This window comes from Candidatus Ponderosibacter sp. Uisw_141_02, assembly GCF_048087665.1.
Lineage (GTDB): Bacteria > Pseudomonadota > Alphaproteobacteria > Puniceispirillales > Puniceispirillaceae > UBA3439.
This window is the reverse complement of record NZ_CP159807.1, coordinates 1262328-1723700: the sequence shown is the minus strand read 5'-3', so window position 1 is coordinate 1723700 and position 461373 is coordinate 1262328. Positions and strand designations below refer to the sequence as shown.

The following is a 461373-nucleotide window of genomic DNA, read 5'->3' as shown; positions in this document are numbered from 1 at the left end:
GCACGATCTGCGAGCCAGTTGATTTGCCAGTGACCAAACGTCATCTCGAAATGGTCTATGCGCATCAGCGTTTTTCCGACAAGCCCTATATGGGGTCAGTGACCGCGCCAAGCCGAGCGCAAGACACAATTGATATGTCGAAGATCCTGTTTGGCGATGAATTTGTTGCCAATAACACGGTGGTAACAAGCCTGATCAATGCCAATTCGCCAATGACATGGGATGACACCATGCTTGGGGCATTGAAAGTCTATGCCCGCAACAATCAGGCAACGGTTATTTCGCCCTTTATCCTTGCCGGTGCGATGTCGCCAGTATCGGTTGCCGGTACCTTGGCACAAACGCTTGCCGAAGCGATGAGCGGCATTGCCTTTGCGCAGGCGGTCAAGCCGGGAGCGCCGGTCATTTTTGGTAGTTTTGCAAGTTCGATGTCGATGCAGACAGGCGCGCCGACCTTTGGCACGCCCGAACCGGCAAAGGTGCTTTATGGCTGTGCCAAGCTGGCGCGTCGTTTAGGCGTACCGTTCCGGTCGGGTGGATCATTGACTGGTTCCAAAACGGCTGATGCGCAGGCAGCTTATGAATCGACGCATACGATTCTGCCAACAATCATGGGCGGCACGAATTTTGTGCTTCATGCGGCTGGCTGGATGGAAGGCGGTTTGGTTGCCGATTACGCCAAATTGCTGCTTGATGCCGATCAATTGACGATGATGCCAAAACTGGTCAATGGCATTGATCTGTCGGAAAATGGTCAGGCTATGGACGCACTTCGTGAAACGGGCCCCGGTCAGCATTTTCTGGGGTCAGCGCATACGCAGGCCAATTTTGAAGATGCGTTTTGGCGGTCACAAATGGCCGATAACACAACATATGAGCAATGGTCATCTGAAGGCAGTGTTGAGAGCAGCGCCCGCGCGCGTAAACGCGCTGGTGAGATGCTGGCAGCCTATGACGCGCCAGCAATCGATCCGGCGATTGACGAAGCCTTGCGTGCCTTTATCGACAAGCGCATGGAAGAATTGCCCGATACTGATTATTAAAATCTTCTTGTTGAATTTTTTGGAGCGTTCATGCGGCCGGTAAACGCATGAAGCTTGGGTTTGCGGTCACTGATGTGACCGCAGCCTAGGCAATATATTGATAGCCATATTCCAAAGCAGCATCAGCAAGCCAGCGTTGAACATAAGGGGCAAAGCTGGTGCGGCAAATCAGAATAAAGGCATCATCTGCTACAGCCATCAATGTTACCGCAGAGAGTGCCAGCAAGCTTTGCGCCGATTGGCCAGCGGCGAATTGCTTTGGATGCAAATCAAGCCCGCAACCTTTGGCTAGAACAGAACGAATCGCAGGCCCGCGAAGCGATAGCGCACAGAGGCTGTCACTTACATCGGTGATGGCGAAATGCGATGATGTGGTCATGCTATTCAGGCTGTCTTGCAGCTCTTGTTCTTTGCCAGCCTCGCATAATAACAGATATTCATCGGGGCCAAGCCATACCACATGGCGGTCGCCTGCCGATTGAAACCGGTTGGCCTTTGGCGGAAATATGCAGCCGGTGACCGCCTTTACCGCTTTGGCAAGGCCGTTTTGGCCACGCAGATTCAGTTTGCCAAGATGCGCCATCTCACCAAAAAAAAGCCCAATCGCACCACCATCGGGGTTGGCGCTTGTGCTGCTAGCAATGCCAGCAAGGGCGGTCTGGCCAGAAAAATCCGGTCTGCTGCTTGATAAATTAGCCATTGATGCGCACTCCCTTTGGATCAAAAAATGCCGTATCGACAATTTCAGCCTTCAAAACTGAACCATCAAGCATGGGGAAGAAAACCGTTTGCCCCTTCAGCGCATGGCCGCCTTTTAACATGGCCATCGCAATCGAGCGTCCACAATTTGGTGAAAAATAGGATGAAGTGACCTGTCCAAGCATCTTCATTGGTAAAGGCTGGTTCGGATCAAGAACCGCATGCGCACCCTCAGGGATTACTGTTGACGGGTCGCTGCACAGCAATCCAACAAGCTGTTTGCGATCATCATATTCCATCGTGTGACGCGCCAGCGCCCGTTTGCCAATGAAATCGGTTTTGGTTTTCGAGACAATCCAATCCATGCCAAGATCATGCGGCGTTACCGATCCATCGGTTTCCTGTCCGACAATGATAAAACCCTTTTCGGCGCGAAGAACATGCATTGCCTCAGTACCATAAGGGGTGATGCCATGCGCTTTGCCGGCGGCCATCAAGCGGGTCCATAATGCCAACCCATGACGCGCCGCCACGTTGATTTCGTATGACAACTCGCCAGTAAATGAAATGCGGAAAATGCGCGCTGCCAGCCCGCCAATATGCCCGTCCTTCATCGACATGAACGGAAATTCGGCTGGGGACAGGTCAAAATCAATACCGGCATCTTGCAAAATCTTGCCAGCATTCGGCCCTGATAATGTGGCAACCGCCCATTGTTCGGTTACCGATGTCAGATAAACCTCAAGATCAGGCCATTCGGTTTGCAGCCATTCTTCCATCCAATCCAGAACCCCAGCGGCACCGCCAGTGGTTGTGGTCATGTGAAAATGATTTTCGCCAATGCGGGTGGTCACGCCATCATCCATGACCATGCCATCATCTTTCAGCATCAAGCCATAGCGGCATTTGCCAATGCCAAGCTTGCGCCAAGCATTGGTATAAAGGCGGTTCAGAAATTCGGCCGCATCCCGCCCACGAATGTCAATTTTGCCAAGCGTTGAGGCGTCAAGCAGTCCGGCTGTTGTCCGCGCTGCCTTGACTTCACGATTGACCGCTTGTTGCATGGTTTCGCCATCTTGCGGATAATACCAAGCGCGCATCCATTGCCCGACATGTTCAAAAGTCGCACCATGCGCACGATGCCAATCATCCATGCGGGTCAGGCGAACCGGATCAAAAAGATCGCCAATATCGCGGCCAGCGATGGCACCAATATTTGACGGGGTATAGGGCATCCGGAAAGTGGTTGTGCCAACGGCAGGAATTTCATTGCCAAGCGCATCGGCAAGAATGGCCAAGGCATTAATATTGGATGTTTTGCCCTGATCGGTTCCCATGCCAGTGGTGGTGTAGCGTTTGAGATGCTCAACCGACTGATAGCCCTCGCGCGCCGCAAGCGACACATCACTTGCGGTGACATCATTCTGGAAATCGACAAAGGCTTTTGGCCCACGTCCGGCAACATGACCATTTGGAATTTTCCATGCGGCAAGCGGACGCCAGCTTTGTTTATGGCTTTGCACATCAGGCGTATCAAGCGCGGTTGTCTTATGGCCGGTTGCTGTTGCGGCTTTGGTGCCAGCGCGAACCGCCTCTCTCAAACCAGCAGCAAGGTCAAAGCTGCCATTACATGCGCCGATGTTAAAGCTTGGCTCATGTGTTGCCGATGGGCGGAAACATAATTTCGCATCATCCCATTGTAATTTGCCGCGGGCTTGTGAATGAAGATGAACCGCAGGCGACAAGCCGCCCGACATGGCAATCAGGTCACAATCACGATGATCAATATCGCCCGTGATTTCGGTAACAGCATCATTGACCGGCGCAATCTCAACCCGTGCAACGCGGTGATTGCCATAGGCGGCAATGACGGCATGGCCTTGCAGAATTTCGATGCCAGCATCACGAACCGCACGTATCAACGGGCCGGTTGCGTTTTCCCGAAGATCGGTGACCACAACAAGTGCGCCAGCATGATGAAGATCAAGCGCGGTGCGATAGGCGTCATCGTTATTGCAAACAACGATGGTGCGTTTTCCCGGACAAACACCATAGCGGTTGATATAGGTGCGAACCGCACCGGCAAGCATCACACCTGGCAGGTCATTGCCCGCAAAAACCAATGGCCGTTCATGGGCACCTTGCGCGATGATCACTTGTTTTGCGCGGATTTTCCACAAACGTTGGCGTGGCAGATGCGCTGGGCGTGATGGCAGATGGTCGGTTACGCGCTCATTTAAGGTCAGGTAGTTGTAATCCAGATAGCCAAAAACCGTGGTTCGGGGAAGCAAGGTGACATTCGGCATGTCGGCTAATTCGGCAACAATATCACTGATCCAATTGAACGCCGGCACATCGCCAATCATGATATCGGCTTCACCAAGCAACCAGCCGCCAAATTCGTTCTGCTCATCAGCCAGGATCACGCGGGCTCCACTTTTTACCGCTTGTAGCGCCGCCATCAGGCCGGTTGCGCCACCGCCAGCAACAAGAATATCGCAATGTGCATGGGTTTTTTCATAGCGGTCAGGGTCATTATGATCATCGGCAACCTTGCCAAGACCGGCAGCGTGCCGAATGACATGCTCGTAGCGCATCCACATTGATGCTGGCCACATAAAGGTCTTGTAATAAAACCCTGCTGGGAAAAACCGGTCGAGAACCGAATTGATGGCGCCAATGTCAAATTTCAGGGACGGGGTGCGATTCTGGCTTTCAGCATAAAGACCCTCAAAAATCTCAATCTGAGTGGCGCGTAAATTGGGTTCGGCATAAGCGCCTTTGCCAAGCCGGATCAGCGCGTTCGGTTCTTCGGAACCCGCTGCCATGATGCCGCGCGGCCGGTGATATTTGAATGAACGACCAACAAGGTGAACATTATTGGCAAGCAATGCTGATGCCAGCGTGTCACCAGCAAAGCCACGATAGCTGCGGCCGTCAAAGGTGAAATTGACAGGCGCGTTTTGGTCGATTCTTGTGACCGCGCGCTGGGCTTTGTTTTGCGGGCCGCCGGATGCGGCGGAACGTGATACCATTATTTTGATCCTCCGGCTTTGCTATCTGATGGCGTGGCGGCTTTTTCGGCCGCTGTGTCGCGCCGCCAGCTTGTTTTATAGGTGGTTTTTGCGGTGGTTTTTACCGGCAGGCTTCCCATCGGGTAAATTTCAACAATCTCATTGCTTACCGTATCGCGTGCCACATTAAACCAGCGCCGGCATCCGGCGCTATGTCGCCATCGTTCAAGAAACAGACCTTTTGGATTGTCGCGCATGAACAGATAATCGGCAAAATCGGCATCCGAAATTTTATTTTCGGCGAGGGGGCGCGCAATATGGGCTTCGCCGCCACAGGCAAATTCAACTTCGTCACGCGGGCCACAAAATGGGCAAGTGATGATCAACATAATACTCTCCTTGAACCCGTCTTAATGCGCCACGCCAGCGGCGCCATGTTCATCAATCAGCAGGCCGGTACGGAACCGATCCAAACTGTAGGGCGCGGCAATTTTATTGGGCCGGTCATTGGCGATAAGATCGGCAAAAACATGCCCTGATCCCGGTGTTGCTTTAAAGCCGCCAGTCCCCCAACCACAATCAAAATACAGGCCTTCAATATCGGTTTTGGAAATGATTGGCGACGCATCGGGACAGGTATCAACAATGCCGCCCCAATGGCGAAGCATCCGCAAGCGCGATAATACCGGAAACAGTTCAACTGCGGCGGCAAGCATATGTTCGGGCACTGGAAATGAACCCCGTTGCGCGTAGGAATTATATTTATCGACACCGGCACCAAGAACCATCTCACCCTTGTCAGACTGGCTGATATACATATGAACCGCATTCGACATGATCACCGTATCAAGGATCGGTTTGATCGGTTCCGACACCAGTGCCTGTAATGGGCGGCTGGCAATTGGCAAACGGATACCGGCCATCGCCGCAACGACGCTTGAATGACCGGCCACAACGCAACCGATTTTTTTGGTTTTGATGAAACCGCGGCTGGTTTCAACGCCAATGATCTTGCGGCCTTGGCGGCGCAATCCGGTGACTTCACATTTCTGGATGATATCGACCCCTAAATCATCGGCCGCGCGCGCATAGCCCCAGGCCACCGCATCATGGCGTGCTGTGCCTCCGCGCTGCTGCAAAAAGCCGCCCATAACCGGATAGCGGATTGACTGATCGATATTGATTGTTGGGACGAATTTTTTGATTTCTGCGGGGCCAAGAATTTCTGAGTCAATGCCGTTTAGCCGGATCGCATGAACGCGCCGTGACATTTCGCGTAATTCATGTTCGCTATGTGCAATGGTCAAAACGCCGCGCTGGCTGAACATGACGTTGAAATTCAAATCCTGCGACATGCCTTCCCACAGCTTCATCGAATGTTCGTAAATGGCGGCAAATTCGTCCCAAAGATAATTTGACCGGATGATGGTGGTGTTACGGCCGGTATTGCCGCCGCCAATCCAGCCTTTTTCAATCACCGCAATATTGGTCAGGCCATGAACCGCTGCGAGATAATAAGCCGTGGCAAGCCCATGCCCGCCGCCGCCGATAATCACCGCGTCATATTCGGCCTTTGGTTCGGGGTCGCGCCATGCGCGTTGCCAGTCCTGATGATAATTCATCGCCTTTTTGGCAAGCGCAAATGCCGAATAGCGCGGGGCGCCGCCCGGCAATCCGCGTTGACCGCGATCTGGATGATTTTGTGCCATCTAACCCACCCTTCAAACTCTGTAAAAGCCATCGTAGCGATAGCGCAAATACCGCAACCGGTTTTGCCGTGACATGCTGCGCATTCGCCGAAAAATCCCTAGCCTATCAACGACATTGGGTATGTTCTAATCGACATGACAAGATCGGTTTTAGGCTGTTAATGCGCCGAATGTCAATTGGGGCATTATGCCGCCAGATGCCGCCGTGATTTGCGCGGTATCAGCCATGCGCATTACTTGACCTTGGGGGCTGAATTGCGGCACTGTTAGCAACATGATTTCCGGTTCGAAATAAATTTTTAGATCGGGTTATTTTGTATAGATATGACAGGTTAGGACAATCATCATGGCGGTGATAAATTCGATTGCAGATCGTGAACAGGATATGAAGGCGTGGCGGCATTTGCTGCATCAGCATCCTGAAACAAGCTATGAAGAAGTTTGGACGTCCGATTTTATCGCCGCAAAACTGCAATCATTTGGCATCGAGACTCATCGCGGCATGGGGAAAACCGGCGTTGTCGGGGTTTTGCGCGGCATTGGCAACGGCACGTCGGCAATCGGATTGCGGGCTGATATGGACGCGCTGCCAATGCAGGAAATGAACGAATTTGCCCATGCGTCCAAAACACCCGGGCGGATGCATGCTTGTGGGCATGACGGGCATAGCACGATGCTTCTCGGCGCGGCGCAATATCTTGCGGAAACGCGTAATTTTGATGGCACTGTCTATTTCATCTTTCAGCCAGCCGAAGAAGGCGGCAATGGCGGCGAAGCGATGATCAAGGATGGGCTGTTTGATCAGTTTGACATGAAAACCGTTTGGGGGATGCATAATTGGCCTGGCATGGATGTTGGCAAAATTGGCGTTCATAGCGGTGCCTGTATGGCAGCGGCAGATTTTTTTGAAATGCGCATCGCTGGATCTGGGGGGCATGCGGCAATTCCTGATCTTGCCATTGATCCGATTCCGTGTGGAGCGGCGATTGTGCAATCATTGCAATCCATCGTTTCACGTCGTGTTCCTGCACTTGAGCCGGCGGTTGTCTCGGTGACGATTTTTGAGTCGGGAAGTGCCTTTAATGTTATTCCGGGTTCAGCGCGGCTTGGCGGTACAGCGCGGTCATTTTCGCCTGATGTTCGCAAGTTTCTTGAAGAATCAATCTATGAAATCGCGATTGCAACAGCCAAAGCTTATGATTGCGAGATTGAAATTGATTGGCAGTCAGGCTATCCGCCAACGGTCAATCATGCCGAAGAATCGGCGCGTGCTGCTGCGGTTGCTGCTAATGTCCTTGGTGCAGATAATATCATCACCGATCTGCAGCCATCAATGGGGGCTGAAGATTTTGCCTATATGCTTGCCGAAAAGCCCGGATCCTATATCTGGCTTGGGGCAGGGCCTGCCAAGAATGGAGCGATGCTGCATAATGATCGTTATGATTTTAACGATGATATTCTTGCCACCGGTGCCAGCTATTGGGCGCGGCTGGTTGAAAGCGAATTGCCGAAATAATCCTTTAATTTATCTTTTGCCAGCGGGTGTTGCGGGGTTATCCGCCCAATATCCTATCGATTTTGCCCGATATTCTAGCGATTTTAAAAGGTGAAAAATCTTGACTTTGGCATAGGTCTAAATTAGAACAAAACATGAACAAAAGGCAGATATATATGATAGGAATCAGGCAAAATGCAAAGGATGAACCAGCCTATATCAATCGCAAAATCATCTGATTTTAGGGCATCTAATGATCAGATTGTAAACGAAAAAAAGATATATGACCTTGCCCGCCTTCGACAAGAAATTGCCGCGGCTGATGGTTATGGTAAGCGCCTTTATATGCCGCTTGGTGTCGATTCGCTGGATCAGGCATTGGCTGGTGGTCTAACGTTTGGGCGGGTACATCTTTTAACAGGTGCGATGCAGGCTCATGGGGCGGTAAGCGGCTTTGCTATGGCGCTTCTTGATTTGCTGCAACATCACGCGCAGCAGATAAAGCCCAAGCAAGCCAGCAACCGGCCAACAGCGGTTATAAATGATGCTGGTCTGATTGTCTGGTGTCCGGCAAGCCAGCGAAATAGTGCTGGTATGTTATATGGGCATGGGCTTGCCGCAGCTGGACTGAATCCGGCGCGATTGCTGATTGTTGATACACCAAACCCGTCACGGCGTTTGGCCGCGCTTGATGATATTTTGCGAACCGAAGGCTTGGCCGCGGTTGTGATGGAATATGATGGGGTGCAGAAATCGTCTGATTACTGGATGCGGCTGGCACGACGTGCGCAGCTTGCTGCTGAAGATAGTGGCACAACAGCTTTTCTGCTTGGTGCGCCAATCAGCGTTGTTGGATTTGAAACAGCTTGGCAAATCAAACCGGCGGCCGATCTTGACAGATGGTCACATTCTGCCTTGGTTCAACGCAGTGTCTGGGATTTGACATTGCAGCGTGCGCGTGGTGGCAGGCCACATAAATGCAGGGTTGGTTGGCAAGCGGGTCTTGGTCGATTGCAGGCCTGTGATCATAACATCATGGCTAATGGCAAACCGGTTCAGGCCGAATTGCCCATCGCTGACCTGTCAGCCAATCACTGGCCAGCGCAAGCCCTTGCCCGATAGGCATGTGATCATGCCCGTTTCCTATCGTCATATTATCTATATCCATTTTCCCTATCTGGCCGCATCGCGGATCCAAAGAGCATCTGGACAAAGAGCATCTGGGCAAAGGGAATCTGGGGTTGATCTGCCGCTTGTTATAATCCGGAAAATCAACGGCGCTGATATTATCGTGGCGGGTTGTACCAAAGCGGCAGCGCATGGTCTTGCCACTGGTATGCGGCTTGCCGACGCCCGCGCCTTATGCCCGCAACTTAGAACCGAAGCATATGACCCTCTAGCCGATCATGCCGATCTTCAACATCTGGCCTTATGGGCGCGTCGTTATAGCCCGCTTACCGCGGTTGATGATCAGCATTGCGGAATCTGGATTGATATTGCCGGTGCCGAACATCTGTTTGGTGGGGTGCGTTCGCTATTAGCCGATTGTGCCAAACGCCTTCATCGAAGTCACTTTCGGGCGGTGCTAGCGGCGGCACCAAATTGTGGGGCGGCGTGGGCCTTGGCGCATTATGGAAAGCCGTCAGAGCGGTTAATGACCGCACCAAAACCGGCAGATGGACAGCCGGACACGGTAAGATATATTTTCAGCCGCGCCTGCTTACGCCGCCATCTGGCAGCATTACCGCTTGCCGCATTGCGAATTGATACGACAATTGCCGATCATATGCGGCGGGCAGGCTTGCGGGTGATTGGTGATATTATTGGACGGGCGCGTGCGCCATTGGCCGCCCGTTTTGGTCAGGATGTGCTTCTTCGGCTTGATCAGGCGCTTGGCGATCAGGATGAGAGCTTTACAGCTGTTAGCCCGCCAAAACCGCTTTATATATGCCGTCAATTTGCCGAACCCATTGGCGCAGCTGATGATATCAAGGCGATGATTCACCAATTAGCAAGTGAAACAGCCACTTTGCTTCAACAGGCCGGATTGGCAACGCGCCGTTTGCGACTTGGCTGGCAATTGGTTGACGGGCTGGTTTTTGCACATGATGTGCATCTTTCTCGGCCAAGCCGTGATGTGACTTTATTTCACCGCTTGCTGGCCAATGCCAGCGACAAGATCAACCCTGAATTTGGTCTTGAAATGGGCTGGATGGAATCGCTTGATTGCAGCCCGCTTGCGCCACTTGATACGGCTTTGCCGCATATGATGTTGCAGCGCCATGATGGGGTTGCAGGCGAATCCTATGCAAGCCTTGTTGACCGGCTGGTGGCACGTCTTGGCTATGGTGCCGTGGTCAGATTGACACCGCAAGCCTGCTGGCAACCCGAAGCGGCGCAATCGTTTGAACTGCCTGATCCAAGCCAGATTTTTACCAAAACGGACGAAAAATCAGGTTGGCTTGGTGATTCGACATCAAGCACTGCGCCACCACGCCCCATTCGCCTTTTGGCCTATCCGCACCCTGTTGATGTTGTTGCGCTTCTTCCTGACCACCCACCAGCGCAATTTATCTGGCGGCGGCGAATCCATAAAATCATTCATGCCACAGGGCCAGAACGGATTGCCCCTGCATGGTGGCAGGCACCCGCTGGCAGCCGCACCCGCGATTATTTTCGGTTACGCGATGATCAGGGGGCAGGGTTCTGGCTATATCGTGAAGGTTTGCCAGAACGTCATGAAACCCCATCTTGGTTTTTGCATGGATTTTTCGCCTGATGGCCCTATTGCGTAAACAAGGCCAAGCCGCATCACATGCGTTGCTTGGCTGCTATAGTAATTTCACTTTTTTAAAGGGCGCATCGCATCCTGATGAAATGGTGGCGCAGGCGGCCGCGCTTGGGTGGGCGGCGGTTGGTATTGCCGATGTGAATTCGCTGGCCGGTATTGTGCGGGCGCATGTGGCGGCGCGTGATCACCAGATCAGGCTTGTTGTTGGTGCCAGATTACGCCCTGCCGATGGCCCTGATATTATCGTTCATCCGTGTGACCGCGCTGGTTATGAAGCGTTATCAATGCTGCTAAGCGAGGCCAATATGCGGGGCAGTAAAGCCGCGCCAATTCTCCATCTTGCCGATCTTGCCCGCCTGCCAGCAAGCACCGCATTGCTGGTCATGCCGCCGCGTCATCCAGATGCGCATTATCAAACGCATTTGCAGACCATTCGCCAAATTGCCAAAGGGCAATTATTTGCAGGGATTTGCCTATATCGTGATGGGGCTGATGAGGCACGATGCCAGATGTTAGCGGCAGCGGCAGCGGCGCTGGGGCTGCGGGTGGCAGCAGCGGCAGATGCGCTTTATCACATTCCCGATCGCCGCCCGCTTGCCGATGTTCTGGCGTGTATCCGTGAAAAGCAACAGCTTGATGATGCTGGCTATCTTGTTTCGCGCAATGCCGAACGCCATTTGATTGATTGTGTTGAGGCTGAACAGCGTTGGCGGCATGTGCCAGATGCGCTTGATGGGGCAAAAGCGATTGCAGATTTATGTCATTTTTCAATGGATGATTTGTCTTATGAATATCCTGACGAGCTAAAGCCGGGTGGACGAACCGCCATGCAGGAACTGGCCTTCCAGACATGGCGCGGCGCTGAAAAACGCTATCCTGATGCGATTCCTGATAAGGTAAGCGCCTATCTGAAACATGAATTGATCTTGATCGAGCGTTTGAATATTGCGCCTTATTTTCTGACCGTATTTGATATTGTTCGCTTTGCCCGCGGACGCGGTATTTTATGTCAGGGTCGCGGTTCGGCGGCAAATTCGGCGGTTTGTTATTGTTTGGGCATTACTGCGGTTGATCCTGAACGATCGCAACCCTTATTTGAACGTTTTGTCAGCGAGGCGCGTGGTGAGCCGCCAGATATTGATGTCGATTTCGAACATGAACGCCGCGAAGAAGTGATCCAGCATATCTATGCAAAATATGGCCGGAACCGTGCTGGTCTTACCGCCAGTGTGATTACCTATCGTCGCCGCAGCGCCTTTCGCGAAGTGGCAAAGGTGTTTGGCCTTAGCCGTGATGTTCAGGCGGCCTTGGCTGGCGAGGTATGGGGACGTGAAAAAACTGGCCTTGATGCTGCGGCACTAGCTGCAGCGGGACTCGATGCCAATGACCGGCGACTGCGGCTGGTTTTGCAATTAGTGGCCGATATCAGCCGTTTTCCACGGCATTTGTCACAACATGTTGGCGGGTTTGTGATCACCCGTGGGCGGCTTGATCATCTATGCCCGATCAGCCCGGCAGCGATGGCTGGCCGTACCGTGATCGAATGGGATAAGGATGATCTTGATGCGCTTGGCTTGCTAAAAGTCGATGTGCTTGCGCTTGGCATGCTAAGCTGTATCAGGCGCAGTTTTGATTTGCTTCGTACGCATTATAACCGGCATTTAACGCTGGCATCATTGCCGCCTGAAGATATGAAAACCTATGACATGCTATGTCGGGGGCAATCTGTTGGGGTTTTTCAGGTTGAGTCGCGGGCGCAGATGGCAATGTTGCCGCGCCTGCAACCGCGCTGTTTTCACGACCTTGTTGTGCAGGTAGCGATTGTTCGCCCGGGCCCTATTCAGGGCGACATGGTTCACCCTTATTTGCGGCGGCGTGCCGGTTTGGAAAAGGTGAATTATCCGTCAGATGCGTTGCGTGATGTTCTTGAACGCACGCTTGGTGTGCCGCTATTTCAAGAACAGGCAATGCAGATTGCCATTGTTGGGGCAGGGTTTTCGGGCGCTGAGGCCGACCAGCTACGCCGAACGATGGCGACGTTCAAAAAACAGGGAAACATAAGCCATTTCCGCAATAAGATGATCAATGGCATGATCGAGCGCGGCTATGATGAAGCGTTTGCCATTCGCTGTTTTCGCCAGATCGAAGGCTTTGGCATGTATGGCTTTCCCGAATCACATGCGGCAAGCTTTGCCCTTTTGGTTTATGTGTCGGCATGGCTGAAATGCCATTATCCAGATGTGTTTATCTGTGCCTTGCTGAATGCCCAGCCGATGGGGTTTTATGCACCAGCGCAATTAATTGCCGAAGCCAAACAAAACAACATTACCATCCGCCCCGTTGATGTGAATTTTTCAGGCTGGGATCACCGTCTTGAAAGCGACCCTAACAATCGAAAGGGTCATCATGCGTTACGGTTGGGCTTGCGACTTGTCAAAGGGCTGGCGCGCGGTGAAGGTGAACGGATTGCCGCCAGCCAAATAGCTGCCAGCCAAATAACCAATGGCGGAAAACAGACTGGGTTAAGCTTTTCCAGCCTTAATGATGTCATGCGAAAAGCCGATGTATCGGCAAAATCATTACAGGCCATTGCCGATGCGGATGGTTTTGCCAGCCTTGCAATTGACCGGCGACAGGCATTATGGGCAGCACGCGGGCTGGCGCGTCACCGGCTGCATGATATGCCATTATTTGCCCATGCTGGCCGCCGGCATGAACGGCTTGCGGGGAATGAACCGGTGATCGAATTGCCGCAAGCTGAACTTGGTGAAAACGTGGCCGAAGATTACCGTAATCTTGGCCTGTCATTAAAAGCACACCCCCTTGATTTGCTGGCCAAGCCGCTTGGTCTAGCTGGGTGGCAGCTTTGCAGCCATGTCCAAAATGCACCTCACGGGAAACGGCTTCGCATTGCTGGTCTGGTGACGATGCGTCAACGACCCGGCACCGCCAGCGGTACGGTTTTCATAACGCTTGAAGATGGGCAGGGCACGGCGAATGTGATTATCTGGCCAAAATTAACCGAAACCTATCGCGAAGCGTTGTTGCGGGCGCAGGTTTTAGGGCTGGTTGGCCGCGTCCAACGCCAGCAGGCGGTGATTCATATCATTGCCGAATCTCTGTTTAACCTGAACGGGTTTTTGCGTCATATTGATGCCAGCAGCGGCAGCAAAAATGCCGTTCGGATGAAAAGCAGAAATTTTCATTAAAGATTAATTTTGAACATGATGACGCAAATGATGATTGTGGGAGGAAGCTATGGCTCATGTCAAAGATATCGCCATCACCGAAGGTAAAATTTACCGAGGTGGTTGCCATTGCCGTGATTGTTTTCAGATTGCCGGTCTTAGCTGGGGTTCGACCTCGGTTCCGGATGACAGCTTTGAGCTGACCGCCCAGCAAACGCTTGGCTGGTATGACAGTTCGGCCTGGGCCAAACGCGGATTTTGCCGAAATTGTGGTGCGTCGCTGTTTTATCGCTTAAATGGCATCGCTCGAATATCAGTTGCCATTGGCATGCTTGATGATGCCAATGATCTGGTGATTGCTGGCCAGATTTTTGCCAATAGCCACCCGCATTGGGATCGGCTGCGCCCCTATGATTTACCGCATCTTGATAATCAGTTTCGGGGTAAAAAATCCAAAGCTATCTTAGCCGCGTGATATTGGCGACACGTCAATGGCAATGCAGGGCCGTCCAGCGGCAAATAGCGCCGCGCAGGCTGCCCGCGCCTGATCTTCTTCAAGATCATTAAATCGAACCCGCCATAATGGAATTGCGCCACGCGTGACAAGATGCAAATTTGCCGGTGTCATGCCAAGCACACCATCGGCCGTGCGCCGTGCCACAATCGCCGCGCGATGAGCATTGACACGCTGGGCAAAATTACCAATTTGCACGCTCCAGCTTGGGTTCTCATCAGTGGCAGGGTTGGCGGCGCTTGCGATATCAAGCTGGATAAACTCGGTCTTTTTTGGTGCTGTGGCTGGCCGGGTCTTGGTTTTGCTGACTGGCAGGCTTTTGGGCAATTTGTCGCCGCGTTCGGGTGGTGCCACTGGCAAGGTTGTTGGCATGGCAAGCGCGGCACGCCGAACCGTGATGGTTTTGACGCGTTTGAACTGATTATCCAGAATTTGCATCATATGCCGGTCGCGGCTACGTGATGTTTTCCCGCCAAACACAACGCCAATCAGCCGAACACCATTGCGTTCGACCGTGGCAACAAGATTGAAACCCGATGCATTAATATAGCCTGTTTTGATGCCATCTGTGCCGCTATATTTTGCCAAAAGCTTGTTATGATTGCCGTATTTACGGCCTCTCCAGTTAAAGCTTTGGGTGCTGAAATATTTATAAAATTGTGGAAAATCGCGTCGCATGGCAACGGCCAGAACGGCCATATCACGCGCTGTCGATTTCTGCTGACGGTTTGGCAGGCCAGAGGCGTTCTTGAAAACCGTACGTCGCATGCCCAGCGCCTTGGCCTTGCGGGTCATGCGTTTGGCAAATTTTCGTTCCGTGCCAGACAGTTTTTCGGCAAGCGCTGTTGCCACGTCATTGGCCGATTTTGTCACCAGCGCGTAAACGGCTTGTTCGGCGCTTATTGATTGACCCGGTTTCAAATATAATTTGGATGGCGAACGACCAGCGGCCGTTTTGGAAACTGGAATTCGGCTTTTTAGCGTCATGCGCCCCGCTTCGATATCTTCAAACAAAAGATAAAGCGTCATGATTTTGGTCAAGGATGCCGGATAGCGCAGATTATCGGCATTGCGCGAAAACAGTACTTTGCCAGTGGCTTCTTCAATGACGATTGACGCATATTTGCTGGCTTTAGCTTGTGTTGCAGACAGCCCAAACCCAACCATAAAGATAATCATCATTGTCAAAAAGGATTTACCGGGGCGAAAACCCCCAAGCCGTGACAAAGCCAAAAGGCCGGATTTTATTGAAAATAAAAATTTGTCACCACGGCGATTGAGTGACCGGAAGGATGCATGCTGCTTGCTAAGTAGCGTCTTGGCTACATTTGATCGTGCCATTAAGGCCTGCCCCATTCCGAAATTATGACTATCTTATAACACTGCGCTGCAAAGCATAACGCAATTAGGATTCTATTCAAGAATCTTGCCAAAATTTGGACAATAAACTGCAATATTTTCGCATCATGTATTTGCGAAAGTTTTTTTGCTGCACCCCTTTTCCTTGATGGATGCGATACCAATATCAAAAGGATGGGGCGTACGTTTTGTTTCTGTGCTATATTCAACACCCTTTAAGAATGATTGAATTACGAAGGTTTAAAAGAGAATTTATGGCAAATGAAGACGATAAAAACGGCAATGGTCAGTTAATCCTCGACAGCCGTACTAAAACGAAAAAGCCATCAATGTATAAAGTCATTATGCTCAATGACGACTATACACCGATGGAATTCGTTGTGCATGTCTTGCAGAAATTTTTTGGTCGTTCGGCAGATGAAGCCACCCAGATCATGCTGAATGTGCATCAGCGTGGTGTTGGCGTTTGCGGTGTCTATAGTTTCGAAATCGCCGAAAGCAAAGCGCAAAAAACCATTGATTATGCGCGGAAGAATGATCATCCGCTGCAATTACAACTGGAAAAGGAATAGGCAAAATGCTGTCACGCGAACTCGAAGAAACATTGCGCCGCGCCATGTCGAATGCGGCATCGTGTTCGCATGAATTTGCCACTTTAGAACATTTGCTGTTGGCGCTAACCGAAGATAGTGACGCGCTTGAAGTCCTGCATGCCTGCAATGTTGATATTGATGACCTTGTCAAAAAGCTGGCTGAATTCATCGAAACTGAACTGGCATCAATTGTTGACCCCGACGGCAATGTCGATGTGCAGCCAACGGCAAGTTTCCAACGTGTGATCCAGCGCGCCATCATTCATACGCAATCATCAGGGCGGGAAGTGGCCACCGGTGCCAATGTTCTGGTGTCGATTTTCTCCGAGCGCGAAAGCCATGCTGTCTGGTTTCTGAAATCATTGAATATGACACGGCTTGATGCTGTGTCCTTTATCAGCCACGGCGCCGACAACAGTGTGGCCAAAAGCCAGAGCGAAGATCAGGCTGGCGAAACCATTGGCGAAGACGGCAAGGACCCGCTTAGCCAGTTTGCTGTCAATTTGATCGCCAAGGCCGCGGCTGGCAGGATTGATCCATTGATTGGCCGCAGCCGTGAATTAGACCGTACGATCCAGGTTTTATGCCGCCGCACGAAAAACAATCCGCTTTATGTCGGTGATCCGGGTGTTGGCAAAACCGCCATCGCCGAAGGGCTTGCCTTGCGAATTTATGACGGCAATGTTCCTGATGTTCTGGCAACGGCGGTGATCTATTCGCTGGATATGGGGCAATTGCTTGCTGGCACCCGTTATCGCGGCGATTTTGAAGAACGGTTGAAAGCCGTGATGAAAGCGGTTGCAGGTGACGAAAATGCCATCCTGTTCATTGATGAAATCCATACGGTGATTGGCGCAGGGGCAACCTCTGGCGGTGCGATGGATGCGTCAAACCTGCTAAAGCCTGCATTGCAGGAAGGCACGCTTCGCTGTATCGGGTCGACAACCTATAAAGAATATCGCGGCCATTTTGAAAAGGATCGTGCACTGGTGCGCCGGTTCCAAAAAATTGACGTTGCCGAGCCGACCATCCCCGATACAATCAAAATTCTGAACGGCCTGAAAAGCCGCTATGAAGATCATCATAAAGTTCGATTTACTGGTGCGGCCTTGAAAACCGCGGTTGATCTATCTGCCCGCTATATCAATGATCGCAAATTGCCCGATAAAGCGATTGATGTGATTGACGAAGCTGCGGCGGCACAAAATCTGCTGCCACCATCACGCCGCCGCCAAACAATTGGCCAGAAAGAAATCGAAGCCACGGTGGCGACAATGGCGCGGATTCCGTCAAAGCATGTTAGCCGTGATGACAAGGCCGTGCTGGCATCGCTTGAAACCGATCTGAAACGTATGGTGTTTGGCCAAGATCCAGCCATTACCGCCTTGGCATCAGCGATTAAGCTATCGCGTGCTGGCCTTCGTGATGCCGAAAAGCCGGTTGGCAATTATCTGTTTTCCGGCCCAACAGGCGTTGGTAAAACCGAGGTTGCGCGCCAGCTTGCCGAAACGCTTGGCATCAAGCTGATGCGGTTTGATATGTCCGAATATATGGAACGTCATACGGTATCGCGCCTGATTGGTGCGCCTCCGGGCTATGTCGGGTTTGACCAAGGTGGGCTGTTGACCGATGCCGTTGATCAGACGCCGCATGCGGTTCTGCTTCTTGACGAGATCGAAAAAGCGCATCCTGATTTGTTCAATATTTTGCTGCAGGTCATGGATCACGGCAAATTGACCGACAATAATGGCAAAATTGTTGATTTCAGAAATGTCATTTTGATTATGACAACAAATGCCGGAGCGCAGGAATTGTCAAAATCGGCGATTGGATTTAACCGTACGCATAATGAAGGCGCCGATATCGAAGCCATCGAGAAAATGTTTACGCCTGAATTCCGTAACCGGCTTGATGCGATTATTCCGTTTGCGCCGCTTGGCAAAGATGTCATCCGGTTGGTTGTTGATAAATTTATCATGCAGCTTGATGCCCAGCTTGCTGATCGTAATGTCGAAATTGAATTGAGCGAAGCGGCGATGGATTGGCTTGCCGAACGTGGCTATGACGCCAAATATGGCGCGCGGCCACTGGCGCGGGTTGTGCAGGAACATATCAAAAAGCCGCTTGCCGATGAAATGCTGTTTGGTGGGCTTGTTGGTGGCGGACTTGTTTTTGTCAATGTTGCCGATGATGCTTTGACGGTTACGGTCAAAGCTCCACCGCAAAAAGCGATTTCGGGTGGAAATAAACGCGCCGCGTTGCCCGCACCGCACGGTAGTTAATCAAGCCAGATAAGATATCACCCAAGATGGGGCTAGCTGGCTTTAAAGGGGCTGGTCATGGCGATGTGGTTTTTCTCGGCCTCGACGCCGAGCTTTTCCGCGTCTAGGAAGCGCGCAACAGCGTCACGAAACCCCTCATGTGCAATCAGATGCACCGAATGAGTGGTAACGGGCAGATAGCCGCGCTGGACTTTGTGAAAGCCCTGCGCCCCCGCTTCGACCCGCGATAGGCCATGTTCGATGGCAAAATCAATCGCCTGATAATAACAAGCCTCGAAATGGAGATTGGGAATATCAATATCGGCACCCCAATTGCGACCATAAAGCGCATCATCACCAATGAAATTAAGTGCGCCGCCGATAATGTTGCCCTCATATTCGGCCATCACCAAAAGCATGCGGTCAGCCATGGTTTTGCCAAGCTGGGTAAACACCTCATGCGTCAGATAGGCACCGCCCCATTTCCGGTCGATGGTGGACATGTAAAATCGGAAAAAAGCGTCAATATGACCTTGGGTGATTGCCGCACCGGTAAGCCGAAGCATGGTAACGCCAGCCTTGGTAATCGAGGCACGCTCTTTACGGATATTTTTGCGCTTGCGTGATGACAGATGATCCAGAAAATCATCGAAATCAGCATAGTTCTGATTATGCCAATGAAACTGGACGCTGGCTCGGTCAAGCCAGCCTGCGGCGGCAAGCTGATGCGCATCGTCAGATGGCAGAAAATTAATATGCGCTGACGATAGCTGATATTTCTCCATCAGCGTTTCCATGCCCTTGGCTAGGGCAGTTTTTAAATCGGTGCGGTTATCACGAACCAGAAAGCGGGGGCCGGTTGCTGGCGTGAAAGGAACCGCAGCAAGCAATTTTGGGTAATAAGCACCGCCAGCGCGTTCAAAGGCATTGGCCCAGCCATGATCGAAAATATATTCGCCATAGGAATGATGCTTTAGATAATTTGGTATGGTGCCAAGAAGCTGGCCGTCATCGCTTCGCAATAGCAGATGCATCGGATCCCAGCCGCTGTCGCCGCCAACCGCACCGCCTTTTTCCAGCGCCTGCAAAAAGGCATGGCTGATAAAGGGATTTGCCTGTCCGGCAAGCGCGTCCCATTCGGCGGCGTCGATTGCCGCCATTTCGGTGCTGATATGAAGATTTAGCGCACTACCATTCATGAGGCTTGCAAATCGATCCTTGGCGGACAAGCCCGTTGCGGGCTGACCGGTTCATTTTTTGACAGAATTGAAACAAAGATGGCGTGTTATTCGATTTCAAACACACCATCAATTTCAACAAGACAATTTAACGGCAATGCGTTGCTGCCAACGGCAAACCGTGCATGCCGACCAGCGTCACCAAAAGCTGCAACCATCAAATCTGATGCGGCATTGACGACAACCGGCTGGCTGTGGAAATCATCGGCTGACGCGACAAAGGCGCCAAGCTTGACCACCTGAACAACACGATCAAGATCGCCATCACAGGCCACTTTAAGCTGCGCCAAAAGATTGATCGCGCAAACCTTTGCCTGACCTTGCGCATCTTCGATGCTGGCATCTTTGCCAACGGTTCCGGTAACGGTTAGCTTGCCATCAACAAAAGGAACCTGTCCTGACACGAAAACAAGATTGCCAGTGCGGGTAAATGGCAAATAATTCGCCGCTGGGTTTGGGGCATCGGGGATGTTAACGCCAATCTCTTGCAAACGCTGTTCTACTTTGCTTGTCATGGTCATACTCCTTTAAACTGGTGAAGAGGTTCGATGGTTGATGGCCTTCAACCAACCCCATCATAGTCCATATCCTGATTGCGAAGCTTGCATAATCATTGCTGGATAGCAAGCCAGTTCAGATGATCAGATACCTGTTTTAGACAAGAAAAAGGCCCCACGATAGAGCGTGGGGCCAGGTCTGCAGGTTGCACTGCAGGGAGAGCTTAACTGCAGCCTGTGGTTCCGCCACAGGTGTTGCATTTCAAACAAGTGCCATTGCGGACAAGTGTAAAGTTCTGGCACTCAGGGCAGGCTTCGCCTTCATAGCCCTGCATGCGGGCCTGTTGCACAAGGTCGGCTGCTTTTTGGCCGCTCTTTGTACGATTGGCACCGCTGGCAACTTCACTTGCCGTATCGCTGGCAAGTCCGATTTCGCTTGTTGTCGATGGGCTTGGCTCTTGCACCCTCATTGTTTCAGCAGCCACATCTTGCGTGGCGGCAACGGCTGCACTGCGATCATTGGAATAGACAACAAGCCCTTGGCGACGGATAAAGCCATGGCTGGTGACACGATTCATCAGCTCAGACTGACTATCGCCAGTTCCGGTTGTTGTCACATCAAGATCATCGACATTCACATGGCCAAGGTCGCTTCGGTCAAGGTAGGAAATCGCCAATTCGCGGAATGTGTAATCAAGAATTGAGGTCGACATCTTGATGGCATCATTACCCGTGACAATGCCCTGCGGCTCAAAGCGGGTGAATGTATAAGCCTCGACAAACTCTTCCAATGGCACGCCATATTGAAGGCCAATCGAAACAGCGATGGCAAAATTATTCATCAATGAGCGGAAGGCAGCGCCTTCTTTATGCATATCAATGAACACTTCGCCAATCCGGCCATTTTCATATTCGCCGGTTCGCAGATAAACCTTATGCCCACCAACAGTTGCCTTTTGTGTATAGCCTTTCCGGCGATGCGGCAGGCGTGCACGCTCGGCGCGGATAACCCGCTCGATCACTTTTTCTATCACTTGCGGTGACGCTGCGGCCATTGGTGTTTCAACGACTTCTTCTTCCCCGTCGATATCGTCAACCAGACCCGATGACAAAGGCTGGCTAAGCTTTGATCCATCGCGGTAAAGCGCGTTGGCTTTCAGGCCAAGACGCCATGACTGCATATAAGCCTCACCACATTCCTGAACCGTTGCCGAATTTGGCATATTGATGGTTTTTGAAATGGCACCTGAGATGAATGGCTGGGCGGCGGCCATCATGGTGATGTGACTTTCGACTGACAAGAAACGCTTGCCAATACGGCCACAGACATTGGCGCAATCAAAGATTGGCAAATGCGCGTCTTGCAGATGCGGCGCCCCTTCAAGGGTCATCGCACCACAAACATGGATATTCGCCGCTTCGATCTCGTCCTTGCTAAAGCCAAGATGCTCAAGCAGGTTAAAATCAAAATCATTCAGCTGCGCGTCGGTCAAACCAAGCTTGGTTTTACAGAAATCAACACCAAGGGTGAATTGGTTAAAGACGAATTTCACATCAAAGGCACTGCCAAGGCTGCTTTCGATTTTGGCAAGTTCCTGATCGCCAAATCCTTTGTCCTTCAGTGCGTTGATCGAGACTGACTGACAGTTTTTCAGGCTGCCTGATCCAACAGCATAGGTGATGATATCGTCAATCTTGCTTTGCGCATAGCCAAGACGCTGCAAGGCTTCTGGAACAACGCGGTTGATGATCTTGAAATAACCGCCACCGGCCAGCTTTTTGAATTTGACGATTGCAAAATCAGGCTCAATGCCGGTGGTATCGCAATCCATGACCAAGCCGATGGTGCCGGTTGGCGCAATCACTGTTGCTTGTGCATTGCGATAGCCATGCTTTTTACCGAGATCAACTGCCAGATCCCACGCTGCTTTCGCCGCTTCGGGAAGTGTTTGATCGGGGCAGGATTTGATGTCTAGCGGCACAGGCAGGATTTCCAGCCCTTCATAGCCAGCGCTTTTGCCATGCGCTGCTAGACGGTGATTATTCATCACCCGCAACATAGGTTTGGCGTTTTTCTTGTAATTAGGGAACGCGCCAACTTCGCTGGCAATTTCAGCTGAAGTGGCATAGGCAACGCCGGTCATGATTGCCGAGATTGATCCGCAGATCGCGCGGCCTTCATCACTGTCATATGAGTGACCTTCGGCCATCAGCAAGCCACCAATATTGGCAAAGCCAAGACCGAGGGTGCGGTACTCATAAGATAGCTGGGCAATTTCCTTTGACGGGAACTGCGCCATCAACACCGAAATTTCAAGCGTCAATGTCCAGAACCGAACTCCATGTTCAAACGCCGGAATGTCAAAACTGCCATCCTCCTTGCGGAACTGCATCAGATTCAATGACGCCAAATTACAGGCCGTATCATCAAGGAACATATATTCTGAACATGGGTTCGACGCATTGATGCGGCCGCCTTCAGGGCAGGTATGCCATTCATTGATGGTGGTGTCGTATTGTAGACCCGGATCAGCACAAGCCCATGCTGCATGGGCAATTTTTTCCCACAGGTCGGCTGCTTTGATACGTTTCGCCACGCCGCCATCGCGCCGCTTTATCAATTCCCAATCGCCCTTATCCAGAACGGCCTGCAAATATTCATTGCTAACGCGAACCGAATTGTTTGAGTTTTGACCCGCGACCGTCAGATAGGCTTCTGAGTCCCAATCTGTATCATAGGTTTTAAACTCGATGTCGCTGTAGCCTTGCTGGGCAAACTGGATAACCCGCTGCACATAATTTTCAGGGATCATTGATTTACGGGCAGACAGGATCGCCTTTTTCAGCGCTTTATTCGCTTTTGGATCAAAACGCTCGTCATCAACAAGCCCTTCGGTGATATGGCAAGCTGCCATCACTTCGGCCATGTGTTTTTGCGCCAGCTTCGAGCCAGCAACAAGCGCGGCTACTTTTTGTTCTTCGACAACTTTCCAATCAATATAGGCTTCAATATCCGGGTGATCGACATCAACAGTTACCATTTTGGCCGCGCGGCGGGTTGTGCCGCCTGATTTAATGGCACCCGCTGCACGGTCACCAATGCGCAAAAAGCTCATCAGGCCAGATGATTTGCCGCCACCTGACAGGCTTTCCCCTTCGCCGCGAAGACGGCTAAAGTTCGACCCAGTGCCCGAACCATATTTAAACAGGCGCGCTTCACGAACCCACAAATCCATGATGCCGCCTTCATTCACCAAATCATCGCTGACCGATTGAATGAAACAGGCATGTGGCTGCGGATGCTCATATGCGCTTGCCGAACGGGTTAGCTTGCCAGATTTGTAATCGACATAGAAATGGCCTTGGCTTGGACCATCAATGCCATAGGCCCAATGCATGCCGGTGTTGAACCATTGTGGCGAATTTGGTGCGGCCATCTGCGTTGCCAGCATATAGCGCATTTCGTCAAAATAGGTTTGAGCATCGTCTTCGCTAGTGAAATAGCCCCCTTTCCAGCCCCAATAGGTCCACGTGCCGGCAAGCCGGTCGAACACCTGCTTGGCTGACATTTCGCCAGAATAGCGCTGGTCTTCAGGAAGCTTGGCAAGCGCGGCCGAATCAGCCTCGCTGCGCCATAGCCATGATGGGATTGATGTTTCCTCAATCCGCTTTAGCGCTGCAGGAACACCGGCTTTGCGAAAATATTTCTGCGCCAGAATGTCGGTTGCTACCTGTGAAAACTGGGCTGGTACTTCAATATTTTCAGCCTGAAACACGATCGTACCATCTGGGTTGCGAATCTCACTTGTTGCTGACCTAAATTCAACATTTGCGTAGGCGTCTTGACCAGATGTCGTGAACCGTCTTTCAAAATGCATCTATCTTTTCCTTTATTACGTTTTTAATCACAACTCATATAGCTGAGAATTTTGTTTAATTTCTTGATCTTACCGATGTTTGATATGGATTTAGTCACAACATGTAGCGTGCGGATCGGTAGTAAACTACATTATATAGAGGGATATGGACAATAGCCAAAACGCGTCAAAGGACAAAAAAATGCCATAAAAATGCCCTGATGTAGGGTCTTACTCTTACCAATCAAGTGTCACTTCTGAGAGTAAGTCTCTGATGAAAAGTTATTTTCAGACACACAGTAATGTGAGAATTAGGCAAAAAAATGCGGCAAAAAAACGTTTATCGCAATCGGCTGTAAACGCAGCGGGCTGATATGGGGGTACCATGGTAATCGCATTAGCAGATAAAAATATTTTAGGTCATGGGCTGGTTGATGGCTGGACGCGCTGGGTTGCTTGCGCCTATAGTGGGGCAGCGAAAAGACAAACTCAAAACAGCAAAGCATAGAGGGCAGGCGGTCGATGGATTTCGTAACTTTGATGACGCTCAAGCTAACGGCGAACGAGATTGGCACTGACCAGTTTGGCAACCGATATTATGAAGAACGTCGCGCCCGCGCCGGTAAGCCGCCGCGCCGTTATGTCCGTTACAACGGTATTGCCGAAGCGTCAAAAGTACCGGCCGATTGGCATGGCTGGCTGCATCATACCGAATCAACACCACCGCCGGTTGGTGGTTATGACAAGCATGTGTGGCAGCAGGAACATCAACCGAATGTAACTGGCACCACCCACGCCTATCGCCCAGATGGACATATGCTCAAAGGCGGAAAACGCAAGCCAGCAACCGGTGATTATGAGCCTTGGAACCCAGCCTGAATCATGTGATCATTGTTGGGTGATATTGTTGTATCGCCGCGTCACGCGTTTCGGATTAAGTAGCTAGGAGATAACAGCCATGCATCGCAATACTTTGGAAACCGTTATGGGCGCCATCGTTTTGTTGGCGGCGGCTGGATTTGTCGCGCTTGCCTATGAAGCCGCAGATGTGAAAGGTAGTGGCGGCTATGAGATTACCGCCGAATTTGGCAGCACAGGCGGCCTGTCGGTCGGTGATGATGTACGCATTTCGGGCATTAAAGTGGGGCAGATCACGGCGCAGCAACTTGATCCCATTACCTATGTTGCCAAAGTGTCGATGGCGATTGAACCAACGATTAAAATTCCAAGCGATAGCAGTGCGCGCATTACCGCCGCCTCGCTTCTTGGCGGCAATTATCTTGAATTAATGCCGGGTGCCGCCACTGACACGCTTGCGGCTGGTGCGGTGATTTATGACACCCGCGACCCAATCAGCCTCAGTGATCTTCTTGGCAAGGCTGTATTCTCATCCAATAATACGGCGAATTAATATGCCTCAGGTGATGCGCCAATCAGCAATCATCTGGTTTGCCATTCACGCAAAATCTGGGCATGTCAGCGTCTGGCGGCGGTGTGCCGCTGCGATTGCCTGTCTTATGCCGTTCTTGGCAGGCTTTTTCTTGGCAGGTGCTTTCTTGGCAGGTTCTGCTGGCGCGACGACATGGATTGATGGGAACAAGGCGCGATTGCAGGCGCTTGATAAAATTACGGCTCGCATTTCAACCGTTGAAGCGCCTGTTGGTGCGGCGCGGTTTTATGGCACGCTGGAAATCACCATAAATCGCTGCGCCTTTCATCCGCCTGAAGAACCGCCGGAAAATGCCGCTTTTATCACCGTTCGTGATCGCGGCTATGACGGGCTTGCCCCAAAGCAGGTTTTCTCCGGCTGGATTTTTTCCTCCAGCCCAGCGGTATCGGCGCTTGAACATCCGGTTTATGATCTGACACTTCTTGCCTGTTTTGCCGATTAGACTTGGTGTTTTGCCAATTGATCGAGATAGGGCGTAACCAAGGCGGCGCTTGGCGTGTCAAAATGCAGATCACCATCGCTGGCAAGCGCCTCGTCAAGGCGGCCTTGAAACTCTGACCGGTCAATTTCGGTTACGCCGAATTGTTGTAAATGATCATTGGTGAATTGCGCATCAAGCAATAGGAAATTGCCGTGGCGAAGCCGCGCCATTAAATGAACAAGCGCGATTTTCGAGGCATCGCTTTTGCGCGAAAACATCGACTCGCCAAAAAAGGCCGCCCGCAGCGCCACACCATATAGCCCGCCAATAAGTGCGCCATCTGACCAAACCTCAATCGAATGGGCAAAGCCCATCTTGTGAAGCGCGATATAAAGCTGGCGGATATCTTTATTGATCCATGTGTCGGTGCGTTGCTCACTTGGTGCCGCGCAGGCGTCAATGACCGCAGTGAAATCCTGATCCAGCGTAACCTCATAGGGCGCTTGGCGAACACGGCGTTGCAACCGGCGCGGAATATGAACGCCGCGGCCAAGCGAATGATCAATCGGGATCAGCGCCCGCCGATCAGGGTCATAGAATTTTATGTCCAGACTGTCATGGCTATCAGCCATCGGAAACAGCCCAAGCGAATAGGCTTTGACAATTGTCTCGGGCGAATAGATATAGTGATCAGACATGCAATGCCTCTAACCAAAGGGGCGCGAAGCCTAGTTCTCTTTCAAAAACACTTCTTCAAGCCAGCGGATATTATAGCTGCCATCTTTGATTGCATCGGCATCGACAAGGCGTTTATGAAGCGCCAGCGTTGTCGGAATAGGCTCAACAATAAATTCCTGCAGCGCCCGCCGCAACCGTGCCAGACAATGATCCCGATCATCACCATGAATGATCAGCTTGGCGATCAAGCTGTCATAATAGGGCGGCACCGAATAGCCCGAATAAAGACAGGATTCAACGCGAACACCTGGCCCGCCAGCGGCGTGAAAGGCGGTCACTTTGCCGGGTGTTGGCATAAAGGTTTCGGGATGTTCGGCATTGATACGGCATTCAATCGCATGGCCGATAAAGGTCACATCGTCTTGGGTAAATGACAGCGGCATGCCAGCTGCAATACGAATTTGTTCGCGCACCAGATCAACGCCAGTGATTTCTTCGGTGATTGGATGTTCGACCTGAAGGCGGGTATTCATTTCGATAAAGAAAAATTCGCCATCTTCATAAAGAAATTCCATCGTGCCAACGCCAAGATATCCCATCTTGCGGGTGGCTTCGGCGGCAATGCCCCCGATGCGCGCGCGCTGTTCGGCGGAAAGGGCTGGCGATGGGGCTTCTTCAAATAGTTTCTGGTGACGGCGCTGAACCGAACATTCGCGTTCGCCAAGATGAACAACATGGCCATGCGAGTCGGCAATCACCTGCACTTCGATATGGCGCGGCTGGCCAAGATAACGCTCGAGATAAACCGTATCATCACCAAAGGCGGCTTTGGCTTCGGCGCGTGCAGCCGAAAAGGCCTCGCCAAGGTGATCAGCGGTTTCGGCCACTTTCATGCCGCGTCCCCCGCCACCCGAAGCGGCCTTGACCAAAAGCGGATAGCCGACATCCTTGCCAATACGTTGCGCCTCGACAAGAGTGTGAACGGCACCGGGTGAGCCCGGAACAAGTGGCAGGCCGGCGTTGGCGGCGGTGATCTTGGCCTCGACCTTGTCACCCATTGCGCGAATATGGCGCGGCTCAGGGCCGATAAAGGTCAATCCATGAGCGGCAACAATTTCGGCAAAATCGGCATTTTCAGACAGGAAACCAACACCCGGATGCACCGCATCGGCACCCGTGATGGCAACTGCTGACAAAATAGCTGGGATATTCAGATAGGATTCAGCGCTGCTTGGCGGGCCAATACAAACCGACTCATCGGCGAGGCGAACCGGCATTGAATCGGCATCAGCGGTCGAATGAACCACCACCGATGGAATGTCCAGCTCTTTACAGGCACGAAGCACCCGCAAGGCAACATCACCACGGTTGGTTATCAGGATTTTTTTGAACATGGCGACTATTCTACAATCACAAGCGCTTCGCCAAATTCGATTGGCTGGGCGTTTTGCACGAAAATTTTCACAACCGTACCAGCCTTTGGCGCGGTAATAGGGTTCATCACCTTCATCGCTTCGACAATGAACAGGGTTTGACCGGCGGTAACGGTTGCGCCTTCGGTGATAAAGGCAGGCGCATCAGGTTCAGGGGCTGTATAGACCGTGCCAACCATTGGCGATTTGACGGCGCCCGGGTGATCGGCTGGATTTGCCGGCAGTTCTGCCACAGGCTCGGCAATGGCAGCAGGCGCGGCGGCGGCAACAGGCGCAGCAGCAACCGGCGCGGCAGCGGCAACGGGCGCGGCAGTGGTAACACGTGATAACCGTATCGCAACAGCTTCGGTTTCATATTCAAGCTCGGCAAGCCCTGCCTGATCAAGGATATCGGCAAGTTCTTTTACAAAACTGGCCTCATTGCTTGCGGCGGCGGTTTTTGCCGCTGATTTTTTTGGTGTCGTTGCCATTTTGATTTATGTCTCCGAATGCAGATTGGGAATGGCGTTAATGGCCATGTAATAGGATGATGCGCCAAAACCGGCAATGACGCCTTTGGCAATCGCTGAAATTAGCGATATGTGCCGGAAAGATTCACGGCTATGAACATTTGAAATATGCACTTCGATGACCCCGCCCGGAAATAGGGACAGTGCGTCTCGAAGCACGACGGAGGTGTGGGTCAGTCCAGCAGCATTGATGATGATCCAATCCGCCTTGCCTACAGCTAGCTGAATTTTTTCGATCAATTCACCTTCCAAATTTGATTGGAACCAATCCAGTTCCATATCATGTCCGGCGGCTAATTGACGGCATTTCGCCTCAATATCGCCAAGCGTTTCATGGCCATAGATATCGGTCTCACGCATGCCAAGCATGTTGAGATTTGGGCCGTTCATAATAAGAATATTCATTGATTTTGCCATCGTTCGGTTACAGTACACTCACTTCGCGAGCCATGCAAACAGCCTAGCCCTGTTTGGTGCGCTCCTTATCAATTACAGTTTGCAATTCCTCCATGCCAATCGCACCGGGGATCACCGTATCGCCAATCACAAGACCCGGCGTGCCATTGATATTCAAGGCCGCTGCCGCGCTTCGTGTCCGCGTGATAATAGCTGCTGTTTCGGGGCTGTCCATATCTTGCTTTAATTGGTCAAGATCAAGACCTGCCGCACCCGCCGCTTGCATGATCGAGGCGTCATTAACCGGCCCACGATAGGTCATCATTTCAGTGTGGAATGATTTGAATTTTCCCTGTTTCTGGGCGGCAATTCCGGCCTTGGCAGCGGTAACAGATGATTGGCTAAGGATTGGAAATTCCTTGATCACCATACGAACATCGCCATTTGCCGCAAGCATTTGCATGATCGGGGCAAACATGCGTTTGCAATAGCCGCAATTATAGTCGGAAAATTCATAGACAGTCAGGCCACCATTTGGGTTGCCCATAACCGGATCGCCATCATCATTGCGAACCAGCATGATGCCCGCTTGCACACGCTCGGCTTCTTCGCGTGCGGCCAAAGATACCAACGCATCGCGAAGCACTTCGGGATTGGTCTTGATATATTGTTCGATCACCTGCTGCATTTCGGCGCGGTCTTTTTGATCCATATCAGCCGGTACCGGTGTTGTGGCGAGGCCAATCAACATCAAAGGCAATGCAATCATAGAGGCAAAAAAACGTGACATTCACATTATCCTTTTGATTTTCGGATTCTTTTGATTTTGGGGGCCCTCTGGTTTTGAGACCCTTTTCATTCCGGGCAAACCGCCGCTAGAGACGAATAATCCGGCAAAAACACCCTTCACTAGCCTCATCTTATAACGGATTAATGACGCTATTGCAAAGCCATCACGGCGCGAGCTTGCCAAAGCGGAACAGAATGTCATTGGCGCGGTTGCGAAGATCATCTTTCAGCTTGTTATTAGCCAAAACCCGTTTGGCCATTCGTACCGCCTGTTGGTCATCGCCAAGCAAAATCGCTTCTTCGGCAAGCGCTAGATCAGCCGCCGCAATATCGCCATTTCGTCCATAGGCAATTGCCAATTGCCGGCGGATAAAAGCCCATTTTGGTTCGGTTTTTTGTGCCGCTGAAATCGCTTCGATCGCGCGTGAAAGACGCTTTTTGTCATTTGTCGCAATCAGTGCCCGTCCAAGATTGACCAGAATTTGTGGGCTGTCTGGTCGGAATATCAGTGCTGTTTCATAGGCTGCCGCTGCCGCCTCAGCCTTGGCCATCGACAGCAAGATATCGCCGCGAAATTCATGATAGAATGGATCGGTAGGATGCGCCGCGGATAGTTGATCCATCAAGGTGATTGCTGCCGCCAAATCGCCGCGCCGATATTGCGCAATCGCTTGGCTGTAGATCGCATCGGCGCTATCTGTTTTGGCAGTTTGCCGTAAAACGCTTTGCGCTGGTTCACTATAGGCGCGAAGCTTGGCCACAAGCCGGTTCATCAAGTTTGTGTCATCGACTGAAAGTAGGGTTGATTTATGACCGTCCTGACGCGCATGATCTTGATAGACGGCAAGGCGCTGGGCTGAATTGGGATGCGTTTGATAATATTGGCTTTGCCGGCTTTCGTGAAGGGCGCGTTGCGCTGCCATGCGCCGCATCATCTGTTCGAGACCAGCCGAGCTTATGCCAGCCTTGTCTAGATAATCAAGCCCCAATTCGTCAGCAACAGCTTCATCATAGCGGAATGAGCGAAGCATCTTGCGCTTGGCCTGATCGGTACCGCCAACCATAACCCCGACAGCCGCATCACTTGGTGCCCCGCCAGCAGCAAGCGCAATCGCGGCAATCGCGGCAAGGGTGCCTGCTGTACCGGCATCGCGCAAGGCCTCATCACGGCGCGGCACATGACCGGCTTTTAAATGGCCAAGCTCATGTGCGATCACACCCAAAATTTCTTCGGCTGATTGGGCGTTGAGCAAAAGGCCCGAATGGATATAGATAACGCGCTCGCCAGCCACAAAAGCATTATAGCTGCTGTCGATAATGATCCTGATGCTGATTGCGTCCGGCGCATAGCCGGCAGCGCGCATCAATGGCGCTGCCAAGGTTTGCAGGCCGGTTTCCAACTCGGTATCTCTGATCAATCCGGCCAATGCCGATTGGGCAATGGTAATCGAAAACAGCAATATCAAAGCCAGCTTTTGTAAAAATGAATATCTCATGGAATAATTTTTCCGACAAATTTATGGCGTGTTTAAGACGGCTCTGCTATAGCCAAGTCCCCGTAGCGTCTGGTTGCAGGCTATGCAAACACAATCCCCCTGCCATATTGATCTGATCATGGCATGAATTCACTGGAATGAACAATGGCCTTAAAAGTTAGTCGAGCAAGCGAAATCCCTGCCTTTCTTGCCATGCAGGTAATGAAACGTGCAAAAGAGATGCAGGCCGCCGGCGGTGACCTTGTTCATCTTGAGGTCGGACAGCCATCAACGCCACCACCTGCCGCCGTCTCTAACGCATTGCAAGCGTCCTTGAAACATGTTGCGTCGCATGGCTATTCGGTTGGTTTGGGATTGCCTGAATTGCGGCAACGGATTGGACAGCATTATCAAGATTGGTATCAACTGCCATTGGATTGGCAACGGATCGCTGTCACGCCGGGATCATCAATTGGCTTTGCGATTGCCTTTTTATCGGCCTTTGACAAGGGCGATCGTATTGCCATCGCCACGCCTGGATATCCAGCCTATTTCAATCTGATGCTGGCGCTTGGGATCAAGCCGCAATTGCTGCCCGCCCGTGCCGCGCAAAACTGGATGCCCGATCTCGAATCATTGGTTGCAACCGACAATATTCCCGATGGGTTGTTGCTGGCAAGTCCGGCAAATCCAACCGGCGTTGTGATGCGCGATGACGAGCTTGAAGACGTCTGCCGCTGGTGTGACAAGCATGGTGTGCGCCTGATCATGGATGAAATCTATCATGGCCTGACCTTTGGCAAACGATCCAAGAGCGCGCTTGCCTGTACTGACAATGCCATTATCATCAATTCTTTTTCGAAATATTTCTGCATGACTGGCTGGCGTCTTGGTTGGATGGTGCTTCCCGAAGATTTGGTGCCAACCGCAGAAATGTTGGCGCAGAATATGTATATTTCAGCGGCAACGATTAACCAGCTTGGTGCTGTTGCCGCCTTTGATTGTTATGATGAACTTGATGCGCATATCCCGCGCTATGAAGAAAATCGTGACCTTCTTTATCGTGGCTTGCCAGCTGAATTTCTGGGCAATTACGCGCCGTCAGATGGGGCTTTTTATCTCTATGCAGATGTTAGCGCTTTGACCAATGACTCGATTGCTTTTGCCGATCGCATTTTGACCGATACCGGCGTTGCGATGACGCCGGGTGTTGATTTCGATGCTGTCGATGGGCCGTCACATATGCGGCTATCCTATGCAGGCAGCACCCAAGATATGAAAAAGGCGGTTCAACGCCTAAATGATTGGCTTGCCGGTCAGGGTCGCTAGCGGCCAGTTAAAACCGGCCGCCAGCTGTCATTTCATTCACAAAGGCCATGATTGCCTAACTTCGTGACCACCATCCGCTGCGCCGTGATTTTGGCGCGCTGCTGCCAATTTCGACAACATCTTGCGGGGTTGAACTGATCGCTTCGCGTGCTGCTGGCGCGTTGTTAGGTGCCTCATTATTGGCGCTGGCTTCGGCGTTATTTGCATCAGCGGCTTTTGCCGGTGCTTTTTTTGCCACTTTTCGTGCCGGTTTTTTCGCTGCTGGTTTGGCTGTGGCCGCATCTTGTTCTGGCTTGTCACCAGCATCGGCTTTGGCTTTTGGCTTGCGTGCGCGGGCAGGTTTTTTAGCAGGCTTTTCAGCACCGCTATCAGCTTCAGCTTTGCTGTCTTCGAGTTTGGCAGGGGCTTCAGCTTTGCTATCTTCGGCTTTAGCCTCATCTGCTTTTGCGGCGTTTGCTGGTTTTTTGCGTCTTCGTGCCGGCTTTTTTGGAGCCGCCACCGCATCGCCATTACCGTCTGCTGCGGCGGTATTTACCGAACCATCGCTGGCCGGTTCGGCCGCTGCTTCTGGTGCTTTATTATCGTCAGTTGCACTATCTTTTGGGGCACTATCTTTTGCGACATTATCCGCTGCGGCTGGATCGGCCTTGGCAACACGGCGTCCTCGACCTCGACCGCGGCCGGTTTTGGCCTTTAGTGCCGCGTCGTCATTCGCCGCAAAGGCATCGGTTGCGGTGTCGGTGCTGCTGGCAGCAGCTTGATCTTCACCATTTGGCGCTGATGCTGCCTGATTGTCACCAGTCTGATTGTCACCAGTTTGGCCGTCTTCACCATTGCGCCGACGCCGACGCCGACCGCCGCGACGTCCGCGCCGCCGCCGTTTTGTACCACCATCTTCACTGCCGGTTTCGTCATTTTCCGGCAGTGGTGCTGCATTGGCTTCCGTTTCAGCTGCCTCATCTTGATCCGAATGGCCTGTATCCGGTTTGGCATTATTATTGGCATGGCGTGGCTGCTGCGCCTGGCGCGATTGTTGTTTGGCTTGGGCTTTGCCCTGCCAGCCAACACGATCAACCTTATATTCCGGGGCGATCAGACTGTCATCAGACAGCAAAATAACCATAAGGCCAAATCGCGCTTCAATCTCGGCAATTGCGTTTCGTTTATGGTTCAAGATAAACAGCACCACATCGCGATGGGCGGTGATATGCAATTCATCCATTTTGCCTTTTTGCGCTTCTTCTTCGATTGACCGCAGCAATTGCAGGGCGGCGGTGTCAATCGACCGAACGCGACCCGTGCCTTCACAATGCGGGCAAAGATTGCTAATTGATTCATTGATGCTTAGCCGCAGCCGCTGGCGCGACATTTCAAGAAGACCAAAATGGCTAATCGAACCGATTTGAATCCGTGCGCGGTCATTGCGCATTGCATCTTTCATCCTGCGTTCAACCGCATGTTGATTGCGGCTTTCTTCCATATCAATGAAATCGACAACAATAAGACCCGACAGATCACGAAGCCGAAGCTGGCGTCCTAATTCTTCGGCGGCTTCAAGGTTGGTTTTCAGCGCGGTTTCTTCGATGTCGCGTTCGCGCGTTGATTTGCCTGAATTCACGTCAATGGCGACAAGCGCTTCGGTTTGATTGATTACCAGATAACCGCCAGATTTTAACGTCACCTGCGGGCTGTGGATGGTTTCCATCTGATTCTCAACATTGAAGTGCTGGAAAATCGGATGTGTGCCTTCATATTTCTGAACCTTTTTCAGATGGCTTGGGATCAGCATCTTCATCTGGTTGCGGGCAATCTTATAGGCCTCTTCGCCTTCTACAAGCACTTCGTCAACTTCGCTTGTGTAGAGATCACGAATTGACCGTTTGATCAAATCGCCTTCTTCATGGATCAGGCAGGGGGCTTGTGATTCAAGCGTGCGCGCGCGGATATCATCCCATAATTTTGACAGATAGGTAAAATCACGCGAAATTTCGGTTTTGGTGCGTTTGGCACCGGCGGTGCGAACGATCACGGCCATTCCGGCTTGGATATCCAAACCACCAACGACTGTTTTCAGCCGCTTACGATCAGCAATATTAGTGATTTTCCGGCTAACGCCGCCGCCACGATTATTATTTGGCATCAATACGCAATAGCGTCCGGCAAGTGAAAGATAAGTTGTCAAAGCCGCGCCTTTATTACCTCGCTCTTCTTTGACGACCTGCACAAGCATGATTTGTTTGCGCGAAATCACTTCTTGGATTTTATAGCGTTTTACCTGACGTTTTGGGCGGATATCTTCTTCATCCGCCTCTTCGCCACCAATGGTTTCAGGCGCGCCATCAGAACCAGTTGCATCACTGTCACCATCGCCCTCGACACTATCTGCCTCAACCAGGGCTTCACGGTCTTCAATTGGGATGCGGTAGTAATCGGGGTGGATTTCACTAAAAGCCAGAAAGCCCTGACGGTTTCCGCCATATTCAACAAAAGCTGCCTGCAAAGACGGTTCAACGCGTGTGACCCGTGCCAGATAGACATTTCCTTTTAGTTGTTTCCGGTTTTCTGTTTCATAGTCAAAATCTTCAATGCGTGTTCCGCTTAGCAGTAGCACCCGGGTTTCTTCGGCCTGGCGTGCATCGATTAATAGGCGTTTTGTCATGTACTTGTCTTTCCCCGGCCAACCTTGTTCGGCTGTCAAATTCAGACAGTGTGTTAATCAGGCATGGCAGGTGTTGTGAATTCAGACCAAATCCACGCTCAGTACCGACCATAAAGCGGTGGCCATAATGGCTGCTTTTGTAATGTGATCGGTTTGGCTGATTCATTTAGATTAGTCCGGTGGTTTCAAATCGTGTTGTGTGTCCTGATGATAAAGCTCGCTGGCGGTCAGTGACATGGCACGATAATGAGGATCATTCATAATTACGGCATAACAAAGATCGTCGAGATAAACACCATCAGGTGAGTAATTCAATTGCAGTTCGGCGGTAAAATTTCGGTTTGTTTGCTTTCTGCTGTTGGCGCATTGGCGCCACTCATGTCAGAAAAACCAAACTTTTACCTCGAACTTAATTCCCTTATATACCTGCTAAAGCTTTTTTGCCAACAAAGTAATGCCGTTTTGATAATTAGCATGATTTATCTTTGTCGCGAGCGAGGCATGGGCTAGGTTTCGGTGATCGTGATCGGCGATAGCAAAGAAGGCCAGATTTGGTTAAAATATCGATGATGATAACTGTTAAGGCAATGCTCGCCGCAATTGGCCGCTCTATCCTGTTTCTGGCAATGGTCTTGGTGCTGGCAGCAACAGGTCAGGCTTTTGCCGAAAATGCCGTCACCGGAATGCGGGTTGGTGCGGTGCAAATTGATAACCGCACCGGTTTGCGGCTTGTGATCGAAACCAAAGCCCCGCTAAAAGCCAAGCTTTTGTTGTTACAGACACCTTATCGTTTGGTGATTGATATGCCCAACACCAGCTGGAATGTCGACAAGCTGGCACGGCGCGGCAATTTGCAAGTTGCCCCCGGTTCGGCCTATCGTTTTGGAAACCCAAAGCCGGACATCGGCCGGTTGGTGATCGAGCTTGAAAAACCGGCAGCGCCCGTGCGGGTCTTTGCTCTTCCGCCGGCAGGGGGCGGCAACCGTTTTGTGATTGATCTTCTTGATCGCGGTAAAACGGCGTTTCTGGTGGCATCCTCAGCGCTAGAAAAAACCCCAAACATTGATCTAGGCGATGCTGTTCCTGATCGCGCGATGGTGAAAGATGCTGATCGCGTGAAAACGGTCAAACCGTTGACCATGCCATTGCCAAAATCGAAACCGGCGCGTCATGCAAATAAGCCAGCTACGGCGGCACTTGCCGTGCCAAAGCCGCGGCCGCGAAAATGGGTTGTCTTTATTGATGCTGGGCATGGTGGCAAAGATCCGGGCGCGCTTGGCAAAGCGGGAACGGCGGAAAAAAACATCACCTTGGCGGCGGCGCGTGAACTGGCAAGCCAATTGCGCGCCACGGGCAAGATAACCCCGATTCTGGCGCGTGATGACGACCGGTTTTTGCGGCTTCGCCAGCGCATTCGGCTGGCGCGGCAAAATCAGGCCGATTTGTTCATATCGCTTCATGCTGATTCGGCGCCAAGATCATCGGCGCGGGGCATTTCGGTTTTTAGCCTGTCAGACAAAGCCTCGGACAAAGAAGCGGCCGCTTTGGCGCGTCAGGAAAATAGCGCCGATCTAATTGGTGGGCCGGATTTATCCGCCGAAGATCCCGAGGCAGCGGGGGCACTGGTGCGGATGTTCCAACGTGAGTCAATGAACCAATCGGCGCGGTTTGCTGCGGCAATCTTGCAACAGATTCGCGATTTGCCAGGGGGGAATAAGCGCGGGCATCGGTTTGCCGGTTTTGCTGTTTTGAAGGCGCCTGATATGCCATCGGTGCTTGTCGAAATGGGCTTTTTGTCAAACCGGCAAGACGAGGCGAATTTGAATAAGCAATCTTACCGGCAGGATTTGTCAAAACGGCTGGCAAAGGCCATTCTTGTTTACCTGAATGAATATGGCCCCAAAATATAAAGGCTGGCGGCCTTATGATCGATATGGCAGCAAAACCGTGAAAAAACGGCTGTTGCCCTTTCAAAAGACGAGTGTCAAAATGAAGAAAAGGTCTAAATTGCCATATCTGCGCCCAATTTCGGCTATATTATCAAAATCATGTTAAGATTTATCTCGATTACATTATCCTTTGTTTTCCTGATGTGCATGCTTGCTGGCGCTGGCATTCTTTGGGTTTTCTGGACCTATGGAAAAGATCTTCCTGATTATCAACAGCTTGCCAATTATGAACCACCTGTTGTAACCCGCATTCACGCTGGCAACGGGGCGTTGCTGGCCGAATATGCCAGTGAAAAGCGGCTTTTTGTGCCGGTTGAGGCCATCCCACCACGACTGATCCACGCTTTTATTTCGGCTGAAGACAAAGAATTTTACAATCATTTTGGCATTGATTTGCGCGCCTTGGCGCGGGCAATTGTGACTAATATCGTCAATTATGGAAAAGGCCGACGACCGGTTGGTGCCTCGACCATCACCCAGCAGGTTACCAAGAATTTCCTGCTTACGAATGAAGTTTCGATTGAACGCAAAATCAAAGAAGCAATCCTGTCGCTTCGGATGGAACGCGCTTTTAGCAAAGACCAGATTTTGGCGCTTTATCTGAACGAAATTTATCTTGGGCGTGGCAGTTACGGCGTTGCGGCGGCAGCGTTGAATTATTTTGATAAATCGCTTGGGCAATTGGAATTGCCGGAAATTGCCTATCTTGCTGCGCTGCCAAAAGCGCCAAATAACTATCATCCGGTTCGCAATCTTCGCGTGGCAACCATCCGGCGCAACTGGGTTTTGGATGAAATGCAGCAAAACGGCTATATCTCGCAAAATGAAGCTGATGCGGCAAAGGCGGTGCCGCTGCGGATGATCGGACAAAGCGGATTTGACGCTGCCGAAGCGCCTTACTTTACCGAAGAAGTGCGTCGCCAGCTTATTAGCCGCTTTGGTGAAACATCACTCTATGATGGTGGTTTATCGGTTCGCACAACGCTTGATCCCCATTTGCAGCAAATTGCCGATAATGCGCTTGAACATGGGTTAGAAGCATTGGATCGACGGCAAGGCTGGCGTGGCCCGCTTGGTGTCATGCCGCAAGGGGCCGATATTGACAAGGTGCTTGCCGCGCAAACGGCAAAGTTACGCGCGAACCATTTTGCCGCGCTGGTCACAAAGGTTGGGACGCGAAGTGCTGAAATCTATGTGAATGGCCGCAATGCGATTATCCCGTTTGAGCTTGCTTTTTGGGCCTATCCGCCACGCCGTGATGATGGCATTAGACCACCACCCTTGCGTGATTTGCGCAAAGCCTTGTCCAAAGATCATATTGTCATTGTCCAACCGCCCGGCTTTACGCCAGATTTGATCCGTAATGGTTTTGAACCCGCGCCAAATCATTTTGCATTGGGACAACGCCCCGATGTTGAAGGGGCGATTGTTGCGCTTGATCCGCATACTGGCCGTTTATTGGCGATGAGTGGCGGCTACAATTACGCTGAATCAGAATTTAACCGTGCCGTTCAAGCGGTGCGCCAGCCCGGATCAGCCTTTAAACCTTTTGTTTATCTTGCGGCGCTTGATGCTGGCTATAGCCCGACAACGCGCATTCTTGATGCGCCCTTGGTGGTGGATCAGGGGCCGGGCAAACCGAAATGGAAACCGGCAAACTATACCAAACGTTTCTATGGCCCATCAATCATGCGGGTTGGTATCGAAAAATCACGAAATTTGATGACCGCGCGCTTGGCGATGACAATTGGCATGGAACGGGTTCAGAACTATGCAAAACGCTTTGGCTTGAACGATAATTTGCCGCCATTTTTATCAATGTCGCTTGGCGCTGGCGAAACGACCCTGCTTCGGCTGACATCTGCCTATGGCATGCTTGTGAATGGCGGGCGGAAAATCACCCCAAGCCTGATTGACCGGATTCAAGACCGCCATGGCAAAACCATTTATCGCCATGATGCGCGTGACTGTGGTTCCTGCGTGGTGCCAGATGGCTGGTCAAATCAACCAATTCCAACATTGCCCGATACGCGTGAACAGCTAACTGATCCGGCATCGGCTTTTCAGATGGTGTCAATGTTAGAAGGTGTCATTAAACGTGGTACCGGCCGGTCGATCAATGATCTGGATCTGGTTGTCGGTGGCAAGACTGGAACCACCAATGATAATACAAATGGTTGGTTTATCGGCTTTACACCTGATCTGGCGATTGGCGTTTTTATCGGTTATGACCGGCCGCGTCCGCTTGGCAAACGTGAAACCGGTTCAACAGTGGCGGTACCGATTTTTGGCGATTTTCTGATGCGGTCGCAAATTGACAAACCGGTGATTCCGTTCCGGCGACCAAATGATATTCAGGTCATTCCGGTTCATGCCGAAACGGGCGAACGTGTTTTGCCAAAAGACCCGCAGGCTATTCTGGAGATTTTCAAACCCGGACAGCGGCCGGGTGGGGTGTTGATTGATGTTGCCCCGGGCATGGATGGTCAGGCGACAACACCAGGCGGAACATTGGCGACACAGGGGCTTTACTAGGCGCTATCTTGCCGCCAGATAAGAATTGAGGCTTGCCACAATACCCCCGGGCGCGTTAAGTACAAGCGTCACTTACTTCCCTTATTGCAGGCTGGATTCCGATACCATGCAGGCCGAAACCATAGCAAAAATTGACATTATCAAAACGGCAATCGATCTGCTTTGCAAACATGTCAGTTATGATGATGCCAAGGCGCAGCTTGCCAGCCTTGAAATCGTGATTTCTGATGGTGACTTCTGGAATGATCAAGCCAGCGCGCAAGAAACCATGCGTGAAAAAAACCGTCTTGAACGTCAATTGGCGGTTATTGATGCGCTTCAATTGGAAATGGGTGATGCGATCGAGTTGCTTGAGCTTGGTACGGCCGAAGGGGATGACGAAATTATTGATGATGCTGAAGCGTCATTGACCAAACTTGTGGCAATTGCCGAAAAACGCCAGCTTGAAAGCCTGCTATCGGGGGAGGCTGATGCGAATGACTGTTTTATTGAAGTTCATGCTGGTGCTGGTGGAACCGAGGCGCAGGATTGGGCCTTGATGCTGATGCGCATGTATAGCCGGTGGAGCGAGGCGCGCGGTTTCAAATTGCAAATCATCGAAGAAAGCGCGGGCGAAGAAGCTGGTATAAAATCGGTCACGATGCGGATTGAAGGTGAAAATGCCTATGGTTGGATGAAAACTGAATCAGGCGTTCACCGTTTGGTTCGGATCTCACCTTTTGATAGCTCGGCGCGTCGCCATACAAGCTTTGCCAGTGTTTGGGTCTATCCGGTTGTTGATGATAATATTGAAATTGAAATCGAAGATAAGGATTTGCGGATTGACACTTACCGCGCATCGGGTGCCGGTGGCCAGCATGTCAATAAAACCGACTCTGCCATCCGCATTACCCATTTGCCGACAAATATTGTTGTTCAATGTCAGAATGACCGGTCGCAGCATCGCAATCGGGCAACCGCCTTCAACATGCTAAAAGCCCGTCTTTACGAATTGGAACTGCAACGCCGTGAGGATGCGGCGAATGATGCTGCGTCAAGCAAAACCGATATTGGCTGGGGAAACCAGATCCGGTCTTATGTTCTGCACCCTTATCAGATGGTAAAGGATTTGCGAACCAATGTTGAAAAGGGCAATGCGCAGGGCGTTCTTGACGGCGATCTTGATGATTTCATCGAGGCCAGCCTTGCCGCGCGTGTTGGTAATCAACGTTAGGCGTTAGGCCTTTTTTTGGGTGACGCCACCAAATCTTCTCTTGTGGCAAGCGGGCCATAAAACGCTGCTGAAAAACGCGCAGCGTTGCGGGCAGCAATATTAAATGGCGGTTTTAAATCGCCGTGAAAATAACGTTTAACAAGGCTGTGCCATGTGCTGACCGGATCAAGGCGATCCATGCCGCACATATAGTCGAACCAGCGTTTTCCAACTGATACATGCGTAATTTCATCGGTCATGATGATGCCAAGCGCATTTGCCGTTTCTTCATCACCAACCGATTTTAACCGGTCGATCATGGTTGGCGTCACATCAAGCCCGCGCGCCTCAAGCACAAGCGGTGCAATTGCCAGCCGCGCCAAAAGATCATGCTTGGTGGCATCAGCGGCCTGCCAGAGGCCGTCATGCGCTGGCAAATCGCCATAAGCCGCGTCTAAATCGGCAAGCCGGTCACTTAACATCAGAAAATGCCGTGCCTCGTCATCGGCAACGCCAAGCCAGTCATGATAAAAATCCACCGGAAGCTGAGTTTTGGTGAAGCGGCTGGCCATATCCAGTGCCAGATCAACCGCATTTAATTCGATATGGGCAATGGCGTGAAGAAGCGCGATCCGGCCCGGGGCCGATTGGGTGATCCGCCGCCGCGGCACTTCACGCGGGGGGCGCAATAATGGGCGGTCAGGCCGACCCGGCCGATCTGGCGGCGGCTGGTTGCCAAGCATAAGCGTGGCATCTTTCCACGCGGAAACAAGATGGCGCGTTGCCGTGGCTTTTTGGCGCGCATCCGAAATGCAAAGCACGTCACATATCGCGCCGCTAAGCGTTTTGTTTGATATGTCTGGCATGATTAAAGCGCTTTCAATCTCTCCAGAACATCGGCCGCATGACCAGCAACCTTTACCTTTGGCCATATGGCGGCGATCTTGCCATCACTGTCGATGATAAAACTGGCGCGCTGAATGCCCATATATGTTTTGCCATACATTGATTTTTCAACCCAAACGCCAAATTCTTCGCAAAAGCTGGTTTCGTGATCGGCGCCCAAAAGACAGGTCAGGCCATATTTGGCGCGAAATTTTGCCTGTTTGGCTGTTTTGTCTTTGGAAACACCAATCACCACGGTATTTTGCGCGGTAAATTCATCGTGAAGGGCAGAAAATTGTTCGGCCTCTTTGGTGCAGCTGGGGGTGTCGGCACGCGGAAAGAAGAACACGACCACTTTTTTGCCACCTTGTTCGGCTAATGAAAACATGCCGGTATCGGTTGGAATCGACAAGATGGGGGCATAATCACCAATCGCAAGCATAAAATGTCCTAATCATTTGCACTGGCGCTGAAATGACAGCGCGCTTTGTTTGTTGTTTGAGGTCTTATCGATGATAGATAATATTTTTCTGCCAGATCGCAAGACAGCTAGTGTTGAGCATGGTAAACAAAAGCAAGATTTAAAGCGATAGAGGATGCGGCGTGTTTGCTGATCGATATTTCACCGCCATAGGCATTTTCAAGACTTTTGTGATCACTGTCTTGTTGCTGGCAACGATGATTTTCGGGGCTGGTTATGTTTATGTGAACCAAGCTGGTGGCCTTCGCCGTCTTCTTGAGACCGAATTGTCGCGTATGGTTGGCACTGGCTCGGCCTCGGTTGGCGATGCCCGGCTTAATTTTGCGTTATCGCGCCACCCGCTTCAGCTTGCCGCGAAAAATATCGTTATTAATCTTGAGCGTGATCAAATCGACCTGCCAGATGTCGAAATCGGCTTTGGTCTGACAAGTCTGTTTGACGGCCGACCAGAAACGATTTTGCTGCGTGGGATCAAGCTTGATCTGGTGAAGAACGCGTCAGGCTGGTCCGGTTCGCCAGCCATTATTTTTCTCGATCAGCTGGCCAAACAATCAAGCCAGCTTGAAGCCGGCAAACCAAGATTGGGTGCCAGTCAAAACCGCCTTGGCGGGGTGAAATCGATTGCGATTGAAACTGATCGTCTGTCGCTTTCGCATGAAACTGGCGCTTTGCCAAAGCTGGTTTTCGCCGATATCAATATTGATGTGACCTCGGGTGATGATGGCGCTGTTGCTGCCAGCCTGCGGGCGCGACGGCTGGCAAGCGATGATGTGGCTGCGGGCAGTTTCACCCTGTCATTTGATGGCTGGCCCAGAAGCGAATCTTTTGCGTTTGATATGAGCGCGTCTGATCTGAAGACAGCCGATATAAGCGGTTATATTGACCAGCTTCCTGCCGCTTTGCGCCAGATCGGCGTTTTATCGGGGCATATTGGCCTTGAGATGAAAGACGATTTATTGACCAAGCTGAATGCCGATGTTGCACTGGTTGATGGCATGCTTGGCATTCCGGGTATTGGCCGCGATGCGGCTTTTGAAACGGCTGATCTGGTGTTTTCCTACAGCCGACCAAGCGACAGTTTAATGGTTAGCAAAGCGGCATTGAATTTTGCCGATCAGCGGCGATTATCTTTCGATGGCGTGGTGACCCAGTTCCATGCCCCATCTGCCAATGTAAAGGGCATGATCGAGGCCAATAACCTGCCGATTCAGTCATTGCTGGATGGCTGGCCTGATCCGGTGGCGGCTGATTTGAAACAGACTTTGCGGCAACGCTTTAGCGGTGGCCTGTTCAAATCTGTCAAAGCTGAATTTCAAGGTGACTTTCAATCTGAAACCAGCGCTTTGACATTGTCGAGACTTGCTCTTGAAAGCCGGTTTGCCGGTGTTCGGGCAAATTTTGCCAGCGGTCAATATAAACGTCTTGTTGCAACAATTGGCGGCGCTTTGGGCATGAATGTTGGCAAAGGTGGGCAAATTCAGGATGTTCTTGTCGATCTTGAAATGACCGATGGGTCAATGCTGCTGGACGGTTATGAACGGTCGGTTGACTTGGCATCTGGACAATTAAAATCAATGCTTCGCGGCGATGTGGCGACCTTGGAAAATCTGGCATTCGATATGGGAAGAGCTGGAAAGTTTAATCTTGGTGGCCGCGCTGAAATTGGCAATGGTTGGACGCTTAGAGATTTACAGCTAGATTTGAATGTGCCGGATATGGATGCGGTATTATTTTCAGCGTTATGGCCGCAATGGGCCGCGCCTGAAACAGCCGCATGGGTTGCAGAAAATATTCCGGCCGGGCGGGTTCATGAGTCAAAATTATCATTTGCGGCTGATCTTGGCGCGGCCAAAGGCGTACGAAAACTCTATGATGTTGAAGGCGATCTTAAATTGCGCAACGCCAAGCTAATCTGGGCCAAAGGCGCAACAGCTATCACCGATATTGATGCTGATCTTTATTGGGATAATGATGCGTTTACCGCCAGCTTTCTAACAGGACGTATTGACGATATTGCCGTGCAGCGTGGCCGGATTGTCATTGAGCCAGTGCTTGAAGATATCCAGAAAAACGCGGTGATTTCACTGAATGCCAAAGGTGCAGTTGGTACGGCGATGGATTTAGCGCGCGAAGCTGGCTTGTCACAATATGGCAGCTTTGATTTAAGCAAAATCAAAGCTGATGGTGAAGTCGAATTTAGCCTTGAAGCTGCTTTGCCGCTTGGTAAATCGGCTTCATTAGCCAATCGTATCCAGAAACTTGATGCCACAATCAGCAATGGTTCGTTCCGCAATCTGCCAAACCAGATGAATGTTGATGATGCCGAACTTGTGATGAATATATCCGCCGACAATAGCCAGATTACCGGCACGGCGACTGTCTATGGCGCGCCAAGCGAATTCAGCCTCGAAATTGATCACCAAAAACACCATGTCGAACTGGTTGGTCAAACACCGCCTTCGGCCTTGCTTGCCTCGGCGGTTGCCAAGATATTTAACCTTGATATCGCTGGATCAATTGGCGGTATAATTGTCTATTCCGGCGACCCGTCAATGGGCGAAGCCAAGATCGGTATGACGGTCGATCTTGGCAGCGCGTCAATCAATGTGCCGAAATTGAACTGGGCAAAATTACCAGCCGAGGACGGCCGCGCAACAATGACCATCCTGCTTCGCAAAGGTGAAGTGGCGTCATTGCAAAATATCCATGTGGCTGCTGGCAGCTTGTCAGCCCAAGGCCAAATCGCCTTTGACACAACGGCCAAAATTCAGGCCGCCTTTTTCGAGCGTGTTGCGTGGCCGGGAAATGATATTCGAGATTTGATCATCGAGCGCAATGCTGAATCATCATGGAAGGTTGGCGCAACAGCAAGGCTGGTAAATCTTGTGCCGCTCCGTCGTAATGAAGGGGTCAGTGGTGGTGAAACACTGATATTTGATTTTACCGCTGATCAAATTGTTGTTGATAACGAAATTTCCCTGTCGGGTCAGTTATCGGGCAATCGCGCAAGTGACGGCATGGGCAAAGCCAAATTTCTGGGAACCATGCTTGTTGATGGAACGCCATTGATTACCGAAGCCAATCTTGAGATGGGGTTTGGGTTAAATGGCGACAGGATTACCGGCACTGGCCTGATTGGTGGCGGTGAAGTCAATCTGAGCTTTGATGCAAAAACAAAGACTGATCCCAAATTGGTGATCGAGTCCAAAAATGCCGGCCGAGTATTATCTGGATTGAAAGTGACAGATACGGTTCGTGGTGGCCAATTGCGTCTGACGAATATTTTCAAAGATAATAAATTCAAATCTTTTGACACCAAAATCGAATTGGCAAAATTCAGGATTGTCGAAGCGCCAAAAGCCTTGCGGGCGTTTTCGGTGCTTAGCCTTGCGGGTCTCTATTCGCTTGTCGAGGGTGATGGCACCGCTTTTCGGCGCGGTGAGGCGGTTTTAGAAACGCGCGGCCCAAAGGTAAAGATCGTCAGCATGAAAGCCAGCGGTGAGGCTGTTGGCGTCACCATGCTTGGGGTGTATGATCGTGCCACTAAAAAGGTGGATGTGAGTGGTAATTTGGTGCCGGTGAATCAGATCAGCAAGCTTCTTGGCAAAGTGCCTCTGCTGGGTGATTTTATCGCAGGCATGGATAAGAGCGGCGTCTTTGTTAGCCAATTCACCGTGACTGGCACATCGGATGAAATGAAAACAGCGGTCAATCCAGTGTCATCAATTGCCCCTGGCCTGTTGCGTGATCTATTTTCGCCGAACTGGTTAGGTCGAGAAGAAAAACGCCTGTTTGGCGATGGCGAAACCGCGCCAGCACCAACGCAATAGGCCGCCGGAAAAGCGGCGCGATTTACCGCTAATCTCGGACCGTTGATCTATGATAAAATAATGAGCGCGTGCCGTTTTTTGCCAGCCGACATTTTCAGCTTACCATCTTGGAAATCAGCAAGGCTGATCATGGCGTCTTCATCGGTGATGGGGTTGTCATTTACCTTTGCCCCGCCGCCGCGGATTAAGCGTCTTGCCTCGCCATTCGATTTGGCAAAGCCGACCATGTTCAAAGCCGCGATAACGCTTAGGCTGGCAGCGTCAGCTGAATTGATCGTCACTTGATGAAGGCCATCACTCATGCCTTTATCGCCAAAGGTGGTTTGCGCGGTCGCTTTGGCCTTTTTGGCAGCGTCAATGCCGTGGCAAAGCCGCGTTGCCTCATCAGCAAGGATGATTTTGGCTTGGTTGATCTCGGCGCCTTCAAGCGCGCCTAATTTGCGAACCTTGTCCATTGGCAATTCGGTAAATAGGCCAAGAAAACGCGCAACGTCTGAATCTTCGGTGTTACGCCAAAACTGCCAGAAATCAAAACTGGATAATTTCGCATCATTCAGCCAGATCGCACCATTGGCCGATTTGCCCATTTTTGCACCCGATGATGTGGTGATCAGCGGCGATGTCAGACCATAGATTTCCTGACCATCAACGCGGCGGGTTAAATCAATGCCGGTGACAATATTGCCCCATTGGTCTGATCCACCCATCTGCAATTGGCAGCCATAGCGGCGGCGCAATTCCAGAAAATCATAGGCTTGTAAAATGGCATAGTTGAATTCAAGAAAGGATAAGAGCTGTTCACGCTCAAGCCGCAATTTCACCGATTCCATGCCCATCATGCGATTGATCGAGAAATGTGGTCCGTAATCGCGCAGGAACCGGATATAGTGAAGGCTGTCGAGCCAATCGGCATTATCAACCATCAAAGCATCAGATGGGCCATCACCAAAAGTCAGATATTTTTCAAAAACGCTTTTGATGCCGTTTTTGTTAAATTCGATATCCTGATCCGACAATAGCGGGCGGGCGGTATCCTTGCCCGATGGGTCGCCAACCTTGGTTGTGCCGCCACCCATCAAAACGATTGGTTTATGGCCGCATCGCTGCAAAATGCGAAGCATCATGATTTGCACAAGCGAGCCAACATGAAGGCTGTCAGCAGTACAATCAAAACCGATATAGGTCGGGATCGTATGATCGGCCGCTAGCGCGTCAAGCGCGTCAATATCGGTGGCCTGATGAATATAGCCACGCTCGCTAAATTGTTGGATTAGGTTCGATTTATAATTCATCTTCAATCCAGATTGTCAAAATGTCAAAGCCAGCGCACCGATGCAGCGGCGCGTTAGCGGTTGATGTTTCAGCCTAGGCCAGCGGATCAAAATCCGGCTCGGTCAATGCGGTATCAAGATAGGTGCCAACGCGTTCGATCATCGGGTCAAGATGATCGGTAAAGAAATGATTGGCACCGGGAACGATATCAATATCGATTGTAACGCCCTTTTGAATTGAAAGACGATCAACCAGCTTGTGAATCGCATCGGGTGGCACTTGCTCATCCTGTTCACCATGCACAATCAATCCAGACGCCGGACATGGTGCCAGAAATGAAAAATCATGGGTCAATGCTGGCGGAGTTACCGAAATAAAACCGCGAATTTCTGGGCGACGCATCATCAGTTGCATGCCAATCCATGCGCCAAAAGAAAATCCGGCAATCCAGCATTGGCGTGATGCAGGGTTTTGCGCCTGCAGCCAGTCCATTGCGGTTGCCGCATCTGACAATTCACCTTCGCCATTGTCATATTCGCCCTGACTGCGGCCAACACCTCGAAAATTGAACCGAAGCACGGCAAAGCCGCGCGCTTGGAAATGCTTATAAAGCGCATAGGTGACACGGTTATTCATCGTGCCGCCCTTATCAGGCTCTGGGTGCAGAATTAGCGCTGTCGGTGCGTCAGGCACCTCGCTTGGCATGTAGCGGCATTCCAATCGTCCGTCGGGGCCGTTTATGATAACCTCGGGCATCAGTTTTTTCCATTCATCTTGCACTATCGTAATCAGGGCTTATATCGTAATATGTAGGACACGCCAAGCGAGCTTTCACACCTGATGCGCGCGAATGTGTGATTTGCTGGTAACAAACCGGTCTAAATCTGTTTGCTGTCGATGATCTTGACCGAAAAATCACGCGTCAGCCATTTTTATTCCACCAAAGCCAAAACTGGGTTGAAACATATGTTTGCAAATTTACGCCGTGACTTAAATGCGATTATGGAACGCGATCCGGCAGCCAGCAACCGGCTGGCGGCGGTCTTTCTATATCCAAGCTTTCAAGTCATGCTGGCCTATCGTTTGTCGCATATTTTATGGCAGATGCGGCTTCGGTTCATTGCGCGGCTGATCATGCAGATTGCGCGCGTTCTAACAGGAATCGAAATTCATCCCGCAGCGAAAATCGGCCCCGGTTTCTTTGTTGATCATGGTATGGGAACGGTCATTGGGGAAACAGCCGAAATTGGCCGTGATGTCACGCTCTATCACGATGTAACGCTTGGCGGGGTCATGCCAGCAGTTGACTCAGACAAACAGCGTGCGGCGAAACGCCATCCAACGCTTGGCGATTATGTAATTGTTGGTGCCGGCGCACAAATTCTTGGCCCGATTACGGTTCATCGCTGTGCACGGGTTGGTGGCAATTCGGTGGTGACAAAAGATGTTCCCGAAGCGGCAACCGTTGTTGGCGTGCCTGCGCGTCAGATGAGCGAAACCACAATCAAAGCCGAAGCCGATACAAGCTTTATGGCCTATGGTGTTCAATCGGGTATTGATCTTGATCCGCGTGAGCGTACGATCAGAGCGCTTGTTGACGAGGTGCAAAGCCAGCGCGCACGCCTTAGCGATCTTGAAGACAGGCTGACCAGTGCGGCAGCATCAGCCGCACCGAAAAAGGCACCCCGTAGAACCAAGCCAAAGCCGGTCAGCTAGGTTGTTTGGTGAAGCTGGTCATCAATGATGCGTAAGACGCCAATCTATCTTGATAATAATGCAACAACGCCATTGCGTGCTGCTGCCATTACGGCCATGCAGGATGTGATGGGGCCGCCAGCAAACCCATCATCGGTTCATGGCTTTGGGCGCAATGCCCGTCTGATTGTTGAAACGGCGCGTAGCGCGGTGGCAACGCTTGCCGGATGCCGCGCCGCCGATGTGGTGTTTACCAGTGGCGGTACCGAGGCTAATAACCTTGTGATGGCACAATATGATCGTGTGATCACGAGCGCGATCGAACATGACTCGGTGCGACATGCGCATCAAAATTGTCATCAAAGTGTCGTTGATGAAAATGGGGTTGTTGATCTGGGTATGCTGGCAACAGTAATATCTGGCGTTGATGATGCGGCCAAGCCGCGAACACTCATCTCGATCATGGCCGCCAATAATGAAACGGGTGTTATCCAGCCAATAGACGACATTGCCGCAATGGCGGAAAGCGCAAATATCGCCTTGCATAGCGATATGGTGCAAATTTTTGGCAAACGCCATATCAATTTTTCCACATCAAAAATCAGCTATGCCAGCCTGTCAGCGCATAAGATTGGTGGTCCCTCTGGTGTTGGTGCGTTGCTGGTGCGCTCCGGATGCAGGCTTTCCAGCCTGCTTCGTGGTGGCGGTCAGGAACAGGGGCGGCGGGCTGGCACTGAAAATCTGGTTGGCATTGCCGGTTTTGGCGGTGCGGCAGATGATGCGATTGGTGATATTGGTCATTATCAGACAATGGCGAAATGGCGCGATGATTTTGAACGCCGCATGCTGGATCAGCGAAGCGGGATCGCGGTTTTTGGCCGCGAGGCGCCACGGCTTGGCAATACCAGCTGTATTGCCGCATCGGGAAAAGCGGCTGAAACAATGGTGATGGCATTTGACATTGCCGGTGTTGCTATTAGCGCCGGTTCGGCTTGTTCGTCGGGCAAGGTGACACCAAGCCATGTTTTGGAATCAATGGGTGCGGGGTCACGCGCTGGCGAGGCCATTCGCATCTCAGGTGGATGGGCAACTACCCAAAGTGACTTTGAAACGCTTGCAGATGTGTTTTTGCAACTGTACAAGCAACCCGCATAATTTGATCTGCCAAGTTTGAATTTGCAAATTCAGCGGGATTTGCAAATAAAGGGTAATCGCGATAAAGACAGATGAAACAAGGAGTCGCCCTAAATGCCGAATATTATTTTTACCAAGCCGGATGGCTCGGAACATAATGTCACTGTTGAAAATGGTGTCACCGTCATGGAAGCGGGGCGTGATGCCGGACTTGGCATTGAGGGAACATGCGGCGGTTGTCTGTCTTGTGCGACCTGTCATGTCATTGTTGATGACGACTGGTTTGCCAAAACCGGCGCACCGGGTGAAGATGAGGTGGATATGCTTGATCTGGCATTTGGCCTTGCACAGACATCGCGCCTTGGGTGCCAGATTGAAATGTCGGATGCGCTTGACGGTTTGCGTGTAACGATTCCAGAAGATATGTAGGGCTGATCATGGCGGTGCAAGCAGTAAAAACCAAAGCAAAGGGCAGCGTCGCTGCTGGTCTGAATGCGCTTGGCTTTGCCAAACCGCCTGCCAAAACACGCGTTGTTGTCGCCATGTCTGGTGGGGTTGATTCATCGGTAACGGCCGCCTTGCTTCATGAGCAGGGGTTCGATGTGATTGGCATTACCTTGCAGCTCTATGATCATGGGGTTGCGGTACAGGCCAAGGGCGCATGCTGTGCTGGCGTTGATATCCACGATGCCCGCACGGTTGCCGGACGCCTTGGCATTCCGCATTATGTGCTTGATTACGAAAACCGGTTTCACGATCAGGTCATGCAGGATTTTGCCGATAGCTATCTTCGCGGTGAAACGCCAATCCCCTGTGTGCGTTGCAACCAGACGGTGAAATTTACCGATCTGTTAAAAACTGCGCGTGACCTCGAGGCCGATTGCCTTGCCACTGGCCATTATGTCCAGCGCATTGATGGTGATAATGGCCCGCGTTTGCTTCGCGGTGCTGATCTGGCGAAAGATCAGTCCTATTTCCTGTTTGCCACAACGGCTGAACAGCTGGATTATCTGCGGTTTCCGCTTGGTGGTCTTGATAAGGATGAAACGCGCAATCTGGCGCGTAAATTCGAGCTTACCGTCTCGGAAAAGCCAGATAGTCAGGATATCTGTTTTGTACCAAACGGGCGTTATGGCGATGTTGTTCGCCGGTTGCGGCCCGGTGCAGTTGATGCAGGGGATATTGTGCATATTGATGGCACGGTTCTCGGCCGCCATAACGGAGTGATTGATTACACGATTGGCCAACGGCGCGGCCTTGGTATTGGCGGGCGGGCTGGTGCGGATGAGGCGGATGGCCCGCTTTATGTTGTCGCCATTGATGCGGCGTCAAATCAGGTGATTGTCGGCCCGCAAAAGGCGCTTGCCTGCGTTGAGGTTCATTTAGGCGATGTCAATTGGATCAATGGCGCACCTCGCGATAACACCCCGATTTTAGCACGGTTGCGCAATACAGCACCGGCGATGCCGGCGCGCGTATTTTGTCATGATGATGGTGGCATAGCGACTGTTGTGGTTTGGCTGGATGAGGCGCAATTTGGAATTGCCGCTGGTCAGGCTGCGGCAATTTATGATGGTGCCAACCCCGATCAACTGCTCGGTGGGGGCTGGATTGCCCGGGCACCGCTGGTTGCTAATATCGATCAGGATCAATAGGACATTTAAACCAGCAATTGGTTTAAATCTCTGATCACGCCAAGCTAACATTTGGATTTTTCATGCCGTTCTAAGCGACGTGATGATGAATGATCTTTTACAAATTCAAAAAGATTTAGGCGCGCCGTCGCGTGACCCGCGGCGTCGTCTGGCGTCCGACGAAGAATTGGACGGAGTGGGAGATGGTTATGATCCGCAGGATTGGCTGGCAATGCCGGTCAATCACAGCCGTTATCACAAAGGCTATACAACCAATCATTGGCTTAGCGTCTTTCGGGCGGTCATTGCCAGCGGGTAAAAAAGCCTGAATTTTGTTGGCGTCAACTGGATTGCGCCGACAACACTGGTTCTTGCGTTACTTTTCAGGCACACTAACATCCGCTGGCTTGGCAAGGTTTTTGCAACCCATTGGTGCTATTTTGGTATTATGCCAGTGCAGAGTGGGGATTGATGGGCCAACAAGTCTCGATTACAGAGTTAAAAGAACAAATTGAAGCGGCGAAACGCAGCCTTGCCGAAATGTCGCCGGTGGACATTGCTGCCGACCCTTTGTTTCAACCTGCTGCCATGCCAGCCGAAAAATTTGCTGGTTTGGCTGGTGGGCAGGAAGATGACGCGTCAGACGCTCTCAACCAAAATTTGCTGGCCAATGATGATATGGCGACCGGTGAAATGGCGACCGGTGAAGACTTTCAATTTTTCCACCGTCCCAAACAGCCGAATCGGCCATTTGCCCCATCATCGCCTATGAGCATGCCGAGTGCTGATAGCCTAGTGCGTGACGGTGATCAGTTGCTTTTTCAGGCATTCGATCAGCGGCTTGATCGGCTTGAAGATGACATTGGGCAAAACCGGAAACATATCCTTGAATTGATCACCCTTTTGTCGGATCTTGATATGGAGGCAAAGCCTACCAACCGAAATTCGGCATCGGTCAAATATTTGCTGCGCCGCAATCTATATTGGTTTGTGATTGGGTTGTTGGTCATCAGTTGGGGCGCCCTAACCCCATCAGGCCATTATTGGATCAATTATTTTCTGGGTTTGATATAGGGTTTATCCACAGCGGTAGATTTTGGCTAACTACCTATTCATATTGACGAAAACATTCATTTGGCCTACGTTATCCACAGCTTGTTATTGTGTTAAGGTAACCGTTGCCTAATGGCTTTCTATCCAGCTTCATCATCATCGCCGCGCCAGCTTTCGCTGGATCTTGATCTGGACGATGCGCCGTCTGCCCATTCGGTAGATAGTGGGGTAAAACGGTCGGTTATCTTTCCCAAAAATATTCAAATTTTTAACGTTCCGGAATTTCAGCGTCAGGTCTCGCAGCTTTTTGACCCGTTGAATATTAATATTGAATTTCGGGTGACACGGCATAACCGGCTTGAAATGCGCTGGTCATTTCCGCAAGAAGCCATTCAATATAACCACGCCGATGCGCGCTCTGACTCGCATCAGCAGGCGCGTCTTTCGCCCGAAGAAAATGCGGCTTTTGAAACGTTGGTTTTATCTTTTGCTGGTTCGAGCCATTAGGCATATATACCCGGCCATTGACGGCTATTGCGCGCCGCTAATCACAAATTTTATAAAATGAAAATCAGTGACTGCTGATGGCCCATCCATATCCGGCCCATCGACCAAAATCCTGACCTCTTGCAATAGCGCCTTGGCCAGCTTGTTGCGTTTGTCGATTGTATCAACATCGCTGAGTTTTTGATCTGATAGTTTAAGATTGATTGCCGATCGGATTTTTGGATTAAAAGTCTCTAACTGCTTCATGACCTTTTCACCGGCAAGCGTATTGCCATAAGTCGCAATCGCGACTTCGGCGGTTAACATGCCCTTACCGCTGGCAAGATTGCTAACAAAGGGCAGGGGAAAGCTGTAATAGCTGTATTTGGAGAAATCAAACGTTCCATCGGGAAGCAATGTTGCATTGTCGGCCACCGCCGTTTCGGTATCTTCACTATTACCAGCTTTATCGGCTTCGGCTTTGGCCTTGGCTTTCTGCATGATAGTGTAGATATCGTCTGGAACTGGCTCAGGTGTTGTCAGGGTCAGATAGCCAATTGCAAATAGAGATAAAACCACGCTGACGCCGCCGCCAATCATGAGTGACAAAAACAGCGGGTGCAGTTGGCGCGATGATGACGGTGAATCACTATGGTCGGCCATGCTACCTTATCCGATCAAACGGTTAAAACGGTCAATGATTGTTGGAACCCAGCTTGGCACTGTCAGCGCTGATAGATCGCCTTGAGCTGTCACGAGAAAATAGGCAATGCCGACGACAAGGCCAATCAGGATGGCCATCGCAACCATGACCAAAGGTGATCGCTGGCTTTGGCGCGGTTCGGCATTGGTCTCGTCATTAGTCATGGTTTCGGCTTGATCTTTGGCCCGATTTTTACGGCTTTTGCCGGAATTAGTTTGCAGGCGTGAAATTTCACGGATCTTTTGCAAAAGCGTGTGCAGATCACGCTGATTATCCAATAATTTGGCTTCAAGTCGGGTGATGCGCTCATCCAAGGCAGCAGCATTTGTGGCATGCGCTGATTTGCCATGGGCCGGAATGCCACCAGTGTCATTTGTACCATTGTCAGCGGCAATATTATTGCCTGCAGAGTTTGGCGTCATTGGCGTTAGTGGCGGTTTGGGCGGTGGCGTCACCAATGATGGCGCCGCAAGATCGCTGGCAAGGGCAGATTTTGCAGCCTCAATTTGCGCCTTCAAGCTGGGGTTTGCCATCAATTCATTGCCTTTGTTAATCACGGTTTATACGTCTTTGCCCTATCAGGCGGGCATTATCCAAGATCGTGTTAAGCATTTTTAATGCCAAGCTGGCCCGTCTTGGCTCTAGTAGCTTTTTATGGCCTTTTCGCCAAAGCGGTATCCGATAATGGCGCATTGCCAAACTTCACGGAAATTGGTCATTTCTGAATTGATAATTTTTGTCCATGTATCTTGCCCAAGCCGGTCAAGAAGTCGCCCGCCAATTTTCTGCACAACACGGCGGCATGACCCTGATTGCGTCGGTTTGATGCCGTCATAATCCTGTCCGCATCGGGCGTCACTATTGCCGATGATTTTTGCGCTGCGATCAAGCCAATGAACCGAAATGCCGGTGATTGTCCGGCCCTGACGGTTGCTGATCTGCATTTCCAGATCATAGGACACAAGCGACATGCCGCGATCATCAACACCAAATACCAGTTTGATATCGCACGGCACAATGTCGGCTTTACTATGGCTGCCAGCAACAAGCGGGTCATTGGCTGCTGTAAACATGATGAAAACGCCAGCCATCGCCAACAAAGCAATCATTCTGGTCGCGCTTTGGCATAAGCGCGCCGGATTAAGTGAAAACATGCTGATACCTCACTTTTGTTGTTGGCATGGTATCTGCAAGGGTTGTCTCACAGATTGCAGTTGCTTAAATTTAGCAAAAGATAATGTAATTATCCAGCGCCGGTATTTTACAGGTCGGCCGGTCGCATTGTCAGATTTGAAAAAGGATGGGTAAAATGGCCGAAGATGAGATGAACGAAGCCGATTTAAGCGGTCGTCTTGCCACGGTTCTCGAAGAAATCCGTGATGTCATGGAAAAGCGCAAACAGCGGATTGAAGAATTGCGTCAGGAAATTACCGAGATCGAAAATGATAATGACGATCTGGAAAAGACCATTTCTGAACTGCTGGATAGTTTTGGTTAATCGGCGTCGATAACCGCATGGCCCTGAATAGCAACCGCGCCCAACACTTCAGTCAATTCCGGGTTTGCCGCGATAAAGCTGCGAAGCTTTTCATCAGCAATCGCTTCGGCCGCTTCGTTTGATTCGGCGTCAATTTCGATAAGACCATCAATAATCCATTGAACTTTAACTCGCATTTTTTCCTCCTTTGCCGATGGCTGGCAATGGTTTGAATTTGTATTTGTCAAAAAGGGTCTGGGTTTTCATCTGCAAGTCGACAAGATCTTTGCTGTCGATTTGCGATTCAGCATCGTCGCGCGCGTCGCTTGTCTCGGGTAGATTGATCGCGGCGGCGATTGAATACCAGATATAGGCATTGGCATAATCGGGTTCGGCAAGAATGGTTAAGTGATAATTGGCAAATTGCGGAATCGCGTTTAGGTCATTGGCGTCAATGCGCGCTTGTAACGCCTCACCAACGCGGCTCCGCACCTCGTCCGCTACTTTTGGCGGCAGCAAATCTACAATATCATTTGCCAGATCTTCGGCATCTTCAATACCGCCAAGCTGGGCCTGCCATGACCAGAACAGCGCTTCAACATAATTGCGCGGGCGGCCCTTGCCGGCATTCAGCAAAACCGCAAGATTATGCTGCGCGTCATGGCGTGGCATTTTGGCCTGAGCCTCAAACAAGGTTATGGCATGGGCATAATTTTTGTCTTTGACCGCCCTTACGGCTTCTTTGAAAGCCTTGTTTTCCATCTGGGTTTGTGGGTCGCTGGCGTTGGCAGGCATGCCCAAAAGACAAGCAGAAACTAAAAAAAGACTGGAAAGGATGGGTTTGATTGGGGTGGAGCGAACCATCACCGCCCTGCCATCATCACCAACTGTAGATACAGAACGCGTGCTTTGAATTTTGAATTTGGTCGTTGTTCATAAACAACAATCCGCGGGCGATCAGCGTTCTGGCGCTGGAACTCAATCAACATATTTTCAGGCAGGAACACACCGTGGCTTTCAAGCGTGCCGCATGGATCGTTATCGAACGCGGTCCGGAAATCAGCATCAATCCAAGTGCGGGCAAGCGCCTTGCCAAGAATGTCGGGTAAAAATTCACGAACATCTTCACGATCGGTGAAATGTCGTTCGCCATCATAGAGCGAAAATGATTGCTTGCTCGTTTTGACGGGGCGGGTCGCGGGCAATTGCTTTGCCACGGGAACCAGCGATCTGTTTTGCTGCTTTGCCATTTTCTGCCTTCGCTTCACAATCCTATAATATGCTGCATTAGCAACGGCTAAACAAGTTGAATTTTAAGCTTGGCGATTTGCTCAGAGGTGGCTGGCCTGCTGGCTTGCAAAAATGAAGCAAACTTGGCGATGATGCGGGCTTTGGCACAAAATTTGCTAATTAAATCGCGAAGCACACTACGTTAGGTTCAATGATTATGATTTCAGTAATTCGCAGCGGTATGTCGGCAGCCTTGAGTGACCTTGACGTTACGTCAAACAATATCGCCAATGCTGCAACCACTGGCTATAAAAAGCGCGAAGCCAGCTTTACCGATGTTTATGCTGATACGGTTGCCATCAGCGTTGGCAAACGGGTAGGGTCTGGTGTTCGGACACCAGAAATACGATTTAATGGCTCGCAGGGAAATTTGAAGCAAACAGGATCTGTTCTTGATCTAGCGATTGAAGGGCAGGGCATGTTTGCGCTTCGTGATGAAAACAATCCAGGTGAGTTAATCTATACTCGCGACGGCGCTTTCGCGATTGACCTAGATGGAGAAATCAGCACCACTGAAGGGTATAAAGTTCTTTCGTCAAATGGAAACCCAATTACCGTGCCAATGCGCGCAGCGGCGGCGATTGATGCCAATGGTGTCGAGGCGCTTGCTGATCTTCCGCTAACAGGCGTTTCTGTTCGGTCGGATGGGGCAGTTGAAGCAACCTACGGGGGCAATCGAATTTTTGTAGTTGCAAAGGTTGGTCTTGCTGGCTTTGCCGACGCGAACCGGCTCACCGCAATTGGCAACAACTTATTCCGTCAAAATGCGCGGTCAGGTGCTGGCGTTGTCGGCGAAGCGATTACAGATGGGCGGGGCAAAATTCACTCTGGCGCTCTGGAAATGTCAAATATTGATATGACAAGCGAATTGACCAAATTGATTCGCGCACAACAGACCTTTTCCGGAACATCACGCCTGCTTCAATCCGAAACCGAAATGGTGCGGAAATTCCTATAATTGACTATCAGTCATTTATTTAAGTGGAAATGTCCAAGCTAGATTTGTGATGGCGGCATCAATCGGCGGATCGATGAATAAAATCCCGTCATAATCAACCGTTAGCGGTTTGTCTAAAGTCGCCAATAGATTGATTGGGCGTGGTCCCGACTGGCGCAGCTTTTGCGCCAACTCATCAAATGAGCTTGGCGACAGCGCTATGGTTGCCTGCATAACTGCACGATCAGCCGGAATGTGCAGCGTGCCAGCAAATGCTGGCGCAGCTTTCCGGTCGGGGTGGATGACCATTTTACATGACCCACGGGCAATCGATAGCAACGATAATGATAGATGCAGCTGTTCTTGAAAGGGATTATGCTGCAGTTGATGTTCGGCAAGCTGCAGTGACATCTGAATTTCGGTGATTTTGTTAAATTCAGATTTGGCCATGATCAATCAATATGCTGTGATTTAGAAATGTAGGAACGCAGATTGGCAATCGCTGATTTTTTGATCTGCGAGACGCGGCCAGTTGAAACCTCCAGCACAGCAGCGATCTCAAATACGTTCAATTCTTCGACATAATAGAGTTGGACGACCAAGGCTTCTTTTTCGGTAAGTTCATGGAGCGCTAATTTCAGCAATCCTTGGAGTTGACGCTGGTTCAGCTTTTCTTCAGGCGAATCTTCATCTGAGGCATACCAGATCGAATATTGGTCATAAACGCTATCAAGCGAGTCATGTGCATTTGCCTGAAACGCATGTTCCCATTCTTGAAGCTCGGTTTCAGACATGTTCATGGCAACGCTAAGTTCGGAAACCGTTGGCTGGCGCATCAAGTTGCTTTGAAGCTGGGTTTGCGCCTTATTATAGCGCTTTTTCATCTGAATCGTTGTGCGGCAAAGATTTGAGCTTTTGCGCAGATAATCGATGATTGCGCCCTTAATGCGGATGCTGGCATAGGTGCCAAAGGTGGCGCCTTCTTTGCGCGTATATTGCTGGGCGGCGTTGACTAGACCGGTAAAACCAACCTGCATGATATCTTCGATTTCAGTTGTGTGGCGTGTGCGGCCGTGAATTTGCCAAGCGATTTTCCGGACCAAATCACTATGTGTCTTGATCAACTCATCAACATCTATCTTCTGATTGGCATAATGATCACGCGCTGCCTTGCTCATTCACTCATCCCGTCAAAAAATTTCACCGCATCATGTGCGCTTTTTGGGGTCTTCATCAAATGCCTCGCAAGTGACTCATAGTTTTCCGCCAGCGAAGATTTTGGCTGGCTGACACTGATCGGCTTGCGCTTGATAATTGACTGCCGGACAGCTGTTGATTGTGGTATCATACCGGCGTAATGCAATTTTACGTCCAAAAACCGCATTGCAATGTCCCGAAATTTTTTAAAATTGGCTTCGGCTGTTTTTGAGTTCTCGGCCATGTTTACCATTATTGAAAATTCGCTGATGTTTTTTTCAAGATGTGCGGCCTTTAATAGCGCATAGGCATCTAAAAAGCTTGTCGGTTCGGCGACCAAAACAACCAACGCGATATCGGCAGCATTGACAAAAAACAATGTGCTGTCAGATGCGCCAGCCGGACAATCAACGATAAGATAGTCAATGTCTGATTGCAGGCCAGATATGCCGGACAACATGCGATAGCGCGCCTGATTATCAAGATTAAGCAATTCAATCAGTCCGGAACCACCAGAAATGAAATTCAGCCCAAGCGGAGCTGGCGTCATGGTTTCAGCCATGCTGGCTTTGCCCGCCAAAAAATCAGCGGTTGTGGTTTTGGGATTGACACCAAGCAGAACATGGGCATTGGCAAGGCCGAAATCGGCATCAAAAAGAACGACACGTTTGCCAAGACGACACAGGGTAGTTGCCAGATTGACCGCCGTGTTGGTCTTTCCAACACCGCCTTTACCGCTGGTGACTGCAATGGATGTTGCCATAATATTTACTCTAAACCCGTACCCGTTGGCATGATTGCTTCGTGATTACTGAAATTCTCTTTAAGATACTGCAATAAGATGTTTTCCGAAGCAAATATTGCCGCGCCGATCACCGATTTGGTTCCTGAAAGGATACTGATAAGCGCACCTTGTTCAACATAGGCCGAAAATTCATTCGCTGTTGTTTCACATTCATCAAGCTTGGTCAGCGCAATCATTGGTGCCAGATCGGTAAAACGCTGCATCGTCAATTCAATCATCGCACGGCTTGTACTGCCCGGAATGGTGGCAATAATGCCAGTATCCTTAGTACCAACATGCGCTTTGATTGCGGCAATTTTTTGGCTGGCCTCATCCGGCATCGCGGTAACATCAACGACCATGATATCATAATCGGTCATTTTGTTGAAATCGGCGACTGGAGTTTCCAAGGAAAGCGTGCAAACTGGTATATTCAGCAATCGGCTAAAACCCTGCAACGACTGGTTGTTTGATGCGTTCTGCCCATGCAGGGTGGCCGCAATAATTTCCTTTTTCGGATGCGCCTCGCGAAGCATTGCAGTTAATTTTGCCACCATGGTTGTGCGGCCAGTACCGGTGGCACCAACAACGAAAATCAACCTTTTCGTTAATAATGTTTCGGCATGGGGATGGGCGAGTCTTTGTGCCATACCGCCAAGAAAGGCATCACATCCATCAGCATAGGTCATGCCAGCATAACGCGCTTTTAGAAGGTCTAGCGATGCGGCGGAAAATCCGGCGCGTTGCAATTCCAATCTTGTGCTTGCCGAAAGGCGTGGATTAACCCCATCAAGGTCGGTGAGTATCAGGCCTGACAGCATGTTTCGCATCTGCGTGATATCGTGACGAAGCCCAGCGATATCGGCAGCGCCTAAGGCAGTGGCTGGCATTTGCCCAGACGTGCCGGCTTTTGCCGTTACCGAGGGCTTTGCCAGTATTTGACCTTTGAAAATATCGCTAAATCCGGCTTCAACAGACGGTGCCATGGCTGGTTTCGTGGTTTCGGTTGTTGCTTCCATAACAATGCGACCATTGCGCTTACTGGTCGAGATGATCATCGCATCAGGGCCAAGCTTTTCCCAGATTTCATCCATTGCGGTTGCCGAATCTGCGGCTTTTACGGTTATCGTTGGCATTGTTCACCCTCCTTTTTGGATGACGGCAAAAGCGCCGGATCTTATTTATCTTCGATTTTATTCTCGGCATCACCGCTGATGGTGGCGATGACATTGATTTTTCGGCTGTCAGGCAACTCGGTGAAGCCAAGGACCGCCAGATCGTCAATATGCTGACGCATGATTGTTGATAATTGGCGACGGATTTGCGGCGAGACCACAAGTACGGCTTGGCGGCCATCGGCTGATGTTTTTTCACTGGCCTGTGCAATCGATTTGATCAATCGCTCGGCGAGACCGCTATCAAGAAGCAACCCGCCATCATTGCTTTGGCGCGACATTGAAATCAGCATATGTTCCAGTTCAGAACTCAGCGTAATCACGGGCAGGGGCTGGTTCAGCGGAGCAATTTGCTGGATTAAAAGACCGGCAAGGCCCGGGCGCAAAGCTTCGGCAGATTCGATAATGCCAAGATTACGGCCAGCCAGATTGGCGAGCGTTTCCAGAATTTTGCGAAGATCGCTAATGGGCACACGCTCGGCCAGAAGCTCGCTTAAGATTCCTGTCAACGCATGAAGCGGTACCAGTTTGGGAACGACTGACTCAACAAGGCTTGGCGATGTGTGCGCCAGATTATCAAGAAGCACTTTGACATCATCTTGGCCAATTAATTCATGTGCAAATTTATACATGATTTGTGAAATATGTGTTGCCAGCACGGACTCAGGCTCGACAACGACATAGCCGTTGCTCTCAGCTTCGGCTTCTTTGTGACGGTCAATCCAGATGGCATCCATGCCAAATGTTGGGTCTTTCACCTCGATACCGGCAATCTTAACACTTGTTGAGTCGCCCGGAATAGCCAGTTTCAGATCAGGGTAAACCTGATCTTCGCCAACAATCGTTTGGCCAATTCGAATGCGGTATTCATTCGCTTTTAAGGCCATATCATCACGAACGCGCACCGGTGGAATGACAAAGCCAAGCGCTTTGGAGACCTGTTTGCGGATACCAGTAATCCGGTTCACAAGTGGCCCGCCAGTGGCCTCATCAACCATGCCAATCAAGCCATAGCCAAGCTGCACTGATACGGCCGAATTATCGGTAACATCAGTCAAATTGATCTGGTCAGGCGTCTCCTTGCCATCCTCGTCAAGCAGCGCTTCGGTGGTGGAATTTTGTTGTCCATCTAGCTCGCTTTCACCGTGTTCTCTTTTTCGCATCAAAAATCCGGCGAGGCCAGCAATCGCAGCCGCAGCTAAAAACATAAAATTTGGCATACCCGGCACAAAACCGATCAGTAGTAATACAGCTGAAACTGGTATCCAGGCGCGTGACAGGCTGACTTGTTTGCCGATATGTGCTGCCATATCTTCGGTTGTTGAAACGCGGGTTACGATAATGGCTGTCGCAATCGCCAGCATTAGCGATGGAATTTGCGCGACAAGCCCATCACCGATTGACAATAGAATATAGGACTCGGTTGCGCTGGAAAATGACATGCCATGTTGAGCAATGCCGATGATCAGGCCGCCAATGATATTGATTGCAAGAATCAAAATACCGGCAATGGCATCACCTTTTACAAATTTTGATGCACCATCCATTGCGCCATAAAATTCAGACTCTTTAGCAATATCTTCACGGCGGAGCTTGGCCTCTTCATTGGATAGAACGCCAGCGTTCAAATCAGCGTCAATCGCCATTTGCTTTCCGGGCATCGCATCGAGGGTAAAACGCGCTGTCACTTCGGATACACGGCCAGCACCTTTGGTGATTACGACCAGATTGATAATCACAAGAATAATAAATACGAAAATACCAACAGCGTAATTGCCAGCAATTACAAAGGCACCAAATGCCTCGATAACCTGACCTGCAGCCGATGTCCCCTCATGGCCATTACCAAGAATGATCCGCGTTGAAGCCACGTTCAGGCCAAGACGAAGAACTGTGGCAATCAATAACAAGGTCGGAAAGCTGGAGAAATCGAGCGGGCGATAGGTGTGCATAGCCACCATCAGCACCAGAAGTGAAACCAGAATATTGGTTATAAAGAAGGTATCAAGAAGGAAAGCGGGAAGGGGCAGAACCATCATGGCCACCAGAACCAAAATACCAACCGGCATTACCAGCGTTGACAAAAAGCCAGCCGCATTACCAAACCCAAATCTTGTTAGCGTCATATTCATGACATCTGCCCTGTCTTATGGGTAAATCGGCTCAACAAATTGACAGCATGTTTTGTGAACATTGTATATTTCAACTGCTAACCCTCTGATTAAAAACGCGTTCTCTGTCCTTTACCTAGATGCCGCTGTGGCGGCCAGGTGCGACCTATGGATGATAAAGGCAAAATCCATGCCAATAAGGTGATTTGCCAAAAGGTTGAGCAGCGAGTGGATTTGCTTACTTGGTCTTTATAATGGGCCTTTGTCTTTTGGTTTTGGTGGCATTTTAGTATGAGGCGGAAGCAAACTGGTTGGCATAAAAAATGCATACTTGGACTAGGTACCAAAATTTATGACGAAACGGAGCTCAAAATGCGCAAGATTTTCAAGACAGTCATGGTCTGCAGCCTTGGCATCGGTTTATTGACAGCGTGCCAACACAGTGGCACATCCAACCTTGGTATGGGTGGCACGACAAAAATGGCAGCAGTCGAAGCCTCACAGACCCAGACAATTGTAAATTTTAAAGACGTTCTTGATGCTAGTTCGGAAAACATTCCAACTTTGACGGCTGTTGGTTATGCAGTGACATCATCGCAGCCTGGTCGTGGTGAGGCTCAAAAACGTTTGATGGCGATCCGCTCTGCCCGCATGGCAGCAATGCGCGATTTGGCCGAACAGATCCACGGTTTGCAGGTAGACTCAAGCACAACCGTAATCGACCTTGTCGTGCAGAATGATACGTTTCGCGGTGTTGTGAACGGCACCATTCGTGGGGCGCGCACGGTTCGCATCAACCCAACCGGCACGGACACATACGAGGTTGTTCTGGAAATCGATCGTGAAACCATTGGTTATCTTTTGACAACGGCGCGCAAGACTGTTTAACGATGCCTAGTCGTTTCATCACATGGCTTTTTGCCACCATCTTTGCTCTGTTAACTGGCACGCATGCGCTTGCAGGTGATGGTTTGCGCATGGTGACAGCAACCGGACGCGCGGTGATCAACGATCAGGCAGCCCAGCATGAGGCAAAAAATATTGCGCTTGAAGATGCGCTATATCTTGCAGCCTTGCGAGGTGGTGCCAAGATCAACGGGTTTTCTTCCGTACAAGCCGATACCAGTCTTGATGATCATTTCGTTGTGCGCCCGTCAAGTGAAATTCTTGATTATCGCATTATAAATGAGGTTAAGGATGACCTTCATTATGAAGTGACCGTCGAAGCCGCTGTTGGCAAGATTGCCGAACCAGCATGCCATGATCGTCCGGTTGCCCATTTAACAATGTTTGCGCCGACAATGTCGATGGCTCGGTCGGTTCCGGGCTGGTTGTCAACAATGCCATCAATGATGATGGTTGATCTTTATCGGCAGCTAGAAAATACCGCCAATCTGACATTATATAATGAGGCGGCGACGGTTCTTGATCCGGTAAAGATAAAACGCGATGCACGGTATGACTATAACGCGCTAGTTAATGGTAAAGCCTCGATCCGTGATGGTGATTTTGCTTTTGCGACGAACATCACCTTAGAAAGTTTCACTACTGATTTTAAAGTTGGCCAGAGCCAGCATTTGCGCGCCATCGTCACAACCAGCCTCTATGCTGGCAGCCAGCTAAAACCGCTTGGCGAGGTTCATGACGAAATCAAGCTGAAACTTGGTGAGCGTTCACCAAGCCTGATAATCAGCAAATTAAGCACAACCAAACGTGATGAAGTAAAAGCCGCTTTGCTGAATGGGCTTCAAAGCCATGCCAAGGCGATTGCGACAGCCACTTTATGTCTGCCACTTAAGGCTGAAATCAAACTAGAGAATAACAAGCTGCGTGTTGCCCTTGGGATGCGGCAGGGCATTCAGGTCAACCGTCTGGCGATGGTTTCGGGCGTTGGCAGTAAATGGTCGGTTTTGCGGGTAATCGACGCTGGTGATGGATATTCGTTTCTTGAGCCGCTTAGCCGCCAACGCAAGCCTGCTGATTTGAACGGCAAGCTTGCGACGTTTTTGGAGATGAATTAATGCGCTATTTGATGTTTGTAATTCCTTGCCTTTTCACCATTGCTATGAACACAGCCATTGCCGAGCCAATTGTCGTGCTGACCTATGGGGCGCGTGACAATGGCGGTGTTGAAAACGCCGCAAGCTCACATCCGTTTCGCGTGGATCCGGATTATTCGGAAACGCATGAAGTAGCGCCAAACGAAACCCTCGGCCATATCATGAATGATTATTACGGCGGCAGTGGCATGAATATGAAATTTGTGGAAATGGCAATTGTTCAGGTGAATCGACATGCCTTTGTGCGGGGCAACCCAAATTTCCTCTATGCAAAAAAAACCATCCGCCTGCCATCTTTGAACCAGATCAAGGCCTTGGTAACTGGCGAAAAGCCTGAAAACAGCCCCTCACAAAGTGGTAGCGGACGGACAAATGAAATCTATTTTTTTGGTGGGTAAAGCAGTCAGTATTTTTGGACTTTATGCAGGCTTGTGCCTTGCCAGCAATTTGGCGATGTCAAGCCAAACCTTATCAGGCGCAATGATCAAAGCCGAAATTCAATCATCCTTGGCTTTGCTTGGTATCGTCGCCGACCCAGCGATTAACCAGGATCGACAATTCCTGCCTTGTGCCGCTGATTTGACAGTTGAGCCAATGTTTGGGGGTTATAAGACGGTTCGCGTCTCTTGCAGTGATAAAAATGGGTTTTCGATTGCAGTTCGAACGCAAATTCAATCCCAAAGCTCGATTTCTATTCCGGACGGTGATGTCAAAACCGCATCGCAGCTATCAAATAATAGTGCAAAAATTGTTAAGCTTTCTCGCAGCTTGCAGCGTGGCGAAGTTATCACCCTTGATGATCTGGTGCTGGTATCAAGGCCTGATCATCGGCTTGTTGGGTATTTTGAGGAGCTGGATCATGTTATTGGCCGGAAGACAAATCGGCCATTGAGCGTTAATCAGGCCTTACGAAACCGACATCTTGAGATGGATTGGGCGGTTGAAAAAGACCAGACGGTTACAATCGAAACGCAGATTGGCGGCGTTACAGTTGCTAGTTCTGGCCTTGCATTGGATAATGCCCAAATGGGTGATTTATTGAAGGTTTTGAACCAATCGAGTAAGGTGATTGTTGAAGGCCGCGTGGTGTCAGAAAAAAAAGTGAAAATAATTACTAAATAAATTCGTTTTTGTGTCGTAACCGGTATATCGGAGGTCAACTAAAATGGTTGGTATTGTAAAAAACATTGTTAGCTCTGTCGAACCACGGAAGTCCGATGTTGCGGACCAGGTGTCAAGAAAGGCGACCAAAGCTTCCTCTGCCGCAGCTGCAAATGCTGGCGACAGTGTTAAGCTGGGGTCTGCCGATGTCTCATCAGCGGTCAAACAGATGGCATCATCAGCGCCAATCGATGAGGTCAATGTAAATCGGATCAAAGAAGCCATCAAACGTGGAGAGTATCCAATTGAAATTGATCGTATTACAGAAGCATTGATGGACGCGTATAGGGAGTTAAAGACCTAGGATCTGTCGAGGTTGCTGTGATGGGGTCTTTACTAACGACAGAAGACATTATATTGCGTGTCGAGCAAATGCTTGACGCGCTCTTTGTGCCGAAATTATCTGCAAAGGAATTTGCGAATGGTTGTGCGTTGCTTGAAGAATTTTTGACAACGCATGGCGACAGCTTATCCCAAACTGGAACATTGGATGATGCAGTGCATAGCCGTGTTATGGCAGTGATTGCGCGCCTTGATCAATTGCAAAAACGTGCTGCCGTCAAAGCGGCGATGCCTGGTGAGTTGCAAAAATATATTGCTGATAACGACGATTAACCGGCATAGTAGAGATACAATGTTAATTACCGGTTTCTTCTAAAGGTTTTATTAGATGGCAGATATGGCCAGTTTTTTCCAAAATCCATTTATCATTGTGGTTCTGACAGCTTTGGCTGTGGTACTTTTGCTCGTTGGATTTGTGGCTACTAAAATTTTGGCTAACCAACGGCTTGCTGATCGTCGTGTAGCGACAGTTACTGATAATCTGGCGCAAATTGGGGATACAGTTATCCGGCTTCATCTTAGCCTTGAGACAATTGGCGAACGGCTTTGTGATATTGAGAAAAAGACTATCGGCTTAGCTGAAGGCTTCGATCAAAGCCGACAAGAGCTTGCCGATCTCGCGCAAAACTTTAGTGGTGATAGGCAAATGAGCCGCGCAATAGAATTGGCGCGAAACGGGGCGGCGGCAAATGAACTGACGTTAGCGACAGGTATTGACCAAGATGAAGCAGAAGCCATTGTCAAATTTCATGGACCTGGTAAATCCTAGTTGCTTCACTCAACTTCCAGTTCCAACAATTTTTTACATTGTGAAAATACTGCGCTTGCACGCAAGGTGAGCATATCGGTTCCCGCGAACGATCCTTACGCTGCCATCATCGCGATCCAACTTTAGCGTCATGCGGCTAGCTTCAATTTCAATATGATCGTCATTGATCGCTTTGATGATGGCTGTTCTATCTTTGTCATAGCCAATAATTTTAACTTCACCACCAATATCCGTGTCATTCACAATGATTGAATCAAGATCAAAACTGACACTTTTACAAACATATTTTTCGTGCCGAAACCGTTCCGCCGGACAGGCGGCAAGGCCAAAGGCAATGGCAAACCAGATTACGGTTTTGCCAACACGATAAATCATGTTTTGTCATCCGTACTATCTGATAATTCATTATCAGGTGAAACTGACTGCTCGGCGTTGGCAATTGTGTCATCTTCACTTGCAACCCCATCCGCGGCGGCCACCGCTGGTTGTTCGTCATTTTCTGCTTCAACGGTTTGTTCGTCTGTCATGACAGCTGACGTATTTTCATTGGTTTCTGCACTATCGCTATCATTCGCTTCACTGTTGCTGTTTGCATCTTCGGCATGATCTACCACCGCTGCGTTTGAGTCATCGTTGTCTTGATTGTCAAAATCACCTTCATCAAAGTCGATGCTATCCCCATTTTCATCAACTCGAACGGCTTTTCCTGACCCGATCAGCTTTTCAGCATCTTCAGGTTTGGCATCAATAATAGCACCTGAAAGGAACCGAACCCCTTGAATTTCGCCTGGCGAAGTCATTTTCAACCGTGCCCAGCCATCTTCAGTTTTGGCAACATTATTCTCATTGCTATCTACGGCATGCATATTTGCGCCGCCAAGATCAAGCTCGCCAACATTGATTTCTGAAATATTGGTCAGTGACGGGTCACGGTTAAAATCTTGAAGATTGGCGATGCGCGTGCGAAGCAAAAAGATGCGCGCGGCCAAAATGCCAAGACGCCGCAGTTCATTTTTCTCAGCGACAAGAGCTGTATTCATAAAATGGTTCATCTCATCTAGCGGCTCGCCCGTGAATTTTTCAATTAGCGCGTTGCGCACTCTAATTGTTTCAGGTGCCAGTGAAATTGATGAACCTGGGCCGCCACCATTTTGGAGGGAAACTTTGCTCATTTTTTTCTCCATGTCTGTTTTGGCATCCTATTTGCAAAATTTACACCAAATCGCAGTGCCATGACCACTTATTTAGTAAACAGCCTAGGACTGATTTCGTAGAGAAATGAACAAGATCGGATCATATTTGAATTTTCATGCTCAGGCGCTTGAACTGCGTTCGCGCCGCAATGAAATTCTGGCATCGAACATAGCCAACGCCGCCACACCTAGCTTTAAAGCTCGTGATCTTGATTTTGATTCGGAAATAAAACGGCATGTTGGTATTGGCCCCCTACAGACAACAAATGAAGAGCACTTTCCGACGATGGTTCCGGCGATAGGTAATAAGATGCTGTTTCGTGAGCCAATTAATCCGTCACTTGATGGCAATACAGTTGAGTTAAGTGTTGAGCAGATGGAATTTTCGGAAAACGTCACCCGTTACCAGACGACTCTAACCTTTCTCAATAATAGAATTTCCGGATTGATGTCGGCGATTAAGGGCGAATGATGAGCGAAATTAAAAATATTTTTGATATTTCAGGTCGGGCGATGGCGTCGCAGCTTGTTCGATTGAATACGGTTGCCAGTAACCTCGCCAATGCAGGCACGATTGCTAGCACTAAAGAAGAGGCGTTTCGCGCGTTGAAGCCAGTGTTTCAAACAACCTATGCCGATCAATTGAAATATTCGGGTGTTTCAACGGTTGATGTTGTGACGGTTGCTGAAGTTAAGAGGGCTCCAGAAAAGGCATTTATGCCGCATCACCCAAGTGCTGATGCCGAAGGTTTTGTCTATCGCGCAGCGGTCGATGAGAATGAGGAAATGGTAGAGATGGTCGAGGCAAGTCGCCAATACCAAAACAATGTTGAAGTCATTTCAACAATACGCGCACTGATGATGCGCACAATCAATATGGGTAAGTAAGGTTCAGCCAGGAGACCTGAGAATGAGTACAATCGATAACAATAATTCATTGAATTCCATTTTGGACAAGCTGGGTATCCAGCAGAAAACTGCTGATTCTGGCCCAAAGGATGCGCTTGGACAGGCTGAATTTTTGAAGCTGATGACAACACAACTTCAAAATCAGGATCCATTTAAACCGACTGATAATACCGAGATGATTGCACAGATGGCACAATTCTCGACCGTAACGGGCATAACCGAGATGAATGAGTCATTGAAGGGCCTGACCGACCTTTACTCTGGCCAGCTATCAGAATTCCGCATTTCAACTGCGGCAAACATGCTCGGCCATTCGGTTCTTGTTCCAGGTGGTGATGCCTATGCATCGCCTGAAGGCAGTATTTCGGGTGCGATTGATATTCCAACATACTCAAATAGTACAAATATCGTTTACCGGTCTGAAGCTGGGGAAATTCTGCACACAGAAGATCTTGGCCCACAGCCAGCCGGACTTGTTGGTTTCGCATGGGATGAGATTCCTGAGAATATTTTGAATGAAAATACCTTCTTCCGGGTTGAAGCCTATGCCGATACAGGCGAGGGCCTGCAGGCTGTTGGTGCATCAGTGTACAGCGAGGTTCTGGCTGCCTCAACTGGTGATGCGTCGTCGGGTGTCGTCTACGATGTGCGTGGTTACGGTAATGTAAATGCCAGTGATGTTGTTAGATTTAAAAGTAATGACTTCAATCGCTCCGACACTAGAAGCAATCTTTCTGACTTCTTTGCAAGCAAAGACTAACCCATCCAATTAGGCTCACATTGAATAAATAGAGCGCCCAGCAGGAGTTTAATCGAATGTCATTTTATACCGCATTGACAGGTTTGAATGGTTCACAGGCTGATATTTCAGCAACCTCAAACAACATCGCGAACGTCGGAACAACCGGCTTTAAACGAAGCCGCGCAGAATTTGGTGATATTTTTGCAACATCACCCCTGCAGAATGCGTCATCGTCAATTGGTTCGGGTACAATCCTGAAAGGCATTAAGCAGCAGTTTACGCAGGGTAACATTTCGTCATCTCTGAACGCGCTCGATTTGGCGATTTCGGGACAGGGTTTCTTCACCCTTAAACCGTCATTGACCTCAGCGCAGAAGGTTTATACGAGAAACGGTTCCCTAAACGTGAATAACGACCGTTATGTTGTGGACTCTGCCGGTCAGTATTTGCTTGTTTATCCCGTGAACGATGATGGATCGGTAACAGCCAAAGATCTTGATAGCGCTCTGCCATTGCAGTTGCCTGTTACATCCGGTGATCCACAAGCCACAAGTAACATTGAATTGGGCGTGAACGTCCCGGCTGCGGCCGATGTGGTGCCGGCCAGGCCAGAATTTGCCGATGGCTATACGTTTGACCCATCCAACCCAAATACATTCACAAACTCAACATCAATCACGATCTTTGATGATTTGGGTAACCCAACCATTGCGACGATGTATTTCATTAAAACACAGTCGGCGTCCGCGAATGACCCAACCAACAAATATGATACGCGTCTGGTGATTAATGACACAGTTATTGACCCTGATCTTGTGCCGTCGGTTGATGACGCAGGAAACCAAATTTTTATTGATCGGTTTGGAATGCAGACTACCGAGGTGCCTGATGATAACTACTTTCTGGAAGGCAAAGGATCAGCCCTTTATAAAAAGGATGATTTGCAAACATTGGTTGACTCAGAGCCTGCAAAACTGACTGGCGAACAAACTGAATTTGACTTTGGTGAAGAGGGTGACCGTCTAGTTGAAATTGTTACAGACCCAATTCAGTTCAACGCAACCAGAGAGAGTGGTAATGCTGATAGTCGTGTGTATTGGGGGAAAAACTTTCTAACGGTTAATGTCGATAACGGTGACCAGCCAGTCAATATTGATTTACGCCCTGGTAAATATAATGCGACACAGTTGGCGGCAGAAGTTGAGCGTTCGATTAATGAAGCCTATGGCGATGACAGTAAAATTCAAATTGTCCAGAATGTTGATGACACTCTTAGTATCAACTTGTTCAAATTAAATGCTGACGGCTCATCTACAGGTTTGACTACTGCTGTGGCAGTGGACTTGCTGTCTGACAGCTATGTGTCAACAGTCGAAGGGATCACATTGACTGGTGCCTCGCCTGATTTCACCAGGGAACAGTTTCTTGCCCATTCTCAAGCAAAGATCAATGCCGCGTTAAATGATTACGCGGTTGATGCAAGTACTGATGTCGTTGATGGTGCAAGCGCCCTCGGCGTGTCAAATCAACTTTTTGCTCGTTCCGTGGGAACGCAAATGGATGCAATTCTGAACAAAACACAAATTATAAACTTGAAACATTCGACATCAACCGAAGCGACCCCAACCACAGCATCAACCAGCGTAACAGACCGGTATATGGTCTACTCATACCAAGGTGCACGTCCTAATCTAAGCGTTTATGATAATAAAACTCAGGTCAACACAACGGGTAACACCGTGTCCTTTGACGCGACGCAAAATACCATGACAATTAATTTTGCATCTGCACCCGGTAACATCTCAATTAACGAAAAAATTCGAATTGGCGGAGAGTTTGCTGCAGCGGATGACATCCCAGCCTCCCACATCAATGGGCGAGAGTTCACCGTGAGTAACGTTAGTGGCTCAAGTATTACTATTAATACAACAGGTCTATCCTTTCCCGATGATAGCTTTGCCCTAACCGAAACGGATATTTATGTTTTGAGTGATGAATCTGAGTCAGTTGAGGCCTTCTTTGAAGGTGCGGAAAATGTTTATGAGGGTGCAGCCGTTAACTTTAGCAGTGAGAAAATTGTAATTCGTGAAATCGGTGATGCTAATAAGCATGCCTATACAAATTCGCAAATGGCAATGACTGGTACCCATACATATACTGGTTCACTAGTATCAACTACACAGACTGCGGTTGCGTCAACTTCAACAACGTCAGTGGCTGGAAGCGGTGCAACGTTTGATATATCTACTGATGCGTCCGGTGCAATGACAGTCTCGCTGAACTCTCCAGGAACAGGGTATGTGGTGGGCGATACAATTACAGTTGATGGCGCTTCTCTAACTGGTGGAACAACATCTACGGATGATGTCGTGTTTACGGTAGCATCAATCGATGGAATTATCAGTGTTAGCAGTGGTCAATTTACAATTACCGAGGCATCAACAGGTTTAGACTCTCTTGATGTTCTTGGTTTACGAACTGCATCTGCAACTGCAACTAGCGCTATGACCACCACTACTGATTGGGTGGATGAAAAAGCTCCCGCAATCAAACTGAATTATAATGAAAACACCCAGAAGCTAGAATTTACGGTAGACAGAACGGTTCTAGGCACCGGAACAGAGAGTAACTTTAATTCATTTTCAATCTTTGGGTCCTCGACCGCAGAGTCGACCAACAATCTTGGCATTCCAACGCAAGACGATGCGACAACAAGTCTTATTCGTGGCGGTGAAATTTTGACCACTGAGTCATTTGTTGCTGACGGTGAAGAAATCCAGCTTAATGATAAGCGTTATGGTGTGAGTGTTAACTATAACAGTGATACGCAAACATTTACTTTTGCAAGTGGTACAACCGGTGAATTGATTGAAGCTAATGGAGCTCTCGATGTTCCCGGCCAGCAAAAGGCTTCAGGGATTGTGGTGGGTCGTTATTCACTGTCGGAGGCTGATGGATCAGTTATCGATACAACAGATCACTTTAGCGGTGACAACCATTTGATGTCAGTGGGGACTTCTAAAAATGATGTCATTGCAAGCGCTGGAACTGGTTTGGCTTCGACCCCTGCAGTGTCAGTCGGTGACGCAGCTAATGAAGACTTGACTAGCGTTTTCCGCATGACGAACACCAATGGAGAGAATGTTTTTAACGTCTCAGTTAATGGTATCAGCGGTGTTATTGAGATCCCGACTGGTTTTTATGTTGGGTCAACTCTTGCGGAAGCACTTGAAAGCCGGATCAATCAGATTCAAGACCCAGTGACTGGTGATACTGTTGGCGGTGTTACGGTAAAGTATGACTCAACTGCAAACAACTTTACCTTTACGACTGGAACCACGGGAAACACATCAACTGTCAAAGTCAAGGGGGCGGCGCGATTTGGCCTTGATGAAGTTGCGTTGGGTGTTGGTACCGTTCCTCAAATTTACAATCTTGTTCAAGCAACTAATGCTGATGGGGTAGCACTCTATGTTGATGCAACAGGTAATGTTGTGACAACACCCCCTGATAATCTGGTGGAGGGTTATTACCCGCTCTACATCGATGAGGGTGAGTTAACCTTTGACAATGGTGGTCGAATTATCAGTCCAAAAAACCTTGTCCATTATGAGCGGCAGGAAGAAGGCTTTTCAATCGCGCTGGATATTGACTTTGGGCAGTCAACGCAGTTTGCTCAGCCGTTCTCGGTGCTAAATGTTGAACAGGATGGCTTTACCTCTGGTCGACTTGATGGTTTGGAAATTGACGCTTCGGGAACGATCCGTGCCAACTATACCAATGGACAGAATAACCCGCTTGGTAAAATTGTTCTGGCGAACTTTAACAACCAGAACGGTCTAAAGCAGATTGGTAACGCAACTTACGTTGAAACAGCAGTGTCTGGAGCGGCGCAGGTTGGTGAAGCTGGAGCCGAGGGTTACGGCAATATTCTGTCGGGTTCACTTGAGCGCTCAAATGTTGATATTACCGAAGAACTGGTAAATTTGATTACTGCTCAGCGAAACTTTCAGGCATCAGCAAAAGCGATTGAAACAACAACAACGCTAACCACAACCATCATTAACATCCGTTAATGGTCCGATTTGGGCTAGGGGAACAAACCTATGGATAAGATGATCCACACTGCCTTGCATACGATGCACGCGACTAAAATCCAGCAAAATGTTGGTGCGCAAAATATGGCAAACTCTAACGTGCCTGGATTTCGTAGCGACCAGATCGGTGGCAGTTTTGGATCACTTTACCTAAGCGCTGAAAACCAGCTTCAAAGCCGCGTTTTTGTCCGCGAAAGTGAGGCTGGGCTATTTTCTGATGAGCAAGGCCAAATTAAATTCACCGGGGAACAAACCGATCTTGCAATCAAGGGTAAAGGCTATTTTATGGTCGAAAATGGCGCTGGTAAAATGTCCTTTAGCCGACGTGGTGATTTTGTGCGGGGCATGGATGGCGACTTGTTGAATGGCGTTGGACAAAAAATCCTTGATACCAGCCTTATCCCGATCAAAGTGCCACCATTCCAGAAAATTTTTGTGTCTGAGGCAGGCCAAGTTTATATCCAGCCGGTGGGTGCCGAGCCAAACACACGCGTTCTGATTAATCAGATTGCGTTAAATTCAGGCGATGAAGAGGATATCATTAAAGATATTGATGGGGAATTACGCCCAAAGGCTGGATTTGATCGCGAAACTTTTAACCCTGACCAGAATGCGCTTCTGCAGCAGGGTTACATCGAACACAGCAATGTAAATGTCTTTGAGGAATTGGTTGCAAACACTGATCTGATGAAACGCTTTCAGCTAAATACAAAACTTATTTCGATCGCCAAAGATCTTGACGAAAGCAGCGCCTCGTTGCTTCGCATGCCAAATGGCTAATTAATGGGGTTGGCACAAAACTTGCTCTTCAAAGAGACTAGTGTTTCTCATGGAGCTTTAAGACAATGTCAACTTTTGCGATGCATGTGGCCAAAACTGGTCTGAATTCCCAACAAGTGAAAATGCAGGTGATTGCAAACAACCTTGCCAACGTAAATACCACGGGCTTCAAGAGCGATCGCGCAAATTTTGAATCGCTTCTGTATCAAATTTATCGCGGTGCAGGTGAAAATACATCTGAAAATACCAGCCTGACCTCTGGTCTCGCAGTTGGTACCGGCACAAGATTGCTGAACACCAATAAGCTTTTTACGCAAGGTAGCCTGATTGATACGGGCAATTCGCTCGATATGTCAATTGAAGGTAGTGGTTTTTTCCAAGTTCTGTTGCCTGATGGTCAGATTGGCTATACGCGGTCTGGCGCCTTTTCACGAAATGCCGAAGGCGTTGTTACAACAGCAAGTGGTTACCCACTCCAGCCCGAAATCCAAATTCCAAATGAAGCAACCTCGATCAACGTGTCATCAGATGGCATCGTGTCAGTGCAAGTGCCTGGCGCTGTTGAAGCCGAAGAGGTGGGTCAGATCACATTGGCTGATTTCACAAATAGACAAGGTCTTCAGCCAAATGGCGAAAGTATGCTGATCGAGACACCGGCAAGTGGTGCGCCAATCGTTGCCAACCCGTTCCAAGAAGGGATGGGGCGCCTGGTTCAGGGCTCGTTGGAAAGTTCAAATGTAAATGTTGTTCAACAGCTTGTCGATATGATCGAAACACAGCGTGCCTATGAGGTAAGCTCCAAGACAATCACTTCGGTTGACGAAATGATGCGCTATATCGCACAGAACCTCTAATCAGTTATTTGCCGGTCCGGAGGTTTTAAGTTCATGAAAATTATCGTTTTCAAATTCATATCGGTTGCCGCTCTTGTTGGGTTGGTTACCGGTTGCTCGACCTATACTGAACAGGTCGTTAGCCAGTCATTCCAACCAGCCGAAGCGCCAGTTATCTTGGCCAAATCCACTAATATGAACGGGGCAATCTTTCAGCCGGGGCGAAGCGGCCTGTTTGCCACTGATCAGCGAGCACGCCGTATCGGTGATATTCTAACAGTCAGTTTTAACGAAATTTATGCTGCAACCAAGGCACAGACAGCGGCGTCAAGCAAAACTGATGCTTTTGGTGTGACCCTGCCAACAGGCTTGCCAAATATGCTAACTGGCGGGTTTGACAAAGACGCAGCCGGATTGAATGCAGGCACAACCCGCAGCTTTGCTGGTTCTGGCAATGCGGTGCAGTCAAACAGCTTTAGCGGTTTATTGTCAGTTACTGTCATTCGGGTATTTGACAATGGCAACATGGAAGTTCAAGGGCAGAAAGAACTGACCTTAAACAATGGCAATGAATATGTGCGGGTTCGCGGAGTTGTTCGCCCCGAGGATATTTCAGCCGGCAATATTGTTTCATCTGACAGGCTTGCCGATGCGCAAATCCGCTACACCGGTTCAGGTCATCTTGCCAACTCATCCCAGCCCGGTTGGCTTAGCCAACTGATGCGGACAATTTCTCCATTTTAATGATGCTAAAGGCTTCGTGATTATCAATGTTTAAGATCATCAAAATTGGCATTATTGCCCTTGCTCTAAGCCTTAATGGATTGTCGCTAGTACAGGCTGACCGCCTCAAAGATTTAACATCGATTGCCGGAGTTCGCTCGAACCAGCTCGTTGGCTATGGCCTTGTAGTTGGTCTTGCTGGCACAGGTGATGGGAATGCGGCTTTAACGCAGCAATCACTACAATCAATGATTAGCCAATTTGGTGTTGTAACAAGCGCAGCAAATATGAATGGTAAAAATGCAGCCGCGGTTATCATTACCGCTGAACTGCCGCCTTTTACTAAGCCCGGGCAAAAGCTTGATATCGTTGTTTCAACGGTTGGTCAGGCAAAATCGCTTCGTGGCGGGACCTTGTTGATGACACCTTTGTTAGGCGCTGATGGCGAAACCTATGCGGTGGCTCAGGGCAATTTGATGGTCGGTGGTTTGGGCGTTGCTGGTGGTGATGGGTCATCTTTGACCGTTAATGTTCCCACTGTTGGCCGGATTCCAGGTGGTGCAAGCGTTGAAAAAATGATTGAAACGCCGTTTCTGGATAATTCCAATATTCTGCTCAACCTGCACCAGGGTGATTTTAGTACAACAAACCGTGTTGCCGAGGCGATCAATGACGTTTTTGGCGATGGCGTTGCCATACCGCTTGATTCAACCACGGTTAAGGTGCGCGCGCCAATTGATCCGGCGCAAAAAGTTTCATTTGTCAGTCTGCTTGAGAATGTCCAAGTCGAGCCTGATCGCCCACGCGCCAAGGTTGTAATCAACGCGCGAACTGGCACCATAGTTATCGGTGGTGACGTTCGGGTGTCGGCGGCGGCAGTCACGCACGGATCGCTGACGGTGCGCGTTAAAGAAGATGTTAATGTAACGCAAACCCAAGCGATGGCCTTGGCTGATGGGGTCGCCGCAACCGCGCCTGGCGCTGCTGTACAAACGCCAGACACGACCATAACAGCCGAAGAAGAAATAGCGCGTGCCTTTGTTTTTGACCCGGGTGTTGAATTATCGTCGATTGTCGATGCGTTAAACGCCGTTGGCGGCACACCATCTGATCTTGTTGCCATTCTTGAAGCATTGCGTGAGGCCGGTTCGCTTCGTGCCGAGCTGATTGTGATCTAGGGAGCATCTGATGGACAATATGATTCCTGCAATTGCCAAGCCGTTAAGCCCTGAATTGGCGCAGCTTCAACGTGCGCCTGAAGATCTGCATGCTGCGGCCGAGCAATTTGAAGCCATTTTTATCCAGACGCTTTTAAAGCAAGCCCGTCAGTCAAAGCTTGCTGATGATATTTTGGGCAGTAGCGCAGGCGATAACTACACTGAGATGCTGGAACAAGAACGTGCCAAATCTATGGCGCAAAACATGAACCTAGGTATTGCTGAGGCGCTGGTCAAACAATTCGGCCATGGCGCGCGCAAACCATCAGGTAACTAGGTGATGGTGATCCGATGACTAGTTTATTTGATGTTGGCAAAAGCGCAATTCAGGCCTACCGCCAGTCTCTGGGTGTAACCGGCCAGAATATCGCAAATATAAACACTGAAGGTTATAAGCGCCGTGAGGCTAACCTCGAGGAGGTTGGCGCAAGTCAGGGCGGCATCACCAGCATTGCTAATCAGGCTGGCCTAGGCGTACGTGTAGCCAACATAACGCGATCTTTTGACGCGTTCCTTACAGATAGCACACTTGCTGCTAATGCGAACTTTCAGCGAATGGATAGCTATGTAAAACAGCTTGAAAAAGTTGAAACTGCTTTACTGCCATCAGATGCCGATCTTGGTACGCAAATTGGTAATTTTTTTCGGGGGTTGGCGGACGTTTCGGCAGCGCCGAGTGATCTTGCGCCGCGTGTCGTTGCACTGGAGCAGGGGCGGAGCTTGGCAGCTGCTTTTAATTCAACTTTTTTACAGTTGGACAATCTCAAGACTGCAACCACCGCGCAAATGCAAGACGCCATAGAAGGTATTAACTTGCTTACCAAGGAATTGACTTCTGTAAATGATCGAATCCTGTCGTCGGGACAAAGTGGGAAATCACCAAATTCATTTCTCGATTTGAGGGACCGGCTAGTTCAGGATATTTCTGCATTGGCCGATGTGTCAGTCAGTTATACAGATCGCGGCGTTGCAAATTTGACAATCGGTTTGTCTGGTGCCGGACCTAGCCTTGTTGAAGGTACCAACAGAACCCCGCTTGGCTTTACAGAACGATATGACCGGATTGGCGGCCTGCAAGTTGTTCTAAACCCTCTTTCGTCACACACGCCGACAAGCCAGCTATCTGGTGGCATTATTGCGGGATTGAGCGAAGCATATGGCGCGATTGACGATGTGGTCAATCAAATGAACCAATTGGCTGTTCAGATCACTACCGATTTAAACTCGCAGCATCATCGTGGCGTTACCATGGATGGTTTGCGCGGTCTTGATATGTTTTCTGCGGTCAATGTTGTTGCCGAGAAGAACCCTTCTAACCCGGTAGAGGTTGAAGCTGAAATTACCATCACAGACCCAACCAAACTGCCAAAAACAAGCATGACTGTAACCTACATTCAAGCAAAAGAGGTTTGGCAGCTAACCGGACCAGACCTCGCTGAGACGGTTGAAGGCAAGTCACTTATCTCGACATCAGGCTTTGACGTTAGGCTGACTGGTCCAGCTCAAAATGGGAACAGCTTTACAATCGTTCCTGGTAAAAATGCGGCTGCGAATATGCAATTCCTTTTGACACGTCCGCAAGATATAGCTGCGGCAAGTCCTGATCTTGTAACAGCTGATAATAAGAACTCTAGTGATGCGACCCTGGAGGTGGCTCGGGTGAGCCCGAAGGGTTATCCAGAAACAAAATCCATTGCAGAGACATTGTCTAACTCTCTAACCGCTGTAGAGGCAAAAGAGTTTATTAACAATGGTCTTGTAGCCACCATCCCAGCAGGGACTAAAAATGTTGATATTGGCTCATTTACCAAGCAAGCATCGGCGAAATTTCAATTAACAGATCTTGCGCTGCAAAATGTAACACAAATGAGCTTTTCGCGGACTGGATCAAGTGATGATGGGCCGCATAGCTTTGGCATATCATATGCTGCGGCATATCCGAGTGATAACTCCGGCAAGGTTTGGGAGGATAGTGCGGATATTGCCAAGCTGTTAAACAATGGCTTGTTGCGTAGCGCGGCCAATCAGTCACTCTCCGATTTGGGAATGATAGCTAGCGGCCGTGGTGGCAATCTGACAATTACCTCGGCAGAGGGCGATTTTGAGATTACAGGCTCAGGGGTTCCTTCGATTTCGACTGGTGTTGGCGTAAACACGGCTGCAGTATCGGCATCAGTGAGTGCGTCAGATTTGCAGATATTTACCCGAGAAGGCCGGCACCTCGCTGGAGCTGCATTTTCGGATGCACAAATAACCGAATTTATGAAATCCGGAAATGGTTTTGACGACGAAGCAGTCTATAGCGCGAAATACTTAAATGATGTTGATAATGCCTATCGTGATATGTCAATGGATGTCAGCTTCTCCGGTGGCATGTACGCATTAGAAATTGGCAGTAATGGTATCGCACCGGTATTATCACAAGGCAGCTCAATTTTGCCTGGAAATACAACAGCTGCCTATAATTTGACAGTTGATCGTGCGCAAGGTGCCTCGCACGTTGTTTCGATTGATGAAGGTGCGTCAGCTGCTTCGGCAGCGGCGGCCATAAATGCAGTTTTACAAAATGCTGGTATCCGAGCTGATGCAACAACACGGGTAGAACTGTTTGAATTTCAGAATAATGGTGTGGTGACCTTTGATCTTGAAGCGGCAAACCGTTTGCCAATCGAGATATCAGCGGATGTGACCCCGACAAACCTGACTAACCTTGCCATAGCACTTAACAAAGTTGCTGCCGATACCGGCGTCTCAGCTGTTACATCGCCAGATAATCAGCGCATCATTCTTACTAGTGCTGACGGGGAAGATATTTCTATCAGCAACCTTTCAAGCACTAGCCCGTTGTTTTCAGGCCGGATGGTTGACGATGATGGTGTCGCCTTGTCAACACCAGTTGGAACCGTTTCTGCCTCTGGGGCTTTTAAAGATCCCTTGACCACAACTAATGCTGTGACTGACGCCCTTGTCTCTGGCGCCAATGTATCAACAACTTCAGCCTCTGGTGCGGGGGCTGATCTCAGCCTTACTAGTGATACTTCAGGTGTTTATAGCGTTACGATTACCAGTGGGGGAGTTGGGTCGGTAAGTCCGTATGTAGTCGGCGACACATTTTCTATTGATGGTACGCTTGTGGGTGGCAGCAGCACAACACACGATGTTGTCATTACAGTGACATCAATTGACGCCAATGGTGTCATCACCGGTGCGTCGGCAAGTGGTTCTGCACCTGGGCTAACGCAAGCCCAAACAACTATTACCTCTACTACAACGTCTGGCCTTGGCAGCGGGGCGTCTTTTGATGTCACTATGGCGGACGGCGTTGCGACTGTGGCGGTCAATGCTGTTGGTGACGGTTATGATGTTAATGATACTATAACCATCCTCGGTTCAGCTCTTGGTGGCACTGATGGTGTCAATGATTTAACTTTGACCGTGGCGACGCTCTCGGCGGGTAGCTTGGTGAGCTTTGGCAGTCTTATTAGTGGGAACACTATCGATACGGCGCGGTTTTCTGGAGGCATCGCAATGTTGTCGTCAGAGGACTTTAGCATCACCACATCGTCTGGCACAACAAACGCAGTGCAGGACGCAGCGCTTGGTGGCTTTGTCAATGTGAAATCAAACACAACAGGTGACACCAAACTGATTACGTTTGATGCTAGCCCATCCCTAGAGGCTGGCGGGTCGGCGTTGGATGGACTTCGGGCCATTGCGCCAAATGCTGCCTACGGAATTACTGTTCCGACCGGGAGTGGCAATGTTACATTTTCGGCAAGTGTAAACGCCAATGAGCTGTCTGTGATTTCAAATGGTTCAGTGAACCAGGCTCTCGTGAAAGAGCTGCGCGATCAGGCACCATTGGTGTCGATGTCGGCTGGTATGACTGCATCAGCCAAACAAGTTGTCAGTTACAGTTTCCAGCGAAGTGAAGCTGTTGTCGCTGCTGATGATAGTGTGAATGTAAAGATTAATGGTACGGTGATCGCCGTGGATCTCAGCGATGTCGACGGTTTGGGTACTCCTGCCACCACGGCGGCACATGTAACAACTGCCATTGTGACGGCAATAAATAATTCAAATATCGGTGTAACTGCCGCAACGACGGCATCTGCGCCAGACTACGGTGTTGAGTTAACTGCAAATCAGGCTGGAGAAATTTTTACGGTAGAGGCGTTCCAATTTAACGACTTGAATGAGACTGTTGCCCAGACACAATTTGGCCTTCAAAGTGAGACTGCGGCGCGCAGTTTGCCGCTAGATGGCACCATTGTTTCGATAAATTTTGGTAGCCAAGTCTACCAATTAAAGATGCAAGATGGCGAAGTTGTTGTTTCTGGACCAGAGGCTGAACGAGTTACGGCTTACTTTGACAGTGATAGCCGGTTGCAGATTTACGGTGGGGGAGCGCTCGCTGGAACGCCACTTACATTAGTAAGTGATACTCAAATTTCTGGCAACAGCACCGGTGCGGCTAGCTTTGGCCTCTCGAGCGCAACAACACGGCTTGCGGGGCAGCAGATCACGCTTGCGTCTGGTATGAATGATTTAAGCCTCAAGTTCAACGACGTTGATATTGCAGTCTCCTTAGATTTGGCAGGGGTTATTACAACCACCCCGTCTAGTGTGTCTGGATTGACTTTGCGCTGGGAGGCCGCTACTGCAACAACCGGCCGCCTCATTACTGAGTATGACAGCTTACAAAATACTCTCAGCGTAAATGGGCCAATAAATGCGCTTGGTTATAAAACAGCTGATCGCGAAATTAGCCTCCAGGCTGATGCCATAAAGGTGCAGTCAACAGACAATACGCCATTTGCGATTACTGCCACCGCAACAAGCATCGCAGGCACTAGGGTTACTCTGGACGACCTCCCTTATGAGGACTTACTCGTATTCACAACCGGTGGTGGAGCGCGTGAAATTGCTGCCGAATATGCCCAGCCAGTCGAGGTGCAAGACATTACGACCTATGAAATACGCAGCATCGGCGACACTGGTAACATGCTCGAGGTTTTTGATGCTGATACCGGTCATTCCATTGCAACTCGCGTGGTGAGCGGTGACCGCCAGACAACTTATGGCGAATTTTTATTTACTTTGCGTGGCCGCGCTGGAGATGGTGACAAATTTATCCTTCAACAAGATGCGTCAGGTACTGCTGATAGCCGCAACCTTGACCGCATGATCGCCATGCAAGCTGGAGATGACAATGTTGCGGGAAAAATGGGGTTCCAGGATATGTTTGGCGTGATGATTGCAGGTGTAGGGTCATCTCTGCGTTCTGGCAAGATTGCAACTGAGGTGCACGAAGAAAATTTGATGGCGGCCAAAGAGGCTGAATTCTGAGTTTGCTGGTGTCAATTTGGATACCGAAGCTGCCGCACTTCTTGAGTATCAACAGGCTTACCAAGCGTCTGCCCGGATCTTGTCAACAGCGCGTGAGTTGTTTCAATCTCTGATGGAAGTGGTTTAGGGGATAGATTATGCAAGTAAGCACTAAGCTAATGAATCAGCAGCAAGTTGCCCAATTTGGAAAACTAAATGCGAATATAGCTGACATTCAAGAGCGCATTTCAACTGGAAAGAAAATCTTGCGCGCATCGGATGACCCTGTTGCAGCTGTAAGTCTTTCTGTTTCAAAAGAACAAAGTTTGCTGCTCTCTCAATTTCAACGCAATGTTGACGCTGCTGAGACCAACTTAAACATGACTGATCAGACGTTGCAGGAGTCAGTAAATGTATTGGTGCGATTTGCTGAGCTAACCACGATGGCACGCAATGGAGCGTTGAATGCCGAGGGTCATATGGCGATTGCAATCGAGATGAAACAGTTGAAGGAGGTGTTGGTAGGCCTTGCCAATACAACTGACGCCAATGGTGCCGGTATTTTTAGTGGCTATAATGGCATGAGGCAGCCGTTTAAAGTGGCGGTTGATGGTAGTGTAGAATATCTTGGCAATCGCGGCCAAAACCATTTGCAAATTTCCGAAAATATGACAGTTGCCACTAATATTGATGGCGGCTCAGCTTTTATGCGAGTGGATACTGATGGCGGACGCCGCACCATTTTTGATATTGTTGATAGCACAATTAATGCAGTTCAGTCTGCTTCAGCCATTGTCGAACAGGCCGATGCAAGTTGGAGCGCCGATATGGCATTTGAACTGCCGAGCCGTATGGAAAAATGGTCCTTCGGGTTATCAGGCAGTAAGGGATCTGTTGATATCACTGCGTCAATTAATGAGGGCGGGTTACAGAACTTGGTTGATGAAATCAATCTTGCATCCGCTCAAACCGGTGTTGAAGCGACGCTTAATGCTGACGGGCGAACCATAACATTGCTTGATGATATGAATGGCCGCATCACAGTCAAAAATGTAGAAATTGAAGGTATGAATTCTGCCGTTGACGAAATTGGATCCTACGCGGAGTTTACTGGCCGTGACGGCGATGGCAAAGCTACAACCAAAACTATGAAATTGACAGACTCTGATCAGCTAGTATCTGCAAGTGTCGGAAACCTGCAGAGCGCGATTGATAATTTTTCATTGCAGCGTGCATACGTTGGGGGACAATTGAGCATGAGTGCCACTCAATCTGATGTTATATCATCGCGAAAGCTGGCAGTGGATAAAGATGTCTCAAGACTTGGTGATGCAGATTTGGCCGAGCTTGTCACAAGCCTGCAAGCGCAGCTTACAAATTTAAACGCGTCTCAAGCGGCATTCGCGAAAATTGGCCAGCAAAGCCTTTTTGACTACATCAGATAGGTGGCAACAGAATAACTAGAAATCAAGTGGGGCTCTGTAGCCCCGTTTTTTTTGGCTTTTGCAGAGGTGACCAGAATTGGCACAGTAATTGCTTAATTGTAGGGAATGTCAAATTTTTTGAGGAAACTGAAATGACTGGAACGAGAACACAGTGGAGGAGCGGCGACTATGCTGCTGGTATGGCTGTCTTACCGTTTGTGTCACCTTCAAGTACACCCACGATGTTTAATTTAAGGTTTAACACCATCAGTAACAGAACTTGGCATGCAATTTGCAGGACATTCGATGTGTCAAAAATTTTGGATTGGCTAGTGAAATGAGTAAGATCAATACAAATATGGCGGGGGTTACAACCCTCTATCATCTTCGTAACAAAGAAGACGCGATGAACCAGGCGCTTGAGCGTATTTCATCGGGGCTGCGTATCAACAATGCCGTTGATGATGCTGCTGGTGCTTCACTTGTAAACCGAATGACTTCGCAAGTTAAAGGTCTTGAAGCTGCCATCAGAAACGCTGCGGACGCGGTTTCCTTGACGCAAACCGCTGAAGGTGCTCTTGATGAGGTCTCTTCGATTCTGCACAGGATGCGTGAGCTCTCCGTTCAGTCAGCTAACGGCGTTTACACCGGCCAAGACCGACAGGCAATTCAAAATGAAGTGGGCCAGTTACAGCTTGAGCTAGCACGGATTGCCGAAAATAGTACGTTTAATGCTGTCAAAATGCTGAATGGCGACTTTACAAACACTTCTTTCCAGATTGGGTTCCAACCCGGTGATTCGGCCATATTGTCTATCGAGAATGTGGACCCAACAGGCCTGGGCGAGTATTTAGTAGGAACAGATCAGCTCGTTAATTCAAATTCGACCTTTTTCCCTGCAGGATTTCCATCAATAGCATCCAGTAAAGCGACCCTGAGCTCTAAGATTGCCGAAACTGAAGATCTTACAATTTATGGCAATGTCGGCAACGCAACCATCGACATTAATGGTGGTGCAACTGCAAAAGATATCGCCGCCGCTATTACTGCACGCAAGGGTGAAACAGGTGTCTACGCCGATGCTCAAACAAGAATGAATGTAGCTTTCTCTGAACTCGCTGCAGGGAGTGCAAAATCCCCAGATACTGTCTCGTTTAACCTCTACGGCAAGAATGGTACTGCGGTGCTGATTGCTGCTAACGTTGACTTTGGCATTGCTAGTGGCGCGGGTGCTAACCTTTCCGAGCTTGCTGGTGCCGTCAATGGAACATCAGGAAAAACTGGTATCACAGCGTCGCTGAGCATTGACAAGTCGACGATGACTCTAATTTCTGACGATGGCTATGACATTGTAGTGGAGAATTACAGCCTTGTTGCTGGAACAGGCCCTTCGATGAATATCTCAGGTGCAGATGAGAACTATGCTAATTTGACTGACTCAACCACTAAGTTCTCAGATGCGTCGACTGACTATTATAGCCCGATTGAATTAACCGCTGGTACAGACCCAGATACGGTTGGTGTTACTGGAGCAATTAAATTTCACTCACCATTTGTTTTTTCTGTGGCCACCGCGTCTCAGGGAACAGATGAGGCTCCAACTGTTACCGTAACGGACAATACAACTCTTGGTGACCTGACAGCAAGTACAACAAAGCTTATCGTTGTTCCCGAGACAGTTGGCGCGGCAGTAACGGGTAATTCTGGAGCATCTCCGTCTCCGTCTGGTATGACTATCGAATTTAGAACCGCTGCCGATGGGAGTATTCTTACACCAGTTAGAATATTGAACATGGGAAGTGGTTTTGAGTATGGTGATACCATTCAAATCAATGAGAGCCTCCTTGGGGGTACCGGAACTGACACGATTGATGTATTGCTTGGTATTCCGTCAGGAAAATCAGACGGAAATAAGATTGCTACCCCAGGTGGTTTGTTCTCAGGAAACCCATCGGGAGCTAAGCTGAGTTCTGTCTCTGAACTTGATGTTTTGAATGTGGCCAATTCGTTGAAAATGCTGACTGCAGTCGATGGTGCATTGGTGAGGATCGATCTTGAGCGTTCTGACCTTGGCGCAACGATGTCGCGGATGGAGCACACAATCAGCAACCTTTCGAACATTGTCATGAACACAAAAGCCGCCCGTTCGCGGATTGCGGATGCCGACATTGCCCTCGAGTCAACAGAGCTAAGTAAAGCACAAGTTCTTAATCAGGCGGCACAGGCGATGTTAGCGCAAGCCAACAAGGCGCAGCAATCAATCCTACAGCTGTTGAATTAAAATAATAAAAAAGCGCTCTCCCTTAGAGTGTGCATGGCTATCCACTCACTTTCAATGCGGCCCTTTTGGGCCGCATTTTTTATAGGTGTTCACATGAATTTTTTGGCATGTGGTTTGCAGCATTTATCTTTTGCAACGCTGCTTAGATATCACGCGTATCATCACAAGGGCTTCTTATTCTAATGGATGAAATGAAACAGGTACATACCAGCGCTGCGGGGCATATTAACGTTTCATTGGTAAAAGATTGCCTCCAAAAGGGTGATGTTAAATTAGCTTTACAATATTGTTATGAATTGCTGACCGAAGACCCACAGCATATTCAAGCATTGTCATTTGCGGCCCTTGCGTCTCGTAGTCTTGGATGGCTCGACGTCGCGCTGGATTTTATTAATCGCGCGATGATAGTGGCGCCAAACCAGCCAGCTATTCATAGTCTCATGGGGGATATATTGCTCATGCAAAAGAGGCCGCGGCATGCTTTGACAGAGTTTTTAAAGGCGCAACATCTTGGTGATGGCTCGGCTCAACTTAATTTTAATATCGGATCTTCTTATCTCGCCCTTGCCGTTTATGACGACGCAAAAATATATTTTGATCAGGCACTGTCCATCGACCCTAAAATGTTGGTGGCTCATGTTAATAAAGGGTTGGCTGAGCATTCATTAATGAATTTGGATGCGGCTTTAAATTGTTTTGATGCCGCACTTTGCATTGATCCCAGCAATCTGGATGCGCAATGGAACAAATCACATGTTTTGCTCACCCTTGGCAGATATGAAGAGGGGTTTCAGCTTTATGAAACCAGATGGAGGCATCCACAAGTAACGCTGAAAAAGCGGCGTATTGATAGTCAATTATGGCTGGGTCATGCAAATCTGTCGGGCAAAACAATTTTGTTATATGCCGAGGGCGGTTTTGGCGACACGATACAATTTATTCGCTATGCAAAATTATTTGACCCAGATGTGAAGCTGATTATCCAATGCCAGGTGCCATTGATAGAGCTTGTTAGAGGCATGGGGCTAGAGGCAGACGTTATCACGCCAGGTGACATGCCGTCGCCGCATGATTTCCATTGCCCATTAATGAGCCTGCCACTGGCTTTTGGCACAACTATCGAGACGGTGCCTCACTTTGACCAGTACATATATGCTTCAGATGAGCACGTCAAAAAATGGGGTGCGTTTGTGAGCCAAATGACGGGGCCAAAGATTGGCATTGTGGCACGCGGCAGCAATAGTTTTGTAAATGATAAAAATCGCAGTCTTGACTTGAAGACGCTGTTAGCTCCACTGCCTAAAAACGCAAGTTATATTGTGTTGCAAAATGACCTGTCTGATGAAGAGCGTGTGTTTGTGGATAGTTTTGAAAACATTTTTGCACCCGGTAAGAAGCTTGAGTCTTTTTCCGATACGGCCGCGATATGCAAGGATCTTGACCAGGTAATTAGTGTGGACACAGGTGTTGCACATTTATCAGCGGCTCTTGGTACGCCAACATCTGTATTACTTGCCTATCGACCAGATTGGCGCTGGGGCGCTGAAGATGAAACAACTGAGTGGTACCCAAGTGCTAGACTAATACGTCAGACCCGTGATGGGGAATGGGAGAGCGCCCTAAGCACTTGGCATATGGATTGCTTACAAGATTGTACATAAAAAAGGAGTTTCTTATGTCTTTAGAACAAGGCTTTACTATTATTGACCATGCGTTAAATCTTGCTGTTGAAGAATTGAAGTCAAAGGGCATGCCTGAACAGGAAGCCTATATTGCTTTGCTTGTTCGCTTATGGGGTACTGTGCCTGAAGAGGTTGCGGAAATTGCTAACATGCTAAGGGATGACCCTGACCTGATGTCAGCTATGAATATTGGCGCCACATCTGAACCATCTGCTGTCCCGGCCGAATAGCCGCACGATACTTGTCTGATTTTCGCTTTAGCCTCAGGAAAGAAGAAGTAACACAAAATTTGCACTGACCAGATCTGTATGGCTGATCGGCTTGGCTTGTTCTTAGGGGTTAATATAACTATGAAAATTTATCTTTTTGGACAGCGCAACAATCTGGGGGGTGGGACGCACTTTGGCGGCTTTGTAGACGCCATGAAATCGCTAGCAAACATTGGCGAATTGGTTGAGGAAGTTGAGGTTTCAGGAAAAAAAATCAGCCCTGTTGTCAATCGAATTCAAGCAACCGATGTGTCAGTTTTTTTCTTTCCCACCATGTCTGAACAGTTTGTCAAAGGAACCATAATAAAATGGGGTATTTTTGAGACTGATAGCTTGCCAGACGATTACATCAGCTACTTGAAACGATCTCACCTCGTATGGGTGCCGTCACAATGGGCGAAGACGGTTTTGGTGTCGCATGGAATAGATGGTGATCAAATCCATGTTGTTCATGAAGGGGTTGATCCTAACATTTATCATCCCTATTGCCGGCCAAAATCATCCACAAGTGGTATTTTCCGCTTTTTCATGTGTGGAAAAAAAGAAACGCGTAAGGGTTTCGATGAACTGCTGGAGGGGTTTAAGATCGCCTTCGGCACTGATATGACAACAGAACTGCATTTAAAGGCAGATTATTTCTGGGGTGGTCAGGGACAAGCTAACGCAAAACAGAACGAGCTGGCCCGTCAAATTGAGAGTCTAGGATTAACCAATGTCATCCCCATCTCTAGCTCACTATCAACGTCCGATATGGCATTACTTTATAACAATTATGATGCAATGATATTCCCATCGAGGGCAGAGGGATGGGGGCTACCGCTCATAGAGGCCATTGCATGTGGCTTGCCCGTCATCTCAACATATTATAGTGGTCACACTGAATATTTAGCTGCCATTGATGGTCAATTTGTTAGGCTGGATCATCAAATGCATCCCATAGCATGCCCTGAATTTCTTCAGCATTGGAAATCAGGTGGCCAGTGGGCAGTGTCTTCCCCAGAGGAAATCGCAGAAAAGCTGGCGTTTTTGAAAGAAAATTACAACAGCTTTCAACAACATGCGATGTTGGCCAGCCAGACCATAAGAGATCGTTTTTCTTGGCGTCATGCGGCGGAACAGGCGGTTGGGTCACTGCAGTCGGTTGGTTTTTTTCAATGGCAGAGTATTTTTGATGGCCAGTTTGCAAATATGGCTGGTCCAAAAATGGCATCGTGAAATGAGAATTTGATAATGAGTGATCTACTGTCTGAAAAAATCACCTATTTGCTGATAGATACGCACAACCATACTTTGGCCCAAACAGCATTGCGGAATTCGCAGATCGCATTTCCCCTCAAAAACAGGCTTGTATTTAGTGATGTGGAAGATGGGTGGGATGCAAGCGATTTGATTAAGATTGCCCCAATTAATTCTGTGCAGGGTTATTGTGAATTTCTGCTTAAGCATGCGTGGAAATTTGTTAAAACAGAATTTTTTATTGTTTTGCAATATGATGGTTTTGTTTTGAATGGCGATCAATTTTCCAAAACCTTTTTGGATTTTGATTATATTGGTGCCCCATGGCCTCATTTTGATTTTCATAAAGTTGGGAATGGTGGGTTTTCTTTGCGCTCTACGCGTTTGATGCAGGCGTTGGAACCGCTGCTGGTACAGCAGGATTTCTTGACCCCAGAAGATGTTGTGATTTGCCGTAAATACAGACGCCAATTAGAGCGTGACGCCGCCATAAAATTTGCACCGGTATCTGTCGCAGAAAAATTCTCACAAGAGCTCTCAGTGCGTAAACACCCGACCTTCGGATTTCATGGCTATACTTTGTTACCGTTGGTTTACCGTCATAACTTAGAGTTTCTGTTTCAGCATCTTCCGCCGTCAAAAAATAAGAATAAATTTGAAGAGTTAAAATTGGGATGTAAAGCGCTTGGTATTGATAAAACGGGTCATAATGGCTTTTTAAAATGGTGTGCTGAAAGCTGTGTGTAGCAAAGCACCCAAAATCATTTGAAGTTTAGATGATACATCACCAGTTCGGAATTTGGTTTGGGATCAGAAATTTATGAAAGTGAATAATCAATGACCATTTTAGTTACAGGCGGTTGTGGGTTTATCGGGACTAACTTTATTGCGAACTGGTTCCAGCAAACTGACGAACACATTGTAAATATTGATTGTATGACATACGCGGCGAATACAGCGTGCCTTGATAAGCCTCCACACAAAAACTTAGTTAATTTCAATGTTGATATTATAGATGGTCAGGTGGTGGGTGAGATTTTAAATGAGCACCATCCACGCGCTATTGTTCATTTTGCTGCCGAAAGCCACGTTGATCGCTCGATCGCGTCTGCTGATAAATTCATAGAGACAAATATAAACGGTACTTACGTATTGTTGGTCAATGCGCTGAATTACCTCGAGGGTGCAGGCAAAGATATCGGAAACAAGTTCAGATTTCTTCATGTGTCGACCGATGAAGTCTTTGGCAGTTTGCAGCCTCATGAAAGTGGGTTTAGTGAAACAACAGCCTATAAGCCAAATAGTCCTTATAGCGCGAGCAAGGCAGCGTCTGATCACCTCGTACGTTGCTATTATGAAACCTTTGGCTTGCCAACGATCGTAACAAATTGTTCAAACAATTATGGACCTTTTCAACATACAGAAAAATTTATTCCAACCGTTCTCCACAGTTTTTTAAAAGGTAAGAAAATTCCTGTATACGGGGATGGCCAGCAAGTACGCGATTGGCTATTTGTTGAAGATCACTGTGACGCATTGATGTGTGTTTTAGAGAGTGGCACTCCAGGAGAGAGCTATAATATCGGTGGTAATTGCGAAAAGACTAATTTGGAATTGATCGAATGTGTTTATGGTGAATTGAAGCGCACGTACCCTAAATTATTAGAACAACCGCTGCATAGTTATATTTCCTTTGTTGAGGATAGGCTTGGTCATGATCAACGCTATGCCATCGATGCCTCAAAAATGCGAAGAGAGCTTGGGTGGGCGCCAGCGCATGATTTTTCTGATGGCATTTCCAAAACGATTAATTGGTATCGTGAGGGTTTAGCTCTTGCCAGATAGACAAACAGTTCTTGTCACAGGCGCAAATGGTCAGGTTGGCAGGAACATATGCAGCGTTTTTGATGGTTCCTTCAATGTCATTGGACTCTCCAGTCTTGAATTGGATGTCGGGGAGGCTGCGGCAACACACAAAATTTTTGACAAGGTCAGACCCGACATCGTGATCAACGCAGCTGCTTACACGAAAGTCGATGATGCGGAAGCTAATAGTAGCCTTGCTGACCGGACAAATTTTCATGCAGTAAGACATCTTTGTGACACATGTTTAAAACATGATTGTTTGCTTGTGCATTTCTCCACCGATTATGTTTTTGATGGAGAGGCAACTCGTCCTTACAGTGAAGGAGACCAAACAAATCCATTGAACGCATATGGCCGGTCTAAATTGGCTGGCGATAACTATATTATTGAAAATTCGAAACAATATCTTATTTTTCGGTTAGCGTGGGTGTATGACCATGCAGATGTAAATTTCCCAAGCAAAATACTACACGCAGCTAAAGTTAAAGACCGGCTGAAAGTTGTTGATGATCAAATTGGCACACCAACTTCGGCTGAATTTGTTGCAAAAAATGTGCATCAATTGATCACCACAGGAGGTGCCGATAAAAATCAGAGATATAATAACGTCTATAATTTGGTGCCAAACGGTGAGGCTTCATGGTTTGACTTTGCCATTCGTTTGTTATCTCGTGCAGACGCGTTGGGTTTTAATTTGAAGTGCAAGGCTGAGGACGTTATGCCGATAAAATCTTCGCATCTGGCTCAACCGGCAAAGCGGCCACAACGCGTGGTTTTAGACAATCGAAAAATTCAGCAAGAACTTGGCATCAGATTTGCTCTATGGGATGCGTATATTGATGATTTCTTGGAGCAGTTGAGGCGACAAAATGAAAACATTTAAGGGCATTTTGCTTGCTGGCGGCAATGGTACAAGGCTGTATCCGTTAACATCCGTGATGTCAAAACAGCTTCTCCCAGTTTACGACAAGCCGATGATCTATTACCCGTTGTCAGTTTTGATGCTTGCCGGCATCCGCGATATTTTGGTCATTACGCGACCAGAAGATGAATCTATGTATTCAGCTTTGTTGCAGGATGGTGCGCAGTGGGGGGTAAACATCAGTTACGCTACCCAGCCAAATCCTGGTGGGGTTGCCGAAGGCTTATTGCTTGGTGAGACGTTTTTGGATGGGTCTGATTGCGTCTATATCCTTGGTGATAATGTTTTCTATGGGGCTGGTTTATCGGGCTTTTTGACAGCGGCACTGGCTAACAATGTGGGCGCAACCTGTTTTACATATTCGGTAAGTGATCCTGAACGATATGGTGTTGTTGAACTTGATGAAGCATGCAACATAAAAAAGATTGTAGAGAAGCCCGTCACTCCGCCATCAAATTATGCGGTAACTGGTCTTTATGTGTTCGATAAAACAGCTCCTGAAAAAGCAAAAAAACTTATTAAATCGCATCGTGGTGAATTAGAAATCGTTGATGTTCTGAATTTATATTTGCGCGATGAAAAACTCACGCACCAAAAATTCAACCGGGGCGTCGCATGGCTCGATACGGGGACGCCAGAAAGTTTGCTAGAGGCAGCGCTTTTTGTTGAAACAATCGAAAAAAGACAAGGTTATAAGATTGCCTGCCTCGAAGAAATCGCTCTGAAAAATTCATGGGTGGAGCGCGATTTTTTGAAACAGCGTGCTGAGCAGAATGCTTCAAGTTCACTTGGCCAGTATCTCCTTAAGATTCTTGAAAAATGAGAGTTTTTGATACTGAAATACCTGATGTGAAAATCATCGAGCCAACGGTTTATGAGGATGAAAGGGGCTATTTTTTTGAGGCTTATAATGCCCAGAAATTTGAAGATTTGATGGGATTTTGTCCAAATTTTTATCAGTCGAATGAGTCCGGATCAGTCGAAGGCACGATTAGAGGTTTGCACCTCCAAAAAGAACCGTATGGGCAGTCCAAACTCGTAAGGGTGATTTCTGGCGAGGTGTTGGATGTAGTTGTTGATTGCCGTAAAGGTTCAAAAACCTTTGGCAGATATATCAAGGTTCATTTGGATTCTAAAAATAAATTACAGTTATGGATACCGCGTGGGTGTGCGCATGGGTTTCAGGTCATAAGCGACTATTGCATATTATCCTATCACGTGGACGCTCCATACAACCCGGGGTTGCAAGTTTCGATAGACGCATTCGACAAAGCGCTGGGCATCGATTGGCATAAAACCCCAGAGTTTTGCATGAGCGCACAAGATGAATTGGCAATGAGTTTTTCCGATGCAATTGACGTTATCGAGTAATGATAAAGGTGGAGGGTTAGATTGATGATTAACATCGACGTACTGAAAAATGCTGCTGGGGGGTGGCTCGAAGCAACGCCATTTCCTCACTTTCATGTTGATAACTTTTTTGAGCCAAATATTGCCAAACAGCTCGAAGCCGAGATGCCAGACTTTGATAGTAATATTTGGCATGAATATGGAAATGCAATTGAAGTTAAAAAAGTTTGCAACAATTGGAATAATTTTCCAAGCTTGACTTATCGTGCCTTTTCTTATTTGAATTCCAGTGATTTTGTGACACTCCTCGGCAAAACCTTGTTTGAAGGTGACATTTTAAGTTCCGATTTTGGCCTTAATGGGGGTGGCTGGCACATTCACAGTCGAGGTGGAAAATTGAATACCCATCTTGATTACTCTTTACACCCAAAGACGAGGCAACAACGAAAATTGAATATCATCGTTTATTTGAACTCAAACTGGGAAGAGCACTGGGGTGGATCTCTTGGCCTTTGGGGAAATGATAGTGACAAGGTGCCAGGCCCGTTGATTAAACAAATCACCCCGAAATTCAATAGGGCTGTAATTTTTGATACCACTTGTAATAGCTGGCATGGTTTGCCGGATCCGATTAACTGTCCGAGCGATCAATTTAGAAAGAGCCTTGCGGTGTATTATTTAACCACACCTCATGAAAATGTTTCTGAGAGAGGAAAGGCATTGTTTGCTCCAACAGATGATCAGAAAAACGATCCAAATGTTTTGCATTTAATCTCGCAGCGATCAAACTCCGCCACTGCCTCTAAAGTGTGGCGAAGGTAATAAGCCTCTTCAACTGCACTGAATTTTTTCACGTAAAAAAATTGTTTCTTTGGTAAAAAAACAGACAGTGGTGGGTTTAGTTTTATTGATGTATTTCCCTAGGGGGTGATTAGCCCTGAGAAAGCCAAGCCCGAGAACAGCTGTTTTCTGATTGCGTTCAGTGTTTGCTCAGTCGTTATGTGACCGCAAACCCACAGAATTGGCTGGGGTGAGTAAACAATTACCAAGAAAAGTTTTGAGGCAAATGTCAAAAATGAATGCTAAAGGCATATTTTCAAAAATAGTTAGGCAAAGCTTTTTATTCGTTTAACTAATCACCCTTGGTCAGCATGAGGCTTAAAACGGGATGTTTTTGTGTGCTTATGATTATGCCAAGCAGATGAAATTAAAATATGAGTCATGAGTTTTTCACCTCATTGGAAAAAACAAAAACTATTGACCAAAATGCCGTGTAGCCGATTTCAATTGTATTCAGAATTGGAGTATTAAATTGTCAACTAACCCGCTCGTTTCGATCTTAATCCCAGCTTACCGCTCAAAGTGGCTTGATTTGTGTATTTGCTCATGTCTCTCACAAACATATTCAAATTTTGAAATAATAATCGGCGACGACAGTAATGATGGCAGTGTTTTGTCAGTTGTTAAAAAATGGAATGATCCACGAATTAAACTCTACGATAATGAACTAAAAAATCAGATGGGAACGAATGTTTCTCAAATCTTCAATCAAAGCAAAGGAGAGTACATTAAGTTTGTGTTTGACGATGATTTTTTGTTTCCTGAATCTATCCAGAAACTAGTTTTGGCTTGTGAACAAAATTCAGCATCAATGGCTTTTCATTTGCGGACTCCAATCGATGAAAATGGTGTTGAAAGACCAAAATTATCGTCGCTGACAGCAAGTCCTGAAGTTCAAAAAATGGGGTGCGGGCGACTTGATGAAAACATTTTTTGGAAAAAAATCATCAATCACAGCATCAACGCAATTGGAGAGCCGAGTAATTGTTTGTTTAGTAGGGAATTGATGGAAATAGACCGTGATACTGAGAGCCGAGAGACTATTTTCTGGACACGAAAAATGCTTTTCTTGTGGGATGTAAAGTTTTATGCAAACGCAATGTTAACGGGCAAACCTGTTATGTTTGTGCCGGAAGAGTTATCTGCATTTAGACAGCATATTGATCAGGCATCACTTGGAAAAACAAAGCCCGCAGGATATTATGAATGGGATATAGTAAGGCGTCATGCTTTTGGGCTGGGATTGCTTGATGAACGGGAATTCTTGAGCGGACTTCAGCACCAGGAAAAAATGTACAACGGTTTGAATGATAACTATCAGTATAAATCTAGGTTCCAGCAGATTGCCGGTTCGGCAAATAGATCAAATGATTTTTTGACTCCAGAATTCAACCAACTTATCGAAGATGCTGACACTCATCTTTTATCATTAATTGACCCAAAGCAGAGTGAACCGGCGAACGCGTGATAAATTAGCTTTGAAAATTTATAAAAACCTATTTCAAAATCACCCGTATATCTTGACCCATATTTTCAATCAAATTCTCCATTTCATCTGAAGAGTCAAATTTCAAAATCATGGCGCCTAGCGTGTCGTTAGATCCTCCATAAAAATTGACTTCACCATTTGTCGCATCCCATATATCTTTTTGGATGATTTTTGGTTTAATCCTATCGGATAGATACAGGCTATTGTAGGTTCCATTTTCTATCGAGTGAACCATGTAACTTGACCAAAAACCATTGGTCGGCTGCATGGATAAATCACTGCATGGAAGCCCCAGAGCAGCATCCACAGTGTATTTTATTAAATCTACACCTGTTGCACAATGTATGACCTCAGGTATCAAACAACCACCATTGCGCGGGCCAAGCTCTAAAAAATACAGCTTGCCTGTTTCATCAAAAATTAAATCGAAATTTAGAGCGCCAGTTTTCATCCCGAGGGCAGTAATGAGCCGCTGCGTCTGCTCGTGTGCAAATGCAAGCCTTGTTTCGCTGTGTGAAGTTGGAAACGTTTGTCCAATTGGTACTAATCCATTGCAAAGTTTGTCGAAATGCTCATCTGCCCAGCATCGAAAAACCAACTCACCGTCGACTAAAAAACCATCGCCAGCTATTTGATATGAAGAACGGATTATTTCTTCCTCTATTAGCACCTTTTTCTCACGCGAGAATGAAAAAGCATGCTCAAAAGCTCTATTAAATTCTGATACGTTTGCTCCCATTTTGGTAAATTTTGTAACTCCCTTACTTCCTGAGGAGTCAACAGGCTTAATAAAAACAGGCTTGTCAAAGCCCTTAACCCAATTCCATGCTTTATCGCATTGTCGAAACGATTTGGACTTCGGCACGTTGAAACCATTTTTTTCAAGAAATTTTCTAAAAAGATCTTTTCGGGTCAATGTATTTACGGAAGCGTAGGGGTTTCCTGGCAAATTCATGCGCTCTGAGACAAAAGCAGCGGTTGGCGCCGCCGGAGATCTGACGCATAAGCAACAATGGCGTCTATCTGCAAGTGTTGCGCAAGCTGTAAAACAGACTCTTTATCTGTGGTGCTTATGTTGTGAAATTCATCTGCTAGCTTGTGACCAGGATTCTCGGGCAAATAATCACAGGTGATTACATAATGTCATTGTAATTTTGCATATTGCAACGGAGGAATTTGAGTATGCGCTGCCCCAAGAAATAATATTTTTTTTTGCACTTTACTTTCCTCCGTAGACCAAAAGTGAGCCCAGAATTGATACGTGACTCTGCCTTTTAACGTCCAAGATTAACCTTCAAATTAGTGCGCCTCTATTTTTCACATATCAGGCAAATGCTGGAACATAGGTCTGGGTACACTTCCCCAAGTTCATAGCAGGCGTCTAGGTAAGCATTGTCGACAATGTCTGTCTTGAGAATTTTATCCCACTGAAAGTTCGCGAGAGCTTTGAAAAAAATTCCCTTTTTTCCAATAACCTGAAAACCAGCATTTTTGGCATCTCTCTCGAGCGTATCAAATGAGTAGGTTACTCTATGTCCATGTTCCCTCTCAGCATCTGTTATTGTTGAATTGTGGGAAAGAATTCCCATTCTGACAGCAATCTGTCTGGATGGAGCGTTGGCATTGGGGCAAATCACAAAAAAACGACCACCATCATCCAGCCATTCATCCCGGACCTTTTTCATAACGCCAACGGGATCATCTAAATGCTCAAGCGTATGCGTTATGATTATATTTTTGAACTTGTGAGGAAGTTTAGCTGTCTCAAAAGTATTGTTATACACGGTGATATTAGCAAGCTCGGGATCTGCCTTGAACTGGGCTACAGCATCTGACGAAGCTTCAATACATTCCAAGTCACCTACTGTCTTTTTCAGTAGTCTGGAGAAATAACCCTTGTAGCTACCCATTTCTAGCGTTTTGCCATCTTTTAAAAATATTTTGATAGCCCTGAGCATATATGGATGCATCACATTAACATCGAAATCAAATCGATACTGATGAGCAGATGTATTAAGTAGTTCTTGATTATAATCGCGCATAATGTTCGTCCTATGGATCCAAAAATTTGATGTTTGACAGAAACAAAACTATTTGCCTTGTCCCCAGTATTCTTTATTTTTTACCAAGTCGCGGTAGTTTTCATTGCTGACACCCACCAAAATTTTATCCCAACGTTTGCCGTTACGGTAATACCATCTAGGCTTGGTACCCTGAACTTGCCACCCACAGTGCTCAACATAAGCCCTCATAGAAGGCTTGTTGTATTCAATGATGTCGCTATCCAAATGCTCTAATCCTAATTCATCAAATGCAAAACGCATGATGGCCATTATAGTGTCGACCCCATACCCTTTGCCTCGCACTTCGGGATTGCCCAACAGCATACCGTGAAAGGCTGTACGATTTTTCCAATCAATCGATACCAAATTTGCGGTCCCAATAAGACCGAGATCATCAGTATCAACCGCAAACCTTTGATTATTGCTGTTGCAACTTAGTGAGTCATACCAATTATGTTGATCACTTACACTTGTGGGAAAGTGCCAACCGCCCACCAGCATTTGAATTTCAGGGTCGTTTGCCCATGTTTTCAACTGTGGTAGATCCTCTATTTCAATCGCGCGTAATTTGACGTGTTTTCCGATAAAATTCATAAATGTGTCCTTTGTTCTTAGCCTTGGTCTAAGTAATAAAAACGACCTTCGAATGGCTGATACCAATCCATATGATTTTGCGGTATGCGCGATCTAAAACCAATTACTTGCATGACATTTGGATCAGAGCTGAAATTATTACCTACCAATTTGCAATAATCCATTTGTGGTTTGATAAAAGGGCGCGAGTAGGTCAACGTCAGCGCTCGCCTTGTTTCGCCACTCTTGTTTGGTGAGGCGGCATGCCATAAATTTGAGTCAAACAAGACTACGGTTCCTGCTTTTCCAGTCAGGTATTTCGATCTAGCAAGAAGTTCTTCATCATCCGGCCTCTCTTCTACCTTATGTGAGCATGGGATGACACGGGTGGCCCCATTAGGAACCGTAAAATCTTCAAGCATAATAAGTACATTTATCAATAAAGTGAGGTTGGACGAATATGTTCGGACGTCACGGTGAAAGTTCGAGACGTGTGTGTAATCACCGCTGAGGCCTTTGACATGTTTCAATCCACCAAACGAGTTTAATATATAGGGGCCATCGAAATACTCCCTGAAGACCTCGTCAAAAGGAAGCATCCTAACTAGATCAGCCATGGAGTCATCTTTTCCCATCACATGATGAGCCACACCCTCCATTACGTCTCCAAGGCCTGTTTTGCGCCTTACATCACTTGCGTAATCAATCCAAACATCTAAATCTTTGCTCAAGCGATTAATGAAATGCTTGTCCAAAAATCCTGGGAAAATCGTGTAACCTATTTCTTTTAACTCTTCATTATGTGTCATATCTTGCATCCCCAACCCTGACAGTTCTAACTTTGCCCAGCCATCAAAATATCCTCCACCGTGTCGATTAGATACTTAAAGTGTGAATGGGACTTAATGTTTGACAAGGGCAGAAAACATGTTTGATTTTTCAAACCTGTTTCAAATTCATTTAATTGGTCGTCAACGATGTTTGGCCAGTAAGTGGGGGCAAAAACCCTTCTTTCAATTAGTTGCTGAACGTCCAGTTTAAAAGAAGTTTGCAATGGATAGCATAAAGGATAGTTGGGGCTTGTTCCACCACCCATGGGCGAGAGTAGATTCTGAGCTCCGAAGCGGTCTTCGAGCTTAGCAAAAAATACTGCACGAGAAGACAGAAGATGTTTCTCTGATAAAAATGTCGTCAAGATACGATAGGAGTATTCGCCAAGCATCAACGGTCCCGCTAAACCCAGCAACTTTTCGTTTTCTTTAAATTTCTCAAACGCAAGGTTTTTATCGCCTTTGAGACAGCCCTCAAAATGATCCAGGTTAGAGACGCTAGATTCAGGACATGTTTCAACTTTAACATCACTGAATAGTAGCCCCCCTTCTGATATTGGGAAAAATTTTCTTGGGCTATAAATGGTCGCGATTGCGTCCTCTGCCTCAAATTTATATGAGTGCGAGTTGTCAATCACAACTTTGTGGTTCTTAAACTCATCTGTTACGTACTTAACTTGTGAGGAACAAACGCCGAAATAGTTTACGTAAACAATCAGACAGTTTCTATTTTTGAGTGAGCTGCGCGGTATTTCTGGCAAAAAGTTTTTGTCAATTGAGTAAAACTCGAACTGAGAGTCAAGATTTTGAGCGTAATCTAAGAAACTCGCGCACAAATATCTCGGAAGAAGAACAGTGTCCGGCTTTAACGTTTTTAAAAGATAATATAAACAACTGCGCGCGGAGTTGTAATAATAGATCCCTCGTGATTTATTGGCGCTTGGAAACAATCGTGGAAAGCCACCAATGCTTATATTAGACATCTGTTTTTCCGTTGTTTTTTCGAGGCTAAGCTTCATATCGACATCTTGGGCGCTGATCGTATGATTGTATCTGATAACGTGTCTTTCACAAGCAGTGTAACATCCAATCTAAAGTTAATCCTTTCGCTGAGCATTTGGAATTTCCGAGAGAATGACCTCACATTTGCTAAGATGCTTATCACATAAGTGAGTAAATCCATCGAATTGGAGATGGTCTGGAAGTTTGATGTTCACTGTGCTCTCCTGGCTCTTGCAAAAACAAAATAGAACTTGCAATCTTTATGCCAGATAGAGCCAGAAGCTTTGGGGTGATGTTGGTTCGTTCAGTTCGGAATAACTTCGCTTTAATCATGACCAATGTTCTGCTTTGCCCTCAAATTAAGAAGAGAATTAAACCGTGAGCAAAAATGAAAATGTTTATGTTACCAAACCTTTTCTTCCACCTTTTGAAGAGTATGCGGAGCTTTTGAAAAGTGTGTGGGAAACCAATATCTTAACTAATTCTGGCCCACTGGAAAAAAGGTTAAACCAAGATCTAAAATCTTATCTGGGTGTGAGACATCTAACCTTGACTTCCAGTGCAACGACAGGCTTGATAATCGCGTTCCTCGCACTACGCCTCAAGAACAAGGTTTTGACAACGCCATTTACTTTTCCAGCTACACTGCATGCGTTATCCATAGTTGGTGTTGAACCCGTGTTCGCCGATGTTGATATAAATACTGGCCTTATAACTAGTGAGACAATCAAGGCCGGATATGAGGAAGGTGTTGAGGCAGTTTTAGGCACACACGCGTTCGGTCAACCTATCGATGTCTCTGCCCTAAAAGGTTTTAAACATCAATCAAAATGCAAGCTTATTTTTGATGCTGCGCCTGCCTTTGGAACAGTATTCAAAAATGGTAATGCCTATGATGAGGCTGACGCTACTATCATTAGCTTTCATGCGACCAAGGTTTTCCATAGTTTTGAGGGTGGGGCTGTTATTGCGGCTAATGAGGACGTACAAAACCGCATTAATTTGATAAAAAACTTTGGCTTAGATGGGCCCGAGAATGTCCGAGAAATAGGCCTGAATGGCAAGATGTCCGAGGCGCATGCGGCTATGGGAATAGTAAACCTACGCTATATAAACGAATGCACAGCGAAACGGAAACTGGTCTTTGAGGCTTATAGTGACCTATTGTCAGGCTGTCCAAATGTTGAATTAATGAATATCTTCAATCAACAGCAACCAAATTTTGCATATTTGCCTATGAGGTGCTTGCTGGGCGAGCGTCACAGAGATCTGATAATGAATGCACTAGCGGGTCAAAATATCTTTGCTAGAAAGTATTATTACCCACTTTTATCAAATACGGTTCACTACAAAAATCTCAATTCCGCCTGTCCGTCAAATCTCCCCAACGCCAACTTGCTCTCAAAAACCGTTTTGTGTTTGCCTATTTATCCCGATCTTGATGTTGAAAAAATTAAACAAATTTGTGAAATCATCAGGGCTGTTTAGACGAATTCTTTGACCTAACAAATGTGGCCATTAGCGAACAGCTACGCCACTCAAGTGCAATGATTTTTCTAGTCAACTGTCGTTGTTAATGGCTGCGTGATAGGCTAAGCATAACAGCACAATCAAATGTCAAGTTAACTGCCTCTCTTGTTCAGTTCTCGAATGATCTTCCGCAAGAAATGACCGGAACATCAGGTTTTAGCTCAGGGCTATTTGTGTTGGGTTTTGGGATTTAAACTCTTCAAATTTTACAAAATAGTGGTCTAAAAAATATTTATAGCACCGCAGCCAAACAGGGTTTGATGTGGTCGAGTAGAGTCTTTTGTACTCGTCAATCTGGGCCAAATCATTGCCTAAATTGCAATCGAGGGGAATTTGTTTATCAAGATTGCTTTTGTCACAATGTGTTTTGAACTTTCCGCATAGAAGTATCATGGTTGGCACGCGTTCGATCACGAAAGGGTGTATCGACATACTGGTGTTTCGGTAATTTACGTGCTTCGATCCAAGATTTGGATTCTTGCAAATCATATCAAAATAAATTGTAACAACCCGTTTCCACTCATCCCAGAATCTCGCATTCGCAACAAAGAAATGACTGAATACCGCATGATCTAGCGTCGTTATGGACGATTGCAAGTTTACATTGTATCCTGCAGCGTTCGCCAACTCCTGGCAGATATCTAACATGCCATCATGACATTTATTTCCCTGCACCCAAACGTTTGTATACATTGCAGCAATGTTCCAATGACCAGTGAAAAGATAGGCGTCTGATTGACGATCATCCTCATTAATCATTCGGGTTATGTCGGATGCACTCAGACTAGTTTTTGAATGAAATTTGGGTGAGAAAAAACCCAAATAATCGTCATTTTGAAAGACACTTTCGTTAAGGGTTTTCAATATAGGAAACCCCTCTCGAAACATCGGTGGGCCATTGCAGTTGTCCAGTGGTTTGAAGCCATCAGGCATGCTCTCTTTTGTTTTTTGATCGTAGTAAATGTGAAAAAGAGTTAGTTTGTCGCAAGGGGCGGACGGTTCGGTTTTCTGAGGTTGATCAATCAACCGAGAAGAGAACATTAGCTCATATGGACTAGCTGTTTTCCCAAAGTATGCATTCAAGTAAGATGGGTCACCGTGGTGCGAGGTGGTGTTCGGGTCAAGCTCTAAATTACGATAATCTAATTTATTGTAGCCATCGAGAATGCATGAGATGTTCCAACCCTTATGAAGAATTTGTGCTGAGGCTTTGATATCATGATTAAGGATTTCGAAACCTGGACCCATGGTGTCATTTGGTTTTAAAATTTTGTTCTCAATAAACAGTTGCAAACCCTGCCGTGTCACTGCAAAAGCATCTAATGGCACATACGGTAGTGGCTTATTCTCATTTTTACTGGAGTCAAACATGAGGGTCAGCGGATGTGAGTGAGGTAGCAACCTGACAATTGGTCCTGATAAGTGCGTATCCCCAGCCAGTGGCGTGCAAAAATCTTCAGTCCATTTCTTGCCACATTCGCGATCAACGAAAGGCCCACGCATTTCTGAAGAAACGAAAATAAAATAATCATAAGCGTCCAAGCAGACTAAGTTGCCAAGTAAATAATTGAACGCCTCAATCCGCGAAGATGAATTGTTATCAGGTAAGACTGTTAAGTTTTTACAATGTCTGCATTTTTCAATTTCGTCAGTGCATGCTCCAATGTAGATATCGCCGCCCCATCTAAACCATTTTTGATGAAATATTCATAGTTTTTCTGGGCGCTTTTGGACTTGGAAAAATGGGCGTAAAAAACCGCAATTTTTTCTGATTTCGTTCGCATTTGTTATATCCTATCAATGCTAAAATGTTCAGTTGAATGCCAATTCCTTGAGAACTAGCGGTGTTAATAAGATACACCTTTGTGCGTTTTAATATTTTCGCTGCGTCCGATAATGATGTTGGGCGTTTCGATTCAAGCGCACGCTTCAGAAGCATGCCCGCAGGTTTTCAATTAGTTTTTCCGACCGGCAAATGTCACTCAAAATCTTTTCATCTGGCTGAAACACCTCGATCTCTTCAATCATTGCGTCAAATTCAAAGTTGTTACACAAATGAAGGTAGCCATCAGCATCTTCTGAATGGTCTGAGAGCACAGGCATGCCATTTGCTGCCATGTGATAAAGTCTGAATGGATTTACAAAATTGTCGATGTCACCATACGATAGTGACAGTCCTACCTTTGATTTAGAGATGTAGTAGTCTCTGATAGTAAACGGGTGGGTTTGGTCGATAACCGCAAATTGCTTTCCAAATTTATTTTTTAAGGCGTCAATTTTTGCGACCCGGGTTGCTTTTATTAACCCGTAAAAAAATGTCTCATAGAAATAATTGCCGTTGCGATCTACTCTGTTACAAATCATTGAGTCGTGAAAGCCCCATTTGGTGTAAGCAACCTTTTCACTGCCCATAATGCTGCTAAGCTGCGACATATTATAGAGGTATGGAGTAAAACAGAATTTTGATTTTTCAAGTAATGCAGTGTAACCGCTTAAATCAAATTTTTTTCTATAATTAATTGTACGTCCATTAAAATTTTCAACCTCAAATATTGCAAAATCCGCACCACTATCAAGCAGTGAATTTAGTGCATTAGGTTCTCCACAAATTATGTCTGAACCGATGATTATGTTAAGTGTAGAGCCCTCAACATGATTGTGGCTGATTGAGGTGCTATGCCCCATGTCTGTTAGGGCACTGAACAAAACATAAATGATGTCACTCTTGCGATCGAAAAATTCATCAAGTCCAAGATTTACTAGGTTTATTCTCACGACTGATTTTCCACTTAGTGTTTAAACTTAAGGCTTTAATATGCTGATATTACGCACTAGCAATTTTTGTTCCCTTCTGACGTAAAAGCCATATGAAAGTAGAGATTTATTTTTTTTGAATTATGTCTTTGACAGCTATCTCAACCAGCCTACCCCAATGGATACTGTCTGGTTTTCTATGTAGCGTCATTGAGCTATACCACGGTGTGTCTGGCCGGTTTTGAAACCAGCGCCAGTCTGCACAATCTCTTATAAATAGATGGGTGTTTATTCCAACTGAAGCCGCTAGATGAGCTGCGCTTGTATCAACAGCGATTACACCATCGAGAGCAGAGCAGAGGGCAGCCGTTTCGGCAAAATCCCCCATTTTTGTTGCAAATTGTTTTACGTGTTTTGTTTTTTCTATTAGCCTTACCTCTTGTGGTGTTGGAAATTTTTCTAGGCTAACCCATTCACAATCTGTAGACAGAAACCCTACCAATTCATCAAGTTTAGCGCTCCGTCTGTGGTCATTTACATGATTAGGGTTTCCACGCCAGGCAAGGCCGATAGACGGCTTTCTTGCCCCTTTTAGCCGCTGCTGCCATCGCTCAACTTGTTTGCCTTGGGGGGAAAGGTAAGGGCTACTGAACGGAACATCATTCAGCCTAGTCCTGAACGCATGTGGCAAACTCATCAGTGGGCAATGGAAGTCAAATTTTGGCAGACCGCTTCCCTTTTCGAAAATGTATTCTCTGGGCAATAGCGATTGCATCAATGACATGAGAGGCTTTTCAATTTCCAGCAGCACCCGACATTTCATTTTTTCAAAAAATTTGATGTATCGGCAGAATTGGATGCTGTCGCCGAGACCCTGTTCGCTGTGAATTAGGATTGTTTTGCCTCTAAGGTCCTCATCGCCTAGCCATAATGGCTGAAAAAAATGCCTAATCTGCGACTGAAAATGCGCGGTCTTCCAACGGTATTCAAAAAGCTTGAAACCCTCGTCAAGGGCGCCAACAGACAGTAAGGTCAGCGATTTGTTGTAAAAGCCCTCGGCAAAATCTGGATTAATTTCTACGCTTTTGTCAAAGTCCTTAATCGCGGCATCAAAACATTTTGTTTCGCGCCAAGCTACACCTCTGTTGTTAAAGGCTTTGTAGTCATGGGGGTTGAGCTTTATTGCGATTGAATAGTCTTCAATTGCAGCACCAAATTCATAGAGTTTTTCATAAGCCACACCGCGGTTGTAAAACGCCTCAGCGCGGTTAGAATTAACCCTGATTGCTGAATTAAAGTCATCAATGGCCTTGTCGAAGTGGCTCGTTTGGCCGAATGCAATACCCCGAGCGACCAATGCCTCAAAATTATCTGGATGCTTTGCAAGGACTTCTGCGAAATCTAAAATGGCATTATTAGTCTTGCCTTGTAGGCGAAGAATGCGACCGCGCGTCAAGAGGGCTTGAATTTTGAATGGATTAGATTCGATTGCTCTGGTTAAAAATTGAACTGCAAGATCAAATTTTTGCTGCTTTTCCAGGATTACCCCTATGCCGCATAAAGCATCAGCATGCCTGGTGTCTAGGCCTAGTAAATCTTTGTATATTTCATAAGCTTTTTCTAGCTTATCTTGACTGTTCAGTGCATCGGCTTGTTCTATTTTTGTTTTACTAGCCGTACAGAAAGAGCTGCTGGAGACCATAGTATTCAGCGCGTTTTTGCGATCATTACAACCTGTTGTTTCTGGTTTACTTTGTCCAAAAGGTGTCATGTCATGCGCCGTGCTCGATGGCAATCGATTTTAAGACCGTAGCATGCCGCAGGATGTTTTTAAAAAATTCTGATAAGTTTGAATGGTCTCTCATATGGTTTGCCGTGCCGATAACAGATGAAATTTCTTCCTGCATTGCGATCTGTAACAGAGGTGTCGTGCTATTCAAGCATCGAAATTTCTGTAACATTTCATCGATTTCTGTATCTTGGTTTTCTTTTTTTTCTGTCGCTGTATCCAACTTGATGATTGTGTTTGCAATGGTGGTAATTCGGTCCATTGTTTCACTGACTTGAGACAGGTAATTAGTGACATGCGTCGGTCTGATAGGTGTGTTTTTTTTCCAAATAATTTGTTTGACATAATCAGTGTTGATTAGGTTTCGGGTAGATACGAATTCGGACAGGCTTACATGCTCAAACCCTTTTATATATGCGCCGCCCTCGGTTGCATTAAAAAGCCTCAAATGAGGTGCATTTAAACTTAGCTCGGAGGCGATGTGCTCGCATCGCAAAAGCTGCCCATGGTAGGCGCTTCTGGTCATTACTTTGTCACCGTAGAAGCCGTCAACTTCGATATTGAAAGTCGAAATATCGTTGTGCGCAGGCAACAGTGCTGTTGCGCCTTCTGCATATTGCGAGGTATGAGAAGAGGCTAAATCTTGCCCAACAAAACACAACGACTCAAAACCAAGAAGATAGCAAAGTGTCAGGCCGTATATAGCAACACTTGGCGCGTCAAAAGGCGTGGGTGGGACGCCAAAACATCCACTAATATCGTCGAAGATTGATGGATACGACCAAATAATTTTCTTTGCGTTTGATTTTAAAAACCATGGGTTGGTGGTGAGTTCAACCAAGAAATTTTCAATCTCAATGTTTAGTTTAGTTGAGAACTCTCTGGCAACATGGTCATCTTCTGCATCCAGCTGGATAACTAAATCTGGTTTGATGTTCGCGTCATGTAGTGTTTGAAGAGAGCGCAGAGCTGCAACTATAAAGACTTGATCTTGGATCATTGCAAGCGTTCGAATGTTTTTATCTAACGAAGGCCCTGACGCTACGATAACAGCGTCCTTTACACCTTTGACCGATAGTTGGTGTAGGTTCGGTGCGTTGGCTATAATAGGTAAATTTTGTAAGAGATTTTTTGACCAAGAGGCACCGAATCTATTGGCCGTATTTGTATTGGCGATACGGTTTTTTTTGCCTTTTTGAATTGCCTCAGCTAATTGGCTTTTTGTTTCTTTAATAAATTTTTGGTCAAGTGAGCAGGGTACAGTGATGATTTGTTTGGCAGGTGTTTGAAGCTTTGCAAAGGCAATTTCCAAATTTGTGATAGTGTTGCAAACAACGATGTTGGCTGCTAGGTGGTGACCAAAGGCGTCCTCATCAATGCACTTATGTTGGTCAAAGATAACTATATGGCGTTGGCTACGTTCTATAGCCTTTGAAATCATTGTTCCTGACGGTGGTGCGTAAATCACCATTACATCAGAATGGAAGCTCCATATTTCCGGTAGCACACTGTCCAAGATTTGGTCGCAGAAGTCAGGGTTGTCAAATGATTGCTGATCAGGTTTTGACCGCATCACTCGCGAGCGCCATGTTTTTACTTGCTCAGTTATGAGTGTCGTGGGTGTATATTTAAATCGGCTAGGGTAATTCGTGGAGGCTTCACTATTTAGCGGAAATGTCCCGAGATCCGCCAAGAGTTGCCGGCGACAATCCATCAGGTGTCGAACATTGCCCTCTCTATTGTCGATATTGATGTCTTTAAGATCGAGATCAATTTGATAGAGATCATCAATAATTTGTTGACGCTTATTATCTGAAATGGCTTGCATTATGATGCCCCTCGACTACGCACCTAATAATTGCAAATTTTATGCCATCCGATAGCGGTGGTGAACTCTAAATATGTTTGGTTCTAGATCAAAAAATGAGGGGGAAAGTCCCCTTTCCCCCTCGCGGCTACCCACCCAGCTCTAACTCCTATTGGAGTAGGGCAAGGATAGATTGCTTCGACTGATTTGCTTGAGCCAGCATTGAGGTTGCTGCCTGGTTTAAGATTTGCTGCTTTGACAATTGTGTTGTCTCTGCAGCAAAGTCAGCATCCATAACACGGCCGATGGCCTGTTCAGTCATGACGGAAGCTTTACTCAGGTTTGAGACTGAGAAGTTAAGTCTGTTGATCAATGAACCCATAGTCGCTTGCTCGCTGGCAATCGTCTGTAGGGCAGCGTCCATGGTTCCAATCACTGTTGTTGCACTTCCTTGAGTTGCGATTGACGCACCATTAATTGAAAGGCCAGATTGACCGACGTCAGAGAAACTGATGGAAATCGTCTCAGCTGTTGTGTTACCCGCCTGAATGGTGACAGCAGAAAAAGTACCGTCGAGTAGAGCAACGTCATTAAATTTGGTATTCGACGAAATCAGATCAACCTGCTCAAGTAGAGCAGCAACCTCCAGTTGAGCGTTGTTTCGGTCTGGAGTGTTCTCGTAAATACCGTTCGCCATCTGCACAGCCAATTCACGGATACGGAGAACCATATTACGGATTTCATTCAGGCCTGCTTCTCCAGTTTGGATAAGTCCAACACCGTCCTGTGAATTCCGAATGGCCATGTTAATACCGCGAAGCTGCGATTCCATTTTACCGGCCACAGCTAGACCAGCCGCATCATCGGCTGCACTGTTAATACGTAGCCCCGACGAAAGCCGCTCCATCGAGGTTTCCATTTTGCCTGTTGCCCTTACAGCGCTGGCGCGAGCATTCAGGGCGCCTACATTTGTGTTAATTGAAGTCATAAGCTTACCTTTCCCAAATCATTCCAACTAGAAGAACGACCGAGAAAAACTTTTTTTAATAAAAAATTGAAAAAATAATAATTTTGGCATCATTTTTGCTTTGGGGGCAGCCGGGGCAAGTAGTCCTGCCCCGGCTTTTCGGCTATTACTGGATAAGCTGCAGTAACATTTGCTTTGACTGGTTTGCTTGAGCAAGCATTGATGTCGCTGCCTGGTTCAAAATCTGAGATTTCGATAAGGCGGTTGACTCTGCAGCAAAGTCAGCATCCATGATGCGGCCCAAAGCCTGCTCTGTCATTACGCTGGCTCTGCTCAAATTAGAGATTGAGTAATTCAGGCGGTTTTGCAATGAACCCATTGTAGCTTGCTCCTGAGAAATGGTTTGCAATGCAGCATCCATGGTCCCAATCACAGTTGTTGCGCTTCCTTGCGTTGCAATTGAAGCACCATTGATCGAAAGGCCAGATTGTCCCAAATCTGCAAAAGTTAAGGAAATCGTCTCAGCAGTTGTATTACCAGCTTGGATTGAAACAGCTGAAAAAGTACCGTCAAGTAGTGCTACGTCGTTAAACTTGGTGTTATCTGCAATCAGGTCGACCTGCTCGAGGAGAGCTGCTACCTCCAACTGTGCGTTCGCGCGATCTGGTGTGTTCTCATAGATACCGTTGGCCATCTGCACAGCCAGTTCACGAATACGCAAGGTCATGTTACGGATTTCGTTCAGACCTGACTCTGCAGTTTGAATGAGGCCGACGCCATCCTGGTTGTTACGGATTGCCATATTGATGCCGCGAAGTTGCGACTCCATCTTACCAGCAACGGCCAAGCCAGCGGCATCATCCGCTGCACTGTTAACTCGGCTGCCTGATGACAAGCGTTCCATAGCTGTCTCTTGAGAGCGGTTGGCGTTAAGTGTGTAAAGGCGGGCATTCAAAGCCCCAACATTTGTATTAATGGCAGTCATTTTTAAGTCTCCTTACTTAGTGAATAGCCGGTCCTCTCGGACTTTATTTTTAACGACACAGGTCAAAAATATTTAGTAAAAAAATAAAAAAAAAATGATAAAAAACAATATCTTAGAATTTTCTCTAGGCGCAATTTTCCCATCTCTAACCTGCGTCTGAATGCGCTTTTTAGTTTGGAAAATTTAGATTTTTAGTTAGTTAAATAACGATAGTAATGTGCTCATGGACTGATTGGCCTGAGCCAGCATTGCAGTGTTGGCTTGTGACAACACTTGTGCTTTGGATAACTTCGTTGACTCTTCTGCTATATCGGCATCCATAATGCGGCCGCGGGCAATCTTCGTCGCTTTCGTGGTTTGTTCCAGCACTGAAATTGTATGATTGAACCGGTTTTCGTATGCGCCAGCCCGGGATAATTCGTCTGATATGGAAGTTAGCGCTGTTTCAAGCGTCACCATCGCAGTTTTTGCATTGGCCTGGGTGCTGACGTCAACAGTTTCAATGCCAAGGCCGGATGCAGTGTTGTCTTTAAAAAAGATGCTAGGGCGCTCATTCGCGGTTGGCCCAGTTTGGATACCTACGTTTTGCATGGTCCCATCAAGAAGTGCAACACCGTTGAAATTGGCATTCTTAGCAATCAGATCGATCTGCTGCAGAAGCTGATCGATTTCAATTTGTGCAAAACCCCGGTCTGGGTTGTCGACATAGATACCGTTTGCCATCTGCACCGCAATTTCGCGCATCCGCAGTGCCATGTTACGAATTTCGTTAAGGTTGGCTTCAGTGGTGTTAACCAAGCTAACGCCATCAGATGAATTATGAATAGCTCGTTCTAAGCCTGTAATCTGAGCTTTCATGCGCCCAGCAATAAATAGACCAGCTGCATCATCTGATGCGTTGGTGATGCGCCTACCGCTGGATAGGCGCGTGAAAGCCTCAGTCTCAACTTTATTGTTTTTCTTGCCGTGGTAATCTACACGGACTGCTGCTACGTTTGTCGCGATAGAGTTCATCTACCTGCTCCTGCATGTCTGGTTGGATAGCCGTAACCACTTCTGGTCAGTCTTCAGAACGACATCAGGAAAAATTATTTAGTTTTTTTTACAACTATTAAAAATTGGAAATAGCTTGAATATTTTCAGTCACATGCTTTAATCATTAGGTCAATAAACTCAAAAGTGAGTCAGCAGAAATAATGTCTTTTTGTCCAAAATGGATATTTGAAACGGCGTGCGCTGCTGCCGCCGAAGACTATCTGAGCCGGCAGTTAGATCTGAACACGGTTGCGCGCGGTTATGCGGCAACTTTGTCTGAATTTTATCAGCCCATCACTGCCGAAGAGATTGCGGACGTGATTAGCTCGATGTTGCGATTTTTGGACGAGCTTAACGCCGGAGAAGCCGCAGCGCCGATGGTAATGGGCTTTTGTTATAACAGAGTTAGCTTTGAACAACCAAACAAGCCGCGCAAGCTAAAAGGGTTGTTTGGGTCTGCCGACGAGCCTGTAAAAGGCCGCGAACATAGCGCTGATGCTGCGGTTAAGGCATTTAAAGCCTATGTTTATGCGCTCCGCAACCAGGTTGTTGAGTTTGCGCCTGTCGGCTGGAAATTGGCAGATGCGGGAGATAGTGAGGTTTTGCAAAAGCTCACAAACCAAAACCTTAGTCCGCTTGATTTTCTCTGAGTGCTCACCTGCAAGGTTTAGCGAGGGACTTGGGTTAAGATTTAATTATTTGAATTCCACGATTTAATCAAATTATCGAGAAACTCACCAGTCTTATTGAAACTTGACACCGCTGTTTGCATAGCAGTGAATTTTTGTACATAAATAGCACGTTGATTAGCAATTTGCTGATCTAGGGCTTCTTGTTCTTCGACAAGGCTGTCGACATCATCTTCTATATTATTAATTTTTTCGTCGATATCGCCATTCAGCATGAGCACATCATCAATATATTTTGAGAGGGTTTGCATGATGCTGCGGCCCATGTAAACGTTGGTGTTAACTGATGTTTTGTTGGTATCTAGCAGTAACCCAGTGGCGCCAATGGTGTCGCCTGCATATCCATAACGGTCAGTGCCAGCAGACATGTTTGCTGTAACCCCGTTAGAAGTCAGCCTTGGGCCAATTCCGTCAAGTTCAAATTCATAAATGCCTGGAGTGAATAAATCCGTTGTGGCACTACCGGTGACCCCAGCATCGCCAGTGCGTATCATAGATGTTGTTACCGCGGCAAAATGTTCTGGATTTGAGCTAAAATATTCTCGGAACCTGGTTTCATCGATCGATAAGGTGCCATCAAGTTCAGTGACAACACCAAAACTGGACAAATATATCTCAGCGTCATCATAGCCTGCAATGGCGGTAGATGTTAGATTCTTGATCTTGTTTTCGGTGTGGCGAATGAAGTGATCACCATGTAACGGTCCACCATCTTCACCATTTGTACCTGGCTTGCTCTGCTCTTTTAAAAATGACAGCAGGTAGTTAACCTCGCTAATGACTGTCTCAAGTGTGGCTAGAGCATCGGTTTCTGAGTAATTTGAGCTGATTGATTGATCTGTGCCAAGATCACTAGAGGTCACATCACTGAGCTTTAACGTCACTCCAGAAAATAAATCAGTTATCGTGTTGCTGGTTCTCTCTATTTCGATGCCGTCGATTGTAAATTTGGCATCGGTAGCCGCCACAACTTGTGTTGCGCTATCAGCAAATGTCAAAGTGTTTCCAGGATTGTATTTTAGTACATCATTTTCAGAACCGCTCAGATGTGATTTCAAGCGGAGCCCATGGTTCGCGCCTTCTACCGATTTCACCATTAATGAATAGTTGCTGTCTGACACCTCTATGATGCTCGCGGTGACGCCTATCCCTGCATTATTTATTTTATCTCTCACATCTGTGAGGGTTGTCGAGCCTGCAGTGAAATTAAGGGTTGTGGCGCTTGAGTAGTCTGTATTGGCTGTGAAAGTTGAGCCGTTCCAGTTTCCAAAGCGTAGGCTGAGTTCATCTATGCCAATATCAGCAGTTGTTGATGCAAATCCACTGCCACCGTTGTTAAAATTCAACACTTGTGCGGTGGCGATCGAAGTTACATTGATCGTATGTGCAAATTCGCTGGCAAGGCTACTGTCTGTCCGGCTCAACGTCACATTGCTGGTGCTAGATGATAGGCTGAGCCCAATTTGGCCATCCAGCGCGGCTGTATTAGTTTGAAACACACTTAATTCGTTTTTCAAAGTCCCAAGCGCAGAAATTTTTACCGTTGCTGTTTCTTTGGCGTCATCAATCTGTTTTTGTTTTGGCACACGTTCAGCATCGACGAGAGCGTCGACAATCTGTGGGACATTAAGTCCGCTGCCCGCACCAAGGGCGCCGAGGTAATCTGTAGTAGACATGGCCTGTGTGTTTATCCTTATTGGTTCTGCCTAAGTGACAAACTGCAATTTTTATGCCTATATGGTTTATTAAACGACTTATCTGCTGCTCGCTTTAGGCCATGCCGCCAAAATGGTTGTGGTTGATCGCAATTATAATAGCAAAGGTTGTGGCTGCAAATAATATGAAGCATGGAATAAAGCATTATAGTTTTGGTCAGGCATCGCGGTTTGTACTTGTCACGCTAGTCACCGGCACCGGCATCGGTTTGTCGGTGTCCCTTGTGGCAAGCCTGTTTGTGGCTGGTCTGCGTTTTCTGACCGATCATCGCCAGTCAATGAGCGAAAGGTTTTCCATATCACAGTTTGATGGTGGGTCATTGGTGCCAATGTTGTGGCTGATCGGGGCAGCTTTTTTGTTGTGGGGCGTCCGGCATTGGTTTGGCATTGTGCGTTGGCACGGGCCAGCTGACAGTATTTTTGGGGCACACCGTCTCGACAATGCAATTGACGTTAAGGCAGGTATTGGGTCAAACATTGGCGCATTTATTGCCATGGGCGGAGGCGCGTCTGTTGGTCAATACGGCCCGCTGGTGCATTTTGGGGCGACGATTGGCACTTATATCCGGCAAGCCTTTGGTAACAAAACAATTGGTACTGACGTCTTCATTGGATGCGGCGTTGCCGCGGCAATTGCCGCAGGGTTTCACGCACCGATCGCTGGTATTGTGTTCGCGCATGAGGCGGTGTTGCGACATTTTTCTTTCAGAGCTCTGACCCCCATTGCCATATCAAGCATCACATCAGTCTGGTTTGGAACGGCTATTTTTGGTGGGGAACCAATTTTTGTTCTGGATGCCGCGGCGACTGATTTGTTGCCGATGGTCCCGGTTTTATTGGCAAGTGGGCTATTATTCGGGATCATTGCGATGCTGTTCATGCTTGCGCTTTTCAAATCAGCCGCAATCGCCGCTAAAACTGGTTTCCCTCCCTTGGCGTTAGCGCTGATTGCAGCGGTCATATGCGGTTTTGTGGCGATCTTTGTGCCTGAAATTCTGGGAAGTGGCGTTACCGAAATTAATATCATTTTTAACGGTGGGTATGTCCTTGGATTTTTATTTTTGTTGTTTGTTCTCAAACTACTGGCAACATCATTATGTATCGGCTTTGGGTTGTTTGGCGGGGTTTTCTCCCCGGCAGCCATGATTGGCGCAGCGGCTGGTGGGTTCATTGGTAAACTTATGGGAACTCTTGGGTTTGTAACGGTGCCACATTTATTGCCAATTGCTGGCTTTGCGGCGGTAACGGCGGCGGTTGTTGGGGCGCCAATTTCAGTCGTTTTGGTGGTGTTTGAACTCACTCAATCTTATGAATTTGCGGTTGCCGCCATGTTGGCGGCGGTAATCGCTACATTTTTTACCAGCCTTGTTTTTGGGCACTCATTTTTTGATGAACAATTACTCAGGCGTGGGATCGATATGTCGCGGGGGCGGGGTGATTTTGAACTTCAATCTCAATCTATCAGCCACGTTGTCAGTGATGATTTCGTTGCCCTCCCACCAGATACAAAAACCAAGGATGCTATAGACAGGCTTGTTAAAGCCAAAATGAGTGAGGGGTATTGTATTGATGCTAACTACCAATTCATTGGCAAATATGCGCTGCATGAATTGTTGTCTGCGCCGCGCCAGTCTGGATTGGTGCCGTATCTGATTGTTGATCCTGTGGTTTTAGATCATGGCGCCTCGATTTTGCAGGCGATGGAAGTGGCAAGTAATTTTGTCGGCGAGACCATTCCAGTCATTCAGCAGGAAAACGGGCGCATGGTTGGCGTTGTATCAGAGGCGGACATCTTTAGTGCCTATCTTGCAACCCAATCACGCGTGCATGCCCTAGAACATGGTTAAAGAAAATACCATATCAAATCAATTTCAAAAGCCCGCTATTGATCAGATATGCCGCCTTTTGAACGTCACTCAATAGTACATTCATGACATCAACCTTCTTAAGCTGGCGGACAGTATTCTTCACAGACTGATCTGTAATCAACAGTTCTGAACTTGCTGTTTGTGCCGAAATGGCATTAAGAGAGCTCTGCAGGGCGGTTTCCTTACTAGCCAAATATGCATCTCGAAATTTAATTTGTTTGATCGCATCAGCTATGACAGCTGCAGCTTCTGTTGCGGTATCTTCGGTCGATATATTGATGCCTTCAATGATGGTTGGCGGGTCATCAGCACGGGTCACCGAAATGTTATCGATATGTAAGATAGCACCCGACGTTGTTTCAATATTGTCTATCGTAATAATCAGATCATGCGCTGGGCTGGTTCCGCCTAAACTTGCGCCTGAAACGGTTATGGTGTCATCTGGCTCATATCCAGATCCCCCATTAGTAATCGAGCTCACACCGTAATTTCCATTGCCATCAATGGAAATCGTGAAAATAGCTCCAGTGCCATTACCCGATGTGCTGGCTTGGGTGACGTTATTGAATGCGGCAGCGCCCACTTTTGTAAGGGTTAATGTAGCATCATTCTGTGTATCTGTGCCACCAACATTCGACCCGGCAATAGTTACGATGTCATTCAGCGCATAGTTTTCACCAAAAGTTGTAATGTCTGTCACCGCGTAATTGCCAGAACTATTTGAAGAAATATTGAATATTGCACCGCTTCCTGATCCCGTAGTTGATGACTGACTGACTATGTAGCTTTTTGGGTCGAGTGCTGTGATATTTAGCGTTAGGTCGTTTACTACATCTGAGCCACCGAGGTTTGCTCCTGAAATGGTGATTGTATCACCAGTCTGATAGCCGCTACCTGTATTATTGATGCCGCCCAGACTATATGTACCTGAACCGTTGGTCGATATGGTGAAGGTCGCGCCTGTGCCATCACCGCTCGTGCTGGTTTGCGAAATATTTGTAAATGTTGAGGCGCCACTTGCTGTGCCGCTGATAGTTGCTGTGCTTACCCCGGATGCAGCTATGCCTGTGGCCGATGCGGCAATTGCACCAGACACCGGCGAGTTGCCCGATGGCGATGAGGCTGTAACACTGCCGGTAAAATCATAATCGAAACTGCCAGACACAAAGACAAAATAATAGGATGCATCCGTTGCCACTGTGTGGGTGACTGTTGACCAGCTTGTTGTGCTGTTCCCATAGCTGTCGAGCAATTCAGTTGCGCTGCCGCTATTGGCATCCAGTAAATAGGCATAGGCATCATAAGCATTATCGGTAACTTCGCCTTTCCAACTGAACGATATTGTATCACCGCTATTTAGCGCCACCGGGTTTTGCGATATTAAATAGGGGCCATGAATGACATCACCGCCATTCACCTGCAGATTATCTGAGATAAGTTGTAAGCCGTCTCCGGCGATACTGTAAGAAAAGTTGCCTCCATTCGGCACATAATCGTCACCGCGTGACACTTGCGCTGGGCTATCAACATTTTGTGGTGTTGGTGTTGGGTCAACTGGCGTTTGGAAACCATTAATCGTTGTGGGGATTAATCCGTTTGCAGCGTCGGATCCAGCCGGTGAGGGGCCCAGCGCGATTTGTTCCAACCTGATATTCCAACCATAAAGAGAGGCGAGCGTGCCAACGGCCTCAGGCGCTGTCTCCTCAACATAACTGCCCTCAACATCCGATGATGCATTAAAATTGCCATTGACAAAATAAGCGTTCAGGTAGCTGCCAATCGTGCTTGTGCTGAGCTCTTGAATATCAATCAGTGTCTGTTCAGCGGCCGTGTGCCCGACCTGCGCATAGCCAATTGCCCGCAATCCGCCAAAAATTTCCTCATCCCAAAATTCTGACTCATTGATGATAGATGATATTTCATTGACCACTGTGTTTGCCCGCAGCTGAAGGATCGCCCGGTCAATATCATCGCTGGCAAATTCAAGATCGGTTGAAGTTTCATTCAATGTGCTTATATCGGTTACTTTGATAGTGGCATCATTAAGGCTGGAAGTGCCGCCAAGCGCCGCCCCGGCAATAGTGATTGTGTCATCAACCGCATAGCCCGAGCCATCGGCATCGATGTTTACGATTTCATAATCACTGGTGCCCTTGGTGCGAATTGTAAATGTAGACCCAGCCCCGTTGCCGCTCGTGGCTAGCGGTGAAACAGCACTGAATTTGCCAGAGCCGCTGGCCAGACCAGTGATATTGGCACCAGCTATGGCACCCACCGGGACCGTATTGTAATCATCGCTATCAATCAATCCGGCAGCTTCACTGACTGTGGTATCCAATTCCGTCAGTTTTGCTGCAACCCCCTGTATCGTCTCACGTGCGCCCTCAATCAGCGATAAATAGTTGCTGATATTACGAAAAGAGGCGTCAAGGCTTTGAGCCTTAGCCATTTCTTTGGCAACAACAGAAAAATTTTCCCGTTGGGGGCTAACATCCGCTGACAAACTGTCGTTCCTATTGCTGTCCAGCGCGGCGGCATGCGCTGTTGCGCGCGAAAACGCACGATAATCACCACGCACATCACGATCAGTGTTGTTTAGCAAGTTGTGTGAAAACAAGCTCTTCATATTAGTCCTCGCGTTAATGTCTTTAACGACAGACTTTTAGTTTTATTTAGTTATTTTATTAATTTTTTAGGCAGAGGTATGTGGGCGGAAGAGGTATCTCGCGTAAATATAAATTAATCATATACTTAGGAGAGGCTTCGTCGACGCGGTTTGTAGCTTTTTAAGCCTGCTGATGGTCGGGCCATGCAAAACTGATTGCGTTTTATGTAGAGGAGCAAAGCTGTGCGTTTGGGTTTTGTAAGATCCCGAAAAACCAAAAAAATATGGCAAAGCAAAGTACGTGCCAAAATGTAAATAAGGCAATTTCTGTGCCGTTATAGTTTTTGAGCTAAAGTAACGGATAAGAATTTTGTCAATTTCAAGCGTAACACAATTTGCGGGCGCCTTGCGCACGCAAATAAATCTTCAGACTGGTGTGGAAAATACGCAATCCGTGTCACCAAATGCTACATCCGAAATTTTGTCTCAAGCCGTTTCTTCGCTCGACTTATCGGGTGCTGAATACGGCACCTTGCTGTTGAAAGACAAGTTGCATGATCAGGCCCTTGCTTATTCGGTAGTTACCGTGAAACAACAGCATCTTAGTTCACTAAACACTCATATACAAAATGTTCAAGACGTTGTTGATCAGCTGGCGGCCACTGACCGGTCAGAGACTGAGGCACATGCCGCATTAGTTGAAGAATTAGCAGACCGTGAAGATCAGCTCTCCCGGTTTGTTGGGACATTGTTTCATAGTAACGATCTCAGTCTTGCCGCTATCGTTAATCCAAATTTAGGAGAAAATGCACAAAATGAAATAATAAACGTCTATGCAAATGATGAAGTCGGATCTGACGCAATCGGTCAGATTGCTGCCATCGAGGTCAATTTTTCCAAGGTTTTTGAAACGCTCCACAACGAAAATACATGTCCGCATTGCATCGCTTTAGCTCAACAGGAAAACAGCGCAGCCCAGTCTGGAAATGAACAGCCGGCCTATGCGTTGGATGCAAATGACAATAGCTCTGGATCGGTGAATGATATTGATGGAAAAACGACAACGGACACTTCTAATTCACGGCTTGAACCCTTGCGGATGAGTACTCAGTGGAATGTAACAGGCGATGCCACATTGACCTATTCATTTTATGATGGCGACGTGGCCTATGCTAGTCCTTATAATGGTAGTAATCCAACGCCAGGAAACCCATCATCGGTCGTATCGCATGGGGCAACTAATGAGACAACACTAAGTGCCGCTTTTGACGCTTGGGATGCGACCGTCGATTTCGAATTTGTCGAAGTTGAAGAGGACGCCGGTGAAGTTGGTGAGTTTCGTGTTGCCTTTACCGATCAGTCTAGTGGTGCGGCGGCTTTTGCCTATGCGCCAGGGGATTATGCGGTTAATGGCGATATTTGGTTTGAGACAGAAGACATCGACATCACCGGCAATGATTTCAGCACTGACGGTGTCGGTTCTGGTGGTTTCAATTATTTTGCGGCCCTGCATGAAATTGGCCATGCAGTTGGCCTCAGCCACCCGTTTGATGCGGGTGACGATCAATCCAATGGTGATGATAGCTTGCCTTTGGCCCAGGACTCGATGCGTAACTCGGTCATGGGTTATGTACAGCTTGATCAGAACATGGTGCTTAAATTTAATGGTAGCGGCCAGACCACCCCGAGCTATCGCATTTATGCTTCAACACCAATGATGTATGATGTTGAAATAATGGAACAATTTTATGGCGCTGATGATGATAACACAGGTAATAATACCTATAATTTTACGGTATCACCGGAGACGATCCAAACCATTGTTGATGCTGGCGGCACCGACACTATCGATGCAAGCAACCAAACAAGAGAGAATGTCATCGACCTGACTGCCGGTGGATTTTCATCGATCGGTATATATAGTGAAGCTGACCAGAAAACAGATTGGGCTACAAGCTTAGGGACAACCACCGCAGCCATTCAAACGGTCATTGATTTTTTTGATGCCCAGGCATCGGCGGCAAACTCATACTATTCAGCCCATTCCCGCACGGCCCTCTATACCGGTGAATATAATGTGGGTATTGCCCATAACGCGGTGATCGAAAATGCTATTGGTGGAAGTGCTAATGACACCATTACCGGCAACAGCAGCGCTAACAATATCGCCGGCGGCGCTGGTGATGATTTGATAGAAGGAAATGGGGATGATGATATAATTGATGGTGGGGCCGGCACCGAAGATGTCGCTGTCTACAATGACGTTTATGCGAATTACACCATTACTGAGAGCGGGGGCACCTTCACTGTGGCGCATAATGGTGGTGCTGGGGCGGATGGCACCGATACAATTACCAATGTCGAATATTTAGAATTTACTGACCAAACGATCGATTTATCAACCTGGCCAATTGTCACCGCCACCACAACACCGACAAATACTGGTGCCCAAGGCGCTTCAGGTAGCGGATCTCCTTACAGCGGTTCAAGCTCAAGCTCAAGTTCTGAAACGCTCGCAAGTGCTGATGTCTCTACGCAGGCTGGAGCAGCCGCAGCAATCTCACTAACAGATAGTGTTTTGGAAACAATTTCAAACCAGCTCGCTTTGATGGGCGCATTGCAAAACAGATTGAGTGCATCGATTAGTAACTTGAGTAGCCAGTCAGTGATGACTGAAGCCGCGATTGGCCGCATTATGGATACTGATTTTTCAATAGAAATGGCAAAATTGACTAAATCAATGATTTTATCCGAAGCTAGCAAGTATGTGTTGTCAGGGGCGCAACTTAGCAAATCAAATTTGTTGATGTTGCTGAAATAAGAGGAATCAACAAAATTTAAAATGAGATTCAATAGTTCGTATTTAAACATATGATTGAATGTTTTTTAAGAATGAATGCGTATCAAATGCCTTGGTTTTTGAAAACAAATAGAGACAAAACTTGGCTGAAAAAATGAAATATTTGCCTGGCAAGACAGCAGTCAAATAAGGCAAAAAGTATCTCAATATCAACTATATAAATGGTAGTTAAGTCGTTATTCCGTATATGGAGTAATGCGTCTTGATTTCTGTGAATAGAAATTTTGGAAGTTTGGTTGGTCGGCATAATTTGCTAACCGCTAACAATGCTGTCGAAACAGCCGTCCAGCGGCTGTCTTCGGGCGCGCGCATTAACTCGGCCGCTGATGATAGTGCTGGTATGGCCGTTGTTTCAAAAATGGACAGCCAAATTGCTGGGCTTTCTGTGGCTATCAAAAATACAATGGATGCCATCTCTCTGTTTGACACTGCGTCCGCTGGCTTGCAGACAACATCGGCCATCGCCCAACGGGTACGTGAATTAGCGGTGCAAAACAGTAATGGGCATTTGAGTGTAACTGACCGTGCCGCGGCACAGTTAGAGGTGAATGCTCTCAATGCTGAATTGCTGAGGATTGCCGAGAGCACAAACTTTAACAAAATTGGTCTTCTGGACGGTACGCTGGATACAACCATGCAGATTGGTAACACGGTGTCAGAAACGCTCTCAATTGCAATTGATGGAGTTGAGACTGCTACGCCGATTGCGGCAACTGCGGCGGCAGCCGGTTCCTCTCTTGAGGTGCTTCGACCAGTACAAACGGGATCTGCAACATCAGCGTTCGATGTGCCGGCTTCAAGCCGCGCGTCTGGTTCATCTGTTCTTGATTATTTGTCTTCATCAACCGCCGCAGCGACATCTGAATTTGATACGCCTGATGACAGCAGGGCTAGCGGTTCATCAAGCCTTGATGTGCCAGCAACAAATTCAACAGTCACAACGCTCGCCGCAACAAGCGGTGGCAGTACGGTTGGATATGGTGCGTCATCACGGACCATATTGCCAACGAACACCGCCACGAAAACATCTGCGGCGCTGGATTACCTGTCTTCATCAGCCGTGACTGATCCATCAGACAGATGGGCTGACCCAACATCAAGCACGACTGGTATCCCGGCAAGTTCGACTGCGTCTGTAACAACCGCCTCGGTGCTCGACACGCTTAATTTTGCTGGGGGCGTTTTTAATTCTGGTTGGGATATTGTGCAGTCTCAGATTGAGTTAGGCAGCAGTGGATCGGTGACTGCACAGATTGGGGGATTTGCAACGCCAACCGATAGTGACCCAGTTGGGAGCGTTGGAGATGGCAACACAGGGCAAATTGCCACCAGCCTTGGCAACAGTTCGATTGACTGGGACTACAGTGCAGCGGCAGGCAGCATGACTTTGTCCACCAACGAGATCAAAACCGTGAGCAAGGGTATTGTGCATGGCCCGGCAATGATCAGTTCAGATGCTATTTCGTTGAACACTGGTGATGTTGTGTCATTTGACTGGGAGTTTACCGGCGTTGGGTCAGCCGGCGATTATGCTGATGTCTATGCCTATTTGCTGAACACATCTGATGGGACAACCATCGAGTTGACCGATTATACGCATAATGCCAGCGGTAGCACGGGTACCATCTCAGTGTCTGAAACCTTGGGCGCTGGCATTGATGGTTTGTACAAATTTGTGTTTGTCAGTGGTGCCTTTGATAATGATGGTGGGACAATTGTTGGCTCTGAGGTGATTGTCAGCAATCTCAGCGTCACTGATACCGGCGGTGATTCAAAAACATCCACCGCATCAACAACGCTGGAAGCACAAGAATCATCTGCTGTTTCAATCGCACGGGCATTATTGGCTAGTCTTGATTCAGCGGCCACTGGTGACAGCAACGCTGGCAGCTATACGCTAAGTGGCACTGACGCCAGTTATTTCTCAATTGACCAGACAACAGGTGATATTACCTCATCTGCATTACTGCGTTCTGTCAAAACCTCATATAGCTTTGATGTGACCTACACGCGGTCAGATGGGGGATATCACAAAGAGTCGGTGACGGTTGATCTGACCCCGGCATTGTTTGCAACGACAACTGCATATGCGCAAGAATCCAACTCTGTAAGCATTGCGCTGTCTGATATGTCGGAATTGGCCAGCTATGTCAGCGCCAATGGCGGCGGGACATTCAGCATCGCCAACACCGGTTCTGACTATGCCAACTTCTCAATCAATGTCAGCACCGGTGCAATCACCTCTGCCGCCTTGGATTTTGATACACAGTCGGTCTATAATTTTGACGTTTTGTATAGCGTGGGCGCCAACACCTATACCAATTCGATTGTATTAAATTTGCTGGACACGCTGACATCATCGACATCGGTGACGGCCGAGGAAACGGATCAGCTGACGATCAACTTTGCTGATCTTGCCGGCACACTTGATTTTGTGGCGCGCAACCCTGGCGGCAGTTTTGCGCTAAGCGGAGCCAATGCTGGTGACTTCACACTCGATGGCAGCAATAATTTAGTGTCTATAACCGGCATGTATCTGGCGGAGGGGGCAACTCGCACAGTTAGCCTTGATTACACGGTTGGCGGGGTTACGCACAGCGATACCATCACCATTAGTCTGACGCAGGCATTACAGGCCGAGTCCGGCATTTCGGTTGTTGATGGCAGCCCGGTTACCATCACACCAAGCAATAATGCCTTATCGAAAATTTACACATTTGCACAGGCGAATACTGGCGGCAGCTGGAGCCTCGCGTCAAATTCAGCTGATCCCAATGATTATCTGGATTTCACCATTAACAGCAGCACCGGTCAAATAACCTCAAATGCGGCGCTTGATTACAGTGTCGAAGCGAGCCACATTTTTGACGTTCTCTATAGCGTGGGCGGCACGGTTTTCACCGAGACTGTGACCATCACCATTCCTGATCCAACATCAACCTCATCAGTCACAAACATAACTGCCGAAGAAACAGATGCGTTAACCATCGCGGCTGCAAACTTTACCGAAACAGCCTCATTTGTCTCTACCAATGGCACTGGTGGCACCTATAGTTTGACCGGAACCAATGCGGGCAGTTTCAATATCAGCAACACCGGCGTTGTGACAAATGCTGCCGGCGTGTCTTTGCGTATCGGGTCGAGCAATGTCTACAATTACTATGATGCATATGACTTCAATGTGGTTTATACGGTGGGTGGTCTTACCTCTACCGAAACGGTCAATCTGAGGATTACTGAAACACTGGAGTCTTCGCAGTCACTAACCGCTGCCGAGTCAGGCGGTGTTGATATCACCCCATCAAGCCATATCAGCGATTTTGCCGGTCGTGACCGTAATGCGGGCACCTACAGCTTGTCATCAAGCGGCGGTGATCATTTGTTGTTCACCGTGGATGGCGATGGTGAAATAACATCGAATAGCGCATTGGATTATGACACCCAACAAAGCTATAGTTTTAATCTTAATTATCTGGCTTCAGATGGTCGGACATTCGTCGAGCGCATTTCGCTGACACTCACCGATACATTGACCTCTACGGCAACAATCACCACCGAGGAAACCGAAAGCCTAACCATCCCGATTGCACAGCTCACAAGTTCGCAAAACTATCAGACAGAGAAACCGGGTGGCACATTCAGCTTGTCTGGCACTGATGCTGGCTATTTTGATGTGAATGCTTCTACCGGCGAGATTGCCACCAAAGCCGGGCAGTCGCTGGTTCAGGCTGATAAATCGACTTACTCGCTTACACTTGATTACCTGGATGGATTTGGTGTGACACATAGCGAGACCATTACCATAGAGCTGACTGAGGCGTTGCAAGGCACCTCGACATTCAATGCTGACGAGTCTGACCTGATTACGATTTACCTTGATGATCTGACGAAAATCCGCGGCTTTGCATCGCGTGATGGTACGAATGGCACCTTCTCGATTGGGGGGACTGATGGCGCCAGCTTTACCATTAATAGTGATGGCAATATTGAATCAAACGGGGCGCTCGATTACAGCACGCAAGATACTTACGTGTTCACCCTGTCCTACACCGAAACTGCAGCATCTGGCAGTGACGCGTTCGTTGATACAATCACATTGACGCTTAATGATACTCTGACATCAACAGCCACGGTTACAGCAGAGGAAACAGAGTCGTTGACAATTACGGCAAGTGAATTCACGAGTACCGCGACATACGCCTCTCGAAATCCTGGCTCACCAGCAGGGACATACTCGATAACTGGAACTGATGCGGCCAGTTTTAGTGTGGACGCAAGTGGAAATATAACAAGTACTGGCGAGTTGAGATACTTAACCCAAAGCTCATACAATTTTAACATTCTGTATACTGCAGATGGAATTATCCACACCGAGGCTGTTACACTGAATCTGACAGAAACGACTTATCAGATTTCGCAAACCAATGTCTCGGTAAGAGAAGCTGAAACAATTACTATTGCTAATACGCTGATGTCCCACCTAAATGAGTATGCGAGTTCAGACGGTTACAGTGGCAATTTTACATTAGCAACGGCAACAGTGAATGGTGCCAATGATCACGTTTACTTTGAGATTGATGCTTCGGGCAACATTCAGAGCATTTCGTCGTATGATGTTGATTTTGATAATGGGCAGACGACATTTGACATGGATGTCATTTACACACATTCCGACCTGGTAACAACATACACTGATCGACTGAGTGTCACTCTGTTGAATGACTACTCAGACGATACGGATCTTGTTTTGGCGTCAGTTGATATTAGCACCGCTGCTGGTGCTCGAGAGGCAATGTTTTCAATTGGGTCCGTGATCGACCGGATGAGCAAAACTCAAGTCATTCTTGGCGCCAAGAAGGTGCAGCTTATCTCTAATGTAGAGCGTTTGTCTGCGGTGTTGATGCAAACACAAATTGCGCGCGGCCGTATTTTTGATGCTGATGTGGCCAGCGAAGCGTCGCGTATGGCAAAACAACAAATTCTGGCTGGTGCGGCGTCAGAGATGATTTCGTTGGCATCAGCGCAAAAGCGGAGCTTGATTAATATGCTGATTTAATTATTGGTTAATGATAAGGCTGCACCGATTAGTTATACAAGGATATCCAGATCATTTTTGAACTCTGGGATGTCGCGATACAAATTAGATACCCGCGCAATATTTGTTTGTGCAACATTTTGCATAAACCCGGGGTTAAGCGCTGCTCGAGCTGTAAGAAAATTTTCCGACGTAACGGCTGATGGTGCTTGCTTTGGGTGATAAATACGAGCCTGTGGCATTGAATGGTAATTTTGAGGCAAGTTTGAGCTAGGATGGATTACCTCCACACCGCTCACTGTTTGGCGCAGGGTTGGCACAACGCTTGCAGATGAAATGGCTGCAGCGCCTCGAAGGCTCTCACTTGAGCCGTTTTCAGCCTGACGTTGTCGAGCTGGGCTTATTTCGGTGGCTGGTGGTATAAACATTAAGAAAAAATAACATTTTTTTGCAATAAAAGCAATTCAATACGTGGGTAATCTCAAATGAACTACCAAAACATGACCAAGGCCTACAAGAACGCAGAACGGCAAGCTCTTGAGGAAATGAACGACCCACACCTCATAGTACTGACCATCCTTGATGGGCTTTTGAAGTCCATGCAGATATTTGAAGATAACATTGATGTGAGGAATGGTGGTGATCAAGAGCAAAAGTCAAAGCATTTTGCGCGAGCCCTGACGATCATTTATGCGCTCCAATCATCGCTTGATTTTGAAAAGGGTGAACCAATTGCAACAAACTTATTCCAATTGTACGAATTTGCCCGTCAACAGTTGATTGCAGACCTAGGTAAAGGAACCGCCGAGGGTACACCAAAGGCGAAGCAAGCGCTTAGCGAAATTCGGGATGCGTGGCAAGCTATTGGCGCAGAGGTTGGTAAATGACAAACGACATTGCTCAACAATTCCAGGTGTTGAATGGCCATATTGCGTCAGCTATAGCTGAGCAAGACTACCCACGGGCGACCGCTCTAGATCGTGCGCGCCAAGAGATATTAAAAGACATTTGTCTGATGGATAATCAATCAATCCACGCTGGCTTTTTCACCCTGGTAGAAGAGTGCGCGCGGGACAATGCTAAACTGATCCAAAAAGTTCAAGAAGATATGAGCCTGATTAGCAAGCAAACCAGCCGTTCACTTAAAGCTAAGCGCGCGTACATGGATTATTAACAGCACACTAGGCTAACTTGCTACCGCTCGTGCCTTAACCTGTCGCGTATTTGCAAATCATGATACCGGTTTTTCGATCATGAATTTTTTCATTTTTTCTATAAGTGTTGTTCTACGAAGTTTTAACGCATCTGCTGCATGGCTGATCATACCATTGGATTTCTCCAACGCTGCCTCTATCAGGATAATCTCAATATCCTGAAGATGCCGCCTTACGTCTATGGTGTCAAAATATGCGAACCAGTCCCGATAATGGCTTGGGTGGGGTAAAGGGGTATCGTTGTCAGTTTCATTATCGGCAATGTCCGCCTGCTCAAGATCGGCTGATGCCGCCCACAGCGCGTCTTGTTCTTCGGCAGGGTCGGGCGCACGCAAACGCAGCAAATGATTGCGCACATGCTTTGCCTCAAGCTTGTTTCCCGGATATAATAGGCATGCACGTTCAATTACATTGCGCAATTCGCGCACATTCCCCGGCCAAGGATAACGCATAAATTCCTGCAAGGCGCTCTCGCCAAATTCGGGAAGGGGGCCATTATTATCTTGGTTTTCCATAGCCCTTTTCAAGGCAACGACGATTTGTGGAATATCAACCGCGCGTTCCACAAGTGCGGGCAATTTGATCGGGAAGACATTGATCCGGTAAAATAGATCGGCGCGAAATTTACCAGCTTCGATATCGGCTTCGATATTTTGATGTGTTGCGCAAACAAGCCGAAGGTCAATCGGGATATCCTTTCCACCACCAACGCGTTGGATGGTGCGGGTTTCAATCGCCCGCAACAACTTTGCTTGCAGTGGCAATGGCATATCACCGATTTCATCGAGAAATAATGTGCCGCCGGAAGCCATCTCAAATCGGCCTTGGCGGGTTTTCTCAGCGCCGGTAAAAGCCCCTTTTTCATAGCCAAACAGTTCCGACTCTAACAATTCAGCTGGAATAGCCGAGCAATTGATCGAGATCAAATCGCCTTTTCTTGCCGACGATTTGTGGATGCTGCGGGCGACGAGTTCTTTGCCGGTACCGGTTGCGCCAAGCACGAGAATGGTTGTCTTGGCTGGAGCTGCAATATCTATGAGCCTTCTTACATCACGCATTGCTGCGGATTGGCCAACCAGTTCGTCTTCACCCACAACAAATACCCAACTAAAATTAGAACGAATAACTCATGTCTCAAGGTAACAATAGAGCATGGTGTCAGAAATTTGAACAAAAAAGAGCATCTTTTTGTTTTATGTGTCAAAAAAAATTCAATCCACATTTTTAAATCAACCAACAAAAAATATAAATAAATTAGATAGATAGATATTTTTATCCTCTCATGATTCTACTTGGCTTAGTTTTTGCCTTTACCGATGTGCATGATTAGTCGGGAGACATGACACATGGTTAAAGTTTGTATTGAGAGACAGTTACTGCCTGTGGCAGACATTCTGGTCGATATTTTCACAACGCGGATGGCCGAAATTGGCATTCGTGAGGAAGCTACGAACAATTCCGCAAATGACAGTGCGACTGGTTCGGCAAACGCGAACTCCAAAATTCTGCGCAACTATGATTTATTTTTATGTAGTGCCGAATTTGCTGAAAAAAATGGTGGTACTTCCAGCATTGTTGATTTGGCACGAGGCATGAAAGCCAAAAAAATAATGGTGATCGGGCATGATGAGAGCGATAGCTTCTTCGTCTCGCATGAGATGAATGGCAAACTGATCCGGCTGAGCATGCCAAAATCCGCACAAACCACCCCTGCGGCGGCAAATTATAGTCTGCAAATGGCGGTGACACTTTGTCTAGACAGCGACCATGTTGCCGTTGCTGACCCGAATAGCCGCCAATTAATGGCGCTGGCTAGCCGTGTTGCTGTGACCGATGTCACTGTATTTATTAATGGCCCGACCGGAACGGGTAAAGAGGTGCTAGCCAAATTCATCCATAATCAATCAAGCCGCAAGGAAAAAGCCTTTGTCGCTGTTAATTGTGCTGCAATCCCTGAAAATATGCTTGAAGCGATTTTGTTCGGTCACGAAAAGGGGGCGTTTACGGGTGCATCAACTGCCAATAAGGGCATTTTTCGAGCTGCTGATGGTGGCACTTTGTTACTTGATGAAATTTCTGAAATGCCGTTGTCTTTGCAGGCGAAATTGTTGCGGGCATTGCAAGAGCGCAAGGTCACGCCACTGGGCAGTCAACGTGAGATCGATGTTGATGTTCGGGTGATTGCCACCACAAACCGCGAAATGCTGGCTGAAATCAGTAATGGCAAATTCCGTGAAGATCTTTTCTACCGATTGAATGTCTTCCCGTTAACGACCCAGAATCTGGCACAGCGCACCGATGATATTATTCCAATCAGCAGCATCTTGCTCGCACGTCACAGCATGGTTCTTGATGACCTTCCGTCAATTGATGACGAAGCAGCAGAAATTCTGTTGTCTTACAATTGGCCGGGGAATGTTCGCGAGCTAGAAAATGTTTTGCAAAGGGCGATCGTTCTGTCGACTGGCGGCAAAATAATGGCAGGCGATATCATGGTCGATGGTGCCATTCAAGAGCGGATTGTAAAAAGCATGACAACCGAAGTTGCGCTCTCAAAAAGTGCCAGTGCTTAACCGGTTAAGAGGTGGATATGACACAAATTAATTCAATGACTGGCCCAATTTCCTCGCTTCGCGCCCAACTGCGTGCGCAAGCCGATGCAGCCCTTACCCCCGAAACCAACAACACTGGTTTCACCGACCGCATGAGTAATGCCTTAAAAGAAGTTGCAAATGCCCAGAATGAGGCCGCTAACATGACCAAATCCTATGAGCTTGGCACCGAAAATGACATTTCGAAAGTTATGATCAGCCAGCAGGTTTCCAGCCTTGGATTTCAGCTAACCTTGAACGTGCGGAACAAAATGCTCAGCGCCTATAAGGATATTATGAATATGCCCGTTTAGGCATTATCGAACTCTGGTTAAAAATTGAATGAAGACCCACTTATTTAAAGCTCAGGAAATAAAAACATGGCCGACGCAGTTGTAAATCAGAATAGCGAAATGGTTTCGAATGACACAGGTGTTTTTCGGCAAGCTGGATCACTCGTTTCACAAGTCAGTCGCATTTATAATCAGCCGGCATTTCAACGCTCGCTGCCAACCTTCATTGCGTTAGCAGTTGCGGTGATTGGTCTTGGGACCTATCTCTGGATGCAGCAGCCAGCACGGACCACGCTTTATGCGGGTCTTCCCGAAGCGGAAAAATCGCGCGTTCTTGATGCGCTTCGCAATTCGGGGGTAAATGTTACGCTGGATCCGGTAACGGGTGATGTTCTTGTTCCAACTGAGGATTTTCACAGTTCGCGGATGACATTGGCCGCGCAGGGTCTGCCAGCATCAGCAGGGACAGGTTATGAGCAGCTAGACACCATTCAACTGGGATCAAGCAGGTCGGTTGAAGCTGCTAAATTAAAACAATCTCAGGAAATGGAACTCGCCCGATCAATCAGCGAGATTGATCTGGTCATAAGTTCAAGGGTGCATCTTGCCCTTCCTGATAAAGAGGTGTTTGTGCGGCAGCAGGCTGAGCCAACAGCTTCGGTTTTTTTGCAGCTTGCACGTGGGCGCAGCCTTGGCCGTTCTCAAATTGAGGCGATTTTGCATTTGGTATCAGCCTCGGTTCCGAGCCTGACCAAGGAAAATGTGTCTGTGGTTGATCAGAATGGCAATTTACTATCGCGCAGCAATGACAGCGCTGAAGGTCGTTTGTCAAATGACCAGCTCGAGCATAGGATCCGGTTGGAAGATATTTACCGAGCCCGTATCACATCGTTACTGACCCCGATTGTGGGAGCTGGCAATATAAATGCTCAGATCAATTTGGATATCGATTTCACGCGTAGCGAGGTTACCGAGGAAATTGTTGATCCAAAAGGCAACGCACTTCGAAGTGAACAAAACACATCGGATCAGACAATGGCAGCCCAAGCAAAGGGGATTCCGGGCGCGCTTGCCAACCAGCCACCTGCTGCGGCTAATCTGGAAACACAATCAACTGCAAATGGCGGCAATGAAGAAATGCGATCGCAATCTTCAAGCGAGGTAAAGAATTATGAGGTCAGCCGAACGGTTTCAAGCACAATGAAGCCGACCAACGTGATTCGTAAGATCAATGCCGCGGTTCTGGTGCGCGAACGCACAATTATGGACCCCGAAACCGGCTCGCCAACAACGCAGAAAATGTCTGAAGGTGAGTTGCTACAGATCGAAAAGCTTGTTGCAGATGCTGTTGGTATTGATAAAGAGCGCGGCGACAGTCTAACCGTCTCAAGTGCGCCCTTCATGAATGAATTATCTGAAGGCGTGAAGATGGAATGGTTTGAAAAGCCTTATATGCGCTCAATCATCAATCAAACTGGATTTGTGCTTATCCTCGCTATTGTTATTCTTGGCGTTGTTCGCCCGCTACTGAGCCGCATTTTGATCCCGACACAAGTTCCGGGTATGCATGGTGCGTCTGCTTCTGAAGATGAGATTGATATTGATCATATCGAGGTTGGCGAAGGGGAAAGCCTTGAAGATATTAAGGCTAAGCTAAAGCCGAAGAAGGCAGCAATTTCAGCAGAAATGTTGGATACGGCGAATACCTATGATGACAAGGTTGCGGTAATCCGTATGATTGTCTCTGACGAGGCGGGTCGCGTATCCAACGTGTTCAAGTCGATGATGTCCCGCGACATTAGCTAAGCGGTAAGATGATGAAAGTAAAAGGTGAGTAAAATGGCTGCTCCAGCAGAAGACCAAGAAATGGATAACGGGTCAGTTTTTGATAATCTGACCGGAACGCAAAAATCGGCGATCTTGATGATGTTGATTGGTGAAGATGAAGCCTCAGAAATTCTGCGGAATCTTTCGCCGCGTGAGGTCCAGCATCTGGGTACAGCAATGTATTCGGTTCAAGGGCTTGATCAGGAAACAGTGAACCTTGTTCTTGATGAATTTCTGGCTATCATCAAGGCGCAGACCAGCCTTGGCATGGGGGCGGGAAATTATATCCGCAATGTTATGGTCAAGGCGCTTGGGGAGGATAAATCGCAATCAGTGCTAAGCCGGATTGCGCCATCGACAAGTTCGCGCCCGATTGAAATTCTTGACTGGATGGATGCGCGTTCGATTGCCGAATTGATTTCTGACGAGCACCCACAAATTGTTGCGCTTGTTGTGTCTTATCTTGATGCTGGTCTTGGCGCTGATGTCCTTGGACTGCTGCCTGAAAATATACAATCGGAAGTTATCCGTAGGATTGCTACTCTAAAAACAGTCGGGCCAGATGCACTTCGTGAGCTTGAAGATGTGATGCAACGTAAATTTAAAGCAAATACCTCACTTCGGGCAACGCAAGTTGGTGGTATCGATGCGGCTGCAAGGATCATGAACTTTACTCAGCAGGCCATGGAAGGTCGAATTATGAAAGACATCGCCAAAGGCGATAAAGGCCTGATGCTTGCAATCCAAGAAAGTATGTTTGTTTTTGACACCCTGATTATGTCAGATGACAAATCTTTGCAGACGCTTCTTCGTTCGGTTGATACCGAATTATTAATTATGGCCCTGAAGGGAGCTGATGAGCCTCTTCAAGAAAAGTTGTTCTCGTGCATGTCAAAACGTGCTGCGGCCAATATCCAAGATGAAATGGAAGCACTTGGGCCAGTCCGCCTAACAGAAGTACAGGCCGCGCAAAAAGAAATCATCAATGTTGCGAGACGATTGTCGGATGAGGGCAGTATTGTCCTTGCCGGTCGTGGCGGCGATGACTTTGTTTAGGTTGGAAATAGAGTATTCGTAACATGATCGATGCGGTCAAAATAGACGTTGAAGAGCAAAGTGGCCACCTTGCTGAGAGTGAGGTCGCCCACCTTCTTGCAGTGTTGCAAAATGCCGAATTCAAACGGTCCGAAACCCGCAATCTTGCCAAAAACAATAACTTTAAAGCTCGCAGTTTGATGGAAATTGCGATTGAAGCGCAGAAACGTGACGCCGAAATTGAAGCGGTCAAACAAGCCGAGGAGTCACGTGCCGCGGGACAGCGCTCCGAGGGTGCGCCTGCAAGCGAGGCACGAGCGGATGAAGATCAAAATTTTGATGACCCGAGTACTGTCGACGCCACTTCTGCTGATCCAAGCCTTGACGATCAAGGCCCGGCAACAGGCAGAAATGATAGAGATTTGATACCCGCCAACGATGTTGAAAATGCGAGTTTGCAAACTGGGTCACCTAACGGTCCGCCATCAACAATCAGTAAAGTCTTCCCAAATATTATGCCAGATGCGGCGCCTGATATCGGGTCAGATGATCAATCTTCTGGTGTGGGTGGCAGTCCGGTCAATGATGCGCTTGCTAATGATGCCGCTGAACATGGTTCAACAGTGGATGATGGTGACGGCGATGCTGCGCCAGCTTCGGAAATTGCCAGCGATTTTGAGACCGTAACTGCGGCATTTGAACGTGGCAAAGCTGAGGGTATTATTGCCGGACGGAACGCAGGGGTTGCTGAGACCAAAGCCGATGCCGAAGCTGCAGCGCGGGCGAAGTTGGCCGACACTATATCTACTTTTGAAGCAGCACTTATGGCGCTTGCCAAGCCACATGCTTTACAGGCAGAAGATTTATCACGATCAATCCATGCCGCAATTTTGAAGTTAGCAAGCCAACGCGCTGGCCATCAGATTGACGAGATGCCTAAAAATTTCTTATTGCGTATCGAGGCACTCGTGACGAGTATCGGCCAGAAAATGACTGCTGGGAAAGTACACATCAATGCTGATGATTATAAAGTTATGTTGCCGTATTTAGCCGATACGCATTTTGATTTTATTGCTGAGACCAGCCTTGCACGCGGTGATGTCGTTCTAAAATTTGGTGGTGTCGAATTGCATGATATTGCTGAAACCCGCTTAGGTGGGCAATATGCTGAAACCGCAGAGACCATGGAAGAAGCATCTAAAAAGCCCACAGTTCTCTCTCCAGAGATTACATCAGAACAAATGACACCAGGTGAAATAACACCAGCCGAAACAACATCAGCGGAAACAACACCAGCGGAAACAACACCGGTGGAAACCGCTGATGTGTCCAATCCTGTTCAAAATGTAGATGATACTGAATTTGACAACGTCACATCTGACAACGCTGCATCCAAAACCTTAAAAGGTGACCAGTCCTCCTCATCGTCTGACGAGACATTGTCATGAGTAGGCTTATGGAACAATTGACAGGTGATATTGACGCGCTTGATTTTGACAAGCCAATCCGTCTGTCAGGTCGAGTTAGCCGGTTCGACGGCCACATTATTGAATGCGATGGCTTCCCCGCCACGATTGGCACGCTTTGCCAGGTTGACACCCAAAAGGGTGAAACAACTAATGCTGAAGTGATTGGCTTTAAAGACAATAACAATCTCTTATCGGTTCATGATCATAATGCACAAATCAGTGTTGGTGCTAAAGTTACAGTCGGTGACGACGGCCACTCGATCAAAGTAGGGCCAGAATTACTTGGCCGTGCGATTGATGCTCTTGGCCATGCACTCGACGACGGGCAGCCAATGCACCTTGCTGATAGCTGGCCTTTAAATGGTAAAAAAACTAACCCGCTAGCGCGCCGACCGGTTGATAAGCAGCTTGATGTTGGTGTTCGGGTAATAAACAGTCTTTTGACTGTTGGCCGAGGACAGCGAGTTGGCATCATCGCCGGGTCAGGTGTTGGTAAATCGGTTCTTTTAGGGATGATGACTCGGTTTACTGAGGCTGATATTGTTGTTGTCGGCCTGATTGGTGAGCGTGCACGTGAGGTCGCAAGCTTTGCCGCCGAAGTTTTGAACGGCGCATCCCGCGACCGGACAGTGATTGTAGCAGAGCCTGCTGACCGTTCGCCCTTATTGCGGATACGCGGGGCAAATCGGGCAACTGCAATTGCCGAATATTTCCGGTCAAAGGGTAAAAACGTTCTTTTGATCATGGACTCGTTAACTCGTGTTGCTCATGCGCGCCGTGAAATTGGACTTGCACTCGGTGAACAGCCAACCTCAAAAGGCTATCCGCCATCGGTTGTGTCGATGATACCGGCATTGATTGAGCGAACCGGAACTGGAATTGGCAATGAGGGGTCGATCACCGGGTTCTATACGGTCTTGGCTGATGGCGATGATGCGAATGATCCAGTGGTTGATACTGCCCGCGCTATTCTTGATGGCCATATTTTGTTGTCGCGTGAACAAACACAATTGGGGGTTTATCCGGCCGTAGATGTGCCATCTTCGGTTAGTCGGGTTATGAATGACATTGCCGATCCAACACAGATACAAGCGGCGCAGTATTTCCGGCGACTGGTCTCGCTTTATATGGAAAACCGCGATTTAATCTTAATGGGCGGCTATGCGCCGGGACAGGATCAAGACCTTGATCTTGCCGTCCAACTTTGGCCCAAATTAATGGCGCATATTCAACAGCCCTTTGACCAAAGTGCATCCTATGCCGATAGTTTAAAAGCCCTTACTGACCTTTTTAATCTGCAGGCTGGGCCATGAGCCGACGTGCTTCAATTTTTGATCGGCTTGCGTTAAAAGAGCGCGTTGCGATTAATCAGCAAATGAAAAGCCTTGGTGCTCTGTCAAAAGAAGCTCGGCAGATTGATGAAATGCGTCAAAAGCTTGATGAAATGGCGCGTGATCAAGCGCCCGGTGATGGTGTGCAGAATGCAGGGTCACTTCGGGCGGCTGCTCAATTGAATTTTCAAATTCGCGTGCAGCTTGAAACGGCAAGCAACCGTTCTGAACACCTGGCCATGGAATTGCGGCAATTAAGGCAAAAAATTGCCCAATCCGATCGCCGCCGTGAAAAATCGACTAACAAGGCCGATGCGCTCCGGACAAAGGCGCGAAATGATCGTGACGCAAAGCGGGAAGATGATGAAGCGTCACGTCGGCGGGGTCAGCCACGGTAAAACCCAGCGATCAAAAAATCCAATTATTGCGTCAAGAATGGCATCCGAATTGCATCGCCTGTGCGATGAGTTGTATTCGACCTTGATAAGCGGGCTTTTTAAGAATGTCAGAAATCTTTTCTAAATCGATTCACATGTCAGGGGCAGGCGCTGCGCCTTCGAAAGCGGTGAAAACCGAAGCCAATGGCGATGATCTCTTGTTTGCGGCGCTTTTTGGCGGTGCAACCAGTGATATATCTGCTGATGATGATAATGTTGACCCTGCGGCCATTTCTGGTGTTTTTGCGAAACAAACGACTGAAAAAGATGAAACTGAAACTCCGCCACAACAAGCATTGCTTGGGACGATTGCGGCGTTGCAGGCGGCCAATGGCTTTGATAAAAAACAAATCAGCAAGGCAAATGATGAGGGAATGGAAAACAACGACGCAAGAAGCATCGATGAAAATAGCGATGCCTTGGCAGGTATGGTCGCAGCCGTACCGCTCGAACCCCACATAAACCCAGCAAAGGGTGCGGTTACCAATCCATTGCAAAATACAAAATCAATCCGGGTAAACATGGCTTTTGAAGACGGCAAGTCGTACGGTCAAGCTACCGCCAATCTGCCTAAAATTGGCGTTAGCCCAATTCAGGGCTTAATGCAAAGCCTGACGGCGCAAGCAGCACCTGCTGGTGAACTGGCAGCAACCAGTCAGGCAGCAGCATCTAAAACATTTATCGGGCCAATGCCTGCCTTGTCGGCTGACGCCAAGATGGCGAGCAACGTTGCTAATCTTCGCGCCATTCGGGACGCCAATCGTGAACAACGTAACGCCGAAATCAATGCCAAGCTCTCTGGCGATGATGATGTTGATTTTAATGGAAGATCAGATAAAGCTATCACTACTGCTGCAAGCCTAAAACAGGCTCTTGTGGCAGGTAGTCCACTGGCAAAGGGCGATAATATGCTAGTGCGTGCGAGCACTGGCCTCGATATGACGCGGCCAAGTCAGGCCTTATCAGCCTCGGTTGATAGCTTATCTGGCACTCATGGGCAGACTTTGAATAATCAAGCTGGTGGGCAATCAGGTGGACAAGCTGGTGGGCAATCAGGTGGACAAGCTGGTGGGCAATCAGGTGGACAAGCCGGTGCTGCGACAGGCGGTAACTTGTTAAATAATTTGACGATGTTGCAGACGCTTGACATGGCCAAAAACAACTGGGCTGAGATGCTGCTTCAACGCGTGCAAAAGGGGCTTGCCGGTGGCAAGGATCAGCTGGATTTCCAGTTAAACCCGCGCAATCTTGGCAAAATGCAGATCACGCTTGTTATCCAGAATGATCGTACAAACATCCAGATTCAAACTGAAACAACGGCTGCGGCATCGATGCTAAATGATTCTGAAGCACGGCTCTCGCAAATGCTGGAGGCATCAGGTCTTCGCCTTGGCAATCTCAACTCAGGCCAATCGCTGGGGTTTGGTGGCAATATGTCGGGTGGTCATGCTAACCAACAAAATCAGGCCAAAACATCTAGCAAGGCCGATGCTGATGATGTTAACAGCGCAAGCGCAATTACAGAGCGATCAGAAAATTTGATTAATATTCAAGCCTAGTACAGTTGGAATTACTAATGTATTAGGTAAGGACGTCCATTGGAGGATGAAACTATGGCAGATGATGAAAATAACCAGCCTAAAAAGAGTCGTGGAATTTTAAAAATTCTCGGATTTGCTCTTGGTGGCCTGCTTTTAGTTGGTGCAGGTCTCGGCGCTGGGTTTTTTATGTTTGGAAGCAATCAACCAGATCCGTCAGAAGAGATTGAGCAGATCATTGAACGTAAAATGGTTGAAGCGGAAGAAAAGAAAGCAGCTGACGAAAAGGCTGCTGAGGGTGAGAGCAAGGTCGCCAAGGAAACCCCCGAGGTTGAAACCTTTATGACAACCTATTTCGAATTTCCAGGCACCTTTACAACAAACCTGATGAATTCCCGTAAATTCCTGCAGGTCGGTCTTGGTGTTTCTACGCAATATGACGACAAGGTCATGGGGAATGTTGAGGCGCACCAATTGGGGCTCCGCTCAGAAATCCTGAATACGATTAGTGAGTTTTCTGAGGCTGACATTCAGGGTAAAGCTGGGCGTGAGCAACTTGCAAAAGCATTGACCGAAAGCATCAATCAAAAATTGATTGCACTTGAGGATTTTGGGGGTATTCAGGAAGTTCACTTTACGTCATTTGTGCTGCAGTAAATGTTCCACGGTAACGCTTAAGGGCGGTTAGATCATGTCATCACGCAAATTATCAAGCGAAGAAGTCGATGCGCTTATGGATGGGCTGGAGAGCTCGACCTATGTTGTGAATGCCGATGTTTCTGGATCTAGCGACGTGCGCGCTTTCCAGTTTGGTCAGGATGACTTGTCTTTAATGGGTGACTATTATGCGTTGCGGTTGATCAACGAACGTTTCGCGCGTGTCGCCCGAGGTGTATTTTTACCCATGTTGCGCGTCCAACCGCGTATTTCGCCATTTCCACCAGAGGTCAAAACATTTGATGAATATTGTGATAGCATTGATAACTTCATGAATTTGAATATTTCGCGTATGGAAGAATTACGCGGTCCAATGTTGATGACATTGCGGCCAAAATTCATCTCAACCCTAACCGCGTCTTATTATGGTGGATCAATTTTTCAGCCAGATCAAAAGCGGAGTGAATTTACCAGTACTGAAGAACGTGTTATTGAAAACGTCCACCGGGGTCTCAGTGATTCGCTTGCCGAGGCTTGGTCAGATTTGATGCCAATCACCTTTGCCCAGCCTAGCCGTGAGGTGAACCCGCAATTTGCGTCCTTTGTTGATGGTGGCGAGTTGGTGATCATTTGTTCCTTTTTGATACAGCTTCCCGATGCCGAGGCGGTCAATCTTGAAGTCGTCTATCCTTTGCAAACATTGAAGCCAATTGCATCACAGTTGCGCTCACGGTTGCAGTCGGATAGCGGTGATGACGACGTGACTTGGCGTGAAAAAATGGAACGGGCAATTTTGAATATTCCATTGAATATCACCGCGCTTCTTGGCGAGCCCGTTATGTCGATGGGTCAGTTGATCCGCTTGAAAACGGGTGATGTTGTTCCCATCCAGATTAATGAGGGTATTGAAGTGCGGGTTGAAGATAACGCGATCTTCCTTGCTGAAATTGGTGAAGTGTCGGGGCAGGTGGCGGTAAGTCTGTCACGGCGGATCTAGGCAACTTAAATATGAAGACCGGTGATCCGGCAAAAAGAGGGAAAAGCACGATGGCAGATGAAACTGAAAATCAGACAGATGAATCCGAGCCGCACCAACAGCCGCTGATGGGGCCGCCAATGTGCCGCCAAAAGTGACCGCTGAAAATCTGCGTGTTCTTGAAAATGTTGAAGTGCAGATGACCGTTGAGGTTGGCAACACCGAAATTAAGATTCGTGATTTGCTGCGCCTAAATGAAGGAGCGGTGATCGAGCTTGACCGTCTTGCCGGTGACCCATTGGATATTCTGGTCAATGGAACCATGATTGCCAAAGGTGAAATCGTCATGGTTGGCGAGCGATTTGGCGTGCGCTTTACCGAAATTGTCGATCCTGAAAAGCGGGTAGAAAATCTCTAAGTGAGGTTTTTCTGGGCTTGTTTTGCGTGTCATTCATTTGACACTTAGAAAACAGACTAGTGGGTTTTACTGATGGACTAAGCATAAAACACGCCATAAAACTCTCTAAAAACAAAGCTAGTCAGCCTTTAATGTTTATTTAAGAGGCTGATTTCTATTTTGGCACATTTTTTGCCTTTCTCTCATTCAGGATCATCTTGACGGAGACAGGCAATGTACACGAATATCATAGGCACTCAACAAATCGTGATTACCGTCGCATTTCTTGGCGTGATGGTCCTTATGTTGATTATCCTGCGAAGGAAAAGCACCGTCATTCGCGCCAGCATGAAAGCGGGAAAACGCGTTTCTGTCATTGAAGATACAGCTGTCAGCCAAACTGAAAGACTGCGGTTGATTAAGGTTGACGCCCAAGAATTTATCATGGTGTCTGCCAAAGGCCATGCGCCAAGTCTGGTGCCATTAGCAGTTTCCGATAGTGGGTCACACTCTCAAATCATTCAGAGAAATTTTGGCACAAGCGAACATGACAAGTTAGATGCAGCGGTTGCCGGTGCGATGCAGGCGCATGCCACAGCCAAGCCATTTACCAAAAGCGCTGTGCCTTGTGCCGCCGGCCAAACACATGAAGCGTTGTCAGATGACCAGCAGCAGGCATTTGCAAAGACCTTTCAAACCTGGAGGCAACAAAATGCAACACGGTAGCCCGATAGCCATCGCCCTTCGAGTGGCAGTTGCCTTAATTGCTATTTTGGCGGTTGGTACAGGCTTTGCAGGTCAAGCGATGGCGCAGGACGCCGCAAGTGGCCTAGTCAGCAATGTTGCCGGATTTGGGGCTGGTTTGCCAGCCTTAATTTCTAACAATGGTGCTGATGGCAGCACATCCTATTCATTGTCTCTGCAGATTTTGGCCTTGATGACGGCAATGACGGTTTTGCCTTCCATAGTGTTAGGCATGACATCATTTACCCGTATTATTATTGTTCTCTCAATTTTGCGCCAAGCTATGGGAACTCAACAAACTCCGCCAAATCAGGTGCTAATTGCGATCGCATTATTTTTGACGTTTTTCATCATGTCACCAACGTTAACCGTTGTTTATGAGACATCTGCCGAACCCTATCTTAACGGCAAAATCAGTGCTGAAAATGCACTGAACTCAGCCACTAACGATATGAAAAAATTTATGATTAAAAACACCCGCAAACATGATTTGAATATGTTTTTAGACTTGGCTGATAAAGGTGCGGTCGAAGAGCCGGAAGATGTACCACTGACGGCACTTTTACCAGCTTTCATTACTTCAGAGTTGAAGACAGCGTTTCAGATTGGCTTTTTGTTATTTCTGCCATTTTTGGTAATTGATATGGTGGTTGCCTCAGTGCTGATGTCTTTGGGAATGATGATGCTAAGCCCCATGCTCGTGGCAATGCCGTTTAAATTACTTCTATTTGTTCTTGTTGATGGTTGGTCAATGACCGTTGGGTCACTTGTCGCCACTTATGTTGTGTAATTTGATCTTGTCTTAAAGGAGCGCATCTGATGGGTTTTGATGCAAATGTAGAATTTTTGCGAATGGCATTTTGGCAGATACTCGTAATTTCAGGCCCTTTGCTTGGGGTAGCTTTGGCCATTGGTCTCGTGATTGGTATTTTGCAAGCTGCTACATCCATCCAGGAAATGACACTGACTTTTGTGCCTAAATTGGTTTTGGTTGTAATAGCGTTTGGTCTGTTGGCAAATTTCATGATGGTACAGTTAGCAGATTATTTTAGTTTCATTTTTGATCAAGTTGCGCAGAGTGCTTAGATAATCATGGAAGGCCTTGCGCTAACAAATCTAGCCGAAGTTGGTGCTTTACCTGGATTAAGCATGCAGTTTGTTGTTCAAACATTAGCAACAGTGTTTTTAGCAAGTTTACGGATTGGAGCATTTTTAATTGCATCTCCATTTTTTGGGGGTTCATCAGTTCCAATTCAAGTTCGCATAATTATGGCTGTGTTACTCGGTGTGTCTGTGGCATCTAATGTTTCTGTACCCAGTTGGCAGAGCTTTGACGCTATGACCGGTGTCCAAGTGGTCGTAACCGAGCTGATGATTGGTATAGGTTCGGGCTTGATTTTGACGATTTGGTTTTCCGCAGCGCTTCTGGCGGGGGAAAAAATTGCTGCGTCAGCGGGGTTAGGTTTTGCAGCTCAAATGGACCCTGACTCAGGTGGTCAGACACCTGTTGTCAGTAAAATATTTTCGCTTTTCCTGACTGTTCTTTTTCTTTCTTGGAATGGACATATATTGGTTCTGCAAGCAATTTTAGACACTTATCAGTTTATGCCGGTTGGAAATGTGCCTAATTTAAAAGCGCTTATCACGGGTGGATTATCAGCGGCTGGATCAATGTTTGCTGCGGCAACAATTATCATGTTGCCCGTAACAGGTTTTTTAGTGGCTATTAACCTTGCTGTTGGCGTTATTTCAAGGTCCTCACCTCAGATGAATTTGTTCGCAGTTGGCTTTCCAATAAGCATGATAGTTATTTTTGTTCTACTATACATGTGGGTTGACGTATTGGGTTATTCGCTGACTGATCTGTCGCAAAGTGGAGTTGACAGCGTTAGATTAGTTTTAGGGAAAATGACAAATGGCTGAAGAAGGAAATGATGGCCAGGAAAAGACCGAGGACCCCTCCCAAAAGAAAATTGACAAATCTCTCGAGGAAGGAAAGGTTCTCAAATCTCAGGAAGTAAATATTCTTACATCTCTGTTTGCTGGCCTTTTGATGATGTATGCAGTTCCTGGGTTCGTAAATCAGGGACTAGCAGGTTGGAAAAAATTCTTTCATTTTGATCAAGGTTCCGATTTGACTAACCTAGCATTTGCAAATGCCTCAGCTGTTTTGCACTTGCTCTTTACGGTTGGTTTAGTCATCGGCGTTCCGTTAGCCATAGTTGCAGTGTTAACCCAACGCGCCGTGAGTGGGCAATTTAATTTCGCTCCGAAGGCTCTGGCCTTTAAGGGTAAAAAAATGAATCCTATCACCGGGCTAGGTCGTATGCTTGGAACAAAAGCTTTGGTTGAGCTTGGTAAAGCCATCCTCAAAGCCAGCTTATTAATTGGCATTGCGGGACTAATATTGCACTCACAGGCTGGAAAAATATTGCAGCTGCCTTTCCGATCAATTGGTCAATCCGTTTCGTCATTATCTGTTATATATCCAATGCTTTTGGGTGGTCTACTTCTTGCGCTGGCGGTGATTGCGATAATTGATTATTTGTATCAGCGGCATGTACACACTAAATCTTTAAAGATGTCTAAGCAGGACCAAAAAGACGAACATAAACAGGCTGAAGGCTCGCCCGAGGTTAAGGCAAAAATCCGCCGCATGCAGATGGAAAGTGCAGCAAAAGCGTCGCGCCAACAAGAGGCATTAGATGATGTGCCGTCGGCTACCGCCATTATCACCAACCCGACACATTTTGCTGTGGCTCTGAAATATGACGTTGGCAGTTCGCAAGCGCCAAAAATTCTGGCGATGGGGCGGGGCAAGATTGCCGAAATGATTATCGAGCGCGGCAATGATGCAAATGTCACTGTTTTCCGCAGCCCGCTATTGGCGCGTGCGCTGTTTTTTGGTGGTGAGATTGGTAACGAAATTCCTGAAATGCTATATCAGGCGGTGGCAATTGTTCTGGCATATATTTACAGGGTCGATCGCGGCGAAGATCTTGAACGGCCAGACGTTGAATTGCCTGAAGATATGAAATTTGATGAATTCGGTAAGCCGCTTGTGGCTGGGGCAGGAGGTGTTTAATGCGAAAACAACAATCAATTGGTGAAATGATCAGCACGGTAACGTTTTTTGGCTTATCGGCCTATCTGTTGATTTTTAGCCTCGGGTTGCTCGAAGAGAACGAAAAATTGCGTGGGGCGATTGGGTTGCTAGCAGCAACTTGTTGCGGCCTTGGTGGTTTGCGATTTGTGATCGCTGAATTTGTCGCAAAATGGCGAGACGGCTGATGAGTGATGATGTTAAAAATCAGGTCAGATGTCACGGCTGTGCGCATTATTTTATCACCTATGATCGCAACCGCCCCTATGGCTGTGCAAAGTTCGGATTTAAGACTAAAAGCCTGCCATCGCAGGTTGTGGTTGAGTCAACTGGCATGCAATGTGCATATCGGATAAACCGTTCGGCCACCAATCAAGGCCGCAAATTAGAAACCAGAGGAAAGTCTGATGGCCGGTGAACTTAATTCAGTGCAGGAAAGTATCAAGCTTGCGTTGGACGCTGCGGATGCAGCAACCGATGTAACCTCGGAATATAGTCAGGTAAAACGCGAACATAAGAAGTTGGAAAGTAAAGTGTCACAAATCCATCGTTACACCACCATAACCTTCGTGAGCGCCGTTTCAGCAGCGGTTATCGCACTAGCCTTTTCTGCGACATTGTATTTCAAGTCAATTTCTGAGCTAAAATTGATGACCTCAACCAACCGCGAGGGGTTGATTGTATTTTCTGAGAATATTGAGAGGCTAAATACGGTTCTTGCCGAATTGCAGGTATCGTTGTCGAAACAAGAAGAATTGGTCACGCTTAATCGCGAATCAACAACGCAAATTAGCGAGTTGAAAAAAGTCATGGCTGATGGTAGCGCCAGCATTGTGGCGCAATTGCAAAAGACCGGCGATGGTTTGGGCGGATCAACAATCGCGCTTGGCGATGATTTGAAAACAGCGATGTCAGCCCAAGACAAGTCGGTAACGAACAGCTTTAAGGTTAGTCTAGCCAGCCTTGAATCATCTGTGATGAAATCCATGGCGGCCATTGATAAAAAGATTGCCAGCAACACCGCTTTGCAGAATGTCGCATCCTCACAAGCTAAAACCAAAAAAGAAATCGAAGCTTTGAAGATGCAGACCAAGGAAATTCGAAAACTCCTTGAGACTCAGCAAAATCGTATTACATTTCCCTAAATAAAGTGCCGTCACTGCGGCGGGTCATTCAGGCAGATGTTTAGATAACGGAGATCATGGTGGCCGAATTTGATCAAGATCACGCAGCCGGAATGGGGGCTGAAACTGCCAAAACTGCAAACCAAGGCGCAGCGACACCACAGTTTATCAAGATCAAATCGCTATTGCGCGTTTCACATGGGCGCGACCTTCGGCTTCGTGATGGCGATATTATTATTGCCATTGATGGTGAATTAAATACCAATGATGTTGACGCGTTTCGGGCACTTGGTGCGAAGGCCGAACTCCTTGAAGAAAAACTGCTGCTGACCATCTGTCGCGGTGAGGTTGTTTATGATGTGTTTGCTGGGGGCAGGCTTGGTGCTGAATATGATTATGCTGACGCCGAAGAATCAAGCGCGGCTGCAGCGTTATTTGCCAAACATCATATGGGGCCAAAAGACCATTACCAAAATTATGAGGCGCTTCGTGACGTCCAGCGCCATGTTGTGCTTTATGATACTGGCTATTCGGCCATTGCGACCATTTTACCACCGGTCTGGCTGCTTCAACATCGTGCCTGGGAACCCATGGCTGCGGTCGTTGCTGCCTATGCAACATCTCTTGTTGTCCATTGGGGTGTGTTTGCCATAACGGCAATATTGTTGGCCATCTATTTCCACCGTATACAGTTTCGCCTGATTAGAAATTACAGCCTGTTTACCGAGCATTACTTTTGGCATGTCCTTGCAGCGCGTACTTCAGCTGAAGCTCAGCTGGTTTGCCGGCAGATCGATCCAAAATGCCAATTTGATTTCTCGTATGTTGGCGCGCCTGAACCAGACTCAACTACAACGCCATCACCCCAACAGACGACCTAGCCTTTTCTGGCAGGCCTATCACGTTTATCAATATCAATTTAATTCTGTTCTATCTTGTGGAGCGGTTGTCTTTCTGTTTGATTGATGCCGTTTGCCGATATATGCGGCCTTTAGGCGGTGCTGCGGCGGGGAAGGGCGCAGCTATGAAGGGGCATGGTACTTTGGGCGACGGCTGGGCGATGCGCCAAGATTGGTGGAGCCAAGACTGTCCGCATCAAGACTGTCCGCATCAAGACAATCAGGCAAGCCGCCTTTTGGTTGTTTCATAGGTAAGCGACTGTTCAACCATGGGGTGCATCATAGACACGCAAATTGAGGGGCGAGGGCGGCACCACCAAGACTCCGGCAGTGTCTTGCAAGCCATCAGCGCGTTTCTTGGGTGCTATCTGAGGTGCCACTGCTGACACCAACAAGTCACTAATAGTTGATTTCGATTTCGATCCGGCGGTTTTTCGCGCGTCCATCGGCCGTGTCATTTGGCTCAACGGGGCGTGACTCGCCATAGCTAATCGCCTCAAGCCGGTCTTCGGAAATTGTGCCATTGGCGGCAAATGCCTGAACCACACTTGCCGAACGCGCCGCGGCAAGATCCCAATTGTCGCGATAGTTAGAGCCAAAGATCAACGGCACATCATCGGTATGGCCGGACACTTTGATTTCACTTTTGCCATCAGCATTCACTTCAGCAATACGATTCATGATGTCGATCGCCGCAGGGGTTAGGTCGGCAGATCCCGAGGCAAAGGCACCGCCAGCCCCGATCGTGATGATCACCTTATCATCCTCACGCTGAACATCGGCAAGCCCCTGACCAATTTCCTGACGCAAGGCGACTTTCAGCTCGTCTTCGGCAATCTGCGCCTTTTTGTTTGACTCAGCCTTTGCTTCGGCTTGTTCTTTGGTGCTTTTTGCAGCAGCGCTGGCCGCTGAAGCCAGTTCGGCCAATTGGCCTTCAATTCCGCCAAACAGAACATCCTGTTCCGATTTGCCAGTGGCGGCCTTGGCCTTTTCAATGGCGTTCAGGGTTTGCTGAAGCAATTGCGGCAGGTCTTTCTGTTCGGACTCGCTTGGGGTGAAATTCACCACAACATTTTCGCCAAGTGTTTCGACTTGAATATCACCACGCGCAACCGCTTGCTCAAGGGCTTTGACAAGATCTTCAGCATCGCTTTGTTTTTCGCCGCTGCCGTCACTGTCTTTGGTTTTGGTTTGCGTTTCAATTTCGGGCTTTGTTGTCTCGGTTGTCTGCTGGGTCATTTCATCGGTGACTGACTTTGCCGGCGATGGGCTGAAATTCAGCGACAAGACGGTTGTGCCTTTTGGCTGTTCAACAATCGGCACGATCTTTTGCACACCAAAGGCGTTTTTCAACGATCCCGAAATCTGTTTGAATTTTGGTACGTTGAATTCGGCAAATGACAGGATCAAAACAAAGAAAGCCATCAACAAAGTTGCCATATCGGCAAAGGTTGCCATCCATGCCGGTGCGCCAACAGGCGGGCATTTTGGACATTCTTCTTCTTCTTCTTCGATAACTTCGTTTTCGTCTTCTTCAGCCATTCTTCATGTCCTTACAGAGAGATAATGCGTTTTGGGGGCAATCTCTCATATATTATGCGGCCTCTAATTTAGCCTGCATTTTAGGAGGGAGGGCGGAAACCATTTGATCTTGAATGTTGCGCGGCGACTCGCCTCTGGCGATATTACGAAGACCGACAACGACTAACCCTCGGTAGATGACCTCATATGCTGTATAACCTTCGAGTTTGACGAGCATCGGCATGAAAATAATATTCGCAATAATCGCACCATACATTGTTGTCAGCAAAGCCACCGCCATGGCAGGGCCAATGGCCTTTGGATCAGCCATATTGCCAAGCATCAAAACAAGACCGATCAATGTACCGATCATGCCCATAGCTGGGCCAATATCAATCCAGCCTTTGACAACATTTTGGTTTGTTTCATGGCGAGCTTTCATTGCCTTGATCTCGCCATTAAGTTGCGTGACGAGCTTGCCTTCATCCGCGCCATCAACAAGCATTTGCAAACCTTTTTGAAAAAATTTGTCAGGAACATCTTGGCCTTCAAGCGCCATCATGCCGTCTTTACGGGCAATTGCTGCAAGTTCGGCCATACGCTCAACCAACTGATCCATTTTCTTAATTGGTGGAAGGAATGCCTTCGCCATAGCACCAAAGCTTGCAAGGAAAACAGGCAATGGGCAGGTGTACATCACCGAAAAAAAGGTTCCACCAACCACAATCAAAATCGATGGAACGTCAATAAATGGACCAACGCCTCCACCTGAGATCATGGCTCCCAATATCATGCCTATGGCGCCTATGAATCCAATAAGGGATGCTATATCCATAGTAATACCACTCTTTTCTTGACTTGTTTTTAGGGTCCAACCGTTTTCCTAAGCAAAAACGATACCAATCCAATAATGCGGCAAGATTTTCACGGGGAAAATAAAAATATTAGCATATCGTCATATTAATAGGCTGAATTGGCGCAAGATATGCTTAAATCCTGGTATAGTAGCTTTGTGGCAGCAACAATGAACGAATGGAGGTCATTATGTGGCAGATGCAGTTTTTTGCGTTTTTCCAAGTGATCATCTGGTACCGAAGTCTGGCTGCAATCTTGGTCATTATAGCGTGTACAACGCCAGCGATGGCGCAAACCCAATCATTGGACACCACTAATCCGGCAAATGAGGTGATTGTCAAATCGGGTCATTTTATGGTTCGTGAACATCTGGTGATTGACCTTCAACATGGTGTCGAATGGATGCGTTGTTCGGTTGGTCAGATTTGGAATGGCACTGATTGCGAAGGTGTGGCGGTGCAGTTGACGCAAGAAGATGTGGCAAGGGCGATCGTAATTGCGAATGCGCAATTGGGGCCGGGCTGGCGTTTGCCAAGCCGTGCCGAACTGGAAGGTCTGGTTTGTAAAGCCTGCGCGCCAGTAAAGATCGAGCTTGATAGTTTTCCAAATACGCTTGGCGAGCCTTATTGGACTGGCGAGGTCAACGGCTTTGCCCCGCGGCATATCTGGACAGTCAATTTTATGACTGGCCATACTTATGGGCGGTTTTTTCCAACACAGGAAGTTTTGGTTCGGTTGGTTCGCGACCGCTAGATAATTTTATTAAAAAGCTTCCAGCTAGTCAGCTTGATCAGAAACCCGCATAGCCCGAGCGCGATAATGGCTGTTGCAAACCAGGCGGGGGTGAGAAAATTAATCACTTCAAGTCGTTTGCCGCCGACAATGGCCAAAATCACCAGCATGAATGTGAACATGATGAAAGACCGTATAATCCGGCATCGGTGGCATGGGCCTGATTTAGCATCGGTTCGTGTTTGAAGCATGAAACCCTGAAATGGTGTTGGTTTATGGGTGGTATCGGCAAAGCATAGGGCGAATTTTTATGATGATCAATTGTGTTATTCGCTGTTTTTACCTGTCTTAATTCTGACATGGGGCAAAAGCAAAAATCTTGCTAAAACCATAAATCATTGAAATAAATAAGATAATCTGTCGTTTTCTTGACGAAACCTCTCGTCAAATAGATATTTTGCAAATTGCATGCCGGAACCCCAAAGTTTTTTCAGGAGGACAGGGTTATGCAACTTTCTCAGTCAGTAAAACTAAAACAAAAACAGTCATTGGTGATGACGCCGCAATTGCAGCAAGCCATCAAATTACTGCAATTGTCCAATTTGGAACTTAGCCAACATCTGCAAGCTCAGGTTGATGAGAACCCGTTTTTGGAGCTTGGTGAGACTGAAGATTCGAACCAGCCAACAGCTGATGGTAGTGCTGACAGCAGCGCTGATAATGCCGCATCAGCCGATGCGCCTGACCTTAGCGATTTTAAAGAGAGTGCAGCACTGGCCGAAGACCCGACTGAACATAGTGATTTTGAAAACCGTTTTGACCAGTCAATTGTCGATGCGCCGCGTAACAGCTCAGCCAATGCGCCGTTTGAGGGTGACTATGACGCCATCAGTAATGTGTCATCAGCAGAAGGGTTTTATCCCGGCTTGTTTCGCCAGCTGAATCTGGCAATGGATGACCCAAAACAGCGGTTGATTGCTGGACATTTTGTCAATGCGCTTGAGCCAAGTGGCTGGATTGGTATGCCGGTAGAAGATGTCGCCGATGCCAGCGGTTGCAGCCTTGATGAAGCCGAAGATGTATTGGCTGTTTTACAGACTTTTGAGCCAACTGGCTTGTTTGCGCGTAATCTTGAAGATTGTTTACGCCTGCAATTGATCGAACTTGGCGCCATGACCGATGCATTTTCCATATTGTTGGAAAATCTTGACCTTCTTGGCCGCGGTGAGGTGAAACGTCTTGCGCGCCTTATCAAAGGCACTTCTGACGATGTTATGGAAATGCTGGCAATTATTCGCACATTGAATCCAAAGCCAGGTGAATTTCTGGGAATCGATCATCTTGAAATGCCAAGCCCTGATGTGATTGTAAAGCGGCGTTCAGATGGCTGGGCAGTTGAATTGAACCGGTCAACGCTACCGGCGATGGTGATCAATGAAGATTATGCCGCAATGGTCGCCACCAAAAAGATGGATGATGAGGCGCAAAACTACTCGGCAAATGCTCTGAATAATGCGCGCTGGCTAAAGCGGGCGGTTGAACAGCGCAATTCGACAACTTTGAAAATCAGTGCCGAAATAATCCGCCAGCAAACCGATTTTCTGGAAAAAGGGCTGGATTATTTAAAGCCTTTATCACTTCGCGATGTGGCGCAGGCGGTTGGCATGCATGAAAGCACAGTTAGCCGTGTAACAACGGGCCTGCTGATCTCAACGCCGCGTGGCGGCATGCCTCTGAAATCTTTCTTTAGTGTCAATATTGCATCGCGTACGCCATCGGGCAATGCCTCGGCTGCTGCTGTTCGTAACATGGTCAAGCGATTGATTGGTCAGGAAACCCCCGGCAAGCCACTTAGCGATGAGGCGATTTGTAAAATGATCGCTGATGAGGGCATTGATCTTGCCCGCCGAACTGTCGCCAAATATCGCGAAATGATGAATATTCCATCATCGTCACAACGCCGCATGCAGGCTCGCCTTGCCAATATTCGCTAGTGCGTTTCGAGCTTGGTTCTTTACTCCCTGTGCTTGACCGTCAACCGGTTTTCGGTTGGCGGTCTTGTCACATGTGTCACATGTCACGGGGCCGGAAGTTTGCTGATGCCAAGATGGGGAATGGCTGTGATTATTTGACGGTCTGCGCCGCCACTAAAGACCGCGTGATCAGATATTCTTCACTGGTCAGTGGCTGGTCGCTGATAAAATTGCCAAGCGGGATGATATGCTGGCTTGCGGGTTTATCGTCTTGGTCGAAATGAACAAATTCAATGCCAAGGTCCTTTGCTTCATCGTCTGTATGTTTGACAAATTTGGTTTTGGACTCGATGGTAAAAACTGGTTTTGTCTGACGGCTCATTCCGGCTCTCCTCTTGGTAACATTCACCAAAATTTTTGACAGTTTTGGCTGTTTCCTCGGTAATGCATTTCGCATGCCATAAGCTGATGAGGATATGTCAAAAAAGGGGATATGTGCGCGTAATGGGTGCTATTCAACAAGGCTGGATTGCCGTAATTCACCAGCAACACTGATTTGACGGCCAACGGTCATGAACTTGACCGGATCGATAGATTTGTCATTGACCCGCACTTCGTAATGTAAATGCGCGCCTGCTGATCTGCCGGTATTGCCCATTTTGCCAATAACGTGATTTTCGCCGATATAATCGTCAAGCCTGACGGTGATGCGCGCCAAATGAGCATAGGTTGTGACAATACCAAAATCATGCTGTACGCGCACAACTTTGCCAAATGAGCCTTCAGTGCCAGCATAAATCACCGTTCCCGGAGCGGTCACGCGCACATTTTCCTGCCATGTCCCTGCCAGATCAACACCGTGATGGAATGACACCTTGCCGGTTTTTGGATGTTTCCGATTGCCGTAATCACTTGAGATATAATAATAGAGCATTGGTGGTTTGAATGGGATTTTACGAAGTGCCGCGCGATGTTCGGCAAGATTGACCATCATATTTTTGAAATCGTCATCCTTTGGCATGCTGGCAAGCTGGATTTGGCTTGGCAACACATCAGCCGAAATGCCAAGGCCGGTAACGGTCGCGCGGATATAGTCGATTTCCTGTTCCAGTGCCAAAAGCATTTTTTTGGTTCTTGCGGCCTCGGTTACAAGCGGTAGGACTGGTCCTCGGCGCTGCGTAAAAAAGCCGGTTAGCAATCCGTCGGCTTGGGGCATATCAGGTGCGGCTGGCAATGCAGCATTTTTTGCGGCTGGCTGTTCAGGCAGATTTGGCGATGGCGGGGAAAGACGCGCCGTTTCAATGGCATCACCATTATTTTCATCTGGCTGAATTTGGGCTGGTTTCCGCTCGTTTGGTGCAGATGCAAAATTAGGCAAAAGCGCAATGGCGAATTCTTGTGCGCGTGCGGCAATGCTCGCCGGTTTGACATTATTCTCGATGATCGGATTTGACGCCGCTGTCACATTGGTACCTACCTTTACGGCATTGGCCTGTTCGGCATCAATCTTGGGCATGCGGCGCACTACACTAGCCGTTGTTTCGATCGATTTTTGGTCGGCGAGACTCGGTTCAGCAGTCATTGGCACCATCTCAGGTGACGAGGCGTCATTCGCCTTTTGTTTGATTGCCATGTTATTTGCATCATTACCAAATTCTGGGTTGGCAGATGCGGCATTGCTGGCAAGGGTGACGCGCTTGCCGCCTTGGATGATCATTGGCATGGCATTATCGGCAACGGTTTCGGCATCTTCCGCGATTTTGGTATTTGGCGATGTTTGCTGTGTCTGCGGTGTGGTTACCGCCAGCTGGGTTGTAATCCGGCCAACGATCAGACTTGGCGGTTGTGCTATTTTTCCAATAATTGATGGCGGGTGCGAATCCTCAAGGCTGGCTGGATCGTAATCGAACCATTTTAACGCACTAGTGGCAGTATCATCTTTGTTGAAAGCGGCACCGCCTTTTGGGTTTGCGCTGGCCTGTGCGGTTTTGATGGTTTCGTCGCGCATCACCTCGATGGCGCTATAGCTGGCAATGATCGTCGAATAGAAAATGGCGGCGACACCAGCCATACAAATCAGGATTCCTGTCAAAACCAACGATGGTTTCAGCGTTACTTCAACAGGGCCGCCGCGGGTGAAGACCAAAAACCGGTTTTCGCGCAAAAACCAAATTTTGTTGGTTGTGATGATTGGCATATCAGGCTGGTTGCCGCGTCGTACTTCGGGGGCAAAACGCGCGTAAAGGCCAGCAAGTCCCAAAGCACGTAGAACTCGAACAACGCGTGGTGTGACTGCTTTTTGGCCTTTATTCGTCATCCGATCCTTATCCTAATTTCATCCAGACCAGCAAAATGAGCAGAATATTGGTCAACAATTGAATGCCGATCACTGTCAGCAACAGGTTATTGGAGGTTTGATTACGCACATTTAGTTGAAAAGCAGGCATTTTCAAGGTGGCTTCAATGGCTCTATGCTTATTTACCAAATCATCCGGAACACGCTTACTTGTAGGTGATGATTTGGCTGCGACACCTTCTGATCTGTGCCCATCATTTACGGCGCGTGCTGCCGGTTCGACTGCCTCGTTACCAAGCGAGATATCAGCATTTTGGTCAACAGCATAGGTTGCATCTTCTAGCTCTTGGCGTGAGACGATCGCTGCTGAAACTTCGTTTCGCATTTCTTCTATTCTTTTCCGAATATCAACAACTTCATCAGCCATAATTTGCTCTAATTACATTAAGAATTTGGTAAAAATGTCGTATTGCTGTTAAGCCATCTTTCTTTTAAGCAAATGACATGCCATCAAAACTTCTGAGTAGCGGATCCTGAAACATGCTAACGTAAAGTGACTTGATTGAAGAGCCAAAATAAAAAGAACAAAGCTGTTTGAAAATTATTTTTTGTAGAATCAGAGAATTAAAATGTTTAGAAAGAATAGGATTAGTGCAAGGGCGTCGCGAAATCCGTCGCAGATCAACGAAAATGTACGAATCAGGGGCACTATTACCGTATCTGAACCGCTGGTTATGGCAGGACAACTTGACGGCGATATTAATGCCGATACACTTCACGTCTCGTCAACGTCGTTTATTACTGGAGAGGTTACCGCACAAAGCGTAACAATTGACGGCAGGGTTCATGGTACTGTTGTTGCCGATAAAGTGTTTTTATCGGCAACAGCGTATTTTGAAGGAGAAATTAAATGTCAGGACGTCTCCGTTGCTGATGGCGCACATATTAACGCAAAATTCACCAAGGAGCCGGTGACAAATGGATAAACTTGGAAACAAGACACTCATTGGAGCCAGTGCAACGTTTACTGGTAAAGTTATCAATGCGCGTGTTATCGAAGTTAATGGCAAAATGAATGCCGACTTAACAGCGGAAAAGGTTACTATCGGTGAAGCTGGACATTTCGATGGGGCGATACAAGCTGACCTTGTTGTGGTGTCTGGCCATTATGAAGGCAAGATGCAGGCTAAAAGTATTTGGGCTACTGCAACAGCGTCAATTTCTGGAAAACTGCACTACGAAACGTTGCAGATGGATCGCGGCGCGGCGTTGAATTGCCATGTTGTTCATAACTGGAAAGCAAAAAACACTGCCGTGGCGCAAATTGACAATGACGATGCGGATTTGCTTATGCCAACAACATTGGGTAAGGCAAAAAATGGCGCGGTACCAAAACCCCCTATTGAAGGTGCATAAACCATGTCGGCAAAACCATATGATCAAATGACCAGCTTTCACGATGACACAACCTATATTTTAGGCGATTTGATCATGGAGGGTTCGCTCGATGGCGGTGACCATCCAGTTGTAATCGATGGCCAATTTAACGGTGATATTACCGCAATTGACCTGATCATCCGTGAGCAGGGTAAAGTGACCGGCGCCGTGAAGTCAAAGACGGCTATTATTAACGGTCATTTCAACGGTAATCTGATTTGTGAAAGCCTGAATGTCACCAACACCGGCATTGTCGAGGGTGAGGTTCAGGCCAATGCATTGTCAATTGATCTCGGTGCCGAAGTGATTGGAACAATCAGTCGCGTTAACGCAAAATCAAATTAGATTGCCTGTGATCAAAATCCAAAATTAATATCTAGAATCTCGAGACAACCAATCTACCGGATTGAAGCTTAATTATGCAGTGGTGATTGATGCTCGGTCATGTGGTGGCGAGGGGCACGGTTCGAGCGCGCCCAATGCATCAGGCATCTTCATCAAAATGCTGCATGAAATCATCACAAAGCTCGGCTGTGACAACACATTGATCCATAAAAGCCATTGTTTCGGCGCGGCCTTGAAGCTGAAACATGCGCATCGCGGCATAGCGGCCAGCGGCCATCGCCACAGTTAGGGGCATGTTTTCTGTTGTTGCCACCTTTTCGAGCGCCGTTTCAATTGAATCTCGGATTTGTTCAACCTTGTAAATGTCTTTTTTTGATAGTTTCGCCACATCATTGATAACGACCTTTGGATCAGCGCGGTACTCATTGAAGTGAATAATGTCTCCCATGGTCTAATTACCTCGCGCAAGTTTCAGCGGACATTTCATCATCCGTGCATCGATTTTGATATTTGGTGATGCAATTGGGTCCACATCGGTTTGGTTCATCTTAAGTGGAACAAGAATATTTGTGTTCAGCCTATAGGCCTCGTTTTTCAAAATGATCAAGGCTTCGTCGATCGTGCCAGTATGCAATACTTCGATAATTCCAATGCTGCTGCATCCGGCCAATTGGCTGTTGCTGCGGTTGCTGAATTGAATGATCTGTGACCCGTCAATCGGTGTGGGTGCAGGGCGCTTTACTGGCGTGATCATCGGTTCTGCTGGCGGGGCGGCGGCATTGGTAGATTGTACAGATTTTAGTTCATCGGCGATATCAGCGGCCATTTCTTTGGCGATATCGCGGGTAATAGCTGGCCGCATCTGTTCGCCACGAAGCGCATCCCACTCATCCGTTGGCACAACAACAACCGATGTTTTGCCGGTTTTGCGGTTATCAATCAGCAGCTGACAACTGGTTGTCATCATGCCGATGGCCGCAATTGCGGCGATGGTGAAATATCTATTGCGCACGCCCGAAAGCCTTCTTGTTGAAATTCTGTTCAGGTGAAACAACGACAAAACGCCATGAACATTTACCCGAAAATTTGAATTTCTTGAATGATGGTTGCTGGCCATGCCCTCGTTGATCGCCTGACCAAGCGTGCCAGCAAAATAATGGGGGTATAGAGGCATTTAAATATCGGTTTTCCGAAACAGCTTTGGATTTGGGGGCGTAATCCTTTGGGCTTACGCCCTTTGTCGTTTCTTGCTATCACTGGCAAATAATAATGCCGACAATTGGATCGCAATGATAATGACGCAAGACATTTCGATTATTCGCCCCGACCTGATCGCGCGTATCCATGCGCTTTGCGACGGGGAAGATGACTCAATTGCGATTATGGCCACTGTTTCAGCCGAGTTATTTCATGCTGTTGACGGGTTTAACTGGGTTGGTTTTTACCGTGTAGTTGCGCCTAATTTATTAAAGATTGGCCCCTATCAGGGTGGGCATGGCTGTGTTGTTATCCCATTTGATCGCGGGGTTTGTGGCGCGGCCGCACGAAAAGGGGCAATCCAGCTTGTTGATGATGTTGATCTTTTTGAGGGGCATATCGCCTGTTCAAGCAGCACGAAATCTGAATTGGTGATTCCCTTTCTTGACCAGAGCGGCCAATTGCTTGGCGTTTTGGATATTGACTCAGATCAGCCCCATTTTTTTACATGGCAGGATGCTGATCAATTAGATCAACTGCTACGCCAGCTTTTTCAAAACACATCTTCATAGGTTTATCTGATCCGTCTTTTGGCTTGGCTTTTTGGTTAAGCAAGCATAAACTGACCGCTGGTCAATTATTATGTGGGGGCGGGGATGCAGCCGGTGCAGCGTGCCAGATCTGAGACAGCAAAATTAGCGCGCGAAGATTCGATTTTGACAGCGGCTGAAATTTTGCTTCGGCAGTCGGGCTATGATGCCATGACAATGCAGGCGGTCGCAACGGCGGCGGGGCTGGCAAAAGGAACGCTCTATCTATATTTCAACAGCCGCGAGTCACTTGTTCTTGCGGTTCATGGCCGGTTGTTTGATCGCTGGATTGACCGGTTTGCCTTTTATCAGCCTGAATTAACTGGTTTTGACGGATTTTGCCGTGATTTCGCGCGGCATTATGCTGATGATCCTTTGTTCCTGCAATTGGCCGGTTTTGCCACTGCATTGCTTGAACCGCAGCTTGACCGTGAGGCCTATATCAAAAGCAAACGCGGGATGGCGCGGCGGGTCAAACGGCTTGCAGGATTAGCATGCCAACAATTCTCCATCGCGCCGACAGCGGCGCAAAAGCTTATTTGGGGATTTTTGACGATTGCTGGTGGCACCGCGCAAATGACCATTCGTCTAGCTGTCAGTGAAGCAGATCTGCCCGATGATGTCATTGCTTTTACCGATCTGGCAAATTTTGAAACCGTTTTCGTGAATGCCGCCGCCCCGCTTGGGGGCAATCTCATGTCACGTTCGTGATACCGAGCCGTTTGTGATGCTAGGTCGTTCGTGATGCGACGCGTGGCAGGTGAATTCCTTTGAACCTTGGCCAGCAACGCGCGTATGATGCGGCAATTCATTGTCATTACTGGCATTAAGGGGTGGTTGTAAGTGATCCTGTTTTATTCGCCTATTCATTAGATGGTTCGGGTGGCGACGCTACCCTGCATGACGGCGCTATTTCACGTCTTTTGAAAGATGACCAGCTTGCCTGGGCGCATCTGAATGCCGATCATCCTGATACAGCGGCTTGGCTTTGTCGCGAAGTTGGCTATTTAGATGATTTTGTCGTAATGCTTTGCTTGCTGATGAAACGCGGCCGCGTATTTTGCCGGTTGGTGAGGGCGTTTTGTTAATCCTGCGCGGGGTGAGTCTGAATGAAAATGCCAGTCCCGAAGACATGGTTTCTATTCGGCTATGGATTGACCCGCATCGCATTATTTCGCTTCAAAGACGAAAATTAAAAGCGGTTGGTGATTTGGCTGCCAATATCGAGGCGGGGCAGGGGCCGGTTGATTCTGCAGGCTTCATCACGGCGCTGATTGGCCTGCTTTTTGTGCGCATGGCACCAGCGGTGACTAGCCTTGGCGAAGAAATGGATGATATCGAAGAAGATGTGCTTGATGGCAGTACCAATGCGCTTCGTGAGCAAATTGTATCAATCCGAAAAAAGGCAATTATTTTCAAACGCTACATGGCACCGCAACGCGACTTGATCATAAATTTTCTTAAGGCAAAAATTGCCTGGTTTGCTGATCATAACCATCACCATATGATTGAGGCGCATGATAATATTACCCGCTTTGTTGAAGAGCTGGATTCGGTTCGGGAACGATCGCAGGTGATCAGTGATGAGGTAACGAATATTTTGACTGAAAGACTGAATAAAAACATGTACGCATTGTCAGTCGTCGCGGCAATCTTCCTACCATTTGGGTTTTTAACGGGGCTTTTAGGCATCAATATTGGTGGCATTCCGGGCGCTGAAAACCCACAGGCTTTTCTTGTTTTCTGCGTAATGCTATCGCTGGTGGTTGGCTTGCAGGTCTTGATTTTCCGCAAAATGCGCTGGTTCTGATGAGTTACCCGAAATTCCCTCATTTTTCAGGGCTGGTCAAATATGCAAGATCAAGATAAGGCCGCGGGCAAACATAATCCCTTTACAAAAATGGGAATGATCCGATTCTGGGCGATTTCAACCATTGTCTATCTGACTTTTCCAGTCTCGCTTATCGTTAGCTATATCGCCTTTGGGCCACTCTTGACCAAACAGCTCATTACCGCTTTGCTCCAGGATTTTCTGCAAACCCTGCTTGTTGCGATTGGGGTTTTGATTATCCTGATTTGGGTAACCGTTCACTATTTGGGACCCACACTGGCTGGATGGTTTGGTGGGTAACCGCAACTTCAGGTTTATTATAATAACTAATGTAATAGATGGTTGGCGGTACCACTTTGAAGGGTGGTAACGCTAACGATCGATTGCTTCGGTTTTTTGCTTTGAGCGCCATTATGTCCGTTGTATTAATTAGATATATGTTGGGTTTCGCTGGTCGCATAACGTTGTATCATGGTACAGATTAATTTTAAAAAGGGTGCTAAACATGCTTGCAGTATGTGTTGATTTTGAGATTGATCCGGCAAGTCTTGACGCCTTTTTAATAATTATACAAAACAATGCTTCAGATTCATTGGCAAATGAAGTCGGTTGTCATCAATTCGACATCACGCAAGACCCGCAAAACCCAACAAAGATATTTCTCTATGAACTTTATGATGATGCGTTTGCTTTTGAGGTGCATAAAAAGGCAAGCCATTATCTGGAATTCAATCAATTAGCCAGTGAGATGGTAACAGCAAAATCTGTTCGCTTGCTTCAAAAGATCAATCATTGACACAAAGTTTGTTGCTGCAAAAACAACATGCGCAAAAATATGCTATTTTCTACTGTGCCAGCGCTCTCCAAAAGGGCGTGAAGACCATGGCTGTTTTAGAGCGATATTTTTTTGGAACTTCAATTATTCATTTAAATGTCGTTATATAGGAGTGAGGCGTATGCGTTGCGCAAGGTGCCTTGTACCAACACTGATTTGGATTTTGATTTATGAAGCCTCGAGTATTTCTATCATTGGTATTTGTGTTGCTGTTCTCTAGCTACGGGATGCAGCCTGCGCTTGCTGGCGGCAAAACTTATCAGGGCAGTGAGTCATCTGCTCACTGCACCTTATGGTCAAAGGACCGGCTCAGGTGGCCACAAACAATCCTTGGCCGTGAGAAGGCGGAATGTAGACGTAAAGCCGTCGATAGCTCAGCTGGCAAAACCACTTGCCGGTTGATCAAGACTTATATTGACGATGATAGTGGTGAGAGAATTTGTATATACAAGCGGCAGGGAACGGGACTTGAAGAGCTGAGTTTGAGCATGTCTGCTTTTCTTCACTGCCAAAAAGACTTTGAGTGCAAACGAACGGCGAAGTAACGAAGGCTTTAGCTACAGGAATTTGTTAAATCTAATTTATTAAATGGGTTTTCCGATGTTTAGTCAAAAGCGTGTCTTTGAAATTATTGAAAAGGGGCAGGCTGACGACCGTGCAAGTCGTTATTGCGATATATTTCTATTTTCTCTGATTGTGCTGAATTTGTTGGCAGTATGCCTTGAAACAATCGACAGTCTCCATACACAATATCGAACAGTCTTTACTTTAATAGAACTGATTTCAGTATCAATTTTTTCAATTGAGTATGCGCTGCGGATTTGGTCATGTGCCGCTGCACCAGATGGCAAACACAAAGGCGCGGCAGCCAAACGCTTTGGTTATATATTCAGCTTTACGGGTATCATTGATTTATTGGCAATTTTGCCGAGCATTATCCCGCTTCTTCTTGGCGGTGTTGATTTGCGCTGGCTTCGTATTCTGAGGTTGATGCGTTTATTGAAATTTTCTCATTATTCATCGGCGCTTGAAGATCTGATTTCGGCTGTTCGCCATGAAAGCCGGTCATTTGCCGCGACCTTGTACCTTTTGGTGTTGGCTTTGCTGATTTCCAGCGCATTGATCTATGTTGCCGAACAGGATGTACAGCCTGACCATTTTGGATCAATCCCGCAGGCGATGTGGTGGACGGTTGTTACCCTGACAACGGTTGGTTATGGCGATATTGTGCCGCATACGGTCGCGGGTAAATTTATCGCCACCCTGACCGCGCTTATGGGGGTTTGTGTTGTTGCGCTATTAACCGGCATTGTTGCCACTGGTTTTACCAATCAGGTGACAATGCGGCGGCACCGGCTTGAGGCCGAAATTTCATCGGCATTAACCGATGGGGTGATCACCAGCGATGAACGCAAAAAGATTGATGATTTACGCCAGCGTTTGAATATCGCGGAAGAAGATGCGGTGGCGATCATTGGCTATTTGCAGCGTAAAAACGATCAAAAATAACCCTGCTTAATGATGACGCCGAAGATTAGGCCGCAGGATTTGGCGGCGGCGGTGGTGTGGTTTTGCGTGATTTTCTGCCACGCGATTTTGATGATGCCAGATAATCTTGCCATTCTTGATGTTTTTCCAGATCGGACAGATGCACATCAAGCGCCGAATTGGCAATCTGGATTTCGATGGTGAATTGAACCATCGCCGCAACCATCAAAATGATTGATGAAAAAAACAGCCAGCTGCCAAGATTATCAATGCCAAAATAAAGCGAAATCATCGCCAACAGATTCAAGATAAAGGCAAGCGCACTAAAGGTCTGGATGATGGCGATCAGCCGCAGTCTTTGCCGAAGGCTGGCAATCTGGCGGAAAAACCGGGCGCTGTCATCGGTTGAGATTTTTTCATTGATCACCGTGTCATGCAAATTGCGGATCAATCCGGCCAAAAGCGAATAGCGATTACCAAAATTAATCATCATCAGCGGAATGGCGGGGAAAAGAACGCCAACAATCAAGATATTTGAATGCATTTCTTCAACTCTGACTTCTGCGGTACTGCCCAGTGGTTTGTATAGTGTTAGGCTATTTTTTATTTAGAGTCTTGCAATTCAATGCGACAATCTTCTCCGGCTCTGATAATTTTCGAAACTTCAAAAAACCTTTGGCGAGCGGACTGCCCAAGCAAATGCTAAGTGAACAAAACAACTATTTAAGTCCGTTGGCAATGGCCGCGTGCCATGGTAGACAACATTTTGCAACATTTGGGAAGTGACATTTTTCATGCGCATCGTTCCAATTATTCTAGCTGGTGGGGCTGGTACCCGTTTGTGGCCTGTTTCCCGGAAGACTCTCCCAAAGCAATTTGTGCCTTTAATTGATGGTCAAACTCCCTTTCAGCAATCGATTTTGAGGGTACAGGGTGACAAATTTGCCAAACCATTGATAGTTACTTCTGACAATTATCGTTTTTTGGTGTCACAACAGCTTAATGCGATGGGGTGTGACGCAGATGTTATTATTGAACCTGAAGGGAAAAACACTGCGCCAGCCATTTTGGCTGCAGCCCTTGTCGCTAAAAAAAACGATAACGATACGATGCTTTTAGCAATGCCTGCTGATCATCATATCCCTGACTTCGATTCTTTCTCGCAAACAATTGCCGAAGGCTTGGCGGTTGCAAACAACGGGGGTGTTGTGACCTTTGGCGTGAAACCGTCACGAGCTGAGACTGGTTACGGTTACATTGAAGCAGTGATCGATGAGGGAAGAGCTTGTAGGCCGGTGAGAGGGTTCCATGAGAAACCCAATTACTCTCGGGCAATAGAAATGGTTGCGAGTGGGTTGTATTCTTGGAATACAGGTATTTTTCTTTTCAAAGCTGTAACAATTTTGGACTTGGCTCAACGTTTTCAGGCTGGGATGCTGTCAGGTGTGGGCAAAGCAGTCGCTGACGGTTATACTGATCTAGATTATTTTCGAATTTCTGAAGCTTCATGGGCTGCGGTCAACGCTGAGTCAATTGACTATGCCATAATGGAAAAGGCGGACAACATATACTGTGTTGATTTCCAATCAGAATGGTCTGATCTTGGGGATTGGAGTGCAATAGCCAATTTAAATGTGCAAGACTCTAATAACAACACGTATACTCAGAATACGACTGGAGTAGATTGCAAAAATACAATGCTTTGGTCCTCGGCTAATAGGCTACGCTTAGCTGGTTTGGGGCTAGAAAATATCGTTGCCGTAGCAACTGATGATGCAGTTCTCGTGGCAGACGCTGACAGGCTGCAAGAGGTAAGAAAAATTGTCTCAAACCTCGAGTCGCAGGGTGTGCCTGAGGCAACTGAGCACCTGAAAGACTACCGCCCTTGGGGATGGTTTGAAAGTTTAGTGTTGATGCCAAATTACCAGGTGAAGCGTTTGCATGTCTATCCAAAAGCATCATTGTCTCTTCAAAGTCACAAATACCGCTCAGAACACTGGGTTGTTGTGTCTGGTTGCGCCACCGTGTGCAGAGACGAAGACATGTTTGTGTTGAATTGCAATGAGTCAGTTTACATCAAAGCTGGTCAAAAACATCGTTTGGCAAATGAAACCAATGACCCATTGACCCTAATTGAGGTTCAAACTGGAAGTTATTTGGGGGAAGATGACATAATTCGTTATGAGGATTTTTACCACCGCTGTGTGTAATAATATCTCTCACTTGGCTGTCTAAAAAAACTTCGCAGCAGGTTGCTATTTGCTTGACCAAAGCAATGGTTGTTAATAAAAGCACAGACATCTTTGGACGGGATACGCCGATTTATCGTTGTGTTAGTCAGAGGCGGAGTAGCTCAGTTGGTTAGAGCAGCGGAATCATAATCCGCGTGTCGGGGGTTCAAGTCCCTCCTCCGCTACCATTTCTCAAGTAAAAATTAGCAATCACATCAGTGCTTTATTGTTAGTCATCACCTCAATGTGATTTCTGATGATTCTACTGATTCATGCCGTTTTGTCAAAGTGCGTGTGACTGAGGTGTGACCGGCGTGTGACCAAAGTTGATCGCGTGGGTCCCATGGTCAAAGGAAAGACACCCCCACTGGGGGAAGACAAACACGGATTTTACAAAAGGGGACTAAAGGGTCAGGTTGTTGTTCTTATTTTATATGCTTGCTGGAGAACCCAGTGCCCCTCTAGAATCGGTTACTAGAAGGGACTCTCTTAGAGGCTACTTTAGGCTGGCAAGAAGAGCCTTCACAGAGTGTTAATCAGACGCAGCAACGGGTGCATGGGTTTCCTGGTTTTTCTTGCACCTTTTACGTTTGCACAGTTGTTTCATCACTAAAAGGGCAGTAGCCCCAATTAAAATGCCTGACATTAAGTTTAACTTGGCTGTTAACAACATATTCGCCACCACTAAATGAATAATACTCTATCAAGAAATGGATAGTGCGTCAGCGCATACAAGTTGGTAGGACAATACGTACAAGTAATCAGGATCACCTATTTGGGAGCTTTTCTATCAAAGCGGGCACAACATTCATTATAGAAAAGCCCTCCCCCTTTAAACTGATGGGCTTAGTGTGTTTAGCCCCAATTTTCTGTACCAGTATTTTTCGATTTTTCTATTAGTGTTTCAAGTACTGGAGGTCGCATATTCAGACCGTGATGCGGCCTGATGTGATTATATTGGCGAAACCAGACATTGATTGCCTTTTGGGCTTGATGGACGGTGTAAAACCACTCCGCATTTAAAACTTTGTTCCGTAAGGTGCCATTGAAGCGTTCGTTATAGCCATTCTCCCAAGGTGAGCCTGAATAGATTTGGATTGGTTCAATGCCCACTTTTCTGAGCCAAGTTTGAAGATGTTTAGCAATGAACTCAGGGCCGTTGTCGGAGCGAATGAACTTTGGCTTTCCACGCTTTAAGATCAGATCAAACAATACGTCCAGCACATCATTAGTATTCATCTTGGACCTGACGGCAACATAAAGCGCTTCTCGAGTGTATTCATCAATGACCGTTAGCATTTTGTAGCCACGCCCATTTGTGAGCTTGTCGTGCACAAAGTCGATACTCCAAATATGATTTTAATGGTGAGGCCTCAGCCTGATGACTGAACTGTTTTGTGATAAAGACGTTTTCGTTTCTTATGGCGCTTTGGAAGTTGCAAACCTTCTTCACGCCACAAACGCTATATGCGCTTATTATTGACTTTCCAGCTGTCTATTTGCAGCAACTGGGTTATCTTCCTGTAACCGTATCGACTATACGCCTTAGCCAATCTAATCATAGCCAAACGTAGGGCTTCGTCATCATGTTGAACGGGTTTGTACTTCAGCGTTGAACGGGCAACGCCCAACACTTTGCAAGTACGTCGCTCGGATATGTTGAGTTTTTGCCTTGTATGAATAACGGCCTGACGTTGTTGATCCTTCTTCAGACCTTTGGTTTCAAAAAATCCAGGCTTTCCTTCAAGATTAACTTGTCCAACTCAAGTTCAGCTGCGATCTTCTTTAGCCGATCGTTTTCTTTCTGAAGAGACTTCATCTCGCTGAGCTGTGAGCGCCCCATTCCACCAAACTTCTTGCGCCAGGCATAATAAGTCTCGTCTGACACGCCGGCCTTACGGCAAGCACTGACAACATCTATGCCGCTATGAACATGCACCTCAATCTCACGCAACAGCTTCAAAATATCCTCGTCTGAGTGACGTTTGCGGGCCATAATTCTGATCCTCCATATCTATCAAATTATGGCACAGTTTTACGGGGATAAGACAGTTGATTGATCAAAAATATATTGCACTAAAAATTATGAACCCCAGTTGCAATTAATGTGCTATTACGTTCTAAATTAAGCGTCTGTTGTTTGGAGTCTGCAATCGATGAAAGCCGACGATAAAGTTATTAAAGATTTTGGTGACGAGTGGAAAGAGTATGACTATCGCGGTTTTGACAATGAAAAGCTGTTCGAGAATTTCAAACAATATTTTTCAATTTTTCCATGGCATAAATTAGCCAAAAATAGTGAAGGTTTCGACATGGGATGCGGCTCTGGCAGATGGGCTAAACTTGTAGCGCCAAGAGTTGGAAAATTAAATTGCGTGGAACCAAGCGCTGCTATTGAGGTTGCAAAAAACAACCTTCAAGGCCTCAAAAATATACATTTTTACAACCAGACAAGCAAAAATTGCACGATTGAAGATTCGTCACAGGACTTTGGGTATTGTCTGGGCGTTTTGCACCACATAACCGATACTGAAGGTGCGTTGATGGATTGCGCGAGGTTATTGAAGCCGAAAGCGCCATTACTTTTGTACATATATTACAATTTTGAAAACCGGCCATTTTGGTTCAAAGCTATCTGGAAATGCTCAGATATTCTGAGGCGCCTGATATCAATTTTTCCGTTCAAACTAAAAAAGTTCATTTGCGAAATCATTGCTCTTTTGGTTTATTGGCCTTTGGCACGCCTCGCTTACCTCACTGAAAAGCTTGGCTTTGACCATGATCTTGTTCCATTGGCAGATTATCGTAAAAAACCCTTTTACCAGATGCGAAACGACGCTTTGGACAGGTTTGGCACGAGGTTAGAGAAACGGTTTTCCAAACGCCAGATAACGGACATGCTGTTGGCTGCTGGCTTTTCTGACGTAACATTTTCCAATCAAACACCCTATTGGTGTTGTGTGGCAGTCAAATCATGATTGTTTGCAAATGAACTGGCGATTAAAAATTATACTCAAGATTATTTTGACGAGGTTGCCCATTCCTTATCGGGTTTGGAAAAAAATTGGTTTATTTAAATTTGGCCAAATGGACACTTCAAATTATGCAGAAAAAATATTTAATTTACATTTTAGGCATTTTTCCAATTTAAGGCAAAAAAGTGGTTTCACTGTTCTTGAATTAGGGCCGGGGGACAGTGCACTCTCTGCTTTGTATGCATACCTGCACGGAGCCAACGCTATTTATTTAATTGATGTTGGGGATTTTGTGAACACCAGCGTCAACACCTATAGAAATGCTTATGATCGATGGTGCGAAACAAATGTTACAACTAGAAAGTCTCCAGACTTCAAATCCTTTGCTTGCTTTATGTCTAGTGTGAATGCAATTTATCTTACTAATGGCGTGGATGACCTTCAAAATATCAAGGCTAATTCAATAGACTTCATTTTTTCCCATTCGGTCCTAGAGCATGTTCGAAAAGACAAACTCGATAATGTGCTCCGTGAACTTTATCGCATTTCAGCGATAGAAGCCATTTCAAGTCACAACGTGGATTACATGGATCATTTAGCTGGTGGGCAAAATAATCTATATTTTTCCGACGCGGTTTGGGAGTCTGAATTTTTCGCAAATTCCGGCTTTTACACTAACCGTATACCCCCGCACAGAATGCACCAAAAAATAAGTGATGCCGGATTTAATGTGATTCATGAGCAGTTTGGTAGTTGGAGCATTTTGTCACTTGAGGAAAGCGAGGTACATAGAGATTTGAGGGGGGATTATAACAGACGACTAAGTGCTCCTACTTCCAGTCTAGTTTTGACAAAAAATAAATGACTAGTTTACGCTTTGATTGTGTTTTGATAAAAAGCTCGTAAATCAAATGCAAGCCGCATTAAAATACTCAAACGAGTAAAATCTGAGATCTTGTCTTGCGGGGTAAAACTTGGGAGCGCGTTAGAAGGCCTAGGCGCATCTAAAAGATTGATTTGCTAATATTCTTGATTGATGTTGTAAACGGCCAAGACCGTCGTGACACCTGATGGAAAATTTACACTGGTAATAAAGATTAAACGGGCGTCAGAGGTGGAACATAGAGTCTGATTGCACTAATCTAGCAAGGTCTACCCTTAGCAGGCTTTCTCACGCGGCGTTAATGATTGTAGAATGAAAACCTGGGATAAAAATAATTATGGCTGTTGAACTTGCTTAACTCGCATCCAAAACCCTTCATTACCACTTAACTCCAACCTCATTTTATTACAGTAGGCTTTTATAATGATAAAATTCGCAGTAATTGGTAGCAACTCATTCTCGGGTTCGAATTTCGTCAGGTTTATTTTGAAAAAAGGAATAAGTGTCGATGGTTTTAGCCGTTCAGAGGAGCCTAATGAATGCTTCCTACCATATAAGTGGGAAGATTCACAAAATTTTCAATTTCATCAAGCAGATTTAAACAAAGACCTTAAAAAAGTTGTTGAGGTTATATCTGATCGAAAGATTGATTATGTTGTTAATTTTGCAGCGCAAAGTATGGTAGCTGAAAGTTGGGTCAATCCTGTGCATTGGTTTCAAACAAATGTTGTCTCCACGATTGCTTTACATGAAGAACTGAGAAAGTTAAGTACAATTAAAAAATATGTACATATCACGACACCTGAAGTTTACGGATCTTGCTCAGGCTACGTCAACGAGACACAAAGTTTTAATCCAACTACGCCTTACGCGGTGTCGAGAGCCGCTGCTGATTTGAACCTTAATGCTTATCACAAAGCATACGGCTTTCCGTTTGTTTCCACAAGAGCTGCAAATGTTTACGGGCCGGGTCAACAGTTATATAGAATCATCCCGAAGACTATTATGTGTATCCTAAATGGAGAAAAACTTTACCTGCATGGTGGTGGAAAATCCAGGCGCTCCTTTATCCACATTGATGATGTTTCAAACGCGACTTATCGGGTTGCACTCTCGGGAGAAATTGGATCCACTTACCACATAGCGACAAATGATCTAATATCAATCGAAGAGCTTGTGAACACCATATGTAAAATGATGGATGTCGATTTTCAGGATCATGTTTTGTCGGCGCCAGAGCGTCTAGGTAAGGATGATGCTTATATGTTAGATAGCTCAAAAATTCGTGAGCAACTTAATTGGGATGATAAAATAAAAATAGGGGATGGTTTGGAGGGATGCGTTCAATGGGTGTTGGAAAATCTTGAAGATTTGAAAAAAGCTCCAACCAAATATAATCACAAGGCTTGAAAATGAAATCAATTTTAGAGTTGGAGCTCCTAGCAAAAAAGATGCGGGGCAAAATCGTTGAGAATGCCCATGTCAATGAAATTCCTCACTTGGGGTCTTGTCTTTCCTGTGTTGATATACTTGTAACTCTTTATTTTAAGTATCTGAATATTGACCCTAAAAATGCAAATGATTTTGAGCGGGATAGATTTTTGTTGAGTAAAGGTCACGCAGCCCCGGCTCTTTTTTTCGTGATGGCTGAAGCCGGCTTCTTTCCACCCGAAGCCCTTCAAGATTTTGGCAGTAATGGCTCCTTTTTCCATGAGCACCCTCCCGCTCCGGGGTTTGTGCCTGGTATAGAGGCCGCAACAGGCTCTCTGGGCCATGGACTTCCAATTGCTGCAGGTTTTGCGCTGGCAGGTAAAATTAGAAAATCAAGCTTTCACTCTTATGTACTTTTGAGTGACGGCGAATGTAATGAGGGTAGCGTTTGGGAGTCAGCGCTATTTATCTCGGCAAACCAGCTTACCAACATAACGGTTTTAGTGGACTTAAATAAATGGCAGGCGACTGGAAGAACAGATGAAATACTTTTAAAAAATTCACTAAAATCAATGTGGTCATCATTTGGTTGGAAGACTGTAGAGGTTAATGGGAACGATATTGCAGAACTTGATAAAGTGCTTGAAAAGTTGAGTAAAAACAGGAGTAAGCCAGTTGCGATCATAGCGAACACCACCAAAGGAAAGGGGGTTTCATTTATGGAAGATGACAATAATTGGCATTACAAGATTCCCAACGAAATAGAAGTAAATTTGGCAAAAAAAGAGTTGGGAGTTATTTGATGAGAAATGCTTTTGCAGATGAAATAAATGAACTCGCTTTTTTGCACCAAGACATCGTTGTTCTTTCGGGTGATATAGGAAATAGGCTATTTGATACCTTTAAGAAAAATCATGACAAACGGTTTTATAATTGTGGCGTTGCTGAAGCTAACATGATGGGGGTTGCTGCAGGGCTTGGAATGTCTGGCTTTCGACCATTTGTTTACACAATAACGCCATTTCTTACTTCTCGTTGCTACGAACAAATTAAAATTGATGTTTGCTATCACAATGCCCCGGTTACAATAGTTGGAACAGGCTCAGGGTTATCCTACGCTCCACTAGGGGCAACGCACCATTCGCTAGAAGATATTGCAATAATGCGTGTGCTGCCCAATATGCAAGTTTTTGCTCCCTGTGACTCCTTAGAACTGAGAGCGGTCTTGAAAGAGACAGTAAACCGGAACAGCCCAAGCTATATTAGAATTGGCAAAAAAGGTGAGAAGCAATTTCATACCAGTGAACCAAAAAACGTGACAGAAAAGCCTAGTTTGATGAAAAGTGGTCATGACGTTGTAATAGTTTGCGCAGGAACTTTAATGGGTGAGGCGTTGAGTGCAGCACGTTTACTAGATGAACAATCTGTTAGCACGGCCGTTGTAAGTATGCCGACCGTGAAGCCATTGAACATTGATTTTGTTTGCGATCTAAGTGAGAGGTTTAAATTGATGGTTTGTGTTGAGGAGCATTGGCAGACCGGGTGGATTTGGAAGTGCCATCGCAGACATCCTTGTGAGTTCTGAGAAGAACGCTGGGTTTATGTCCGTGGCGGCAAAAAATGAATTTATGCACGAATTAGGGAGTCAAGACTTTGCCAGGGATTTCTACGGACTGAGCGCAAGCCATATTGCAGAACAGGTGACGAAAAAACTGACCCGTCAGTGAGAGAATAGGACGTAATAGATTGAAAATAGGGATAGATTTTGATAACACTATTGTAAACTATGAGACACTATTTTTTGAAATCGCCAGCAAACTGGGGCTGTTGCCTGCCGGTATCGCGACGTCAAAAAATTCAGTAAAAGGTTTTCTAAAAGGGGCAGGGCGTGATGATGAATGGACAAAACTTCAGGGTGAAGTTTACGGATATTACATTAAAGATGCTCCACCATTCGAAAACTGTATTGAGGTCTTAAAAAATCTCGCGCGCGATGGGCATGAAGTTTTCATAGTCAGTCATAAAACTAAATATCCTTATGTCGGGGAAAAGTATGATTTGCATATGGCTGCTAATAGGTGGATTGAAAACAATTTATTAAATAATGGTGCAATTAGAATCCCAAAGCAAAATATTACTTTCAATAACCATTTAATCCAAAAGATTGAAAAAATTTCTAAACTTGGATTAGATGTCTTTGTTGACGATTTAGTCGATGTTTTGGAACATCCAGCGTTTCCAAAAAATGTTAATAAGATTCATTTTAGCGCAAAAGATGAGAGCTATTCTGGCGAGCTGGCTCACTGCTCAGACTGGCTATGTGTTTACAAAAAAATATCTGATTTTAATTTCTAAATATTTGGAAGGTTGTATGGTTGACAGGGCGCTAAAGGCAGCACGGGTTATGCTCAAAAACTCGAAAATTGAAGATGAGGTCTTTAGTGCTGAATTGCTCAACAAAGGGGGTAACAACAGACTTTATCGGATAGAAGGAGCCTCAAATCAGTATCTTCTAAAGTCCTATTTCGTTTGTGGAACGAGCCACTTGGAACGAATAAAACGTGAGTTTTCTTTTTTGGAGTATGCGAACGAATACGCGCCAGAGTTTGTGCCTTCACCCATTGCTTTTGATCTGAAATCTGGTTTTGGTTTAATGGATTTTATTGAGGGGTCTCAAAAATTTAATTTGAAAGAGAACCCACAGTTTGTTTCGTTAGCAACCAAATTCATTAAAAAGCTAAACCCTCAGAGGGGGAGAGGAGCTATGCTAAAGCTTCCGGATGCGGCAGAGGCAGAGTTTTCCTTTCAAGGCCACTTTGGACTAATTCACAATAGATTGCGGAGCTTGGCGGAGATCGAAGTTTCTGATACGCTAGATATTACAGCGAGGAATATTGCAAACAAACTGGCCCAAAATTGGCCAATGGTCATTCAAAAGGCTTGTGCAAAAATAGAGAAGTATTGCTTAAGCCCTAATGCTAATTTACCCGCAAGGTTTTTGTGCGCTTCTCCGTCCGACTTTGGCTTTCATAACGCAATTAATCCCATAATTGGCAACTTACGGTTTATTGACTTCGAATATGCTGGTAAAGACGACCCCGCAAAATTAATTTGTGATTTTTTTGAACAGGTGGCGTGCCCAATTCCCAAAAAATATGAACAAATTTTCATATCTCAGATTGGAAAGCATTTCGATGATGAAGATTTTATTAGCCTTCGAGTCGAGATTCTGCGTCCACTTTACGTGGTTAAATGGATCTGTATCATACTAAACGTTTTCAGGGAAAGTGGTCGAAAAAGAACTAGCTTTGCTCATGATATTAATTTAGCTTCACTGCATGAAGTTAAAGCCTTGCAACTTCTGAAGGCTCAAGAAAAAGTTGAAGCAATACTGTGAGGGCGCCTTATGCAGGAAATTGATTTTATTTCTATAGTTCACAAGAGAACAACGAGGGACTATTTGGCTCGGGTCAACGACACCGACTTTCCAAAAGCAAAGGCTGCGACATTAGCAAAAAAATGGGATTTTGATTATTGGGATGGTGACCGGAGAGTGAATTATGGTGGTTACAAATACATCCCTGACCTTTGGAGGCCCGTTGCTAATGCGATTGCCCAGCATTATCATCTTAGAGAAGGCGATAAAGTTCTTGATGTGGGCTGTGGAAAAGGTTTCCAGCTTTTCGAGATAAGTCAGTCGGTTCCGGGCATCATTCCTCGTGGTTTGGACTGCTCAAGTTACGCTCTCAAAGAATGCAAGCCTGAATTAAGCGATAAATTAGTTTTAGGGTGTGCTACCGAACTACCGTTTGATGACAATGAATTCGATTTTGTTTATTCTATAAATACTCTTCACAATTTAAAAACTTATGAATTAGAGAAAGCGCTGAAAGAGATCGAGAGAGTTGGAAAAAAAAATAAGTACATTTGTGTGGAGTCTTATCGGGATGAGGTAGAAAAAGCCAACCTGTTATATTGGCAGGTGACATGCGAGGCGTTCTGTACTCCGGAAGAATGGAAGTGGTGGTTTGAAAAGACTGGTTACAGCGGTGACTTTTCTTTTATTTATTTTGAGTAGAAAACAATGCTTCCAAAAAAAATGTTTGCAGCAATCTTGGTTAAACAAAATTGTCAACTCGTTGTTGATGAGGTTTTGCTTCCAAAAGAGCTCGCTGTTGGTCAGGTCCTTGTGAAGTTATCGTATTCTGGAATCTGCGGCTCTCAAATTGGAGAAATACGCGGTGTAAAGGGTGAAGATAAATACTTGCCACATTTGCTAGGGCATGAAGGCTCTGGTTTTGTTGAGTCGATAGGTCCAGGGGTTTCAAAGGTTCAAAAAGGGGATCCAGTAGTCTTGCATTGGAAAGAGGGTATTGGCATTCAAAGCGAGCCTCCCAAGTATGACTGGAAAAATAGGCAGTTGAATGCAGGTCTCATTACGACTTTTAATGAGTTTGCAATTGTTTCAGAAAATAGATTGACCCCAGTTCCGTCAGGCACCGACATGCGTACACTATGTCTCTACGGGTGTGCGATAACTACTGGCTTCGGTGTTGTTGAAAATGTAGCTCAAATAAAGCTTGGTGAGTCTTTAGTGGTCTTTGGTTCAGGTGGTGTTGGTTTAAACATCATTCAAGCTGCTGCCATGAGGGGAGCCTACCCGATAATAGCAGTTGATAAGTTTGCTAACCGACTTGCATTGAGTGAGTTGATTGGCGCTACCCACGTGATCAATTCATTGCGTGAAGATGTAACTGGCAAAATATTGTCTATCTTGAATGGCATTGGACCCGATAATTTTATCGATAACACCGGAAATACGGACGTGATTTCGCTTGGTTATTCAATTACGAATAAAAGCGGTAAGGTCATTCTAGTTGGAGTGCCTGAAACTGGGAGATCTGTATCACTTAATACTCTGCCGCTTCATTTTGGTAAGAAAATCACTGGCACCCATGGGGGCGACGGTCACCCAACCCAAGATATCCCGAGGTATCTGAAAATATGTAAATCAAAAGAAGTTGATCTAAATAGTATAATCAGTGAAGAGTACCGCCTTAAAGATATTAATCACGCTATAGAGTCTATGACTACAGGTAGCTCCGCAGGCCGATGTTTAATCGCATTCAAAGAGTAAAGATATATGCAGAAATGTATCATTTGCGAAAGCTTTCTGAACAAGTCTATTGCAAATCTGGGTAATTTGCCTCCTAGCAACTTATATCTGAGAAGCGTTTTTGATGGTTGGGTGTCTCACCCATTGCAAGTGGGGATTTGTTCTTGCTGTGGGCTAGTACAACTGGTTGAACCCATGTCTCTAGAAATAATAGAGCCAAAAGTGAATTGGATAAAATATGAAGAACCTGAAGATCATCTAGATACTCTTGCTCATCGATTGATAGAACTACTAAACTTGTCACCAAATTCAAGAATAGCCGGCTTGACATATAAAGACGAAACGCTTCTTGAAAGGTTTAAAGTAAAAGGGTGCAAAGATTACGTAAGTATTGATCCAAGATCAGATCTGGGAATATCAAAAACTTGCTTTGGACTTGAGACGGTTCAAGAAAAAATTAACCCGGCGCAGATGGATTTTGTCGCAAGGAATAGGGGAAAATTTGATGTTGTGATTGGCAGGCACATTCTAGAGCACGCCCGAGATCCAAATGTGTTTGTCGAGGGGTGTAAGGCTCTTCTCAAGCCCAATGGGTTTTTGATCTTGGAGGTGCCGGATAATGAAAAGGTTTTAGCACATGGAGATCATTGCTTCGTTTGGGAGGAGCATTGCTCCTACTTTACTCCTCTCACGCTAAGGCGATTTGCGTTAAGACATAATTTCGAAGTTTTGGATTTGCAAATTTATCCGCAGTCTTTTGAAGACTTGTTAGTTGTTATTTTGCAAAATGCAGACAAGCACAAATATTGTAAACTGGGGCTTGAATCCACCGCTATTGACCAATTTGTAGCATTTTCAAATGCCTTCGATAGAAACAAGAAAAGGTTGCAAACTAAATTAAGGAACTTAATCGCTCAAGATAAAAAATTAATCATGGTGGGCTCTGGGCATCTGGCAATAAAATTCATAAACATGCATGATTTGCAAAGTTATTTTTCATACATCATTGATGACAACCAATTAAAGCACCGCCGCATCCTTCCAAAATCAAATCTCGAAATAAAGCCCTCAGTGGCGTTGCTGAGCGAAACTAACGCAATATTATTTCTATCGCTTAGTCCAGCCAGTCAAAAATCTTTTTTGCAAAAACACAAAGAACAAATAGATGGATTGGAGATTTACTCAATATTTAATATTCCACATGGGATTTAGAAAGCATGAATAGCATTAAATTTAAACAAATCAATGAATCCGTTTTTCAATCAAATCTTGATGTATTTATATTGAGTGATTTAGATGTTAATTTTCTCAAAGATCAGGCACTGTCTAGCGCGAATAAACGTTGTCGAATATGCTTGCATCAAAAGCCCACTGATTTACTGCACGAGATGATAATTGCTCTCCATCGTGACACGTTGGTTAGACCCCATAAACATCATGCAAAAACAGAGTCGTTTCACATGATTGAGGGAAAACTTGATGTTGTCCTTTTTAACGATTGCGGAACAATTTGTGAAATTATCTCTTTGTCTAGTGAAGGCTTAGGAAGCCCTTCTTATTATCGTTTGAACTCCAAATTGTTCCATACGGTTTTAGTTCAATCAGAATTTGCGGTCTTCCAAGAGGTAACCAATGGCCCGTTTGAACAGCAAGATACTGAATTCGCTTGTTTCTCACCTTCCGATGAAGAAGGGCTTTCGCAATATTTGCGCGAATTGAGGTGGAGGAAAGCATGAAAGAACTTGTTTTAATTACGGGTAATTTCAACGTACTGCATCCCGGGCACCAAAGGTTGTTTCGCTATGCTAAAACATTGGCTAAAAAGCTGTGTGTTGCAGTTGCGAGCAATAAGATAGCTGGACCCAATGCGTATTATGATGAGGCGTTGAGGTTGGAGGGAATAAAAAATAACGTTCTAGTGGATGACGCTTTTCTGATGGTGGGGCCAGTAGAAGACCTCATATATTCATTAACACCAGATTTTGTTTTAAAAGGCTCAGAACACGACGGCAAATATAATCCAGAGCAATTAGCTCTAGAAGAAACAGGAGGGAAACTGATTTTCCATTCTGGGATGGGATATGTTGATAATGCGGCACCTAGGAGCGGGTTTAGTGTTTGGAAAAATAAAATCAGTTTGATAACACCAGCGTCTTATATTGAGCGGCACGGAGTCCAAAAAAAGGTATTGAAAGGTATCCTACGTAAGATACAAAATAAAAAGGTTCTCATTTTGGGAGATCTCATAATTGACGAATATGTCGATTGTGAAACTCTTGGGATATCTCAAGAGGATGCAAATCCGGTATATAGAAAAATTAATAGTAAAAAATACATTGGTGGTGCAGGTATTGTTGCTTGTCATGCCTCAAAGATTGGGGCGTCTGTTACTTTTTTGAGTCTGTCGGGGTCTGATGACTCGAGAAAGTTTGCTCTTGCTGAACTTTCTTCTGCCAATGTTTCCGCTTTTATTGTTGAAGATCAAAGTCGTCCGACCTCACTCAAAAAACGGTATAGAATAGCCGGCCACTCAAGGGTTAGAATAAGCGAATTAACTTCACAACCTATGATGTCTAGCTTAGAGAACATTATCTGCGAGAAAATATTAGCTCTCAAAGAAAAGCCAGAGTTGATTATTTTTTCTGATTTCAGCTATGGATTTTTGACGAAGCGACTAGTCAAATTTGTTGAGTCTTACGCTGATCACAACAAAATCCCAATTGCCGCGGACAGTCAGTCATCATCACAAGTTGGGAATATTTTGAAATTCAAGAATACAATACTCAGCACGCCTACAGAAACAGAAGCTCGGATGGGCTTAAGAAACCAAGATGATGGATTAGTAGCTCTATCAGAAAGTCTCAGAAAACGGGTAAATGCTAGACATTTGCTTTTAAAACTAGGTGCTGAGGGAGTGCTCGTTCATACAAAACAGGGTTGTACAGTTGTGACTGATCAAATACCTGCATTAAATTATAACGTAAAGGACACGTCCGGAGCTGGAGATGCGTTGCTCTCAATCTCAGCTCTTGCTTTGATGGTTGGAGCTTCGATTTGGGAGGCTGCGCTCTTAGGCTCGATAGGCGCTGCAATTCAAGTTGGGCGAGAGGGAAATATTCCCATACATTTTGATGAAATTATGGAGCTTGTATAGCGTATGCGCTGCTTTCTGTTGGCCGCAGGGTTGGGATTGCGTTTGCGCCCCATTACCATTAACACCCCAAAATGCCTTGTTAATGTTGACGGTAAACCATTGCTACAATTTTGGCTGCAGAGGTTGAGTGAACAGGGTTTTGGACCATTTTTGATAAATTCACATTATTTGCACAATAAAGTGTCGCAGTTTTTACAAAATACTGATTTGGGTATAGATGTAAAACTTGTTTTTGAAGAAAATCTTAAGGGCACTGCGGGTTCGATTGCAGACAATCTGAATTTTTTTAAAGATGGGCCTGGATTGGTTATGCATGCTGATAATTATGCAAAGGTTGATTTCTCTGCGCTACGGGATGCTTATGATACAAGACCCGAAAATTGTTCAGTTGTAGCGCTTACCCACAGCACTAGCACACCTGAAACGTGCGGTATTTTTTTACTAGATGAACACCGCATCGTAAAAAAAATTTATGAAAAAGAAGTTACGCCTATGGGTAATATCGCGAATAGTGCGATTTTTATCCTATCGCCGGAGGCAATGCTTGAAATAAAAAGAAATTACTCTCACCACGTTGATTTTTCAAAGGAAACTTTACCTAAATTTTTAGGAAGAATTCTTTCTGTTCAACATTCAGGCTTCTTTGTAGATGTCGGCACGCCAGAAAACCTCCAAAAAGCAAATTTATATGCCAAATCTGAATAAAAAAGGTTACTTTGATCGCGCCCTATGTTGATAATTTTTATACCATCACCGGGGCACATAGCGATAACGCTAAAGTGTTTTGGAAGATCAGTTGGCTTTATCTCTCGGCTAATGTCATAGTCCAATAGGGTAACGAGTTTTGTCGTTTTCTTTTTGTTTTCTTTACGCATTAATTGTGTTTGGAAAATCACCTCTACATGTAAGAGTTATAAGCCCACTGTGTTGGTTTGCCAGGGCTGATTAATATTTTGGTTATGATCGAAACTATGGAGACAGAGAGTAACTGTCTGTTGATTGAGATATCTGAATAAGATATTTTTGGAAGGTATGCCTATGATTATTTGTCGAACTCCAATGCGTATTAGTTTTATCGGTGGAGGGAGCGATATACCAGCCTTCTACGAAAAATTTGGTGGCACTGTGGTGTCAACTGCAATCGATAAATTTATGTACATTGCAATGAAGCCAAAGTTTGACGATAGAATTCGAGCTGCTTACTCAATCACTGAAGAGGTGGACTGTATCGATCATTTGCAACACCCTCTAATTAAGGCAGCATTATCAGAAATGAGGGTTTTTAAAGGTGTTGAATTGAGCTCCATGGCGGATGTTCCAAAAGGAACAGGCCTTGGTTCCTCGAGCGCTTTTACGGTATGCTTGCTGCATTCGCTTCATGTTTATTCCAAGCGTCCCCTATCTTCTGAGGAACTCGCCCAAATGGCGTGCAAGATAGAGATTGATATATGTAAGTCACCTATAGGCAAACAAGACCAATATGCGGCTGCCTATGGAGGTTTAAATCAAATTACATTCCATCAAGGTGGGGCTGTTTCGGTTAACCCACTATTAGTATCAAATAAAGTTAAAAAGAGATTAGCACGGCACATGATGCTTTTTTACACAGGTATTTCTCGGAATAGCGCTGATATTTTGAGCCACCAAGAAAAGGCGTTATCGAGAGGAAAAACCGCAACACAACTAGTCTTGAAAATTCGTGAATTAGTGAATCCTTTTATTGAATTATTGAGCAACGAAAATTTTCAAGGAATTGGTGAACTTCTTCATGAGTCTTGGATGTTAAAAAAACAGTTGACTTCGTGCACCTCTAACGCGCTGACTGATGAAATGTATCAAAAAGCTATCAGTTCGGGAGCATGGGGAGGCAAGTTACTAGGGGCAGGTGGGGGAGGTTTTCTTTTATTAATCGCTCCGCCAGATAAGCAGCAAGAGATATGCGTCTCATTACAGGATTTCAACCGCTTAGAGACTGATCTTCACGAAGGGGGAAGCCAGCTCGTTTACCTGAGTTGAGTAATGTGTTAGCAGGTTGCAATGAAGCAGGGAAGCATATGAGAGCATATTATTGAAAGATTAAGCTTTGTATGAAAATTTAATTTTTGGACGGGATGGACTCTTAGCTTATCATATTCGCAGAGAACTCAGAGAAAAGTGCTACACCACCTCCCGAGTTGCTGTGCATGAAGGGTGTTTTGAATTCAATCTTCAAAGCACAGATATTGCCGCATTTGTGTCACGTTTACCAGCGTCAATAAAAAATGCATTTGTCCTTATTGGCAATACTGATCTCAATTTTTGTGCAAGATTTCCAAATCAAACGCGTCATCTCAACGTTTTTAGAATAAGTGAGCTTTGTTATGAACTGTCGCAGCGTAAGATTAATATTATCTTTTCTTCTACAGACCATGTCTATGAAGGAAACAAGCAATTCTCGAGAGAGATAGATCCGGCAAACCCAACAACACAATATGGGAAACAAAAATTTGCAGTCGAAAATTTCTTAACTTCGGTTCATGGTGTAAAAATATTAATTGTGAGATTGGGAAAAATGTTGTCAGTGGCTTCTTTTGATAACGGTTTGATATGGCCATGGATCAAAAGTTTGAGTAATGATGAAGAAATAATGATCATTGAAGAGCAGCAGTTTACCCCCATTTTTGCGGATGATGTGGCCAAAATACTGCTTCACCTGGTCAAAAATGATCTCGTTGGTTGTTATAATGTTGGGGGAGAGAGTGCTGAAACCAGACTCTCAATCATTGATAGTTTAATTAATAGTTCCGAATTCCTACGAAATTACGATAGGAAAAAAATAAAAATTATCCGGATGAGTGAGGTTTTTTTGGAAGATCGTCCAAAGGATGTCACTCTTTCGATTGAGAGACTTAAGGATGTTTACCCTTATCAACTTATAAGTTTATCTCAGGCATTTTCTTTACTAGCAAAACAAAGTAACTTTTGACTAAGCTTTGATTATGATGCAGCGATATTTTAAATTTTTATCGGTTCCGTACCGTTATGCTCGAGTCAGAGTCAATAGTCGTGAATTTAAAAAATTTACCCAAGAGAAAGGTTTTAAATCGTTTTTAAGAGTGCTAATCATCAGCCTCCAAGTCGCTTTTTCCTATTTATTTCTTCCAATAAGTTTTGCTTTTAAAATGTGTGGATTTCGATTTGTTAACGTTGATTTGGAACAAATTGGTTCGATTTTCTACCTTGACTTGCTACTTCGTGAATATGCATTAGCCGGGCTAAATCATAAAAAGATTTTTGTGATGGCGCCCTCAGAATCCCTGGCAAACCGTTACTTAGTAAAACTCTATCGTAGTCACTGTTGTCTTATTCATTCCCAATTTTTGTGTTTGTTACTTTCACCTTTTTTCTTGTCTCCAGTGTATCGAGAGGACAGCGGTGTAAACTTTGACACTACTAACTTCGAGAAGCCAATCACAAACTCTATTTTTCAAAAATTTGAAAAAAAAATCGGCAAATCTCTCGTTGAAATGCCACAAGAAGACATCTCTGATTGCAGGAAGCAGCTAGAAAACCTTTCAATCCGAGATCCGATTGTTTGCATACATGCCCGAGATACAGGATTTTATGGTATAAAATCGCAAAATACGAGAAATGCTGATATCAATAATTATTTTGAAGCATCAGAGTATCTTATTCAAAAGGGGTATCAGGTTGTCAGAGTTGGGGATCCTTCTGCTACAAAATTAGATAAGAAATTTGGCAGTCTTGGAAATAAGTTTTTTGATTACGCTCACTCAGAGTTGCGCTCGGAAATGTTAGACATTTATTTAATGTCTCAGTGCGTGTTTTTTATTGGTTGCACATCTGGGCCAAGCGCAATCCCAATGTTGTTCAATACGCGCTCTGTAAATGTTAATTGGTATAATCCACAATCTGCCTTTTTGTCTTTAGAGGGGGATCTGTGTTTGCTTAAGAAGCTTGTCAGCATTAAGAAAGGTGAAAATCTTTCCTTGCCAGAACTCTTAACTCCGCCATTCACGAAAAATCTCACCATGAATGAATTGCATCAATTAGGTTATCTTCTGGAGGATAACACCCCTGAAGAAATCAGGCTTGCTGTTACTGTTGCAGTTGAAGGTTTAGAGATTGGCTGTGATGGCGCAGACTACATCACAGATCAACATTTTTGTTTTGGTCACAGAGGAAGGTTCCTAGAGTCTAAGCACTTGGCAGGTGTACGAGGAGAGTTTAGCCAAGATAGAGATTTATATGATAAATCAAAAGTCCAGCATTTGGTGTAGAACAGGCAGGAGTTCTTTTTCATAAATGGTAGGGCGCACGTGGGATGCCAAATCACCCTCGATATAAATCTCCGGTCGAAGTTTATAATTATATTGATTTCTTAGATCTATCAGTTTAACGGAAGGGTTCTGCGTAATGAAGTCCGCATTTGCTATTAGATCTCCCAAATAAAAGGAATACGAATTGTCCAAGTGTTTATAATGAGGATGCGTAACTAAAAGAACTTGCTTTAAATTTTTATCAGACGTCAAAGCTTTAATCAAATCATGCAAGGTTGATAGGAAATATTGTTTTTCTTCGTCTGTAGCTCCGTATTTCAAATACTTTGAGATCTCATCCCATGTGCAACGTCGCTGTTTAGATTTTAACATTTCATATCTAAACTTATGAAAAGTAGCTTCCAAAATATTTAATAGTGCTAACCCATCATCCCGAAGGGTGTTTTGTTTTTGGAAGAAATACGATAACGAGTATACTTCGTTGCTTTCATGGGGTTCAGGTCGAACCGCGACCTTCCCATTCACAACCTCCCTGAGATTTTTGTAACGACATAGTTCATCGCCAAAATCTGTTTGATCTATGAAAACTATTGCGTGGCTAAAGCTAATTTTAAATTTTTCACGTAATAAATTGACTTGGCTAGTTATGGTAGAGGGCGCATACGAGCTTATACCAGCTCCAATGCTGGTGATATTTCGTTGTTCCGCGAATTTCTTTTGGGATTGTTTTACGTTAGGCCACTCATAGTATTCCCCCCAACTGTCTCCCAAGTATACCAATACTGGGCGGTCATCAGAGCTTTCATTTAAATAAGTATAGATATACTCCTCTTTTGACTCGATGTGCGTCGCTTTGTTCACATCTCTCAGGTGGTGTAGCGTAGAATAGTTTTCTTGATAAAAGTCCAAGTACCCTTTTGGTATATAGGCAGCCCGGTTAACAAAGCTGCTTTGTATCGCCAAGTTAGCAAGTAGTTCTAAAATTCCAAAGCCACTTGAAATAATAATTAAAATGTATAGCAATTTTCGCATTTTGACCTAGCTTTTTATCATCATTGCTAACCCGTCAGGAAGATGTATGAGAGGTGCGTTTTTTTTGCTGAATTCATCAATCGCTTCCTTTGCTCCAATACACTCAGGGTCGCCGTAATCATCAAACAGCAAGATGCCTGTCTTTAAAAGTTTGGGGTATATCCATTCCAATGATTGTTTTGTTGGCTCATATAAGTCTACATCGATAAGTGCAAATGATACCTGCCCAACGTCAACTTCTTCAAATGTTTGAGGTATCCAACCTTTTATCAAGTGAATTTTGTGTTTGTCGCAAACCAGCTGATTTAGAGCTCTGTTTAAATATTCAAAGTTATCCCAGCTGAGTTTTAAGCTGTGTTTTTTCCAACGTTTGTAGCCAAATAAAGTAGTGTCTTTTGGATTTGGTTCACTGACACCCTCAAAGCTATCAAAGCCAAAATATTCAACCCTGGCTGATTTGCTAATTTGGTTCCAACGTCTTATTTGGTTGACCATTAGAGCGGCTGCCACTCCTCGATGCACGCCAAATTCTACGAAGTTTCCACCAAGTTTTATGCAATGGCATGATGTTTGGTAAACCATATACCTTCGCACAATATCTTTTTGTATTTCTTCCTCAAGTATTTTGCGAGACCAATAACTTGGCTCAAATTTGTCCTTGTCTTTTGGAAAACCTAGATTATAGGCTTCCTCTAAATCTAATATGAAGGTTTTGTCCCCAACCCAAGGAAGGTAGTGTGGGGATTTCTTCGAGATGTGTGTGCCATATGACTTGGCTAGGATTGCTATTTTCTCAGGCGTCTGAAAAAAATCTCCAAGTGAACGCCTTGAAAACCACTCAGCTTTCTGCATGTACCTGTTTAGCCGACCTCTGAGAGAAGACAGCACTTTTTGTTTAAGTTTTTTTGTTTTAATTTTCATAGCTGTAGTTTCCCGAAGTTCATCCTAACGAAACAAATGAGTAAAATCTAAGGTCCTTTACTAGTATTTAACCAGATTTTTTCGATTAATTCGTAATCTTCAATAACTTCGTTAATACTGGATAGGGGGCTGTCAATACTATTCATGTACCCATGTGCTTGGTTCTCAAAGCACCATTTTTTGGGCCCACGCGTTCTTAACGGGCCTTTATTTGAAAATATTTTTGAAACACCGTTTGTGTTCATCGGAGAAGGTAACTCAGCAGTTAGGGACTCCTTTTCAAAGCGAACCCAAACCTTTTCATGCCAACTCTTTAATTTTCTTTTACTTACGTCAAACGTAATATGTAGTCCATCTGCTATTCCATGTCCTTCAACGCGAAAGTTGTTCACATAAGTATGGAACTCTATATCAGTGAATTTACCAAGCAAAAAGTTTATCAAGTTAATATCGTGCGAAATAGCATTATTAAACCATTTATATGTCTCGAGGAGATTTGATGGAAGAAAAGTAGGGGCGCATTCGGATATTGGAAACCTGCACTGTCGAGACTCTGTTGGTCGAACATGAGGCGGCGGCTGAAAAGCATACCCATCGTTGTGGTTCTCAAAATGCACTGAAACAAGCTTTCCAGCTTCGCCTGATTTCCTAAACTCTTTGATTTTTTCTTTGAGCTGTTGGATGCCTGTGTCATATCGTTTCATGTAGCAAACAAAATAATCGACTTGATGTGTTTGAAGCGCAGCCTGTAATTGATATGCCTGATTTAAGTTGTGAACAGCTGGTTTCTCTGTGACCAATGAAATGCCGTTCTCTATAACTTCTATAGAGAGGGGAAAAACGCAGTCTCTTGGGGCGCTGAGTAAAATAAAATCCAGCCCCTCATTGAAGAGAGCGCGATAATCATCTACAAAATTTAGGCCTTTATACAATGTTTTAAGATAATTTTTTACACTTGGTCTTGTTTCTGCCACTGAGACAACTTCAATATTGTGGTTTTTGAAAAGAAATGGGAGGTGCCCAACTTGCGTCATCATTCCTCCACCTATTACACCGACACGTCTTTTCATTTTGTTGTTGCTCCAAAATTCACTGTTAATCTGGATTGTTTTCGTATTTTATGAGGGACTGAAATATTGGTGAAGTTTGCATAAGTGTGGAAAAATCACCTTCTGCCACCACCCTTCCATCTTCAATCTGAAAAATCTTGTGTGCTTTTCGGAGCGTGGTCGTTCTGTGAGTTATGAATATAACACAGGTGTGCTCAGATATGGCTCGCACAGTTTCGATGATTTCATCTTCTGTATTCCCATCCAGTGAGCTTGTTGCTTCATCTAGTAGCAGCAACGAAGATTGGTTGTATAATGCCCTTGCGATGCCGATCCTTTGTCGCTGTCCCCCACTCAAAAGTATTCCTTGCGCCCCCAGCTGTGTTTTATACTTCTGCACTTGCGCCTCAATAAAAGAGTCAATATGTGCCATTCTTGCCGCCCATTGCACCTTGTTGTAGTCGATATCATCAGCGTTCGTTCCAAAAGCTATATTGGATGCGATAGTGTCCTCTGCAACGTAGATATCTTGACCAACATGGGCAATTGAATTTCGCCAACTAGTTTTTTTTTCTGGATGTAATAAATTTCCATCGATTTCAAAGCTTCCAGATTCGCTTTCAAGCAACCCCATTATTATGTCTGCGAGGGTGCTCTTTCCGCTCCCAGACGAACCAGTGATTGCTGTGATTTGGTTTGCTTCAATTCGAAGGCTTATGCCATTAAGAACTAGTTTTTTATTTGGTCTTTTAGCTCCGCTTTCCAAATATCTAAATTTAATGCCTTTTAATTCTATGTGTGACTTTAAATTGATTGTGCTGTGATTGGCACCTTCGCTTCTGCATTCCTCTTCTTTTTCTATTAGTGCCAGTGTTTTTCTTAGAGAGGTTTCCGCTCCTTGGGTTGATGAAAATGCATTGTATATCTGTTGAAAAAGCGGCAGCAAACGTGCCAGTGCGATGCCGATCAACCCCAACATGGGTAAAAGGTCTGCAGGCAAAATACCACGCTCTAATGTAATAACAGCGCCAATGCAAATGCCAGCCAAAGCTAGGCCCTCAATGATAAGCCTTGGCGCAGCGGAAAGGTAAAAGTTTTTCGATTTCGCAAGCCTGTGCTTTAATTCGGCATCATAATGATTTTTGATGAAGATATCCTCTTTTCCGCCCAATTTGATTTGTCTAATGGAGTTAAGGGAGTCCTGGACCTGTTTTATGCTTGATTGGTATCCTTCAGAAACTTCTTTGCTGTTTAATTTCAGATTTGTCGATACGAGGAACGTTGAAATTAAATAAGAGCTGCCCACCGCTCCAAATAGCAAAAGGGTTAGGGTTGGGTTTAGGAAAAAAATCATTATTACGACCGAAATAATAACAATGAAGTTCGAAAAAAAAGTTATCAAATTATTCAAGATACCCATTGAATTTGATACATCGTTTGTCAGGGTGCCAATCACATTTAAACTGCTGGTGTGAAAGTGCCCAGACAGCGGTTGTAATACTATTTTTTTAAAAATATCGTTGCTTATTTTTGCGGAAATTTGCGCTATCAGTCTTGCTTGATAAGCGATTAAAAAAATTCGAGAGAAATTGGAGAGTAAAATAAGCAATACAAATATTGAACCGAAAAAAATTCGAATGCTCCCAGTATTTGTAACGCCAAGTCCGTTAACGGAGAGGCCCAGGATCTCTATAGTTTTTAGACTATCAACGTTCACTATTGAATAGATGAAGGGTAGAGCAGCTCCTATTCCACTGACCTCAAGCAATGCACTACACAAATAAAGCAGCAAAAGAATAAGTAAAGATTTGGTGTTTTTTTGCGTTGAAAAATTAAGTAGTTTTTTTGTAAGACACAGGAGATCTGAAATGTTACTAAACGTATTATAAATGTTCATTGTCCACCTTGATATTAACGGTCGTATTGTACTTGGTGAACGTATAGCAAATTCCCCTTTCTTTTACAGTTTTAATTTGGCATGATCAGGTTTAGGAAAAAAAGTTGGTTTTTAGAACCGATTCTGCTGGAGAGCAACACATGGATCCGCACAAAGCATTTGAGAGGCCGGTCAGTAATCGATCCTTTGGATACTCAGTTGGCATTGTCTTTGTTTTGATGGCTGCCTTTCTTTTGCAAGAAATCAACGGTCTACAGTTAATTTTCCTGTTTGTGGGGTCAGCACTAATTTTTTCTGCTTGGTTGTTTCCAGAGAAATTAGAGCTTTTTAAGCAGCAGTGGGTAAAACTTGGTTCTGTCATGGGTGGTTTAGTGAACCCATTAATTATGGGAGCGCTCTACATGATTTTGATCGTTCCGTGCTCGTTGGTTTTTCGGCTGAAAAAACGTGACTTTTTGTTAATACAAAAGGGTAAGAGAGAGACGATGTGGAAAACCCCGTCGGTTAGTTCCTCTGTAGCCGCTAATCTTAAAAACCAGTTTTGACTCTGGGGGGGGCGATGTTTTTCAAAGAGTTTGTTGAATTTCTTATCCAAAATAAAAAGCTTTGGATGCTACCGATACTTTTAGTGTTTTTACTCTTTGGAGCTCTGCTGTTTGCTGTAAGTGGGACAGCACTCTCACCATTCATATATACTTTGTTTTAAAGGTATAATCTCATGATCATACTTGGTATTTCCTGCTTTTACCATGATTCAGCAGCATGTTTACTGAGTGACGGGGTATTGAAGGCGGCCGTCCAAGAAGAGAGGTTTACGCGGGTCAAGCACGATATGCGTTTTCCTTTTCATTCCATAATGTCGTGTTTGAAAATAGCTGGTATCTCACCTCGCGACATAGATTTTGTAATTTTTTACGAAAAGCCATTCTTAAAATTTGATAGGATCATCGAAACAGCTTTTGCTGTTGCACCTTTTGGTATGAAAAATTTTTGCAAATTCATGCCTGTTTGGGTAACGGATAAGCTGTTTCAAAAAGAAAATATTTTTAAATGCTTAAACCTCATTTTCGGGAAAGGAGTTATTCAGAGTGACCAAATTTTGTTTTGCCAGCATCATCAGAGCCATGCGGCGAGCGCGTTCTTCCCATCAACGTTTCAAGAATCTGGGATCTTGACATTAGATGGAGTCGGAGAATGGGCCACTGGGTCTTTAAGTCACGGGTGCGATGATAAAATTGAAATTCTGCGTGAAACAGCCTTCCCTCACTCAGTGGGGATGCTTTATTCTAGCATTACGCAGTATTTGGGTTTCAGAGTAAATTCTGGAGAGTACAAAGTAATGGGCCTGGCGCCCTATGGAAAGCCAAAATATTTCAATAATATAATGGACAATTTGATCACCGTTTATGACGATGGGTCTATTTTTATGGATATGGATTACTTTGAATACTGCTCCGGAGAAAGCATGGTTGGGGATAAACTATCGTCACTATTTGATGTTCCAATAAGAAAGCCGGAGAGTCCTCTCGGTCAAATACACATGGACATTGCTGCTTCCATCCAAAAAGTAACCGAGCACATTGTCATCAAGCAGGCTAAATTTGCCAAACGATTGACTGGGTCCAATAACCTTTGCATGGCTGGTGGTGTGGCGCTTAATTGCGTGTCCAATGGCAAACTTCTCCGCGAAAATTTATTTAAAGAAATCTGGGTACAGCCTGCTGCTGGTGATGCGGGTGGAGCAATTGGAGCAGCTTATTTTGCTAACTCTTACCTGGGCAAGGAAAAAGTTCGGCGGTCGTCAAAACATGATTGTATGTTGGGAAGTTATTTAGGCCCGGAGTTTTCGTCTAAAGACATAGAAAAAGAATTAGACGACCTTGGGGCCACTTTTGAGTGGCTTGACGATGAGGAGCTGTTTTCTCAAACAGCAAAAGATTTGGCTGAGGGCAAGGCAGTTGGTTGGATGCAGGGAAGGATGGAGTTTGGTCCAAGGTCATTAGGGAATAGAAGTATTCTAGCTGACCCACGCTCTCCAGAAACTCAAAAAAATTTGAATTTAAAAGTTAAATTCCGTAAATCGTTCAGGCCTTTTGCCCCCAGTGTTCTTGAGGAGCATTTAACCGAATGGTTTGACACAAATGTTCCATCGCCTTACATGCTTTTCGTCTCAGATATTAAGAGGGATAAACGGAAAGCCTTATCAAACGAAGAAAAAATTAAATTGGGATTAGCTAAGCTTGATGTGACACGTTCTGAGATACCAGCGGTAACGCATGTTGATTACAGTGCGCGTGTTCAAACTGTTTCAAAACGCACCAACGAAAGGTTTCATCGTTTAATTACCTCTTTTCACGGCCAAACTGGTTGCCCAGTAGTTGTAAACACTTCTTTTAATGTAAGGGGTGAGCCGATCGTCTGTTCACCAAGTGATGCCTTCAGATGTTTTATGGGCACCCATATTGAGACACTGGTTATTGGTAATTTTTATTTAAAAAAGACTTCACAGAACCCAAGCCTTATTAAAAGCTACGAACATTTATTTGAGTTGGATTGAATAATTCATGCCTAACGTTGCCAAATAACTGCTGGTAACATCGGACAGCTACGCTAACTTGATTATTGTGTTCTCTTTAATGTTGCCTCTAGCGTTGCAAAAAAGGATTGCGGACATAATTTGTGTTCGTTGTTTTTCACAATTTCGCTGATGAAAGATAATAGATATACTGGAATTTTTAAATTCTGAAATAGAGTTTGTTGTGATGTTGACGAAGAAACCGCCAGCGTTCTTTGAGCGTCAAAATTGTATGTTTCATGTAGATCGGTGATGCCCGTGGCTAAGCTAGTTGCACTATACTCTAGGTGATCATCGAAAAACGCCGATGTCTTCGCCAAGTGATCGTCAATCGACCTTAACAACAAGTTATTATTTTTTCCACCAGCATCCCTAATATAGTTTTTGGGTAAAGCAAGGATACATAAGCATCCACAATCATTTAGCGCTCCTATTACTTTTTCAACGTGATTTGTGGTCACAAATTCAGGACGATCTTGTTCCCACTTCTTTACTAGCGTTTCAGGTGTGAAATAGACTACAGGGATCGGATTTTTGATCTGCATTTTTTCGAGCAAACCCTGCCTAATATGTTCTGTAACCTTTTGAATCCTCTCAGGAGTACCCATATCTTTTACGTATTCGCGGGAGCGGTATACCATTACCTTTAGGCCACGCTTGATAGCCAGAGGGAGTATATCGCGAGCAAAATCACTCTTAACTGGCGGGATAAGGTCGACAACCGAGCGTGAAAGTATATAAATTGCTGAGTTTACAAGATTTCGGATAGGACGTTTGTTGTGAGGATAGTTGTGGATTTTATGAACCCTGCCATCTTCTGTTGCATCAATTAAATCCGCATCAAATGGATGATCACTTGGGTGTGCAAACAACGTGATGTCTGCTTGTGATCGGAAGTGTTGTGATGCCATTCGATTTAAATCAACATTAAAAATAAGGTCTCCATAAACATAAAAAAAACAATCGTTGAGCATGGCCTGAGCATATTTTAAGCACCCTCCATTACCCAAAGGCGCTGACTCAATCGAATAATCTATGTCAATGTTTAAGCGCTCAACATTTTGGTAGAAACTGATTACTTCATTACTGCCATGATGTAACAATAAAGTAGCGCGCTCAATTTTCTGACTGCTGGCAAGTCGAAGCATACGAGAAAGGACAGGGATGCCATCGATGTTGACCAGTGCTTTCGGGCTTTCTATGCCCTCACTGACCAGCCTTGTGCCAGCCCCTCCAGCTGCAATAACAATCTGGTTAATTTTATTTAAACGAGGGGGCTGTTTTTGTCTAACCATTCGACAGTTGCTCTAATTGCACTTTCGATATCATGTTTTGCCCTCCAACCCTCTGACTTAATTTTTGATGTGTCCAAAAAAACAAAGGGATTGTCCCCAACCCAACCCTTGTTTCCTTGGCCATATTGGATTTTCGGACTTAAGTTTAAACTATCACAGATGAAAGATACAGACTGTTTTACTGTTATAAAGGCGTCTGAACCTAAATTGTAAATTTGAACATTGTGTTTTGCAGAAGTGGCTGTTCGCTTCTGCTCGACAAGTCTTATCGCTTCAACACAATCCTCAACATGTAAGTAAGATTTTTTTTGAGTTCCGTCTCCTAATACCACCAAACTTCCAGGGTTCTTCCGTAGCTGCTTTACAAAGTCAATCACGTGCCCGTGCGGGTATCTTGGTCCAAGTAAAGATACAAATCGGAAGATGTATCCTTCGATCCCAAACCCCTCGCAATATGCAGAGATCAAGCCTTCGCAGGCCATTTTGGATGCACCATAGAGCGAGGTTTGAAGGGGCGTTGCACAGTTTTCTGGCGTGGGGAATTCGGAAGGCTCACCAAGAGCTGCAGCACTAGAGGCAAAGATGATCCGCTTCACACCATTAATGCGCATTGCTTCTAACACATTGTGTGTGGCTATTGTGTTTTGTTGTAGGTCATAACCGGGCTTGTGAAGCCCCCCGCGAATATCCGCGTTCGCAGCCATATGAACAACAATATCAACACCTGAAAAAATTTTTTCCAATGAGGAGGGTTCTGTTATGTCCACGTTAAAGAATGAGAATGAGTTTTGTTGTTCGGCATTTCTAAGGTTTTCTTCAAATCCTGATGACATGTTGTCGATGCCAATGACCTCATGACCTTCCCGAAGGTAACTATCACAAAGGTGGCTACCCACAAAGCCGGCGACGCCCGTTACTAGTACTTTTGCCATTTCATCATTCAGTCCTATGCTGTTAGGTATAAAGTTGTTCGTATTAAATCAAAAAAAAATGTGCTCAGACTCCGGGTTGATAAATTTTTTAACAACCACGTTTTTTTTAACCGATACTAATTGAGGTAAGGTTTTGGCACCCTCAAATCTGTACTTGGAGAATGATATAGGGTCAAAATCATGGTCACTATTGAGCCTCGGTAGTAACCGCGAGGCTATATAGGCCGGAATTGCGTATGACGTTTTGATGATTGCGTTGGTAGTTGTGTTTTGCAATAGTTGGCGAATTTGTAGCATAAGAAACTTGCGCAATGTAAGCCCCTGTTGGAAGTCATTTAAAACCCCGTAGGCGTTCTCAATAAAAACTTTGAACAATCGCTGCTTAGTAGTCCGTTCCATTCGGGTGACGAAGTCTCGGTGTTGCCAACGAACCCATTTATCAAGTGATGCGCAACGCATCCACAAGTCTCTATCCTCAAATCGGATATTCTTGTAGCCTCCAAGTTCAATGAATAGCGACTTTTTGATCATGTTGATGTGTTCCCCGCTAACCAAAACATCCTTACCAACATGTTTTTCTATCAAATGAAAACAATAGATCCAGTCTTGTAAATGTTTTGCATAGTAATCATCGCAGTCAATATTCAATAAGACATATTTACCACGTGCCAGTTCAACGCTGGTGTTTCGGTCGGCGCCAATACGCCGTCGTTTATCGCGTGGTAATTTATGCAAACGAATGATTGGAAATTCATTTTGCAGAGTGATTATTTCTTCGATGCTCTCATCGGATGAGCCACCATCAACAACGACGATCTCAAAATGTTCATCTAATTGAACTGCCACACTTCTTATCGCTTTTGAAATAGTGGGCGCCATGTTGAGATTAATCATGCAAATAGAGTAAAGAGGATCCTTTTCAGTCAAAGAAAATACTCCTTCCAGATGGGCTTAATTTAACTGTTTTTTCATCAATACCCTTAGTACACAACAGTGCCCGCAAAGATTTTTTTTCGGAATCTTCTATGTTCTGAGGTCGATCATGTCTCTCATCGGTTTTGGTTTTTCCCGCACAAGTGTAATGTGGGAGCACGAGCCAGCACATGCCCAACCTAAATAGCCTAAGTTTGAAGCCCAAATTATTTTTTTGACTAATTTGCGTCCAGCAATATTTGAAAAATCGGTTTTGAGGCTGCTGGAGATCTTCCAATATTCGAACATAGGTGCGCTTGAATACTTTAATTGTTCTGGCGGGCTGTGGAATCTTCATCCGGATCCTGATCGGCGCGTGTTGGAGTTTTATCAAGCATCCAATTTTTGCTAAGCGGGTCCATAATTCTCTGTCTTCAAAATGAAGATTTTTATATGGTCCATGGCTTAGCAAAAATGATTTTCTACCCATATTTATCTGTTCACCTGAAACGAGTATGTCTGGCCCGTATGCAGCTTCTATACTCAAGAAAACTTCCACCCAATCCGGAATATATGGAAGGTACAAATCATCACAGTCCAAGTGAAGCATTACATATTCGCCACGAGCATTTTCTATGGATATGTTGCGGTCTGTACCTAGTTTTCGGTCTGGATCTCGGGGTAGTGCGATCAGACGAATCCGATCAAGCTCTTTTTCTAGACGTTGAAGTATCTCCAGACTGCCATCATTCGATCCCCCATCAACTACAACAATTTCAAATTGCTCAGTCAATTGGTTGTAAATGCTCAATATTGACGCCTCAATAAAGTCAGCCATGTTTAAGTTGACCATGCAAATGGAAAACTTGGGACTCGGGGCTGGGCCTACGCTTACTGATTGCTCTATCGGGTTGTTAAATGTTGACATTTGGGTCGCTTTCAATACTTTGTAGATACTTTTTATGCCATGTATTTATTAAGTCAACTTTAATACTGAACGGTGACGATCATTGGTCATCTGCACCGCTTGGAAATTAACGAGAAAAATTATGAAACTATTAGTAACTGGTGGTTGTGGCTACAAAGGCTCCGTATTGGTGCCTAAACTTCTTGCGAATGGACATAGCGTCAAAGTGTTAGACACGATGTGGTTTGGAAACTTCCTATCGCCGCATGCCAATTTGGAAATCGAGCAGCGAAGCGTTATCGATGCGCACAAGATCGAACTTGATGGCTTTGATGGCATCATTCACCTTGCGTCGATTGCCAATGATCCGACAGGTGATTTGAACCCTAAATTAACTTGGGAGACGAGTTGTCTTGCCACGATGGCGTTAGCAGATATGGCGGCCCGCGCAGGCGTCCGAAGGTTCATATATGCATCCTCTGGCAGTGTTTATGGGCTGAAAGAGGAAGAAAATGTTACTGAAGACCTGCCGCTCGTTCCGATTTCTGAATATAACAAAACTAAAATGGTGGCCGAGCGTTGCATGCTGTCTTACGCAGACAAGATGATTGTCCAGATTTTGCGGCCCGCCACAGTGTGTGGTATTTCGCCGCGTATGCGCTTTGATGTTTCCGTCAATTTGTTAACGCTAAGCGCCCTGAAACATGGAAAGATTACTGTTTTTGGAGGGAATCAAATACGTCCAAATGTGCATATTGAAGACATAACCTCGGCCTATTTGTTTTTCCTCGACAACCCTCAACACACAGGCATCTTTAATGTCGGTTTTGAAAATATTTCGATAATGGACATTGCCGAGATGGTAAGAGAAGTTGTCGATGTGCCGATCGAGGTCACACCGTCGAATGATCCGCGTTCATACCGTGTGAATTCGGATAGAATATTAGAGGCGGGGTTTGCTCCACAATTCAAAGTGCAAGATGCAATCAATGAAATAGTCGTGGCCTATCGCGACAAAACGCTGGATGACGACGAAAGATGGCATAATCTGAATTGGATGAAGCAAAGAGAATTGCACCTTGATCACCAAGAGGATTTAACGTGAACATTGATACGTACATATCGAAGTATCAGGAAGACGTTCATGCGCAGCTAGGTCTTATTGATACGAAAATAATCGATGAGTTGGCGAGTGATCTGTTTGACTGTTGGAAGACTGGAAAACAGTTTTTTGTCTGTGGAAATGGTGGTAGTGGATCGAATGCCAATCACATCGCCAATGACCTGATTTATGGCATTTCCAAGAAAAAAGGATCAGGCATACGGTGCCATTCTCTCGCTGCAAATCCAGCAACGCTCCTATGCTTGGCAAATGATGAGGGCTATGAAAACATATTTTCTTATCAGTTAAGCGTGCTTGCCGAGCCGGATGATATATTACTGGTCTTGTCTGGCAGCGGAAATTCACCAAATATTTTAAGGGCATTAGAGGAAGCTAAGACGGCGCGTGTAAAGTCCTATGGAATTCTGGGATTTGATGGCGGAAAAGCAAAGCATCTGGTTGACAGGGCAATACACACATCAATCGACGATATGCAGGTAAGTGAAGATTTACAGATGGTTATTTTGCATATTATTTCAAAATGGCTGTTTGACAAAAGGTCAGAAATCTAGGGACACCAAGTGCCGTATTTGAATTTGAAGTGATTTTGTGTTAAGCGCCTTCGCTCCGGTAAGATCAAATTTACCGGTTCTAACCGCTTAGGTGTATTACAGAGGCAATGCAACATTATAGATTTTCAATTTTTGTTTGGCATCGCGGAGATATGGATTGGTAATTTAAAAGGAATAGGGTTGGTTTCGTCCTCACGACGTTTGTCGGCTTGGACACTTCTGATAGATGATCGGCAAGAGGACTGCTTGTTGCTCGGCGTTGTCTGTTGAACAACAGATACTAGAGCATTTTTTCGAATTAACTGGATTATATTGCGACTGATTTTATGCCTAGTGAAGATTTGGTTAAATTTAACTTGTAATAGGGATTTCTGAATTTTCCCCTAGATTGTAGCGGTGTGGCAATAGCCATTACCGTGTTACTAGAACAAAAAAATGCTAATTTTTGATGTCGGAGTTGTCGTTCGTAAACATGAGATCGTTTATACGTCACCCAAAAATAAATCGATTATAAACGCAAGAGCGAATAACGGTGTTTATATCGACAACTTGGCGCAGCTGATAACTAGACATGAGTAAAGCGGAGGGATTAATTAACTATGCTGACAGCGGAACTAAATCATGTAACCTCAGTAGAGGAGTTTTATAGCGAGATTAGGTCGCAACAGCAAGCACATCACGGTGAAGATTATTGTGCTATGCATGACGCTATTAGGCATTACATGAAAGATTGCGAGTCATATAAAGAGATTGGCACTCATCAAGGAGGTTCTGCTGCTGCAGTAATGACTGGTGCCTATAAACCAAAATACATGGAGTTGATTGACATCAACCAAGAGAAATATCGTTGGAAGCTGCAGTCTCTTGCAGAACCATATTGCAACACCCACGGTATTGAGCTCGTTGTAACTGAAGCGAACTCTGCTGCATTGAGTTCCCTAAGCTATCGGCGCGTAGATATGCTTGTGATAGACTCGTTGCATAAAAGATTTCACATGGAAAAAGAATTGCGCCTGCACGCTGGATACGTGAACAAGTATATCGTTGCGCACGATACAACTATTGCGCAAGACAAGCCATTGGATGCGCTCTTTCGTTGTTTGTCGGATTTTTGTGATCGAAATCCTCGCTGGGAAATCATCGAAAGAGGTGAGTCGAATGTCGGGTATACGGTATTAAAATGTGGTGTTTGACACCGCCTTTTTTGCCTTAAAATATTCATGGATGGTTTTGAAAAAATCGCGAAGATTTGTAACGCTCCTGGTAAAATAATAGAACTAAGTTTGCAATGAGGTTGTTTGCTATTATCACTGGGGTTTGCTCCATTTCTTAGCGTTATTATCTTGGTTTTCTCTAATAAGGTTTTCGCAACCAGTAGTTTCATGTCTGAAGCGTGATGAGGTCTGATTTGGGTATATAGCCTGAGCCAGGAGTTGATTGCTTCCTGAGCATATTTGGTGTTTTGGAACAGTTCAGCATCAAGCACTTCCTGTCTAGGTGTTCCGTTGAAGCGTTCGTTATGTCCGTTCTCTCGTGAGCTGCCTGAATAGGTTAGCATTGGCTGGATAAAGAACGGTTTACGAGTGCTGGAAGTGCAACGAAACGTGTTCAAGCTTGTTGTCAGAGCGCATGAACTTAGGTTTGACATGTTTAATCAACACTGGGTGCAATCCGTCAAAAACATTGATCGCAGTCATCTTAGGGCATGCCACTACTTACAGTACCTTATGTGTGTGTTGATCCAGGGCTGTCAGCATTTTGGAACAGCGCCCATTGCTGAGTTTATTTTGAACAAAGTTGATGGCCCAGGATATATGGTCGAGGTGTGTGGGCCGCAACCTCATGACATCGCTGTCCTGATGATAAAGCCGCCGCTGCTTCTTATGCAGGTGGTGCTATTGCAGGCCTTCTTCATTTCAAAAAAAGCACTTCCTTCTTACGGTTAACCCGCCAACCTTCTTGCGCCAATAGTAATAGGCCTTAATTGAAATCCCAGCCTTACGGCGGTAACGCACGACGTCTAGCCTACTATGTAAATGAACGTCGATCTCACGCAAAATCGTCACTTAAACTTGATCCAAATGCCGTCTCCGTTTAGTTCTCAAAACCTCCTGTGAACATCTACTAATTGCAAAGTTTTAGGGGGCTAAGACAATTTCTTCGGCCCTTTCGGAAAACGCAGGTCTCTCTCGCTGGCTATCCTAGCTATTTTACAGATGCAATTAAAATTCAGACACGCTGCAGAAATCGATAGCTTCAATGACAATCTCTTTAAAATTTCACACTTGGATATTCTGTGAAAGCGCAAAAGGGCACTGGTGCGTCAAGGTTTTACTCGGGCAAATTTCTAAAGTCATTAGACATCTGAAGCCCGCAAGGCATTTAGCCAGGCAGCCTGCCAAGCCGCAACTGAATATGTGTTCGAGATTTGCATGGCATTGTTGGACATGGTGTGCCATTGCGCCTCTTTTTCAATGAGGTTGGTAAGGGCCGTTGAAAAATGTTGTGATGTGGTCTCGCCATGGGCGAGGGCGCCGTTGAAACCATCTTGAATAAGGTCAGAGGCACCAGCTGTTCGGCTGAACCCGACACCAAGCAAGCCGCATGACAAGGCTTCGGCTAGGGCATTTGGAAACCCTTCCCATTGTGATGCGATCGCGAAAATGGAACAGTCTTTATAGATGTTTGTGATTGATTTTGTTGGCGCGGAAATAGAGACGATATCAGCGACGCCCAGCGCCTTTATCAACGCCATCAGATCATCATGCAAAGGCCCATCGCCAACAATGTTTAGCCGCCAATCTGGATGCGTCTTTGCAGTGTCGGCAAATGCCTTAATGATCAGGTCAAAACGCTTTTGTGTGGTCAACCTACCGACAGCTAAAATAGTGCGCTTTGAGAGATCAGTGTAGGATTTTGGGGCGAATACGGGATTGTGAATTGTGATGATTTTGTGCCGAATCCAAAATGGGTAATCATTCTTATAGGCATCAAACTGCACGGCGATTTTGTCCACAAAACATAATAGACAGAAATTCAAACTCCATTTTCGATAACTTGTGAAGTCATACATAGTTAATGAATTTCGTTCGGTGCAAATCGTTTGAATTTTCAAGCCGAATGCGGCCGCCAAAAAGCGCATCAATAACCCGTGCGTAAAGCAGATTATCTGCTTTACTTCATGTTGCTGTATGGTCTTGCGTATTAATCCGATGAGGCGAAACTTTTCCTTCAGGCTTATTTTGGTGTGTGGTTTTGTTGTACCCGACTTGACCCAAATAACCCGTTGATCAATCTCAAAGAAAGATGATGCATCGGGCAAATCGAAGGTAAGCAACACCACTTTTCGGCCTGTGCTAGCAAGATAATTGGCCAGATATATGATGTTCCGTTCCAGCCCACCAGCCATATTGTGAAGCGATATTGTCCCCAGCATTACGGTGTCATTCATGGTGCGCTCCGGGCCTTGCTCATGGTTTTGAGCCATCCACGATCAAGGATGTAGCAGCGTCCGGAAAGTTCCATGATTCCTTGGACATATTTTGCCGGCTGCGGCGAATAAAGCCGTCATCGGCGTGCCATTGATTGGTGATGAGTTCCCCGTCTTTGGTGTAGCCTTCGATATGCTGAACCGTCAGGCCAGCTGCTATCATCAGTTTGGACAGGCTATCTGCATTTAACAGTTGCTTGTGGTCGCTTGCATCATCGCCAATGCCGCCGATACCCACATGACGAATGTATTCTGGTTTAGGATTATATCCATCGGGAACCGCGATCCGTATCTTGCCACCCGGCACAAGGCGTTTTCTCATGCTTTCAAGGGCAGCAATTGCACCCTCCTGTGTTAAATGTTCAAACACATGTTCCGCCACGATGTGGCTTATCAATTGCTGGTCGCCAAAAAAACTGTACCACTGTTCTTCGCTGGTAATGTCCAGCCATTGCTCGTTTGTCGATAGCCAACCTTGCTGATGCGTTTCAGCAGCACCAACAATGATCTTTAACGGGGTGCTTTTCCTGATTTCAGCCTTGAGAATGTATTTTCTCACTGTATATCGAATGCGTTTGCGAATAGCTACCAACCATTGCCGGATAAATTGAGGCAAAAACAATTTCAGAATGCGTTTGATCATAATCTTAATCTGTTCTTATCTAATTACGGTAAATGTACTGATTTTGAGAGTGGGGAAAAGAAAACAAGCTTATCGTTTCATTCTCTTCTCATGGATAAGGCGTCTTGGGCCAGTGGCCAAAAGGTGCTCAATGGTTCTAAATGGATTGCGCAGTATTAGCCCAATTAATTGCGATGCAAACAACAAATATTCGCCTCTAAAATGCCGGTATCGAAGGTTTGGCCAGTTGTATGCATGGTAAAACAAGCCAGCTTCATCAAGAAATGATTTGTATTTTTTTGCCAAGCTTTGCTCGGCCTCACAATTGTACTCAGCCGATTTGTACTGAGCATCGGTCATCTGCCGTTCAACTAGCATTTCAGGGCTACCAACAAAATAACAGCCACTCAAGGCAAGCCTGATTGCCAAATCCACATCTTCCACACGTCTAAAATTGTGGTCAAATCCGCCAATATCTTGGACAAGCTTTTTTCTAATCATAAGTGCCGACGTTGGCGTGCCGGCACCATAAAACCAACCTTTTCTCCGGTAATAGGCCAAAAGGTATTTTGCCATATCTGGGCCATGGGGTGGCGTGAGTGACGTTGATCCAATTGCAGCAGAAAATACCTTATACCCGTTTGGATATGAACGAAAGCCTGATGCATAACACGCTATGAGTTTGGTTCTAAAGCGGGTCTCGAACGCGGTAATCGTTTTCAGCTGCTGGCTTACACGCTGAGGAGTGGACACGTCATCATCATCGAAAAAGATAACAAATTCTCCCGTGGCCGCCTCGATTGCGGTGTTTCGGGCTGATCCCTGTCCTTTGTTTTGGGCATGTGTGATTAGGTTGAAATTGTATTCTTTCTGCAATTCCTTCAATTTTTTTGATGATGCGTCTGTTGATGCGTCATCTACTACAATGATTTCTTTATTTGGGTAGTCTTGATCAGTTGCGCTTTCGATGGCGCGGCTTATTGAATCCTCCGCATTGTAGCAGAGGATACAGATGCTAACCTTGGATGAATCTGCTTTCATGGTTGCTTGCGGGGTTCGGATTTGTGATGGAATTTGGACATTGCTGCATTTATCCCCATATTTGGTATAGCTAAACACAGTTTCCTTAATGTTTGAAACGGCGAAGTTAAGACAAGCTTTAGTAATATCAGGGTAAAGTTTTTATAGAATTTAGCCTGCCAATTATGGCGTAGATAAAGCCAGTTAATAGCAAAGGAGAAGCTCATCTTGCGTTCAATAACGCTGCGATGTTTGGAGAGAACATATAACCAATTCTTAGTTTCTATTTCTATGTTTTTGTCGGCCCTGAGGGTCATTTTCTGATAAACTAAAGGATCTCTTATTCCAATGAACCTTGCATCATTTTCTGCCGCTCGAATAGATAATTCGGTGTCCTCGCTACGGCGTAAATTTTGATCAAACCCTCCTAATGCTTGATAAGCATTTGTTCTCGCCATTTGAGAGCAGGTTGGACAAGCGCCCCGCAGCCGATAATCACTGGTTCCACAAAGGATTGCCTCACTCACAATTGCCCCGCTAACGCCGTTCGTGCCAGCTTCTTGTGCTAAGCTTGGGTGGTAGCGTGTTTGGGCGTTTGAATAGGTGACAAGGCGCGCCGTGTGACATAAAATCAAACTTTGATGAGTGTTTTCCTCACACGCGACTATCGCTGCTAATTGCTTGCTAATCCGATCAGGCCTGCTGACGTCATCATCATCAAAAAATGCGATAAACGGTGTTTTGGTATTTTCGATGATGATATTGCGGCTGCCTGAAACGCCCATGTTTTTACTGTTGCTAATCAAAGTGACATTTGGATTAGTCTCAACAAGACGTCGGGCAATTTTGTTTGTCCTGTCAGAAGAGCAATCATCAACAATTAGAATGTGAATGTCATGATGATCTTGGGCAAGCGCAGAAGCCACTGCGGCACCCAACGTTTTTTCGCAATTAAACGCTGTTACACCAATCGTGACAGCTAGATCTGCATCAGATGCCATTGTTTTTTCCGACTGATAAAATTAATTCCTGCCATTGATCATAAATCATATTTTCTTGGTAGGGCAGGGTTGCCTTTTGAGCTGCCGCGCCCATATTTGCCAGCTTTTTAGGACTAGCTATAGCTTGGGACAACGTTTCGGCAAGGGCGGTTTCCTCTATGGTGGGGACAATCCAACCTGTAACTTTGTCCTGAATTAGCTGGCTTACGCCATCCACATTAAACCCAACGGCTGGCAGCCCGTGGGCCATTGCCTCAGCAAGGGAGTTCGGTGACCCTTCCCATAAAGACGAAATCACAAACAAATCGGCGCCTTCATAGAACGGGCCTACGTTTAATGTAGATGGAGTCAATGTAACACGGTCTGCTATGCCCAATGCACGAATCAACGTGAATAGCGGCTCCCAGGCCTCACCATCACCAACGATTTTCAAATGCCAGTCTGGGTTTTCATCAGCAATCTTTGCAAAAGCATTTACCAGGATAGTGGGTTGTTTCTGAAGCGAGTCAAGTCTACCAATGAATAGCATTTGAAAGGCTTTTTTTTCAGGAATTCCGGGACATGCTTTTTTTAAGCTTGGAAGTATAGCATTTGGAATAACCCTCATACGGCTGTGTAAAAAGCGGGGGTATCCATCTATGAAATCACTAAATTGCAGAGCCACACGCTTGCAGAACAAAAGAGAAAGAAAGTTTATCCACCTGCTGAAAAAATTGTGTTTTACGTAGTATAGCGTCGGGCCATTTCGTTCGGCAGCGATAAGCGAGGTTCCTGATATAAGCGCGCCGAGGATAACCACCTTGTTGTTTGCAATCACGAATCCCACCAAAGTTTTTATGCCATTATCTTTCAGAGTGGTGCTAAGTTTTTGTAAACGAGATAACTTTCCCAAAAACCCAGCTTTCAGGCCAAGTTTATGCCAGTGAACACTTTTAGGTATTGGGTAAAATGCCACGTCGGTATTCTCATCCCATGTTATGACATGGACGTGGTGGCCTCGGCTTGCCAGTGCTGTCGCAAGTTGAACCAATTGCCGTTCTGCACCGCCCCCCTTACCTGACAGTGAATGGAAGTACAGGCCAATAGTTTTTATTGTATTTTGCCGAGTATGTTGGTTGCCATTATTGGTCATTGTAGGTTTCAATTTTTACGTTTTTAGTGAGTTTTAAATTTTCATTGATTAAAAGTGATTTTTTAGAGAAAGCAACTAACTCTATCCATTTGTTTTTTTATAGCATAGTTCCACCCAAAGCGGTTATGTTCAAGTTCTTCTGGATTGCAGAGTAGAAATTGCAGTCACCTTTCCCATTTTAGGGTAAACTCACGGCCATGAGAATAGTTTTTTGTATCAAAAATCTAGCTGGCGTTTCTGGCGGAGCCGAGTGGGTTTTGGCCTCTGTTGCGAATGGATTATCCTGTCGAGGTTACGATGTGTATGTGCTATCGTTTGACGCCAAGGGGCAGCAGCCCTTTTACGAATTTTCTAGTTTGGTTTATCTTGTAAATTTGGGTGAGCAAAATGTGGGGTTCCTTTCCAACCTTACACAGTTTTTGCACATGAAGAGAGAGGTTATACGCATCAAACCCGATGTTGTGTTTGGTTTTTTGCCATCCACTTTCGTCGCGTTATCAGTTCTATTCTGGTTCTGCAATATAAAATTTGTGGCGTGTGAACATATTAATCGTGATTGGTACAATGGTCGTCTAGCGAAATATTTTTTCGTCAGTCTTGCCGGCAACCTGTCGTCGCACATAAGTTTTTTATCAGAGGAAATTGCAAAAAGTTACAAATTAATACCTCTGAAAAAAAAACTGACTCTTCATAATCCAGTTCGTGTGATGCCAAAAATTGCAAAGGTGATGGCTTCAACAAAGCCCAATTTTACGATTTTAAATGTTGGCCGGCTCGTTGAGTTCAAGGATCATAAAACGCTTATTGACGCATTTTACAAAATTCACGCTGAATTTCCTGAATGGCGACTAAGAATTATCGGTCAAGGGGAATTAAAACTATCGCTTCTCTCGCAAATTGAACGGCTGGCTATTGGCAATATTGTTGAAATTCTGGACAGATCAGGTGACATAGAAAGAGAGTATGCAGAAGCGGATTTGTTTGTTGTTGCTTCGAGCTTTGAAGGATTTGGGTTGGTGACCGCAGAGGCATCCTCGGCAGGACTGCCGTGTATTGGTTTTAGCGACTGCGAGGGCACAAACAAGATTATCAAGCACGGCTTTAATGGTGTTTTAGTTGCGTCGAATGGTGATCGGGTAGGGTCGTTGGCAGCAAGTTTGAGAGCGCTTTTGAGAGATAAAAAAGAACTGCGTCGGCTTGGAAGGAATGGGTTATCCCGCCCCGCATCATACGAAATTGATAATGTCCTAGATCATTGGGAAGACACCATTAATTTTGTTTTGAATGCCTAGAGTTTCATGATGATTCGTTTCCACTTAAGATCAAGCGACCGAGGTCGGTTTTGAAAAAACAAATGGTTCTGTATTTTTTGGGTGAAGGTAGCTATTTCCTCTCTCATCGGTTGCCTACCGCGCAGGCCGCATCGAGCCTTGGATATGAAATTCATGTAGTGGCGATTGATGATGGCTTTGCCAATCAGTTTGCGACGCGCGGATTCACCTTGCATTCGCGTCCCCTTCAAAATGACAGATGGCCAATATTTTCAACAATTTTGGGCTTTTTTCAGCTGCTGATGCTATGCCTGAAATTGAGGCCCACATTGGTTCATGTCATTGGATTGAAATCATCACCCGTTGGCCTTTTGGTGTCGCTATTATGGTGGCCGAGCAGGTTCCTGTTTTCGATCAATGGTCTTGGCTTTTTATTTTCGCTGTCTAACCACAGCATTTTTCATAGATTTTTCAAGTCTGCGGTGATGATGATTTTTGCCATCGTTTCCAAATTACGGAATATAGAAATTCTGTTTCAAAATGAAGATGACAAGCAGGTCTTTGAGAATTCTGGCTTGCTTCGGCATATGAAATCCCACCTGGTTCGGGGGTCTGGCGTAGACATGACGCATTATGCTGTCACCCCATTGCCTGCATTGCCAATTACCTTTGGCATCGCCTGCCGCATGGTAAAGATTAAGGGTGTCGAGGACATGATTGATGCTTTTGACGCGCTATTGGATGAGGGTTTGCCGATCAGGCTTTTGCTGGCGGGAGATGTCGATTATGGCAATCCGGTTAGCCTGACATCAGAGTTTCTCAGCGCTGCATGCAACAGGGATCAGATAGAGTGGCGCGGCTTTGTTGATGACATGCCGGCATTCTGGTCCCAATGTCATGTCGCGTGCCTGCCGTCGCATGGCGGGGAGGGGGTTCCGATGGCTCTGCTGACGGCGGCGTCAATGGGGCGTGCATTATTGGCCTCTGATACGAACGGCAACAGGGATATTGTGATTGAAGGTGAGAATGGGTTTTTATCTCAAGCGGCCGATGTTCAAAGCCTGAAGCAAGTCATCCGGTCATTTATGGATGTTGATTTGGTTGAATTTGGAAAGGCAAGCCGGCAAATAATTCTAAACCAGAAGATGGATGCTGGATCGGTGCAGCTAGCCTTTGAGAACATTTACAAGAGGCGAGCGCACCGGCGCAGATAATGTTTCCAAGCCTATGAAGATTGGCGGCTGTCAAACCAGATTTTGATCCCCAATAGCGTCCATAAATGACTCGATGCGACATGTGAGCCACGCTGTGCCAAGTCACGAACCCACGCTCGCACGGTCTCGGTTTTTAGCCCGATTGCCGCATGAAACTCTTCGTCCATGGCGCTGTGAAGATATGGTTGTAATGGTCCGTCCAGCCATTCTTTGACCGGCAAATCGAAACCCCGCTTCTTTTGTTCAAGAACGTGATCCGGCAGATCATCTTGAAATATTTCACGAAGGATCACCTTGCCTTGCTTCATGCTAACTTTTTTATGACCCGGTATGGAAAAGACATCTGCAATGACTGACTGGTCGAGAAATGGCGAGCGCACTTCAACTCCCAAATCCATGCTTGTTCGATCGACTTTTACCATCATCTGGTTGGGTATGGTCAGCGCAATTTCGAGTGCCAGCATGGTGTTGATTGGGTCCAGCCCACGTTTTTCCAACCCCAGTTCTGCTACTTTTTTGGCGAATTCAGATTTGTGATCAAGGCCGTTAGCGAAATTGCTCGCAACAAGGTCATCGTTTGTAAGCCAGTGATGACATCCACTGGCAGCGTTGCTAACTGTCATCAAATAGCGTCTGGCGATCCTGAGATGTTCCATATGCCATGAATCTCGCCTATCCGGGATAATTTGACCAAACAGTTTTGCTAGGGGTCTTGTGATGGGATTGTTTAGCAATGGTGATTGTGAGATAACATGGCCCCGATGGCGCCTGTATCCGCCAAAAAGCTCGTCAGCGCCGTCCCCAGTCAAGCAAACTTTATAGGATTGTAACACTTTACTAAAAATATGATGATTAAGGATCGCCGCCGGATCAGCCAATGGTTCATCCAAAATGGTCGCAAATAAGGGGGTGATGACGTCCAGAATGGCATCTTCATCCAGCCGTATCTCGTGGTGGTTGCTACCAATGATGTTTGCGGTTTTGCGTGCAATGGCAGATTCGTCGAATTGTTGGCTATTTTTATGGCTGGAAATGGCAAGCGTGAAGCTGTCTAGCTTTTGCTTGCGAGCTGCAATCATGGCGACAATTGATGAGTCAATTCCGCCCGACAGCAAACAACTAACCGGCACATCGGCAGTCAAGCGTGCGTCAACAGCTCGCTCTATGGAGGATTTTATAATCTGTTTTGTTGCTGGAGCGGTTCGTTGGCCTGACTTACCTACAAAGCCAAGATTTGCCCATTCGTATATGTGAATGCCGTCGCTGTTAAACATCAAACAGTGACCACGCTCCAGCTTAAAAATATTTGTCAGAGCCGTTAGGGGCTCAGGAATGTATTTGAGGTAAAAAAGCCATTGAATGGCTTCTGGTTGGATGCGTTCCATTTGTGTTATCGCCTCGATCGCGTCTAGCCGCGAGCCAAAAGCAATTCCATCCTGCCAGTGGCGCCAATAGAGCGGTTTTTTACCAACGTTATCGCGGCAGATATATGTGGTTTTTTTCTGCTTGTCATATATTGCGAATGAGAAAAAGCCATTAAGGTTTTGCAACGCCCCTTCGCCCCAATAATGCCATGCTTTTATCAGAACCTCTGTATCGCTTGACGAGACAAAGTCGTAGCCAGCTTTGCGAAGCGTTTCACGCAGTTCTTTGTAGTTGTAAATCATGCCGTTATACGTGATAAAGAGATGTTCAAATTGATAGGGTTGGTTGCCGTTATCGGAAAGGTCAATGATTGATAACCGCGCGTGCGCGAACCAAGTATCCTCGGTAATTTGCAGGTTTTGACTGTGGTCCGGCCCTCGGCGCGCAATTTTGGCAATTGCATCTGTTGCCTGCTCAGGCGTTGGCGGGTGAGCATGTACAAGGCCTAAAATACCGCACATTTGAGATTTTACCTAGCTTTGAGAAGACTGAGGGGCATGAAGCGTCATAAATGTGAATAGTGTGCCCTCTTGTATCAAGAAGCAATATTTTAAAACAAACCTATCAATTGATCTAGGTTAGAAACGTTAGTCACTAACTGCGATAACGAATAGTGGATCGGTTCTACAATGTTCTCAATTACCAAAAAATATGCAAGGAATCTTTATTGGCAAGTGTCTGGGAGCGCACTTGCACAGATCATCAACATTGTCACGATGCCTATTATTACGCGGCTTTATTCGCCAACAGATTTAGGGGCTCTTGGGCTTTTTATGCAATATCTGGGGCTTTTTGCGATATTGATTTCATTCAGGTTCGAGCAATTGATTGTTTTGCCCGCAAAGGATGACGATGCACAAAAGCTGATCAAACTGGTGTTGAAGATGGGGCTATTGACCTGCATTTTGTGGACAATTATCTGCGCTCTGCTGCTAAACGTTCCTGCAATCCCTGAATATTATTACCCTTGGGTGATGTCCCTTCCATTGGCAGCCTTTCTGATTGTCGCCGCGCAGGGGCTTCAACAGCTCGATCAACGCGGTGGAAATTTCAAATTCTCCGGGCTATCGGAGTTCGTGAACCGGTCGGTCAACAGCAGTGTTGCATTGTTAGGCGGGGTGCTGTCACTTGGTGGATTATGGTTGTGGATCGCCGTCTTGGCGGGGCAGCTTGGCAAGGCTCTCATGTTCCATCGTCACTTTCACATAACATCAGGGCCGTTTATGGGGGATTTACGGGACGGGGTAACGCGGGCGAAAAGTCTGGGGCTCTTGCGCTTGAACGGATCGCTAATTTCTTCGCATGCTATGTTAGCCGTTACGGCAATCGTCCCCCTTTCATTTGTTGCGATTCATTGGAGCGGTGCGGATGCTGGTTACCTATCGCTGGTCATGTCTACCCTTGCCCTGCCAACTGCCTTGATGGGTAACGCTGTTGGTCAGGTGTTTTATCAGCAGGCGTCGCAACAGTTTTCAAAGGGTCAGTCATTTTTTGGACTGCTGATTTCCAGCGCAAAACTACTGCTGCTGCTGGGCAGTGGTGGCTTTTTGCTTGTCTTCCTTTTTGGGCCGCAGCTATACACGATTGTTTTTGGTGATAGCTGGACGCAGGCTGGCGTAATCGCAAGCTATTTCTGCGTCGCTGCGGCTCTGTCATTTTTAACAACGCCATTTGATCGCGCCGGCATTATCGTCAATGCTTGGTGGTATGGGCCAAGTTGGCATTTTGCGCGGTTAGCGACCACCATTGTAATTGTCGGTGTTGCCTGGTTGCTAGATATGGAATTTGAGGCATTTATTCTTCTTTATGTTTTGCAATTGTCAGTAATGTACGTGATTGATGCCATCGCCAGCCTCTGCTTTTCAAGACGCACAAGGCCCTTTGGGGCGAGTAAGAAAAATTAAGTGAATGTTATGGGGGAAAACCTGACAAAAGCGATAGAAATCGATTTGGGGCTGCCGGATGAAGGCGTCGATCTGGCTGGTTTTTATCCACCAAGAATGTGGGATGGATCTGGTTGTGGACTAAAGGCAAGCCTGTTGGTGAGTGATCTAACTGATGGGCAAAAGTTGGTTTTTGGTTCCATTGATGCGTTGTTTATTGATGGCCAATTCCACGACGCATTGGCTAACAGGCTGGGTAAAAAATATCATCTGAATATCATTGCTTCGCACACTCATAATGCGCCAGCTTTGGCAAAATCGCTGCCAAAACTTGGCAAGTTATCAGCTGCGTGGTTTGACAAGGTCGTGGCCCGCATCGCAGCTGGAATTATTGATGAGAGGGCCGTCAAACTAGCGCAGATTGGCGGTGGTAGCATTGCGACAGACCTTGTTATAAATCGCCGGCTAGATGCGTGGCAATTGGATTATCGGCGTTTGAAAAAGGGTAGACTTCGCTTGGTTCGAACAGTTGCTCTTGCCCCAAACCCAAACGGCGAAGTGGATAATGAAATCAAAGCCATTTTCTTCAAATGTGCGATGGGTAAGGTGCGTGCAATTGTCTGGAGTCTTTCAGCTCATCCGGCTTTTGCACCAGAACACGCGTCCATTTCGCCAGATTTTCCGGGGGTTGTAGGAGGGCTGCTCAAGAAGGCATATGGTGACGATCTGATTTCTATTTTTCTGCCTGGTTTCGCGGGCTCTTCCATTCCCAAATGTCCGGCCCTTAAGCTGGGGCGGCAGTCATTTATGCAGGCATTAATTTCCCTTGCACCCTTTAACAAGTCTATTCCCGTTTTTGACCCCAATTCATATTGGCTATGGTCACGTAATGCAGCTAACTTCATCAAGGATATTGTCAGTGTTTCTGTCTGGGAAGAACTGCATGACTTGCAACTTCATCATGAAAGAGGGCAGCCATTCACCGTTTTTAGGGACCAGTCGCTCGGTGACATTGCACTTTCAATCACGGCGATATCATTCGGGAGTCATGCAGCGATTATAACCATGAATGGAGAGCTTCTGTCGGAATGGTCAGCTTTATTGGATGTTTCTTCTCACCGTGATGGATTGTGTATTGTTTCGGGTTATGGTGTTGGTGACTGTCTTTACGTCCCCTCAGAAAGTGAAATTGCACGAGGTGGGTATGAGGTTGAGCGGTTCCAGGAATTTTTTGGCCTGTCTGGACGCTTTATCGAGAACATTGATACTAAGATTAGAAAAAACCTTAAACTTGTTATTAAAAAATTGTGTTAACAATCCTCCAAAGTGGCAACAAATAGAGATTAAAGTCATGTGTGGAATTGCCGGAATAGTCCAGTTACAGGGCGACTTGAAAAGCCTCAATCGTATTGACGAGATGGCGGCACTTGTTGCTCATCGCGGGCCTGATGGTCAAGGATCGGTAATAGTTGGCAATGTTGCCCTCGGGCATAGGCGCTTAGCAATCATTGACCTCAGTGATCAGGGTGCGCAACCAATGCCAAGCCCCGATGGACAATTACATATCACTTATAATGGGGAAATCTATAATTTTCTTGAATTGCGGGAGGAACTTATAGCGCACGGTTATGAATTTGTGGGCAATTCTGACACTGAAGTGTTGTTGAACGCCTACCGGCAATGGGGTGAGCATTGTGTAAATCGACTGAACGGCATGTGGTCATTCGCAATTCTTGATGTGAAGCGCAACATTATTTTTTGTTCGCGGGATCGATTCGGTGAGAAGCCATTTTATTATCATCAATCGGAAACTGCGTTCCTATTTGGTTCGGAAATCCGCCAATTACTGCCTGAACTTGGTGAGGTGATAGCTAATAAATCTCTCCTTGAAAGGTTCATTGTGGGAGGAACGGGTGAAGATGTCTTTGAGACGTTTTTCAGAGATATTTACAAGCTCCCTGCTGGCCATAATCTGGTATTTGATCTCACCAAAAACCAAATAAAAATTTTCGCCTATTATGATTTAAAGAGACGCAAGTCAGGCGCATTACGTAACCCTGACAACCTGCAAAATGAATTTAAGAGCCTTTTTCTGAACTCTATAAAATTACGGCTTCGTTCGGATGTTGTTGTTGGAACCTGCCTCAGTGGTGGGCTTGACAGCTCGTCAATTGCATCTGTTGCGGCGGCGCAGACTTCCCAATCAACATCAAAACCATTCAAGGCAATTACGGCCGCGTCCACTGACCCGAATAGAGATGAGTCTGGCTTTGCCAAGATTGTTGCCGAGGCCAATACTTTGGATTGGCACGTGATTAAGCCTGATTATCATCGATTTAAAACTGTCACGCGTGAGGTCGTGCGTGCCCAGGAAGAGCCCTTTGGTTCGGCATCCATAATTATGCAGTTTGAGGTCATGAGGGCTGCCGCAAAGCATGGCATTAAAGTTCTGCTTGATGGTCAGGGCGCAGACGAAATTTTGCTAGGATATGACCGATATTTTGCGCCTTATCTGCGCCAGATGCATCGAGAACAGGGGCCCCTTTACGCTTACAAACAGGCTAGGCGTATTGCGAATAACAATGCCGCTGTTTCGTTATTTGGGTTAATAAAATATTATCTGTATTTCAACTTTGCATTTATTAGAAAGTTAAAAGTCAGAGCAAAATTCCGTCACTTAATAGAAAAGCCTGTGTCAGGTGAAGACATAAATAGATATGCCGCAAGTAGTAAAAATTTCTTTGACCTTCAAAAGTATGAATTGACTGTTTCTAATCTTCCTTCTTTGCTGCGCTTCGAAGATAAAAATTCAATGTGGCATTCGGTTGAGACCAGATTGCCCTTTCTTGATCACCGGCTTGTTGAATTTTGCTACAATCTGCCTGTTGATGCCAAAATATCAGATGGGTGGACCAAGCGTATTCTGAGATCCTCGATGATGGATATGTTGCCCAAAGCTATTGTTTGGAGGGTCAATAAATTTGGTTTTGAGGCGCCTCAATCTGACTGGATTGAATGTCACCAAACCAAAATGTTGTCTATGATTAAGTCGTCAAAGCTTTTAAAAATGTTCCTCAGGAATGAACAGTTTGTTAAAAAAAATTATAAAAAACAGGATGTTATGTGGAAGCTCTATATCATTGCATTGTGGGAAGAAGAATTTAACGTCAGTAGTGCGATATGAATGTTAAATGTGAAAACCTGAGGCGAACTCAGAGTAAAATCGATGTCTGTCACCTTACCTCTGCGCATGACAGGGCAGACACGCGCATTTTTCACAAGCTCTGTAGGTCACTACAAAACCATGGTTACCATGTTGCTTTGATTGTGGCTGATGGAAAGCGGGATGAGGATATGTCTGGCGTCAGGATTATCGGTGTGGGAAAACAGTCGTCACGTGTTTTGCGGATGTTGGTTACGCCCTTTCGTATCTTTAGTAGAGCGCGCAAATTGCATGCAAAGATTTATCATTTTCATGACCCTGAGTTGCTTTTAATTGGCTGGCTTTTGAAGGTGTTTTGCGGTGCGCAGGTGGTGTATGACGCACATGAGGACTTGCCGAAAACCATTCTTGCAAAGACATATATTCCAAAACCATTTCGCATGTTTGTTGCTGGCTTCTCGAACATTGTCGAAAAGAGCATCGCTGCAAGATTGAACGCTGTCGTTGCCGCCACGCCTCACATAAAATCAAAGTTTGACATGTACAACCAGCGCAGCGTAACTGTTTGTAACTACCCTCTTATGGAGGCTCGGTCGAAGCCTTTTAGGCGCAGTGAAAGCTCAACAAAAAGAGTTGCATATGTTGGTAATTTGGGTGTTAATCGGGGTGTTTTTGAAATGATTGTAGCGCTGGAGCTCTGCCACAATCATATCCGCTTTGATGTCTGTGGTAGCTTTTCGGAGAAGAACACTGAACAATCTGTGATGGAGCAACCCGGTTGGGCTAATGTCAAGTTTCACGGTTGGGTTGGTGCATCCGAAATAAGAGATATTCTCGGCCGATCATCGGCAGGTATTGTGACCTTGAAAGCTACCCCAAATTATCTGTATTCGCTTCCGGTAAAGATGTTTGAATATATGCAAGCCGGGATACCCGTTATTGCGTCTGACTTTCCTGAATGGCGCCAGATAATTCAAAAATACGAATGTGGTATATTGGTAGACCCTGAAGATCCGAGGTCGATAGCGAAGGCAATCGATTTTATTATTGATAATCCAAACCTGGCCAAGAAAATGGGCAATAATGGTAAAAAAGTAATCGCACAAAAATTTAACTGGGCTACAGAGGAGCAGAAGCTTTTCTCTCTCTATGACCATTTAATCAAAGATTTGGCATGCCCATCGTGAAAAATAGCTCCTTCGTTATACTGTCCGACGCTGTTCGCAACGCCGCCAAACCGCTGCAAAAATCAGTCTCCATAGATGATGTTGCCAATGTCTCGCTGTTTCTGATTTACCCGGGGCTGTTTTTTTACCAAAGCGCGATTGGTGTGCTTTGGATTGAGCCCATTTTTTATGGTGGTTGGGGCAGTTTAATGCTCTTGCTGTTCCCGATTTTGTCGCTTTGTTATCTGGTCAAGGTCATACTTGACAGGCAGTATATTTATAAATTGGAATACATTTTTTTTGGGTTCTTACTTTTTATATCAGCCGTTTCTATTTATTTTTACATGAAGGGAATCCCCCAAGGATCCGTTGGAGATTTGTTGTATTGGAATCTTGGTGGCGTTATCTCCAATCTCACATGTTTTCTTGCTTTCCGGCTCGCCAATGTTGAAAAATTATCATTTAAAATTCTATTGGGGTTTTCGGCGTTTTGTATGTTGCTGATTGTGTTATTCAACACCGATTTTGGATCGCTTTTTTTCGGTTTTAGAAAAACCCAGTATGGTTTTTCGTATCAGGGCTTTGCCCGATCGATGCTGGTCGTGTTTCTCATTACGTGCTTCTCGCTTAGAAGTGGGTTGCTGGCATTTCTATGTTATTGTGTTTTTGCCATCGCATTGGTCGTCAACCAATCTCGTACAGAAATAATACTATTTGTTTGCGCCATACCGGCAACCTTGATTATCGTGCATCGGTTTTTTCAAAATATGAAGCTCTTGGATTTGGTCTATGCCGGTGTTGCTTTGTTTGGTTGCGTGTTTTTGGGCCTCATGTTTGAACGGTTCGGAATATTTGACAGTTTGCCCTATTTGCGGATTTTGGCGTTGGCCGAGCCGATGGCTGATGACAGTTTTGCGCAACGTCTATCTCAGACTAATTCTGCGTTGCAAACGATTAAGGAAAACCCACTATTTGGCGATTATGGTTCCTATGTCAATGCAAGTTCGGTTGGCGCATATAGCCATAACTTTCTCGGTCTTTGGGTAAATGCAGGGCTGATCGGGGTCCTGTTTTATCTTATCTTGTACACCATGATTCTCTGGGAAGTTTTAAAGGTGAAATTAACATCACAGAATTACACCCTCATTTGTCTTTCTGGGGCGTTAGGTCTATCTGCCATCGTTGCACATCTTTGTGCCTACGTCTATGTGGAGGTGTTGCTGGCGGCGGCAATTGGTTCGATTGCCAAGATGAAAGAAATAACAGATCGTGGTCAATCAACGCCAGTTAATGGCGAGGGGCCAGGCGCATCGTGAAACTTTCTAAACGAGACATTCAAGGTCAGTTAAAGGCACTCGGTGTTGCTGAGGGTGATGTGATATTTGTGTCTTCAGATTTGATCAAGGTTGGATATTTCAACGTGAACCGCGCGCAAACGCTACGCGATTGGATAGACATTTTTGCACAGTTGCTTGGCCCATCTGGAACAGTTATCTTGCCTACTTACAGTGATGTTGCCCTCCGCTTTGGTCGCGCGCCCATTCCCATTTTCACCCAAGATTCTAAGAGCACGTCTGGAAGCTTAGCCAATGCTTACATCACGCTTACATCTGATGCTATCCGGAGTTCTCATCCAATATATTCCTGTATTGCAGTTGGCCCGCTGGCGATTGAATTGGAAAAACATACTGTGCAATCAGGAGCCTATGATCCATATGGCTTAGTTATTGAGCATGGTGGAAAAAACCTGATGTTAGGCACCATAGATGAAGTTAACTGTCCGATGCCATTTCACTTTGCGCAACAAACCCTTGGCCACACACGCACCCACCCACTCAGAGGGATTTTTAAGACTTCATACGTAAATGAAGCTGGTGAGATGATGGATCACGTAATGCGTGAAATTGGGGGTTGTACGCGCGGTATTCACAATTTATGGGGACGCCACCTTGCGCAAAATGCAGTTGTATTTGGTCAGGTGGGACGAAGCCTCAGCGGTTTAGTTGATGCAGCTAAATCCTATAAAATTTGTATTAATGTGCTTGAAAATCAGCCAGGGTTAGTCCGCTGTGACAACAAATTATGCCTGAGTTGTTATGGACGATACCGTTACAATGGCGCAAATGTGTTAACCTTTTACCCGCGAAAAACATACCATATGATCTCGAAATTTTTGAAATTAAGGATCGGTTAGATGTTGATCAGTAACGATTTTCATAAAGACTGCCAAACATTGCGTAGGTTGATCATCAAAACTGCGTCTGAGTGCGGCCAGGCTGCGCATATCGGTGGCAGTCTGAGCATGGTTGAACTTTTGAACGTCTTGTTTGGATCCCACCTCAAACATGATCCAAAAAATCCTGAGTGGGATAAAAGGGACATTTTTATTCTAAGCAAGGGACATGCGGTTCTTGGCTATCTTGCAATTCTGCAATTTTATGGCTATTTCGACGCAGAAAAACTTCGCAGTTTCCAAACCAATGGCAGCGATTTAATCGCGCATCCGGTTAAGAAAATAGCATTAGGCATTGAAAGTTCTAATGGCAGCCTTGGTCAAGGATTGTCGTTCGGGCTTGGGATGAGCTTGGGATTCAAAAAGCGCAATCAAGATCGCAAGGTTTTCGTGTTGCTGGGGGATGGGGAATGTAATGAAGGCTCAGTCTGGGAGAGCGCCGCATCGGCATCAGAATTAGAGGCAGATAACCTCATCGCGATGTTAGATGAAAATGGGTTTCGAAATGATGGCGCAAATACTACTTTTTCAAAGAACATAGTCCTCGCCGAAGCATGGGCTTCATTTGGATGGAATGTAATCAGTGTTGATGGCCATGATCAAACCGAAATATCAGCCGCTTTTGAAGCGGCGAAAACAAACCGAGGAACCCCAACGATAATTGTGGCTAAAACCGTGAAAGGCAAAGGTGTCTCCTTCATGGAAGGCAATAATGATTGGCATCACAATCGTATTACGCCAACAGTTCTTGAAGATTGCATGGCAGCTTTAGAGGCTGAGATTTAATATGGTTGAAATTACAAAAAGAAGCGCTCGGACGATGTCCCGAATGGGGCCGCGCCCTACCTATGGGCAAGCCATAGCGGCAGTTGGTTCCGTTAACGAAAATATCATAGCACTGTCTGCTGATCTTGGAAGATCGTCTGGTTTGGACAGGTTTTCAAAAGACTTCTCCTCGCAATTCATTAACACGGGTATTGCCGAGCAGAATATGGTGGGTGTTGCCGCCGGTCTTGCAAGAACTGGCTTTGATGTGTTCGCGTCAACCTTTGCGCCTTTTGCAAGCATGCGGGCCAGCGAACAAGTCAGAATGAACATGGGCTATATGGAGGAGCCTGTTAAGCTTGTAGCGTTAGGGAGTGGGTTGGCTATGGGTTTTCTGGGCAATTCTCACTATGGGTTGGAAGATGTGGCAGTGATGCGGGCTATCCCTAATTTGGTAGTGATCTCACCTGCAGACTGCGCCGAGATACACAAGACGATCGAGGCATGTGTGAATTATCCAAAGCCTGTTTATATCAGGCTCACCGGTGGTTTGAGCGCACCTATTGTCTATGAAGATGATTATGAATTTGAGATTGGCAAGGCTATTTGGGTGCGAAAAGGCGGCAAAATATGCATTGTTTCAACGGGCACTACGGTTGGTCAAAGTCTTGCAGCGGCCACCCAGCTAGAGAGCGAGAATGTGGATGTTTCTATCTTGAATATGCATACGATCAAGCCATTGGATCATCACGCACTTGATCAGGTAGCTCAGGATTTTGATCATATTTTTGTGGTAGAGGAACATTCCACAATTGGCGGGCTTGGTGATGCCGTTGTGCGGTATTTCAATGATCACACGAACCATAGCGTTAAAATACACTGCCATGGCATTCATGACATGTTTGTTCCAACAGGTGACTATTCATTCCTGTTGCAGAACACCAAGCTTGATAGCACCGGTATTGCAGCATTTGTGAGAGAGACGTTGAGCTGATGGAGACGCAGCGCAAAAAATGGTACCTGTACGGCGCTGGTGGCCTTGGTTTGGAAACCATGGATATTCTGTGTGAAGCGATATCACATTCCGGTGATGCGTTGTTTGACTGTGAATTTCTAGACGATAATCCGACATCTGAGTCGCAAGCCGGATTTGCTGTGATAAACGCCAAGGATGCCGTTGCAGGGTCTTGTGTGACGATTGCGGTTGGTGAGCCGTATATCAGGCAAAAACTTTATGAAAAGCTGACTGGGCTTGCGTTACATCTTGCCTCTGTGGTCTCGCCAAAATCACATATCTCCGGCCTTGCTATTGTTGGTGATGGGGCGATTATAGCCCCTTTTTGTTCGGTTCAGGCAACCGCTAGGATTGGCAAAAATGTAGCGGTCAACACCGCCTCTATAATTGGTCATGATGTGGTCGTTGGCGACAATGCTGTGCTTGCTTCGATGGTTAATTTGGGGGGCGATGTATCTGTTGGCGCACACGCGTTTGTTGGAATGGGTGCTTTGGTAAAACAGGGTGTTTCGATCGGTGAGTCATCGATTGTTGGCATGGGATCTGTTGTGTATAATGACGTCCCCAACGGTATGATTGCACTGGGAAATCCAGCGCGGGTTGTGCGTCGAAATGAACATAAAAAGATTTTTTGAAAGATATCTAAATCATGAATAACCGTGAAAAATACGATGAAGCTTTTATTGAGACTTTTGATCTAAAGCAGGATCAATTGAATTCATCTCTTGAATATCAGAGCATCAATGCATGGGACTCGATCGGCCATATGGCATTGATTGCCGAACTCGAGGATGTGTTTGATATCATGCTGGAAATGGACGATATTGTTGATTTTGGCTCTTACGAAACTGGCATAAAAACCATGCAAAAATATGGTGTTGATATTTAGATGTTTTGGCTGGATCGCACGGATGCAAGTGACGATTTACCGTTTTTAATTGATGGTGAAACCGTGCTCTCTTACGAGCAGACTTTTAGTCGTTCTGATGAAGTGTTTCAGCCGTTTGAGCGCAGTGTTGTTGCGATTTTATGCTGCCGGAACATAGAGACTGTAATCGGTTATGTTGGGGCGCTGAGGAACAATCATGTTCCCTTTATGTTGGACGCTAATTTAGATGAAGATGCGCTGTCGCGGTTGCTGGATTCCTATCAAGCTGAATTGATATTTTGCCCTTCCTCGATCCGATTGGCCGGTTACGAGCCGGTTGCACAGAGCGGCACCTACACCCTGCTGAAAAGATCGGATTTAGATGATTGTAGGGAAATACATCCAGATTTAGGGTTGTTGCTCCCCACTTCTGGAACGACGGGCGACCCGAAATCTGTAAGGCTAAGTCAGAAAAACATTCAAAGTTGCACAGAATCAATTGTCAGATATCTAGAGCTTGAAAGTAACCGCAGAGCGATTTCCTTGTTACCGTTGCAATACTCATACGGCTTGTCGGTGTTGAATTCTATAATTGAGGCGCGCGGGTCCTATTATATTTCCTCCCATTCGCCAATATCGCGTGAGTTCTGGGATGGTATTGTAACATGTGGCATTACTGATCTGTCTGCCGTGCCTTTTATTTTTGAGTCGATCAAAAGGATGCGGTTTTCCGATGACATCCTAAAGACGTTGAAATATATAACCCAAGCGGGCGGCAGGCTAGATTCAAAACTTACGGCGCATTTTCACAGTATTTTCTCGGAACATGGGATTAGATATTTTACCATGTATGGTCAGACCGAGGCGTCGCCGAGGATTTGTTATCTTGATCCTGTAGATGCCAAGGCCAAGGCAGGCTCAGTAGGCCGCGTCATAGATATTGGCGAAGTTACCATTCATCATCATGCCGATACGCCAGATGAGGGGGAACTGGTATATAAGGGGCCAAACGTCTGCATGGGATACGCCATAGACAGACAGGATTTGTTGAAAGCTGATGGTTTTGGCGGCATTCTCATGACCGGTGATTTGGCCAAGATCGATGCGGACGGTTTTGTCTATATAACGGGCCGGATCAAACGTAATGTAAAATTACATGGGGTGTCTGTTAATCTGGACTTCATTGAGTCACGCCTTCGGGAAAGTGGACTTGATGCCCGCATAATTGGTCGGGATAACCTTGTTGCCGCAATTGTGGTAGGTAGTGGTGAGGAAGAGGCTCTGAGTTTTATGAGGGACAATTTTGCTTTTCATAATTCTGTCTTGAGGGTTGTATCGCTCGATACCATGCCGCTCAATGTTTCAGGTAAGCCAGATTACAAAGCGCTTGAACGTGAACATCTTGGAGCCTGATATGATCGTGAAGGAATTGAGCGAACTCACCCAGCATCATCGCCAAGCGTGCGATCTATACCGCCATTATGTGGATAGTATGTTCCCCTTGGAACCAGCGCCAAAATTGCTCTCAGACCTGCCTTATCTGCCAGTGCGGGCATTCAAGGAGCATGAATTAAAAAGTGTGCTGGACTCACAAGTTTATAAAGTTATGCGCTCTTCTGGAACGTCTGGTCACTTTTCAAAAATTTTCTTGGACAAGCGCACAGCGCAACTGCAAACGCGTGCATTGGTCGATGGTTTTGCCGATTATTTTGGCAAGGGGCGTTTTCCTATGTTGATAATTGATAATAGGAAGACGGTTGCGGACCGGAATTTCTACTCGGCCCGAACAGCGGCAATTAACGGCTTTTCGATGTTCTCACGGGGGCAATGTTTTGCCTTGGATGACGATATGGAGGTTGATTTTCCAGCGGTGAAAGCGTTTTTGCGCAAATATGAAGGGACCAAAATTTTTATTTTTGGTTTTACCTCTATTGTGTGGAGTAAGTTTATTCAAACACTTGCCAAACAAACCGAGGCGCTTGATCTTAGCAACGCTTTTTTGTTGCATGGTGGCGGGTGGAAAAAATTAGAGTCCGAAAAAATTTCAAATGATATGTTCAAAGAAAAAATTCGGCAAATGACGGAGTGTGAACAGGTTCATAATTATTATGGAATGGTTGAACAGACTGGTACCATATTTATGGAGTGTGAGAGCGGCAATATGCATGCCTCTGCTGGCGCTGATGTGTTGATCAGAGATCCTGCAAGCCTGGATGTGTTGGACGATGGCGAGCCGGGTCTGATACAGGTTTTCTCGGCGGTCCAACTGAGCTATCCCGGACATTCGATTTTGACCGAAGATGTCGGGCAAAAATATGATGGGGCTTCGTGCTCATGTGGACGCAGCGGTTCAATTGTAAACGTGTTGGGCCGTATGCAACATGCGGAATTGCGTGGATGCAGTGATGCCTATTCCTGACATCAATGATCTGAATTTGGGGAATGTTTTCTGTGGTGCTGGCCCTGAGTTTGAGAACAGTATTGCGCGCAGTTGCGCTAATGCGGTGCTCGTGGAGTTTACCCACGCGCTGTCTGTCGCTATCCTGAAAAACAAGGATGCACGACAGTTTCCTGACGTTGTGACCTTTGGTTATTTTTGCCGAAAGGCGAATATCAAACTTGTGCTGCAAGCGATGCAGAACCCGGCAAGGCGAAGAGGTTGGGGCATTGTTCTCCATGTCGCGCCATCCAATATTCCGGTGAATTTTGCATTTTCGTTTTTGATGGGATTCTTGACGGGTAATATTAATTATGTGCGTGTGCCTTCGGTTGATGCCCCGCAGATAGATATTATCGTGACAGCCATTGATACATTGTTAAACCAACCGTCATTTGCTAGTCTTGCCAAGCGGGTTAAATTCTTTCGTTGCGAGAGAGACAGTCCAGCCTTGATGGATTTGGTAAAGATCTGTGATGGGTTGGTTGTTTGGGGCGGTGATACGACCGTTGCAAAATTTCAGGCACAGCAGAAAAAGACAAATGTTGTAGAGCTATATTTTCCGGACAAGGCATCATCTCTACTGATCGACGCCGATGCGCTCATTGCATGTGATAGTGATGCGCTCACAACGCTTTCTCACGATTTCTTTAACGATACGTTTCTGGTTGATCAAAATGCATGTTCATCCCCGAATGTGGTGTATTGGCTTGGCAACCAAGAAGCCATCGCACAAGCACAGGCGAAGTTCTGGTCACGCATTGACGTGTTGCTGCAAGGTAAAATTCTGCCTCAAGCGACAATGGCGATTGAAAAAAGACTCGATCTTTTGCGGATGACTCAGTCACTGGAACGTTCTGTGATGGTACAAAAATTTAGCCAAGACATCTGGTTATTTGAAGATAAAGAGTTGATTGGCGAGAGATTGCGATTTGGAAATTTTCTTCAGATTGGCCTTCAAGATACCTCTGAATTAGCCCAATATATTCGGCCGAATGAACAGACTTTGACCTATTTTGGGGTGCCGCCAATGCAAGTTTATGAGACACTTCTTGCACATGGCTGTAATCTTGACCGCATTGTGCCAGTGGGGCAGGCGTTGGCAATTGGTATGCATTGGGATGGAAAGAACATGTTAAATATGTTGTCGCACGAGATCGAAATAGCCTGATGTTTTATGAAAAGACCAAACGTCTACTTGACGTCGCTTGCGCATGTATTTTGCTGGTGTTGCTATGGCCAGTGATTTTGCTGACGATGATGTTGATATTTGTAAAAATGGGGCGGCCCATCTTCTTCGTGCATCAGCGTAGCGGGTGGCAAAAGCGACCGTTCAATATGTTTAAGTTTCGAACTATGCACGCTGACAGGGGACAGGGGTTAACAGATGGCCAACGGATTACGCCGCTTGGCCTGACGCTGAGGCAATATAGCATTGACGAATTGCCTCAACTTTTAAACGTGTTGATGGGGCAAATGAGCATGGTTGGGCCAAGGCCGTTGCTGCGTGAGTATGATGACTTTTATTCGGAACTCCAAAATCAGCGGTTTCTGATGAAGCCGGGGATGACCGGTCTGGCGCAAATATTGGGAAGAAACAACCTGACATGGGACGAAAAGTTGCAGCTTGATGTAGAGTATGTACAGCGGCGTTCGCTTTGGCAGGACCTGAAAATCATCGCCAAAACACCGGTTGTTGTTTGCCACGCACAGGGCTTTCGTCCATCTGGTGAATTGAAAAAGTTTAATTCAGAAAAGTGAGATAATTATGGGATTCTCGTTGAACGCACAGGAATTGCAAGAGTTTCAGCCGAACAGATATCCATTTTTGATGATAGATCGGGTGTCCGAAGTTGAACCGGGAGAGTTTGCAAAAGGGTATAAGCATCTGACCAATAATGAATGGTATTTTCCGGTGCATTTCCCCGATGGGCCAAACATGCCCGGTGCATTGCAGCTTGAAGCGATGGCGCAGATGTTGACAGTTGCCATAACCACGCAAGAAGGCCTGAAAGGCAGTGTCACGCATGCACTAGAACATACGGTGCGCTTTAGAAAAGAGGTGGTCCCTGGAGATACGCTTATCATCGAGGCTTTTGTGGATAGCTGGCGTCGAGGTATTTGCAAGGGGCGCGCATTTGGGTACACCGATGGAGACGTTGCGTGTGAGGCCAAAATGCTCATTACAATTCCGGACATATTGAACCGCTATACCCCAAAGAAACCATGATGGAATTTGATGTTGTTGTAATTGGTGGCGGGGCAGCAGGGGCTGCCGTCACTTGGAAGTTGGCAAAGGAGGGGTTGAAGGTGGCGTGCCTTGAACGTGGCCCCTGGATGAAGCCTGAAGCGTACCCTTCAACAAAGCCTGATTGGGAAACCATCAAAACCAAGTCTTTTTCCCCTGTTCCAGCCCGCCGTCAGAGCCATTATGACTATCCAATAGATGACAAAGACTCACCAATTTCTGTTTGTAACTTCAATGCTGTCGGCGGCTCTACAATCCTATATTCTGGGCATTTTCCGCGCTTTAGAAAGCGAGATTTTGAACTGCTTACAAAGGATGGCGTGGGAGAGGATTGGCCTATCTCCTACAATGATTTGCAGCCATATTATGATGTAAACGAAAATGAGATGGGGGTGGCAGGTCTGGTTGGTGATCCCGCTTATCCGGAGATTGAAAAGCTGTTGCCGCCAGTGCCTATTGGCAAGAGTGGGCGGGTATTGGCCGAAGCGTTTAACAAACTAAATTGGCATTGGTGGCCAAGTTATTCTGCAATCTCAACCCGCCAATTTAACGGACGCAATGCCTGTATTAACCTTGGGCCGTGCAATACGGGATGTCCTCAGCAGGCAAAATCAAGCGCGGATGTGACATACATGTCGCGTGCTAAAAATCTTCAAGCGCATGTGATAACCGAGGCGGCTGTTTCACGTGTAGTGATGAGGGGTAGGGTTGCTGTTGGTGTTGAATATTTCGATGCATCGGGCGTTAAAAATACCGTTATGGCCAAGAAAATAGTCCTTGCGGCCAGCGCAGTTGGAACGCCCCGAATTTTGCTCAACACAAAGACAAGTGATTTCCCAAATGGACTTGCGAATGGTGAAGATCAGGTGGGACGCAATCTGATGATTCATCCACTTGGGCTTGTGGATGGCGTATTTGATGATGAACTGGATCCTGATATTGGCCCACAGGGTTGCATGATTTACAGCCTTCAACATTACAGAGACCCTGAAGCTGGTCATAAGCTCGGGTATATGATGCAGGCCTTGCGCGGCGATGGCCCGCTTCAGGCTGCTCGTTTTGCGTGGTTGAAAAAGCGGCTGAACTTTGGTGAGTCGTTGATGCCGGACTTTGACGCAGTGTATAGAAGAAAGCTGTCAATTTCGGTGGTTTGTGAGGATTTAGCAGAGCCGGAAAATCGAATTTCGCTCGATCCGGACACCAGCGATAGATATGGCATCGCTGGCGTTAAGGTGGTCTATAAGTTACATGACAATACAAAGGCAATCATGCTTTCTGGGATGAAAAGGGCGCGCCAAGTCATGATCGCCGCGGGGGCAACGAAAACCTATGTTTTTGGTCCGGTCCGCGAAACCGGTTGGCATACGATGGGCACCTGTAGGATGGGATCCAATCCAAAAACGTCGGTCGTAAATAAATTTGGTGAAACGCATGGGGTGTCGAATTTATACATCGCGGACTCAAGCGTTTTCACATCGGGGTCTTGCGTTAATCCCGCCAACACGGTTCAAGCGGTTGCCCTTTATGTGGCGGATCACATTATCCAACAGCTAAAGGTGGCGTGATGATGGATGTCTCAGACCTGCTAGATAGAATGTTTCCAGGTGGTGGGGCGCAGGAACTCCCCTCTTTTTCAAGTTTGGGTGAACCAGCAACTTCCATATTTGCCAAAGAAGGCTATCATAACCTAGGCAATGCGTTGGTGGTGTGTTTGTCCCAATTGCGCAATCTGGACAGTGTCGATGTTAACGATGTTTTGAAGCAGCTGAGGGCGCAGGATTTTGACCTTGCCAAATCTTTTGTAAGCAAGGCTTTGGATGTGTATTTTACCCACCCTGATGTTATTAGTGCGCTGTCGATGGGAAGAACAACGCTCTTTCCGAATGAACGTATTTTAGAGGACATTGACTATGATTTGCTAGAGCAGGTGGTCAATCATAACCTTGGAGGCATTCGTGACCAACAAGATTGAAACAATCAGCAAGACTGTAATCGTCACGGGAGCTAGTGGTGATATCGGAATTGCTGTGGTGCAACGGTTGTTGCAGGACGGTTATAAAATTGCTGCTTGCTGCCATAGCAATGCGGCGCGGCTCAAAGCCTTGGCGCATAACGACATTGCCATTTACGATCTGGACTTGTCCCACGATGAAAGCATCAAGGATTGTGCCGTCAAAATCGGCAAAGAAGCCGACCAGATGGCTGGATTGGTGAATTGCGCAGGGGTTGCGGCGGGTAGCCTGTTTGGCATGACAAAAATCAGTGATATGCGGGCATTATTTGACGTTAATTTATTTGGAACCCTGCTGTTCACCCAATTTATTGCCAAAAAACTTGTCAGACAAAAGTCCGGATCAATTATAAATATGGCCTCCACAGCAGGAATTTTTGCCGAGCAGGGAACCCTTGCCTACGGGGCCTCAAAGGCTGCGTTACTCCATGCGAGCAGGGTTTTAGCTGTTGAATTAGGTCAATTTGGGATAAGAGTGAATTCTATTGCGCCATCGGCAGTTAACTCCAAAATGGCGGATGCAATGGATGATGAGGCGCGAAAAAAACTAGATCAGCTTGGATCTTTGCCGGGCATTACCCAGCCAGAAAATGTTGCTGATGTGGTTGCCTTTTTGATTTCTGATAGCGCTGATGCGGTTTCTGGGGAAACCATCAGGGTAGACCGAGGAACGCCCTTTTAATGAATATTTGTGCGCTAGGTGCCGTATCTGATTAGGGAGTAGAGAGTTTTTGTCTGAAAAAAAATATCCGGAATGGCCATCTTATTCCGAAGCGGAAATTCACAGCGTTAGTGCGGTATTGTCTTCAGGCAAGGTGAACTACTGGACGGGCTCGGTCACACGGCAATTTGAAGAAGAATTTGCAAATTGGTGTGGTGCCAAACATGCGGTTGCTGTCTCCAACGGAACCGTTGCCCTTGATCTATGTCTGATGAGCCTTGGTATTGGTGCTCGTAACGGCGGCGGCACAAATGATGAAGTCATTGTGACACCGCGTAGTTTTGTGGCGTCGGGTTCTGTTATTGTTAATGCTGGGGCGATTCCAAAATTTGTTGATGTTTGTCCCGACAGCCAAAATATGAATCCGGCAAAGATCAAAGACACAATAACAGGCAATACCAAGGCGGTTATTTGTGTGCATCTTGCCGGTTGGCCGTGCGATATTGACGCCATAAAGCATGTAATCGGCAGCCGCGATATTAAAATAATTGAAGATTGCGCCCAGGCGCATGGCGCTTTTTACAAGGGGCAACCAGTTGGGTCTCTTGGTGATGTAGCCGCATGGTCGTTCTGTCAGGACAAAATCATGACCACTGGAGGTGAGGGCGGCATGGTCACGTGCAATGACCATAAACTCTGGAATAGTATTTGGAGTTACAAGGATCACGGTAAAAGTTATGATCGCGTGCATTCATCTGACCAGCCAAAGGGGTTTCGGTGGGTTCATGATCAATTTGGTTCCAACTATAGGCTTACAGAAATGCAGTCTGCCATTGGCCGGTTGCAGCTTCAAAAGATGCCCTCATGGACAGCGGCACGCACGAAGAATGCACAGATACTCATTGACGCATTTTTGCCGTTTGCCGGGGCTGATGGCCCAATCCGCATTCCCACTCCAAAATGTGAAGGTTGTAACATTAACTGCCCGGCAGCAGGGGCAGTAGCGGGAGGATGTCGCCACGCATATTATCGGTTCTATGTGTTTATCCGGGCCGAGAACATGGAGCCCGCATGGTCAAGAGATCGGATCATTGATGAAATGCTGGGCCGGTCGGTGCCATGTATGCATGGCTCATGCTCACAGATATATAATGAACAGTCGTTTCAATCCGCGGGATTGCAGCCTGCTTATGCGTTGCCGATTGCACAACAGCTTGGCGATAGCAGTATGGCGTTCCTTGTGCATCCCACGTTGGATGAGGAGCATATGAAATCCATCACCGCCGCCGCAGTTTCCGTTTTCAAGCGTGCGACCAAGTAAGCCTAACAGCCAGACTATATTAATAGCGATTAGCCAGAATATGCGTTTCGTGGCGCAGCTAACTCGGCCATATTTTCTGGTGTTTGATCAAACGCGATTGGCAAGGAATGAAGGACGACCTTAATGGCGTCAAAGTCCATTTTATCGCACGCCTTTTGCAGTGACTGAAGATGAATTTTGAGTTCCTCTAGTGATATGCTCGGCTCGTTAACGGCATGGATTTGCGGGTGCAATGTTTCCATCAACTTCCCCTCAATCACTAATTCTTCAAACAATTTTTCCCCAGGTCTTAGTCCGGTTATTTTGATTTCAAGACTGTCCGTATGCGTGTAATCCTCACCTTCAAGAACAGGTGTAAACCCGTTCAACCGTATCATGCGCTGCGCAAGGTCCAGAATTTTAATAGGTGTGCCCATATCCAGTACAAAAACATCGCCGCTTCCGGACAGGAAGCCTGCCTGAATTACAAGATGGGCGGCTTCGGTTGGTGTCATAAAATACCGTTCAACATCTTTATGCGTTAATGACACAGGGCCGCCACGCTTTATTTGTTCCTCAAAAAGCGGCACCACGGACCCCGATGAGCCAAGAACGTTTCCAAATCGAACAATCGCAAATTTCGTATCTTTAGCTGTTTTCATAAATGCCTGACATATTAGTTCAGCAATTCTTTTGCTGGCCCCCATGTAATTTGTTGGGCGAACGGCTTTGTCAGTGGAAACAAGTATGAAATTCTCGACTTTTGCCCTGGCGGCCCCCTGCACAATGTTCAAGGTGCCAAAGACGTTGTTTCTGAGCCCTTCAATAATGTTGGATTCGACCAGCGGCACATGCTTGTATGCGGCTGTATGATAAACTGTCTGAACATTATATGTTTTTATAACTTGGCTTACATGCTGTTTGTTCTGAACTGTACCCAGAACGGGAATGATTGTGATGGTTTCGCCTAGCGCGTTATTGCGTGATTTCAGATCGTTCATAATTTTGTAAAGCGCGTATTCAGATACATCAAAGACAATTAATTTTGTTGGTTCATGGGTGATTATTTCGCGGCATAATTCAGTGCCGATTGAACCTCCGGCACCTGTAACCAAAACCGTTCTTCCCCGCAGGTTTACATCCATGAGCGCTTCGATAGATTGGACGGGTGGTCGGCTAAGCAGGTCCTCTATCGAAAGGCGTCGTAGTTGTTTTGTGTCGACCTTGCCATTGATAAGCTCAGCAAGCCCCGGCAGGGCGCGAACTTGCACTGGAAGAGGGCTCAATCGGGAAAATATTTGTTGCAGATCTGATTGCGAAGCACTCGGAATGGCTAACAAAATCATGTCTATGTTCAGTTTATCAAGCCGGGATATTGCATATTCAATGCTATGAATCTTGATTTCCCCAATGGAGATGCCTTGTAGGGTGGGGTCGTCATCAATGAAAAGAACGGTTGTGTATTTGTGGTTCCTGTCCAATCCGTTTAGAAGTTGCCTGCCCGCATCTCCGGCGCCATAAATTGCCACGCGTTTAGGTCGCTCGTTGCTACCGATGGTGCGAACTTCCGGCAATAAAAATCGCGCGCTTGCCATGCTAATGAGCATCATCAACATATAAATGAACGGAACAGTGTGCGGTATGCTGGTTTTCAATAATTGAGAGCATGTCAAAAAAATTGCGGCTGAGAAAACCGAACAAGCCAACATTTTTTTTAAAGTGAATATCGAAATTTGGCTTACCATGATTTTGTAAAGCTCCAGCTGGACGGCAATCACGATAGTAGCTGGAACGACAATTCCGACTGTCATAAGAAAGTGGAATTCATTTAGCAAAATCAGGTGCTCGCTATGAATTTTCATAGCGATGAACAGACTAAATATGACAATCACTGTATCGGCCAAGATTTGCACGATTGTTTTCGTGCGGCGATCAAAACCAACCATCATTTCCAAAATTTTAGCGACCATCTGAATATATACTCTTACAAAGCGCGTTCGCCCAATACGAACACGGCGTTCTACAAACCGGGAACTCAACTTAATCCCAGATAACCAAATAAAACATAAAAAATTGATGTATTTTAGGAGAATATTAAATTCATCCTTGGGATAAGTTGTAAACAGCACTATGTGTTGATACCAGTTTTGATATTGTTCACACATATATGTGCAAAGAAAATTGAAATTTTTTCGTAAAATGGTGTTAGATTTCCCGTGTTGTTAGAGTTTTACCTGTCATGAGACGGGTTTTGGTGGAGACGATGTCGGAGAGTTTGGCGTCCTGAAGACATACAAGCTTGGGTCAATACAGAGAGATGAAATGTTCAAAGAGAATCTGCTGGAAAAAATTAAAGATGGATCAATAACGGTTGGTATTATCGGTTTGGGCTATGTTGGTCTGCCTCTGTTTTTAGAGCATGCCTTTCTTAATATTGATGTTATTGGGTTCGACATTGATAAACAGAAGATTGACTCTTTGGTGCGAGGGGAAAGCTATATCGAACGATATTCTGATCAGGCTGTAGCCACGGCGATGGCGGGTAGTGCGCAGGTTACATCTACATTTGACCTTATCGCTGACTGTGATGCAGTGATCATTTGTGTGCCAACGCCCCTTAACCGCCACCGTGAGCCGGATTTGAGCTACGTGACTTCGACGTTATCTTCGGTTGAACCGTTTCTGCGGTCTGGACAGTTGATAAGTCTTGAAAGCACAACATGGCCCGGAACCACTGAAGAAATACTGGTGCCAATAATAACCAATGCCGGTTTTGTGGTTGGGCAAGACGTCTTTGTGGTGTTTTCACCAGAACGCGAAGATCCGGGGAACAAGGTCTTTACGACCCATTCAATTCCGAAGATCGTCGGTGGCGTTACCGCAGACTGCCTTGATATTGGCCAAACATTTTACAGTCTGGCTATTGAAAAAGTGGTTTCTGTTTCGTCCCCTCGTGTTGCCGAGATGACTAAATTGCTCGAGAACATCCACCGTGCGGTAAATATTGGCCTGGTTAATGAAATGAAAATTGTCGCCGACAAAATGGGCATTGACATTTTTGAGGTTGTTGATGCTGCCGCCACAAAACCATTTGGTTTCACCGCCTTTTATCCGGGGCCGGGGGTGGGCGGTCATTGTATACCTATTGATCCATTTTACCTGACATGGAAGGCCAGAGAATATGGCATCCACACACGGTTTATCGAACTTTCTGGTGAAATTAACAAATCAATGCCATCCTTTGTGATGGGTAAATTGGCCATGGCGCTGAACGAGATTGGAAAACCGATTCAAAATAGTCGGGTCTTGATCTTAGGGGTCGCCTATAAAGGAGAAGTTGACGACATTCGAGAGTCACCATCATTGGAATTGATTGATTTATTGAAAAAGTCAGGCGCTCTGGTAACGTACTCTGATCCATATGTTTCAACCTTGCCAAAGACACGCACTTTTGATTTTAACATGGCACATGTCGAGGTAAGCCAGAGCATGTTGGCTGAGCAGGATGCCGTCATTGTAGCCACCAACCATACTGATTTCGATTATGATTTCATTTTGAAACATGCAACTTTGATCATTGATACGCGCGGCGTTTACCGTGAATTGTCGGATAAGGTTATACGTTCATAACGCGAGCCACGGCTATTTTAGGCCCGCAAATACAAGTGCTGCAAAGGGCAAAATCAACATAACTACAAACCAATTTGGGTAGGCTATGACCATAAAAAAATTTGGAATTATTGGAGCTTCTGGTTACGTTGCACCACGCCATATGCGCGCGATTAAAGCATTAGGACACCAGTTAGTGGTGGCGTATGACGTCAATGATTCAGTCGGCATAATTGATAGCATTTACCCAGACTCCTATTTCTTTTGTGAGTTCGAGCGGTTTTTGGAATTTGCCAGTAACGCTCAATCAAACCCTGATAGCAAAATTGACTATATGGTTGTATGCTCGCCTAATCATTTGCATCGGGCGCATATCAGCATGGGATTGCGCCTTGGCTGTGACGTCATTTGCGAAAAACCGTTGGTTCCCACTGGAGATGATGTATCCTATCTGGCTGATTTGGAGGTTAACACTGGACATCGTGTTTGGAACATCCTTCAACTTCGTCACCACGAAGCGATAATAAATTTGCGCAAGAAAATTGCCAAAATGCCCAGTGATCAACAATTCGAAGTAGATTTGACTTATATTACTTCACGTGGTCGATGGTATATGGAGAGTTGGAAGGGGGATCCCCGAAAGTCGTTTGGGATCGAGACCAACATTGGCATTCATTTCTTTGATATGCTGCATTTCCTCTTTGGCTCCTTAAAATATTCAGAATTACATTACTCAGATAATGTTCGTGCGGGCGGTTTTCTGGAATATGAGAGGGCAATCGTGCGGTGGTTTCTCTCGATCAATCGCGGCGATGTTGAATTGGCGGCCGGAAATGACAAATCCACCTACAGATCAATCACGGTAGATGATGAAGAGATTGAATTTTCTGAGGGGTTTACGGATCTGCACACAACCTCGTACCAGCATATTCTTGCAGGCTCAGGCTTTGGGGTTGAAGATGCACGTGCCTGCATCGAAACGGTTGAAACATTGCGTAGGGCATCCGCAAAAAATCCAGAATCGCAGGAAAATATTGGACGTTTGGTCAGACTTTTCCTAGCGCAGCCAACATGACCTTTATTCATGAAACAGCCATTGTCGATGAAGGTGCTATGCTGGGCGATAATTGTCGTGTTTGGCATTGGACGCATATCTGTAAGGGCGCCAAAATCGGTGCGAATTGTTCCTTTGGACAAGGCGTTTTCATTGGTGATGATGTTGTGCTTGGGGAAAATGTAAAGGTTCAGAATAACGTCTCGATTTATGACGCTGTTCGGTTAGAAGATAATGTGTTTTGCGGTCCTTCCATGGTCTTCACCAACGTCTATAATCCCCGTGCCAAGATAAGTCGCAAGTCTGAATACCGCCCGACAATTGTACGCCAAGGCGCCACACTTGGGGCCAATTGCACGATAATCTGTGGTGTCGAGATAGGCGAATTCGCCTTCATTGGGGCAGGGGCCGTAGTCACGAAGGACGTGGCGCCTTTTGCGTTGATGGCGGGGGTCCCGGCCCGCCAGATTGGCCTTGTTGATCGCGATGGCAACCGTATAAAACCTTAGCCACCTGTTGGCCCCGTCACAGGTCAGGCGTTAATATAATGGTGTCATATTGTTAACACGGTCGATGCAATCGTCAAAATCAACACCAATAGCGTCCAGATACCACTTGATATTTGGGTAGCGGGGCGCGTTTTCGCTTTTCACCGCACGAAGCGCCTCTCTGCGTGATAATTGTCCTTCCCGGATTTGATTGCTCCGGAATGTGTCATGTTCGCTGAACCCAGCGGTTCTGTGATAGACGTAATTGTAAAAGGCCGAGGTCCCATCACCGATACGCCATGTTGATTTGGTGTCTATTGCGGTTTCCCAATTATATTGCGCCAACACCTGGTCGATCTCAGTTTCTTCCCATTTGTAATAATCAAAGATATGAAAATAATCACTTTTCTGGTGAATGCTGCGCCAATATTCACCAGACAATGTGTCATATATTGAGCTGTTGATATAACCCGGGTTTCGGACAATTTGGGCTAGGCGCTTTTTCTGATAGTACAACTGAGCTTGCCAGCCTGTGTGGTAAACTGTTTTCGAGCTGAAGCTGGGTGGTATGCCAAGGAAGCCTGTTTTGAAATGCGTGGTTTCAAGGGGATTAATGCCCCATAAATTTAGCGATACTCCCGTTCGTTCTTTCACGGTTTCTACATGCTGAAAGAAATGTTTATCGCCTGCCATCAACAAGTTTAGCATGCCTAAGTGGGGCCGCCTTAACCATGCATTCAGATTTTTCCTAATGTTCGTCCGTTTTTTCTCAATGTCTGCGGCGACAATGATGTTTTCTACGCCAAGCTCGGCACACATTCGGCTGATATTACGCCGCCCAAGATCAGTGACCATACCCCAGTCATAGGTGTAGGTGATCGGACGCATCTCAAGCTCCTTAACGATGATGTGAAGAGCAAAGGAGCTGTCACGGCCGCCCGAGAATGGGACAATACAATCGGGACGATCTTTGTGCCGATAGGGGGCAACAAGCTCTTTCAATGTCTCTAAAGACCGTGGATTGTTCCGAGTTTCATAATGCAAGCAGTAGTTACATACGCCATCTGCATCGAATTCGATATAAGGCATCGTTGCGGGTAGGATGCATTTTTTGCAGCGTTGAAGATTTGGGACAGTGTATTGAAGTTTTTGCTCCTGCCCGTGTGAGGTGACATATTCAGGCACAAGGTTGAGGCGGTCGCTGGTGAAAACAGAATTTTTAGATATGTTCCCATCATACCTAGTCACATCCAGCGTTCGCACACCTCTAATATTTTCTATCGACTGACAATGTATTTGTAAGAGCGCCCATTCTTCTGATGCGAAAACGTAATCATCGCCTCTTCGGCCTAAATACATGCTACCATTATTTGATAGCAGGCACAATTTGCCCAGCTTTGGGGCGTAAATGAAGGCCGAAACGACGCCCTCACAGACGTCAAGCACAGTGTCACAGGCGGCTTTGACATCATTGGATGTGTCAAAACTATCGGCAAAAACGGCAGCTATGATTTCAGAGTCCAGTTTATTCGTTCTCTTGCGATTTGTTTTTTTCCAAAGCTTGCCATCGTTTAGAACAATACCGTTATGCAGAACCACGATGCCGTCCCTTGAGATGGGTTGGTTGTCTTTAAACCCATTGGTGATGAGACGGCTATGGCCAAGAAGCAAATCACTGCCTGAGCAATCTATCTTTGAGAAAAGTTTGCTTGCCGTAGTGTCTGCCTGAAAAATTTCAGCCTTGTTTTCTCTAAATAACACAGCTCCGGAGGAGTCGCGACCACGGTATTCGGCGTTACGGACAAGTGTCGGAACGATGGATGGAGCGCTAATCGTCCCACTTCCAATTATTCCAAATAATCCACACATGCATTTGCTCCATTATTTAGCCGACTAACAGGTGACGTGATCCAATATACGGGCTCGCAGGCAGCTGATTTTAGAATCGAAAGACTTGAAAACATCCATTGGATAGGTAAACAAAACTCCAAGTGAACCTGAGTTTTAAAGTCGTTTAATACCTTCTAAATGTTTAATTTTGTCGATGTAATTTTGAGCCAATAGATCATAATTGTGATGTTGCAAAAGCCAGGCACGACCAGATAAACCCTTTGATCGCCGCATCTCTGGCCTCATTCTAAACGCGTCTTCAAAACATTTGGCAAGCCCCGTGCCGCAGGTGAAAATACCACAGTCAGCCTCATTTATCATGGATGGATGACCTTCATATTGGGCGATAATAAATTTTCCGGCTAGCATATAGTCCACCACCTTGTTCATCGACTGGCCATAGTCCCATACGCGGCTTGGCATAGTGGCTAAAAACAGAATGTCACAACGACGCAAAAATCCTTGTACATCATCCGGATGAATTTTGCCCAAAAAAATCACGTTTTTCTGGGTGCTAAATTGTTGTTCAAGGGACTGTTTTTGGGCGCCATCTCCTGCAATCAGAAAAACAACATCCATGGTGTTTCTGGTCTCCATATATTTGGCGAAATCATCTAAATTGTTAGTGAGGCCAATGCTTCCACAATATCCGACAACAATTCTTCCTTTGATACGTTTTTCTGTCTGCGTGTCAAACTTGAATGGCTTGCTGGACCGAACCCGCGCAACATCCACGCCGATACCGCAGGAATGAAACGCTGTGGTCGGTTTTTTAACGCCGGAATCAGCAACATGTTGTTTTAAGTTCGGCATGGTGCCAACGATTAGGTCGGCATGCTTATAGCCCAACAGTTCAATCGCTCTTAGAAACAGCGAAAAGGGATTTAGCGGACTGAATTTTCCCTCTTCGACTAGGGTCAATGGCCAGACATCCCGTACCTCGAAAACAAGACGTGTTCTTTTAAAACATTTTAGGTAAATTCCAAATAATATAGGCGTGAGCGACAATGATGAAATGACGACCACATCAGGGCTTATGTGCCGCCGGAACCGGAAAAGCTTAACATCAAAGTCAAACCAACTCAGAACACGCATCACACTGGCAGTTTTGTTGTATTTAAGCGTTTTTATAATGAGAAATGAAACGTCTTCTATCTCTAGTTCAGTAGATTTACCCTCCTCAACCCGAAAACTACAGCCGTGATTTGAGTCAGAGGTGATAATTTCAAACTGATGTCCTTGAGCGGATAAACGTTTCGCCAATTCGAACCATCGTGGGTTTGAACCATATCCTGGTACTGGTGCGTATTTCGATACAACCGTTATTCTCATATTTTCAATACCAAAGCTGTTAGACTGCTGTCTTTAGGTCGGAACATATCAGGGAGCGATGTGCAAGGTAGGATGATAGCATAAACCCTCAGAAGTTTTAGCTTTTATTCCGATAGACGCAGAAATACGGCGGCAGAGATGCTTTGTTTCAAAATGTTGTTGTCCGTGCCTTGACGTTTAGATAAGGCATGGATCTTATGTTATTTTTCAGGCAACATGTAACTCGATTTGTCATCAATCGGTACATCATGATGCATCTCTTTTGTAAAGATCAATTTCTTTTGAAAACCATTAAATGAGTCCTTTTGGTTTTTCGATGTTGCTGAAAGGTTGGATTTTGAAAATTCTTGTCACAGGAGCCGCTGGTTTTATTGGGATGCATTGCTGTGAACGATTATTGGATCGTGGCGATCAAGTTATTGGTGTCGATAATCTCAATGATTATTACGATGTAGGGCTTAAAGAATCCCGGCTTGCCCGTTTGCTTCCTAACAGCAAATTCGCATTCCACAAGATTAATATTGAAGACCGGAATGAAATGGCTTTGCTGTTTTCGACAAAAAAACCGGACCGAGTTATTCATTTGGCAGCACAGGCTGGAGTTCGTTATTCAATGGAGAGCCCGCACGCCTATATCAGTGCGAATGTTCTTGGTTTTATGAATATTCTGGAAGGCTGTCGGCATACATCTGTTAAGCATTTGGTTTATGCCAGTTCTTCCTCTGTATATGGGGGTAACGAATCTATGCCATTCAGCGAACATGATAATATAGATCACCCCATTAGCCTTTATGCCGCCACAAAAAAGGCGAACGAACTGATGGCTCATACCTATTCGCATAATTTCGATTTGCCAACTACCGGCCTGAGATTTTTTACCGTTTATGGCCCTTGGGGACGCCCTGATATGTCGCCCATTCTGTTTGCAAGCGCTATGCTTAAACGAGAAAATATTGATATTTTCAACAATGGGAACATGTCGCGCGACTTTACTTATATTGATGATGTTGTTGAGGGGATTGTTCGTGTTTTGGACAAGCCTGCAACGAAAAATCTTAATTATGATGCCAGCATGCCGGATCCTGCAACCGCGGCAGTACCATATAGGGTGTTTAACGTTGGCAATGGAGCCCCAACGCAATTGATGGCGTATGTCGGAGCGCTCGAAGTTGCGTTTGATGTCGAGGCGAAGAAAAATTTTCTACAAATGCAACCGGGCGATGTTCCTGCAACTTTTGCTGACACGTCCTTGCTAAGCAATTGGATTGGGTTTAGCCCAAGCACGCCGCTTGAAGTTGGTGTCAAAAACTTTGTGGGGTGGTATCGTGACTATTATAAAATCTAATTCAGTTGCTTTGTCTTGATTGCAAACCAGACTTCCTGCGCTCTGTTAGATAGAAGGTTAGGAAAATCACACACCTTCCTCTAATCTCATTTTTTGTTGTAAATGCTTCAGTTTTTCAGAAGGACAGAGTTACAAGAACAATATACTTAATGTGGCTCAGCGCTTTACATGGAGCATATTGAGATGGAACTGAGCTATACCGATACTAGCTGACCCCCAAAATTATTTTTTTTGACATGATTAATGTCAGGAATTAACCCTATTTTTGGAAAAATTTGGTTTTTAGATTTAGAGGTTTTTAACGGAAATAATGTTTGAAGATTATATATTACTATGGGCTTTTGGTCTATCAGGCTGTTGCGCGGCATTTTTCGCTTTTCATCCTCTGAGCAAGAATAGATTAGCTGTAGACAGTGTTGTTGGTCCCCAAAAAATTCATCAAGGCTTGATTTCCCGACTTGGCGGCGCATGCATTTTTCTAAGCTTGCTATGCTTATCGGTAATTAATTATGAGCCAAATATTTTGATGCTGACTTTGCTCGTTGCAACTGCTCCGGTATTTTTCGCAGGCGTCTTAGAAGATCTTACTGGAAATGTTTCCGCGCGAGTTCGGCTCTTTTTTTCTCTACTCACAGGATTGATTTTTTGCTTGATGTCTGGGTACTCAATTAGTCGAGTAGGAATAGAAGAAATAAGGGTTATTTTCGAATTTTCGGTAATATCAATTAGCCTCACAGCAATGGCAGTTGCTTCATTAGCTAACGCTATGAATATTATTGACGGTTTAAACGGCCTTGCAAGTGGTTGTTTTATTATAATCGCGTTATCCATAGCCATAGTCGCCGTAAGTGTAAATGACACGGAGCTTGCGTTCTACGCATTTTTAATGGCCTCTGCTACGGCTGGTTTTTTTATTTGGAATTATCCATTTGGGAGGATTTTTCTTGGGGATGGGGGTGCATACCTTTTAGGAAGCCTTGCTGCTGGATTAGCTGTGCTTCTGCCGGAAAGAAATCCGGTGGTTTCACCATTTTTTAGCCTTTTGGTTGTTGCCTTTCCATTTTATGAACTCGTGCGCTCGACGTTTAGGCGGGCAAATAAAGGGTCTGGCGTTATTTTAAAGCCAGATGATAAACATCTCCACAGCCTTTTATTCAAAATCATTCAAGCTCGGACACCATTTCAGCCTTGGGTTCAAAACGGATTGGCGAGTACTATCTTGCTGTTTTTTGCCCTAGGGACATCGATATGGGCATTGGTATACCGAAACGAAATGACCTTTCTTGTTGCCGGTATTTTTATTTGTATATTGGTTTATGAAGTCTCTATAATTGTCCTCAGAAAAGCCGCCAGCAGTAGTTGAACTATATAATTTTTTTACATTTATTTTAGCTACTCAAGATTTTTATTGTTGGCTTTCTTTGGCTGGCGACAAAACAGCGCCAATGACGATGCAGCAATAAATTTTGTCATTTCAAACGTGTCGTTTTTTAAAATTCAGTTAACGGAAAATTTCTTTGGCCGATGGATCACTATTCATAGATGGAGCGCTGTTGCTTTTGTTCCGGCCTCATCTGTATCAAGGGTCTGCATAACCTAAACACCCTTTCGCCTGACTAGCCTCGCCCAATAAAGGGCATTTTTGGTGCCATCACCGTCATGAATTGAACATTGGCATCAAGCGGCAGATTTGCCATATACAAAACCGAAGATGCTACATGCGTTACATCCATTGTAGCTTCCGAGCGAATGCTGCCATCGGGTTGTGGCATGCCGGTTGTCATCGCTTCCGCCATATCGGTTAGCGCATTGCCAATATCAATTTGTGACGCGCAGATATCGAAAGGCCGCCCATCAAGCGACAGGCTTTTGGTTAGGCCGGTGATGCCGTGTTTGGTGCTTGTATAGGGAATTGATCCCGGACGTGGTGCATGCGCCGAAATTGATCCATTATTGATGATACGCCCGCCTTGAGGTAATTGTTCGCGCATGATTTTAAATGCGGCGCGGGCGCACAAAAATGATCCAGTCAGGTTGATTGAAACAACATCAAGCCAGGTCTGCACTGGAATTTCATCAATGGTTGTTGAAAAGCTGCCAATGCCAGCATTGTTGAACAGCGTATCAAGCCGCCCCCATGCCGCCATCGCTTGGGCAAAGGCGCTATCCACCGCGGCGGGGTCGGCAACGTCACAGGGTAGGATCAGTGCGTTTTTATGACCATTGGCTGTCGCCTTCAGCGTTTCGGCGCGCCGCCCAATTAGCCCGACATGATAGCCATCATCCAAAAATGCTTTTGTTGTTGCGGCGCCAATGCCGCTTCCGGCACCGGTAATGATGATGGTTTTGCGCATGATCTGAAATTCCTATGTTAAAGCGGGCATTAAAAATCCGCCCCTGCTATGATCTGATGGCTATATTAGGCAAAAAACATAGCCTAGGTCTATTGGGTAAATTACTTTGCGTGGCTTTGAAAATGCTTTTTGGCTAGGTGATCACGCTGCGCCGCGTTATTGAAGATAGCAGTTATCGCCAGTTACCAATGAGGTCTGCCTTGGGCACCCCAATTGCATTTGTTATCCATCCCGAATTACGCCATGTGCCATCAAGCCGCCCAGCTGATTTGATGCTGGAAGAGGCCTGTTTACTTGCCAATGCCATTGGTCTTGAGGTGGTTCATAACGAGGTAATCGCGCTTACGAAATTGCGGGCAGGGTCGTACTTTGGCAAGGGCGTGACCGAACGTCTTGGCGATCTGGCTGAAAATTTCACCCATGACATTGATGCGCCTGTGGTCATCATCAACACAAGCCTGTCACCTGTGCAGCAACGTAACCTTGAAACCCAGATCAAAGCCAAAGTGATTGACCGCACTCAGCTTATCTTCGAAATTTTTGGCGCCCGCGCCCATACCCATGCCGGGCGGTTGCAGGTGGAATTGGCTGCATTAAGTTTTCAGCGAAGCCGGCTTGTGCGCAGCTGGACGCATCTCGAGCGTCAACGTGGTGGTAGCGGTTTTTTGGGCGGTCCCGGTGAACGCCAGATTGAGCTCGATCGCCGGATGTTAATGGATCGGGTGACCCGCATTAAAACCGAATTGAGAGAAGTCACCCGTACCCGAACGTTGCAGCGCAGCAACCGGTTGCGAAGTGAAACTCCAACATTGGCGTTAATTGGGTATACGAATGCTGGCAAATCGACGCTTTTTAACCACTTGACTGGCGCCGATGTTTTGTCAAAAGACATGTTGTTTGCAACGCTTGACCCAACTATGCGCGAGCTTGATTTTGTGTCAGGACGCAAAGTGGTTTTGGCCGATACGGTCGGGTTTATCAGCCAATTGCCAACTGAGCTTGTCGAAGCCTTTAGAAGCACGCTTGAAGAAGTGGTTCATGCCGATGTTCTGCTTCATGTTCATGATGCATCATCACCCTTGGTGGCCGAAGAAGCAGAAGATGTGGTCAAGGTTTTGGGCGATCTTGGCATGGATGCCGAAACACAGGCGGCGCGCATCCTTCATGTTTTGAATAAGGCCGATTTACTTACCGCTGATAATGAACAGGTTACCAGTTTGCAAAATATGTTTCCAGACGGTGTTTTGGTGTCCGCTAAAACCGGCGATGGGGTCGATGATTTATTGGCGCATCTTGACCGGCATCTTGGTAAATCGGCGATTTTGGCAACAATATATATTACCCCAACCGATGGCGCGGCGCGTGCATGGTTGCATCAGAATGCAATGGTGAAATCATCGCATTTTGATGATCACGGACATGAACAGATTTTGGTTAGCATTGATCCGGCAGATCATGCGCGGCTTTGCGCGCGCTGGCCAGATCTTGGCGTTTTGCGCGCTGAGGCTTAGATCTGGTTTTTTAAATTTGCTGACCCAATAATTATTGGTTTTCATTTGCCATTTCTGGGATTAGGATTTTTTCATTGTGACGGTGCCATCTTTGCGCCGCGGTAAATCTAGCGGTGGGCAAGCCAGCAAGTTTGAAAAGCCATAAGCAGATCAGGAGCACCCTGTTTCAGTCGGAGACAAAATGAGCGAGCGCATTATTTATTTGAATGGTAATTATCTTGCTGAAAGCGAGGCAAAATTACCTGTTCTTGATCGCGGTTTGCTATTTGCCGATGCGGTTTATGAAGGTTTTGGTATTCTTGATGGGCAAATTGTTGATTTCATTTATCATATGCAGCGTCTTGAACGCTCACTTGGTGAATTGTCAATCCCAATGACATTTAGCATTGATGAAATGTTTCATGCCTTGATGGGGCTTATTGAACAGAATAATGCAAAAGCTGGTTTTCTATATCTTCACGTCACACGCGGTGCCGGTGATCGGGCATTCCATTACCATGATCAATATGTGCCAAATATCTTTGCCTTTACCCAAGGCGAGAAATTTGCCGCTGATGAGATGCCACCAGCAATCGACTTGCTGACCTATCCTGATTTGCGCTGGACGCGACGCGATATTAAATCAACCAATCTTTTAGCGCAGGTCATGGCAAAGCAAGCTGCCAATCAGGCGGGTGCCTATGAAGCATTAATGGTTGATGCGAATGGCTTGGTTACCGAGGCTGGATCATCCAGTTTTTTCTTTATCAAGGATAATGCACTTTATGTCCGCCCGGTCAGCCAAGAGATTCTGCATGGGATAACCCGCCAGACAATGCTTCGCGTCGCCAAAGAGCGCGGTATTTCGTTAATTGAGCGCACATATAGTCTGGATGAAGCTTTAGCCGCTGATGAGGCACTGATTACCGCATCATCGATCTATGTTCTTCCTGTTGAAAAAATTGATGGCAAGGTGATTGGTAATGGTAAGGCTGGCGCTTTTACGCTTGCGCTTCGTGAGGGGTATCTTGCCAAGGCTCGTGATGAATTTTACACAACGAAGGCGTCATAAATGTTCGCTGATCCGCGCTAGGCGCTGGACCATAAAAGGGGGGAGGGTTTTGTCATGTCAAAAACAACGCCTTATTCGCATATGTCGGCAACAACGCTGGCGGCTTTAAAAGAGCTTGCTGCAAAACCACTGGCATCGGCAACGGCAATGCCAAAAGATATGTATATATCCCCTAGTATTTTCCAGCTTGAAATTGAACGGCTGTTCCACGGTGAATGGATTTGCGCTGGGCGCAGTGACGAAATTCCCAATCGTGGCGATTATATGAGCTTTGATCTTTGTGATCAGCCCTTGATCCTTGTTCGCGGCAAGGATGGCGATATTCACGCCATGTCGAATGTTTGCCGTCACCGGATGATGCGGCTTGTCGATGGCATCGGAAACACCAAAAAATTCACCTGTCCCTATCACGCATGGACATATGATATCAACGGCAATCTTGTTGCCGCCACTTATATGGATCAAACCGATTGTTTTGATAAAAAGGCGATTTCTTTGCCGCATGTTCGTTGCGAGCAATTTGAAGGCTGGCTTTATGTATCACTCAATCAAGATATCGCACCAATTGCTGATATGTTGGCACCATTGAGCGAGATAACCACGCCCTATTCGCAAAAGGACTATATCACCATCTTTACCGAACAGCATGAGTGGGATTGCAACTGGAAATGCCTGACCGAAAATTTTATGGAAAGCTATCATCTGCCTGTCGCGCATAAGGCAACGGTTGGCGCGCATTACGTGGTGAAAGGCACCAGCTTTGACCGCCGTGGGCATTTCGAAAATTTCACCTATCAGCTATTCACCAAATCAGATGGCGCGCCGGTTGGTAATGCGCATCCCGATAATCAAACCCTGACGGGTAAATGGCGCAATATTTCGGTGATGCCAACAGTGTTTCCGGGGCATATGTATGTTTTGGCACCAGATCATCTTTGGTATCTGTGTTTACAGCCAAAAGGGCATGATAAGGTCTCGATCAAATATGGCGCGGCAATTGCGCCAGAAGTGTTGAACGCCCAAACCGATAAACAGGCCTTCATCGCGAAAACCAAGGCGTTTCTCGATATTGTTCAAGTTGAAGATCGGGGGGTTGTTGAAGGCATTTATCAAGGCGCTTTATCGCCGCTTGGCACACCCGGGCCGCTAAGCTGGCTTGAGCGGGAAAACCATGAATTTACCCAATATTTGGCGCGCCGCCTTTGTGATTAAGCATTTGTGATTAGGCCTGTTTTTCAAGCGCGCGGCCATGACGGGTGACGAGATAAACCCCGGCGGATGCCATGAAAAAGCCAGTGACCGTAACTGGAGTCAGCGGCTCGCCAAAGATGAAAAAAGCGATGATTGCCGTTACTGGCGGCACCAGAAATAGCAACGATGTTGTTGCGGCAACGCTATCGCGTTTGATCAGAATCATCAAAATCACATAGGCACCGGTTGAAACAGCCAATACTTGCCATGCAAGCGCAATTAAAAACGGCTCATTCCAGGTGATATGTGGCGTTTCAACCGTTGCAATCAGCAATATGAAAAACAGGCTGGCGGCACTTGCCTGAATGATATTGCTTTTCAATAACCCAATCGAGCCGCCAATGCGTTTTTGCAGCAAAGTACCAGCCGTAATTGCAAGCAAACCAAAAACACAAGACATGATCGCAATCACCGGCGCATTGATCCCAAGCGATGGAAAAATTACGACAATAACCCCGGCAAAGCCGATAAAAATGCCAATCCATTGAATCAGGCGTGGTTTTTCACCAAACAGGAAAATTGCCAATGCTGTTGTCAGTAATGGCTGGGTCGAGACAATCAGGGCAGCCAGCGCCGCGCCAAGGCCATTGGCCATTGCAAAAAAAGTGCTGCCAAGATAGGTGCCATGGATCAACACACCAACAAGCGCAGTTTGCAAAACCGGATCATTTGAACGATTTTGTTCGTCACTGGCTTTTGCGCTAACCGCTTTTGTCTTGTTCTTGTTTCGCCAAATCCAAAACCCAACGGCAACAGCCATGAAAATCAGCGCAACAATCGAAAACCGAACAGCCAGAAAGGCAAATGGTGTTGCATGTTGCACACCTGCCTTGCCAGCCACAAAAGCCGATGACCACAGACCAACAAAAATAATGGGTAAAAGAAATTGTGCCATTGATGTTTGGTTCCGTTCATCACGAAAGGCATAAATGCCGCAAAGCTGCGGCCGATCGTTGCTTGGTTTCGAGGTTGGGTTATTTAAATCATGAAAATGTGGTTCTGCTGACCCTAATATGAGCGAAAAATCTGCCTTTGGGCAATTATTAACTGACATTTAAAAATTGCTTTATGTCAGGCCGCCACCCTGCATATCAGCAAACCGGCCAAAGCGGTATTTCAAAAACAGCCAGATCGCCGCATAACAGATCAGCGGAATCAGAAGCTGCAGCATGGCGGCAACACCGGCTGGCCCGCGACTGCCATTCGCAGCAAGGCTAACCGCCTCAACCGTGATCGTGGCAATGCGTCCACCACCAACAAAAACAGTTGGCAGATAAAGCGCGATAGAGACAGCAAAACCGATGAATAGTGCCGCGCCAATCGGCATGGCCAAAAGCGGCAAGTGAACGCGCAAAAATCGTCTGAAAGGGCTAAGGCCAAGGCTGCTTGCTACATGGTCATGCCGCCAATCCATTTGCGCAAAGGCCGGTGCCAGAACAAGCCATATATAGGGCAGGATGAAAATCATATGAATATAGATCAGCGCAGGCCAGCTACCGTCAATGCCAGCCCAGCTAAGCCCGATTTGCAGACCGAATAGAAAGCTGATCTGCGGCACAAGAAGCGGCAGATAAATGGCCGCTTGCAATAGCCGGTTGCGCTGGATTAAATGTTGCCCGTGGTAAAGCCATAAAAACACCACGCCAACCGCCAGAAATGCGGCGCTGATGGCCAATAACCCGCTATTGATAATAAGCGGAAGATAGCTTGCCATATCCTGCCAGTGAAGCCAGCTAACGCCTGCTGGCAAGGCTGCTGGAAAAAACCAGCCCTTTGCAAATGACCATAAAAGCGCGGCAACAAGCCCCATCACGCCAATCAGCATAGGCAGAATGGCAAATAGCGATAAAAATCCTAACCAAGGATCGGTCGATTGCCCGCGCCAACCGCGCCAGCGGCAAAATCTGACAATCGCACCAACCAGATTTTCCCCAATCCACCACAGCAAAAGCGCAATCAGCACAAGACCGATTTGCCAGATGGCACCAAATGAGGCTGGCAGGCGGGTAGCAAGATCGGCATCATGAAAGCCGTTTAGCACCAAAATGGCCAATGGGGGTGGCAGGCTTGGTGCCAGCAATAACGCCATATCAACAACCGATAGGCTAAAGACCAGAACCGCAATAACCGGCAGTCTGATCTGGCGATATATCAATGGTAAAACCAGAAAAACCCAGCTTGTAAAGCGGCCATAGCCAAGCGCTGCACCAATGGCAAGAAGGCGTGCCAAAGGCAGGCTTGTCGCAGCCGACAAACCAAGAAGAAGCAAAAACGGTAACTCTTTTGCCACCAGCCCTAAAATCAGTACAAGACCATAAGGGTCAGGCACCAGCCCCCAATTTGGCGGCTGCTCAAGGCCGGTCAATGCTGGTGAGACAAGGCGCATAAGCCAGCCGGATGGGGCAAGCAGAAACACCAACCCAACGGCAATCGTACTATGCGGAATTGCCACTAACGGGCCAAGCAAGCGGCGCAGGCGAAGCATCATTCGGCTACCTGAAAAAGCTGCCAGAATGACAAAACAGCCAGCAAGCGAGATAGCACTTGCCATTAGTCCGGTTTTCAAAGACAACCAGGTGGCAAGCCCAAGGCCGGGTGTCGCCAGAAAATGACTCGCCGCATCACCGGAAAAGCTGCTCTGTCCAAATGCCGGAAAATAGCCTGACGCTGGCAAAATAATCCCAATAAGTCCAAGCAGTACCGGCAATCCAAAAAGCAGGGCAGTCAGCGCGGTCAGGCCGGTGATGGCGATATGTTGCCGGTTTTGGATGGCGCGCCTGCTATTGGCCACTGGCATAGCGTTTGATCCATGCCGCCTCAAGACGGGGCACCCAGCTTGGATGTGGTTCAGCAAGCGTGCGGCCTAGATCGGCATCACTTAGAGTGGCAATGCCGCGTGGCAGCTTGGTAAAGGCCATGCGCTGCGCGTCAGATAATTTTGGCATCGACAAAACCGTTGGATCGCCCCAATTGGCTGTATCTGCTTTTTTCACCTGCGCTTCGGGCGATAGCATGAAATTGGCCACCAGCTTGGCCGCTTCGGGTGCCGAAGCATTGAAAGGAATGGCCAGAAAATGCACATTGGCAAGCGTACCGCCATCATGGATATAGGTGCGAACGCTATTCGGCAATTCACCCCGCGCAATTGCTGCCGAGGCATCAGCAGGGTTGAACGCAATGGCAATGTCAATTTCCCCATCACCAAGAAGCTGGCGAAGCACTGGATAATTTGCCGGATAGGCGTTGCCAGCACGCCATAAATTGGGTTTCGCCTTATCTAGCCAGTGCCATAAAGGCGCGGTGACAGCATCAAAATTGGCCTCATCAACGGGTTGGTAAAGCGCCGGATCAGCTTTGCTAAGCTCAATCAAAATCTGTTTGAGAAAGGACATGCCAATGAAATCTGGTGGCTGCGGAAAGGTAAAGCGACCCGGATTTGCGGCAATATAATCAGCCAGTGCCGCGGCTGATTTCGGCGGGGTTTGCAGCCTTGCGCTATCATAGGAAAAGACCAGTTGCGCCCGGCCCCACGGGCTTTCTTTGCCATTGGTCGGTTCGGCAAAATCTGACAGGATTGCAGGCAAGGCCTTGCTGTCAGTATAGCGCCAATTTGGCAAAGATGTGACCCACGGCCGGTCTTGCAAAAGACCAGCCCGCTTCATCGCGGCAAAATTTTCACCATTCACCCATAAAAGATCAATCGAGCCGCCATTTTTGCGTCCGGCCGCCTTTTCGGCAAGGATTCGTGAAACAGCGCTTGCCGTGTCGGTCAATTTGACATGAACAAGGGTAGTATCATTGCGATCAGCCAAGATTTGACCGGCCCAGCTGATATAGCTGTTAATTTTGGCATCACCGCCCCATGCGTTGAAATAGACAGTTTGCCCCTTTGCCGCCTTTTGCAAATCGGTAAAATCATCGGCGTTGGCAGAAGTGACAGCAAAGGCGAGGCATAATACCGAAAATATACGGCGTGCAGCATGGTAAAAGCGCTTTTTCTGCATGGTTCTATTCCTCATTGCCTTTTTGCATTTCGATCATAACCCGATCGCTGATAGCATTGTCGGGTCTGTTCTGTCACATTGCAATCATCTGTTCGATTCATTTTTTAACGAACTGAAAAATCGGGTTTTGACCGCACATGCTAGAAGTTAACGCGCTTGAATTTGGATTTGATCGGCCACTTGTCTCTTGCCTGTGCTTTTCGGTACCAAAGGGGCAGATTAGATTGCTGCATGGCGCTAGCGGTTGCGGAAAATCAACCTTGTTGACGCTGATATCGGGAACGGAAATTGCCAATGTGAATTGGGCGGGTGATATCAGGCTTGATGGTGTTGATATTGGTGCTTTGCCAGCGCATCGACGCCAAATTGGGTTAATGTATCAGGACGCTTTGCTATTTCCGCATTTAACCGTTGGTGAAAATCTGGCCTTTGGGCTGGCACCGTCAATTCGCGGAAAAGCCCGTTATGCGGCGGTACAAGACGCTTTGGCTGCGGCCAGCCTTGATGGGTTTGGCGAGCGTGATCCGGCCAGTCTATCGGGCGGGCAGGCGGCGCGCATTGCCCTGATGCGTGCTTTGCTGGCGGCACCAAAGGCATTATTGATGGATGAGGCTTTTTCGAGCCTCGATCCCGAGTTGCGCCGCCAATTTGGACATTTTGTGGCAGATCAAATCAAATTACGGCAGATACCGGCGCTTCTTGTCAGCCATGATGCCGCTGATCAGGAATTTGCCACTGATCCGGTGCTGCAATTTCCAAAAAAAGCGAGTCTTCAAAGCCATGCCAATTGATAACAGCCGTGACAAAGATGACATTCTGAAGATGATGCAGGGCTTTCCGCCAGCTGCCAATCATCAGGTGCTGCTTGCCAATTGGCGCGAACCAGATATTGCCCGCTGGTCGTTTAATCATTTGCGGCAATTGCTGCCAACCGCGCCAATGCACCCGGCCAGCCTGCCAACCGCTCTTGCCACCGCGCGCCAAGATTTGGATGATTTGTCGTTTCTTGATGCGCACGGGGATCGCCAGAAGCTTGGCGCTTTTCTGGCGGCCAGCCAAAGTGATTGTTTTGCCGTGATGAAAGATGGCAAGCTTGTCTTTGACTGGTTTGGTGGGTTTGGTGCACCAGACCGCCAGCATATCGTCTTTTCGATCACAAAATCGATGGCGTCGCTTCTTGCCGGTGTTTTGGTTGGCGTAGGGGTGATTGATGTTCAGCGGCAAATCACCGATTACCTTCCTGAACTTGGCCATAGTGCCTATGCTGGGGCGACCATCCGTCACCTATTGGATATGCAGATTGCATCGGGTTTTCGTGAAGATTATCTGGATACAGACGGGGTTTTTATGGCCTATCGCCGGGCTTCGGCGTGGAACCCGATTGAAGAGGGGGACCGCAATGACGGCTTGCGTGATTTCCTGACCAAAATGCCAGTATCTGATATGGCGCATGGAACGCGTCATCACTATTGTTCGCCGCATAGCGATGTTCTTGGCTGGGTAATCGAACGAAGCGGCGGTGCCAGCTTTGCCGAATTGTTCTCGCGCCATATATTGGCGCCATGTGGGGCTGTCCATGAGGCCTATATCAGTTTGGATACATTTGGTGCTCCGCGTGTTTCGGGCGGGTTATGTATTACGATCCATGATCTTCTTCGCATTGGCCAGACGGTGTGCGATGGTGGCTGTTTCAAGGGTCAAGCGGTTGTACCAAAATGCTGGATTGATGATATTTATCACCAGCATGACAATTATATCTGGTTGCAACAGAAAGATGGCCAAGGGCCCCGACTTTTTGTGAATGGCAATTACCGATCGCAATGGTACCGTCCCGATCAGGACAGGCAAATTGCTTGTGCGATTGGAATTCATGGGCAATGGTTATGGATTGACCGCGCAGCAAGGCTGGTGATCGTCAAAATGGCGTCAAATGGCATGGTGGTTGACACCGATACTGACCGAACATTCTTGAAGTGCATTGATGCAATTACGAAAACGTTAATATAAAAGTAGTAAAGGTTTATTAAGAATAGATTTTTGCTTTACAGTTCTCTATCAATTCGATCAAGAAATGTCATAAAGGTGAGAAGATGAATCACGTCTACGACTTGTTAGGTGACGGTAAAAAGGCATTCTTTGAGCTGTCACGGACTGATCGCTTTATGCATGCCTTCTGGCTGTTAGGCCCCTTCTTTCTCTTGATCGAAAGGACACCTGGCGACGTGTATGTATCGATAGTTGCCCTTACGTTTTTAGTTAGATCTTTGATAACGCGTGATGGAGCGTGGCTAAAGTTTTTCTGGGTAAAATCAGTTTTTATTTTTTGGGGAATTTGCCTTCTTTCTGCAATAATGTCTCAGGCTCCTTCCTATGCATTTGGCGAAGCACTTATTTGGATTAGATTTCCGTTATTTGCTATGGCCACTGCATTCTGGCTCGGAGTGGATAAGCGGCTTCTGCTTTTGATGTTTTTTTCAACAGCATCCGCGATCTTATTGATGTGCGGCATACTTGCAGCAGAACTTGCAATTGAAGGCTTTAAATCAAGGTTAAGTTGGCCTTATGACGATCTTGTGCCTGGAAATTATTTGGCAAAAGTTGGATTGCCAGTGGTTGTTTTTTCAACAACATTATTTTTGTCTTTGAAGGGGACTAAGTCAATTTTAAGTGGGGGGTTCTGTTTACTTGCGATTGGAATGACAATGATGACAGGTGAACGCGTCAACTTTCTGATTGTGTTGTGTGCGGCCCTACTTGCCGTTTTTGTTTGGGAGGCAAGTTGGATAAAACGTTTCTCTTATATGATTTTGGTAAGTGTAATCCCAATATCAGTTCTTGCAATTTTCCCGTCTGTTTTTGATAGGTTTCTGGTTTCATTTTTAGACCAACTTCCCCTGTATAAAGGGAGTCCATATTATGATGCAATGGCGCCCGCATGGCTTATTTTTGAAAAATTTCCAACTCTCGGAATTGGAGCCGGAAATTTCCGATATTTGTGTGCTGAATTAATTCAACCCGGATTGGGCTACCATTGTCACAATCATCCACATAACTTTTATTTACAGATATTGTCTGAGACGGGCTTATTGGGGTTGATTTTAGCAGCTATCTTCATTGCATCAATAATTGTTAAGTGCTTCAGCGCTAGGACTATAAATCGGCACGTTTTATACTCAGTTGCTTGGATTATCCCATTTGCATTGTTTTGGCCAATAAGATCTAGTGCTGACTTTTTTGGCCAATGGAATAATATATTCCTTTGGAGCGCTGTGGCTTTGGCTTTGGCTGTTGTTCACTCGAAGTCCAAAAACATCTGATCGCTTTTTTAACGAGTGGAGGTTGCGCTGAGAAAATTAAAAACAACTAATTTATACAACTAAAAGTGTAGCTCAGGATTTTTGCGAGAGGTCCAAAACAGTTTTTCCGTAACCGCACATTTGTGAGTACAGTTCACGCAGGTGTAGAGGTTCTATGTTAAGGCTAGAAAAGGGCATGTCCACGCAGTTTTTAGATGCCCAAATTGTGAAAGCCGCCCTTGGGACAAAAACATAGCTTTGTTTTTTTCAAAAAAGGCAATTAGCTTTGATGGAAAGAATATTTTTTATGTTGCATCTAATGGTCGCTTTTACGTCAGCTCAAAGCAGAGCCAGGTTATGTTGGCGGTGATATTCAGAAACGAAGAAATGCAAACTCAATAGTTGGCATAACCTCTACCGATTTTGATGCAAATCATTTCGATTTTTCGATTTGCAACCATGCCATGAAACATGTCCAAGATGATAAGAAAGCAATGGGGGAGTGTCATCGCGTTTTAAAGCCTTGGGGCAAAGTTATCTTTAACCTTCCCTTGTCTGGAGAACCAGAAACCCGGGAACCAAATACAGGGATGTCTGTGCCTGAAATAAAGGCGATAGTTGGTTAGGATCACAAACATTATTATGGATATGATTTTGCAGACAAATTAGAAAAATTTGGTTTTAAAGTTGAGATTTTTAAAATTACTGGAGCTGAAGCATAGCTTCATGGTATAGCATCTGGCGATTTTAACGGCGAAATATTCATTGCTAGAAAATAGTTTTTAGGCTTGCCTCCACCCTTTGGCTGTGTCCCAAAATTACAGTAGCCCAACTGCGATAAGCCGCCCGCCCATAATCAAAAACGCCCATAACACGATCCGGCGAAATGAATCCTGCTGAACATGGCCGCGAAGCCATTCGCCAACCCGAAAGCCTGCTAGCACGACAATCAGTCCCGTCAGGGAATGAAGAACCGTGTCGATATTCAGAACCCCAGCAAAGGTCAGGCCAGCGGCAAGCGGGATTGATCCTGCCAAAAACAGAAACCCCGTCGCGCCGATAAATTCGGCCTTGGAAACATTGTGCGCGAGCAAATACATAGCTACCGGCGGTGACCAGATCGAGCTCAACCCGCCAAGAACGCCGGAAAAAAGCCCAACCCCAACATGCCATTTGCGCCCATGACCAAGGGGAATTTTCGCGCCAAACATCTGAGTTAATGAAAATGCAATCATGGCAAAGCCAATTGAAACCGTCAGCACGGCCTTTGGGTAGGCCATGATGAACAGTGAAGTCAGAAAGATGCTCGACATGATTGCAAGACCGAAAAGCCAGTATTTTCGGGCAATTTCACGCCGGTTCTCGCTTCGCGTATATTGCGCAATATTGGTAAAGATAATGGGTAAGGTCAGCAAAGATATCGCGATGGTTGGGTCCATCACAAGCGTTAGCAGTGCCATTGCTGCCGCGGGCAAACCAATTCCAAGAAAGCCCTTCACAATTCCTGACAAAAAAAACACTCCCAAGACAGCTAACGTAATCGCAATGTCTTGGGAGGGTAGAAGTGATGTTGTGATGAACTCGTTCAAGGTCCCTTGATTCTATTCCGGTTTTGCTTTGGTGCGGTTTGAGGCCAATGCTTTATAAACGCCGGTGCCGAGGGTTATGGCTCCCGCAACGATGAGAATCAAACATATAGGTCGTGACAAATAAGTAATCAGATCGTAGTGAACCATTTGCATTCCTTGCGCAAAATTTTGTTCGCCGATCTTACCCAGAATGATTCCAAGGACAATGCCTGGGATTGAATAACCTGACCGCCTGAGCAAGAATCCAATCATACCAGCAAGAAACATTACCATTACATCCAAAACAAGCCCTCGTCCGATGTAGGAACCGATACTTGCCAGCATTAAGATCATTGGCGCCAGAAAATGAAAAGGTATTCGGAGGAGTTGTAAAATAGTTTTGGTTTCTATTAAGCCAATGAAGAGAATAGACACATTGGCGTAGAACATTGCTGCAAACACAACCCATATTAGCTCTGGAGAGTTGTAGAAAACCAGAGGGCCGGGTTCCATATCATGGAATTGGAACACTGCTACCATTATAGCTGTTAGGGCGCCGCCTGGCAGTCCAAGCGCCAATAAAGGGATCATGGCAGCGCCAGTTGCAGCATTGTTTGCAGTCTCAGATGATATAACACCCTCAAGGTTGCCCTTGCCAAATGACTCTTTATCTTTTGACCAACGCACAGCTTCACCGTATCCCATAAATGCAGCGAGTGTTGCCCCTATCCCAGGGAGAATGCCGCAGAAAAAACCAACAAGAATAGATCGTACAACTGCGATTTTGTATCGCCACAATTCAAGAAAGGTTGGAAAATTCACATCTAATTTTGGTGCGTTGTATTTTCCAAAAGCACGTTTTTCGGCTTGAATAAAAATTTCTGAAACTGCAAAAAAACCCAGTATAGCTGGAACAAAAGCGATGCCCGCTGCGAGGTCTGTCATTCCAAAGTTATAACGATTTATTCCACCCACAGGATCTTGGCCAACCGTAGCAACGAGTAAGCCAAGAAGTACAGACATCCAGCCTTTCCAAATCGTGTTTCCTCCAACTGAAGATGCAACGGCAAGCCCAAAAAAAACCAGTGCAAAAATTTCTGGTGGGCCGATGTTCCGGATTGCCCATTGTGCTAGTGGTTCTGTTGCGGCCATCATTAGTAAAGCAGACGCTGTGCCGCCAATAGCTGAGCAAAGCACCGCAGCTCCCACAGCTTTGCCTGCGCGGCCTTGTTTAGTCATTGGATAGCCATCAAAGGCGGTTGGCGCATTCTCTGGAGCTCCAGGGATGTTGAAAAGGATGGCTGTAATAGCCCCCCCATAGGTTCCAGTGCAGTAGATAACCGCAAACAGCATTACACCCTGAGCTGGCTCGAGCCCCGCACTAAAAGGGAGAAGTATTGCCGCCAGGGTGAGCATGCTGACACCTGGAATTGCGCCAAAAAGCATTCCGCCAATGACGCCAAAAACGAAAATCAATATCGTGATTGGGTCACCAAAAAGTGCAGTAGTTCCGGCAAGAAAATTTTCAATCATGAGAGCAAATCCAGATTTAGAACATGTTTTGCAGCTGGTTGTTCATGCGTAACATAAACGCGCTGAAATCATAGAATGGTGAGACGGTGCCTTGAGGTAGGGGTGCGTTGAGAACAATCATAAACAACCCAATTATTATTGCGTAAATGAATAGCGTGATTCCTATTATCCAGCGCGGCCGGCGTTCTCCAAGAAGGACTATGACCAGCGCCGTAAACACTGGAGTTGCCGCATAAAAACCCACGGGCTTTAGAGACCAAGCAAAAATCAGAGGCAGAAACAAAAAGCTACCTATGTTCAAGTATGATGATAAAGGCTTTTCTGCGTCGTCTAAATCGTCTTCACTTATGCCAACACGACCTGGTTGAGGGGTCGAGCCATTAGCCCGTTGATAAAACAAATTACCTGCGATAACCAACATCAGCATAAGCAAAATAGAGCGAGGCCATGCAGTAGCCCCAAACTTGTATATCTCAATTTTTTGATTAAACTCAAACGAATAAATAAAAAACAAAGCTGCGATAGCAACCCAGGCCACCGCTTCTATCAAGTGAGATGTGTTCAGTTTTCCCATTGCCTAACCTCTAAGAACCCTGCGGATGTAAATCCGCAGGGTCTCAATATTTATCTTTAATTTTGGCGATTATTTAACGGCCATGCCCATTGATTTGTATACTTCACGGTATTGCTTGATAGCGCCGTTAATCAATGTTCTTGCTCCGTCAGTGTCGCGGTAGCTGTCAATCACACTCATGAACTTCGAGTCATTGAATTTTTGATAACTGTCTTGGCAATAACCGCGTTGAAAAGCCCACTGCAACCACTTTACTCGATCAGCTGGAGCCTTGGCATTAACATAGAAGCCGCGGAACCGGAGTAATGGCGTAAACGACATGCCCATTTCTTTGTGAGTTGGGACGTCGGCAAACGCTTTTGGACGCTCGTCGAAGATGGTGAGAATTGGTTTAAAATCACCAGAGTCGAGGAACTTCTTTACGTCACCAGGTTGCTCAAAAAGAGCATCAACTTGACCACCCATCAGGGCACCGTATCTTGGAGCTCCTTTGTCAAAAGAGATTTGCTGGATTTCCATGCCAGTCGCGTCAGTGATAAATTTCATTGAAACACGTTCCATTGAGCCTTCTTTTGAAACGTTAGCAATGGTTGCTTTGCCGCCCTGTGCCTTCACCCAAGCTACAAATGACTTCCAATCGTTGTAGCGGGTCTCGCTTGAACGAATATAGATTTGTGAGAATGTCACTTGCGAAATGACTAGGGGGATCAAATCTTTTCCCGGATTTGGTTTAGAAGAGTCCAGTGCATGCGCTGAAGAGGCGTCATCGATATGTTCTAGGACATTGTAGCCATCTGCTGGTGCTGCCATGTAAGCAGTCATACCGACCGTGCCAGAGCCGCCAGGCTTGTGGTCGCGGTTTATATCCACTCCAGTGAGTTCAGTCACAGCTTTTGCCATTGCTGCCGCCACCTGACCTGAGCCACCAGCGGGGCCATACGGTACGATCATGGTCAATGCACGGTCAGGAAACCCGCCCGGCTTTGCCATGCTTTCTTCACTAACCTTACATTTAAAGCCATGCCCGCCAGCAAAACTTGCTGTTGACACACCAGTTACCATGCCAGCAAGTAAAACGCCTTTTGCGATAGATTTTACGATTTTCACAATTTCCTCCGTAGTAGATTTTTATAGTAATCAGTGTGGCCGATTGAAATGAAAATGCAAACATTTCGTAGTATAATGTTGAAAAAAATTGCCTCGTTGGTGCCTTTTTGACAAATTCAAACATGCCGATCGGTTGGCGCGCTTAAACCGCGCATTTTTCAATGCGACGGCTGAACCAAAACTGGCAAATTATCGGCGTCTAAGGGGTTTGTGGAGATCTGTGATTGGGTGATCTAAGACACCAAATCAAGAAGCTTCATGCGTTGCACCTTGCCTGACGGGCCTTTTGGCAGATCGTCCAGAAAATAAATATGATCAGGTGTCTTATAGGTGCCGATCCGGCTTGTGCAAAAGGCAAGCAATTCATCTTCTGAAATGGTTTTGCCATCCTTTAGCCGAACGCAGGCTTCGACACGCTGGCCGTAATCCTTGCATTCGCGGGCAAAGGCAGCCGCCTCCAAAACAGCGTCATGTTCCAGCAAGGCCTCGTCAATTTCGCGCGGTGCGATATTTTCCCCGCCTTTAATGATCAGCTCTTTGATCCGGCCAGTAACAAAGATGAAACCATCTTGATCCATGCGCCCAAGATCGCCGGTGCGAAGCCAGCCATCGGCCGTGATGGTTTTGGCGGTTTCGTCTGGCCGGTCAAGATAGCCCTGCATGACATTGCTGCCACGAACCAGAATTTCGCCTTCGATATCAGGCCCCAAAATCGAAAGATCAGGGCTAGCTATGGCGATTTCATTACCATAGCCGATACCGGGTGAACCAATTTTGCGCTCTCCCGGTGGCAATGGATTCGACAGGATTTGCGCGCCGGTTTCGGTTAGGCCCATCGTTTCGATAATCGGAATATTGAACCGCTTTTCAAATTGACGGTGAATTTCGGGTGGCAGTGGCGCCGAGGCTGAGCGCGAAAAGCGCAGCCGGTCACGGTTAAGATCAGGAACATTCTCATCATTCAGCAAATAGGCAAATAGCGTTGGCACGGCGCTGAACCAGCTGCAATCAAACTGCTTCATCTGCGCCCAGAAATGCGTTGCCGAAAAGCGCCGTGGCATCACAAGTCCGCTGGCTGATACCAAGGTTCCCATCACGGTTACGCATAGGCCATTGATATGATAAATTGGCAAAACACACATGCCAATATCGGTTTTATTCAGCTTATGCGCCATGCAAACATTGCTTCCCGCCGCAATCAAATTGGCATGTGACAGCAAAACCCCTTTTGGCACGCCGGTGGTTCCCGATGTATACATCAAAAGGCCAATACTGCCGGCGTTTGGGCGGCGCAAATCAGCCTTATCAATTGGGGTGATTTCGGTTTCACCCCAGCGCGGGCCTTGGTCGATATCCATGCTTACAATCTGCGGCATGGTTTTTGGCGCCTCAGACATTGCTGCCAAGGCGTCTTCAACCATCGACCTGCAATCATCGGCACAAAGAATGATTTCGGTTTTAGAATGTGACAAGACAAAACCAAGGGTTTTGACGCCTGCAACCAAATTCAATGGTGTTGCGCGATAACCTCCAAACACGGCGCCGAGAAAGGCAAAGCTGGCCGCGGCACCATTTGCCGACGCAATCGCAACCGACGCGCCATCTGACAGGCCGGCACCTTGAAGGTAACAGGCGATTTCGGTGGCACGGTCAAGACTGTTCTGCCAGCTAAAGGCCTGTTCCGTTTCAGGTGTTGTCAGCCAAATCGCATCGGGTGCGGCAGATGCGGCGTTGCTCAGCAGATCTGCAATGTTAGACGATGATGCGCCCGGCATGGTTCAGACGCCCGCCTGTTTGCTGGCCTTGAAATAGTCAGCAAACATTTCGTCAACTGTTGGCTCAACGGAGGCAATCGGTCGGGCAATCCGCACATGATTGACAAAATGCGTCCAATTCAAATTGTCATCAATCGAATTGCCACCCCATGACCCACAACCCATCGACAGCGAGAAAGGAAGACCATTGTCGAATGACCCGCCAGTGGCAAAGCAATGCGCCTGATTGACGATAATGCGGCAGGCCTGCATATCCATGGCCAAATCGCGCGCACGGTCATCATCGTTACTATGCAGCCCCAATGAATGGCCGCGTCCCTGATAGGCGTGAATTTCGCGCGCCATTTCCTTGGCCGTCGCAAAATCAGATGCGCGGTACAGTGCCAAGAATAAAGCCATTTTTTCACCTGAAATTGGCGCGTCCGGGCCAATGGCTGTTGCTGGTGCCACAAGAAATTTCGTGCCTTTGGGTGCCGCATCAGCAAATCCAAGCGTGTCAAGAACGGCGTCAATATCCTTGGCAAGCATATTGCGGTTCAAATGACCTTCGTGCCAATGCGTGCTGATAAGGTGATTTGTCTGGTCTTGGTCAAGACACATGCCGCCAGCGCGGGCAATCGCCTGCAAAAACGCGTCATAAACAGCATCGACAACAATTACCGCATTTTCGGATGAACAAGATGTGGCGTTATCGAAACATTTTGACCGGGCGATTTTGCCAGCAGCATCATCAAGATCGGCGGTTTCGTCAATGATTGTCACAACATTGCCCATGCCAACCCCAAGCGCAGGCGTGCCGGATGAATAGGCCGAACGGACATTGCTTTGCGAGCCGGTGACAACCAGCATATCGACGCCTTGCATCAGCCGTGCGGTTTTTTCCTTTGACGGCGGATTCGGCACCATCTGCACAAGATCATGATCAAGACCAATTCGGTCAAATTCGGCATAGACATATTCCAGCAACTTGGCCAAAGGCGCGGCACCTTTCGGCGACGGTGCCAGAATGATGGCATTGCCGGTTTTTAAAGCATTGACGACATTGTTGATTGGGGTTGCCAGCGGGTTGGTAGACGGTACGATTGCTGCAACGACCCCTTTTGGCCGCAAAAATTCGCTAACCCCAGATTGGGCATCATCATCGATCAGGCCAAAGCTGGTTTTGCCGTGGATGTCGCGAAGCAGGCCAAGCGTTTTCCTGTGGTTTTTGGTGATTTTATCAGCAATTTTGCCAAGGCCGGTTTCGGCAACGGCAAAGGCGGCAAGCTCGGCATTGCGGCTTGGTTCCATCAGCGCCCATGCGGCGGCTTCGGCGGCACGGTCAAACCGTTCCTGACTTCCGTTGGCTTCATAAGATTGCTGGGCTTTGCGCGCCCGTGCGATCATGGCATCAATATCGGCCGTTACGTCGGTCATCTATACACTCCCACCGAAAAAAAGTTGTTTGCAATTAGCCTTCCAGCCATTTGATTGTCAATCATTCTGGCCGAAGAATATATCAAATTTTACAAAATTGCCGCAGCAACAGCCTGTTCAGCATTAATCGTCTTTGGTGAAGGGCAGGCTTGCGGTTTTCCATGCGGTAAAGCCGCCATCCATGTCGCGGATATTGCTGAGTCCCATATCTTGCAGGGTTTTGGCAGCAAGTGCTGACCGCCAACTGCTGGCGCAAAATAAAACAAGCTCGCCTTCGGTCGCAAAAATCTCTTTGTGATAGGGGCTGTCGGGATCGGCCCAAAATTCCAGCATGCCGCGCGGTGCGTGAAATGCGCCCTCAATGCGGCCGTCGCGCTGTAATTCGCGAATATCCCGGATATCAATCAAAATGGCATCACCTGCCTGCTGCCGGTCATGCGCGTCGGCTGGGCTGATGCTGTTGGCTTGCTGTTTTGCCTCGGCAACAAGCATTTTCACGGTTTTGGTAACGGGCATTTTGTCTCTTTTTGTTTGTGGTTAGATTGAGGGCGGATTGGGGCGGTCAGATTTATGCCAATCAGCCAGTATAAGGGCAGGTTTGATCAATTCCTTTAAATCACGGCGAACGCCAATCCAGCGAAGATGAATCGAATTGCGGACAATTTCTTCATCATTATCTTTCAGCTCATCGGCAATTGGTGCCCAGCGGAAAACCGCATCCGAACTCGATTGAAAGGCTGCTGGCCCATCAGCAATTAAATCCCAATTGGCAAAGGCGGCGCGTTGTTTGCCGGTATCCCCCATCGCGGCAAAATCTTTTGGATCAATGTCATTTTGATCGTAATCCAGCAAAATGCCATCCAGCATTTCAATGGCAAGTTCTTGCGCGGCCATGTCGTTTAAGCCGCCATCGCGCTTGAGCTGGGCAATGGCAAATAAGCCAAGATCGCAAATGGCGGCACCATAGACATGCCAGCGGGCAATGCGCAAAGAGGTCAAAAAATCATCATTTTGGAATAATTTTGGAAAGCGGGTGCCTGCACGCGCTTTGACGTATGTATATAGCGTCACCTGCGATACAAATGCGGCGCGGCTGTCAATAAATTCAAACAGCTGTTGCCGTGTTGTAAGCGGCGGATCTTTAATGAGTCCGATGGTCCGCAGCATTGATTTGATGGTGGCTTTCATTGGCTTCAAAACACTCATACTTTTATTAGTTGCCATTTACCTTTTATTCACTAACATCTAGCGCGTGTATTGTCGCGTAAACAACAATAATAATCCGTGGCAACTTTTTGATCCGAATGTGGTGCTTGAACTTGTCTTGCACAACGAGGGTCGTGGGGAAGTGTTTTACTTGGAGAGGTAAATCACGCAAATTGGAGGATGCTGTTATGAGCAGTCAATCTACCAGCGCGCCGGGTCATTGGGACAGGACGAAAAGTCTTTTGTTCAAGACACTGGCCATCTGGGTTTTCTTAGCATTTATAATCCACTGGTTCGGTGATGCCTTGAATGGCGCAGCTGGATCGTTCCCGGGCGGTTATTTTACGGCCGGCATGGGAGTTCAGATATCGTTCGCAATTCTTGTCTTCTGGTTTGTTACAAAGCAAAGCCAGATTGATGACGAATTCGGCGTTTCAGAAGATTAGGAGTGCTGTTATGAGACTTGAAGGTGGATTTATAAAAAACCTAGGCAGAGTCTATGGGGTCTATACACTGGGCTTCCTCGGCTTTGTAATTATCATGGCAATTCTAGAACAAGCAGGTGTCAGCGCTGAAAAAATTGGCTGGATGTTTGTTGGATTTACCATCGCTATTTATGCCTTGATTGGCATTTTGTCCCGGACCATGGAGTCGGGGCAATACTATGTTGCAGGACGTGAAGTTCCTGCAGTTTATAACGGCATGGCAACTGCTGCTGACTGGATGTCAGGTGCTTCATTTATCGCGATGGCCGGTGGCATTTACATGAACGGCTATCCTTACATGGCGTTCCTTGTTGGCTGGACCGGTGGTTATGTATTGGTTGCAAGCTTGATCGCACCATATTTGCGAAAGTTTGGCTGTTACACGGTGCCTGATTTTATTGGCACGCGTTACGGCGGTAATCTTGCACGTTTCTGTGCAGTAATTGTTCTTGTTATGGCTTCCTTTACTTATGTGACTGCCCAGATTAACGGCACGGGTACGGTTGCAGCTCGGATGCTGGATATCCCATTTGAATGGGGTGTTTGGGTAGGGTTGTCCGGTATCTTGGCCTGTTCAATGCTTGGCGGGATGCGTGCGGTGACTTGGACGCAGGTAGCTCAATATATCGTGTTGATTGTTGCCTACTTGATCCCGGTGTTTTGGATGTCGAACAAACTTGGCTACGGAATGATACCGCATCTATCTCAATTTGACGCAGTTTTAGCTGTTCAAGAGTTAGAGCAGCTCCACAACCTTGGTGCTGCGGTTGATCCAGCAGCTCAAGCTGCTGCAGGCAAGCTAAAGGCCCTCAGCGTTGGTATTAATGATGCCAGCGATACATTGATGGCAAAGTGGAAGTTCTTCACTTTGGTACTCTGTATGATGTTGGGAACAGCCTCACTGCCGCATGTTTTGATGCGTTATTTCACTACCGCTTCGGTCAAGGCTGCACGCCAGTCGGTTGGCTGGTCATTGGTATTTATTTGCCTGTTGTATCTAACCGCACCTGCATTGGCGACCTTTACCAAGCTCTCATTGCTCGATCCTAATTTGGCGACTGGTATTATCGGTAAATCTTTTGCTGATGCTCAGTCTCTTGAGTGGGTTCAGAAATGGACCAGTGCTGGCTTCTTGAAGCTGGTGGACGGCAACGGTGATGGCTTGTTGCAGTTGCAAGAGTTTTTCATGAATGGCCAAATTGTTGTTTTGGCGACGCCTGAAATTGCTGGCCTGCCTTATGTGATTTCTGGTCTGGTTGCTGCCGGTGGTCTTGCGGCTGCTATGTCAACCGCCGATGGATTGCTTTTGGCGATTGCGAACGCTTTGTCACATGACCTTTACTACAAGATCATCGATCCAAAAGCTGACACTGGGAAGCGACTCGTTGTGGCGAGGGTATTGCTTTTGGCAATCGGTGCTGCGGGTGCCTATGTTGCGGCGCAAAAGCTAACCGGAATTCTGGGAGCAGTTGCTTGGGCATTCTGCTTTGCAAATTCAGGTTTGTTTTTCCCATTGGTGCTTGGAATTTGGTGGAAACGTGCAAACCGCGCTGGTGCGATCGCTGGCATGATTGGTGGTCTCGCTTCAGGAACCGCTTATCTCTACGCTGTCAAGTTTGCTGGCATGGATCCTTGGCTTGGCATTGATCACCTTCGGTTTGGTATGATTGGTATGCCAGTCAGCTTGATCTTGATGGTCGTTGTGTCAAAGGCCACTGAGGCGCCAGATGAGGAAACCATGAAGATGGTTGACTCGATCCGTATTCCAAAGGGCGAAGTTGTTCAAAACAGCTAAGGCTTAAGGCCCAATGGGACTCTAAATCAAATTTGGTGGAGCAGGGGCTATCTCCTGCTCCACTTTTTTTGTAAAATTCGATTAACAAAAACTTCAAAGATTGATGACAAATATATCGATGCGTGATTTGGGGGGGGGATTATGGATAGCGGAATTAGCTGGGGCGTGCTGTTGCTCGACTACACGTTAGGGGCCGCGATGTGGACCTTGATTGGTCGCTTTGGAATGACGATTTTTTTGAATGAAGATTCCGATTTCTTTTTCATGCGCGCCTTTATGAAATTTACTGAACCGATGATCAGGGCAATGTCGTTCTTAACGCCGGGCTTTTTGGTTGATCGGCTGAAACCGCTTTATGTGGCTTGGTTCTTGTTTATGATCCGGTTTTATATAATGCCATTGTTTCTTGGCTATGATGTGATGGGAATGTTGTCATTCCCGCTCGAATCGGAAGCTGCAAAGATTGTTTATGATTTGGGGCAGATTTTCCGCTAGTGACAGCAGGCGCAATTGAACAATGATCATATGGCAATGACAATCAGGGCTTAAGTCTGGGTATGAACAAGGAACGGTCAATGAATAGCTATGCGCAAATTTATCGCGATGCAACTATGGACAAGGCTGGATTCTGGCTTGATGCGGCGACGGCGATTGATTGGGTAAAGGCACCAAAAACCGGTCTCGATGACCGCAATCCGCCGTTTTACCGCTGGTTTCCCGATGGTGAGATGAATAGCTGTTTCAACGCTGTTGATCGCCATGTTCTGGCCGGACGCGGCGACCAAAAGGCAATTATTTATAGACTCGCCCATCACCGGCCATAAATCGACCCTAACCTATGCCGAATTACAACAGCAAACGGCAAAATTTGCCGGTATGCTTGCTGGTCTTGGTGTGGAAAAAGGTGATCGCGTCATCATCTATATGCCAATGATCCCGCAAGCTGTGGTGGCCATGCTTGGTTGTGCGCGGCTTGGTGCCATTCACTCGGTTGTGTTTGGTGGCTTTGCCGCTGCCGAACTTGCCAAACGCATTGATGATTGCACGCCAAAAGTGATGATCAGCGCTTCTTGTGGCCATGAACCCGGGCGTATTGTCGAATATAAGCCGCTTCTTGATGGTGCCATCGAAACGGCAAACCACAAACCTGACCATTGTGTGATTGTCCAGCGTGAGGCGCTTGAGGCCAGCCTTGTTGTGGGGCGCGATCTGGAATGGAATGCGGCGCTTGATGCAGCAACCGAATTGCTGCCGGTTCCGGTCAAGGCAACTGACCCTCTTTATATCCTTTATACATCGGGGACTACCGGCCAGCCGAAAGGTGTGGTTCGTGACAATGGCGGTCACGCTGTCGCGCTTCACTGGTCGATGCGCCATATTTACGATATGCGGCCGGGCGATGTTTATTGGGCAGCTTCTGATATTGGCTGGGTGGTTGGTCATTCCTATATCGTCTATGCGCCGTTGCTTTTTGGCTGTACCAGCATTTTATTTGAGGGCAAACCGGTTGGCACGCCTGATGCTGGCGTGTTCTGGCGGGTGATTTCCGAACATAAGGTCAAAGCATTATTCACCGCGCCAACTGCCTTTCGGGCGATTAAACGCGCTGATCCTGATGGAGCGTTTTTAAAAGATTATGATACGTCATGTCTGAAATATCTGTTTTTGGCTGGCGAACGTGCTGATCCGGATACGATTAGCTGGGCTGAAAACCAGCTTTGCGCGCCAGTGATTGACCATTGGTGGCAAACCGAAACCGGCTGGTCAATCTGTGCCAACCCGCTGGGGATTGAACATCTTGCCGTCAAGCTTGGCTCGCCATCATTGCCGATGCCCGGCTATGAAATTGATATTCTCGATGCTGATGGCGCGGTGTTGCCGGCGGGTGAGCTTGGGGCAATTGCGGTGAAATTGCCATTGCCGCCATCATGCCTTTCAACAATCTGGGGGGCTGATGACGCCTATGTTGCAAAATACCTCACCAGCTTTCCGGGCTATTATGAAACAGGTGATGCTGGCTATTGCGATGAGGATGGTTATCTCTACATCATGGCGCGTACTGATGATGTGATTAATGTTGCTGGCCACCGGCTATCAACCGGCCAGCTTGAAGAAGTGCTTGCCGATCATCCTGATATTGCTGAATGTGCCGTTATTGGTGTTGCCGATCAATTGAAAGGGCAATTGCCGCTTGGCCTGATCTGTCTTTATCCGAATTGTAACCGGCTGCAAGATGATATTATGGCCGAAGCGATTACGCTTGTGAAAGAACGGGTTGGTAGGGTGTCATCCTTTAATTTGATTGCGGTGATTGAACGCCTGCCAAAAACACGGTCGGGTAAGGTTCTGCGCGGCACGATGGCCAAAATTGCCGATGGTGAAACCTGGAATATGCCAGCCACCATCGATGATCCGGTGATTCTGGATGAAATCAAAACAGCCTTGCAATTGATTGGCTATGCTGGCGGTAAAAGCTGATTATTTGCGCCGGATTTGTATGAAAAAACTGGCGGCGGCAATGAAAATACCGATGAAAATGAATTGCGCGGTAAAAATCGTTGCGTTACCCGCTAGATTTGCCTTAAACAAACCCACTGCCATCTATTGCTAGAGAAACCAGCATGTTTGAAAAATTCCAGCCTGCCAAAGCCGATCCGATTTTGGGTCTTTCCAAAATATTTCAAGCCGATCCACGTACTGAAAAAATCGATCTTGGGGTTGGCGTCTACAAAGATGACAATGGCATAACGCCGGTTATGTCATCGGTGAAAAAGGCTGAGGCACGCCTGCTGCAAGAACAGAATTCAAAAGCCTATGTATCGCTTGCCGGTGCCGAGCTTTTCCGTGATCAAATGCGCGATCTTGTTCTTGGCGATGCTGTTGCCGCCGATCGGGTTGCCACTTTGCAGACCCCGGGCGGAACTGGCGCAATCCGGCAGATTTTCGAATCGATGAAGGTTTTGAACCCCGATTGCACGATCTGGATTAGTGATCCTAGCTGGCCATCGCATATGAGCATGGCAACGCATATGGGTTTCAAAATCCGCGGCTATTCTTATTTTGACAATGAAACACGGCTTGTTGATACCGCCGCGATGATGGCGTCGTTTCAAGATTTGAAAGCTGGCGATTTGCTGCTTCTTCATGGCTGCTGTCATAATCCAACCGGCGCAAATATCGATATAGACACATGGAAAGCCATTACCGATCTGGTTATTGAAAAAGGCGCTATGCCCTTTATTGATATTGCCTATCAGGGATTTGGTGATGGGCTGGATCAAGATGCGGCACCGCTCCGCTATATGGCATCGCGCGTGCCGGAAATGTTTATTGCAGCATCATGTTCAAAGAATTTCGGCCTGTATCGTGACCGTGTCGGCATTGCCATGATAATTGCCAAAGATGCCAGCACTGCCGAATTGGTGCAGGGTAATTTGGCGGTTTTGAACCGGTTGAACTATTCATTTGCGCCCGATCATGGCGCCGCAGTGGTCGGTATGATTTTGGCTGATGCCGATTTGCGCGCCGAATGGATGGCCGAACTTGAACAGATGCGCATGACCATGCTGACCATCCGTCAAGATTTGGCCAATGCGCTTCGTCAGCAATGCAATTCGGATCATTTCGATTTTATCGCGCATCATCGTGGCATGTTTTCGCGCCTTGGGCTGAATGCCGAACAGGTGCTGTCACTTCGCGAAGATCATGGCATGTATCTTGTCGGTGATAGCCGTATTAATATTGCTGGTTTGGCTGGAAAACGTCACCTGCCATTCGCTATTGCAGTTGCGAAGGTTGCCGCAGTTTCCTAAGCTTTGATCGCGTGGCGGTGTTTTAATGCGCTTCCATTGCCATCTTGTTGGTTTTTCCTAGGAATATTGCCATGGGTTCTATGTTAAAAAATGGTGGCGGTCTGCTTATGGACTGCCTGATTGCCCTTGGTGGCACAAAGGGGTTTGGCGTCCCGGGCGAGAGCTATCTTGCCGTTCTTGATGCGATGTATGACCGCAAGGGTAAATTTGACCTTATGTTATGCCGCAATGAAGGTGGCGCTGCCTATATGGCCGAAGCATGGGGAAAGTTAACCGGAACCCCTGGTCTTTGTTTTGTGACACGCGGCCCCGGAGCAACCAACGCCTCAATCGGTATTCATACCGCTATGCAGAATTCCACCCCGATGATTGTGTTTGTCGGGCAGGTTGGTGTTGGCATGAAAGGCCGCGAAGCTTTCCAAGAAATTGAATACTCACATTATTTTGGCAAGGTAGCCAAATGGGTTGTTGAAATTGACGATGCAAAACGCATTCCTGAAATCATGTCGCGCGCATGGACAACGGCGCTTAGCGGCAGGCCCGGCCCGGTTGTGGTTGCGCTTCCTGAAGATATGCTCGCCGCGCCGGTTTCCGCAAAGACCTGTGCGCCGGTAAATATTCCCGCCCCAGACATTTCGGCCAAACAGATTGACCAGCTGTCCAGCCTGTTAAATGCGGCCAAGCGCCCGCTGGTTCTCTATGGTGGCTCTGGCTGGTCAATTGAAGCTGCACGCCAGCTGGAATATTTTGCTGGTGCAAATCATCTGCCGCTTGTCGCGGCGTTCCGTTTTCACGACATCTGCGATAATTACCATCCGTCCTATGTTGGTGATGCCGGTGTTGGCGTACTTGGCTATATCAAAAACTTGATTGGTGAAGCCGATCTGATTTTGGCAATCAATGTTCGTTTTGGCGAATGTACGACCGATGGTTATAGCCTGTTTGATTGCCCCAATATGAAGGCAAAGCTGGTTCATTGCCATCCGTCCGATGATGAACTTGGCAAGATTTATGCGGCCGATTTGCCGCTTCAGGCAACGCCAAATGCAATGGCGGCAGCCCTGTCAAACATCAGCCTGAAACATGATGATGGCAGACGTGACTGGGTTGCAGCCGCTAAGGCCGCCTATGATGCTAGCTATAGCGTCAAACCCCAGCCGGGCAGCCTTGATATGGGCGATGTAATGGCGCATATCCGCGATGTTATTCCTGATGATGCGATCATCACGAATGGCGCTGGTAATTTTGCGATCTGGCCAAATAAATTTCTGAAATTTGGCCCGAAATCAAGACTTTTGGCACCGCAAAGCGGGGCTATGGGTTATGGTGTGCCAGCGGCGATTGCGGCCAAGGCGCATGACCCAAAACGCTTTGTTCTGTGTTTTGCTGGTGACGGCGATTTCCAGATGAATGGTAATGAACTTGGATCGGCAATGCAAGCCGGTTTGCAGCCAGTGATATTGATTGTGAATAACGGTACCTATGGCACAATCCGAATGCACCAAGAACGCCATTATCCTGAACGCGTATCAGGAACCGAACTTGCGAATCCGGATTTTGTGACGCTTGCCAAGGCCTATGGATTTTATGGTGAGCGTGTTGAAGAAACCGCTGATTTTGCTGATGCTTTTGCGCGTGCCTTGGCGTCGGATACGGGGGCGGTTCTTGATCTTGTTATTTCGACCGAAGCCATTACCCCGCGGCAAACCATTGACGATCTTCGCCGCGCCAAACCATAGGCTTGCACGGATGTTAGGCGTGCGGGCGTTGGGCGTGCGGGTGCTGGGCGGTTTTGCCAGCTATTGATTTGGCTTGATCTTTGACACGTCTTGGTCGCTTATTCGTCTTGGTCACTTATTCGGCTTGGCAAATAACTGAAACGCACCCTATAGATAAAACCTGTTTGGCACAGTGGCATGTGGAGAACTGGTAGGAGAGGCAGCATAATGTCTTTTGATTTTGACGAGATCATCGACCGCGTTGGAACGCATTCATCGAAATGGGATACGATGGAATCGAAATATGGCGTGTCGCCTAAAACCGGCATTCCAATGTGGGTTGCCGATATGGATTTCCGCGCCCCACCTGCGGTGCAATTGGCCTTGGTTGCTGCTTTAGATCACGGTGTTCATGGTTATTTTGGCGATGACAGTGAATATCGCGCGGCCTTGATCGGCTGGATGAAGCGCCGCCATCAATGGGATGTTGAGCCTGACTGGATCATTAATGCGCATGGTCTTGGCAATGCCATCAGCCTTTGCCTGAATGCCTATAGTGCGCCAGGTGATGGGGTAATCGTCTTTGCGCCGGTTTATCATGCCTTTGCGCGGATCATCGAAGGCACTGATCGCCGGCTTGTTGAATCGCCACTGATCCAGCGCGATGGTCGCTATCATATGGATTTGGACGCGCTTGCGACCAGCCTGACCGGTGATGAAAAAATTGTCCTATTTTGCTCGCCGCATAATCCCGGTGGCAGGGTTTGGTCGTCTGACGAATTGCAACAGCTAGCTGATTTCTGCGAGACGCATGATCTGACGCTCATCAGTGATGAGGTGCATAATGACCTTGTTTACAAAGGTAACAAGCATCATGTCCTCGCCAATATAGTGCCATCAATTCGGCACCGGCTTGTCACGCTTGTGGCAACAACCAAGACCTTTAATCTTGCTGGCTGTATGATTGGTAGCATGGTTGTTGCCGATGACGCCTTGCGTTCGCGTTTGGCGCGGGTGGCGCATGGTGCTGCGGGAATGTCTTTTAACCGGATTGGCATGTTGATGTGTACCGCCGCATGGGATCATGGCGATGAATGGCTTGATGCGCTGCTTGATTATCTGGCGGAAAATAAACGCATTCTTGATGAAGCGATGGCGTCAATTCCGGGGGTAAAATCAATGCCGATCGAGGCCACTTATCTTTGCTGGGTTGATTTTGCCGATACCGGTATGGATCGTGCCGAATTCACCCGCCGTGTTGAACAGCAGGCGCAGATAGCGGTTAATCATGGCAATAGTTTTGGCGTTGGTGGTGACAGTTTTTTACGGTTCAATATTGCCTGCCGGCGTGCTCTTGTGATCGAGGCGGCAAAACGGCTTAAAAACGCCTTTTCAGATCTTCAATAGAGTGGTCAAGGGGGCGTGCTGTTCATGCTGAATTTATGCAGGCCCGTCCGAAAAGGTAATTCATGATCTGGTTTCTATCGCTGTTCACACGGGAATATGAACAACGTCATGCATTGTTGATCATTTTTCTCGCTTCGTCTTTTTGGGGCGTCTTATGGGTGCCGATGCGCCATATCGAAGCGATGGGGCTGTCCGGATTGTGGGTGGTGGTGCTGTTCCATTTCCTACCCGCCTTGGCGATGCTGCCGCTGATTGTCAGAACCGCGCCATCATCAGGTCGTGATTGGGGGCGGGCGGCTGTTGCCGGTGCCTTGATGGGGGCAGGTTTTGCGCTTTATGCACTAGGGCTTGTTGTGGCGTCGGTCACGAAAACGGTGATTTTGTTTTACATGACGCCAATCTGGTCAACGGTGATTGCCTATTTTGTGCTTCGCGAGCGCGCTGGATGGGGGCGGTGGCTTGCCATTGCCGCGGCGCTTGTGGGCTGCGCCCTTGTGACAGGGGTCAACCGCGATGAATTGCGCTTTGATCCAACGGATTTATTGGGGCTTTTGTCAGGGCTGTTCTGGGCGTTGGGGTCAGTTATGATCCGCCGCTATGACGGGTTGAATTTTGTCACTGTCAGTTTCCTACAATATCTATCTGGCGGCATCATGGCGCTGCTTGCCGCGCTTTATCTTGGCGATCCCATACCGCAGCTCAATGCGTTTCTGCAGGCCATTCCACCGGCCTTTCTGGCGTCGGTGGTGGTGTTCTTACCGTCGGTCTTGCTGATTTTCCGCATCATGCAATATGTCTCGCCCGGTCTTGTTGGCATTTTGATGCTGTCCGAGGCTTTGGTGGCGGCGGTTTCGGCGGCTTTTTGGCTTGGCGAAACATTATCTTCAACGCAATGGATCGGCGTTGGTGCCATTCTGACAACGGGCGTGTTTATCGGTTTTTATGAAGGCAAAGCGGTAAGGGCGGCAAAACCGGCCTAGAGACGAGAAAGGTGCGCTGCCTAATCGCCCTTTTGGGCGTCCAATGCCGTGTGAATGGCATTCAAGCGTGGTTCAAGACCTTCGGTATCAAGCAATGACAGGCCAAGATTGCCAAGCTGATCCTGCCACGCAATCGTGCCAGCGGTCATTCTGCCAGCGATATTCAGATCGGCAAGGGTGATTGCCACTTCGCGCATTTCGGCAGCACGCCGGATGCCATGCGTTGTCATGCGCTCCATATTATAGGCAGCTTGGTCTTTCCATCCATCTTTGGTTTGTGATGCGTCAAGCGAGGCGGCCACCTCATCGGCAACGCCAGCAATTGTGGCGGCGCTGAAACATTCAGCCGTCAATGCTTCGATTCCCTTGACCAGAACCGAACGGATCATTTTGATCGTCGAGGCCCGGCCAACTGGCCCGGGGACGTGAACCGGCTTCATGTCTAACGCTAGCATCAGTGCAATGGCGGCTTCGGCATGTTCACCGGCAACCAACATTGCGGTCTGGTGATATTTTGGGGTGATGGTGGCCATAACCGCGACATCGACATAATGCCCGCCAGCCTCGGTAATGATTGCCGCATTCTTTTGCTTGGTTGAGGGGGCGCAGCTGTTCAGGTCAAAGAAATAGGCACCTTGCCCGATGCCCGCGGCGACGGCGCGTGCGGCAGCATGTGCCTGATCGGCAGTGACCGTGCTGAAAATCATATCGACTTCGTGAACCGTGCTTGCCGCATCATCGCCAATGATAACCCCCGCATCCTGCATCTGACGGGTTTTGTCGGCAGCGATGTCGCTGTCGCTAATCTGTTTGATGTCAAAGGCGCGAACGTCAATGCGCCCCCAGCCTTGGCATAGGCAAGATCCAGCTTCGCCAAATCCGATAACGGCAATTTTGGGAGTGTTTTGTTGGGTCATAGTAACGCTGCCATAATAAAATGATTCCGGTAGAATGAGACTAGCAAGATTTTGCCTCATGCCAATCAATTAGCATGCGTTAGTTGAAAAATAGTTGCGCGATATCTAGCTGCCCGCTTTTTTACGCGCTGCCAGCAAAGTGCCAAGCCCAGCCACAAAGGCGGCACCGGCAATCGCGGCAATCCATGGGGCCTGTAGGATTGCCTCTGGCATGATGTTGGCATTGATCTTGTCATTGGCAATCAAGCTGCCGCCAAGCCAGCCAAGCAGGCCAGCCCCGAGTGTGATAATGATGGGGAAACGTTCCATGATCCGCAAAATGATTGCGCTGCCGCCAATGATGATCGGCACGCTAAGCACCAATCCAAAAATCACCAGAAACATGCTTCCTTTGGCGGCGGCGGCAATCGCTAGGGCATTGTCGAGACTCATCACAAAATCGGCAACAATGATCGTCTGGATTGCACCCATAAGGTTGCTTTTTTCGGCAATTTTACCATCCAGATCATGATCGGCCTGATCGGTTAGCAATTTCACTCCAATCCATAACAGCAACAACCCGCCAACAAGCCGTAAACCTGGCGTTGTCATAAGAGCGCTGGCAAAAAACACCAGAATGACCCGCAAGATAATGGCTCCAGCAGTGCCCCAAATGATACCAAGACGTTTTTGTTTTGGGGGTAGATTCCGGCAGGCAAGGGCGATGATGATGGCGTTATCGCCACCAAGAACAATGTCGATTGCGATAATTTGTACAAGCGCAATTAGAAACGCATCCGTGCTCATTCCCATCATGATATCCATGTCGTCGTCCTCATGTTTTGTGGGGTTGCATCTTCGCTACCGAACGGCCAACAGGTGATAGCCCAGCCAGCATAATTTGCAATCGAAAAAATTATGAAATTCACATTTGAGAATGATTCGCAAAAAAAGACTTGCGGCTGCTTTTTGAGTTTGATAATCATTCTCAAGTAAGCCTTTGCTGATAGATAAGTCAAATGTGCGATTTACTGGTGATAAAGCATGATTATTTGCTGTATACGAAACGTTCTGGATCGATAGGATATGAAAATGACACGCTTTGCTTTTCCTCGTTTAAAACTGACGCGCCACTATTTAGCGGCCGCCGTTTTTACGGCCATTACCGCGTTGACATCAGTTGGCTTTGCGGCTGAAAAGATCAATATCTATTCGCACCGGCAGCAGGTTTTAATTCAGCCATTTCTCGACGCCTTTACGGCCAAAACTGGCATTGAAACCAATGTTGTCTATTCGTCAAAGGGATTGGCGCAGCGTTTGAAAGCCGAAGGGCCAGCAAGCCCTGCCGATGTGATTTTGACCGTTGATATTGCGCGGCTATCCGAATATGCCGGTTTGGATTTGTTGGCGCCGGTTGATTCGTCAATTTTGCGCGCCAATATACCGTCGCGGCTGCGATCGGAAGATAACCGTTGGTTTGGGTTTTCAGAGCGTGCGCGTATTTTGGTGACGTCAAAAACGCGCGTCGCCGAAGGGGCTGTTCTTGATCTTGAAGATTTGGCGAAACCAGAATGGAAGGGCCGTATTTGCAGCCGTGCTGGCAGCCATGATTATAACCGCGCCTTAGTGGCATCAATGATTGCGGCGCATGGTGTGGCGGCAACCGAAACATGGGCACGTGGTGTTGTTGACAATCTGGCACGTAAACCACAAGGCAATGATCGCAGTCAAGCCAAAGCAATTTTTCAGGGGCTTTGCGATGTTGCGATCATGAATAGCTATTATTACGGCAATATGAAATTTGGCGACAAGGCTGATCAAAAAGAATGGGCACAAGCCATCCGACTGGTTTTTACCAATCAGTCCAACCGCGGCAATCATATGAATATTTCGGGTGGTGGTGTTGCCAAACATGCGAAAAACAAAGCGGCGGCCATTGCCTTTCTTGAATTTCTGACCGAAGAAAAAGCCCAACATCTTTATGGTGAGATCAATTTCGAATATCCTGTCAATCCGGCGGTTTCGGTGAATGGAGAGTTGGCAAGCTGGGGACGTTTCAAGCCGGATAATTTGCCGATTGAACGGCTGGCAGCGCTGGCACCCAAGGCGCAGATGATTATTGACCGCGTCGGATGGTAGCGACCTTTCTATCAAATTTTGCCCGCGCACAGCGCCAGCCGGTTGATCGGTGGTCGGTCGGCGTCATTCTGCTGTGTGGTCTGATTCTGGGGCCGGTGCTGGCGGTTCTTGTGGCGGCATTTGGTGATAGTGGCGGGTTATGGTCGCATCTTTATGATACGGTTCTTGGTCGCTATATCAGCAATACATTGATTTTGATGGCAGGTGTTGGTGTTGTTGCGATTGGGTTTGGCGTCAGTTCGGCATGGGTTGTCAGCCGTTATGATTTTGCCGGTCGCCGCATTTTGGAATGGATGCTTTTGCTGCCTGCGGCAATTCCGGCCTATATCATTGCCTATAGCTATACCGAGTTTTTTGAATATGCCGGCCCGCTTCAATCGGCGCTTCGTCATTTGTTTGACTGGCAAAGCCCGCGCGATTACTGGTTTCCTGAAATCCGCTCTCTTGGTGGTGCCATTCTGGTCATGGCGTCGGTTTTATATCCCTATATTTATATGGTGACGCGGATTGCCTTTCGATTGACACCGGCAAGCCTGTTTGAAATTGCGCTCGTGCATAACCGGTCGCAATTCTGGCAGGTTGGCCTGCCCTTGGCGCGTCCGGCGATTATGGCCGGTCTTGCGCTTGTTATGATGGAAGTGATGTCTGATTTTGGCACGGTTGAGTTTTTTGCCATCGAGACAATCACTTTGGGCATTTTTAATGTCTGGCTGGGGATGAACAACCTTGTCGCGGCGGCGCAAATTTCGATTGTGGGTTTTGGCTTTATTCTGGCGCTTTTGGGGCTGGAACTTTATGCCCGATCACGCCAGCAATATGTCAGCAGCAGCCGTAACCAAACACCACTTGCGATGCTGGTGCCAACAAAAGCAGGGATTTTGGCTTGTTGGGCGGTTTGTGTCATTCCGTTGTTATTTGGGTTTTTCATTCCTGTTGGCGTGCTTCTGGGTCTTGTCGCCACCAATGATTTGCTGGCTGATTTTCTGGCCATTCGGGGCATTGTTGGCAATACGCTGATCGTCGCGGCGATTGCGGCTGTGGTGATCATGGTTTTATCGGCCTTTATTGTCGTCACGGCGACGTTCCGCGCTGGGTCAAAAACCCGGAAAATGGCGTTATTCGCCTCGACTGGCTATGCGTTTCCTGGCACGATTCTGGCGATTGGTGTGTTGATTTTTACCGGCCAGCTTGATCGCGCAATTGCGGCAGTTTTCGGCGCGCAATTTCAGGGCATTTTGATTACCAGCATTGGCGTTTTGTTTCTGGCCTATATCGTTCGGTTTCAGGCGGTTGGATATGGCGCGATGATTTCGGGTGTCAGGCGGCTTCCGGCCAATATGATGAACGCCAGCCGGGTTTTGGGACAAGGCTATATGGATTCGATCCGGCGGGTGATTATGCCATTGCTGAAAAGCTCGTTTCTGGCGGGTATGATGCTGGTTTTTGTCGATGTAATGAAAGAATTGCCGATGACCTTGCTGTTGCGGCCATTTAATTTCGATACTTTGGCAACTTATACCTATCAATTTGCCAAGGATGAAATGCTTGAAATGGCGGCGTTGCCAGCTTTGATGATCGTTCTGTCGGGGCTGGTGCCGGTGATTTTAATGAGTGCGATGCTGCGCCGGTATCGCTAGGGCTCTATTCTTGGCTACCATGGCGCGAAGCATTGGTTGAGATTCACCACGCCATGCTGTAAAGCATGGTTTTATTTCCGTTAAGTTTGATGAGGCGTGTGATGACAGCGATTGCCTGTATCGAAGATTTACAAAAATTGGCAAAGCGGCGGGTGCCGCGGATGTTTTATGATTACGCCGATAGCGGGTCATGGACCGAATCGACCTATCGTGCCAATGAGAGTGATCTTGCCGCGATCAAGTTTCGCCAGCGGGTTGCGCTTGATGTCAGTAACCGCACCACGGAAATGTCGATGCTTGGGCAAAAGCTGCCAATGCCGGTGGCGTTGGCACCAACTGGTTTGACAGGCATGCAGCACGCCGATGGTGAAATTCTGGCAGCCAAAGCCGCTGCCGAATTTGGTGTGCCCTTCACCTTATCGACCATGTCGATCTGTTCAATCGAGGATGTTGCCGAACACAGCCCGACGCCTTTCTGGTTTCAGCTTTATGTAATGCGAGACCGTGATTTTGTTTCGCGCCTGATCGAGCGCGCACGCGATGCCAATTGTTCGGCCTTGATGGTCACGCTTGATCTGCAATTGATGGGCCAGCGTCATAAAGATGTTCGAAATGGCCTAAGTGCGCCGCCAAAACCAACCTTTCGCAATATTCTGAACCTTATGCAAAAGCCTGCTTGGTGTCTTGGCATGCTTGGCACGAAACGGTGGCAATTCGGCAATATTGTAGGCCATGTAAAAGGCGTCAAGGATATGTCGTCGCTCGCCGATTGGACGGTCAGCCAATTCGACCCGTCACTGTCATGGGATGATGTTGCCGCGATCCGCAAACAATGGGGCGGAAAATTGATCATCAAGGGCATTCTGGATGTCGAAGATGCGCTTGCTGCGGTGAATGTCGGGGCTGATGCAATTGTCGTGTCGAACCATGGTGGCCGCCAGCTTGATGGCGCGATGTCGTCAATCACCGCCTTACCAGCCATCGTCGAGGCGATTGGCGATCGTGCCGAAGTCTGGATGGATGGCGGTATCAGATCGGGTCAGGATGTGCTTCGCGCCATCGCACTTGGTGCCAAAGGTACCATGATTGGGCGGGCATTTCTTTATGGGCTTGGCGCCAAAGGTCAGGCGGGCGTTCGTCAAACCTTGGAAATCATTCACAAAGAACTTGATCTTACCCTTGGCCTTTGCGGTCAGTCCGATCTTGCCAAGGTGGATTCGTCAATCCTGCTGGAATAACAAGCCTTTTTCATTTGCAGGCATGGCCAAGCGGGCAAGCCGCGCCATGTCCCATGCAATTGCCGAATTGCTTGATATGACCGGGATGCCATATTGCGCTTCGGCAATGGCGATAATGAGTGCGCATTTCAGCGACGTACAGGAAATGAAAATAGCGTCAAGCGGTATGGTCGCACTGCTGATGATTGCATCAATGGCATCTAATATTGATTGCGGGTGAATACAGCCAACAATTGAATCACGCCCTTCGCCAAAGGTGGCGGCAGCGCCAATCTCAAATCCATCATCTTCAAGAAGAAAACACATTTTTTCCGATATTTCAGAGATGTAAGGCGCGAGATAGCCAATGTTTCTGGCTCCAACTGCCTTTAGCGCCCGCCGTGCGCCGGTCAAAGGGGTGGTGACATGATCAACATCGACATGCGATTTGACAATGGCCTGAACCGTGTCTTCGCCAATCAATAATGATGCCGATGTGCAGCCATAGCCAATAACGTCGAAATGATAACCTGGCGGAAAAAGCGCAAGCGCATCGGCAAAACGTTCTTTCATCGCGGTAAGATTTTCGACGGTCACCTGATCATCGCAGGCAATGCGGCTATGAAGAATGGTGGGGGGCTGTCCATTTCCGACATCAGTGCCAACAGCGTCGCCAATGAAATGACGCAGTTCGGTTTCAATCGTCAGATCAGTTTCAAGCGTGACCAGCCCCATCTGGACGGCGGTTTCGGCAGCGCTGGCAACGCGAAATGGAACATGGGTAAATTCGGGCGGTGTCCGATCTTTAAATGTGGTGACATTCGCAGTCATGACATTTTCTCCTTTGGCCTTACCAAGCCGGAATGACTGGCAGGTCGCGTGAGGCGCGAGTTGATAATAACACAACCCGATCTTCGAGAACGAGCAGGTTTTCTTCGGCGACCATCGTTAGGCCATTGCCATAGCCAATTGATGGTTCAAGCGTTAGCGTCATGCCTGCGGTAATCACGGTTTGATCCCAATTGGTATGCGATGGCGGTTCGGTCAATTGTGTGCCAAGCCCATGTCCATAGCGGCCAACGCCATCATCACCGGTTTTGACGGCGCTAATCTGCTCATGCTGGCTGCTGCCTTGGTGATCGGGGCGCAATATGGCATCCATTGCAAAAAACAGATCAGCCGCCGTAACCCCCGGCCGCAGAATATCAATCGCCGCTTGGGTTGCGTCATAAAGCCGGTGATGCGTTTCATGTGCTTCATCACTGGCATGATGTATGGCAAAATTGCGGTCAAAGTCACTGAAATAGCCATCCCAAACGCATCCGGTATCAAGCATGAATACATCACCTGCGGCAAGCGGGCGGCTGTTTGGTGGGGCGATAATGTCTTGATAACCGTCAGGGCCGGCGCTGCCAACAAGATAGCTGACATCATCAACACCGGCTGTAAGCGCCTTTATTTTGAACTGGCGAAACAAATCATCAAGCGGCATACCAGCTTTTACCCATTGTGGCACATCGGCAAAAACGCCCGAAACGAGTTGGCAGATATACGTTAGTTTGGCCTGTTCAGCAGGTGATTTAACCATGCGGATATGCTGGATCGCATTTGTCATATCGCAAAAAGCAATATCGTTCAAACTACCCTGCAGGGCGCGAAGGTCATTAAACGGCATGCGAATGGCGGTTTCGCGTCCCATCATCATGCCAAGACGGCCTGTCGCGCCAAGATGATTGCGGATCACGCTGATCAGAAGGGAAATGCCGTCATCATCGGCGGCGGGTGAGGGCCATGATTGTAAATCGCCAATATAGCAATCGCGCATCAGCGGCACGCCAATTGACGGGATGATGGCAACTGGCTTGCCACTTGCTGGAATTAAGACGAACCAAGGGCGTGTCGGGCTTTGCCAGAATTGGGTCATAAAGCCGGTAAAATAACGGATATCGGCTTCGTTTGTTAATAACAGCGCGCCAATATCACCTGCCGCCATCGCCAGTTGCGCCTTGGCGCAGCGGCTGGCGAATTCGGCAATCTCAAAGCCGCGTTGCGGCGCTGTCATTTCTGCCGTCCTTCGGTTACAAGCCGGTCATAAAGCCCGAGATCGGTTGCGCCTTCCGTACCGATCAAGAGCACGACCGAAGTGGGGCCAAAGCCAAGCTTTTGCCAAAGCGCTGGATCTTTTTTGGCTGCCACCAAGGCGGTAAGACCGGCGGTTGAACATTCGCCAGCCTCAATTGTGCCGCCGCCAAAGACGCCATCGGCAAACCCTGCCATCAGCGGCGCAATGGCGTCATCGGTGATGGAGAGGCAGTGATCCAGACTTGGCTGCAAAATCTGCCACGCAAGATCGGAAATTTCGCCACATGACAAACCCGCCATCAGCGTTTCTTCGCTAATATCAACAAGGCTTGGTGTTTGGGCTTCGATGCTTTCCAGAAAACAGGCCGACATATAGGATTCAACGCCAATCATCTTGCCAAGATTGGCGCCCATATGCTGCCAAATTGGCGCAACGATGCCAGCGGCCATGCCGCCAACCCCGATTGGCAGGAAGCAATGGCTTGGGCCTGCGCCTTGCATTTGTGCGATGGCCTCACGCCCCATCACGCTATAGCCCGCCATGATATCAAGCGGCATTTCGCGGTAACCAGCCCATGATGTGTCAGATACAATATGCCATCCATGCGCCGCAGCATCATCTTTGCAGGCGGCAAGCGAGGCTTCATAATTGCCGGGAATCCGGTTGATCTTGGCACCAAAAGCCGCCATTGCATCGGCGCGTTCTTGGCTGACATGTTCGTGAATATAGATTTCGGCGTGGCAGCCAGCCTGCTGTGCGCCCCATGCAACCGAACGACCATGATTGCCATCGGTTGCGGTTGTCACGGTAATGCTGGCCGGATCAATATCTTCGGCTTTTTTACTGGCAACCAGTTTGGCCACAGCATAGGCACCGCCAAGGGCTTTAAATGATTTCAGGTCCAGACGTTGTGATTCGTCTTTATAATAGACCGCAGCAACGCCGCAGAAATCGGCAAGCTTATCAAGTGAGATCAGCGGGGTCGGGTGATAATGCGGCCATGCCGAAATGGCGGCATAGGCCTTGTCCATATTGCGGCTGTTCAAATTATCATCAAATTTGGGAAAGGCAGATGGTTGATGCCCACGATTGGTGACGGCCTTTACGATCTTGCATTTGGCAAATATCTGTTGGTCAAGCGGCATGCGTTTTACTCCGTATCTTTTGTCTCATTTCAGGCCAGCGTAACCAATCGTGAAGCGCAATGCCTTATTGTCTCAACCTTGCGCTAAAGTGGTGCTTTCCGTAAAGGGCAAAATGATCTGGTAGCTTGCGGAATTAACTGGCTTGGATTAGCGTTTGGCGATCTGGTTTTTGCGGCTCGCAGGCAATGGGGGGATTTGATATGTCGGGACATGGGTATGAAACAGGGCGTTTGAATTTGCCCTTTGTCGGATTATGTAGCTTTGGCAAATATCCCTATCAACCTGATTGGTCGTCAATTGATGCTGATTTTGCCATTCTTGGCGTGCCGTTTGATTTTGGCACCCAATTTCGGGCTGGTGCAAGATTTGGTCCCCGCGGTATCCGCGAAGCGTCAACGCTATTTTCGTTTGGCCATGCGGGTGCTTATGACCATGAAGATGATGTGACATATCTTCAGGCCGATCAGGTTCGGATTGTTGATATTGGTGACGCCGATATCATTCACACGGATACCATCAAAAGCCATGCCAATATTGAAGCGGGGGTTCGTGCCATTCTTGCCGCTGGCGCAGTGCCGGTGGTTCTTGGCGGCGATCATTCGGTCAATATTCCCTGTATCAATGCCTTTAGCGATGAAGAGCCGTTTCATCTTGTGCAAATTGACGCGCACCTTGATTTCGTTGACGAACGGCACGGGGTCAAATTTGGACATGGCAATCCAATGCGCCGTGCTGCCGAAAAACCCTATGTGACTGGCCTGTCGCAGATTGGTATCCGCAATGTGTCGTCAACGGCAAAGGACGGTTATGACGATGCCCGCAAAATGGGGTCTGATATTCAGTCGGTTCGTCAATTCCGCAAATTGGGTGTTGCTGGCATGCTTGATCGGATTCCCGCTGGTGGTCGCTATTACGTGACGATTGATATTGACGGGTTTGATCCATCGGTTGCCCCGGGGACGGGGACGCCGTCACATGGTGGGTTTTTCTATTATGAGATCCTGGAATTTCTGGATGGTTTGACCAAGCGCGGAACTATCATCGGTGTTGATCTTGTTGAGGTGGCACCTGATTATGACCATAGTGGCAGCACGACAACATTAGCGGCGCAAATCTTGTTAAACCTAATTGGCAGAATCCACCATAACCGGCGCTAGCAGGGTGCAATTGACGCAAAAATAGTCGGCTAAATAGAAGTTGGCATAAAAATTTTCTAAATGTTCAGAACTTGTTGCAAATCATATCCTTCGGTGTTTTAGTTAGCGTCGTTGTTTCGACTCAATATTCGCTAAATAGATAGCATTGCAACGTGACAAAAAAATAAGATTAAAACAAAAACTAGGTAGGATAAAATGGTGCAAGCCAACGACCCATTCGTCAGCTTCAAAGGGGTCCAAAAGAGCTATGACGGCGAAACGCTTGTCGTTAAAAATCTAAACCTAGATATCGCATCTGGCGAATTTTTAACAATGTTGGGTCCGTCAGGGTCAGGCAAGACAACCTGTCTGATGATGCTTGCCGGTTTTGAAACGGCAACGCATGGTGATATTGAGCTAGGCGGCCGCCCAATCAATAACATTCCGCCGCATAAGCGCGGCATTGGCATGGTGTTTCAAAATTACGCCCTGTTCCCGCATATGACGGTGGGTGAAAATTTGGCTTTTCCGCTGAAAGTGCGCAATATGCCAACGGCCGAAGTCGAAGACAAAGTTCGCGCAGTGCTGGACATGGTTCAGATGCTTGCCTTTATCGATCGGAAACCGGCGCAATTGTCGGGTGGACAGCAACAGCGGATCGCGCTGGCCCGGGCATTGGTGTTTAATCCTGAACTGGTTTTGATGGATGAACCGCTTGGTGCGCTCGACAAACAGCTTCGCGAACATATGCAGTATGAAATCAAGCATATTCATGAAAATCTTGGGGTGACGGTTGTCTATGTAACGCATGACCAGTCTGAAGCCTTGACCATGTCAAACCGGATTGCGGTTTTTGATGATGGCATTATCCAACAGCTTGCTGATCCAGTTACGCTTTATGAAAAGCCGGAAAATGCGTTTGTGGCCCAGTTTATCGGCGAGAATAATCAAATGCTAGGCACGGTTCAGTCGGTCAGCAAAAACATTGCAACGGTCAAGCTGGACGCAGGAGATGTTGTCAAAGCGCTTGCGGTGAATGTTGGTGCTGTTGGCAGCCGAACAACCTTATCTGTTCGTCCGGAACGCTGTATCGTCACGGCGAAAAAATCTGCTGGGACAAGCTCACTTGATGCACGCATCGAAGAATTAATATATCTTGGAGATCACATCCGCTGCCGGATGAGCGTGGCTGGCGATGATCAGTTCATTGTCAAAGTTCCAAACACTTCGGGTCAACTTGGTCTGGAAATTGGAGCATTGTCGCAAATTGGCTGGAAGAACGATGATTGCCGGGCGCTTGATTTTAATGAACCAGTTTGACTATGCTAACAGTCAAAGATGGCTCGCTACTTGGTTAACGGGTAGTGGCTATTAAAATAGAGTAGTGTGGCTCTTAAAACGCACGAACAACCAAAGGGAGTAGACATAATGTCTGGATTAACGAAAAAAATAATTGCGATTGCAGGTGCTTCAGCATTTGTTAGCGGCGCAGCAATGGCAGCTGATTTGACAGTTGTGTCATGGGGCGGTGCATATACAAAGTCACAGGTTGAGGCCTATCATAAGCCTTGGATGGCAAAGACTGGCAAAGCCATTGTTTCGGAAGATTACGGCGGGGGTATTGCCGAGATCAAAGCTCAGGTTGAGTCCGGAAATGTGACATGGGACGTTGTTGACGTTGAATTGTCAGACGCTATTCGTGCATGTGATGAAGGTCTTTTGGAGCCAATTGATCATTCAATCCTGCCACCTGCACCCGATGGCACGCCAGCAACCGAAGACTTTTTGCCAGGTACATTGCATGATTGTGCGGTCGCAAACATCGTTTGGTCATCCGTATACGCTTATGATTCAAGCAAAACACGTAACTGGAATACGCCAACCACAATGGCTGATTTTTTCAACACCAAGGCATTTCCGGGCAAGCGCGGCATGCGGAAGTCACCAAAAGTGACCATGGAATTTGCCTTGATTGCTGATGGTGTTCCTGTCAGCGAGGTTTATGACGTTCTTGGAACCGAAGAAGGCGTTGCACGCGCCTTTGCCAAGCTTGATACTATCAAAGACGATGTGGTCTGGTGGGAAGCTGGCGCGCAGCCACCACAGCTGCTTGCTGACGGTGAAGTTGTGTTTTCAACTGCTTGGAACGGCCGTGTGTTCAATGCCAAAAATGCTGAAGGCCAGTCATTTGAAATGGTGTGGGACGGTCAGATTTATGACCTTGATCTCTGGGTGATTCCAAAAGGATCAAAGAACAAAGAAGCAGCGCTTGATTTCGTCGCTTTCTCAACAGCGACTGAGCAGCTTGCTGCGCAGGCATCATGGATCTCTTATGGCCCAGCACGTGCATCATCTGAAGCTCGTATTGGTACTTTCCATTCTGATGATAGCATCAAAATGGCAGATCATATGCCTACAGCTGCTGCAAACTTTAAAAATGCCTTGCAGAACGACTTTGAATTCTGGGCAGATAATGCTGACCAGTTGAACGAGCGTTTCAACGCTTGGTTGTCAAAGTAAAACCAAAAACCAAAGCGGTCACATGGAGTTTGCCATGTGACCGCTTTTTATTAGTCACTTTTTAACTGAGATTTATTTTCATCATGGCAGATAGTCAAACGGCCTCTCTCGAGCCAATTACCGCGGCTGATGGGACACCGCTGAAGAAAAAGCTGGCGCAGGCTTTATTCCGTAGCCGTGTTCGTGCTGTTTCGCTTGTGGTGCCCTTGTTTGCTTTTGTCATGGCCAGCTTTGTTATCCCGATCCTTGCGCTGATGTGGCAAGGGGTCTACAACGATCGATTTTCTTCCCACATGCCGAATCTGACCGAGCAATTAACCATGTGGGATGGGCTAACCGAGCCGAATGAAAAGATGTATGAGGCGTTGGTTGCCGATTTAAAAACTGCGCGTGCCGATCGGACAATTGGCCGGGCTGCTACGCGTGTGAACCAAGAATTTCCCGGAACGCGATCATTATTCACATCAACTGCACGCAAGGTTAAAAAATTAAAGCCACCTTTCAAAGAAAGCGTCATCAAGGCCAACAAGAAATGGAACAATATCGAAGTCTGGCAGGCCATGAAGATCACGTCTCAGGACCTTACACCGGGGTTTTACGCCACCGCGCTTGATGGACGCTATACAGTTGATCAAGGCTTTGTCCGGCAGGATGAAAACCGGCAAATATATGTAAAGCTGTTCTGGCGTACCATGCTGATTTCGGCAACGGTTATGGGCTTGTGCCTTTTGCTTGGCTATCCGGTTGCCTATTTGCTGGCAACCTTACCATTGCGCGCATCTAACTTGCTGATGATCATGGTTTTGCTGCCATTCTGGACATCACTTTTGGTGCGAACAACAGCGTGGATTGCCATTTTGCAATCGCAAGGAGTGATCAATGATCTGATGGTTTTTGTTGGCATCACTGCAGATGATGCGCGCTTCTCGCTGATCTATAATATGACTGGTACGATCATTGCGATGACGCATATTTTGCTACCATTCATGATTTTACCGCTCTATTCAGTGATGAAAACCATTCCACCATCATATATGCGCGCCGCACGCTCGCTTGGTGCCACACCGACAATGGCCTTTATCAAGGTGTACATGCCGCAAACAATTCCGGGGATTGGTGCTGGCGGTTTGCTGGTTTTCATTCTGGCAATTGGGTATTACATCACACCAGCGCTTGTTGGTGGTCAGGATGGTCAATTGATTTCAAATATGATTGCCTATCATATGCAGAAGTCGCTGAACTGGTCGCTTGCCGCGGCGCTTGGCGGTATTTTGCTGGCGGGCGTTCTGGTTCTTTATTGGGCTTATGACAAGGTTATCGGTATCGATAACATGAAGCTGGGATAATAATATGGCAAAGCTTCCTCCCTATACCAGCACTGGTGAATATATCTGGCATTATGTTTATCGCAGCATTTGCGGATTGATCTTCCTGTTTTTGATCATGCCAATCATTGTGGTTTTGCCGCTGTCATTCAATGTCGAGCCTTATTTCAGCTTTACCAAGGGCATGTTGAATTTTGACCCCGCAGCCTATTCGCTTCGCTGGTACGAGGATATTCTGCGCAATGGTATGAAGGCGCCGGATGCGCCATTTGATTGGGCATGGCTTGCCGATACATGGAATAATGGCCAATGGATCAGAGCCATTCGCAACAGTTTTTTCATCGGAATTTGTGCAACGCTTTTGTCAACTGCGCTTGGTACATTGGCGGCAATTGGTCTTAGCCGGTCTGAAATGCCCTATCGCCGGTTGGTTATGTCGATCCTGATTTCGCCGATGATTGTGCCATTGATTATTACCGCAGCTGGCATGTTCTATTTCTATTCGCAGGTGCATTTGAGCCAAACCTATCTTGGCGTGATCATGGCGCATGCGGTTCTTGGCACGCCCTTTGTGATCATTACCGTAACAGCAACCCTTGTTGGTTTTGACAAATCGCTCGTTCGGGCATCGCAATCGCTTGGCGCGGGGGCGGTTACCACCTTTCGCAAAGTGCAGATGCCATTGATTATCCCCGGGGTTATTTCAGGCGGCCTTTTTGCCTTTATCACCTCATTTGACGAAGTGGTGGCGGTTCTGTTCCTGGCCAGTCCGGAACAGCGAACGATTCCGCGTCAGATGTGGTCGGGTATTCGCGAGCAGATCAGCCCAACGATTCTTGCCGTTGCCACGCTGTTGGTGATCTTATCGATCATTCTTTTGACGGTTTTGGAGTTATTGCGGCGGCGTTCTGAACGGCTGCGCGGGATCACAAGCAGCTAGTCAGCCTGTCCATTTGACCTTAATCATTTTTGACGTCACCCTGACATAAAAGTCAAAGCCATTTTCTGTAGCCGTTTCAGGGGTGACCTCGGCTGCGTGGAATGGACAGGGAAAAGGGGCTCATGATTCATGGATGACCGAAAAATTCTGGTATTAACAGGGGCAAGCCGCGGCATCGGCCATGCAACCGTAAAGCGATTTTCCAGCGCTGGTTGGCGCGTCATCACCTGTTCACGCCATGGTTTTCCGGAAAATTGCCCGTGGGAAGCGGGGCCAGAAGACCATCTGCAAATTGATTTATCATCGCCTGAAGATGTAAGCCGTGGCGCGGTAGAATTATTGACGCGGCTTGATGGCAAACCACTTCACGCGCTGGTGAATAATGCTGCAATTTCACCGAAAACGCCTGATGGTGGCCGCCTTGATTGTCATAAAACATCGCTTGATCTTTGGCAGCATGTTTATCAGGTGAATGTTTTTGCCCCAATCATGCTGGCGCAAAAACTATGCGACTCGCTTGGCAAAGGTGATGGCTCGATTGTGAATGTAACCTCGATTGCCGGAAGCCGGGTTCATGAATTTGCCGGTTCGGCCTATGCCACATCGAAAGCCGCGCTTAGCGCATTGACCCGCGAAATGGCGTCTGATTTTGGCAGGCGTGGCATTAGGGTAAATGCCATTGCCCCGGGTGAGATTAAAACCGATATTCTGTCGCCTGATAGCGAGGCAACAATCATTCCGCAAATTCCGCTTGGCCGGTTTGGCAATGCTGATGAAGTTGCTGACACTGTTTTTTTTCTTTGCAGTGATCAGGCCCAATATCTAAATGGATCGGAAATTCATGTGAATGGTGGCCAGCATGTCTAGGCTTAGCTATTAATCTCGATCAGTAATCTTGGCCAGCAATCTTGGCTAGTAATCTTGGACGTTTAGGACAGTTGAAATGACACAAAGCATCCCCCCATCCGAACAACAGCTTGCTGGCAATTCACCGGCAAGCCGCGATATTGCCTTTCATATGCATCCCTATACCAATCCGGCAATGCTTGGTGATGTGGGGCCGCATATCATGGCACAGGGTAATGGTGTCTTTGTTGTTGATGATGCTGGTAATCAGTTTTATGAAGGGATGAGCGGGCTTTGGTGTACATCGCTTGGGTTTTCCGAACCTGAATTGATTGATGCGGCAATGGCGCAATTCAAAAAACTGCCTTTCTATCATAGCTTTGCTGGCAAAACGGTCAATCCGGCGATTGATCTTGCCGAAATCTTGATTACCTCTGCCCCGCCTGCTGGCGGTGACAGCGTGATGAGCAAAGTGTTTTTTGCGGCATCTGGATCAGAGGCGAATGATACCGCCATGAAGATGGTCTGGTATTACAATGCGGCGCTTGGCCGGCTGGAAAAGCGCAAAATCATTAGCCGCCGAAAAGGCTATCACGGGGTGACTATGGCGGCGGCGAGCATGACCGCGCTTGCCTATGCGCAAGATGGTTTCGGTCTGCCGCTAGATTTCGTCAAACACACAACCGCGCCCGACTTTTATAACGGTGCGAAAGACGGCGAAAGTGAAGAAGATTTTGCCAGCCGTTGTGCCGCTGATCTTGAAACGCTGATCCTCGAAGAAGGGCCAGAAACCGTGGGCGCGCTATTTGCCGAGCCGGTCATGGGGGCAGGCGGGGTGATTATTCCACCACGAACCTATTTTGAAAAAATTCGTGCTGTTCTGGAAAAATATGATGTTTTGCTAGTCGCGGATGAGGTGATTTGCGGGTTTGGCCGTACGGGCAATATGTGGGGTTCTCAAACCATGGATATCCGCCCTGATATGCTGACCTGTGCCAAGGCGTTGTCATCGGCCTATTTGCCGATTTCGGCGGTGATGCTGTCGGAAAAGGTCTATGCGCCAATCGCCAAGCAGGCAGAACAGCTTGGCATTTTTGGGCATGGCTATACCTATTCGGCGCATCCGGTTTGCGCCGCGGTGGCCTTGCGGGCGCAGCAATTGATGCAGGAACGCGATATCGTCGGCCATGTCAGGCGCATTGCCCCGCAATTCAAAAGCCGGATTGAACGGCTTGCCAGATTTGATTTCATCGGCAATTTGCGGGCGATTGGCCTGATTGGTGCAATGGAATTTGCCGCCAATCGCCAAACGGGTGAAAAATTTGAACCAAGCCAGAAAATTGCTGCGCAAGCGGTTGCCATCATTCAGAAACATGGGGTGATTTTACGCGCCTTGCCGGGTGATATCATTGGCTTTTGCCCGCCTTTGATCATCACTGCTGCAGAAATTGACGATATGTTTGACCGTATTGAGTCTGGTCTTGATGAAGTTAGCGCGCTTGCGGCAAAGCTTCGTTAATCTGATGGCCATGTTATGATCAAACAGCAATGCGTGTTGGTGCTTGGCCGCTTTTGGGGCAGCGCGCATGCGGTATTGCTGATGGCAACCTTGATTTGGGCAGGTCATGCGGTGGCATTGCGCATGTCGGTTGGCGAAATTTCACCGGTTTTGCTGATGCAATTGCGCTGGCTTGGTGCCTTTCTTATTTTGCTGGTGATCTATCGCAAAACCTTGCCACGCCATGTACCGTTGGCTTTACAGAACTGGCGTTGGGTGTTTGCCATGGGTGGTGGCGGACTTGCCGGTTTCAGCCTGCTTCTTGTCTATGCGGCGCAATATACGACCGCGGTCAATCTTGGCATTATGCAAGGGGTGATTCCGGCGGTTGTTATGTTGCTTGGCTGGCTGATTTATCGAACCCGCATTGGCTGGCTGCAATTTTTTGGTCTTTGTTCATCACTGACCGGTATTTTGGTTCTGGTTAGTGCTGGCAGCCTGGCCACGATTTTGGCGCTTCGTTTCAACTTTGGTGATTTGTTGATGGTTGCGGCATGTCTGTGCTATGGTGCTTACACGGTTGCACTGGCAAAGCGGCTTGAAATGCCGCCGGTTTTGCTTTTATGTTTTTTCGCCTTTTGTGCTTTTTTGACCTGTAGCCTGTTTCTGATCGCCGAATATGCGAATGGCGATCTGGTGCTTCCCGGGGTCAAAGGCAGCTTGTTACTGTTTTATTCAGCAATCTTTCCGTCAATTCTGTCACAAACATTCTATATGCGTGGCGTCGCGCTGGCGGGTGCGAACCGCGCTGGGCTTTATGTGAATATGGTGCCAATATTTGCGGCTTTTTTGGCAATGCTGATCTTGTCCGAAACCATGTATATTCATCATCTTGTGGCGTTGTTTATGGTGCTTGGCGGGATTTTCTTGGCGCAGCGCGGCAAGGTGAAAACCTAAGCAAAACCTCTATATCAAGCAGTTATCAATAGCTTGACAAGAGTTGTTTGCAAGGTGCAATTTGGCCATAAGGTGCTGGCTTGTGGCACTTGCCTGGGCAAAAGAAATCTTGGGCAAAAGAACTCAATTTCGAAAAACGCAATGGCGGCGCTTATGGCGGCCACGACCATAATCTTGGAGGCTTTATGCTGGATAAAACCGAATTTTACATCAACGGATCTTGGGTGCCATCACAAGATGGGCATAGCTTTCCTGTTTTGAATCCGGCCACCGAAGATGCGTTTGCCACAATTACGCTTGGCGGTGCCAAAGATGCCGAGGCGGCAATTGCCGCGGCCAAAGCTGCCTTTCCAGCTTGGTCGATGACAAGCCCGGCTGACCGTGCTGGCTATTTGCAAAAATTGCTTGATGTCTATATCGCACGCAATGATGAAATGGGCGCAACGATTTCAACCGAAATGGGTGCGCCAATTGATATGGCGGTCAGTGATCAAGCTGGATCGGGCATCAGCCATTTAAAGGCATTTATTCGGGCGCTTGGCACAATGGAATTTCAACGGCCATTGCGGCAAGGTGTCGAAGGCCAAGATATTGCTTTTGAGGCGGCGGGTATTGCCGCGTTGATTACCCCGTGGAATTGGCCGATGAATCAGGTTGTTCTGAAGGTTGGGGCGGCGCTGGCGGCAGGCTGCACAATGGTGCTGAAACCGTCTGAAATTGCCCCAATGTCCAGTATTCTTTTTGCCGAAATGATTGATGAGGCTGGCTTTCCGGCAGGTGTATTTAATATGGTAAATGGCGATGGTGCCGGTGTTGGCACGATCTTATCATCACATCCAGATATTGATGTTGTGTCATTTACCGGCTCAACACGCGCCGGTATTTTGATCAGCAAGGCAGCTGCAGATACGGTGAAGACCGTCTCGCTCGAACTCGGCGGCAAATCGCCAAATCTGGTTTTTGATGATTGCGATGTCGAAAAGGCAGTTCGCATGGGCGCTGCTTTCTGTTTCAATAATACAGGGCAATCTTGTAATGCGGCAACACGCATGCTGGTTCAGCGAAGCGTCTATGATCAGGCTGTTGAAATCGCCGCCGCCAAAGCCAATGCCACCAAGGTTGATCTGCCGTCAAATTCGGGAAATCACATCGGGCCTTTGGTATCTGAAGCACAATTCAACAAGGTGCAAAGCATGATCCAAGCTGGCATTGATGAAGGGGCAAGGCTTGTCGCTGGCGGCGTTGGCCGTCCTGAGGGCATGAATCGTGGCTGGTTTGTAAAGCCAACGGTGTTTGCCGATGCGACAGCCGATATGACGATTATCCGCGAAGAAATTTTTGGCCCTGTTCTGGCATTGATGCCGTTTGACAGCGAAGAAGAAGCCATCGCCCTTGCCAATGACACGCCGTATGGACTGGCGGCCTATATCCAGACGGGTGATAAAGAACGCGCCAAGCGCGTTGCGGCAAGATTGCGCGCTGGTATGATTCAGGTCAATGGCGCTTCGCGTGCGGCAGGAAGCCCGTTTGGCGGTTACAAGCAGTCAGGCGTTGGCCGTGAAGGCGGGTTTTGGGGGATTGAAGAATTTCTCGAAATAAAAACCATTAGTGGCATTGTCTAGTACCGCCTATCGGGGCTGATCAAATCAATGCAGTTGTTTCAGTTGCGTCAGTGACGACAGCCCTGCCGCCTAATCATTATCATTCAGCCCAGCACCAGCACCGGTAAGGCGTGATGCCTCGGTTGCTGGTGCATAGGTGTTTTTGGCAAAGACGTTCAAAACCGTGATGCAGGCTGATGCTGTTTGCGGAACGCGGGGAATTGCGGCATTGGCGATGGTCATCATCTCAGGCACTTCGTCATCAGATGCGGCGTAAATTTGGCAGGCTGACGCATCCATTAAAATCGCCGTGTCATTTTTTGAAAATCCAAATTTATCCTGGGTTAGCGCAAAAACAGCTTTGCCCAAAGATAGGCAAATAGGGCTGTTTGCAGCGCGAAGCGCGATAAAGGGAATCAGCAATAACGGCGTTCGGACGCGGGCAAACTGCACTTCATCCCCAAACACACCATCACCATAGGCAGCGCCAGTGGCAATTGGACAATAATGACCATCACGCGCTGTATCATTGGGCCAGATGGTTATTTCACCGGCTTGCCGCCAGCTTAGATATCGACATAGCGCGGCAACACCGGGCAATTGGCGGCGTTGAAGCCATTTCACAGCATAGCCAGCTTCGTCGGCAAGCCCCCAATCCATGCCGCTTCCGCGTGCCGCCTTGGTGGCTAGGGCGCCGATTTCACCAAGTGACCAGCTCATGCCCTTTCATGATCCGGTCTGCCAGTGCTGGCAAGCGGTGGATAAAACAGGCTATCAGGGTCTAGCATTGCCAATTCATCGGGGAAGGGCGCGCCTTGATACATTGTAATGCGCAACCACCGATCCGAACGCGGGTCAAATTTTGACGCGCCGAAAAAGGACAATTTACAACGAAGCAAATCAATTGGCTGCATTTCTGCTGAAATCGTATTGTCCTGAATTTCGGCATAGGGAAGGGTGAAAACGGTTTGCATGCGGCGAACAATATGCCGGTGCTCTGGATGTTTCAGCAAAAACATCGCAACATTATCGTCGCCTGATCTGGCGGGATTTTCGATCCATTGATCAATGGCCTTCATCGCCCGAACGGCATCATGGCCGGGGGCAAGCGGTTGCTCATAAGGCTCGATTGGTTCTTCAAATCGTTCACCAAGCCGCGGCTCAAGCTTTTCTTCAGACACATACCAAACCCGCGCCAGCGAATCATTTTGCGAATAATCAATGCCCTTGGTCCAGCTATAGGTGGTGTCCATCATCTGGCGCAGCAATGATAAGGGCATTGATCCATCAATACGGAAATGTGCTGCCTCATCCGATGCCATGCCGATTGCCAAATCGTCAATCAGGTCGCCATGCTCTTCAAGCAGAAGCGATACAAGCTGTTCCTGGCCTTCAAGGCTGAGATTGGCCTCGCCCCAACGATAGATGCTGTCCCAAGGCTGGTCGATATCAACGTCAAGGCCGCGCACAAACGTGTCAAGCCGGACAAGATCATGCCGCAATGATTGGGTTTTGCCATGCTGATAAGGGCTGTCGGTTGTCCATTCTTCCGCGTTTTTGGCAGCTTTGGCGATCATCGTCAGAAAACCGGCGAGGCCAGCCTGATCGGTTGCGGCAAGCGCCCGCACGCGTGCCAGAGCGGTTTCACGCGCATTGATCCATGCGTGAATCAATGAAGGGTGATTAATCAAGAATGGTGCCATGCCAAGACCAGTTGAATTGCCAACACCGATGCGGCGGCGAATATCGGGATCAAGCTTGACCGCCTTTGCTGGCGCTTTGACCGCAGCCATATGTTCGACAATATCAATGGTAAATGACCGGATTAACCAGACGGCAAGCAATTCAGGCTGGAACGAGCCCGAAAATTCAGGCCGGTTTGCCCAGATATCACGATCGGCAGCGCCAAATTTGCCAGATCCGTAAACGGCCGTTGTTCGCATGAAGTAACCGACAGGTTCGATCACCGCAAGGTCGGGCTGGCTGCCAGCGGCAAGGCAATCACGAACATAGTCAAAAAGCCGAACCGAGCGGTTTGCGCGTGACAGCACAAATTCATCATCTGAAATGCGGCCAGCCTCTTGCAGCGGAACATTCTGCCTAAGCCGTTCAATATCTGCATCGCTTATGGTGCCATCATGAAGCGTAAAGGTGGCATCCCATGCTTCGGCGATGACCCGATCTGACCGTTTTTCGGCTGGCAGATCATGCGCAAAGGCAACCAATGTATAGCTTCGCTCAGGGCCAATGGCCTCATAGGTGGCAACGCCAACACCGTTGGCATCAATCAACCAACGACTTTGTTTGAATTGCCAATTCTCGGCTTTGAGGCGGCGCAACAAAACGCGCATGAAGCTAAGACGGCTTTGATGAAATGACCCCATCCGTGCCAAGGTCATGACCTGACTAGCAGGACGAAGCGCAACAGACGGCACTGGCGGCGGTGATGCGGCCGGATTATCTTGTTTCATCTCTGGTGTTTCCATTAACCAAACCATTTTGCTTGTTGCGCCAAGAAACCTAATCAGGCCGTTTCAGCGCCAAAATTTTCATCATAAAACCGAAGCCAGTTTTCACCCATAATTGCATGTGTGTCTTTTTCGGAAAATCCCTGCTGTCTTAACCCATCTGCAATCGCGCCGAAATGGCGATTATCTATAAACCAGTTTGGCATTGGAGGAAAGCCTGCATGACTGGCTGATCCTTCGCCATAATCAATTTCTTTTGTCCATCTGCCAACGCGCATCCACTCAACCACACTGTCAGGTTGGTCCTGACAAAGGTCGGATCCGATGCCGATATTGTCGATTCCCATCAAATCAGCAGTGTCGGCAATCATCTGGCAAAAGCTTGTCAGGCTGCACTCTGATTTGTCCTTTAAATGATGCGGGTAAAGCGAGAAACCCAGCATGCCACCTGATTGGCCAAGCGCGCGAAGCACGTCATCCGATTTATTGCGTTTGGCCGGATGCCAGAAATAGGGGTTGGCATGGGTAATGGCAATTGGGCGTTGCGAAATTTCAATGGCCTCCAAGGTTGATCGTTCGGCCGAATGGCTCATATCAACAACCATGCCAACACGGTTCATTTCTTTGATGACTTGGCGACCCATGCGTGTAATGCCGGTATCTTCATCTTCATAACAACCCGTGGCAAGAAGCGACTGGTTATTATAGGTAAGCTGCATAAAGCGAACGCCGAGGCTGTGACAAATTTCAACAAGCCCAATATCATCTTCAATTGGTGACGGGTTTTGAAATCCAAAAAAGATCGCGGTTCGGCCTTCGCGTTTGGCACGCCGCACATCATCGCCGCTGGTGCCATGAAAAATCAGATCGGGATAGCGTTCAAACCAGCGATTCCATTGTTCGATATTGGTAACGGTTGCGCGAAACATTTCGTGATAGGCAATCGTCACATGAACCGCGTCAACGCAGCCTTCGCGCATTTGCCGAAAGATTTTTTCTGACCAATTTGCATATTGAAGATTGTCGATGAGATGCATCAGATTATTCCGGCTTGCCAGCGGCAATATAGCTGGTTTTCACGATTGTATAGAATTCGGCGGCATAGCTTCCTTGTTCGCGCGGGCCGTATGAGCTGTTGCCGCGTCCGCCGAATGGCACATGATAATCTGTGCCTGCGGTTGGCAGGTTGATCGTAACAACACCTGTTTGGGCATTGCGGCGGAAATGCGTTGCTCGCGCCAGCGAACGGGTGATGATCCCCGATGTTAGGCCAAAATCAGTGTCATTCACGACATCAAGCGCCTCATCATATGAGCCGACCTTGATGATACAGGCGATTGGAGCAAACATTTCTTCGCGATTGATGCGCCAGTCATTTTTCGTGCCACCAATAACCGCAGGCGTCATGTAATAGCCATCATGATCGCGGCTAACCGTCTCGCCGCCACACAGTGCCTCGCCGCCTTCCTGTTTGGCTGTTTCCATCCATTGCAGGTTTTCGGCCAATTGTCCGGCGCTTACTACGGGGCCGATTTGCGTTCCATCAGCCAAGGCATGCCCAACCTTCATTGCCGATGCTGCGGCAACAAGCCGATCGGCGAATTCGTCATGGATGGCCTCATGCACAACAAGCCGTGACGAGGCGGTGCATTTTTGACCCGTCCCGCCAAAGGCGCCGCCAAGCGCGGTTGCCACGGCAAGATCAAGATCGCCATCATCCATAATGGCAAGCGCGTTCTTTGACCCCATTTCCATTTGAACTTTGGTGAGATTGGCAATGGCGGCGGTGGCAATCTGTTTGCCAACATCCAGCGAGCCGGTAAAGCTAATCGCGTTTATCGCCGGAGATTCGACAAGTTTTTGGCCAATGCTGCCGCCCGGGCCCATCACCAGATTAAACAGCCCATGCGGAATATCCTGACGCGAAATGATTTCGCTTAAGGCAACAGCCGAAGCCGGCACCAGATTTGCCGGTTTCCAGATAACCGCATTGCCAAAAGCCAGCGCTGGCGCAATTTTCCAGACTGCTGTTGCGGTTGGAAAATTCCAAGGGCTGATAATCGCAACAACCCCAACCGGTTCGCGCCGAACATCAATTTCGATGCCGTCACGCACACTATCGGCCGTGTCACCGATCTGGCGAAGCACTTCGGCAGCATAATAGGTAAAGAACTGGCCGGCTCGGTAGATTTCACCAACGCCTTCGGCCAATGGTTTGCCTTCTTCGCGGCTAAGAAGGGTGCCGAGCTCGATGCGGCGTTCCATCAATTCATTGCCGATATTCATTAAGATGGTTTGACGCGCCTCAAGACCGGTGGCGGCCCATTTTTTCTGGGCGGTTTGGGCGGCATCTAGGGCGCGATCAAGCTGGGCGCTATTTGCCTGCGCGTAATGGCCGATCTGATCGCTAAGGTCGGATGGGTTGATATTGGTAATTGTGCTTTGCCCATCGCACCACGCGCCTGCAATAAAATTCTGTCCGGTTTCTGACATGGTCTCTTGCGCCTTTCATATTGCCAATATCTGCAAGAATTCATTTGATTGGCATGGGTCAGACTGACCGAAAGAGGATTTGAACACAACCCCTTTACTTGATCTGGTTATATCAGTTTTTTGGCAATCATTTGCATGACTTGTCATTTCCTGATAAGCGGGATTTAAGTGATGCGGATATCATGTCCTATCGGCCTGATAGTTTCGCAATGTCATGCAAAGGACGGCAGCGAATGAAAATGATCACTGATCGTATGTCGATGCCCTATTTCGCCCTTGGCGTTCTGGCTTTGGCAATGGGAATTATTCCCCTTAATGACGCATTGATTAAATTGATGAGTGGTGATGTTTCGCTTGGCCAATTGGTCGCTTTGCGGGCAGGAATGACGCTGATCATGCTTGGCATTTTCAGCCGCAGTATTCAGGCAATGTTTGCGCTGCCAGCAAAAGTTTTCTGGCTGTTTTTTGCCCGTAGCATGTGTCTTGTGCTGGCGATGGTGCTGTTTTTCGTTTCGCTAGGGACGTTGCCGCTGGCAAATGTGATCGCCATTTTCTTTGTATCACCATTGATCATCACAATTCTATCAGTGCCATTTCTTGGTGAGAAAATTGGCCTTCACCGTTTGGCCGCAGTATCAGCTGGCATGGCTGGGGTTTTGTTTATCATTCGGCCCGGCGGGGTTCAGTTTCAGGTGGAAACCTTGTTTGTTGTGATGTCGGCCTTCAGCTATGCCGCCTTTCAGATATGGACAAGACGCCTAAAATCGGTTGGCAATCTATCGGGCATGGTTGCGGTTCAGCATATTTGCTATTTGACGATTGGCGCGCTGTTCATGCTTGTGAACATGATCTGGCCAGTTGATCAATCGGGTAATCCGACAATTGATTTTCTGCTTCGCGCGCCATCACTGATGTCTCTGACCAACCTTGGTTATCTGGTGATTTGCAGCTTTTCAGTTCTGCTATTGTCCTACGCATCCTCCAACGCCTATCGTTCGGTCGAGGCATCGGTCATTGCGCCATTTGAATATGTCGCGATTCCGTTCGGTGTTTTCTGGGGTGTCGTGATCTGGGATGAATGGCCGGATCAGATGGTTATGATTGGGATAACGCTTATTCTGGCGGGCGGGCTTTACACGCTTTATCGTGAAAATGTCCAATCGATTGACGTGATTACGTCAAGCCCGATGCCGGCAACCGCCGCGATTGTAGAACCTGCCGATGCGGCACCGCAAGATATGGATGTGAAAGCGCCAAACCAAAAAGAATTAGGCAAAAAGATTAGGCCCAAAAGGATTAAGCCCATAAAAAGTGATAACAGCGCCGTCTAGTCGGCTTTGCCACCCTTCCAGACGCCTGTATCCTTTAGCTTTTCAGCAACTTCGGCAGGCATGTAATTTTCATCATGCTTGGCCAAAACATTGGTTGCGATAAATTCACCATTGGCAAGTGACCCTTCGGCAACGACGCCTTGGCCTTCGCGAAACAGGCTTGGCAACGCATTGTCATAGCGGACGCTGATTTCATTTGAACCATCGGTGACCGTGAAAACAGATTGCAATCCGTCGATCTTGACGCTGCCATCTTTGACCAGCCCGCCAAGCCGCAATGCCTGCCCCGCCTTTGTTCCTGAGGTGGTAATTTCGGTTGGCGTATAGAAAAAAACGATATTGTCGCGAAGCGCGCCAAGCACAAGCATGGCGGCAACGCCAACCAATGCTGCGATCATCGCGATGATTGATAACCGTTTGGCCTTTGGTGACATGGATGCCTCGTTGATGCGTATCATCAGGGATTTGATAACGCTGCTTACCAGAAGATTAGAAACATACAATAGTTTGCCGGAAATTTAGGGTCGCGGCAAGACAGCGCAGGTTATTGTGTAGCGTTGTCAAACGCTGTAAACAAGTGTTACTAATTTATGGAACGTAGTGAGGAATTTATGAAAAATTATGTTTTTATCGCCGCAGCAGCGGCAGGACTTCTTATGGCAGCTCCGGCACAGGCTGGCGATGCAGCTGCAGGTGCAAAAGTATTCAAGAAATGTAAGGCCTGTCATTACGTTGATCGGGAAAAAAACAAATCTGGCCCGCATTTGGTGAATATCATTGGCCGTGCAGCTGGTGCGGTTGACGGGTTCAAATATTCCAAAGCGATGGCTGGATCGGGTCTGGTTTGGGATGAGGCAACTTTGGCCGGTTTCCTTGCTAAGCCAAAGAAATACCTAAAAGGCACCAAAATGTCGTTTGCTGGCCTGAAAAAAGAATCCGACATTGCCAATGTGATTGCCTATTTAAAATCACCAAAATAGCCTGATGCCCTCGCAGGAGAGGGCGTCAGTTTTGGTTTGTTGCGGGCTATGGCCCTTCTTGGAAGCTTTTTTACGGCGAATAAATCATGGATTTGATGAACAAATATCCGCGCTTGTCGGATCTGAAAAAGCCTGCGTCGAGACGCATTCCAAAATTTGTGTTTGCCTATCTTGACTCAGGAACAGGCCATGATCGCGCCAAAGACGAAAACAGGGCTTTTCTCGACTCGATCGAGCTAACACCGCAATTCATGCGAGGGCGGGTCGATCCCGATTTAACAACCAAGCTTGGCAAAAAAACATTCAAGGCGCCGTTTGGTGCGGCGCCTATTGGTCTGTCATCATTGATCTGGCCCGGGGCGGAATCGATTATTGGTCGCGCTGCCAAAAGACACGGCTTTCCCTATACGCTGAGCACGGTGGCTGGTGAATCAATCGAAATGATCGCCGAATCTGCGGGTGAAATGGGCTGGTTTCAGCTTTATGCCCCTCGTGACCGTGATCTGATGCGTGATTTGCTGCGGCGCGCCAAGGGCTGCGGCTACACAACGTTGGTTGTGACCGCTGATGTGCCATCACCAAGCCGCCGCGAGCGCATGCGGATTGCGGGCGCGCCACTTGGCAGCCGAGGTAATTCGGCCTTTTCACCGCGCGTCATCTGGCAAAGCATGCTTCGTCCGGAATGGGCAGTGCGGACCTTGCTGAATGGCGGGGCACGCTTTCGCAATATGGAACCCTATGCCAAGAATAATGGGACGATGGGCATCACCAAATTCATCGGCGATCAGCTAAACGGCTCGCTTGATTGGGATTATCTAGCTGAAATTCGCGCCGAATGGGATGGCGAAATCTATCTCAAAGGGGTTCTTCATGGACAAGATGCAGCGCGGGCGATCAAGCTTGGCGTTGATGGCATTGTTGTCTCAAATCATGGTGGCCGTCAATTAGATGCAGCACCACCACCTTTGGCACAGCTGTCAGCCATTCGCGCTGCGGTTGGCAAGGATGTGCCGCTGATTGTCGACAGTGGTATCATGTCGGGGCTTGATATTGTGCGGGTATTGTCGGCAGGCGCTGATTTTGCGCTTGTTGGCCGCGGTTTCATGTATGCCGTTGCCGCCCTTGGCAACAAAGGCGGGGAGCATGCGGCCTCAATCCTTTTGGAAGAAGTTTGCGATGTAATGGCGCAGCTTGGCCTGTCGTCGATTGATGAGGTCAAGCGGCTTGGAAATGGCTAGCCCTGGCTAGGTTGTTTTCAGCGCAAGAATGGTGATGTGATGCTGTCTTTGATTTTGCAACGGATATTTGCTGCTGTTTTAATGGGTCTGATGATGCTGTCACCGGCGATGGCGTCTGACCTGATGTATGGGACGCTGCAATTTCGCGCAACGATCGGATCAATGCCAAGCAGCGCTGCCTATTTGTCGATCACAAATCATGGTGCCATGGCCGACCGGTTGCTGGCCGCTGAAAGCAGCCTTTCCCGCAAAACTGAACTTCACACAATGGAGATCACAAATGGCGTTATGAAAATGCGGCAGATTGACGGCGGCATTGCTATTCCGGCTGGCAAGACAATCCAGCTGGCACCTGGTGGGTTTCATGTGATGCTGATCGGGTTGAAAGCGCCATTGAATGCTGACGAACGTTACCAAGTGACGTTCGTGTTTGAAAAAGCCGGAAAGGTCAAACTAACCGGTCTTGCCAAACGCCCTGCCGATTTGAAAATGCCGTCTTCGCATTCATCTGATACGCATTCACCCGACGCGCACTCAATGAATATGCCGAAAAGCAACTAGCAAAGCCATCATGCGCACGGCCACCAGCCTAGAAGATGCCGGCATCTAACCCAGCTGCCACGCCAAGACATAGATCGCCAACCTGCTCGCAAAATCCATCATTCCAATCGCCATGCAGAATTAAAGGCTCGGCCACCAGTCGCCATTTCAGGCCGCCACAAATGCTTGTCAGTGCGCGCTTGGTTGCGGTGCCGTCCAATCCGGCGCGGATATAGATCGCAACCGGCTTGGCATCGCTGTGATCCAGCCAGTCATTATAACAACGATCAAACATATCCTTGGTTGCGCCAGCCATATATCCAATATTTTCGGTTGTGCCGATGATGACTGCATCGGCGGCCAATAGATCGGGGCTGGTCACATCAAATGGCGAGACACAGCGTATTTTGACCGCACCCTGATCATAGCCATTATAACCAAGGCAGGCATCAAGCCCCGCCTTGGCAAGCACGGCGGTATTTGGCGATGGCGTATGGGCAATGATTAACAGGGTTTTTGACATGGGTGAAATTTTAGGCTGTTTTGGCTATATTGCAATGATAGCTGGCTCATTGGCACAATTTGCGGCATGCAGCTTGCGATGCAAGACACACCAAAGCCAATGCCGGTTCTGGCAGGAAAGGGCAAATTGATATGAATAAACCCCTCGATCGGGCCGCGATTATCGCCAGTCTTGAAGATAGGCAAGGCTGGCAATTGACGCCCGAAGATGCGTCTTTGCAAATCATTGAAAAAACTTATTTCTTTAAGAATTTTAACGCTGCTTTCGGGTTTATGGGACGGGTTGCCCTGATGGCCGAACGCGCCAATCACCATCCCGAATTTCACAATCAATATCGTCAGGTGACGATTCGCTGGGCAACGCATTCATGCGGTGGCATTACCGCGCTTGATCTGGAAATGGCAAAGATTTGTGATCAGCTTGCCGTCGATAGCGGGTTGAAGGCCTAGATCGATCCGGCTTGCAGCGGCACGCGGCTGTCCATCACATCGCCCATTGAAGCACCCATAGCGCGACAATACCAACCGCAATTGTGGTGATCATCTGCCGCGTCACCAATGCCGCAATGATCGCCAGCGCGGCGGCAAATAAACGCGGATTATCCCAAAGGGCAATTGTCTGGTCTGCCGGATCAATCAATATGGCAGGGACAATAATCGCTGTTAGAACCGCAATTGGCACAAACCCCAAAGCATCAACAAGCCATTGCGGCGGCCGATTGCTAATGCCATTGCTAAGCATGATAAAACGCGTTGCAAAGGTAAACAGGCCTGCCGCAATCATGATGAACCAGATCATGATGTGGCTCCGGCTTGATGGTTAAGACGGCTGACAAGCCATCCCGCCAGAATGCCGCCAATGGCAGCGGTGATAAGCCATAAATTCCACGGCAGTGGTTGGCCTAATATGGCAATGGTTCCGGCAGAGACCGCCGCGGCAAGATCGGCGCGGGTTTTTAGAATTGGCGCAACAATAGCGATAAAGGTAAGCGGGATGGCGAATGACAATGACCATGAATTGGGGATTGTGCCGCCGACTAGAACACCAAAAATTGTCGAAAATTGCCAGCTTGTCCACAGCAGCATACCGCTTCCAAGTAGGTGAAAATGCTGATTAGGGCCAGGTGGTTCATGTTTAAATCGCCTGATCGAGATGGCATAGGCCTCATCGGTTAGCAAATAGCCAAGTAAAATACGCCATCGCAGCGGCAGGTGACGCAAATAGGCCGCGATGGATGCGCTATAGAGAACATGGCGCATATTGATCACGCAAACCGACCCGCCAACAATCAAGGCTGGCACACCAGCCGCCCATAGTTGAGCAAACACAATTTGGCTGGCACCACCAAACAGGATGCTTGACATCAAAATTGTTTGCCATGGGGTTAGGCCGCTTTCGAGGCCAAGAACGCCGAACACAAGGCCAAAGGGTGCAACGCCAAAAATAAGGGGCATTTCCTCGCAAACGCCAGCCCAGAACTCGCTTCCTGCCGACAGGTTTTGGCTGGCCTTTGGGCTGTTTTGGACTTTTGGCATGGCAAAATGTCTCTTTATTTAAGAGGGGTTGTCTCGATCAGCGGCATGATAGCGCAGGGCAAGGAATTAGCAAGCTATCGCCGAATTTTTGGTTGTATGGGCGTGAAATTTGATTACTGGTAAATGCATGGTTAGCAATCTTGCAATTCACGTCCGTTTTGGGTACTTCCTAAGGCCGAACCAAACCGAATAATCGACTAATTGCCAGAGGCCAGCGACCATGACAGCTAATTTCCAATTTGCCGACCAGTTAGATGTCGCTGGCAAAACTGTGCTTCTTCGACTTGATGTTAATGTTCCGCTTGCTGACGGGGTGGTTAGCGACGATACCCGCATCCGGCGTGTTATGCCGGGGGTTCAATCCCTTCTGGTGCGCGGTGCAAAAGTTGTTGTGCTAACGCATTTTGGCCGGCCGAAAGGCGCCTTTGTGCCAGCCCTGACGGTGCGCCCCGTGGCGCAATCAATGGCCGGAATTCTTGGCCAGCCAGTGCCAGTGGAAAGTGATGTTATTGGCCGAGGTGGGAAAAAGGCCGTGGCAGCTCTGGCAGGTGGCGACATTCTAATGATGGAAAATCTGCGGTTTTATCCTGAAGAAGAAGCCAATGATCTGGCCTTTGCTAAAAGCCTTGCGGCGCTTGGTGACCTTTATGTTGGTGATGCTTTTTCCTGTGCGCATCGGGCGCATGCGTCGGTTGATGCCTTGCCGCGTTTGATGCCATCGGCGGCTGGACGGTCTTTTGCGGCCGAACTTGCGGCATTGGATGCGGCGCTATCATCGCCTGTGCGCCCACTTGGGGCGGTTGTTGGCGGTGCAAAAGTATCATCAAAGCTGGCCTTGCTGGAAAATCTTGTTACCCAGGTCGATGGGCTGGTGCTTGGCGGGGGGATGGCCAATACATTTTTGCTGGCGAAAGGTAAGCCAATTGGCGCCTCGCTTGCCGAACCTGACATGGTCGATACGGCGCGCCGGATTATGGATGGTGCTGCTGCGCATAATTGCCAGATTCTGCTTCCCCAAGATGTGGTTGTCGCGGGTGAATTTAAACTTGGTGCCGCGCATCGCCTTGTCAGCAGTGACGATGTTGCCGATGGCGAAATGATTTTAGATGCTGGTGCCGAATCGGTGGCGGCGGCAATGGCCTTTCTTGATCGCTGTTCGACAATTGTCTGGAACGGGCCAATGGGCGCGTTTGAGATTCCGCCTTTTGACGCGGCAACCACGGCATTGGCGCGCGCTGTTGCAGCAAAAACGCAAAATGATGGTCTGATGAGTGTTGCCGGTGGTGGTGATACGATGGCGGCACTTGCAAATGCCGGGGTGAATGACCAATTCTCCTATGTATCAACCGCAGGCGGCGCGTTTCTTGAATGGCTTGAGGGCAAACGCTTGCCCGGGTCGAGGCGTTGCGTATCGACTAGCCATTACGCCCAAAAAACGTTTGGTTACAGAACGGTTAGTCATAAGATTTTTGGTTATGGGGCAGGGCTGGATTGCCATAAAGGACAAGCATCATGTTTTTCGATAATCCGTTTAAATCGCGTTTGCCAAATGTCGATGAAGCATTGGCCGGTCGCGGCACGACAGTTTTTGCTGGCGGCAATCATGCGGTGCTTGGCACGGCCCTTACCGGTTCTGTGCCGAAGGGGATGAAGCAGATTGTCCTTGGTCTTGGCTGTTTTTGGGGTGCCGAACGGCTGTTTTGGAAGCTGCCCGGTGTTCATGTCACGGCGGTTGGCTATGCTGGCGGGGTGACGCCAAACCCTACTTACGAGGAAACTTGCAGCGGACTGACCGGTCATACTGAGGTTGTGCTGGTGGTTTATGATCCCGCCAAGCTGACGCTTGACCGTATTTTAACAACATTCTGGCAGGCGCATGACCCCACCCAAGGGTTTCGGCAGGGAAATGATCGCGGCACGCAATATCGGTCGGCGATCTTTGTGATGGATGATGATGATCTAGCCATCGTCACCGCAAGCGCCGAACAATATCAAAAGGCGCTGGCAAAAGCCGGATTCGGCCAGATCACAACTGAGATCGCGGTTAATGACCAATTTTACTTTGCCGAGGATTATCATCAGCAATATTTGTATAAGGTACCAAATGGCTATTGTGGCCTTCAGGGAACGGGTGTTTCGGCAGGCCAGGCTGGCGACAATAAAAAGATCTAAAAAGGCGTGGGAAAAGCGCGATGCAAGGATTGACCTCGGGTCGTGGCAATGTTAGGTTCCGGCCTCGTTATTAAGCATTTAGGCCTACGGCCGCCGATTTGGGAGCCCCAAATTATGAAAGTTGTTAGTTCACTCAAGACGTTGAAATCGCGCGACCGTCATTGTCAGGTGGTGCGTCGTCGCGGCAGATTATATGTAATCAACAAGAAGAACCCGCGCCTCAAGGCTCGTCAGGGTTAAGGCTTTGCGTGGCGCATTGTGCCACCAGCCTGTCCAAAGCTTTTAGAATATCCAAGGTACGGTCGGGTTTTCCGGCCGTTTCTTTTGCCCGAATTTCCGATTGCGTCACCTCGGGCTGTTCTGCATCATGGCAGGGGGCTGCCTTACGGGGCGGAATGAATAAGTAAGGTGCTATCAGTTTTTTTCGCGGATATATCTACTCAGGAGCCTATCATGCAGATGCCAGAACCAGATCAGGCCGTTATTGATCGCCGCGAGACCATTTGTCGTGACCTTCGCGAATTGGTCGCCGCCGATTGTGTGATTGATTCGGTTGAAGGGCGCCGCGCCTATGATGCTGATGGTCTGTCTGCGTATCGTCAGCTTCCGCTCGCCGTGGTTCTGCCAGAAACCGTCCAGCAAATTGCCGCCGTTATGAAATATTGTCATGGCGAAGGCATCAAAGTAGTGCCGCGCGGGTCAGGCACATCGCTATCTGGCGGCGCTTTACCTTTGGCTGATGCGGTTCTTGTCGGGCTTGGGAAATTTAACCGGATTCTTGATGTTGATTATACAAATCGTTGTGTCGTTGCCCAGCCGGGTGTGACCAATCTTGCCATTACCCATGCGGTTCAGGCGGATGGGTTTTATTATGCGCCCGATCCGTCAAGCCAGATTGCCTGTTCTGTTGGTGGTAATGTTGCCGAAAATTCAGGTGGTGTTCATTGTCTGAAATATGGTCTGACAACAAACAATCTTCTTGGGATTGAGCTTGTCACCATTGATGGTGAAATCCTGCGGCTTGGCGGCAAGCATCTTGATGCTGGTGATTATGATTTGATGGGCGTGATGACCGGGTCTGAAGGTTTGCTTGGCATTGTTAGCGAAGTGACGTTGCGGATTTTGCAAAAGCCAGCAACCCAGCGTGCGCTTCTTGTCGGGTTTGATAATACCGGATCAGCGGCAAAGGCTGTTGGCGATGTGATTGGAGCGGGTATTATTCCGGCTGGTATGGAAATGATGGATGGGCTGGCAATTAATGCGGCTGAAGATTTTGCCAATGCTGGTTATCCACGCGGGGCTGCCGCGCTGCTGATTATAGAACTTGATGGCCCGGAAGTTGAGGTCAATACATTAATTGATCGCGTTGCCAAAATTATGGATAGCGCCGGTGCGTCATCACTTAAAGTCAGCAATTCCGAAGAAGAGCGCAACCTATTCTGGGCTGGCCGGAAATCAGCTTTTCCCGCTGTTGGGCGCATTTCGCCCGATTATTTATGTATGGATGGCACAATCCCGCGCCGTCGCCTGCCAGATATGATGGTGCGAATGGCGTCGCTTAGCCAAAAATATGGATTGCGCGTTGCCAATGTCTTTCATGCTGGTGATGGCAATCTTCACCCGCTGATTCTGTTTGATGCCAACCAACCCGGTGAATTGCAACGAGCCGAAGATTTTGGCGCTGATATTTTGCGGGCATGTGTTGAAATGGGCGGCGTTTTAACTGGCGAGCATGGTGTTGGCGTTGAAAAACGTGATCTGATGGGAATTCAATTCACTGAAGAGGACATGAAACAGCAACAACGGCTGAAATGCGCCTTTGATGCTGATCATCTGCTGAATCCGGGAAAGATGTTCCCGCATTTGCATCGTTGTGCCGAATTGGGGCGGCTTCATGTCCATAAGGGCAAAATGCCATTTCCTGATCTGCCGCGCTTTTAAGGTTTTTGGCCACTGCCGGTTTTGCCGCAGTGATAAGGGTAAGTTTCGAGATGATAAACGTAACCGGGCTTGATGACGCTGCTGCGGTCATCGCCGATGCGATGGAACAGCAACAGCATTTCGGCGTGCAAGCGATGGCAACAAAGGCCGCGCTTGGCCGCGATGCCGACTATGATGACGTGATAAATGTTTCGGCTTTTTCCGGCATTATCGACTATCAGCCTGATGAATTGATCCTGACCTTGCGCGCTGGCACGCCAATGCACGAAGTTGAATCGACATTGGCCAGCGCAAACCAGATGTTGGCATTTGAAGTGCCTGACTTGCATAAGATTCTGGCCAGCCAGTCGGCGGGAACCATTGGCGGCGTTCTGGCAACCAATGCCAGCGGCCCTCGCCGCCTGACCGCCGGTGCCGCGCGTGATTATTTGCTTGGGTTTGATGCGATTTCGGGGCGTGGCGAGCGGTTCAAATCGGGCGGCAAGGTGATGAAAAATGTCACTGGTTATGATTTGTCAAAATTGATTTGCGGGTCTTATGGCACATTGGCCATCTTTGATGAGGTGACGCTGAAAACGCTGCCAAAGCCGGAAACCAATATCAGCCTTTTATTTCCTTGTGATGATCTTAGCGCGGCTGTTGCCCGCATTGCCGGTATTTTTGCCAGTCCACATGAACCCAATGCGGCCGCCATTCTGCCACAAGCCATTGCGGCAAAAGCGGGTATTGATGTTGCCGGTGCGATGCTGGCCATCATCCGGCTTGAGGGGATTGATGTTTCGGTTGCTGATCGCGCCGCGCATTTGCTGGCAGCGCATAAAGAGGGTGTAAAGCTTGATAGCGATGCCAGCACCGCACTATGGCAGCAAATCCGGGATGTTGATTTGCTGGCAGATGCCGATGGCGATATCTGGAAATTATCCTGCGCACCGGCTTCGGCACCGGCAATCACTGCCACACTTTTTGACCATTTTGATTTGCAGTTTTTTGCTGATTGGGCGGGCGGGCTATTATGGCTTGCAGGACCGTCAGGGGCGGAATTTGGCACGGCAATGCGATCGGCATTGGCGGCAAATGGCAATGGGCACGCACAATTGATCCGCGATAAAGGTAATAGCAAAGACCTCATCGCACCTTTGCAGCCCCTGTCATCAGCACATTATGCGCTTCACAAGCGGGTAAAGGCAGCGTTTGACCCGCGGTCGGTTCTTAATTTTGGCCGTATGCACGACGGCATCTAGGGAGCAAGGTTTATGCAAACTCATTTCACCGCTGACCAGCTTGCCGACCCGCAAATCGCCGAAGCTGATGCCATTCTTCGTAAATGTGTTCATTGCGGTTTCTGCACGGCCACCTGTCCGACCTTTGTGATTACGGGCGATGAGCGCGACAGCCCGCGTGGCCGCATCTGGATGTTGCGTGAAGTGCTGGAAAGCCCTGAAACCGTATCAGCTAACACCGGCTATCATATTGACCGTTGCCTTGGCTGTCTGTCTTGTACAACCACCTGTCCATCGGGTGTGGATTACCCGCATCTTCTCGATATTGGTCGCGAAAAGCTGGACAAGCTGGTGCCGCGGCCATTTGCCGACAAGATGATGCGCCGCATGCTTGGCATGATCATTCCTTATGCTGGCCGGTTTCGGATGATGATTGCGCTGGCGCGGATCGGGTGGTTGTTTCGCTGGGCGATGCCGGCGGCCATGCGCGCGGCTCTGGCCAAGATTCCGGCCGAGTTAAAGCCATTTGATCGGGTTGGTGGCCAGAATGCGGTATTTTCGCCCGATCAAAAACCGGTCAAGCGCGTTGCCTTGCTGGCCGGCTGTGCGCAGCGCGCGCTTGATCCCGAGATCAATGCAAGCACGATCCGCGTTCTCAATCGGCTTGGTGTCGAGGTTGTTGTGCGGTCCGAGGCGCATTGTTGCGGTGCGTTGGCGCATCATATTGGCGAAACTGATCGGGCGCATCACACGGTTCGGGCGGCGGTTCTGGCATGGTATGATGAAATGAAATCGGGCGGTCTTGATGCGATTGTTGTGAATGCGTCTGGCTGTGGAACAATGGTCAAGGATTACGGTCATATGATGAAAGATGACGCCGAGCTTGCTAGTATCGCCAAGGCGGTTTCGGATAAATGCGTTGATGTTTCTGAATTGCTTGATAATCTTGATATCGAGTCGATTTTGCAGCCAGCGCCTGCCGAGGGGCGCGGAAAGATTGCCTATCATTCGGCTTGCTCGCTTCAACATGGGCAAAAAATCCATGATTTGCCGTTGCGTTTGCTTCGTCAGGCCGGATTTGATGTGGTGCAACCTCTGAATGGCCATCTTTGCTGTGGCTCGGCAGGGGTCTATAATATCCTTCAACCCGAGATGGCTGATGAATTAAAAGCGCGTAAATTGGACAGCCTTGATAAAACCGGCGCGCAATTTGTCGCCGCTGGCAATATTGGCTGTATCACGCAGTTAAACCGGAAAGATTTGCCGGTACGCCATACGGTTCAATTTATTGATTGGGCAACAGGTGGGCCTAACCCCCGCTAATCCAAAGATCATCTTGCTGCATTCGGGTTGAAATTAGTGGTAAATGAACCACATCTTGCTTGGGATAGGTTTAGATGTGTTTTGTTCCTGATGATCGACGTAACAGACAGGCGACAGCCGACATAAATCTTGAAGTTTGAGATCAAAATGACTGATCAGAAAAAATTGAATATTCCTGAATTGAGCGATGTCAAAAAAGCGCATGAGCGGATTTCGCCGCATATTCACTGCACACCAATTGTGACAAGTCAGTTTCTTGATGCGAAAACGGGTGCCGAGCTTTTTTTCAAATGCGAGAATTTTCAAAAGGCAGGCGCGTTTAAGGTGCGCGGGGCGTCAAACGCTGTTTTTGGCCTCGATGATGCAACTGCGGCGAAAGGGGTCGCCACGCATTCATCGGGCAATCATGCGCTGTCGCTAAGCTATGCGGCGGGACGGCGCGGGATTCCTTGCACAGTTGTTATGCCAAAAACCGCACCACAGGCGAAAAAAGATGCGGTGATCGGCTATGGCGGCACAATTGTCGAATGTGAGCCGTCAACCACAAGCCGCGAGGCGGTATTTGCCGAAGTGGTTGCCAAGACGGGTGCCGATTTCGTGCATCCCTATAATGATCCACGGGTGATTGCCGGGCAGGCAACCTGTTCATTGGAATTGATTGATCAAGTAAAAGACCTTGATTGTGTTGTTGCGCCCATTGGCGGCGGCGGCATGATTTCGGGCACTTGCCTGACCCTAAGCCATCTTGCGCCATCAATAGAAATTTTCGCTGCCGAGCCTGAACAGGCGGATGATGCCTATCGCAGTTTCAAGGCAGGGCATATTATTGCCGATGATGCGCCGGTAACGGTTGCAGATGGGCTGAAAGTGCCGCTTAAAGATTTAACATGGCATTTCGTATCAAACCATGTGACTGACATTCTAACCGCCAGTGAACAGGAAATCATTGATGCGATGAAACTGACATGGCAGCGTATGAAAATGATGATTGAGCCAAGCTGCGCCGTGCCATTGGCGGTTATTTTAAAAAATCCCGATCTATTTCGCGGCAAAAAGGTTGGTGTGATTATTACGGGCGGAAATGTTGATTTGGATAAATTACCCTGGATCACAGCTACAGGAGACAAACAGTGAATATGCAGGTAAAATCCGAAGAATTAGAAGTTGGCTATAATATTCCCGCCATGGTTGGCATGGATGAGGCCGATATCCAGACACCCTGTCTTGTTCTTGATCTTGATGCGCTGGAGCGCAATATCATCAAGATGGGTCAATTCACCAAAGATAATAATATGCGTCACCGCGTTCATGGCAAGATGCATAAATCGGTTGATGTGGCGCTGCTCCAAGAAAAGCTTGGCGGCAGTTGCGGTGTTTGCTGCCAGAAGGTCAGTGAAGCTGAGGCGTTTGTGCGCGGCGGTATCAAGGATGTTCTGGTGTCTAATCAGGTTCGTGATCCGGCCAAAATTGACCGGTTGGCACGTCTGCCAAAGCTTGGTGCGCGGGCAATTTGCTGTGTTGATGATCTGGCGAATATCGCTGATTTGTCGGCGGCCGCGGTAAAGCATGGAACCCAAATTGAATGTCTTGTTGAAATTGATTGTGGTGCAGGGCGATGCGGCGTTCAATCGACCGAAGATGTGGTGGTGATTGCGACGGCGATTGACGCGGCTGAGGGGTTGAAATTTGCCGGACTTCAGGCCTATCAGGGCGCAATGCAGCATCTTGACGATTATCAGGAACGCAAAGCCAAAATTGAGATTGCGGTTGCGATGGTGGCCGAGGCTGTTGCGGCGCTGAAATCAGTTGGGCTGGAATGTGATATTGTTGGCGGTGGCGGCACCGGATCATATTATTTTGAGGGTGAATCGGGCGTCTATAACGAATTGCAATGTGGTTCCTACGCCTTCATGGATGCTGATTATGGCCGTATTCTGGACCGTGACGGCAAACGGATTGATCAGGGCGAATGGCAAAATGCGCTTTTCCTTCTAACCTCGGTGATGAGCCATGCCAAGGCCGATAAAGCGATTTGTGACGCTGGCCTGAAAGCCCAATCGGTCGATAGTGGCTTGCCGGTTATTTTTGGCCGAACCGATGTCGAATATATCAAATGTTCAGATGAACATGGTGTGATTGCCGATCCTGACGGCGTGCTGAAAGTTGGCGACAAATTAAAGCTGGTGCCAGGTCATTGTGACCCGACCTGCAATGTCCATGATTGGTATGTTGGTGTCCGCAATGGCAAGGTCGAAGCTCTTTGGCCAATTACTGCACGCGGCAAGGCATTCTAGGCTTGGAAATAACGGCCAAAGGCACCGCAAAAAAGGAAAATGGATATCATGATTAAAACCAGCGACGGCGTTGTCATCGTTCGTGAAGATGTGTGCCATGATGTTGTGAGTGACAGGGATGCCTTTGTCGCGGTTGAAGGTGTTTTTGCGGCGATGGCGGCGGGCGATGCGGTGAATTTTCCGGTTGTGCGCGAGGCGATTGGCCATGCTGATGCGCTTTATGGCTTTAAATCGGGCTTTGACCGGGCTGGCATGGCGCTTGGCGTGAAATCAGGTGGATACTGGCCGCAGAATATGGCCAATGCGGGCATTAGCAACCACCAATCAAGCGTTTTTCTGTTTGATCCCGATACTGGACGGTTGCAAGCTATTATCGGTGGCAATTATTTAACCGCAGTTCGCACGGCCGCCGCCGCAGCGGTTTCGATAAGTCATCTTGCCCGCCTCGATGCTTCGGTTCTAGGCATGATGGGGGCTGGCCATCAATCAGTTTTCCAATTACGCGCCGCGATGCAACAGCGTCAATTCAGCAAGATTTTAGGCTGGAACCGGTCAGCCGATGGCTTATCGCGTCTTGCCAAGCTAGCCGATGAACATGCAATTCCGTTTGAGGCGGTGACGCCGGATGCAATGGCACAAGCCGATGTGATCATCACCATCACCTCGTCGCATCAACCCTTTTTGATGGCCGAGCACGTCAGCCCGGGAACGCATCTTGTCTGTATGGGAACCGATACCAAGGGCAAACAGGAAATCGACCCGGCATTATTTTCGGTTGGCACCTGTTTTACCGATGAAGTGGCGCAATCAGTGACGATTGGCGAGGCGCAGCATGCCATTGCCGCAAATCTTGTTGCCGAAGGGGCAATTGTGCCAATCGGCAGCGTTATCAATAAAGATCATGGTGGCCGGACACGCGATGATGAAATCACCATTTTTGACGGCACCGGCGTTGGTTTGCAGGATCTGGCGCTGGCGTCAGTGGCCATGCGCCGCGCAATCGAGGCAGGATCGGCAACAACCGTTTCATTCTGATCGACAGCCGCAAAAAACGGCTGGCAAAAGATTGGCGTCATGTCTGTGCCAAAATCAAAAACAGCCTTTGCATTTGCTGGATGCAGCATGTCTCAATGACGTTGGCCTCAATGTTTCTGGCCGGTATTATAACGCACTGTTAGGTTACGCGGCTAGCCAAGATCAAAGAAATCATTGCCCTTATCATCCATCACGATGAAGGCTGGAAAATTTTCAACTTCGATTTTCCAGACGGCTTCCATGCCAAGCTCTGGATATTCCAAAACTTCGATTTTCTTGATTGATTCAAGTGCCAGTTTGGCGGCAACTCCGCCAATTGAGCCAAGATAAAAACCACCATGTTCTTTGCAGGAATCGCGAACAATGCGTGACCGGTTGCCCTTGGCAAGCATCACCATTGACCCGCCATTGGCCTGAAAGGTTGGAACATAGGAATCCATGCGGCCAGCCGTGGTTGGGCCAAATGACCCCGATGCCATGCCTTTTGGGGTCTTTGCTGGCCCCGCATAATAAACTGGATGGTTTTTGAAATAATCGGGCAATTGGCCATCTTGATCCAGCCGTTCCAGCAATTTGGCATGGGCAATGTCGCGCGCCACGATCAACGGGCCAGTGAGCGCAAGCCGCGTTTCAACCGGATGGGCGCTAAGGCTTGCCAGGATCTCGCTCATCGGCTTGTTCAGATCGATGGCAACAACATCATCTTCGGGCTGATCGGATAGGTCGGGCAGGAATTTTGCCGGATCGCGCTCTAAGGTTTCGATAAACAGCCCTTCGGGAGTGATTTTGGCAAAAGCTTGCCGGTCCGCCGAGCAGGACACGCCAATGCCAATCGGGCAAGAGGCACCGTGACGCGGCAAGCGAATGACGCGTACATCATGGCAATAATATTTACCGCCAAATTGCGCGCCAATGCCAAGGTCACGGGTGATTTGCAGGATTTCTGCTTCCCAATCGAGATCGCGCCATGCATGACCAAGCGCATTGCCTTCGGTTGGCAGGTTATCAAGCGCCTTGATTGATGCCATTTTGACCGTCTTCATCGTCAGTTCGGCTGATGTGCCGCCAATCACAATCGCAAGGTGATAGGGCGGACAGGCAGAGGTGCCAAGCTCTATAATGGCGGTGCGGACAAACTCGCGGAGCGACTCAGGATTGAGAACGGCTTTGGTTTTCTGATGCAAAAAGGCTTTGTTTGCTGATCCACCACCCTTTTGAATAAAGGCGAATTTATATTCAAGGCCTTTGCCGGCGTTGATTTCGATCTGCGCCGGAAGGTTGGTGGCAGTATTGCTTTCTTCAAACATGCTATGCGCTGCAAGCTGTGAAAAGCGCAAATTGCAATTTTGATAAGTGTTGTAAATGCCGCGCGATAGCGCCTCGCCATCATCACCATTGACCAAAACATGATCACCACGATAACCAGTTACCAGTGCCGTGCCAGTATCTTGGCACATTGGCAACAGGCCTTCGGCGGAAATAACGGCGTTTTTCAGCATTTCCAATGCGACAAACCGGTCATTCTTGGTGGCTTCGGGATCTTTGAGAATATCGGCAAGCTGGCCAAGATGGCTGCTTCGAAGCAGATGTGAAATATCGGTGAAGGCACGTTCGGCGAGAAGGGTTAGGCCTTCCGGATCAACCCGAAGGAAGGTTTCGCCCGCCATTTCGACAAGCCGGACATGATCGCTGGACACTAGCTCATATTCGGTTGTGTCGGCGGTTGTTGGAAACATCGGGCTATAGGCAAAATCGGCCATGGCTAAATCCTGTAAATATCAAATGGCAAATGAACAGATATTTGGCATGGCATGCACGTAGCGGCCTGCCAGCCGATCATTGGATTTTTATTTTGTCGGTCTTTTTCGGAAGGTGTCAAGCGACACAACATCGGCACTATTGCCAGAGGCATCATCATTGCTTTGCGCTGGCTGATCATCTGATGGCGGGATGTCATCATCATGATCATCTTCATCGCTGTCATCATCGTCGGCAGTCCCGAATTGTAACCCAAAGCCAACCGACGGGTCGTTAAAGCTGGTCACGGCCTCAAAGGGAATGATCATCGGGCTTGGCTTGCCGCCAAAGAATAAAGTGACCGAAAATTCATCTTCCCCAACAATCAAATCGGCAAATTGATGCTGGAGAACGATTGTCATAGTTTCTGGATGTTTGGCGCGAAGATGATCATCGATTTCAACACCTTTATAGGTTGTTGAAAAGCCAATATAGAAATGCGTTTCACCGGGCAGCCCAACCTTTTGCACAATGCTAAGCGACGATCGAACCACCGACCGAAGCGCATCTTCTACCAAAAGTTCATAATTCAAGCCGGTTTGCAGCATGTCGTTATCGGTCATGAGGTTTTGGTCTTTCTGTGGCATCGGGCAGGGTGATGGAAAATCGATAGATGAACATGCACCTTTGTTATTGATTGGCCAAGGCAAAGCGGAACGCTTCTGTTGCCAGGTGCGCCCCAAACCCCGCCAGACCGAGCTCAATCGATCTGGACTTAAGATCGGTTACTCCCGCTGCCTTTAGGCTGCGATTGCTACCGGAGCAGTGTTGTCATTTGCAACTACTACATGGCCCGATAACGGCGGGTACCATACCGAGCAAAAATACTGCCTTTACCACATGCGTCGATCCTATTTCGCCCCCAATCTTTTAGCCCAAATTCTGCTGCTGGCCGTGATGGCCATCGTTTCGGGCTAAAATGGTGGAGGCGCCGGGTACCGCCCCCGGGTCCGCTCTGCTTATTCTACAGCACGTTTATCGCCATAGCTGGCGAACCAGCACCTTTAATATAGAAGCAATGACGCCGGTTTTAAAGGATAGTTTTGCACTGAATTGTCTTTGCGGCGTGATAACCGCATGATTCGCCCCTTTTGGGCAAAAGATTGGCCATATTTACGGCAGGTGGATTATCCGATTATCCGCTTGCACCGTGACGTATGGCCATGCCATTTTAACCAAACGATACATAGATGCCTTCGCGGCGGTATAAGCGTCGATCGGGATCTTTTGCGTGACGCGCGGTGATAAAATGTCAATCAAGTGATTAAGAGAGGCCTGCGAATGCGGCAATATCTGGATTTATTGCAACGAATTTTGGATGACGGTGTTGATCGTGGCGATCGCACCGGCACCGGCACAAGAGCGGTTTTTGGCCATCAAATGCGGTTTGACCTTTCCGATGGATTCCCGTTATTGACCACGAAAAAGCTGCATATCAAATCAATTATCCATGAATTGCTATGGTTTATCAGTGGCGATACGAATGTCCGCTATTTGCAGGAAAATGGTGTATCAATCTGGAATGATTGGGCGGATGAAAATGGTGATTTGGGGCCGGTCTATGGCAAACAATGGCGCCATTGGCAAACGCCTGATGGCACCGAAATTGACCAGCTTGCCGATTTGATTGAGATGATTAAAACCAATCCGGATTCGCGGCGCTTGATGTTAACCGCTTGGAATCCGGCTGATGTGCCGAATATGGCCTTGCCACCATGCCATTGCCTGTTTCAGTTTCAGGTCGCGAATGGGCGTTTGTCCTGCCAGCTTTATCAGCGCAGCGCCGATTGTTTCTTGGGCGTGCCATTCAATATCGCTTCCTATGCACTGTTAACGCATATGATCGCCGCCATTTGTGGGCTGAAGGCGGGTGAATTTGTGCATACGCTTGGCGATGCGCATCTTTATGCCAATCATTTCGAACAAGCCCGCGCCCAACTTGGCCGCCAGCCAACGGCGCTGCCAAAACTGGTAATTCGGAATATTCCCGATCAAATCGACGGCTTCAAATTTGAAGATTTCGAAATTGTTGATTATGTTGCTGCGCCGCATATTGCCGCGCCAATTGCGGTTTGACGGTCATGGTGATGATCCATATGACAGCCGTTGTGGCAATGGCCGAAAACCGTGTGATTGGTGATGGTACAGGGCTGATCTGGCATATTCCTGATGATCTGAAACGTGTCAAAACGCTCACCATGGGTTGCCCTTTGATTATGGGGCGCAAAACCTGGGATTCGATTGGCCGGCCATTGCCGGGGCGTGCCAGTATCGTGATGACGCGTGATGCTGATTGGGCGGCTGATGGTGCCGTTGGCGTTGCAACAATGACCGCAGCCATCGCAGCAGCGCGTGACTGGATTGAAGCCACCGCCGAGGCACGGCCAGAGATCATTCTGTTTGGCGGCGGCGAAATCTATGCCCAAGGGCTGGATTATTGTCACCGCGTTGAACGAACCGTCATCAATATTGCCGCTAATGGCGGCAAAGATGCTGCTTTCTTCCCTGATTTACCAGCCGATCAATGGGACATCGAAATCGAGGCCGAAATTGATGCCGCTGGTGATGTGCCCGCCTATCGCTATGAACGCGCAATTAGGCGTATCACCGCAAAGCCGATGGCGTAGGCACAACTTGGCAGATGGTCTCGGCGGCTATTCGACGATGATCTTTGGGCTGGCTTTTGGTGCGTTGCGCTCAAGCGTTTGCAAAACCGCCGCGGCAATTGCCCGATAATGGGCGGCATGCGGGCTGTCTGGCTGGCTTGCCACGATCGGCGTGCCTTCGTCTGAGGTTGCGCGGATCGCCATTTCCAGTGGCACTTCACCAAGGAACGGTACGCCCAGTTTGGCGGCTTCGGCGCGGGCGCCGCCATTGCCGAAAATTTCATGTCTTGCGCCGCATTCAGTACACAGGAAATGGCTCATGTTCTCAATAATCCCAAGAAGCGGCACATTCACTTTGCGGAACATATTCAGACCCTTGCGCGCATCGATCAAAGCCAAATCCTGCGGTGTCGAGACGATCACGGCACCGGCCAGCGCAGCACGCTGGGACAGGGTCAATTGCGCATCACCTGTTCCAGGCGGCATATCAATGACAAGAATATCTAGCGCATCCCAGGCGACATCACGAAGCATTTGCTCGATGGCACTCATCACCATCGGCCCGCGCCAGATGGTCGGCGCATCCTCGGCGACAAGATAGCCAATCGACATGGTTTGCAGACCCCATGCTTCGATGGGTACGATTTTTTTGCCATCGCTTTGTGGTTTGCGGTTCAAGCCAATAAGCCGTGGCAATGACGGGCCGTAAATATCAGCGTCAAGAATGCCGACTTTTTTCCCGGTTGCTGCCAGCGCCAAGGCCAGATTGATCGAGGTTGTTGATTTGCCAACACCGCCCTTGCCCGAGGCAACGGCAATGACATATTTGGCTGGTTGATGTGGTTCGGCCTGCATTTGCTGGCCAGCGCCAATTGGCGTGCCACGATCATCGCCCTTCGACTGCATGGTTGGGCCGGCCTGATGCGCGGTCAGCATTGCCGTTGCCGACAGCACGCCGTCAAGCGCCAGAACAGCCTTTTCGGCCGAACTGCGAACCGCGTCGGCCTTATCTTTATCTTTTGGATCAATTTCGATGGTAAAGCCAATATGGCCGTCCTTGATAACTATTCCTGAAACAGCGCCAGAATCAAAAATTGACTGCTCAGATCCGGGTATAACGACGCCAGAAAGAGCCTCCATAATTTTTCTTTCGTTCAATTCGTTTGTCATTCTTGAAATCAACCGCTTCTATGCAAATATTAGTGGAAGTCTTAATTGAGACTGTGACATAAGCCTTTGACAAGCGTTTTGCAAGTTAAGGGTAGTAATTGATGTAGCAGCAATGATAACAATGCCGAAATTGTAAGGCCATGAAACGTATTGGTCGTGATGTTGGGTTATGAACACGGCAACACGATTATCAAAGGGCGAGGGAGCGAGAGCATCATGCCATGGAATAATCAAGGTGGCCAAGGTGGCCAAGGCGGCGGCGGTCCGTGGGGCCAAGGTGGCGGCGGAAACGGTGGCGGCCCTTGGGGTCAAGGTGGCGGCGGTCAGCCTCCACAGGACGTTGACGCGGTAATCCGTCAGTTCGGAGAGGCTTGGCGCCGGATGATGCCAAGTGGGGGCGGTGGTGGCCGTTCAATTCTGCTTTTGACGATTGTTTTTGCGCTGATCTGGGGTGCGACCGGTTTTTACCGCGTAAACCCACAACAGCAGGGTGTTGTTCTGCGCTTTGGCGAATGGATTCGTACTAGCCCGCCAGGCCTGCATTATCACCTCCCGTTCCCTATCGAGTCAGTTATGCGTCCAGAAGTGACACGCGATAACCGAATTGAAATCGGGTTTCGGGATGTAACTGGTAATTCTTCATCACGCCGGGACATTAAAGACGAAAGTCAGATGATCACGGGGGATGAAAACATCGTTGATATTGATTTTGTAGTCTTTTGGCGAATTTCAGATGCTGGTGAGTATTTGTTTAATCTTGCCGAACCGGATGACACCATCAAAGTAACAGCTGAAGCGGTGATGCGCGAAATCATCGGTCGGACGCCTATCAAAAATGTCCTAACTGAAGGGCGTCAGTCTATTCAAGTCCAAGCTCGCCAGCAGCTGCAAGATTTGTTGAATGAATATGGCGTTGGTGTGAGGGTTCGTGATGTTCAGCTTTTGGCGGTTGATCCGCCGGCAGATGTTATTGATGCCTTTAACGAGGTGCAGCGTGCGCGCCAAGACCGGGACAGGCTCAAGAACGAAGCTGAATCCTTCAGTAATGATATTGTGCCACGAGCGCGTGGTGCAGCAGCCAAACTGGTTGCCGAAGCCGAAGCCTATCAGTCAGAAGTGGTCAACCGTGCATCAGGCGACGCATCGCGTTTTGACCAGATATATCAGGCATATCTTCAAGATAAAGGTGTGACCCGCGAGCGGATCTATATCGAAACAGTCGAGGAAATTTTCTCGAACGTTGAAAAGGTTATTATCGATGGTCAGGGCGGTGGCAATGGTGTTGTGCCATACCTACCTTTGAAAGAATTAAACAAGTCAGCGGGGGGGCAGTAACATGGCGTCATTTCGTTTAGCGACTATTGTGTTGTTGGTTGCTGGTGTTTTTGCAGCTTACAACTCAGCCTTCACTGTAAACCAGACCCAGCAGGCGCTTGTTCTGCAATTGGGTGAACCGAAACGGACCATTCAGGAACCGGGCCTTTCTTTCAAGTTGCCGTTCATTCAGGACGTCACTTATTACGAAAAGCGCGTTCTTAGCCTGATCCCGCAGGATGCGCAGGAAGTTATCCTGTCTGATCAGAAGCGGTTGATGGTGGATGCCTATGCCCGTTATCAAATTTCCGATCCATTACTGTTCTATCAAACAGTCCGGAATGAATTCGGCGCACGCGGACGTCTCGAGGCTATTATCGACTCGTCAGTTCGTCGAGCTCTTGGAAACGAAACTTTGGCATCAATTTTAACTGGGCAGCGCAATGACATCACGCGGTCTATCGGTGACGAAGTGAACGAATCTGTTTCTTCGCTTGGTATACAGATCATTGATGTGAGGCTTCGCCGTGCCGATTATCCTGAAGCTACCAGCCAGAACATCTTTAACCGCATGAAATCAGAGCGGACAAGAGAGGCCAAGGAATTCCGCGCCACAGGTGAAGAAGAAGCACAGAAGATCCGTTCGGCAGCGGAAAAGATCCGGACTGTGATCATCTCCGAAGCCCAGCGAACCGCGCAGGAAACACGCGGTGCCGGTGACTCTGAAGCGATCCGTATCTATGCGGAAAGTTTTGGTCAGGATGCGGAATTCTTTGCTTTCTATCGGTCAATGGAAGCTTATCGGAAATCCTTTACCGAAAAGGATACATCGATGGTGCTGTCACCAGATAGCGCATTCTTCCGCTTCTTCTTGGATAAGGACGGTACGCCTGCCAAATCCAAATAGGGATAGATAACCAAGCTAAGGGGGGCGGCTGGTTGATTAGATGCAGTGCAATATCTGGCTGATCAACATAACCGGCCCCTTTTTTACAGCCGCTTTTGTAGCGGCCTTCTGGCGGCTTTTAGGGAATGGCCGAAAAGAACACGAAACTGCCTTTTTTTGGTCACGCTGTTACGGCTTGACAAAAAAAGTTAAGCACCGGCAATTGCGGGTGGTTCTATGTATTTTACCGATCTCAGTATCCTCAGGGAGTGTTTATTATGCTTGTCAGACTGTTGCAGCCCATCCGGCAACCTCTAAGTCACATGCGCAGTGACATTGTTGTGTCCTTTGCCGTGGCATTCACGATTATGTTTGTTTCGTTTGGCGTGTCGGCAGCCCAGCGGCCGGACTCATTTGCAGATGAAGTCGAAAAACTATCACCATCGGTGGTTAATATTTCAACCACCACAATCGTCAGTGACGGGCCAAGCGTGGACATGCCGCAATTCCCACCAGGCTCACCATTTGAAGAGTTTTTCAAAAATTTTGGCGATAATGATCGCCAACGCAAAGCGCAATCGCTTGGGTCAGGCTTTATCATCGATGCTGAAGGTATTGTCGTCACCAATTATCATGTGATCGAAAACGCAGAGGAAATTCGTGTTATTTTGTCTGATGAAACAAGCTTTACCGCCAAGGTTTTGGGTCAGGATAAAAAGACCGATATTGCGGTTCTGAAAATTGAGCCGGGCGAAACCAAACTGACCGCGGTTGCTTTTGGCAATTCGGATGAATTGCGCGTTGGCGACTGGGTGCTTGCAATTGGTAATCCCTTTGGCCTTGGCGGCACGGTAACAGCCGGAATCGTCTCGGCGCGCGGCCGTGACATTGGCAACGGCCCTTATGATGATTTCATCCAGACCGATGCGTCGATCAATCGTGGTAACTCTGGTGGCCCTTTGTTTAACATTGCTGGTGAGGTAATTGGCATCAATACGGCCATCTATTCGCAATCCGGCGGGTCTGTTGGAATCGGCTTTGCGATTTCGTCAAATCTGGCAAGCAGAGTTGCAAGCCAGCTTGTTGAATTTGGCCAAACGCGTCGTGGCTGGCTTGGTGTTTTCATCCAAGAGGTCACACCTGATATTGCCGAATCACTTGGTTTGAAAGAGGCAGGTGGGGCGCTGGTGTCATCGACCAATGAAAATAGTCCAGCTGCCAAAGGTGGTGTTCAGCCAGGGGATGTGATCGTGAAATTTGATGGCAAGGTCATTGATAAGATGCGTGATCTGCCACGCATTGTTGCCGAAACCGATATTGGCACAAAGGTTGATGTCGAACTATTCCGCCAAGGCAAGACAAAGACGGTTCAAATCACCCTTGGTGAATTGGAAAAAGCCGAGCTTGTTGGCCTTGCTGGAGGTGATAAATCAGCGCAAGGTGATGCCAAACAAAGCTTTGGCAGCCTTGGTTTTTCAGTGCAGAACCTAACCCCGAAAATTGCTGGGGAGATGGGGCTTGATGCCGAAAAGACCGGTGTTGTTGTCAGCGAGGTGATTGCTGGCAGTCCTGCTGCCGAAAAAGGGCTTCAGGTTGGTGATATCTTGCGGCGATTTGGCCAGCGTCCGGTTGAAGGCGTGGCCGATCTTGCCAAGGATATCAATGATGCTGAAAAAGGTGGACGTTCAGGGATTTTGATCCTGATCGAACGCGAAGGCCGTGAACGCTTTATTCAGATCAGCTTTGCCAAGAAATAGGCTGTTCCGATAATGCGAAATGGCAAATGCCATGCTCGCTATCAAAAACAAAGGGGCCGGTTTCGGCCCCTTTTTCTCTGAGTGAAATTTACTGAAACTCTAAATTTTATCTGCGATGAAATCACGCTGTTCATAGCCTTGAAGATAGAGCAGGCCGCGGAGATCAGTATGGTTAAGCTGGATTGCAACTTCGGCCAACAGCAATGGCTTGCCCTCAAATGCCACGCCCATGCCGGCGGCTTGCAGCATCGCCAGATCATTTGCCCCATCGCCAATGGTCGCCGCATCAATCGGATCAATGCCGTTCTGCTTGCAATAATGCGCAAGATAGGCGGCTTTGGCGTTGCGATCGAGAACTGGCGTTTGAACCGTGCCCATAATTTTGCCATCGCGCACATGCATATGATTGGCGTGATGGTCATGAAATCCGCAACGCGCGGCAACGGGGCCCGTGATGACGTCAAACCCACCCGACACAAGGTAGCATTTTGCGCCATTGGCACGCATTGTGTGAACAAGTTCAATGGCGCCAGATGTTGGCTTTGCGGTGGCAATCAATTGATCAAACAGGCGACTGGATTTGCCAGCCAGCATGCTAACACGCTCAAATAACGCGCCTTCAAAATCAATTTCACCCGCCATTGCGCGTTTGGTGATGGCGGTCACAGCATCGCCAAGACCGGCAAGTACGGCCAGATCATCAAGAGATTCGCTAGTGATGATCGTGCTGTCCATATCGGCAATTAGGATTTGTTTGCGGCGCCGGTTGGCGGGAACGATGTTGACGTCCAATTGCTTGTCGGCGGCGCGGCGGCGCAATATTTGAAAAGCGTCGTCATGCTCCAGACTCTTTGCCTCAAAACCGTCATCAGGCTGGCAAATCAGTTCAGCCGCATAGCCTTGATGAAGCCAATATGGCGCGTCCAAGGGGCGTAGAAAGGCAAAATCATCGGCAAGATCGGCGATCCATGATGCCGCATCACCATCGCCAAACGAATGCTTCGAGGTTGAAAAAACAAGTGCATGGTGCATAGTGCAGTCACCTGCCGCCAAATTGGCGGTAAATTGGAGTTGAATGTGTCAAAAGCACTGCAAAACGCCCTGAAAGACGAACTGCCCGCCAGCTATATCATGATTGCAGGCCCGACTGCATCAGGTAAATCACAGCTGGCGGTTGATCTTGCTTGCCAGTTTGATGGCGAGGTGATCAATGCTGACTCGATGCAGCTTTATGCCGATTTGTCGATTTTGACAGCGCGCCCATCAAAGGCCGATATGCAGGATATTGCGCATCATCTTTATGGCGTTCTGGATGGAGGGCATCGGGCGTCGGTTGCTGCATGGCTTGAATTGGCAGCAACGGCGATGACCGCAATCCGGGCACGAGGCAAAATGCCAATCATCATTGGCGGCACGGGCATGTATCTTGACGCGGCGGTGAATGGCATTGCCGCCATTCCCGATGTGCCAGCCACTATCCATCAAGATTGCGTGGCGGTATTTGATGACATTGGTGGAGCAGCATTCCGGCAAAAGCTGGCGCGTCATGACCCGCTGGTTGCGTCACGGCTTGCCGATGGTGATCGTCAAAGACTGATCCGCGCAATGGGGGTTTTTAACGCTACTGGCATCGCGCTTGGCCAATTCCAGAAAGCCGAGCATGAAGGCGCGCTGATTGGCAGGCCGGTAAAAGTTGCGATGCTGCCGCCGCGCGATGTTTTGTATGCTCGCATTGATGCGCGTTTCGATGTGATGCTGGAGCAAGGCGCGATGGACGAGGTCGGGCGGTTGATTAACAGGCAGCTTGATCCGTCATTGCCATTGATGAAGGCACTTGGCGTCACCGCGTTAAAGGCGGTTCTTGAACAGGAAATGACAGTTGATGAAGCGGCCCATCTCGCCAAACGCGACAGCCGCCGTTATGCAAAACGGCAAATGACATGGCTGCGAAATAATTATAATGCGCAAATTACGCTAAATACGAAATTATCGGAAAGTTTAATGGAAAGTATCTTTTCACTTATTCGCTAAAAATGGTTGACCCGTCGGGTAAAAACTGGCAAACCATTGCAATAAACCAAGCTGTTCTCTGGAAATTGAAGATTTTGTGATGACGTTTTGCTTGATCGCGCGTCATGACGATATTTTTGATCCATGGAATCGATTGGTTTGCGTTATTTGAGCTGGTTGCAAAATATAAGGCCAGCAATTGCTTAGACATATATGGGAAACAAGATAATGGCGAAATCTGCCCCCACAGACCGCAAACAGGCGGCATCGGACAATGGCGTATTGGCGTTAGCTGGTGCGGAAATTCTGCTCAAGGCTCTTGAAGATGAAGGGGTTGAGGTGATTTTCGGCTATCCCGGCGGTGCGGTGTTGCCCATTTATGATGCGTTGTTCAAAAACAATAAGATCAGACATATTCTGGTTCGCCATGAGCAGGCTGCGGTTCACGCTGCCGAAGGCTATGCACGGTCAACAGGCAAGGTTGGGGTGGTTTTGGTCACATCGGGCCCTGGGGCAACCAACGCGGTGACAGGCTTGACGGATGCGTTGATGGATTCAGTGCCGGTCTTATGTCTAACCGGACAGGTGCCAACGCATCTGATTGGTAATGATGCGTTTCAAGAGGCCGATACAACCGGCATCACCCGCGCCTGCACCAAACATAATTATCTGGTCAAAGATGGTGACGTTTTGCAACATACTGTTGCCGAAGCCTTTCATGTGGCACGGTCGGGTCGGCCGGGGCCGGTACTGATTGACCTGCCAAAAGATATTCTGATGGGGGAATATGGCTATAAGACAGATGGCGTTGCCGCTGCGGCGCAAAAGCGTTATGCCCCGCAAACAAGACCCGATCCGGAAGCGATCAAAAAAGCCGTCGCGATGATGAAGCGTGCCGAACGCCCCATCATCTATGGCGGTGGCGGTATCATCAATTCTGGGCCAAAGGCTTCGGCTTTGTTGCAGCAATTGGTTGATATGACCGGCTGGCCAACCACCCTGACACTTATGGGGCTTGGCGCTTTGCCAGCGTCAGACAAGCATTTTCTTGGCATGCTTGGGATGCATGGTACTTATGAGGCCAACTGGGCGATGCATGATTGCGATATCATGTTGAATATCGGCGCGCGGTTTGATGATCGCGTCACCGGTCGGATTAGCGGCTTTGCGCCAAAATCTGAAAAAATCCACATTGATATTGATCCATCATCGGTGAACAAGAATGTTCAGGTTGACCTGTCAATCATTGGTGATGCGACGATTATTCTGGAAATGCTGATTGCCGAAATGAAGGCGCAATCCTTTACCCCGCATCAGCCATCGCTAACAAGCTGGTGGAAACAGATCAAAAGCTGGCAAAGCATTGATTGTCTTGGTTTTGATCAGGGCACTGATGTTATCAAGCCGCAACATGCCATCAAACGGCTTTGCGAATTGACCATTAGCCATGATGCCTATGTCACAACCGAGGTTGGCCAGCATCAGATGTGGGCTGCGCAATATTATGATTTCGAAAAGCCAAACCGGTGGATGACATCGGGCGGGCTTGGCACGATGGGATATGGCTTGCCATCGGCGCTTGGCGTTCAGGTGGCGCATCCCGAATCATTGGTGATTGATATCGCCGGTGAAGCATCATTCATGATGAATATGCAGGAATTATCAACATTGGCACAATATAATTTGCCGGTGAAGATGTTCATCATCAACAATGAATGGATGGGGATGGTGCGCCAATGGCAGGAATTGATCCATGGTGGCCGCTATTCTGAATCCTACAGCGCCTCATTACCTGATTTCCGCAAGCTGGCCGATACGTTTGGCATGGTTGGTCTGGTCGCTGAAAAGCCGGATGATCTAGATGGGGTGATTGCTGAAATGCTGGCGACACCGGGGCCGGTCATTGCTGATATTCGCGTTGCCAAAGAAGAAAACTGCTTCCCAATGATCCCATCTGGGGCGGCGCATAACGAAATGCTTTTGGGGCCGGATGATCAGGCTGCAAAGCCAATTTCTGAAGAAGGTATGGTGTTGGTCTAGGCCAGCCATTTAGGAGCTATATCGAGATGAGCATCAATGTAACAGAGGAACGCCACATCATTTCCGTTCTGGTCGATAATGAACCGGGTGTTCTGGCGAGGGTCATCGGTCTGTTTTCCGGACGTGGCTATAATATCGAAAGCCTGACCGTTGCCGAGGTGGAATGGGATCGTGGTCTATCACGCATTTCCATCGTAACCTCAGGAACGCCAATGGTTATCGAACAGATCAAGGCGCAATTGGCGCGTCTTGTGCCAATCCATTCGGTATGTGACCTAACCGAGATGGGCGCCGCCATTGAACGCGAGCTGGCGCTGGTAAAAATCATCAATGATGGCGAAAACCGGATTGAGGCATTACGCATCGCTGATACTTTCCGTGCAAGAACACTAGACAGCACACTAGATAGTTTTGTATTTGAAGTAACAGGAAATTCGTCAAAGGTTGCTGCTTTCATTGATTTGATGCAGTCGCTTGGTGATGTGGAGATTGCGCGGACCGGGGTATCAGCCATTTCGCGCGGCAACCGGATCGATTTAACGGCCAAATAAACCGGCGACGTTAGCGAATTTACGCAATATGTTCGATCACACCGCAATAATTTGGGGTGTGATTATGTATTTTAAATAGGATGGTCATGAGTATCTGGCAGTTGGGCCAGCACCGGATCAGCCGTCAAATGAGGAGAAAACTGTCAATGCGTGTCTATTATGATCGTGATGCCGATGTTGGGCTGATCAAGAAAAAGAAGGTTGTTATCGTTGGTTACGGCAGCCAGGGTCATGCTCATGCAGCAAACCTGAAAGATAGCGGTGTTGCTGAGGTTGCTGTCGCGCTGCGGTCTGATTCGTCAAGTCGTGCCAAAGCCAGCGATGCTGGTTTCAAGGTTATGGATGTTGCCGAAGCATCACAGTGGGGCGATGTCATCATGATGCTGACCCCTGATGAATTGCAGGCCGATATCTATGCTGACGAAATTGCTGAAAATATCCGTCCGGGTGCTGCGATTGCATTTGCGCATGGTTTGAATGTTCATTTCAACCTGATCGAGCCACGCACCGACATAGACGTCTTTATGGTCGCGCCAAAAGGCCCGGGTCACACAGTGCGGTCTGAATATGCCCGTGGTGGTGGTGTTCCTTGTTTGATTGCTGTCCATCAGGACTCATCGGGCAATGCGCATGAAATTGGTTTGTCATATGCGTCGGCTGTTGGTGGTGGACGTTCAGGCATCATCGAGACCACATTCCAAGAAGAGTGTGAGACCGATCTGTTTGGCGAGCAGGCTGTTCTTTGTGGCGGTCTTTGTGAATTGATCAAAGCTGGATTTGAGACGCTCGTCGAAGCTGGTTATGCGCCTGAAATGGCCTATTTCGAGTGTTTGCATGAAGTGAAACTGATCGTTGACCTGATTTATGAAGGTGGTATAGCCAACATGAATTACTCGATCTCAAACACCGCTGAATATGGCGAATATGTTACGGGCCCACGTATCATCACTGATGAAACCAAAGCCGAGATGAAGCGCGTTCTTGAAGATATTCAGGCTGGCCGCTTTACCCGTGACTGGATGGTTGAAAATAAAGCCCGCCAGACCAGCTTTAAAGCAACACGCCGTCGCAATGCCGAGCATCCGATTGAACAGGTCGGTGCTGAATTGCGTGCAATGATGCCATGGATTGGTGCAAACCGTCTCGTCGACAAGGCAAAGAACTAGTTTTTGCCACATCGTTGATATAGTGGTACCTTATTATATGAAGGGCCTATCGGCCCTTTATATTGATTTACAGTTGTCGTTTCGCGTAGGGTTTTTATGACTGTTCTGCCGATTCCTTCGGCTGAAAAATTGGAGATGGAATATGTTTGGCGCATTCCTTGGATTATTCTCGGCTGATATTGGTATTGATCTTGGAACAGCGAACACGCTGGTTTACGTCAAGGGGCGGGGTATCGTTCTTGATGAACCATCAGTTGTTGCAATGGCTGAAATCAGAGGCAAAACACATGTTCTTGCCGTTGGTGAAGAAGCCAAAGTCATGCTTGGAAAGACACCTGGAAATATTCGTGCCATCCGGCCCATGGCTGATGGTGTGATTGCCGATTTTGAAGTTGCAGAAGAAATGATCAAGCATTTCATTCGCAAGGTGAATGGCCGTATGTCATTTGCCAGCCCGCAAGTCATCATTTGCGTGCCATCAGGGTCAACTGCGGTTGAACGCCGCGCCATTCAAGAATCGGCTGAGGCTGCTGGTGCGCGGCGGGTCTTTTTGATCGAAGAGCCAATGGCCGCGGCAATTGGCGCCAATTTGCCAGTAACCGAAGCATCAGGCTCGATGGTCGTTGATATTGGTGGAGGCACGACCGAAGTTGCCATTTTGTCGCTTGGGAATATCGTTTTCGCCCATTCGGTTCGTGTTGGTGGCGACAAGATCGACGAGGCGATCATTGCCTATATGCGCCGCACGCACAATCTTTTGATTGGTGAAGCCACTGCCGAACGGATCAAGAAAAGCATTGGCGTTGCGCGCAAGCCAGAAAAAAGCAGTGGCAACAAAATTGAAGTTCGTGGCCGTGATCTTGTCAACGGCGTACCAAAGGAAATCGGTATTACCGAGGCACAGGTTGCCGAGGCAATTTCGGATCCGGTTCGCCAAATCGTTGAAGGGGTGAAAATGGCGCTTGAACAGGCACCACCTGAATTGGCGGCAGATATTGTTGAAAAAGGCATTGTAATGACTGGCGGTGGTGCGCTACTGCGAGATATTGATGGTGTTCTTCGTGATGCGACTGGGCTGCCAATTTCAATTGCCGAAGACCCGCTTAGCTGCGTTGCTCTTGGCACCGGACGTTGTCTTGAGGAACTGAAAACCCTTCGGAACGTCCTAATCGGCGCCTAGACAAAGGAGAGCGTTATGCGCGTGTCTGATAAAGCCAGAGTCAGACAAAGACGTATCGTGCATGGCGGTCTTATTCTTATAAGTTTTTCCCTGATGTTTCTTGGCAAGGCAGATTTGGCTGCTTTGCGCAATTTGCGTATGGGAAGTAATGATTTTCTTGCACCGATTGTTGATGTTGTTTCGGCGCCCATCCGCGGCATTGAAACGATGATCGAAGGCGTGCGGACCGTGGCGTCGCTGCGTGCCGAAAATGTGCGGCTTCAAGGTGAAAATGACTTGCTGAAACGCTGGCGTCGCCGCGCTGAAATTCTGGAAAGTGAAAATCGCCAATTGCGAAGTGTGACAGGCGCGGCAACGGTTGAAAACCGGATGCCAATTACCGCACGCGCGGTGACTGCGCCCGGTGGTGGCTTTGCACATACGGTGTTGATTTCAATCGGTAGTGAAAAAGGCATCGTGCAGGGCAATCCAGTTGTCACCGCCGATGGATTGGTTGGTATTGTCATTGACGTTGGCAGAGCCTACGCCCGCGTTCTGTTGATAAGTGATATCAATGCACGAATTCCGGTCATTCTGGCCTCATCATCATGGCCGGGTCTGACCGTTGGCCAAAACGGCCAGTTTCTTGATCTACAATTTCTACCTGATGAGGCCAAGCCAACAATCGGCGAACTGGTGCTGACATCAGGCCATGGTGGTGTTTTGCCAAACGGTTTGCCGGTCGGGCGGGTGGATGAGATCAAAGATGGCAAAATTCGCGTCCGACCAGCAGTTGATTTTCGGCATTTGAATTATTTGTCGGTTTTGGTCGGTGGGCTTGATGGTATCGATAACAGCAACCTTGATCTTGCCGATTTTTACACACCATTGCCAATTGATGATTTAACGCGGCTTCTTGAAGGCCTGAATTCGTCAGGAAAACGCAGATGAAGGATCAACGGTCTTATTTCGAAAAGGCCGATTTTCAATCGGATTTGCCGCCTCAGCTTTTGACGGCGGTGTTTGGTTTGACCCTTGTTTTGCTGGAATTGGCGGTTGCACAATGGCCGATTTTCTACGGATCAGCGCCAAACTTGCCGTTAATTTTTATCTATTACATGATCATTTATCACGGCAAATATATGCCGATTTTCACGATATTTTTGATGGGAATCATTGGTGATTTTCTGTTGTCCGATCTTTTGGGTGGGCGGGCAACGTCCTTTATGTTGCTTGCCTATGTGATGCAGCTTCGGCTTTTGCGGCTACAGCAAAGTGATTTTGGCCAGCTATGGGTTGATTTTGCGATGAGCTGTGCGGCGGTATCGCTGTTCCAGCTATTGCTGTTTTCAGCGGTGAATTTTGCCATTCCGTCGCTTAGCCCGATCCTGTTTCAAGTTGGGGCAACGCTTATCCTGTTTCCGATTGGCTTTGTGCTGATTTTTTCCGTCCACCGCTTGCTGCAAAAGGTAAAGATGGTCTGATGTCCCGCGCCAAGACAAAAGATTTACGGCGTATCATGAGCCGCCGCGGGCTGCTTCTTGTTGGAGGCTCGGCCTTGCTCACCAGTTTTTTAGGGGCGCGGCTGTTCCAATTGCAGGTGGCGCAGAATAATCGATATCAGCGCCTATCTGACCGCAATCAATTCGATGTGCGGATTGTGGCGCCAACAAGGGGCCGCCTTTTTGACCGGAAAATGCGACTTCTTGCCGGTAATGCCGAATCTTTCGAGCTTTATCTCACGCCACTTTATGTTGATGATCTGCAACAGACGCTTGCTGCGCTTGGGCAAGTTATCGAGCTGAGTGAAAGAGACATAAAGGCGGTATTGCTTGCCGCAGGCAAAGGCCCGTCCTTTCGTGATATTATCGTTCGTAATGATCTGTCGCAGCGCGAATTGGCACGGCTAGCGGTGCGAAGCCCGCTATTTGGCGGGGTCAGCTTTAGAAAATCGCTGCGGCGCATCTATCCGCAGGGGTCGCTTGCGTGTCATATAACCGGCTATGTCTCGCCAGTGACGGCGCGTGAACTTGAACGTAATCAATCATTGGAAAAAACCCCCTATCTTGGCACTGGAAAGGTCGGCGTCGAACTTGCGCATGAAGATTATCTTCGTGGGCTGCCCGGACGAGAACGTATCGAGGTGAATGCAAAAGGTCAGCCTATCCGCGTGCTTCGTGATGTTGATGCTATGTCGGGAAAGGATTTACAGCTTTCGATTGATGTTGAGGTTCAGCTTCAGGCGGCTGAAATTTTGCGGCGTGGTCAGCTTGCGCCAGTCGAGTTAGGGTCACTGCAGGTGCAGCGCGCCTTGGCCAAAAACAGTGAGTTGCAGGCGCATATCGCGCTTGGTGATGATCTGGTTTTGCGGGATGCAAAAGACCGGCTTGTGCCACCAGAATTGGGGGCGGTTGTGATTATGGATATCCATAGCGGCGAGGTCTTATCACTTGTATCAGCACCAATGTTTGATCCGAACCTGTTTACCGGAACCTTGCTTACCCGTGATTGGCGACGCCTGAATTCACATCCGCGCACCCCTTTGCTGAACCGTGCGACGTCGGGTCAATATGCCCCCGGATCAACCTTTAAGATGGCGGTGGGTCTGGCTGCACTTGAGGCAGGGGTTATCTCGAAAAACACCCAATTTAACTGTTCTGGTGATATGGAACTTGGTAATGCAACCTTTCATTGCTGGCGAAAGGGCGGGCATGGGATGATGAATATCATCTCGGCGCTTGCACAATCCTGTGATGTGTTCATTTATGAAGTTGCCTTGAAAACTGGAATTCGAAAAATCAAGGATATGGCGCATCGGCTTGGTCTTGGTGATGTAACGGGGATCGGCCTTCCCGGGGAAAAACAGGGCATTATTCCAAGTCATGAATGGAAATTGGCCAATCAGGGCAGGGTGTGGACACCGGGGGAAACCGTTGTCTCATCAATTGGTCAGGGGTATGTGCTGGCAACACCGCTGCAATTGGCGGTTATGACCGCACGCCTTGCCAATGGCAAACAGGCAGTCGCACCGCGACTGGTCAAATCAAATGGGGATGCAGTGCCTGATTTTGCGCCATTGGATATTGACCCTTATGCGTTGGCAATTATTCGCGAAGGCATGTTTGAAGTGATGAATGGCAGGTTTGGCACTGCACGCAATTATAATCTGGATAGATCACTTGGCGGCATGGCTGGGAAAACCGGAACCGTTCAGGTTAAGCGCATCACCAAAGCCCAGCGCGAAGTAGGGATTGTCAATAACATCGACCGGCCATGGGCCGAGCGTGACCACGCGCTTTTTGTTGCCTATGCGCCGGTAAAGCAGCCGCGCTATGCGATTTCGGTGGTGGTTGAACATGGTGGAAGCGGCTCATCAACCGCCGCACCAGTTGCCCGTGATATCCTTACCCAATTAATGCAGAAACAGGGCTAGATATGACGGTTCTAAAAATCCTGCTTCGCATTCCTTGGCATTTGTTGTTCTTGGCTGGTATTTTGGTGCTTGTTGGCTCGCTGGCGCTTTATTCCGCATCGCAAGGGTCGTGGCAACCATGGGCTGGTAGACATGCAGTTCGCGCAATTGTGGGGATGGCGCTTGTTGTTTGTATTGCCTTTATTGATTTCAGTTTTATCAAACGTATGTCCTATGTGTTTCTGGCAGCGGCAATATTGGTTTTGCTGGCGGTTATGGTTGTCGGTACGGGACAGGGTGTTTCGCGCTGGATCAGCATTGGCGGGATGAATTTCCAACCATCCGAGCCAGCCAAGCTGGCGGTTATTCTGGCATTGGCGCGCTATTTCAGCAGCCAGCCACATGACCGGATGCGCAGCTTGGTGTGGTATTTTCCAGCCTTTGCCATTATCGCCGTACCATTTGCGATGATTGTGAAACAGCCCGATCTTGGAACGGCGTTGATGCTGTTGTTTGGTGGTCTTGTTGTGGTGTTTTCGGCCGGTCTACCATGGCGATATGTATTTGGCTCGCTGGCGGCGGTGTTGGCGGCGGTTCCGCTATTATGGTTACAGCTCAAAGCCTATCAAAAGGTGCGCGTGATGACTTTTTTAAACCCCGAATCTGATGTTTTGGGCGCGGGCTATCAGATCGCACAATCGAAAATTGCCCTTGGGTCGGGTGGGTTTTTTGGCAAAGGGTTTCTGATGGGAAGTCAAAGCCAGCTAAATTATCTTCCCGAAAAGCAAACCGACTTTGTTTTCACCATGATTGGTGAAGAATTTGGCTTTGCTGGTAATATCTTTATCTTGCTAATTTATCTATTGATAACCATCGCAATTTTGCGGATTAGTTTTCGCGTGAATAGCCGGTTTGCCCAGCTTACCTGTATCGGCATCGGCATGATGGTGTTTTTCTATATGTTCGTGAATGTGGCGATGGTGACTGGTTTACTTCCCGTTGTTGGTGCGCCATTGCCGCTGATTTCTTATGGCGGCACGTCAATGCTAACCGTTTTCATTGGCTTTGGTATTGTTGCCAGTGCCATTGTTCACGACCGGCGGCAAAGCTAGGCAAATCGCTGGCGATCGTCATTAACCGCGCATTTATTTTAAATTAAGTGTATTGGATATAATCTTGGCCAGCCGATATTACAATAGTCGTTGTTGGCATGCCATGTGTTCAGATTATGAGGAATTGAAATGTTTTCGTCTTTTTTTAGATCACGGCAATGGGCGCTTTGGGCTTGGCTTGGTATGGTGGTTATTGTTGGCGGTACCTATTATCAGGTGCAAGTCGATGTGATGATCAATGAATGGTTTGGCCAGTTCTATGATATGGTTCAAAAAGCGTTAACAACGCCAAATGCAGTAACGCAAGCCGAGTTTTTCGGGGCTTTGCTCAGCTTTTTCAAGATCGCTGGCATTTATGTTGTTATTGCAACGCTGCTAAGCTTTTTCTCAAAACATTGGGTGTTTCGCTGGCGGACGGCGATGAACGATTATTACACCCGCAACTGGAAGAAGCTTCATCATATCGAAGGCGCGTCACAGCGGGTACAAGAAGATACAAAACGTTTTGCCGCGATTATGGAAGGGCTTGGCGTTGCGTTTCTTGACTCGGTTATGACGCTTTTTGCCTTTTTGCCGATCCTATGGAGCCTGTCCAAAAATGTGACCGAACTGCCGTTTTTTGGCGCTGTCGAACATTCACTGGTTTATGTGGCAATTGTTTTTGCACTTTTCGGTACGGTTGTTCTTGCCGTTGTTGGTTACAAACTGCCGGGTCTGGAATTTAACAATCAGGTGGTCGAGGCGGCCTATCGCAAACAATTGGTTTATGGTGAAGATAATGTAGACCGGATCAACCCGCCAACGGTGAATGAGTTTTTTGGGAATGTGCGGAAAAACTATTACCGCCTGTTTTTCCATTATCTTTATTTTGATGTTGCCAAGATATCCTATTTGCAGGCTGGTGTGCTTGTTCCTTATGTTGCCTTGGCGCCAACAATTGTGGCTGGCGCGATCACCCTTGGCGTGATGCAACAGATTGTGCGGGCATTCGGACGGGTTGAGTCATCCTTGCAATTTCTGGTTCGCAGCTGGTCAACAATTGTCGAGTTGATTTCGATTTACAAGCGCCTTCGGTCGTTCGAGGCAGTTCTTGAAGGCAAAGATGTGCCGCATTGGGAAGGTCAAAAAATCGACTAGCCATAACCTCTGACGATAAGGCGGTGTGTTTTGCCGATGGCGGAACGCACCGTTTTATATGGGTTAGGCGGTAATCAGCTTACTTGTCGCATGGCCATCAAGTGTCGAGATGATCAGCACCTGTCCACCGCGTGCTGCCACAATATCCGCGCCAACAACCTGATCGGCGGTATAATCGCCGCCTTTTACGATGATATCAGGCTGCAAGGTTGCAATAAGGTCAAAGGGTGTGTCCTCGTCAAACACCGCTACAGCATCGACAAAGGGCAGTGCAGCCAGAACGGCGCTCCGCAGCTCGGCTAATTGATGTGGGCGTCCAGCGCCCTTTAAACGCCTTACAGAGGCATCTCCATTTAAGCCGATAACCAGCTTGTCAGCATTTTGTGCCGCCTCACTCAAAAGATGGATATGCCCCGGATGCAGCAAATCAAAACAACCATTGGCAAAAGCGATTGTTTGACCAGCATCGCGCCAATTGGTGCATTGCATGGCAATGCTTGGCCAATCGGTTTGCGGCGGCGTGCCTGCCAAATGCGCCAAAATTTCACCTGGTGCAACAATGGCGGTTCCCGATTTGCCAACGGCAACACCGGCAGCGTGATTGGCCAGCCGGACAGCATCTTCTAAATCAGCACCAGCAACCAACGCACCGGCAATCATCGCCACCACCGTATCGCCAGCACCGGACACATCGAAAATATCGCGTGCGCTTGCTGGATCATGGAATTGGGTGCCATCCGCCTTGCTAAGCATCATCCCGCGCGCGCTCATGGTGGTTAGAATGCTGCCAATGCCAAAGTCTTTGGCAAGCGCGGTTGCTGCCTCGCCAATCGTCTCAATTGAACGCAATGACTGAGCAGTGGTGTTTTGCAATTCTGTAAGATTTGGCGTTAGCAGATCGACACCGGTATAGCCCGAGATATCGGCACGTTTTGGATCAGCGATAATCATTTTGCCTTTCGCCTTGGCATGAGCAATGATTTTTGCAAGAAGCGATAGCGGCAAGGCACCTTTGGCGTAATCAGACAGCACCACCAGATCGGCATCCTGAATCGCGGGCAGGGCATGTTTGGTAAATTGTTCGGTGGTGGCAGCGTCAATATCGATTGTGATCTCATCATCAACGCGCAAAATTTGCTGGCTGCCAGCCCGAAAACGCGTTTTCAGGCTTGTTGGTCTGCCGGTGATGATAACCGGATCAAAGCGGATAGCGGGAAGTTTTGCCAATTCGTCATGCAATGATTCGCCGGCTTCATCATCGCCGCAAACGCCAATCAAATGCACATGCAGCCCCAACTGTGCCAGATTAAAGGCCACATTTGCAGCCCCGCCCGGCATCTGACGAACACGGCTTTGGCTTAAAATCGGAACGGGCGCTTCGGGCGAAATGCGGGTCACGGCACCATCGACAAACCGGTCAAGCATCACATCGCCAAGAACAAGCACCTTTTTGGCTTGAAGTGAGCAAAGCAATCTTGCGGCAGTGGCGATGTTAACATTCATTCGGGTGGCTCATTTTCAGCAGGCGTCAGATGAATTTATCTATTTGGTATCATTTTCGCGGACGCTGCGATAGCGGGTGGCAGCATCATGGCGAACATCAACCGCGCTTCGCGTCGTTGCGATGGCATTCGGCGGCACATCGGCAGTGATGGTGCTGCCAGCGCCAATAATCGCACCGGCGCCAATTGTCAAAGGGGCAACAAGCGCGGTATTTGATCCGATTGACGCGCCATCACCGATCAGGGTTTTGAATTTGCCAAAACCATCATAATTACAGGTAATGGTGCCAGCCCCAACATTGGCGCCAACGCCAATTGTTGTGTCACCAATATAGGTGAGGTGATTGGCCTTGCTTCCAGCGCCAATGACAGCTTTTTTCGTTTCGACAAAATTACCAATCTTGACGCCTTCATCAGCATTTGTGCCCGGGCGAAGCCTTGCATAGGGGCCGATAATGCAGCATGCGCCAAGCGTTGCGCCTTCGATATGCGAGAATGATTTAATGATGCAGCCTTCGCCAATCACGCTGCCAGCACCAATAACAACATGCGGTTCGATAATCACATCACGGCCAAAACGGATATCGGCATTTAGAAAAACCGTTTCTGGCGCTTGTAGGGTTACGCCCTGTTCCATCGCGCTTTGGCGAAGCCGCTTTTGCAGGATCGCCTCGATATGTGCCAAATCTTGGCGGCTATTGACGCCGGCAATTTCGGTTTCGTCGGTAGTGCGGTACATGACGTTCAATGCCTGCGCATTGGCATGATAGACAATATCGGTAAGATAGATTTCGCCTTTGGAATTATCTGACCCAACCTTTTCTAGAAGGTCAAACAGTAATGGGCAGCGCACTGCCATAACGCCGCCATTGACCAATTTCAAAGCGCGTTCGCTGTCACTGGCATCATTATGTTCGATAATTTTTTCCAGCTTTTGATCATCACTGGTAATTAACCGGCCATATGCGGTGGGATCAGCCGCTTCAAACCCCAAAACAGCGATATCGGCACCATCGGTAATTGCCGCAGCAAGGCTTGATAGGGTTTGCGCCGTTATCAATGGTGTGTCGGCAAACATGATCAGAGCAATGCCGTCAAAACCGGCTAGGCTGTCGCGGGCCGCCAATACCGCGTGGCCGGTGCCTTTTGGTGGGTCTTGGATACAGCTTTTTTGACCGCCAAGCCAGTTGATAATCGCATCTGATTCCTTTGGTAGAACCGTTACAATATGGCTTGCCGCCGCTGCCTTGGCAGCGTCTAGCGACCATGCCAGCATTGGCCTGCCACCAATTTGATGAAGCGGCTTTGGCAAAGCAGAGTTGAGACGCGTGCCTTTTCCGGCAGCAAGAATGATGGCAGCTATTTTCATATAAAATTTATAATCGGAAATACCGCTTAATGCCAAACATTTGCGTGATGCGGTTTTGCTTTTTGCTTCAATTTGGAAAAAATCACCAAAAAGCCCCATTCCGGCCTTTCTTTCAAATAAAAATATATCTATCACAATGCGATAAATAAGCTGATACTGAAAGCCAATGGCATTTGCGATCGAGTCTAGGCGTTTGGGATCGTCTGGGCTTTCGTTAGATCGCTATCAGGCCATGAAAACTGGCGTAAAGATGAAGAAAGAGGCTATCTGATGTGCGGAATTGTTGGTGCGGTTGGACATAAGCAATGCAGTGATGTGCTTCTTGATGCGTTAAAGCGTCTTGAATATCGCGGTTATGACAGTTCGGGCATTGTTACGATCCATGATAGTGCGATTGCGCTAAAACGCGCCGTTGGCAAGCTTGTAAATCTTGATTTGGCACTCAAAGAAACGCCGTTGCTTGGTGATATTGGTATTGGTCATACGCGCTGGGCGACGCATGGCGGTGTTTCAAACGAAAATGCGCATCCACATGTGGCATCGGGCAGGGTCGCGATTGTGCATAATGGCATTATCGAAAATCACCGCACCATCCGCGCACGGCTTGAGGCCGCCGGCCACCAATTTTCCAGCGATACCGACTCTGAAGTTTTGGCGCATCTGTTTGTCGAAGCGTTTGATGCTGGTCTGGATCCGGCAATGGCAACGCGTCAGGTGCTTGATGAAATTGATGGCGCCTATGCTTTTGCGGTGATGGCGATTGATCATCCTGATTTATTGATCGTGGCGCGTAATGCCTCGCCGCTGGCTTTGGGCATTGGTGATGATGCTTGTTATATCGGGTCAGACGCAATTGCTTTGTCGCATTTAACGCGCAAAGTGGTTTACCTAAAAGACCATGATTATGCGCTGGTTCGCGCCGATGGGGTTTCGGTTTATCAAGCCGATGGCACGCCGGTAAATCGGGAGGCGGTGATTGTGGCGGCAAGCCCGGGTCTGGTCGATAAGGGCGGTTATCGGCATTATATGGAAAAAGAAATTCACGAGCAGCCGGATGCCATTGCCCATTCGCTGGCGGCGATGACAAATGAATATGGCCGCTTAACCGCACAGATGAGCGATGAGGCACTTCGGTCAATTGACGGAATTGTTATGGTGGCAGCCGGCACCAGCCATTATGCAACGCAGATTGCCCGCTATTGGATTGAATCGCTGGCGCGGGTGCCGGTGGCTTGTGAAGTGGCATCCGAGTTTCATTATCGCCAGCCAGCAACAGCGCCCTATAATACGGCAATCGCCATTTCGCAATCAGGCGAAAGCCTTGATACGCTCATGGCAATGCGCCATGCAGCGGTGTGCGGCCTGCAAACCATCGGGCTGGTCAATGTGCCAAGCAGTACGATTGCACGTGAGGCAGATTTTGTTTTGCCAACTCGGGCAGGGCCGGAAATCGGCGTTGCCAGTACCAAGGCCTTTACCGCGCAATTGACCGTTTTGCTGTGTTTTGCCGTGGCGTTGGCACGCGCCAAGGGGCAAATTGACGAAGCACGCGCCGAAGCCATTCATGCTGAAATCCAAGCCTTGCCCAGTTTGGTTGGCAAAGCCCTTGGCCTTTTTGATGCCATCCGGCCAGTCGCGCATCAGCTATCGCAAGCCAAATCGGCGCTATATCTTGGGCGCGGGGCGCTTTACCCGCTGGCAATGGAAGGCGCGTTAAAGCTGAAAGAGCTAAGCTATATCCATGCTGAAGGCTTTGCCTCGGGTGAAATGAAGCATGGGCCGATTGCGCTGATCGAAGAAGACCTGCCGGTTGTTGCCTTGCTGGCGGCCGATGCGGTGATGGCAAAGGCCAGCAGCAATCTTCGCGAGGCCAGCGCCCGTGGTGGCAAGATCATCCTTTTGTCCGAAGCAAGAGCCGCCGCCGAGGTTGATTATGCCAGCGCGGTGATCACCGTTCCTGATGTTGATCCGCTTCTTGCGCCCATCCTGATTGCCATTCCAGCGCAGATTTTGGCCTATTTAACCGCGGTTGAAAAAGGCACCGATGTTGATCAGCCACGCAATCTGGCAAAATCAGTGACTGTAGAGTAGATTCAACTGATGAAATAACTTCGGTTGTTTCCTCTACTGATGAAATAAAAAACTCCAAGTTTTCTCACTATTTGTGTTTCTGCGTTTCGGTAAAAACCAACCAGTTTGTGTATAAACAGATTGAGAAATACTCACCTGAGCAGGAAAAACTCCACAACTACATTAAGTCTCTGCACGACTCTGGAATGTCGTATCGCAGAATAACTAAAGTCCTCAATGAGAAGGGAATAACCACTCATAGAGGAAAGAAGTGGGGTGTAACTGGAAACTCTGTCTATTCGGTTCTCAAAAGGCACAAACAACGAGACAACCGATTAGAGGATATCCATAGGGAATATGAACCAGAGTGGGGAAGAATGAAGATTATTTGGGAAAGAAACCAAGACTGACATATCTCTTTAGGTACTTGCATTCTTTATAGATTAGAAAACATCTGTAGGATTCGGGGGGTACTACTTCTTCTTACTCTTCCAAGTTCCACCGTATTAGTAAGTAACCTGAAATCGTGATTTAACGTCTTTCAGGCACTCCCCACAGAGAAACACCTTCGGATATTGAATTCGGTACGATGGAGTTACTCTGGTTAAACATTACTCATGCCGAGTTGTAAGCATGGTAAAAGGTACTTTTTATGTTGTACCTGGGATACAAACATTTATCTGAAAGTACCCTCAATGTGTGCTTTTTCGATTATTGAACTACTGAAATCTTTTTCAAATCTTTCTAAAGTATATTTAACTGCACTAAAACCTGATGCTTTTGCTTTGACATCTTCTTTTTGGGCATAGATCGCAATCCTATATGTATGTTTTCCATCAGGAGGACACATTCCTTTATAACCTGACCCACCATGACCCTTGCCAATAGTTCCCGCAGGTTTGGTTCCAATGTCCAACGAAAAATCACTAGTGGCAACTGGCACATTGAAAACGTTCCAATGGACCCATATTTTGCCAGCAGGTTTAATGGCATCTGGATCGTCCAAAATTATTGAAACACTTTTTGTACCTGCAGGCAGGTTCGATGCAGAAATTTGGATACTCTTATCTTTGCCACCTTTTTTTCTGCATGCGTGAATTTTGTTTATTTTTCCATCGACAACACTGTCAGATGTTAAATTAATTTCTGCAGTTGCAGTCTGCGATCACACAAACAGTCCAATTAAAATGTATGATATAAACTTCATTTGAGACTCCGTTCTTAAAATGCGACAGTGGACTAGCAGTCTCATTTTGCGACTAAGAAGTAAATAACTCAACCTATTTATAATTGGATGTTTGAAACAAAGAACAACCTATTTCATCAGTTCAATCCAATCCGTGACTGTAGAATAAATCATTGAAATTATTTAATAAAAATTCATTACAGAATGACTAGGTAGATGTTTCTGTGAGGATGTGGTTCTGATATTGCCAAATTTTTTGAAGTGAATTTATGAAATGTCTGTTTCAATCAAGAAATTAAGTGATGATGTCTTCGAGGTGACTGTTGCAAAAACCTCGACAACCAATCACACGGTAACAGTTACTGACCAAAGTCTCACTGACCTCACCGACGACAATGCGACAAAGACGCAACTGTTAGAGTTCTCCTTCAACTTCCTTCTCGATCGAGAGCCAAACACGTCTATTCTGTCGTCATTTGATATCAACGTAATTTCGAAATACTTCTCTAACTACAAAGATGAAGTCAGACGATGGTGCGATGAGAGTTAGAGATTTGCAATATCTTCTAATTTATTCAATGATGTTGATGAAAATTTTTTTAAATAAGATACTAAAAGTGAACAAAAATATAGATAAATTATAGCCTTTTTTTCTTCAGATAACCATATTTCGGTTTAAATGCATATAGTTAAATAAAAACATTAGGTTAACATTCAAAGTGTTAACGCTAATATAATGCTGTTCACGAAGCTTTACAAACTGGAGGGCAATCGCTTGTTACGTCAAACCGTCATTTCAGCTCTTGCGCCCGAGATCAGTGTGTCTTGCCAGATTCTGGTGCTTGGCAGCATGCCGGGGGCAATTTCGCAAAAAGAAGCCGAATATTACGCGCATCCGCGGAATTTGTTTTGGGATTGTGTCGAGACCGCGTTTCAGATTGACCGAAACGCGCCTTATCAAGCGCGGCTGGCGGCGTTGAATGATGCACACATCGGGCTGTGGGATGTTTTGGTATCATGCAGCCGCAAGGCATCATCGGATGCAACAATACGCGATGCAAAATGCAATGATTTTGTAAAATTATTGTCAGCCTATCCCCAGATTAATCGCATTTGCCTAAATGGCCGCACCGCCTTTGATTATTGGCGTCGTTGGGTCATACCGTCTTTTACCGATGAAATAGACAAGAAATTGCTTGCTGATGTTGAAATCATTGGCTTGCCGTCAACATCGCCTGCTCATGCCGCATTATCGCCTGCGGCTAAAATTGACGCATGGTGCGCCGCGCTAAGCAAGAGATGATCTGGAATTCGAACAGGTGATTTTTAGGTTTATCGTACAATTTTGAAACATTGAAACGGCGATGAGAACCTGTTACCAATTTTCCTGCTGGCGTGATTGAAAGCCGTTGTTCATATCAAAATTGAGCCTATGTCAAAATCGATGAAAATTTCTGAATTTACGGATGATCAGAGTGGCCAAGTGATCGCCCTATGGGAAAAATGTGGCCTTACCCGTGGTTGGAATAATCCAGAAAAAGATATTGCCCGCAAAAACAGTGATCAGAACGGCTTATTCCTAATTGGGCAAATTGATGGGGTGCTTATGGCCTCAATCATGATTGGCTATGACGGGCATCGGGGCAGCATTAATTTTCTTGCTGTCGACCCTGATTATGCGCGCACCGGTTATGGCAAGATTTTGATGGCCGAGGCTGAACGGTTTCTGCTATCGGTTGGCTGTCCAAAGATCAATTTTTGTGTCAGAACCGATAATGCCAAGTTTATCGAATTCTACCAGCAGCTTGGCTACGCGATTGAGCCTGTTTACCTTCTTGGCAAGCGTTTAATCAAAGACGACTAAATTGGAACTCTGTTAAGTGCTTGCTTTTCTTTCCTTATTGGCCTTTGTTACCTTCATGGTTGGCACGCCCGGGCCAGCCAATTTGATTGTGATGCTTGCCGGGGTTCGCCAAGGGCTGCGTCAATCTATTGGCTTTATTCTGGGGCTGATTGTCGGCAAAATCGCGCTCAATCTGTTTATTGGATTTGGCTTTGGCCTTGTTTTGGCCGAAGCGCCTGTCTGGCAAATGCTGTTTAGCTATGTCAGCGCTGGTTATATGATCTGGCTGGCGTTAAAATCATGGCCAGCAAGCGATGCCGACACCAGCAACGCTGAGCCTGCGCAAGATCATTTCCGCTTTCGTAATGGCTTATTTGTGCACCCGCTAAACCCCAAAGCATGGGTTATGTGTGTCTTAGCATGGGGTAATTTTGCCCCAGCTCTTGGTGATTTTTCGGTTCAATTACCTGTTGTTATCCTGACCTTTGTCATTTGCCAACTTTGTTTACACAGCCTTTGGTGTTGGCTTGGAACGATTATGGGCAAAAGCCTTCGCAATAATATAGGGCTAACGCGTGCGATGATCATTTCAACCGTTATCATCGTGCTGATTGCTGTTTTACTGTAACGAATTATACGACGACATCGCCATGATATGGTGGCTGGTCTATTTCATGAAAGCCGATGCCGCTGATTGTGAGATCGCGCCAAGTTGTTTAAAGCCAATGACGAAATTTAACTGGTCAACGGCGCTAACATCTCGGTCGGCAACAGGGTCATGTTCATAATTAATGGTGATATATAGACAATCTTGAACACCGCCATTCCAGCTAAGCGCAGCCTTGCTTTTCTTGCGTATGGTCTTGCCATAAGACAGATCCCATAATTGCGTTGCCGAAAATTGCCAGCCACCGATAAGGGATTGGCTATAGCTTGCTGATAATTCCTCACGGTCATCATCACTGCTGGCAAAATAGGCTTTGGCAAGCTGGTTATGGGTCACGCTTAGACTGCCGGTACCAAGTGCCGAGGACAGCGATGTCTTTGATTCATTCAAGTTCAAATCCTTTGATGAAAGCCGTCCCGACCAGCGCAGATTAAGGCTGTTTGCCGGATTTACCGTCAGGCTTGCAACATAGTCGGAATATTTATCCCCCTGATCGGTGTTCAGGCCAGCAGACGTTTTTCCCGACAGGCGGCGACTAACTCCAAAAAAGCCGGACACATCACCGAAAAAATTATCGTTAGTTGTGGCCGATACGCCAATGTCAGCCCGCGTTCCGGGCAAAATATAATCGGTGCCCTGATAGCGGTTCAAAAGGAAAAGATTGGCCTCGTCAATCCGGTAATCACTGGCATCACGATTGGGAATAGCCGATGTCCGGTCTTTACCGCCGATAAAGGCTAGTCGTGCCTGTGGTTCAAAAATTGCGGTGCGGTTTGCCCCTGCCACCGCAATCGGCAATCGCCAACCAACTGAAAGGGCAGGGGTAGCAAAGCTGATATCACCAAGCGATGTTGCCGCGCTGTCTGGCTTGGTGTGGATGCTATAGTAATTGCCGGTGATATTTGCCTCATAATTGGCAATGCCAAGCGGCAGCTCAAAATCTTCTGCCACTTCAAAAATGCCGCTCCAGCGCGCCATATCATGCCCTTGATCATTATCCAATTGCACGGCGCTAAGTTCGGTTCGGAACAACTGGTTTCCGCGCCAGCCTTTTTCGGTTTTTTCATAGAAAATTGACGGCAAAACAGTGGGTTCATTCAAGGTTTTGTCGCTGGCAAGCAATGATTGGCGGTCGGAAGCTTCAACCCTGTAATAGCGGTTATCGATCGTTCTTGTTGCCAAGATTGTTGATTTCAATGAGGTGTCGTCATTGAAACCATAGCGGCGCATGAAGGTGTCTTGGCTTGCCCGGCGCAGATTGGCCCTGATATCCCACCCATTACCAATGCGGCTTGCATAGGTCGCGTAAACGGCACCGACAAGCTCGCGGTTCTTTTTATAGGTTTCAACATTAGCGGTGTAGATAGTGGCGCTCAACTCGGCCCTATCCCATAATTTGCGATAGCGCGATTTTACCCCGAGCCCGCGATACTGATATTTGTGAGTGGTTAATTCTACATCACTTGTTTCATCAATGATCTGATAATAGGGGATCGATGGGGTAAAGCCTAAATCTGAACTGATGATAAAGCTTGGGGTCAAAACGCCCGAACGCCGCCGCACTGTCCAATCAGGATGCGACAGAAATGGCAGATAGCCGACCGGCAGATTCAGCACATTCATACGCATATTATAATGGGTGATGGTTTGGGTTTTTTCATTCCGCACGGATTGACTGGCTTTAATATCCCACAAAGGCCTTTCACCGTTCAAAAAATCACATTTGCATGGGGTGAAACGGCTAGCGTCAAAGATGCCTCTGTCACCGGCAATGCGGTCAGCACGATCGGCCGATATCCACTCGCCATTGGTAAAGTTTGAAATGATGGTTTCGGCAAGGATATGCGAAAATTCGGTATCGATTTCCATCATCGCAGCGTTGGTGACGGTGCCATCGGCATCAATGTGAACAACATTACCGCGGGCAATTGCTTTGTTCTGGTTGCGGTAATAGGTCACTTCATCGGCGCGCAAGGTGTTATTGGCCTGTTTCAATTCAACATTGCCAGTTGCAAAAAGGCTGCCGTCAGCCTGATTCACAACAACATTATCGGCTTCGAACCCAATCGGCTTGTCAGCAGCAAATGCAAAATTGGCCGGTGTTATCAGCACCAGCAAGAACAGCAGGCAACGCAGGCGGCAATTGACAAATAAAAAACCCAAGACACTTAACCCCTATGCCGAGACATTGTTTTGATAATCATAACCTATCGCTAGCCTGTTTTACCGTCTATGTCCATGCCAAGCCGTGTCAAATGCTGCTTGGCGAAGCGCATCCACCTTATTGGCCATTGCGGTGCTGGTAAACGGAAAATCTGCAAAGGCGGTGCTTTGCAATTGATGACGAAACTGATCATCTTTCAAAAGCTTGGCAAAGCCATCACGAAATGTGACAACGGACGGCTCGTCGATGATCAATGCACGGCCTTCGGCCACTTCGGGAATCCCGCCGCGTCTTGTTGTGAGAACAGCGCATCCCGCTGCCAAGGCTTCAACCACAACCTTGCCAAGCGGTTCTTGCCACAAGGATGGGCAGGCGGCAATGGCGGCACGTTCCTGCCAATCACGCACCTGATCCAAGGGAATAAAGCCGGTCATTTCCGCCTGATAGCCGAGTGGCTCGATGGCCTTTGCCACTTTTGTTTCATAGCTATTGGGGGTGGCCTGTTCAAATCTGCGCGCACCGGCAATGACCAACCGCCATTCAGGATAGGATGGCAGAATATCGGCAAGCGCTTGGGCGCATTCCAAAATCCCTTTTTCTGGTACCATGCGGCCAGCAAGAAAGATAATGGCCTCTTTTTGCGGCGGTGTTTTCAACCGACGTTTCACACCGTTTTGTACCACATGAATTTTTGTGGAGAGTTGGCTAGCAGTGTCGAGCCCATCCAGAAAACAACCACGAATGTAATTTGATACACAAATGATTTGAGCAAGCCCGGTCAGCAAATTTTGCCTTTCTCTAATAGTTTTTGCACCTTTCATGCTGCGCGGGTCATTATGCAGGTATAGACTAACTGGGATATCTGGGCGTTTTTTAATAATCTGGGCAGCAACATGGCATCTGCCATGTACTTCAACAAGATCCGGCGCTCGATAGTTTTTAATCTGGTTTAGGTAGGCCAGTACAAAGCCTGTGTTATTGCCATAAAACCATGCCAACTTTGGTTTTAGGCCGCAAAAATTTACATTTGGAAAAGGCATGTCTACATCATTGCCAATCACCCTTATGTGATCATTACGGGCACTTTTTGTAACAAGGTCATTCACTACTGTCGCCACCGCGCCAGCATTTGCCGGTGAAAAAGCTTCTTTGGCAGGCAGTAAAATATCAATGTTCAGGGAATCATCTGCTGTTTTCATGAATTTATTCCAAATGATCGAGCCAAATGATCGGGATAAAAGATTGTGCGCGGTTATAACAGTCTATTGCATCATTTGAACTACACAACAGGTTACTTATTATGGTGTAATAAAAAATGATTTCAAATCCGCTTGCTGATAAGTGACAATCACATATGCTTGAAAAGAGAGATAACCGCCGAATCCTTGTTATCAAACATGGTGCGCTTGGCGATATTGTGCAGGCACTTGACGCTTTTGCAAGCCTTCGCGCTGGCAACCCTCAGGCGCATATCGCGCTGATGACCAGCCCCGGATTCTTATCGTTGGCTAAAATGATGCCTTGGTTTGATGAGGTGATTGCCGATCCGCGGGCTGGGCTATTAAACCTCGCCGCTGCAAGGCGGATTCGTCGGTCTTTTCGTCAAGACTGGTCAGTGATTGTCGATATGCAATGCAGCAGTCGTACCCGAAATTATTTTGCGCATTTCGTACCATCAAACGCGCGCTGGATTGGCACCGCTTCTGGCTGTTCGGATCCGCTCCCTGATTTTACCGGTGTGAATAATCGCGACCGTATGGTCACTACTGCCAAAATGGCAGGCGGTGTTTCGCAAAGCCCGGATATGTCATGGCTTGTCAATGGGGCGGCGCAAACTGACAATCCGGCGGTTATGATTGATAACAAGCAATATGTGGTTCTTATCCCCGGATGCTCATTGGCAAAGCCACAAAAACGATGGCCTGCAGACAGGTTTGCCGCCATTGGCAATGAACTGGCCGCGCGCGGTTTTGAAATTGTGCTTGTTGGTACGGCTGATGATCGTGATGCGGTAAATGCCGTTTTGGCCGCTTCGCCTGATGCGATTGATTTATGCGGGAAAACAAATCTGGCCGGATTAGCGGTATTGCTTGGCGGGGCTGCGTTTGTAATTGGGAATGACACTGGCCCGATGTTTCTGGCCGCCCGAACCGGCGTGCCGAGCCTTATGATCATGGGGCCTGATACTGATCCAACCATGTCAGCCCCGAAAGGGGCAGCGACAAGCTGGCTTCAGGGCGCGCCAATTTCCGAGGTCAGCGCTTTTGCCGCGATTGGTGCGCTCGAATCGCTTGGCCTTAAACCAAACGCCTAAAACGACGATCCGGGCTGGGTCAAAAATTGTTCTTCGTCGCGGCTACTCGGCCTGCCAAGCATAGCATTGCGATGCGGAAATCGTCCAAAACGGGCGATGATATCACGATGTTTCACGGCATATTCATAGATTAAATTCGAGGTGTATTGCTCAAATAACGGCAAAGACATGTCTTGGATGCCAATATCTTCGCTATGCATCATCGGCATAAGCATGAAATGACAATAAGTTGGTTGGGCAGCATCAAGATATTTGCGCTCAGCGCAACGAAGGCTTAAGGCCAGCGCCATTTCATCGCCCGAAAATGCCCGTGCCGAATGGCGAAACATATTGCGGGTAAATTGGTCAAGCGTCACGATAAGCGCAAGACAGCCGTCGGCGTCATTGGCCCAATGGTCAAGCCTTCCGGCAAGCGCTTCAGTGACGGCCTTGCCAAACCGGTCTCGGATGGCAGCGTCAAAATCATCATTTTTTTTGAACCAGAATTCGGGTGTTGTTTCGACAAACCAGAAATTCAAAATATCAGCGGCTGAGGGTGTTTTCCCCATGATCTAAACCTTTCATGCTAAAGGGTGATTTTTAGGATTAGATAACCTTACCCGGGTTCATTAAATTTTTCGGGTCTAAAGCCGCCTTGATTGATTTCATGGTATTGATGATCGCAGCGCTTTTGACCTTGGCAAGCTGGTCACGTTTGACCTGTCCAATGCCATGTTCAGCGCTGATTGACCCGCCATATTTGGTGACGCGCCCATACAGCAATTCAAGCAATTTCGGGGCTTTGGCGTCAAAATCGGGGTCACCGCCAGCGGCCTGAACAAGATTGAAATGCAAATTGCCATCACCAATATGGCCATAGCCACAAATGCGGATTTTAGGATCAATCGCTTTTACGCCAGCAACCATATCAGCGTAAAATGCCGATAAGGCTGATTGCGGCAAGGCCACATCTGAGCGTACCACTTTGCCAGCACGTTTATGTGACTCGGGTGATGATTCGCGAACATCCCATAGGGCATCGCGCTGGGCATCACTACTTGCGATGGTGGCGTCAATGACCAAACCATCCTCAAAGGCGATTTCAAGAACCGATTCCATGATCGACCGGATCGGTGAGCTGCCATTTCCATCAACTTCATTATCGGCTGGATTGGTGCTGCCAATTTCCATCAAAACATTCATGGGGCCAATGTTGGCTAGCGGACGCTGGATATTGGGAAATGACTCAAACAGAACATGCAAAATATCGGCTGGAATCAATTCAAAAGCTTCGACCATACCGCCAGATGCGGCCTGCATGCGATGCAGCAATTCAACCGCCGCATCGACATCACGAATTTCGGCAAAGGCAGTGCTAAGAGCGACAGGTTTTGGAAATAGCCGCATTGTTGCTGCGGTGATGATGCCAAGCGTGCCTTCCGATCCAATAAACAGGTCTTTCAAATCATAACCGGTGTTATCTTTACGAAGCCCGCTTAGCATTTCCAACACTTCGCCGCCCATCAGCACGACTTCGAGACCAAGCGTCAAGGCGCGAGTTGTGCCATAACGAACAACATTCAGCCCGCCTGCATTGGTACCAAGATTGCCGCCAATTGTGCAGCTACCTTTTGCCGCTAGATTCAATGGAAAATACAAACCTGCATTTTCGGCAACATCTTGAAGGTTCTGCAAGATGCAGCCCGCCTCTACCGTCATTGACATATTTTGCGTGTCAATTTCACGAACCTTGTTCATCCGGCGAAGCGACAAGAGGATTGAATTGCCGCTGCTATCAGGCGTTGCCCCGCCCATGAAACCGGTATTACCGCCTTGCGGAACAACGATGATATTATGCTTGCCAGCATAGGCCATGATGGCGGCAACCTGCGCCGTTGTTTCTGGCAGAACAACTGCATGCGCTGACCCGTGAAACCGGTCATGCCAATCAGACAGATAGCTTGCTGTATCGTCGGTGGTTTGCAGCACGGCTTTATCACCAACAAGGCCGATTAGATCATCAATGATATTTGGTTTACGGTCATCCATAAGCTTCACAATTCCTGTCATATTTGTTTGATAGCAACGCTAACATTCCGTGTAATGGCCGGGTTAGCGTGCCAACCAGCAAAATGCCAACCGGTCAAATGCCGCACCCAGATATCTTTTCAAACATCAGACAGGCCTTTATTCAGATTGGTCTTTATTTATAGGTATCTGCGCCCGCCAATGCAAATGCTGTTCAGTGATGAAAGCGTTGTTTTCGGTGAAACAGATTTTTGGGCTAAAAATTGCCTGCATTTAGGGCAAAAATTAAAAAAAACAGCTAGCGCGGTGCGGCGGCGCGGCGAAGCCGGTCATTAATGGCCTCGCCAAGACCGGTATCGGGAATGGGAGCAATAGCAATCTTGGCAATGTTGGCAGCATCAACCGCATGAAGTATCGAGAACAGATTGGCCGCAGCTTCAACCAAATCGGCTGAAGGGCTGAGGTTTAGGGCTAATTTACCTGCCCCGCTGACTGTGCCAAACCCGATTAACTCTTCATCGGCGGTGCTGGTTTTAGCCATCAACCTTACCGCCGCCTTGGGGGCGTAATGACTGGCAAGCTGGCCGGGCGCAAGCGGATTTTCGTGATCGGCCAATGGTTCTGCAATATCAACTCGCGGGTTACAATTTGCCGCGGCCAAAGCTGCGGCCAGAGCATCGCGCGTAATCCCGCCAGGGCGCAACAGGCGGGAAAAATCGCCCGTACAGTCGATAATGGTCGATTCAAGGCCGAATTCGCATGACCCGCCATCAAGCACCAGATCCAGCCTACCATCAAGCCCGTCCAGAACATGTTTGGCGGTGCTAGGGCTAATCCGGCCTGATGGATTGGCGCTTGGCGCAGCAATGGGTTTGCCGAAGGCGTTTAACAGCGATTGCGCGCCGCGATGCGCCGGAACCCGAACCCCAATTTTGCCCAATCCGGCGGTGGTGAGCATGGCCACAGGGCAATCATCATTGCGCTGCAAAATCAATGTCAGAGGGCCAGGCCAGAAAGCATTGGCAAGGGCGGCGGCAATCGGGGTCTTTTGACCAAGCGCAAAAGCGGCATCGGCCGACGCAACATGGCTTATCAATGGATTAAAGGCTGGTCGCTGTTTGGTCGCAAAAATACGCGCAACCGCTGCTGCATTGGTGGCGTCAGCACCAAGCCCATAAACCGTTTCGGTTGGAAAAGCGACAAGCTGTCCTGCCGCAAGAATCGTTACCGCCTTGGCAATGTTCTGATCGGAAATGGCAAGGCAGGCTGTCATGGTACGAAAAGGGGCCTTTGGTTTGCTGGTTTGGCAATGCGCGGCATCATTGCGCCGGATCACGGTGATTGCTATCAAGTGATACAACATGATTGATGGCTCGCCTAGTCGTCAGTTTCGCGCTACCTTATGTGGCGGAAAATAATCGAGTTAGAATTTCCACGATAAGGGCAAGATGTGTTATGTGCGGACGCTTTACCAGCACGGCCACAACAGACGAATTAATGCGCCGCTTTGGTGTTACGATTTTGGAAAACCTGCGCCCGCGCTGGAACATTGCGCCAAGTCAGAATAGTATGGTTCTTGTTCGCGATGGTCTTCATCTTCAGGCCAAAACCGCCGCATGGGGGCTACCGCCGACAGGGCCAAACAAAAGTTTTCTGATCAATGCCCGCATGGAAACAGTGCGGGAAAAACCAACCTTTCGCGATGCTTTTTCACTGTCACGCTGCATTGTGGTGGCAAGCGGTTGGTATGAATGGTCAGCGCCAAAAACACCTTGGCATATTCAGCTATCTGATGGCGGCGTCATGGCGATGGCCGGATTATTATTTCAGCAGGGTTCGCAATCGCGCTTTGTGATTATGACCAGTGCCGCTGATGGCAAGCTGGCCGAAATTCACCATCGCCAGCCGCTTGTGCTTGCTGCCGGTACCGAAACGCAATGGCTTGGCGGCAATGCCGATCAGGCTGCAAAATATTGTGAAATTGCACCGGCTAGCTGGTTTAACTGGTATCGGGTTGCGCCTGATATTGGCAAGGCAGGGATAGATCATCCGGGGCTGGTGACGCCACTTGAAGGTGATGCACTTTTGCCAGCAAAGCCGGATCAGGGCGATTTATTCGGTTAAATTTCGTCGATTGTTGCTTGGCGAACTAGAATGCCGTAAATATGCCAAAGCATCAGCGCGCCCGCGCCGCGATAGGGACGCCATGCCTCACCAAGCGTTTCCAGCATTTCACCATTTGGCCGTTCATTCAATGATTTCAGTCGTTTCATGCCTTCTTGCAAAGCAATGTCATTGGCTGGCCACGCATCCATGTCGCCAAGCGCAAAAAGCCGGAAATTATCGGCCGTCCATGCGCCAATGCCGCGAATTTCAACAAGCCGTTTTTGAACATCCTCGCCGCTCATCTTGGCCAATGAAGCCAGATCAAGACGCCCTGACTGGATTTCATCTGCAATGCCAATCAAATATTCGGCTTTTCGTCGCGACAGGCCGAAAGGCATTAAATCATCTGGTTGTTTGCTGGCGATGATGGGGGCGCTACTTTGGTTTTGGTCTCGCATGCGGGTCCAGATTGCACTGGCGGCAGCGCGCGATATCTGTTGGCCGATTATGGATCGCGCCAAAGTTTCAAAACTGGCGGGAAGCGACCGGTCGGGTGGCGGGCCAAAACGAGACAGCGCAGCGGCTATATCGGCATCGATTGTGGCAAGCTTATCAAGCGCCCCACCTGAAGAGAAAAGTTTTTGCTGCATGATTGTCATAAGCAAAAACTATCAGGCTTCACCAACGCATGCCAGATTTCAATGAGTCGCCGCTGATCATAAATGGCAAGATTTGCACGGCGAAAAAGGATTGCGTTGACGATCATGTCCTGTGATAGGGTCGGCCTTGCAAATTGTGATGACGACCGCCTATCGCTATTCAAATGCGGTTGTGGTGGCGTCCATCCGTTATGTGCAAATGCCAATTTCGGGGATTGTTGGTTATTTTGTTTTCGCCGAAATTATGTCGGCAAGTGAAATTATTGGCGCGCTTGTTATTATTGCTAGCTGTCTTGTGATTGCATGGCGCGAACTTGTGCCTACGCGCGAGATCAATCAACTGGGGATCTAGGGCAAACCCGATGAAGTGCTTGTTCTTTTGCGAAAACCCCGGTAAACCCGCGCGATTGACGGCGTAATATCTTTATCAAAATTGATCTGGGAATAAATTGATGGCTGACCAAAAAACACTTATCCGCATCATGGGCGAAAGCGACATTGTTGATGTAACCATGACTCACAAGGCAGCAAGCCATGCATTGCTGATGGGGCTGGACGCTGCCGATAGGGTCAATCTTCTTGGACATTGGATGGATCAAGATCGCGGCGCTGAATTGGTGGCTGATCAAAATTATCTTGACGCGATTACCATCATTGCCAGTGAGATTATTGCCAGTAAAATCACGGCTAACAGCGCGCTTGCGTCCCAGTTTGAGGCAGGTGCCAATTTTGTGCTAATAACCTTATTGCGCGAAAAATGGCCAGTTGGGTCAAAGGCAAAATTCAAGACCATTGCCGACCGCGTGAAGGCTGATCATACCTATCTTGCGCATATTTGCGCAGCGGCCAAGCTGGATGATCTTGATGATGAAGATTCCTTAAAACAGGAAGAAACCCGCCAATTATCCCTATCGCTTGCTTTTTACAAAGCCAACCGTCGCCGTTTTGCCAATAGCAGTGCGGTTCAAGGGCTGATTAAAGGCTAATCTGGCTTTTGCAATTCAGGTAAAGCCTCGAAAAAAGCCAGCGCTTCGGCATTTGCCAAGGCTTCGGTGTTTTTAATCGCCCGACCATGAATGACATCACGAACGGCAAGTTCGGTTATTTTACCTGAACGCGTGCGCGGAATATCAGGAACAGCGATGATGGCAGCAGGCACATGGCGAGGCGTTGCGCCAGCGCGAATGGCCAGGCAGATGGCGCGCCGCAAATCATCATCAAGATTGGCACCATCGGCCATCCGCACAAACAGGATAACTCTGACATCATCTTGCCAATCCTGACCAATGACCAGCGCTTCGGTGATTGCATCAAATGCTTCGACCTGACGGTAAATTTCGGCCGTGCCAATGCGAACACCGCCCGGGTTTAAGGTGGCGTCAGACCGGCCATGAATGATCATGCCGCCGCGCGCAGTCATGGTGGCCCAATCGCCATGCCGCCATATGCCCTGAAAATGCTCAAAATAAGCAGCTTTGTATTTGCTGCCATCAGGATCATTCCAGAACTTTACCGGCATTGCAGGGAAAGGCGCGGTGCAGCAAAGCTCGCCTTGTTTGCCGATAAGGCTGGTTCCATCTTCGTCCAGAACATCGGTTTTCATGCCAAGGCCGCGGGTTTGAATTTCACCGGCAAAAACCGGTTGAACCGGACAGCCAAGAACAAAACATGACACAATATCGGTGCCACCGGAAATTGAACATAGCTGCAGGTCGGGTTTGATTTTGTCATAAACAAAGGCAAAACCGTCAGATGAGAGCGGCGACCCGGTTGATAATAATGCCCGTAGCGCGCCAAGACGAACCTGATCACGCGGCACATAGCTTGAATTGCGAACAGCATCGATATATTTTGCCGACGTGCCGAAAATGGCAATATTTTCGGTTTCGGCCAGTTCCCACAATCGGGCTGGCCCCGGGTGAAATGGGTTGCCTTCAAACAACACCACTTTTGCCTTGATCGCCAAGGCCGATACAAGCCAATTCCACATCATCCATCCGCAAGTGGTGAAATAGAACATGGCGTCACCCGCGCCCAAATCACCATGAAGGCGATGTTCTTTGATATGCTGGATCAAGGTGCCGCCAACGCCGTGAACAATGCATTTTGGCGCACCGGTTGTGCCGCTTGAATAGAGAATATAAAGCGGATCATTAAAACCAACTCGTACGAAAGCGCTAACCGGTTTGGCGCTTGCAATTGCATCGTCAAAAAGGGTGGTATTGGCGATGGCGCGGCAATCCGGCGCATCGCAAAGATAGGGAAGGATTAAAACTGCCTCAAGCGTTGGCAATTGGGCGGTAAGATCGGCAATCAGCGGCATCCGGTCAATCTTTTTGCCTCCGTAAAGATAGCCATCGCAGGCCATTAACAGCTTTGGTTCAATTTGGCCAAACCGATCAACCGCACCAGCTAATCCGAAATCGGGCGAACAGCTGGAATAGACTGCGCCAATGGTTGCGCTTGCTAGCATCGTGATCACTGCTTCGGCCGCATTTGGCGTGTAGGCGGCAACGCGGTCACCTTGGCCAACTCCCTTGGCACGCATCCAGCCGGCAAGCGCCATAACTTTTTGTTTCAGCTCGGCACGGCTAAGCGCGAGATGACGGCCATCTTCGCCATAGGCGCTGATCGCAGGGCGGTCATCAGCCTCGGCCAAAAGATTTTCGGCAAAATTGATTTTGGCATCGGGAAAAAACTGGGCACCGGGCATCGCGGTTTCATCGATCAGGATGCGTGATCCCATATCGCCAATCATGCCATGCCATTGCCACAGGCTTTGCCAGAAATCAGGCATTGAATCGATTGACCATTGCCATAAGGCTTGGAAATCACCGCCCCAGTCAAAGCCATGATTGGCAGCGATAAACCGCCCGAAATCTTGCAATTGTGCCTGTTCGATCGCCTCGTCTGTTGGTTGCCAAAGACAGGTGCCAAGCGCGGTTGATTGCGGCGATGATGAAGGTTGTTCGGCCATTGATGAAACCCAAGAAAAAAGACAATGATCACGGCAAATGATCACATTGGTGATGCGCCCGAAATTTCGGGTTAGGCCTCAGCTTATCGTGACCGGTTGCATGGCGCAATGATTGCCGCAGTTTGATGCGGTATAGACGCCAGACGCTATGCTAGACGATACGCCAAACTGAAGAGCGCAAAAAGTAACGGCGTAAAATTATCGGCGCGAAACTATCGGCGCGAATGGATGGCCGCGAAAGGATGGGCGCGTTTGCCTTTGCTCTGGAATATTGGATGCCTCATGCCGGCTGCCATGTCTTAAAAAAACGCCGCAATAGCAGTCAAATGGCAATCTATAATTGTTTTTCCTGATTGAATAGGCGCAATACATCACCGGTAAGATGCAGATTTTAGGGCCACCCAAAAGGGTTATATCTCTGCATAATAGAAAAACACTTTGCGGAATGATATTTCTCAATAATTCGTTAATTTATGATAAGATTTATCACCAAAGAGATATTGTTTTTGCCATCAGCGACGCCCTGAAAATCGTGCTGCCGGCTCACAAATCATCTCGCCTAGGAGTTTGACCAGAGATGCAACCCAGCACGAAATCACAAATCCGCCATATCATGTCAGACTTTGGCGAAACCAAACATCATCTTTTGCATGATCGGGTTGTTGCGCTTGCCGCAAGCCGATGGATGATGCCGGTAAATGACAATGCCATCATTCAGATCGAATTGCTGCATAATGCCAATCAGGCGCTTTTGTCCAGTACGGTTGCCCGCGATGGCAGCGGCCCGTTAAAGGCATCTTTTTTGACGATGCTACTTCTTCAAGATACGATTGCCCATGCGCAGCGTCCGTTTGGCATTTGTTCGGGGGCGGCAACGGTGACCTTGCACCGTTTTATCGACCTTGATGCGCTTTCAACGGATCAACTGGCTTTGGCCATTACCAATTTTGCCAGCCTCAACGATGTTATTTTTGCCGACTATCTGTCGCCGCCAATTGCAGAACCTTTGGCCGATAAACGCTATAGCATCTAATACGCGGTGTGATGGCTTGGGAATCATCTTGAACTTGGCGGCTGAATGCGCGACAAGATTGTTAGATAGAGGCATATCCTCATCGCAATCCAACCGGCAGCTAAAGGCAAGAAATGATGGCCCAATCTTCGCAGAATTTCGACTATGATTTGATTGTGATTGGCGCAGGGTCTGGCGGCGTTCGTGCTGGCCGCATCGCCGCTGGTCATGGTGCCAAGGTTGCGGTGATCGAAGGAGACCGGCCGGGTGGAACTTGCGTTATCCGTGGTTGTGTGCCTAAAAAGCTGTTGATGTATGCGGCCAGTTTTTCAGCCGATGTTGAAGATGCCCGCGGCTTCGGCTGGCAAATTGATGGACTGTCGCATGATTGGCCTGGCTTGATCGCAGCGAAAGATGCTGAAATTGGCCGGTTGGAAAATATTTACCGGTCGCTATTGAAAAATGCTGGCGCTACCTTGATCGAGGGTTGGGGACGGGTCACTGGCCCGAATGAGGTCAGCGTTGGCGCGGATGTCTATCGTGCTGGCAAAATTTTGATCGCGGTTGGTGGTGCGCCGCAATTCATCGATGTTCCGGGCATGAAAGATCATACCATCAGCTCGAATGAAGCGCTGGATCTGCCCGAAATGCCAAAGGACATTGCCATTTATGGCAGCGGTTATATTGCGCTTGAATTTGCCGGTATTTTCAACGGGCTTGGGGCGCGAACCCATTTGATTTATCGAAGTGATTTACCGCTTCGTGGCTTTGATGATGATGTTCGCGCCCATATCGCAACGGCGCTAACCGATCGCGGAATCATTCTTCACCCCGAAACCACCATTGATCATGTCACGGCTGAAAATGGCGGCAAGCAGGCGCATCTTAGCGATGGCAGCAGGCTGGCGGTTGATCAGATCATGGCGGCGACAGGTCGCAGGCCAAATACTGCCAATCTTGGCCTTGATGATTTGGGGGTCAAGCTTGGCAAACAGGGCGAAATCATTGTTGATGATATGTCACAAACAAACCTGCCAAGTCTTTATGCCATTGGTGACGTCACAAACCGAATTAACCTGACACCAGTTGCGATTGCCGAAGGCCACGCCTTTGCCGATAGCGAATTTGGCAATCGCCCGCGCAAGGCCGATCATGCCAATGTTGCCTCGGCCGTATTCAGCCAGCCACCCATCGCATCGGTTGGCCTGTCTGAAGCCGATGCAGTCAATATTCATGGCAAGGTCACTATTTTTGAAAGCCAGTTTCGGGCGATGAAAAATACCATTTCGGGACGTGCTGAAAAAACCTATATGAAACTGATTGTCGACGCGGCAAACGACAAGGTTGTTGGCGTGCATATGATGGGGCCCGATTGCGGTGAAATCATGCAAGGCATTGCGATTGCCGTAAAGATGGGGGCAACCAAGGCAGATTTTGACGCCACCATTGGCATTCACCCAACCGCCGCCGAAGAATTCGTGACCATGCGCACACCGCGCAAAGAGGGCTAGATATGGCAATTTCTCGCCAGCCCGGTTATCGGAATAAAGCTTGAAAAAACAGGGCAAATCCGCAATATTGAGCTGTAATTCCAATGAAAGGGGTGGGGTCGGTTGTGCCGTTCGCAAGCCATCTCACCTTAAAAGGACTAAAATCAAATGACTTGGCAACCAAATAGCTGGCGCAGTTTTCCAATTCAACAAGTGCCGGAATATCCTGATCTTGACCGGCTGAATGCTGTTGAAAAGATTATTTCGGGTCGTCCACCGCTGGTTTTCGCCGGTGAGGCGCAAAGCCTTCGCGACCGGCTTGGCAGTGTGGCGCGTGGAGAGGCGTTTTTGTTGCAAGGCGGTGACTGCGCCGAAAGCTTTGCCGAATTTTCAGCAAATAACATTCGCGACAGCTTTAAAGTCATGTTGCAGATGGCGGTGGTGCTGACCTATGGCGCTTCGATGCCGGTGATCAAAATCGGCCGGATGGCGGGTCAATTTGCCAAGCCACGTTCGGCGCCTACCGAAGTGATTGATGGTGTCGAATTGCCAAGCTATCGCGGCGATATGATCAATGGGCCAGCCTTTACCGAAGATGAACGTATCCCTGATCCGCGGCGCTTACTTCGCGTTTACGAACAATCAGCATCAACCTTGAATTTGCTTCGCGCCTTTGCCCAAGGCGGGCTTGCCGATCTGACCAAGGTGCATAGCTGGGTGGCTGACTTTTTGAAAGACACGCCGCAAACACAGCGTTTTGAAGCGCTGGCCGAACGCATCGAAGAAAGCCTGAATTTCATGAAGGCTTGCGGGGTAACATCGGCAACGGCGCGTCCGCTTGCCGAAACCGAGCTTTACACCAGCCATGAGGCACTTCTTCTTGGGTTTGAAGAGGCCATGACGCGCCGCGATACTATTACTGACGAGCAAGGATGGTACGACACATCGGCACATATGTTGTGGATTGGCGACCGGACTCGCCAGCCTGATGGCGCACATGTTGAATATATGCGCGGCATTTCCAATCCGATTGGCCTGAAATGTGGGCCAAGCCTTGATCCTGACGAGTTGCTGCGCTTGATTGATATCTTGAACCCAAGCAATCAGGCCGGCCGGTTGACCTTGATTGTTCGGATGGGCGCGGAAAAGGTGCGAAGCGGTTTGCCACCACTTTTGCGGGCGGTCAAGGCGCATGGGGCGAATGTTGTATGGTGCTGTGATCCGATGCATGGCAATACCATCAAGGCCAGCAGCGGTTATAAGACACGCCGTGTTGATGATGTGATGGCCGAAGTGACTGGCTTTTTTGACGCCCATGATGAGATTGGCACTTATCCGGGCGGCGTGCATTTCGAAATGACAGGTCAGAATGTCACCGAATGCGTTGGCGGTGTTGTCGATGTGACCGAGGCCAACCTTGGCGATCGCTATCACACGCATTGTGACCCGCGGTTGAATGGGGCGCAGGCGCTTGAACTTGCGTTTCTTCTTGCCGATTTGCTGAAACGTCGGCGCGATGTACCGTCTTATATGTCCAAGGCCGTATAAAGGGTCAAAGGCTTTGTCATACGCTGTTGAGATTTGCGTCGGCGGTCTTGATCCATTTTTAACAAGGTAGACTGATGGCAAAATTTGCGAGCAGCGGGCCGACTCCGGAAATTCAGCCGAGTCTAACCGATACCTATTTCAATCACACACGCAAAGTCGTCATGGCAAATGGTGATTGCGAAGTCACCTATGCGGTTTTCATGCGGCGTCCGGTTACCTTTGCCGGACGTTTGGCCATCGAATGGATTACCGCCATGGCGCAATCCCGCGGTGCCACCTTGAAAATCGAACAGCTTTATGTTGAAGGGGCATGGATTGGTGCTGGCGAGCCGATGTGTTATGTCACCGGCCCCTTTTCGGTTCTTGTCGACCTTGAAACGATTTTTCTGCAACGCCTTGGGCCAGCCTGTGTCGCTGCCTATAACGCCTATAATATGTGCATGGAATTGCCGAATGTGGCGTTTCTGGCGATGGATGCCCGCCATTGTGCCGGCAGTGAAATGGCCGAACTTATGGCTTATGGTGCGTCGGTTGGCGCTGCCAAGGCCAAGGCCAAAGCCAATGCCATTGGCTTTGTTGGTTGTGCCGCCGATGCAACCGCGCATTTCTTTGGTCAGGAAAAGGGCAGGGGAACAATGCCGCATGCCCTGATTGGCTATGCTGGATCAACCGTTCGTGCCGCCGAAATGTTTCACCAGACCGTGCCCGATGCGCCTTTGACGGTGCTGGTTGACTATTTTGGTCAAGAAATCACCGATGGGCTTGCCGTGGCCGCGCATTTTCATGATCACAGTAAGGCAGGCACCTTATCGCTTCGTCTTGATACGCATGGTGGCCGCTATGTTGAAGGGCTTGACACCCAATCATCTTATGCGGTTTTGGAACGCAATGTTCCGCAGGCTTTGCGTGGCTATCGAACCGAAGATGAATTGCGTTTGCTCCTTGGAACAGGCGTAAGTGCGGCAGCAGTTTGGCATATGCGCGAACAGCTTGATAGCAACGGCTTTGACAAGGTGAAAATTGTTGCTTCCAGCGGGTTTGGTCCCGATAAATGCCGTGTTTTTGCCCTTGCCAATGCGCCGGTTGACGTGATTGGAACCGGATCATATTTGCCGCAAATCTGGTCGCAAACCTATGCGACAGCGGATATTGTTGCCTATGATGGCAAGCCACGGGTCAAGGCTGGCCGTGAATTTCTTTTGTATAAGTAAAAGGTTGATTGTTTCATGACAAAGCCGGTTTTAATCGCGCTCGCCCAATTGAATGCGCATCTTGGCAATGTAAATGCCAATGTCAGCCGTCTTGCCGAGGCACGGACGCAGGCTGCGGCTCATGGCGCTGAAATCATTGTCACCCCTGAAATGTATCTTTCCGGTTATCCTTGTGATGATCTTGTGCTTCGGGCTGATTTTATGGCTGATGTTGCTGCAGGTATTGATGCATTGGCACAGCTTACCGCCGATGGGGGTCCGGCAATTGTTGTTGGCGCGCCGGTTGCCGCTGATGGCGCTATTTATAATTCGGTTTTCATTCTTGATGGCGGTGCCCAGCTTGCCCGATTTGACAAGGTGAATTTGCCAAATTACGGCGTGTTTGATGATAAGCGCAATTTTGCCGCTGGTCAGATGCCCGGCCCGGCGATGCTGCGAGGGCTGAAAATAGGCTTTCCAATCTGCGAAGATATCTGGGAGGCGAATGTTGCCGAATGTCTTGAAGAATCAGGTGCCGATCTTATCATTGCAATCAATGCGTCACCATTTGACATGACCAAGCCCGAACGCCGCATGTCAACAATTGTGGCGCGAACCGTCGAAACCGGCCTGCCGGTTGCCTATGTCAATATGGTTGGTGGGCAGGATGAGCTTGTTTATGACGGCGGGTCTTTTGCAATCAATGCTGGTGGCAAGCTTGCCTGTCATTTGCCAAGCTTTTCTGAATCAATTGTGGTTGTTTCAGCGCAGAAAACAGCGGGCATGGTCACGCTTGCCGGCCAGATTTCGCCGCCCGATGGTGATTTGACCGCGCTTTATCGCGGTCTCTGTCTTGGGCTTCGTGACTATGTCCATAAAAATGGGTTTCCGGGGGTTGTTCTTGGCTTGTCGGGCGGTATTGATTCGGCGCTGGTTGCCGCACTTGCTGTTGACGCGCTTGGCGCGGATGCGGTTCATGCGGTTATGATGCCGTCGGCCTATACAAGCCAAGAAAGCCTTGATGATGCTGCCGAATTGGCAAGCGCCCTTGGCATCCGGCTTGATAATATTGCGATAACCCCGGCAATTGGCGCACTTGACCAGATGCTGGCCGAACAATTTGCCGGTACCGAACCGAATGTCGCCGAAGAAAATATCCAGTCGCGTTTGCGCGGATTAATTTTGATGGGCATCTCGAACAAACATGGGTCAATGGTGCTGGCGACAGGCAATAAATCCGAATATGCGGCTGGCTATTCAACGCTTTATGGCGATATGTGCGGCGGCTATGCCCCGCTAAAGGATGTTTGGAAAGTTGATGTGTTCCGGCTCTGTGACTGGCGCAATCAGCATTTGCCGCGCGGGGCGGCTGGCCCTGATGGTATTTTGATCCCGCAACGCATCATCGACAAGCCACCATCAGCCGAATTGCGCCCTGACCAGAAAGACACTGACTCGCTGCCGCCTTATGACCGGCTGGATGCGATCATGGCGGCTTTGTGTGAAGACATGACCGATATCGAAACGATTGTTGGCCGTGGCTATGAACGGGATGAAGTTGTGCGGGCAAGCCAGCTTTTATTCCGTGCCGAATATAAACGGTTTCAGGCTGCACCGGGTCCAAAAATGACGCCAGTTGCTTTTGGTCGTGATCGCCGTCTTCCCTTGACCTCTGGCTTTAACCCGATAAAACCCTAACGAGTCACAATATATGGCAAGCCAGCGAACTGGCTGCCGCTTGCAAAGACTGGCCAAGTGCCAAAAAGGAGTCGTTTGATGACTGCAATCAAAGTCCGTTTTGCCCCAAGCCCAACTGGGCGATTGCATGTCGGCAATTTACGGACGGCCTTAGTAAATTACCTGTTTGCACGCAAGACTGGCGGCCAATTCATGCTTCGGATTGATGATACTGATACCGAGCGGTCTAGCGAAGCGTTTGAAGCCGATATCCGTGCCGATCTTGACTGGATGGGAATGGGTTGGGATTGCGAGGATCGTCAATCATTGCGCCTTGCGCGCTATGATGAGGCATTGGCCCAGCTTGTTGCCGCTGGCCGTGCCTATGCTTGTTATGAAACACCTGAAGAATTATCCCTCAAGCGCAAAGCGCAATTATCGGCTGGCCGCCCGCCGGTCTATGACCGTGCTGGCCTGAAACTAAGTGCCGAGGATAAAGCAAAATTTGAAGCCAATGGCCAACGTCCACATTGGCGGTTTTTGCTGAATGATGCCGAGGTCAGTTGGCATGACATGGTACGTGGCGATGTTGCCTATCATATGTCTAGCCTGTCTGATCCAGTGTTGATGCGCGAAGATGGGCGGGTGATCTATACAATGGCGTCGGTTGTTGATGATATTGATCATGGCATAACGCATATTTTGCGCGGTGAAGATCATGTGACCAATTCGGCAGCGCAGATTCAGCTTTTTGAAGCCCTAGGCGCAACCGCGCCAACGATGGGGCATCTGGCGCTTCTTGCTGGGGCGGATGGCGAAGGCCTGTCAAAACGGCTTGGCAGCTTGTCGATTGGTGAGCTGCACCAGAACGGCATTGAACCGGCGGCGATTGCCAGTGTTCTTGCGCGTATCGGTACAGCCGATCCGGTTGAGGCGCAATCCAGTATGGATGCTATCATTGGCGGTTTTGATATTAGCCGGTTTGGTCGCGCTACGGCGAAATTTGATCCGTCAGAATTGCAGAAAATCAACGGCCAGATTATTCAAGATATGCCATTTGATGCCGTGAAAGACCGGCTTTCCAGCGCCAATGTTACGGGGGATGCCTTTTTCTGGGAAACCGTTCGCGGGAATATCAGCACTGTTGGCGAGGCCAAGATTTGGTGGGATATCTGTACGGGTGAAATCACCCCGGTTATCGAGTCAAATAATGTAACCAATGCGGCGGCGGCATTATTGCCACATGGTGATCTTGACGCGTCAATCTGGAAAGGCTGGACAACTGCCATTGCGGCCGAAACAGGGGTTAAGGGCAAGGGCTTGTTCATGCCGCTTCGCCTCGCGCTGACGGGTGTTGAGGCAGGGCCTGAGCTTGCGCCTTTGCTTGGCATTATGGGGCGTGATCGCGTTCTTGCGCGCTTGCAGGGAATGCCAGCATGAGTGTGCTAAAACTCCATAATACCCTGACCCGCAAAAAAGAAGATTTTGTTCCGATCGACAATGATCATGTGCGGGTCTATGCCTGTGGGCCAACGGTTTATGGCCGGATTCATGTTGGCAATGCGCGTCCGATTGTGGTGTTTGATGTGTTGGTGCGGCTTTTGCGGCTGCGTCATGCCAAGGTTACATATGTTCGCAATATCACCGATGTTGATGATAAAATTAACATTCGCGCGGCCGAACGCGGCATTGGCATTGATGAATTATGCGCCGAAACGATTGAAACATTTCATCAAGATACTGAACGGCTTGGCGCGCTTGCACCCGATATCGAACCGCGCGCAACGCATCATATCGCCGAAATGCAGGCCATGATCACCACCCTGATTGATAAAGGCCATGCTTATGCGGCCGATGGCCATGTATTGTTTCAAGTCTCAACAATGGCTGATTATGGATCGCTGTCCAAACGGTCTATGGATGACATGATTGCCGGTGCGCGGGTAGAAATTGCCCCTTACAAGCGTGAACCGGCCGATTTTATTTTATGGAAGCCGAGCAGTGATGATCAGCCCGGATGGGACAGCCCTTGGGGACGTGGACGACCCGGGTGGCATATTGAATGTTCGGCGATGGCCAAAACCTATCTTGGCGAGGTGTTTGATATTCATGCTGGTGGGTTGGATTTGATTTTCCCGCATCACGAAAATGAAATCGCGCAAAGCTGTTGTGCGCATGATCAAACGAAAATGGCGCATTACTGGCTGCATAACGGCTTTGTCACGATGAATGACGAAAAAATGTCAAAATCGCTTGGCAATATTATTTCGGTTACCGATGCTGCCGATCAATATCGCGGCGAAACCTTGCGTGCGGCGCTTTTGTCGGCGCATTACCGCACGCCATTGGATTTGTCAGATAGCGCAATGCGGGACGCGCGCAACGGTCTTGACCGGCTATATCGCGCTGTTGGTGATGTTGACGCCTCGCAGCACAAAATTGATGCTGATTTTATTGCCTGCCTTCTTGATGATCTAAACACGCCTGCAGCGATGGCGCGGTTGCATGAATTGGCGCGCTTGGCAAACAAAGGTGATGATGCTGCGGCAATGGCGTTAAAGGCCAGCGCGGCGGTTCTCGGTCTTTTGCAGAAAAGCGCCGATGGCTGGGCCAAGGCGGGTGATGCTGCAACCGATGATGGTTTGGATGATGCTGCCATTGACGGCCTTATCGAAGCGCGGAAGCAGGCTCGCGCCAACCGTGATTTTGCCAAAGCCGATGACATTCGGGATCAATTAACGGATGCTGGCATCATTCTTGAAGATAGTGTTGATGGGACGATTTGGCGGCGACGCTAGCAATGAACGGGCATTTTTGCTAAACCGATGCCGCAAAGACGGGCATAGATCAGTTTGCCGGCCATTTATTGCGGGTCACAGGCGGTGGGAGATTACCAATGGGTAGCGATAAAATATGGTTGTTTGACACCACATTACGCGATGGCGGGCAAACCCGTGGCGTCGATTTTTCGCGCGCCGATAAGGTTGCTATTGCCCACGCGCTTGATGATATCGGCATTGATTACATCGAAGCTGGCTGGCCAGGGGCAAACCCGACCGATGATGCGTTTTTTGCCAAGCCGCCAAAAATGAAAAATGCCAAGCTTGTTTCCTTTGGCATGACCCGCCGCGGTGGCCGCAGCACAGCGAATGATCCGGGATTGAGTGCGGTGATTGATGCCGAGGTTGACGCATCTTGCCTTGTCGGAAAAACATGGGATTTCCATGTAAAAACTGCATTGAACGCAACGCTTGATGAAAATCTGGAAATGATCCGTCAATCGCTGATTGCCGCGGCTGATCGAGGCCGCGAGCCGATGTTTGATTGCGAACATTTCTTTGATGGTTACAAAAATAACCCTGATTTTGCGCTTGATTGTATTCGTGCGGCCAATGAAGGCGGTGCAACATGGGTTGTTCTTTGCGACACAAATGGCGGCACGCTTCCCGATGAAGTGTTCGATATTGTCAGCGCTGTTCACAAAAAAATGCCTGATATTCGCTTGGGAATCCATTGTCATAATGATGCTGGCGTTGCCGTGGCAAATTCGCTGGCAGCGATTGCCGCTGGGGCACGTCAGGTGCAAGGCACAATTAACGGGCTTGGCGAAAGATGCGGCAATGCAAATCTGATTTCGCTTATCCCCAGTTTGGTGCTGAAGACCGATTATGAAACCAGCATTTTCGAGGCTAATCTTCCAAAATTGATGGGTTTGTCACGGTTTCTTGACGATCGGTTGAATCGGGCACCGGATGCCCATGCGCCCTATGTTGGCGCGGCGGCCTTTGCCCATAAGGGCGGGTTGCACGCATCTGCCGCGCAAAAAGACCCGCGCACTTATGAACATGTACCGCCGGAAAAGGTTGGGAATGAGCGGCATTATCTTGTCTCGGATCAGGCTGGTCGTTCGAACATGCTGGCGCGGTTTGCCCAGTTCAAGATCGAGATTGACCCCAAGGATGCACGGCTCGACACGCTGATCAGCGTTGTGAAGGCAAAGGAATTTGAAGGCTGGGCTTTTGATTCTGCCGAAGCCAGTTTTGAGCTTCTTGCCCGTCAGATGCTTGGGGAAGTGCCGGAATATTTCCGTATTGGCCGGTTCCGCGTCATGGATGAGCGCCGGTTTAATGCGCGTGGTGAATTGGTTGTTGAATCCGAAGCCACAACAACAATTTTTGTTGGTGATGATTGTTTCCATGAAGCCGCCATTGGCAATGGTCCGGTGAATGCGGTCGATACTGCCATGCGCAAGGCGTTGGTTGCTGCCTATCCATCGCTGGCCGATGTCGAACTGGTTGATTATAAGGTTCGCATTCTTGATGCAGCCGAAGGGTCGGGAACCGGTGCTGTGACCCGTGTGATGATCGAATTTTGCGTTCCGGGCGGCCCTGTCTGGCGCACTGTTGGTCTATCGACCAATATTATCGATGCGTCGGTTGCCGCGCTTGGTGATGGCATGATCTGGAAATTGCAGCATGATAAGATTGCTGGTCCAAAGTCGATTTCAAAATGACAATGCTGCCAACCGCGCCAATTGTGATTTTGGCGCGCCCGCAAATGGGCGAAAATATTGGATCGGCTGCCCGCGCCATGATGAATTGTGGGCTGAGTGATCTTCGGCTTGTCGCACCGCGCGATGGCTGGCCAAACCCTGCGGCATTGCCAATGGCCGCGGGGGGAAGCGAAATCATTGAAAATGCGCGTGTTTATGACAATTTGGCTGATGCGGCTTTTGATGTGTCATTAATGGTGGCGGCCAGTGCCAGACGGCGTGATTTGCCGATTAAAAGCGCTGATCCGCGCGCCGCTGCCATGATGATGCTGGCGCATGTGCGGCAATCAATGGCATCACCCGCCGATGTGGCATCACCCGCCGATGTGGCATCATCCGGCAGGGTTGCAATGCTGTTTGGACCCGAAGCCTCAGGGCTTGATAATGATGAGGTTGTACTTGCTGATATTCTTGTGACCGCGCCATTAAACCCGTCTTACCCATCATTGAACCTGGCGCAGGCGGTTTTGTTGATGGCATGGGAATGGCGAATGGCTGCCTATCTTGCAAGCCAGCAAGGCGATGCTGCAGCTTCAGATCATTCAGATTTGGATCAATTGGCAAAACCAGTCATGCCGGATGCGCCCCCAGCCTCGATCAAAGAGCGTGACTTTCTCTTTCAGCGACTTGAAGCCGCGCTTGATGATGGCGGTTTTTTCACTGCACCCGATATGAGCCATGTGGTCAAACGGAATTTACGCGCATTTTTCACGCGGGCAGCCCCGTCAGCGCAGGAAATTAGCACGCTTCACGGCGTGATTCAGGCGCTAACACGAAAACGCGACTAGCCATTACGAAATATGTTTGACAAATGGGTCAAATGCTCATATTTTCCGGCGAATTCTCGGGAACGCGGATTGCACCAGCGGGGTGTGATGCCGGTCAAAATACCAGCCTTGGCTGATATGGCGACCCTACCGGGGCAACAACGGAAAAAGGAGCCAATCAATGGCAAAGTCCGATCATAAGCGGCACTCCTCAAAGCATAAAATCGACCGCCGTCTTGGCGTAAACCTGTGGGGTCGCCCAAAATCACCTGTAAATTCACGCGAATATGGACCGGGCCAGCATGGTCAGCGCCGCAAAAAGCCAACCGATTTTGGTGTGCAGCTGATGGCCAAGCAAAAGCTGAAAGGCTATTACGGCAATATAGGTGAAAAGCAGTTCAAAAAATATTACGCCGAAGCTGTTCGTCGCCGCGGTGATACAGGCCAGAATCTTGTTGGTATTCTTGAATGCCGTCTGGATGCCGTATTGTACCGCGCCAAGTTGGTGCCAACCGTTTTTGCGGCACGTCAGACGATCAACCACGGCCATGTAATGCTAAATGGCAAGCGCTGTAACATTGCATCAGTGATGTTAAAGCCTGGCGATGTGATTAGCCTTAAAGAAAAGGCCAAGAACATTCCTGCGGTTCTTGAAGCGATTGCTTCGGTCGAGCGCGATGTGCCAGAATATGTTGATGCTGATCATAATAAATTTACGGCAACTTTTGTTCGGGTGCCAAGCCTTGACGAAGTGCCTTATCCAGTTCAGATGGAACCAAATCTGGTGGTCGAATATTACTCACGTTAAATCGTGATGGCTGGCCAAGGCTGGCACAAAACAACGAAGTTATTTAAAAAAGGGCGGCTCGAAAGTGCCGCCTTTTTTATTGCGATATCGCCTGATTATATGCAGATGATTATGGCGGTGCCGGTTTGTGCCGGTTCTGTTAATGCAGTTTTGGTAAAAGGCTTTTCATGCTAATATCTGGGCATGAACATATGTCGTGCGTTATTAAGCGATGCGCCAAATCTGGTTCGGCTGGTACATGAAGCCTATCGGCATTATATCGCTCGCATTGGCCGTCCGCCCGCACCGATGCTTGCTGATTTTACCCGCCATATTACTGATGACACAGTTTTTATTGCAACAAATGACATGATTTGCGGTTATGTGGTGCTTTGCCATGACTTGGTTTGCTGGCGGCTTGATAATATCGCCGTTGCGCCATCAAATCAGGGGCAGGGTATTGGGGCGGCATTAATCCGGCATAGCGAATTCTTCATGGCAAAAAGGGGGCAGTGTCTTATCATCTCTACACAAATGACTTAATGCATGAAAATATTAATTGGTATCGTAATTCTGGTTTTCGCGAGATTGCGCGTCGTGAAGAACATGGATTTAAGCGGGTCTATTTTGAAAAGACGATTCACCAACCATAGAGGTTTCCAATGAATGATAGCGATACTGACGCAAAAACCGGCTGGCCTGAGCGATATTATGCGGTGATTTTCACCGCCCAGCGCAGCCTAAGCGGCGATGATATGTATGAAATTACCGCTGATCGCATGGTGACTCTGGCACAGCAACAGCCCGGCTTTCTTGGGGTTGAATCGGTTCGGGGTGATGATGGGATTGGCATCACTGTTTCCTATTGGACCGGTCGTGATGCGATTACGCAATGGCGCGGCCATGCCGAACATATGGTTGCCCAAGCGATGGGACGGCAGGAATTTTATGATTGGTACCGGATACGCATTGCCGAGGTTGTGTCGGAACGCGCGTTCATGTCGGATAATATCGTTGAAAGCCACACCGCCGACTAGGGCTTTGCCAATAAATGCCAGCGGTGTGGTTTTGCTTATCCCGCCAGCCTAGCTTGGCTGGACGTTAATGCCATGTGTTTGAAACATTTCGGTCAATTCGCCCGTTTCATACATTTCGCGAATGATGTCACACCCGCCAACAAATTCGCCTTTTACATAAAGCTGTGGGATCGTTGGCCAATCCGAATAGGCCTTGATGCCTTCGCGGATATTGTCGTCTTCCAACACATTTATGCCGCGAAATTTAACGCCAAGATGCGATAGAACGCCCACAACCGCTGCGGAAAAACCGCATTGTGGAAAGACTGGTGTACCTTTCATGAAAAGCACAACTTGTTCGCTGCCAATTTCATTATCAATGCGGGTCTTGAGTGCATCATCCAACATTATTTTGCTCCTAAAACTGGGTATCATGCCCTGTTGGTAACGGGAATTTAATTTTGCGGTGCCGATGTTTGCAGGGCGAGTGCGTGTAACTCCCCGCCCATACGGCCACCAAGTGCCTTGTAAACCATCTGATGCTGCTGAACACAATTCTTGCCAGCAAAGGCGCTAGAGATCACGTTGCAGGCGTAATGATCGCCATCGCCGCGTAAATCTTCGATGGTGATGATGGCATCTGGAAAGGCGGCCTTGATCAGATTTTCGATTTCACTTGCTGCCATTGCCATGGTCGCTGCTCCTTTTCATGCCGCTTGGCTAAATGCTGTTTTGGCGATTACCTGCTGACTAGCCAGCCATCAATGCCGGAATACAGCCCTCAAACACAGCATTTAGATCTGCTATTGATATGGTGTCATTGTCACCAAATTTCAATTCGCCTTGATCGGAAACCATACCAAGTTTTGTGATGTCAATACCAGCCTCTTTTGCCGCGGCGATCAGCGCTTGACTGTCGGCTGTTGTGACAACAAACCGCGCTTGGTCTTCGCCAAAGGCCCAGCCGTGAAGATTGCCGGTCTTTGGCACTGCAATTTCAGCCCCAAATCCAGACCGCATAGCCATTTCAGCAATGGCAACAACAAGTCCGCCATCGGCGATGTCATGCGCGGCGCTGATACTACCGCCAAGGATCTGCTGGCGAACAAAGCTGCCGGTTTTCTGTTCGGCCACAAGGTCAAGTGGTGGCGGCGCATAAATGCCATAATCGCCGTGATGATGTTGGTAAACGGATACGCCAAGCCAGCCATCATTGATTTTATCACCTTGCCCAATTACGAAAATATCTTGTTCTGCGGCAACAAAGCAATTGCCGACAGCATCATCAACATTCTCGATTACCCCAACCATGCCGATTACCGGACAGGGCTGAATGGCCTTGCCGTCAGTTTCATTATAAAGCGATACATTGCCCGATACGACTGGCGTATCGAGCTGGCGTGCCGCATCGCCCATACCGAGCACTGACTCAACAAGCTGGGTCATGATTTCTGGCTTTTCGGGATTGCCAAAATTCAGGTTATTGGTAATCGCTAATGGCGTTGCGCCAATTGCTGACAGATTGCGATAGGCTTCGGCGACTGCCTGTGCGCCCCCAATTTTTGGGTCGGCCTCGACATAGCGCGGCGTGCAATCGGTACTCATTGCAAGGCCGCGTTTGCTTCCATGAACCCTGACCAATGCAGCATCCCCGCCAGGGCCAGCGATGGTGTCGGCCATCACCTGACTGTCATATTGCTCATAAATCCAGCGGCGGCTGGCCAGATCAACATGACCAAGCATGGTTGTCAACATATGGCTAATCGGTGCATCATTGGTGATATCGCTGCTGGCAAGCTTTTTGCGAACTGGTGCATCACCATGCGGGCGGTCATATTCCGGCGCATCATTGACCAATGGGTCAATCGGAATATCGCAGGCGGTGCCGCCATCTTTCAACAGGATTAATCGGCCAGTTTCGGTCACACGGCCAATTGGCATGAAATCAAGATCCCATTTATTGAAAATGGCGCGTGCGGTTTCGGTTGCATCGGGTTTTAGCACCATCAGCATCCGTTCTTGTGATTCTGATAACATCAATTCATAGGCTGACATGTTTTCTTCGCGGGCTGGCACAAGATCGAGATCAATCTCCATGCCAAGACCGCCTTTTGATGCCATTTCGACCGATGATGAGGTCAGTCCAGCAGCGCCCATATCCTAAATCGACAAAACCGAGTCAGATGCCATCAGCTCTAGGCAGGCCTCCATTAGCAATTTTCCGGTAAAAGGGTCACCAACCTGGACGGTTGGCCGCTTGCTCTGAGTTTCGTCGGAAAATTCAGCCGATGCCATTGTTGCGCCATGAATACCGTCACGGCCGGTTTTGGCACCAACATAAATTACCGGATTGCCCGGGCCGGTTGCGGCCGAGCGGAAAATACGATCGCTATTGGCAAGGCCAACTGCCATGGCATTAACCAGAATATTGCCGTTATAGGATTTGTCGAAATTGACCTCGCCGCCAACGGTTGGAATGCCGATGCAATTGCCATAGCCGCCAATGCCCGACACAACGCCGCCAACGAGATGACGGGTTTTTTCATGGTCAGCTGCGCCAAACCGAAGCGCGTTTAACAGCGCCACAGGCCGCGCGCCCATGGTGAATACATCGCGCAATATACCGCCAACGCCAGTTGCCGCGCCCTGATAAGGCTCGATAAAAGAAGGGTGATTGTGGCTTTCGATTTTGAAAATGGCAGCAAGCCCGTCACCAATATCAACCGCGCCGGCATTTTCGCCTGGTCCTTCAATGACTTGTGGGCCGTCAATGGGCAGGGTTTTCAGCCATTTCTTTGATGATTTATATGAGCAATGCTCCGACCACATAGCCGAAAAAATACCCAGCTCACAAAGGTTTGGCTTGCGACCAAGACGCTGATTGATCAGATCCCATTCATCACGCGACAAGCCCATTGTGGCGGCGTTTTCAAAAGTCATTACATCCGATGCTGAAGTCATGATACCAGCGCCTCAAGAGATTTTAACAGGAATTTGGCACCATCAGTGCCGCCATGTAAGTTAGACATGGCGCGTTCAGGGTGTGGCATCATGCCAAGAACGCGGCCATTGTTCGACAACACACCGGCAATATCACGCGATGCACCATTTGGATTGACCGGCCCAGCAGCATCGCTGGCGGCATAGCGAAACGCCACCTGACCATTGCCTTCGATCCGGTCAAGCTCGTCCACATCAGCAAAATAATTGCCTTCATTATGGGCGATTGGGATCGTCAGGTCTTCGCCAAGATCAAGACCGGCGGTAAAGGGCGAGGCCAATGTTTCACAAGGCCGCAATCCAACATTGCGGCAGCTGAATTTCAAACCGGCATTGCGGATCAGAACCCCGGGAACCATGCCGGTTTCGGTTAGGATCTGAAAGCCGTTGCAAATGCCCATAACCGCACCGCCGCGCGCCGCATGATCAAGCACAGCATTCATGATCGGCGAGCGGCCAGCAAGCGCACCGCAGCGTAAATAATCGCCAAATGAAAAGCCACCCGGAATGATCACAAGGTCGGCAGCGTCAAGCGACGCTTCCTTATGCCAGACAAGGGCAGGGCGGCGGGACGTCAATTGTTCGATGGCAACCATCATATCCCGATCGCAATTTGATCCCGGGAAAACAATGATGGCAACACGCAAGGCTGAGAGGGTCATGGTCTTTTTCGCATTACTGGTTAGGGGTGACGCGGTGATACATCCAAATCTATTGTTCGTCTGGGATCTCGATTGAATAATCCTCAATCACGGTGTTTGACAGCAATGTTTCGCACATGCGGGCAACGCGCTGGCGAAGCCGAGCCGGATCGGTTTCGTCGATTTCAAGTAGAATTTGCTTTCCAACCCGCACATCTCCTACCTCGTTAAAGCCAAGATCATTGAGTGAATGCGAGATTGCCCGACCTTGCGGATCAAGAACACCTTCTTTTAGTGATATATTTACAATGGCTTGCATCTTTATGCCCTTTATTGTTGTGGTCTATGCATGGCGCGGTCGCCATTTACGGGTCGATTTGCGGCACCTTGACACCAAGGCGCCGTGCAATTTCCTGATAGGCTTCCACAAGCCCGCCCAAATCGCGGCGAAACCGGTCTTTATCCATTTTCTCGTTGGTTTCGGCATCCCAAAGGCGACAATTATCAGGGCTGATTTCATCAGCAAGCATGATTTCTATGCCATCTTCCGTGTCATAACGTCCAAATTCCAGCTTGAAATCAATCAGCCGGACGCCAATACCAAGAAATAGGCCGGTCAGAAAGTCATTAATGCGTAATGTGTCTTCGACAATGATTTCCAGCTCTTCCGGTGTGGCCCAGCCAAAAGTGAAAATATGCTCTGGTGCGATAATCGGATCACCAAGGCTGTCGTCTTTCAGGCAAAATTCAACAAGGGTGTTGTTTAGCATTGACCCTTCTTCAAGCCCAAGACGCGGGCATATGGATCCGGCAGCAACATTGCGAACCACCACCTCAACCGGAATGATTTCCAATTTGCGGATCAGCTGTTCACGATCACTGATGCGGCTGATGAAATGGTTGGGAATGCCAAGCTCGCCAACGGCCATCATGATATGTTCGCTGATATAATTGTTTAAAATGCCCTTGCCCGAAATCACGTCTTTTTTCTGCGCGTTAAAGGCGGTTGCATCATCTTTGAAATGCTGGATCAGCGTGCCATCTTCGGGGCCTTCAAAAATCACTTTGGCCTTGCCTTCATAGAGCGGTGTATTTTGTGTCATGTTGTGAACCCTAGTTTTGGCCAGATCATGGCCTAATTTTGATGAATTAGCCGAAAACCCGATCAAAGATTGTGTCGATATGGCGAAAATGCTGTTCAAGATCGAAAAGCGCGTCAAGCTCGCTGCTTGTCAGATTTGACGCCACATCTTCATCGGCTTTCAACTTATCAATATAGCTGCCGCCCTCGGCCCAGATTTTCATCGCATTGCGCTGAACATATACATAGGAATCTTCGCGGCTAACCCCTTTTTGCGTGAGTGCCAGCAACACCTGCTGTGAATGGACAAGCCCGCCAAGCTTGTCGAGATTAGCCTGCATTGTCTCAGGATAGATCAAAAGATTTTCAATCACGCCAGCCAGACGATGGAGCGCAAAATCAAGCCCGATGGTGGCATCAGGGGCGAAAACACGCTCAACCGATGAATGCGAGATATCGCGCTCATGCCATAGCGCCACATTTTCCAATGCAGGCACAACCGCAGCGCGAACAATGCGGGCAATACCCGTCAAATTCTCGGTCAGAACCGGATTGCGCTTATGTGGCATGGCTGATGACCCTTTTTGGCCAGCCGAGAAAAATTCTTCAGCCTCACGCACTTCGGTGCGCTGAAGGTGCCTGATTTCGGTTGCAAGCCGTTCAACCGAACTTGCCACGACGCCAAGCACGGCAAAGAACATGGCATGACGATCACGCGGAATCACCTGCGTTGACACAGGCTCAATCGTCAGTCCCATCTTGTCGGCAACATGGGCTTCGACCGCCGGATCAATATGTGCGAATGTGCCAACCGCACCTGAAATGGCACAAGTGGCGATTTCGCGTTTGGCGGCGACAAGCCGTTCACGGCAGCGGCTAAATTCGGCGTAAAAACCGGCCAGTTTCAACCCAAAGGTAACGGGTTCGGCATGGATGCCATGACTGCGGCCAATGGTCGGCGTGCGCTTATGCTCAAAGGCGCGTTTTTTCAGTCCGGCAAGCAACAGGTCAATTCCCTTGATCAGCAGATCACTTGCCCGCGCCATCTGCACCGACAAGGTTGTGTCAAGAACGTCAGATGAGGTCATGCCCTGATGAACAAAGCGCGCATCTTCGCCAATATATTCGGCAAGATTGGTCAGGAATGCGATCACATCATGTTTGGTTTCGCGCTCAATCTCGTTGATTCGGTCAATGTCAAAGGCGCCTTTTTCCCAAACTATGGCGGCTGCCGATGCGGGGATAACCCCCAATTTTGCCTGTGCGTCACAAGCATGTGCTTCGATTTCAAACCAAATCTGGAACTTGCTTTCCTCAGACCAGATGGCGCTCATTTCTGGTCGGGAATATCGCGGGATCATAACTCTAATACCTTTTGCGTTAAATGGAGGTTGGTTGTACCATTGAGATGCGCAAAAAGCCAGCGCATAACTAGCCATTGTGGCTATTTTGCAAGGGAGCATCTACATGCTGATTCGCCGATTTGTTGTTGCCGCTTTGATGCGTGTTGCGCAAAATCCTGCCGTGCAGAAAAAGGCTGGCGAAGTGGCGGGTAATGCGCTTGATGCGGCGCGGCCATCATTGCTTCGGGCAAGCCGGAAAGCGGGTGAATTAACCCGCAAAGCCGCCAAAAAAATATCGGACGATCGCTAAGTACCGCTTTGCCGCGATAAAGCCATGATTTTACAAATGGCCAAGACTTTTAAAACTGACGGTGCTCGTGCCAGCAACGACCAGATGATCATGAAGCGCAATGCCCATCACCGCTAACGCCTTTTTAATGTCTTTTGTCACTTCGATATCGGCGCGTTAAGGCTTGGTTTCTGCGCCCGGATGATTATGCACAATGATAACGGCATGGGCGAAATGCCGGAGCGCGAGATTAACGATTTCGCGCGGATAGACCGAGGTTTGATTAACCGTTCCGCGTGAAACCATCTCATCGGCAATCAAACGGTTTTGGCTATTAAGGCATAAGACCATCACATATTCGATTGGTTCATGTGCCAGTTTGCTGATGCAATAATCTTGAACTTCCATCCAATGCGTCAAAACCGGCTTTCCCTTGACGCGTGAATGGCTGATCTGGAGACCGGCGGCTTCAGCAATTTTTACCGCGGCAATTGCCGCATCGCCCACATCCCTGATTGGACGAAGATCATCAGGGCTGGCACGTAGAGCCGCCGACAGGCTTTTGAATGTTTTGATCAGCCGTTTGGCCAAAGGCTTGGTGTCGCCACGCGGTGCGCCACCGTAAAGCAGCATTTCCAAAATTTCTAATTCAGTAAGGGCGACACTACCTTTTTCAAGCAATTTACCGCGCATGCGGGCGCGGTGTCCCTTGGTATGGTCAGCTGGCGTGGCGCGTTTGCCCGAATCTGATGAAGGTTTGGTCGTGTCCAAACAGATAACCCAAACGGATTAAAAGTCGGTTAACCTCAGTTTTTTTTGAAATCTAACTGGCCGCTCGCTAGCCGTTATAGGGCGGCAGGGTGAAACCAGCCGGCGAAAGCGTGAAAATTTCAGCATCGCCATCGGTGATGCCAATGGAATGTTCAAATTGGGCAGACAGGCTTTTATCGCGCGTTACCGCAGTCCAGCCATCATGCAGAATTTTGGTTTCCGACCGACCAGCATTGATCATTGGCTCGATGGTGAAAATCATCCCCGGTTCAAGAACCATGCCGCTGCCGGCTTCGCCATAATGCAAAACCGTAGGGGCGGTGTGAAACACCTGTCCAAGACCATGGCCGGTAAAGTCACGAACCACCGAAAAGCGGCAGGATTCGGCGTAGGATTGGATTGCATGGCCAATGTCGCCAAGCGTGTTTCCGGCACGCGCTGCTGCGATTCCGCGCATCAGGCAACCATAGGTTACTTCGGTTAGACGCTTGGCTTTGATCGACGGCGCGCCAACATAGAACATGCGTGATGTATCGCCGTACCAGCTATCAAGAATGACAGTAATGTCGATATTCAGAATATCACCATCACGAAGTGTTTTTGGCCCAGGGATTCCGTGACAAACAACATGATTAAGCGAAATGCAGGTCGATTTCGGAAAACCTTTATAATTCAGTGGCGCGGGGGTGGCACCATGCGCCAGAATATAGTCATGACATAAACGATCCAGATGTTCGGTGCTGGCACCGGCAATCACATGCGGGGTGATCATGTCCAACACTTCGGCGGCAAGGCGGCCTGCTTTATGCATGCCAGCAAAGCCTTCGGCATCATGTCGTATTACTGTTTCGCTTCGCATTGTTATCTCTATGGCGGCGGCAGATCAAAGCGCGCCTTGTCTTTTTGAATGATGTAATGCCGCTGGGATAGCATATTTTGCCAATCGCGAAACCTATAAACTGTAATTCTTGCGGTTGATCAGGGCATTGACGTATCAAGTCATTTGACAGTTTGGTTATATTTTAGCAAAGTTTGCCATCTTCATTTATCCGCATATTCAAGGTTTTCACTCATGTCATCTTCTGCGAATCCTACCGCCGCCATTATTGTGATTGGCGATGAAATCCTGTCTGGCCGCACCAAAGACAAAAATATTGGCTGGCTTGCCGAACAGCTTGGCGCGCAGGGGATACAGCTTGGCGAGGCGCGGGTTATTGCCGATAAAAAACAGACCATCATTGATACGGTTCAAACATTGTCAAAAACCTATGATCTGGTCTTTACCAGTGGCGGTATTGGGCCAACGCATGATGATATCACAACCGATGCCGTGGCTGCTGCGTTTAATGTGCCGGTGATCCGCCATCCAGAGGCCGAACGTCGGCTCATTGCCCATTATGCCAATACCGATCTCGAATTTAACGCCGCACGTCAAAAAATGGCCGATATTCCAGATACGGCCGCATTGATTGATAACCCATTATCGGCAGCCCCTGGCTATATCATTGGCAATGTTCATGTTCTGCCCGGGGTGCCAACCATCTTGAAGGCCATGTTTGAAGGATTAAAACATACATTGCCCGGCGGTGTTGTCATGACACGGATTACGGTTCAATGTTCAACCGGTGAGGGCAATATCGCCACCATTCTTGCCGATGTCGAGGCGCGCCATGATGGGGTTAGCATTGGCAGCTATCCATGGATGAAGCCCGGCCAATTTGGCACTGCGATTGTTGTTAGCGGGCTTGATGCTGCGGTGACCACCAGCGCGGCAAGAACAGTTGAGGCTGAAGTGCGCACCTTTGGTGCAGAGGCGAATATCGTCGATGCTGATGGTAAGCTGGCAGATTAGGAAATGCCCATTAGGAAATGCCCAAGGGCGTCATGGCGTTTCACCGCCGCACCCTCAAAAAGCCCGAAAAGGCCTAGCCCCCAAGCCCGAAAGGGCCTAGCTCCAAGGGCCTTTTGGCCGGCCGGGTTTTGATGATGGGATCGAGCTTCGCATTGATTGGTTTGTGTTACGGCGAAATCGTTTGCGGGCGTCTTGCTTCATCTCGTCAAAGCTGATCGGTCGTCCTGACCATGTTTTTGGTGGTCGGCCGCGGTCAAATAGCGATATATGACTTTTTTTGAAAAATGGGATTAGTGCCAGACCTGCCAAAAAGCCGCCAATATGGGCGATATAGGCAACCCCGCCGCCATCACCGCTAAACGATTGTGGCGCGGCGGCAAATTGAAGACCAATCCAGCCTCCAAGAACCAGCCATGCAGGTAGATTGATAAAGCGGAAAAACACAATCACGATGAAAAGACAGCGCACAGCTGCCTTTGGGTGAAGCATCAAATAAGCGCCCAAAACACCGGCAATACCGCCAGATGCGCCAACCATTGGCACTTGCGATGACGGGTCGATCAGGCCTTGCGCCAATGCCGCCAATGCGCCGCATAACAAATAGAAAACAAGAAAGCGGCCACGCCCCATCGAATCTTCGACATTATCGCCAAAAATCCATAAATACAGCATGTTGCCACCAAGATGTAGCCAACCACCATGCAAAAACATCGAAGTGATAAAGGTTGCCCAGCTTGGAACAATGATAAATTCGGCGGGAAGCGTCTCATCCTGAAACACAATTGCCGGAACAAAGCCGAATTGATAAATCGCCACTTCGGCGGCAATGCCATCAAGCGATTGCTGCCAAAAAAAGGCAAAAACACAGGCGGCGATTATCAACCATACGATAACCGGCCTTCGGCTCGTGGCATTTTCATCAAAAAGCGGAAAGAAAAACATGATTTTGTCCGAAGGTGATCATCAGCAGCAATCTAACGCGCCCAAGCAGCAACGGCAAACAACTTTCACAAATAGGCAGTCATGGCTATGACGTGATTGCGCGAATGTGCCGTGACACGGCGATGCGAATAAGCCGTGACACGGTTGCGCGGTTGCGCGAATGATGATTCTGAACATCACCAACGGCAATTGGGACTCACCATAATGGCGGATGTTCGGATAATGCACGGTTTTGGTGATTAGGCTTTTGCCAAAATGCCGCGATCAGGGGGCAAAGCTTGGCCGGGCGATTGATCAATTCTTGCGCCATGATGCAAACTTGTTTATGCCGGAAATACTGGAAATACCGGTTTTATCATAGGAGTTTTGGGGTGTCAGTCGGTTCTATTGATTTTGGTGATTATATCGCCAGCTATCCGGATTTTCCAAAAACCGGCATTTTGTTTCGTGATATCAGCCCGCTATTGGCATCTGCCGAGGGCATGGCACAAGCGGTTGATCAATTTGCCGCGCAATTATCTGGTTTTGACATTGATTTGATTGCCGGCATTGAATCACGCGGTTTTTTGTTCTCTACTTTATTGGCATCGCGGTTGAATGTCGGGTCAATAATGGTTCGCAAACCCGGGAAATTGCCTGGCAAGCTGGTGCGGGCTGGATATGATCTTGAATATGGCACTGCTGAATTGACGGTTCAGCAAGATGCGCCCATCCAAGGCCGGTCGGTTCTGATCATTGATGATCTTCTTGCCACTGGCGGAACGATGCTTGCTGCCAAAACCTTGCTTGAATCATGCGGTGCTATTGTTCCTGCCGGTGCCGTGGTGATCGAACTTGTTGCGCTTGGCGGCCGCGCCGCGTTAGAAATGCCGCTTATCACGCTAAAGGCGTATGATGACTAGGTTTGATCCGCAAACAACGCTTCTGATCGTGGCGCTTGAAAATGAGCTTCCGCGTGACATGGCCGCCGGTTGGACCATTGTTTATACCGGTGTTGGCAAGGTGAATGCGGCCATTGCCCTTGGCGATGCCATTGCTATGCACCAGCCAAAACAGGTGGTGAATTATGGTAGCGCAGGTGCGTTACGCCCCGGTCTTGCCGGTCTTCATCGGGTAACCCGCTTTTTGCAACGCGATATGGATGTCCGCGCTTTGGGCTTTGCGCTCGGACAAACGCCATTTGAAGATGATGCTGAGATTCTTGCCGGTACTGGCGGGTTAAGCTGTGGCACTGGCGATCAATTTGTTAGCGCGCCGCCTGAATTGACAAGTGATCTTGTTGATATGGAAGCCTATGCGCTTGCCAAAATATGCCAGCAAAAAGCGATTGATTTTCACTGTTTTAAATTCATTTCGGATAATGCCGATGGCGATGCGGCACATGATTGGAGCCAGCAATTGGCCATTGGTGCCAAGCTGTTTTCCGCTGAAATTCTGCAACAATAAATCCTGAAAAATTGTTTTTTGCCAATGGTGATCGCCAGTTGACACCAACGCTGCCTATTGACGCGGATAATTCCTTCTGAGACGCTGTCGCCTAATGCTTTGTCCCGGTTTTAAACAGGCTTGTTATGGGCGTGCCGGCAAAGCAAATGGATCACTGTGAAAAGCCACAGATAGCGGCATTGACGGTGCGATGATGAGGGGTTTACTTAGATCAATGTAAAAGGGGGATGATATGCTTAAAACGGCTGAAATTATGCCTTTAACGGGCGCGCTTGGTGCCGAGGTGAGTGGGGTACAGCTTGCCGATCTTGTGAAACGCAATGACAGCAGCAATGCTGAACAGCTTTTCCAAATGCTGGTTGAAAATAAAGTTCTGGTATTTCGCGACCAGCATCCCGACCCGCAAACACATGTTGATGTTGCAAAATTGATTGGTGATCTGGCACCGGCGGTGCCGATGTATCCCAAAGTCGCCGGTTATGAGGATATCATCATCATCCGCAATGATGACGATAACCCGCCGGAAAATGAGGTTTGGCACGCTGATATGACCTATCGCGAAGTGCCGATTTTTGCCTCGGTTCTTCATGGGGTGCATATTCCGCCGGTGGGCGGCGACACATTATGGGTCGATATGGTTGCTGTTGCCGAGGGTCTGTCAGCGCCAATGCGGCAATTTTTAACCGGATTAACGGCGCGGCATACGATTCAAAAGGGATTTTCCTTTGTTAATGAAAACGGCCAAAATGACCGCGCGGCCGAGCTTGCTGAAATCATCAATCGGGAAAAAGCCACCAACCACCCTGTTTTGCGAAAACATCCAGTGTCGGGCGCTGAAACCTTATTTGTGAATGCAGCTTTTACCGAAGCGATTAACGAGCTGGCAGCCGATGAATCGGATGCCATGCTTCGTCATCTCTATAGTCGCATCGACAACCCGCGATATCAAATGCGGGTGAAATGGCGGCCGGGAACGGTTGTGATGTGGGATAATTGGGCGACCCAGCATTATGCTTGCGGCGATCATTACCCGTCATTCCGCGAGGTTCAGCGGGTTACGGTTAGCACGCCACGATATGCAAGCCTTGGGCTGAATTAATCGATGTTTTGGGGTTTGGGTCTTCGAACGGAAAATGGGCATACAAAGCGCAAAATTGCGGCTCTGTATGCCCATGATTGACAGCCCTAAAGGGCCTTCAGATTAACCGCTGAAGTTTTGCCATTCTGGCCGGTCTCAAGCTCGTAAGAAACCATCTGGTCTTCTGCCAAGCCGTCCATGCCTGAATTTTGAACAGCTGTAATATGAACGAATACATCTGTTGATTTGTCTTCTGGCTCAATAAAGCCAAAACCTTTTTGTGGATTAAACCACTTAACTTTTCCTGTGCTCATAATTTTCTCCTATGAACGATCGTTGAAGGAAAGCAACTTGTGTTCATTGAAGAAACCGTACCGCTAACCATTACTCTAAAAGACTAGAGTAATGAGCCAATAGCAGACCTTGACCAAGAAGTCTTGTTAATAAGCGATGTTTGTGTCGATTTAATTTTTGACGCGATCCGCCTGCAATCGCAAGGCGATTAGCCAGCTGCCGCTAGCGCCCCGCTATCAACGCCAAGGACCAATCAGGGAATTCTGTTTTTTTTGAAAGATGGTGCGGGCGGGGAGACTTGAACTCCCACGGCCTAGGGCCCACGGATTTTAAGTCCGTTATGTCTACCATTCCATCACGCCCGCATGACTGGTCTGTCACAGGTGATAGCCCAGCTAATCCAATGATGCAAAAGGAAAGCGGGGTTTTCTACTTAAAAAAATCGAGATGTCTGGTTTTGGTGCGAAATGGTGGCGATTTGGTAATTGCGTGCAAAAAGCTGGCAGCCGAAGATCGCGCGGATAACAGCCAGAAACAAGGCTGGTGATCGCCCTCATCGGGACGGCGGGTGATGATCGCACCAAGATGTTCCATGCTTGTGCGCGCGGTGGTGCCAATCGGCATGGCTGATGCGCTGCAATCAATCGGGCAAATCCGCGCCAATGTTTGCCGGCTGTGCAAGCCTGACAACGCCAGAATAACCCATGAATCCGATTGATCGGTCATTGCTATCTGGTTTGATAGGCTTTTACCAAGCAATGCCTTGGCCGCGTCAATGGGATTGGTGCCATCATCATCAAAACATAAAAACCATTGGTTTTGCGCGCTTGGCATCAAGATGCAACGCGGTTTGCCAGACCGGTCAAGTGCCATTGTCGCGCTTGGTTTCGGGTTGTCAGTCTTGCCAGTTTTGCCAGTTTTGAATAATTTGGCCATTGCCGTTTGAAAGGCCGTTTGGTTGCCGGCAAGCGGTGCAATCGACACCATTGACAGGCCAGTGACCTCAATAAGGCTGGTGCCGTCGGTGATCATTTCATAGCCACCAAGCGGGCTTTGCGCGGTCAGGCTTGGCGGTGTTTTTGACATAGGTGCAGATTTAGCCATGAAGCCGCGTTCCTTCTGGATCAATAAAATGCGGGCTGCATAATTCGACCTTGATATCCTGACCGCCAAGCAGATTAACCGCCCTTACAATATCGCCATGACGGCTGTTGCCGCGCCGGATATAGCCAAGCCCGATTGCGCTTTTTAAATGCGGCGAATAGGCAATGGATGTTACCCAGCCTTCGTCATTTTCCGCAACCGTGCTAGCACCAATACCGATAAAATGCGAACCGGCAATCAAGGGTTGATCGGGATTTACCGGTTTGAGGCCGATCAATTCATAATCATCATCACGAACCAATTCAGGGCGACGGCTTAGTACAAGGCCAATCGAATCTTTGCTTTGTGAAACCATCCGGCCAAGCCCCATCTGGCGGGCGGTTGTCTGGCCGTTTAATTCATTGCCAGCAACATGGCCCTTTTCAATCCGCATAACGCCAAGCGCCTCGGTGCCATAGGGGGTGACGCCAAATTCTTCACCAGCCGTCATAAGCGCGCGAACCATTGCATCGCCATAGCGGGATGGAACGGCGATTTCAAATGCAAGCTCGCCGGAAAAGGAAATGCGGAAAAGCCGCGCTTTCACACCGCCGCAAATACTGATCTCGCCACAAGCCATAAAGGGAAAGGCTTCGTTCGAGATGTCTTCACCCAAATCAATCAGCTTTTCCAGCAGGCGGCGAGCATTGGGGCCAGCAACCGCATATTGGGCATATTGTTCGGTGATCGAAATCAATTGAACATCAAGCTCGGGCCATAGGCATTGATGGCAGAATTCAAGATGCCTGAACACGCCAACCGCATTTGCCGTTGTTGTGGTCATGACATAATGCGTCTCGCCGAGCCGTGCGGTGGTGCCGTCATCCATCACCATGCCATCTTCACGAAGCATCAGGCCATAACGGGTTTTCCCAATTGGCAGTTTGGCAAATCCATTGGCATAGACATGATTTAAAAACGCTGCCGCATCACGACCCTGAATATCGATTTTGCCAAGCGTGGTAACATCGCAAATGCCAACCGATGCCCGTGTTGCCAAAACTTCGCGGTCAACCGATTGACGCCATTCAGTTTCACCTGTTTTGGGGTACCATTGAGCGCGAAGCCATGCACCTGTTTCAACAAAAACAGCACCCTTAGCGCTGGCCCATTTATGCGATGGGGTTAAGCGGGTAGGGCGGAAATTTTTGCCACGGCTGCGTCCGGCAAAGGCGGCAATTGGCACCGGCGTATAAGGTGGACGAAAGATTGTTGTTCCGGTTTCGGCAATGGTTTTGCCCGAAATATCGGCAAGGATGGCCAATCCGGGGATATTGGCAATTTTGCCCTGATCGGTTGCCATGCCAAGTGTGGTGTAGCGTTTTAGATGTTCAACCGACCGAAAGCCTTCGCGGTGCGATTGCGTGATATCTTTGACCCCAACATCATTCTGGAAATCAACAAAGGCCTTTTTATCACTGCCTTTGACATGCCAGAACTGTTGGATGGCAAAGCTTTCATCGGCGGCGCGTGGCGGCTTGATTACCGCGGGTTTAAAGCCTAAATCGCGCGCCGCTTGCTGGCCTGCCTTGAGGCCGCTTTGCAAACAGCTGGCAAGGGTCATAACTCCATTTGCCGCGCCGGTTACAATCATGCCATCAGGCAGATTACCGCCCGGAACAAATCCGGCAATCGCATCACGCCAAACCGGACGGCCGCGCTGATGGCAGGTTAGATGAACCGTTGGCGACCAGCCGCCAGAAACAGCCAGACAATCGGCCGGAATATGCGTTCCGTTATTCAATGTCACGCTGCGAAGGCCAAGCCGTCCGCTGGTGTTGACGATTTGTCCGCCAAGAACGGTTGGCACGCCTGTTGGTGGGGTTTTGGCAATATCGGTTCGGCTATCGATAATGGCGGTAACTTCAACGCCGGCAGCGTGCAAATCCTGCGCGGTTGCCCAGCCATCATCATTATTGGTGAAAATAGCAACGCGTTTGCCCGGGGCAACGCCAAACCGATTAACATAAGTTCGCACCGCACCGGCAAGCATGACACCCGGCCGGTCATTATTGCTAAAGGCAATTAGCCGTTCGGTCGCACCTGCTGCCAAAACGCATCTTTGGCTGCGGATGCGCCAAAAAATCTGGCGAATGGAACCATTGGCATTATGTTCGTTCACACGTTCCAGCGCGCCATAACAACCATGGTCAAAAGCACCAAATATTGTTGTTTTGGAAAGAATGCGAACATTATCCATCGCCGCAAGCTGGGCCAGACGTGACTCGGCAAAAGTGGCGCTTTCCATACCGTCGATTTCCTGGCGTTCGGCATTTAGGCGGCCGCCAAGACAAAAATCTTCATCAGCCAGAATGATTTGCAAACCTGATTTGGCCGCCGCAAGCGCCGCCATTAACCCGCTTGGCCCGCTGCCGATAACCAATAAATCACAATGAAGATAGCCCTTATCATATTGATCAGGGTCGGCAAGGCCGGAAAGACTGCCAAGACCGGCGGCCTTTCTGATAATGGGTTCATAAATCTTTTCCCAGAATGCGGCAGGCCACATAAAAGTCTTGTAGTAAAAACCAGCACCAAGTAATGGCGACAGAAAATCATTGACCGCCATAAGATCAAACGACAAAAGCCCCATTTTTGTTTGGCTTTTCGCACTCATTCCGTCAAAAAGCTGGGCTGTTGTTGCACGGCTATTCGGGTCTTGATAAGCGCCATCACCAATTGTCACCAGCGCGTTCGGTTCTTCAGATCCAGCGGTTAAAATGCCCCGTGGCCGGTGATATTTGAAACTGCGCCCAACAAGCCGCACATTATTGGCAAGTAATGCCGATGCCAACGTATCACCGGCAAAGCCGGTATAATGCTGTCCGTCAAAACGAAAGCCAAGTGGCTGTTCGCGATCAACAAGCCCGCCGGTTATCCGGTTTTTTTGCGAAACGCTTGCCGCACTCATGTTGCGTTCCTCTTGGCCGCAGCCTTTTTAGCAGGTGTCTTTTTAGGGTTGGCCTTTTTAGCGGCAGCTTTTTTGGCGGCGACCTTTTTAGGGGCGCTTTTTTGTGCGGTTTTTGCCTTTGCCGCTTTGGCAATATCGCTTGCCAACGCCACCGCAATAACCGCATGTGTTACCGTGTCGCGCGTAACCACCAGCCATGACCGGTCGCCCTGTTCATGAAACCATAATTCGCGGTGAAGTCCGGCAGGGTTATCTCTTAGATATTGATAATTATAGAAACCATTATCCGCGTCACCAGCCTGCCAGTCAGGCCGGTTAATCAGGCTGGCGTCACCAAGAATGGTGAATTCACTGGCATCGCGTGGGCCGAGATGGGGATGGTTGATAATCATGGTTGTTGATGTTTGTCCTTGGGCTCTTGGTTAATGAAGGTTCGGCTGCGCGCCTGCGCCGCGTTCGTCAAGCATGGCACCGCGCCGAAACCGGTCAAGGCGAAGTTTGGTGGCAACTTTATGTGGTTCATCAAGCGCCAGAAGATGCGCAAAACACAGGCCCGATGCAGGGGTGGCTTTAAAGCCGCCATAGCACCAGCCAGCATTTAGATAAAGTTGGTCAATCGGCGTTTTGTCGATGATTGGTGATCCATCCATCGACATATCCATAATGCCGCCCCAATTGCGCAGCATGCGGGCACGGCCAATCATTGGCATAATCGCCATGCCGCCTTCGCATACATCTTCAAACACCGGTAAATTGCCGCGCTGGGCATAGCTGTTATAGCCATCAATATCACCGCCAAAAACAAGGCCGCCCTTATCTGACTGGCTGATATAGAAATGGCCTGCGCCAAACGTTATCACGCCCGGAATAACTGGCTTTAACCCTTCGGTGACAAAAGCCTGTAAAACATGGCTTTCAATCGGCAGTCTTAGGCCAGCTTTTGCCATGACACGGCTTGTCGATCCGGCAACAGCAACGCCGGTTTTGCCAGCGCGGATTGTGCCTTTGCTTGTTTCAATACCGCTACAAACCCCATCCTTAATCAAAAAATCGGTCACATCGCAATTCTGGATGATATCGACACCGCGTTGATCGGCGGCGCGGGCATAGCCCCATGCCACCGCATCGTGTCGTGCGGTTCCGGCGCGTTTTTGCAATAAACCGCCCATGATCGGAAAGCGGGCATTTTCATAATCAAGAAAGGGACAAAGGCGACGCAATTGATCTTGGTTCAATAATTCGGCATCAGCGCCATGAAGCCGCATGGCATTGCCGCGCCGAACATAGGAATCGCGCTGGGCATCCGAATGGTAAAGATTGATAATACCACGCTGCGACATCATGGCATTATAGTTGATATCCTGCTCTAGCCCTTCCCAAAGCTGAAGCGATTGTTCGTAAAAAGGCTCGTTGCCATCAAGAAGGTAATTTGACCTGACAATGGTTGTATTACGGCCAATATTGCCTGATCCAATCCAGCCTTTTTCGAGAACGGCAATATTTTTCTTGCCATATCGACTGGCCAGATAAAAGGCCGTTGCAAGACCATGCCCACCACCTCCAACAATGACAATGTCATAATGGCTTTTGGGCTCGGGCTCGCGCCAAACTGGCGTCCAGTTTCGGTTGCCTGTCAACGCTTGATTGATCAATGACCATAGTGAATAACGCATGATTGTCCTAGCGCTGAAATGCTGACTTAACTAAAACCTACTCTGGCAAAGATTACTGTAAAGAAAAAGACATTTTCCAGTTTAAAAGTGACTTGATTTTCAACCAAAGAAAAGACACCGATGCTTGCGGGTAAAGAATGGCTGTGCGGTTTTTTGCGATGCCTGTTCATCTTGCGTTAATGCTTGAATTGGCGGATGCTATTTTCCTGTCCATCTTGATTGGAGTTTTTGATGGAAAAGCTGATTTGTGAGCATTGCGGCACCAAATTCAATTGCGGTGCGCCAGCTGGTAAAGACCGTTGCTGGTGTATGGATTTACCAAATTTGCGTGGTGGGTTTGACCTTGCCGGGGCTTGTGTTTGTCCTGACTGTCTGACAATGGGCAAGGCCAAGGCGATGATCAAATCGCGCAAAGTGAAACAGCGACAACGCGCCGCTTCGGCCTTGCGCAAATAGTGCTGGCTATTTTATCTGTTTCTTATAGCCACCAAGAATGGAAAACCGCCGCAGGAAACTGGCCGCCGCATCATCCGGTGATTGCGGGCGAGGCCGGATATTGGCAGGTGTGCCAGCCGGTTTGATAAAAATCTTTGCGGCTTCGGCTTCGGAAAAACCGGCAAGCTGGGTTGCCTCTAGCCATGCGGCCATGCGGTCGGCGCGTTTGATGCTACGCTGCACCGTTTCAGGCAGGCCGGGCGGCAGGCCAAAGCGGATATTCACCGCCCGATCAAGGCCGGCTTCAATATCACGGTAAATACCGCCAAGAACATGTTTGAAAGGGGTGATCATATCGCCGATAACATATTCGGGTGCGTCATGAAGCAAGGCTGCCAGATACCATTTTTGATCCAGCTTTGGTGCATTGGTGCGAACAAGCCGTTCAACCAGAACGCAATGTTGGGCAACTGAAAAGCTGTGTTTTCCGCGGGTTTGTCCATTCCAGCGGCTAACCCGTGCCAACCCATGGGCAATATCTTCAATTTCAATATCCAACGGTGACGGGTTCAAAATATCAAGGCGCCGGCCACTCAGCATCCGTTGCCATGCGCGCGCCGCGATTTCATCTTTTGCCGGTTTGGATATGCGCTGACCCGACTTTGGTTTGCGTTGGCGGGGTGAAGCAGGCTTTTGCATGAAGGATGATCCAAATAATGAAGTGGTGGCTGATAGTGTGATAGCCGGCAATTTTCCGGACATGATGAAAGCAAGACGTGGTTGGGATGCCGATCTGTTTTAAAGGCAACCTTGCCGCGTCAAAATGCAAACTCAGTTTGACAAGTCTTTGCCAAAGTTTCAAGCCGACAAGATCCAAGCCAATTCGGATCAATGCCAATTCTGAGTAAAAACTGTTGCCTGTTGTCGTGCCGGATCATCGCTTGGCGTTTTGGCGTCATTGTTGTATCTAGAACCAACAACGCCGCCGCAAGGGCATCATAATTCCGGCAAGGACTGCCAGCATGGATTTTTTTGAGACACAAGAACGTTATCGCCGTCGTGAAATGCGCGGTTGGTTGGTTCTGCTTGTTCGCATTGCCTTGTTCGGTGGTGCGATATGGTTTGGCTGGGTATGGGGCCAAGCCGAACAATCTAGCCTTCAGGCCGAGGCTGATCTGGTGATTTATGAAAATAATGTTCGCATCACTGAATTAAGCGGTCAAGTGCAATCGCTGAAACTTGATCTTGCTGAAACAAAGGCCGCTGGCATGGCAAAATCGGTGACAGGCAAGGACAATGTCGCTTTACGGCGTGTGATCGCCAAGAAAATTGCCACTGGCGTCACACCCGAACAGATTGTTTCGTCAATTCAGGCACTTGGTGATCCGGTAAATTGCCGTGAAGTCGAACGCAATGACGTGGCCGTCGCCACGCAGCTTTATGCGGGGCCAGAATCAAAGCTGAGCCTGTTTGGTGGTGGGCTGAATTTATTTGTCGAAGGTAGCGCTGGTAAACAGGCGCAACGCGATACGCCATGGTTTGATCCAGCAATGCTGGTAAGCGTTCGGCATGTTTTCCTTGGTGGCCAGAAAACGATCAATGGCAATTTGCCCTTAAATGCGATCATTCCCACCGAAGACTGGATTTTGAAATTAAAATTCGAAAAAGCCAGTATTCTTGGCTATGTCACGGTGATTGTTGAAAGCTGTACGCTTCGCTAGGCGCTAAATACCCTAGCTTTGCTGGTGTTATTTTACCGCAGGGCGTGGCATAGCAAAAACGTCATTGATCCGCGCATAATCCAGATAGCCAAGACGTGCCAAAGGTTGATAGCTTGTGACATCTATCTTGCCGTCTTTGACAGTTTTATCGGTAATATGAATGCCTGTAATCATGCCAATAACCATAACCCCAGCACCGCCACTCGCAGCACCACCAGTCTCAGGTTTCGGTAATTCAATCACTTTCCATAATTTACATTCAAGCGCAGCAGGTGCGGCGGCAACACGCGGAACCTTGACCGTGTTGCAATCAGCCATCTCAAGGCCAGCGGCGGTAAATTCATTTTGTCCATAGGCCAAATCTGCCGATGTGATATTCATCGCATCACCAAGCGCGGCGCTGACAACATTAACAACAAATTCTTCTGTTTCGATAACATTGCGAAGCGAATCTTTATGCTGTGCATTGCCCGATGGCGCGCTGCTGAACATAACCATTGGTGGCAGTTCCGAGATCGCATTGAAATAGCTGTACGGTGCTAGATTAATACTGCCATCCTTACCACAGCTGGAAATCCAGCCAATCGGCCGCGGTGAAACAATGGCTTTAATCGGGCTGAATGCCAGACCGGCCTCTTTATGCAATCCGGGGCGAAAATACATGATGCCATCTCCTTAAAATCACGAACCGAGTTTATAGACATCTTTGTTCAGATTGGACAAGATATTATACGCTCCGTGGGGCGGGTCAAGAGGCTGTTGTTTCGCCTTTAAATCGCAATGTGCAAGATCCTGTAAAAATCTGTGTCACAAGCGATTCCTTGCATAAGGTATAGCTTGGGGCAGGCATGCCCTGTAAATCGCGCCATATGTGCGCAATTGATAAAGCGGCGATCAATGCCACGAGAATCCACATTGTTCGGCTCATCGAATCTTCCCTGTTGTTCGTTTACCAATTTGTTATATGGTCAGGCCAATCATCTTCGTCAACACTGTTTTCTGGCACCACACGATTGGCCACTGAATGACCAGCCAGCATTGTGCTATTGGCATCACCGGTGATCAGCGGATGCCAGTCTGGAAGATCTTTTTTCTCATAAATCAGTCGATAGGCACAGCTTTGCGGCATCCAGCTTAAAATGCCAAGATTGTCAGGGGTTAGTAAAACGCAATCGGGAACATGCGTTTTGCGCGCCGCGTAATTGGTGCATCGCGCATTTTCGCAATCAAGCAATTTACACGCAACATCAGTATAGTGAACGTCACTTGTATCGACATCTTCGAGTTTCAAAACACAGCATTTCCCGCAGCCATCGCATAGTGACTCCCATTGATCTTTGTCTAGCTGATCAAGCGCGATGGTTTTCCAGAACTGATTTTGGGACACAATTTTTTCCGATACTGATCTTCGGTTTGGCTGATGTAACGCCGGGTTAGCGGCGCGGCATTGTGATCATGGGCCAATTGCAGTTGAAATACTATCCCATCCTGACAGCGAAAGAAATATTCGCAGCCAATAAGGTAAAATTCCCACATGCGGATAAAACGTTCATCATAATCCTGACGAACCGTTGCAACATTCTGGCGAAAGGCCTGCCGCCATTGTTTTAGCGTTTTGGCATAATGCCCGCGCATGATTTCCATATCGAGAATCTTCAGCCCTTGACGCCCCGCCGCACGCGTCATCTGTTCAAGCGAGGGGATATAGCCCCCAAGGAAAATATATTTATTCAGCCAGCGGTTACAGCGTTTGGCGTTATGATGTACCCCGATCGAATGGATCAGTGCCACTCCATTTGGTGCCAATAGCCGCGCAATCGAGGCAAAATAGCTGTCAAAATGACGCATGCCGACATGTTCAAGTATGCCTACCAAAACAATCCGGTTGAAACTGCCGCGCTGATGCCGGTAATCGCATAGATGAAAGGCCAGATGCTGTTGCCGTTGATCCTGTTTTGCCTTTTGCGTGGCATAGGCATGCTGGTTTTCCAACAAGGTGATGCCAGTTACTGAAATATCCGGTTGCATTTCCCATAACGCATTGGCAAGCCCGCCCCACCCACAGCCAATATCCAGAACCTTCTGATTTGGCTGTAAACACAGCTTTGCCCCAAGGCGCGCGAGTTTGGTAATTTGCGCATCGGCAAGCTTGTCACTGGGGGTATGGAAATAGCCGCAAGAATATTGACGGCGTGGGTCAAGAACTGGTCAAATAAACTGTCTTTTAGATCATAATGATGCGCGACATTGCGTTTAGTGCGTCCGGGAAGATTAAAAAATTTACAAAAGGCAAGATAGGTCTCGGCAAATAGCCCCATCCTTGCCAGTCAATGTTTTTGCCAATGGCAAGATCAGGCTTGAGCAAAATACGCCAGAACAGGCGGTAATTCTGTAAATGAATCGTCACCTCAGGTCCGGCTAATTCACCCTTCTGGCTGTGGGTGGGGCAATTAGCAATCACGATACGAAGACAGCCGATATGCAAAAATTGCTGCAATATGAAAAGTCCAATGCGGGTTAGCATGACACACCACATCTTGCGGTTTAATCCGGTCGTTACAGAATAGGGGGTAAAACAAAATAAAAGGTTAAAGCCGGTGTTTTTTTGTAAAAAAAGTGGTCAATTGCTTGCGGCTTGTGTGTCGCGGGTGCAGATTACCGGCATGACCGATCCTGCGACGCATCATTCCGCTGATTACCGGCTAACATCTGCCCCCTTGTCGCATCGTGACGGGGTGTTGCGTGCTGATGATTTTGACGATTTATATTTTTCGACCGATGATGGGCTTGGCGAGGCGCGTCATGTGTTTCTTGATGGGAATGACCTTGCTGGCAGAATTGCCGCCGCCCCCCAATTCACCATTGCCGAAACCGGATTTGGCACGGGGTTGAATTTTCTGGCGGTGATGGCCTTACTTGAGTCTAGTAAACTCGAACACAGTCAAGCGGGGTGCCAGATTGACTATATTTCATTCGAATCACGGCCTTTGCCAGCCGTCGTCATGGCACAAAGCCATCAGGCATTTCCCGATCTGGCACGCCATAGCGATGATCTGATTGCCGCCTTACCACCGCAATGGCCCGGATTGCATCGCCGTGATTTCCTGCATGGCCGATTACGTTTGCATCTGATTTATGGCGATGCCAATGATGCGGTGGCAAAGGCCGATTTTGCAGCTGATGCGTGGTTTCTAGATGGGTTTACGCCAGCCAAAAACCCGCAATTATGGAATCAAGATTTATTGACGGCGATTGGCCGTTTAACACGGGCAGGGGGCAGCTTTGCCACTTTTACCGTTGCCAGTGCCGTTCGCCAGCGGTTGGCCGAAGCTGGTTTTGAGCTTGAAAAACGCCCCGGATTTGGCCGCAAACGCGATATGCTTGTTGGCCGCATGCGCACGGGTATTTTAACGCCGCAGCCGGCCGCACAAAATCGGGACATCGCAATCATTGGCGGTGGCATTGCTGGGGCTTCGGTGGCGGCGGGGCTTGTGGCGCGGGGCATAACCCCGCATATCATTGACGCCCGCGACCGGCTTGCTGGCGGTGCATCGGGCAACCGGTTGGCCCTGCAAAGCCCGCGCCTGAGCGTTGATCACAATGTGGCAAGCCGAATGTCGGCTGATTGCCTGTCCTTTGCGGCAAGATGCAGTGATGCTGCGCTTGCGGTTGTTGCGGATCGGGTAATTTCGCTTGATTGGCCAGATCGTGAAGCCGTGCGTCAGGCAAAGTTTCGCACCCAATTCTGGCCAGATGATCTAATGCAATTTGTTGATGCCAAGGCGGCATCATCTGAGGCTGGCATTGATCTTTCACTTGGCGGTGTTGTGCATCATTGGGGGCGGGTGATCGACCCAATATGCCTGACAAAGCATCTTGCCAAAGGCGCTGAAACACATTTTGGTTTTTCCGTCGTTGGCATGCGCCGTGACGATGGAAAATATCACCTTATTGCCGATGATGGTCGCCAATTAACATGTGATCAGCTTGTTGTTGCTGCTGGGGCAGATTTGGGGGTTTTGCATCGAATGCTGGCCATTCAGGGCATTGCCATTGATGTTACATCGGGGCAGGTTAGCCATGTTCCTGAAACTGCCGCCCTTGCCGGATTGCGGGCAGGCATTAGCTTTGGCGGTTATTTGACGCCGGCACAAGATGGCTTTCACGAGCTGGGTGCCACTTTTGACCGCGAGGGCAATATTGAAATTTTGGCAAGTGCGCATCTTCATAATAAACAGCTTTTGCCGCATGGGCTTGGTGACAGCTTGCCCGATCCTGCCAGCTATGGGGCGCGGGTCAGCAGGCGTGCCAGCACGGCCGATCGCAATCCGGTTTGCGGTAAGATCAATGATGATTTATTCATTTTGGGTGCGCTTGGTGCGCGCGGTTTGACCTTGGCGCCATTGCTTGGCGATATGCTTGCTGCAGAAATATTAGGAACGCCGGTCACGCTTACGCGTGATATCAGGCGCGGGCTCGACCCTTACCGGTTTCGCCTGCGGGCAAGCCGCCTATAGGCCTAACATGCTGCGGGCTTCAAACCGCTTGCCATGATCAGTGCATTCGGGGCTAAGAAGCGTCAAAAAGGCCGGTGCAATATCATCTGGCTGTGGCAGCGAATCTGGATCTTCACCCGGAAAGGCTGATGCCCGCATACCGGTTGCCGTGCCGCCCGGGTTAATCATGTTGATTCGCAAATTAGTTTGCTCGGTTTCACCAGCCCAAACCCGCCCCATTGCCTCTAGCCCAGCCTTGGAAATGGCATAAGGCCCCCAGAATGGAGCAATTCTCTCGGCAACTCCCGATGAGACCAGAACAGCGCGTCCAGCTGGCGCGGCAATCAATAATGGTTCCATCGCGCGAATCAAATGCCATTGCGCGGTCAGATTGACCGAAATGGTGCTGTCCCAGATTTTGTCATCAAGATGTGACAAGGGGGTAAGAGGGCCAAGCATGGCCGCGTTGGCCAACAGACCGTCAAGACGACCCCAGCGTCCATGAATCGCTACGGCAAGACGCGGCATGGCGGCATAATCGGCCATATCAAGTTCAACAATGGTGGCTTTGCCGCCAGCGGCCGTGATGGCATCGTCGGCTTCTTCCAAAGCGCCCATTGTCCGGCCAGTCATGATGATTTCAGCACCTGCCTTTGCTGCGGCAATCGCCACAGCGCGGCCAATCCCACGGCTGGCACCGGTGATGAGAATTACTTTGTCTTGAAGATCAGGAGTCATGCTGTACTCGTTTGGTTGGCTAGCGGCTATTGCCGTGGGAAACACGTTTCCCCGACAGGCCGGACGCCAGTTTAATTGGATAATCACCGGTAAAGCAGGCATCGCAGAATTGCGGCCCATCCGGGTTGCGACCACCCTCGCCCATTGCACGATACAGCCCGTCAATCGAAATAAAGGCCAGTGAGTCAGCGCCAATTTCCTTGGCAATGGCGTCAATATCCAGCTTGGCGGCAATCAACTGGTCTTTATCAGGCGTATCAACCCCGTAAAAACAGGGGTTTGTCGTTGGTGGGCTGGCGATGCGCATATGCACTTCGGTAGCACCGGCGGCACGCATCATCGCAACAATCTTGCGCGAGGTTGTGCCGCGAACAATCGAATCATCAACAAGAACAACGCGCTTGCCACGAACCGTTGCCGGATTGGCATTATGTTTCATTTTCACACTGTCATTCCGGCCTTGCTGGGTCGGCTGGATAAAGGTGCGGCCAATATAGTGATTACGAATGATGCCAAGCTCAAAAGGAATTTTTGCTGCTTCGGCATAGCCAAGCGCCGCCGGCACACCCGAATCAGGGACTGGCACAACCAAATCAGCATCGGCGCGCGATTCATTGGCAAGCTCGGCGCCAATGGCTTTGCGGGCATGGTAGACGCCGCGCCCTTCAAGAACGCTGTCCGGACGGGCAAAATAGATATATTCAAAAATGCAAAACCGGCTCTGCTTGGCTGGAAATGGTTTAATTGATTTGATGCCAGCCTTGGTGATAACTACCATTTCGCCCGGATCCAGGTCGCGTACGATCTCAGCCCCGACAATATCCAGCGCACAGCTTTCGGACGCCAAAACATAGGCATCACCCTGTTTGCCAAGAACCAACGGCCGCACGCCTAGCGGGTCACGAACGCCGATCAGCATATCCTTGGCAACACAGACCAGTGAATAGGCACCTTCAATCTGTTTCAACGCGTCAATCAACCGGTCAGTCACCGTGTCTTGATGTGATCTGGCAACAAGATGAACGATGATTTCAGTGTCTGATGATGATTGAAACAGGCTTCCGGTTTCAACAAGTGATGACCGTAGGCGCGCCGCATTGGTCAGGTTGCCATTATGGGCAAGGGCAAAGCCGCCAAAGGCCAATTCCGATGAAAAGGGCTGGATTTCCAATAATGCGTTTGAATTGCCGCTGGTCGAATAGCGGTTATGGCCAATCGCAACATGGCCAACAAGATTGGCGATATGTGACGACCCAGCGCCAAAATTTTCGCCAACATGACCAAGCCCACGATGCGCGAAAAAGGTTTTGCCGTCAAAGCTGACAATGCCAGCGGCCTCTTGTCCCCGATGCTGGAGCGCGTGCAAGCCGAGGGCGGTGTTGATGCTGGCCTCATCGGTGCCGAAAATGCCAAAAACTGCACATTCTTCTTGCAAATGATCATCGTCAAAAGGGTTGGTCGTTACCAAACTCATAATCCATGTCCTAAAAATACGACGGCTAAAATGCCATTCAAACGGCCACCACAAGCTGGGTTATCAACCAAAACACTGGTTCGCGTCAAGGCGTGCCAGATTTTCAATGATGCGATATATCTGCAATGATAGGATAGGCCCGCAGTCACGCGGTATGTCTGCACTGGTGCGAAATGTCTGTTTTGCTAATTGGCCTTTTCGTCACTTAATAGTTTCATGCCGTTATCAAGGGCATCTTTGCCAGCTTCGATTGGGTCGTCAAAGCCTTGCGATACTGAATTTGTGCTCAAAGGGGCGCGATAGGTCAGATTATCAATCAATTTATCGCGGTAATCTTTGGGGACAAAACCAGAGAAATAATGCGCGCTGCGACTCAAAGCAGGGGTGCTTTGCGAGTCTGTAACAATATCGGGCAGATTATCTTCACCTTCGGCGGCAAAGACCGCAGCGACAAACACAATCAGCACAAGTCCAAAGCCACGAATAAACCCAAATAAAACGCCAAGCCAGCGATCAAGGCTGCCAAATCCAACGCGTTTCAGACCCGGGGCTAGCAGGCTTGCCAGAATGAACCAGATCACAACCGATGCGGCAAAGGGCAAAGCCCATGCCAGCGCCGCGCCAAGTCCTTTGACTTGCAGAAAATCAATGATTGGGGTTTCGATCACGGGTGCGGTGTAATTGGCAACAAGGATCGAGACAACCCAGCCAGCTAGCCCAAGCAATTCGCGGGTCATGCCGCGTAATGTCGATAGGATCGCTGACAATATCAACACAAGAAAAATGCCGTAATCAACCAACGTCAATGTTGCAAAATCGATCATGAAAACCCTTTTTCAGGAAAAACCCTGCGGCCATCCGTTCGGATTATGCGATAGAGTGTCAACTTATACCACCCATAATTTCAATCAGTTCGGCCAAGGTCGTTGGTTGCGCCATTGAAATGCCCGTGGTTTTGCCAATTGATTTACGTGGGCGCGGCATGACCGCATTTTCAAAACCCAACTTGGCGGCTTCTTTAAGCCTTGCTTCGGCTTGTGCCACTTGCCGCAACTCAGCCGATAGGGCGACTTCGCCAAAAAACACCGTCCGTTTCGGCGCGGGGCGACCTGTTACCGATGAAATAAGCGCTGCCGCAACCGCCAAATCAGCGGCTGTTTCATAGATTTTCAGCCCACCAGCCACATTCAGGAAAATATCACGCCCCGATAACGGCACGCCGCATCGCGCCTCAAGAACGGCGGTCAGCATGGCAAGGCGGCTTGAATCCCAGCCGACAACATTGCGTCGCGGGCTGGCAAGTGATGATGGCGCAACAAGCGCCTCGATCTCGACAAGAACCGGACGGCTGCCTTCAATGCCAGCAAATACCACCGCACCGGTAACATCATCGCGGCGATCAGCAAGAAACAGCTCGGACGGGTTTGGCACTTCGGCAAGACCGGCCTCAACCATCTCAAAAACGCCAATTTCGTCAGTGGCACCAAACCGGTTTTTGACGCTTCGCAAAATGCGGAAATGATGTGACCGATCGCCTTCGAAATACAGAACCGCGTCAACCATATGTTCAAGAACGCGCGGGCCAGCAATCGCACCATCTTTGGTCACATGCCCCACAATCAACAGCGCCACCTGATTGTTTTTGGCGGCTCTGATCAATTCCTGCGCGGTGGCGCGAACCTGCGATACAGTGCCGGGCGCTGAGTCCAGACTTGGCAGAAACATCGTTTGAATCGAGTCGATAACCATGATGTCCGGTTTGTCGGGGCCATCGATTGAGGCGGCGATATCGCTGGCATTTGTTGCCGTACCTAGCTCGACACTGGCATTGGCCAGCCCAAGGCGTTGGGCGCGCATGCGCACCTGATCAGCCGATTCCTCACCCGAAATATAGGCCGCTTTCAACCCCGCGGCCGCCAGCTTGCAGGTCAATTGCAACAGCAATGTGGATTTGCCAATGCCCGGATCGCCGCCAATCAAGGTTGCCGACCCCGGTACAAGCCCTCCGCCCGATACACGGTCAAATTCGCTAATCCCCGATTGCATACGCGGCGGTGGTTCGGGGCGGTTGTCAAGATTAAGGGCTTCGAGAACAATCCGGCGGCCAGTGACGCGTTTTCCCGGGCCGGATGGCGCTTCTTTGCGTTCCTCGACAAGCGTGTTCCAAGCGCCGCAATCATCGCATTTTCCGGCCCATTTTGGCGAAACAGCCCCACATTGTTGGCAAACGAATGAGAGTGAATTCCGCGCCATTATGATGTCGCCATTTTTGCAGGTGAGGCGGCAGGCTTTTCATTTGTCAGCGGGCCTTCCACCAAGCCGTGAACAAATTGATGCACCTCGGGAACACCGCTGTCATTCATCGCTTCGGCAGGGCCAGCCCAGATGATCACGCCATTATGCACCATCGCCACCTTGTCGGCGATCCGCCGAACCGATGCCATATCATGGCTGATGGTCACTGTTGTCGCGCCAAGCCGTTCACGCGCATCAATGATTAGCCGGTCAATCACCCCGCCAGTAATCGGGTCTAGGCCTGATGTTGGCTCGTCAAACAGCAGAATCTCGGGCCTGTCGACAATGGCGCGGGCAAGAGCAACGCGCTTTTGCATACCGCCTGATAATTCGGCTGGATATTGATCAATGACTGATGCGGCAAGGCCAAGCTGGGTAATGGTTTGTGCTGCGATGTCACGGGCGTCGCTTTTGTCTAACGCCTGCTGATGACGAAGCCGAAAGGTTACATTTTCCCAGATTGGAAGCGAATCAAACAAGGCGCCAAATTGAAAGGTCATGCCAAAACGCCGCCGTAAATCTTCAAGCGCGGCTCGCCCCTGACCCAATATTTCCTGCCCATCAATCTTGATGCTTCCCTGATCAGGCGTGATCAACCCGTTCAGACATTTCATCAAAACCGATTTGCCACAGCCCGATGTGCCAATGATCACAAGCGATTCCTGCGGCGCAACGGTAAGGTTGATGCCCTTTAAAACATGATTGGCGTCAAATGATTTGGTGACGCTGGATAATTCAATTTTGGGGGTAACAGCCATGTCTATCCCCCGAAAAACATGGTTGTGACAATGTAATTAGCGATCAGGATCAAGATTGACGCCGACACCACTGCATTTGTTGTGGCACGGCCAACCCCTTGGGCACCACGCCCCGAATGATAGCCGTGGTAACAGCCCATTAGCGCAATCAAAAAGCCGAACACCCCCGCTTTGACCAAGCCAAGTGTTACATCCGATACTTCAAGATATTCAAGCGTTCGCGCCAAATAGATCGACGGATTAAAGCCAAGACGATAAACCCCGACAAGATAGCCACCAAAAACACCAATCACATCACCAACAAGAACCAGAAACGGTAAACAGATCGTTCCGGCCAGCAAACGTGGTGCAACAAGATATTGCATTGGCCGTGTTGATAACGTGTCTAGCGCGTCAATTTGATCAGTGACCCGCATCGTGCCAATTTCGGCCGCCATTGAGGCACCAATCCGACCAGCAACCATCAATCCGGCCAAAACCGGCCCTAATTCACGTGTGACCGATAGCACAACGACCGTTGCTACCGTGTCTTCGGCCGAAAAGCGGGCAAAGCCGGTATAGGATTGCAGTGCTAAAACCATGCCTGAAAACAGTGTTGTCAACCCAACAACAGGAAGCGAAAAATATCCAATATCAATGATTTGGCGAAGCAGCTGTTGCCAATAATAGGGCGGTGTGAAAATCCATCGAACCGCTGTTACCGAAAACAGCGTGATCCGGCCGAATGCGGCAAGAAAATTAAGGGCGGTGCGACCTATATTTTGGACAAAGCCATGCATATGTCTGAAAACCGTCCCGGACAACTGAAGAAAAGACCGCTTTTGTTATGCCGATATTTGCCTTTTTTGGCTATAGGAAATTGGTTTGCTTTTTGAAAATTGATACAAAATGGGGCGCAGAGCAACGATATCGCAATGACCTGGGTAAGGGCGCAGGGGGGCTTTTGCCTGAATTAAAATGAACCGCTTTGATAATGCCAATCGGCGCGTTGCCCCAATGTCGTCATGATTTCATAGGAAATCGTGCCAAGATCGGCGGCCATCGCCTCAATCGGATAGGCATCGTGAATCAATGAAGCGTGATCAGCACGAAGGCTGTTTTGGTCAAGATCGGTGACATCGACAGTGATGCTGTCCATCGAAATGCGGCCAATGACTGGCGCGGTTTTGCCGCCAATTGAAACGGTTGCTTTACCACCAAGCTGGCGGCGATAGCCATCAGCATAGCCAACGCCGATGGTTGCAATGCGAGATTGCCGTTGCAGCTCAAAGGTGCCGCCATATCCAACCCGATCCCCCGCGGCAGCCTTACGAATTTGCAGGATTCGCGCTTGCCAATTAAACACGGGTTGAAGATCGGGGATCCGCGTTTCAAGCGGGTGAACGCCATAAAGCGCGATTCCTGGGCGGGTCATTTGGAAATGGTAATCCGTGCCCAGCAAACAACCAGCACTATTAGCAAGGCTGGCGGGAACACCGGCAAACCAGCTTCGCAACTCATTGAAACTGACCAATTGCCGCGCATTTACCGGATCATCAGCAAGCTCGCCCGATACCAGATGGCTCATCACATAGGCAATGTCCAGCCCATCAAGCGTGCCGCGATTCTGGATCAACCAATCGGCTTGATCAGCATCAAGCCCTAGACGCGTCATGCCAGTGTCGAAATGCAGCAAGGCTGGCAATGTCGCGCCGGTCTTATTGGCAAAAAGTCGCCAGCGGCTTATCTGTTCAAGATCATTGAGAACTGGCACTAATTGATTTGCCGCCAACGCATCTTCTTGACCAATTTGTGCGCCATGAAGAACCATGATGGGCATATCATTTATGCCGATCTTGTTGAAATGGCGTCTCAACTGGATGGCTTCACCAAGACTTGCCACAAAGAAAAGCGGGCATCCTGCCGCTGCCAAAGCCGTTGCAACAGCGCCGCTGTCAAGCCCGTAACCATTCGCCTTGACCATTGCGGCGGTCTTTGTTGATGGTGCTGATAGGCTGTCGAGAAACCGCCAATTGGCGACAATGGCGTCAAGATTGACGGTGATTGTGCTATCAGCATATCCGGATTGGCGTTTGGTCATAATGGCCTAGAACCCCTCGGGAAGATGGGTGCTTTCAGTCAAATCAGTAAAATGGGTAAAGCGCTTTTCAAAATGCACCTGAACCGATCCTGTTGGGCCATGACGCTGTTTGGCGACAATCACTTCAGCTTTATTTTCAGAATTTTGCATTTTCCGCAGCCAATCATCATGCCGCAAATTAAAGGTGTCTTCGGATTCTTCCATTTTGCGTTCAGGTTCGCGTTTGTTCAGATAATATTCTTCACGATACACAAACATAACCACATCGGCATCCTGCTCGATTGATCCAGATTCGCGCAAATCGGCAAGGTTTGGCCGTTTGTCTTCGCGCATTTCGACAGCACGCGACAATTGCGACAGCGCCACAACAGGTACGTTCAAATCTTTGGCAATGGCTTTAAGTGTACGGCTGATGTTGGAAATTTCCTGAACGCGGTTTTCAGATTTGACGCCAAGCTGCGGGGTCAATAGCTGAAGATAATCGACGATAATAAGCCCAAGGCCGGAGGTTCGCTTTAACCGGCGCGCGCGGCTGGCAAGCTGCGAAACCGAAAGTGATGGCGTATCATCAATAAAGAAAGGGGCGCTGGAAATGGCGTTGCTGGCGCTAACGAGCTGATCAAATTCAGCGCTATTCAGCTTGCCACGCCGGATTTGTTCGGAATCAACCTGTGCCCGTTCTGATAGAATACGCGTTCCAAGCTGTTCGGCCGCCATTTCAAGCGAGAAAAAAGCAACCGGAACCGCGGTTTCACCGGTTCGCGTTGTGACCGCTGCGTGAAATGCAATATTCGTGGCAAGCGCGGTTTTACCCATGCCCGGACGTCCGGCCAGAATGATCAGATCGGATTTGTGCAAACCGCCAAGAAGATTATTGAGATCGGTCAGGCCAGTGCTCGTGCCTGATAGATGTCCGTCACTTTTGCGGGCAAGATCGGCTTGCGTAATACTGCCGCTGATAACCGAATCAAAACCGCGAAGGCCAACGCTGGTGCTGTCAGTATCGGCAAGCCGGAATAATTTTGACTCGGCGGTTTCAATCTGTTGATGCGCTGGAACGTCGACTTCGGGATGGCTGGCATCGAGAATCACTTCATCGCCAATCAGAATAAGCTGGCGACGGACATGCGCTTCATGGATGATTTTGGCGTAATCGGGCGCTTGCGTGATGCTGATAACGCCATCGGCCAATTCGGATAAATAAGATTCGGCGCTATCGCTTTGAAAATCGTCACTATCGGTAAAAAAGCTTTTCAATGTTACCGGATTGGCCAATTGTCCGCGTTCGACGAGCCGCTGCATTGTCGCGAAAATGCGCCCATGAAAAGGATCATAGAAATGGTCGGCAAGCAGCCGGTCATCAATCCGTTCAAGAACACTATTATCAAGCAGAACCGCGCCAAGCAGATTTTGCTCGGCCTGCAAATTATTGGGCATCGTGCGTGACGGCGGTGTGCCGCCAGATCCGGGAAAAGTTTTTATATTGGAATTTTCATCAGCCATAGCTTTTTATACCAGGCTGGATTGGCGAATGCCTTTGTTAAATGTGGGGATGTTGGGGATAAGTCAAAAAAAAACCGCAGACAGGGCTCCGGTTTTAATTTGATCTGTTTTGAACAGATGATTTTTGGCCTGACTAGCTTGCGCTGTCGTCGCCTTCGCCTTCGCCTCTACCGGCTTCAGCAGCCTCAACTTCGGCGGTTTCAGCTTCAACCGCCTCTGGCGCGTCGTCGGTGATTTCGCCAGTGACTGCAATGCCTGTTTTCAGCTGGGTTTCAGCTTCGGCAAGCGAGCGGGCGATGTTCACAATAATCGTCACAACAACTTCAGGGTGAAGCCGGACACGTGCCTCGGTAAGACCCAAGGTCTTGATTGACCGATCCATGATCACCTGATTGCGGTCGATGGTGAAACCAGCTTCGGTAACCGCATCAGCAATGTCGCGTGACGTGACTGACCCAAACAGCTGACCCATTTCTGAGGCAGCGCGCACCATGCTGACAGCGAGGTCTTTCATTTTGCCAGCTTCGGTCTCGGCATCTTTACGAAGCTCGAGGTTATTGGCCTCACGCTGGGCGCGTTCGGCTTCAAAACGTTCAGTGTTGGCTTTGGTTGCCCGAAGAGCCTTGCCCTGCGGGATGAGGAAGTTACGCGCATAACCGGTTTTCACATTGACGAGATCGCCCATCTGACCCAGTTTTTCGATACGCTCAAGAAGAATGATTTGCATTTTGATGTCTCCTGAATTCTGGCGATACTTATGCTGTCACATAAGGCATCAGAGCCAGAAAGCGTGAACGCTTGATGGCAGTGGCAAGTTCACGCTGTTTTTTTGCAGAAACAGCAGAGATGCGTGACGGAACGATTTTCCCGCGCTCAGATGTGTAGCGGGCAAGAAGCTTTGTGTCCTTGTAATCGATCTTTGGCGCATTTGGGCCAGAAAACGGGCATGCCTTGCGGCGGCGGTTAAATGGCTTGCGAACAGCTTCGCGTTTGATTTCCAACTGAGTCATTGCTTAGTCCTCACTTTTTTCATCAGCGGCGCTGTCATTGCTTTCAACTTTGCCTGAATTGCGCTCACTGCTATCACGTTCGTCACGATCATCACGTCCACCGCGTGTTGGCCGCTCGGTCTTTACCTGCATCATAATTGATGGGCCTTCTTCGACCTCTTCAATCCGGATGTTTATAAAGCGAAGAACATCTTCATTCAAACCCATGATACGCTCATATTCCTTTAGCGCTTCTGGTCCGGTTTCAAGGTTGAACATGACATAATGCCCCTTCCGGTTCTTTTTGATCCGGTAGGCAAGAGCGCGAAGGCCCCAATATTCACGTTTTTTGATCGATCCGCCGGCAGATGTGATGATCTCGGCAAATTCATCAGCCATGGTTTCCACCTGGGCTGCAGTAATATCCTGGCGTGCAATAAGCACGCTTTCATACAAGCGCATGATAACTCCTTCTGGCTTATCGTTGCTGCCACCATCGGCACCAACTAACCGGTTCCCCGGCAAGGATAAAGTCAATGATGTGTTCGCACTCACGGCATCAAAGCCCCAAGTCCGAGGCGCAACATACACTTTTCCCCCGTAAGTGCAAGCCTGTTTGGCAGAATTAATAGGGCTGTCAAACCTGCCAGGTAGCCACCGTTGGCCTTTTGCCGATTATGCAGGGCGGCAAATAGTTGCCTTTGCAAAGCCATCTGGCATAGGGTCTGACTTATGTCGCGCGTCAGTGGCGTCGGTTTAACTTCAAATTCATGCTGGCTTTGGTCAGCGAGCGGGTGGATTACATGACGAATAGTTCGATTGCATTTTTGTTTCCCGGGCAGGGATCACAGGCGGTTGGTATGGGCGGCGCTTTGGCAGCGTCACATGCAGCCAAACTTGTTTTTGAAGAGATCAATGACGCGCTTGGTGAAAACCTGTTCGCCATAATGCAGGATGGACCGACTGATGCCATTCGCATGACACGAAATGCCCAACCCGCCCTATTTGCAACATCAATGGCGGCGGTTCGGGTTCTTGAAGCCGAGCTTGGCGCACCTCTGAGTAGCCGTGGCGGTATGACAGCAGGCCATTCGCTTGGCGAATATGCCGCCCTCGCTGCATCGGGCAGCCTGTCGATAAGCGATGCGGCGCGGTTGCTTCGCCAGCGTGGTGATTCGATGCAATCGGCGGTTCCGGTTGGCGAAGGCGCGATGGCGGCAATTCTTGGCGGTGATGAAGACCAGATCAATGCCATTCTTGCCGATGCGAAATCATCAGGCCTTGTCCAGATCGCCAATGACAATGCCCCCGGGCAAATCGTTATTAGTGGTGTTACTGCTGCGGTTGATGCGGCAATTGAAATTGCCAAGGCAGCCGGATTGCGGCGGGCAATCAAACTGCCTGTCTCAGCGCCGTTTCATTGCGATTTGATGGCACCTGCCGCCGATGTGATGGCAAAATTATTGTCAGATACCAATTTGTCCGATGCGCTTATGCCAGTCTATTGCAATGTGTCAGCCGCTGCCGAGACGCGCGCCGATCATTTGCGGGCAAATCTTGTCACACAGGTCACGGCGCGGGTTCGGTGGCGCGAGTCATTGATGGCAATGAGCGCCGCCGGTGCAACCAAATTTATCGAGCTTGGGACGGGTAAAGTTCTATCCGGTCTGGTCAAACGCAGCATCGAGTCGGATGCGGTCGTTAATATGGACGGACCAGATGATCTGGACAGCGTCTTGGCCGAGATGTAGTCTAACCGCTTACAAAATATCAAGCACGGCCAAGCCGTGATCTCCGAAAAGGTGTTTTCATGTTTGATCTTCAGGACAAAATCGCTCTTGTTACGGGTGCGAGTGGCGGCATTGGTGCCGAAATTGCCAAGGCATTGCATGCGCAAGGCGCAACAGTTGTGATTCATGGCACTCGTGCCGAAAAGCTGGAGTCCTTGAAGGCCGAGCTTGGCGAGCGCGCCTTTGTGGTGACCGCAAACCTTGCCGATCGTGACGCGGTGACTGGATTGATTGATGCGGCCAGCACGGCTGCTGGTGGGCCAATTTCGGTTCTGGTAAATAATGCAGGCATCACCCGAGATGGGTTATTGATGCGGATGAAAGATGAAGATTGGGATGATGTTTTAGAGGTCAATATGACCGCAAGCATGATCTTATGCCGCGCCGCGATGCGGGGCATGATGAAGGCGCGTTCAGGCCGGATTATTTCGATTTCATCGGTTGTCGGGGTGACTGGCAATCCGGGGCAGGCAAATTATGCAGCGTCAAAGGCTGGCATGATTGGCTTTAGTAAATCATTGGCCGCTGAAGTGGCCAGCCGCGGCATTACCGTAAATATTGTTGCACCGGGCTTTATCGAAACACCGATGACGGATGTTTTGGATGAAGGGCAAAAGGCAAATTTATTGACGCGTGTTCCGGCTGGAAGGCTTGGTACGCCTGCGGAAATCGCCGCATCGGTGGTGTTTCTCGCAAGTGATGAAGCTGCCTATGTTACCGGAATGACAATGCATGTGAATGGCGGCATTGCGATGCTTTAAATTCGGTTTGAGCGCGTTATAGTGACAAACGGGGCTGGTATAAGATAAAAAACTATGTTATCTGCCGCCAACTTTCGAATTCTCCGGCCGGTCTTCCGGTCAAAATCTAAGCTTCTAAGAGGGGGCAACAATGAGCGATATCGCAGATCGTGTTAAGAATATTGTAGTAGAACATTTGGGTGTAGATGCTGATAAGGTTGTTGAAGGCGCAAGCTTCATCGATGATCTTGGCGCGGATAGCCTTGATACAGTCGAGCTGGTCATGGCATTCGAAGAAGAGTTCGGTGTTGAAATTCCTGATGATGCTGCCGAGCGTATCCTTACTGTGAAGGACGCTGTGTCGTTCCTCGAAGAAGCTGCTGCTTAACTTTCAGCGTTTCCAAAAATTTCGCGCTGTGCATGGCCGGTCGGGTGATGCACAGCCATCGATTTCCACCTGATTTTTCTGGAGGTTTGCCTTGCGCCGTGTTGTAGTTACCGGAATGGGAATGGTCACTCCGCTTGGATCTGGTGTTGACCATAATTGGTCGCAGATAATTGCAGGCAAAAGTGGCATTTCGCGCATCGAAAGTTTTGATGTGTCTGATATTTCTTGCCAAATTGCTGGTCAAGTGCCAGGGGCGGATGCCGTTGGCGGTCTTAATCTTGATGATTGGATCGACCCGCGCGAACAACGCAAACAGGATCGTTTTATCCAGCTTGGACTAGTCGCTGCTTGTCAGGCCATCGAGGATTCGGACTGGAAGCCGCAAGATCGTGAATCGCAGAACCGTACCGGCGTCATGATCGGATCGGGCATTGGCGGTCTCGAATCGATCGTGAAAACCGATCAGCTTATGAACGAAAAAGGGCCGCGGCGGATCAGCCCGTTCTTCATTCCGTCGGCGCTGATCAATCTTATCTCAGGTCATGTATCCATCCGCTATGGTTTTCGCGGGCCTAATCATGCTGTTGTGACGGCCTGTTCAACGGGCGCGCATGCCATTGGTGATGCGGCGCGCATGGTCGCGCTTGATGATGCCGATGTTATGGTCGCTGGCGGTGCCGAGGCGGCGGTTTGCCGTATTGGCATGGCAGGATTTGCCGCTGCACGCGCTTTGTCATCAAGCTATAATGATACGCCCGATGTGGCGTCACGCCCGTGGGACAAGGGCCGTGATGGATTCGTTATGGGCGAGGGCGCGGGCATTGTTGTTCTCGAAGAATTGGAACATGCCAAGGCGCGCGGTGCAAAAATCTATGGCGAAATCAAAGGCTATGGCCTGTCGGGTGACGCGCATCATATTACCGCCCCTGCCGAAGATGGCGATGGTGGTTTCCGTGCGATGCAGGCGGCGTTAAAGCGCGCCGGACTTGCGCCAAGTGATATTGATTATGTGAATGCACATGGCACATCAACCCCGCTTGGCGACCTTATCGAAGCCAAAGCCGTTGCACGGCTTCTTGGTGATGCGGCGGCAAATGTGTCGATTTCTTCGACAAAAAGTGCAACCGGCCATCTGCTGGGTGCGGCCGGTGCGATCGAAGCCATTTATGCAATCAAAACAGTGCAAACTGGTGATTTACCGCCAACATTGAATTTGAATGATCCGGAAGATCAGGTTGCTGATTTTGATCTTGTGCCGTTAAAGTCGCGTCACCGCAAAGTGCGTAACGCGATGTCAAATTCATTTGGCTTTGGCGGCACGAATGCATCGCTTATCATGGGTGAGGTTACCTGATGTCTTCGCCTGCCGTCCGGATATTATCCCGGTCGGCGATCATGATTGTGCTGCTTGGCTGTATCATTTCGGCTGGCGTTTATGTCTGGCATGACCGAATGCTGCATGCAGCTGGCCCACATCAGCAGGATGTTTTGGTTATTGTCGAGCCCGGCGATGGGCATCCAGTGCTGCGATCAACATTGAACCGCGCTGGGGTGATCCATCAAATTTACCATTATGACGCGGCGCGTTTGTTTGCTGGCAATCGGTTTTTGCCAAAAGCTGGTGAATTTCTGCTGCCAGCAAAATCCAGCCTTAGCCAAATCATGTCAATCATTCATCAAGGCTTTAGCTATCAACGCCGCTTGACGATTGTTGAAGGTTTGCGAAGCGCTGATATCGTTCGGATCATCACTGATTTACCGCATTTGACGGGCACGATCGAAACCATGCCGGATGAGGGGAGTTTGCGCCCTGAAACCTATTTCTATACCCATGCCACCGCGCGGGATGATTTGATTAACAGGATGCAGCAGACCCAGCAGATTGCCCTTGCCGAAGCGTGGGTTGATCGGGCTAAGGGTCTGCCTTACAAAACCCTGCAAGACGCGCTGATCATGGCATCAATCATCGAAAAAGAAGCATCGGTAAATGCTGACCGGCGTCTTGTGGCGGCGGTATTGGTGAACCGACTCAAACGCGGCATGCGGCTGCAATCTGATCCAACGGTGCTGTATGAGGCGGCTGCCAGCCCGCAATCGCCAATTCCGATTACCAAAACCCATCTGAAAACAAAAACACCGTGGAATACATATGTCATCAAAGGCTTGCCGAAAACGCCAATCTGTAACCCGGGTGAAGAGTCACTTAATGCAGCGTTAAATCCGGCTGATAGCGATTATCTGTATTTCGTATCTGATGGCAAAGGTGGGTTACGATTTGCTAAAACACTGGACGAGCATAACCGCAATGTAAGATTATTCAGAAAATTTGAAGCCGCAGCGAAAAAGGACAAGGCACAATGACCAAAAACGCACCACCAGCCTCTGATCATCAAAATGGTCTTGGCGGCCGAAGAGGGCTGATGCTTGTCCTGTCATCACCATCTGGCGCGGGGAAGACCTCAATTTCACGGCGGCTTCTGGCCGAAGATGATGATCTGGAATTGTCGGTTTCGGCGACAACACGAAAGCGGCGTCCGGGCGAGGTTGAGGGCAAGGATTATCATTTTGTCACTGCCGATGATTTTCATCTGATGATCAATAATCGCGAGATGCTGGAATATGCAAAGGTATTTGATCATTATTATGGCACGCCTGCAGCGTCGGTGATGGCTGCCCTCGGCGAGGGGCGCGATGTGCTGTTTGATATTGATTGGCAAGGCACCCAGCAGCTTGCCGATGCAAGCCGCGAAGATCTGGTGTCGGTATTTATTTTGCCGCCATCAACACGCGATCTGGAAAAACGGTTGTTAAGCCGCGCCCAAGACAGTGCTGACGTTGTTGCGTCGCGAATGGCCAAAGCGTCGGATGAAATCAGTCATTATCGCGAATATGATTATATCTTGGTCAATGCTGATCTTGATCAGGCCGTCAAAGAGGTTCGGGCGATTTTGCAGGCCGAACGGCTGCGCCGTGATCGGCAGATTGGCCTTACCGATTTTGTGAAACGGCTTCGCGCTGGCTATTAGGCGGTTTGTTTTACGGCCGCTTTGGCCAGCAGTGCCAGCTTGCAAAACGCTTCAATATCAATCTCTTGCGGTCTTTTTTCTGGGTCAATCCCAGCAGCGTTCAACAGCGTTTCACCACCAATTTTTTTCAGCGAGCTTCGCAGCATCTTGCGTCGCTGACCAAAAGCAATGCGGGTGATATCTTCAAGCGCCTTTTGGCTGCAGGGATAGCGTGGCGCGTCCAGCGGGACAATCTGCACAATTGATGAGGTGATTTTTGGCGCTGGCACAAAAGCCGATGCTGGCACGTCAAATAAAATCTCGCTATCGGCAAGCCAGCCGGTCAGAACGCTAAGCCGTCCATAGGCGGTGTCGCCGGGCTTGGCGGTGATGCGTTCGGCCACTTCGCGCTGAAACATCAAGGTCATTGACGCAAAGGCGTTGGCATGGCCAAGCCAGCTGATCAGCAATGTTGTGGCGATATTATATGGCAAATTGGCAATGATTCGCCGTGGCGCGTCGCCCATCTCCCAGATCGCACTGCTCATGGCATCGGCTTCGATCAGGCTGAGGCGTGAACAGGCGGCGCTGGTCAATCCGGCAAGAACATCGGCGGCGCGGCGATCTTTTTCAATGGCGATCACATGGTCAGCACCTTCAAGAAGCAGGGCGCGGGTTAATCCCCCGGGGCCCGGGCCAATCTCTATCGTTGTTCCTGATAAAGTGCCAGCCGAACGCGCAATTCTGCGGGTTAGATTCAGGTCAAACAGGAAATTCTGCCCAAGCGATTTCCGGGCGCGCATATCCATTGAATCGACAAGCTGGCGCAGGGGCTGTAAAGCCTCAATCCGCTCGATCATCTGTTGCTTATCAGTCATCTATACCAATCATTGATCCCTTTATCGGGATCATGTTGTGGCGGGGGGCAATCGGGCATTAATCCGCCTTCTTTTTCTGGCTGTTATCCGCGAAATTGCGCGCCATTTTGATTGCTGCGATCAGGCTGTCAGCACGGGCAATGCCGCGGCCAGCAATATCAAGTCCGGTGCCATGATCTGGCGATGTTCGGATGAAATCAAGGCCAAGTGTCACATTAACCCCGCCAAAGAAATCAATTGTTTTCAGTGGAATAAGAACTTGATCATGATACATGCCCAAAACCGCATCATAGGTTTTGCGCGCTTCGCTGTGAAATAAAGTATCGGCTGGGTGTGGTCCTGTCGCGTTGACTCCCTCGGCCTGAAGCTTAGTAATCGCGGGTAGGATAATTTGGGTGTCTTCATTCCCCATATTGTCGTTTTCACCAGCATGCGGGTTGAGGCCGCAAACCGCAATATGCGGGTTATTAATGCCAAAATTGGCTTTTAAACTGGCATGAAGAAGCTGGCATTTTTCAATGATCATCGCTGTTGAAATGGCAGCGGGAACCTTGTTCAGGGCGATATGGATGGTCGCAGGCACAACCCGCAATTCATCACAAGCAAGCATCATAAGGGGCGCGCCAGCAACAGGTTTTGATAGGCTGGCAAGAAATTCAGTATGGCCAGGATAGGCAAAGCCAGCATCATAAAGGCTTGATTTCTGTATGGGGTTGGTCACGATCCCGGCGGCAGTTCTTGATTGGCTCCAAAGCGCGGCTTGCCGGATAGCGTCGATCACCTGCGGCGCATTAGCCGGATCTGGCACGCCAGCAATCGGCGCTGCTTTCCATGAAATGGGGATGACATGCAGATCTTGGCTACTGCTGTCAAAAGAGGCTGGATCGTCAATTTCACGAATCTTGGCAGTGATACCAAGTGACGCTGCCATTTGCGCGATTTGCGCTGGCTGCTCAATTAGGCAAATATCGCTGATCCCGCCTTGCCATGCTTTTAGTGCAATTTCAGACCCAATACCTGCGGGTTCGCCGGGGGTGATAAGCAAAGGGCGGTTTATCATTGGATTATGAATTGGTTTCAATAATTGCTGAACGACGCAGCCGCAGTAGATAGCGTTCGGCAAGCGATCCAAAAATCTTGTCAAATTCAACCTGCAACACCTCGTCACGCGACGGCAGGGTGGTTTTTGGCGATATGCGATTGCATAGCATGAAAACACTGATGCCTTCGTTAAATGACAGGGGCTTGCTTGGAACGCCGGCTTTCAGGCCATTGACCAAAGCCTGCAAGGGGCGGTTGAAGGAGCCAAGGTTGATATTCTTGATCAAGCCTTGAATGCCTGAACCATAGGTTTGGTTCAGCGCCACAAGACCATCACAGCTATCGATCGATGCGGTGTCACGCTCAAGCTTTGCTGCAGCTTCCAGCTTGTCAGCATTGCTGGCGTCCTTGGACAGCGGATAAACCGCCCGTGCAAGGGTAATCATATCCTGACTTGGATCGGCAGCGCCATCCTGACGACGGCCCTCATTGCGAATCAAAACAACCAGCCCATCACGTTGAAGTGGTGCGCTGACCGCGCCAATCTTGGTCATTTTCACCTGCTCTTGAATATCATCAGGCAATTGATCAAGCATAACCCAGCCAAGCTCGCCGCCATTTGCGGCGGTTCCTGATGCGGAATATTGTTTGGCAATGGCGTTGAAGTTAGCGCCGTTATTCACCGCTTTGATAATTTCATTGGCCAGAACAAGGGTGCGGTCAAGTGGGCGATTTGGTTCGGGAAGAAGAATGATTTCGCTTAGCTTGACTTGTGGTTGTTTTGCGTTGGCTTCGATGCGGCTAAGGACCTTATCGACAATTATGTCTAATTCAGCAAATTTGGTTTGAAATTTGAACCGGATGACTTCGCCCCACACAATATCGGTTATGAATTTTTGCTGGATATTGCCGCTATCAATGCCTTTTTCACGCAGGCTTTGTGAACCGGTCTTGCCATTTGCCGCAAAATTCTCATCAACCAGATTGCGGGCGGGTTCGCGGCTTCTTTGGGCAAGCGTTGGGTCAAGCGCAGCGGCAGCGTCCAGTTTCAAGATTTCGTCAATCAGCATCTGTGTTGCATCTTGCTTAATCTGGGCGCGGTTTTTCGGCGTATCTTCCAGGCTCGTTACCATGCGTAAAAAGGCGGCGCGCTGGTCGACCTGATAATTGGTAATGGCTTTGCCATTTACCTTGGCAACAATTTCCAGCGCAGCATTGGCTTGCGACATGCCAGTGCCCAGCATAAATAGCACGCAAAAGGCCAATATCAGGTTTGTTTTTTTCAGCATCGCAATCATGGTTTCTAATTTGTTCAAGACGTTACAGATTGAGGGTGGCAAAGCCCGCCGGATCACATCAGTTTCTACCACTATAAATCAGCTTTCATCGGTTCGGGCAAGGATAATGGCACCAATCAAAGAGATGGCAATTACTGGTGTCCAGGCGGCAACCGACATTGGCACTTGCAAGGATGAACCCAAAATTTGCATGAAATAGCTAAAGATGAAAATCACAATTGCCAGAAACACGCCGCGCAGAAACAAACGGCTTCGCCGACCGCGCGAAACATTGGTCAAGGTCACGCGCGCTGCAAGCATGGCAATCCCAACCATCAATAATGGCACTGATAATGTTTTATAAAGGTGAAACCGATATTCGCTTGCCGGAATCCCCGCCCGTTCAAGCGCGTCGATAAAGCCCGGTAACAGATAGACCGAAATTGATTGGGGGCGAAGGCCGGATTGTCGCAGATCAAGCGCATCAAGGCCGGTTGGCAAAAGCAAACTGCCAAGATCGGTTTTTTGCCCATCTGTTTGCCATCGTGACGCGCGATCCAGCATCCAGCCCTTATCGGTTAATTGCATGCTGCCAGCTTTATAAAGCGCTTTCATATGGATATTATCATGATAGAGATAAATGACCGGATTAATAATGCTTGCCGTCTCGGCATTTAGGGCGTCACCGCGGATAATCAATTTTCCGCTTTCCAGCTTGTCGCGAAGCCATATTCCACTGGTCGAGACCGAAAAATTACTATCTGACTCACCAAAAATTTTGGCCATTTGCGCCTCGTGGCGTTTCGATGTGACCGCCCCGATCGGGTTGATGACGGTGACAAGAAGCATGCCAATGATAAAGGCTGAAAACAGGGCTGGACTCAAAGCGGCCCAGACCGATTGACCGAAACCACGAACCGCAACAAATTCATTACTGCGGTTCCATGATGAAAAACACAGCATCGCCCCTGCCAACATGGCAAAGGGCAGGATCATTTCAATGACCGCTGGCAAGTTTAACAGCGCCATTTTGAGGAAATTAATATCGGGCGGGGAAGATGTTAAAACGCTTACACGGCGGACAAGTTCGACCGTTTGAATCAGGCTGATAATCGAGGCGAGGCTCAGAAGGAAAAGTGTGATCCAGCTGACAAAACGCAAGGCTAAATAACGAAACAGGGTTCCAAATGGCGCAAATTGGCTCATGTCAGTGGCTCATTTTGTACTGTTTCATCGATTGTTTCACGCGGTTGGCGAAGCAGCCAAAATGCGATGATGATTGGCGCGAACACGCTTAGATGAATAAAGGGCCAAAGATTGGCATTATTTGTTACCCAACCGCGTGATACCACCACGGCAACAATAACCAAAACACAAGCGCCGATATTCAGACTTGCTCGTCTTGTCCATAAATCGCGTCTGATCTGACCGCGTAAAATAATGGCCGCTGACAATAGGGCTAGGCCTAGCCCTAGCCACGGCGATGCAATGCGGTAATGGCCTTCGGCATGCCGCTGAAGATAATATTGCGGAGAATGGACGGCATCCGGCGACAGCAAATTGCTGATACTGTCTTCATTGATATCGATTGTTGCGCGCTCGGTTTGTTGGCTGCCGTTGCGGGTGATTGTTAATGAATGTGTATCAAACAGCAAAACAGCGCCACTTTGGCCTTCGGCATTGCGCTCGGACCGTTCGCCATTTTGCAAGATCAGGGTAGGGCTGCCATCACGTTCGATAAATTCGCCCGATTGCGCGGTCATCGTGATGATCCGGTTATTGATACGGGCATCATGGATGAACAGATCGCGCATGATATCATTGTCATCACGCGACCCGATGAACATTGTCATGTCATCAACAACCTCGACAAACACGCCGTCACGAAGCAGAATTGTTGGAATGCTGTTCCGCAATTTGAATTGCAGATCTTTATAAACGCCAAAAGATGTTGGCAAGATATAGACAGTATTGACCGCCAGAAAGGTCGTTAGAAAAATACCAAGCGCAATTGGTGCCTTGGCAAGCTGCAGCGGGCTAAGGCCAATTGATTGCATCACCAATAATTCACGATCGGCAAGAATGCGGCTAAACACCCAATTTACGGCAATAAATCCAGATATCGGAATGGCGATCATCAGCCATAGCGGCATTGATGCAACCGACATTACCAGGAAGTCACCAACTGCCGCGCCGCGATTCACCACCAATTCAAGAATGCGGATTGTTTGAAACAGCCAAATGATCCCCACAAGCACTAATGTTAGTGCCAGTGTGGTTCGTAAAAGCTGATTGAAAATATACAGATTAAACTGCATACAAGACCCCATCCATTGCCATTGGCTTCAATAGCACAAATGGCCATATAATTGCAAAACCTATAGCATGACCAAATTGGTCGGATTGACAGTCACGGCCGCTGCCTGTTCTAACTAGATAAACCCATAGTTCGGAGACGACAAAAAAATGCCTGTTAAATTACAGCTAAGCTTCGCAAAAACCGCGCCAAAGGGCGATTTCACCACGATTTGTTTGATTGGCAAAAATGGGGAAATTATTCCGCATCTGGAAAAGGATGTTGCTGCCTATCTGATTGCGGCGATGGCCACAGCACAATTTACCGGTAAATCTGGCAAAAGCTTGGTGATTTATGCTGATCAAAACAGCTATTTGCTGATCGGCACTGGTGACAAGCTGGCGGCGGGTATCGAGGCCGAAAATTTAGGCGGAAAGCTGTTTTCGGCGCTTAATGGAACCGCGTCAAAGCGCGGCTGGCTTCCTGATCATAAATTGGATGATGCTGTTCTGGCTGATATTTGTTTTGGCGCAAATTTGGCGTCTTATCATTTTGACAGCTATTTCACGGATAAGGGCAAAGATGATGTCAGCGTTCAGCTTGCTGTTGGTGATGATGCGTTAAATGCCGACAGTGCCTTGATCAAAGACCGACAGGCGCTTGCCAATGGTGTGTTTTTGGCGCGTGATCTTGTGTTTGAACCAGCTAATAAATTATTTCCTGCTGAATTTGCGTTACGCTGTTCGGCACTTAGCGCGCTTGGTCTTGAGGTCGAAATCCTTGACGAAGCGGCGATGGAAAAGCTGGGAATGGGTGCCCTTTTGGGGGTCGGGCAGGGTAGCCGGCGCGATTCCTTCATGGTGGTGATGAATTGGAAAGGCGGCGGTGATGAAGCGCCCTTTGCCCTCGTTGGAAAGGGCGTCACCTTTGATACGGGCGGCATTTCGATAAAACCTGCCAAAGGCATGGAAGATATGAAATGGGATATGGGCGGCGCGGCGGCAGTAACCGGCGCAATGTGCGCCATTGCTGGCCGGAAACTGACAAAAAATGTTGTTGGCGTCATTGGCCTTGTTGAAAATATGCCTGATGGTAACGCCCAGCGTCCGGGCGATGTTGTGACCGCAATGTCGGGCAAGACCATTGAAGTGATTAACACTGATGCTGAAGGTCGGTTGGTGTTGGCCGATGCGCTGCATTACACCGAAACCCGCTTTAAACCCGAGGCAATGGTTAATCTGGCAACATTGACTGGCGCAATCATCGGGTCGCTTGGCAAGGAATATGGTGGGCTGTTTGCCAATAGTAATGATCTGGCCAAACAATTGGTCGCCGCAGGCGAGGCCACTACCGAAGGGCTTTGGCAGATGCCGATGGGGCCAGCCTATGATCGCATGCTGAAATCGCATATTGCCGATATGAAAAATATCGGTGGGCCTTGTGGCGGTGCGATCACAGCTGCCTGCTTTCTGGCAAGATTTGTTGAGAAAACCCCATGGGCGCATCTTGATATCGCTGGCAAGGCATGGTCGGACGCGGCAACTGCCATCGTGCCAAAAGGTGGCACTGGATACGGGGTGCGATTGCTAAACCGGTTAATTGATGATTGGCAGGGTGCCACAATTTTGGAGCAGGCCGATGAGGCTGATGGATAAAAACAAAACTTATGCGGCAGATTGATTTTTATCAAATAGGCCAAGCCGGATTGGAGCCGGTGCTTTTGATGCTGCTGAAAAAGACACTTGCGGCAAAAAAGAAAGCCTTAATCCTATGTCCGATGCCAGCGGCAAGCGCCCTTGATGACGTGCTTTGGAGCCATGATGCCGGATCATGGATTGCTCATGGTCTAGACGATGCCGATGGTGCTGACCATTGTCATGTTTGGATTTCGACTGATATGGCTGCCAATCCGATAAAGGCGGAATTTTTGTTCCTGCTTCATGGCAGTGTGCCAACGATATGGGACGGCATTGGCCGCAGTTTCTATCTGTTTGACGGGCGCTCGGATGCGCAATTGCAACAGGCGCGCGATCAATGGAAAGAATGGCAGGACCTCGGCGACAGTAAATTGGGCTATTTTTCTCAAAATGCCCAAGGCGGATGGGACAAGATGGCCTAAATTTGGATGAATTTGCCGAGGGCTGGCGGTCTTTCTGCCATGCAACTGATTTTTGGCTTGTGCCATGGCCAGTGCTTGCCGTATTAAGGCGGCATATATCCCAGCTTGAAAATCGGTGTGGCTGTGCGCCATGCCCTGTAAAACCAAAGGACGCATAATGGCTCTCGAAAGAACCTTCTCAATCATTAAACCTGATGCGACCCGCCGTAATTTGACCGGCCAGATCAATGCCCGTCTTGAAGCGGCTGGTCTTCGTATTGTTGCACAAAAGCGGAAACAATTAACCCAAGGCGAAGCCGAAGCTTTTTATGCTGTTCACGCCGAACGCCCATTCTACAAAGATCTTGTTGCCTTTATGACATCGGGTCCAGTTGTTGTTCAAGTGCTTGAAGGTGAAAACGCCGTTCTTGCCAATCGTGAAGTCATGGGCGCAACAAACCCAGCTGATGCAGCTGATGGCACAATCCGTAAGGATTTTGCCGAATCAATCGAGGCCAATTCGGTTCACGGTTCAGACAGCCCAGAAAATGCGGCCATCGAAATTGCTTACTTCTTTGCCGGATGTGAAATCACATCATAGAGCATCATTGATGACTATTAAAAAAGGCGGAGTTTTGCTCCGCCTTTTTTGATCTGAATAGATGCCGATAGAGCAAATTCAAAGCTAGATCAGCGTTGCCGCCATGATCACCAGCGTCGCGATAATCGCGATTATGCTGATTTTCGCCGCAAACATAAAATTTTGATAGATTTGCAGATGCGCCTTGTCCTGCTTGTCAAGAGATTTTGTGTCCATGGTAAATGCCTTTTCCCCAAAACGATATGCTAGTGGGCTGATTGACCTGCAACGCCCCATATCGCCATATAAATCATCCTAGATTTATGACCGAATAAGCGGGGCAAATCAACTGGACATTTTGACGATTTTATCGGCGCGACGAAACATCAGGCCAAATCACGCTCAGGCCAAATCACGCAAGGCGCTAAAATATTTTGCATTTCTGCTGGAGCGGTGGCCAGCGTTTTTGCATCCCAGATAACCCCTTCGGGTAACAGCGTCACATTCTGCGCGGCCAAGCTGAGCAAAACAAACGGATAAATTTGATGCTCAAGCTGAAGAACGCGGCCAGCAAGTATCTTGGCAGTGTCGGTTTCTGCAACCGCCAGTGACGCTTGCAGAATCAGCGGCCCGTCATCAAGCGCGGCATTGACCAGATGGATTGATACGCCATGTGTTTTAACGCCAGCATCAATGGCACGTTGATGCGTGTCCAGCCCTTTGAAGGCAGGCAATAATGACGGGTGGATGTTAATCAGTTTTCCGGCAAATTGATCAACAAAAACAGACCCTAAAATAGCCATATAACCTGCCAGAAACACATAATCAGCATGGCAATCTTCGATGGCGGATGCGATGGCGGCATCATGCGCAAGGCGGTTGTCAAAATCGCTTCGTTTCACCACTTTGGTTGCAAGTCCCCGCGATGCGGCAAGGGCAATGCCGTCACAATCCTTATTGCTAATCACAAGGGCGATTGCAGCATTAATTTGATATTTTTCAATGGCATCAGCAAGGCACAGCATATTGCTGCCACGCCCTGAAATGAGTATGGCAAGCCGGATCATGCCTGCTCAAGCCAGTGGTCGTTATTTTCCAGATTGACAGCATCACCGCCATCACGGCTGACAAGCTTACCGATTATCAGGGCGTCAGGCTCAGGGCCATTTTTCAAGGCCTGAAGAACGGCATCGGCCTTATCGGCCTTGACATAGATGATCAGGCCGATTCCACAATTGAATGTGCGCGCCAGTTCAAAAAGTTCCATCCGGCCTTGGTCGCGAAGCCAGCCAAATACCGGCGGTAAAGGTGCGGCAGCGCAATCGAGCGTGAATGCCAGCGTGTCATCATAAACGCGCGGCGGATTTTCGATAAGACCGCCACCAGTCACATGAACAATGCCATTCACACCACCCGTTGCAAGCGCGGTTGCCGCTGCCTTTTGGTAAATGCGTGTTGGTGCCATCAATTGTGCGCCAAGGCTGCCTTGATCAGGGGCAAAGGGTGCTGGCGCATCGAGTGCGGCACCCGATATTTCAATGATTTTGCGAACCAGTGAAAAGCCGTTGGAATGAACGCCTGATGAGCGAAGACCAATCGCCACATCTCCCGATTTTGGCTGGCCGGGTGATAATAATGTGCCGCGTTCGGCCGCGCCAATGCAAAAACCGGCAAGATCATAAGTGCCAGCCGGATACATGCCTGGCATTTCGGCTGTTTCACCACCAATCAGAGCGCAATCGGCCTCGACACAACCATCGGCAATACCAGCAATAACTTCAACAGCCATATCGCGTTCTAATTTTCCTGTAGCAAAATAATCAAGGAAAAACAGTGGCATTGCACCTTGAGCCAAAATATCATTTGCACACATGGCAACAAGGTCAATGCCAACGCCGCGATGTAGTCCGGTGGTTTTGGCAAGTTCCAATTTGGTGCCAACCCCATCGGTGGCTGCAACCAAAATGGGGTCATGGAAGCCGGCTGCCTTGGTATCAAACAGACCGCCAAACCCGCCAAGGTCGGTGCTGGCACCAGCGCGTTTTGTGCGCTTGGCATGCGGGGCAATATCACCAATCAGCGCATCGCCTTCATCAATATCCACGCCAGCGTCGCTATATTTCAGGGATTTAGGTTGTTTTTGTCCACTAGACATGCTGGCCTCGATGATCAGGAATGATATAACACTTTTAGTAATTACGTTCGGCAGTTTCAAAACTGGCAGAGAATCAACCCGCATAATAGGTATTGGACGACATGCGCGCAGCATTTATCTTTCACTTAATCACACTATTTCGTTACCCGTCCAGACTGCTGGTGGTTTTGGTGCTTGGCCTTGCCATCAGTGAACCGGCTTTGGCGGCCAATAATCGTTGTAATGAGCCGATATTTGGTGTTGCTGGCATTCGCATTGACCAACGCGCCGAAAATGCATCAAAAGCGCGCGATATGGGAATTCGCAATGCTGCCGAACGCGCCTTTGCAATCGTTCTGGATCGATTGCTGCCAAACGCCGAAGGCCAGGCGCAATTCATGGCGGCACATGATCTCGATAATTTTTCCGATTTCACCCATATTGTCGAAGAAAATAATCTGGAACAACGCTATATCGCGACGCTGGATTTCTGTTTTGACGCGGCACGGCTGCGCCAAGCGATGATCGCTGCCAGATTGCAATGGTCGGAACTGCAAAGTCCGCCCATTTTGGTTGTGCCTGTCTGGAAGGGCCCAGATGGTGCGCGGGCGTGGTATCGTGACAATAAATGGCTTGCGGGGTGGTGGGATGCGGTGGCGTCATATAGCGGCCTGTTAGCATTGCGCCAGCTTGATCGTAATTTGATTAATGAGCGCCAGTTTCGCGGTGAAGATCTAGCCGATGCCAATTCGGTCAAATTGGCTGCTGCTGCCAGCCTTGTCAAAGCCGAACAGATAATGGTGGTGATGGCCGCCCTCGATTATGATGGCTCAAAGCCGGTCATCACGATTACCGCACGGCTATTTGATAAAAATGGTCAATTGCTGACCGATATTCTCTCTGGCGATCAGATGGTATTGACCAATCTGGATCAGGATGGTTTTGATGAAATGCGCCGGAAAATCATCGCCAAGATGGATTCAAGCTGGCATATGGCCAATCTGATTGATGGTGCTGTCGCTGATTATTTAACAGTTTTTATGCCCGTGTCGTCGGTCAATGACTGGGCAATGCGCCTAACGGCTTTGAATGAGGTGGCGGTGGTTCAAAGCTATGACATCTTGTCGCTTGATACAAAGGGCGGACAGGTTGTTTTGCGGCTTGTTGGATCGCGCGAAGCCTTAGGTAACGCGCTTGCCGCGCATAAGCTAGAGCTTGTCGATGATGATGGTCGTCTGCTGATCAAAGCCAAGCCGGAAAACAGCTAGGGCGATGGGTCAATTGCGATGAAACAATTACCGCTTGAATTGCCCTTTCGCCAAGTTGCCGAACGTGCTGACTTTATTGTCAGTGATTGCAATGCCTTGGCCGTGGCCTCAATCGACCAATGGCCGGATTGGCGGGGCAGTTGTCGGGCGCTAAATCTTGTTGGGCCATCAGGTGCGGGAAAATCGCATCTTGCGGCAATCTGGCAATCGCTTATCGGTGATAGCCATCACTTTGTGCGGTTAGAGGCAGAACAGATGCCACCCGATCCCACCTTTTATGTTTTTGACAATATCGAGTCCGATGACAAATGGAATGAAGAAGCCTTGTTTCATTTTTTCAATCGCTGTGTGGCAGATCAGGGCGGGTTGCTTTTGCTGTCACAAACGCCTGTTGGACAAATGAATTGGCGATTGCCCGATTTGCGGTCACGCATGCGGGCGGTAAATATGGCGCGTATTGATTTGCCTGATGATGATTTGCTTTACGCGCTTTTGGATAAATATTTTGCTGATCGGCAAATGCTGGCATCGCCATCACTGTTGACTTATCTTGTGGGGCGCATGGAACGGTCATTCAGTGCGGTTCAAAACATTGCCAGCGCGCTTGACCGCCGATCCATGGCCGAACGCAAACCACTGTCGGTGTCGCTGGCGCGCGCCATGTTTGACGAATTGCCATAGCTGGGCGCCATGGCTATATCTGCCTAGCCGTTATTTTTGATTAGAATGATACGACCTTTTTTGACGGCAAGGGCAATTTCACCCTGTTTCAGGCGCAATGCCAGATCACCAAAAATTTCGCGCCGCCACCCATTCAATGCGCGGATCGGTGCGTCATCATCGCTTGCCAGCAATTCCAATTCTTCGGCTGAGGCAATCAATCTTGGCGCGATATCATGCTTGTCGGTCACATGTTTCAGCAGCACCCGAAGAAGCTCCATCACCGCGGCAGGTGGGTGTTTTGCCGGGCCGCGTTTTTCTGCCTCGGGAAGTGATGATGACGGCATGGCGGCAACCATGTCCAAAACCTTGCTGATTGGGGCAACCAGCTTGCCATCTTTGCCACCCGGAAAATTGCGGATGTTGGCATAATCTTTTCGGTCTTTCGGGTTCGATCCGGCAAGATCAATCAAGGTTTCGTCACGGATTACCCTGTTTCTTGGCAAATCACGACTTTGCGCTTCTCTTTCACGCCATGCTGCTAGATGCATCAGGCGCAATAATGGTGCCGGACGCATATTCCGCACCTTGAGCTTTTGCCATGCGGCATCGGGCGCGGTGACATAAGTCGCCGGATCATTTGATTTGGCATATTCTTCATCAAGCCAATGGCTGCGGTTTTCGGCTTCCAGCTTGCTGCGCATCAGGGGATATAATTCCGCAAGATAGATCACATCATCAAGCGCATAGACAATCTGGCGGTTGCTCAAGGGGCGTTTTGACCAATCGGTAAAGCGTGAAGTTTTATCGATATCATGGTTCAGCATAGCCTTGACAAGCTTGTCATAGCCAACTTGATCGCCAAGCCCGCAAACCATCGCCGCTATCTGGGTATCATAGATTGGCTCAGGCAGACTGCCCATCAGATGCAAAAAGATTTCCATATCTTGATTGCCAGCGTGAAACACTTTGGTGATATTTTGATTGCGCATCAAATCCCAAAGTGGGTTTAAATCAAGATTGGGGGCAAGCGGGTCAATCGCAACAGCATCAACGCCATCGCTGATCTGTATCAGACATAATTGAGGATAATAGGTGCGCTCGCGCAGAAATTCGGTATCGATCGCCAAAAATTCGGCATTTTGATATTGTGTTAAGATTGCGTTCAGTTCTTCATTTGTGGCGATAGGCGGTGCCGCTTTTGGCACATTTGCGTCATCGCTGCTCGCTTGGCTGGCTCGTCGTTTCATTAATTACCTCGCTTTACACCGGATGATATACGGCAAAAAGCACGCTTCTGAAAGGCAAACCTATTGATTTCGTCGAATAGCGCTCTTAAATCTTATGCATGATAAAAATTCAAAACCCATCTGAAAAGATCAAAAACGCCACAACAGCCATCGTGATTTTGGTAGGCGCTCTCGGCCTTGGCAATCAGGTTGTTGCCGCAACGGTGACGCCGCATCGCGCATTTTATGAAATGCAGCTTGGTGTCGCTGACCAGAACTCAAATGTGCAATCCGTTAGTGGCCGATCGGCATTTACGCTTGATCGTGATTGCGATGGATGGCGTTCTAACGAAGAATATCTGATTGAATTCGGCGGCCAAGAAGGCAGCCGTGACCGGATTTTGTCGCGCTTTGAATCATGGGAATCCGACAAAGGCGACATGTATAGTTTCGAGATCAGCGAAAATAGCAGCTTTGAAGCGGCAAAAGATTTTGGTGGCTTTGCCGAAATAAAAACTGGCGGCGGCGATGCGTATTTTTCAATGGCTGATGAGGTGGCGTTGGCTTTACCAGCCGACACTTATTTTCCGATGCGGCATTTGAATGCCATTATTGATAGCGCCGAAAATGGCAAAACCATGCTTGCCGCGTCAGTATTTACCGGTGCCAAGCCTGATGATGCGCTGTTGTCGACCAATACGGTTATTGGCGGGTGGCGCGGCGAAGTGGCGGCCATTCAGATGGGTGAATTTGGCCAAGATGGCTATTGGCCAGTTCAGGTTGCCTATTTCAAACCAGCGGCGACAGCGGCCGCACCTGAGTATGAAATTCAATATTCGATGCAGCCAAATGGCGTGATTCGACGATATGTCATTGATTATGGTGATTTTACCATCATTGCCAAATTGTTAAAGCTGGAAAGCGTCGAAACGCCAACCTGTCCCTAAGTGCTGATTGTGATCGCAATTGACATGGTGATGGCTAGATGGCCGGATCGGTGGCGAGACAGGCTGTGCCTTTGGCCAGCGTAAACGCGTCTTGATTGGCTTTTTGCAATTTCGTTTCATTGCGTTCAACCAAAAGATAGCCGGGCCATTTGCGCGGCACATTCTGGTAAAGCCGGTCAAGACCGGCAAGGCGGCCTCCAAGAATAATCACATCAGGATCAAACATATTGATGATCATCGCCGTGGTTCGGCCAATGCGGTCATCCAAGACCTGCAAAACGCTTGACGCGACCAGATCGCTGGCATCGGCGGCGGCGGCAATCGCTTTGATATCAAGGCGTGTCTGGGTGATATTGTGATACTCGGTTTCCAATCCGCCAAGCGACAAAAAACAATCAAGGCACCCTTTGCGTCCACACCAGCAATCGCGTCCATCAAGTTCGTGCGGCACTGGCCAGGCAAGTGGGGTATGACCCCATGCGCCAACAGTGCGGTTGGCACCGCGCCATAGCTTTTGACCAAAGGTCACGCCGCCAAAAACATGATTATCCAGATAAAGAGCGCAGGCAACGGCACTATCTTTTGCTGCGCCAAAACGGCTTTCATAAAGGGCGAGGGCTTGTCCGGGGCTTGCCAAGGCAACAGCACGTCCTAGGCTAGCTTGTAGATTTGCTTTTAAATCTGCACCAGCAAGACATTTCAGGCCGTCAGGCGGGCTTGGCTGGCCGATAAAGCCGCCTTGTGCGCTAACCGCAATCGACTGGGACAGGTCGGGATGCGCTGTGGCCGCATTTGCAACCAGAGAACCACAAATTTCCAGCAAATTGGACATTTTGTCATGGTCAAGGCTGTGACTATCTTGCCAAACAAAATCACCGCCATCGTTTAGGATGGCGGCGTTTATCACGCTATTGTCAATTGATAGCCCTAAATACATATCCGGCCTTTTGGCCCGATTGTCAGGCTATTTGATTTTTGATTTGCGGAAGATGACATGCTTGCGTGCGCGTGGGTCATACTTCTTTAGCTCAAGCTTTTCAGGCTTGGTGCGAGGGTTCTTTTTGGTCACATAAAAGTAACCAGTGTCAGCTGTGCTTACGAGTTTGATTTGCAGGGTCGCTGGCTTCGCCATGACACATACTCCTAAATTAAGGGTCTTTGGTTGGACCCGTCTTGGAAAACTGCGCGCAAATTGGGGTAAATCGCAACAAATGTCAAGCGCAGATCATCGTCTTTTTCGTTTCGACCCTTTGCCATGCCCTGACGCATTGCGGCCATTGCCCGACTTTGTTCTGTTACCACGCCCCGATGTGTTGGCACCATGTTTTTTTGCGTATTTTGCTGATTTCCGGCCAGATATCTCGCTTTGCAGGCCGCCTTCAACCCATTCCAAAAGAATGCCGCCTGATACTGGTGTGACCTCGGTCACTTTGACCCGCAAAGACAGCCCCATGACAAAGCGCCAACCATTATGCCGCCCATCGAGCGATTGCGCCGCTTCATCATAGTCATAAAAATCGTCAGGAAAGCCGTTCAGCGGCAATAATCCGTCAGCGGCACCATCTTCAAGCCGGACAAAAGCCCCAAAACCGGTAATGGCGACAATTATGCCATCAACCACCGCGCCAAGCCGCGCTTCAAAAAGGGCAGCAGCAAATCGGTCAATGGTACGGCGTTCGGCTGCGGCTGCATTGGCCTCGGTTTCGGAAATATGCGTGCAAATTTCGGCAATCTGGTCAAGCGACATGCCTTTCAAGCCGTCCTTTGGACCGGTTTTTCGGCCCGCGGCGGCATCGACAAGCGAACGATGGACAAGCAGATCAGCATAACGCCTGATTGGCGAGGTGAAATGTGCATAATTGCGAAGTGATAATCCGAAATGCCCGATATTATCGATGCTATAGACAGCTTTTGCCTGACTTCGCAATACCGCTTCATTCACCGTTAATGCATCAGGAGTGTTTTCGGCAAGCGCCAGAACCTTGTTGAAATGATGGGGGCGAAGCACCTGTCCGGTGGTGAAATTGCCGCCAACAGATTCGGCAAGCTTGGAAAGGTTGGCCGCTTTTTTAGGGTCAGGCGTGTCATGAACGCGAAAGACACACGGTTGGCGGCTGGCAATCAAACTATCGGCCGCGGCGACATTGGCCGCAATCATGAAATCTTCGATTAAACGTTGCGATTCGGTTTGCGACCTTTGGGAGATGGCAATGGCTTTGCCGGTTTCATCCATAACAACGCGGCGTTCCTTCAGGTTCAGCGCCAAGGGTTCGCGGTCTTGCCGGTCTTGATTAAGCGCCCGCCATGCACCGAACAATGCGTGAAGGCAGCCATGCGGCACATCGCAATCAGCCTCATCCATTACCCCATCAAAAACCGCCTGAACCTGATCATAGGTTAATCGGGCATGTGACCGGATCAAGGCGCGTTCAATATGATGCGATAGGCGTTTGCCATTTTTATCAATCTGGATTTCGGCAACCATCACCGCGCGGTCTTCATGCGGCCGCAGCGAGCAAAGATCATTCGAGATCGCCTCGGGAAGCATTGGCACAACACGATCGGGAAGATAAACCGAATTGCCGCGTTTGCGCGCTTCCTGATCAAGCGCGCTGTCAGGGCGGACGTAATGCGACACATCAGCAATGGCAATAAGAAGACGCCAACCGCCATTTTCGGCTGGTTCGGCAAAAACCGCATCGTCAAAATCCTGCGCATCAGCCCCGTCAATCGTCACAAGCGGATGATCGCGAAGGTCACGCCGGCCTTTTATCGGCGGAATCTTTAAGCCCTGTGACTCGCTGGTTGCTGCATCGGGAAATTGATGTCTGATGCTAAATTCGGCAAGGGCTAGCGCGCTGAAAGCACCAGGTGATCCGGCATTGCCAAGATTGGTGATAACCCGTGCATTTTTGCCAATATAACCGCGTGAGGGCAGTAATTCAGCCTCGACCAGATCGCCAGCCTTGAGGGTGATTTTATCATGTGCCGATAAAACAAGGCTGTCACGTTTGCCACGATCGGCCGGTTGCAGGCGAAACCCTTTGCCGGCGGGAACAACAACGCCAAAAAGACGCTTTTGCTGGCGATCAAGAACGCGGATGATGCGCGCCTCATATAAGGCGGGACCAACACGGGCAAGGCGGGCAAGTACCTGCTGGCCAACAGCGGGCGCACGTCCTGCGCGGCGGCTTAGAATGACGCGAATTTCAGGCTGGTTTTCGCCGTCATTTCCAACCTGACGCGCCATGCCATCGCCATTATCGTCAAATTCGGTGAGTTCAAGAACGGCTATTTCAGGCAATGTGTCGGGGGCGGCAATGCCGCGGCGATCGCCGGCAAGAATGCCGCGTTCGGCCATATCGCGCAGCATCCGGCGCATCGAGGCGCGATGATCCTGCCCAATTTTAAAGGCGCGCGTGACATCGCGAAGGCTTGGCGGGACAGCGCAGCTGTTAATATAGTCAAGAACCGATGCCTCATCGGGCATAGCCAGTTTTTCCGGCGCATTATCTGGGCGGGAGTCACCCGGTTTACGCGCCATTTAGACCGCTTTCTGCTTGTCAGCGGTTTTTTTGGCAGCGGTTTTTTTGGCGGTAGCTTTTTTGGTCGCTGTCTTTTTGGCGGTGGCTTTTTTCTTCGGTGCCGCTTTTTTTGCGGTTGCGGGGCCTTTGGCTGCCTTGGCGGCCAGCAAGTCTAGCGCGGTTTCAAGGCTGATATCTGCAATGTCATGCGCTTTGCCCAAGGTGGCACGAAGCTTGTTATGTTCGACATAGGGGCCGAACCGGCCTTTTTTGACATGAACTTCACCGCCCGATGGATGCGTGCCAAGCAAGCGTCCAGCCTTTTTGGCGGCTTCAGCAAGAAGATCAACAGCACGGTTGATGCCGATTTCAAGAACGTCATCATCGGGCGCAAGACTGGTAAATTTGCCCTGATATTTTAAATAGGGACCAAACCGGCCAAGACCAGCTTGGATCATATCACCGGTTTCGGGGTGCGGCTCGATATCGCGTGGCAACGCCAGCAAGCCAAGTGCGGCTTCTAAATCCAGCGATGATGCGCTTGTGCCTTTTGGCAAGGAGGCGCGTTTTGGTTTTTTGGTTTCAGGGTCGCCAATTTGCACATAAGGCCCATAAGGTCCGTTCCGCAAATAGACAGGGAGACCCGAAACCGAATCAGGCCCAAGCTCTTTATCGGTCAGGGGCGCGTCGCCATCAGCATTGTCATTCTGGCTTGCTAGCTGGCGGGTGAATTTACATTCTGGATAATTCGAACAGCCAACAAAGGCACCGAATTTGCCAAGCTTTAGCCCAAGACGCCCATTATCACAATTCGGACAGCTTCGTTTCAATGCGCCAGTTTCATCAGCCTGAAAGAAATGTGGCCCCAATTCTTCGTCAAGAACATCAAGAACATTGGTGATGGTTAAATCTTTGGTGCCATCAATGGCAGTTTTGAAATCACCCCAGAAATGCGCTAGCAGCGTTTTCCAATCAAGATTGCCAGCCGATACTTCATCAAGCTGGGTTTCAAGCTGGGCAGTGAAATCATATTCAACGTAGCGATCGAAGAAATTGCCAAGGAAGGTCGAAACCAACCGGCCCCGATCTTCAGGTGTGAACCGGCCCTTATCCTTGATGACGTAATCGCGGTTTTGCAAAACCTGAATGATCGACGCATAGGTTGATGGACGGCCAATGCCTAATTCTTCCATCCGTTTGACAAGGCTGGCATCGGTAAAGCGCGGTGGCGGTTGGGTGAAATGCTGTTCCGGCGTGACACTATGAGTAGTAAGCTGGTCGCCTTTGGCCATGCTCGGCAAAAGGGCGGTATTATCGTCGCCATCACCATTAGCCCTATCGGCATTGCCATTGTCTTGGGCGGCGTCTTTGCTTTCGCGGTAAACCGATAAAAAGCCGTCAAAAACTATCACCTGACCGCTGGCGCGTAGGGTAACGCTGTTTGCCGCATCACCGATATCAATACCGGTCTGATCAAGCTCAGCTGATTGCATCTGGCTGGCAATGGCGCGTTTCCAGATCAATTCATAAAGCCGTGATTGGTCATGATCAAGAAAGGCGCGCATTTCATTGGGGTGGCGTGCAATTTCGGTTGGGCGGATCGCCTCATGCGCCTCTTGAGCGTTTGCCGCCTTGGTTTTATAGATACGCGGCGCATCTGGGAGATAACGCTTGCCGAAATTCTGGTCGATATTCTGGCGGATTGAGGCAATCGCTTCGCCGCCTAGCTGAACCCCATCGGTTCGCATATAGGTGATCAGGCCGGTGGTTTCGCTCCCAATATTAATGCCTTCATATAGTTTTTGCGCGATCTGCATCGTGCGGCTTGCGGAAAAGCCAAGCTTGCGCGAGGCTTCTTGCTGAAGGGTTGACGTGGTAAAGGGCGGTTGCGGATTGCGGCGCACGCGCTTGGTCTCGACCGATTGAACGGCAAGCTTGGCGGCTGAAATGGCAGTGACGGCTTGGGTGGCTTGGGCTTCGGATGTGATATCAAGCTTGCCAAGCTTGGTGCCGTCCAAATGGGTAAGCCGCGCCGTGAAATTGTCACCACTAGCAAGGCCTAGCGCCGCTTCAACACTCCAATATTCCTGTGACTGAAAGGCTTCGATTTCGGCTTCGCGTTCGCAAATCAGGCGCAGCGCAACCGATTGCACGCGTCCAGCAGATTTTGATCCTGGCAATTTGCGCCACAAAACGGGCGAGATCGAAAAGCCGACAAGATAATCAAGCGCACGTCGCGCCCGGTAAGCATCAATCAGCTCAACATCCAACTGACGCGGATTATCCATGGCGGCAAGGATCGCGGTTTTGGTAACCTCGTTAAAGACAACCCGTTCAACATCAACACCATCAAGATGTTTCGTGCCTTTTAGCTGTTCGAGAACATGCCAGCTAATGGCCTCGCCTTCGCGGTCAGGGTCAGTCGCAAGGATCAATTTATCCGCACCCTTCAGCGCGGTAATGATATCTTTTAGATGTTTTTCAGAGCCGCTTGAAATTTGCCATTTCATCTCAAAGTCATTTTCAGGCAGAACGGATCCGTCCTTGCTTGGCAAATCGCAAACATGACCATAAGACGCAAGCACCTTGTAGCCATCACCGAGGTAACGGTTGATGGTCTTGGCCTTGGCTGGAGATTCGACAACGACGACTTTCATCACTTGTCCCTACTATATTGTGAAGGGCTTGCGATAAAGGCAAAAATGGGTTTTGTCAAAATTTCTAATGGTTTTTTTGGAATTTAGCCTGTTTTGAGGGCAATTCAGCCTGATTGCATGGCTGGTTGACTGCTGGTATTTGCCACTGATGTTTTACTCAAAGCCATCAAAATTCAAATTGACGTGATACGCGATTGCCATAATGACGGGTTAACTGACCCGCCAATTCCAATTCAAGAATGACCGCCCAGACGACTGCAGATGGCTGGTCGCATCATGCAATTAAATTTTCAACACCAACCGGTTCGCCGCCAAGCCCTGAAATGATGATCTCGCGGCATTTTGAAATGTCTGCGTCGGTAAAAGTTGTTTGTGGCATTTCAATCCATATTGTTTTTTAGGGGGAATTTCAACGGTGCGGTGCTGGTCAACCGCGTCGATGATATCAGCCGCATTTTGCACAAGGGTTGCACCAACGCGGATAAGCTGGTTGTACCCATTTGATCTTGGATTAATTGGCGATCCGGGAATGGCCATCACCTCACTGCCGCGTTCGCCAGCCTCACGCGCGGTGATCAATGATCCTGATTTGGCCGCTACCTCGATCACCACAACGCCAAGTGCAAGGTTGGCGATAATTAGGTTTCGTGTTGGAAAATAACGTGGGGTCGGCGCGGTTCTTGAGCGCATTTCGGCCAAAAGCAATCCTTCATCAACGATTTGCTTAAACAGGGCGCGATTTTCCGGTGGATAGATAATATCAATGCCGCCAGCAATCACCCAAACCGTGCCCGTTGCCATAGCACCGCGATGGGCAGCGGCATCAATTCCGCGCGCCATGCCTGACACAATCTCGTAGCCTGCCTCGCCAAGTTCGCGCGCTAGCGTTTCGGCATGGCGAATGGCATTGATCAAAGCATTGCGCGCTCCAACAAGCGCAATCATCGGTTTATGCAGCAGATGCAAATTGCCCCGCGTCGATAAAGTGACCGGCGCGTCATCAAATTGAGCTAAACGAAGCGGGTAGGAATCGCTGTCCCGCCAGATCAGTTTGGCACCAGCATCGTCATTCGCAGCAAGTTTGGCCTTGGCATCGGCAAGGCTTGCGATCGATAGTTTGTGTTCCCTCACGCGCGGCAAGATCAGGAATCGCAGCAAGCGCAGCATGAGCGCTTCCATAACGCTGGATCAAAAGACTGAATGTCATTGGCCCGATATGGCGCGTTTGGATCAACTGGATCCGCGCTAGTTTTTCACGTTCATCCATGCCAAAATCTTAAAGGCACTAATTTAACAGACGGTTAACGGAAAAGGATTATCCCTTTGATCGGATGTTTTAGGATTTTTTTGCGCCAATTTTGGTTTCGGTACCCGAAAAAAGACGGCCAATATTCGTATGGTGACGAGTCCATACAATGCCGCCAAGCACCAGAATGGCAATTTTGATCATGTTGGAGTCAAGCAAGCCGAACCCCGCGACAACACAAGCCGCCATCGCCAATAATGCCGATAATGATGAATAGCGCGACAAAAACGCAGTCAACAGCCAGACAAACACAAAAACCGCACCAAGCCACAAATCAAGCGCGGCCATGACGGCAAGGCTGGTCGCAACGCCTTTACCACCATTAAATTTCAACCAAATCGGGAAACAATGACCAGCAACGACAAGAATGCTGGCAAGGGCTGTCAGGGCTGGCGTGGTTGTCTGACCAACAAGCCAAACCACACCGACACCTTTGCTGGCGTCACAAATCAAGGTTGCAATGGCTAGTTTTTTATTGCCGGTTCGCAGCACATTTGTTGCGCCAATATTGCCGGACCCGATTTGCCGAATGTCACCAGCACCAGCCAGTTTTGTCAAAATCAAGCCAAATGGAATGCTGCCAAGCCCATAGGAAAAGCACGCCACAAGAAAAAACGACCCGACATCATCAAACATTTAATTATCGTTCCTGATTAAAGCTGTTCCGGCCAGTTTATTGGCGCAGGAATATGGCAGCACCATCAACATAGGTCGCGTCGACAATGCCTTGCACCGGGTGCGACTCAAAAGGTGTGATCCGCGAATTTGATTTGAAATTTGCGCCGTTAATGATCCAGCTACTATTGGGCCGGAACAAGATAAAATCGGCGGCACTGCCTGGGCTTAGCGTTCCACCCGTCATATCCAGAATTGACGCTGGGGCAAGGCTAAGCGCCTCAATCATGCGGGGCATGGAGATATGGCCTTGATGGACAAGGGTAAGGCTTAGCGCCAGCAAAGTATCAACGCCTGATGCGCCAGGTTGTGCTGGTCCAAAGGGCTGCATTTTGGCGTCGCGGTCAACCGGCATATGGTCAGAAGAAATTGCATCAATCGTTCCATCGGCAAGACCTTCGATCACTGCTTGCCGATCATCTTCGCTTCGCAATGGTGGTGACAGTTTGAACGCACTGTTATAGGTGCTGATGGCCAGTTCATTGAGCAGGAAATAGGGCGGGGATGTATCGGCGGTAACAGCCAGACCTTCGGCTTTGGCTTGGCGAACTGCCTCGATTCCTGCACGCGTTGATATATGGGCAACATGATATCGGGTGTCGGTACGGCGAAGCAGATGCAAATCACGATCAATGATAATCACTTCAGCTTCGCTTGGGCTGCCAAGCAGGCCAAGCCTTGTTGATGTCTCACCTTCATTCATTTCGCTATTTGCGGTCAGCGCATGATCTTCGCAATGCTGGATAAATGGCTTGTCGAGCATGCTGCTATAGGCAAGAAGGCGGCGCATAATCAGGCTATCATTAATTGATGTTGTGCTGTTGGTAAACCCAATGGCACCCGCTTCGGCCATTAACCCTAATTCAGCCATTTCGGTGCCAGCCAGTGATTTTGTTGCCGCGCCATAAGCGTAAAGCCGAGAGCCGCCAATGCGTGACGCGCGAAGGCATAGCGAATCAATGGCGCTGGCCTCGTCAATTACTGGCCGCGTGTCGGGAAGACAGGCCAAGGCGGTGATGCCGCCATTGGCAGCAGCGGCCAACAATGTGGCAAGGCTTTCGAGATGTTCTGATCCCGGATCGGCCGGTTGAACGCGCATGTCAACAATGCCGGGCGACAGGCAGGATGATTTGCAATCAATCACCTGTTCAAATTTTCCAGCTTTTGGCGGCGTGCCATGCCCGATAGCGTCGACAACACCGTCAACAATATCGAGGTATCCAATGCCGTCGATTGATTGCGACGGGTCAATGATATGGGCGTTGAAAAAGCGGATCGCGGTCATGTTTGCCTCGTTACCAAAGCTTCAAGACAGGCCATGCGGGCAGCAACGCCCATTTCCACCTGCGTGCGGATCAGGCTTTTTTCCACATCATCTGCCGTTGCCGAGTCAATTTCAACACCGCGATTCATCGGTCCCGGATGCATGACCAACGCTTTTGGCGCGGCGCGCATCAATTTACCGCTATCAAGGCCAAACAGGTTGAAATATTCGCGTTGTGACGGCGTTTCGGTTCCGGCCATACGTTCGGTTTGCAGGCGCAGCATCATCACAATGTCACAGCCCTCAATGCCTGCCTCGAAATCAGTATAGACCGAAACGCCCATATTGCCGATATCAGCAGGAAGAAGGGTAACTGGACAGACAAGCTGCAATTCAGCACCAAGCGTGCCAAGAAGATGGATATTTGACCTCGCGACACGGCTGTTGGCGATATCGCCGCAAATGGCAATTTTCAGCCCTTCAATCCGGCCAATGCGCCGGCGAATTGTTAGCGCGTCAAGCAAGGCTTGGGTCGGATGTTCATGGCGGCCATCACCAGCATTGATTACCGCCGCATCAACATGCTGGCTTAGCAATAACGCTGCGCCCGAGCAATTATGGCGTATCACCAGAATATCCGGATGCATCGCATTCAGCGTTGTCGCCGTATCAAGCAGTGTTTCGCCCTTTTTGACCGATGATCCGGCAACCGAAATATTGAGAACCGATCCGCCTAGCCGCTTGGCGGCAAGTTCGAAAGAAACGCGAGTCCGTGTTGAGTTCTCATAAAACAGATTGATGATTGTTTTGCCCTTGAGCGCATCGCTAACCCCGTCATGGGGGTTGTCGGCAAACATATGACCGCGATCGAGCAGGCTTCGGATTTCAATGGGGGACATGCCTTCAATGCCAAGCAGATGCCGGCTGGTCAGGGCGACAGGGCCGGTTATTTCGTGCGAATGAACGCCTTTGGAGTCCTGCTTGGTCATGGAGCCAGTTTATTACCGTAACCGGTCGCGCGGGTCTAGCGTTAAATGCAAGATTGAAAAACCAAAAGGCAGGCCTTTTAATCGTTTATGCTTGTCGATGTGGTTTGATTGCGGGACGCCTCGTCATTTATCGCATCAAGTGCCGATTGCAAAATCCAGCAGGCAGCAAGCGCATCGCGGCGTACAGCGCGTTTGGCGCGGGTCATGTCGGCGGCGATCATCGCGCTTTCCACGGCGCGCGTTGACAGCCTTTCATCTTGAAATGCAATTGGCATATCCCTGATTTTCATCAACGCATGGGCAAAGTCACGGACCGAATCACAGCGGGGGCCGGTGCTGCCATCCATATTCACCGGCCAGCCAAGCACCAACCCACCCACTGACTTGTCATCAATCAGCTTGAATAGGGACTCGACATCGGGGGTGAATTTGGTGCGATAGAGAATTTTCACTGGCGAGGCGATTTTCAGCCCTGCATCGGACAAGGCAAGGCCGATGGTTTTCTTGCCAATATCAAGTCCAAGCAGGCGTTGGCCTGTTGAAATCATCGCGTTTACATCGTTTATCTTGCAGATTGTCATGCTGAGTGATAAGTCACCTGTTGAATTTTTCCTCGTAACAGCAAAAAGCACAGTGACATGTCCGTTGACAAGACCACAGTGGCAAAAATCGCGCGTCTGGCCCGAATTAATGTTCCAGATGACCGTCTTGAGCCTCTTGCCACCGAATTAAATGGCATTCTGAACTGGATTGCCGAACTTGATGAAGTAAATACCGACAATGTTGAGCCATTGGCAAGCGTTACCGGTCATGCCTTGCCGATGCGCGATGATGTCGTGACTGATGGGAACCGTCTTCCTGATGTCCTTTCCAATGTTCCAGAAGGCGCTAGTGGCTTTTTTGTCGTGCCAAAGGTTGTTGAATAATGTCTGATTTATTGGGTTTAAATGCGGTTGCCGCGCGCGAGGCGCTGGACAAGAAAGCAATTTCGGCCGTTGAGCTTACCACGGCTTATCTTGGCGCGGCTGAAGCCACGGCTGGTTTGAATAATTATGTGGCTTTGACGGCCGATCATGCGCTTGCAATGGCGGCTGAATCGGATAAGCGCATTGCCGCTGGGGCGGCGGGCTTGCTTGAAGGCTTGCCAATTGGTGTGAAAGATTTGTTCTGCACCAAGGGCATTAGCAGCACGGCTTGTTCGAATATCCTGAAAGGGTTTGTGCCACCTTATGAAAGCACTGTTACCGCCAATCTTTGGGCGGCTGGCGGGGTTATGCTTGGCAAATTGAATTGTGATGAATTTGCCATGGGATCTGGCAATGAAACCAGTGCCTATGGACCGGCGGTTAATCCGTGGCAGGGCAAAGACAAAGTCGATCTTGTTCCGGGTGGATCATCTGGCGGATCGGCATCTGCCGTCGCCGCGCGGTCGGCGCTGTTGGCAACCGGAACCGACACCGGCGGTTCAATCCGCCAGCCAGCCGCTTTTTGCGGTGTTGTTGGATTAAAGCCAACCTATGGTCGCTGTTCGCGTTGGGGCATTGTAGCCTTTGCCTCGTCACTTGATCAGGCGGGGCCATTCACCCGTACGGTGGCTGATAATGCATTGATGATGATGGCAATGGCCAGCCATGATGCCAAGGATTCAACCTCAACACAGACCCCGCTTCAAGATTTGATCGGGGCTGTTGGCGATGGGGTAAAGGGCATGAAAATTGGTGTGCCTAAAGAATATGTCATGGATGGCATGGATAGCGAAGTTGTTACTTTGTGGGAGCAGGGGCAAGCATGGCTTCGTGATGCAGGCGCCGAGCTGATTGATGTGTCACTGCCGCATACCAAATATGCGCTTCCGGCCTATTACATTATTGCACCAGCCGAAGCCTCATCAAACCTTGCCCGCTATGATGGTGTTCGTTATGGCATGCGGGTTGACGCTGAAACGCTTGACGGCATGTATGAGGCCACGCGCGCCGCCGGTTTTGGCGAAGAGGTTCAGCGCCGCATCATGATCGGTACTTATGTTTTGTCGGCAGGCTATTATGACGCCTATTATCTGAAAGCGCAGAAAGTCCGCCGTCTTATCAAGGACGATTTTGACGCGGCTTTCCAGACCGTTGACGCGCTTCTGACCCCCGCAACGCCATCCGCCGCCTTTCCGGTTGGCCGCAAAATTGATGATCCAGTGACCAATTTTTTGAATGATGTTTTCACAGTGCCAGCAAATCTTGCCGGTCTTCCGGGGATTGCGGTTCCCGGCGGGGTGACAAGTGACTGCCTGCCGCTTGGGCTGCAGGTCCTTGGCCGGCCATTTGATGAGGCCAGCCTTTACCGTGTGGCAGGGGTTCTTGAACAGGCAGCCGGATTTACCATGACACCAGCACGCATGGCAGGAGGCGCAGCATGAGCGATCTTGTAACAGGCCGCACCGGAGACTGGGAGGTCGTGATCGGCCTTGAAGTTCACGCGCAGGTAAGCAGTAACGCCAAATTATTTTCCGGCGCATCCGCCAGCTTTGGATCGGCGCCAAATGAAAATGTGTCACTTGTCGATGCGGCAATGCCGGGCATGCTGCCGGTAATCAATCGGGAATGTGTCTATCAGGCCATCCGCACCGGCCTTGGCCTGAAAGCGCAGATTAATCTGACAAGCGTTTTTGACCGTAAAAATTACTTTTACGCTGATTTGCCACAAGGCTATCAGATTAGCCAGTTCAAAGACCCCATTGTTGGCGAGGGCTCATTGCGGATTGTCATGGCCGATGGCAGCACGCGCGATATTGGCATTGAACGGCTGCATCTTGAGCAAGATGCTGGCAAATCAATGCATGACCAGCATCCGACGAAAAGCTATATCGACCTGAACCGGACTGGCGTTGCCCTGATGGAAATTGTTTCGCGGCCCGATATGCGCTCGGCTGCCGAAGCGGCAGCCTATGTTCGCAAATTAAGGTCTATTTTGCGCTATCTCGGCACATGTGATGGCAATATGGAAGAAGGCTCGCTGCGGGCCGATGTAAATGTGTCGGTGCGCCGCCCGAATGGCCCGCTTGGCACACGAACCGAGACCAAAAACCTGAATTCGCTTCGGTTTATTCAGGCGGCGATTGATTATGAAGTTGCCCGCCAGATTGAAATTATCGAAGATGGCGGCGCGATTGATCAGGAAACCCGATTATTTGATACCGCCACCGGGACAACACGGACAATGCGAAGCAAAGAAGATGCGCATGATTACCGTTATTTCCCTGATCCTGATCTATTGCCGATGATTGTCACCCAAGACGAGGTTGATGCGCTGGCTTCGGCATTGCCGGAATTGCCCGATGATATTCGTGACCGCTTGATGGGGGAATATGGATTATCGGCCTATGATGCGTCAGTAATCACCGAAGAGCGTGACACGGCGCGCTATTATGAAGCTGCCAGTGATGGCCGTGATCGCAAGCTTGTTGCCAATTGGATGACGGTTGAATTGTTTGGGGCATTGAATAAATCAGGTAAGAGCCTTGAAAGTTGCCCGATCAGCCCTGAAAAGCTTGGCGAGCTGGTTGGTTTGATAAGTGATGGCACGATTTCAGGACGTATCGCCAAAGACGTGTTTGCTGATATGTTTGAAACCGGCAAGGGGGCGGCGGCCATTGTCGATGAAAAGGGATTAAAGCAGGTGTCGGATAGCGGCGCGATCGAGGCTTTGATTGATCAGGTGCTTGCCGCCAATCAGGATAAGGTCGACGATTATCGCGGCGGTAAAGACAAATTATTTGGCTTTTTTGTTGGTCAGGTGATGAAGCAATCGGGCGGTCAGGCTAATCCGGGTATGGTCAATCAGATTTTGCGAAGCAAACTCGACGGCGCGTGATCAAAAACGCGGTTTAAATATCGGCGCGGCGCGTGGCCTCACTTGGTGACGCGTCAAGCGCATCCCAATAAGGCACTGGCTGATAAAGCGACCAAAGATATGCCAGAAATGCTTCAATTTTCGGGATCGAATGGCGGCTTGGCACGGTAACAGCATGGATGGGATGGTCTTCCATCACCAGTTGATCCAGAACCGTTGTCAAGGACTCATCACGAAGATAATCGGCCGTCATGTAATTGGGAAGCATGGCAATGCCGCCATCATTCATAACCGCGCGAATAATCGCATCGCCATTATCAGCCATGATATTGCCGCGAACGCGGATGGTGCTTGGCTTGCCATCATCATCTTTGAAATGCCAAAAATTGCCACTGCTCGTGGCGCTTTGCGTAATCAATTGATGCCGTGCCAGATCATTTGGGGTTTTCGGCATGCCTTTTTCGGCAAGATATTTTGGGGTTGCGACAAGACGGCGGCTGTTGGGGGCAAGTTCAGTATAGACAAGATGGTCATGGTCGCCTTGCGGCGAGATACGGATCGACAGATCAAAGCCCGACTCGATCATATCATTGGGAATGTCGTTGCCCTTTAACTCGATTGTCAAATGTGGGAATTGTTTTAAAAAAGCTGGCAGGTGCGGGGCCACATGGCGGTGTGCAAAACCGGGTGGGGCTTCGACACGCAAATGCCCCTGAACGGTGCCGCTGGCACTTCGCGCTTCAGCATCGGCCTTGTCAAGATCAGCCAGAATTTGCCGACATTTTTCCAGATATGATGCGCCAACTTCGGTAAGCGCAATATGGCGGGTGGTGCGGGTAAAAAGCTGAGTGCCAAGCTGGTTTTCAAGGGCGGCGATATGTTTCGAAACCGCCGATGGCGACAGCCCAAGCTGGCGCGCAGCACCATTTAAGGCATTGGCTTCGGCGACTGCCAAAAAGATGCGCATTGATGCCAGTTGATCCATCGTTGTTTTTCTCAAATTCGGAGTTGTTTGGCCGCGATTGACGACCATTGGTTTAGGGTGGCGCATTTTGACCCGTTTTGACAATATCAAAACCGGCAAAAAGGTGATTTTGGTATTTGACAGTCGAGGAAATCGAAGTTAGAGAAAGGACAGCATACGCCGTGCAATACGTGCATGGGAACTGGCCAAGATTTTACTGGCCAATCCTGTGACCCCGGCGGGGGGGTGGCCGAGTGGCTGAAGGCGGCGGTTTGCTAAATCGTTAAAGGAAGAAATTCCTTTCGGGGGTTCGAATCCCTTCCCCTCCGCCATTATCCCCTGGAAACTAAGCTCTCTAGAGTAATTTTCTGAATTGTATACCATTATGCATGCCATTGTGTTCTCACTTGACTGGTGTTAACTATATTCTGCCGCTGTCATTGAGCGCCAGGGCAATGTAGACGCCACTTAATTCACCGGAGAGCCCCCGTGTTATAGGTCCCCGGCGGGATGGATTATGACTAGAGGGTCCACCCCATAATAGATTTTCAAAGAATTTATTTTTCACCTCGGAAAGTCACCGCAAAAAATTTGCAATCTTTTGAAAAATGATGCAGTGGAGCGGCGACGTGAAGGCGCGGCGGCATGATGGTCTTGCCAGCGTCTTTGCCGATCATCTGAATAACGTCATCAAGATGGTTTTATCCAAATAATTTGCCAGGATTCAAAATATGCTTTGGATCAAAGGTCGCCTTTATATCGGCCATAACGTCAACTGAACCACCCATTTCGGCACGAAGATAGGCGGTTTTGCCCTGTCCGATACCATGTTCGCCAGTGCAGGTGCCGCCAAGCGCAATGGCGCGTTCGGTCAGGCGGCTTGAAAAGGCTCCAATTTTTGCCTGCATTTCGGTGTCATCAGGCATGGCAAGTGGCAGAACATGGAAATTACCATCGCCAACATGCCCAAGAATGGGGGCGGTTAGATCATGCGCCGCGATATCGGCAATTGTGTCTTCCACACATTCGGCCAACCGCGAAATCGGAACGCAGACATCAGTTGCAAAGCCAGTGCCGCCCGGAAGAAGCGCATAGCCTGCCCAAAGCGCGTCATGGCGAGCTTTCCAAAGCTTTTGCCGTTTATCGGCATCGCTAGACCAAGAAAAAGGCCGTGTCGAATGATCGGCACAAATTTCAGCAAAGCGAGTGGCGTCATCATGAACCACGTTGGGGCTGCCGTGAAATTCAACAAGCAATAGCGGCTCTTCGGGCAGATCAAGTTTGGAATAGGCGTTGCAGGCGCGGACTTGTAACGGATCGAGCATTTCAATGCGCGCAACCTGAATGCCAAGCTGAATGGTTTCGATCACCGCGTCACAGGCATTGCGGATGGTTGGAAATGAACAAATGCCGCCAGCGATCATTTCAGGGATGCCATGCAAACGAAGCGTTAATTCGGTAATAATGCCAAGCGTGCCTTCCGAGCCGATAAAAAGCCGTGTTAAATCATAACCTGCGGCCGATTTGCGTGACCGCCCACCGGTTTTGATCACGCGCCCATCGGCCAGCACCACCTCTAGCCCCAAAACATTATCTTTCATCGTGCCGTACCGTACCGCATTGGTGCCAGAGGCGCGCGTTGCCGCCATGCCGCCAATGCTCGCATTTGCGCCTGGATCAATCGGAAAAAACAGGCCGCTATCGCGAAGATGCTGGTTCAACCCTTCGCGGGTGACACCCGGCTGTACGGTCACATCAAGATCAGCCTGATGAACAGCAAGCACTGAGTCAAAATGCGACATATCAATCGAGATGCCACCGAAAGGGGCGTTCACATGACCTTCAAGCGATGATCCCGTCCCAAAGGCAATGGCCGGACAGCCGCATTCATGGCAGATCTTCAAGATTGACGAAACTTCGTCGGTGGTTTTTGCAAAGATCACGGCGTCAGGCGGCTGGTTGGCAATCCATGTTGTGGTGTGAGCATGTTGCTCTCTAACTGATTCAGATGTTGAAAGGCGATCTCCAAACATCTGTTTTAAAATGCTTATTGCTTGGTTGATATTTTGCTGTTCAAACAAAGTGATTGCCCTGAAAAAAGTGTTTGGTCGAATGGTGCAAAAGCATAACCCAGATGATGGTGATAAGCATATCACGGAGTTCAAAAAGCGCAAAAGCGCACAAAATCATGCAAGCCAGTCAGTAAAGCCAATAATCCAGTTTTGAAAAAATTGGCAGTCTTTGAAAACTGGTTTAGGGTTTTTTATGCAATTGCATTGGGCTGTTCATTCGGTGATTTCACCCCAATGCCGTCAAGCAGATCCGGCATGGATCATAATCTGGAATTGATAATCGGGAACACAATATGGCTTTTTTTGTGTCACAGGGGCATCAGCTCTATTTTGAGGAATATGGCAGTGGCGAGGCCGTAGTCTTTTTGCATGAATTTGGCGGCGATATTCGCAGCTGGCAACTGCAAATGGGCTGTTTTTCGGCAAATTATCGCTGCATCGCTTTGTCATGCAGGGGCTATCCACCATCCGATGTGCCAGTGACCAAGCCGATTATGGCTGGCAGAAAACGCTTGATGATGTGGTGGCGCTTCTCAACAAGCTTGGCATTGAAAAAGCGCATTTTGTCGGGCTTAGCATGGGGGCTTTTACCGGCCTGATGATGTGTTTGCAACATCCTGACCTTATGCTGTCATTGGTTGCGGCAAGTGGCGGTTCGGGCGCGTTTCCGGCTGGACGCGATCAGTTTATCAACAAATGTATGACGCTTGCTGATGTGGCGATGGCCGCTGATTTCATGCCAGCTGATCACATGGCCTATGGTCATAACCCTATCCAGCTTCCTGAAAAGAATTATGCGGCTTGGTTAACTTTTTACGAACAGCTTGCTGAACATCCGGGCATTGGCGCTGGTCTAACGCAAAAGATGGTGCAGGCGGCGCGGCCAAGCCTACATGATTTTGAGGCTGAATTCGCCGCGGTCAAAACGCCGGTTTTGCTGATGGTTGGTGATGAGGATGATCCATGCCTTGATACGAACCTATGGTTAAAGCGGGTGATGCCGCGTGCCGGATTATCCATCTGGCCAAAATCGGGGCATTTGCTGAATCTAGAAGACCCACAGCGCTTTAATGCTGAGTCAGCGGCTTTTTTCGATCAGGTGAAAGTTGATAACTGGCCTGACCGCAATGAATTGCTGGCGCGGCATGCTGCGCCGGATACGGCTATTTTTTAACCTGTGTTGCGACAAACGCGCGAATCCGGTCGGCTAAGCCGGGCTTGGCAGCCGATCGCGCAAGCGCGGCGAGATCATGGTCAAGCCCGCGATCATCACGCGTTGCAGAAAGAAGGGCAGTTTTGGCATCATCGCCAAGATTGCCAGCATCTATAGCTAGCTTGTCGATATGGCTGGCCCAATCTTCAGCCGGCTGGACATCGGTTAGAAAGCCTGTTTCCAGCGCGTCACCAGCGGTAAAAATGCGCGATGTTTCCAGCAAATCAAACGCGGCGTCCGCGCCAATTAGGTGGGCAAGACGGCGGGTGCCAAGAACAATACCAAATTGTAGGCCTGGCATGCGGAAACTGGCATCAGGGGTGGCAATGCGTTTGCGGCAAGATGCCACAATATCGGCAGCGGCACCAAAACAGCGCCCCTGAACAAGCGCCACACTGGTCATTGGCAATTGATAGATCATTTGCAGCAATTGTTCGACCCGGACAAACCGATATAGCAGATCAGCATCGCTTTGCTGATCAAGCCCGCTAAGGTCAAATCCGGCCGAAAAGGCGCGGCCTTCACCAGCAAAAACCACCAGATCTGAGCCACGATCACGCGCCGCGATCAAACCGTCAATCAGCCCCTCAATCATAGCGGCATTCACCGCGTTTAACCGGTCAGGCCGGTTTAGACGAAGCCATGTAACTGATCCATTATATTCAATAATAACAGGGTTTTGTGATATGGTTTGTGTCATATTACTGTATCCTATTTCCCAAGCCAGTCAGCGATGATTTCATCATTATGGGCGCCAAGCGCCGGTGGTGGCTGCATGCGGCTTGTATCAACGCCGGTAATCGCGATTGGAAAGCCAACGCTGCTGGTCTTGGCGCCATTGGGAAGATCAAGCGGTTTCACCAGCCCCATATGCCGGACATGCGGGTCGCGCAAAATCTCGGCAAAATCATTGATTGGTGCACAAGGCACGTTACGGCCATCCATTTCTTCAAGCCAGTCGGCAGCGCTGCGGCTTTTAAAAACAGGTGCCAGAATATCAACAAGAATGGTTTGGTTTTTCGCCCGGTGGGCCTGCGTTAGAAACCGTGCATCACTTGCCAATTCATCCATGCCAACGGCGGCGCAAACCTCATGCCATAATTTATCATTGCCAGCGGCGATCACAAAATGCGTGTCGGCGGCTTCAAATGCCTGATAGGGAGCGTTGCGCGGATGCGCCGAGCCAAGGCGTTCAGGCGGAATTTGATTGCCGAAAAACTCGCTTGTTTGCAGGGCTGATACGCCAAGCAGGCTTCCCAGCATCGAACAATCAATATGCGCGCCTTGGCCTGTCTGTTCAGCCTTGCGAAGCATGGCAAGAACACTGAAACCAGCATAAAGCCCAGCGCAAAAATCGCCAATTGGCACGCCGCATTTGACGGGTGGTGCGCCCGCATCGCCGGTAACGCTCATAATGCCCGCAATGGCCTGAACCGTTACATCAAAGGCGCCTTTGCTGGCATAGGGGCCGGTTTGCCCATAGCCAGAAATTGAACAATAGATCATTTTCGGATTAACCGCCTTCAGATCATCATAGCCAAGCCCAAGGCGGGGAAGCACCCCGGGCCGGTAATTTTCAATCAGAATATCGGTTTTCGCGACAAGCGATTTCAGCAGAGCAATATCATCAGGACTTTTCAGATCAAGCGCAACGCTGCGTTTGTTGCGGTTGACCGAGGCAAAATTTTCACTAAAGGCGCCGCCATCTTCGGTTTTGTTGAGCGGCGGCCATTGCCGCATGCCATCACCGCCATCGGGTCGTTCAATTTTCACAACATCGGCACCCAGATCGGCCAATAGCGATGCGGTAAAGGGGCCAGCAGCAATTTGACCCAGCTCAAGAACCCGAACATTTGCCAACGGGGCGAGGGCTGATGGCGACGGATTGGACATGAAACACTCCTAAAAACATACAGATGCCAATTTATGGCAAATCATCATTGTTTTGAAATTATGAAAAAGACAGGCGGTTCGCGCGTTAATATTCCCGAATTACGCAATCATTTCTAGTCGTGATTACCGAATGTTTTGGAAAACTGCTATGACGGCGCAAAAATCATTCGGCAAATACGCAATTGCTGGCTAAGATTTCATCCCTTAGAGACTGCCTGTCCTGCCGAGCCTTGCTGGCTTGACCCAAAGCCAGCTTTTCAACGGAGATTATTGCGCGTGAAAAAAGCCGTCATTTTTGACCTAGATGGCACCTTGATTGACAGTCTTGGTGATATTCATGCGGCGTTGAACGACGTTTTGCAATTGCGTAATGCGCCTCCACTGGCGCTTGCAACGGTGCGTGGCTTTATCGGTAAGGGGTCGGCCAATCTGGTTGTGCGCGCCCTAACGGCACAGAATTTGCCAAATGATGAGGCATCTTGCTCCGGTGCTTTGGCCGATTTTCTGCGTCTATATTCGGCAGATTCGGCAAAATTAACAACAATATTTGATGGTGCTATTGATGCGATTGGCTTGCTGCGGAATGCCGGTTTTCGCCTTGGTATCTGCACGAACAAGCCGTTAGCGCCAACCAAAATCGTGCTAGATCAATTTGGTTTGACACGGTTTTTTGATACGATTGTCGGCGGCGATCAGCTTGCCAGCCGCAAGCCTGATCCGGCAATGCTGTTTCATGCCATGGCGTCTTTAGATGTGACATCGTGTTTGTTTGTTGGCGATAGCGAGATCGACCGCGAAACGGCAACCGCCGCTGGCCAGCCCTTTGCACTTTTTACCAAAGGCTATCGAACCAGCAGTATAGAAACATTAAATCCAGAATATTACTTCAATGAATATAGTGATTTATTAGATATAATTAATCTTAATAATAAGGAATAGATTACTAGTTTTGTGGTTGTTTAGCCCATGAAATAAGAAAGGACAAATCTTTATGGCAGCGTCAAAAAACAGCTTGGATCCGGTGCAGATATTATGCCTTGACGGAGATGGTATCGGCCCCGAAATCACCGCGGCGACCCGCCGTGTTTTGCAAGCGGTTGATGATTGTTTTGACCTGAATTTGACCTTTACCTCAGAAGATATCGGCTTTGTGTCTTTGGCGGCATCGGGAACGACATTCCCGGATAAAGTGTTGGATGCCGCAAAGGCGGCTGATGGCATCGTTCTGGGGCCGGTTTCGACCATTGATTACCCCCCAGCCAGCGAAGGCGGGATCAACCCATCGGGCTTTTTGCGCAAACAGCTGGATCTTTATGCCAATATCAGGCCCGCAAAATCTTATGAGGGTTTACCGCCGCGTGTTGGCGACAAGGTTGATCTGGTGATTGCCCGCGAAAATACCGAAGGCTTTTATTCAGACCGTTCGATGTTTTTCGGGCGTGCCGAATTTATGCCAACCGAAGATATGGCTTTGTCGGTCCGAAAAATCACGCGTCAGGCCTCAACGCGGATTGCCCGAACCGGCTTTGAACTGGCCGCACAGCGTCGCCGGAAAGTCACCGTTGTTCATAAAGCGAATGTATTTCATGTATCTGATGGGTTGTTTCTTGAGGCGGTTCGCGCAGTTCGGGGTGAATTTCCCGATTTTGAATATGAAGAACAGATCATTGATGCCATGGCGGCGCTGTTGATTCGGGACCCTAGCCAGTTTGATGTGATCGTCACGACAAATATGTATGGCGATATCCTGTCGGATGAAGCGTCGGAAATTGCGGGTAGCCTTGGGATGGCGGCATCATTGAACGCGGGTGAAAAATTTGCCATGGCGCAAGCACAGCATGGATCGGCACCGTCATTGGCCGGAAAGGATCGGGCCAACCCATCATCTTTGATCGGTTCGGCGGCGATGCTGCTTCGATGGATTGGCGAGCGGCGCGAAGCCCCTCATTTTCAGGCGGCGGCTGATGCGATTGAACAGGCCATTACAAAGGCGGTGGCGACGGCCAGCACGCGAACCGCAGATTTGGGTGGGCCGCTTGGCACCACCGCCTTTACCGATGGGCTTTTGGTGATGATCAAAAAACCATAATTTATCAGTTCAGCCGATTTGACCCTTGCTTGGCGGCGATGATGCCGGTCATGTAAGGCTTGCGAAGGCCGTATTTACCGCAATCAGCAACAAAGAGTACCGATAATGTCAAAGCCTGATCAAATGTCTCAATCTTATGTCGTGTCAGATGATGCGGTTCGTTTTGCGACCATGATCATGGCCGGACAGGGGGTTAGCAACGAAGATGCCACCATCATTGCTGAATGTCTTGTCGAGGCTGATCTTCGCGGGGTGCAAACCCATGGGCTTTCACGGCTGCCGGTTTATGTTGAGCGGGTTCAGCGCGGGCTGGTAAAGGCGGTGCCAAATATGAAGCTTGAAAAACCGGTTGCGGCTTGCGCGTCGCTTGATGGTGATAATGGCTTTGGCTTTCTTGTCGGGCGTAGGGCCATGCAAGAAGCCATCACGATGGCAGATAGCTGCGGTGTTGGTGTTGTTGCGGCGCGAAACAGCAATCATTTTGGCATGGCGGCAACCTATCTTTTGCAGGCGGTCAAGGCTGGTTATTTTGCTTTTGTGTTTACCAATGCGTCAAAGGCTATGCCGCCATGGGGTGGGCGCGAAGGATTGCTTGGCACCAGCCCGTTTGGCGCGGCGGCACCCGCTGGCAAGCTGCCGCCTTTTGTCTTGGATATGTCGCCTGCGGTGGCGGCGCGTGGTAAAATTAGGCTTGCCGAAAAACGCGGCGAGCCGATCCCCGAGGGTTATGCGCTTGACGAAAATGGCCAAGTCACGACCGATGCAACCGCCGCCCTTCGCGGTGTTGTTTTGCCAATGGGGGGCTATAAGGGGTCGGGGCTGTCGATGCTGATGGAAATTTTGGCTGGGGTTTTTTCGGGCGCAAATTTTGGTGGTGATGTTCCAGATCAATATACCGTCTGGGATCGGCCACAAAATGTTGGGCATTTCTTCATGGCGTTGAAACCCGGAATTTTTGTCACTGAACAGGGGTTTCGCGAGCGGATGGACACGCTTGTCGGCCGGATCAAAACTAACCCGCTGGCCGATGGATTTGACGAAATCTTGATGCCGGGTGAAATTGAATCACGCCTTGAGGCTAAACGGCGCAAGACCGGCATTCCTTTTGCTGCATCAGATCTTGCGCTTCTTGCCAAATTGGCTTCCGATCATGGCGTGGCTGAATTGCCGCAGGTAGACCGGGAAGCAAAACCCATAAACTAAAATGATAACCTGAAACGCTAACCCCAAAGAGGCTTGCAATATGTTGACCTTTTACTATGCAAAAAATTCTGCCGCTTATGCGCCGCATATTCTGCTTGAAGATATTGGTGCCGACTATAACGCGGTTCGTATTGATTTCATGACAGGTGAGCAACGCTCGCCAGCCTATTTAGCGGTAAATCCGAAAGGGCGGTTGCCGTCACTTGTTACCGAAAACGGGGTTTTGACCGAAACACCTGCCATTCTTGTTTATTTGGCACAGCGTTTCCCCGAGCATGATCTGGCACCAAGCGATCCGTTTGAATTTGCCATCGCGCAGGCCTTTAACAGCTACATGGCATCAACGGTTCATGTTGCGCATGCGCATAAACATCGCGGCGCTCGCTGGACCGATGACCCAGCAGCACATGACTCAATGCGCGCCAAGGTCAAGGAAAACATGACCGAATATGCGCAGATGATCGAAGCCTATTATTTCAAAGGGCCATATGTTCTTGGTGATAAATTTTCCTTTTGTGATCCCTATATGGCGCTGGTAACGCGCTGGTTCAAAGATGATGGGGTCGATCTTGATCCATTCGCCAAAATCAGGGCGCATGACGCTTTGATGCGGGAACGCCCGTCAATGCAGCGCGTACTTGAACTTCACGCCTAATTTGTCGCTGTCTTTTGCAATCCCATTAGGCAAAGGCAGTAAATACCGACTTCATGCTGGTAGTTGCCGGTTGGCATGATATGCTGCAAAAAGCCAGAAGGCATTTTTGAATTGAATATAAAAAGGTGATTTGACGCGATGTTGCTTGGCTGTATTGGTGATGATTTTACGGGGTCAAGTGACCTTGCCAACACATTGGCAAAGGCCGGAATGGCGGTTGTGCAATATAGTGGCGTGCCATCTCTGCCAGCACATGCATCGGTCGAGGCGGGGGTGATTGCGCTGAAATCACGTTCAATCCCCGCGGCCGAGGCGATCAAGCAGTCGCTAGCGGCACTGAAATGGCTACAAGATCAGGGCTGCAAACAATTTTTCTTCAAATATTGTTCTACATTTGATTCAACCGATGACGGCAATATTGGGCCGGTGGCAGAGGCGCTGGCATCTGCATTGGCGGCTGACGCGGTTATTGTTTGTCCGGCATTTCCTGGAACCGGACGCGCGGTGTTCCAAGGCCATCTTTTCATCAAGGATCAATTGCTGTCAGATAGCCCGATGAAAGATCATCCGCTAACGCCAATGTGCGACTCTGATCTTCGCCATGTTCTGGGTCGCCAAAGCGTTGGTGCGGTTGGGCATGTGCCAATGGCGATTGTTGCGAAAGGCAGTGATGCAATTCGTGAAGCGCTTGCCGCTGAGGCGCGTGACGGCCGCCATCTCATCGTCGTTGATGCGATTCATGACGATGATTTGATTGCGATTGGGGCTGCGGCGCGTGATCTGATTTTGGTCACTGGCGGGTCGGGTGTGGCGATGGGTTTGCCGGCAAATTTTGCCAAAACCGGCCAGATTTCGGTAATAAAGCAGTATTGGCAAGGGCAGGCCGGACGCTGCGCCATTCTAAGTGGGTCATGTTCTGAGGCAACCCGAAACCAGATTGCCACCCATGCCAAAACTGGTGCGCAATATGAAGTTGATGTCGCTGGCGTGATGCGGGGTGAGGTGACAATTGAAGGCTTGGTAGATTGGCTTTTGGCGCAAGACGGATTGCCGATACTCTATTCATCGGCATCGCCAACCGCGGTTCAGAAGGTGCAGGCAGAATTTGGGATGAAGGCGGTTGCGGACCGGCTTGATAAGTTATTTGGTGATATTGCCATTGCGCTTGTTGCCGCCGGGATTGAACGTCTGGTTGTTGCTGGCGGGGAAACCTCGGGCGCGGTTGTCGAGGCTTTGCGGCTGAACGCCCTATCAATGGGGCCGGAAATTGACCCTGGCGTACCAGCGATGCGCGCCGGACCAAATCTGACGATTGCATTGAAATCAGGGAATTTTGGCGCTGATGATTTTTTTGAAAATGCTGCAGCGATTTTGGCAGGAGGTGAAAAATGACCGAAGCCCAGCTTCGTGAACAGATTTGCCAATTGGCGAAATCAATGTTTGATCGCGGGCTTACCGTGGGGTCAAGTGGGAATATCTCGGTTCGGTGTGACGATGGCGGGCTTCTTGTGACGCCAACTGATATTTGCTTTGGCAGGCTGGATCCGGCAAGGCTAAGCCGGTTTGATGCGACCGGAACATTGATATCGGGTGATCCGCCAACCAAGGAAATGCCGCTTCATGCCGCTTTTTATGACAGCCGGTCGCAAGCTGGTGCGATTGTGCATCTTCATGCAACCCATTCGGTGGCTTTGTCGACCTTGCCTGTTGATGATGGGGCAAATTTTCTACCGCCACTGACCGCCTATTCGGTGATGCGGCTTGGTAAGGTTGCGCTGCTTCCTTATTTCCGGCCGGGTGATTCTGCCGTTGCCAATGCCATTAAGGGGCTTGCCGGAAAACATAGCGCGGTGATGCTTGCCAATCATGGGCCGGTGGTCGCAGGCAAGGGGCTTGAAGCCGCCGTTTATGCGGTTGAAGAATTAGAAGAGACGGCAAGGCTGGCGCTTTTATTGCGCGGGCTGCCGGCACGCGGACTTAATGACGCGCAAATTCGTGACGTTGTTACCCATTTTGACGTTGAATGGGATTAACGCTGCCTTCGTGATGGATATAGAGTCGCTGCCCGATGATGCAAATTATATCGTCAGCAAAATCTTGCCACGCTGGGTTCCCGATTCCATCAATTCATGCGCTTTTGCTGCATCAGCCAGATCAAAGCTGGTAAAGGTCGTCGCGCGTAATTGCGCTGGCGCCGCAATGAAAAAAGGCCATGCGGTCTTTTGGAGATCGGCGGCAACTGCTGATTTAAAAGCCTCAGGGCGTGACCTTAATGTTGATCCGGTAAGGGTGAGGCGTTTCAGCATCACCGGCATCAGATCAATTTCCATTTTTGATCCCAGATTGAACGCAAGCTGGATAATCCGCGCATCGGCATGGGCTGCTTTGATATTGCGCGCCACATAATCACCACCAATAATATCAAGAATGATATCGGCTCCGCCGGCCTCACGTAGAATCGGAACAAAATCATCTTGTTTGAAATTGATGGCTCGTTTCGCGCCAAGCGCTTCGCAATAGGCGCAGGCCTCATCCGAATCAGCCGTCGTGAACACCTGCAATCCCATTGCCGTGCCAAGCTGAATTGCTGTTGAGCCAATGCCGCCAGCGCCGCCATGAACAAGAAAAACCCCATCTTGTTTCATTTGCTGCTGAAAGAACACATTGCTCCAGACGGTAAAATAGGTCTCGGGAAGACCAGCGGCATCAATGTCAGACACGCCTGCCGGAATTGGCAGGCAATGGCTTGCCGTTACCGCAACATATTCAGCATAGCCGCCGCCATTGGTTAAGGCGCAAACATGGTCGCCAATCGCCCATTGCGTTTGCGCCGCGCCAATGGCAACGACCTTGCCTGATACTTCAAGACCTAATAAATCAGACGCGCCTTTCGGGGGCGGGTAATGGCCACGGCGTTGCACAAGATCAGGCCCGTTGACGCCAGCGGCGGTCACTTTGATCAAAACCTCATCGGCACGCGGCTGCGGCACATCACGCTTGCCAGTGACAAGAACATCAGGGCCGCCAGCCTCGCGCATTTCAATAACGGTCATTTGCGTTGATAGGGTCATGATATGTCCTTTTTAAAGCGGCTTCTGATCGATAAAACGGGGTAAAATTGCATTTTTTTGGCGTGGTTAGGGCTGTTTGCATCGCTCTTATCCGGCTATGTGTTAGCGCAGCTATCATTATCCGTCAATTCATGGCATGTGCCGATTTTTTTGGCGCGGCGTTCATCGGATCACAACATGTCGGTTTCTGTATGAAAAAATTAGAAAGTCAGTCATAAGTTAAACTGGCAACCAATTGGTTGCTGTAGATTTTATTTCTGGTATACCAAATAATGTATTTGACGGCGCGTGCGCGAAATGTGACACTTTCTGCGCAAATTAGGAGATTTACGTGGATACTTTTGACGGCGATATTGGGGTTTGGAAATCGGCTCCTGGAAAAGGGCGAAAAACCCCAAAAGGTCGGCAGGTTGATGATGCTGCCTTGGCAAATGTTCGGGCGCTTCTTGGTGACCGGCCTCGACGACGCGATTTACTGATCGAGCATCTGCATCTGATTCAGGATCACTATGGGCATCTTAGCGTGCAGAGTCTCAATGCGCTTGCTGAAGAAATGCGCATGGCGGAGACCGAAGTTTACGAAGTTGCCACCTTTTATGCGCATTTCGATGTCGTGAAAGATGGTGACGTGCCGCCGCCAGCACTGACGATTCGTGTCTGTGACTCGCTGTCATGTGAATTGGCCGGTGCGCAGGCGTTGAAATCAGCGCTTGAAGATGGTCTCGATCCAACCAAGGTGCGGGTTTTGCGCGCGCCATGTATGGGACGCTGTGACACCGCGCCGGTGCTGGAAATCGGTCATAATCATATTGATTCTGCAACAGTCGAAAAGGTCGATGCTGCGATTGCGGCAGATGACACACATCCGCATGTAACCGAATATCAGGATTTGGCGGCCTATCGGGCGACCGGTGGTTATGACAAGCTTGAGTCGCTTCGTGCTGATGGTGATTGGCAGGTGGTCCAGGAATTGGTGAATCAAAGTGGCCTTCGCGGGCTTGGTGGGGCAGGATTTCCGTCAGGCAAAAAATGGGGCTTTGTGCGGGCTGCCGAAGGACCGCGCTATCTTGCCGTCAATGGCGATGAGGGCGAGCCAGGTACGTTTAAAGACCGTTATTATCTTGAGCGGACGCCGCATTTGTTCCTTGAGGGTATGTTGATTGCGGCATGGGCGGTCGAGGCCGATACCTGCTTTATTTACATGCGTGACGAATATCCGGTTGTGCTGAAAATTCTAGCTGATGAAATTGCAAGGCTAGAAGATGCCGGTTTGGTGGCAAAGGGATATATTGATTTGCGCCGTGGTGCTGGTGCCTATATCTGCGGTGAAGAAAGCGCGATGATTGAGTCGATTGAAGGCAAGCGCGGATTGCCGCGTCACCGCCCGCCTTATGTCGCACAGGTTGGTATCTTTAACCGGCCAACATTGGTGCATAATATCGAAACGCTGCATTGGATTGCCCGCATTTGCCGTGAAGGACCAGAGGTGCTGTCGTCGGTTGAAAAGAACGGGCGGACAGGTCTTCGCAGCTATTCAGTATCGGGCCGTGTGGTAAATCCCGGTGTGCATCTTTTGCCGTCCGGTTCCACCATTACCGATATTATTGAGGCGGCTGGCGGCATGGCCGAAGGTCATGTTTTCAAGGCCTATCAACCGGGTGGTCCATCATCGGGCCTGTTGCCTGCCAGCGTGAATGACGTTCCGCTTGATTTTGATACATTGCAACCGCTTGGCACCTTTATTGGGTCGGCCGCGGTGGTGGTGTTGTCGGATCAAGATCGGGTGCGTGACGCGGCGCTGAATATGCTTCGCTTTTTTGAAGATGAAAGCTGTGGTCAATGCACGCCATGCCGCGCCGGTTGCAGCAAGGCGGTTCAGCTGATGCAAGCCGATAAATGGGATCAGCCTTTGTTGCAGGATCTGTGTGATGTGATGCAGGACGCGTCCATCTGCGGATTGGGACAAGCTGCCCCGAACCCTATTCGTTTAACGATGAAACATTTCTCTGAAGAAGTTTGCTGAGGCCCCCATGCTAGATTCAACGCCGCAAAAAACCGTAACCATTAAGCTGGATGGTAAGGATATTTCCGTGCCAGAAGGCGCGACCATTTGGGAAGCGGCACAAGCCCAAGGAACCTTGATTCCACATTTGTGTCACAAGCCCGAGCCCGGGTATCGCTCGGATGGCAATTGCCGTGCCTGTATGGTCGAAATCGAGGGTGAGCGCGTTTTGGCTGCCTCTTGTATCCGGCCGGTACAAGATGGCATGGTAGTGAATACGGCAAGCGAACGCGCCGAGAAATCACGCGCGCTTGTGGTTGAATTGCTGGCCGCAGATCAGCCAGAACAGCCGCATGATGCGTCATCACATTTTCTGGATATGGTCGCATTGAATAACGTGTCTGAAAGCCGTTTTCCGGCGCGTGATGCCTGTCATGTTCCGCTACTTGACGATAGTCATGTGGCGATGAGTGTGAATCTGGATGCCTGTATCCATTGTAGCCTTTGTGTTCGCGCTTGTCGTGAAGTGCAGGTGAATGATGTGATTGGCATGGCCGGACGCGGTCTTGATGCGCAGATCGTCTTTGATATGAATGATCCGATGGGGCAATCATCCTGCGTTGCCTGTGGTGAGTGTGTTCAGGCCTGCCCAACGGGTGCTTTGATGCCGGCAAGCGTTCTTGATGATGCACAGCATGGCGATAGCAAAGATTTCGATCGCGAAGTCCAGTCAGTTTGCCCTTATTGTGGGGTTGGTTGCCAGCTATCCTTTAAAATCAAGGGTGATGAAATCAAATATGTTGAGGGGGTGAATGGCCCAGCTAACGAAAACCGGCTTTGTGTAAAGGGGCGGTTCGGTTTTGACTATGTTCATCACGATCACCGCCTGACCAAGCCATTAATCCGGCGTGATGATGCGCCAGCAAAGGGGCTGAATGTTGATCCGGCAAATCCGTTGACGCATTTTCGCGAAGCCAGCTGGGAAGAAGCGCTGGATGTGGCGGCAATCGGCTTTATCAAGCATCGCGATATTTCAGGTAAGCGCATTGCCGGTTTCGGATCAGCAAAATGTTCGAATGAAGAAGCCTATCTTTTCCAAAAGATGATCCGTCAGGGGTTTGGCCATAATAACGTCGATCATTGCACGCGGCTATGTCATGCCTCATCGGTTGCGGCTTTGCTGGAAAATGTGGGTTCGGCTGCGGTTACGGCAACCTTTAACGAAATTGAAAATGCCGATGTCGCCATTGTGATTGGTGCCAACCCAACCGAAAACCATCCGGTTGCGGCAACCTATTTCAAACAATTTGCCAAACGTGGCGGTAAATTGATTGTGATGGATCCGCGCGGGCAGGGGCTAAAACGTCATGCTGCGCATATGCTGCAATTCCGCCCGGGTGCCGATGTATCAATGCTGAACGCCATCATGCATGTGATTGTCGAAGAACAGCTTTATGATCAGCAATATATCGAGAGCTTTACCGAAAACTGGGACGCGATGAAAGCGCATCTCAAAGAATTTTCGCCGGAGAAAATGTCTGAATTCTGCGGTATTGAGGCGGAAACGCTTCGTGCTGTCGCGCGCGATTTTGCCGGTGCCAAATCAGCGATGATTTTCTGGGGAATGGGCGTGTCGCAACATATCCACGGAACCGATAATTCACGTTGTCTGATTTCGCTGGCTTTGATGTGTGGACAGGTTGGGCGTCCAGGAACCGGCTTGCACCCGCTGCGCGGCCAGAACAATGTTCAGGGTGCATCTGATGCGGGTTTGATTCCAATGTTCCTTCCTGATTATCAAAGCGTTGCCGATGATGGTGTGCGTTCGGCCTTTAATGAAATTTGGCATTCAGAGTCGATCGCGCCAGAAAAAGGCCTGACCGTGACCGAAATCATGGATGCGATCCATGATGGTGATATTACTTCGATGTATGTTCTTGGTGAAAATCCGGCCATGTCCGATCCTGATGCCGATCATGCGCGGGCGGCGCTTGCCAAGCTGGATCATCTGGTTGTGCAGGATATTTTCCTGACCGAAACCGCCAATTATGCTGATGTGATTTTGCCAGCATCGGCGTGGGCAGAAAAGACTGGAACCGTGACCAATACAAACCGTCAGGTTCAAATGGGTCGTCCGGCCATTGCACCGCCAGGTGACGCCCGTGAAGATTGGTGGATTACCATCGAGCTTGCCAAACGCATTGGTCTTGATTGGACCTATACGCATCCGCGCGAAGTGTTTGCCGAAATGAAACTATCGATGAAATCACTCGATAATATCTCATGGGATCGTTTGGCCGCTGAAAATGTTGTCACCTACCCATCACTGAATGAGACTGATCCGGGGCAGCCGATCGTGTTTGGTGATGGGTTCCCGCGAAGCGATGGACGGGCTAGATTTACCCCTGCAAGCATTATCGCACCAGCCGAAACACCTGATACAGAATATCCGATGATTTTGACAACGGGCCGCCAGCTCGAGCATTGGCATACCGGATCAATGACCCGCCGTGCCACAGTGCTGGATGCTGTTGAACCGCAGGCAAATGCCTCACTTCATCCTCGCACCCTTCGCCGATTGGGCGTCGAGGCTGGTGACATGATAACGATTGAAACGCGGCGCGGATCAATTTCGATCATGGCGCGTGCCGATCGTGCGGTTGCTGAAGACATGGTCTTTGTGCCATTCGCCTATGTCGAAGCTGCCGCGAATATCTTGACTAATCCGGTTGTCGATCCATTTGGAAAGATACCTGAGTTCAAATTTGCCGCTTGTCGGGTTGCTGCCACGAGGGGCATTGCTGCCGAATAGGCACGGTATGCCGCATCATTTGACGCGATCCAAAAACACAGCCCCGATCACAATTACCGGTGATCGGGGTTTTTGTTGGGTTTTGCACTAAAGTAAAATGAAAATGTAAAAAATTTACAATTTTCATTTTTTCACTATTTTCCTTTGGATCCTTCACTTCAGCGGTTAAAACTAGATCAGGTCAGACTGAAGTTAACTGCTAGAACGGCTTAGGCGTTTGCGATCATGCCGCAGTGAAGAGGAGTTCCGAACCATGAAAATTTTGATCTTAGGAGCCTCATATGGCTCACTTCTGTCAACAAAGCTATTGATGGCTGGCCATGATGTCACGTTGATTTGCCGCAGCAAATCGGCCGCGCTGATCAACGATGGGGGCACTGAAGTCAGAATCAAATTGCGCGATGAAGATAGCCATCGGGTGTTTCGGTCACGTGATCTTGCTGGCACGCTTGATGCGGTCACACCGACTGATGCGCGGCCTGAAGATTATGACATGATCAGCCTTGCAATGCAGGAACCACAATATTCCGAACCGCAGGTACGCGATTTGATGCAGCGTATTGCCGCCAGCCGCAAGCCATGCTTGTCGATCATGAATATGCCGCCTTTGCCATTTTTGCGCCGTATCGATGCGCTGGCTGAGGCGCCGCTTGACATGTGCTATGATGATGCGTCGGTTTGGGCTGATTTCGAGCCCGGTCTGATGTCGCTTTGCAGCCCTGACCCTCAGGCCTTTCGCCCCCCTGAAGAAGGCACCAATATTCTTCATGTTGGTCTGCCAACTAATTTTAAGGCAGCTGTATTTGCTGATCCGGCGCATAATGCAATGCTTCGCCAGCTTGAATCCGATATTGCCGCGGTTACCGTTGATGGCAAGGATGTGCCGGTAAAGCTGCGCATCTATGACAGTCTGTTTGTGCCAATGGCGAAATGGAGCATGCTTTTGACCGGCAATTATCAATGCGTCCAGCGTGACGGCGTGCGGGCAATTCGCGATGCTGTTCATGGCGATCTTGCTGCCTCGGCGGAAATGTATGCGTGGGTTGACACGCTGGCACGGGCGCTTGGCGCAGATGCGGCTGATCAGGTGCCGTTTGACAAATATGCAAATGCAGCTAGCAGCCTGTTAAAGCCGTCCTCAGCCGCGCGCGCGATTGATGGTGGTGCCAAGACGATCGAGCGTGTTGATTTGCTGGTGCAGCGGGTTGCTGCCAGCATCGGCATGCAGAATGATCTTCTTGATGAGACTGTCGCAATTGTGAATGACCGACTTGATGCCAACCGGTTTGAGGTGCCTTTTTTTAATGTTGCCCAAAGCCGCTCAAAGGCGCTTGAGGTCGCGTAAAGGCGGCAAGCCAGCGTGCCTGACACCGATCATTGGCAGGCTGATTCAAACATAAGCAATGGATATTAAAAAGGAGCGGTACCATTGGTATCGCCCCTTTTGTTTATGATGGAGAGATGCTGATCTAGCCATTCAGCACATCCACAAGCGTGACGCCAAGTTTGGCAGGAGACGGTGACACGCGCACTCCTGCTTCTTCTAGCGCCGCAATTTTTTCATCAGCACCGCCCTTGCCACCTGAAATAACGGCACCAGCATGACCCATGGTGCGGCCAGGCGGTGAGGTGCGGCCAGCGATAAAGCCAACCATCGGCTTTGAACGACCTTTTTTGGCTTCGTCGATCAGGAATTGCGCCGCATCTTCTTCGGCTGATCCGCCAATCTCGCCAATCATGATGATCGATTCGGTTTGATCATCAGCAAGGAACATTTCCAAAACATCGATAAATTCAGTGCCTTTTACCGGATCACCGCCAATGCCGACAGCTGACGACTGACCAAGACCCGCCATTGATGTCTGATAGACTGCCTCATAGGTCAAAGTGCCAGAGCGTGACAGCACGCCAACCGAGCCTTTGCGGAAAATGCTTGGCGGCATGATACCGATTTTGCATTCGTCAGGTGTCATCAGACCCGGGCAGTTTGGCCCGATCAGGCGTGATTTCGACTTATCCAGCTTTTCCTTTACCCGTACCATATCCTGAACCGGTACACCTTCGGTGATACAGGTAATCAGATCAATGCCAGCATCAATCGCTTCTTCAATCGCAGCCGCAGCGCCTGCTGGTGGAACATAGATAACCGAGGCGTTGGCGCCAGTGGCGTCCTTGGCTTCGGCAACAGTGGCAAATAGCGGCAGGCTTTGCCCATCGGCGCTAGTCCATTGCTGGCCACCTTTCTTTGGGTGGGTTCCGGCGAGCATTTGCGTGCCATGATAGGCCAATGCCTGTTCAGTGTGAAATGTGCCGGTTTTACCAGTCAGACCTTGCACAATGATTTTAGTGTCTTTGTTAATGAGAATCGACATGTGCTTAGCCTTTCACTGCTTTGACAATTTTTTGAGCTGCATCATCCAAATCATCGGCGGCGATAACATTCAGCCCACTGCTGTTGATAATGGCTTTGCCTTCATCGACCTTGGTACCTTCGAGGCGAACCACCAAAGGTACTTCAAGATTGATATCCTTGGCCGCTTGGACAACGCCCTCGGCAATAACATCACAACGCATGATGCCGCCAAAAATATTGACCAAAATCCCTTTTACATTTGGATCAGCGGTGATGATTTTAAAGGCTGCAGTAACGCGTTCGGTTGTTGCGCTGCCGCCAACATCAAGAAAGTTTGCTGGCTCGGCGCCATATAGCTTGATGATGTCCATTGTGGCCATCGCAAGACCGGCACCATTGACCATACAGCCGATTTCACCATCAAGAGCAATATAGGCAAGGTCATATTTTGAGGCTTCGACTTCTTTTTCATCTTCTTCAGTAATGTCGCGTAATTCCATAACATCGGGATGCCGGAACAGCGCGTTATTATCAAAAGACACTTTAGCATCAAGCACTTGAACATCATTTAATTTAGTGACGATCAACGGGTTGATTTCCAAAAGACTCATATCTTTGCTAACGAAGGCTTCGTATAGACTCTTGAAAAGCGCCATGCCCTGTTCGCGCGCTGATCCGTCAAGCTTGAGAGCGTCGGCAAGCGTTGCCGCGTTGGCATCAGTACAGCCAGCGCTGGCGTCGATGCAAACCGAATGAATCAGTTCAGGCGTGTCATGCGCAACCGTTTCAATATCCATGCCGCCTTCGGTTGAGGCAACGAAAGAGGTTTTGCCGGTTTCGCGATCAACAAGAATCGACAGATATAATTCACGGTCAATATCGGCGCCATCTTCGACATAAAGCTGATTGACGGCTTTGCCATTCGGGCCGGTTTGCTGTGTAACGAGGGTTTTGCCAAACATTTCAACAGCATTGGCAAGCGCTTCCTCGGCCGAGAAAGAGACGCGAACCCCGCCTTTGGCATCAGCGCCAAGTTCCTTGAATTTTCCCTTGCCGCGTCCGCCAGCATGGATCTGGCTTTTGACCACCCAAACTGGGCCGGGAAGGGATGCAATCGCGCTTTCGGCTTGGTCGAGGCTGGTGATCGCAACGCCAGCAGCAATGGGCGCACCAAATGTTTGTAAAATTTTCTTCGCCTGATGTTCATGGATATTCATTGTTACTGTCTTTCTCCCGCTATGTGGCCTTGTGTGATAAAGCCACGAAAATTGCAACGACCGGTCTGTTGTCACATATTCCTACAAAAAAGCACAAAAGTTTTTTACGGAACAGTTCTGGTGAAACTGCCTTGTGACATATTGGTTAGATCGGATCGTTGCTTTGCCTCATATTTTGCAATATTTCCATGTTATATGGTATACCACACACCACTAATAGCAAGCGCTATCGTTAAATAATAACCCCAAAAACCGCTTGACGAGTGTTGTGTCAGGTGTAAGGTATACCAGATAAAGTGCGTAATATCGCAAAAGTTATATTAGTCTAGGCCGGAAATTGCAGGGGAGGAATTGATGGCAATTGACGTCAAACTAAAGCCTGTTTCGATCAATTTCACCTTGAAAGATCACATTTATGATGTGCTTCGTGAAAGCATTTTAAAAGCTGATATTTATGATGCCGATGAAGAGCTGCGCCTTGATGAGCGCCGGCTTGCCGAGCAGCTTGGTATTTCACGAACGCCGATCCGAGAAGCTTTGGCGCGATTGGCACAAGATGGCCTTGTCGAGATTTTGCCGCGCAAGGGCGTTTTCATTCATCGCAAAACTCTGGAAGAGATTCTGGATATGGTCGTCACTTGGGCTGCGCTGGAAAGCATGGCAGCGCATATCGCCGCGCGCATTGCCCCCGAGGCCGATATTAAAGCGTTGCGTGAATTTGCCATGCGCCACAGCGCGACCGCGTCAAAGGCCGAGCTGAGCGAATATTCAGATGCTAATATCAAATTCCACCAGGCCATTTTTGATCTATCGGGCAGCCCGCTATTAAAGTCGACAACCGATGGTTTGTTTGCGCATATGTTTGCGGTGCGGCGTCGGGCAATGGGTGAAAATAATCGCGCCACCCATTCAGTTGCCGATCATATGGAAATTATCGAAGCGCTTGAGGCGCGCGACAGTGAATTGGCGTCGCGGCTGGTGCGCGAGCATACCATGCGTTTGCATGATCATATCCGGGAAAGATGGACGCGGCTTGCAAATAAAGGAAAAGCCCGCGCTGAAATCGCGAAATCAGAAAAAACATAAACGGTCATCTGCCATAACAAAATAAACAAGCCGCAGTTCCGACCAAAAGCGTAACGATCACTTTTTATATTTACTTTGAAGACACCAAGGAGACACAAAAAATGACTTCATCCGAGACACAGGCGCTAACCGACGGTTTTCACCTCGTTATTGACGCGCTTAAGCTCAATGATATCAACACAATTTATGGTGTGCCGGGCATTCCGATCACCGATCTTGGCCGGATTGCCCAAGCTGAGGGCATGCGGGTGATTTCCTTTCGTCATGAACAGCATGCCGGTAACGCAGCATCGATTGCCGGTTATCTAACCAAAAAGCCGGGCATCTGCCTAACCGTGTCGGCGCCGGGATTTTTGAACGGTCTGACCGCGCTTGCCAATGCCACCACAAATTGTTTCCCAATGATCTTGATCAGTGGTTCATCCGAGCGTGAGATTGTCGATCTGCAGCAGGGCGACTATGAAGAAATGGACCAGCTGGCCATTGCCAAGCCGCTTTGTAAGGCGGCCTTCCGCGTTCTTCACGCTGAAGATATCGGCATTGCTGTTGCCCGCGCCATTCGTGCCGCAGTTTCAGGTCGTCCGGGCGGTGTTTATCTTGATCTACCAGCCAAATTATTCGCCCAAGTCATGGATGCGGCTGAAGGCCAGAAATCACTTGTCAAAGTCGTTGATCCAGCACCGCAGCAATTGCCATCACCTGACTCGATTGCGCGTGCGCTTGATGTGCTGAAAAGCGCAAAACGTCCATTGATCATTCTTGGTAAAGGCGCTGCCTATGCGCAAGAAGACGAAATCGTGCGCAGCTTTGTTGAAAAAAGTGGCGTTCCCTATCTGCCGATGAGCATGGCCAAAGGTCTGCTGCCTGATGATCACCCGCAATCAGCCGGTGCCGCACGTTCGCTGGTCTTGAAAGAAGCCGATGTCGTGGTCATGGTTGGCGCGCGTTTGAATTGGCTGTTGTCACATGGCAAGGGCAAAAGCTGGGCGAGCCCGGATCGAAACGCTTTATTCAGGTTGATATCGAGCCGCGCGAAATGGACAGCAATGTCGAGATTGCGGCACCTGTCGTTGGTGATATCGGATCTTGCTTGAGCGCCATGAGCAAGGCGATGGGCGATAAATGGCCAGCCGTTCCTGCCGATTGGATTGCCAATATCCAGACGCGCAAAGATGTAAATCTGGAAAAAATGTCAGCCAAGCTGATGAGCAACACAGTGCCAATGGATTTCCATAGTGCGCTTGGTGCGCTTCGCACGATCGTCAAGCAGCGTCCTGATGCGATCCTTGTGAATGAGGGGGCAAACACCCTTGATTTCGCGCGGAGCATCATTGATGTGTTTAAGCCGCGCAAGCGTCTTGATGTTGGCACATGGGGCATTATGGGTATCGGCATGGGCGCAGCTGTTGCCGCGGCGGTCGAGACTGGCCTGCCCGTTTTGGCCGTAGAAGGCGATAGTGCCTTTGGATTTTCTGGCATGGAGATCGAAACGATCTGCCGCTATAATTTGCCGGTCTGTGTTGTTGTGTTCAACAATAACGGCATCTATCGCGGTACCGATCAAAACCCGACAGGTGGCGAAGATGTCGCCCCTACCGTATTTGTCAAAGATGCCCGCTATGACCAAATGATGGCTGCCTTTGGTGGTGTTGGCGTTTATGCGACGACACCGGATGAGCTGACACGCGCGGTGAATGAGGCAATGGACAGTGGCAAGCCAACCTTGGTCAATGCTGTCATTGACGAAAATGCCGGTACGGAAAGTGGTCGCATCGGTAACCTAAATCCACAAAGTGTGGTTTCAAAGAAATAGCACCAGAGTCAAGGCATTCCGGTTTAGACATAGGATAAGATTATGAAAGCTCTTCAAGGTATTAAAGTTCTGGATTTCACCCATGTTCAGTCAGGCCCAACCTGTACCCAGCTTCTGGCCTGGTTTGGGGCTGATGTGATCAAGGTTGAGCGTCCAGGTGTTGGTGATGCAACGCGCCAGCAGCTCGTCGATGTTGACGGGGCCGACAGCCTCTATTTCACCATGTTGAACCATAATAAACGGTCAATTGAACTGAATTCCAAAAACGAAACCGGCAAGCAGATTTTGACCCGTCTTATCGAAACTTGTGATGTTCTTGTGGAAAATTTTGCCCCGGGCGCACTTGATCGGATGGGCTTTACATGGGAGCGGATTCAAGAAATCAATCCGCGCCTGATCATGGCGTCAATCAAAGGCTTTGGCCCGGGTAAATATCAAGATTGCAAGGTTTATGAAAATGTCGCGCAATGTGCGGGTGGTTCGGCTTCAACAACCGGTTTTCGCGATGGCCCGCCATTGGTGACAGGCGCTCAGATTGGCGATTCGGGAACTGGTCTTCATTTGTGCCTTGGCATTGTAACCGCGCTGTTCCACCGTGAAAAATCTGGTCGGGGCCAAAAAGTCACTGCGGCGATGCAGGATTCGGTTTTAAACCTTGCCCGCGTAAAGCTTCGTGATCAGCAGCGTCTTGCCGCTGGCCCATTGAAAGAATATTCACAATTCGGCGAAGGCATCCCATTTGGTGATGCCACGCCGCGCGCTGGCAATGACTCAGGTGGCGGACAGCCCGGACGCATTCTGCGTTGTAAAGGGTGGGAGCAAGATCCAAACGCCTATACCTATTTCATCATTCAGGCGGCAGTCTGGGAAAAGGTTTGCGATATCATTGGCGAACCTGATTGGAAAACCAAAGAAGGTTATGCCAAGCCACCACAGCGGCTCGATAAATTGAACGAGATTTTTGAGCGTATTGAAAAATGGACAATGACCAAGACTAAATTTGAGGTCATGGATGC

General features: G+C 48.4%; 427 protein-coding genes, 3 tRNA genes, 1 other RNA gene and 8 pseudogenes (2 of these 439 running past the window's edge). 260 read left to right on the top strand and 179 right to left on the bottom strand.

Translation table 11 applies throughout. From position 1 onward, the window contains the following. Positions 1-1043, top strand: the 3' portion of a protein-coding gene (locus tag ABXT40_RS08625; RefSeq protein WP_443645213.1) for a trimethylamine methyltransferase family protein. The gene continues 511 nt to the left of window position 1, outside the view; the window shows 1043 of its 1554 coding nt (coding positions 512-1554); the start codon falls outside the window, past its left edge; the stop codon is at positions 1041-1043. Between the two features lie 85 nt (positions 1044-1128). Here the strand turns inward: ABXT40_RS08625 and ABXT40_RS08620 are convergent, their stop codons facing one another. From ABXT40_RS08620 to ABXT40_RS08605, 4 genes are read right to left on the bottom strand one after another with little or no spacing between them, the layout of a single operon-like run. Next, positions 1129-1743, bottom strand: a complete 615-nt coding sequence (locus tag ABXT40_RS08620) for a sarcosine oxidase subunit gamma (RefSeq protein ID WP_443645212.1) — start codon at positions 1741-1743, stop codon at positions 1129-1131. Further along, a complete protein-coding gene (locus ABXT40_RS08615) occupies positions 1736-4777 on the bottom strand; it encodes a sarcosine oxidase subunit alpha family protein (RefSeq protein ID WP_443645211.1) in 3042 nt (1013 codons plus the stop codon). Before ABXT40_RS08615 ends, ABXT40_RS08620 begins: the two co-directional genes overlap by 8 nt. After that, on the bottom strand, positions 4777-5145 hold the full coding sequence (locus ABXT40_RS08610) for a sarcosine oxidase subunit delta (RefSeq protein ID WP_443645210.1): 369 nt from the start codon (positions 5143-5145) through the stop codon (positions 4777-4779). The genes ABXT40_RS08615 and ABXT40_RS08610 overlap by 1 nt, the downstream gene beginning before the upstream one ends. Before the next feature lie 21 nt (positions 5146-5166). Next, positions 5167-6465 carry a sarcosine oxidase subunit beta family protein gene (locus ABXT40_RS08605; protein WP_443645209.1) on the bottom strand — a complete coding sequence of 433 codons (1299 nt, stop codon included), beginning with the start codon at positions 6463-6465 and terminating at the stop codon, positions 5167-5169. A gap of 346 nt (positions 6466-6811) precedes the next feature. On the opposite strand from ABXT40_RS08605, the gene ABXT40_RS08600 reads away from it, so the two are divergent. The 5 genes from ABXT40_RS08600 (at position 6812) to ABXT40_RS08580 (ending at position 14414) form a co-directional block, all read left to right on the top strand. After that, positions 6812-7981, top strand: coding sequence for a M20 aminoacylase family protein (locus tag ABXT40_RS08600; RefSeq protein ID WP_443645208.1), 1170 nt, complete (start codon positions 6812-6814; stop codon positions 7979-7981). A 174-nt stretch (positions 7982-8155) separates the two neighbouring features. Beyond that, complete coding sequence (locus ABXT40_RS08595; protein ID WP_443645207.1) at positions 8156-9082, top strand: ImuA family protein; 927 nt, start codon at positions 8156-8158, stop codon at positions 9080-9082. Positions 9083-9092: 10 nt separating this feature from the next. Continuing rightward, positions 9093-10739 (top strand): Y-family DNA polymerase, encoded by a 1647-nt coding sequence (locus tag ABXT40_RS08590; protein ID WP_443645206.1) that lies wholly within the window; start codon positions 9093-9095, stop codon positions 10737-10739. Next, positions 10739-13960, top strand: a complete 3222-nt coding sequence (locus ABXT40_RS08585; protein ID WP_443645205.1) for an error-prone DNA polymerase — start codon at positions 10739-10741, stop codon at positions 13958-13960. Before ABXT40_RS08590 ends, ABXT40_RS08585 begins: the two co-directional genes overlap by 1 nt. A 49-nt stretch (positions 13961-14009) precedes the next feature. Further along, entirely contained in the window at positions 14010-14414 is a 405-nt protein-coding gene (locus tag ABXT40_RS08580) for a GFA family protein (RefSeq protein WP_443645204.1), read from the top strand. Here ABXT40_RS08580 and ABXT40_RS08575 read toward each other — a convergent pair. Then, on the bottom strand, positions 14403-15794 hold the full coding sequence (locus tag ABXT40_RS08575) for a serine hydrolase (protein ID WP_443645203.1): 1392 nt from the start codon (positions 15792-15794) through the stop codon (positions 14403-14405). The two genes, ABXT40_RS08580 and ABXT40_RS08575, sit on opposite strands and share 12 nt — an antisense overlap. Before the next feature lie 272 nt (positions 15795-16066). Between ABXT40_RS08575 and clpS the strand changes: the two genes are divergently transcribed. Both clpS and clpA read left to right on the top strand, forming a co-directional pair. Further along, positions 16067-16384 carry an ATP-dependent Clp protease adapter ClpS gene (gene clpS, locus ABXT40_RS08570; protein WP_443645202.1) on the top strand — a complete coding sequence of 106 codons (318 nt, stop codon included), beginning with the start codon at positions 16067-16069 and terminating at the stop codon, positions 16382-16384. Positions 16385-16389: 5 nt separating this feature from the next. Next, positions 16390-18687 (top strand): ATP-dependent Clp protease ATP-binding subunit ClpA, encoded by a 2298-nt coding sequence (gene clpA, locus ABXT40_RS08565; RefSeq protein WP_443645201.1) that lies wholly within the window; start codon positions 16390-16392, stop codon positions 18685-18687. 32 nt (positions 18688-18719) lie between these two features. Here clpA and ABXT40_RS08560 read toward each other — a convergent pair whose 3' ends face one another. The 3 genes from ABXT40_RS08560 to ABXT40_RS08550 form a co-directional block, all read right to left on the bottom strand. Next, positions 18720-19865 (bottom strand): GNAT family N-acetyltransferase, encoded by a 1146-nt coding sequence (locus ABXT40_RS08560; RefSeq protein WP_443645200.1) that lies wholly within the window; start codon positions 19863-19865, stop codon positions 18720-18722. An 86-nt stretch (positions 19866-19951) separates the two neighbouring features. Further along, positions 19952-20419, bottom strand: coding sequence for a RidA family protein (locus ABXT40_RS08555; protein ID WP_443645199.1), 468 nt, complete (start codon positions 20417-20419; stop codon positions 19952-19954). A 206-nt stretch (positions 20420-20625) separates the two neighbouring features. Continuing rightward, positions 20626-24279 (bottom strand): vitamin B12-dependent ribonucleotide reductase, encoded by a 3654-nt coding sequence (locus tag ABXT40_RS08550; RefSeq protein WP_443645198.1) that lies wholly within the window; start codon positions 24277-24279, stop codon positions 20626-20628. A gap of 501 nt (positions 24280-24780) precedes the next feature. Here ABXT40_RS08550 and ABXT40_RS08545 point away from each other — a divergent pair. The 3 genes from ABXT40_RS08545 to ABXT40_RS08535 all read left to right on the top strand — a co-directional run bounded on the left by ABXT40_RS08545 (position 24781) and on the right by ABXT40_RS08535 (position 26150). Next, the gene (locus ABXT40_RS08545; RefSeq protein WP_443645197.1) at positions 24781-25137 is read left to right on the top strand and encodes an NADH:ubiquinone oxidoreductase subunit NDUFA12; all 357 of its coding nucleotides are present in this window, start codon (positions 24781-24783) and stop codon (positions 25135-25137) included. 79 nt (positions 25138-25216) lie between these two features. Next, positions 25217-25669, top strand: coding sequence for an outer membrane lipid asymmetry maintenance protein MlaD (mlaD, locus tag ABXT40_RS08540; protein ID WP_443645196.1), 453 nt, complete (start codon positions 25217-25219; stop codon positions 25667-25669). Position 25670: 1 nt separating this feature from the next. Further along, on the top strand, positions 25671-26150 hold the full coding sequence (locus ABXT40_RS08535; protein ID WP_443645195.1) for a DUF2155 domain-containing protein: 480 nt from the start codon (positions 25671-25673) through the stop codon (positions 26148-26150). On the opposite strand, the gene aat is transcribed toward ABXT40_RS08535, so the two are convergent. The 6 genes from aat to ABXT40_RS08505 form a co-directional block, all read right to left on the bottom strand. Further along, positions 26147-26827: a leucyl/phenylalanyl-tRNA--protein transferase gene (gene aat, locus ABXT40_RS08530; RefSeq protein ID WP_443645194.1), complete on the bottom strand. Its 681-nt coding sequence runs from the start codon at positions 26825-26827 to the stop codon at positions 26147-26149. The genes ABXT40_RS08535 and aat overlap by 4 nt on opposite strands. Positions 26828-26857: 30 nt before the next feature. Continuing rightward, the gene (gene accC, locus ABXT40_RS08525) at positions 26858-28201 is read right to left on the bottom strand and encodes an acetyl-CoA carboxylase biotin carboxylase subunit (protein ID WP_443645193.1); all 1344 of its coding nucleotides are present in this window, start codon (positions 28199-28201) and stop codon (positions 26858-26860) included. 5 nt (positions 28202-28206) lie between these two features. After that, the gene (gene accB / locus ABXT40_RS08520) at positions 28207-28710 is read right to left on the bottom strand and encodes an acetyl-CoA carboxylase biotin carboxyl carrier protein (RefSeq protein ID WP_443645192.1); all 504 of its coding nucleotides are present in this window, start codon (positions 28708-28710) and stop codon (positions 28207-28209) included. A 6-nt stretch (positions 28711-28716) separates the two neighbouring features. Further along, complete coding sequence (aroQ, locus tag ABXT40_RS08515) at positions 28717-29154, bottom strand: type II 3-dehydroquinate dehydratase (RefSeq protein WP_443645191.1); 438 nt, start codon at positions 29152-29154, stop codon at positions 28717-28719. A gap of 55 nt (positions 29155-29209) precedes the next feature. Next, positions 29210-29935, bottom strand: coding sequence for a DsbA family protein (locus ABXT40_RS08510; RefSeq protein WP_443645190.1), 726 nt, complete (start codon positions 29933-29935; stop codon positions 29210-29212). A gap of 163 nt (positions 29936-30098) precedes the next feature. Continuing rightward, entirely contained in the window at positions 30099-31430 is a 1332-nt protein-coding gene (locus tag ABXT40_RS08505) for a M48 family metalloprotease (RefSeq protein WP_443645189.1), read from the bottom strand. Positions 31431-31574: 144 nt separating this feature from the next. Here ABXT40_RS08505 and ABXT40_RS08500 point away from each other — a divergent pair, with 144 nt between their 5' ends. Beyond that, positions 31575-32738: a pyridoxal phosphate-dependent aminotransferase gene (locus ABXT40_RS08500; RefSeq protein ID WP_443645188.1), complete on the top strand. Its 1164-nt coding sequence runs from the start codon at positions 31575-31577 to the stop codon at positions 32736-32738. A 55-nt stretch (positions 32739-32793) separates the two neighbouring features. Here ABXT40_RS08500 and ABXT40_RS08495 read toward each other — a convergent pair whose 3' ends face one another. Beyond that, entirely contained in the window at positions 32794-35397 is a 2604-nt protein-coding gene (locus ABXT40_RS08495) for an Rne/Rng family ribonuclease (protein WP_443645187.1), read from the bottom strand. Positions 35398-35963: 566 nt separating this feature from the next. Here ABXT40_RS08495 and ABXT40_RS08490 point away from each other — a divergent pair. The 3 genes from ABXT40_RS08490 (at position 35964) to prfB (ending at position 41094) form a co-directional block, all read left to right on the top strand. Continuing rightward, the gene (locus ABXT40_RS08490; protein WP_443645186.1) at positions 35964-37307 is read left to right on the top strand and encodes an N-acetylmuramoyl-L-alanine amidase; all 1344 of its coding nucleotides are present in this window, start codon (positions 35964-35966) and stop codon (positions 37305-37307) included. A 138-nt stretch (positions 37308-37445) separates the two neighbouring features. Next, on the top strand, positions 37446-39881 hold the full coding sequence (locus ABXT40_RS08485; RefSeq protein WP_443645185.1) for a penicillin-binding protein 1A: 2436 nt from the start codon (positions 37446-37448) through the stop codon (positions 39879-39881). Between the two features lie 106 nt (positions 39882-39987). Then, positions 39988-41094 carry a peptide chain release factor 2 gene (prfB, locus tag ABXT40_RS08480; RefSeq protein ID WP_443645184.1) on the top strand — a complete coding sequence of 369 codons (1107 nt, stop codon included), beginning with the start codon at positions 39988-39990 and terminating at the stop codon, positions 41092-41094. Here prfB and ABXT40_RS08475 read toward each other — a convergent pair. Beyond that, positions 41091-41939, bottom strand: coding sequence for a ferritin-like domain-containing protein (locus ABXT40_RS08475; protein ID WP_443645183.1), 849 nt, complete (start codon positions 41937-41939; stop codon positions 41091-41093). The genes prfB and ABXT40_RS08475 overlap by 4 nt on opposite strands. Positions 41940-41941: 2 nt before the next feature. Continuing rightward, positions 41942-42400: a peroxiredoxin gene (locus ABXT40_RS08470; protein WP_443645182.1), complete on the bottom strand. Its 459-nt coding sequence runs from the start codon at positions 42398-42400 to the stop codon at positions 41942-41944. Positions 42401-42561: 161 nt separating this feature from the next. Here ABXT40_RS08470 and ABXT40_RS08465 point away from each other — a divergent pair, with 161 nt between their 5' ends. Then, positions 42562-46269, top strand: coding sequence for a YhdP family protein (locus ABXT40_RS08465; protein ID WP_443645181.1), 3708 nt, complete (start codon positions 42562-42564; stop codon positions 46267-46269). Between the two features lie 47 nt (positions 46270-46316). Here the strand turns inward: ABXT40_RS08465 and tyrS are convergent, their stop codons facing one another. Together tyrS and ABXT40_RS08455 are read right to left on the bottom strand one after the other, a co-directional pair. Next, positions 46317-47561, bottom strand: coding sequence for a tyrosine--tRNA ligase (gene tyrS, locus ABXT40_RS08460; protein ID WP_443645180.1), 1245 nt, complete (start codon positions 47559-47561; stop codon positions 46317-46319). Between the two features lie 73 nt (positions 47562-47634). Further along, entirely contained in the window at positions 47635-48297 is a 663-nt protein-coding gene (locus ABXT40_RS08455; protein WP_443645179.1) for an alpha/beta hydrolase, read from the bottom strand. A 210-nt stretch (positions 48298-48507) separates the two neighbouring features. On the opposite strand from ABXT40_RS08455, the gene cysE reads away from it, so the two are divergent. The 7 genes from cysE (at position 48508) to ABXT40_RS08420 (ending at position 53564) form a co-directional block, all read left to right on the top strand. Then, positions 48508-49257 carry a serine O-acetyltransferase gene (cysE, locus tag ABXT40_RS08450; protein ID WP_443645178.1) on the top strand — a complete coding sequence of 250 codons (750 nt, stop codon included), beginning with the start codon at positions 48508-48510 and terminating at the stop codon, positions 49255-49257. Positions 49258-49281: 24 nt separating this feature from the next. Continuing rightward, a complete protein-coding gene (locus tag ABXT40_RS08445) occupies positions 49282-50391 on the top strand; it encodes a cysteine desulfurase family protein (protein WP_443645177.1) in 1110 nt (369 codons plus the stop codon). Positions 50392-50484: 93 nt separating this feature from the next. Then, positions 50485-50799, top strand: coding sequence for a 2Fe-2S iron-sulfur cluster-binding protein (locus tag ABXT40_RS08440; protein WP_443645176.1), 315 nt, complete (start codon positions 50485-50487; stop codon positions 50797-50799). An 8-nt stretch (positions 50800-50807) separates the two neighbouring features. After that, positions 50808-52025 (top strand): tRNA 2-thiouridine(34) synthase MnmA, encoded by a 1218-nt coding sequence (mnmA, locus tag ABXT40_RS08435; RefSeq protein WP_443645175.1) that lies wholly within the window; start codon positions 50808-50810, stop codon positions 52023-52025. 82 nt (positions 52026-52107) lie between these two features. Then, a complete protein-coding gene (locus tag ABXT40_RS08430; RefSeq protein WP_443645174.1) occupies positions 52108-52323 on the top strand; it encodes a hypothetical protein in 216 nt (71 codons plus the stop codon). A gap of 152 nt (positions 52324-52475) precedes the next feature. Next, the gene (locus ABXT40_RS08425) at positions 52476-53078 is read left to right on the top strand and encodes a hypothetical protein (RefSeq protein ID WP_443645173.1); all 603 of its coding nucleotides are present in this window, start codon (positions 52476-52478) and stop codon (positions 53076-53078) included. A 111-nt stretch (positions 53079-53189) separates the two neighbouring features. Then, positions 53190-53564, top strand: coding sequence for a hypothetical protein (locus tag ABXT40_RS08420; protein WP_443645172.1), 375 nt, complete (start codon positions 53190-53192; stop codon positions 53562-53564). A 24-nt stretch (positions 53565-53588) separates the two neighbouring features. On the opposite strand, the gene ABXT40_RS08415 is transcribed toward ABXT40_RS08420, so the two are convergent. The 3 genes from ABXT40_RS08415 to ABXT40_RS08405 form a co-directional block, all read right to left on the bottom strand. Beyond that, positions 53589-54206 carry a flagellar basal body-associated FliL family protein gene (locus ABXT40_RS08415; protein ID WP_443645171.1) on the bottom strand — a complete coding sequence of 206 codons (618 nt, stop codon included), beginning with the start codon at positions 54204-54206 and terminating at the stop codon, positions 53589-53591. A gap of 6 nt (positions 54207-54212) precedes the next feature. Then, positions 54213-54779 (bottom strand): hypothetical protein, encoded by a 567-nt coding sequence (locus tag ABXT40_RS08410; RefSeq protein WP_443645170.1) that lies wholly within the window; start codon positions 54777-54779, stop codon positions 54213-54215. 108 nt (positions 54780-54887) lie between these two features. Continuing rightward, the gene (locus ABXT40_RS08405; RefSeq protein WP_443645169.1) at positions 54888-55355 is read right to left on the bottom strand and encodes a hypothetical protein; all 468 of its coding nucleotides are present in this window, start codon (positions 55353-55355) and stop codon (positions 54888-54890) included. A gap of 200 nt (positions 55356-55555) precedes the next feature. Between ABXT40_RS08405 and ABXT40_RS08400 the strand changes: the two genes are divergently transcribed. Beyond that, entirely contained in the window at positions 55556-55744 is a 189-nt protein-coding gene (locus ABXT40_RS08400; protein WP_443645168.1) for a hypothetical protein, read from the top strand. Here ABXT40_RS08400 and ABXT40_RS08395 read toward each other — a convergent pair. The 3 genes from ABXT40_RS08395 to ABXT40_RS08385 form a co-directional block, all read right to left on the bottom strand. Beyond that, positions 55741-55920 carry a translation initiation factor IF-2 gene (locus tag ABXT40_RS08395; protein ID WP_443645167.1) on the bottom strand — a complete coding sequence of 60 codons (180 nt, stop codon included), beginning with the start codon at positions 55918-55920 and terminating at the stop codon, positions 55741-55743. The two genes, ABXT40_RS08400 and ABXT40_RS08395, sit on opposite strands and share 4 nt — an antisense overlap. Next, positions 55910-56518 (bottom strand): hypothetical protein, encoded by a 609-nt coding sequence (locus tag ABXT40_RS08390; protein ID WP_443645166.1) that lies wholly within the window; start codon positions 56516-56518, stop codon positions 55910-55912. Before ABXT40_RS08390 ends, ABXT40_RS08395 begins: the two co-directional genes overlap by 11 nt. Before the next feature lie 68 nt (positions 56519-56586). Continuing rightward, entirely contained in the window at positions 56587-56973 is a 387-nt protein-coding gene (locus ABXT40_RS08385) for a hypothetical protein (protein ID WP_443645165.1), read from the bottom strand. A 197-nt stretch (positions 56974-57170) separates the two neighbouring features. Here ABXT40_RS08385 and ABXT40_RS08380 point away from each other — a divergent pair, with 197 nt between their 5' ends. Further along, complete coding sequence (locus tag ABXT40_RS08380; RefSeq protein WP_443645164.1) at positions 57171-57971, top strand: flagellar hook basal-body protein; 801 nt, start codon at positions 57171-57173, stop codon at positions 57969-57971. A 15-nt stretch (positions 57972-57986) separates the two neighbouring features. On the opposite strand, the gene ABXT40_RS08375 is transcribed toward ABXT40_RS08380, so the two are convergent. From ABXT40_RS08375 to flhA, 5 genes are read right to left on the bottom strand one after another with little or no spacing between them, the layout of a single operon-like run. Further along, on the bottom strand, positions 57987-58400 hold the full coding sequence (locus ABXT40_RS08375) for a hypothetical protein (RefSeq protein ID WP_443645163.1): 414 nt from the start codon (positions 58398-58400) through the stop codon (positions 57987-57989). 2 nt (positions 58401-58402) lie between these two features. After that, a complete protein-coding gene (locus ABXT40_RS08370) occupies positions 58403-59128 on the bottom strand; it encodes a sigma-70 family RNA polymerase sigma factor (protein WP_443645162.1) in 726 nt (241 codons plus the stop codon). Further along, entirely contained in the window at positions 59125-59910 is a 786-nt protein-coding gene (locus tag ABXT40_RS08365; RefSeq protein ID WP_443645161.1) for a MinD/ParA family protein, read from the bottom strand. The genes ABXT40_RS08370 and ABXT40_RS08365 overlap by 4 nt, the downstream gene beginning before the upstream one ends. 5 nt (positions 59911-59915) lie before the next feature. After that, positions 59916-61067 carry a hypothetical protein gene (locus ABXT40_RS08360; protein ID WP_443645160.1) on the bottom strand — a complete coding sequence of 384 codons (1152 nt, stop codon included), beginning with the start codon at positions 61065-61067 and terminating at the stop codon, positions 59916-59918. A 41-nt stretch (positions 61068-61108) separates the two neighbouring features. After that, positions 61109-63238: a flagellar biosynthesis protein FlhA gene (flhA, locus tag ABXT40_RS08355; RefSeq protein ID WP_443645159.1), complete on the bottom strand. Its 2130-nt coding sequence runs from the start codon at positions 63236-63238 to the stop codon at positions 61109-61111. 351 nt (positions 63239-63589) lie between these two features. Between flhA and ABXT40_RS08350 the strand changes: the two genes are divergently transcribed. From ABXT40_RS08350 to ABXT40_RS08320, 7 genes are read left to right on the top strand one after another with little or no spacing between them, the layout of a single operon-like run. Further along, positions 63590-64105, top strand: a complete 516-nt coding sequence (locus tag ABXT40_RS08350; protein ID WP_443645158.1) for an LPP20 family lipoprotein — start codon at positions 63590-63592, stop codon at positions 64103-64105. Between the two features lie 2 nt (positions 64106-64107). Continuing rightward, complete coding sequence (locus ABXT40_RS08345) at positions 64108-65238, top strand: flagellar assembly protein T N-terminal domain-containing protein (protein ID WP_443645157.1); 1131 nt, start codon at positions 64108-64110, stop codon at positions 65236-65238. Positions 65239-65249: 11 nt separating this feature from the next. Next, positions 65250-65675, top strand: coding sequence for a type IV pilus assembly protein FimV (locus tag ABXT40_RS08340; protein ID WP_443645156.1), 426 nt, complete (start codon positions 65250-65252; stop codon positions 65673-65675). Beyond that, positions 65650-66399: a flagellar basal body P-ring formation chaperone FlgA gene (gene flgA / locus ABXT40_RS08335; RefSeq protein WP_443645155.1), complete on the top strand. Its 750-nt coding sequence runs from the start codon at positions 65650-65652 to the stop codon at positions 66397-66399. Before ABXT40_RS08340 ends, flgA begins: the two co-directional genes overlap by 26 nt. A 43-nt stretch (positions 66400-66442) precedes the next feature. Beyond that, positions 66443-66742 (top strand): flagellar biosynthesis anti-sigma factor FlgM, encoded by a 300-nt coding sequence (gene flgM, locus ABXT40_RS08330; protein WP_443645154.1) that lies wholly within the window; start codon positions 66443-66445, stop codon positions 66740-66742. A gap of 20 nt (positions 66743-66762) precedes the next feature. After that, entirely contained in the window at positions 66763-67053 is a 291-nt protein-coding gene (locus ABXT40_RS08325; protein ID WP_443645153.1) for a hypothetical protein, read from the top strand. Between the two features lie 55 nt (positions 67054-67108). After that, positions 67109-67549 (top strand): DUF2802 domain-containing protein, encoded by a 441-nt coding sequence (locus tag ABXT40_RS08320; protein ID WP_443645152.1) that lies wholly within the window; start codon positions 67109-67111, stop codon positions 67547-67549. Between the two features lie 33 nt (positions 67550-67582). On the opposite strand, the gene ABXT40_RS08315 is transcribed toward ABXT40_RS08320, so the two are convergent. Then, complete coding sequence (locus ABXT40_RS08315; RefSeq protein ID WP_443645151.1) at positions 67583-67924, bottom strand: hypothetical protein; 342 nt, start codon at positions 67922-67924, stop codon at positions 67583-67585. Next, positions 67921-68721, bottom strand: coding sequence for a hypothetical protein (locus ABXT40_RS08310; protein ID WP_443645150.1), 801 nt, complete (start codon positions 68719-68721; stop codon positions 67921-67923). Before ABXT40_RS08310 ends, ABXT40_RS08315 begins: the two co-directional genes overlap by 4 nt. Positions 68722-68827: 106 nt before the next feature. Between ABXT40_RS08310 and flgB the strand changes: the two genes are divergently transcribed. The 23 genes from flgB (at position 68828) to ABXT40_RS08195 (ending at position 96709) form a co-directional block, all read left to right on the top strand. Then, positions 68828-69214, top strand: a complete 387-nt coding sequence (gene flgB / locus ABXT40_RS08305) for a flagellar basal body rod protein FlgB (protein WP_443645149.1) — start codon at positions 68828-68830, stop codon at positions 69212-69214. Next, complete coding sequence (gene flgC / locus ABXT40_RS08300) at positions 69214-69630, top strand: flagellar basal body rod protein FlgC (RefSeq protein ID WP_443645148.1); 417 nt, start codon at positions 69214-69216, stop codon at positions 69628-69630. The genes flgB and flgC overlap by 1 nt, the downstream gene beginning before the upstream one ends. Positions 69631-69652: 22 nt before the next feature. Next, on the top strand, positions 69653-70411 hold the full coding sequence (locus ABXT40_RS08295) for a flagellar hook assembly protein FlgD (RefSeq protein WP_443645147.1): 759 nt from the start codon (positions 69653-69655) through the stop codon (positions 70409-70411). A gap of 56 nt (positions 70412-70467) precedes the next feature. Further along, the gene (locus ABXT40_RS08290) at positions 70468-74469 is read left to right on the top strand and encodes a flagellar hook-basal body complex protein (protein WP_443645146.1); all 4002 of its coding nucleotides are present in this window, start codon (positions 70468-70470) and stop codon (positions 74467-74469) included. A 30-nt stretch (positions 74470-74499) separates the two neighbouring features. Further along, positions 74500-75270 carry a flagellar hook-basal body complex protein gene (locus ABXT40_RS08285; protein WP_443645145.1) on the top strand — a complete coding sequence of 257 codons (771 nt, stop codon included), beginning with the start codon at positions 74500-74502 and terminating at the stop codon, positions 75268-75270. A 65-nt stretch (positions 75271-75335) separates the two neighbouring features. Next, the gene (gene flgG, locus ABXT40_RS08280) at positions 75336-76124 is read left to right on the top strand and encodes a flagellar basal-body rod protein FlgG (RefSeq protein ID WP_443645144.1); all 789 of its coding nucleotides are present in this window, start codon (positions 75336-75338) and stop codon (positions 76122-76124) included. Positions 76125-76157: 33 nt separating this feature from the next. Continuing rightward, positions 76158-76847: a flagellar basal body L-ring protein FlgH gene (locus ABXT40_RS08275; RefSeq protein ID WP_443645143.1), complete on the top strand. Its 690-nt coding sequence runs from the start codon at positions 76158-76160 to the stop codon at positions 76845-76847. A 26-nt stretch (positions 76848-76873) separates the two neighbouring features. Further along, positions 76874-78004, top strand: a complete 1131-nt coding sequence (locus tag ABXT40_RS08270) for a flagellar basal body P-ring protein FlgI (RefSeq protein WP_443645142.1) — start codon at positions 76874-76876, stop codon at positions 78002-78004. 10 nt (positions 78005-78014) lie between these two features. After that, entirely contained in the window at positions 78015-78320 is a 306-nt protein-coding gene (locus ABXT40_RS08265) for a rod-binding protein (protein ID WP_443645141.1), read from the top strand. A gap of 14 nt (positions 78321-78334) precedes the next feature. Next, positions 78335-83392 carry a flagellar hook-associated protein FlgK gene (gene flgK / locus ABXT40_RS08260; RefSeq protein ID WP_443645140.1) on the top strand — a complete coding sequence of 1686 codons (5058 nt, stop codon included), beginning with the start codon at positions 78335-78337 and terminating at the stop codon, positions 83390-83392. Continuing rightward, positions 83382-83519 carry a flagellar basal body rod C-terminal domain-containing protein gene (locus ABXT40_RS08255; RefSeq protein WP_443646990.1) on the top strand — a complete coding sequence of 46 codons (138 nt, stop codon included), beginning with the start codon at positions 83382-83384 and terminating at the stop codon, positions 83517-83519. The genes flgK and ABXT40_RS08255 overlap by 11 nt, the downstream gene beginning before the upstream one ends. A gap of 10 nt (positions 83520-83529) precedes the next feature. Next, a complete protein-coding gene (flgL, locus tag ABXT40_RS08250) occupies positions 83530-84816 on the top strand; it encodes a flagellar hook-associated protein FlgL (RefSeq protein WP_443645139.1) in 1287 nt (428 codons plus the stop codon). A 316-nt stretch (positions 84817-85132) separates the two neighbouring features. After that, entirely contained in the window at positions 85133-87076 is a 1944-nt protein-coding gene (locus ABXT40_RS08245; RefSeq protein WP_443645138.1) for a flagellin N-terminal helical domain-containing protein, read from the top strand. 182 nt (positions 87077-87258) lie between these two features. Next, positions 87259-88737: a tetratricopeptide repeat protein gene (locus ABXT40_RS08240; RefSeq protein WP_443645137.1), complete on the top strand. Its 1479-nt coding sequence runs from the start codon at positions 87259-87261 to the stop codon at positions 88735-88737. Positions 88738-88751: 14 nt separating this feature from the next. After that, positions 88752-88988 carry a hypothetical protein gene (locus tag ABXT40_RS08235; RefSeq protein ID WP_443645136.1) on the top strand — a complete coding sequence of 79 codons (237 nt, stop codon included), beginning with the start codon at positions 88752-88754 and terminating at the stop codon, positions 88986-88988. A gap of 120 nt (positions 88989-89108) precedes the next feature. Then, a complete protein-coding gene (locus ABXT40_RS08230; protein ID WP_443645135.1) occupies positions 89109-90242 on the top strand; it encodes a glycosyltransferase in 1134 nt (377 codons plus the stop codon). Positions 90243-90257: 15 nt separating this feature from the next. Beyond that, positions 90258-91010, top strand: coding sequence for a DUF5672 family protein (locus ABXT40_RS08225; RefSeq protein WP_443645134.1), 753 nt, complete (start codon positions 90258-90260; stop codon positions 91008-91010). A gap of 90 nt (positions 91011-91100) precedes the next feature. Beyond that, positions 91101-92108, top strand: a complete 1008-nt coding sequence (rfbB, locus tag ABXT40_RS08220) for a dTDP-glucose 4,6-dehydratase (protein WP_443645133.1) — start codon at positions 91101-91103, stop codon at positions 92106-92108. Continuing rightward, a complete protein-coding gene (gene rfbD / locus ABXT40_RS08215; protein ID WP_443645132.1) occupies positions 92098-93012 on the top strand; it encodes a dTDP-4-dehydrorhamnose reductase in 915 nt (304 codons plus the stop codon). Before rfbB ends, rfbD begins: the two co-directional genes overlap by 11 nt. Further along, the gene (rfbA, locus tag ABXT40_RS08210) at positions 92999-93874 is read left to right on the top strand and encodes a glucose-1-phosphate thymidylyltransferase RfbA (RefSeq protein ID WP_443645131.1); all 876 of its coding nucleotides are present in this window, start codon (positions 92999-93001) and stop codon (positions 93872-93874) included. Before rfbD ends, rfbA begins: the two co-directional genes overlap by 14 nt. Continuing rightward, a complete protein-coding gene (gene rfbC, locus ABXT40_RS08205) occupies positions 93871-94422 on the top strand; it encodes a dTDP-4-dehydrorhamnose 3,5-epimerase (RefSeq protein WP_443645130.1) in 552 nt (183 codons plus the stop codon). The genes rfbA and rfbC overlap by 4 nt, the downstream gene beginning before the upstream one ends. A gap of 24 nt (positions 94423-94446) precedes the next feature. Further along, positions 94447-95223, top strand: coding sequence for a 2OG-Fe(II) oxygenase (locus ABXT40_RS08200; protein WP_443645129.1), 777 nt, complete (start codon positions 94447-94449; stop codon positions 95221-95223). A gap of 490 nt (positions 95224-95713) precedes the next feature. Continuing rightward, complete coding sequence (locus tag ABXT40_RS08195) at positions 95714-96709, top strand: glycosyltransferase family 2 protein (RefSeq protein WP_443645128.1); 996 nt, start codon at positions 95714-95716, stop codon at positions 96707-96709. Between the two features lie 28 nt (positions 96710-96737). On the opposite strand, the gene ABXT40_RS08190 is transcribed toward ABXT40_RS08195, so the two are convergent. From ABXT40_RS08190 to ABXT40_RS08170, 5 genes are all read right to left on the bottom strand, one after another. Then, entirely contained in the window at positions 96738-97685 is a 948-nt protein-coding gene (locus ABXT40_RS08190; protein ID WP_443645127.1) for an ATP-grasp domain-containing protein, read from the bottom strand. A gap of 355 nt (positions 97686-98040) precedes the next feature. Further along, positions 98041-98772: a class I SAM-dependent methyltransferase gene (locus ABXT40_RS08185; protein ID WP_443645126.1), complete on the bottom strand. Its 732-nt coding sequence runs from the start codon at positions 98770-98772 to the stop codon at positions 98041-98043. A gap of 48 nt (positions 98773-98820) precedes the next feature. Further along, positions 98821-99387, bottom strand: a complete 567-nt coding sequence (locus tag ABXT40_RS08180) for a GNAT family N-acetyltransferase (protein ID WP_443645125.1) — start codon at positions 99385-99387, stop codon at positions 98821-98823. A gap of 17 nt (positions 99388-99404) precedes the next feature. Beyond that, positions 99405-100184 carry a phytanoyl-CoA dioxygenase family protein gene (locus ABXT40_RS08175; protein WP_443645124.1) on the bottom strand — a complete coding sequence of 260 codons (780 nt, stop codon included), beginning with the start codon at positions 100182-100184 and terminating at the stop codon, positions 99405-99407. A 17-nt stretch (positions 100185-100201) separates the two neighbouring features. After that, positions 100202-101215, bottom strand: coding sequence for a hypothetical protein (locus ABXT40_RS08170; RefSeq protein ID WP_443645123.1), 1014 nt, complete (start codon positions 101213-101215; stop codon positions 100202-100204). 361 nt (positions 101216-101576) lie between these two features. Here ABXT40_RS08170 and ABXT40_RS08165 point away from each other — a divergent pair, with 361 nt between their 5' ends. Then, on the top strand, positions 101577-102686 hold the full coding sequence (locus tag ABXT40_RS08165; protein WP_443645122.1) for a DegT/DnrJ/EryC1/StrS family aminotransferase: 1110 nt from the start codon (positions 101577-101579) through the stop codon (positions 102684-102686). Positions 102687-102884: 198 nt separating this feature from the next. On the opposite strand, the gene ABXT40_RS08160 is transcribed toward ABXT40_RS08165, so the two are convergent. The 8 genes from ABXT40_RS08160 to ABXT40_RS08125 form a co-directional block, all read right to left on the bottom strand. After that, on the bottom strand, positions 102885-104270 hold the full coding sequence (locus tag ABXT40_RS08160; protein ID WP_443645121.1) for a hypothetical protein: 1386 nt from the start codon (positions 104268-104270) through the stop codon (positions 102885-102887). Positions 104271-104341: 71 nt separating this feature from the next. Then, a complete protein-coding gene (locus ABXT40_RS08155; protein ID WP_443645120.1) occupies positions 104342-104512 on the bottom strand; it encodes a hypothetical protein in 171 nt (56 codons plus the stop codon). A gap of 145 nt (positions 104513-104657) precedes the next feature. Beyond that, entirely contained in the window at positions 104658-105503 is an 846-nt protein-coding gene (locus ABXT40_RS08150) for a hypothetical protein (protein WP_443645119.1), read from the bottom strand. 106 nt (positions 105504-105609) lie between these two features. After that, complete coding sequence (locus ABXT40_RS08145; RefSeq protein ID WP_443645118.1) at positions 105610-107253, bottom strand: tetratricopeptide repeat protein; 1644 nt, start codon at positions 107251-107253, stop codon at positions 105610-105612. 1 nt (position 107254) lies between these two features. Next, positions 107255-109099: a motility associated factor glycosyltransferase family protein gene (locus ABXT40_RS08140; RefSeq protein WP_443645117.1), complete on the bottom strand. Its 1845-nt coding sequence runs from the start codon at positions 109097-109099 to the stop codon at positions 107255-107257. Positions 109100-109247: 148 nt separating this feature from the next. Continuing rightward, the gene (locus ABXT40_RS08135; protein ID WP_443645116.1) at positions 109248-110066 is read right to left on the bottom strand and encodes a flagellin N-terminal helical domain-containing protein; all 819 of its coding nucleotides are present in this window, start codon (positions 110064-110066) and stop codon (positions 109248-109250) included. Between the two features lie 145 nt (positions 110067-110211). Beyond that, positions 110212-111030: a flagellin N-terminal helical domain-containing protein gene (locus ABXT40_RS08130; RefSeq protein ID WP_443645115.1), complete on the bottom strand. Its 819-nt coding sequence runs from the start codon at positions 111028-111030 to the stop codon at positions 110212-110214. 195 nt (positions 111031-111225) lie between these two features. Continuing rightward, positions 111226-112044, bottom strand: coding sequence for a flagellin (locus tag ABXT40_RS08125; protein ID WP_443645114.1), 819 nt, complete (start codon positions 112042-112044; stop codon positions 111226-111228). Between the two features lie 182 nt (positions 112045-112226). Here ABXT40_RS08125 and ABXT40_RS08120 point away from each other — a divergent pair, with 182 nt between their 5' ends. Next, the gene (locus ABXT40_RS08120) at positions 112227-112715 is read left to right on the top strand and encodes a hypothetical protein (protein ID WP_443645113.1); all 489 of its coding nucleotides are present in this window, start codon (positions 112227-112229) and stop codon (positions 112713-112715) included. Positions 112716-112756: 41 nt separating this feature from the next. On the opposite strand, the gene fliD is transcribed toward ABXT40_RS08120, so the two are convergent. After that, positions 112757-114430 (bottom strand): flagellar filament capping protein FliD, encoded by a 1674-nt coding sequence (gene fliD, locus ABXT40_RS08115; RefSeq protein ID WP_443645112.1) that lies wholly within the window; start codon positions 114428-114430, stop codon positions 112757-112759. Positions 114431-114594: 164 nt separating this feature from the next. On the opposite strand from fliD, the gene ABXT40_RS08110 reads away from it, so the two are divergent. Then, complete coding sequence (locus ABXT40_RS08110) at positions 114595-116316, top strand: chloride channel protein (RefSeq protein ID WP_443645111.1); 1722 nt, start codon at positions 114595-114597, stop codon at positions 116314-116316. Between the two features lie 13 nt (positions 116317-116329). Here the strand turns inward: ABXT40_RS08110 and ABXT40_RS08105 are convergent, their stop codons facing one another. Beyond that, positions 116330-118963, bottom strand: coding sequence for a beta strand repeat-containing protein (locus ABXT40_RS08105; RefSeq protein WP_443645110.1), 2634 nt, complete (start codon positions 118961-118963; stop codon positions 116330-116332). Positions 118964-119312: 349 nt separating this feature from the next. Between ABXT40_RS08105 and ABXT40_RS08100 the strand changes: the two genes are divergently transcribed. Together ABXT40_RS08100 and ABXT40_RS08095 are read left to right on the top strand one after the other, a co-directional pair. Beyond that, positions 119313-121763 carry a flagellin gene (locus ABXT40_RS08100; RefSeq protein WP_443645109.1) on the top strand — a complete coding sequence of 817 codons (2451 nt, stop codon included), beginning with the start codon at positions 119313-119315 and terminating at the stop codon, positions 121761-121763. A 250-nt stretch (positions 121764-122013) separates the two neighbouring features. Next, positions 122014-126858 carry a flagellin N-terminal helical domain-containing protein gene (locus ABXT40_RS08095; RefSeq protein WP_443645108.1) on the top strand — a complete coding sequence of 1615 codons (4845 nt, stop codon included), beginning with the start codon at positions 122014-122016 and terminating at the stop codon, positions 126856-126858. Between the two features lie 32 nt (positions 126859-126890). On the opposite strand, the gene ABXT40_RS08090 is transcribed toward ABXT40_RS08095, so the two are convergent. Beyond that, positions 126891-127265, bottom strand: a complete 375-nt coding sequence (locus tag ABXT40_RS08090) for a hypothetical protein (protein ID WP_443645107.1) — start codon at positions 127263-127265, stop codon at positions 126891-126893. Between the two features lie 57 nt (positions 127266-127322). Between ABXT40_RS08090 and ABXT40_RS08085 the strand changes: the two genes are divergently transcribed. After that, positions 127323-127724: a flagellar export chaperone FliS gene (locus ABXT40_RS08085; protein WP_443645106.1), complete on the top strand. Its 402-nt coding sequence runs from the start codon at positions 127323-127325 to the stop codon at positions 127722-127724. Then, the gene (locus tag ABXT40_RS08080) at positions 127721-128011 is read left to right on the top strand and encodes a hypothetical protein (RefSeq protein ID WP_443645105.1); all 291 of its coding nucleotides are present in this window, start codon (positions 127721-127723) and stop codon (positions 128009-128011) included. The genes ABXT40_RS08085 and ABXT40_RS08080 overlap by 4 nt, the downstream gene beginning before the upstream one ends. Positions 128012-128068: 57 nt before the next feature. Here the strand turns inward: ABXT40_RS08080 and ABXT40_RS08075 are convergent, their stop codons facing one another. Further along, positions 128069-129145, bottom strand: a complete 1077-nt coding sequence (locus tag ABXT40_RS08075) for a sigma-54 interaction domain-containing protein (protein WP_443645104.1) — start codon at positions 129143-129145, stop codon at positions 128069-128071. Positions 129146-129397: 252 nt separating this feature from the next. Between ABXT40_RS08075 and ABXT40_RS08070 the strand changes: the two genes are divergently transcribed. From ABXT40_RS08070 to ABXT40_RS07975, 20 genes are all read left to right on the top strand, one after another. Further along, positions 129398-130624 carry a sigma-54 interaction domain-containing protein gene (locus tag ABXT40_RS08070; protein ID WP_443645103.1) on the top strand — a complete coding sequence of 409 codons (1227 nt, stop codon included), beginning with the start codon at positions 129398-129400 and terminating at the stop codon, positions 130622-130624. A 17-nt stretch (positions 130625-130641) separates the two neighbouring features. Next, positions 130642-130956, top strand: coding sequence for a flagellar hook-basal body complex protein FliE (gene fliE / locus ABXT40_RS08065; protein WP_443645102.1), 315 nt, complete (start codon positions 130642-130644; stop codon positions 130954-130956). A 66-nt stretch (positions 130957-131022) separates the two neighbouring features. Beyond that, positions 131023-132741 (top strand): flagellar basal-body MS-ring/collar protein FliF, encoded by a 1719-nt coding sequence (gene fliF, locus ABXT40_RS08060; protein WP_443645101.1) that lies wholly within the window; start codon positions 131023-131025, stop codon positions 132739-132741. A 33-nt stretch (positions 132742-132774) separates the two neighbouring features. Beyond that, complete coding sequence (fliG, locus tag ABXT40_RS08055; protein WP_443645100.1) at positions 132775-133818, top strand: flagellar motor switch protein FliG; 1044 nt, start codon at positions 132775-132777, stop codon at positions 133816-133818. Between the two features lie 23 nt (positions 133819-133841). Beyond that, positions 133842-135245 (top strand): FliH/SctL family protein, encoded by a 1404-nt coding sequence (locus ABXT40_RS08050; protein ID WP_443645099.1) that lies wholly within the window; start codon positions 133842-133844, stop codon positions 135243-135245. Then, positions 135242-136579, top strand: coding sequence for a FliI/YscN family ATPase (locus ABXT40_RS08045; RefSeq protein ID WP_443645098.1), 1338 nt, complete (start codon positions 135242-135244; stop codon positions 136577-136579). The genes ABXT40_RS08050 and ABXT40_RS08045 overlap by 4 nt, the downstream gene beginning before the upstream one ends. Beyond that, complete coding sequence (locus ABXT40_RS08040; RefSeq protein ID WP_443645097.1) at positions 136576-136995, top strand: hypothetical protein; 420 nt, start codon at positions 136576-136578, stop codon at positions 136993-136995. Before ABXT40_RS08045 ends, ABXT40_RS08040 begins: the two co-directional genes overlap by 4 nt. Before the next feature lie 104 nt (positions 136996-137099). After that, positions 137100-138593 carry a flagellar hook-length control protein FliK gene (locus ABXT40_RS08035; protein ID WP_443645096.1) on the top strand — a complete coding sequence of 498 codons (1494 nt, stop codon included), beginning with the start codon at positions 137100-137102 and terminating at the stop codon, positions 138591-138593. Positions 138594-138647: 54 nt separating this feature from the next. Then, entirely contained in the window at positions 138648-139229 is a 582-nt protein-coding gene (locus ABXT40_RS08030; protein WP_443645095.1) for a flagellar basal body-associated FliL family protein, read from the top strand. Between the two features lie 34 nt (positions 139230-139263). Beyond that, positions 139264-140226: a flagellar motor switch protein FliM gene (gene fliM, locus ABXT40_RS08025; protein WP_443645094.1), complete on the top strand. Its 963-nt coding sequence runs from the start codon at positions 139264-139266 to the stop codon at positions 140224-140226. 121 nt (positions 140227-140347) lie between these two features. Beyond that, the gene (fliN, locus tag ABXT40_RS08020; protein ID WP_443645093.1) at positions 140348-140623 is read left to right on the top strand and encodes a flagellar motor switch protein FliN; all 276 of its coding nucleotides are present in this window, start codon (positions 140348-140350) and stop codon (positions 140621-140623) included. 213 nt (positions 140624-140836) lie between these two features. Further along, positions 140837-141328 carry a hypothetical protein gene (locus ABXT40_RS08015; protein WP_443645092.1) on the top strand — a complete coding sequence of 164 codons (492 nt, stop codon included), beginning with the start codon at positions 140837-140839 and terminating at the stop codon, positions 141326-141328. After that, a complete protein-coding gene (fliP, locus tag ABXT40_RS08010; protein WP_443645091.1) occupies positions 141315-142136 on the top strand; it encodes a flagellar type III secretion system pore protein FliP in 822 nt (273 codons plus the stop codon). Before ABXT40_RS08015 ends, fliP begins: the two co-directional genes overlap by 14 nt. Before the next feature lie 29 nt (positions 142137-142165). Further along, positions 142166-142432 (top strand): flagellar biosynthesis protein FliQ, encoded by a 267-nt coding sequence (fliQ, locus tag ABXT40_RS08005; protein ID WP_443645090.1) that lies wholly within the window; start codon positions 142166-142168, stop codon positions 142430-142432. Between the two features lie 6 nt (positions 142433-142438). Next, a complete protein-coding gene (fliR, locus tag ABXT40_RS08000; protein ID WP_443645089.1) occupies positions 142439-143269 on the top strand; it encodes a flagellar biosynthetic protein FliR in 831 nt (276 codons plus the stop codon). After that, complete coding sequence (locus ABXT40_RS07995) at positions 143262-144431, top strand: EscU/YscU/HrcU family type III secretion system export apparatus switch protein (RefSeq protein ID WP_443645088.1); 1170 nt, start codon at positions 143262-143264, stop codon at positions 144429-144431. Before fliR ends, ABXT40_RS07995 begins: the two co-directional genes overlap by 8 nt. Next, positions 144431-144637 carry a hypothetical protein gene (locus ABXT40_RS07990; protein WP_443645087.1) on the top strand — a complete coding sequence of 69 codons (207 nt, stop codon included), beginning with the start codon at positions 144431-144433 and terminating at the stop codon, positions 144635-144637. The genes ABXT40_RS07995 and ABXT40_RS07990 overlap by 1 nt, the downstream gene beginning before the upstream one ends. 219 nt (positions 144638-144856) lie before the next feature. Then, positions 144857-145594 (top strand): hypothetical protein, encoded by a 738-nt coding sequence (locus tag ABXT40_RS07985; protein WP_443645086.1) that lies wholly within the window; start codon positions 144857-144859, stop codon positions 145592-145594. A gap of 59 nt (positions 145595-145653) precedes the next feature. Then, positions 145654-146454: a hypothetical protein gene (locus tag ABXT40_RS07980; RefSeq protein ID WP_443645085.1), complete on the top strand. Its 801-nt coding sequence runs from the start codon at positions 145654-145656 to the stop codon at positions 146452-146454. A gap of 101 nt (positions 146455-146555) precedes the next feature. After that, the gene (locus ABXT40_RS07975; protein ID WP_443645084.1) at positions 146556-146723 is read left to right on the top strand and encodes a hypothetical protein; all 168 of its coding nucleotides are present in this window, start codon (positions 146556-146558) and stop codon (positions 146721-146723) included. 148 nt (positions 146724-146871) lie between these two features. Here ABXT40_RS07975 and ABXT40_RS07970 read toward each other — a convergent pair whose 3' ends face one another. Further along, positions 146872-148014 (bottom strand): flagellar motor protein MotB, encoded by a 1143-nt coding sequence (locus tag ABXT40_RS07970; protein ID WP_443645083.1) that lies wholly within the window; start codon positions 148012-148014, stop codon positions 146872-146874. A 52-nt stretch (positions 148015-148066) separates the two neighbouring features. Continuing rightward, entirely contained in the window at positions 148067-148828 is a 762-nt protein-coding gene (locus tag ABXT40_RS07965; protein WP_443645082.1) for a motility protein A, read from the bottom strand. Between the two features lie 209 nt (positions 148829-149037). On the opposite strand from ABXT40_RS07965, the gene ABXT40_RS07960 reads away from it, so the two are divergent. Continuing rightward, positions 149038-149601, top strand: a complete 564-nt coding sequence (locus ABXT40_RS07960; RefSeq protein WP_443645081.1) for an Lcl C-terminal domain-containing protein — start codon at positions 149038-149040, stop codon at positions 149599-149601. Here ABXT40_RS07960 and ABXT40_RS07955 read toward each other — a convergent pair. Further along, the gene (locus ABXT40_RS07955) at positions 149598-149762 is read right to left on the bottom strand and encodes a hypothetical protein (RefSeq protein ID WP_443645080.1); all 165 of its coding nucleotides are present in this window, start codon (positions 149760-149762) and stop codon (positions 149598-149600) included. The two genes, ABXT40_RS07960 and ABXT40_RS07955, sit on opposite strands and share 4 nt — an antisense overlap. Positions 149763-150086: 324 nt before the next feature. On the opposite strand from ABXT40_RS07955, the gene rpoN reads away from it, so the two are divergent. Beyond that, positions 150087-151574, top strand: coding sequence for an RNA polymerase factor sigma-54 (gene rpoN, locus ABXT40_RS07950; RefSeq protein WP_443645079.1), 1488 nt, complete (start codon positions 150087-150089; stop codon positions 151572-151574). Positions 151575-151704: 130 nt separating this feature from the next. On the opposite strand, the gene ABXT40_RS07945 is transcribed toward rpoN, so the two are convergent. From ABXT40_RS07945 to ABXT40_RS07935, 3 genes are all read right to left on the bottom strand, one after another. After that, on the bottom strand, positions 151705-151935 hold the full coding sequence (locus ABXT40_RS07945) for a hypothetical protein (RefSeq protein WP_443645078.1): 231 nt from the start codon (positions 151933-151935) through the stop codon (positions 151705-151707). Between the two features lie 129 nt (positions 151936-152064). After that, positions 152065-153870, bottom strand: a complete 1806-nt coding sequence (locus ABXT40_RS07940; RefSeq protein WP_443645077.1) for a M23 family metallopeptidase — start codon at positions 153868-153870, stop codon at positions 152065-152067. Between the two features lie 7 nt (positions 153871-153877). Further along, positions 153878-154276 carry a hypothetical protein gene (locus ABXT40_RS07935; protein WP_443645076.1) on the bottom strand — a complete coding sequence of 133 codons (399 nt, stop codon included), beginning with the start codon at positions 154274-154276 and terminating at the stop codon, positions 153878-153880. Positions 154277-154478: 202 nt separating this feature from the next. Between ABXT40_RS07935 and ABXT40_RS07930 the strand changes: the two genes are divergently transcribed. The 3 genes from ABXT40_RS07930 to ABXT40_RS07920 are packed head-to-tail and all read left to right on the top strand — an operon-like array spanning position 154479 to position 155631. After that, a complete protein-coding gene (locus tag ABXT40_RS07930; RefSeq protein WP_443645075.1) occupies positions 154479-154835 on the top strand; it encodes a bactofilin family protein in 357 nt (118 codons plus the stop codon). After that, the gene (locus ABXT40_RS07925) at positions 154828-155265 is read left to right on the top strand and encodes a bactofilin family protein (RefSeq protein WP_443645074.1); all 438 of its coding nucleotides are present in this window, start codon (positions 154828-154830) and stop codon (positions 155263-155265) included. The genes ABXT40_RS07930 and ABXT40_RS07925 overlap by 8 nt, the downstream gene beginning before the upstream one ends. Before the next feature lie 3 nt (positions 155266-155268). Beyond that, complete coding sequence (locus ABXT40_RS07920) at positions 155269-155631, top strand: bactofilin family protein (RefSeq protein WP_443645073.1); 363 nt, start codon at positions 155269-155271, stop codon at positions 155629-155631. 139 nt (positions 155632-155770) lie between these two features. Here ABXT40_RS07920 and ABXT40_RS07915 read toward each other — a convergent pair whose 3' ends face one another. Further along, on the bottom strand, positions 155771-156079 hold the full coding sequence (locus tag ABXT40_RS07915; RefSeq protein WP_443645072.1) for a hypothetical protein: 309 nt from the start codon (positions 156077-156079) through the stop codon (positions 155771-155773). Positions 156080-156082: 3 nt separating this feature from the next. After that, positions 156083-156805, bottom strand: coding sequence for a hypothetical protein (locus tag ABXT40_RS07910; protein ID WP_443645071.1), 723 nt, complete (start codon positions 156803-156805; stop codon positions 156083-156085). Between the two features lie 121 nt (positions 156806-156926). Between ABXT40_RS07910 and ABXT40_RS07905 the strand changes: the two genes are divergently transcribed. The 7 genes from ABXT40_RS07905 (at position 156927) to ABXT40_RS07875 (ending at position 161593) form a co-directional block, all read left to right on the top strand. Then, positions 156927-157400 (top strand): GAF domain-containing protein, encoded by a 474-nt coding sequence (locus tag ABXT40_RS07905; protein ID WP_443645070.1) that lies wholly within the window; start codon positions 156927-156929, stop codon positions 157398-157400. A gap of 84 nt (positions 157401-157484) precedes the next feature. Then, a complete protein-coding gene (locus tag ABXT40_RS07900; protein WP_443645069.1) occupies positions 157485-158129 on the top strand; it encodes a TetR/AcrR family transcriptional regulator in 645 nt (214 codons plus the stop codon). Between the two features lie 122 nt (positions 158130-158251). After that, positions 158252-158506, top strand: coding sequence for a hypothetical protein (locus ABXT40_RS07895; RefSeq protein WP_443645068.1), 255 nt, complete (start codon positions 158252-158254; stop codon positions 158504-158506). Beyond that, positions 158449-159228, top strand: coding sequence for a zinc transporter ZntB (locus ABXT40_RS07890; RefSeq protein WP_443645067.1), 780 nt, complete (start codon positions 158449-158451; stop codon positions 159226-159228). Before ABXT40_RS07895 ends, ABXT40_RS07890 begins: the two co-directional genes overlap by 58 nt. A gap of 42 nt (positions 159229-159270) precedes the next feature. After that, positions 159271-159549 carry a PTS beta-glucoside transporter subunit IIABC gene (locus ABXT40_RS07885; RefSeq protein WP_443645066.1) on the top strand — a complete coding sequence of 93 codons (279 nt, stop codon included), beginning with the start codon at positions 159271-159273 and terminating at the stop codon, positions 159547-159549. A 205-nt stretch (positions 159550-159754) separates the two neighbouring features. Beyond that, positions 159755-160045, top strand: a complete 291-nt coding sequence (locus tag ABXT40_RS07880) for a putative quinol monooxygenase (protein ID WP_443645065.1) — start codon at positions 159755-159757, stop codon at positions 160043-160045. Between the two features lie 639 nt (positions 160046-160684). Further along, positions 160685-161593, top strand: a complete 909-nt coding sequence (locus ABXT40_RS07875) for an ion transporter (protein WP_443645064.1) — start codon at positions 160685-160687, stop codon at positions 161591-161593. A 25-nt stretch (positions 161594-161618) separates the two neighbouring features. On the opposite strand, the gene ABXT40_RS07870 is transcribed toward ABXT40_RS07875, so the two are convergent. Next, a complete protein-coding gene (locus ABXT40_RS07870; RefSeq protein ID WP_443645063.1) occupies positions 161619-162116 on the bottom strand; it encodes a DUF2721 domain-containing protein in 498 nt (165 codons plus the stop codon). A gap of 250 nt (positions 162117-162366) precedes the next feature. Between ABXT40_RS07870 and ABXT40_RS07865 the strand changes: the two genes are divergently transcribed. Then, positions 162367-163782 carry a mannose-1-phosphate guanylyltransferase/mannose-6-phosphate isomerase gene (locus ABXT40_RS07865; protein ID WP_443645062.1) on the top strand — a complete coding sequence of 472 codons (1416 nt, stop codon included), beginning with the start codon at positions 162367-162369 and terminating at the stop codon, positions 163780-163782. Between the two features lie 132 nt (positions 163783-163914). Next, positions 163915-163991: transfer RNA gene (locus tag ABXT40_RS07860), tRNA-Met, on the top strand. Between the two features lie 667 nt (positions 163992-164658). On the opposite strand, the gene ABXT40_RS07855 is transcribed toward ABXT40_RS07860, so the two are convergent. Next, complete coding sequence (locus ABXT40_RS07855; protein WP_443646989.1) at positions 164659-165156, bottom strand: integrase core domain-containing protein; 498 nt, start codon at positions 165154-165156, stop codon at positions 164659-164661. Positions 165157-165511: 355 nt separating this feature from the next. After that, positions 165512-165799, bottom strand: a complete 288-nt coding sequence (locus tag ABXT40_RS07850) for a transposase (RefSeq protein WP_443645061.1) — start codon at positions 165797-165799, stop codon at positions 165512-165514. A 160-nt stretch (positions 165800-165959) separates the two neighbouring features. On the opposite strand from ABXT40_RS07850, the gene ABXT40_RS07845 reads away from it, so the two are divergent. The 16 genes from ABXT40_RS07845 to ABXT40_RS07770 all read left to right on the top strand — a co-directional run bounded on the left by ABXT40_RS07845 (position 165960) and on the right by ABXT40_RS07770 (position 181642). Further along, positions 165960-166781, top strand: a complete 822-nt coding sequence (locus ABXT40_RS07845; protein WP_443645060.1) for a class I SAM-dependent methyltransferase — start codon at positions 165960-165962, stop codon at positions 166779-166781. Between the two features lie 10 nt (positions 166782-166791). After that, positions 166792-167643: a methyltransferase domain-containing protein gene (locus ABXT40_RS07840; RefSeq protein ID WP_443645059.1), complete on the top strand. Its 852-nt coding sequence runs from the start codon at positions 166792-166794 to the stop codon at positions 167641-167643. Positions 167644-168084: 441 nt separating this feature from the next. Further along, positions 168085-169071, top strand: coding sequence for a GDP-mannose 4,6-dehydratase (locus tag ABXT40_RS07835; RefSeq protein WP_443645058.1), 987 nt, complete (start codon positions 168085-168087; stop codon positions 169069-169071). Positions 169072-169073: 2 nt separating this feature from the next. Beyond that, a complete protein-coding gene (locus ABXT40_RS07830; protein WP_443645057.1) occupies positions 169074-169895 on the top strand; it encodes a transketolase in 822 nt (273 codons plus the stop codon). Then, a complete protein-coding gene (locus ABXT40_RS07825; protein ID WP_443645056.1) occupies positions 169895-170677 on the top strand; it encodes a transketolase family protein in 783 nt (260 codons plus the stop codon). The genes ABXT40_RS07830 and ABXT40_RS07825 overlap by 1 nt, the downstream gene beginning before the upstream one ends. A 161-nt stretch (positions 170678-170838) precedes the next feature. Beyond that, positions 170839-171447 carry an HAD family hydrolase gene (locus tag ABXT40_RS07820; protein WP_443645055.1) on the top strand — a complete coding sequence of 203 codons (609 nt, stop codon included), beginning with the start codon at positions 170839-170841 and terminating at the stop codon, positions 171445-171447. Then, positions 171368-172489: a hypothetical protein gene (locus ABXT40_RS07815; RefSeq protein ID WP_443645054.1), complete on the top strand. Its 1122-nt coding sequence runs from the start codon at positions 171368-171370 to the stop codon at positions 172487-172489. The genes ABXT40_RS07820 and ABXT40_RS07815 overlap by 80 nt, the downstream gene beginning before the upstream one ends. Positions 172490-172498: 9 nt before the next feature. Then, positions 172499-173170, top strand: a complete 672-nt coding sequence (locus tag ABXT40_RS07810; RefSeq protein ID WP_443645053.1) for a class I SAM-dependent methyltransferase — start codon at positions 172499-172501, stop codon at positions 173168-173170. A 6-nt stretch (positions 173171-173176) separates the two neighbouring features. Further along, positions 173177-174229 (top strand): zinc-binding dehydrogenase, encoded by a 1053-nt coding sequence (locus tag ABXT40_RS07805; protein ID WP_443645052.1) that lies wholly within the window; start codon positions 173177-173179, stop codon positions 174227-174229. A gap of 6 nt (positions 174230-174235) precedes the next feature. After that, positions 174236-175420, top strand: a complete 1185-nt coding sequence (locus ABXT40_RS07800) for a methyltransferase domain-containing protein (RefSeq protein WP_443645051.1) — start codon at positions 174236-174238, stop codon at positions 175418-175420. A 5-nt stretch (positions 175421-175425) separates the two neighbouring features. Then, positions 175426-175944, top strand: a complete 519-nt coding sequence (locus ABXT40_RS07795) for a WbuC family cupin fold metalloprotein (RefSeq protein ID WP_443645050.1) — start codon at positions 175426-175428, stop codon at positions 175942-175944. After that, positions 175941-177362, top strand: coding sequence for a PfkB family carbohydrate kinase (locus ABXT40_RS07790; RefSeq protein ID WP_443645049.1), 1422 nt, complete (start codon positions 175941-175943; stop codon positions 177360-177362). Before ABXT40_RS07795 ends, ABXT40_RS07790 begins: the two co-directional genes overlap by 4 nt. Positions 177363-177365: 3 nt before the next feature. Next, positions 177366-178067: a nucleotidyltransferase family protein gene (locus ABXT40_RS07785; RefSeq protein WP_443645048.1), complete on the top strand. Its 702-nt coding sequence runs from the start codon at positions 177366-177368 to the stop codon at positions 178065-178067. Between the two features lie 333 nt (positions 178068-178400). Continuing rightward, positions 178401-179378 (top strand): GHMP family kinase ATP-binding protein, encoded by a 978-nt coding sequence (locus tag ABXT40_RS07780; protein ID WP_443645047.1) that lies wholly within the window; start codon positions 178401-178403, stop codon positions 179376-179378. Positions 179379-179445: 67 nt separating this feature from the next. Continuing rightward, positions 179446-180327: a sugar nucleotide-binding protein gene (locus ABXT40_RS07775; protein WP_443645046.1), complete on the top strand. Its 882-nt coding sequence runs from the start codon at positions 179446-179448 to the stop codon at positions 180325-180327. A gap of 13 nt (positions 180328-180340) precedes the next feature. After that, a complete protein-coding gene (locus ABXT40_RS07770) occupies positions 180341-181642 on the top strand; it encodes a TIGR04372 family glycosyltransferase (protein WP_443645045.1) in 1302 nt (433 codons plus the stop codon). Here the strand turns inward: ABXT40_RS07770 and ABXT40_RS07765 are convergent. Genes ABXT40_RS07765 through ABXT40_RS07750 form a run of 4 tightly spaced genes read right to left on the bottom strand, consistent with a single transcriptional unit; the run spans position 181619 to position 186541 of the window. Further along, positions 181619-182674 carry a hypothetical protein gene (locus ABXT40_RS07765; RefSeq protein WP_443645044.1) on the bottom strand — a complete coding sequence of 352 codons (1056 nt, stop codon included), beginning with the start codon at positions 182672-182674 and terminating at the stop codon, positions 181619-181621. The two genes, ABXT40_RS07770 and ABXT40_RS07765, sit on opposite strands and share 24 nt — an antisense overlap. Before the next feature lie 6 nt (positions 182675-182680). Beyond that, on the bottom strand, positions 182681-183595 hold the full coding sequence (locus ABXT40_RS07760; protein ID WP_443645043.1) for a TylF/MycF/NovP-related O-methyltransferase: 915 nt from the start codon (positions 183593-183595) through the stop codon (positions 182681-182683). A 47-nt stretch (positions 183596-183642) separates the two neighbouring features. Then, positions 183643-184665, bottom strand: a complete 1023-nt coding sequence (locus ABXT40_RS07755; protein ID WP_443645042.1) for a Gfo/Idh/MocA family protein — start codon at positions 184663-184665, stop codon at positions 183643-183645. 25 nt (positions 184666-184690) lie between these two features. Then, positions 184691-186541: an ABC transporter ATP-binding protein gene (locus ABXT40_RS07750; protein ID WP_443645041.1), complete on the bottom strand. Its 1851-nt coding sequence runs from the start codon at positions 186539-186541 to the stop codon at positions 184691-184693. 140 nt (positions 186542-186681) lie between these two features. On the opposite strand from ABXT40_RS07750, the gene ABXT40_RS07745 reads away from it, so the two are divergent. From ABXT40_RS07745 to ABXT40_RS07735, 3 genes are read left to right on the top strand one after another with little or no spacing between them, the layout of a single operon-like run. After that, positions 186682-187086, top strand: coding sequence for an SxtJ family membrane protein (locus tag ABXT40_RS07745; protein WP_443645040.1), 405 nt, complete (start codon positions 186682-186684; stop codon positions 187084-187086). A gap of 14 nt (positions 187087-187100) precedes the next feature. Next, on the top strand, positions 187101-187247 hold the full coding sequence (locus tag ABXT40_RS07740; RefSeq protein WP_443645039.1) for a DUF5989 family protein: 147 nt from the start codon (positions 187101-187103) through the stop codon (positions 187245-187247). 12 nt (positions 187248-187259) lie between these two features. Continuing rightward, entirely contained in the window at positions 187260-189098 is a 1839-nt protein-coding gene (locus tag ABXT40_RS07735) for a carbamoyltransferase family protein (RefSeq protein ID WP_443645038.1), read from the top strand. Between the two features lie 62 nt (positions 189099-189160). On the opposite strand, the gene ABXT40_RS07730 is transcribed toward ABXT40_RS07735, so the two are convergent. From ABXT40_RS07730 to ABXT40_RS07715, 4 genes are read right to left on the bottom strand one after another with little or no spacing between them, the layout of a single operon-like run. Further along, on the bottom strand, positions 189161-190411 hold the full coding sequence (locus tag ABXT40_RS07730; RefSeq protein ID WP_443645037.1) for a nucleotidyltransferase family protein: 1251 nt from the start codon (positions 190409-190411) through the stop codon (positions 189161-189163). Then, entirely contained in the window at positions 190381-191343 is a 963-nt protein-coding gene (locus ABXT40_RS07725) for an NAD-dependent epimerase/dehydratase family protein (protein ID WP_443645036.1), read from the bottom strand. The genes ABXT40_RS07730 and ABXT40_RS07725 overlap by 31 nt, the downstream gene beginning before the upstream one ends. 48 nt (positions 191344-191391) lie before the next feature. Beyond that, positions 191392-192270, bottom strand: a complete 879-nt coding sequence (locus ABXT40_RS07720; RefSeq protein ID WP_443645035.1) for a glycosyltransferase family A protein — start codon at positions 192268-192270, stop codon at positions 191392-191394. Continuing rightward, positions 192263-193108, bottom strand: coding sequence for a glycosyltransferase family A protein (locus ABXT40_RS07715; RefSeq protein WP_443646988.1), 846 nt, complete (start codon positions 193106-193108; stop codon positions 192263-192265). Before ABXT40_RS07715 ends, ABXT40_RS07720 begins: the two co-directional genes overlap by 8 nt. Positions 193109-193304: 196 nt before the next feature. Between ABXT40_RS07715 and ABXT40_RS07710 the strand changes: the two genes are divergently transcribed. The 3 genes from ABXT40_RS07710 to ABXT40_RS07700 all read left to right on the top strand — a co-directional run bounded on the left by ABXT40_RS07710 (position 193305) and on the right by ABXT40_RS07700 (position 196029). Beyond that, positions 193305-194267 (top strand): NAD-dependent epimerase/dehydratase family protein, encoded by a 963-nt coding sequence (locus tag ABXT40_RS07710; RefSeq protein WP_443645034.1) that lies wholly within the window; start codon positions 193305-193307, stop codon positions 194265-194267. Then, positions 194264-194836 (top strand): SIS domain-containing protein, encoded by a 573-nt coding sequence (locus ABXT40_RS07705; RefSeq protein WP_443645033.1) that lies wholly within the window; start codon positions 194264-194266, stop codon positions 194834-194836. The genes ABXT40_RS07710 and ABXT40_RS07705 overlap by 4 nt, the downstream gene beginning before the upstream one ends. 599 nt (positions 194837-195435) lie before the next feature. Next, entirely contained in the window at positions 195436-196029 is a 594-nt protein-coding gene (locus tag ABXT40_RS07700) for a hypothetical protein (protein WP_443647022.1), read from the top strand. 206 nt (positions 196030-196235) lie between these two features. On the opposite strand, the pseudogene ABXT40_RS07695 reads toward ABXT40_RS07700, so the two are convergent. After that, a pseudogene (locus ABXT40_RS07695) lies at positions 196236-196394 on the bottom strand (integrase core domain-containing protein); the annotation flags it as partial. Between the two features lie 25 nt (positions 196395-196419). Between ABXT40_RS07695 and ABXT40_RS07690 the strand changes: the two are divergent. Beyond that, positions 196420-196782 (top strand): hypothetical protein, encoded by a 363-nt coding sequence (locus tag ABXT40_RS07690; protein ID WP_443647021.1) that lies wholly within the window; start codon positions 196420-196422, stop codon positions 196780-196782. A gap of 410 nt (positions 196783-197192) precedes the next feature. On the opposite strand, the gene ABXT40_RS07685 is transcribed toward ABXT40_RS07690, so the two are convergent. From ABXT40_RS07685 to ABXT40_RS07665, 5 genes are all read right to left on the bottom strand, one after another. Then, positions 197193-198287 (bottom strand): glycosyltransferase, encoded by a 1095-nt coding sequence (locus ABXT40_RS07685; protein WP_443645032.1) that lies wholly within the window; start codon positions 198285-198287, stop codon positions 197193-197195. A 19-nt stretch (positions 198288-198306) separates the two neighbouring features. Next, entirely contained in the window at positions 198307-198969 is a 663-nt protein-coding gene (locus ABXT40_RS07680) for a methyltransferase domain-containing protein (RefSeq protein WP_443645031.1), read from the bottom strand. Positions 198970-199038: 69 nt separating this feature from the next. Beyond that, positions 199039-200067 (bottom strand): glycosyltransferase family 2 protein, encoded by a 1029-nt coding sequence (locus ABXT40_RS07675; protein ID WP_443645030.1) that lies wholly within the window; start codon positions 200065-200067, stop codon positions 199039-199041. Next, entirely contained in the window at positions 199986-200969 is a 984-nt protein-coding gene (locus tag ABXT40_RS07670; RefSeq protein WP_443645029.1) for a glycosyltransferase family 2 protein, read from the bottom strand. The genes ABXT40_RS07675 and ABXT40_RS07670 overlap by 82 nt, the downstream gene beginning before the upstream one ends. Beyond that, a complete protein-coding gene (locus ABXT40_RS07665; RefSeq protein ID WP_443645028.1) occupies positions 200959-202101 on the bottom strand; it encodes a glycosyltransferase in 1143 nt (380 codons plus the stop codon). The genes ABXT40_RS07670 and ABXT40_RS07665 overlap by 11 nt, the downstream gene beginning before the upstream one ends. Positions 202102-202298: 197 nt before the next feature. Here ABXT40_RS07665 and ABXT40_RS07660 point away from each other — a divergent pair, with 197 nt between their 5' ends. Then, entirely contained in the window at positions 202299-203393 is a 1095-nt protein-coding gene (locus ABXT40_RS07660; protein ID WP_443645027.1) for a glycosyltransferase, read from the top strand. On the opposite strand, the gene ABXT40_RS07655 is transcribed toward ABXT40_RS07660, so the two are convergent. Then, positions 203390-203608: a hypothetical protein gene (locus tag ABXT40_RS07655; RefSeq protein WP_443647020.1), complete on the bottom strand. Its 219-nt coding sequence runs from the start codon at positions 203606-203608 to the stop codon at positions 203390-203392. The two genes, ABXT40_RS07660 and ABXT40_RS07655, sit on opposite strands and share 4 nt — an antisense overlap. On the opposite strand from ABXT40_RS07655, the pseudogene ABXT40_RS07650 reads away from it, so the two are divergent. Further along, positions 203504-203788, top strand: a pseudogene (locus tag ABXT40_RS07650) (hypothetical protein); the annotation flags it as partial. The gene ABXT40_RS07655 and the pseudogene ABXT40_RS07650 sit on opposite strands and share 105 nt — an antisense overlap. A gap of 69 nt (positions 203789-203857) precedes the next feature. Beyond that, positions 203858-204586 (top strand): glycosyltransferase, encoded by a 729-nt coding sequence (locus ABXT40_RS07645; RefSeq protein WP_443646987.1) that lies wholly within the window; start codon positions 203858-203860, stop codon positions 204584-204586. 11 nt (positions 204587-204597) lie between these two features. On the opposite strand, the gene asnB (ABXT40_RS07640) is transcribed toward ABXT40_RS07645, so the two are convergent. Beyond that, positions 204598-206472, bottom strand: a complete 1875-nt coding sequence (gene asnB / locus ABXT40_RS07640; protein WP_443645026.1) for an asparagine synthase (glutamine-hydrolyzing) — start codon at positions 206470-206472, stop codon at positions 204598-204600. A 168-nt stretch (positions 206473-206640) separates the two neighbouring features. On the opposite strand from asnB (ABXT40_RS07640), the gene ABXT40_RS07635 reads away from it, so the two are divergent. From ABXT40_RS07635 to ABXT40_RS07545, 19 genes are read left to right on the top strand one after another with little or no spacing between them, the layout of a single operon-like run. Then, positions 206641-207915, top strand: a complete 1275-nt coding sequence (locus ABXT40_RS07635; protein ID WP_443645025.1) for a lipopolysaccharide biosynthesis protein — start codon at positions 206641-206643, stop codon at positions 207913-207915. A gap of 9 nt (positions 207916-207924) precedes the next feature. Next, positions 207925-209208: a hypothetical protein gene (locus ABXT40_RS07630; protein WP_443645024.1), complete on the top strand. Its 1284-nt coding sequence runs from the start codon at positions 207925-207927 to the stop codon at positions 209206-209208. A 37-nt stretch (positions 209209-209245) separates the two neighbouring features. Next, the gene (asnB, locus tag ABXT40_RS07625) at positions 209246-211078 is read left to right on the top strand and encodes an asparagine synthase (glutamine-hydrolyzing) (protein ID WP_443645023.1); all 1833 of its coding nucleotides are present in this window, start codon (positions 209246-209248) and stop codon (positions 211076-211078) included. Further along, the gene (locus ABXT40_RS07620; protein WP_443645022.1) at positions 211075-212244 is read left to right on the top strand and encodes a glycosyltransferase family 4 protein; all 1170 of its coding nucleotides are present in this window, start codon (positions 211075-211077) and stop codon (positions 212242-212244) included. The genes asnB (ABXT40_RS07625) and ABXT40_RS07620 overlap by 4 nt, the downstream gene beginning before the upstream one ends. Further along, positions 212232-213539, top strand: coding sequence for an O-antigen ligase family protein (locus ABXT40_RS07615; protein ID WP_443645021.1), 1308 nt, complete (start codon positions 212232-212234; stop codon positions 213537-213539). The genes ABXT40_RS07620 and ABXT40_RS07615 overlap by 13 nt, the downstream gene beginning before the upstream one ends. Further along, positions 213536-214417: an AAC(3) family N-acetyltransferase gene (locus ABXT40_RS07610; protein WP_443645020.1), complete on the top strand. Its 882-nt coding sequence runs from the start codon at positions 213536-213538 to the stop codon at positions 214415-214417. The genes ABXT40_RS07615 and ABXT40_RS07610 overlap by 4 nt, the downstream gene beginning before the upstream one ends. Before the next feature lie 3 nt (positions 214418-214420). Then, positions 214421-215242, top strand: coding sequence for a transketolase (locus ABXT40_RS07605; protein WP_443646986.1), 822 nt, complete (start codon positions 214421-214423; stop codon positions 215240-215242). 1 nt (position 215243) lies between these two features. Beyond that, a complete protein-coding gene (locus ABXT40_RS07600; protein WP_443645019.1) occupies positions 215244-216215 on the top strand; it encodes a transketolase family protein in 972 nt (323 codons plus the stop codon). Continuing rightward, the gene (locus tag ABXT40_RS07595) at positions 216215-216871 is read left to right on the top strand and encodes an acetyltransferase (protein ID WP_443645018.1); all 657 of its coding nucleotides are present in this window, start codon (positions 216215-216217) and stop codon (positions 216869-216871) included. The genes ABXT40_RS07600 and ABXT40_RS07595 overlap by 1 nt, the downstream gene beginning before the upstream one ends. 14 nt (positions 216872-216885) lie before the next feature. Then, positions 216886-217125, top strand: a complete 240-nt coding sequence (locus ABXT40_RS07590) for an acyl carrier protein (protein ID WP_443645017.1) — start codon at positions 216886-216888, stop codon at positions 217123-217125. Next, a complete protein-coding gene (locus ABXT40_RS07585) occupies positions 217126-218517 on the top strand; it encodes an AMP-binding protein (protein WP_443645016.1) in 1392 nt (463 codons plus the stop codon). A gap of 1 nt (position 218518) precedes the next feature. Further along, complete coding sequence (locus ABXT40_RS07580) at positions 218519-219523, top strand: LuxE/PaaK family acyltransferase (RefSeq protein WP_443645015.1); 1005 nt, start codon at positions 218519-218521, stop codon at positions 219521-219523. Continuing rightward, entirely contained in the window at positions 219510-220712 is a 1203-nt protein-coding gene (locus ABXT40_RS07575; protein ID WP_443645014.1) for an acyl-CoA reductase, read from the top strand. The genes ABXT40_RS07580 and ABXT40_RS07575 overlap by 14 nt, the downstream gene beginning before the upstream one ends. After that, positions 220712-221302, top strand: coding sequence for a sugar transferase (locus ABXT40_RS07570; protein ID WP_443645013.1), 591 nt, complete (start codon positions 220712-220714; stop codon positions 221300-221302). Before ABXT40_RS07575 ends, ABXT40_RS07570 begins: the two co-directional genes overlap by 1 nt. Before the next feature lie 7 nt (positions 221303-221309). Beyond that, positions 221310-221771, top strand: a complete 462-nt coding sequence (fabZ, locus tag ABXT40_RS07565; RefSeq protein WP_443645012.1) for a 3-hydroxyacyl-ACP dehydratase FabZ — start codon at positions 221310-221312, stop codon at positions 221769-221771. Continuing rightward, on the top strand, positions 221771-223354 hold the full coding sequence (locus ABXT40_RS07560; RefSeq protein ID WP_443645011.1) for a GMC family oxidoreductase: 1584 nt from the start codon (positions 221771-221773) through the stop codon (positions 223352-223354). The genes fabZ and ABXT40_RS07560 overlap by 1 nt, the downstream gene beginning before the upstream one ends. After that, the gene (locus ABXT40_RS07555; protein WP_443645010.1) at positions 223354-223761 is read left to right on the top strand and encodes a hypothetical protein; all 408 of its coding nucleotides are present in this window, start codon (positions 223354-223356) and stop codon (positions 223759-223761) included. Before ABXT40_RS07560 ends, ABXT40_RS07555 begins: the two co-directional genes overlap by 1 nt. Beyond that, a complete protein-coding gene (locus ABXT40_RS07550; protein ID WP_443645009.1) occupies positions 223745-224482 on the top strand; it encodes an SDR family NAD(P)-dependent oxidoreductase in 738 nt (245 codons plus the stop codon). Before ABXT40_RS07555 ends, ABXT40_RS07550 begins: the two co-directional genes overlap by 17 nt. 49 nt (positions 224483-224531) lie before the next feature. Further along, on the top strand, positions 224532-225782 hold the full coding sequence (locus ABXT40_RS07545; RefSeq protein WP_443645008.1) for a DegT/DnrJ/EryC1/StrS family aminotransferase: 1251 nt from the start codon (positions 224532-224534) through the stop codon (positions 225780-225782). A gap of 29 nt (positions 225783-225811) precedes the next feature. Here the strand turns inward: ABXT40_RS07545 and ABXT40_RS07540 are convergent, their stop codons facing one another. After that, positions 225812-227926 carry a polysaccharide biosynthesis protein gene (locus ABXT40_RS07540; RefSeq protein ID WP_443645007.1) on the bottom strand — a complete coding sequence of 705 codons (2115 nt, stop codon included), beginning with the start codon at positions 227924-227926 and terminating at the stop codon, positions 225812-225814. Positions 227927-228083: 157 nt separating this feature from the next. On the opposite strand from ABXT40_RS07540, the gene ABXT40_RS07535 reads away from it, so the two are divergent. From ABXT40_RS07535 to ABXT40_RS07525, 3 genes are all read left to right on the top strand, one after another. Continuing rightward, the gene (locus ABXT40_RS07535) at positions 228084-229391 is read left to right on the top strand and encodes a nucleotide sugar dehydrogenase (protein WP_443645006.1); all 1308 of its coding nucleotides are present in this window, start codon (positions 228084-228086) and stop codon (positions 229389-229391) included. A gap of 91 nt (positions 229392-229482) precedes the next feature. Next, positions 229483-230445, top strand: a complete 963-nt coding sequence (locus ABXT40_RS07530; RefSeq protein WP_443646985.1) for a Gfo/Idh/MocA family oxidoreductase — start codon at positions 229483-229485, stop codon at positions 230443-230445. Next, the gene (locus ABXT40_RS07525) at positions 230442-230933 is read left to right on the top strand and encodes an acyltransferase (RefSeq protein ID WP_443645005.1); all 492 of its coding nucleotides are present in this window, start codon (positions 230442-230444) and stop codon (positions 230931-230933) included. The genes ABXT40_RS07530 and ABXT40_RS07525 overlap by 4 nt, the downstream gene beginning before the upstream one ends. Positions 230934-230963: 30 nt before the next feature. On the opposite strand, the gene ABXT40_RS07520 is transcribed toward ABXT40_RS07525, so the two are convergent. Beyond that, positions 230964-232781 (bottom strand): glucosamine 6-phosphate synthetase, encoded by a 1818-nt coding sequence (locus ABXT40_RS07520; protein ID WP_443645004.1) that lies wholly within the window; start codon positions 232779-232781, stop codon positions 230964-230966. A 135-nt stretch (positions 232782-232916) separates the two neighbouring features. Further along, positions 232917-234134 (bottom strand): glycosyltransferase family 4 protein, encoded by a 1218-nt coding sequence (locus tag ABXT40_RS07515; protein ID WP_443645003.1) that lies wholly within the window; start codon positions 234132-234134, stop codon positions 232917-232919. Positions 234135-234471: 337 nt separating this feature from the next. Between ABXT40_RS07515 and ABXT40_RS07510 the strand changes: the two genes are divergently transcribed. Continuing rightward, a complete protein-coding gene (locus ABXT40_RS07510) occupies positions 234472-235479 on the top strand; it encodes an NAD-dependent epimerase (protein ID WP_443646984.1) in 1008 nt (335 codons plus the stop codon). A gap of 310 nt (positions 235480-235789) precedes the next feature. Then, positions 235790-236842 (top strand): MraY family glycosyltransferase, encoded by a 1053-nt coding sequence (locus tag ABXT40_RS07505; RefSeq protein ID WP_443645002.1) that lies wholly within the window; start codon positions 235790-235792, stop codon positions 236840-236842. Between the two features lie 253 nt (positions 236843-237095). Here ABXT40_RS07505 and ABXT40_RS07500 read toward each other — a convergent pair whose 3' ends face one another. Beyond that, a complete protein-coding gene (locus ABXT40_RS07500; protein ID WP_443645001.1) occupies positions 237096-237833 on the bottom strand; it encodes an SDR family oxidoreductase in 738 nt (245 codons plus the stop codon). Positions 237834-238033: 200 nt separating this feature from the next. On the opposite strand from ABXT40_RS07500, the gene hflX reads away from it, so the two are divergent. The 3 genes from hflX (at position 238034) to ABXT40_RS07485 (ending at position 241607) form a co-directional block, all read left to right on the top strand. After that, entirely contained in the window at positions 238034-239344 is a 1311-nt protein-coding gene (hflX, locus tag ABXT40_RS07495; protein ID WP_443645000.1) for a GTPase HflX, read from the top strand. A 181-nt stretch (positions 239345-239525) separates the two neighbouring features. Continuing rightward, positions 239526-240395, top strand: coding sequence for an aminotransferase class IV (locus ABXT40_RS07490; protein ID WP_443644999.1), 870 nt, complete (start codon positions 239526-239528; stop codon positions 240393-240395). Between the two features lie 54 nt (positions 240396-240449). After that, positions 240450-241607, top strand: a complete 1158-nt coding sequence (locus ABXT40_RS07485) for an aromatic ring-hydroxylating oxygenase subunit alpha (RefSeq protein WP_443644998.1) — start codon at positions 240450-240452, stop codon at positions 241605-241607. Between the two features lie 10 nt (positions 241608-241617). Here the strand turns inward: ABXT40_RS07485 and ABXT40_RS07480 are convergent, their stop codons facing one another. The 3 genes from ABXT40_RS07480 to ABXT40_RS07470 all read right to left on the bottom strand — a co-directional run bounded on the left by ABXT40_RS07480 (position 241618) and on the right by ABXT40_RS07470 (position 245650). Further along, a complete protein-coding gene (locus ABXT40_RS07480; RefSeq protein WP_443644997.1) occupies positions 241618-242541 on the bottom strand; it encodes a DMT family transporter in 924 nt (307 codons plus the stop codon). Positions 242542-242712: 171 nt separating this feature from the next. Next, entirely contained in the window at positions 242713-244443 is a 1731-nt protein-coding gene (locus tag ABXT40_RS07475) for an ABC transporter permease (protein WP_443644996.1), read from the bottom strand. Then, positions 244427-245650 carry an ABC transporter substrate-binding protein gene (locus tag ABXT40_RS07470; RefSeq protein ID WP_443644995.1) on the bottom strand — a complete coding sequence of 408 codons (1224 nt, stop codon included), beginning with the start codon at positions 245648-245650 and terminating at the stop codon, positions 244427-244429. The genes ABXT40_RS07475 and ABXT40_RS07470 overlap by 17 nt, the downstream gene beginning before the upstream one ends. Before the next feature lie 137 nt (positions 245651-245787). On the opposite strand from ABXT40_RS07470, the gene ABXT40_RS07465 reads away from it, so the two are divergent. The 4 genes from ABXT40_RS07465 (at position 245788) to ABXT40_RS07450 (ending at position 249572) form a co-directional block, all read left to right on the top strand. Then, positions 245788-246441, top strand: a complete 654-nt coding sequence (locus ABXT40_RS07465; protein ID WP_443644994.1) for an ATP-binding cassette domain-containing protein — start codon at positions 245788-245790, stop codon at positions 246439-246441. Then, positions 246431-247657: a serine hydrolase domain-containing protein gene (locus ABXT40_RS07460; RefSeq protein WP_443644993.1), complete on the top strand. Its 1227-nt coding sequence runs from the start codon at positions 246431-246433 to the stop codon at positions 247655-247657. The genes ABXT40_RS07465 and ABXT40_RS07460 overlap by 11 nt, the downstream gene beginning before the upstream one ends. A gap of 83 nt (positions 247658-247740) precedes the next feature. Continuing rightward, entirely contained in the window at positions 247741-248967 is a 1227-nt protein-coding gene (locus ABXT40_RS07455) for an O-antigen ligase family protein (RefSeq protein WP_443644992.1), read from the top strand. A gap of 350 nt (positions 248968-249317) precedes the next feature. Continuing rightward, positions 249318-249572 (top strand): methyltransferase domain-containing protein, encoded by a 255-nt coding sequence (locus tag ABXT40_RS07450; RefSeq protein WP_443646983.1) that lies wholly within the window; start codon positions 249318-249320, stop codon positions 249570-249572. 192 nt (positions 249573-249764) lie between these two features. Here the strand turns inward: ABXT40_RS07450 and ABXT40_RS07445 are convergent, their stop codons facing one another. The 8 genes from ABXT40_RS07445 to ABXT40_RS07410 all read right to left on the bottom strand — a co-directional run bounded on the left by ABXT40_RS07445 (position 249765) and on the right by ABXT40_RS07410 (position 258107). After that, the gene (locus tag ABXT40_RS07445; RefSeq protein ID WP_443644991.1) at positions 249765-250535 is read right to left on the bottom strand and encodes a sulfite exporter TauE/SafE family protein; all 771 of its coding nucleotides are present in this window, start codon (positions 250533-250535) and stop codon (positions 249765-249767) included. 12 nt (positions 250536-250547) lie between these two features. Further along, positions 250548-252047 carry a tripartite tricarboxylate transporter permease gene (locus ABXT40_RS07440; protein WP_443644990.1) on the bottom strand — a complete coding sequence of 500 codons (1500 nt, stop codon included), beginning with the start codon at positions 252045-252047 and terminating at the stop codon, positions 250548-250550. A 16-nt stretch (positions 252048-252063) separates the two neighbouring features. Then, positions 252064-252621 carry a tripartite tricarboxylate transporter TctB family protein gene (locus tag ABXT40_RS07435; RefSeq protein WP_443644989.1) on the bottom strand — a complete coding sequence of 186 codons (558 nt, stop codon included), beginning with the start codon at positions 252619-252621 and terminating at the stop codon, positions 252064-252066. A gap of 69 nt (positions 252622-252690) precedes the next feature. Beyond that, positions 252691-253728 carry a tripartite tricarboxylate transporter substrate binding protein gene (locus ABXT40_RS07430; RefSeq protein WP_443644988.1) on the bottom strand — a complete coding sequence of 346 codons (1038 nt, stop codon included), beginning with the start codon at positions 253726-253728 and terminating at the stop codon, positions 252691-252693. A 233-nt stretch (positions 253729-253961) separates the two neighbouring features. After that, on the bottom strand, positions 253962-255503 hold the full coding sequence (locus ABXT40_RS07425; RefSeq protein ID WP_443644987.1) for an AMP-binding protein: 1542 nt from the start codon (positions 255501-255503) through the stop codon (positions 253962-253964). Positions 255504-255506: 3 nt separating this feature from the next. After that, entirely contained in the window at positions 255507-256919 is a 1413-nt protein-coding gene (gene sauS / locus ABXT40_RS07420) for an acylating sulfoacetaldehyde dehydrogenase (protein WP_443644986.1), read from the bottom strand. Positions 256920-257042: 123 nt separating this feature from the next. Continuing rightward, a complete protein-coding gene (locus ABXT40_RS07415; protein ID WP_443644985.1) occupies positions 257043-257435 on the bottom strand; it encodes a rhodanese-like domain-containing protein in 393 nt (130 codons plus the stop codon). A gap of 21 nt (positions 257436-257456) precedes the next feature. Continuing rightward, complete coding sequence (locus ABXT40_RS07410; RefSeq protein ID WP_443644984.1) at positions 257457-258107, bottom strand: hypothetical protein; 651 nt, start codon at positions 258105-258107, stop codon at positions 257457-257459. A gap of 206 nt (positions 258108-258313) precedes the next feature. Here ABXT40_RS07410 and ABXT40_RS07405 point away from each other — a divergent pair, with 206 nt between their 5' ends. The 8 genes and pseudogenes from ABXT40_RS07405 to ABXT40_RS07370 all read left to right on the top strand — a co-directional run bounded on the left by ABXT40_RS07405 (position 258314) and on the right by ABXT40_RS07370 (position 268322). Further along, on the top strand, positions 258314-258571 hold the full coding sequence (locus ABXT40_RS07405; protein ID WP_443644983.1) for a DUF4212 domain-containing protein: 258 nt from the start codon (positions 258314-258316) through the stop codon (positions 258569-258571). Beyond that, positions 258543-260405, top strand: a complete 1863-nt coding sequence (locus ABXT40_RS07400; protein WP_443644982.1) for a sodium:solute symporter family protein — start codon at positions 258543-258545, stop codon at positions 260403-260405. Before ABXT40_RS07405 ends, ABXT40_RS07400 begins: the two co-directional genes overlap by 29 nt. Positions 260406-260546: 141 nt before the next feature. Next, complete coding sequence (locus ABXT40_RS07395; protein WP_443644981.1) at positions 260547-260900, top strand: hypothetical protein; 354 nt, start codon at positions 260547-260549, stop codon at positions 260898-260900. A gap of 80 nt (positions 260901-260980) precedes the next feature. Further along, positions 260981-262883, top strand: a pseudogene (locus tag ABXT40_RS07390) (propionyl-CoA synthetase). A 143-nt stretch (positions 262884-263026) separates the two neighbouring features. After that, complete coding sequence (locus ABXT40_RS07385) at positions 263027-264217, top strand: amino acid aminotransferase (protein WP_443644980.1); 1191 nt, start codon at positions 263027-263029, stop codon at positions 264215-264217. Between the two features lie 80 nt (positions 264218-264297). Further along, the gene (locus tag ABXT40_RS07380) at positions 264298-265956 is read left to right on the top strand and encodes a thiamine pyrophosphate-dependent enzyme (RefSeq protein WP_443646982.1); all 1659 of its coding nucleotides are present in this window, start codon (positions 264298-264300) and stop codon (positions 265954-265956) included. Positions 265957-266163: 207 nt separating this feature from the next. After that, complete coding sequence (locus ABXT40_RS07375; RefSeq protein ID WP_443644979.1) at positions 266164-267342, top strand: MalY/PatB family protein; 1179 nt, start codon at positions 266164-266166, stop codon at positions 267340-267342. A 62-nt stretch (positions 267343-267404) separates the two neighbouring features. Further along, entirely contained in the window at positions 267405-268322 is a 918-nt protein-coding gene (locus tag ABXT40_RS07370) for a DMT family transporter (RefSeq protein WP_443644978.1), read from the top strand. A 20-nt stretch (positions 268323-268342) separates the two neighbouring features. Here ABXT40_RS07370 and ABXT40_RS07365 read toward each other — a convergent pair whose 3' ends face one another. Then, positions 268343-269239, bottom strand: a complete 897-nt coding sequence (locus ABXT40_RS07365) for a DUF1932 domain-containing protein (protein ID WP_443644977.1) — start codon at positions 269237-269239, stop codon at positions 268343-268345. A 105-nt stretch (positions 269240-269344) separates the two neighbouring features. Further along, entirely contained in the window at positions 269345-270043 is a 699-nt protein-coding gene (locus ABXT40_RS07360) for a YjbE family putative metal transport protein (protein WP_443644976.1), read from the bottom strand. Between the two features lie 267 nt (positions 270044-270310). Between ABXT40_RS07360 and ABXT40_RS07355 the strand changes: the two genes are divergently transcribed. The 3 genes from ABXT40_RS07355 to ABXT40_RS07345 all read left to right on the top strand — a co-directional run bounded on the left by ABXT40_RS07355 (position 270311) and on the right by ABXT40_RS07345 (position 274232). Beyond that, the gene (locus ABXT40_RS07355; protein WP_443644975.1) at positions 270311-271357 is read left to right on the top strand and encodes an extracellular solute-binding protein; all 1047 of its coding nucleotides are present in this window, start codon (positions 270311-270313) and stop codon (positions 271355-271357) included. After that, complete coding sequence (locus ABXT40_RS07350) at positions 271351-272994, top strand: ABC transporter permease (protein WP_443644974.1); 1644 nt, start codon at positions 271351-271353, stop codon at positions 272992-272994. Before ABXT40_RS07355 ends, ABXT40_RS07350 begins: the two co-directional genes overlap by 7 nt. An 89-nt stretch (positions 272995-273083) precedes the next feature. Then, complete coding sequence (locus tag ABXT40_RS07345; protein ID WP_443644973.1) at positions 273084-274232, top strand: alpha-hydroxy acid oxidase; 1149 nt, start codon at positions 273084-273086, stop codon at positions 274230-274232. Here the strand turns inward: ABXT40_RS07345 and ABXT40_RS07340 are convergent. The 3 genes from ABXT40_RS07340 to ABXT40_RS07330 are packed head-to-tail and all read right to left on the bottom strand — an operon-like array spanning position 274215 to position 277439. Then, positions 274215-275042 carry a maleate cis-trans isomerase family protein gene (locus ABXT40_RS07340; RefSeq protein WP_443644972.1) on the bottom strand — a complete coding sequence of 276 codons (828 nt, stop codon included), beginning with the start codon at positions 275040-275042 and terminating at the stop codon, positions 274215-274217. The genes ABXT40_RS07345 and ABXT40_RS07340 overlap by 18 nt on opposite strands. 19 nt (positions 275043-275061) lie before the next feature. After that, positions 275062-276273, bottom strand: coding sequence for a M24 family metallopeptidase (locus ABXT40_RS07335; RefSeq protein WP_443644971.1), 1212 nt, complete (start codon positions 276271-276273; stop codon positions 275062-275064). Next, positions 276270-277439, bottom strand: a complete 1170-nt coding sequence (locus ABXT40_RS07330; protein ID WP_443644970.1) for a diaminopropionate ammonia-lyase — start codon at positions 277437-277439, stop codon at positions 276270-276272. The genes ABXT40_RS07335 and ABXT40_RS07330 overlap by 4 nt, the downstream gene beginning before the upstream one ends. A gap of 200 nt (positions 277440-277639) precedes the next feature. Here ABXT40_RS07330 and speB point away from each other — a divergent pair, with 200 nt between their 5' ends. The 9 genes from speB (at position 277640) to ABXT40_RS07285 (ending at position 288283) form a co-directional block, all read left to right on the top strand. Continuing rightward, positions 277640-278596, top strand: a complete 957-nt coding sequence (gene speB, locus ABXT40_RS07325) for an agmatinase (protein WP_443646981.1) — start codon at positions 277640-277642, stop codon at positions 278594-278596. 195 nt (positions 278597-278791) lie between these two features. Continuing rightward, positions 278792-279895 carry an ABC transporter ATP-binding protein gene (locus ABXT40_RS07320; RefSeq protein ID WP_443644969.1) on the top strand — a complete coding sequence of 368 codons (1104 nt, stop codon included), beginning with the start codon at positions 278792-278794 and terminating at the stop codon, positions 279893-279895. 108 nt (positions 279896-280003) lie between these two features. Next, complete coding sequence (locus tag ABXT40_RS07315; protein ID WP_443644968.1) at positions 280004-281095, top strand: polyamine ABC transporter substrate-binding protein; 1092 nt, start codon at positions 280004-280006, stop codon at positions 281093-281095. 83 nt (positions 281096-281178) lie between these two features. Continuing rightward, the gene (locus tag ABXT40_RS07310; protein WP_443644967.1) at positions 281179-282441 is read left to right on the top strand and encodes an ABC transporter permease; all 1263 of its coding nucleotides are present in this window, start codon (positions 281179-281181) and stop codon (positions 282439-282441) included. A gap of 4 nt (positions 282442-282445) precedes the next feature. After that, positions 282446-283360, top strand: coding sequence for an ABC transporter permease (locus tag ABXT40_RS07305; RefSeq protein WP_443644966.1), 915 nt, complete (start codon positions 282446-282448; stop codon positions 283358-283360). Positions 283361-283489: 129 nt separating this feature from the next. After that, positions 283490-284227, top strand: a complete 738-nt coding sequence (locus ABXT40_RS07300; protein WP_443644965.1) for an SDR family NAD(P)-dependent oxidoreductase — start codon at positions 283490-283492, stop codon at positions 284225-284227. Between the two features lie 76 nt (positions 284228-284303). Further along, complete coding sequence (locus ABXT40_RS07295; RefSeq protein WP_443644964.1) at positions 284304-285725, top strand: aminotransferase; 1422 nt, start codon at positions 284304-284306, stop codon at positions 285723-285725. 15 nt (positions 285726-285740) lie between these two features. Further along, positions 285741-286661, top strand: a complete 921-nt coding sequence (locus ABXT40_RS07290; RefSeq protein ID WP_443644963.1) for a DMT family transporter — start codon at positions 285741-285743, stop codon at positions 286659-286661. Positions 286662-286846: 185 nt separating this feature from the next. Then, the gene (locus ABXT40_RS07285; RefSeq protein ID WP_443644962.1) at positions 286847-288283 is read left to right on the top strand and encodes an aldehyde dehydrogenase family protein; all 1437 of its coding nucleotides are present in this window, start codon (positions 286847-286849) and stop codon (positions 288281-288283) included. Positions 288284-288352: 69 nt separating this feature from the next. On the opposite strand, the gene ABXT40_RS07280 is transcribed toward ABXT40_RS07285, so the two are convergent. Genes ABXT40_RS07280 through ABXT40_RS07265 form a run of 4 tightly spaced genes read right to left on the bottom strand, consistent with a single transcriptional unit; the run spans position 288353 to position 293223 of the window. Beyond that, positions 288353-288982 (bottom strand): DUF3726 domain-containing protein, encoded by a 630-nt coding sequence (locus tag ABXT40_RS07280; RefSeq protein WP_443644961.1) that lies wholly within the window; start codon positions 288980-288982, stop codon positions 288353-288355. Then, complete coding sequence (locus tag ABXT40_RS07275; RefSeq protein ID WP_443644960.1) at positions 288979-290733, bottom strand: hypothetical protein; 1755 nt, start codon at positions 290731-290733, stop codon at positions 288979-288981. The genes ABXT40_RS07280 and ABXT40_RS07275 overlap by 4 nt, the downstream gene beginning before the upstream one ends. A 53-nt stretch (positions 290734-290786) precedes the next feature. Next, the gene (locus ABXT40_RS07270; RefSeq protein WP_443644959.1) at positions 290787-291767 is read right to left on the bottom strand and encodes a membrane dipeptidase; all 981 of its coding nucleotides are present in this window, start codon (positions 291765-291767) and stop codon (positions 290787-290789) included. A gap of 4 nt (positions 291768-291771) precedes the next feature. Further along, positions 291772-293223, bottom strand: coding sequence for an aldehyde dehydrogenase family protein (locus tag ABXT40_RS07265; protein ID WP_443644958.1), 1452 nt, complete (start codon positions 293221-293223; stop codon positions 291772-291774). 233 nt (positions 293224-293456) lie between these two features. Here ABXT40_RS07265 and ABXT40_RS07260 point away from each other — a divergent pair, with 233 nt between their 5' ends. Then, positions 293457-294554 (top strand): DMT family transporter, encoded by a 1098-nt coding sequence (locus ABXT40_RS07260; RefSeq protein WP_443644957.1) that lies wholly within the window; start codon positions 293457-293459, stop codon positions 294552-294554. Here the strand turns inward: ABXT40_RS07260 and ccmE are convergent. Continuing rightward, positions 294551-294988 (bottom strand): cytochrome c maturation protein CcmE, encoded by a 438-nt coding sequence (ccmE, locus tag ABXT40_RS07255; RefSeq protein ID WP_443644956.1) that lies wholly within the window; start codon positions 294986-294988, stop codon positions 294551-294553. The two genes, ABXT40_RS07260 and ccmE, sit on opposite strands and share 4 nt — an antisense overlap. A gap of 177 nt (positions 294989-295165) precedes the next feature. On the opposite strand from ccmE, the gene ABXT40_RS07250 reads away from it, so the two are divergent. From ABXT40_RS07250 to ABXT40_RS07240, 3 genes are all read left to right on the top strand, one after another. Next, the gene (locus ABXT40_RS07250; protein ID WP_443644955.1) at positions 295166-295534 is read left to right on the top strand and encodes a c-type cytochrome; all 369 of its coding nucleotides are present in this window, start codon (positions 295166-295168) and stop codon (positions 295532-295534) included. 86 nt (positions 295535-295620) lie between these two features. After that, positions 295621-296772, top strand: a complete 1152-nt coding sequence (locus ABXT40_RS07245; protein ID WP_443644954.1) for an alpha-hydroxy acid oxidase — start codon at positions 295621-295623, stop codon at positions 296770-296772. A 39-nt stretch (positions 296773-296811) separates the two neighbouring features. Next, complete coding sequence (locus tag ABXT40_RS07240) at positions 296812-297333, top strand: copper chaperone PCu(A)C (RefSeq protein WP_443644953.1); 522 nt, start codon at positions 296812-296814, stop codon at positions 297331-297333. Between the two features lie 28 nt (positions 297334-297361). Here ABXT40_RS07240 and ABXT40_RS07235 read toward each other — a convergent pair whose 3' ends face one another. Further along, complete coding sequence (locus ABXT40_RS07235) at positions 297362-297835, bottom strand: flavodoxin family protein (RefSeq protein ID WP_443644952.1); 474 nt, start codon at positions 297833-297835, stop codon at positions 297362-297364. Positions 297836-297966: 131 nt separating this feature from the next. Here ABXT40_RS07235 and ABXT40_RS07230 point away from each other — a divergent pair, with 131 nt between their 5' ends. Further along, entirely contained in the window at positions 297967-298284 is a 318-nt protein-coding gene (locus tag ABXT40_RS07230; RefSeq protein ID WP_443644951.1) for a 4a-hydroxytetrahydrobiopterin dehydratase, read from the top strand. Positions 298285-298318: 34 nt separating this feature from the next. Here ABXT40_RS07230 and ABXT40_RS07225 read toward each other — a convergent pair whose 3' ends face one another. Further along, positions 298319-298633, bottom strand: coding sequence for an AzlD domain-containing protein (locus ABXT40_RS07225; protein ID WP_443644950.1), 315 nt, complete (start codon positions 298631-298633; stop codon positions 298319-298321). Further along, a complete protein-coding gene (locus tag ABXT40_RS07220; protein ID WP_443644949.1) occupies positions 298630-299370 on the bottom strand; it encodes an AzlC family ABC transporter permease in 741 nt (246 codons plus the stop codon). Before ABXT40_RS07220 ends, ABXT40_RS07225 begins: the two co-directional genes overlap by 4 nt. 220 nt (positions 299371-299590) lie before the next feature. Between ABXT40_RS07220 and ABXT40_RS07215 the strand changes: the two genes are divergently transcribed. From ABXT40_RS07215 to bhcD, 9 genes are all read left to right on the top strand, one after another. Beyond that, a complete protein-coding gene (locus ABXT40_RS07215; protein WP_443644948.1) occupies positions 299591-301021 on the top strand; it encodes a phosphoglycerate kinase in 1431 nt (476 codons plus the stop codon). Next, the gene (gene msrA / locus ABXT40_RS07210) at positions 300913-301542 is read left to right on the top strand and encodes a peptide-methionine (S)-S-oxide reductase MsrA (RefSeq protein ID WP_443646980.1); all 630 of its coding nucleotides are present in this window, start codon (positions 300913-300915) and stop codon (positions 301540-301542) included. Before ABXT40_RS07215 ends, msrA begins: the two co-directional genes overlap by 109 nt. Positions 301543-301656: 114 nt before the next feature. Next, entirely contained in the window at positions 301657-301782 is a 126-nt protein-coding gene (gene ykgO, locus ABXT40_RS07205) for a type B 50S ribosomal protein L36 (protein WP_443644947.1), read from the top strand. Positions 301783-301995: 213 nt separating this feature from the next. Continuing rightward, positions 301996-303483 carry an FAD-linked oxidase C-terminal domain-containing protein gene (locus tag ABXT40_RS07200; RefSeq protein WP_443644946.1) on the top strand — a complete coding sequence of 496 codons (1488 nt, stop codon included), beginning with the start codon at positions 301996-301998 and terminating at the stop codon, positions 303481-303483. A 50-nt stretch (positions 303484-303533) separates the two neighbouring features. Then, entirely contained in the window at positions 303534-304724 is a 1191-nt protein-coding gene (locus tag ABXT40_RS07195; protein WP_443644945.1) for an FAD-binding protein, read from the top strand. A gap of 12 nt (positions 304725-304736) precedes the next feature. Continuing rightward, complete coding sequence (gene glcF / locus ABXT40_RS07190) at positions 304737-306026, top strand: glycolate oxidase subunit GlcF (protein WP_443644944.1); 1290 nt, start codon at positions 304737-304739, stop codon at positions 306024-306026. 147 nt (positions 306027-306173) lie between these two features. Next, positions 306174-307160: a beta-hydroxyaspartate dehydratase BhcB gene (gene bhcB / locus ABXT40_RS07185; protein ID WP_443644943.1), complete on the top strand. Its 987-nt coding sequence runs from the start codon at positions 306174-306176 to the stop codon at positions 307158-307160. Between the two features lie 2 nt (positions 307161-307162). Then, positions 307163-308320 (top strand): 3-hydroxy-D-aspartate aldolase BhcC, encoded by a 1158-nt coding sequence (gene bhcC, locus ABXT40_RS07180; RefSeq protein WP_443646979.1) that lies wholly within the window; start codon positions 307163-307165, stop codon positions 308318-308320. 48 nt (positions 308321-308368) lie between these two features. Then, positions 308369-309355: an iminosuccinate reductase BhcD gene (gene bhcD / locus ABXT40_RS07175; RefSeq protein WP_443644942.1), complete on the top strand. Its 987-nt coding sequence runs from the start codon at positions 308369-308371 to the stop codon at positions 309353-309355. A 152-nt stretch (positions 309356-309507) separates the two neighbouring features. On the opposite strand, the gene ABXT40_RS07170 is transcribed toward bhcD, so the two are convergent. The 3 genes from ABXT40_RS07170 to ssrA all read right to left on the bottom strand — a co-directional run bounded on the left by ABXT40_RS07170 (position 309508) and on the right by ssrA (position 312191). Beyond that, entirely contained in the window at positions 309508-311115 is a 1608-nt protein-coding gene (locus tag ABXT40_RS07170) for a fumarate hydratase (protein ID WP_443644941.1), read from the bottom strand. Positions 311116-311202: 87 nt separating this feature from the next. After that, on the bottom strand, positions 311203-311715 hold the full coding sequence (locus ABXT40_RS07165) for an SspB family protein (protein WP_443644940.1): 513 nt from the start codon (positions 311713-311715) through the stop codon (positions 311203-311205). A gap of 87 nt (positions 311716-311802) precedes the next feature. After that, positions 311803-312191: a transfer-messenger RNA gene (ssrA, locus tag ABXT40_RS07160) on the bottom strand. 242 nt (positions 312192-312433) lie between these two features. Between ssrA and ABXT40_RS07155 the strand changes: the two genes are divergently transcribed. Further along, positions 312434-313228 (top strand): thymidylate synthase, encoded by a 795-nt coding sequence (locus ABXT40_RS07155; RefSeq protein ID WP_443644939.1) that lies wholly within the window; start codon positions 312434-312436, stop codon positions 313226-313228. Between the two features lie 11 nt (positions 313229-313239). Continuing rightward, positions 313240-313779 carry a dihydrofolate reductase gene (locus ABXT40_RS07150; protein WP_443644938.1) on the top strand — a complete coding sequence of 180 codons (540 nt, stop codon included), beginning with the start codon at positions 313240-313242 and terminating at the stop codon, positions 313777-313779. Between the two features lie 27 nt (positions 313780-313806). Here ABXT40_RS07150 and ABXT40_RS07145 read toward each other — a convergent pair whose 3' ends face one another. After that, the gene (locus tag ABXT40_RS07145; protein ID WP_443644937.1) at positions 313807-314898 is read right to left on the bottom strand and encodes an Mrp/NBP35 family ATP-binding protein; all 1092 of its coding nucleotides are present in this window, start codon (positions 314896-314898) and stop codon (positions 313807-313809) included. Between the two features lie 246 nt (positions 314899-315144). On the opposite strand from ABXT40_RS07145, the gene hflK reads away from it, so the two are divergent. The 3 genes from hflK to ABXT40_RS07130 all read left to right on the top strand — a co-directional run bounded on the left by hflK (position 315145) and on the right by ABXT40_RS07130 (position 318885). Further along, positions 315145-316263 (top strand): FtsH protease activity modulator HflK, encoded by a 1119-nt coding sequence (gene hflK / locus ABXT40_RS07140; RefSeq protein ID WP_443644936.1) that lies wholly within the window; start codon positions 315145-315147, stop codon positions 316261-316263. 1 nt (position 316264) lies between these two features. Beyond that, complete coding sequence (gene hflC / locus ABXT40_RS07135) at positions 316265-317149, top strand: protease modulator HflC (RefSeq protein ID WP_443644935.1); 885 nt, start codon at positions 316265-316267, stop codon at positions 317147-317149. Positions 317150-317406: 257 nt separating this feature from the next. Then, positions 317407-318885 carry a DegQ family serine endoprotease gene (locus tag ABXT40_RS07130; protein WP_443644934.1) on the top strand — a complete coding sequence of 493 codons (1479 nt, stop codon included), beginning with the start codon at positions 317407-317409 and terminating at the stop codon, positions 318883-318885. Between the two features lie 99 nt (positions 318886-318984). Here the strand turns inward: ABXT40_RS07130 and serB are convergent, their stop codons facing one another. After that, positions 318985-319917, bottom strand: coding sequence for a phosphoserine phosphatase SerB (gene serB, locus ABXT40_RS07125; RefSeq protein WP_443644933.1), 933 nt, complete (start codon positions 319915-319917; stop codon positions 318985-318987). A 45-nt stretch (positions 319918-319962) separates the two neighbouring features. On the opposite strand from serB, the gene miaA reads away from it, so the two are divergent. The 10 genes from miaA to ABXT40_RS07075 all read left to right on the top strand — a co-directional run bounded on the left by miaA (position 319963) and on the right by ABXT40_RS07075 (position 331472). After that, entirely contained in the window at positions 319963-320916 is a 954-nt protein-coding gene (miaA, locus tag ABXT40_RS07120) for a tRNA (adenosine(37)-N6)-dimethylallyltransferase MiaA (protein ID WP_443644932.1), read from the top strand. A gap of 207 nt (positions 320917-321123) precedes the next feature. Further along, complete coding sequence (locus ABXT40_RS07115; RefSeq protein WP_443644931.1) at positions 321124-322935, top strand: acetolactate synthase 3 large subunit; 1812 nt, start codon at positions 321124-321126, stop codon at positions 322933-322935. 26 nt (positions 322936-322961) lie between these two features. Continuing rightward, the gene (gene ilvN, locus ABXT40_RS07110; RefSeq protein ID WP_443644930.1) at positions 322962-323486 is read left to right on the top strand and encodes an acetolactate synthase small subunit; all 525 of its coding nucleotides are present in this window, start codon (positions 322962-322964) and stop codon (positions 323484-323486) included. A gap of 146 nt (positions 323487-323632) precedes the next feature. Then, entirely contained in the window at positions 323633-324652 is a 1020-nt protein-coding gene (gene ilvC / locus ABXT40_RS07105; protein ID WP_443644929.1) for a ketol-acid reductoisomerase, read from the top strand. A 142-nt stretch (positions 324653-324794) separates the two neighbouring features. Next, the gene (locus ABXT40_RS07100) at positions 324795-325832 is read left to right on the top strand and encodes a rod shape-determining protein (protein WP_443644928.1); all 1038 of its coding nucleotides are present in this window, start codon (positions 324795-324797) and stop codon (positions 325830-325832) included. A gap of 15 nt (positions 325833-325847) precedes the next feature. Next, positions 325848-326762: a rod shape-determining protein MreC gene (mreC, locus tag ABXT40_RS07095; protein ID WP_443644927.1), complete on the top strand. Its 915-nt coding sequence runs from the start codon at positions 325848-325850 to the stop codon at positions 326760-326762. Next, a complete protein-coding gene (gene mreD, locus ABXT40_RS07090) occupies positions 326759-327295 on the top strand; it encodes a rod shape-determining protein MreD (RefSeq protein WP_443644926.1) in 537 nt (178 codons plus the stop codon). The genes mreC and mreD overlap by 4 nt, the downstream gene beginning before the upstream one ends. Further along, positions 327295-329244: a penicillin-binding protein 2 gene (mrdA, locus tag ABXT40_RS07085; RefSeq protein WP_443644925.1), complete on the top strand. Its 1950-nt coding sequence runs from the start codon at positions 327295-327297 to the stop codon at positions 329242-329244. The genes mreD and mrdA overlap by 1 nt, the downstream gene beginning before the upstream one ends. 2 nt (positions 329245-329246) lie before the next feature. Next, positions 329247-330335, top strand: coding sequence for a rod shape-determining protein RodA (gene rodA / locus ABXT40_RS07080; protein ID WP_443644924.1), 1089 nt, complete (start codon positions 329247-329249; stop codon positions 330333-330335). Between the two features lie 129 nt (positions 330336-330464). Next, positions 330465-331472: a putative transporter gene (locus ABXT40_RS07075; protein ID WP_443644923.1), complete on the top strand. Its 1008-nt coding sequence runs from the start codon at positions 330465-330467 to the stop codon at positions 331470-331472. Between the two features lie 63 nt (positions 331473-331535). On the opposite strand, the gene ABXT40_RS07070 is transcribed toward ABXT40_RS07075, so the two are convergent. Together ABXT40_RS07070 and glmU are read right to left on the bottom strand one after the other, a co-directional pair. Continuing rightward, positions 331536-332975 carry a PfkB family carbohydrate kinase gene (locus ABXT40_RS07070; RefSeq protein ID WP_443644922.1) on the bottom strand — a complete coding sequence of 480 codons (1440 nt, stop codon included), beginning with the start codon at positions 332973-332975 and terminating at the stop codon, positions 331536-331538. Positions 332976-333014: 39 nt separating this feature from the next. Further along, positions 333015-334442, bottom strand: a complete 1428-nt coding sequence (glmU, locus tag ABXT40_RS07065) for a bifunctional UDP-N-acetylglucosamine diphosphorylase/glucosamine-1-phosphate N-acetyltransferase GlmU (RefSeq protein ID WP_443644921.1) — start codon at positions 334440-334442, stop codon at positions 333015-333017. 171 nt (positions 334443-334613) lie between these two features. Between glmU and glmS the strand changes: the two genes are divergently transcribed. Then, complete coding sequence (gene glmS, locus ABXT40_RS07060) at positions 334614-336434, top strand: glutamine--fructose-6-phosphate transaminase (isomerizing) (protein ID WP_443644920.1); 1821 nt, start codon at positions 334614-334616, stop codon at positions 336432-336434. Between the two features lie 107 nt (positions 336435-336541). Next, positions 336542-336823: a recombinase family protein gene (locus tag ABXT40_RS07055; RefSeq protein ID WP_443644919.1), complete on the top strand. Its 282-nt coding sequence runs from the start codon at positions 336542-336544 to the stop codon at positions 336821-336823. Positions 336824-337089: 266 nt separating this feature from the next. Here the strand turns inward: ABXT40_RS07055 and ABXT40_RS07050 are convergent, their stop codons facing one another. Continuing rightward, a complete protein-coding gene (locus ABXT40_RS07050) occupies positions 337090-337512 on the bottom strand; it encodes a YbhB/YbcL family Raf kinase inhibitor-like protein (protein ID WP_443646978.1) in 423 nt (140 codons plus the stop codon). Between the two features lie 862 nt (positions 337513-338374). On the opposite strand from ABXT40_RS07050, the gene ABXT40_RS07045 reads away from it, so the two are divergent. From ABXT40_RS07045 to ABXT40_RS07035, 3 genes are all read left to right on the top strand, one after another. Further along, on the top strand, positions 338375-338902 hold the full coding sequence (locus tag ABXT40_RS07045; protein ID WP_443644918.1) for a DNA-deoxyinosine glycosylase: 528 nt from the start codon (positions 338375-338377) through the stop codon (positions 338900-338902). A gap of 141 nt (positions 338903-339043) precedes the next feature. Continuing rightward, on the top strand, positions 339044-339463 hold the full coding sequence (locus ABXT40_RS07040; RefSeq protein WP_443644917.1) for a GNAT family acetyltransferase: 420 nt from the start codon (positions 339044-339046) through the stop codon (positions 339461-339463). A gap of 16 nt (positions 339464-339479) precedes the next feature. Next, the gene (locus ABXT40_RS07035) at positions 339480-340070 is read left to right on the top strand and encodes a LysE family translocator (protein ID WP_443644916.1); all 591 of its coding nucleotides are present in this window, start codon (positions 339480-339482) and stop codon (positions 340068-340070) included. A gap of 39 nt (positions 340071-340109) precedes the next feature. Here ABXT40_RS07035 and ABXT40_RS07030 read toward each other — a convergent pair whose 3' ends face one another. Both ABXT40_RS07030 and ABXT40_RS07025 read right to left on the bottom strand, forming a co-directional pair. Continuing rightward, complete coding sequence (locus ABXT40_RS07030; protein ID WP_443644915.1) at positions 340110-342272, bottom strand: LPS-assembly protein LptD; 2163 nt, start codon at positions 342270-342272, stop codon at positions 340110-340112. Positions 342273-342332: 60 nt separating this feature from the next. Then, the gene (locus ABXT40_RS07025) at positions 342333-343472 is read right to left on the bottom strand and encodes a glycosyltransferase family 4 protein (RefSeq protein WP_443644914.1); all 1140 of its coding nucleotides are present in this window, start codon (positions 343470-343472) and stop codon (positions 342333-342335) included. Between the two features lie 155 nt (positions 343473-343627). Between ABXT40_RS07025 and ABXT40_RS07020 the strand changes: the two genes are divergently transcribed. After that, a complete protein-coding gene (locus ABXT40_RS07020) occupies positions 343628-344587 on the top strand; it encodes a glycosyltransferase family 9 protein (RefSeq protein WP_443644913.1) in 960 nt (319 codons plus the stop codon). On the opposite strand, the gene ABXT40_RS07015 is transcribed toward ABXT40_RS07020, so the two are convergent. The 3 genes from ABXT40_RS07015 to ABXT40_RS07005 all read right to left on the bottom strand — a co-directional run bounded on the left by ABXT40_RS07015 (position 344584) and on the right by ABXT40_RS07005 (position 347957). Beyond that, complete coding sequence (locus ABXT40_RS07015) at positions 344584-345135, bottom strand: DUF924 family protein (RefSeq protein ID WP_443644912.1); 552 nt, start codon at positions 345133-345135, stop codon at positions 344584-344586. The genes ABXT40_RS07020 and ABXT40_RS07015 overlap by 4 nt on opposite strands. 37 nt (positions 345136-345172) lie before the next feature. Continuing rightward, on the bottom strand, positions 345173-346615 hold the full coding sequence (locus ABXT40_RS07010; protein WP_443644911.1) for an FAD-binding oxidoreductase: 1443 nt from the start codon (positions 346613-346615) through the stop codon (positions 345173-345175). A gap of 277 nt (positions 346616-346892) precedes the next feature. After that, a complete protein-coding gene (locus ABXT40_RS07005; RefSeq protein WP_443644910.1) occupies positions 346893-347957 on the bottom strand; it encodes an L-threonylcarbamoyladenylate synthase in 1065 nt (354 codons plus the stop codon). A gap of 92 nt (positions 347958-348049) precedes the next feature. Between ABXT40_RS07005 and ABXT40_RS07000 the strand changes: the two genes are divergently transcribed. Continuing rightward, complete coding sequence (locus tag ABXT40_RS07000; RefSeq protein WP_443644909.1) at positions 348050-348718, top strand: SOS response-associated peptidase; 669 nt, start codon at positions 348050-348052, stop codon at positions 348716-348718. On the opposite strand, the gene ABXT40_RS06995 is transcribed toward ABXT40_RS07000, so the two are convergent. Then, positions 348715-349350, bottom strand: coding sequence for a DNA-3-methyladenine glycosylase family protein (locus tag ABXT40_RS06995; RefSeq protein WP_443644908.1), 636 nt, complete (start codon positions 349348-349350; stop codon positions 348715-348717). The genes ABXT40_RS07000 and ABXT40_RS06995 overlap by 4 nt on opposite strands. A 148-nt stretch (positions 349351-349498) precedes the next feature. Here ABXT40_RS06995 and ABXT40_RS06990 point away from each other — a divergent pair, with 148 nt between their 5' ends. Both ABXT40_RS06990 and ABXT40_RS06985 read left to right on the top strand, forming a co-directional pair. Further along, entirely contained in the window at positions 349499-349711 is a 213-nt protein-coding gene (locus ABXT40_RS06990; protein WP_443644907.1) for a hypothetical protein, read from the top strand. A gap of 100 nt (positions 349712-349811) precedes the next feature. Next, positions 349812-350345, top strand: coding sequence for a hypothetical protein (locus ABXT40_RS06985; protein WP_443644906.1), 534 nt, complete (start codon positions 349812-349814; stop codon positions 350343-350345). Here the strand turns inward: ABXT40_RS06985 and ABXT40_RS06980 are convergent. Further along, on the bottom strand, positions 350342-352336 hold the full coding sequence (locus tag ABXT40_RS06980) for an acetoacetate--CoA ligase (protein WP_443644905.1): 1995 nt from the start codon (positions 352334-352336) through the stop codon (positions 350342-350344). The genes ABXT40_RS06985 and ABXT40_RS06980 overlap by 4 nt on opposite strands. Positions 352337-352913: 577 nt before the next feature. Here ABXT40_RS06980 and ABXT40_RS06975 point away from each other — a divergent pair. The 12 genes from ABXT40_RS06975 to ABXT40_RS06920 all read left to right on the top strand — a co-directional run bounded on the left by ABXT40_RS06975 (position 352914) and on the right by ABXT40_RS06920 (position 366396). Beyond that, positions 352914-353369, top strand: a complete 456-nt coding sequence (locus ABXT40_RS06975) for a hypothetical protein (protein ID WP_443644904.1) — start codon at positions 352914-352916, stop codon at positions 353367-353369. 116 nt (positions 353370-353485) lie between these two features. Then, entirely contained in the window at positions 353486-354859 is a 1374-nt protein-coding gene (gene gor, locus ABXT40_RS06970) for a glutathione-disulfide reductase (protein ID WP_443644903.1), read from the top strand. A gap of 147 nt (positions 354860-355006) precedes the next feature. Next, positions 355007-356386, top strand: a complete 1380-nt coding sequence (locus ABXT40_RS06965; protein WP_443644902.1) for a class II 3-deoxy-7-phosphoheptulonate synthase — start codon at positions 355007-355009, stop codon at positions 356384-356386. A gap of 74 nt (positions 356387-356460) precedes the next feature. Beyond that, positions 356461-357597 (top strand): nicotinate phosphoribosyltransferase, encoded by a 1137-nt coding sequence (locus ABXT40_RS06960; RefSeq protein ID WP_443644901.1) that lies wholly within the window; start codon positions 356461-356463, stop codon positions 357595-357597. A gap of 15 nt (positions 357598-357612) precedes the next feature. Beyond that, complete coding sequence (locus ABXT40_RS06955; RefSeq protein ID WP_443644900.1) at positions 357613-359274, top strand: NAD+ synthase; 1662 nt, start codon at positions 357613-357615, stop codon at positions 359272-359274. A 78-nt stretch (positions 359275-359352) separates the two neighbouring features. Continuing rightward, positions 359353-360693 (top strand): glutamate--tRNA ligase, encoded by a 1341-nt coding sequence (gene gltX, locus ABXT40_RS06950; RefSeq protein ID WP_443644899.1) that lies wholly within the window; start codon positions 359353-359355, stop codon positions 360691-360693. Then, the gene (gene cysS / locus ABXT40_RS06945; protein WP_443644898.1) at positions 360690-362051 is read left to right on the top strand and encodes a cysteine--tRNA ligase; all 1362 of its coding nucleotides are present in this window, start codon (positions 360690-360692) and stop codon (positions 362049-362051) included. Before gltX ends, cysS begins: the two co-directional genes overlap by 4 nt. A 98-nt stretch (positions 362052-362149) precedes the next feature. Further along, the gene (cimA, locus tag ABXT40_RS06940) at positions 362150-363766 is read left to right on the top strand and encodes a citramalate synthase (RefSeq protein ID WP_443644897.1); all 1617 of its coding nucleotides are present in this window, start codon (positions 362150-362152) and stop codon (positions 363764-363766) included. Beyond that, positions 363763-364593 (top strand): RNA methyltransferase, encoded by an 831-nt coding sequence (locus ABXT40_RS06935; RefSeq protein ID WP_443644896.1) that lies wholly within the window; start codon positions 363763-363765, stop codon positions 364591-364593. The genes cimA and ABXT40_RS06935 overlap by 4 nt, the downstream gene beginning before the upstream one ends. A 160-nt stretch (positions 364594-364753) precedes the next feature. Further along, complete coding sequence (gene rpsD / locus ABXT40_RS06930; protein WP_443644895.1) at positions 364754-365380, top strand: 30S ribosomal protein S4; 627 nt, start codon at positions 364754-364756, stop codon at positions 365378-365380. A 183-nt stretch (positions 365381-365563) separates the two neighbouring features. Continuing rightward, complete coding sequence (locus tag ABXT40_RS06925; protein WP_443644894.1) at positions 365564-365902, top strand: GNAT family N-acetyltransferase; 339 nt, start codon at positions 365564-365566, stop codon at positions 365900-365902. Positions 365903-366021: 119 nt separating this feature from the next. Further along, positions 366022-366396 (top strand): antibiotic biosynthesis monooxygenase family protein, encoded by a 375-nt coding sequence (locus tag ABXT40_RS06920; RefSeq protein WP_443644893.1) that lies wholly within the window; start codon positions 366022-366024, stop codon positions 366394-366396. A 48-nt stretch (positions 366397-366444) separates the two neighbouring features. On the opposite strand, the gene grxD is transcribed toward ABXT40_RS06920, so the two are convergent. The 7 genes and pseudogenes from grxD to purB all read right to left on the bottom strand — a co-directional run bounded on the left by grxD (position 366445) and on the right by purB (position 372458). Next, positions 366445-366783 (bottom strand): Grx4 family monothiol glutaredoxin, encoded by a 339-nt coding sequence (grxD, locus tag ABXT40_RS06915; protein ID WP_443644892.1) that lies wholly within the window; start codon positions 366781-366783, stop codon positions 366445-366447. 47 nt (positions 366784-366830) lie between these two features. Then, positions 366831-367067, bottom strand: a complete 237-nt coding sequence (locus tag ABXT40_RS06910) for a BolA family protein (RefSeq protein ID WP_443644891.1) — start codon at positions 367065-367067, stop codon at positions 366831-366833. Between the two features lie 58 nt (positions 367068-367125). Beyond that, positions 367126-369336, bottom strand: a pseudogene (purL, locus tag ABXT40_RS06905) (phosphoribosylformylglycinamidine synthase subunit PurL). Continuing rightward, entirely contained in the window at positions 369333-370022 is a 690-nt protein-coding gene (gene purQ / locus ABXT40_RS06900; RefSeq protein ID WP_443646977.1) for a phosphoribosylformylglycinamidine synthase subunit PurQ, read from the bottom strand. The pseudogene purL and the gene purQ overlap by 4 nt, the downstream one beginning before the upstream one ends. 64 nt (positions 370023-370086) lie before the next feature. Further along, positions 370087-370335: a phosphoribosylformylglycinamidine synthase subunit PurS gene (gene purS / locus ABXT40_RS06895; RefSeq protein WP_443644890.1), complete on the bottom strand. Its 249-nt coding sequence runs from the start codon at positions 370333-370335 to the stop codon at positions 370087-370089. A gap of 46 nt (positions 370336-370381) precedes the next feature. Further along, a complete protein-coding gene (gene purC, locus ABXT40_RS06890) occupies positions 370382-371119 on the bottom strand; it encodes a phosphoribosylaminoimidazolesuccinocarboxamide synthase (RefSeq protein WP_443644889.1) in 738 nt (245 codons plus the stop codon). A 46-nt stretch (positions 371120-371165) separates the two neighbouring features. Beyond that, a complete protein-coding gene (gene purB, locus ABXT40_RS06885) occupies positions 371166-372458 on the bottom strand; it encodes an adenylosuccinate lyase (protein WP_443644888.1) in 1293 nt (430 codons plus the stop codon). A gap of 106 nt (positions 372459-372564) precedes the next feature. Here purB and ABXT40_RS06880 point away from each other — a divergent pair, with 106 nt between their 5' ends. After that, entirely contained in the window at positions 372565-372750 is a 186-nt protein-coding gene (locus ABXT40_RS06880) for a hypothetical protein (protein WP_443644887.1), read from the top strand. 30 nt (positions 372751-372780) lie between these two features. Here ABXT40_RS06880 and radC read toward each other — a convergent pair. Both radC and map read right to left on the bottom strand, forming a co-directional pair. Beyond that, positions 372781-373422: pseudogene (radC, locus tag ABXT40_RS06875) on the bottom strand (RadC family protein). A 145-nt stretch (positions 373423-373567) separates the two neighbouring features. Further along, positions 373568-374359, bottom strand: a complete 792-nt coding sequence (gene map, locus ABXT40_RS06870; RefSeq protein ID WP_443644886.1) for a type I methionyl aminopeptidase — start codon at positions 374357-374359, stop codon at positions 373568-373570. 213 nt (positions 374360-374572) lie between these two features. On the opposite strand from map, the gene ABXT40_RS06865 reads away from it, so the two are divergent. Beyond that, entirely contained in the window at positions 374573-375352 is a 780-nt protein-coding gene (locus ABXT40_RS06865; RefSeq protein WP_443644885.1) for a competence/damage-inducible protein A, read from the top strand. 96 nt (positions 375353-375448) lie between these two features. Here the strand turns inward: ABXT40_RS06865 and ABXT40_RS06860 are convergent, their stop codons facing one another. Beyond that, the gene (locus ABXT40_RS06860) at positions 375449-376294 is read right to left on the bottom strand and encodes a rhomboid family intramembrane serine protease (RefSeq protein ID WP_443644884.1); all 846 of its coding nucleotides are present in this window, start codon (positions 376292-376294) and stop codon (positions 375449-375451) included. A gap of 371 nt (positions 376295-376665) precedes the next feature. Between ABXT40_RS06860 and ABXT40_RS06855 the strand changes: the two genes are divergently transcribed. From ABXT40_RS06855 to ABXT40_RS06845, 3 genes are all read left to right on the top strand, one after another. After that, positions 376666-377196: an adenine phosphoribosyltransferase gene (locus ABXT40_RS06855; RefSeq protein WP_443644883.1), complete on the top strand. Its 531-nt coding sequence runs from the start codon at positions 376666-376668 to the stop codon at positions 377194-377196. Continuing rightward, on the top strand, positions 377189-377740 hold the full coding sequence (locus tag ABXT40_RS06850; RefSeq protein ID WP_443644882.1) for a phosphorylase family protein: 552 nt from the start codon (positions 377189-377191) through the stop codon (positions 377738-377740). The genes ABXT40_RS06855 and ABXT40_RS06850 overlap by 8 nt, the downstream gene beginning before the upstream one ends. A 232-nt stretch (positions 377741-377972) precedes the next feature. Beyond that, the gene (locus ABXT40_RS06845; RefSeq protein WP_443644881.1) at positions 377973-378839 is read left to right on the top strand and encodes a TauD/TfdA dioxygenase family protein; all 867 of its coding nucleotides are present in this window, start codon (positions 377973-377975) and stop codon (positions 378837-378839) included. 86 nt (positions 378840-378925) lie between these two features. Here ABXT40_RS06845 and ABXT40_RS06840 read toward each other — a convergent pair whose 3' ends face one another. The 6 genes and pseudogenes from ABXT40_RS06840 to ABXT40_RS06815 form a co-directional block, all read right to left on the bottom strand. Continuing rightward, positions 378926-379132 (bottom strand): cold-shock protein, encoded by a 207-nt coding sequence (locus ABXT40_RS06840; protein WP_443644880.1) that lies wholly within the window; start codon positions 379130-379132, stop codon positions 378926-378928. Between the two features lie 260 nt (positions 379133-379392). Further along, positions 379393-379477, bottom strand: a tRNA-Leu gene (locus tag ABXT40_RS06835). A gap of 64 nt (positions 379478-379541) precedes the next feature. Further along, positions 379542-380216: a sarcosine oxidase subunit gamma gene (locus ABXT40_RS06830; RefSeq protein ID WP_443644879.1), complete on the bottom strand. Its 675-nt coding sequence runs from the start codon at positions 380214-380216 to the stop codon at positions 379542-379544. Continuing rightward, positions 380209-383166: a sarcosine oxidase subunit alpha family protein gene (locus ABXT40_RS06825; protein WP_443644878.1), complete on the bottom strand. Its 2958-nt coding sequence runs from the start codon at positions 383164-383166 to the stop codon at positions 380209-380211. The genes ABXT40_RS06830 and ABXT40_RS06825 overlap by 8 nt, the downstream gene beginning before the upstream one ends. A gap of 122 nt (positions 383167-383288) precedes the next feature. Next, positions 383289-383558 (bottom strand): annotated as a pseudogene (locus ABXT40_RS06820) (sarcosine oxidase subunit delta); the annotation flags it as partial. A gap of 30 nt (positions 383559-383588) precedes the next feature. Further along, positions 383589-384839 (bottom strand): sarcosine oxidase subunit beta family protein, encoded by a 1251-nt coding sequence (locus ABXT40_RS06815; RefSeq protein ID WP_443644877.1) that lies wholly within the window; start codon positions 384837-384839, stop codon positions 383589-383591. Between the two features lie 231 nt (positions 384840-385070). Between ABXT40_RS06815 and ABXT40_RS06810 the strand changes: the two genes are divergently transcribed. Beyond that, positions 385071-385295, top strand: a complete 225-nt coding sequence (locus tag ABXT40_RS06810; RefSeq protein WP_443644876.1) for a cysteine-rich CWC family protein — start codon at positions 385071-385073, stop codon at positions 385293-385295. A 6-nt stretch (positions 385296-385301) separates the two neighbouring features. Here ABXT40_RS06810 and ABXT40_RS06805 read toward each other — a convergent pair whose 3' ends face one another. Then, positions 385302-385973 carry a YfbR-like 5'-deoxynucleotidase gene (locus ABXT40_RS06805; protein WP_443644875.1) on the bottom strand — a complete coding sequence of 224 codons (672 nt, stop codon included), beginning with the start codon at positions 385971-385973 and terminating at the stop codon, positions 385302-385304. A 323-nt stretch (positions 385974-386296) separates the two neighbouring features. Here ABXT40_RS06805 and ABXT40_RS06800 point away from each other — a divergent pair, with 323 nt between their 5' ends. Continuing rightward, positions 386297-386995, top strand: coding sequence for a hypothetical protein (locus ABXT40_RS06800; RefSeq protein ID WP_443644874.1), 699 nt, complete (start codon positions 386297-386299; stop codon positions 386993-386995). 27 nt (positions 386996-387022) lie between these two features. Here ABXT40_RS06800 and ABXT40_RS06795 read toward each other — a convergent pair whose 3' ends face one another. The 5 genes and pseudogenes from ABXT40_RS06795 to ABXT40_RS06775 all read right to left on the bottom strand — a co-directional run bounded on the left by ABXT40_RS06795 (position 387023) and on the right by ABXT40_RS06775 (position 389519). Continuing rightward, complete coding sequence (locus ABXT40_RS06795) at positions 387023-387658, bottom strand: flavin reductase family protein (RefSeq protein WP_443644873.1); 636 nt, start codon at positions 387656-387658, stop codon at positions 387023-387025. 85 nt (positions 387659-387743) lie between these two features. Next, entirely contained in the window at positions 387744-387923 is a 180-nt protein-coding gene (locus tag ABXT40_RS06790) for a hypothetical protein (RefSeq protein WP_443644872.1), read from the bottom strand. A gap of 21 nt (positions 387924-387944) precedes the next feature. Further along, positions 387945-388382: a YcgN family cysteine cluster protein gene (locus tag ABXT40_RS06785; protein ID WP_443644871.1), complete on the bottom strand. Its 438-nt coding sequence runs from the start codon at positions 388380-388382 to the stop codon at positions 387945-387947. Continuing rightward, positions 388337-389188: pseudogene (locus tag ABXT40_RS06780) on the bottom strand (class I SAM-dependent methyltransferase); the annotation flags it as partial. The pseudogene ABXT40_RS06780 and the gene ABXT40_RS06785, both read right to left, overlap by 46 nt. 31 nt (positions 389189-389219) lie before the next feature. Continuing rightward, on the bottom strand, positions 389220-389519 hold the full coding sequence (locus tag ABXT40_RS06775) for a hypothetical protein (protein WP_443644870.1): 300 nt from the start codon (positions 389517-389519) through the stop codon (positions 389220-389222). Positions 389520-389592: 73 nt separating this feature from the next. Here ABXT40_RS06775 and mnmC point away from each other — a divergent pair, with 73 nt between their 5' ends. Continuing rightward, complete coding sequence (mnmC, locus tag ABXT40_RS06770) at positions 389593-391512, top strand: FAD-dependent 5-carboxymethylaminomethyl-2-thiouridine(34) oxidoreductase MnmC (protein WP_443644869.1); 1920 nt, start codon at positions 389593-389595, stop codon at positions 391510-391512. Here mnmC and ABXT40_RS06765 read toward each other — a convergent pair. From ABXT40_RS06765 to rpsF, 11 genes are all read right to left on the bottom strand, one after another. After that, on the bottom strand, positions 391507-392229 hold the full coding sequence (locus tag ABXT40_RS06765; protein WP_443644868.1) for an SDR family NAD(P)-dependent oxidoreductase: 723 nt from the start codon (positions 392227-392229) through the stop codon (positions 391507-391509). The two genes, mnmC and ABXT40_RS06765, sit on opposite strands and share 6 nt — an antisense overlap. 19 nt (positions 392230-392248) lie before the next feature. Continuing rightward, complete coding sequence (gene purF, locus ABXT40_RS06760) at positions 392249-393697, bottom strand: amidophosphoribosyltransferase (protein WP_443646976.1); 1449 nt, start codon at positions 393695-393697, stop codon at positions 392249-392251. Positions 393698-393888: 191 nt separating this feature from the next. Further along, the gene (locus ABXT40_RS06755; RefSeq protein WP_443644867.1) at positions 393889-394527 is read right to left on the bottom strand and encodes a CvpA family protein; all 639 of its coding nucleotides are present in this window, start codon (positions 394525-394527) and stop codon (positions 393889-393891) included. A gap of 58 nt (positions 394528-394585) precedes the next feature. Beyond that, positions 394586-395956, bottom strand: a complete 1371-nt coding sequence (gene radA / locus ABXT40_RS06750) for a DNA repair protein RadA (RefSeq protein ID WP_443644866.1) — start codon at positions 395954-395956, stop codon at positions 394586-394588. Beyond that, positions 395956-396756 (bottom strand): ABC transporter ATP-binding protein, encoded by an 801-nt coding sequence (locus ABXT40_RS06745; RefSeq protein ID WP_443644865.1) that lies wholly within the window; start codon positions 396754-396756, stop codon positions 395956-395958. The genes radA and ABXT40_RS06745 overlap by 1 nt, the downstream gene beginning before the upstream one ends. A 2-nt stretch (positions 396757-396758) precedes the next feature. Beyond that, the gene (locus ABXT40_RS06740; protein WP_443644864.1) at positions 396759-397535 is read right to left on the bottom strand and encodes an MlaE family ABC transporter permease; all 777 of its coding nucleotides are present in this window, start codon (positions 397533-397535) and stop codon (positions 396759-396761) included. A gap of 173 nt (positions 397536-397708) precedes the next feature. Beyond that, positions 397709-398836: an alanine racemase gene (gene alr / locus ABXT40_RS06735; RefSeq protein ID WP_443644863.1), complete on the bottom strand. Its 1128-nt coding sequence runs from the start codon at positions 398834-398836 to the stop codon at positions 397709-397711. A gap of 6 nt (positions 398837-398842) precedes the next feature. Beyond that, positions 398843-400339, bottom strand: a complete 1497-nt coding sequence (locus ABXT40_RS06730) for a replicative DNA helicase (protein WP_443644862.1) — start codon at positions 400337-400339, stop codon at positions 398843-398845. 133 nt (positions 400340-400472) lie between these two features. After that, positions 400473-401066, bottom strand: coding sequence for a 50S ribosomal protein L9 (rplI, locus tag ABXT40_RS06725; RefSeq protein WP_443644861.1), 594 nt, complete (start codon positions 401064-401066; stop codon positions 400473-400475). A 28-nt stretch (positions 401067-401094) separates the two neighbouring features. After that, the gene (rpsR, locus tag ABXT40_RS06720) at positions 401095-401349 is read right to left on the bottom strand and encodes a 30S ribosomal protein S18 (RefSeq protein WP_443644860.1); all 255 of its coding nucleotides are present in this window, start codon (positions 401347-401349) and stop codon (positions 401095-401097) included. Positions 401350-401352: 3 nt separating this feature from the next. Further along, complete coding sequence (rpsF, locus tag ABXT40_RS06715) at positions 401353-401790, bottom strand: 30S ribosomal protein S6 (RefSeq protein WP_443646975.1); 438 nt, start codon at positions 401788-401790, stop codon at positions 401353-401355. 341 nt (positions 401791-402131) lie between these two features. Between rpsF and fabD the strand changes: the two genes are divergently transcribed. The 6 genes from fabD (at position 402132) to gmk (ending at position 407272) form a co-directional block, all read left to right on the top strand. After that, positions 402132-403079 carry an ACP S-malonyltransferase gene (fabD, locus tag ABXT40_RS06710; protein WP_443644859.1) on the top strand — a complete coding sequence of 316 codons (948 nt, stop codon included), beginning with the start codon at positions 402132-402134 and terminating at the stop codon, positions 403077-403079. A gap of 59 nt (positions 403080-403138) precedes the next feature. Beyond that, positions 403139-403879: a 3-oxoacyl-[acyl-carrier-protein] reductase gene (fabG, locus tag ABXT40_RS06705; protein ID WP_443644858.1), complete on the top strand. Its 741-nt coding sequence runs from the start codon at positions 403139-403141 to the stop codon at positions 403877-403879. A 130-nt stretch (positions 403880-404009) separates the two neighbouring features. Beyond that, a complete protein-coding gene (locus tag ABXT40_RS06700) occupies positions 404010-404246 on the top strand; it encodes an acyl carrier protein (RefSeq protein WP_443644857.1) in 237 nt (78 codons plus the stop codon). 91 nt (positions 404247-404337) lie between these two features. Next, positions 404338-405600: a beta-ketoacyl-ACP synthase II gene (gene fabF / locus ABXT40_RS06695; protein ID WP_443644856.1), complete on the top strand. Its 1263-nt coding sequence runs from the start codon at positions 404338-404340 to the stop codon at positions 405598-405600. Further along, a complete protein-coding gene (gene mltG / locus ABXT40_RS06690; RefSeq protein ID WP_443644855.1) occupies positions 405600-406607 on the top strand; it encodes an endolytic transglycosylase MltG in 1008 nt (335 codons plus the stop codon). The genes fabF and mltG overlap by 1 nt, the downstream gene beginning before the upstream one ends. Continuing rightward, positions 406604-407272: a guanylate kinase gene (gene gmk / locus ABXT40_RS06685; RefSeq protein ID WP_443644854.1), complete on the top strand. Its 669-nt coding sequence runs from the start codon at positions 406604-406606 to the stop codon at positions 407270-407272. Before mltG ends, gmk begins: the two co-directional genes overlap by 4 nt. On the opposite strand, the gene rsmA is transcribed toward gmk, so the two are convergent. The 5 genes from rsmA to ABXT40_RS06660 all read right to left on the bottom strand — a co-directional run bounded on the left by rsmA (position 407269) and on the right by ABXT40_RS06660 (position 412765). Continuing rightward, positions 407269-408129, bottom strand: coding sequence for a 16S rRNA (adenine(1518)-N(6)/adenine(1519)-N(6))-dimethyltransferase RsmA (gene rsmA / locus ABXT40_RS06680; RefSeq protein ID WP_443644853.1), 861 nt, complete (start codon positions 408127-408129; stop codon positions 407269-407271). The two genes, gmk and rsmA, sit on opposite strands and share 4 nt — an antisense overlap. A gap of 58 nt (positions 408130-408187) precedes the next feature. Further along, on the bottom strand, positions 408188-409189 hold the full coding sequence (gene pdxA, locus ABXT40_RS06675) for a 4-hydroxythreonine-4-phosphate dehydrogenase PdxA (protein ID WP_443644852.1): 1002 nt from the start codon (positions 409187-409189) through the stop codon (positions 408188-408190). Between the two features lie 4 nt (positions 409190-409193). After that, positions 409194-410414 (bottom strand): peptidylprolyl isomerase, encoded by a 1221-nt coding sequence (locus tag ABXT40_RS06670; protein ID WP_443646974.1) that lies wholly within the window; start codon positions 410412-410414, stop codon positions 409194-409196. Between the two features lie 132 nt (positions 410415-410546). Beyond that, the gene (locus ABXT40_RS06665) at positions 410547-411653 is read right to left on the bottom strand and encodes an LptF/LptG family permease (protein ID WP_443644851.1); all 1107 of its coding nucleotides are present in this window, start codon (positions 411651-411653) and stop codon (positions 410547-410549) included. Beyond that, the gene (locus ABXT40_RS06660) at positions 411650-412765 is read right to left on the bottom strand and encodes an LptF/LptG family permease (protein WP_443644850.1); all 1116 of its coding nucleotides are present in this window, start codon (positions 412763-412765) and stop codon (positions 411650-411652) included. The genes ABXT40_RS06665 and ABXT40_RS06660 overlap by 4 nt, the downstream gene beginning before the upstream one ends. 148 nt (positions 412766-412913) lie before the next feature. On the opposite strand from ABXT40_RS06660, the gene ABXT40_RS06655 reads away from it, so the two are divergent. The 3 genes from ABXT40_RS06655 (at position 412914) to ndk (ending at position 415442) form a co-directional block, all read left to right on the top strand. After that, positions 412914-414398 carry a leucyl aminopeptidase gene (locus ABXT40_RS06655; protein ID WP_443644849.1) on the top strand — a complete coding sequence of 495 codons (1485 nt, stop codon included), beginning with the start codon at positions 412914-412916 and terminating at the stop codon, positions 414396-414398. 11 nt (positions 414399-414409) lie between these two features. Further along, positions 414410-414862: a DNA polymerase III subunit chi gene (locus tag ABXT40_RS06650; RefSeq protein WP_443644848.1), complete on the top strand. Its 453-nt coding sequence runs from the start codon at positions 414410-414412 to the stop codon at positions 414860-414862. Between the two features lie 157 nt (positions 414863-415019). Continuing rightward, positions 415020-415442 (top strand): nucleoside-diphosphate kinase, encoded by a 423-nt coding sequence (gene ndk, locus ABXT40_RS06645; protein WP_443644847.1) that lies wholly within the window; start codon positions 415020-415022, stop codon positions 415440-415442. A gap of 84 nt (positions 415443-415526) precedes the next feature. On the opposite strand, the gene ABXT40_RS06640 is transcribed toward ndk, so the two are convergent. The 3 genes from ABXT40_RS06640 to purM all read right to left on the bottom strand — a co-directional run bounded on the left by ABXT40_RS06640 (position 415527) and on the right by purM (position 417576). Then, entirely contained in the window at positions 415527-415658 is a 132-nt protein-coding gene (locus ABXT40_RS06640) for a hypothetical protein (protein WP_443644846.1), read from the bottom strand. Positions 415659-415807: 149 nt separating this feature from the next. Next, positions 415808-416488 (bottom strand): phosphoribosylglycinamide formyltransferase, encoded by a 681-nt coding sequence (gene purN / locus ABXT40_RS06635; RefSeq protein WP_443644845.1) that lies wholly within the window; start codon positions 416486-416488, stop codon positions 415808-415810. Next, positions 416485-417576, bottom strand: a complete 1092-nt coding sequence (gene purM / locus ABXT40_RS06630) for a phosphoribosylformylglycinamidine cyclo-ligase (protein ID WP_443644844.1) — start codon at positions 417574-417576, stop codon at positions 416485-416487. The genes purN and purM overlap by 4 nt, the downstream gene beginning before the upstream one ends. Before the next feature lie 101 nt (positions 417577-417677). On the opposite strand from purM, the gene ABXT40_RS06625 reads away from it, so the two are divergent. After that, positions 417678-418823 carry a hypothetical protein gene (locus ABXT40_RS06625; protein WP_443644843.1) on the top strand — a complete coding sequence of 382 codons (1146 nt, stop codon included), beginning with the start codon at positions 417678-417680 and terminating at the stop codon, positions 418821-418823. Between the two features lie 18 nt (positions 418824-418841). Continuing rightward, entirely contained in the window at positions 418842-419504 is a 663-nt protein-coding gene (locus ABXT40_RS06620; RefSeq protein ID WP_443644842.1) for a chromosomal replication initiator DnaA, read from the top strand. Positions 419505-419527: 23 nt separating this feature from the next. Here the strand turns inward: ABXT40_RS06620 and rnd are convergent, their stop codons facing one another. Beyond that, complete coding sequence (gene rnd / locus ABXT40_RS06615) at positions 419528-420733, bottom strand: ribonuclease D (protein ID WP_443644841.1); 1206 nt, start codon at positions 420731-420733, stop codon at positions 419528-419530. 98 nt (positions 420734-420831) lie between these two features. On the opposite strand from rnd, the gene ABXT40_RS06610 reads away from it, so the two are divergent. After that, positions 420832-421659: an EipB family protein gene (locus ABXT40_RS06610; protein ID WP_443644840.1), complete on the top strand. Its 828-nt coding sequence runs from the start codon at positions 420832-420834 to the stop codon at positions 421657-421659. Positions 421660-421693: 34 nt separating this feature from the next. On the opposite strand, the gene ABXT40_RS06605 is transcribed toward ABXT40_RS06610, so the two are convergent. The 11 genes from ABXT40_RS06605 to ruvX all read right to left on the bottom strand — a co-directional run bounded on the left by ABXT40_RS06605 (position 421694) and on the right by ruvX (position 432622). Next, complete coding sequence (locus tag ABXT40_RS06605; protein ID WP_443644839.1) at positions 421694-422596, bottom strand: ROK family protein; 903 nt, start codon at positions 422594-422596, stop codon at positions 421694-421696. A gap of 27 nt (positions 422597-422623) precedes the next feature. Continuing rightward, positions 422624-422791: a 50S ribosomal protein L33 gene (gene rpmG / locus ABXT40_RS06600; protein ID WP_443644838.1), complete on the bottom strand. Its 168-nt coding sequence runs from the start codon at positions 422789-422791 to the stop codon at positions 422624-422626. A 93-nt stretch (positions 422792-422884) separates the two neighbouring features. Further along, complete coding sequence (gene rnr / locus ABXT40_RS06595; RefSeq protein WP_443644837.1) at positions 422885-425203, bottom strand: ribonuclease R; 2319 nt, start codon at positions 425201-425203, stop codon at positions 422885-422887. After that, positions 425204-427840, bottom strand: a complete 2637-nt coding sequence (gene topA / locus ABXT40_RS06590) for a type I DNA topoisomerase (protein ID WP_443644836.1) — start codon at positions 427838-427840, stop codon at positions 425204-425206. Between the two features lie 166 nt (positions 427841-428006). Then, positions 428007-428072, bottom strand: a complete 66-nt coding sequence (locus ABXT40_RS06585) for a hypothetical protein (protein WP_443646973.1) — start codon at positions 428070-428072, stop codon at positions 428007-428009. Between the two features lie 50 nt (positions 428073-428122). Continuing rightward, positions 428123-429004 (bottom strand): DNA-processing protein DprA, encoded by an 882-nt coding sequence (gene dprA, locus ABXT40_RS06580; protein ID WP_443646972.1) that lies wholly within the window; start codon positions 429002-429004, stop codon positions 428123-428125. Continuing rightward, complete coding sequence (locus ABXT40_RS06575) at positions 428907-429107, bottom strand: hypothetical protein (protein WP_443644835.1); 201 nt, start codon at positions 429105-429107, stop codon at positions 428907-428909. The genes dprA and ABXT40_RS06575 overlap by 98 nt, the downstream gene beginning before the upstream one ends. 69 nt (positions 429108-429176) lie before the next feature. Beyond that, entirely contained in the window at positions 429177-429782 is a 606-nt protein-coding gene (gene plsY, locus ABXT40_RS06570) for a glycerol-3-phosphate 1-O-acyltransferase PlsY (RefSeq protein ID WP_443644834.1), read from the bottom strand. A gap of 37 nt (positions 429783-429819) precedes the next feature. Further along, positions 429820-431106, bottom strand: a complete 1287-nt coding sequence (locus ABXT40_RS06565; protein WP_443644833.1) for a dihydroorotase — start codon at positions 431104-431106, stop codon at positions 429820-429822. Further along, positions 431103-432074 carry an aspartate carbamoyltransferase catalytic subunit gene (locus ABXT40_RS06560; protein ID WP_443644832.1) on the bottom strand — a complete coding sequence of 324 codons (972 nt, stop codon included), beginning with the start codon at positions 432072-432074 and terminating at the stop codon, positions 431103-431105. The genes ABXT40_RS06565 and ABXT40_RS06560 overlap by 4 nt, the downstream gene beginning before the upstream one ends. 77 nt (positions 432075-432151) lie before the next feature. Then, positions 432152-432622: a Holliday junction resolvase RuvX gene (ruvX, locus tag ABXT40_RS06555; RefSeq protein ID WP_443644831.1), complete on the bottom strand. Its 471-nt coding sequence runs from the start codon at positions 432620-432622 to the stop codon at positions 432152-432154. A 90-nt stretch (positions 432623-432712) separates the two neighbouring features. Here ruvX and gatC point away from each other — a divergent pair, with 90 nt between their 5' ends. From gatC to gatB, 3 genes are read left to right on the top strand one after another with little or no spacing between them, the layout of a single operon-like run. Then, complete coding sequence (gatC, locus tag ABXT40_RS06550; RefSeq protein ID WP_443644830.1) at positions 432713-433000, top strand: Asp-tRNA(Asn)/Glu-tRNA(Gln) amidotransferase subunit GatC; 288 nt, start codon at positions 432713-432715, stop codon at positions 432998-433000. After that, positions 433000-434481, top strand: coding sequence for an Asp-tRNA(Asn)/Glu-tRNA(Gln) amidotransferase subunit GatA (gatA, locus tag ABXT40_RS06545; RefSeq protein ID WP_443644829.1), 1482 nt, complete (start codon positions 433000-433002; stop codon positions 434479-434481). The genes gatC and gatA overlap by 1 nt, the downstream gene beginning before the upstream one ends. Continuing rightward, positions 434478-435935 carry an Asp-tRNA(Asn)/Glu-tRNA(Gln) amidotransferase subunit GatB gene (gene gatB / locus ABXT40_RS06540; RefSeq protein ID WP_443644828.1) on the top strand — a complete coding sequence of 486 codons (1458 nt, stop codon included), beginning with the start codon at positions 434478-434480 and terminating at the stop codon, positions 435933-435935. Before gatA ends, gatB begins: the two co-directional genes overlap by 4 nt. Positions 435936-435948: 13 nt before the next feature. Here the strand turns inward: gatB and ABXT40_RS06535 are convergent, their stop codons facing one another. Continuing rightward, on the bottom strand, positions 435949-436899 hold the full coding sequence (locus tag ABXT40_RS06535) for a LysR family transcriptional regulator (RefSeq protein ID WP_443644827.1): 951 nt from the start codon (positions 436897-436899) through the stop codon (positions 435949-435951). A gap of 219 nt (positions 436900-437118) precedes the next feature. On the opposite strand from ABXT40_RS06535, the gene ABXT40_RS06530 reads away from it, so the two are divergent. Continuing rightward, positions 437119-437210, top strand: a tRNA-Ser gene (locus ABXT40_RS06530). A 369-nt stretch (positions 437211-437579) separates the two neighbouring features. Here ABXT40_RS06530 and ABXT40_RS06525 read toward each other — a convergent pair. Beyond that, a complete protein-coding gene (locus tag ABXT40_RS06525; RefSeq protein WP_443644826.1) occupies positions 437580-438911 on the bottom strand; it encodes an FAD-binding oxidoreductase in 1332 nt (443 codons plus the stop codon). A 487-nt stretch (positions 438912-439398) separates the two neighbouring features. Here ABXT40_RS06525 and ABXT40_RS06520 point away from each other — a divergent pair, with 487 nt between their 5' ends. Next, positions 439399-440124 (top strand): alpha/beta fold hydrolase, encoded by a 726-nt coding sequence (locus tag ABXT40_RS06520; RefSeq protein WP_443644825.1) that lies wholly within the window; start codon positions 439399-439401, stop codon positions 440122-440124. Here ABXT40_RS06520 and ABXT40_RS06515 read toward each other — a convergent pair. Together ABXT40_RS06515 and ABXT40_RS06510 are read right to left on the bottom strand one after the other, a co-directional pair. Continuing rightward, complete coding sequence (locus tag ABXT40_RS06515) at positions 440114-440863, bottom strand: enoyl-CoA hydratase/isomerase family protein (RefSeq protein ID WP_443644824.1); 750 nt, start codon at positions 440861-440863, stop codon at positions 440114-440116. The genes ABXT40_RS06520 and ABXT40_RS06515 overlap by 11 nt on opposite strands. Positions 440864-440874: 11 nt before the next feature. Next, complete coding sequence (locus ABXT40_RS06510; RefSeq protein WP_443644823.1) at positions 440875-442056, bottom strand: CaiB/BaiF CoA transferase family protein; 1182 nt, start codon at positions 442054-442056, stop codon at positions 440875-440877. A gap of 276 nt (positions 442057-442332) precedes the next feature. Here ABXT40_RS06510 and gph point away from each other — a divergent pair, with 276 nt between their 5' ends. The 6 genes from gph to otnC all read left to right on the top strand — a co-directional run bounded on the left by gph (position 442333) and on the right by otnC (position 448036). Then, positions 442333-442995, top strand: coding sequence for a phosphoglycolate phosphatase (gph, locus tag ABXT40_RS06505; protein ID WP_443644822.1), 663 nt, complete (start codon positions 442333-442335; stop codon positions 442993-442995). Between the two features lie 52 nt (positions 442996-443047). Beyond that, the gene (locus ABXT40_RS06500; RefSeq protein ID WP_443644821.1) at positions 443048-444145 is read left to right on the top strand and encodes an isocitrate/isopropylmalate dehydrogenase family protein; all 1098 of its coding nucleotides are present in this window, start codon (positions 443048-443050) and stop codon (positions 444143-444145) included. A gap of 105 nt (positions 444146-444250) precedes the next feature. Further along, positions 444251-445348 (top strand): Ldh family oxidoreductase, encoded by a 1098-nt coding sequence (locus ABXT40_RS06495; protein WP_443644820.1) that lies wholly within the window; start codon positions 444251-444253, stop codon positions 445346-445348. A gap of 40 nt (positions 445349-445388) precedes the next feature. Then, entirely contained in the window at positions 445389-446003 is a 615-nt protein-coding gene (locus ABXT40_RS06490) for a glutathione S-transferase family protein (protein WP_443644819.1), read from the top strand. A gap of 138 nt (positions 446004-446141) precedes the next feature. After that, entirely contained in the window at positions 446142-447395 is a 1254-nt protein-coding gene (otnK, locus tag ABXT40_RS06485) for a 3-oxo-tetronate kinase (RefSeq protein WP_443644818.1), read from the top strand. Continuing rightward, positions 447392-448036 carry a 3-oxo-tetronate 4-phosphate decarboxylase gene (gene otnC / locus ABXT40_RS06480; protein ID WP_443644817.1) on the top strand — a complete coding sequence of 215 codons (645 nt, stop codon included), beginning with the start codon at positions 447392-447394 and terminating at the stop codon, positions 448034-448036. Before otnK ends, otnC begins: the two co-directional genes overlap by 4 nt. A 45-nt stretch (positions 448037-448081) precedes the next feature. Here the strand turns inward: otnC and ABXT40_RS06475 are convergent, their stop codons facing one another. Further along, entirely contained in the window at positions 448082-449074 is a 993-nt protein-coding gene (locus tag ABXT40_RS06475) for an NAD(P)H-quinone oxidoreductase (RefSeq protein ID WP_443644816.1), read from the bottom strand. Between the two features lie 331 nt (positions 449075-449405). Between ABXT40_RS06475 and ABXT40_RS06470 the strand changes: the two genes are divergently transcribed. From ABXT40_RS06470 to ABXT40_RS06460, 3 genes are all read left to right on the top strand, one after another. Then, positions 449406-451097 (top strand): NAD(P)H-dependent oxidoreductase subunit E, encoded by a 1692-nt coding sequence (locus ABXT40_RS06470; protein WP_443644815.1) that lies wholly within the window; start codon positions 449406-449408, stop codon positions 451095-451097. A gap of 7 nt (positions 451098-451104) precedes the next feature. Further along, on the top strand, positions 451105-453888 hold the full coding sequence (gene fdhF / locus ABXT40_RS06465; RefSeq protein ID WP_443644814.1) for a formate dehydrogenase subunit alpha: 2784 nt from the start codon (positions 451105-451107) through the stop codon (positions 453886-453888). 253 nt (positions 453889-454141) lie between these two features. Further along, on the top strand, positions 454142-455233 hold the full coding sequence (locus tag ABXT40_RS06460; protein ID WP_443644813.1) for a ketopantoate reductase family protein: 1092 nt from the start codon (positions 454142-454144) through the stop codon (positions 455231-455233). Between the two features lie 124 nt (positions 455234-455357). On the opposite strand, the gene sucD is transcribed toward ABXT40_RS06460, so the two are convergent. Beyond that, a complete protein-coding gene (sucD, locus tag ABXT40_RS06455) occupies positions 455358-456260 on the bottom strand; it encodes a succinate--CoA ligase subunit alpha (protein WP_443644812.1) in 903 nt (300 codons plus the stop codon). Positions 456261-456264: 4 nt separating this feature from the next. Further along, a complete protein-coding gene (sucC, locus tag ABXT40_RS06450; RefSeq protein WP_443644811.1) occupies positions 456265-457458 on the bottom strand; it encodes an ADP-forming succinate--CoA ligase subunit beta in 1194 nt (397 codons plus the stop codon). Between the two features lie 354 nt (positions 457459-457812). On the opposite strand from sucC, the gene ABXT40_RS06445 reads away from it, so the two are divergent. The 3 genes and pseudogenes from ABXT40_RS06445 to frc all read left to right on the top strand — a co-directional run. Beyond that, positions 457813-458544 (top strand): GntR family transcriptional regulator, encoded by a 732-nt coding sequence (locus ABXT40_RS06445; protein ID WP_443644810.1) that lies wholly within the window; start codon positions 457813-457815, stop codon positions 458542-458544. A gap of 101 nt (positions 458545-458645) precedes the next feature. Beyond that, positions 458646-460357, top strand: a pseudogene (oxc, locus tag ABXT40_RS06440) (oxalyl-CoA decarboxylase). Positions 460358-460396: 39 nt separating this feature from the next. Then, on the top strand, positions 460397-461373 hold the 5' portion of the coding sequence (frc, locus tag ABXT40_RS06435; protein ID WP_443646971.1) for a formyl-CoA transferase. Its footprint extends 286 nt past the window's final position; the window shows 977 of its 1263 coding nt (coding positions 1-977); its start codon is at positions 460397-460399; its stop codon lies beyond the right edge, outside the window.

Coding starts and splice junctions, on each gene's coding strand:
- cysS (WP_443644898.1), top strand. CDS start 360,690: ATGAGTGTGCTAAAACTCCATAATACCCTGACCCGCAAAAAAGAAGAT.
- ABXT40_RS06740 (WP_443644864.1), bottom strand. CDS start 397,535: ATGCATGGCTTTGTCCAAAATATAGGTCGCACCGCCCTTAATTTTCTT.
- ABXT40_RS07970 (WP_443645083.1), bottom strand. CDS start 148,014: ATGGCTGAAGAAGACGAAAACGAAGTTATCGAAGAAGAAGAAGAAGAA.
- ABXT40_RS07355 (WP_443644975.1), top strand. CDS start 270,311: ATGACACGCTTTGCTTTTCCTCGTTTAAAACTGACGCGCCACTATTTA.
- ABXT40_RS06565 (WP_443644833.1), bottom strand. CDS start 431,106: ATGACCGCGATCCGCTTTTTCAACGCCCATATCATTGACCCGTCGCAA.
- ABXT40_RS08410 (WP_443645170.1), bottom strand. CDS start 54,779: ATGGCAAACCCCAGCTTGAAGGCGCAAATTGAGGCTGCAAAATCTGCC.
- mrdA (WP_443644925.1), top strand. CDS start 327,295: ATGTCCCGCGCCAAGACAAAAGATTTACGGCGTATCATGAGCCGCCGC.
- ABXT40_RS07285 (WP_443644962.1), top strand. CDS start 286,847: ATGCTGGATAAAACCGAATTTTACATCAACGGATCTTGGGTGCCATCA.
- ABXT40_RS06850 (WP_443644882.1), top strand. CDS start 377,189: ATGACTAGGTTTGATCCGCAAACAACGCTTCTGATCGTGGCGCTTGAA.
- ABXT40_RS07830 (WP_443645057.1), top strand. CDS start 169,074: ATGAAATCAATTTTAGAGTTGGAGCTCCTAGCAAAAAAGATGCGGGGC.
- ABXT40_RS08495 (WP_443645187.1), bottom strand. CDS start 35,397: ATGACAAAACGCCTATTAATCGATGCACGCCAGGCCGAAGAAACCCGG.
- fliQ (WP_443645090.1), top strand. CDS start 142,166: ATGGGTTTTGATGCAAATGTAGAATTTTTGCGAATGGCATTTTGGCAG.
- ABXT40_RS08405 (WP_443645169.1), bottom strand. CDS start 55,355: ATGATTGCTTTGTTGGCGATGGCTGGCGTTTTCATCATGTTTACAGCA.
- glmU (WP_443644921.1), bottom strand. CDS start 334,442: ATGGGGCTTTTTGGTGATTTTTTCCAAATTGAAGCAAAAAGCAAAACC.
- ABXT40_RS07840 (WP_443645059.1), top strand. CDS start 166,792: ATGAACTGGCGATTAAAAATTATACTCAAGATTATTTTGACGAGGTTG.
- fabG (WP_443644858.1), top strand. CDS start 403,139: ATGTTTGATCTTCAGGACAAAATCGCTCTTGTTACGGGTGCGAGTGGC.
- ABXT40_RS08490 (WP_443645186.1), top strand. CDS start 35,964: ATGATGATAACTGTTAAGGCAATGCTCGCCGCAATTGGCCGCTCTATC.
- ABXT40_RS08185 (WP_443645126.1), bottom strand. CDS start 98,772: ATGCGCGATTATAATCAAGAACTACTTAATACATCTGCTCATCAGTAT.
- ABXT40_RS07330 (WP_443644970.1), bottom strand. CDS start 277,439: ATGCCGCTTGACCAACAGATATTTGCCAAATGCAAGATCGTAAAGGCC.
- ABXT40_RS08140 (WP_443645117.1), bottom strand. CDS start 109,099: ATGCAAGCCATTTCAGATAATAAGCGTCAACAAATTATTGATGATCTC.
- ABXT40_RS08605 (WP_443645209.1), bottom strand. CDS start 6,465: ATGGCACAAAATCATCCAGATCGCGGTCAACGCGGATTGCCGGGCGGC.
- ABXT40_RS07570 (WP_443645013.1), top strand. CDS start 220,712: ATGTTTTATGAAAAGACCAAACGTCTACTTGACGTCGCTTGCGCATGT.
- ABXT40_RS06560 (WP_443644832.1), bottom strand. CDS start 432,074: ATGACCAAGCAGGACTCCAAAGGCGTTCATTCGCACGAAATAACCGGC.
- ABXT40_RS06790 (WP_443644872.1), bottom strand. CDS start 387,923: ATGAGCCGAACAATGTGGATTCTCGTGGCATTGATCGCCGCTTTATCA.
- ABXT40_RS06730 (WP_443644862.1), bottom strand. CDS start 400,339: ATGGCTGATGAAAATTCCAATATAAAAACTTTTCCCGGATCTGGCGGC.
- ABXT40_RS06605 (WP_443644839.1), bottom strand. CDS start 422,596: ATGTATTTAGGGCTATCAATTGACAATAGCGTGATAAACGCCGCCATC.
- ABXT40_RS07485 (WP_443644998.1), top strand. CDS start 240,450: ATGTCAAAAACAACGCCTTATTCGCATATGTCGGCAACAACGCTGGCG.
- cimA (WP_443644897.1), top strand. CDS start 362,150: ATGGGTAGCGATAAAATATGGTTGTTTGACACCACATTACGCGATGGC.
- ABXT40_RS08375 (WP_443645163.1), bottom strand. CDS start 58,400: ATGGCCAAATCTGAATTTAACAAAATCACCGAAATTCAGATGTCACTG.
- ABXT40_RS08040 (WP_443645097.1), top strand. CDS start 136,576: ATGAGCCGACGTGCTTCAATTTTTGATCGGCTTGCGTTAAAAGAGCGC.
- ABXT40_RS08610 (WP_443645210.1), bottom strand. CDS start 5,145: ATGTTGATCATCACTTGCCCATTTTGTGGCCCGCGTGACGAAGTTGAA.
- ABXT40_RS08475 (WP_443645183.1), bottom strand. CDS start 41,939: ATGCCAGACATATCAAACAAAACGCTTAGCGGCGCGATATGTGACGTG.
- ABXT40_RS06845 (WP_443644881.1), top strand. CDS start 377,973: ATGCTTAAAACGGCTGAAATTATGCCTTTAACGGGCGCGCTTGGTGCC.
- ABXT40_RS06625 (WP_443644843.1), top strand. CDS start 417,678: ATGCGCGCAGCATTTATCTTTCACTTAATCACACTATTTCGTTACCCG.
- ABXT40_RS08345 (WP_443645157.1), top strand. CDS start 64,108: ATGCCTAGTCGTTTCATCACATGGCTTTTTGCCACCATCTTTGCTCTG.
- ABXT40_RS07780 (WP_443645047.1), top strand. CDS start 178,401: ATGATTATTTGTCGAACTCCAATGCGTATTAGTTTTATCGGTGGAGGG.
- ABXT40_RS07700 (WP_443647022.1), top strand. CDS start 195,436: ATGCTGACAGCGGAACTAAATCATGTAACCTCAGTAGAGGAGTTTTAT.
- glcF (WP_443644944.1), top strand. CDS start 304,737: ATGCAAACTCATTTCACCGCTGACCAGCTTGCCGACCCGCAAATCGCC.
- hflC (WP_443644935.1), top strand. CDS start 316,265: ATGGCGTCATTTCGTTTAGCGACTATTGTGTTGTTGGTTGCTGGTGTT.
- ABXT40_RS08050 (WP_443645099.1), top strand. CDS start 133,842: ATGATCGATGCGGTCAAAATAGACGTTGAAGAGCAAAGTGGCCACCTT.
- ABXT40_RS07165 (WP_443644940.1), bottom strand. CDS start 311,715: ATGACCGATAACGACATGCTGCAAACCGGCTTGAATTATGAACTTTTG.
- ABXT40_RS08400 (WP_443645168.1), top strand. CDS start 55,556: ATGGCCGAAGATGAGATGAACGAAGCCGATTTAAGCGGTCGTCTTGCC.
- ABXT40_RS08590 (WP_443645206.1), top strand. CDS start 9,093: ATGCCCGTTTCCTATCGTCATATTATCTATATCCATTTTCCCTATCTG.
- ABXT40_RS08585 (WP_443645205.1), top strand. CDS start 10,739: ATGGCCCTATTGCGTAAACAAGGCCAAGCCGCATCACATGCGTTGCTT.
- ABXT40_RS07470 (WP_443644995.1), bottom strand. CDS start 245,650: ATGCAGAAAAAGCGCTTTTACCATGCTGCACGCCGTATATTTTCGGTA.
- fliD (WP_443645112.1), bottom strand. CDS start 114,430: ATGTCTACTACAGATTACCTCGGCGCCCTTGGTGCGGGCAGCGGACTT.
- ABXT40_RS08155 (WP_443645120.1), bottom strand. CDS start 104,512: ATGCGAACGAAATCAGAAAAAATTGCGGTTTTTTACGCCCATTTTTCC.
- rplI (WP_443644861.1), bottom strand. CDS start 401,066: ATGCAAATCATTCTTCTTGAGCGTATCGAAAAACTGGGTCAGATGGGC.
- ABXT40_RS07480 (WP_443644997.1), bottom strand. CDS start 242,541: ATGGCACAATTTCTTTTACCCATTATTTTTGTTGGTCTGTGGTCATCG.
- ABXT40_RS08580 (WP_443645204.1), top strand. CDS start 14,010: ATGGCTCATGTCAAAGATATCGCCATCACCGAAGGTAAAATTTACCGA.
- ABXT40_RS08350 (WP_443645158.1), top strand. CDS start 63,590: ATGCGCAAGATTTTCAAGACAGTCATGGTCTGCAGCCTTGGCATCGGT.
- ABXT40_RS08070 (WP_443645103.1), top strand. CDS start 129,398: ATGGTTAAAGTTTGTATTGAGAGACAGTTACTGCCTGTGGCAGACATT.
- mreC (WP_443644927.1), top strand. CDS start 325,848: ATGCGCGTGTCTGATAAAGCCAGAGTCAGACAAAGACGTATCGTGCAT.
- sauS (WP_443644986.1), bottom strand. CDS start 256,919: ATGACCGACGTAACGGCCGATATTGATGCCATGATCGCACGGGCGCGC.
- ABXT40_RS07620 (WP_443645022.1), top strand. CDS start 211,075: ATGAATGTTAAATGTGAAAACCTGAGGCGAACTCAGAGTAAAATCGAT.
- ABXT40_RS08505 (WP_443645189.1), bottom strand. CDS start 31,430: ATGAGATATTCATTTTTACAAAAGCTGGCTTTGATATTGCTGTTTTCG.
- radA (WP_443644866.1), bottom strand. CDS start 395,956: ATGGCGCGGAATTCACTCTCATTCGTTTGCCAACAATGTGGGGCTGTT.
- ABXT40_RS07805 (WP_443645052.1), top strand. CDS start 173,177: ATGCTTCCAAAAAAAATGTTTGCAGCAATCTTGGTTAAACAAAATTGT.
- ABXT40_RS07685 (WP_443645032.1), bottom strand. CDS start 198,287: ATGAATGACACCGTAATGCTGGGGACAATATCGCTTCACAATATGGCT.
- ABXT40_RS06640 (WP_443644846.1), bottom strand. CDS start 415,658: ATGGACACAAAATCTCTTGACAAGCAGGACAAGGCGCATCTGCAAATC.
- rfbC (WP_443645130.1), top strand. CDS start 93,871: ATGAGAGTTTTTGATACTGAAATACCTGATGTGAAAATCATCGAGCCA.
- ABXT40_RS08105 (WP_443645110.1), bottom strand. CDS start 118,963: ATGAAGAGCTTGTTTTCACACAACTTGCTAAACAACACTGATCGTGAT.
- ABXT40_RS07730 (WP_443645037.1), bottom strand. CDS start 190,411: ATGGTTAGACAAAAACAGCCCCCTCGTTTAAATAAAATTAACCAGATT.
- grxD (WP_443644892.1), bottom strand. CDS start 366,783: ATGTTGGATGATGCACTCAAGACCCGCATTGATAATGAAATTGGCAGC.
- ABXT40_RS07995 (WP_443645088.1), top strand. CDS start 143,262: ATGGCTGAAGAAGGAAATGATGGCCAGGAAAAGACCGAGGACCCCTCC.
- ABXT40_RS07320 (WP_443644969.1), top strand. CDS start 278,792: ATGGTGCAAGCCAACGACCCATTCGTCAGCTTCAAAGGGGTCCAAAAG.
- flgM (WP_443645154.1), top strand. CDS start 66,443: ATGGTTGGTATTGTAAAAAACATTGTTAGCTCTGTCGAACCACGGAAG.
- ABXT40_RS07000 (WP_443644909.1), top strand. CDS start 348,050: ATGTGCGGACGCTTTACCAGCACGGCCACAACAGACGAATTAATGCGC.
- ABXT40_RS07340 (WP_443644972.1), bottom strand. CDS start 275,042: ATGACTGCGAATGTCACCACATTTAAAGATCGGACACCGCCCGAATTT.
- ABXT40_RS08295 (WP_443645147.1), top strand. CDS start 69,653: ATGAGTACAATCGATAACAATAATTCATTGAATTCCATTTTGGACAAG.
- ABXT40_RS07015 (WP_443644912.1), bottom strand. CDS start 345,135: ATGGGGAAAACACCCTCAGCCGCTGATATTTTGAATTTCTGGTTTGTC.
- ABXT40_RS07300 (WP_443644965.1), top strand. CDS start 283,490: ATGGATGACCGAAAAATTCTGGTATTAACAGGGGCAAGCCGCGGCATC.
- ABXT40_RS07835 (WP_443645058.1), top strand. CDS start 168,085: ATGATAAAATTCGCAGTAATTGGTAGCAACTCATTCTCGGGTTCGAAT.
- ABXT40_RS08575 (WP_443645203.1), bottom strand. CDS start 15,794: ATGGCACGATCAAATGTAGCCAAGACGCTACTTAGCAAGCAGCATGCA.
- ABXT40_RS07875 (WP_443645064.1), top strand. CDS start 160,685: ATGTTTAGTCAAAAGCGTGTCTTTGAAATTATTGAAAAGGGGCAGGCT.
- ABXT40_RS07100 (WP_443644928.1), top strand. CDS start 324,795: ATGTTTGGCGCATTCCTTGGATTATTCTCGGCTGATATTGGTATTGAT.
- ABXT40_RS07040 (WP_443644917.1), top strand. CDS start 339,044: ATGAAAATTTCTGAATTTACGGATGATCAGAGTGGCCAAGTGATCGCC.
- purM (WP_443644844.1), bottom strand. CDS start 417,576: ATGTCTAGTGGACAAAAACAACCTAAATCCCTGAAATATAGCGACGCT.
- ykgO (WP_443644947.1), top strand. CDS start 301,657: ATGAAAGTTGTTAGTTCACTCAAGACGTTGAAATCGCGCGACCGTCAT.
- ABXT40_RS07335 (WP_443644971.1), bottom strand. CDS start 276,273: ATGACAGCGCCGCAACGCGGCTTTGAGATTGCCGAATTCGCCAGCCGC.
- ABXT40_RS07020 (WP_443644913.1), top strand. CDS start 343,628: ATGCTTGAAAAGAGAGATAACCGCCGAATCCTTGTTATCAAACATGGT.
- ABXT40_RS07885 (WP_443645066.1), top strand. CDS start 159,271: ATGCAAGATCAAGATAAGGCCGCGGGCAAACATAATCCCTTTACAAAA.
- ABXT40_RS07825 (WP_443645056.1), top strand. CDS start 169,895: ATGAGAAATGCTTTTGCAGATGAAATAAATGAACTCGCTTTTTTGCAC.
- ABXT40_RS06800 (WP_443644874.1), top strand. CDS start 386,297: ATGGATTTTTTTGAGACACAAGAACGTTATCGCCGTCGTGAAATGCGC.
- ABXT40_RS07150 (WP_443644938.1), top strand. CDS start 313,240: ATGATCCATATGACAGCCGTTGTGGCAATGGCCGAAAACCGTGTGATT.
- ABXT40_RS07580 (WP_443645015.1), top strand. CDS start 218,519: ATGATCGTGAAGGAATTGAGCGAACTCACCCAGCATCATCGCCAAGCG.
- alr (WP_443644863.1), bottom strand. CDS start 398,836: ATGACCAAACGCCAATCCGGATATGCTGATAGCACAATCACCGTCAAT.
- ABXT40_RS06520 (WP_443644825.1), top strand. CDS start 439,399: ATGCAGGGGCTATCCACCATCCGATGTGCCAGTGACCAAGCCGATTAT.
- ABXT40_RS07310 (WP_443644967.1), top strand. CDS start 281,179: ATGGCAGATAGTCAAACGGCCTCTCTCGAGCCAATTACCGCGGCTGAT.
- ndk (WP_443644847.1), top strand. CDS start 415,020: ATGGCTCTCGAAAGAACCTTCTCAATCATTAAACCTGATGCGACCCGC.
- pdxA (WP_443644852.1), bottom strand. CDS start 409,189: ATGATAAACCGCCCTTTGCTTATCACCCCCGGCGAACCCGCAGGTATT.
- ABXT40_RS07600 (WP_443645019.1), top strand. CDS start 215,244: ATGGTTGAAATTACAAAAAGAAGCGCTCGGACGATGTCCCGAATGGGG.
- ABXT40_RS07520 (WP_443645004.1), bottom strand. CDS start 232,781: ATGTGTGGATTATTTGGAATAATTGGAAGTGGGACGATTAGCGCTCCA.
- ABXT40_RS07710 (WP_443645034.1), top strand. CDS start 193,305: ATGAAACTATTAGTAACTGGTGGTTGTGGCTACAAAGGCTCCGTATTG.
- ABXT40_RS07930 (WP_443645075.1), top strand. CDS start 154,479: ATGTTTAGAAAGAATAGGATTAGTGCAAGGGCGTCGCGAAATCCGTCG.
- ABXT40_RS07560 (WP_443645011.1), top strand. CDS start 221,771: ATGGAATTTGATGTTGTTGTAATTGGTGGCGGGGCAGCAGGGGCTGCC.
- ABXT40_RS06650 (WP_443644848.1), top strand. CDS start 414,410: ATGCGGCAGATTGATTTTTATCAAATAGGCCAAGCCGGATTGGAGCCG.
- ABXT40_RS07925 (WP_443645074.1), top strand. CDS start 154,828: ATGGATAAACTTGGAAACAAGACACTCATTGGAGCCAGTGCAACGTTT.
- ABXT40_RS07375 (WP_443644979.1), top strand. CDS start 266,164: ATGTCTTTTGATTTTGACGAGATCATCGACCGCGTTGGAACGCATTCA.
- fabZ (WP_443645012.1), top strand. CDS start 221,310: ATGGGATTCTCGTTGAACGCACAGGAATTGCAAGAGTTTCAGCCGAAC.
- glmS (WP_443644920.1), top strand. CDS start 334,614: ATGTGCGGAATTGTTGGTGCGGTTGGACATAAGCAATGCAGTGATGTG.
- ABXT40_RS07465 (WP_443644994.1), top strand. CDS start 245,788: ATGCTAGAAGTTAACGCGCTTGAATTTGGATTTGATCGGCCACTTGTC.
- plsY (WP_443644834.1), bottom strand. CDS start 429,782: ATGTTTGATGATGTCGGGTCGTTTTTTCTTGTGGCGTGCTTTTCCTAT.
- ABXT40_RS08265 (WP_443645141.1), top strand. CDS start 78,015: ATGGACAATATGATTCCTGCAATTGCCAAGCCGTTAAGCCCTGAATTG.
- ABXT40_RS08320 (WP_443645152.1), top strand. CDS start 67,109: ATGGCAGATATGGCCAGTTTTTTCCAAAATCCATTTATCATTGTGGTT.
- rpsR (WP_443644860.1), bottom strand. CDS start 401,349: ATGACTCAGTTGGAAATCAAACGCGAAGCTGTTCGCAAGCCATTTAAC.
- ABXT40_RS07115 (WP_443644931.1), top strand. CDS start 321,124: ATGGCGAAATCTGCCCCCACAGACCGCAAACAGGCGGCATCGGACAAT.
- ABXT40_RS06880 (WP_443644887.1), top strand. CDS start 372,565: ATGCTGATTCGCCGATTTGTTGTTGCCGCTTTGATGCGTGTTGCGCAA.
- ABXT40_RS07435 (WP_443644989.1), bottom strand. CDS start 252,621: ATGGGAAAACTGAACACATCTCACTTGATAGAAGCGGTGGCCTGGGTT.
- rnd (WP_443644841.1), bottom strand. CDS start 420,733: ATGAAACGACGAGCCAGCCAAGCGAGCAGCGATGACGCAAATGTGCCA.
- ABXT40_RS07965 (WP_443645082.1), bottom strand. CDS start 148,828: ATGGATATAGCATCCCTTATTGGATTCATAGGCGCCATAGGCATGATA.
- ABXT40_RS08385 (WP_443645165.1), bottom strand. CDS start 56,973: ATGGCAAAGCAGCAAAACAGATCGCTGGTTCCCGTGGCAAAGCAATTG.
- ABXT40_RS07795 (WP_443645050.1), top strand. CDS start 175,426: ATGAATAGCATTAAATTTAAACAAATCAATGAATCCGTTTTTCAATCA.
- gatA (WP_443644829.1), top strand. CDS start 433,000: ATGTCTGATTTATTGGGTTTAAATGCGGTTGCCGCGCGCGAGGCGCTG.
- ABXT40_RS08200 (WP_443645129.1), top strand. CDS start 94,447: ATGATTAACATCGACGTACTGAAAAATGCTGCTGGGGGGTGGCTCGAA.
- ABXT40_RS07975 (WP_443645084.1), top strand. CDS start 146,556: ATGCGGCCTTTAGGCGGTGCTGCGGCGGGGAAGGGCGCAGCTATGAAG.
- ABXT40_RS06995 (WP_443644908.1), bottom strand. CDS start 349,350: ATGCAGCAAAAACTTTTCTCTTCAGGTGGGGCGCTTGATAAGCTTGCC.
- rfbB (WP_443645133.1), top strand. CDS start 91,101: ATGACCATTTTAGTTACAGGCGGTTGTGGGTTTATCGGGACTAACTTT.
- ABXT40_RS07270 (WP_443644959.1), bottom strand. CDS start 291,767: ATGCATCTCATCGACAATCTTCAATATGCAAATTGGTCAGAAAAAATC.
- flgB (WP_443645149.1), top strand. CDS start 68,828: ATGAACAAGATCGGATCATATTTGAATTTTCATGCTCAGGCGCTTGAA.
- ABXT40_RS07745 (WP_443645040.1), top strand. CDS start 186,682: ATGGATCCGCACAAAGCATTTGAGAGGCCGGTCAGTAATCGATCCTTT.
- ABXT40_RS08510 (WP_443645190.1), bottom strand. CDS start 29,935: ATGTCACGTTTTTTTGCCTCTATGATTGCATTGCCTTTGATGTTGATT.
- ABXT40_RS08370 (WP_443645162.1), bottom strand. CDS start 59,128: ATGAGCAAGGCAGCGCGTGATCATTATGCCAATCAGAAGATAGATGTT.
- ABXT40_RS07845 (WP_443645060.1), top strand. CDS start 165,960: ATGAAAGCCGACGATAAAGTTATTAAAGATTTTGGTGACGAGTGGAAA.
- ABXT40_RS07370 (WP_443644978.1), top strand. CDS start 267,405: ATGATCTGGTTTCTATCGCTGTTCACACGGGAATATGAACAACGTCAT.
- ABXT40_RS07800 (WP_443645051.1), top strand. CDS start 174,236: ATGCAGAAATGTATCATTTGCGAAAGCTTTCTGAACAAGTCTATTGCA.
- ABXT40_RS08270 (WP_443645142.1), top strand. CDS start 76,874: ATGTTTAAGATCATCAAAATTGGCATTATTGCCCTTGCTCTAAGCCTT.
- ABXT40_RS07865 (WP_443645062.1), top strand. CDS start 162,367: ATGCGCATCGTTCCAATTATTCTAGCTGGTGGGGCTGGTACCCGTTTG.
- ABXT40_RS08290 (WP_443645146.1), top strand. CDS start 70,468: ATGTCATTTTATACCGCATTGACAGGTTTGAATGGTTCACAGGCTGAT.
- bhcB (WP_443644943.1), top strand. CDS start 306,174: ATGACTGATCAGAAAAAATTGAATATTCCTGAATTGAGCGATGTCAAA.
- ABXT40_RS08620 (WP_443645212.1), bottom strand. CDS start 1,743: ATGGCTAATTTATCAAGCAGCAGACCGGATTTTTCTGGCCAGACCGCC.
- ilvC (WP_443644929.1), top strand. CDS start 323,633: ATGCGTGTCTATTATGATCGTGATGCCGATGTTGGGCTGATCAAGAAA.
- ABXT40_RS08190 (WP_443645127.1), bottom strand. CDS start 97,685: ATGAATTTGCCAGGAAACCCCTACGCTTCCGTAAATACATTGACCCGA.
- ABXT40_RS06610 (WP_443644840.1), top strand. CDS start 420,832: ATGATAAAAATTCAAAACCCATCTGAAAAGATCAAAAACGCCACAACA.
- ABXT40_RS07615 (WP_443645021.1), top strand. CDS start 212,232: ATGCCCATCGTGAAAAATAGCTCCTTCGTTATACTGTCCGACGCTGTT.
- ABXT40_RS08600 (WP_443645208.1), top strand. CDS start 6,812: ATGGCGGTGATAAATTCGATTGCAGATCGTGAACAGGATATGAAGGCG.
- purC (WP_443644889.1), bottom strand. CDS start 371,119: ATGACACAAAATACACCGCTCTATGAAGGCAAGGCCAAAGTGATTTTT.
- ABXT40_RS06665 (WP_443644851.1), bottom strand. CDS start 411,653: ATGAGCCAATTTGCGCCATTTGGAACCCTGTTTCGTTATTTAGCCTTG.
- ABXT40_RS08445 (WP_443645177.1), top strand. CDS start 49,282: ATGATGCGTAAGACGCCAATCTATCTTGATAATAATGCAACAACGCCA.
- ABXT40_RS08455 (WP_443645179.1), bottom strand. CDS start 48,297: ATGCCCGAGGTTATCATAAACGGCCCCGACGGACGATTGGAATGCCGC.
- ABXT40_RS07515 (WP_443645003.1), bottom strand. CDS start 234,134: ATGAGAATAACGGTTGTATCGAAATACGCACCAGTACCAGGATATGGT.
- ABXT40_RS07725 (WP_443645036.1), bottom strand. CDS start 191,343: ATGGCAAAAGTACTAGTAACGGGCGTCGCCGGCTTTGTGGGTAGCCAC.
- ABXT40_RS08230 (WP_443645135.1), top strand. CDS start 89,109: ATGAAAATTTATCTTTTTGGACAGCGCAACAATCTGGGGGGTGGGACG.
- ABXT40_RS07760 (WP_443645043.1), bottom strand. CDS start 183,595: ATGAAAATTAAAACAAAAAAACTTAAACAAAAAGTGCTGTCTTCTCTC.
- ABXT40_RS06840 (WP_443644880.1), bottom strand. CDS start 379,132: ATGAGCACAGGAAAAGTTAAGTGGTTTAATCCACAAAAAGGTTTTGGC.
- ABXT40_RS08225 (WP_443645134.1), top strand. CDS start 90,258: ATGAGTGATCTACTGTCTGAAAAAATCACCTATTTGCTGATAGATACG.
- otnK (WP_443644818.1), top strand. CDS start 446,142: ATGTTGCTTGGCTGTATTGGTGATGATTTTACGGGGTCAAGTGACCTT.
- ABXT40_RS07315 (WP_443644968.1), top strand. CDS start 280,004: ATGTCTGGATTAACGAAAAAAATAATTGCGATTGCAGGTGCTTCAGCA.
- ABXT40_RS07670 (WP_443645029.1), bottom strand. CDS start 200,969: ATGGCATCTGATGCAGATCTAGCTGTCACGATTGGTGTAACAGCGTTT.
- ABXT40_RS06935 (WP_443644896.1), top strand. CDS start 363,763: ATGACAATGCTGCCAACCGCGCCAATTGTGATTTTGGCGCGCCCGCAA.
- topA (WP_443644836.1), bottom strand. CDS start 427,840: ATGAAAGTCGTCGTTGTCGAATCTCCAGCCAAGGCCAAGACCATCAAC.
- ABXT40_RS08360 (WP_443645160.1), bottom strand. CDS start 61,067: ATGCCAACGATAACCGTAAAAGCCGCAGATTCGGCAACCGCAATGGAT.
- ABXT40_RS07940 (WP_443645077.1), bottom strand. CDS start 153,870: ATGACGAATAAAGGCCAAAAAGCAGTCACACCACGCGTTGTTCGAGTT.
- ABXT40_RS08030 (WP_443645095.1), top strand. CDS start 138,648: ATGGCAGATGATGAAAATAACCAGCCTAAAAAGAGTCGTGGAATTTTA.
- ABXT40_RS06975 (WP_443644904.1), top strand. CDS start 352,914: ATGCAACCCAGCACGAAATCACAAATCCGCCATATCATGTCAGACTTT.
- ABXT40_RS07380 (WP_443646982.1), top strand. CDS start 264,298: ATGTTAAAAAATGGTGGCGGTCTGCTTATGGACTGCCTGATTGCCCTT.
- ABXT40_RS08340 (WP_443645156.1), top strand. CDS start 65,250: ATGTTTGTAATTCCTTGCCTTTTCACCATTGCTATGAACACAGCCATT.
- ABXT40_RS07405 (WP_443644983.1), top strand. CDS start 258,314: ATGAGCAGTCAATCTACCAGCGCGCCGGGTCATTGGGACAGGACGAAA.
- ABXT40_RS07535 (WP_443645006.1), top strand. CDS start 228,084: ATGTTCAAAGAGAATCTGCTGGAAAAAATTAAAGATGGATCAATAACG.
- hflK (WP_443644936.1), top strand. CDS start 315,145: ATGCCATGGAATAATCAAGGTGGCCAAGGTGGCCAAGGCGGCGGCGGT.
- ABXT40_RS08175 (WP_443645124.1), bottom strand. CDS start 100,184: ATGCAAGATATGACACATAATGAAGAGTTAAAAGAAATAGGTTACACG.
- ABXT40_RS08310 (WP_443645150.1), bottom strand. CDS start 68,721: ATGAGCAAAGTTTCCCTCCAAAATGGTGGCGGCCCAGGTTCATCAATT.
- ABXT40_RS07955 (WP_443645080.1), bottom strand. CDS start 149,762: ATGTTCACATTCATGCTGGTGATTTTGGCCATTGTCGGCGGCAAACGA.
- ABXT40_RS07425 (WP_443644987.1), bottom strand. CDS start 255,503: ATGCCGGGCGCATCATCGTCTAACATTGCAGATCTGCTGAGCAACGCC.
- ABXT40_RS08550 (WP_443645198.1), bottom strand. CDS start 24,279: ATGCATTTTGAAAGACGGTTCACGACATCTGGTCAAGACGCCTACGCA.
- ABXT40_RS07740 (WP_443645039.1), top strand. CDS start 187,101: ATGTTTTTCAAAGAGTTTGTTGAATTTCTTATCCAAAATAAAAAGCTT.
- ABXT40_RS07230 (WP_443644951.1), top strand. CDS start 297,967: ATGAATAAACCCCTCGATCGGGCCGCGATTATCGCCAGTCTTGAAGAT.
- ABXT40_RS07290 (WP_443644963.1), top strand. CDS start 285,741: ATGATCAAACAGCAATGCGTGTTGGTGCTTGGCCGCTTTTGGGGCAGC.
- ABXT40_RS08145 (WP_443645118.1), bottom strand. CDS start 107,253: ATGACACCTTTTGGACAAAGTAAACCAGAAACAACAGGTTGTAATGAT.
- ABXT40_RS06620 (WP_443644842.1), top strand. CDS start 418,842: ATGAAACAATTACCGCTTGAATTGCCCTTTCGCCAAGTTGCCGAACGT.
- ABXT40_RS07010 (WP_443644911.1), bottom strand. CDS start 346,615: ATGGATGACCGTAAACCAAATATCATTGATGATCTAATCGGCCTTGTT.
- rpsF (WP_443646975.1), bottom strand. CDS start 401,790: ATGCGCTTGTATGAAAGCGTGCTTATTGCACGCCAGGATATTACTGCA.
- ABXT40_RS07505 (WP_443645002.1), top strand. CDS start 235,790: ATGTTTGAAGATTATATATTACTATGGGCTTTTGGTCTATCAGGCTGT.
- tyrS (WP_443645180.1), bottom strand. CDS start 47,561: ATGAATTATAAATCGAACCTAATCCAACAATTTAGCGAGCGTGGCTAT.
- ABXT40_RS07645 (WP_443646987.1), top strand. CDS start 203,858: ATGATGATTTTTGCCATCGTTTCCAAATTACGGAATATAGAAATTCTG.
- fabD (WP_443644859.1), top strand. CDS start 402,132: ATGACGAATAGTTCGATTGCATTTTTGTTTCCCGGGCAGGGATCACAG.
- ABXT40_RS08180 (WP_443645125.1), bottom strand. CDS start 99,387: ATGAATTTTATCGGAAAACACGTCAAATTACGCGCGATTGAAATAGAG.
- ABXT40_RS07555 (WP_443645010.1), top strand. CDS start 223,354: ATGATGGATGTCTCAGACCTGCTAGATAGAATGTTTCCAGGTGGTGGG.
- ABXT40_RS07755 (WP_443645042.1), bottom strand. CDS start 184,665: ATGAAAAGACGTGTCGGTGTAATAGGTGGAGGAATGATGACGCAAGTT.
- ABXT40_RS07170 (WP_443644941.1), bottom strand. CDS start 311,115: ATGGCCGATTTTGCCTATAGCCCGATGTTTCCAACAACCGCCGACACA.
- ABXT40_RS06700 (WP_443644857.1), top strand. CDS start 404,010: ATGAGCGATATCGCAGATCGTGTTAAGAATATTGTAGTAGAACATTTG.
- ABXT40_RS07525 (WP_443645005.1), top strand. CDS start 230,442: ATGACCTTTATTCATGAAACAGCCATTGTCGATGAAGGTGCTATGCTG.
- ABXT40_RS07005 (WP_443644910.1), bottom strand. CDS start 347,957: ATGTTGTATCACTTGATAGCAATCACCGTGATCCGGCGCAATGATGCC.
- mreD (WP_443644926.1), top strand. CDS start 326,759: ATGAAGGATCAACGGTCTTATTTCGAAAAGGCCGATTTTCAATCGGAT.
- ABXT40_RS07145 (WP_443644937.1), bottom strand. CDS start 314,898: ATGGAGGCTCTTTCTGGCGTCGTTATACCCGGATCTGAGCAGTCAATT.
- flgL (WP_443645139.1), top strand. CDS start 83,530: ATGCAAGTAAGCACTAAGCTAATGAATCAGCAGCAAGTTGCCCAATTT.
- ABXT40_RS06445 (WP_443644810.1), top strand. CDS start 457,813: ATGGCAATTGACGTCAAACTAAAGCCTGTTTCGATCAATTTCACCTTG.
- rodA (WP_443644924.1), top strand. CDS start 329,247: ATGACGGTTCTAAAAATCCTGCTTCGCATTCCTTGGCATTTGTTGTTC.
- bhcD (WP_443644942.1), top strand. CDS start 308,369: ATGATTAAAACCAGCGACGGCGTTGTCATCGTTCGTGAAGATGTGTGC.
- ABXT40_RS06765 (WP_443644868.1), bottom strand. CDS start 392,229: ATGACTCCTGATCTTCAAGACAAAGTAATTCTCATCACCGGTGCCAGC.
- ABXT40_RS08315 (WP_443645151.1), bottom strand. CDS start 67,924: ATGATTTATCGTGTTGGCAAAACCGTAATCTGGTTTGCCATTGCCTTT.
- ABXT40_RS08430 (WP_443645174.1), top strand. CDS start 52,108: ATGATGAATGATCTTTTACAAATTCAAAAAGATTTAGGCGCGCCGTCG.
- ABXT40_RS07280 (WP_443644961.1), bottom strand. CDS start 288,982: ATGAGCTGGTCACTTGGTGAAATCGGCGCCCTAGCCACCAAGGCGGCA.
- ABXT40_RS07365 (WP_443644977.1), bottom strand. CDS start 269,239: ATGACCCAACAAAACACTCCCAAAATTGCCGTTATCGGATTTGGCGAA.
- ABXT40_RS08440 (WP_443645176.1), top strand. CDS start 50,485: ATGCCGAATATTATTTTTACCAAGCCGGATGGCTCGGAACATAATGTC.
- ABXT40_RS07935 (WP_443645076.1), bottom strand. CDS start 154,276: ATGGCTGATGAAGTTGTTGATATTCGGAAAAGAATAGAAGAAATGCGA.
- ABXT40_RS08365 (WP_443645161.1), bottom strand. CDS start 59,910: ATGGCAACATCCATTGCAGTCACCAGCGGTAAAGGCGGTGTTGGAAAG.
- ABXT40_RS08560 (WP_443645200.1), bottom strand. CDS start 19,865: ATGAATGGTAGTGCGCTAAATCTTCATATCAGCACCGAAATGGCGGCA.
- clpA (WP_443645201.1), top strand. CDS start 16,390: ATGCTGTCACGCGAACTCGAAGAAACATTGCGCCGCGCCATGTCGAAT.
- ABXT40_RS07025 (WP_443644914.1), bottom strand. CDS start 343,472: ATGAAAACAGCAGATGATTCCCTGAACATTGATATTTTACTGCCTGCC.
- gatB (WP_443644828.1), top strand. CDS start 434,478: ATGAGCGATCTTGTAACAGGCCGCACCGGAGACTGGGAGGTCGTGATC.
- ABXT40_RS07305 (WP_443644966.1), top strand. CDS start 282,446: ATGGCAAAGCTTCCTCCCTATACCAGCACTGGTGAATATATCTGGCAT.
- ABXT40_RS07715 (WP_443646988.1), bottom strand. CDS start 193,108: ATGGTCAACTTAAACATGGCTGACTTTATTGAGGCGTCAATATTGAGC.
- ABXT40_RS08425 (WP_443645173.1), top strand. CDS start 52,476: ATGGGCCAACAAGTCTCGATTACAGAGTTAAAAGAACAAATTGAAGCG.
- ruvX (WP_443644831.1), bottom strand. CDS start 432,622: ATGATTTCAACAGGCCAACGCCTGCTTGGACTTGATATTGGCAAGAAA.
- ABXT40_RS07490 (WP_443644999.1), top strand. CDS start 239,526: ATGAGCGAGCGCATTATTTATTTGAATGGTAATTATCTTGCTGAAAGC.
- rpmG (WP_443644838.1), bottom strand. CDS start 422,791: ATGGCGAAGCCAGCGACCCTGCAAATCAAACTCGTAAGCACAGCTGAC.
- ccmE (WP_443644956.1), bottom strand. CDS start 294,988: ATGTCACCAAAGGCCAAACGGTTATCAATCATCGCGATGATCGCAGCA.
- gltX (WP_443644899.1), top strand. CDS start 359,353: ATGACTGCAATCAAAGTCCGTTTTGCCCCAAGCCCAACTGGGCGATTG.
- ABXT40_RS07575 (WP_443645014.1), top strand. CDS start 219,510: ATGCCTATTCCTGACATCAATGATCTGAATTTGGGGAATGTTTTCTGT.
- fdhF (WP_443644814.1), top strand. CDS start 451,105: ATGCTAGATTCAACGCCGCAAAAAACCGTAACCATTAAGCTGGATGGT.
- ABXT40_RS07240 (WP_443644953.1), top strand. CDS start 296,812: ATGCTGTCTTTGATTTTGCAACGGATATTTGCTGCTGTTTTAATGGGT.
- ABXT40_RS08245 (WP_443645138.1), top strand. CDS start 85,133: ATGAGTAAGATCAATACAAATATGGCGGGGGTTACAACCCTCTATCAT.
- sucC (WP_443644811.1), bottom strand. CDS start 457,458: ATGAATATCCATGAACATCAGGCGAAGAAAATTTTACAAACATTTGGT.
- ABXT40_RS07215 (WP_443644948.1), top strand. CDS start 299,591: ATGACAGCTAATTTCCAATTTGCCGACCAGTTAGATGTCGCTGGCAAA.
- gatC (WP_443644830.1), top strand. CDS start 432,713: ATGTCCGTTGACAAGACCACAGTGGCAAAAATCGCGCGTCTGGCCCGA.
- ABXT40_RS08085 (WP_443645106.1), top strand. CDS start 127,323: ATGAACTACCAAAACATGACCAAGGCCTACAAGAACGCAGAACGGCAA.
- ABXT40_RS07810 (WP_443645053.1), top strand. CDS start 172,499: ATGCAGGAAATTGATTTTATTTCTATAGTTCACAAGAGAACAACGAGG.
- ABXT40_RS06985 (WP_443644906.1), top strand. CDS start 349,812: ATGGCTGACCAAAAAACACTTATCCGCATCATGGGCGAAAGCGACATT.
- ABXT40_RS07275 (WP_443644960.1), bottom strand. CDS start 290,733: ATGAAACAAGATAATCCGGCCGCATCACCGCCGCCAGTGCCGTCTGTT.
- ABXT40_RS07585 (WP_443645016.1), top strand. CDS start 217,126: ATGTTTTGGCTGGATCGCACGGATGCAAGTGACGATTTACCGTTTTTA.
- ABXT40_RS07295 (WP_443644964.1), top strand. CDS start 284,304: ATGACACAAAGCATCCCCCCATCCGAACAACAGCTTGCTGGCAATTCA.
- ABXT40_RS06920 (WP_443644893.1), top strand. CDS start 366,022: ATGAATGATAGCGATACTGACGCAAAAACCGGCTGGCCTGAGCGATAT.
- ABXT40_RS07655 (WP_443647020.1), bottom strand. CDS start 203,608: ATGCAAGGTGAATCCGCGCGTCGCAAACTGATTGGCAAAGCCATCATC.
- ABXT40_RS07400 (WP_443644982.1), top strand. CDS start 258,543: ATGACGAATTCGGCGTTTCAGAAGATTAGGAGTGCTGTTATGAGACTT.
- flgG (WP_443645144.1), top strand. CDS start 75,336: ATGTCAACTTTTGCGATGCATGTGGCCAAAACTGGTCTGAATTCCCAA.
- rsmA (WP_443644853.1), bottom strand. CDS start 408,129: ATGACTGATAAGCAACAGATGATCGAGCGGATTGAGGCTTTACAGCCC.
- mlaD (WP_443645196.1), top strand. CDS start 25,217: ATGCATCGCAATACTTTGGAAACCGTTATGGGCGCCATCGTTTTGTTG.
- ABXT40_RS08110 (WP_443645111.1), top strand. CDS start 114,595: ATGAAGCATGGAATAAAGCATTATAGTTTTGGTCAGGCATCGCGGTTT.
- ABXT40_RS07395 (WP_443644981.1), top strand. CDS start 260,547: ATGGATAGCGGAATTAGCTGGGGCGTGCTGTTGCTCGACTACACGTTA.
- ABXT40_RS08285 (WP_443645145.1), top strand. CDS start 74,500: ATGGATAAGATGATCCACACTGCCTTGCATACGATGCACGCGACTAAA.
- fliM (WP_443645094.1), top strand. CDS start 139,264: ATGTCATCACGCAAATTATCAAGCGAAGAAGTCGATGCGCTTATGGAT.
- ABXT40_RS07910 (WP_443645071.1), bottom strand. CDS start 156,805: ATGCCTCTATACCCCCATTATTTTGCTGGCACGCTTGGTCAGGCGATC.
- ABXT40_RS08015 (WP_443645092.1), top strand. CDS start 140,837: ATGTACACGAATATCATAGGCACTCAACAAATCGTGATTACCGTCGCA.
- mltG (WP_443644855.1), top strand. CDS start 405,600: ATGTCTTCGCCTGCCGTCCGGATATTATCCCGGTCGGCGATCATGATT.
- ABXT40_RS07500 (WP_443645001.1), bottom strand. CDS start 237,833: ATGCGCAAAACCATCATCATTACCGGTGCCGGAAGCGGCATTGGCGCC.
- ABXT40_RS07385 (WP_443644980.1), top strand. CDS start 263,027: ATGTTTGAAAAATTCCAGCCTGCCAAAGCCGATCCGATTTTGGGTCTT.
- ABXT40_RS08045 (WP_443645098.1), top strand. CDS start 135,242: ATGAGTAGGCTTATGGAACAATTGACAGGTGATATTGACGCGCTTGAT.
- ABXT40_RS06500 (WP_443644821.1), top strand. CDS start 443,048: ATGGCAGCGTCAAAAAACAGCTTGGATCCGGTGCAGATATTATGCCTT.
- ABXT40_RS08555 (WP_443645199.1), bottom strand. CDS start 20,419: ATGACAAGCAAAGTAGAACAGCGTTTGCAAGAGATTGGCGTTAACATC.
- ABXT40_RS07770 (WP_443645045.1), top strand. CDS start 180,341: ATGATGCAGCGATATTTTAAATTTTTATCGGTTCCGTACCGTTATGCT.
- serB (WP_443644933.1), bottom strand. CDS start 319,917: ATGCACCATGCACTTGTTTTTTCAACCTCGAAGCATTCGTTTGGCGAT.
- ABXT40_RS06960 (WP_443644901.1), top strand. CDS start 356,461: ATGGCAAAATTTGCGAGCAGCGGGCCGACTCCGGAAATTCAGCCGAGT.
- ABXT40_RS07945 (WP_443645078.1), bottom strand. CDS start 151,935: ATGAGCCGTCAGACAAAACCAGTTTTTACCATCGAGTCCAAAACCAAA.
- ABXT40_RS08080 (WP_443645105.1), top strand. CDS start 127,721: ATGACAAACGACATTGCTCAACAATTCCAGGTGTTGAATGGCCATATT.
- ABXT40_RS08130 (WP_443645115.1), bottom strand. CDS start 111,030: ATGACTGCCATTAATACAAATGTTGGGGCTTTGAATGCCCGCCTTTAC.
- ABXT40_RS07850 (WP_443645061.1), bottom strand. CDS start 165,799: ATGGCCCGCAAACGTCACTCAGACGAGGATATTTTGAAGCTGTTGCGT.
- aat (WP_443645194.1), bottom strand. CDS start 26,827: ATGTCTGATCACTATATCTATTCGCCCGAGACAATTGTCAAAGCCTAT.
- ABXT40_RS08485 (WP_443645185.1), top strand. CDS start 37,446: ATGTTAAGATTTATCTCGATTACATTATCCTTTGTTTTCCTGATGTGC.
- ABXT40_RS08390 (WP_443645166.1), bottom strand. CDS start 56,518: ATGCCTGCCAACGCCAGCGACCCACAAACCCAGATGGAAAACAAGGCT.
- ABXT40_RS07265 (WP_443644958.1), bottom strand. CDS start 293,223: ATGTCAGAAACCGGACAGAATTTTATTGCAGGCGCGTGGTGCGATGGG.
- ABXT40_RS07475 (WP_443644996.1), bottom strand. CDS start 244,443: ATGCCAGTGGCCAATAGCAGGCGCGCCATCCAAAACCGGCAACATATC.
- ABXT40_RS08615 (WP_443645211.1), bottom strand. CDS start 4,777: ATGGTATCACGTTCCGCCGCATCCGGCGGCCCGCAAAACAAAGCCCAG.
- purS (WP_443644890.1), bottom strand. CDS start 370,335: ATGCAAGCCATTGTAAATATATCACTAAAAGAAGGTGTTCTTGATCCG.
- rfbA (WP_443645131.1), top strand. CDS start 92,999: ATGAAAACATTTAAGGGCATTTTGCTTGCTGGCGGCAATGGTACAAGG.
- fliF (WP_443645101.1), top strand. CDS start 131,023: ATGGCCGACGCAGTTGTAAATCAGAATAGCGAAATGGTTTCGAATGAC.
- ABXT40_RS06655 (WP_443644849.1), top strand. CDS start 412,914: ATGCCTGTTAAATTACAGCTAAGCTTCGCAAAAACCGCGCCAAAGGGC.
- ABXT40_RS07870 (WP_443645063.1), bottom strand. CDS start 162,116: ATGCATTCAAATATCTTGATTGTTGGCGTTCTTTTCCCCGCCATTCCG.
- ABXT40_RS07785 (WP_443645048.1), top strand. CDS start 177,366: ATGCGCTGCTTTCTGTTGGCCGCAGGGTTGGGATTGCGTTTGCGCCCC.
- ABXT40_RS06815 (WP_443644877.1), bottom strand. CDS start 384,839: ATGCGTTATTCACTATGGTCATTGATCAATCAAGCGTTGACAGGCAAC.
- accC (WP_443645193.1), bottom strand. CDS start 28,201: ATGTTCAAAAAAATCCTGATAACCAACCGTGGTGATGTTGCCTTGCGG.
- prfB (WP_443645184.1), top strand. CDS start 39,988: ATGCAGGCCGAAACCATAGCAAAAATTGACATTATCAAAACGGCAATC.
- ABXT40_RS08090 (WP_443645107.1), bottom strand. CDS start 127,265: ATGTTTATACCACCAGCCACCGAAATAAGCCCAGCTCGACAACGTCAG.
- ABXT40_RS07915 (WP_443645072.1), bottom strand. CDS start 156,079: ATGGGAGACATTATTCACTTCAATGAGTACCGCGCTGATCCAAAGGTC.
- ABXT40_RS07345 (WP_443644973.1), top strand. CDS start 273,084: ATGAGGCGTGTGATGACAGCGATTGCCTGTATCGAAGATTTACAAAAA.
- ABXT40_RS07250 (WP_443644955.1), top strand. CDS start 295,166: ATGAAAAATTATGTTTTTATCGCCGCAGCAGCGGCAGGACTTCTTATG.
- ABXT40_RS07200 (WP_443644946.1), top strand. CDS start 301,996: ATGCAGATGCCAGAACCAGATCAGGCCGTTATTGATCGCCGCGAGACC.
- purN (WP_443644845.1), bottom strand. CDS start 416,488: ATGATCCGGCTTGCCATACTCATTTCAGGGCGTGGCAGCAATATGCTG.
- ABXT40_RS06830 (WP_443644879.1), bottom strand. CDS start 380,216: ATGGCTAAATCTGCACCTATGTCAAAAACACCGCCAAGCCTGACCGCG.
- ABXT40_RS07680 (WP_443645031.1), bottom strand. CDS start 198,969: ATGATCAAACGCATTCTGAAATTGTTTTTGCCTCAATTTATCCGGCAA.
- rnr (WP_443644837.1), bottom strand. CDS start 425,203: ATGGCGCGTAAACCGGGTGACTCCCGCCCAGATAATGCGCCGGAAAAA.
- fliR (WP_443645089.1), top strand. CDS start 142,439: ATGGAAGGCCTTGCGCTAACAAATCTAGCCGAAGTTGGTGCTTTACCT.
- ABXT40_RS07350 (WP_443644974.1), top strand. CDS start 271,351: ATGGTAGCGACCTTTCTATCAAATTTTGCCCGCGCACAGCGCCAGCCG.
- ABXT40_RS06670 (WP_443646974.1), bottom strand. CDS start 410,414: ATGCTGGGCACTGGCATGTCGCAAGCCAATGCTGCGCTGGAAATTGTT.
- ilvN (WP_443644930.1), top strand. CDS start 322,962: ATGAGCATCAATGTAACAGAGGAACGCCACATCATTTCCGTTCTGGTC.
- ABXT40_RS07075 (WP_443644923.1), top strand. CDS start 330,465: ATGTTTTCGTCTTTTTTTAGATCACGGCAATGGGCGCTTTGGGCTTGG.
- fliP (WP_443645091.1), top strand. CDS start 141,315: ATGCAACACGGTAGCCCGATAGCCATCGCCCTTCGAGTGGCAGTTGCC.
- ABXT40_RS07245 (WP_443644954.1), top strand. CDS start 295,621: ATGGATTTGATGAACAAATATCCGCGCTTGTCGGATCTGAAAAAGCCT.
- ABXT40_RS07360 (WP_443644976.1), bottom strand. CDS start 270,043: ATGGATATCATGATGGGAATGAGCACGGATGCGTTTCTAATTGCGCTT.
- ABXT40_RS07540 (WP_443645007.1), bottom strand. CDS start 227,926: ATGTGTGAACAATATCAAAACTGGTATCAACACATAGTGCTGTTTACA.
- purB (WP_443644888.1), bottom strand. CDS start 372,458: ATGATCCCGCGATATTCCCGACCAGAAATGAGCGCCATCTGGTCTGAG.
- ABXT40_RS06745 (WP_443644865.1), bottom strand. CDS start 396,756: ATGGCTGTTACCCCCAAAATTGAATTATCCAGCGTCACCAAATCATTT.
- gor (WP_443644903.1), top strand. CDS start 353,486: ATGGCCCAATCTTCGCAGAATTTCGACTATGATTTGATTGTGATTGGC.
- ABXT40_RS08170 (WP_443645123.1), bottom strand. CDS start 101,215: ATGAAGCTTAGCCTCGAAAAAACAACGGAAAAACAGATGTCTAATATA.
- gmk (WP_443644854.1), top strand. CDS start 406,604: ATGACCAAAAACGCACCACCAGCCTCTGATCATCAAAATGGTCTTGGC.
- ABXT40_RS08545 (WP_443645197.1), top strand. CDS start 24,781: ATGGATTTCGTAACTTTGATGACGCTCAAGCTAACGGCGAACGAGATT.
- ABXT40_RS06525 (WP_443644826.1), bottom strand. CDS start 438,911: ATGTTTGGAGATCGCCTTTCAACATCTGAATCAGTTAGAGAGCAACAT.
- ABXT40_RS07455 (WP_443644992.1), top strand. CDS start 247,741: ATGAATCACGTCTACGACTTGTTAGGTGACGGTAAAAAGGCATTCTTT.
- ABXT40_RS08325 (WP_443645153.1), top strand. CDS start 66,763: ATGGGGTCTTTACTAACGACAGAAGACATTATATTGCGTGTCGAGCAA.
- ABXT40_RS06460 (WP_443644813.1), top strand. CDS start 454,142: ATGAAAATTTTGATCTTAGGAGCCTCATATGGCTCACTTCTGTCAACA.
- ABXT40_RS06955 (WP_443644900.1), top strand. CDS start 357,613: ATGACAAAGCCGGTTTTAATCGCGCTCGCCCAATTGAATGCGCATCTT.
- ABXT40_RS07195 (WP_443644945.1), top strand. CDS start 303,534: ATGATAAACGTAACCGGGCTTGATGACGCTGCTGCGGTCATCGCCGAT.
- ABXT40_RS06805 (WP_443644875.1), bottom strand. CDS start 385,973: ATGCAAAAGCCTGCTTCACCCCGCCAACGCAAACCAAAGTCGGGTCAG.
- flgA (WP_443645155.1), top strand. CDS start 65,650: ATGAAATCTATTTTTTTGGTGGGTAAAGCAGTCAGTATTTTTGGACTT.
- ABXT40_RS07415 (WP_443644985.1), bottom strand. CDS start 257,435: ATGCCCGTTACCAAAACCGTGAAAATGCTTGTTGCCGAGGCAAAACAG.
- flgK (WP_443645140.1), top strand. CDS start 78,335: ATGACTAGTTTATTTGATGTTGGCAAAAGCGCAATTCAGGCCTACCGC.
- ABXT40_RS08380 (WP_443645164.1), top strand. CDS start 57,171: ATGATTTCAGTAATTCGCAGCGGTATGTCGGCAGCCTTGAGTGACCTT.
- ABXT40_RS08125 (WP_443645114.1), bottom strand. CDS start 112,044: ATGAACTCTATCGCGACAAACGTAGCAGCAGTCCGTGTAGATTACCAC.
- mnmA (WP_443645175.1), top strand. CDS start 50,808: ATGGCGGTGCAAGCAGTAAAAACCAAAGCAAAGGGCAGCGTCGCTGCT.
- ABXT40_RS07595 (WP_443645018.1), top strand. CDS start 216,215: ATGGAGACGCAGCGCAAAAAATGGTACCTGTACGGCGCTGGTGGCCTT.
- ABXT40_RS06910 (WP_443644891.1), bottom strand. CDS start 367,067: ATGGCAATGGCAGCAAGTGAAATCGAAAATCTGATCAAGGCCGCCTTT.
- ABXT40_RS06990 (WP_443644907.1), top strand. CDS start 349,499: ATGACGACCGCCTATCGCTATTCAAATGCGGTTGTGGTGGCGTCCATC.
- ABXT40_RS07155 (WP_443644939.1), top strand. CDS start 312,434: ATGCGGCAATATCTGGATTTATTGCAACGAATTTTGGATGACGGTGTT.
- ABXT40_RS06860 (WP_443644884.1), bottom strand. CDS start 376,294: ATGTTTTTCTTTCCGCTTTTTGATGAAAATGCCACGAGCCGAAGGCCG.
- ABXT40_RS06475 (WP_443644816.1), bottom strand. CDS start 449,074: ATGACCCTATCAACGCAAATGACCGTTATTGAAATGCGCGAGGCTGGC.
- ABXT40_RS07735 (WP_443645038.1), top strand. CDS start 187,260: ATGATCATACTTGGTATTTCCTGCTTTTACCATGATTCAGCAGCATGT.
- ABXT40_RS08120 (WP_443645113.1), top strand. CDS start 112,227: ATGTCTTTTTGTCCAAAATGGATATTTGAAACGGCGTGCGCTGCTGCC.
- ABXT40_RS08395 (WP_443645167.1), bottom strand. CDS start 55,920: ATGCGAGTTAAAGTTCAATGGATTATTGATGGTCTTATCGAAATTGAC.
- ABXT40_RS07260 (WP_443644957.1), top strand. CDS start 293,457: ATGAAAATGATCACTGATCGTATGTCGATGCCCTATTTCGCCCTTGGC.
- ABXT40_RS07225 (WP_443644950.1), bottom strand. CDS start 298,633: ATGATCTGGTTCATCATGATTGCGGCAGGCCTGTTTACCTTTGCAACG.
- bhcC (WP_443646979.1), top strand. CDS start 307,163: ATGCAGGTAAAATCCGAAGAATTAGAAGTTGGCTATAATATTCCCGCC.
- ABXT40_RS07665 (WP_443645028.1), bottom strand. CDS start 202,101: ATGACCAATAATGGCAACCAACATACTCGGCAAAATACAATAAAAACT.
- ABXT40_RS06925 (WP_443644894.1), top strand. CDS start 365,564: ATGAACATATGTCGTGCGTTATTAAGCGATGCGCCAAATCTGGTTCGG.
- rpoN (WP_443645079.1), top strand. CDS start 150,087: ATGCAACTTTCTCAGTCAGTAAAACTAAAACAAAAACAGTCATTGGTG.
- ABXT40_RS08275 (WP_443645143.1), top strand. CDS start 76,158: ATGAAAATTATCGTTTTCAAATTCATATCGGTTGCCGCTCTTGTTGGG.
- flgC (WP_443645148.1), top strand. CDS start 69,214: ATGAGCGAAATTAAAAATATTTTTGATATTTCAGGTCGGGCGATGGCG.
- accB (WP_443645192.1), bottom strand. CDS start 28,710: ATGGCAACGACACCAAAAAAATCAGCGGCAAAAACCGCCGCCGCAAGC.
- sucD (WP_443644812.1), bottom strand. CDS start 456,260: ATGTCGATTCTCATTAACAAAGACACTAAAATCATTGTGCAAGGTCTG.
- otnC (WP_443644817.1), top strand. CDS start 447,392: ATGACCGAAGCCCAGCTTCGTGAACAGATTTGCCAATTGGCGAAATCA.
- ABXT40_RS06755 (WP_443644867.1), bottom strand. CDS start 394,527: ATGATCGATTTTGCAACATTGACGTTGGTTGATTACGGCATTTTTCTT.
- ABXT40_RS08415 (WP_443645171.1), bottom strand. CDS start 54,206: ATGGCCGACCATAGTGATTCACCGTCATCATCGCGCCAACTGCACCCG.
- cysE (WP_443645178.1), top strand. CDS start 48,508: ATGTTTGCAAATTTACGCCGTGACTTAAATGCGATTATGGAACGCGAT.
- ABXT40_RS08420 (WP_443645172.1), top strand. CDS start 53,190: ATGGCTTTCTATCCAGCTTCATCATCATCGCCGCGCCAGCTTTCGCTG.
- ABXT40_RS06810 (WP_443644876.1), top strand. CDS start 385,071: ATGGAAAAGCTGATTTGTGAGCATTGCGGCACCAAATTCAATTGCGGT.
- ABXT40_RS08035 (WP_443645096.1), top strand. CDS start 137,100: ATGTCAGAAATCTTTTCTAAATCGATTCACATGTCAGGGGCAGGCGCT.
- asnB (WP_443645023.1), top strand. CDS start 209,246: ATGTGTGGAATTGCCGGAATAGTCCAGTTACAGGGCGACTTGAAAAGC.
- ABXT40_RS08470 (WP_443645182.1), bottom strand. CDS start 42,400: ATGCTTGCGATTGGTGATTATGCCCCCATCTTGTCGATTCCAACCGAT.
- ABXT40_RS07410 (WP_443644984.1), bottom strand. CDS start 258,107: ATGAAAGCCACCATCAAATCAATGCTGCGGACCATCGGACTCATTAAA.
- ABXT40_RS08535 (WP_443645195.1), top strand. CDS start 25,671: ATGCCTCAGGTGATGCGCCAATCAGCAATCATCTGGTTTGCCATTCAC.
- ABXT40_RS06510 (WP_443644823.1), bottom strand. CDS start 442,056: ATGTCCAATCCGTCGCCATCAGCCCTCGCCCCGTTGGCAAATGTTCGG.
- ABXT40_RS07790 (WP_443645049.1), top strand. CDS start 175,941: ATGAAAGAACTTGTTTTAATTACGGGTAATTTCAACGTACTGCATCCC.
- ABXT40_RS07920 (WP_443645073.1), top strand. CDS start 155,269: ATGTCGGCAAAACCATATGATCAAATGACCAGCTTTCACGATGACACA.
- flhA (WP_443645159.1), bottom strand. CDS start 63,238: ATGAATATGACGCTAACAAGATTTGGGTTTGGTAATGCGGCTGGCTTT.
- ABXT40_RS06515 (WP_443644824.1), bottom strand. CDS start 440,863: ATGACACAAACCATATCACAAAACCCTGTTATTATTGAATATAATGGA.
- ABXT40_RS06535 (WP_443644827.1), bottom strand. CDS start 436,899: ATGGATCAACTGGCATCAATGCGCATCTTTTTGGCAGTCGCCGAAGCC.
- ABXT40_RS07750 (WP_443645041.1), bottom strand. CDS start 186,541: ATGAACATTTATAATACGTTTAGTAACATTTCAGATCTCCTGTGTCTT.
- ABXT40_RS08135 (WP_443645116.1), bottom strand. CDS start 110,066: ATGACTTCAATTAACACAAATGTAGGCGCCCTGAATGCTCGCGCCAGC.
- ABXT40_RS07440 (WP_443644990.1), bottom strand. CDS start 252,047: ATGATTGAAAATTTTCTTGCCGGAACTACTGCACTTTTTGGTGACCCA.
- ABXT40_RS06980 (WP_443644905.1), bottom strand. CDS start 352,336: ATGGCCGAACAACCTTCATCATCGCCGCAATCAACCGCGCTTGGCACC.
- clpS (WP_443645202.1), top strand. CDS start 16,067: ATGGCAAATGAAGACGATAAAAACGGCAATGGTCAGTTAATCCTCGAC.
- speB (WP_443646981.1), top strand. CDS start 277,640: ATGTCGGGACATGGGTATGAAACAGGGCGTTTGAATTTGCCCTTTGTC.
- ABXT40_RS06865 (WP_443644885.1), top strand. CDS start 374,573: ATGTCATCTTCTGCGAATCCTACCGCCGCCATTATTGTGATTGGCGAT.
- ABXT40_RS07590 (WP_443645017.1), top strand. CDS start 216,886: ATGAATAACCGTGAAAAATACGATGAAGCTTTTATTGAGACTTTTGAT.
- aroQ (WP_443645191.1), bottom strand. CDS start 29,154: ATGAATATTCTTATTATGAACGGCCCAAATCTCAACATGCTTGGCATG.
- ABXT40_RS07985 (WP_443645086.1), top strand. CDS start 144,857: ATGGCCGGTGAACTTAATTCAGTGCAGGAAAGTATCAAGCTTGCGTTG.
- map (WP_443644886.1), bottom strand. CDS start 374,359: ATGCGAAGCGAAACAGTAATACGACATGATGCCGAAGGCTTTGCTGGC.
- ABXT40_RS07660 (WP_443645027.1), top strand. CDS start 202,299: ATGAGAATAGTTTTTTGTATCAAAAATCTAGCTGGCGTTTCTGGCGGA.
- ABXT40_RS07635 (WP_443645025.1), top strand. CDS start 206,641: ATGTTCTCAATTACCAAAAAATATGCAAGGAATCTTTATTGGCAAGTG.
- ABXT40_RS08240 (WP_443645137.1), top strand. CDS start 87,259: ATGGATGAAATGAAACAGGTACATACCAGCGCTGCGGGGCATATTAAC.
- ABXT40_RS07460 (WP_443644993.1), top strand. CDS start 246,431: ATGCCAATTGATAACAGCCGTGACAAAGATGACATTCTGAAGATGATG.
- ABXT40_RS07815 (WP_443645054.1), top strand. CDS start 171,368: ATGAGAGCTATTCTGGCGAGCTGGCTCACTGCTCAGACTGGCTATGTG.
- ABXT40_RS07070 (WP_443644922.1), bottom strand. CDS start 332,975: ATGAATGTTAACATCGCCACTGCCGCAAGATTGCTTTGCTCACTTCAA.
- ABXT40_RS07130 (WP_443644934.1), top strand. CDS start 317,407: ATGCTTGTCAGACTGTTGCAGCCCATCCGGCAACCTCTAAGTCACATG.
- ABXT40_RS06775 (WP_443644870.1), bottom strand. CDS start 389,519: ATGCTAACCCGCATTGGACTTTTCATATTGCAGCAATTTTTGCATATC.
- ABXT40_RS07220 (WP_443644949.1), bottom strand. CDS start 299,370: ATGCCAAAAGTCCAAAACAGCCCAAAGGCCAGCCAAAACCTGTCGGCA.
- ABXT40_RS06825 (WP_443644878.1), bottom strand. CDS start 383,166: ATGAGTGCGGCAAGCGTTTCGCAAAAAAACCGGATAACCGGCGGGCTT.
- ABXT40_RS07900 (WP_443645069.1), top strand. CDS start 157,485: ATGCAGCCGGTGCAGCGTGCCAGATCTGAGACAGCAAAATTAGCGCGC.
- ABXT40_RS06575 (WP_443644835.1), bottom strand. CDS start 429,107: ATGGATGAACGTGAAAAACTAGCGCGGATCCAGTTGATCCAAACGCGC.
- ABXT40_RS07905 (WP_443645070.1), top strand. CDS start 156,927: ATGACGCAAGACATTTCGATTATTCGCCCCGACCTGATCGCGCGTATC.
- ABXT40_RS07235 (WP_443644952.1), bottom strand. CDS start 297,835: ATGTCAAAAACCCTGTTAATCATTGCCCATACGCCATCGCCAAATACC.
- fliG (WP_443645100.1), top strand. CDS start 132,775: ATGGCTGCTCCAGCAGAAGACCAAGAAATGGATAACGGGTCAGTTTTT.
- ABXT40_RS06495 (WP_443644820.1), top strand. CDS start 444,251: ATGTCAAAGCCTGATCAAATGTCTCAATCTTATGTCGTGTCAGATGAT.
- ABXT40_RS07880 (WP_443645065.1), top strand. CDS start 159,755: ATGCTTGCAGTATGTGTTGATTTTGAGATTGATCCGGCAAGTCTTGAC.
- ABXT40_RS07765 (WP_443645044.1), bottom strand. CDS start 182,674: ATGCGAAAATTGCTATACATTTTAATTATTATTTCAAGTGGCTTTGGA.
- fliE (WP_443645102.1), top strand. CDS start 130,642: ATGACACAAATTAATTCAATGACTGGCCCAATTTCCTCGCTTCGCGCC.
- ABXT40_RS08500 (WP_443645188.1), top strand. CDS start 31,575: ATGGCCTTAAAAGTTAGTCGAGCAAGCGAAATCCCTGCCTTTCTTGCC.
- asnB (WP_443645026.1), bottom strand. CDS start 206,472: ATGTGCGGTATTTTAGGCCTTGTACATGCTCACCCGCCAACGCCTGAG.
- ABXT40_RS06660 (WP_443644850.1), bottom strand. CDS start 412,765: ATGCAGTTTAATCTGTATATTTTCAATCAGCTTTTACGAACCACACTG.
- ABXT40_RS06965 (WP_443644902.1), top strand. CDS start 355,007: ATGACTTGGCAACCAAATAGCTGGCGCAGTTTTCCAATTCAACAAGTG.
- ABXT40_RS08595 (WP_443645207.1), top strand. CDS start 8,156: ATGCAAAGGATGAACCAGCCTATATCAATCGCAAAATCATCTGATTTT.
- ABXT40_RS07960 (WP_443645081.1), top strand. CDS start 149,038: ATGTGGCAGATGCAGTTTTTTGCGTTTTTCCAAGTGATCATCTGGTAC.
- rpsD (WP_443644895.1), top strand. CDS start 364,754: ATGGCAAAGTCCGATCATAAGCGGCACTCCTCAAAGCATAAAATCGAC.
- ABXT40_RS06795 (WP_443644873.1), bottom strand. CDS start 387,658: ATGTATTTTCGCCCCGGATTGCATAAAGAGGCCGGTCTGGCATTCAGC.
- ABXT40_RS07630 (WP_443645024.1), top strand. CDS start 207,925: ATGGGGGAAAACCTGACAAAAGCGATAGAAATCGATTTGGGGCTGCCG.
- ABXT40_RS08235 (WP_443645136.1), top strand. CDS start 88,752: ATGTCTTTAGAACAAGGCTTTACTATTATTGACCATGCGTTAAATCTT.
- ABXT40_RS07990 (WP_443645087.1), top strand. CDS start 144,431: ATGCGAAAACAACAATCAATTGGTGAAATGATCAGCACGGTAACGTTT.
- ABXT40_RS06490 (WP_443644819.1), top strand. CDS start 445,389: ATGTTGACCTTTTACTATGCAAAAAATTCTGCCGCTTATGCGCCGCAT.